At 71.1% G+C, this 451,138-nt stretch carries 402 protein-coding genes, 23 pseudogenes and 1 riboswitch (2 of these 426 only partly in view); of the genes and pseudogenes, 207 read left to right on the top strand and 218 right to left on the bottom strand.

Translation table 11 applies throughout. The features are described 5' to 3' along the window. From M2157_RS06775 to M2157_RS06760, 4 genes are all read left to right on the top strand, one after another. Window positions 1-902, top strand: the 3' portion of a protein-coding gene (locus M2157_RS06775) for a cation:proton antiporter (protein WP_280864733.1). Its footprint begins 406 nt before the window's first position; the window shows 902 of its 1,308 coding nt (coding positions 407-1,308); its start codon lies off the left edge, out of view; the stop codon is at window positions 900-902. A gap of 67 nt (window positions 903-969) precedes the next feature. Then, window positions 970-2,013 (top strand): aminoglycoside phosphotransferase family protein, encoded by a 1,044-nt coding sequence (locus M2157_RS06770; RefSeq protein WP_280864732.1) that lies wholly within the window; start codon window positions 970-972, stop codon window positions 2,011-2,013. Between the two features lie 6 nt (window positions 2,014-2,019). Next, a complete protein-coding gene (locus tag M2157_RS06765) occupies window positions 2,020-3,300 on the top strand; it encodes an ROK family protein (RefSeq protein ID WP_280864731.1) in 1,281 nt (426 codons plus the stop codon). A 61-nt stretch (window positions 3,301-3,361) separates the two neighbouring features. Then, complete coding sequence (locus tag M2157_RS06760) at window positions 3,362-3,607, top strand: hypothetical protein (RefSeq protein WP_280860876.1); 246 nt, start codon at window positions 3,362-3,364, stop codon at window positions 3,605-3,607. Window positions 3,608-3,628: 21 nt separating this feature from the next. Here M2157_RS06760 and M2157_RS06755 read toward each other — a convergent pair whose 3' ends face one another. Next, window positions 3,629-4,657 (bottom strand): SDR family oxidoreductase, encoded by a 1,029-nt coding sequence (locus M2157_RS06755; protein WP_280864730.1) that lies wholly within the window; start codon window positions 4,655-4,657, stop codon window positions 3,629-3,631. Window positions 4,658-4,761: 104 nt separating this feature from the next. Between M2157_RS06755 and M2157_RS06750 the strand changes: the two genes are divergently transcribed. Then, the gene (locus tag M2157_RS06750) at window positions 4,762-5,418 is read left to right on the top strand and encodes a M15 family metallopeptidase (protein WP_280864729.1); all 657 of its coding nucleotides are present in this window, start codon (window positions 4,762-4,764) and stop codon (window positions 5,416-5,418) included. Between the two features lie 84 nt (window positions 5,419-5,502). Here the strand turns inward: M2157_RS06750 and M2157_RS06745 are convergent, their stop codons facing one another. The 4 genes from M2157_RS06745 to M2157_RS06730 form a co-directional block, all read right to left on the bottom strand. Continuing rightward, window positions 5,503-6,462, bottom strand: coding sequence for an SDR family NAD(P)-dependent oxidoreductase (locus M2157_RS06745; protein WP_280864728.1), 960 nt, complete (start codon window positions 6,460-6,462; stop codon window positions 5,503-5,505). Between the two features lie 297 nt (window positions 6,463-6,759). Next, the gene (locus tag M2157_RS06740) at window positions 6,760-7,929 is read right to left on the bottom strand and encodes an aromatic acid exporter family protein (protein WP_280860872.1); all 1,170 of its coding nucleotides are present in this window, start codon (window positions 7,927-7,929) and stop codon (window positions 6,760-6,762) included. A 29-nt stretch (window positions 7,930-7,958) separates the two neighbouring features. Further along, the gene (locus M2157_RS06735; RefSeq protein WP_280864727.1) at window positions 7,959-8,615 is read right to left on the bottom strand and encodes an HAD family hydrolase; all 657 of its coding nucleotides are present in this window, start codon (window positions 8,613-8,615) and stop codon (window positions 7,959-7,961) included. A 39-nt stretch (window positions 8,616-8,654) separates the two neighbouring features. After that, complete coding sequence (locus M2157_RS06730; RefSeq protein WP_280864726.1) at window positions 8,655-9,695, bottom strand: PHP domain-containing protein; 1,041 nt, start codon at window positions 9,693-9,695, stop codon at window positions 8,655-8,657. A gap of 184 nt (window positions 9,696-9,879) precedes the next feature. Between M2157_RS06730 and M2157_RS06725 the strand changes: the two genes are divergently transcribed. From M2157_RS06725 to M2157_RS06715, 3 genes and pseudogenes are all read left to right on the top strand, one after another. Continuing rightward, window positions 9,880-10,689, top strand: coding sequence for an SDR family oxidoreductase (locus M2157_RS06725; protein WP_280860869.1), 810 nt, complete (start codon window positions 9,880-9,882; stop codon window positions 10,687-10,689). A 99-nt stretch (window positions 10,690-10,788) separates the two neighbouring features. Next, window positions 10,789-11,013, top strand: a pseudogene (locus M2157_RS06720) (DNA topoisomerase IB); the annotation flags it as partial. A 43-nt stretch (window positions 11,014-11,056) separates the two neighbouring features. Then, complete coding sequence (locus M2157_RS06715; protein ID WP_057613237.1) at window positions 11,057-11,293, top strand: hypothetical protein; 237 nt, start codon at window positions 11,057-11,059, stop codon at window positions 11,291-11,293. Window positions 11,294-11,300: 7 nt separating this feature from the next. Here M2157_RS06715 and M2157_RS06710 read toward each other — a convergent pair whose 3' ends face one another. After that, on the bottom strand, window positions 11,301-12,524 hold the full coding sequence (locus M2157_RS06710; RefSeq protein WP_280860868.1) for an RICIN domain-containing protein: 1,224 nt from the start codon (window positions 12,522-12,524) through the stop codon (window positions 11,301-11,303). 110 nt (window positions 12,525-12,634) lie between these two features. After that, window positions 12,635-13,198, bottom strand: a complete 564-nt coding sequence (locus tag M2157_RS06705; RefSeq protein ID WP_280860867.1) for a VanZ family protein — start codon at window positions 13,196-13,198, stop codon at window positions 12,635-12,637. A 215-nt stretch (window positions 13,199-13,413) separates the two neighbouring features. On the opposite strand from M2157_RS06705, the gene M2157_RS06700 reads away from it, so the two are divergent. Genes M2157_RS06700 through M2157_RS06675 form a run of 6 tightly spaced genes read left to right on the top strand, consistent with a single transcriptional unit; the run spans window position 13,414 to window position 17,142 of the window. Next, the gene (locus tag M2157_RS06700) at window positions 13,414-13,596 is read left to right on the top strand and encodes a hypothetical protein (RefSeq protein ID WP_280860866.1); all 183 of its coding nucleotides are present in this window, start codon (window positions 13,414-13,416) and stop codon (window positions 13,594-13,596) included. Next, window positions 13,593-14,045: a monovalent cation/H+ antiporter complex subunit F gene (locus M2157_RS06695; RefSeq protein ID WP_280860865.1), complete on the top strand. Its 453-nt coding sequence runs from the start codon at window positions 13,593-13,595 to the stop codon at window positions 14,043-14,045. Before M2157_RS06700 ends, M2157_RS06695 begins: the two co-directional genes overlap by 4 nt. Continuing rightward, window positions 14,038-14,298, top strand: a complete 261-nt coding sequence (locus M2157_RS06690) for a hydrogenase subunit MbhD domain-containing protein (protein ID WP_280860863.1) — start codon at window positions 14,038-14,040, stop codon at window positions 14,296-14,298. Before M2157_RS06695 ends, M2157_RS06690 begins: the two co-directional genes overlap by 8 nt. Further along, the gene (mbhE, locus tag M2157_RS06685) at window positions 14,295-15,035 is read left to right on the top strand and encodes a hydrogen gas-evolving membrane-bound hydrogenase subunit E (RefSeq protein ID WP_280860862.1); all 741 of its coding nucleotides are present in this window, start codon (window positions 14,295-14,297) and stop codon (window positions 15,033-15,035) included. Before M2157_RS06690 ends, mbhE begins: the two co-directional genes overlap by 4 nt. Then, window positions 15,035-15,382 (top strand): sodium:proton antiporter, encoded by a 348-nt coding sequence (locus M2157_RS06680; protein WP_057612940.1) that lies wholly within the window; start codon window positions 15,035-15,037, stop codon window positions 15,380-15,382. The genes mbhE and M2157_RS06680 overlap by 1 nt, the downstream gene beginning before the upstream one ends. Beyond that, window positions 15,382-17,142, top strand: a complete 1,761-nt coding sequence (locus M2157_RS06675; protein WP_280864725.1) for a complex I subunit 5 family protein — start codon at window positions 15,382-15,384, stop codon at window positions 17,140-17,142. Before M2157_RS06680 ends, M2157_RS06675 begins: the two co-directional genes overlap by 1 nt. On the opposite strand, the gene M2157_RS06670 is transcribed toward M2157_RS06675, so the two are convergent. Beyond that, window positions 17,143-17,805, bottom strand: a complete 663-nt coding sequence (locus M2157_RS06670) for a DUF4230 domain-containing protein (protein ID WP_266511940.1) — start codon at window positions 17,803-17,805, stop codon at window positions 17,143-17,145. Window positions 17,806-17,958: 153 nt separating this feature from the next. Here M2157_RS06670 and M2157_RS06665 point away from each other — a divergent pair, with 153 nt between their 5' ends. Next, window positions 17,959-19,152, top strand: a complete 1,194-nt coding sequence (locus M2157_RS06665) for a cytochrome P450 (protein WP_280864724.1) — start codon at window positions 17,959-17,961, stop codon at window positions 19,150-19,152. Window positions 19,153-19,158: 6 nt separating this feature from the next. On the opposite strand, the gene otr(A) is transcribed toward M2157_RS06665, so the two are convergent. After that, entirely contained in the window at window positions 19,159-21,006 is a 1,848-nt protein-coding gene (otr(A), locus tag M2157_RS06660; protein WP_280864723.1) for a tetracycline resistance ribosomal protection protein Otr(A), read from the bottom strand. A 220-nt stretch (window positions 21,007-21,226) separates the two neighbouring features. Between otr(A) and M2157_RS06655 the strand changes: the two genes are divergently transcribed. Beyond that, window positions 21,227-22,177, top strand: coding sequence for a ribose-phosphate pyrophosphokinase (locus tag M2157_RS06655; RefSeq protein WP_280860858.1), 951 nt, complete (start codon window positions 21,227-21,229; stop codon window positions 22,175-22,177). Between the two features lie 7 nt (window positions 22,178-22,184). Here the strand turns inward: M2157_RS06655 and M2157_RS06650 are convergent, their stop codons facing one another. Both M2157_RS06650 and M2157_RS06645 read right to left on the bottom strand, forming a co-directional pair. Beyond that, complete coding sequence (locus M2157_RS06650) at window positions 22,185-22,616, bottom strand: anti-sigma factor antagonist (RefSeq protein WP_280860857.1); 432 nt, start codon at window positions 22,614-22,616, stop codon at window positions 22,185-22,187. 118 nt (window positions 22,617-22,734) lie between these two features. Next, a complete protein-coding gene (locus M2157_RS06645; protein WP_280864722.1) occupies window positions 22,735-23,172 on the bottom strand; it encodes a MarR family transcriptional regulator in 438 nt (145 codons plus the stop codon). 103 nt (window positions 23,173-23,275) lie between these two features. On the opposite strand from M2157_RS06645, the gene M2157_RS06640 reads away from it, so the two are divergent. Both M2157_RS06640 and M2157_RS06635 read left to right on the top strand, forming a co-directional pair. Further along, window positions 23,276-24,730 (top strand): aldehyde dehydrogenase family protein, encoded by a 1,455-nt coding sequence (locus tag M2157_RS06640; RefSeq protein ID WP_280860854.1) that lies wholly within the window; start codon window positions 23,276-23,278, stop codon window positions 24,728-24,730. 42 nt (window positions 24,731-24,772) lie between these two features. Then, a complete protein-coding gene (locus M2157_RS06635; protein WP_280860853.1) occupies window positions 24,773-25,879 on the top strand; it encodes an NAD(P)-dependent alcohol dehydrogenase in 1,107 nt (368 codons plus the stop codon). 4 nt (window positions 25,880-25,883) lie between these two features. On the opposite strand, the gene M2157_RS06630 is transcribed toward M2157_RS06635, so the two are convergent. Beyond that, window positions 25,884-26,834, bottom strand: coding sequence for an NADP-dependent oxidoreductase (locus tag M2157_RS06630; protein ID WP_280860852.1), 951 nt, complete (start codon window positions 26,832-26,834; stop codon window positions 25,884-25,886). A gap of 71 nt (window positions 26,835-26,905) precedes the next feature. Between M2157_RS06630 and M2157_RS06625 the strand changes: the two genes are divergently transcribed. Next, complete coding sequence (locus tag M2157_RS06625; protein WP_280860851.1) at window positions 26,906-27,865, top strand: helix-turn-helix domain-containing protein; 960 nt, start codon at window positions 26,906-26,908, stop codon at window positions 27,863-27,865. Window positions 27,866-27,926: 61 nt separating this feature from the next. Continuing rightward, window positions 27,927-28,766, top strand: coding sequence for a hypothetical protein (locus M2157_RS06620; protein WP_280860850.1), 840 nt, complete (start codon window positions 27,927-27,929; stop codon window positions 28,764-28,766). A 7-nt stretch (window positions 28,767-28,773) separates the two neighbouring features. On the opposite strand, the gene M2157_RS06615 is transcribed toward M2157_RS06620, so the two are convergent. Continuing rightward, window positions 28,774-29,337 carry a TetR/AcrR family transcriptional regulator gene (locus M2157_RS06615; RefSeq protein ID WP_280860849.1) on the bottom strand — a complete coding sequence of 188 codons (564 nt, stop codon included), beginning with the start codon at window positions 29,335-29,337 and terminating at the stop codon, window positions 28,774-28,776. Beyond that, a complete protein-coding gene (locus M2157_RS06610; RefSeq protein WP_280860848.1) occupies window positions 29,334-29,696 on the bottom strand; it encodes a DUF1304 domain-containing protein in 363 nt (120 codons plus the stop codon). The genes M2157_RS06615 and M2157_RS06610 overlap by 4 nt, the downstream gene beginning before the upstream one ends. Window positions 29,697-29,788: 92 nt before the next feature. Here M2157_RS06610 and M2157_RS06605 point away from each other — a divergent pair, with 92 nt between their 5' ends. The 3 genes from M2157_RS06605 to M2157_RS06595 all read left to right on the top strand — a co-directional run bounded on the left by M2157_RS06605 (window position 29,789) and on the right by M2157_RS06595 (window position 31,283). Continuing rightward, window positions 29,789-30,319, top strand: coding sequence for a GNAT family N-acetyltransferase (locus tag M2157_RS06605; RefSeq protein ID WP_280864721.1), 531 nt, complete (start codon window positions 29,789-29,791; stop codon window positions 30,317-30,319). A gap of 25 nt (window positions 30,320-30,344) precedes the next feature. Further along, window positions 30,345-30,812: a pyridoxamine 5'-phosphate oxidase family protein gene (locus M2157_RS06600; RefSeq protein ID WP_280864720.1), complete on the top strand. Its 468-nt coding sequence runs from the start codon at window positions 30,345-30,347 to the stop codon at window positions 30,810-30,812. 78 nt (window positions 30,813-30,890) lie between these two features. Then, on the top strand, window positions 30,891-31,283 hold the full coding sequence (locus M2157_RS06595; protein ID WP_280860845.1) for a VOC family protein: 393 nt from the start codon (window positions 30,891-30,893) through the stop codon (window positions 31,281-31,283). A gap of 1 nt (window position 31,284) precedes the next feature. On the opposite strand, the gene M2157_RS06590 is transcribed toward M2157_RS06595, so the two are convergent. Together M2157_RS06590 and M2157_RS06585 are read right to left on the bottom strand one after the other, a co-directional pair. Beyond that, window positions 31,285-31,581 carry a DUF4235 domain-containing protein gene (locus M2157_RS06590; protein ID WP_266511975.1) on the bottom strand — a complete coding sequence of 99 codons (297 nt, stop codon included), beginning with the start codon at window positions 31,579-31,581 and terminating at the stop codon, window positions 31,285-31,287. 41 nt (window positions 31,582-31,622) lie between these two features. Further along, on the bottom strand, window positions 31,623-32,642 hold the full coding sequence (locus tag M2157_RS06585; RefSeq protein WP_280864718.1) for a glutathione S-transferase C-terminal domain-containing protein: 1,020 nt from the start codon (window positions 32,640-32,642) through the stop codon (window positions 31,623-31,625). 95 nt (window positions 32,643-32,737) lie between these two features. Between M2157_RS06585 and M2157_RS06580 the strand changes: the two genes are divergently transcribed. After that, on the top strand, window positions 32,738-33,709 hold the full coding sequence (locus M2157_RS06580; RefSeq protein WP_280860843.1) for a cation diffusion facilitator family transporter: 972 nt from the start codon (window positions 32,738-32,740) through the stop codon (window positions 33,707-33,709). A gap of 62 nt (window positions 33,710-33,771) precedes the next feature. Here the strand turns inward: M2157_RS06580 and M2157_RS06575 are convergent, their stop codons facing one another. Continuing rightward, window positions 33,772-34,221 carry a nitroreductase family deazaflavin-dependent oxidoreductase gene (locus M2157_RS06575; protein ID WP_057612960.1) on the bottom strand — a complete coding sequence of 150 codons (450 nt, stop codon included), beginning with the start codon at window positions 34,219-34,221 and terminating at the stop codon, window positions 33,772-33,774. A gap of 230 nt (window positions 34,222-34,451) precedes the next feature. Here M2157_RS06575 and M2157_RS06570 point away from each other — a divergent pair, with 230 nt between their 5' ends. Both M2157_RS06570 and M2157_RS06565 read left to right on the top strand, forming a co-directional pair. Then, window positions 34,452-35,651 carry a cytochrome P450 gene (locus M2157_RS06570; RefSeq protein WP_280864717.1) on the top strand — a complete coding sequence of 400 codons (1,200 nt, stop codon included), beginning with the start codon at window positions 34,452-34,454 and terminating at the stop codon, window positions 35,649-35,651. A gap of 11 nt (window positions 35,652-35,662) precedes the next feature. Then, window positions 35,663-35,863, top strand: coding sequence for a ferredoxin (locus tag M2157_RS06565; protein WP_280860841.1), 201 nt, complete (start codon window positions 35,663-35,665; stop codon window positions 35,861-35,863). Here M2157_RS06565 and M2157_RS06560 read toward each other — a convergent pair. After that, window positions 35,838-36,068 carry a hypothetical protein gene (locus tag M2157_RS06560; RefSeq protein WP_280860840.1) on the bottom strand — a complete coding sequence of 77 codons (231 nt, stop codon included), beginning with the start codon at window positions 36,066-36,068 and terminating at the stop codon, window positions 35,838-35,840. The genes M2157_RS06565 and M2157_RS06560 overlap by 26 nt on opposite strands. A gap of 44 nt (window positions 36,069-36,112) precedes the next feature. Further along, the gene (locus M2157_RS06555; RefSeq protein WP_280860839.1) at window positions 36,113-36,664 is read right to left on the bottom strand and encodes a TetR/AcrR family transcriptional regulator; all 552 of its coding nucleotides are present in this window, start codon (window positions 36,662-36,664) and stop codon (window positions 36,113-36,115) included. A 106-nt stretch (window positions 36,665-36,770) separates the two neighbouring features. On the opposite strand from M2157_RS06555, the gene M2157_RS06550 reads away from it, so the two are divergent. Genes M2157_RS06550 through M2157_RS06540 form a run of 3 tightly spaced genes read left to right on the top strand, consistent with a single transcriptional unit; the run spans window position 36,771 to window position 38,793 of the window. Continuing rightward, window positions 36,771-37,229, top strand: a complete 459-nt coding sequence (locus tag M2157_RS06550; protein WP_280860838.1) for a nuclear transport factor 2 family protein — start codon at window positions 36,771-36,773, stop codon at window positions 37,227-37,229. A gap of 9 nt (window positions 37,230-37,238) precedes the next feature. Then, window positions 37,239-37,766 (top strand): flavoprotein, encoded by a 528-nt coding sequence (locus M2157_RS06545; RefSeq protein WP_280860837.1) that lies wholly within the window; start codon window positions 37,239-37,241, stop codon window positions 37,764-37,766. A 55-nt stretch (window positions 37,767-37,821) separates the two neighbouring features. Then, window positions 37,822-38,793, top strand: a complete 972-nt coding sequence (locus M2157_RS06540) for an aldo/keto reductase (RefSeq protein ID WP_280860836.1) — start codon at window positions 37,822-37,824, stop codon at window positions 38,791-38,793. On the opposite strand, the gene M2157_RS06535 is transcribed toward M2157_RS06540, so the two are convergent. Then, window positions 38,794-39,594: a phytanoyl-CoA dioxygenase family protein gene (locus M2157_RS06535; protein ID WP_280860835.1), complete on the bottom strand. Its 801-nt coding sequence runs from the start codon at window positions 39,592-39,594 to the stop codon at window positions 38,794-38,796. Between the two features lie 63 nt (window positions 39,595-39,657). On the opposite strand from M2157_RS06535, the gene M2157_RS06530 reads away from it, so the two are divergent. Continuing rightward, window positions 39,658-40,623, top strand: coding sequence for a helix-turn-helix domain-containing protein (locus M2157_RS06530; protein WP_280864715.1), 966 nt, complete (start codon window positions 39,658-39,660; stop codon window positions 40,621-40,623). Window positions 40,624-40,992: 369 nt separating this feature from the next. Next, entirely contained in the window at window positions 40,993-42,900 is a 1,908-nt protein-coding gene (locus tag M2157_RS06525) for an RICIN domain-containing protein (RefSeq protein WP_280864714.1), read from the top strand. A 6-nt stretch (window positions 42,901-42,906) separates the two neighbouring features. Here the strand turns inward: M2157_RS06525 and M2157_RS06520 are convergent, their stop codons facing one another. The 3 genes from M2157_RS06520 to M2157_RS06510 form a co-directional block, all read right to left on the bottom strand. After that, entirely contained in the window at window positions 42,907-44,163 is a 1,257-nt protein-coding gene (locus M2157_RS06520) for an SLC13 family permease (protein ID WP_280868173.1), read from the bottom strand. A gap of 96 nt (window positions 44,164-44,259) precedes the next feature. Further along, complete coding sequence (locus M2157_RS06515) at window positions 44,260-44,907, bottom strand: DUF4232 domain-containing protein (protein ID WP_280860832.1); 648 nt, start codon at window positions 44,905-44,907, stop codon at window positions 44,260-44,262. 32 nt (window positions 44,908-44,939) lie between these two features. Continuing rightward, the gene (locus M2157_RS06510; protein ID WP_280864713.1) at window positions 44,940-47,312 is read right to left on the bottom strand and encodes a SpoIIE family protein phosphatase; all 2,373 of its coding nucleotides are present in this window, start codon (window positions 47,310-47,312) and stop codon (window positions 44,940-44,942) included. A 258-nt stretch (window positions 47,313-47,570) separates the two neighbouring features. Here M2157_RS06510 and M2157_RS06505 point away from each other — a divergent pair, with 258 nt between their 5' ends. Together M2157_RS06505 and M2157_RS06500 are read left to right on the top strand one after the other, a co-directional pair. Beyond that, window positions 47,571-50,666 carry a glycoside hydrolase family 2 TIM barrel-domain containing protein gene (locus M2157_RS06505; RefSeq protein ID WP_280864711.1) on the top strand — a complete coding sequence of 1,032 codons (3,096 nt, stop codon included), beginning with the start codon at window positions 47,571-47,573 and terminating at the stop codon, window positions 50,664-50,666. A 147-nt stretch (window positions 50,667-50,813) separates the two neighbouring features. Continuing rightward, on the top strand, window positions 50,814-53,057 hold the full coding sequence (locus tag M2157_RS06500; RefSeq protein ID WP_280864709.1) for a glycoside hydrolase family 9 protein: 2,244 nt from the start codon (window positions 50,814-50,816) through the stop codon (window positions 53,055-53,057). Here M2157_RS06500 and M2157_RS06495 read toward each other — a convergent pair. The 3 genes from M2157_RS06495 to M2157_RS06485 form a co-directional block, all read right to left on the bottom strand. After that, complete coding sequence (locus tag M2157_RS06495; RefSeq protein ID WP_280860828.1) at window positions 53,002-54,531, bottom strand: cytochrome bc complex cytochrome b subunit; 1,530 nt, start codon at window positions 54,529-54,531, stop codon at window positions 53,002-53,004. The genes M2157_RS06500 and M2157_RS06495 overlap by 56 nt on opposite strands. Continuing rightward, on the bottom strand, window positions 54,528-55,439 hold the full coding sequence (sigJ, locus tag M2157_RS06490) for an RNA polymerase sigma factor SigJ (protein WP_280864708.1): 912 nt from the start codon (window positions 55,437-55,439) through the stop codon (window positions 54,528-54,530). Before sigJ ends, M2157_RS06495 begins: the two co-directional genes overlap by 4 nt. 111 nt (window positions 55,440-55,550) lie before the next feature. After that, window positions 55,551-56,273, bottom strand: coding sequence for a 2OG-Fe(II) oxygenase (locus M2157_RS06485; RefSeq protein ID WP_280864706.1), 723 nt, complete (start codon window positions 56,271-56,273; stop codon window positions 55,551-55,553). Between the two features lie 151 nt (window positions 56,274-56,424). Between M2157_RS06485 and M2157_RS06480 the strand changes: the two genes are divergently transcribed. The 3 genes from M2157_RS06480 (at window position 56,425) to M2157_RS06470 (ending at window position 59,160) form a co-directional block, all read left to right on the top strand. Further along, a complete protein-coding gene (locus M2157_RS06480; protein WP_020117150.1) occupies window positions 56,425-56,670 on the top strand; it encodes a hypothetical protein in 246 nt (81 codons plus the stop codon). Between the two features lie 3 nt (window positions 56,671-56,673). After that, entirely contained in the window at window positions 56,674-57,051 is a 378-nt protein-coding gene (locus M2157_RS06475) for a toxin Doc (RefSeq protein ID WP_280864704.1), read from the top strand. A gap of 492 nt (window positions 57,052-57,543) precedes the next feature. Further along, a complete protein-coding gene (locus M2157_RS06470; protein ID WP_280864702.1) occupies window positions 57,544-59,160 on the top strand; it encodes a ricin-type beta-trefoil lectin domain protein in 1,617 nt (538 codons plus the stop codon). Between the two features lie 42 nt (window positions 59,161-59,202). Here M2157_RS06470 and M2157_RS06465 read toward each other — a convergent pair whose 3' ends face one another. The 3 genes from M2157_RS06465 to M2157_RS06455 form a co-directional block, all read right to left on the bottom strand. Then, a complete protein-coding gene (locus tag M2157_RS06465; protein ID WP_280864700.1) occupies window positions 59,203-60,372 on the bottom strand; it encodes a lactate 2-monooxygenase in 1,170 nt (389 codons plus the stop codon). Window positions 60,373-60,430: 58 nt separating this feature from the next. Further along, complete coding sequence (locus tag M2157_RS06460) at window positions 60,431-61,138, bottom strand: alpha/beta hydrolase (RefSeq protein WP_280864698.1); 708 nt, start codon at window positions 61,136-61,138, stop codon at window positions 60,431-60,433. A gap of 103 nt (window positions 61,139-61,241) precedes the next feature. Further along, window positions 61,242-61,805 carry a hypothetical protein gene (locus tag M2157_RS06455; protein WP_280864697.1) on the bottom strand — a complete coding sequence of 188 codons (564 nt, stop codon included), beginning with the start codon at window positions 61,803-61,805 and terminating at the stop codon, window positions 61,242-61,244. Window positions 61,806-62,127: 322 nt separating this feature from the next. Between M2157_RS06455 and M2157_RS06450 the strand changes: the two genes are divergently transcribed. Then, window positions 62,128-62,559 (top strand): protease inhibitor, encoded by a 432-nt coding sequence (locus M2157_RS06450; protein WP_280860820.1) that lies wholly within the window; start codon window positions 62,128-62,130, stop codon window positions 62,557-62,559. A 134-nt stretch (window positions 62,560-62,693) separates the two neighbouring features. Here M2157_RS06450 and M2157_RS06445 read toward each other — a convergent pair whose 3' ends face one another. The 7 genes from M2157_RS06445 to M2157_RS06415 form a co-directional block, all read right to left on the bottom strand. Continuing rightward, window positions 62,694-63,074, bottom strand: coding sequence for an STAS domain-containing protein (locus tag M2157_RS06445; protein ID WP_280860819.1), 381 nt, complete (start codon window positions 63,072-63,074; stop codon window positions 62,694-62,696). 137 nt (window positions 63,075-63,211) lie between these two features. Next, window positions 63,212-63,421, bottom strand: coding sequence for a CDGSH iron-sulfur domain-containing protein (locus M2157_RS06440; RefSeq protein ID WP_059204229.1), 210 nt, complete (start codon window positions 63,419-63,421; stop codon window positions 63,212-63,214). Beyond that, window positions 63,402-64,097, bottom strand: coding sequence for a HemK2/MTQ2 family protein methyltransferase (locus M2157_RS06435; RefSeq protein WP_280864696.1), 696 nt, complete (start codon window positions 64,095-64,097; stop codon window positions 63,402-63,404). The genes M2157_RS06440 and M2157_RS06435 overlap by 20 nt, the downstream gene beginning before the upstream one ends. Further along, the gene (locus M2157_RS06430; protein WP_280860817.1) at window positions 64,098-65,111 is read right to left on the bottom strand and encodes an iron-containing redox enzyme family protein; all 1,014 of its coding nucleotides are present in this window, start codon (window positions 65,109-65,111) and stop codon (window positions 64,098-64,100) included. It lies immediately after the preceding gene. A 45-nt stretch (window positions 65,112-65,156) separates the two neighbouring features. Then, entirely contained in the window at window positions 65,157-65,327 is a 171-nt protein-coding gene (locus tag M2157_RS06425; protein WP_280860816.1) for a hypothetical protein, read from the bottom strand. 30 nt (window positions 65,328-65,357) lie between these two features. Further along, entirely contained in the window at window positions 65,358-66,368 is a 1,011-nt protein-coding gene (locus tag M2157_RS06420) for a Ppx/GppA family phosphatase (protein WP_280860814.1), read from the bottom strand. 180 nt (window positions 66,369-66,548) lie between these two features. Further along, window positions 66,549-68,051 (bottom strand): MFS transporter, encoded by a 1,503-nt coding sequence (locus M2157_RS06415; protein WP_280864694.1) that lies wholly within the window; start codon window positions 68,049-68,051, stop codon window positions 66,549-66,551. A gap of 188 nt (window positions 68,052-68,239) precedes the next feature. On the opposite strand from M2157_RS06415, the gene M2157_RS06410 reads away from it, so the two are divergent. Both M2157_RS06410 and M2157_RS06405 read left to right on the top strand, forming a co-directional pair. Then, window positions 68,240-68,584 (top strand): metalloregulator ArsR/SmtB family transcription factor, encoded by a 345-nt coding sequence (locus M2157_RS06410; protein WP_280860812.1) that lies wholly within the window; start codon window positions 68,240-68,242, stop codon window positions 68,582-68,584. A gap of 6 nt (window positions 68,585-68,590) precedes the next feature. Beyond that, a complete protein-coding gene (locus tag M2157_RS06405; RefSeq protein ID WP_280860811.1) occupies window positions 68,591-69,100 on the top strand; it encodes an SRPBCC family protein in 510 nt (169 codons plus the stop codon). Window positions 69,101-69,119: 19 nt separating this feature from the next. Here the strand turns inward: M2157_RS06405 and M2157_RS06400 are convergent, their stop codons facing one another. From M2157_RS06400 to M2157_RS06380, 5 genes are all read right to left on the bottom strand, one after another. Continuing rightward, window positions 69,120-71,933: an NHLP bacteriocin export ABC transporter permease/ATPase subunit gene (locus M2157_RS06400; protein ID WP_280868172.1), complete on the bottom strand. Its 2,814-nt coding sequence runs from the start codon at window positions 71,931-71,933 to the stop codon at window positions 69,120-69,122. Between the two features lie 16 nt (window positions 71,934-71,949). After that, on the bottom strand, window positions 71,950-74,172 hold the full coding sequence (locus tag M2157_RS06395) for an NHLP family bacteriocin export ABC transporter peptidase/permease/ATPase subunit (RefSeq protein WP_280860810.1): 2,223 nt from the start codon (window positions 74,170-74,172) through the stop codon (window positions 71,950-71,952). Further along, the gene (locus M2157_RS06390; protein ID WP_280864693.1) at window positions 74,169-74,975 is read right to left on the bottom strand and encodes an HlyD family efflux transporter periplasmic adaptor subunit; all 807 of its coding nucleotides are present in this window, start codon (window positions 74,973-74,975) and stop codon (window positions 74,169-74,171) included. Before M2157_RS06390 ends, M2157_RS06395 begins: the two co-directional genes overlap by 4 nt. 159 nt (window positions 74,976-75,134) lie before the next feature. Then, window positions 75,135-75,350: a hypothetical protein gene (locus M2157_RS06385; RefSeq protein ID WP_057612991.1), complete on the bottom strand. Its 216-nt coding sequence runs from the start codon at window positions 75,348-75,350 to the stop codon at window positions 75,135-75,137. Between the two features lie 450 nt (window positions 75,351-75,800). After that, a complete protein-coding gene (locus M2157_RS06380; protein ID WP_280860808.1) occupies window positions 75,801-76,214 on the bottom strand; it encodes a PaaI family thioesterase in 414 nt (137 codons plus the stop codon). A 190-nt stretch (window positions 76,215-76,404) separates the two neighbouring features. Between M2157_RS06380 and M2157_RS06375 the strand changes: the two genes are divergently transcribed. After that, window positions 76,405-77,838 (top strand): S1 family peptidase, encoded by a 1,434-nt coding sequence (locus M2157_RS06375; RefSeq protein ID WP_280864692.1) that lies wholly within the window; start codon window positions 76,405-76,407, stop codon window positions 77,836-77,838. Between the two features lie 196 nt (window positions 77,839-78,034). Here M2157_RS06375 and M2157_RS06370 read toward each other — a convergent pair whose 3' ends face one another. Further along, window positions 78,035-80,182 (bottom strand): SpoIIE family protein phosphatase, encoded by a 2,148-nt coding sequence (locus M2157_RS06370; protein ID WP_280864691.1) that lies wholly within the window; start codon window positions 80,180-80,182, stop codon window positions 78,035-78,037. A 238-nt stretch (window positions 80,183-80,420) separates the two neighbouring features. Between M2157_RS06370 and M2157_RS06365 the strand changes: the two are divergent. Further along, window positions 80,421-81,047 (top strand): annotated as a pseudogene (locus M2157_RS06365) (response regulator transcription factor); the annotation flags it as partial. Here M2157_RS06365 and M2157_RS06360 read toward each other — a convergent pair. The 4 genes from M2157_RS06360 to lanKC all read right to left on the bottom strand — a co-directional run bounded on the left by M2157_RS06360 (window position 80,970) and on the right by lanKC (window position 88,269). Continuing rightward, the gene (locus tag M2157_RS06360) at window positions 80,970-83,582 is read right to left on the bottom strand and encodes an ATP-binding cassette domain-containing protein (protein ID WP_348541782.1); all 2,613 of its coding nucleotides are present in this window, start codon (window positions 83,580-83,582) and stop codon (window positions 80,970-80,972) included. The pseudogene M2157_RS06365 and the gene M2157_RS06360 overlap by 78 nt on opposite strands. A 58-nt stretch (window positions 83,583-83,640) precedes the next feature. Continuing rightward, complete coding sequence (locus M2157_RS06355) at window positions 83,641-85,359, bottom strand: ABC transporter ATP-binding protein (protein WP_280864689.1); 1,719 nt, start codon at window positions 85,357-85,359, stop codon at window positions 83,641-83,643. An 88-nt stretch (window positions 85,360-85,447) separates the two neighbouring features. Next, a complete protein-coding gene (locus M2157_RS06350; protein ID WP_020117173.1) occupies window positions 85,448-85,564 on the bottom strand; it encodes a SapB/AmfS family lanthipeptide in 117 nt (38 codons plus the stop codon). A 59-nt stretch (window positions 85,565-85,623) separates the two neighbouring features. Beyond that, complete coding sequence (gene lanKC / locus M2157_RS06345; RefSeq protein WP_280864688.1) at window positions 85,624-88,269, bottom strand: class III lanthionine synthetase LanKC; 2,646 nt, start codon at window positions 88,267-88,269, stop codon at window positions 85,624-85,626. A gap of 197 nt (window positions 88,270-88,466) precedes the next feature. Between lanKC and M2157_RS06340 the strand changes: the two genes are divergently transcribed. The 5 genes from M2157_RS06340 to M2157_RS06320 all read left to right on the top strand — a co-directional run bounded on the left by M2157_RS06340 (window position 88,467) and on the right by M2157_RS06320 (window position 93,642). Continuing rightward, window positions 88,467-90,914, top strand: coding sequence for a SpoIIE family protein phosphatase (locus M2157_RS06340; protein WP_280864687.1), 2,448 nt, complete (start codon window positions 88,467-88,469; stop codon window positions 90,912-90,914). Between the two features lie 44 nt (window positions 90,915-90,958). Then, the gene (locus M2157_RS06335) at window positions 90,959-91,378 is read left to right on the top strand and encodes a CBS domain-containing protein (protein WP_280864686.1); all 420 of its coding nucleotides are present in this window, start codon (window positions 90,959-90,961) and stop codon (window positions 91,376-91,378) included. 156 nt (window positions 91,379-91,534) lie between these two features. Beyond that, window positions 91,535-91,711 carry a hypothetical protein gene (locus tag M2157_RS06330; protein WP_280860801.1) on the top strand — a complete coding sequence of 59 codons (177 nt, stop codon included), beginning with the start codon at window positions 91,535-91,537 and terminating at the stop codon, window positions 91,709-91,711. Window positions 91,712-91,787: 76 nt separating this feature from the next. Further along, entirely contained in the window at window positions 91,788-92,438 is a 651-nt protein-coding gene (locus M2157_RS06325; protein WP_280864685.1) for a sugar phosphate nucleotidyltransferase, read from the top strand. Window positions 92,439-92,838: 400 nt separating this feature from the next. Further along, window positions 92,839-93,642 carry a class I SAM-dependent methyltransferase gene (locus M2157_RS06320; protein ID WP_280860798.1) on the top strand — a complete coding sequence of 268 codons (804 nt, stop codon included), beginning with the start codon at window positions 92,839-92,841 and terminating at the stop codon, window positions 93,640-93,642. Window positions 93,643-93,716: 74 nt separating this feature from the next. Here the strand turns inward: M2157_RS06320 and M2157_RS06315 are convergent, their stop codons facing one another. Then, on the bottom strand, window positions 93,717-95,666 hold the full coding sequence (locus tag M2157_RS06315) for a glycosyltransferase family A protein (RefSeq protein WP_280864683.1): 1,950 nt from the start codon (window positions 95,664-95,666) through the stop codon (window positions 93,717-93,719). 184 nt (window positions 95,667-95,850) lie between these two features. On the opposite strand from M2157_RS06315, the pseudogene M2157_RS06310 reads away from it, so the two are divergent. From M2157_RS06310 to M2157_RS06300, 3 genes and pseudogenes are all read left to right on the top strand, one after another. Beyond that, window positions 95,851-96,701: pseudogene (locus M2157_RS06310) on the top strand (SAM-dependent methyltransferase). Window positions 96,702-96,710: 9 nt separating this feature from the next. Beyond that, a complete protein-coding gene (locus M2157_RS06305) occupies window positions 96,711-97,223 on the top strand; it encodes a metallophosphoesterase (RefSeq protein WP_280864682.1) in 513 nt (170 codons plus the stop codon). A gap of 131 nt (window positions 97,224-97,354) precedes the next feature. Beyond that, a complete protein-coding gene (locus M2157_RS06300) occupies window positions 97,355-97,645 on the top strand; it encodes a hypothetical protein (protein WP_280864681.1) in 291 nt (96 codons plus the stop codon). Between the two features lie 141 nt (window positions 97,646-97,786). Here the strand turns inward: M2157_RS06300 and M2157_RS06295 are convergent, their stop codons facing one another. From M2157_RS06295 to M2157_RS06265, 7 genes are read right to left on the bottom strand one after another with little or no spacing between them, the layout of a single operon-like run. Further along, a complete protein-coding gene (locus M2157_RS06295) occupies window positions 97,787-98,434 on the bottom strand; it encodes an SRPBCC family protein (protein ID WP_280864680.1) in 648 nt (215 codons plus the stop codon). 19 nt (window positions 98,435-98,453) lie between these two features. Continuing rightward, the gene (locus tag M2157_RS06290; RefSeq protein ID WP_280860793.1) at window positions 98,454-99,554 is read right to left on the bottom strand and encodes an XdhC family protein; all 1,101 of its coding nucleotides are present in this window, start codon (window positions 99,552-99,554) and stop codon (window positions 98,454-98,456) included. After that, window positions 99,547-100,656 carry a VWA domain-containing protein gene (locus M2157_RS06285; RefSeq protein WP_280860792.1) on the bottom strand — a complete coding sequence of 370 codons (1,110 nt, stop codon included), beginning with the start codon at window positions 100,654-100,656 and terminating at the stop codon, window positions 99,547-99,549. Before M2157_RS06285 ends, M2157_RS06290 begins: the two co-directional genes overlap by 8 nt. Window positions 100,657-100,661: 5 nt before the next feature. Then, the gene (locus tag M2157_RS06280; RefSeq protein WP_280864679.1) at window positions 100,662-101,528 is read right to left on the bottom strand and encodes a MoxR family ATPase; all 867 of its coding nucleotides are present in this window, start codon (window positions 101,526-101,528) and stop codon (window positions 100,662-100,664) included. Window positions 101,529-101,536: 8 nt separating this feature from the next. After that, complete coding sequence (locus M2157_RS06275) at window positions 101,537-102,391, bottom strand: xanthine dehydrogenase family protein subunit M (RefSeq protein WP_280860790.1); 855 nt, start codon at window positions 102,389-102,391, stop codon at window positions 101,537-101,539. Then, window positions 102,388-104,733, bottom strand: a complete 2,346-nt coding sequence (locus M2157_RS06270) for a xanthine dehydrogenase family protein molybdopterin-binding subunit (protein ID WP_280860789.1) — start codon at window positions 104,731-104,733, stop codon at window positions 102,388-102,390. The genes M2157_RS06275 and M2157_RS06270 overlap by 4 nt, the downstream gene beginning before the upstream one ends. Next, complete coding sequence (locus M2157_RS06265) at window positions 104,730-105,209, bottom strand: (2Fe-2S)-binding protein (RefSeq protein ID WP_266555849.1); 480 nt, start codon at window positions 105,207-105,209, stop codon at window positions 104,730-104,732. Before M2157_RS06265 ends, M2157_RS06270 begins: the two co-directional genes overlap by 4 nt. Before the next feature lie 228 nt (window positions 105,210-105,437). Between M2157_RS06265 and M2157_RS06260 the strand changes: the two genes are divergently transcribed. Continuing rightward, window positions 105,438-107,402 carry a TetM/TetW/TetO/TetS family tetracycline resistance ribosomal protection protein gene (locus tag M2157_RS06260; protein WP_280860787.1) on the top strand — a complete coding sequence of 655 codons (1,965 nt, stop codon included), beginning with the start codon at window positions 105,438-105,440 and terminating at the stop codon, window positions 107,400-107,402. Between the two features lie 77 nt (window positions 107,403-107,479). Next, window positions 107,480-109,339, top strand: coding sequence for a cellulase family glycosylhydrolase (locus tag M2157_RS06255; RefSeq protein ID WP_280864677.1), 1,860 nt, complete (start codon window positions 107,480-107,482; stop codon window positions 109,337-109,339). Between the two features lie 89 nt (window positions 109,340-109,428). Here the strand turns inward: M2157_RS06255 and M2157_RS06250 are convergent, their stop codons facing one another. Next, entirely contained in the window at window positions 109,429-110,673 is a 1,245-nt protein-coding gene (locus tag M2157_RS06250) for a YncE family protein (RefSeq protein WP_280860785.1), read from the bottom strand. Between the two features lie 184 nt (window positions 110,674-110,857). On the opposite strand from M2157_RS06250, the gene M2157_RS06245 reads away from it, so the two are divergent. After that, the gene (locus M2157_RS06245) at window positions 110,858-111,520 is read left to right on the top strand and encodes a TetR/AcrR family transcriptional regulator (RefSeq protein ID WP_280860784.1); all 663 of its coding nucleotides are present in this window, start codon (window positions 110,858-110,860) and stop codon (window positions 111,518-111,520) included. Between the two features lie 51 nt (window positions 111,521-111,571). On the opposite strand, the gene M2157_RS06240 is transcribed toward M2157_RS06245, so the two are convergent. Next, complete coding sequence (locus tag M2157_RS06240; protein ID WP_280863712.1) at window positions 111,572-112,801, bottom strand: glycosyltransferase; 1,230 nt, start codon at window positions 112,799-112,801, stop codon at window positions 111,572-111,574. A gap of 204 nt (window positions 112,802-113,005) precedes the next feature. Here M2157_RS06240 and M2157_RS06235 point away from each other — a divergent pair, with 204 nt between their 5' ends. Beyond that, window positions 113,006-114,973: a ricin-type beta-trefoil lectin domain protein gene (locus tag M2157_RS06235; RefSeq protein WP_280864676.1), complete on the top strand. Its 1,968-nt coding sequence runs from the start codon at window positions 113,006-113,008 to the stop codon at window positions 114,971-114,973. A gap of 1 nt (window position 114,974) precedes the next feature. Here the strand turns inward: M2157_RS06235 and M2157_RS06230 are convergent, their stop codons facing one another. Together M2157_RS06230 and M2157_RS06225 are read right to left on the bottom strand one after the other, a co-directional pair. Then, a complete protein-coding gene (locus M2157_RS06230; RefSeq protein ID WP_280860782.1) occupies window positions 114,975-115,826 on the bottom strand; it encodes a bifunctional 5,10-methylenetetrahydrofolate dehydrogenase/5,10-methenyltetrahydrofolate cyclohydrolase in 852 nt (283 codons plus the stop codon). Between the two features lie 22 nt (window positions 115,827-115,848). After that, window positions 115,849-115,931: riboswitch (ZMP/ZTP riboswitch) on the bottom strand. Window positions 115,932-115,957: 26 nt separating this feature from the next. Beyond that, complete coding sequence (locus tag M2157_RS06225) at window positions 115,958-116,797, bottom strand: hypothetical protein (RefSeq protein WP_280864674.1); 840 nt, start codon at window positions 116,795-116,797, stop codon at window positions 115,958-115,960. Between the two features lie 61 nt (window positions 116,798-116,858). Here M2157_RS06225 and M2157_RS06220 point away from each other — a divergent pair, with 61 nt between their 5' ends. Continuing rightward, a complete protein-coding gene (locus M2157_RS06220) occupies window positions 116,859-117,386 on the top strand; it encodes a MarR family winged helix-turn-helix transcriptional regulator (RefSeq protein ID WP_280860780.1) in 528 nt (175 codons plus the stop codon). Between the two features lie 22 nt (window positions 117,387-117,408). Here M2157_RS06220 and M2157_RS06215 read toward each other — a convergent pair whose 3' ends face one another. Beyond that, window positions 117,409-117,774: a nuclear transport factor 2 family protein gene (locus tag M2157_RS06215; RefSeq protein WP_280864673.1), complete on the bottom strand. Its 366-nt coding sequence runs from the start codon at window positions 117,772-117,774 to the stop codon at window positions 117,409-117,411. Between the two features lie 170 nt (window positions 117,775-117,944). On the opposite strand from M2157_RS06215, the gene M2157_RS06210 reads away from it, so the two are divergent. Then, complete coding sequence (locus M2157_RS06210) at window positions 117,945-118,226, top strand: hypothetical protein (protein ID WP_280860778.1); 282 nt, start codon at window positions 117,945-117,947, stop codon at window positions 118,224-118,226. 82 nt (window positions 118,227-118,308) lie between these two features. Here M2157_RS06210 and M2157_RS06205 read toward each other — a convergent pair whose 3' ends face one another. Together M2157_RS06205 and M2157_RS06200 are read right to left on the bottom strand one after the other, a co-directional pair. Next, entirely contained in the window at window positions 118,309-120,063 is a 1,755-nt protein-coding gene (locus M2157_RS06205; protein ID WP_280860777.1) for an ABC transporter ATP-binding protein, read from the bottom strand. Window positions 120,064-120,130: 67 nt separating this feature from the next. After that, the gene (locus M2157_RS06200; RefSeq protein ID WP_280864672.1) at window positions 120,131-120,694 is read right to left on the bottom strand and encodes a rhodanese-like domain-containing protein; all 564 of its coding nucleotides are present in this window, start codon (window positions 120,692-120,694) and stop codon (window positions 120,131-120,133) included. A gap of 89 nt (window positions 120,695-120,783) precedes the next feature. Here M2157_RS06200 and M2157_RS06195 point away from each other — a divergent pair, with 89 nt between their 5' ends. Further along, window positions 120,784-121,071: a metal-sensitive transcriptional regulator gene (locus M2157_RS06195; protein WP_028807630.1), complete on the top strand. Its 288-nt coding sequence runs from the start codon at window positions 120,784-120,786 to the stop codon at window positions 121,069-121,071. 3 nt (window positions 121,072-121,074) lie between these two features. On the opposite strand, the gene M2157_RS06190 is transcribed toward M2157_RS06195, so the two are convergent. The 3 genes and pseudogenes from M2157_RS06190 to M2157_RS06180 form a co-directional block, all read right to left on the bottom strand. Next, window positions 121,075-121,824 carry a sulfite exporter TauE/SafE family protein gene (locus tag M2157_RS06190; RefSeq protein ID WP_280860775.1) on the bottom strand — a complete coding sequence of 250 codons (750 nt, stop codon included), beginning with the start codon at window positions 121,822-121,824 and terminating at the stop codon, window positions 121,075-121,077. Continuing rightward, window positions 121,821-122,345, bottom strand: a pseudogene (locus M2157_RS06185) (rhodanese-like domain-containing protein); the annotation flags it as partial. The pseudogene M2157_RS06185 and the gene M2157_RS06190, both read right to left, overlap by 4 nt. Window positions 122,346-122,369: 24 nt before the next feature. Next, a pseudogene (locus M2157_RS06180) lies at window positions 122,370-123,719 on the bottom strand (rhodanese-like domain-containing protein); the annotation flags it as partial. Between the two features lie 174 nt (window positions 123,720-123,893). On the opposite strand from M2157_RS06180, the gene M2157_RS06175 reads away from it, so the two are divergent. The 3 genes and pseudogenes from M2157_RS06175 (at window position 123,894) to M2157_RS06165 (ending at window position 126,618) form a co-directional block, all read left to right on the top strand. Next, window positions 123,894-124,979: an S-(hydroxymethyl)mycothiol dehydrogenase gene (locus tag M2157_RS06175; protein WP_280860774.1), complete on the top strand. Its 1,086-nt coding sequence runs from the start codon at window positions 123,894-123,896 to the stop codon at window positions 124,977-124,979. Next, window positions 124,979-125,608 (top strand): MBL fold metallo-hydrolase, encoded by a 630-nt coding sequence (locus tag M2157_RS06170; RefSeq protein ID WP_280864670.1) that lies wholly within the window; start codon window positions 124,979-124,981, stop codon window positions 125,606-125,608. Before M2157_RS06175 ends, M2157_RS06170 begins: the two co-directional genes overlap by 1 nt. Before the next feature lie 94 nt (window positions 125,609-125,702). Further along, window positions 125,703-126,618 (top strand): annotated as a pseudogene (locus M2157_RS06165) (SDR family oxidoreductase). 1 nt (window position 126,619) lies between these two features. Here the strand turns inward: M2157_RS06165 and M2157_RS06160 are convergent. Next, window positions 126,620-126,958 carry a hypothetical protein gene (locus tag M2157_RS06160; protein ID WP_280864668.1) on the bottom strand — a complete coding sequence of 113 codons (339 nt, stop codon included), beginning with the start codon at window positions 126,956-126,958 and terminating at the stop codon, window positions 126,620-126,622. Window positions 126,959-127,008: 50 nt separating this feature from the next. Between M2157_RS06160 and M2157_RS06155 the strand changes: the two genes are divergently transcribed. Further along, a complete protein-coding gene (locus tag M2157_RS06155; RefSeq protein WP_280864667.1) occupies window positions 127,009-127,812 on the top strand; it encodes an SDR family NAD(P)-dependent oxidoreductase in 804 nt (267 codons plus the stop codon). Between the two features lie 104 nt (window positions 127,813-127,916). Further along, on the top strand, window positions 127,917-128,612 hold the full coding sequence (locus M2157_RS06150; RefSeq protein WP_280860771.1) for a L,D-transpeptidase: 696 nt from the start codon (window positions 127,917-127,919) through the stop codon (window positions 128,610-128,612). A 29-nt stretch (window positions 128,613-128,641) separates the two neighbouring features. Here M2157_RS06150 and M2157_RS06145 read toward each other — a convergent pair whose 3' ends face one another. Genes M2157_RS06145 through M2157_RS06130 form a run of 4 tightly spaced genes read right to left on the bottom strand, consistent with a single transcriptional unit; the run spans window position 128,642 to window position 133,133 of the window. After that, window positions 128,642-129,844 carry a Gfo/Idh/MocA family oxidoreductase gene (locus M2157_RS06145; protein WP_280864666.1) on the bottom strand — a complete coding sequence of 401 codons (1,203 nt, stop codon included), beginning with the start codon at window positions 129,842-129,844 and terminating at the stop codon, window positions 128,642-128,644. A 29-nt stretch (window positions 129,845-129,873) separates the two neighbouring features. Beyond that, complete coding sequence (locus M2157_RS06140) at window positions 129,874-131,214, bottom strand: sugar ABC transporter substrate-binding protein (protein WP_280860769.1); 1,341 nt, start codon at window positions 131,212-131,214, stop codon at window positions 129,874-129,876. A gap of 10 nt (window positions 131,215-131,224) precedes the next feature. Beyond that, window positions 131,225-132,151: a carbohydrate ABC transporter permease gene (locus tag M2157_RS06135; protein ID WP_280860768.1), complete on the bottom strand. Its 927-nt coding sequence runs from the start codon at window positions 132,149-132,151 to the stop codon at window positions 131,225-131,227. Between the two features lie 16 nt (window positions 132,152-132,167). Further along, the gene (locus tag M2157_RS06130) at window positions 132,168-133,133 is read right to left on the bottom strand and encodes a sugar ABC transporter permease (RefSeq protein WP_280860767.1); all 966 of its coding nucleotides are present in this window, start codon (window positions 133,131-133,133) and stop codon (window positions 132,168-132,170) included. Window positions 133,134-133,300: 167 nt separating this feature from the next. Between M2157_RS06130 and M2157_RS06125 the strand changes: the two genes are divergently transcribed. The 3 genes from M2157_RS06125 (at window position 133,301) to M2157_RS06115 (ending at window position 135,075) form a co-directional block, all read left to right on the top strand. After that, window positions 133,301-134,461, top strand: a complete 1,161-nt coding sequence (locus M2157_RS06125; protein ID WP_280860766.1) for an ROK family transcriptional regulator — start codon at window positions 133,301-133,303, stop codon at window positions 134,459-134,461. A 116-nt stretch (window positions 134,462-134,577) separates the two neighbouring features. Then, window positions 134,578-134,763, top strand: a complete 186-nt coding sequence (locus M2157_RS06120) for a hypothetical protein (RefSeq protein ID WP_007386663.1) — start codon at window positions 134,578-134,580, stop codon at window positions 134,761-134,763. A 54-nt stretch (window positions 134,764-134,817) separates the two neighbouring features. Continuing rightward, entirely contained in the window at window positions 134,818-135,075 is a 258-nt protein-coding gene (locus M2157_RS06115) for a hypothetical protein (protein ID WP_280864665.1), read from the top strand. 41 nt (window positions 135,076-135,116) lie between these two features. On the opposite strand, the gene M2157_RS06110 is transcribed toward M2157_RS06115, so the two are convergent. Together M2157_RS06110 and M2157_RS06105 are read right to left on the bottom strand one after the other, a co-directional pair. Next, window positions 135,117-136,487 (bottom strand): alpha-lytic protease prodomain-containing protein, encoded by a 1,371-nt coding sequence (locus M2157_RS06110; RefSeq protein WP_280864664.1) that lies wholly within the window; start codon window positions 136,485-136,487, stop codon window positions 135,117-135,119. A gap of 274 nt (window positions 136,488-136,761) precedes the next feature. After that, window positions 136,762-137,494, bottom strand: a pseudogene (locus M2157_RS06105) (hypothetical protein). Between the two features lie 164 nt (window positions 137,495-137,658). On the opposite strand from M2157_RS06105, the gene M2157_RS49090 reads away from it, so the two are divergent. Both M2157_RS49090 and M2157_RS49085 read left to right on the top strand, forming a co-directional pair. Next, on the top strand, window positions 137,659-137,943 hold the full coding sequence (locus tag M2157_RS49090) for a hypothetical protein (RefSeq protein ID WP_348541781.1): 285 nt from the start codon (window positions 137,659-137,661) through the stop codon (window positions 137,941-137,943). Continuing rightward, complete coding sequence (locus M2157_RS49085; RefSeq protein WP_348541828.1) at window positions 137,871-138,038, top strand: winged helix-turn-helix domain-containing protein; 168 nt, start codon at window positions 137,871-137,873, stop codon at window positions 138,036-138,038. The genes M2157_RS49090 and M2157_RS49085 overlap by 73 nt, the downstream gene beginning before the upstream one ends. A 205-nt stretch (window positions 138,039-138,243) precedes the next feature. Here M2157_RS49085 and M2157_RS06095 read toward each other — a convergent pair whose 3' ends face one another. Next, window positions 138,244-139,044, bottom strand: a complete 801-nt coding sequence (locus M2157_RS06095; protein ID WP_280864662.1) for a class I SAM-dependent methyltransferase — start codon at window positions 139,042-139,044, stop codon at window positions 138,244-138,246. 162 nt (window positions 139,045-139,206) lie between these two features. Here M2157_RS06095 and M2157_RS06090 point away from each other — a divergent pair, with 162 nt between their 5' ends. Continuing rightward, entirely contained in the window at window positions 139,207-139,587 is a 381-nt protein-coding gene (locus M2157_RS06090) for a PPOX class F420-dependent oxidoreductase (protein ID WP_057613028.1), read from the top strand. A 93-nt stretch (window positions 139,588-139,680) separates the two neighbouring features. Here M2157_RS06090 and M2157_RS06085 read toward each other — a convergent pair whose 3' ends face one another. Continuing rightward, window positions 139,681-142,449, bottom strand: a complete 2,769-nt coding sequence (locus tag M2157_RS06085; protein ID WP_280864661.1) for a hypothetical protein — start codon at window positions 142,447-142,449, stop codon at window positions 139,681-139,683. Between the two features lie 186 nt (window positions 142,450-142,635). Here M2157_RS06085 and M2157_RS06080 point away from each other — a divergent pair, with 186 nt between their 5' ends. Then, window positions 142,636-143,988, top strand: a complete 1,353-nt coding sequence (locus M2157_RS06080) for a Gfo/Idh/MocA family oxidoreductase (RefSeq protein WP_280860760.1) — start codon at window positions 142,636-142,638, stop codon at window positions 143,986-143,988. Between the two features lie 39 nt (window positions 143,989-144,027). Here the strand turns inward: M2157_RS06080 and M2157_RS06075 are convergent, their stop codons facing one another. Next, the gene (locus M2157_RS06075; protein WP_280860759.1) at window positions 144,028-144,441 is read right to left on the bottom strand and encodes a zinc ribbon domain-containing protein; all 414 of its coding nucleotides are present in this window, start codon (window positions 144,439-144,441) and stop codon (window positions 144,028-144,030) included. 236 nt (window positions 144,442-144,677) lie between these two features. Here M2157_RS06075 and M2157_RS06070 point away from each other — a divergent pair, with 236 nt between their 5' ends. Next, window positions 144,678-145,130 carry a hypothetical protein gene (locus tag M2157_RS06070; RefSeq protein WP_280864660.1) on the top strand — a complete coding sequence of 151 codons (453 nt, stop codon included), beginning with the start codon at window positions 144,678-144,680 and terminating at the stop codon, window positions 145,128-145,130. A gap of 51 nt (window positions 145,131-145,181) precedes the next feature. Here M2157_RS06070 and M2157_RS06065 read toward each other — a convergent pair whose 3' ends face one another. After that, on the bottom strand, window positions 145,182-145,850 hold the full coding sequence (locus tag M2157_RS06065) for a TetR family transcriptional regulator (RefSeq protein WP_280863710.1): 669 nt from the start codon (window positions 145,848-145,850) through the stop codon (window positions 145,182-145,184). Window positions 145,851-146,005: 155 nt separating this feature from the next. Here M2157_RS06065 and M2157_RS06060 point away from each other — a divergent pair, with 155 nt between their 5' ends. The 3 genes from M2157_RS06060 to M2157_RS06050 all read left to right on the top strand — a co-directional run bounded on the left by M2157_RS06060 (window position 146,006) and on the right by M2157_RS06050 (window position 148,117). After that, the gene (locus tag M2157_RS06060; RefSeq protein WP_280860757.1) at window positions 146,006-146,836 is read left to right on the top strand and encodes a hypothetical protein; all 831 of its coding nucleotides are present in this window, start codon (window positions 146,006-146,008) and stop codon (window positions 146,834-146,836) included. A 111-nt stretch (window positions 146,837-146,947) separates the two neighbouring features. Beyond that, the gene (locus M2157_RS06055; RefSeq protein ID WP_280860756.1) at window positions 146,948-147,616 is read left to right on the top strand and encodes a peptidoglycan-binding domain-containing protein; all 669 of its coding nucleotides are present in this window, start codon (window positions 146,948-146,950) and stop codon (window positions 147,614-147,616) included. A gap of 9 nt (window positions 147,617-147,625) precedes the next feature. Next, window positions 147,626-148,117 carry a flavin reductase family protein gene (locus M2157_RS06050; RefSeq protein WP_280860755.1) on the top strand — a complete coding sequence of 164 codons (492 nt, stop codon included), beginning with the start codon at window positions 147,626-147,628 and terminating at the stop codon, window positions 148,115-148,117. A 34-nt stretch (window positions 148,118-148,151) separates the two neighbouring features. On the opposite strand, the gene M2157_RS06045 is transcribed toward M2157_RS06050, so the two are convergent. The 4 genes from M2157_RS06045 to M2157_RS06030 form a co-directional block, all read right to left on the bottom strand. Then, entirely contained in the window at window positions 148,152-150,506 is a 2,355-nt protein-coding gene (locus M2157_RS06045; protein ID WP_280863709.1) for a SpoIIE family protein phosphatase, read from the bottom strand. A gap of 203 nt (window positions 150,507-150,709) precedes the next feature. Then, a complete protein-coding gene (locus M2157_RS06040; protein WP_280860754.1) occupies window positions 150,710-151,276 on the bottom strand; it encodes an antibiotic biosynthesis monooxygenase in 567 nt (188 codons plus the stop codon). A 48-nt stretch (window positions 151,277-151,324) separates the two neighbouring features. After that, window positions 151,325-151,711: a hypothetical protein gene (locus M2157_RS06035; RefSeq protein ID WP_069759758.1), complete on the bottom strand. Its 387-nt coding sequence runs from the start codon at window positions 151,709-151,711 to the stop codon at window positions 151,325-151,327. Between the two features lie 355 nt (window positions 151,712-152,066). Beyond that, entirely contained in the window at window positions 152,067-152,990 is a 924-nt protein-coding gene (locus M2157_RS06030; RefSeq protein WP_280860753.1) for a MurR/RpiR family transcriptional regulator, read from the bottom strand. 168 nt (window positions 152,991-153,158) lie between these two features. On the opposite strand from M2157_RS06030, the gene M2157_RS06025 reads away from it, so the two are divergent. Together M2157_RS06025 and M2157_RS06020 are read left to right on the top strand one after the other, a co-directional pair. Continuing rightward, complete coding sequence (locus M2157_RS06025; RefSeq protein ID WP_266512229.1) at window positions 153,159-153,299, top strand: hypothetical protein; 141 nt, start codon at window positions 153,159-153,161, stop codon at window positions 153,297-153,299. A gap of 40 nt (window positions 153,300-153,339) precedes the next feature. Next, window positions 153,340-153,741 carry a DUF3662 domain-containing protein gene (locus M2157_RS06020; RefSeq protein ID WP_280864659.1) on the top strand — a complete coding sequence of 134 codons (402 nt, stop codon included), beginning with the start codon at window positions 153,340-153,342 and terminating at the stop codon, window positions 153,739-153,741. 29 nt (window positions 153,742-153,770) lie between these two features. Here M2157_RS06020 and M2157_RS06015 read toward each other — a convergent pair whose 3' ends face one another. From M2157_RS06015 to M2157_RS06005, 3 genes are all read right to left on the bottom strand, one after another. Then, window positions 153,771-155,450 (bottom strand): phospholipid carrier-dependent glycosyltransferase, encoded by a 1,680-nt coding sequence (locus M2157_RS06015; RefSeq protein WP_280868171.1) that lies wholly within the window; start codon window positions 155,448-155,450, stop codon window positions 153,771-153,773. 94 nt (window positions 155,451-155,544) lie between these two features. Beyond that, complete coding sequence (locus M2157_RS06010; protein WP_280863707.1) at window positions 155,545-157,476, bottom strand: phosphatase PAP2 family protein; 1,932 nt, start codon at window positions 157,474-157,476, stop codon at window positions 155,545-155,547. Window positions 157,477-157,645: 169 nt separating this feature from the next. Beyond that, on the bottom strand, window positions 157,646-158,545 hold the full coding sequence (locus tag M2157_RS06005; RefSeq protein ID WP_280860752.1) for a BadF/BadG/BcrA/BcrD ATPase family protein: 900 nt from the start codon (window positions 158,543-158,545) through the stop codon (window positions 157,646-157,648). A gap of 319 nt (window positions 158,546-158,864) precedes the next feature. Between M2157_RS06005 and M2157_RS06000 the strand changes: the two genes are divergently transcribed. The 6 genes and pseudogenes from M2157_RS06000 to M2157_RS05975 form a co-directional block, all read left to right on the top strand. Then, window positions 158,865-159,995, top strand: a complete 1,131-nt coding sequence (locus tag M2157_RS06000) for an ROK family protein (protein ID WP_280860751.1) — start codon at window positions 158,865-158,867, stop codon at window positions 159,993-159,995. Between the two features lie 276 nt (window positions 159,996-160,271). Beyond that, a complete protein-coding gene (locus M2157_RS05995; RefSeq protein ID WP_280864658.1) occupies window positions 160,272-161,594 on the top strand; it encodes an extracellular solute-binding protein in 1,323 nt (440 codons plus the stop codon). 122 nt (window positions 161,595-161,716) lie between these two features. Further along, entirely contained in the window at window positions 161,717-162,628 is a 912-nt protein-coding gene (locus M2157_RS05990) for a sugar ABC transporter permease (RefSeq protein WP_280860749.1), read from the top strand. Next, window positions 162,625-163,527 carry a carbohydrate ABC transporter permease gene (locus tag M2157_RS05985; RefSeq protein ID WP_062039938.1) on the top strand — a complete coding sequence of 301 codons (903 nt, stop codon included), beginning with the start codon at window positions 162,625-162,627 and terminating at the stop codon, window positions 163,525-163,527. The genes M2157_RS05990 and M2157_RS05985 overlap by 4 nt, the downstream gene beginning before the upstream one ends. Before the next feature lie 2 nt (window positions 163,528-163,529). Further along, a complete protein-coding gene (locus M2157_RS05980; RefSeq protein WP_280864657.1) occupies window positions 163,530-165,248 on the top strand; it encodes a hypothetical protein in 1,719 nt (572 codons plus the stop codon). Between the two features lie 48 nt (window positions 165,249-165,296). After that, window positions 165,297-165,749: pseudogene (locus tag M2157_RS05975) on the top strand (hypothetical protein); the annotation flags it as partial. A 37-nt stretch (window positions 165,750-165,786) separates the two neighbouring features. Here M2157_RS05975 and M2157_RS05970 read toward each other — a convergent pair. Beyond that, window positions 165,787-166,449: a nucleoside/nucleotide kinase family protein gene (locus M2157_RS05970; RefSeq protein WP_280864656.1), complete on the bottom strand. Its 663-nt coding sequence runs from the start codon at window positions 166,447-166,449 to the stop codon at window positions 165,787-165,789. 161 nt (window positions 166,450-166,610) lie between these two features. Here M2157_RS05970 and M2157_RS05965 point away from each other — a divergent pair, with 161 nt between their 5' ends. The 6 genes from M2157_RS05965 (at window position 166,611) to M2157_RS05940 (ending at window position 173,968) form a co-directional block, all read left to right on the top strand. Continuing rightward, window positions 166,611-166,985 (top strand): nuclear transport factor 2 family protein, encoded by a 375-nt coding sequence (locus M2157_RS05965; protein ID WP_280863706.1) that lies wholly within the window; start codon window positions 166,611-166,613, stop codon window positions 166,983-166,985. 43 nt (window positions 166,986-167,028) lie between these two features. Next, window positions 167,029-167,766 carry a beta-phosphoglucomutase family hydrolase gene (locus tag M2157_RS05960; protein ID WP_280864655.1) on the top strand — a complete coding sequence of 246 codons (738 nt, stop codon included), beginning with the start codon at window positions 167,029-167,031 and terminating at the stop codon, window positions 167,764-167,766. Next, entirely contained in the window at window positions 167,763-170,117 is a 2,355-nt protein-coding gene (locus tag M2157_RS05955; protein ID WP_280864654.1) for a glycosyl hydrolase family 65 protein, read from the top strand. Before M2157_RS05960 ends, M2157_RS05955 begins: the two co-directional genes overlap by 4 nt. A gap of 134 nt (window positions 170,118-170,251) precedes the next feature. Continuing rightward, complete coding sequence (locus M2157_RS05950; protein WP_280864653.1) at window positions 170,252-171,733, top strand: hypothetical protein; 1,482 nt, start codon at window positions 170,252-170,254, stop codon at window positions 171,731-171,733. A gap of 96 nt (window positions 171,734-171,829) precedes the next feature. Continuing rightward, window positions 171,830-172,684 (top strand): proteasome subunit beta, encoded by an 855-nt coding sequence (gene prcB / locus M2157_RS05945; RefSeq protein ID WP_280864652.1) that lies wholly within the window; start codon window positions 171,830-171,832, stop codon window positions 172,682-172,684. A 126-nt stretch (window positions 172,685-172,810) separates the two neighbouring features. Beyond that, window positions 172,811-173,968 carry a HoxN/HupN/NixA family nickel/cobalt transporter gene (locus M2157_RS05940; RefSeq protein ID WP_280860741.1) on the top strand — a complete coding sequence of 386 codons (1,158 nt, stop codon included), beginning with the start codon at window positions 172,811-172,813 and terminating at the stop codon, window positions 173,966-173,968. 11 nt (window positions 173,969-173,979) lie between these two features. On the opposite strand, the gene M2157_RS05935 is transcribed toward M2157_RS05940, so the two are convergent. Together M2157_RS05935 and M2157_RS05930 are read right to left on the bottom strand one after the other, a co-directional pair. Next, on the bottom strand, window positions 173,980-174,939 hold the full coding sequence (locus M2157_RS05935; protein WP_280860740.1) for a hypothetical protein: 960 nt from the start codon (window positions 174,937-174,939) through the stop codon (window positions 173,980-173,982). 11 nt (window positions 174,940-174,950) lie between these two features. Then, window positions 174,951-176,423 carry an APC family permease gene (locus M2157_RS05930; RefSeq protein WP_280860739.1) on the bottom strand — a complete coding sequence of 491 codons (1,473 nt, stop codon included), beginning with the start codon at window positions 176,421-176,423 and terminating at the stop codon, window positions 174,951-174,953. Window positions 176,424-176,780: 357 nt separating this feature from the next. Between M2157_RS05930 and M2157_RS05925 the strand changes: the two genes are divergently transcribed. Then, window positions 176,781-177,266: a DUF5709 domain-containing protein gene (locus M2157_RS05925; protein ID WP_280864651.1), complete on the top strand. Its 486-nt coding sequence runs from the start codon at window positions 176,781-176,783 to the stop codon at window positions 177,264-177,266. A 7-nt stretch (window positions 177,267-177,273) separates the two neighbouring features. Here M2157_RS05925 and sthA read toward each other — a convergent pair whose 3' ends face one another. Further along, window positions 177,274-178,677 (bottom strand): Si-specific NAD(P)(+) transhydrogenase, encoded by a 1,404-nt coding sequence (gene sthA, locus M2157_RS05920; protein WP_280860737.1) that lies wholly within the window; start codon window positions 178,675-178,677, stop codon window positions 177,274-177,276. A 139-nt stretch (window positions 178,678-178,816) separates the two neighbouring features. On the opposite strand from sthA, the gene M2157_RS05915 reads away from it, so the two are divergent. Continuing rightward, window positions 178,817-179,947, top strand: a complete 1,131-nt coding sequence (locus M2157_RS05915) for a sulfite oxidase (RefSeq protein WP_280864650.1) — start codon at window positions 178,817-178,819, stop codon at window positions 179,945-179,947. A gap of 73 nt (window positions 179,948-180,020) precedes the next feature. On the opposite strand, the gene M2157_RS05910 is transcribed toward M2157_RS05915, so the two are convergent. Then, window positions 180,021-180,227, bottom strand: a complete 207-nt coding sequence (locus M2157_RS05910) for a hypothetical protein (protein ID WP_280860735.1) — start codon at window positions 180,225-180,227, stop codon at window positions 180,021-180,023. A gap of 216 nt (window positions 180,228-180,443) precedes the next feature. Between M2157_RS05910 and M2157_RS05905 the strand changes: the two genes are divergently transcribed. Next, entirely contained in the window at window positions 180,444-182,681 is a 2,238-nt protein-coding gene (locus M2157_RS05905) for an MMPL family transporter (RefSeq protein WP_280864649.1), read from the top strand. Here M2157_RS05905 and M2157_RS05900 read toward each other — a convergent pair. Beyond that, on the bottom strand, window positions 182,638-183,717 hold the full coding sequence (locus tag M2157_RS05900) for a PP2C family protein-serine/threonine phosphatase (protein ID WP_280868170.1): 1,080 nt from the start codon (window positions 183,715-183,717) through the stop codon (window positions 182,638-182,640). The two genes, M2157_RS05905 and M2157_RS05900, sit on opposite strands and share 44 nt — an antisense overlap. A gap of 68 nt (window positions 183,718-183,785) precedes the next feature. Further along, window positions 183,786-184,976 (bottom strand): glycoside hydrolase family 64 protein, encoded by a 1,191-nt coding sequence (locus M2157_RS05895; RefSeq protein WP_280864648.1) that lies wholly within the window; start codon window positions 184,974-184,976, stop codon window positions 183,786-183,788. A gap of 338 nt (window positions 184,977-185,314) precedes the next feature. Between M2157_RS05895 and M2157_RS05890 the strand changes: the two genes are divergently transcribed. Further along, the gene (locus M2157_RS05890; RefSeq protein WP_280864647.1) at window positions 185,315-186,211 is read left to right on the top strand and encodes a GNAT family N-acetyltransferase; all 897 of its coding nucleotides are present in this window, start codon (window positions 185,315-185,317) and stop codon (window positions 186,209-186,211) included. 12 nt (window positions 186,212-186,223) lie between these two features. Beyond that, on the top strand, window positions 186,224-186,391 hold the full coding sequence (locus M2157_RS05885; protein WP_280868375.1) for a hypothetical protein: 168 nt from the start codon (window positions 186,224-186,226) through the stop codon (window positions 186,389-186,391). An 8-nt stretch (window positions 186,392-186,399) separates the two neighbouring features. Here M2157_RS05885 and M2157_RS05880 read toward each other — a convergent pair whose 3' ends face one another. Beyond that, a complete protein-coding gene (locus M2157_RS05880) occupies window positions 186,400-187,299 on the bottom strand; it encodes a Gfo/Idh/MocA family oxidoreductase (protein ID WP_280864646.1) in 900 nt (299 codons plus the stop codon). 258 nt (window positions 187,300-187,557) lie between these two features. Here M2157_RS05880 and M2157_RS05875 point away from each other — a divergent pair, with 258 nt between their 5' ends. From M2157_RS05875 to M2157_RS05865, 3 genes are all read left to right on the top strand, one after another. Then, window positions 187,558-188,415: an aldo/keto reductase gene (locus M2157_RS05875; RefSeq protein WP_280860730.1), complete on the top strand. Its 858-nt coding sequence runs from the start codon at window positions 187,558-187,560 to the stop codon at window positions 188,413-188,415. A 153-nt stretch (window positions 188,416-188,568) separates the two neighbouring features. Then, window positions 188,569-189,387 (top strand): SAM-dependent methyltransferase, encoded by an 819-nt coding sequence (locus tag M2157_RS05870; RefSeq protein WP_280860729.1) that lies wholly within the window; start codon window positions 188,569-188,571, stop codon window positions 189,385-189,387. 42 nt (window positions 189,388-189,429) lie between these two features. Next, a complete protein-coding gene (locus tag M2157_RS05865; protein ID WP_280864645.1) occupies window positions 189,430-190,161 on the top strand; it encodes a class I SAM-dependent methyltransferase in 732 nt (243 codons plus the stop codon). A 44-nt stretch (window positions 190,162-190,205) separates the two neighbouring features. Here M2157_RS05865 and M2157_RS05860 read toward each other — a convergent pair whose 3' ends face one another. Beyond that, complete coding sequence (locus M2157_RS05860) at window positions 190,206-191,123, bottom strand: helix-turn-helix transcriptional regulator (protein ID WP_280860727.1); 918 nt, start codon at window positions 191,121-191,123, stop codon at window positions 190,206-190,208. 128 nt (window positions 191,124-191,251) lie between these two features. After that, complete coding sequence (locus M2157_RS05855) at window positions 191,252-191,482, bottom strand: DUF397 domain-containing protein (protein ID WP_280860726.1); 231 nt, start codon at window positions 191,480-191,482, stop codon at window positions 191,252-191,254. A 211-nt stretch (window positions 191,483-191,693) separates the two neighbouring features. Here M2157_RS05855 and M2157_RS05850 point away from each other — a divergent pair, with 211 nt between their 5' ends. From M2157_RS05850 to M2157_RS05840, 3 genes are all read left to right on the top strand, one after another. Further along, window positions 191,694-192,236 carry an ATP-binding protein gene (locus tag M2157_RS05850; protein ID WP_280860725.1) on the top strand — a complete coding sequence of 181 codons (543 nt, stop codon included), beginning with the start codon at window positions 191,694-191,696 and terminating at the stop codon, window positions 192,234-192,236. Between the two features lie 28 nt (window positions 192,237-192,264). Next, the gene (locus tag M2157_RS05845) at window positions 192,265-192,807 is read left to right on the top strand and encodes a hypothetical protein (RefSeq protein WP_280860724.1); all 543 of its coding nucleotides are present in this window, start codon (window positions 192,265-192,267) and stop codon (window positions 192,805-192,807) included. A gap of 89 nt (window positions 192,808-192,896) precedes the next feature. Then, the gene (locus tag M2157_RS05840) at window positions 192,897-194,663 is read left to right on the top strand and encodes an ABC transporter ATP-binding protein (RefSeq protein ID WP_280860723.1); all 1,767 of its coding nucleotides are present in this window, start codon (window positions 192,897-192,899) and stop codon (window positions 194,661-194,663) included. Window positions 194,664-194,685: 22 nt separating this feature from the next. On the opposite strand, the gene M2157_RS05835 is transcribed toward M2157_RS05840, so the two are convergent. Then, window positions 194,686-195,042 (bottom strand): hypothetical protein, encoded by a 357-nt coding sequence (locus tag M2157_RS05835; RefSeq protein WP_280864644.1) that lies wholly within the window; start codon window positions 195,040-195,042, stop codon window positions 194,686-194,688. Window positions 195,043-195,216: 174 nt separating this feature from the next. Between M2157_RS05835 and M2157_RS05830 the strand changes: the two genes are divergently transcribed. Further along, window positions 195,217-195,459 (top strand): DUF5133 domain-containing protein, encoded by a 243-nt coding sequence (locus tag M2157_RS05830; RefSeq protein ID WP_280860721.1) that lies wholly within the window; start codon window positions 195,217-195,219, stop codon window positions 195,457-195,459. Window positions 195,460-195,483: 24 nt separating this feature from the next. On the opposite strand, the gene M2157_RS05825 is transcribed toward M2157_RS05830, so the two are convergent. Continuing rightward, window positions 195,484-196,458: a helix-turn-helix domain-containing protein gene (locus M2157_RS05825; RefSeq protein ID WP_280864643.1), complete on the bottom strand. Its 975-nt coding sequence runs from the start codon at window positions 196,456-196,458 to the stop codon at window positions 195,484-195,486. Between the two features lie 181 nt (window positions 196,459-196,639). Between M2157_RS05825 and M2157_RS05820 the strand changes: the two genes are divergently transcribed. Together M2157_RS05820 and M2157_RS05815 are read left to right on the top strand one after the other, a co-directional pair. Beyond that, window positions 196,640-197,095, top strand: a complete 456-nt coding sequence (locus tag M2157_RS05820) for a hypothetical protein (RefSeq protein WP_280864642.1) — start codon at window positions 196,640-196,642, stop codon at window positions 197,093-197,095. Between the two features lie 117 nt (window positions 197,096-197,212). Next, window positions 197,213-197,428 carry a hypothetical protein gene (locus M2157_RS05815; RefSeq protein ID WP_037713967.1) on the top strand — a complete coding sequence of 72 codons (216 nt, stop codon included), beginning with the start codon at window positions 197,213-197,215 and terminating at the stop codon, window positions 197,426-197,428. 7 nt (window positions 197,429-197,435) lie between these two features. Here M2157_RS05815 and tgmB read toward each other — a convergent pair whose 3' ends face one another. The 3 genes from tgmB to M2157_RS05800 form a co-directional block, all read right to left on the bottom strand. Further along, window positions 197,436-198,410 carry an ATP-grasp ribosomal peptide maturase gene (gene tgmB / locus M2157_RS05810; protein WP_280860718.1) on the bottom strand — a complete coding sequence of 325 codons (975 nt, stop codon included), beginning with the start codon at window positions 198,408-198,410 and terminating at the stop codon, window positions 197,436-197,438. Between the two features lie 17 nt (window positions 198,411-198,427). Continuing rightward, window positions 198,428-198,619 (bottom strand): putative ATP-grasp-modified RiPP, encoded by a 192-nt coding sequence (gene tgmA / locus M2157_RS05805; protein ID WP_031037338.1) that lies wholly within the window; start codon window positions 198,617-198,619, stop codon window positions 198,428-198,430. Between the two features lie 131 nt (window positions 198,620-198,750). Beyond that, window positions 198,751-199,068, bottom strand: a complete 318-nt coding sequence (locus tag M2157_RS05800; RefSeq protein WP_280864641.1) for a YkvA family protein — start codon at window positions 199,066-199,068, stop codon at window positions 198,751-198,753. A gap of 212 nt (window positions 199,069-199,280) precedes the next feature. Between M2157_RS05800 and M2157_RS05795 the strand changes: the two genes are divergently transcribed. After that, complete coding sequence (locus tag M2157_RS05795) at window positions 199,281-200,309, top strand: hypothetical protein (RefSeq protein WP_280860716.1); 1,029 nt, start codon at window positions 199,281-199,283, stop codon at window positions 200,307-200,309. Here the strand turns inward: M2157_RS05795 and M2157_RS05790 are convergent. Genes M2157_RS05790 through M2157_RS05780 form a run of 3 tightly spaced genes read right to left on the bottom strand, consistent with a single transcriptional unit; the run spans window position 200,306 to window position 203,962 of the window. Continuing rightward, window positions 200,306-202,423, bottom strand: coding sequence for a xanthine dehydrogenase family protein molybdopterin-binding subunit (locus tag M2157_RS05790; protein WP_280864640.1), 2,118 nt, complete (start codon window positions 202,421-202,423; stop codon window positions 200,306-200,308). The two genes, M2157_RS05795 and M2157_RS05790, sit on opposite strands and share 4 nt — an antisense overlap. Window positions 202,424-202,433: 10 nt before the next feature. After that, entirely contained in the window at window positions 202,434-203,426 is a 993-nt protein-coding gene (locus M2157_RS05785; RefSeq protein ID WP_280860714.1) for a xanthine dehydrogenase family protein subunit M, read from the bottom strand. After that, window positions 203,423-203,962: a 2Fe-2S iron-sulfur cluster-binding protein gene (locus M2157_RS05780; RefSeq protein WP_280864639.1), complete on the bottom strand. Its 540-nt coding sequence runs from the start codon at window positions 203,960-203,962 to the stop codon at window positions 203,423-203,425. Before M2157_RS05780 ends, M2157_RS05785 begins: the two co-directional genes overlap by 4 nt. Window positions 203,963-204,074: 112 nt before the next feature. Here M2157_RS05780 and M2157_RS05775 point away from each other — a divergent pair, with 112 nt between their 5' ends. Beyond that, window positions 204,075-204,734 carry a maleylpyruvate isomerase N-terminal domain-containing protein gene (locus tag M2157_RS05775; protein ID WP_280864638.1) on the top strand — a complete coding sequence of 220 codons (660 nt, stop codon included), beginning with the start codon at window positions 204,075-204,077 and terminating at the stop codon, window positions 204,732-204,734. A 9-nt stretch (window positions 204,735-204,743) separates the two neighbouring features. Here M2157_RS05775 and M2157_RS05770 read toward each other — a convergent pair whose 3' ends face one another. Then, on the bottom strand, window positions 204,744-205,856 hold the full coding sequence (locus tag M2157_RS05770; protein WP_280864637.1) for a hypothetical protein: 1,113 nt from the start codon (window positions 205,854-205,856) through the stop codon (window positions 204,744-204,746). Between the two features lie 340 nt (window positions 205,857-206,196). Between M2157_RS05770 and M2157_RS05765 the strand changes: the two genes are divergently transcribed. Both M2157_RS05765 and M2157_RS05760 read left to right on the top strand, forming a co-directional pair. Further along, the gene (locus M2157_RS05765) at window positions 206,197-206,577 is read left to right on the top strand and encodes a PadR family transcriptional regulator (protein WP_280863704.1); all 381 of its coding nucleotides are present in this window, start codon (window positions 206,197-206,199) and stop codon (window positions 206,575-206,577) included. Further along, complete coding sequence (locus tag M2157_RS05760) at window positions 206,574-207,578, top strand: hypothetical protein (RefSeq protein WP_280864636.1); 1,005 nt, start codon at window positions 206,574-206,576, stop codon at window positions 207,576-207,578. The genes M2157_RS05765 and M2157_RS05760 overlap by 4 nt, the downstream gene beginning before the upstream one ends. Here the strand turns inward: M2157_RS05760 and M2157_RS05755 are convergent. From M2157_RS05755 to M2157_RS05745, 3 genes are all read right to left on the bottom strand, one after another. Next, a complete protein-coding gene (locus M2157_RS05755) occupies window positions 207,562-208,053 on the bottom strand; it encodes a lamin tail domain-containing protein (RefSeq protein WP_280860709.1) in 492 nt (163 codons plus the stop codon). The genes M2157_RS05760 and M2157_RS05755 overlap by 17 nt on opposite strands. 83 nt (window positions 208,054-208,136) lie before the next feature. Beyond that, a complete protein-coding gene (locus M2157_RS05750) occupies window positions 208,137-209,513 on the bottom strand; it encodes a glycoside hydrolase family 43 protein (RefSeq protein ID WP_280864635.1) in 1,377 nt (458 codons plus the stop codon). 170 nt (window positions 209,514-209,683) lie between these two features. Then, the gene (locus M2157_RS05745) at window positions 209,684-211,042 is read right to left on the bottom strand and encodes a jacalin-like lectin (protein WP_280864634.1); all 1,359 of its coding nucleotides are present in this window, start codon (window positions 211,040-211,042) and stop codon (window positions 209,684-209,686) included. Between the two features lie 284 nt (window positions 211,043-211,326). Here M2157_RS05745 and M2157_RS05740 point away from each other — a divergent pair, with 284 nt between their 5' ends. Next, entirely contained in the window at window positions 211,327-212,235 is a 909-nt protein-coding gene (locus M2157_RS05740) for a peptidoglycan-binding domain-containing protein (protein ID WP_280864633.1), read from the top strand. Here M2157_RS05740 and M2157_RS05735 read toward each other — a convergent pair. Further along, a complete protein-coding gene (locus M2157_RS05735; protein ID WP_280868169.1) occupies window positions 212,206-213,630 on the bottom strand; it encodes a hypothetical protein in 1,425 nt (474 codons plus the stop codon). The genes M2157_RS05740 and M2157_RS05735 overlap by 30 nt on opposite strands. Before the next feature lie 156 nt (window positions 213,631-213,786). Here M2157_RS05735 and M2157_RS05730 point away from each other — a divergent pair, with 156 nt between their 5' ends. Beyond that, complete coding sequence (locus tag M2157_RS05730) at window positions 213,787-214,764, top strand: ABC transporter substrate-binding protein (RefSeq protein ID WP_280860705.1); 978 nt, start codon at window positions 213,787-213,789, stop codon at window positions 214,762-214,764. A gap of 6 nt (window positions 214,765-214,770) precedes the next feature. Here M2157_RS05730 and M2157_RS05725 read toward each other — a convergent pair. The 5 genes and pseudogenes from M2157_RS05725 to M2157_RS05705 all read right to left on the bottom strand — a co-directional run bounded on the left by M2157_RS05725 (window position 214,771) and on the right by M2157_RS05705 (window position 224,208). After that, window positions 214,771-215,343: pseudogene (locus M2157_RS05725) on the bottom strand (MarR family transcriptional regulator). Between the two features lie 35 nt (window positions 215,344-215,378). Next, a complete protein-coding gene (locus tag M2157_RS05720) occupies window positions 215,379-216,551 on the bottom strand; it encodes an NAD(P)/FAD-dependent oxidoreductase (protein WP_280864631.1) in 1,173 nt (390 codons plus the stop codon). 157 nt (window positions 216,552-216,708) lie between these two features. Further along, window positions 216,709-218,073, bottom strand: coding sequence for an FAD-dependent oxidoreductase (locus M2157_RS05715; protein ID WP_280860703.1), 1,365 nt, complete (start codon window positions 218,071-218,073; stop codon window positions 216,709-216,711). Window positions 218,074-218,206: 133 nt separating this feature from the next. Further along, window positions 218,207-220,999, bottom strand: a complete 2,793-nt coding sequence (locus tag M2157_RS05710; protein ID WP_280860702.1) for a SpoIIE family protein phosphatase/ATP-binding protein — start codon at window positions 220,997-220,999, stop codon at window positions 218,207-218,209. A gap of 371 nt (window positions 221,000-221,370) precedes the next feature. After that, window positions 221,371-224,208, bottom strand: coding sequence for a SpoIIE family protein phosphatase (locus M2157_RS05705; RefSeq protein WP_280864630.1), 2,838 nt, complete (start codon window positions 224,206-224,208; stop codon window positions 221,371-221,373). 192 nt (window positions 224,209-224,400) lie between these two features. Here M2157_RS05705 and M2157_RS05700 point away from each other — a divergent pair, with 192 nt between their 5' ends. From M2157_RS05700 to M2157_RS05680, 5 genes are all read left to right on the top strand, one after another. Next, window positions 224,401-225,039: a PAS domain-containing protein gene (locus M2157_RS05700; protein WP_280860700.1), complete on the top strand. Its 639-nt coding sequence runs from the start codon at window positions 224,401-224,403 to the stop codon at window positions 225,037-225,039. A gap of 108 nt (window positions 225,040-225,147) precedes the next feature. Next, window positions 225,148-226,344, top strand: a complete 1,197-nt coding sequence (locus tag M2157_RS05695; RefSeq protein WP_280864629.1) for a DSD1 family PLP-dependent enzyme — start codon at window positions 225,148-225,150, stop codon at window positions 226,342-226,344. A gap of 391 nt (window positions 226,345-226,735) precedes the next feature. Beyond that, window positions 226,736-228,538: an acyl-CoA dehydrogenase gene (locus tag M2157_RS05690; protein WP_280864628.1), complete on the top strand. Its 1,803-nt coding sequence runs from the start codon at window positions 226,736-226,738 to the stop codon at window positions 228,536-228,538. A gap of 108 nt (window positions 228,539-228,646) precedes the next feature. Beyond that, window positions 228,647-229,009: a metalloregulator ArsR/SmtB family transcription factor gene (locus M2157_RS05685; protein WP_280863702.1), complete on the top strand. Its 363-nt coding sequence runs from the start codon at window positions 228,647-228,649 to the stop codon at window positions 229,007-229,009. Next, window positions 229,002-229,640 (top strand): SRPBCC family protein, encoded by a 639-nt coding sequence (locus M2157_RS05680; protein WP_280864627.1) that lies wholly within the window; start codon window positions 229,002-229,004, stop codon window positions 229,638-229,640. The genes M2157_RS05685 and M2157_RS05680 overlap by 8 nt, the downstream gene beginning before the upstream one ends. Window positions 229,641-229,655: 15 nt before the next feature. Here the strand turns inward: M2157_RS05680 and M2157_RS05675 are convergent, their stop codons facing one another. Then, window positions 229,656-230,288, bottom strand: a complete 633-nt coding sequence (locus M2157_RS05675; protein WP_280860693.1) for a lipoprotein — start codon at window positions 230,286-230,288, stop codon at window positions 229,656-229,658. 87 nt (window positions 230,289-230,375) lie between these two features. Between M2157_RS05675 and M2157_RS05670 the strand changes: the two genes are divergently transcribed. Then, window positions 230,376-231,158 carry a maleylpyruvate isomerase family mycothiol-dependent enzyme gene (locus M2157_RS05670; RefSeq protein ID WP_280864626.1) on the top strand — a complete coding sequence of 261 codons (783 nt, stop codon included), beginning with the start codon at window positions 230,376-230,378 and terminating at the stop codon, window positions 231,156-231,158. Between the two features lie 130 nt (window positions 231,159-231,288). Beyond that, window positions 231,289-231,819, top strand: a complete 531-nt coding sequence (locus M2157_RS05665) for a hypothetical protein (protein ID WP_280864625.1) — start codon at window positions 231,289-231,291, stop codon at window positions 231,817-231,819. Between the two features lie 530 nt (window positions 231,820-232,349). Here the strand turns inward: M2157_RS05665 and M2157_RS05660 are convergent. From M2157_RS05660 to M2157_RS05650, 3 genes and pseudogenes are all read right to left on the bottom strand, one after another. After that, window positions 232,350-232,913: a hemerythrin domain-containing protein gene (locus tag M2157_RS05660; protein ID WP_280864624.1), complete on the bottom strand. Its 564-nt coding sequence runs from the start codon at window positions 232,911-232,913 to the stop codon at window positions 232,350-232,352. Between the two features lie 52 nt (window positions 232,914-232,965). Then, window positions 232,966-233,178, bottom strand: a pseudogene (locus M2157_RS05655) (hypothetical protein); the annotation flags it as partial. A gap of 30 nt (window positions 233,179-233,208) precedes the next feature. Beyond that, window positions 233,209-233,725 (bottom strand): annotated as a pseudogene (locus M2157_RS05650) (molybdopterin-dependent oxidoreductase); the annotation flags it as partial. A gap of 134 nt (window positions 233,726-233,859) precedes the next feature. Here M2157_RS05650 and M2157_RS05645 point away from each other — a divergent pair. Continuing rightward, window positions 233,860-235,050: an amidohydrolase gene (locus M2157_RS05645; protein WP_280864623.1), complete on the top strand. Its 1,191-nt coding sequence runs from the start codon at window positions 233,860-233,862 to the stop codon at window positions 235,048-235,050. A gap of 59 nt (window positions 235,051-235,109) precedes the next feature. On the opposite strand, the gene M2157_RS05640 is transcribed toward M2157_RS05645, so the two are convergent. From M2157_RS05640 to M2157_RS05630, 3 genes are read right to left on the bottom strand one after another with little or no spacing between them, the layout of a single operon-like run. Beyond that, window positions 235,110-235,835 (bottom strand): metallophosphoesterase, encoded by a 726-nt coding sequence (locus M2157_RS05640; RefSeq protein WP_280860687.1) that lies wholly within the window; start codon window positions 235,833-235,835, stop codon window positions 235,110-235,112. Further along, on the bottom strand, window positions 235,832-236,104 hold the full coding sequence (locus M2157_RS05635) for a BON domain-containing protein (RefSeq protein WP_280860686.1): 273 nt from the start codon (window positions 236,102-236,104) through the stop codon (window positions 235,832-235,834). Before M2157_RS05635 ends, M2157_RS05640 begins: the two co-directional genes overlap by 4 nt. After that, window positions 236,101-236,772, bottom strand: coding sequence for a nucleotidyltransferase family protein (locus M2157_RS05630; RefSeq protein ID WP_280860685.1), 672 nt, complete (start codon window positions 236,770-236,772; stop codon window positions 236,101-236,103). Before M2157_RS05630 ends, M2157_RS05635 begins: the two co-directional genes overlap by 4 nt. Window positions 236,773-236,980: 208 nt before the next feature. Between M2157_RS05630 and M2157_RS05625 the strand changes: the two genes are divergently transcribed. Beyond that, on the top strand, window positions 236,981-237,289 hold the full coding sequence (locus M2157_RS05625) for a hypothetical protein (RefSeq protein WP_280860684.1): 309 nt from the start codon (window positions 236,981-236,983) through the stop codon (window positions 237,287-237,289). 811 nt (window positions 237,290-238,100) lie between these two features. Here M2157_RS05625 and M2157_RS05620 read toward each other — a convergent pair. Both M2157_RS05620 and M2157_RS05615 read right to left on the bottom strand, forming a co-directional pair. After that, entirely contained in the window at window positions 238,101-238,523 is a 423-nt protein-coding gene (locus tag M2157_RS05620; RefSeq protein WP_280864622.1) for an NUDIX domain-containing protein, read from the bottom strand. Continuing rightward, window positions 238,520-239,089, bottom strand: coding sequence for a 3'-5' exonuclease (locus tag M2157_RS05615; RefSeq protein WP_280864621.1), 570 nt, complete (start codon window positions 239,087-239,089; stop codon window positions 238,520-238,522). The genes M2157_RS05620 and M2157_RS05615 overlap by 4 nt, the downstream gene beginning before the upstream one ends. A gap of 264 nt (window positions 239,090-239,353) precedes the next feature. Here M2157_RS05615 and M2157_RS05610 point away from each other — a divergent pair, with 264 nt between their 5' ends. Beyond that, entirely contained in the window at window positions 239,354-241,387 is a 2,034-nt protein-coding gene (locus tag M2157_RS05610) for a DUF1996 domain-containing protein (RefSeq protein ID WP_280868168.1), read from the top strand. 347 nt (window positions 241,388-241,734) lie between these two features. Beyond that, complete coding sequence (locus tag M2157_RS05605) at window positions 241,735-242,898, top strand: serine hydrolase domain-containing protein (protein ID WP_280860682.1); 1,164 nt, start codon at window positions 241,735-241,737, stop codon at window positions 242,896-242,898. A gap of 23 nt (window positions 242,899-242,921) precedes the next feature. On the opposite strand, the gene M2157_RS05600 is transcribed toward M2157_RS05605, so the two are convergent. After that, window positions 242,922-243,848: a GNAT family N-acetyltransferase gene (locus M2157_RS05600; protein ID WP_280860681.1), complete on the bottom strand. Its 927-nt coding sequence runs from the start codon at window positions 243,846-243,848 to the stop codon at window positions 242,922-242,924. A 566-nt stretch (window positions 243,849-244,414) separates the two neighbouring features. Here M2157_RS05600 and M2157_RS05595 point away from each other — a divergent pair. From M2157_RS05595 to M2157_RS05565, 7 genes are all read left to right on the top strand, one after another. Further along, a complete protein-coding gene (locus M2157_RS05595; RefSeq protein ID WP_348541780.1) occupies window positions 244,415-245,461 on the top strand; it encodes an ATP-binding protein in 1,047 nt (348 codons plus the stop codon). Beyond that, window positions 245,458-245,859, top strand: a complete 402-nt coding sequence (locus tag M2157_RS05590; RefSeq protein WP_057613125.1) for a roadblock/LC7 domain-containing protein — start codon at window positions 245,458-245,460, stop codon at window positions 245,857-245,859. The genes M2157_RS05595 and M2157_RS05590 overlap by 4 nt, the downstream gene beginning before the upstream one ends. Beyond that, complete coding sequence (locus tag M2157_RS05585) at window positions 245,856-246,233, top strand: DUF742 domain-containing protein (protein WP_280860679.1); 378 nt, start codon at window positions 245,856-245,858, stop codon at window positions 246,231-246,233. The genes M2157_RS05590 and M2157_RS05585 overlap by 4 nt, the downstream gene beginning before the upstream one ends. Further along, window positions 246,205-246,813 carry an ATP/GTP-binding protein gene (locus M2157_RS05580; protein ID WP_057613126.1) on the top strand — a complete coding sequence of 203 codons (609 nt, stop codon included), beginning with the start codon at window positions 246,205-246,207 and terminating at the stop codon, window positions 246,811-246,813. The genes M2157_RS05585 and M2157_RS05580 overlap by 29 nt, the downstream gene beginning before the upstream one ends. Before the next feature lie 52 nt (window positions 246,814-246,865). Beyond that, the gene (locus M2157_RS05575) at window positions 246,866-248,218 is read left to right on the top strand and encodes a cytochrome P450 (RefSeq protein ID WP_280860678.1); all 1,353 of its coding nucleotides are present in this window, start codon (window positions 246,866-246,868) and stop codon (window positions 248,216-248,218) included. A 171-nt stretch (window positions 248,219-248,389) separates the two neighbouring features. After that, window positions 248,390-250,066 carry a hypothetical protein gene (locus tag M2157_RS05570; protein ID WP_280860677.1) on the top strand — a complete coding sequence of 559 codons (1,677 nt, stop codon included), beginning with the start codon at window positions 248,390-248,392 and terminating at the stop codon, window positions 250,064-250,066. A 36-nt stretch (window positions 250,067-250,102) separates the two neighbouring features. Next, entirely contained in the window at window positions 250,103-251,074 is a 972-nt protein-coding gene (locus M2157_RS05565; RefSeq protein ID WP_280864620.1) for a phosphotransferase, read from the top strand. Between the two features lie 46 nt (window positions 251,075-251,120). Here M2157_RS05565 and M2157_RS05560 read toward each other — a convergent pair whose 3' ends face one another. The 3 genes from M2157_RS05560 to M2157_RS05550 are packed head-to-tail and all read right to left on the bottom strand — an operon-like array spanning window position 251,121 to window position 254,480. Beyond that, window positions 251,121-252,479 carry an MFS transporter gene (locus M2157_RS05560; RefSeq protein WP_280864619.1) on the bottom strand — a complete coding sequence of 453 codons (1,359 nt, stop codon included), beginning with the start codon at window positions 252,477-252,479 and terminating at the stop codon, window positions 251,121-251,123. Between the two features lie 52 nt (window positions 252,480-252,531). Beyond that, window positions 252,532-253,449: an amidohydrolase family protein gene (locus M2157_RS05555; RefSeq protein ID WP_280864618.1), complete on the bottom strand. Its 918-nt coding sequence runs from the start codon at window positions 253,447-253,449 to the stop codon at window positions 252,532-252,534. Window positions 253,450-253,454: 5 nt separating this feature from the next. Then, a complete protein-coding gene (locus M2157_RS05550) occupies window positions 253,455-254,480 on the bottom strand; it encodes an amidohydrolase family protein (RefSeq protein ID WP_280860672.1) in 1,026 nt (341 codons plus the stop codon). 221 nt (window positions 254,481-254,701) lie between these two features. Here M2157_RS05550 and M2157_RS05545 point away from each other — a divergent pair, with 221 nt between their 5' ends. The 5 genes from M2157_RS05545 (at window position 254,702) to M2157_RS05525 (ending at window position 259,217) form a co-directional block, all read left to right on the top strand. Continuing rightward, entirely contained in the window at window positions 254,702-255,364 is a 663-nt protein-coding gene (locus M2157_RS05545) for a response regulator transcription factor (protein WP_280864617.1), read from the top strand. Between the two features lie 10 nt (window positions 255,365-255,374). Further along, window positions 255,375-256,766, top strand: coding sequence for a HAMP domain-containing sensor histidine kinase (locus M2157_RS05540; RefSeq protein ID WP_280860670.1), 1,392 nt, complete (start codon window positions 255,375-255,377; stop codon window positions 256,764-256,766). Continuing rightward, complete coding sequence (locus M2157_RS05535; protein WP_280860669.1) at window positions 256,763-257,743, top strand: TAXI family TRAP transporter solute-binding subunit; 981 nt, start codon at window positions 256,763-256,765, stop codon at window positions 257,741-257,743. The genes M2157_RS05540 and M2157_RS05535 overlap by 4 nt, the downstream gene beginning before the upstream one ends. A gap of 68 nt (window positions 257,744-257,811) precedes the next feature. Continuing rightward, a complete protein-coding gene (locus M2157_RS05530) occupies window positions 257,812-258,240 on the top strand; it encodes an OsmC family protein (protein ID WP_280860668.1) in 429 nt (142 codons plus the stop codon). A 20-nt stretch (window positions 258,241-258,260) separates the two neighbouring features. After that, window positions 258,261-259,217, top strand: a complete 957-nt coding sequence (locus tag M2157_RS05525) for a helix-turn-helix domain-containing protein (RefSeq protein ID WP_280864616.1) — start codon at window positions 258,261-258,263, stop codon at window positions 259,215-259,217. On the opposite strand, the gene rox is transcribed toward M2157_RS05525, so the two are convergent. Beyond that, window positions 259,201-260,703: a rifampin monooxygenase gene (gene rox, locus M2157_RS05520; protein ID WP_280864615.1), complete on the bottom strand. Its 1,503-nt coding sequence runs from the start codon at window positions 260,701-260,703 to the stop codon at window positions 259,201-259,203. The genes M2157_RS05525 and rox overlap by 17 nt on opposite strands. Before the next feature lie 306 nt (window positions 260,704-261,009). Between rox and gap the strand changes: the two genes are divergently transcribed. Beyond that, complete coding sequence (gene gap / locus M2157_RS05515) at window positions 261,010-262,008, top strand: type I glyceraldehyde-3-phosphate dehydrogenase (RefSeq protein WP_280860666.1); 999 nt, start codon at window positions 261,010-261,012, stop codon at window positions 262,006-262,008. Between the two features lie 112 nt (window positions 262,009-262,120). Beyond that, window positions 262,121-262,813: a haloacid dehalogenase type II gene (locus M2157_RS05510; protein WP_280864614.1), complete on the top strand. Its 693-nt coding sequence runs from the start codon at window positions 262,121-262,123 to the stop codon at window positions 262,811-262,813. A 122-nt stretch (window positions 262,814-262,935) separates the two neighbouring features. Here the strand turns inward: M2157_RS05510 and M2157_RS05505 are convergent, their stop codons facing one another. After that, complete coding sequence (locus tag M2157_RS05505; protein WP_280864613.1) at window positions 262,936-264,954, bottom strand: non-reducing end alpha-L-arabinofuranosidase family hydrolase; 2,019 nt, start codon at window positions 264,952-264,954, stop codon at window positions 262,936-262,938. A gap of 55 nt (window positions 264,955-265,009) precedes the next feature. Next, window positions 265,010-266,632, bottom strand: a complete 1,623-nt coding sequence (locus M2157_RS05500) for a glycoside hydrolase 43 family protein (protein WP_280864612.1) — start codon at window positions 266,630-266,632, stop codon at window positions 265,010-265,012. A 373-nt stretch (window positions 266,633-267,005) separates the two neighbouring features. Here M2157_RS05500 and M2157_RS05495 point away from each other — a divergent pair, with 373 nt between their 5' ends. Beyond that, window positions 267,006-268,652, top strand: a complete 1,647-nt coding sequence (locus M2157_RS05495; RefSeq protein ID WP_280864611.1) for an RICIN domain-containing protein — start codon at window positions 267,006-267,008, stop codon at window positions 268,650-268,652. 46 nt (window positions 268,653-268,698) lie between these two features. On the opposite strand, the gene M2157_RS05490 is transcribed toward M2157_RS05495, so the two are convergent. From M2157_RS05490 to M2157_RS05475, 4 genes are all read right to left on the bottom strand, one after another. Beyond that, window positions 268,699-270,210 carry a glycoside hydrolase family 43 protein gene (locus M2157_RS05490; RefSeq protein WP_280864610.1) on the bottom strand — a complete coding sequence of 504 codons (1,512 nt, stop codon included), beginning with the start codon at window positions 270,208-270,210 and terminating at the stop codon, window positions 268,699-268,701. Between the two features lie 42 nt (window positions 270,211-270,252). Further along, entirely contained in the window at window positions 270,253-272,382 is a 2,130-nt protein-coding gene (locus M2157_RS05485) for an alpha-galactosidase (RefSeq protein WP_280864609.1), read from the bottom strand. 235 nt (window positions 272,383-272,617) lie between these two features. Further along, window positions 272,618-275,089: a SpoIIE family protein phosphatase gene (locus M2157_RS05480; protein ID WP_280864608.1), complete on the bottom strand. Its 2,472-nt coding sequence runs from the start codon at window positions 275,087-275,089 to the stop codon at window positions 272,618-272,620. Between the two features lie 368 nt (window positions 275,090-275,457). Continuing rightward, window positions 275,458-277,689 (bottom strand): alpha-L-fucosidase, encoded by a 2,232-nt coding sequence (locus M2157_RS05475; protein WP_280864607.1) that lies wholly within the window; start codon window positions 277,687-277,689, stop codon window positions 275,458-275,460. A 388-nt stretch (window positions 277,690-278,077) separates the two neighbouring features. Between M2157_RS05475 and M2157_RS05470 the strand changes: the two genes are divergently transcribed. From M2157_RS05470 to M2157_RS05445, 5 genes are all read left to right on the top strand, one after another. Next, window positions 278,078-279,139 (top strand): sugar ABC transporter substrate-binding protein, encoded by a 1,062-nt coding sequence (locus tag M2157_RS05470; protein ID WP_280860658.1) that lies wholly within the window; start codon window positions 278,078-278,080, stop codon window positions 279,137-279,139. Between the two features lie 45 nt (window positions 279,140-279,184). Continuing rightward, window positions 279,185-280,747, top strand: a complete 1,563-nt coding sequence (locus M2157_RS05465; protein WP_280860657.1) for a sugar ABC transporter ATP-binding protein — start codon at window positions 279,185-279,187, stop codon at window positions 280,745-280,747. Next, window positions 280,740-281,777, top strand: coding sequence for an ABC transporter permease (locus M2157_RS05460; RefSeq protein WP_280864606.1), 1,038 nt, complete (start codon window positions 280,740-280,742; stop codon window positions 281,775-281,777). Before M2157_RS05465 ends, M2157_RS05460 begins: the two co-directional genes overlap by 8 nt. 86 nt (window positions 281,778-281,863) lie before the next feature. Beyond that, a complete protein-coding gene (locus M2157_RS05455) occupies window positions 281,864-283,189 on the top strand; it encodes an enolase C-terminal domain-like protein (protein WP_280864604.1) in 1,326 nt (441 codons plus the stop codon). A 215-nt stretch (window positions 283,190-283,404) separates the two neighbouring features. After that, window positions 283,405-284,127: a FadR/GntR family transcriptional regulator gene (locus M2157_RS05445; RefSeq protein ID WP_280864603.1), complete on the top strand. Its 723-nt coding sequence runs from the start codon at window positions 283,405-283,407 to the stop codon at window positions 284,125-284,127. A gap of 56 nt (window positions 284,128-284,183) precedes the next feature. Here M2157_RS05445 and M2157_RS05440 read toward each other — a convergent pair whose 3' ends face one another. Continuing rightward, window positions 284,184-285,371: an acyl-CoA dehydrogenase family protein gene (locus tag M2157_RS05440; RefSeq protein WP_280864602.1), complete on the bottom strand. Its 1,188-nt coding sequence runs from the start codon at window positions 285,369-285,371 to the stop codon at window positions 284,184-284,186. A 187-nt stretch (window positions 285,372-285,558) separates the two neighbouring features. Here M2157_RS05440 and M2157_RS05435 point away from each other — a divergent pair, with 187 nt between their 5' ends. The 7 genes from M2157_RS05435 to M2157_RS05405 all read left to right on the top strand — a co-directional run bounded on the left by M2157_RS05435 (window position 285,559) and on the right by M2157_RS05405 (window position 295,083). Further along, window positions 285,559-286,104, top strand: coding sequence for an AAA family ATPase (locus M2157_RS05435; protein WP_280864601.1), 546 nt, complete (start codon window positions 285,559-285,561; stop codon window positions 286,102-286,104). A 196-nt stretch (window positions 286,105-286,300) separates the two neighbouring features. Beyond that, window positions 286,301-288,610: a Tat pathway signal sequence domain protein gene (locus M2157_RS05430; RefSeq protein WP_280864600.1), complete on the top strand. Its 2,310-nt coding sequence runs from the start codon at window positions 286,301-286,303 to the stop codon at window positions 288,608-288,610. 25 nt (window positions 288,611-288,635) lie between these two features. Beyond that, entirely contained in the window at window positions 288,636-290,525 is a 1,890-nt protein-coding gene (locus tag M2157_RS05425; protein WP_280864599.1) for a glycoside hydrolase family 97 protein, read from the top strand. A gap of 106 nt (window positions 290,526-290,631) precedes the next feature. Then, on the top strand, window positions 290,632-291,885 hold the full coding sequence (locus M2157_RS05420; protein ID WP_280864598.1) for a 4-hydroxybenzoate 3-monooxygenase: 1,254 nt from the start codon (window positions 290,632-290,634) through the stop codon (window positions 291,883-291,885). A gap of 55 nt (window positions 291,886-291,940) precedes the next feature. Continuing rightward, window positions 291,941-292,894, top strand: a complete 954-nt coding sequence (locus M2157_RS05415; RefSeq protein WP_280860648.1) for an expansin EXLX1 family cellulose-binding protein — start codon at window positions 291,941-291,943, stop codon at window positions 292,892-292,894. 67 nt (window positions 292,895-292,961) lie between these two features. Next, a complete protein-coding gene (locus tag M2157_RS05410) occupies window positions 292,962-293,387 on the top strand; it encodes a VOC family protein (protein WP_280860647.1) in 426 nt (141 codons plus the stop codon). Window positions 293,388-293,568: 181 nt separating this feature from the next. After that, entirely contained in the window at window positions 293,569-295,083 is a 1,515-nt protein-coding gene (locus M2157_RS05405; RefSeq protein WP_280864597.1) for an FG-GAP repeat protein, read from the top strand. Between the two features lie 31 nt (window positions 295,084-295,114). On the opposite strand, the gene M2157_RS05400 is transcribed toward M2157_RS05405, so the two are convergent. Further along, window positions 295,115-296,875 carry a serine/threonine-protein kinase gene (locus tag M2157_RS05400; protein WP_280860645.1) on the bottom strand — a complete coding sequence of 587 codons (1,761 nt, stop codon included), beginning with the start codon at window positions 296,873-296,875 and terminating at the stop codon, window positions 295,115-295,117. Between the two features lie 320 nt (window positions 296,876-297,195). Between M2157_RS05400 and M2157_RS05395 the strand changes: the two are divergent. From M2157_RS05395 to M2157_RS05385, 3 genes and pseudogenes are all read left to right on the top strand, one after another. Beyond that, window positions 297,196-297,702 (top strand): annotated as a pseudogene (locus M2157_RS05395) (transcriptional regulator); the annotation flags it as partial. Between the two features lie 67 nt (window positions 297,703-297,769). Further along, on the top strand, window positions 297,770-298,780 hold the full coding sequence (locus M2157_RS05390) for a zinc-binding dehydrogenase (RefSeq protein WP_280860644.1): 1,011 nt from the start codon (window positions 297,770-297,772) through the stop codon (window positions 298,778-298,780). A 327-nt stretch (window positions 298,781-299,107) separates the two neighbouring features. Further along, window positions 299,108-299,783: pseudogene (locus M2157_RS05385) on the top strand (GAF and ANTAR domain-containing protein). Between the two features lie 27 nt (window positions 299,784-299,810). On the opposite strand, the gene M2157_RS05380 reads toward M2157_RS05385, so the two are convergent. The 3 genes from M2157_RS05380 to M2157_RS05370 are packed head-to-tail and all read right to left on the bottom strand — an operon-like array spanning window position 299,811 to window position 302,258. Then, entirely contained in the window at window positions 299,811-300,581 is a 771-nt protein-coding gene (locus M2157_RS05380) for a methyltransferase domain-containing protein (protein WP_280864596.1), read from the bottom strand. A 13-nt stretch (window positions 300,582-300,594) separates the two neighbouring features. Further along, window positions 300,595-301,407 (bottom strand): LLM class flavin-dependent oxidoreductase, encoded by an 813-nt coding sequence (locus M2157_RS05375; protein ID WP_280864595.1) that lies wholly within the window; start codon window positions 301,405-301,407, stop codon window positions 300,595-300,597. Further along, window positions 301,404-302,258, bottom strand: a complete 855-nt coding sequence (locus M2157_RS05370) for an alpha/beta hydrolase (protein ID WP_280864594.1) — start codon at window positions 302,256-302,258, stop codon at window positions 301,404-301,406. Before M2157_RS05370 ends, M2157_RS05375 begins: the two co-directional genes overlap by 4 nt. 72 nt (window positions 302,259-302,330) lie before the next feature. Here M2157_RS05370 and M2157_RS05365 point away from each other — a divergent pair, with 72 nt between their 5' ends. Then, complete coding sequence (locus M2157_RS05365) at window positions 302,331-303,260, top strand: LysR family transcriptional regulator (RefSeq protein ID WP_348541779.1); 930 nt, start codon at window positions 302,331-302,333, stop codon at window positions 303,258-303,260. 35 nt (window positions 303,261-303,295) lie between these two features. Here the strand turns inward: M2157_RS05365 and M2157_RS05360 are convergent, their stop codons facing one another. Next, window positions 303,296-303,874: a GNAT family N-acetyltransferase gene (locus M2157_RS05360; protein ID WP_280860638.1), complete on the bottom strand. Its 579-nt coding sequence runs from the start codon at window positions 303,872-303,874 to the stop codon at window positions 303,296-303,298. Beyond that, the gene (locus tag M2157_RS05355) at window positions 303,867-304,553 is read right to left on the bottom strand and encodes an alpha/beta fold hydrolase (protein ID WP_280864592.1); all 687 of its coding nucleotides are present in this window, start codon (window positions 304,551-304,553) and stop codon (window positions 303,867-303,869) included. Before M2157_RS05355 ends, M2157_RS05360 begins: the two co-directional genes overlap by 8 nt. Window positions 304,554-304,664: 111 nt before the next feature. On the opposite strand from M2157_RS05355, the gene M2157_RS05350 reads away from it, so the two are divergent. From M2157_RS05350 to M2157_RS05330, 5 genes are all read left to right on the top strand, one after another. Continuing rightward, complete coding sequence (locus tag M2157_RS05350) at window positions 304,665-305,636, top strand: WYL domain-containing protein (protein ID WP_280860636.1); 972 nt, start codon at window positions 304,665-304,667, stop codon at window positions 305,634-305,636. A 243-nt stretch (window positions 305,637-305,879) separates the two neighbouring features. Next, window positions 305,880-306,464, top strand: coding sequence for a dihydrofolate reductase family protein (locus tag M2157_RS05345; protein WP_280860635.1), 585 nt, complete (start codon window positions 305,880-305,882; stop codon window positions 306,462-306,464). Beyond that, on the top strand, window positions 306,461-306,874 hold the full coding sequence (locus M2157_RS05340; RefSeq protein ID WP_280860634.1) for a VOC family protein: 414 nt from the start codon (window positions 306,461-306,463) through the stop codon (window positions 306,872-306,874). Before M2157_RS05345 ends, M2157_RS05340 begins: the two co-directional genes overlap by 4 nt. A 234-nt stretch (window positions 306,875-307,108) precedes the next feature. Further along, window positions 307,109-307,633, top strand: coding sequence for a hypothetical protein (locus tag M2157_RS05335; protein WP_266512535.1), 525 nt, complete (start codon window positions 307,109-307,111; stop codon window positions 307,631-307,633). Window positions 307,634-308,349: 716 nt separating this feature from the next. Continuing rightward, entirely contained in the window at window positions 308,350-312,525 is a 4,176-nt protein-coding gene (locus M2157_RS05330) for a beta-galactosidase (protein ID WP_280864591.1), read from the top strand. 85 nt (window positions 312,526-312,610) lie between these two features. Here M2157_RS05330 and M2157_RS05325 read toward each other — a convergent pair whose 3' ends face one another. The 3 genes from M2157_RS05325 to M2157_RS05315 all read right to left on the bottom strand — a co-directional run bounded on the left by M2157_RS05325 (window position 312,611) and on the right by M2157_RS05315 (window position 315,268). Next, on the bottom strand, window positions 312,611-313,111 hold the full coding sequence (locus M2157_RS05325; protein WP_280864590.1) for a pyridoxamine 5'-phosphate oxidase family protein: 501 nt from the start codon (window positions 313,109-313,111) through the stop codon (window positions 312,611-312,613). 88 nt (window positions 313,112-313,199) lie between these two features. Continuing rightward, entirely contained in the window at window positions 313,200-314,828 is a 1,629-nt protein-coding gene (locus tag M2157_RS05320) for a cation acetate symporter (protein WP_280864589.1), read from the bottom strand. Continuing rightward, entirely contained in the window at window positions 314,825-315,268 is a 444-nt protein-coding gene (locus tag M2157_RS05315; protein WP_280860629.1) for a DUF485 domain-containing protein, read from the bottom strand. The genes M2157_RS05320 and M2157_RS05315 overlap by 4 nt, the downstream gene beginning before the upstream one ends. A 523-nt stretch (window positions 315,269-315,791) precedes the next feature. On the opposite strand from M2157_RS05315, the gene M2157_RS05310 reads away from it, so the two are divergent. The 5 genes from M2157_RS05310 (at window position 315,792) to M2157_RS05290 (ending at window position 320,496) form a co-directional block, all read left to right on the top strand. After that, entirely contained in the window at window positions 315,792-316,226 is a 435-nt protein-coding gene (locus M2157_RS05310) for a hypothetical protein (RefSeq protein WP_280860628.1), read from the top strand. A gap of 125 nt (window positions 316,227-316,351) precedes the next feature. After that, window positions 316,352-317,527, top strand: coding sequence for a CoA transferase (locus M2157_RS05305; RefSeq protein WP_280868167.1), 1,176 nt, complete (start codon window positions 316,352-316,354; stop codon window positions 317,525-317,527). Next, complete coding sequence (locus M2157_RS05300) at window positions 317,524-318,699, top strand: acyl-CoA dehydrogenase family protein (protein WP_280860627.1); 1,176 nt, start codon at window positions 317,524-317,526, stop codon at window positions 318,697-318,699. The genes M2157_RS05305 and M2157_RS05300 overlap by 4 nt, the downstream gene beginning before the upstream one ends. A gap of 25 nt (window positions 318,700-318,724) precedes the next feature. Continuing rightward, on the top strand, window positions 318,725-319,501 hold the full coding sequence (locus M2157_RS05295; RefSeq protein WP_266512564.1) for an electron transfer flavoprotein subunit beta/FixA family protein: 777 nt from the start codon (window positions 318,725-318,727) through the stop codon (window positions 319,499-319,501). Between the two features lie 29 nt (window positions 319,502-319,530). Beyond that, on the top strand, window positions 319,531-320,496 hold the full coding sequence (locus tag M2157_RS05290; RefSeq protein WP_280864588.1) for an electron transfer flavoprotein subunit alpha/FixB family protein: 966 nt from the start codon (window positions 319,531-319,533) through the stop codon (window positions 320,494-320,496). A gap of 96 nt (window positions 320,497-320,592) precedes the next feature. Here M2157_RS05290 and M2157_RS05285 read toward each other — a convergent pair whose 3' ends face one another. From M2157_RS05285 to eno, 6 genes are all read right to left on the bottom strand, one after another. Further along, a complete protein-coding gene (locus M2157_RS05285; RefSeq protein ID WP_280864587.1) occupies window positions 320,593-321,459 on the bottom strand; it encodes a 3-hydroxybutyryl-CoA dehydrogenase in 867 nt (288 codons plus the stop codon). A gap of 220 nt (window positions 321,460-321,679) precedes the next feature. After that, on the bottom strand, window positions 321,680-322,585 hold the full coding sequence (locus M2157_RS05280) for a LysR substrate-binding domain-containing protein (protein WP_280860624.1): 906 nt from the start codon (window positions 322,583-322,585) through the stop codon (window positions 321,680-321,682). Window positions 322,586-322,674: 89 nt separating this feature from the next. Then, a complete protein-coding gene (locus M2157_RS05275; RefSeq protein ID WP_280860623.1) occupies window positions 322,675-323,775 on the bottom strand; it encodes an alcohol dehydrogenase catalytic domain-containing protein in 1,101 nt (366 codons plus the stop codon). 49 nt (window positions 323,776-323,824) lie between these two features. Then, window positions 323,825-324,376, bottom strand: a complete 552-nt coding sequence (locus M2157_RS05270; RefSeq protein ID WP_280864586.1) for a carboxymuconolactone decarboxylase family protein — start codon at window positions 324,374-324,376, stop codon at window positions 323,825-323,827. 25 nt (window positions 324,377-324,401) lie between these two features. Beyond that, window positions 324,402-325,406: a VOC family protein gene (locus M2157_RS05265; protein WP_280860621.1), complete on the bottom strand. Its 1,005-nt coding sequence runs from the start codon at window positions 325,404-325,406 to the stop codon at window positions 324,402-324,404. A 60-nt stretch (window positions 325,407-325,466) separates the two neighbouring features. Continuing rightward, window positions 325,467-326,777 carry a phosphopyruvate hydratase gene (gene eno / locus M2157_RS05260; protein WP_280864585.1) on the bottom strand — a complete coding sequence of 437 codons (1,311 nt, stop codon included), beginning with the start codon at window positions 326,775-326,777 and terminating at the stop codon, window positions 325,467-325,469. Window positions 326,778-327,199: 422 nt separating this feature from the next. Here eno and M2157_RS05255 point away from each other — a divergent pair. Together M2157_RS05255 and M2157_RS05250 are read left to right on the top strand one after the other, a co-directional pair. Beyond that, window positions 327,200-327,436 (top strand): annotated as a pseudogene (locus tag M2157_RS05255) (NAD(P)H-dependent oxidoreductase); the annotation flags it as partial. Between the two features lie 91 nt (window positions 327,437-327,527). Further along, complete coding sequence (locus tag M2157_RS05250; protein ID WP_280864584.1) at window positions 327,528-327,794, top strand: NAD(P)H-dependent oxidoreductase; 267 nt, start codon at window positions 327,528-327,530, stop codon at window positions 327,792-327,794. Between the two features lie 94 nt (window positions 327,795-327,888). Here the strand turns inward: M2157_RS05250 and M2157_RS05245 are convergent, their stop codons facing one another. Continuing rightward, window positions 327,889-328,920, bottom strand: coding sequence for a LacI family DNA-binding transcriptional regulator (locus M2157_RS05245; RefSeq protein ID WP_280860618.1), 1,032 nt, complete (start codon window positions 328,918-328,920; stop codon window positions 327,889-327,891). Window positions 328,921-329,106: 186 nt separating this feature from the next. On the opposite strand from M2157_RS05245, the gene M2157_RS05240 reads away from it, so the two are divergent. Further along, window positions 329,107-329,886: a fumarylacetoacetate hydrolase family protein gene (locus M2157_RS05240; RefSeq protein WP_280860617.1), complete on the top strand. Its 780-nt coding sequence runs from the start codon at window positions 329,107-329,109 to the stop codon at window positions 329,884-329,886. A gap of 72 nt (window positions 329,887-329,958) precedes the next feature. Here the strand turns inward: M2157_RS05240 and M2157_RS05235 are convergent, their stop codons facing one another. Then, a complete protein-coding gene (locus tag M2157_RS05235; RefSeq protein ID WP_280864583.1) occupies window positions 329,959-331,227 on the bottom strand; it encodes an MFS transporter in 1,269 nt (422 codons plus the stop codon). Between the two features lie 727 nt (window positions 331,228-331,954). On the opposite strand from M2157_RS05235, the gene M2157_RS05230 reads away from it, so the two are divergent. From M2157_RS05230 to M2157_RS05220, 3 genes are read left to right on the top strand one after another with little or no spacing between them, the layout of a single operon-like run. Next, window positions 331,955-332,959 (top strand): C-terminal binding protein, encoded by a 1,005-nt coding sequence (locus M2157_RS05230; protein WP_280864582.1) that lies wholly within the window; start codon window positions 331,955-331,957, stop codon window positions 332,957-332,959. Continuing rightward, window positions 332,956-334,008: an aminoglycoside phosphotransferase family protein gene (locus M2157_RS05225; protein ID WP_280864581.1), complete on the top strand. Its 1,053-nt coding sequence runs from the start codon at window positions 332,956-332,958 to the stop codon at window positions 334,006-334,008. The genes M2157_RS05230 and M2157_RS05225 overlap by 4 nt, the downstream gene beginning before the upstream one ends. 41 nt (window positions 334,009-334,049) lie before the next feature. Further along, window positions 334,050-334,580, top strand: a complete 531-nt coding sequence (locus tag M2157_RS05220) for a cupin domain-containing protein (protein ID WP_280864580.1) — start codon at window positions 334,050-334,052, stop codon at window positions 334,578-334,580. A 43-nt stretch (window positions 334,581-334,623) separates the two neighbouring features. Here the strand turns inward: M2157_RS05220 and M2157_RS05215 are convergent, their stop codons facing one another. Genes M2157_RS05215 through M2157_RS05195 form a run of 5 tightly spaced genes read right to left on the bottom strand, consistent with a single transcriptional unit; the run spans window position 334,624 to window position 339,944 of the window. After that, a complete protein-coding gene (locus M2157_RS05215; protein ID WP_280864579.1) occupies window positions 334,624-335,484 on the bottom strand; it encodes a 3-hydroxybutyryl-CoA dehydrogenase in 861 nt (286 codons plus the stop codon). A gap of 53 nt (window positions 335,485-335,537) precedes the next feature. Continuing rightward, a complete protein-coding gene (locus M2157_RS05210; protein ID WP_280864578.1) occupies window positions 335,538-336,506 on the bottom strand; it encodes a PDR/VanB family oxidoreductase in 969 nt (322 codons plus the stop codon). A 19-nt stretch (window positions 336,507-336,525) separates the two neighbouring features. Beyond that, window positions 336,526-337,716, bottom strand: coding sequence for an acetyl-CoA C-acyltransferase (locus tag M2157_RS05205; RefSeq protein ID WP_280864577.1), 1,191 nt, complete (start codon window positions 337,714-337,716; stop codon window positions 336,526-336,528). 30 nt (window positions 337,717-337,746) lie between these two features. After that, a complete protein-coding gene (locus M2157_RS05200) occupies window positions 337,747-338,352 on the bottom strand; it encodes a histidine phosphatase family protein (protein ID WP_280860610.1) in 606 nt (201 codons plus the stop codon). 11 nt (window positions 338,353-338,363) lie between these two features. Continuing rightward, complete coding sequence (locus M2157_RS05195; RefSeq protein ID WP_280864576.1) at window positions 338,364-339,944, bottom strand: AMP-binding protein; 1,581 nt, start codon at window positions 339,942-339,944, stop codon at window positions 338,364-338,366. 198 nt (window positions 339,945-340,142) lie between these two features. On the opposite strand from M2157_RS05195, the gene M2157_RS05190 reads away from it, so the two are divergent. Genes M2157_RS05190 through M2157_RS05180 form a run of 3 tightly spaced genes read left to right on the top strand, consistent with a single transcriptional unit; the run spans window position 340,143 to window position 342,984 of the window. Next, a complete protein-coding gene (locus tag M2157_RS05190) occupies window positions 340,143-341,381 on the top strand; it encodes an acyl-CoA dehydrogenase family protein (protein WP_280864575.1) in 1,239 nt (412 codons plus the stop codon). 37 nt (window positions 341,382-341,418) lie between these two features. Further along, the gene (locus M2157_RS05185; RefSeq protein WP_280864574.1) at window positions 341,419-342,183 is read left to right on the top strand and encodes an SDR family oxidoreductase; all 765 of its coding nucleotides are present in this window, start codon (window positions 341,419-341,421) and stop codon (window positions 342,181-342,183) included. Window positions 342,184-342,186: 3 nt separating this feature from the next. Next, complete coding sequence (locus M2157_RS05180; protein ID WP_280864573.1) at window positions 342,187-342,984, top strand: ThuA domain-containing protein; 798 nt, start codon at window positions 342,187-342,189, stop codon at window positions 342,982-342,984. 54 nt (window positions 342,985-343,038) lie between these two features. Here M2157_RS05180 and M2157_RS05175 read toward each other — a convergent pair whose 3' ends face one another. The 4 genes from M2157_RS05175 to M2157_RS05160 are packed head-to-tail and all read right to left on the bottom strand — an operon-like array spanning window position 343,039 to window position 347,922. Continuing rightward, window positions 343,039-344,082 (bottom strand): NAD(P)-dependent alcohol dehydrogenase, encoded by a 1,044-nt coding sequence (locus tag M2157_RS05175; protein WP_280868166.1) that lies wholly within the window; start codon window positions 344,080-344,082, stop codon window positions 343,039-343,041. Beyond that, window positions 344,082-345,203 carry an ABC transporter permease gene (locus tag M2157_RS05170; protein ID WP_280864572.1) on the bottom strand — a complete coding sequence of 374 codons (1,122 nt, stop codon included), beginning with the start codon at window positions 345,201-345,203 and terminating at the stop codon, window positions 344,082-344,084. Before M2157_RS05170 ends, M2157_RS05175 begins: the two co-directional genes overlap by 1 nt. 1 nt (window position 345,204) lies before the next feature. Next, window positions 345,205-346,761 carry a sugar ABC transporter ATP-binding protein gene (locus M2157_RS05165; protein WP_280864571.1) on the bottom strand — a complete coding sequence of 519 codons (1,557 nt, stop codon included), beginning with the start codon at window positions 346,759-346,761 and terminating at the stop codon, window positions 345,205-345,207. A 15-nt stretch (window positions 346,762-346,776) separates the two neighbouring features. Next, complete coding sequence (locus M2157_RS05160) at window positions 346,777-347,922, bottom strand: substrate-binding domain-containing protein (RefSeq protein WP_280864570.1); 1,146 nt, start codon at window positions 347,920-347,922, stop codon at window positions 346,777-346,779. Window positions 347,923-348,327: 405 nt separating this feature from the next. On the opposite strand from M2157_RS05160, the gene M2157_RS05155 reads away from it, so the two are divergent. The 4 genes from M2157_RS05155 to M2157_RS05140 are packed head-to-tail and all read left to right on the top strand — an operon-like array spanning window position 348,328 to window position 351,315. Then, window positions 348,328-349,734, top strand: a complete 1,407-nt coding sequence (locus tag M2157_RS05155) for an aromatic ring-hydroxylating dioxygenase subunit alpha (protein WP_280864569.1) — start codon at window positions 348,328-348,330, stop codon at window positions 349,732-349,734. Beyond that, complete coding sequence (locus M2157_RS05150; RefSeq protein WP_266512634.1) at window positions 349,719-350,045, top strand: 2Fe-2S iron-sulfur cluster binding domain-containing protein; 327 nt, start codon at window positions 349,719-349,721, stop codon at window positions 350,043-350,045. The genes M2157_RS05155 and M2157_RS05150 overlap by 16 nt, the downstream gene beginning before the upstream one ends. Before the next feature lie 3 nt (window positions 350,046-350,048). Next, entirely contained in the window at window positions 350,049-350,267 is a 219-nt protein-coding gene (locus M2157_RS05145; protein ID WP_280864568.1) for a transposase, read from the top strand. A gap of 4 nt (window positions 350,268-350,271) precedes the next feature. Further along, a complete protein-coding gene (locus tag M2157_RS05140) occupies window positions 350,272-351,315 on the top strand; it encodes an NADP-dependent oxidoreductase (protein ID WP_280860600.1) in 1,044 nt (347 codons plus the stop codon). Between the two features lie 50 nt (window positions 351,316-351,365). Here M2157_RS05140 and M2157_RS05135 read toward each other — a convergent pair whose 3' ends face one another. The 4 genes from M2157_RS05135 to M2157_RS05120 form a co-directional block, all read right to left on the bottom strand. After that, window positions 351,366-351,680 (bottom strand): putative quinol monooxygenase, encoded by a 315-nt coding sequence (locus M2157_RS05135; RefSeq protein WP_280860599.1) that lies wholly within the window; start codon window positions 351,678-351,680, stop codon window positions 351,366-351,368. 74 nt (window positions 351,681-351,754) lie between these two features. Next, entirely contained in the window at window positions 351,755-353,491 is a 1,737-nt protein-coding gene (locus M2157_RS05130; protein ID WP_280864567.1) for a PEP-utilizing enzyme, read from the bottom strand. A gap of 37 nt (window positions 353,492-353,528) precedes the next feature. After that, window positions 353,529-354,320 carry an SDR family NAD(P)-dependent oxidoreductase gene (locus M2157_RS05125; protein ID WP_280860597.1) on the bottom strand — a complete coding sequence of 264 codons (792 nt, stop codon included), beginning with the start codon at window positions 354,318-354,320 and terminating at the stop codon, window positions 353,529-353,531. A gap of 29 nt (window positions 354,321-354,349) precedes the next feature. Continuing rightward, a complete protein-coding gene (locus M2157_RS05120; protein WP_280864566.1) occupies window positions 354,350-355,618 on the bottom strand; it encodes an aromatic ring-hydroxylating dioxygenase subunit alpha in 1,269 nt (422 codons plus the stop codon). Between the two features lie 340 nt (window positions 355,619-355,958). On the opposite strand from M2157_RS05120, the gene M2157_RS05115 reads away from it, so the two are divergent. From M2157_RS05115 to M2157_RS05105, 3 genes are read left to right on the top strand one after another with little or no spacing between them, the layout of a single operon-like run. Beyond that, a complete protein-coding gene (locus M2157_RS05115) occupies window positions 355,959-356,969 on the top strand; it encodes a thiamine pyrophosphate-dependent dehydrogenase E1 component subunit alpha (RefSeq protein ID WP_280864565.1) in 1,011 nt (336 codons plus the stop codon). A 5-nt stretch (window positions 356,970-356,974) separates the two neighbouring features. Continuing rightward, window positions 356,975-358,000, top strand: a complete 1,026-nt coding sequence (locus M2157_RS05110) for an alpha-ketoacid dehydrogenase subunit beta (protein ID WP_280860593.1) — start codon at window positions 356,975-356,977, stop codon at window positions 357,998-358,000. Further along, window positions 357,997-359,412 (top strand): 2-oxo acid dehydrogenase subunit E2, encoded by a 1,416-nt coding sequence (locus M2157_RS05105; RefSeq protein WP_280864564.1) that lies wholly within the window; start codon window positions 357,997-357,999, stop codon window positions 359,410-359,412. The genes M2157_RS05110 and M2157_RS05105 overlap by 4 nt, the downstream gene beginning before the upstream one ends. A gap of 44 nt (window positions 359,413-359,456) precedes the next feature. On the opposite strand, the gene M2157_RS05100 is transcribed toward M2157_RS05105, so the two are convergent. Next, window positions 359,457-360,068: a TetR/AcrR family transcriptional regulator gene (locus M2157_RS05100; protein WP_280860591.1), complete on the bottom strand. Its 612-nt coding sequence runs from the start codon at window positions 360,066-360,068 to the stop codon at window positions 359,457-359,459. A 120-nt stretch (window positions 360,069-360,188) separates the two neighbouring features. Here M2157_RS05100 and M2157_RS05095 point away from each other — a divergent pair, with 120 nt between their 5' ends. Beyond that, complete coding sequence (locus M2157_RS05095) at window positions 360,189-360,842, top strand: TetR/AcrR family transcriptional regulator (protein ID WP_280860590.1); 654 nt, start codon at window positions 360,189-360,191, stop codon at window positions 360,840-360,842. 59 nt (window positions 360,843-360,901) lie between these two features. On the opposite strand, the gene M2157_RS05090 is transcribed toward M2157_RS05095, so the two are convergent. The 7 genes from M2157_RS05090 to M2157_RS05060 form a co-directional block, all read right to left on the bottom strand. After that, entirely contained in the window at window positions 360,902-361,606 is a 705-nt protein-coding gene (locus M2157_RS05090; RefSeq protein WP_280864563.1) for an SDR family NAD(P)-dependent oxidoreductase, read from the bottom strand. Between the two features lie 21 nt (window positions 361,607-361,627). After that, window positions 361,628-362,782: a thiolase family protein gene (locus M2157_RS05085; RefSeq protein ID WP_280860588.1), complete on the bottom strand. Its 1,155-nt coding sequence runs from the start codon at window positions 362,780-362,782 to the stop codon at window positions 361,628-361,630. After that, window positions 362,779-363,198, bottom strand: a complete 420-nt coding sequence (locus tag M2157_RS05080) for a zinc ribbon domain-containing protein (protein ID WP_280864561.1) — start codon at window positions 363,196-363,198, stop codon at window positions 362,779-362,781. Before M2157_RS05080 ends, M2157_RS05085 begins: the two co-directional genes overlap by 4 nt. Before the next feature lie 69 nt (window positions 363,199-363,267). Continuing rightward, the gene (locus tag M2157_RS05075; RefSeq protein ID WP_280864560.1) at window positions 363,268-364,398 is read right to left on the bottom strand and encodes an acyl-CoA dehydrogenase family protein; all 1,131 of its coding nucleotides are present in this window, start codon (window positions 364,396-364,398) and stop codon (window positions 363,268-363,270) included. Further along, on the bottom strand, window positions 364,395-366,989 hold the full coding sequence (locus M2157_RS05070) for a putative PEP-binding protein (protein ID WP_280864559.1): 2,595 nt from the start codon (window positions 366,987-366,989) through the stop codon (window positions 364,395-364,397). Before M2157_RS05070 ends, M2157_RS05075 begins: the two co-directional genes overlap by 4 nt. Further along, the gene (locus M2157_RS05065) at window positions 366,986-367,603 is read right to left on the bottom strand and encodes a hypothetical protein (RefSeq protein ID WP_280864558.1); all 618 of its coding nucleotides are present in this window, start codon (window positions 367,601-367,603) and stop codon (window positions 366,986-366,988) included. Before M2157_RS05065 ends, M2157_RS05070 begins: the two co-directional genes overlap by 4 nt. A 141-nt stretch (window positions 367,604-367,744) precedes the next feature. Next, window positions 367,745-368,569: an enoyl-CoA hydratase-related protein gene (locus tag M2157_RS05060; protein ID WP_280864556.1), complete on the bottom strand. Its 825-nt coding sequence runs from the start codon at window positions 368,567-368,569 to the stop codon at window positions 367,745-367,747. Window positions 368,570-368,788: 219 nt separating this feature from the next. Between M2157_RS05060 and M2157_RS05055 the strand changes: the two are divergent. Then, window positions 368,789-369,967 (top strand): annotated as a pseudogene (locus tag M2157_RS05055) (acyl-CoA dehydrogenase family protein); the annotation flags it as partial. A 510-nt stretch (window positions 369,968-370,477) separates the two neighbouring features. On the opposite strand, the gene M2157_RS05050 reads toward M2157_RS05055, so the two are convergent. From M2157_RS05050 to M2157_RS05020, 7 genes are all read right to left on the bottom strand, one after another. Continuing rightward, window positions 370,478-371,905, bottom strand: a complete 1,428-nt coding sequence (locus M2157_RS05050) for a GntP family transporter (protein ID WP_280864555.1) — start codon at window positions 371,903-371,905, stop codon at window positions 370,478-370,480. After that, window positions 371,902-372,870, bottom strand: coding sequence for an NAD(P)-dependent oxidoreductase (locus tag M2157_RS05045; RefSeq protein WP_280864554.1), 969 nt, complete (start codon window positions 372,868-372,870; stop codon window positions 371,902-371,904). Before M2157_RS05045 ends, M2157_RS05050 begins: the two co-directional genes overlap by 4 nt. Window positions 372,871-373,052: 182 nt before the next feature. After that, complete coding sequence (locus M2157_RS05040; RefSeq protein ID WP_280864553.1) at window positions 373,053-373,916, bottom strand: class II fructose-bisphosphate aldolase; 864 nt, start codon at window positions 373,914-373,916, stop codon at window positions 373,053-373,055. After that, window positions 373,913-375,349, bottom strand: coding sequence for a four-carbon acid sugar kinase family protein (locus tag M2157_RS05035; RefSeq protein ID WP_280864552.1), 1,437 nt, complete (start codon window positions 375,347-375,349; stop codon window positions 373,913-373,915). Before M2157_RS05035 ends, M2157_RS05040 begins: the two co-directional genes overlap by 4 nt. A 41-nt stretch (window positions 375,350-375,390) precedes the next feature. Further along, on the bottom strand, window positions 375,391-376,089 hold the full coding sequence (locus tag M2157_RS05030; RefSeq protein WP_266512689.1) for a FadR/GntR family transcriptional regulator: 699 nt from the start codon (window positions 376,087-376,089) through the stop codon (window positions 375,391-375,393). 157 nt (window positions 376,090-376,246) lie between these two features. Further along, window positions 376,247-376,468, bottom strand: a complete 222-nt coding sequence (locus M2157_RS05025; RefSeq protein WP_280860579.1) for a helix-turn-helix transcriptional regulator — start codon at window positions 376,466-376,468, stop codon at window positions 376,247-376,249. Beyond that, window positions 376,468-376,959, bottom strand: coding sequence for a DUF2975 domain-containing protein (locus M2157_RS05020; protein ID WP_280864551.1), 492 nt, complete (start codon window positions 376,957-376,959; stop codon window positions 376,468-376,470). Before M2157_RS05020 ends, M2157_RS05025 begins: the two co-directional genes overlap by 1 nt. Before the next feature lie 349 nt (window positions 376,960-377,308). Between M2157_RS05020 and M2157_RS05015 the strand changes: the two genes are divergently transcribed. Beyond that, window positions 377,309-377,464, top strand: a complete 156-nt coding sequence (locus M2157_RS05015) for a DUF6131 family protein (RefSeq protein ID WP_266512695.1) — start codon at window positions 377,309-377,311, stop codon at window positions 377,462-377,464. A 462-nt stretch (window positions 377,465-377,926) separates the two neighbouring features. On the opposite strand, the gene dctA is transcribed toward M2157_RS05015, so the two are convergent. Together dctA and M2157_RS05005 are read right to left on the bottom strand one after the other, a co-directional pair. Next, window positions 377,927-379,369 (bottom strand): C4-dicarboxylate transporter DctA, encoded by a 1,443-nt coding sequence (gene dctA / locus M2157_RS05010; RefSeq protein ID WP_280864550.1) that lies wholly within the window; start codon window positions 379,367-379,369, stop codon window positions 377,927-377,929. After that, the gene (locus M2157_RS05005; protein WP_280864549.1) at window positions 379,366-379,743 is read right to left on the bottom strand and encodes a PrpF domain-containing protein; all 378 of its coding nucleotides are present in this window, start codon (window positions 379,741-379,743) and stop codon (window positions 379,366-379,368) included. The genes dctA and M2157_RS05005 overlap by 4 nt, the downstream gene beginning before the upstream one ends. Before the next feature lie 28 nt (window positions 379,744-379,771). Here M2157_RS05005 and M2157_RS05000 point away from each other — a divergent pair. Further along, window positions 379,772-380,553: pseudogene (locus M2157_RS05000) on the top strand (LysR substrate-binding domain-containing protein); the annotation flags it as partial. A gap of 55 nt (window positions 380,554-380,608) precedes the next feature. On the opposite strand, the gene M2157_RS04995 reads toward M2157_RS05000, so the two are convergent. Beyond that, window positions 380,609-382,366, bottom strand: coding sequence for a cellulase family glycosylhydrolase (locus tag M2157_RS04995; protein WP_280864548.1), 1,758 nt, complete (start codon window positions 382,364-382,366; stop codon window positions 380,609-380,611). Window positions 382,367-382,521: 155 nt separating this feature from the next. Continuing rightward, window positions 382,522-382,787: pseudogene (locus M2157_RS04990) on the bottom strand (glycoside hydrolase family 43 protein); the annotation flags it as partial. Window positions 382,788-384,130: 1,343 nt separating this feature from the next. Between M2157_RS04990 and M2157_RS04985 the strand changes: the two are divergent. The 9 genes and pseudogenes from M2157_RS04985 (at window position 384,131) to M2157_RS04945 (ending at window position 394,824) form a co-directional block, all read left to right on the top strand. Next, window positions 384,131-385,267, top strand: coding sequence for a LacI family DNA-binding transcriptional regulator (locus tag M2157_RS04985; protein WP_280860575.1), 1,137 nt, complete (start codon window positions 384,131-384,133; stop codon window positions 385,265-385,267). A gap of 407 nt (window positions 385,268-385,674) precedes the next feature. After that, the gene (locus M2157_RS04980) at window positions 385,675-387,069 is read left to right on the top strand and encodes an extracellular solute-binding protein (RefSeq protein WP_280864547.1); all 1,395 of its coding nucleotides are present in this window, start codon (window positions 385,675-385,677) and stop codon (window positions 387,067-387,069) included. 104 nt (window positions 387,070-387,173) lie between these two features. Then, a complete protein-coding gene (locus M2157_RS04975; RefSeq protein WP_280868165.1) occupies window positions 387,174-388,112 on the top strand; it encodes a sugar ABC transporter permease in 939 nt (312 codons plus the stop codon). Window positions 388,113-388,225: 113 nt separating this feature from the next. Then, the gene (locus tag M2157_RS04970; RefSeq protein ID WP_280863695.1) at window positions 388,226-389,056 is read left to right on the top strand and encodes a carbohydrate ABC transporter permease; all 831 of its coding nucleotides are present in this window, start codon (window positions 388,226-388,228) and stop codon (window positions 389,054-389,056) included. A 63-nt stretch (window positions 389,057-389,119) separates the two neighbouring features. Beyond that, window positions 389,120-391,285, top strand: a complete 2,166-nt coding sequence (locus M2157_RS04965) for a beta-galactosidase (protein WP_280864546.1) — start codon at window positions 389,120-389,122, stop codon at window positions 391,283-391,285. Between the two features lie 21 nt (window positions 391,286-391,306). Beyond that, a pseudogene (locus M2157_RS04960) lies at window positions 391,307-393,113 on the top strand (RICIN domain-containing protein). A 160-nt stretch (window positions 393,114-393,273) separates the two neighbouring features. Next, window positions 393,274-394,116 (top strand): RNA polymerase sigma factor SigF, encoded by an 843-nt coding sequence (locus M2157_RS04955; protein WP_280860571.1) that lies wholly within the window; start codon window positions 393,274-393,276, stop codon window positions 394,114-394,116. 401 nt (window positions 394,117-394,517) lie between these two features. Next, window positions 394,518-394,706: pseudogene (locus M2157_RS04950) on the top strand (helix-turn-helix transcriptional regulator); the annotation flags it as partial. Then, window positions 394,690-394,824 carry a hypothetical protein gene (locus tag M2157_RS04945; protein WP_280863871.1) on the top strand — a complete coding sequence of 45 codons (135 nt, stop codon included), beginning with the start codon at window positions 394,690-394,692 and terminating at the stop codon, window positions 394,822-394,824. The pseudogene M2157_RS04950 and the gene M2157_RS04945, both read left to right, overlap by 17 nt. Window positions 394,825-394,848: 24 nt before the next feature. Here M2157_RS04945 and paaE read toward each other — a convergent pair whose 3' ends face one another. From paaE to pdhA, 13 genes are all read right to left on the bottom strand, one after another. Then, window positions 394,849-395,952, bottom strand: coding sequence for a 1,2-phenylacetyl-CoA epoxidase subunit PaaE (gene paaE, locus M2157_RS04940; RefSeq protein ID WP_280860570.1), 1,104 nt, complete (start codon window positions 395,950-395,952; stop codon window positions 394,849-394,851). After that, on the bottom strand, window positions 395,949-396,467 hold the full coding sequence (gene paaD, locus M2157_RS04935; protein WP_280860569.1) for a 1,2-phenylacetyl-CoA epoxidase subunit PaaD: 519 nt from the start codon (window positions 396,465-396,467) through the stop codon (window positions 395,949-395,951). The genes paaE and paaD overlap by 4 nt, the downstream gene beginning before the upstream one ends. Continuing rightward, window positions 396,461-397,327: a 1,2-phenylacetyl-CoA epoxidase subunit PaaC gene (gene paaC / locus M2157_RS04930; RefSeq protein ID WP_280864545.1), complete on the bottom strand. Its 867-nt coding sequence runs from the start codon at window positions 397,325-397,327 to the stop codon at window positions 396,461-396,463. Before paaC ends, paaD begins: the two co-directional genes overlap by 7 nt. Window positions 397,328-397,356: 29 nt before the next feature. Further along, window positions 397,357-397,653 (bottom strand): 1,2-phenylacetyl-CoA epoxidase subunit PaaB, encoded by a 297-nt coding sequence (paaB, locus tag M2157_RS04925; RefSeq protein ID WP_057613396.1) that lies wholly within the window; start codon window positions 397,651-397,653, stop codon window positions 397,357-397,359. After that, window positions 397,650-398,588 carry a 1,2-phenylacetyl-CoA epoxidase subunit PaaA gene (gene paaA, locus M2157_RS04920; protein WP_280860567.1) on the bottom strand — a complete coding sequence of 313 codons (939 nt, stop codon included), beginning with the start codon at window positions 398,586-398,588 and terminating at the stop codon, window positions 397,650-397,652. Before paaA ends, paaB begins: the two co-directional genes overlap by 4 nt. 49 nt (window positions 398,589-398,637) lie before the next feature. Then, window positions 398,638-399,474 (bottom strand): enoyl-CoA hydratase-related protein, encoded by an 837-nt coding sequence (locus tag M2157_RS04915; protein WP_280864544.1) that lies wholly within the window; start codon window positions 399,472-399,474, stop codon window positions 398,638-398,640. Then, window positions 399,465-400,331, bottom strand: a complete 867-nt coding sequence (locus tag M2157_RS04910; RefSeq protein WP_280864543.1) for a 3-hydroxyacyl-CoA dehydrogenase family protein — start codon at window positions 400,329-400,331, stop codon at window positions 399,465-399,467. The genes M2157_RS04915 and M2157_RS04910 overlap by 10 nt, the downstream gene beginning before the upstream one ends. Then, window positions 400,328-401,074, bottom strand: coding sequence for an enoyl-CoA hydratase/isomerase family protein (locus M2157_RS04905; RefSeq protein ID WP_280864542.1), 747 nt, complete (start codon window positions 401,072-401,074; stop codon window positions 400,328-400,330). The genes M2157_RS04910 and M2157_RS04905 overlap by 4 nt, the downstream gene beginning before the upstream one ends. Next, the gene (locus M2157_RS04900) at window positions 401,071-402,252 is read right to left on the bottom strand and encodes a thiolase family protein (RefSeq protein WP_280864541.1); all 1,182 of its coding nucleotides are present in this window, start codon (window positions 402,250-402,252) and stop codon (window positions 401,071-401,073) included. Before M2157_RS04900 ends, M2157_RS04905 begins: the two co-directional genes overlap by 4 nt. Continuing rightward, window positions 402,242-403,948, bottom strand: coding sequence for a phenylacetic acid degradation protein PaaN (paaN, locus tag M2157_RS04895; protein ID WP_280864540.1), 1,707 nt, complete (start codon window positions 403,946-403,948; stop codon window positions 402,242-402,244). The genes M2157_RS04900 and paaN overlap by 11 nt, the downstream gene beginning before the upstream one ends. Before the next feature lie 79 nt (window positions 403,949-404,027). Beyond that, complete coding sequence (locus M2157_RS04890) at window positions 404,028-405,344, bottom strand: dihydrolipoamide acetyltransferase family protein (protein ID WP_280864539.1); 1,317 nt, start codon at window positions 405,342-405,344, stop codon at window positions 404,028-404,030. Next, complete coding sequence (locus M2157_RS04885) at window positions 405,341-406,360, bottom strand: alpha-ketoacid dehydrogenase subunit beta (RefSeq protein ID WP_280860560.1); 1,020 nt, start codon at window positions 406,358-406,360, stop codon at window positions 405,341-405,343. Before M2157_RS04885 ends, M2157_RS04890 begins: the two co-directional genes overlap by 4 nt. A 5-nt stretch (window positions 406,361-406,365) precedes the next feature. Then, window positions 406,366-407,487: a pyruvate dehydrogenase (acetyl-transferring) E1 component subunit alpha gene (gene pdhA / locus M2157_RS04880; RefSeq protein ID WP_280864538.1), complete on the bottom strand. Its 1,122-nt coding sequence runs from the start codon at window positions 407,485-407,487 to the stop codon at window positions 406,366-406,368. 120 nt (window positions 407,488-407,607) lie between these two features. Here pdhA and M2157_RS04875 point away from each other — a divergent pair, with 120 nt between their 5' ends. Next, the gene (locus M2157_RS04875) at window positions 407,608-408,108 is read left to right on the top strand and encodes an Lrp/AsnC family transcriptional regulator (RefSeq protein ID WP_266512751.1); all 501 of its coding nucleotides are present in this window, start codon (window positions 407,608-407,610) and stop codon (window positions 408,106-408,108) included. A gap of 12 nt (window positions 408,109-408,120) precedes the next feature. On the opposite strand, the gene M2157_RS04870 is transcribed toward M2157_RS04875, so the two are convergent. Together M2157_RS04870 and M2157_RS04865 are read right to left on the bottom strand one after the other, a co-directional pair. Then, window positions 408,121-409,812, bottom strand: a complete 1,692-nt coding sequence (locus M2157_RS04870; protein WP_280864537.1) for an aldehyde dehydrogenase family protein — start codon at window positions 409,810-409,812, stop codon at window positions 408,121-408,123. A gap of 5 nt (window positions 409,813-409,817) precedes the next feature. Next, window positions 409,818-410,864 carry a histidinol-phosphate transaminase gene (locus M2157_RS04865; RefSeq protein ID WP_280864536.1) on the bottom strand — a complete coding sequence of 349 codons (1,047 nt, stop codon included), beginning with the start codon at window positions 410,862-410,864 and terminating at the stop codon, window positions 409,818-409,820. A gap of 346 nt (window positions 410,865-411,210) precedes the next feature. Between M2157_RS04865 and M2157_RS04860 the strand changes: the two genes are divergently transcribed. Together M2157_RS04860 and M2157_RS04855 are read left to right on the top strand one after the other, a co-directional pair. Further along, on the top strand, window positions 411,211-411,870 hold the full coding sequence (locus M2157_RS04860) for a hypothetical protein (RefSeq protein ID WP_280860556.1): 660 nt from the start codon (window positions 411,211-411,213) through the stop codon (window positions 411,868-411,870). A 456-nt stretch (window positions 411,871-412,326) separates the two neighbouring features. Further along, window positions 412,327-413,502 carry a glycoside hydrolase family 30 beta sandwich domain-containing protein gene (locus M2157_RS04855; protein WP_348541778.1) on the top strand — a complete coding sequence of 392 codons (1,176 nt, stop codon included), beginning with the start codon at window positions 412,327-412,329 and terminating at the stop codon, window positions 413,500-413,502. 74 nt (window positions 413,503-413,576) lie between these two features. Here the strand turns inward: M2157_RS04855 and M2157_RS04850 are convergent, their stop codons facing one another. Continuing rightward, a complete protein-coding gene (locus tag M2157_RS04850) occupies window positions 413,577-414,272 on the bottom strand; it encodes an SDR family NAD(P)-dependent oxidoreductase (RefSeq protein WP_280860554.1) in 696 nt (231 codons plus the stop codon). A gap of 102 nt (window positions 414,273-414,374) precedes the next feature. Between M2157_RS04850 and M2157_RS04845 the strand changes: the two genes are divergently transcribed. Next, a complete protein-coding gene (locus M2157_RS04845) occupies window positions 414,375-415,253 on the top strand; it encodes a helix-turn-helix transcriptional regulator (RefSeq protein ID WP_280864534.1) in 879 nt (292 codons plus the stop codon). A 42-nt stretch (window positions 415,254-415,295) separates the two neighbouring features. Here M2157_RS04845 and M2157_RS04840 read toward each other — a convergent pair whose 3' ends face one another. Beyond that, window positions 415,296-415,757, bottom strand: a complete 462-nt coding sequence (locus M2157_RS04840; RefSeq protein WP_280860552.1) for a MarR family transcriptional regulator — start codon at window positions 415,755-415,757, stop codon at window positions 415,296-415,298. A 105-nt stretch (window positions 415,758-415,862) separates the two neighbouring features. Here M2157_RS04840 and M2157_RS04835 point away from each other — a divergent pair, with 105 nt between their 5' ends. Next, entirely contained in the window at window positions 415,863-416,810 is a 948-nt protein-coding gene (locus M2157_RS04835) for a zinc-binding alcohol dehydrogenase family protein (RefSeq protein ID WP_280864533.1), read from the top strand. 176 nt (window positions 416,811-416,986) lie between these two features. On the opposite strand, the gene infA is transcribed toward M2157_RS04835, so the two are convergent. The 3 genes and pseudogenes from infA to M2157_RS04820 form a co-directional block, all read right to left on the bottom strand. Next, on the bottom strand, window positions 416,987-417,211 hold the full coding sequence (infA, locus tag M2157_RS04830) for a translation initiation factor IF-1 (protein WP_057613374.1): 225 nt from the start codon (window positions 417,209-417,211) through the stop codon (window positions 416,987-416,989). Continuing rightward, window positions 417,208-417,999, bottom strand: a complete 792-nt coding sequence (locus M2157_RS04825) for a GNAT family N-acetyltransferase (protein WP_280864532.1) — start codon at window positions 417,997-417,999, stop codon at window positions 417,208-417,210. Before M2157_RS04825 ends, infA begins: the two co-directional genes overlap by 4 nt. Window positions 418,000-418,358: 359 nt before the next feature. Continuing rightward, window positions 418,359-419,059: pseudogene (locus tag M2157_RS04820) on the bottom strand (substrate-binding domain-containing protein); the annotation flags it as partial. Here M2157_RS04820 and M2157_RS04815 point away from each other — a divergent pair. Continuing rightward, the gene (locus M2157_RS04815) at window positions 418,998-419,324 is read left to right on the top strand and encodes a hypothetical protein (protein ID WP_280864531.1); all 327 of its coding nucleotides are present in this window, start codon (window positions 418,998-419,000) and stop codon (window positions 419,322-419,324) included. The pseudogene M2157_RS04820 and the gene M2157_RS04815 sit on opposite strands and share 62 nt — an antisense overlap. Window positions 419,325-419,387: 63 nt before the next feature. Then, a pseudogene (locus M2157_RS04810) lies at window positions 419,388-420,323 on the top strand (FAD-dependent monooxygenase); the annotation flags it as partial. Window positions 420,324-420,357: 34 nt separating this feature from the next. On the opposite strand, the gene M2157_RS04805 reads toward M2157_RS04810, so the two are convergent. Next, window positions 420,358-421,443 carry an acyl-CoA desaturase gene (locus M2157_RS04805; protein ID WP_280868164.1) on the bottom strand — a complete coding sequence of 362 codons (1,086 nt, stop codon included), beginning with the start codon at window positions 421,441-421,443 and terminating at the stop codon, window positions 420,358-420,360. Between the two features lie 431 nt (window positions 421,444-421,874). Here M2157_RS04805 and M2157_RS04800 point away from each other — a divergent pair, with 431 nt between their 5' ends. Further along, on the top strand, window positions 421,875-423,050 hold the full coding sequence (locus tag M2157_RS04800; RefSeq protein WP_280864530.1) for a N(5)-(carboxyethyl)ornithine synthase: 1,176 nt from the start codon (window positions 421,875-421,877) through the stop codon (window positions 423,048-423,050). Between the two features lie 263 nt (window positions 423,051-423,313). Here M2157_RS04800 and M2157_RS04795 read toward each other — a convergent pair whose 3' ends face one another. From M2157_RS04795 to M2157_RS04780, 4 genes are all read right to left on the bottom strand, one after another. Next, window positions 423,314-424,162, bottom strand: a complete 849-nt coding sequence (locus tag M2157_RS04795; protein ID WP_280864529.1) for a DUF3592 domain-containing protein — start codon at window positions 424,160-424,162, stop codon at window positions 423,314-423,316. Between the two features lie 56 nt (window positions 424,163-424,218). Further along, on the bottom strand, window positions 424,219-424,425 hold the full coding sequence (locus M2157_RS04790) for a hypothetical protein (RefSeq protein WP_280864528.1): 207 nt from the start codon (window positions 424,423-424,425) through the stop codon (window positions 424,219-424,221). 74 nt (window positions 424,426-424,499) lie between these two features. Further along, window positions 424,500-424,793 carry a hypothetical protein gene (locus tag M2157_RS04785; protein ID WP_280864527.1) on the bottom strand — a complete coding sequence of 98 codons (294 nt, stop codon included), beginning with the start codon at window positions 424,791-424,793 and terminating at the stop codon, window positions 424,500-424,502. Beyond that, window positions 424,790-425,212 carry a hypothetical protein gene (locus M2157_RS04780; protein ID WP_280860544.1) on the bottom strand — a complete coding sequence of 141 codons (423 nt, stop codon included), beginning with the start codon at window positions 425,210-425,212 and terminating at the stop codon, window positions 424,790-424,792. Before M2157_RS04780 ends, M2157_RS04785 begins: the two co-directional genes overlap by 4 nt. Window positions 425,213-425,373: 161 nt before the next feature. Here M2157_RS04780 and M2157_RS04775 point away from each other — a divergent pair, with 161 nt between their 5' ends. The 5 genes and pseudogenes from M2157_RS04775 to M2157_RS04755 all read left to right on the top strand — a co-directional run. Next, window positions 425,374-426,759 (top strand): hypothetical protein, encoded by a 1,386-nt coding sequence (locus M2157_RS04775; RefSeq protein ID WP_280860543.1) that lies wholly within the window; start codon window positions 425,374-425,376, stop codon window positions 426,757-426,759. After that, entirely contained in the window at window positions 426,759-428,240 is a 1,482-nt protein-coding gene (locus tag M2157_RS04770; RefSeq protein ID WP_280864526.1) for a hypothetical protein, read from the top strand. Before M2157_RS04775 ends, M2157_RS04770 begins: the two co-directional genes overlap by 1 nt. 3 nt (window positions 428,241-428,243) lie before the next feature. Beyond that, window positions 428,244-431,252 (top strand): hypothetical protein, encoded by a 3,009-nt coding sequence (locus tag M2157_RS04765; RefSeq protein ID WP_280864525.1) that lies wholly within the window; start codon window positions 428,244-428,246, stop codon window positions 431,250-431,252. Between the two features lie 30 nt (window positions 431,253-431,282). Further along, window positions 431,283-431,550, top strand: a pseudogene (locus tag M2157_RS04760) (amino acid permease); the annotation flags it as partial. A gap of 158 nt (window positions 431,551-431,708) precedes the next feature. Further along, window positions 431,709-431,947, top strand: a pseudogene (locus M2157_RS04755) (ATP-binding protein); the annotation flags it as partial. Window positions 431,948-432,060: 113 nt separating this feature from the next. Here M2157_RS04755 and M2157_RS04750 read toward each other — a convergent pair. From M2157_RS04750 to M2157_RS04735, 4 genes are all read right to left on the bottom strand, one after another. After that, window positions 432,061-432,879, bottom strand: a complete 819-nt coding sequence (locus M2157_RS04750) for an ABC transporter permease (RefSeq protein ID WP_280860540.1) — start codon at window positions 432,877-432,879, stop codon at window positions 432,061-432,063. Then, window positions 432,876-433,877, bottom strand: coding sequence for an ATP-binding cassette domain-containing protein (locus M2157_RS04745; protein WP_280864524.1), 1,002 nt, complete (start codon window positions 433,875-433,877; stop codon window positions 432,876-432,878). The genes M2157_RS04750 and M2157_RS04745 overlap by 4 nt, the downstream gene beginning before the upstream one ends. Before the next feature lie 60 nt (window positions 433,878-433,937). Then, on the bottom strand, window positions 433,938-434,786 hold the full coding sequence (locus tag M2157_RS04740) for a DUF4097 family beta strand repeat-containing protein (protein WP_280860538.1): 849 nt from the start codon (window positions 434,784-434,786) through the stop codon (window positions 433,938-433,940). Between the two features lie 94 nt (window positions 434,787-434,880). Beyond that, window positions 434,881-435,399, bottom strand: a complete 519-nt coding sequence (locus M2157_RS04735) for a toxin-antitoxin system HicB family antitoxin (RefSeq protein ID WP_280860537.1) — start codon at window positions 435,397-435,399, stop codon at window positions 434,881-434,883. A 293-nt stretch (window positions 435,400-435,692) separates the two neighbouring features. Between M2157_RS04735 and M2157_RS04730 the strand changes: the two genes are divergently transcribed. After that, on the top strand, window positions 435,693-436,217 hold the full coding sequence (locus M2157_RS04730) for a hypothetical protein (protein WP_280864523.1): 525 nt from the start codon (window positions 435,693-435,695) through the stop codon (window positions 436,215-436,217). A gap of 391 nt (window positions 436,218-436,608) precedes the next feature. Here the strand turns inward: M2157_RS04730 and M2157_RS04725 are convergent, their stop codons facing one another. The 4 genes from M2157_RS04725 to M2157_RS04710 form a co-directional block, all read right to left on the bottom strand. Further along, window positions 436,609-436,770 carry a hypothetical protein gene (locus tag M2157_RS04725; protein WP_280864522.1) on the bottom strand — a complete coding sequence of 54 codons (162 nt, stop codon included), beginning with the start codon at window positions 436,768-436,770 and terminating at the stop codon, window positions 436,609-436,611. Between the two features lie 96 nt (window positions 436,771-436,866). Continuing rightward, window positions 436,867-437,997 (bottom strand): cellulose binding domain-containing protein, encoded by a 1,131-nt coding sequence (locus M2157_RS04720; protein WP_280864521.1) that lies wholly within the window; start codon window positions 437,995-437,997, stop codon window positions 436,867-436,869. A gap of 227 nt (window positions 437,998-438,224) precedes the next feature. Next, the gene (locus M2157_RS04715) at window positions 438,225-439,247 is read right to left on the bottom strand and encodes a LacI family DNA-binding transcriptional regulator (protein WP_280864520.1); all 1,023 of its coding nucleotides are present in this window, start codon (window positions 439,245-439,247) and stop codon (window positions 438,225-438,227) included. 275 nt (window positions 439,248-439,522) lie between these two features. Continuing rightward, a complete protein-coding gene (locus tag M2157_RS04710) occupies window positions 439,523-440,158 on the bottom strand; it encodes a TetR/AcrR family transcriptional regulator (RefSeq protein WP_280860532.1) in 636 nt (211 codons plus the stop codon). A gap of 134 nt (window positions 440,159-440,292) precedes the next feature. On the opposite strand from M2157_RS04710, the gene M2157_RS04705 reads away from it, so the two are divergent. From M2157_RS04705 to M2157_RS04690, 4 genes are read left to right on the top strand one after another with little or no spacing between them, the layout of a single operon-like run. Next, window positions 440,293-441,441: a VOC family protein gene (locus tag M2157_RS04705; protein WP_280860531.1), complete on the top strand. Its 1,149-nt coding sequence runs from the start codon at window positions 440,293-440,295 to the stop codon at window positions 441,439-441,441. Between the two features lie 28 nt (window positions 441,442-441,469). Then, entirely contained in the window at window positions 441,470-442,420 is a 951-nt protein-coding gene (locus tag M2157_RS04700) for a fumarylacetoacetate hydrolase family protein (RefSeq protein WP_280864519.1), read from the top strand. Window positions 442,421-442,427: 7 nt separating this feature from the next. After that, window positions 442,428-444,011, top strand: a complete 1,584-nt coding sequence (locus tag M2157_RS04695) for a bifunctional 3-(3-hydroxy-phenyl)propionate/3-hydroxycinnamic acid hydroxylase (RefSeq protein ID WP_280864518.1) — start codon at window positions 442,428-442,430, stop codon at window positions 444,009-444,011. Then, window positions 444,008-445,978 carry an acetoacetate--CoA ligase gene (locus M2157_RS04690; protein WP_280864517.1) on the top strand — a complete coding sequence of 657 codons (1,971 nt, stop codon included), beginning with the start codon at window positions 444,008-444,010 and terminating at the stop codon, window positions 445,976-445,978. The genes M2157_RS04695 and M2157_RS04690 overlap by 4 nt, the downstream gene beginning before the upstream one ends. A gap of 77 nt (window positions 445,979-446,055) precedes the next feature. Here the strand turns inward: M2157_RS04690 and M2157_RS04685 are convergent, their stop codons facing one another. Next, window positions 446,056-446,733 carry an SDR family NAD(P)-dependent oxidoreductase gene (locus M2157_RS04685; protein WP_280864516.1) on the bottom strand — a complete coding sequence of 226 codons (678 nt, stop codon included), beginning with the start codon at window positions 446,731-446,733 and terminating at the stop codon, window positions 446,056-446,058. A gap of 179 nt (window positions 446,734-446,912) precedes the next feature. Here M2157_RS04685 and M2157_RS04680 point away from each other — a divergent pair, with 179 nt between their 5' ends. Both M2157_RS04680 and M2157_RS04675 read left to right on the top strand, forming a co-directional pair. Beyond that, window positions 446,913-447,137, top strand: coding sequence for a hypothetical protein (locus M2157_RS04680; RefSeq protein ID WP_280864515.1), 225 nt, complete (start codon window positions 446,913-446,915; stop codon window positions 447,135-447,137). Window positions 447,138-447,195: 58 nt separating this feature from the next. Beyond that, complete coding sequence (locus M2157_RS04675; protein ID WP_280864514.1) at window positions 447,196-447,468, top strand: hypothetical protein; 273 nt, start codon at window positions 447,196-447,198, stop codon at window positions 447,466-447,468. A gap of 396 nt (window positions 447,469-447,864) precedes the next feature. Here M2157_RS04675 and M2157_RS04670 read toward each other — a convergent pair whose 3' ends face one another. From M2157_RS04670 to M2157_RS04655, 4 genes are all read right to left on the bottom strand, one after another. Next, on the bottom strand, window positions 447,865-448,896 hold the full coding sequence (locus M2157_RS04670) for a D-glycerate dehydrogenase (protein WP_280864513.1): 1,032 nt from the start codon (window positions 448,894-448,896) through the stop codon (window positions 447,865-447,867). A gap of 57 nt (window positions 448,897-448,953) precedes the next feature. Next, window positions 448,954-450,009, bottom strand: a complete 1,056-nt coding sequence (locus M2157_RS04665) for an L-idonate 5-dehydrogenase (RefSeq protein ID WP_280864512.1) — start codon at window positions 450,007-450,009, stop codon at window positions 448,954-448,956. 97 nt (window positions 450,010-450,106) lie between these two features. After that, entirely contained in the window at window positions 450,107-450,880 is a 774-nt protein-coding gene (locus M2157_RS04660) for an SDR family oxidoreductase (RefSeq protein WP_280864511.1), read from the bottom strand. Next, a protein-coding gene (locus M2157_RS04655; protein ID WP_280864510.1) for an NAD(P)-dependent oxidoreductase crosses the window boundary here: on the bottom strand, window positions 450,877-451,138 show its 3' end. 623 nt of this gene lie beyond the right edge of the window; the window shows 262 of its 885 coding nt (coding positions 624-885); its start codon lies beyond the right edge, outside the window; the stop codon is at window positions 450,877-450,879. Before M2157_RS04655 ends, M2157_RS04660 begins: the two co-directional genes overlap by 4 nt.

The following is a 451,138-nucleotide window of genomic DNA, read 5'->3' as shown; positions in this document are numbered from 1 at the left end:
AGGCCGTCTCGGACCGCAGGGTGCCCGCGTTGGTGCGCCATGGCCTGGACGTCGAGTCCGGGGTGAACGACGGTCTGGCGCTGCCGTTCTTCGTTCTGGCGCTGGCCGCGGCCGGCGGCGGCCATGGCGATCAGGGTGTCGGTGAGACGTTCCTGCGCGCCCTGCTGCTGAGCTCGGCGATCGGTTCCGTCGTGGGCTGGGTCGTTGCCCGGCTCCTGCGCTGGTCGGCCGCCCGCGGATGGGCTGCTCACGGGTGGCGCCAGCTGGCGTCGCTGGCTGTCCCGGTCGTCGCCTACCCCGTGGCCGTCGAGGCCGAGGGCAGCGGATTCATCGCTGTCTGGGTCGCCGGGCTGGCGTTCGGGAACGTCCTTCGAAAGTCCGCTGCCCCTGTGGGTGGTGCCGGCGCGGGCGAGTCCGGCGACGCCACCGCCTTCACGGAACGGCTCGGCCTGCTGCTCACCTCAATGAGCTTCCTGGCGTTCGGTGCGACCATTCTGGGCCCGGTGCTGGAGCACTTGACCTGGCGGATGCTGGTGTACGCCGTGCTGAGCCTGACCGTGATCCGGATGCTCCCGGTCGCCGTGGCCCTGCTCGGAACCGGACTGCGGCCGCCGACCCTCGCCTACATCGGATGGTTCGGTCCGCGCGGACTGGCCTCCTTGGTGTTCGGCCTGCTGGCTGTCGAAGAGCACCTGCCGGGCACACACGTCCTCGGCGGCGCAGTGGCATTGACGGTCGCCTTGAGCGTCTGCCTGCACGGAGCCACCGCTCCGCTGCTGGGCGGCCGTTACGGCGCCTGGTACGCCAGAACTCTCGCGATCCATCCCGGGCTCAAAGAGCACGCGGATGTTCCGGACGAGGGTGTCGGCACGCCTCGGGGCGGCCCGGATCCGGCACGGTAGCCATGACCAAACTGATCACATTGCCCCCGATGCGTCGGACGCGTTCCGTACCCTGTTCCGGGAACACATGCTCGACGCCGACCGTACGGCCGCCGAGCGGGGAGAAGGGGGCGGGACGTTGGTGGACTCCTGGGAGTGGGCCCGGCGGGTGCTGGAGGGGGCGGGTCTCGACCCCGGCCGCCTCGCCGGGCTAGGGCCCCTGAGTGGCGGCACGTACAACACCGTTGAGGAGCTTCTCCTGACCGACGGCACCCGTTACGTCCTCAAGGTACCGCCCGCGTCCACCGTTCCCGGCCTGCGCTACGAGCGTGAACTCCTGGTCTCCGAGGCGGAGTTCTACCGTGCCGCCGCCGTGGCCGAGGTCGCCGCGCCGCACGTCGTGGCCCTCGGTGAGGACACCGCCGTACCCCATCTGCTGATGACCGCGTGTCCCGGCGAGCCCTGGGACGGCTCGGTGACCGAAGCCGAACGGGCACCCTTGCGAAGGGAGTTGGGCCGCCAGGTGGCCCGGCTGCACACGGTGACCGGGCCGGGCTTCGGCTACCCCTCCGGTGCCCTCGGTCCACTCGCCCCCGACTGGCGGACCGCGTTCACGGTCATGATCGAGGCGATCCTGGACGACGCCCGGGACTACGGAGCACGGCTGCCCCGCTCCGTCGACCAGGTGGCGAGCACGTTGAAGGCCGGCTTCCCCGCCCTCGACGAGGTCACGGTCCCGGCCCTGGTCCACTTCGACCTGTGGGACGGCAACATCCTGCTGGACCGCCGGGCCGACGGGGAGCTCCGCATCGGCGGGCTCATCGACGGGGAGCGGATGCTCTGGGGCGACCCCCTCGCCGACTTCGTCTCCCTGGCGCTGCTCGGGGACATCAAGAAGGACGAGGCGTTCCTCGCGGGCTACCGGGAGGAGGGCGGCCGGGCCGAGTTCGACGTGCCGGCCCGGGTGCGCCTGGCCCTCTACCGCGCCTACCTCTATCTGATCATGCTCACCGAGACCGTCCCACGGGCGGTCGACGACGAGAAGGAACGCTGGGTCCAGTCGGCGGTGGCACCGGAACTCGTCGCCGCCCTTGACGAGATCGAGGCCCTCTCCCGGGTCGCAGGAGTCTGAACACCCTTGAACGGACGCACCGTACGCGATCTCAGACGCGCCAACCGCACTGCCGTGCTGCAGCGCCTCTACTTCGACGGCCCCCTCAGCCGCTTCGAACTCGGGCCGGTCACCGGGCTCAGCTCCGGCTCGGTCAGCAACGTCGTCGCCGACCTGGTGGCCGACGGCCTGCTGGAGGAGGCCGGCAGCGTCGACTCCGACGGCGGACGCCCCCGCACCCTGCTGCGGGTGTCGCCCGGCAGCGGCCACATGATCGGCGTCGACGTCGGCGAGACCCGGGTGCGCGTCGAGCTGTTCGACCTGACCCTCACCGAACTCGCCCGCGCCGAACGGCCGTTGACCCAGCGGAGCTACGACGTCGAGGCCATCGTCGGGCACATCCGCGACGGCATCGCCGAGGTGCTCGCCGGTACCGGGACCGAGCCCGAGGCGCTGCTCGGCGTCGGCATCGGCGTGCCCGGCATCGTCGCGCACACTCCTGGGAGCGGGGCCGTCGTGCACGGCCAGACGATCGGCTGGGACGCCGTCCCGCTGGAGGCACTGCTGCGCACCGGCTCCCCGCTGCCCGGCAGCGTCCGGTACTTCATCGACAACGGCGCCAAGACCCTCGGCCAGGCCGAGATGTGGTTCGGCGGCGGCCGCGGTGCCGGCAGCGCCGTCGTGGTCCTCTTTGGCTCCGGCGTCGGCGCCTGTCTGGTGACGCCAGAGGTGGAGCACGGCCGGGCGGTCGAATGGGGGCATCTGACCGTACGGGTCAGGGGGCGCCGCTGCCGCTGCGGTGCCCTCGGCTGCCTGGAGGCCTACGCGGGCGCCGAGTCGCTGCTCGAGCGCTGGCGGGAAGCGGGCGGCCGCCCGCCCGAGGGCGCCGACGAGGAGACGGCGCTGACCGCGATGCTCGCCGCCGCCCACCCGGCCGAGGACGCCGAGGCCGACCCGGTGGCCCTCGCCGTCCTGGAGGAGACCGCCGAGTACCTGGGCGCAGGCCTGTCCGACCTGATCAACCTCTTCCAGCCCGAGCGGATCATCGTGGGCGGCTGGGCCGGGCTTCAGCTCGGCGCCCGGTTCCTGCCCGCCGTACGGCGCCACGCGACGGCGTACGCGCTGCGGTACCCGGCCGAGAAGGTCACCGTCGACCTCGGCCGTCTCGGGCCCGACGCGGTCACCGTCGGCGCGGCCATCCTCCCGCTCGCCGACTTCTTCGCCCGCGGCGGCCGGCGGCCCGAACCCGCGCCCGAGGGGCCGGCACCGGCCTGGCGGACGGCCCTGGAGGAGCGGGCCCCGCACTGACGTTTCGCCGACCTGCGCGGAGGTACTCGCGCTCCCGCCATGAACGCGAAGGGAGGACGCCGTGGACCACCGTCAGGAAGCACCCGGCGAGAACGGTGACCCCGTCCCGCGGGATCTGCCGGACCAGCAGGCGGGCGAGGGCGAGGACCCCTGGGAGGTCGCCGACGTCCCCGACGAGAAGACCGGTACCGGAGACGAGCCCGAGGCCGTCCCCGACACCGACGAGGCGGGCACCGGCCGGCAGGGGGCGCCGCGGTCGGACACCGTGCACCCCGAGCACCCGGGAGCCGAGGAGTCCACCGGCTGACGCCTGGGCCGCAAGGGCCGCTCAGCCGACCTTGCGGCCCTTCATCGGCTCCGTCCGCGCCCCGGCGCCCTGCTGCATCCCGTGCAGGAACTCCTCCAGCACCTCGGTCGCCGTGTGCTCCGGGTGCCAGCCGAGTTCGGTACGCGCACGCGTGCAGTCCATCAGGGGCAGCCGCAGGACCGCGTCGAACAGATGCGGGGACGCGGGCAGCAGATGCAGACCCCACGCGGCCGCGATCGCCGAGCGGGCCGCGGGGCGCGGCAGCCGTACGCGGCGGGCGCCGAGCATCTCGCCCAGCAACTCGGCGTCGACCGGCGGCTCACCCGCCAGGTTGAAGGCGCCCCGCACGTCCGAGCGCACCGCCAGTGCGTAGGCCTGAGCGGCGTCGTCGGTGTGCAGTGCCTGCACCCGCAGACCGGGAATGTCGGGGAGGAAGGGCAGCAGATCGGGCCGGGCCAGCTGGCCCGGCAGGAAACGGCCGCCGAAGATGCGGCGCTGCTCGCTCGCCGACTCCCGCTTGAAGAGGAACGCCGGGCGCATCCGTACGACCCGCACGGCGGGGTGGTCGCGCTCGAAGGTGTCCAGGGCGCGCTCCAGATACGCCTTCTCCCGGCAGTACGCGGCGTCCGGCCAGCCGTGCGTCGGCCACGACTCGTCCACCGCGTGCTCCTTCGGACCCGGGGAGTAGGCGCCCACGGACGACGCGTGCACCAGTGCCGGCACCTTGGCCGCCGCGACCGCCTCGAACACCCGGATCGAGCCGAGGACGTTGGTGCGCCAGGTCATCGCCGGGTCGTGCGTCGGCTGGAACGCCCACGCCAGATGGACCACCGCGTCGGCGCCCGCGAACTCCTCGGTCAGATCGGTCTGTTCCGATGCCAGGTCGACCGCGGACCACTCGGTCCGCGCGGGCGACCAGTCCGGGATCCGCCGGGCCAGGCCCCGTACGGAGCTGACCTCCGGATCCTCGGAGAGAAGGCGCACCACGCTGGTTCCCACGTTGCCGGTGGCGCCCGTGACCACGATCCTGCTGCCGGTTGAAGTGCTCACGTTCGGCTCCTTCGGGCCGCTGGGGCGGGGGACCGCCCGAGTACCCGGCCACCGGCGATGCACGCGGTGCTCGGCACGGTCCGCGGCCACGAGATGATCACCCCATGAGTGAGATCATCCTGATGTCCGACGCGCGCGTCGCCGCAGTCCCCGTCGAGGAGAACGGCGAACCCCTCGTGGACGTCCGCGCCCACCTCCGCGTCGACGACCGCAAGCACGAGGACTCCCGGGGCGCCGAGGTCCATCTGCGCCAGGGTGTCCTCGACCGGCTGCTCCGGGCGCAGGCCCTGCTGCCCGACGGCCTGCGGCTGCTCTACGTCGAGGGGTACCGGCCGCCCGCCCTCCAGCGGCACTACTTCGAGACGTACGCCGACGCACTGCGCGCCGCCCACCCGGACTGGTCCGCCGACCGGATCCGCAGCGCGGCCAGCCGCTATGTCTCCCCGCCCGAGATAGCCCCGCACAGCGCCGGCGCGGCCGTCGACCTCACCCTCACCGACGCCGACGGCCGCGAACTCGACCTGGGCACCGCCATGAACGCCAACCCGGAGGAGAGCGACGGCGCCTGCTACACGGGCGCCGGCAACATCACCGAGAAGGCCAAGGCCAACCGGGCCGTGCTGGGCGAGGCGCTGAGCGCGGCGGGCCTGGTCAACTATCCGACCGAGTGGTGGCACTGGTCCTACGGCGACCGCTACTGGGCTCTGCAGACGGGGGCGCCCGCCGCGCTGTACGGGGTGCAGGAACTCGAGGCGGCGTAGCGATTGGCGGAGGCCGAGTCCCTGCGCCTCGGCGTCGGCCGTGTCAAAGGGCCCCGGCGACCTCGACGCCGGCAATCCCCAGGCTCAGGCGAACGCGTTCACGCCCGTGAGCTCCGCCGACAGCGTCCACAGGCGCTCCGCCTCCTCCGGGTCGGTCGCCCACGCCCTGACGCCGCTGCTCTCGTCGCCGTCGACGGCGGGCTCGGCGATGTCGCAGTCCTCCAGGTAGACCCCGCCCATTCCGGCCAGCTGGGGCGAGGTCGCCGCCCACACCTGCGTGGCCGCGCCCTGCTCCGGGCTCTTGAAGCCCGAGGGGTTGAGCACGTTGCCCTGCTCGTCGATCCAGCCGCGCTCCACCATCTCCGCCTTGGGCAGGTGGCGCTGCAAGGGGGTGAGGATGCCGCCGGGGTGGAGCGAGAAGGCCCGCACACCGCGGTCGGCGCCGAGCTTGTCGAGGTGGACGGCGAACAGGACGTTCGCCGTCTTGGCCTGGCCGTAGGCCTGCCACTTGTCGTAGCCGGTCCGCCAGTGGACGTCGTCCCAGCGCATCCCGGAGAAGTGGTGGGCGCGCGAGGACACCGAGACCACGCGGGCGCCGCCGGGCTCGATCGCCGGCCACAGCCGGTTGACCAGCGCGAAGTGACCGAGGTGGTTGGTCGCGAACTGCGCCTCCCAGCCGGACCCGAGCCGCGTCTCCGGGCAGGCCATGATCCCGGCGTTGTCGATGACGAGGTCGACCGTGCGGCCCGAGTCGAGGAACCGGTCGGCGAAGGCGCGTACGCTCTCCAGGTCGCCCAGATCCAGTTCGTCCAGTTCGACACCGTCGAGGCCGGCCAGGGCCTTCCAGGCGGTGTCGGGACGCCGGGCCGGCACGACGACCCGGGCGCCCGCCTTCGTGAGCGCCCGGGTGGTCTCCAGACCGAGCCCCGAGTAGCCGCCGGTGACGATGGCGAGCTTGCCGGACAGGTCGATGCCCGCGAGAACGTCGTCGGCGGTGCTGTGGGCGCCGAACCCCGAACCGATCTTGTGCTGTGCAGTGCTCATGACGGGAACGCTACGAATTGGAGTGCTCTCGAAGTCAAGCCCACACCACTCCGGGCACCGGGCCCGGACAAGAGGAAGCCCCGACCGGACGGGGGAATCACGGTCGGGGCGGTCAAGCGGTGAGCACGGACGGCGGTCGCCTCTCGGCGAAACGCTCCACAGGGCTTCAGCCGAACGATCGTCCCTGTGGGCAAAAGGTGAGGCCCGGGGACACTGTCCCGTCCGTACCCACGGTCTGTTCAACGGGCAACGACCCTGTGGTGTTCCGGTGTTGAGCGCATTCAAGGGTGAGCTGTGTCACCCGTGCCGACCGGTCGGAACGGTCTCGCTCCACAGGTTCTCGGCCTGCAGCAGCAGGCTCCCCAGCACGGTCGTGCCGTCGCCCCCCTGCCCGGCGTGCTCCCGCAGACCGTCCTGCAGCTGTCCGCGCAGCTCCCGCATCGCCGACTCGGCATGGTCGTCCGGACGGGCCGCGCCGTCGGCCGCCAGCAGCCGGTCGCTCTCCGCGTGACAGGCGTCGCCGATCAGCTGCAGGAGGTCGGCGTACGAGTCCAGCACCGGCCCGGCGGGTGGCGCGGGGGCGCGGCCGTCGTCGGCGGCCACGGCCAGGGTCCGGGTGAGCGCGCGGATGTGCCCGGTGACACGGCTCCAGCGCTCGTCGTCCTGTTCCGGCGGGACCGACGCGGGGAGCCGCCGTACGGCACGCCGCGGGGCGGCGGTCAGACGCAGGCTCTCCCGGCTCCAGCCACGGGCGGACCGCAGCGCGTCCAGCCGGCGCTCCAGCCGGGACGAGGCATGCGACCAGCCCTGCGCGTCCCACTCGTCGTCCCGCAGGTCACCGGCCACGGTGTGCAGCACATCGCCCGCCTCCCGGGCCAGCGCCGCGAGGTTCTCCCGTACGTCCCGCAGATGGATCGGCGGAAGCACGAACGCGTTCACGGCGATACCGATGACCGCGCCGAGCGCGGCCTGACCCACCCGGTGGCCGACGGCGAGGACGTCGGCGGCGCCGGTGGCGAGGGTGAACAGCGCGGTGGTGGCGCCGTAGATCCCCTGGTCGCCGAAACGCGGCCAGTTCGCCAGCAGCATCAGCAGCGGTACGGACAGCGCCACGGCACCCAGCGTGTTCCCGGTGACGGCCAGGGCCAGCGACGCCAGCAGTGCTCCGGCGCAGATCGCCGTGAACTGCCGGGCGGCCTGCATCAGCGAGCTGTACACGGTGGCCTGCACGAGCACCACCGCCACCCAGGGCGCCATCAGGGCCATCGGATCGCCCATCCACACGCCCGCCACGAGCCAGGCGAGGATCGCGGCGGCCGAGGCCTTGAGCGACTGCACGAGCAGATCGCGCTCCCGCCCGGGGCCACGGCAGGCGGCACGGGCCGCCCGGCCGACGGCATGTGCCTCCTCCCGTACCGCGTGTGTCGGGCGGGGCTGTCGACGTAGAGCTTCCGTCACACCAGTCATCTGCAGTGGGTTCCGTGCCGTCCGGCATGTCATGCCAAAGGACTGTCCGCAAGGGATGCCAGCAGGTGGGCCGGATCGTCGTAGATGGCCTGCGCGCCCGCCTCCACCAGGTCGGTGCGAGGGATGCCGCCGCACAGGACGCCGACGCAGCGCACGCCCGCCCGGGAGCCGGCCCGCATGTCCCAGACGGTGTCGCCGACGAAGACCGCGCGCTCCGCGGGCACCCCGACCAGCTCCAACGCGTGTTCGACGGGCTCGGGGGCGGGCTTGCCCTCCGCCACGTCGTCGGCGCTCGCGGTGGCCGTGATCGCGTCGTCCGCGGAGATCGCCCGGCGCAGCGCGGACAGCTCCGCCCCGCCCGCCGACGTGGCGAGCACCACCCGCCAGCCGTCCTGGTCGAGGCGGCGCAGCAGCCGCCCGGCGTCCTGGAGCGCCGGCAGCCGGTCGAAGTACTGCCCGTACAGGGCCTTGTGGGCGGCGCTGAGCTCGTCGTCCTGCTCCTTGTCGCGGTCGTCGCCGAGGAGATGGGCGACGAGGTCGTCGGAGCCGAGTCCGATGGCCCGGTGGACGGCATGCATCGGCACCCGGTGGCCCGCCTGCCGGAGCGCCTCCCACCACGTCGTCACATGCAGATGGTTGGTGTCCACCAGAGTGCCGTCGACGTCGAACACTGCCGCGCGTTGCATGAACCGCCCCTTTCCTGTCGTGCCGTTCCTGGTACCACGTCAGGCGTTCGCCACTCGGGACGGCACCCGGCCCTCCCGGGACCAGGCCAGCAGCTGTTCCAGATCCCAGGTGGTCACGATCCGCTCGGCAGGCACCCCGCACTCCTCCGCCCGCGCGCACCCGAGGATCTGCCAGTCGAGCTGGCCGGGCGCGTGCGCGTCGGTGTCGACGGAGAACAGCACGCCCGCGTCGACCGCCCGGCGCAGCAGCCGGCGCGGCGGATCGAGGCGCTCCGGACGGCTGTTGATCTCCACCGCCGTGCCGGACTCGGCGCACGCGGCGAACACCTCGTCCGCGTCGAACTCCGACTCGGGCCGCCCCCGCCCGGTCACCAGCCGCCCCGTGCAGTGCCCGAGGACGTTCGCGTGCGGATCGCGTACGGCGGCCACCATGCGCCGGGTCATCGCCCGGGCGTCCATGCGCAGCTTGGAGTGCACGGACACCACCACCACGTCCAGCCGCTCCAGGAGTTCCGGTTCCTGGTCTAGCGAGCCGTCGTCGAGGATGTCGCACTCGATGCCGGTGAGCAGCCGGAACGGCGCCCATGTCTCGTTCAGCGCCGCCACCACGTCCAGCTGGTGCCGAAGCCGCTCCGGGGACAGCCCGCGGGCCACGGTCAGCCGCGGCGAGTGGTCGGTCAGCACCGCCCACTCATGGCCGAGCTCCGCCGCGGTCCGGCCCATCTCCTCGATCGGGCTGCCGCCGTCCGACCAGTCGGAGTGCAGATGGCAGTCGCCCCGCAGCAGCGCCCGCAGCTTCTCGCCGCCCTGGGCCCGTGGCGCGTCGGACTCACCCTCCAGCTTCTCCAGGTAGCCGGGCACCCCTCCGGCCAGCGCCTCACGCACCACCTGCGCCGTCTTCGGGCCGACGCCCTTGAGCGACTCCAGCGACCCGGCGGTCTGGGCGCGCTCGCGCACCTCGTCGGCGGGCAGGTCGGTCAGCACCCGGGCCGCCGTACGGAAGGCACGGACGCGGTACGTCGGTGCCAGGGACCGCTCCAGCAGGAAGGCGATCCGGTCCAGGGCTTCGACGGGATCCATCGCCACCTCCTCCGTCCTCCAGGGTTCCCCACGCTCACGGGGCCCGCACGACGGGCGAGCGGTTTGTCCGGTACGCCGCCGGGTACTGCGATGCCTCGTCGGATGTCACTCGGACCTCGGACCCCGGACGTCCGGCAACCGCCTCGTCACCCCTGACGACGCCCCCGTTCCCGAGGAGGCCCAGATGTCCGCCCCCACCGCACCCCGCAGCAAGGTTGCCGTGATCACCGGAGCCGACTCCGGCATCGGCCGGGCCACCGCCGTCCGGCTGGCCCGGGCGGGGATGGACATCGGTATCACCTGGCACAGCGATCTCAAGGGTGCCGAGGAGACCGCCGAGGAGGTCCGCGCCCAGGGGCAGCGGGCCGTCGTGGCCCAGATGGACCTCACGCGGCTGCCCGTCGCCGCCGGCACGGTCGACGAACTGTGCGACCGGCTCGGCCGCCTCGACGTCCTGGTCAACAACGCGGGCACGGGCACCATGACGCCTTTCCTCGACCTGGAGCTCGACACCGTCCGCGAGGTCCTCGACGTCGACCTCGTCGGCCCCTTCCTGTGCGGCCAGCGGGCCGCCCGGCACATGATCCGGCAGGGCTCGGGCGGCCGGATCGTCAACGTGACCTCCGTCCACGAGCACCAGCCGCGGGTCGGCGCCGCCCCCTACTGCGCGGCCAAGGGTGGCCTCGGGCTGCTCACCCAGGTCATGGCCCTGGAACTCGCCGAGCACGGCATCACCGTCAACGCGGTCGCACCCGGAGAGATCGCCACCCCGATGACCGGCCAGGACGACAGCGACGTGCACACCGAGGACCGCCCCGGCGTCCCGCTCGGCCGCCCGGGGGACGCCCGCGAGGTCGCCGCCGTGATCGCCTTCCTCGCCGGGCCCGAGGCCACGTATGTCACCGGCGCGTCCTGGAGTGTCGACGGCGGCATGCTCCGGATGGGCCCGCAGGCCGGTTCGCACCTCGAGGACGACGAGTGGCGGCGCCCTTGAGACTGCGCACCAGTACGTGTGACCGCCCGGGCTTCACCCGGGTCCGCTGTGGCCGGGGCTTCCGCTACCGGGACTCCGAGGGGCGGCCGATCACCGACCCGGACCTGGCACGCCACGGTGCTCGCCGCCGTCGCCCTCGCCGTCACCGCCGAGGACGCCCGGGCCACCCCGACAGCCCGGCAGATGACCCGGGCCGTGCGCGAGGTCAGCCACTACCTGGGCAACACACCCGCGCTCACCCGGCTGGACGAACACGGGGACTTCGGGCGGCCGGCCACCCAGGGCGCGGTCGAGGCGGCGGTCCTCGCGCTGCTGGGCGGTTGACGCCCGCCCCTCGCTCCCGGCCATTGCGTTCTACGCTCTATGCATGACCGAAATCGCGAGCCCGCACATCGCCACCCCGCGGATCATCGTGCTCGGGGTCCAGCCGACCACGCCTCCCTTCCGGATCGTGGAGATCGACGGGGAGGTGGTCGGCGAGGCGAGGGCCGTCACCGACGTCCTGGAGGCGGCCGCCGCCTTCGGCATCACGGTCCACGACCTGGACGACCCGGACGTGGTCCGCTGGGTGGGCGGCGACAAGTTCACCTGGACCCGGCACTGACCCCGGTTCAGCCGACGGTCCACTTCTGGTTGACGCCGCCCGTGCAGGTCCACAGCTGCAACCGGGTGCCGTTGGCCGAGCTGTTGCCGGTCACGTCGAGGCACTTGTCGGCCTGCGGGTTGACGATGTCGCGTGCGCCCGTGACGGTCCACCGCTGGGCCCCGGAGCCGTTGCAGTCGTAGAGCTGGACCGCCGTCCCGTCCGCGGTGCCGCCGCCCGTCACGTCCAGACACTTCCCGAGCGCGCGGATCGTGCCGTCCGAGCCGACGGTCCACTGCTGGGCGGCGGTACCGTTGCAGTCGTAGAGCTGAACGGCCGTCCCGTTCGCGGGATTCGCCCCGGCGACGTCCACGCACTTACCGGCCAGGCCCCGGATCGCCGCCCCGGTCGCCGTGTCGCCGGTGGTCACCGACACGTGGTCCACCACGAGCTGCTGGGGAAAGGCCGTGGAGCCGTCCGGGTCGCCGGGCCAGTAACCGCCGACCGCGAGGTTCAGGATCAGGAAGAACGGCTTGTTGAACACCCAGGCGCGGCCGCCCAGGTCGGCGGGCGTGCGGCGCTGGTAGACGTTCCCGTCCACGGACCAGGTGATCGAGTCGGGTGCCCAGTCGACGGCGAAGGTGTGGAAGGCGTCCGCGAAGGCCTGGCCGTTCGGCAGGGAGTAGCCGGCGCCTATGCCGCCCGAGCCGGAGTAACCGGGGCCGTGGATCGTGCCGTGGACGGTCGAGGGCTCGAAGCCGACGTTCTCCATGACGTCGATCTCGCCCGAGTCCGGCCAGTTGACCGGGGTGCCGAGCATCCAGAACGCGGGCCACATGCCCTGCCCGCGCGGGATCTTCATCCGCGCCTCGACGTGCCCGTACTGCGCCGTGAACTTCCCTGAGGTGTTCAGCCGGGCCGAGGTGTACTGGCAGGTGCCGTACCAGCACTGGTAGTTGGCCGGGTTCTCGCGCCGGGCCGTGATCACGAGATGGCCCTGGCCGTCGAGAGCGGCGTTCTTGTTGCCCGACGTGTAGTACTGCCGCTCATGGTTGTTGACGTTGTCGCCGGTCTCGATCTGCCACTTCGAGGAGTCGACGGCGGCTCCGGCGGGCCCGTCGAAGGTGTCGGAGAAGGTCACCGCGGCGGCGGAGGCCGCGGCGGGTGGGTCCGCCTGGGCGGTACCCGACGAGATGAGGACGGCGGACAGGGCGGCGAGGAGACATCTGCGCAGCAGGCGTGAGGCGGCCACGGCTCTTCCTTCGAGGTGGGGGGTGAAGGTGTCGCCTCTTGATTTAAGGAGTGAGTTAAGGAGCCGTCAATACTTTGGTACGGACCAGGAGTTGAGCCAGGCGGGATTCCTTACGCCTTCTTCGCCGACTTGGCGGTCGGCTTCTTGTGCACCGCCCGGCTCAGCCGCCGCCCCAGCAGCAGATAGCCGATCAGAGCGCCGGTCGTGTTGAGGATGACGTCGTCGATGTCGAACGCCCGCCCCTCCACGAGCGCGCCCTGCGCGAACTCGACCAGCAGCATCACCACGGCCGTCAGCAGCAGGATCCGCAGCAGCCCACGGGTCTTCGGGGCGATGATCGGAACCAGGATGCCGAACGGGATGCCCAGCAGGATGTTCCCGCCGATCTGCTTGAAAGCGTCCCGCATCTCGGGCTGGTCCAGATACGCCTTGAGGGAGGCGCCGGGATGCAGGTTGGTGTGGGTCAGGTCCACCGAGGCGGGCGAGGGCTCCAGGGTCAGCCGGGCCAGGACGACGGCGAACGCCACCATGAACGCGAAGGCGAACACCATCGCCACGAAACGCACGACGAGGGAGAGCGGATCGCGCCGTGGGCGGGCGGGTTTCGCCGCGCGCTCGGTCTTGGCGGTGCCGGGTTTTGACCCCGCTCGCGAACGTGAGGGCGCCCAGGCCATTAAGTCCTCCACTCTCAACTTCCCCGTGTCGTAGGGCGATTACCCCTGAACGGCCCGAGAATGCCGCCGCGCCCCGACGGGTCGCCGGTTTCCCTTCGTACGGTCGGGGCACTCCGGGCTGAGTACCGCGCGCGTCGCCACCGCACGCCCCCGGGCCGGTGTTTGGATGGCGCGCGACGGACCTTTCCCAGGCCGCGGCGGCGAGGAGGTGGCGCATGAACGGGCGTACGACACTCCTCGCCACGGCCGAACTCCTCGGCTGGTGGGCCGCGCTCGCCGTTCTCTGGCTCGTGTTCATCAGCACCGTGGACACCCTGGAACTCGTGGTCGGCGCGGGCGCCGCCGGCCTCGGCGCACTCGCCGCCCGGGCCGCCCGGAGGGCGGTGACCGGACGGTGAACGGCTGGATCCTCGCGGCGGCCGTCACCCTCGGCGGGGGAGTGGGCGCCACCGTGTGGGGCGTCGCCACCGGGCCGCTCAGGCGCCGGGCCGTGGCACAGAACCTGTGCACCGCGTTCGCCTGCCCCGCCCTCCTGCTGCTCTCCCAGGGCTACGACCGTCCCTCCTACGTCGATCTCGCCCTCGTCCTCGCCCTGCTGGGCCCGGTCGGCACCCTCGTCTTCGCCAGGCTGCTCGCCGACGAACTGGCCGAGGACCCGCCGAGCGCCTGGGGCCTGACCTACGCTGCCGCCGCGGTCGGCGCGGTGGTCGTACCCGCGTTGTGCGTGGCCGTCGGACCGAGCCGGGCCATGGCCAAGCTCCTGGTCGTCGGTGTCCTGCTGATCGGCGGGAACGTCGTCGCCTCACGTGCCCTGTCCGGCGGCTTCCCGGAGGTCCGCCGTGGCTGACGCGGTGATCGTCGTCGCACTGCTTCTGGTCGCCGTCTCCGCGACGGCGGCGGTGGCCGTCCGTGACCCCGTGCGCCAGGCCCTCGTACTGTCCGTGCTCGGCGTGGTCCTCGCGGTCCTGTTCACCGTGCTCCAGGCACCCGACGTGGCCCTGTCGCAGCTCGCGGTCGGCTCCGCCCTCACCCCGCTGCTGCTCCTGCTCGCCGTCCACAAGGTGAAGCGGCGCGGGCGGAAGGAAGGACGCCACCGGTGAGCCGACGCGTCCGACTGTGGCTCCTGGCGGTGGGCGGCACGGGCCTGGCGACCCTCTTCGTGGCCGCCGCCCTCGACCTGCCCGCCTTCGGCGGCGACCGCCATCCCTACGGCGACCGTGCCGTCCACGCCTCCCTGGCCCGGCACACCGCCAACGTCATCGCCTCCGTCAACTTCGACCAGCGCGCCTTCGACACCCTCGGCGAGATGACCATCCTCTTCGCGGCCGTCATCGGCTGCGTGATCCTGCTGCGGCAGACCCGCGACGAACACCGCGACCGCCCCGCCCCGGAGAAGGTGGCCCGCCCGGTCCGCCGCCACGCCCTCCTCGTCCTCCCCGTCGCCCTGCTCACCGGCCTCTACGTGATCGCCCACGGCCAGCTCAGCCCCGGCGGCGGCTTCCAGGGCGGGGTCGTCGCCGCGACCTCACTGCACCTGCTCTACCTGGGCGCCGACTACCGGGCCCTGGAACGGGTCCGGCCGGTCGGCCTGTACGAGACCGGCGACGCGATCGCGACCTCCGCCTACGTCGTCACCGGCCTCGCCGGACTGATCGGCGGTACGGCCTTCCTCGCCAACACCGTGCTGCCGTACGGCACCTTCAACACGCTGTCCTCCGGCGGCACCGTCCCCCTGCTGAACGCGGCCGTCGGCATGGAGGTCGCCTGCGCGGTCGTCGTCCTGCTCGCCCGCTTCCTGGACCAGGCCGTCGAGATCGAGGAGGGGAACGGGAAGTGATGGATGTCTTTCCCTATCTGGTGGCCGGATGGGTCTTCCTGGCCGGCTGCTACGGCCTCGCCACCAGCCGCAACCTGATCCACGCCGTCGGCTGCCTGTCCGTGTGCCAGGCCGGCACCTACGTCCTGCTGCTGACGGTCGGCTACCGCGACGACGCCACCGCCCCCGTCTTCTCCGACCTGAAACCCGGCTCGCGCCCGGTCGTCGACCCGGTCGTGCAGGCCCTGACGCTGACCGATGTCGTCGTCGGCGCCACCGTCACCGCCCTGCTGCTCGCCCTCGTCGTGCAGATCTCCAAACGGCACGGCACCGTCGACCCCGACGAACTCTCCGAGCTGCGCGGCTGATGGACGAGCTGCTGCCCCTGCTGGTGGCCGTACCGCTGCTCGGCGCCGCCCTGCTGGTCGCCGGCGGCCGCCTGGTGTCCCGGCCCGTCGCCGAGACCATCGGCTGCGCGGTCTCCGCGGGCACGGCCGCCCTCGCCCTCGTCCTCCTGCTGAACTGCTCCCCGCCCTTCCTTGAATGGGCCGGCGACTGGACACCCGTGGACGGACGGAGCGTCGGCATCGTCCTGACCGGGGACGGCCCCGGCCTCGGCATGGCCGCGCTGGCCTCCCTGCTCACCCTGGCGGCGCTGGCGTACTCCTGGCACTACTTCGACGAACCGCCGCACGGCCACGCCGGTTCCTTCCCCGCGCTCCTGCTGCTCTTCCAGGGCGGCATGTGCGGGTTCGCGATCGCGGGCGACCTGTTCAACGCGTTCGTGTGGTTCGAGCTGATGAGCGTCGTGGCGTACGCCCTCACCGGGCACCGGGTCGAGGAGGCCAGGGCCGTGCAGGGCGCGCTCACCTTCGCGGTCGTCACCTCGCTCGGCGCCTACGCCATGCTCATGGGCATCGGGCTGCTGTACGCGCGCACCGGCGAGCTGGGCATGCATCAGATCGGCCGGGGACTGGACGCGCACGGCCGCCCCGACGCCCTGGTCCTCGCCGCGTTCGTCCTGGTCATGACCGGGCTGCTGGTCAAGGCGGCCGCCGTCCCCTTCCACTTCTGGCTGCCCGACGCGCACGCCGTCGCCCCCACCCCGGTGTGCATGCTGCTGTCGGGTGTCATGGTCGAACTCGGCGTCTTCGGTGTCTGGCGCGTCTACGGCACGGTCTTCTCCGGACCCGGCGGTGTCCCGGCCCCCGAGTTCGAGCGGGCCCTCGTGGTGCTGGGCGCGCTGACGGCCGTGATCGGCGCGGTGATGTGCTGGTACCAGCGGCATATCAAACGGCTGCTGGCCTACTCGACGATCGCCCACACCGGGCTCTTCCTCATCGGCATCGGCGTTCTGAAGCCCGAGGCCGACGACGGGATCGCCCTGTACGTCCTCGGCCACGCCGGAGTGAAGGCGGCCCTGTTCGCGTGCACCGGCATCCTCCTGGACCGATACGGCAGCGTCGACGAGCACGCCCTGCACGGCAGGGCCCGCGAACTCAAGGGCGTCGCCGTGCTGTTCGTCCTGGGAGCCCTCGGTCTCGCGGGCCTTCCGCCGTTCGGCACGGCCCTCGGCAAGTCGGTCACGGAGGAGGCCGTGGGAGGGCCGCTCACGGTGCTGTACGTGGCGGCGAGCGCGGTGACCGCCGCGGCCGTTCTGCGGGTCGCCGCCCGGGTGTTCCTCGGCCTGGGCCCGAGGCCCGAGGCCGGTTCGGGGTACGAGACCACCGGCTCAGGCGAGCGGCCCGAGACCCGGCACCGGCTCAGCCGGATCCCGGACACCATGACGGCGGTGCCCGCCGTACTGCTCGCCGGAGCCGTGGCGGTCGGCGTGGCCCCCGGTTTCGCGAAGGTGGTCGCGCACTCCGTGAACGAGACCGGGTCCGCGGGGGTGTTCACCTCCGTCCACTGGACCCCGGCCGGGGTCCTGCTGGGCCTGGTCTCGACCCTGCTGGCCGGGGTCCTCGCGGTCCTCGCCGTCGTCCGCCCGAAGCCGTTCGCCGCACCGGACCGGGCGCTGCCGCTGCGGCGCCTGCAGTCCGGGCACGTCGGCGACTACGTGGCATGGGTGCTGGTGGGCACCACCGTGCTCGGCGCCCTCACCCTGCCGGGCATGCTCGGCGGCTGATCAGCTGCCGTAGGTGACCTCGACCTTCTTGAAGCCGAGCGAACTCAGCAGGCCCTTGAGCATGTTGGTGGTGTTGGTCTCGGCCCGCTTGGTCAACTCGCTCTCCTTCGCCGCCTCGGTGATGTGCTTCACCGCGAGCTTCTGCACGGCCTGTTCGCCGTTGGGGTTGTCGGAGAAGAAGTCGCCGAGCCGGTCGAGCAGACCGCGCTGCTTGGAGACCGCGTAGGAGCGGTCGGCGTCCAGCGTGGCCTTGCCGAGCTGCGCGTGCGGCAGATGGAGGGTGGCGGCCGTGCGGTCCTCGTTGACCGTCACGTCGTTCTTGGCGACCTTGCCGAGGTCGACGTAGGCGTCGACGGCGCCCGCCCCGACATAGAGGGTGCGGGAGCCGCGGATCGCGTCGGGCAGGTACTTGGTGTCCTTCTCCAGGTCCACGACGACCTGGAAATTGCCGGAGGCGGCGTCGTAACGGCTGATGTCCTGGATGGACTCCAGAAGTGCGGGACCCGAGCGGTCGTGGGTCTCCGTGCCGAACAGGTCCTTGAGGCCAGGGAGCACGCTGAACCGGATCCCGGCGAAGAACACCACGAGCACCACCACGACGGCGGTCAGTATCTTCGCCCAGCCGGGCATGCGCCTGGACACGCGCCTGATGGGAGTCGTCATGCGACGGCCCTCCTTCCTACAAGCACGGATGCCCAGGGATGACCCCCAAAAGCCCTGCCGGACCGTCTTGTTGGCCGATTGGGACACTGCCGGGACAGAGCGGGGGCGCACTAGCGTGGGGAACTCTGCGTACCGGCGTGTCTGGAGACCCGGATGAGTACAGACAGCACGTCCCGCACCCTTCGTCCCATGCACCGCATACCCCTGCCCGAGAACGGCCCGCCCCGGCTCACCGCCCTGGCCACCGGCACCCCGGTGTGGCTCGTGACCCGCTACGCCGATGTGCGCCAGGTGCTCATGGACCCCCGCTTCGACAGGAAGTCCCTCAGGGACGCGGACGCCCCGCCCCTGCTCGTCGTACCGAACCTGCTGGACTCCCCGGACGGCCTCCTCAACCAGGACGGTCCGGCCCACCAGTTGCTGCGGGGCACGGTCCAGCGGGCCTTCACCCCCCGCGCGGTCGCCCGCTGGCGGCCCTGGACCGCCTCCGTGGTGGAGACCCTCCTCGACGACCTCGCGGGACAGCCGCAATCCGCCGACATCGTCGAGGGATTCACCCGCCGGCTGCCGGTGTCGGTGATCTCCCGGCTGATGGGCCTGGAACACGCCGACTGGGAGCGCATCCGGGACTGGGCCGACCACGCCCTGTCCGGCGGTGCGCACCGTGCCGAGGAAGTCGGCGCGGCCATGCGGGAGTTCGGTCTCTTCTGCGCGGAGCTGATCGCCGAGCGGCGCAAGGAGCCGGGCGAGGACCTGGTGAGCGCCCTGGTCGTCGCCGGTGACGGCCTCGGGATCGAAGAGCCCCGACTGGTCGTCCTGGTCCTGGGCCTGGTCGTCGCCGGACACGAGACGACCATGACGGCCCTCGGCAACATCGTCGTCCACCTCCTCACCGACGGGCGGCAGGCCTGGCCGGGGCTCGCCGAGAGCCAGGAGGCGGCCGAGACCGCGGTCGAACAGCTCCTGCGCACGATCCCGTTGAGCGAGGGCAGGGTGCTGCCCGGGCTGATCCGCCGGGCCGTGGAGGAGGTCGAGGTCGGCGGGGTGACGATTCCCGCCGGTGCGGTGGTCGCCGTCCAGACCAACGCGGCGAACCGGGACCCCGACGTCTTCCCCCAGCCCCACGAGACCGATCTGTTCGCCCCTCTCACCACACCGAGCGTGGTCTTCGGCGCCGGTCCCCACCACTGCCTGGGAGCGTGGCTGGCCCGCCTGGAGCTGGGGTTGGCCCTGCATCGGCTGGCGGTCCGGTTCCCGGGGCTGCGGGCCGAGTTCAGCCCCGAGACCATCGAGTGGCGGGAGGGACAGATGACGCGCGGCCCACGCCGGCTGCCGGTGTCCTGGTGAGTACTCCTAGTGAGGCTTGAGTTCCCGGTCGCCCGAGGGCCTGGACCACCACACCCCTTCGCCGTGCGTGAGACCGGGCAGCCGGAGTTCGGTCTCGCGCACCCTCCGGGCCGGGAGCTCGCCGGTGATCACCCATGCCGTGGTGCCGCCGGTCGTGCCCGAGAACTCGGCCCCCGCTGAGGCGAGTTGCGCGGTCACCGGGGCCAGCGCATCGAGGGGGACCTCCGCCTCGAACGCGTGGAACGGCTCGAACAGCCGCGTCCCGGCCTGCTCCAGGGCCCGGCGCAGCACGATCGGCGTGAGCCCCCGGAAGTCGGCGGCGGTACTGAGGGGCGCCACGAAACCGGAGCGGACGAGGACGACCCGGTAGTCCGTCACGGTCGCACCCGTCAGCCCGGTCCGCATGCTCGCGTGGACCGTCTCCTCGATGGACTGGTGGAACGCCCGGGGGAGAGCGCCGAGTTCCGTCTCGTACGCGAACACCCCGCCGGAGCCGCGCTCGCCCGGCTCGACCCGCAGTCCGATCGTCGCCCAGTAGCGCACGCGATCGTGCCAGGGCAGTTCGTCGCAGGCCTCACCGGTGCCGCGCGGGCGCTCCAGATACCGGACGCGGGCCGGCTCGAAGTCCGCCTCGACTCCGAAGTCCTGGGCGAGGGTCGCCGCGAGCACCTCCATCTGGACCTCGCCGTACAGGAGCAGTGTGGTGGCGCCCCCGGTCGTGGGACGGGCGTGGATCAGCGGGTCCTGGTCGGCGAGGGTCAGCAGCGCCGAGCGCAGCCGCGCCGCCTGTCCGGAGTGGCGGGCGGTGACCAGGGTTTCCAGGGTCGGGGGCGCGAACTGCGGTGCGCGCTCGGTCAGTTCGCCGAGCCGGTCGCCCACGCGCAGGCCGGAGGAGAAGGTCAGCGCCGCGATGTTCCCCGCGGTCAGCGGCCCGGCGAGGTGGGTGACCCGCCCGGACACCCGGCTGGTCGTCCCGTCGGCCTCGCGCCTGAGGAGGGTGAGGCGCTGCCGTTCGGTCACCTCACCGCCGTAGAGCCGCAGATACGCGGTGCGCTCACCGCCGGGTCCGGGCCGCACCGCGAACACCGTCCCGCGCGGATCACCCGCGGGTGTCACGGGAGGGCGGGGGATCAGCCGGATCATCCCCTCGACCAGTTCGGGGACGCCCTGGCCGCCGAGGGCGGAGCCGAAGAACACCGGGTGGAAGGAGCCGTCGGCGGTGCGGGCGGCAAGGGCTTTGTCGAGGTCGTCCGGGGTGGGCTCGGGACCGTCCACGACCGCCGTGAGGATGTCCGGGTCCACGTCGGCGAGGGCCTCGGCCGGCCGCCGGTCGTCCTTGGCGAGGACCGTCACACGGGCGTCGGACGTGCCGATGCCCGCCACCTGCGTCAGCGGGGCGACGTACGGCGTGAGCCGGCGCCGGATGTCGGTGAGCAGGCCTTCGGCGCGGGCGCCCGGACGGTCGATCTTGTTGACGAAGACCAGGGTGGGCAGCCGCAACCTGCGCAGGGTCCGCATCAGGACCCGGGTCTGCGCCTGCACGCCCTCCACGGCGGACAGCAGCAGCACCGCGCCGTCGAGTACCTCCAGGGCCCGCTCGACCTCGGCGATGAAGTCGGAGTGGCCCGGGGTGTCGATGAGGTTGATCCGGGTGTCACCGACGGTGAAGGAGGCGACCGCGGAGCGGATGGTGATGCCGCGCTGCCGCTCGATCGCGCCGTCGTCCGTGCGGGTGTCACCGGTGTCGACGCTGCCGAGCCGGTCGATGGCGCCGTGGTCGAACAGCAGACGCTCGGTGAGGCTGGTCTTACCGGCGTCGACGTGGGCCAGAATGCCGATGTTGAGGGTGTGCATACGGGGTGGAGTCCTCGGAAGCCGTGGGCCGAAGGGGGCACTGGGTGACTTCGAGGAGTCGGCGCATGCGGGGCATCCTGACGTGAGAGGGCTCGGACATCGCCATGATGGCGCCCCTGCGCAGGGGGACCGCAACCGAATATCGCCGGTCGGGCGGCCCATGGGCGAGCCCAGTAGCATGAGCCGGGCAGCCCGAGATGATCATCCTAGGAGCAGGTCCGTGCGAGACATCGCCGTGTTCAGCGGTAGCGCCCACCCCGAGCTGGCGGCGGAGGTCTGCGCGCATCTCGGCGTGCCGCTCAGCCCCACCCGGGTCAGCCGGTTCGCCAACGACTGCCTGGAGGTGCAGCTCCAGGCGAACTGCCGGGAGCGGGACGTCTTCCTCATCCAGCCGCTGGTCAGGCCCGTCCAGGAGCACCTGGTGGAGCTGTTGCTGATGTGCGACGCGGCCCGCGGTGCCTCGGCGCGCCGGATCACCGTCGTCATGCCGCACTACTCCTACGCCCGCTCCGACAAGAAGGACGAGCCCCGCATCTCCCTCGGCGGGCGGCTCGTCGCCGACCTGATGGTGTCGGCCGGGGCGAGCCGTGTCCTCGCCATGACCCTGCACTCCCCGCAGGTGCACGGCTTCTTCTCGGTACCCGTCGACCACCTGCACGCCCTGCGCGAGCTGGCCGCGCACTTCCGGCAGTACGACCTCTCCCGCACCACCGTCGTCTCCCCGGACCTCGGCAACGCCAAGGAGGCGGCCGCGTTCGCCCGGCTGATCGGCGCCCAGGTGGCCGCGGGCGCCAAGCAGCGGTTCGCCGACGACCGGGTCAGCATCAGCGACGTCATCGGCGAGGTCGCAGGCCGGGACGTCATCGTGCTGGACGACGAGATCGCCAAGGGCAGCACGGTCCTGGAACTGCTCGACAGGCTAAGGGAGTTGGGCCCGCGCTCCATCCGGGTCGCGTGCACGCACGGCCTGTTCGCGGACGGTGCCCTCAAGAGGATCGGGGAGCAGCCCGACGTACTGGAGATCGTGTGCACCAACACGGTGCCGGTCCCGGACGAGGAGCGCACCGACAAGCTGCGGATCCTGTCCATCGCCCCGGCGCTCGCCGAGGCCGTACGGCGCATTCACAACGGTGAGTCCGTCAGCGCCCTGTTCGACGCGCGGAGCGAATAGCGCACGGTCATAACGTCTCGGACGTGGCCTCGGGCTGGCCCAGGGCCGCCTCCAGCGACGGCAGCGGGGGCAGCAGCCGGGCCAGGCCGGTCACCCGGATGATCCGCAGGGTGAGCGGATGGGTGCAGACCAGGAGCAGCCTGCCGTTGTTGTCGAGCACGCGCGAGCGGGCCCGGTACAGCAGCCGCAGCCCGGAGCAGTCGAAGAACTCCACTCCGCTGAGGTCGAGGACCAGCCGTGCGTCGGGCTGCCCCGTGACGCGGTCCAGGTGGGGCAGGAGCTCCACGGCCGCGGCGATGTCGATCTCCCCGCGGAACTCCAGCACCGTATGACCGCGGTCCTGGTGGATGCGCAGATGCCGGGACAGCGGTGCGGATTCCTGCTGCACGACGACATCGCCTCCAACCGGCTGCACAGGCGGCATGGGGTGCGTGCACATCCGTCCCCCGCCCTGCAAGTTACCCTCGATGGAGTGAATTTGAGCATGTTCGATTGACATATGTCTTCGAATTGCCGCCGCCAGTTGGCAACGGGTTCGCGCGGGGCTCGCGCCCGGCTCACGACAGGGCGTGCCAGGCCCTGGTCAGCGCTTGACGGAACTGCTCGGTCTGGTGCGCGGTGAGGTCCTGCACCATGCGCTCCTCCAGCTCCCGCACGGGGCCCTCGTGTTGTGCGAGCAGCGCGCGCCCCTCCTCGGTCAGCAGGATCAGCAGCTCACGGCGGTTCTTCGGATTGCGCTCCCGGCGCACCAGTCCGCGGGTCTCCAGGGACCGCACGAGATCGGCGATCGACTGGGCGGTGACGAACGAGTCCCGGGCCAGCTGAGCCGCCGACAGCCCGTCGTGTCGCTCGAGGACCGTGAGGGCCGTGTACTGCAGAGCGGTGATCCCGGACGGCTTGACCAGCTCGTCCAGATGGGAACGGACGACGAGCTCCACCTGTTTCACCATGTAGAGGAGCGACGGGGGCGCCTTGGTCACCTGTGTGTCGAGCATGGGTTCAGGCTAGACCATTGACAGGAAACCTGTCTGTAAAGAGACTGCGAACCAACAGGAATCCTGTTGGTTGAAATCTTGGCGACGATGCTGAGGAGCGGCGATGTCCCCCATCGAGATCGAACCCGGACGGCTGTTTGTGGGCGGCCAGTGGCGTGAAGCCGCCGACGGCGCACGCACCGAGGTGGTCGACCCGTCCCGGGGTGCGGTCGTCACCACCGTCGCGGAGGCCGGCGCCGCCGACGTGGACGCGGCCGTCCGCGCCGCCCGGGAGGCCTTCGACGGCGGCGCCTGGTCCGGTCTCAGCGGTCGCGAGCGTGGCCGGATCCTGCACCGGGCCGCCGAGCTGATCCGCGAGAACGCCGACGAACTCGCCCAACTGGAGAGCCTGGACGTCGGCAAGCCGATCTCGCTGTGCCACGCCGTGGACGTGACCAACGCGGCCAACGACTACGAGCACTTCGCGGCCCTCGCCCACTCCCTGGACGGCTCCGTCCGGAACACGCCCATGAACGCCCTCGCCTACACCAAGCGCGAGCCGCTCGGCGTGGTCGCCGCGATCACCCCGTTCAACTTCCCGCTGATCCTCGCCGGTTCCAAGATCGGGCCCGCGCTCGCCGCCGGCAACACGGTCGTGCACAAGCCGGCCGACGAGACCCCGCTCAGCGCCCTCTACATGGCCGGACTGCTCCAGCGGGCCGGCGTCCCGGACGGGGTCGTCAACGTGGTCACCGGCACCGGGCCGGTGGCCGGCGAGGCCCTGCTGCGCCACCGCGGGGTCGACAAGGTCGCCTTCACCGGCTCCACCGCGATCGGCCGGCACGTGGCGGCCACCGCGGGCGAGGCGCTCAAGCCCGTCACCATGGAGCTCGGCGGCAACGCGGCCAACATCGTCTTCGAGGACGCCGACCTGGAGAAGGCGGTCGGCGCGATCATCAAGGCGTTCGTCTTCAACACCGGCCAGTTCTGCATGGGCGGCCCGCGCCTGCTCGTGGCCCGCTCGGTCCACAGCACCCTGCTGAGCATCCTCGCCGACGCCGTGCCCGGCGTGCCGGTCGGCGACCCGCGCGACCCCGGGACCGTCGTCGGTCCGATGGCGGGCGAGAAGCACCTGAAGAAGGTCGAGGAGTACGTCGACCTGGCCCGCAAGGAGGGCGGCCGGATCGTCTGCGGCGGTGAGCGGCTCGACCTGGACGGCGGCTTCTACTACAAGCCCACGGTGATCGCCGACCTCTCCAACGACTCCCGGGTCGTGCAGGAGGAGATCTTCGGACCGGTGCTGACCGTGCAGCCCTTCGACACCGAGGACGAGGCCGTCGCCCTCGCCAACTCCACGCCGTACGGCCTGGCCTCGGGCGTCCAGACCACGAACCTCGCCCGTGCGCACCGGGTCGCGGACCGGCTCCAGGCGGGCATCGTCTGGGTCAACGACTGGGCGATGCTCGACCCCGCGGTGCCCTTCGGCGGCGTCAAGGACTCCGGATACGGCCGCGAGTACGGCCCCGAGGCGCTCGACGCCTACACCAGGGTCAAGTCCGTCGTCGTCTCGCTCGACTGAGCGCGCGCCCCAACACGCTTGAACACAAAGGGAGTTCGTACGATGCCCACCACCACCCGCGCCGCCGTCGTCGAGTCCGGCGGAGCACCCTTCACCCTCTCCGACATCGAGCTCGACGAGCCCGGGCCGCACGAGGCGCTCGTCCGCATGGTCGCCACCGGTCTGTGTCACACCGACCTCGGGGTGGCGAGCGGCGGACTGCCCTTCCCGCTGCCCGGAGTCCTCGGACACGAGGGCGCGGGAGTCGTCGAGGCCGTCGGACCGGCCGTCACCGGAGTCGCCCCCGGCGACCACGTCGTGCTGTCCTTCACCTCCTGCGGCGACTGCCGCAACTGCGACGGCGGCCACCCCGCCTACTGCGCCACCTGGCTGCCGCTGAACCTCCTCGGCGGCCGCCGGGCCGACGGCACCAGCACCATCAGCCGGGACGGCGAGCCGCTCGGCGGGCACTTCTTCGGCCAGTCCTCGTTCGCCGAGCGCGCCCTGGTCGACGAGCGCAGCCTCGTCAAGGTCGACCAGGACGTGCCGCTGGAGTCCATCGCCCCGCTCGGCTGCGGAGTACAGACCGGCGTCGGCGCCGTGTGGAACGTCCTGAAGCCGGTCACCGGTTCCACGATCGTCGTGCTCGGCGCCGGGGCGGTCGGCCTTTCCGCCGTCATGGCCGCCGCCCTCACCCCCGCCACGACGATCGTCGCTGTCGACCGGGTCGGCGAACGCCTCACCCTGGCACGGGAGTTGGGCGCCACCCACACCGTCAACGCGGCCGAGGAGGACCTCGGCGAGGCGCTCGCCGCCATCACCGGCGGTCAGGGCGCGGACGGCATCGTGGAGACCACGGGCAACGTCAACGTCCTGCGCCAGGGCGTCGACGCGCTCGGCGCGCGCGGCACGGTGGTCGTCGTGGGCGCCCCGCCGTTCGGCACCGAGGTCTCCCTCGACGTCAACGGGCTCCTCGGCGGCAAGCGGGTCGTCGGCCTCACCCTCGGCGACGCCGAGACCCAGAGCTTCATCCCCGCCCTGGTCCGACTGGTGAAGGAGGGTCGCCTCCCGCTGCACCGCCTGATCAGCACCTATCCGTTCGCGGACATCGACCAGGCGGTGCGGGACATGGGCGCGGGCAAGGCGATCAAGCCCGTGCTGACGTTCTGACGGGTCAGTCGACCACCAGAACCAGCTTCCCCTTCGTACGGCCGGTGTCGCCCAGCGCATGTGCCTTTGCGGCATCGGCCAGCGGGAAGGTCCCCGCGATCGTGGCCCGCAGCTCGCCCTTCTCCACCAGCTCGACGACCGCGTTCATCCCGGCGCGGTCGGCGTCCACGAGCATGCGCACGGCCCTGACGCCCAGCCGCTCGGCCTCCTCGCCGAACTCGTCCGAGCCGACCGGCAGGATCGACACCACGATCCCGCCCGGTCGCAGCACCCGCAGCGAGCGCACCGAGGTGTCGCCGCCCAGCGTGTCCAGCACCACGTCGACGTCCTTCACCGCCTCGGTGAAGTCGGTGGTCCGGTAGTCGATCACCTCGTCCGCGCCCAGCTCGCGCAGGAAGTCGTGCTTGCCCGCGCTCGCGGTACCGATCACGTACGCGCCCCGCGCCTTGGCGATCTGCACGGCCACATGGCCCACCCCACCGGCCGCCGCGTGGATCAGCACCCGCTGCCCCGGCCGGAGATCCGCGTTCTCGACCAGCGCCTGCCACGCGGTCAGCGACACCAGCGGCAGCGCGCCGGCCTGCGTGTGGTCGATCGACGACGGCTTGTGCGTGAGGGCCCGCACCGGCGCGACGACGTACTCGGCGTGCGAACCATGGCCCCACGGGTACGGCAGCATGCCGAACACCTCGTCACCGGGCTTGAAGGTGGCGACCCCGATGCCGACCGCCTCGACCACGCCGGAGACGTCCCAGCCGAGGACGAACGGCGGCCCGCCGAGGAAGCCGCCGGTGGCCCGGTGCTTCCAGTCGGTCGGGTTCAGGCCGGCCGCCCGCACCCGGACCAGTACCTGGTTGGGCCGCGGCGCGGGGCGCTCGACCTCGATCTCCTCGAGGACCTCGGGACCGCCGAGGGTGGTCTGGCTGATGGCTCGCATGGTGTTCACAGTGCTCATGGTCGTCCAGCCTGCCCGGCCCCGCCCGTCCGGGAAATGGCATGATTGCCAAGCTTCGATAGGATCGTGCCATGCGACATGTGGAGCGGACCGAGCGGGTCGTGGTGCTGGCCCTGGACGGCGTGTACCCCTTCGAGCTGGGCATCCCCAGCCGGATCCTCGGCGCCGCCGACGGCCGGTACGAGGTGCTGACCTGTTCGGTCGACGGCCGACCGGTGCGCAGCAACGCCGACTTCACCATCGGCGTCGAGCACGGTCCGGAGATCCTGGCCACCGCCGACACCGTGGTGATCACCCCCGTCTCGCCGGAGCGGATGCCCGCCGAGCTCCCGGAGGAGGTGCGCGAGGCCCTCGCGTACGTCCGCCCCGACACCCGGATCGTCTCCATCTGCACCGGCGCCTTCGTCCTCGCCGCGGCCGGTCTTCTGGACGGCCGCCGGGCGACCACCCACTGGCAGCTCGCCGACCGCTTCCGGAGCATGTTCCCGCACATCGACCTCGACCCCGACGTGCTCTTCGTCGACGACGACCGCATCCTCACCTCGGCCGGGGCCGCCTCCGGCGTGGACGTCTGTTTGCACCTCGTCCGCAAGGACCACGGCAGCGAACTCGCCAACGCCGTCGCCCGCCGCTGTGTGGTCCCGCCCTTCCGGGACGGCGGCCAGGCCCAGTACATCGAGCAGCCGGTCCCGGAACAGGGCGCCGCGAGTACCGCCGGGACCCGCGCCTGGGCGCTGGAGCGCCTCGATCAGTCCCTGACCCTGGCCGACCTCGCCGCCCACGCCCGGATGAGCCTGCGCACCTTCGCCCGCCGCTTCCACGACGAGGTGGGCATGAGCCCCGGCCGCTGGCTCATCCAGCAGCGCGTCGCCCGGGCCCGGCACCTCCTGGAGTCCAGCGACCTGGCGGTCGACCAGATCGCCGGCCGCGTCGGGTTCGCCACGGGCGCGTCCCTGCGACAGCACCTGCACGCGGCGATCGGGGTGTCACCGCAGGTGTACCGGCGGACGTTCCAGACGGCGGCGCGCTGAACGTTCCGGGGCCCCGCGGCGTCGAAGGATCATGAGAGCGGGCAAAGAGGTGGGGGCCGGGATGCGCAGAAGGCTGACGGCGGTGCTGGGGGCGGCGCTGGTCATGGCGGTCGTGGGGTGCGATTCCGGGGACGACCTGGTCGTCGACGGTACGGTGCCGAGCTTGCCCTACGGCGGAACGCTGAACGTCCCCACGAAGGAACTGGACGAGTACACCCCGCAGGCGCTGCGGCTGGCCTCCGGGGCCGCGGGCCGGGCCCTGGAGTGCGCCGGGGAGATCCACAACGGCAACGGCCCCGACGGCTGGAGCAGGGACGACGGCGGGGACAGCCCGGAGGAAGGGCTGAAGCTGTACTTCCACCTGTTCGACCCGGGCGACCCCCGATCCGGCTACCGGGTCGAGCGCCGCGAGAAGGACCGCGTGCTGTACTCGTACGACGTCGACGGGCGGACCAAGGTGGCGGTCGTGGTCGCCAAGGACCAGCAGGGCAGGCCCGGTTGGGGCCCGGAGACCAGCGCGTCCTGCGACCCGTCCGAACTCCCGGCCGACTGGACCGACTCCCACGGCTACGAGATCTGGACCGACAGCGCGGGCGAGCGCGTGCCCACCACCGAGGTGAGCAGCGGTCCCGGAGACGACCACTGCGACTGGCGTGAGGTGCACTTCCTGGACCTCGGAGAACGGAGGTACGCCCGGGACCCCGAGGGCCTGCTCGAACCCGGCACGCTCACCGCGCCCTACGATGGCTCGGCCGACCTGCCGGCGGACGCCCGCGACACCGGATACCGGTACGGGGACCGGCAGTTGTGGCTGACCGGCGACCGACGCACGGCGTACGTCCGCACCGCCGACGGCGTGGAGGCCTGGCCCCTGCTCGAGGAACACCTGGCCTGCAAGTGATCCGGCCTCACCGGCTCGCGTGCAGCGCGACCAGCAACTGCCAGACCTGGTCGGCGATGTCGGCCGCGGTGGCGTCCAGCAGGCCGTGCAGCCAGTCGGCCAGTACGCCGGCGAAGGTGGCGGCGACCGCGGAGGCGACCAGGGGGGCGTCCGCCGCGCCCGCGAGCTCACGCTCCCGCAGGCTGTAGGCCCTCAGGTCCCGGTGCAGGACCCTGCCGAGGGGACCGCCGCCGCCCGGGGCGAGCAGGGACCGGTACAGGGCGGTGTGCGGGGTGAGCGAGCCGAAGAACTCCGCGAGCGCGGGCGGCGCGTGCACCGGGTCGGGCCGTCCGCGCCATGCGTGCAGCGCCTCCACGGCCTCCCGTACGACGTCCGCACAGGCGTCGACGGCGAGCGCCTCCAGGCCGTCGTAGTGCACGTAGAAGGTCGCCCGGCCGACCCCGGCCCGCCGCACCAGCGCGGCCACGCCGACCTCCTCCAGCGGCCGTTCGGCGCACTCCGCGAGCAGTGCCTCCCGCAGCCGCGCCCGGGTGCGGGCCGCCCGCGGGTCCTCGGGTGCGGCGCGGGTCACCGCGCTGCGAGCACGGCGGCCAGGGCGAGCGCGCCGGGCAGCGCCTGAGCGGCGAGGATCCGCACGTTGGCGGTGACAGCGCCGTACACACCCGCGACGATCACGCACACCAGGAAGAACACCTGCGCCCGGAACCCGGTCGGATCCCCGGCCACGAGCCCCCACACCAGCCCCGCCGCGAGGAAGCCGTTGTACAGCCCCTGGTTGCCGGCCATGGCGGCGGTGGCCCGCGCCATCTCCCCGTCGAACCCGTGAAAGGACATCCCCGGCTTCTTCTGCCACAGGAACATCTCCATCACCAGGATGTACACGTGCAGCGCGGCCACCAGGGCGACCAGCACATTAGCCAGGATCTCCATCAGTTTCCTCTACTTCTTGGACGTGTGTCCACTATAGCTGGACAGTCGTCCAGGAAGTCCACCTGTCAGTGCCGCCCGCTAGCGTGCGCGCCATGACCGATCAAGATCTGACCGTCCGCCACGCCCGCCCCGACGACATCCCGGGACTGGTCGCCTCCAGCGCGGGCCTGTTCGCCGAGGACGCCGGAACCAGGGATCCGAGCGTCGACGTCGGCTGGCCGCGCGAGCACGGAGCCGCCTCGTTCACGGCGGCCCTCGCGGACCCGGCACGACTCGTCCTGGTGGTGGCGTACGACGGTGAGGTTGTCGGGCACCTGACCGGATCCCTGACCGAACCCTCGGCCGTGCGACCCGTGAGGTCGGCCACGCTGAATGGCCTGTACGTCCGCCCGGACCATCGGCGCGCGCGGGTCGGCGCCCGCTTGGTGGAGGAGTTCCTGGCCTGGGCCGGAGCGCAGGGGGCCGTGCAGGCGGAGGTCGCCGCCTACGCGGCCAACCCGGAGGCGATCCGCTTCTACGAGCGCCAGGGATTCGGGGCCCACGCCGTGACGCTGCGACACGTCCTAGGCCGAAAGACGGAGGTGGAAGCCGGTTCGAACGGCGAGACTGATGCCGTCACTTGATGATCCAGCAGGAGGACGCACGCCGATGGCCCCGCAGCCGCCACGCCTCGCGAAGCAGCGTAAGCAGGACACCCTGAACCGCCTGGAGCACGACGAGGACGTCTGGGTCGCCACGGCCCCGGACGACGGCTCGGGTGTGCCGTATCTCGTCCCGCTCTCGTTCGTCTGGGACGGCTCCACCATCCTCCTGGCCACCCCGGCCAACAGCCCCACCGGGCGGAACCTCAAGGCGACCGGCAGAGTGCGCCTCGGCCTGGGGCCCACCCGGGACGTCGTGATGATCGAGGGCACCGTCGACACCCTCACCCAGGACGGGCTGACCGGCGAGGAAGGGGACCGCTTCGCCGCGGTGACCGGGTTCGACCCCCGCCAACTCACCACGCCCTACCTCTACTTCAGGGTCCACCCACAGCGTGTGCAGGCCTGGCGGGAGGCCAATGAGCTCACCGGGCGTGAACTGATGCGGGACGGACAGTGGCTGGTCGCCGACTGAATAGGCCGTGCCGGGATATCCGCAAGGTACAAGGCCGCGGGGCGCCAACACCCCGTGGCCATACCCTTCGGAGGAGACATGGCACTGGTGAAAGCGGGGGTCGTCGTGCTCGACTGTGCCGAGCCCGAGAAGCTCGCCGTGTTCTACAAGGAGCTGCTGGACGCCGAGGAGACGGACGCGACCGCCAACCGCGTGGAGATCAGGGGCGCGGACGGATTCCGGCTCGGATTCCGCCGCGACGTGAACGCGACACCGCCGAGCTGGCCCCGTCCCGAGAACTCCCTCCAGGCCCACATCGACTTCGTGGTGGACGACCTGGACGCGACGGAGCGCAAGGTGGTGGAGCTCGGCGGGCGCCCACTGGAGACGAAGGACGTCTCGGGGCCGTACGAGGAACGCGGCTACGCCGACCCCGCCGGCCACTCCTTCACCCTGCGCCTGGTCACACCGACCGCGCCCAAACAGGGCTGAGTCAGTCCCGGCCGCCCTTCTCGGAGGCCGGCCAGGTGCCCGTGGACCGCTCGATGGCCTTCGCGCCGGTGCGGTCCACGGCACTGCGCACCGCGGCGAAGATGGCGCCCTGGATCGCGGCCGCCAGGAGGATCTCCCCCCAGCCGCGGTCGCGGTCCAGGGCGTCGGGCGCGTCCTCCTCGTGCCGGATCGCCATCCACGTCTTGCGGAAGGCGAGTCCCGCGAGCCAACCGCTCGACCAGCCCAGCACGAATCCGAGGGGCTGGTAGGCGAGGGGAAGCTTCTTCTTCTTGGCCATGGTCGTCTCCTAGGTCGAGTGAGTCGTTGATCGGGGCGCGATCAGGGACGTCCCTGTGCCGGAACCCGCTCCTGCGGGGCAGGCGGCCCCGGCGGGGTCCCGTCGCCGAACGGACGGCCGCCGAGCTCCTCACGGTGATGCGGCGTCAGCCAGCCCGCCAAGTCTGGCCCGAGCGGCACGATGCCGGTCGGATTGATGCCGGTGTGGACCTGGTAGTAGTGCCGTTTGATGTGGTCGAAGTCGACGGTGTCGCCGAAGCCCGGCGTCTGGTAGAGGTCGCGGACGTACGCCCACAGCACCTCGTTCTCCGCCAGCTTCCAGCGGTTGCACTTGAAGTGACCGTGGTAGACGGCGTCGAAACGCACCAGTGTGGTGAACAGCCGGATGTCCGCCTCGGTGAGGGTGTCCCCGACGAGATACCGCTGCCGGGCCAGGCGCGAGGTCAGCAGGTCGAGCCGGCGGAACACGCCCGCGCACGCCTCCTCGTACTCCTCCTGGCCGGTGGCGAAACCCGCCCGGTACACACCGTTGTTGACGTCCTCGTACACCTCCGCCATCACCGAGTCGATCTCGTCGCGCAGCGCCCGCGGATACAGATCGGGCGCGCCCTGACGGTGCAGGGCCGTCCACTCGGTGGCCAGGTCCAGGGTGAGCTGCTGATAGTCGTTCGTGACGAGCTTCCCGCTGGGCACGTCCACGAGCGCGGGCACGCTCACCCCGCCCGGATAGTCGCTCTCCCGCCGGTCGTAGGCCTCGCTGAGGTAGCGGATGCCGAGCACCGGGTCGCGGTCGTCCGGGTCCAGGGTGAAACGCCAGCTGCGGTCGTCCTGGATCGGATCGGCGATCGCCATCGACAGCGCGTCCTCCAGCCCGAGCAGCCGTCGCGAGATCACCGCCCGGCTCGCCCAGGGACACGCACGGCTGACCACCAGCCGGTAGCGGCCGGCCTCCACCGGCCAGCCGTCCCGGCCGTCGGCGGTGACCCGGTCCGCGAAATGGCTCTTGGACCGCTTGAACGCCTTCTGGCCGTACGAGCTGTTGCCGTCGTCGGCGCTGCCCATGGTTCCTCCCGTAGTACGCCTGTCCTGGTGGACGCGTTCCCCGTTTTCGGGAGTCGGCACGGTATGAGTGCCGGGGAGCCGGGCAGTCGGCGAAGGTGAGCGGGACATCGACGAACAACACAGCGGACCGGAAAACACGCGTCACCGTGCTGGTGGCGCTCGCGGCGAACCTGGTGATCGCGGTCGCCAAGGCCGTCGGAGGCCTCCTCGCGGGCTCTCCCGCGCTGCTGTCGGAGGCGGCGCACTCCGTCGCGGACAGCCTCAACGAGGTCTTCCTGCTGGCCGCGCTGCGCCGCAGCCGCCGACCCGCAGACCGGCGACATCCCTTCGGCTACGGCAAGGAGCGGTTCTTCTGGTCGCTGATCGCGGCCGTCGGGATCTTCGTGATGGGCGGCTGCTTCTCCTTCTTCCAGGGCATCGAGGCGCTTCACAACGGCGCCGAGGAGAAGCTCAGCGGCTATGTGGCCGGCCTGATCGTGCTGGGCGTGGCCTTCGTCGCCGAGGGGATCTCGCTCGTGCGGGCGCTGCACCAGGTGCACAGGCAGGGCGGGGCCGCCCAGGGCATGCGCGACCCCGCCCTGCGCACGGTCGTCGCCGAGGACGGCACGGCGGTGCTCGGTGTGACCCTCGCCATGGCCGGCATGGCGCTGCACATGGTCACCGGGCAGGTCGTGTGGGAGGCGTCCGCCTCACTGGCCATCGGTGCGCTGCTCGTCTACGTGGCCTACCGGCTCGGACGCGAGGCCAAGGGACAGCTGATCGGCGAGGCCGCCGACCCGGAGGCCAGCGGCCGGATCCGGGCCCTGCTGGACGCTCAGCCCGAGATCGACAGCGTGGAGGCGCTGTTCACCATGAAGATGGGGCTGGACTCGGTCCTGGTGGCCGCCCGTGTGGACCTGGTGCCGGGCCTGGACAGCGAACGGGTCGAGGAGGTCGCCGTACGCATCAAGCGGTCCGTCGCCCGGACCGTGTCCGAGGCGGACCAGATCTTCCTCGACGTGACCGACCGGCCGGCCGCGGAGGCACGAGAAAGCCCCGCCGCGACGGGGGAACGCGGCGGGGCCTGAGGCACGGGTGCCCGGCCGAAATCGGTTCATGCGTCCTCGAGAAAAGATTTTCTCGAAGTCGCTCAGGCCTCTTCGGCGGGCTCCAGGACGAAGACCGGGATCACCCGGTCCGTCTTCTTCTGGTAGTCGGCGTACGGCGGGTACGCCGCGACGGCCCGCTCCCACCACTCGTCCTTCTCCGCGCCGGTGATCTCGCGGGCCGTGAAGTCCCGCTTGACCGAGCCGTCCTGGAGCTCGACATGCGGATCGGCCTTGACGTTGTGGTACCAGACCGGGTGCTTGGGCGCGCCGCCCAGCGAGGCGACCACCGCGTAACGCCCGTCGTGTTCCACACGCATCAGCGGGGTCTTGCGGATGCTGCCGCTCTTCGCGCCCCGCGTGGTCAGCACGATGACCGGCATCCCCGTGTCCATGAGCGTGTTCCCCTTGGTGCCGCCGGAGCTCTCGTACAGCTCCACCTGCTCACGCACCCACTGGGTCGGGCTGGGCTCGTACTCGCCCTCAAGAGGCATGGTTTCCGTCTCCTCGTGGTCGGCTTCGGCGTTCTCGCACGGACTGGAACACCATCCTGAACGGTAATCATCCCCCCGCACGTGGTTGTACACCCGGCACCGCCCGGCGGCGTCGATCTCCGGCCAGATCGCCCCCGCCACCGATCTGGCCGAACTTCTCGTCGCCCTATAGGTGCCCCGAGCATCTAATGAAGATCTGCACGACGCACCCTTCGTCTGCGAGGTCTTCCATGACGGAAACGGAACCCGTCGCCTTCCCCCAGGACCGGACCTGCCCGTACCACCCGCCCACCGGCTACGAACCCCTTCGCGTAACCCGCCCGCTGTCCCGGATCACCCTCTTCGACGGCCGTTCGGCCTGGCTGGTCACCGGACACGACACCGCCCGCGCCCTGCTCGCCGACCCCCGGTTGTCCACCGACCGCACCCGCGACGGCTTCCCCGCGCCCACGGCACGCTTCGCGGCGATCAAGAACCGGAGGACCGCGCTGCTGGGCGTCGACGACCCGGAGCACCGGGTCCAGCGACGCATGATGGTCCCCGGTTTCACGCTCCGGCGGGCCACCGAACTGCGTCCCCGCATCCAGCGGATCGTCGACGAACGCATCGACGCGATGATCACCCAGGGACCGCCCGCCGAGCTGGTGAACGCCTTCGCACTGCCCGTCCCGTCGACCGTGATCTGCGCCCTGCTCGGCGTGCCCTACACCGACCACGACTTCTTCGAAGGGCAGTCCCGACGGCTGCTGCGCGGTCCCGCGGCCGAGGACGTCATGGACGCCTGTGATCAACTGGAGGAGTACTTCGACGAGTTGATCGACCGCAAACAGAAACTGCCGGAGCCGGGCGACGGCGTACTCGACGAACTCGTCCACCGGCAGCTGCGGGACGGGGAGCTGACCCGCGAGGAACTGATCGCGCTGGCGATCATCCTGCTGGTCGCCGGCCACGAGACGACCGCCAACATGATCTCGCTCGGCACCTACACCCTTCTCCAGCACCCCGACCGGCTGGCCGAGTTGCGCACCGATCCCGCGCTGATCCCGAACGCGGTCGAGGAACTGATGCGCATGCTGTCGATCGCCGACGGACTGCTGCGGATGGCCCTGGAGGACGTCGACGTGGCCGGGACGACGATCCGGGCCGGCGAGGGAGTCGTCTTCTCGACCTCGGTCGTCAACCGCGACGAGGACGTCTACGCCGACCCGGACACCCTGGACTGGCACCGCCCCGCCCGCCACCACATCGCGTTCGGCTTCGGCATCCACCAGTGCCTCGGCCAGAACCTCGCCCGCGCCGAACTGGAGATCGCCCTGCGCACCCTCTTCGACCGGTTGCCCACCCTCCGCCTCGCCGCCCCCGCCGACGAGATCCCCTTCAAGCCCGGCGACACGATCCAGGGGATGCTGGAACTCCCCGTGACCTGGTAAGAGGCTCGCCCATGCACATCGACATCGACAAGGACGCCTGTATCGGGGCGGGCCAGTGCGCGCTGGCCGCACCGGGCGTCTTCACCCAGGACGACGACGGCTTCAGCGCGCTCCTGCCCGGCCGGGAGGACGGTGGTGGCGACCCCATGGTCCGGGAAGCAGCCCGGGCGTGCCCCGTCGCCGCCATCACCGTGTCGGAGACGGTGAGCTGATCCGGCCGGCGGGTCGAGTACCCCACGGCTCGACCCGCCGCGGCCGGACCGGCTCGGCGACCACGTCGTACGAAGCGATCCGCCCGCCCTCGACCGTCACGGTGAGCGCGAACCGGGACCGCTCGCCCAGCACCACGGTCCCCTCGGCCGCCGCGCGGGCGCCCCCCACCTCAAGGCCCCCTTCGGCGAGATCGGCGTACGGCATCTGCATGTCGTGGCGGCCGAGCTCACCCTGGCCGCCGCCCGACCTCAGCGCGGCTCCAGCAGCGTCCGGGCCGCCTCCCGCGCCTGTGCCGCGGGCCGCGTGCTCCGCGTGATGCCCGCGGTCACCATGGCTCCCTCGGCGAGCAGGAAGAGCGGCCCGGCCAGCGCCGCGGGCCGCCCCGCGGCGGCCACGAGTGAGGCGAGGTAGTCCCCGAACGCGCTCTTGTGCGCCCGGACCTGGGCCGCCACCCGGTCCGAGGTCGCGCCCAGCTCGCCGTACGAGTTGATCCACGCGCACCCGCGGAAGCCCTCCTCGCCGAACCACTCCTCCAGCCAGTCGAAGACCGCCAGGATCCGTTCCTCAGGGGCCGACCGGAGTTCCACGAACTCGGCCAGCCGCCCCCGCCACCGTCCGTCCCGCCGCTCCAGATAGGCCTCCACCAGCTGCTCCTTCGCCGGGAACAGCTGGTAGAGCCGCTTGAGGGAGACGCCGGACGCGCCCCGTATGTCGTCCATGCCGACGGACTGGATGCCCCGCCCGTAGAACAGCTCCTCGGCGGCGTCCAGCACCCGCTCGCGGGCCACTGCGCTGTCCATGGACGACCACTCCTTGACGTGAGAACGAGCGTTCTCCTACGGTAGCAGGCAGCCCGGAGAACGCACGTTCTCCCCTGTTCCGGCCGCTTCGGCCACGGAGGATGACATGACCGACCGCCCACCCCTGCCGCCCTTCAGCCGCGAGAGCGCCGCCCAGAAGGTGCAGGCCGCCGAGGACGCCTGGAACACCCGCGATCCGCAGCGGGTGGCACTCGCGTACTCCGAGGACTCCGTGTGGCGCAACCGCGGGACCTTCGTCACCGGGCGCGCCGAGATCGTCGAGTTCCTCACCGCGAAGTGGGCGCGCGAGCGGGAGTACGCGCTGCGCAAGGACCTGTGGGCCTACGACGGCAACCGCATCGCGGTCCGCTTCCAGTACGAGTGCCAGGACACCGAAGGGCAGTGGTGGCGGTCGTACGGCAACGAACTGTGGGAATTTGACGAGCACGGGCTGATGACCCGGCGCGAGGCGAGCATCAACGACGTGCCGATCGAGGAGAAGGAGCGCCGGATCCACGGATCGCGCCCCGAGACCGAGCGGGGGCTGTCCTTCCCGCTTCAGTAGGGTTCCGGCGTGACCGAACAGGACGAGATACCGCCCTTCTTGTACGTCGTGGTGTGCGCCGCCGGTATCGCGGCGGACGTCGGCAAGCTGATCACCGCCGCACAGGAGCGGGAGTGGCAGGTCGGCGTCATCGCCACGCCCACCGCCATGAACGGCTTCTTCGACACGGCGGCCGTCGAGGCGGCCACCGGCCACCCGATCCGCTCCGCGTGGCGTCGGCCGGGGGACCCGAGGCCCTTCCCGGACCCGGACGCGGTCGTGGTGGCCCCGGCCACCTTCAACACGATCAACAAGTGGGCGGCCGGTATCGCCGACACCCTCGCGGTGGGCACGCTGTGCGAGGTGGTCGGCCGGGGCGTCCCGACCGGCGTCCTGACCTGTGTCTCCGACGACCTCGCCGGTCACCCCGCCTACCAGGACAGCCTGATCCGGCTGCGGGGGATGGGCGTGCGCTTCGGATACCCCTACCAGGGCGCCGAGGGCGAGGAGTTCGGGTGGGAACGGGCGCTGGATCTTGTCGAGCCCGGAAGATGGTGAAGCGCGAAGTCGTACGCTCCCCTTCGGACCTCTCTCGACGTCAGGAGCAGCAACGATGCAGTACGTGAAGCTCGGTTCGACGGGCCTGGACGTCTCGCGGATCTGTCTGGGCTGCATGTCCTACGGCCTGCCGGACCGCGGCGTGCACGAGTGGACCCTCGACGAGGAGGCGTCGCGGCCACTGATCCGGCAGGCCCTGGACGCGGGCATCAACTTCTTCGACACCGCGAACGTCTACTCCGACGGCACCAGTGAGGAGATCGTCGGCAAGGCGCTCAGCGACTTCGCGAACCGCGACGAGATCGTGCTCGCGACCAAGGTGAACGGCCCGATGCGGTCGGGGCAGAACGCCGCGGGACTGTCCCGCAAGGCGATCATGACGGAGATCGACCACAGCCTGCGGCGCCTCGGCACCGACTACGTCGACCTCTACCAGATCCACCGCTTCGACCCGCGCACCCCGGTCGAGGAGACGATGGAGGCGCTGCACGACCTGGTGAAGGCGGGCAAGGTGCGCTACCTCGGGGCCAGTTCGATGTACGCCTGGCAGTTCTCCAAGATGCAGTACACGGCCGAGCGGCACGGCTGGACGAAGTTCGTGTCCATGCAGAACCACTACAACCTCCTCTACCGCGAGGAGGAGCGCGAGATGCTGCCGCTCTGCGCCGACCAGGGCGTCAGCGCCCTGCCGTGGAGCCCGCTGGCCCGCGGCCGCCTGACCCGGGACTGGGGCACGGTCACCGACCGCAGCTCCACCGACAACTTCGGCAGCCGCCTCTACCAGGAGGGCGACCGCACCATCGTCGAGGCCGTCACCCGCATCGCCGGCGACCGGGGCGTCCCGCGCGCCCAGGTGGCCCTGGCCTGGCTCCTGGCCCAGGACACGGTGGCCGCCCCGATCGTGGGAGCGGGCAAGCCGCACCACATCGAGGACGCGGTGGCGGCCGTCGAACTGGAGCTCAGCGAGAAGGAGATCGAGGAGTTGGAGGGGCCGTACACGACCCGTCCGATCGTCGGCCACAGCTGACTAGTGCGGCCCGTGCGGTGCGAACTCCGTGCCGCACGGCCCCGCCCCCTCGCTCTCCGGCAACGGCACCCGCGCACCGCTCATCGACAACGTCCGGTAGTAGTGCCCGATCCGCTCGGTGGAAGCCCCCACGTAGTGCCCGATGAAGGACCGACGGAACCGGTCGGCGGTGCGGTTCGGCTGCGACCCGTGCACCAGGCTCCCGTTGAAGAACAGAACATCCCCCGGCGCCATGTCGACGGGAACCGCGGCGAGCCCCGGTGGCGGTGCGACGTACTCCCGCGCGAACGACACCTCGGAGTCCGCGAGTTCCGGGCAGAACAGGTCCATCCGGTGCGTACCCGGGACGACCTCGAGGCCGCCGTTGTCCCGGCCGATCACATCGCAGGCCACCCAGGCCGCGACACAGGTGCCCGGTTCGACCCGCAGATAGAAGTTGTCCTGGTGCAGCGCCTGGCCCCGCGCCCCCGGTGGCTTGAAGTAGAACATGCTCTGCGCGGCCAGCACCTCCTCCCCGAGCAGCGTCTCCAGCACCTCCCGCAGCCGGGCGTCCAGCAGGACGTGCAGCGCGAGGTCGTTGATCTCGTGCGGCTGCATCACCCGCGGATACCTCCGCAGCGGATCCGTCGACTCGCCCGGCGCACTCGGCTCGAAATGCCCCGGCACCGGCCCGCCGGTGCGCAGTGCCGCGAACTCGCCGCACAGCCGGTCGATCTCGTCGGGTGCGAACAGCCCGCGAACGACCATGAAGCCGTCCTCCTGGAACTGCCGGAGCCCCGTCTCGATGCCTGTGACTGTCATCCGTCCCCTCCTTCGTGCGATGTGTTCCACTCGTCACGCTAGGCCGCAGCCCGCCCGAGGAGGATGCCCGTGACCGCCGACGGATTGCCCGAGACTGCCGCGCCCGGCGACCCCGGTCCGCCACCGGGCCTCGTGGTCGTCGGCCGCTACGACGAACGTCCGGGCTATGCCGTCCAGCGACCGCGGGGCGCCGACAGCTGGCTGCTCACCTGGACGGTGGGCGGGCGGGGCACCCTGCGCCAGGGACGGAGCGAGACCGGGGCGGGCGCCGGGGACCTGGTGGTGCTCGCCCCCGGCACCCCGCACCGCTACGGCGTCCAACAGGGCGCCGACCACTGGGAGTTCTGGTGGGCGCACTGTGGAGCCAGACCGTCCTGGGCCGCCTGGCTCGGGCCGTACGGCAGGGGCGACGGTCTGTACGTCGTCACCGCGGACCCCGCGGACCCCGCGGGCACCGGGACCGACGGCTCGCGCGCCCGCATCGAGGCGGCCTTCCACCGGATGCTCGCCGACGCCCGCTGGACCGGCACCGGCGCCCCGCCCGAGAGCGCCCCGCCCGCGTCCTCACCGGCCGACGACCGGGTCGCCGTCGCCGTCGCCCACGGCGCCACCGCCCGCGAACTCGCCCTGTGCGCGCTGGAGGAGGTCGTCCTGCTCACCGCCGGCGCGGCGCGCGGGACCCGGACCGGGACCGGCGTCGACCCCCGGGTGCGGCGCGCCCAGCAGCTGATCGCGGCCGATCCCGGCGCCCCGCACACCGTGCGGTCGCTCGCCGCCGAAGTGTCGCTGTCGCCCTCCCGGTTCGCCCACCTCTTCACCCGGCAGCTGGGCCGGTCGCCGATGCGGGAGCTGCGCGAGGCGCGCCTGAACCATGCCGCCCGGCTGCTGGAGAGCACCGACCTGTCCGTGGAACGCGTCGCCGCCGCTTCCGGTTTCGCCAGCCCTTTCCACTTCAACCGGGTCTTCCGTGCCCGCTACGGGACTCCGCCCGGGGCCTACCGGACCACCGTGCCAATGGTTGGGACGTGACCTCGCGGGGCGACCCGGACGCGTTGTGTAGTGGCGGTTCAATGGTTGGTGCGGACGAGGTGCCGCGCCAAGTGAATCCCATTTCCAATTACGGTGGCCAAATAGTGCCGCAATCCCGGGCCGCCGGCCTTGACGAATCGTCAAACCTTCACAGCCCGAACGCTATGCACAAAACCGCGGGATCTCTTGTTACGCCTCGCTGACCTGTGCAAAGGTGTGCGTTGTCGGCGCACGGACAATACATTTTCCCCCTGTGTGCTCTCGACCCCTCCGTACGCCCTTCACGCTTCAAAAGAGCTGTCCCAGGCGGACGTACCCATTGGTATGGACTTTATGCAACGCAGCATGCCCTCGGGAGGAAATGCCGCCGTGAATGACGCTGGCCTGTCGCATTCCCCGTCTCCGGTTCGCCCGTACGACGTCACGGACGAGCAGCTGAGCGCCGAGCTCAAGAAGTGGAGCGGCACGACACCGGCCCTGCAGCCCGTCGGTGAACTTCTCGACCGGCACTGGGAAGCGGCCTTCGCCTACGCGCGGCTGTGCACCGACGGTCCCCGCCCCGCGGGCATGCTCACCACGGCCGCGTTCACGCGCCTGTTCGGCGAATCTCTGCGTCACACGGGTCCGACCGCCGCCTGGCGGCCCCATCTGCTCGTCACCGTCCGCCGGATCGCGGCCGAGTGGGACGCCGACGGCCGACGGGAGATGCTCCACCCCGCGCTGAGAACCGAGGCGGGCGGCGACAGGGCCGCGGCCCGCCTGTTGCCCCCCGCCGAACGGCGTCTGCTGTCCGGTGCCTTCCAGCGGCTGCAGCAGTCGGCCCGCTGCCTGCTGTGGCACACCGAGGTCGAGGCCGAGCCGCTCGGCGTGCCCGCAGCCCTGCTCGGCCTGGACGAGGAGGACGCCGGCGTCGAACTCCGCCGGGCCCGCGACCGGCTGCGCGAGGAGTGCCTCCAGGTCCACCGCGAACTCGCCCCCGAGCAGGAGTGCCGGCACTATCTGCGGCTGCTCGACGTGACGTACCGGCGCGGTGGTGCCGAACTCGACCCCGATCTGCGCGAGCACCTGCAGCGGTGCAGGCACTGCATGCACACCGCCGACCAACTGCACCAGTTCAACGGGCAGCTGGGCCTCGCCCTCGCCGAGGCCGTGCTCGGCTGGGGCGCCGCCGCCTACGTGGAATCACGGATGAGCGTCGACGACGCGGGAGCCGCACAGGAAGCGCAACGGCACGCGCCGAGCGGACCGTTCGCGGGTGAGGCCTTCGGCGTTCCGATGCCGCCCGCCGCCCCGCCCCAGGGCCCCGCCCCCTCCGGTCCGGCGCCCGCCGCCCCCGGCCCCCGCGGCCGTGCGCGCTCCGCCTCCCGCCACTCCGCCCACAAGGCCGCCCGCCGTACCTCCCGCCGCAACCTCACCGCAGCGGTCCTGACGGTGAGCGGGCTCGTCGTTCTCCCCCTGGTCATGTGGTCCTCGTTCCACTCGGACGGCAGCGGCCCCGTCGAAGCCGCCCCCTCCGAGGCACCCGGCTCCGACACGGCCTCCTCGACCACCGACCCCTCCCGGGCCGGAGCGGGCGAGGCGCGCCAGGGCGACCTGCGCGGACGCCTGCACAACGTGGAGTCCGGGCAGTGCGTCGGCGTCGTCGGCAAGAAGATCGCCCAGGGCGCCGAGACCGGGCTCGCCGAGTGCTCCGGGGCCGAGGGCCAGCAGTGGACGTACGAAACGGACGGACTGCTGCGCAGCGCCGCCCACCCCGACCTGTGCCTGGACTCCCACCTCGGCTTCTCGGTGCGGCTCGCGCCCTGCGCGGGCGCCACCTCGCCCGACGCCAAGAACGTCCGCTACGACTTCACCCTCCAGGGCACCCTCGTACCGCGCTGGGACCAGGACCTCGCGCTGACCCCGGCCGCCACCGACGGGTCCGGCGCGCTGGTCCTGAAGAACCGCGACGACGGCCCCGCCCAGCGCTGGGTCTTCGACACCTCGAAGACCGACCCTCAGATGGAGGCGGTCAACTGGGACGCGGACAGCAGCCCCGCGCCCACCCCGAAGTCCGCCCCCGCGCCTTCCAGGACGCCCACACCGACCCCGACGGCGTCCGCCACACCGACGGCCACGCCGACACCGCCGAGCAACCCGTACCCCGGTGACAACTGCTCCACCAACCCGTACTCCTGCTACGGGGGCGGCCAGCCCGGCGGCGGCTACTACGGCGGTGGCTACGGGTATGGCGGCGGCTACGGGTACGGAGGCGGCGGCTACGGAGGCGGGCGCTGACCCCGCTCAGGCTCCGACGAGCTGCAGCGAGCCCCACAGGGCCACCACCGCGGCGGCGAGCGCGGTCGGCACGGTCAGCAGGCCGAGCCGGGTGAACTCCCCGAGCTCCACCTCGTGGTCGTCCCGGTGCAGGATGCGCCGCCACAGCAGCGTGGCCAGGGACCCGGCGTAGGTGAGGTTCGGGCCGATGTTCACCCCGAGCAGCACCGCGAGGACCGCGCCGGGCCCGGCCGCGGCGGTGAGCGGCAGCAGGACCAGGACCGCGGGCAGATTGTTGATCAGGTTCGCCAGTACGGCGGCCAGCGCGGCGATCCCGAGCAGCGCGACGATTCCCGTCCCGTCGGGCAGGACGCGGTGCAGGGCGTCGGCGAGCCCGTTGTCGACGACCGCGCGCACCACGACGCCGAGCGCGAGCACGAACGCCAGGAAGGCCGGTGCCGCCGCCCGCACCACCGTGACCGGGGTGGCCTTCCTTCGGACGAGAGCGCGGCCCGCCAGGACGAGCGCGCCCGCGCAGGCGACCCAGGCGGGATCGACGGCGAACCCGGAGGCCACCACGAACCCGGCCAGCGTGCAGCCGACCGTGACCAGTGCGAACAGCGGCAGCGCGGGCTCCTCGGACGGCTCGGGGGAGTGGTCGACGACGGTGAGGTCGGTTTCGAAGAAACGCCGGAAGACCGCGTACTCGACGGCGATCGCCGCCAGCCAGGGCAGCGCCATCAGCAGCGCGAACCGGGTGAAGCTCACCCCGCTCGCCTCGAAGGCCAGCAGGTTGGTGAGGTTCGACACCGGCAGCAGCAGCGAGGCCGTGTTCGACAGATGCGCGCACGCGTAGACGTGCGGCTTCGCGCGGGCCCCCATCCGGGAGGCGGTCACCAGCACCACCGGCGTCAACAGCACCACCGTGGCGTCCAGGCTGAGCACCGCCGTGATCGCCGACGCCAGCCCGAACACACCGGTCAGCAGCCGCCCGGGCGAGCCCGCCGCCCGCCGGGCCAGCCATGCCCCGCAGGCCTGGAACAGCCCCTCCACGTCACAGAAGTGCGCGAGCACCAGCACCGCGGCCAGGAACCCGACCACCGGTCCCAACCGCTCGGCCTCCGCCCAGGCATGGTCCGGCGAGATCGCCCCGGTGACGACCACGAGCCCCGCCGCCGGGACCGCGACCACGGCCTCCGGCCGGCCGAAAGGGCGCAGGACCGCCCACACGAGTACGGCGACGAGCAGCGCGACGGACAGGACTTCGGCGAGCGGGGTGTTCAGGGCAAATCCTTCGGGACGCGAGCAGATCGTGCCCGGTCATGAAACCAGGCCGGGGTAAGAACCCGGTCAGTGCCCCCGACCGTGACCCGCGCCCGGTCAGGCTCCGGTGCCGGGACTGAAGGGGATCAGCCGCACCGACGACTCGTTGCCGGACACCGGGACCTCTCCGGACTTCCACACCACCTTCAGCGGGTCCTCCTCGTCCGGCGGGGTCACCACGAGGGCGGCAGGGGTGGCCGTTCCCGCCCCGCTGACCTCGGGGTTGGCGAAGGACAATCCGGCCCAGGCGCTCTGGCCCGGCGTCAGCTTCACGGTCTCGGGCTCGGCGGAGGAGCGCTTCGGGTCCGGTCCCAGCTGCTTGCCGGACGCGTCGACGAAGGCGGTGCCGGGATAGCCGTACAGGGTGCAGGTGCGGTTCGACTCGTTCGTCAGCACGACCGGGAAGTTCTCCTGCCCGGCGCCCGGGTTGTTGCGGCCGACGGAGGCGCTCAGTTCCGAGGAGTGGCAGCGGGTTCCGCCGGCCGGGGACTGCGGTGCGGACGGGGTGAGGGAGTTGCTCACCGCGTCGGTCGGCACGCCGCTCGGCGCGCTGCTGGTGCCGTCGGACGGTGTCGTGGTGCCGGACTCCGTGCGCGGGGCGTCAGCCGTGTCGTCGCCGCTGCCGCAGCCCGCCAGCAGACCGACCATCGCGACCGAACTCGCGAGCAGGGCCGCCCGCCGCACACCCAGGGACCTGATCGTCATGTCTCCACACTCCCGGAGAAGAAGAAGTTCGCTCACTCCTCGTCGAGGAGTCCGATCTCCGCCCAGATCGTCTTGCCCTCGGCCGTGTGCCGGCTGCCCCAGCGCTGGGTGAGCTGCGCGACCAGGAGCAGACCCCGGCCGCCCTCGTCCCAGGTCTTGGCGCGCCGCAGGTGCGGGGCGGTGTGGTTGGTGTCGGAGACCTCGCAGATCAGCGTGGTCTCGTCATGGATGAGCCGCAGCCGGATGGGACGGGCGCCGTACCGGATCGCGTTCGTCACCAGCTCGCTCACCACCAGCTCCGCCGTGAACGACGCCGCGCTCAGGTCCCAGCGACCCAGCTGCTGGACGACCTGCTTGCGGACGGGCGCCACCAGCGCCGGGTCGGCCGGGATGTCCCACGTCGCCACCTGGGACGAGGGCAGGCCCAGGGTGCGGGCCAGCAGGAGGGCCACGTCGTCCGAGGAACCGCCGGGCGGGAGCAGCGCGTGCAGCAGCCGGTCGCAGATCTCCTCCAGGGAGTCGGAGGGAACGGCCAGGGCCTCGCACAGCAGCGCGTGACCGGCGTCCACGTCCCGCTCCCGGGACTCGAGCAGGCCGTCCGTGAACAGCGACAGCACGCTCCCCTCGGGCAGGGCCAGCTCGGCGGACTCGAACGGCAGCCCGCCCAGGCCCAGCGGCGGCCCCGCGGGCAGGTCCACCTCGCGTGCCGTCCCTCCCGGCGTCAGCATCACGGGCGCCGGATGCCCGGCCCGGGCCAGCGTGCAGCGCCGCGACACCGGGTCGTAGACCGCGTAGAGACAAGTGGCCCCGACCTCGCCGGGTCTGCCTTCGTTGCCGGCCTCCGCGGACAGCCGTACGACGAGGTCGTCGAGGTGGGTGAGCAGTTCGTCCGGGGCCAGGTCGATGTCGGCGAGGGTACGCACGGCGGTGCGCAGCCGGCCCATCGTCGCCGAGGCCTGAATGCCGTGCCCGACCACGTCCCCGACGACCATCGCGACCCGCATCCCCGACAGCGGGATCACGTCGAACCAGTCGCCGCCCACCCCGGCCCGCGCCGCCGGAAGATAACGCGACGCCGCCTCCACGGCGGCCGTGCGCGGCAGGGAGCGGGGCAGCAGACTGCGCTGCAGGGTCAGGGCGGTCTCGCGCTCGCGGGAGAACCGGCGGGCGTTGTCGATGCAGATCCCGGCCCGCGCGGTGATCTCCTCGGCCAGCAGCACGTCGTCCGGGGTGAACGGGTCGGGCCGCCGGTAGCGAGTGAGGACCGCGACGCCGAGGGTCTGGCCGCGGGCCTGGATCGGTACGGACATCGTGGAGTGGACGCCGAACTCCCTGACCCGCTCGCCGCGGGTTCTGTTCCAGTTGAGCCACTGGTCCAGGCGCCCGGACGCCACCGTGGCGACGATGGTGCGGCCCGCGACCAGGGAGTCGGCCTGCGGTGAGGTGGCCGGATACAGCTCGGTGTGCCCGGGCTTCACCACGGCCATCGGATTGCCGGGGTCCACCGACTGGTGGGCGGCGCGCCGCAGCTCGACCGGCGCGGCGGGCGCGGCCGGGGCCTCGCCGCTCTCCGGCGGGTCCAGCAGGTCGACGCTCACGAAGTCGGCGAGTGCCGGGATGCAGACGTCCGCCAGCTCCTGGGCCGTAAGGGTGACGTCGAGGGTGGTGCCGATGCGCACGCTCGCCTCGTTGACCAGCTGGAGCCGCTCCCTGGCGAGGTAGTGCTCAGTGAAGTCGTGTCCGGTCAGACAGGCTCCCCGCACCCGTCCCGAGGCGTCGGTGAGCGGGGCGACCCGGGTCAGCATCCCGGCCGCTCGGTCGAGGCCGCTGGGACGGACGTACCCCTCGATGTCGCGTGCCCGCCCGGTGGCGAGCACATCGGCGAGGAGTTCCTCGACCTCCGCGTTCTCCCGGCGGAGGCCGATGTCCGTGATCCTCAGTCCCCTGACCTCGTGGTCGGGCAGGTCGATCAGTTCGGACATCCGGTCGTTGATCCACCGCAGGCGCAGCCGCTCGTCGCAGACCAGCATGGGACAGGGGGACTGGGCCAGCGCGGCAGCGGTCACCACGTCGTCCGGCGGGTCGAGTTCCGCGTGGTCGGGCCGGACGACGGCCCGCCAGTCGGCCCGGTCGTCCCGCGATGGCCTGCGGAGGGCGAGCAGGTGGACGGAGACCGTGCGACCGTCCCGGTGCCGCAGAGCGAGGTCGCCGCTCCAGCGCGGGCCGGCGGGGGCGGCCAGGGCATCCGGATCGGCGAGCAGAAGCGCGGCGGGGCGGCCCAGCACCTCGTGGGCCTCGTACCCCAGCAGCCGCCGGGCACCGGCGCTCCATCTGGCCACGGCGCCCCGGTCGTCGATGACGGCCCGGGCGGTCGAGGCATCGTCGAACGGATCCACCGGCCTCATCGTCGCCACTCCATCGTGCCTACGCACAGTGAACGGGTGTGTAACTTGAGTTCCAGCCTAGTGCGTCCCGCCCGCGAGTGAACGCCGATCCCACCTGTACGAGGCGGCGGCGCGCGGAGTGGAAGGGGCCGTCCGAGGGGACGGCCGGGGCAGAAGGCGCTTTCCGCGCCCTTGACGGCCGCATGTGGCTCACCGTCAGATTGTGTTTGTTCACGATCAGTTGTGAGTACTTCTGGGCCCTGATGAGGGAGAGCCGCCATGACCGTCACGCGCAGATCGGTTCTGCTCGCTTCCACGGCCGCACCGGCCGCGGGCGTGCTTCTGGCCACGCCGGTGGCCCAGGCCGCCGACTGGGCCGGGGACCCGTCCGGCCGCCGTACCGTCGCGCTGCGCGACGGCTGGCGCTTCGCGCTGGTCGACCCGGGCGGGATCACCGATCCGACGGGTGAGTACACGGACGCCGCGGCCCCGGGGTACGACGACTCGGGGTGGCGCGAGATCGCGGCGCCGCACGACTGGAGCATCGAGCTCGCCCCGACCACCGAGAACGGCACCACCAGCGGCACCGGCTTCTTCCCCGGCGGCCTGGGCTGGTACCGCCTCGCCTTCACCCTGCCGCCCGCCTTCGCCGGGAAGCGGATCTCGGTGGAGTTCGACGGCGTCTACATGGACTCGTACGTCTACTGCAACGGCACCGAGGCCGGCCGTCACCCCTACGGCTACACCGGCTTCGCCCTCGACCTCACCGACCTGCTCCACACCGACGGCACCACCGAGAACGTGATCGCGGTCAAGGTGCAGAACCGGCTCCCCAGCAGCCGCTGGTACTCGGGCAGCGGAATCTACCGCGAGGCCCGCCTGGTCGTCACCGATCCGGTGCACGTGGAGCGCTGGGGCACCCAGGTCACCACACCGGAGATCACCGCCGAGCGTGCCCGTGTCAGGGTGCGGACCTCGGTGGTCGACGCGTCCGGCACGGCGGGGCCGGTCGAGATCCGCTCGCGGATCAAGGACCCCCGGGGCCGGACCGTGGCCCGCACGGCCACCACGATCACGGTCGGGACGAAGGCGACGGAGACCCATGAACTCACCGTCCCCGAACCCCGGTTGTGGGACATCTCGGCGCCCCACCGCTACACCCTGGAGACCGAACTCCGCCGCGACGGCAAACTCGTCGACACCTACCGCACCCCGTTCGGCCTGCGCACCTTCCGCTTCGACCCGGACGAGGGCTTCCATCTCAACGGCACCCACCACAAGATCAGGGGCGTCGACCTCCACCACGACCTGGGCGCCCTCGGCGCGGCCGTCAGCATCGACGCGATCCGCAGACAGATGACCATCATGAAGTCGATGGGCGTCAACGCCTTCCGCACCTCCCACAACCCGCCCTCCCCGGAGATGATCCAGGTCTGTGAGGAACTGGGCATCGTGATGCTGGTGGAGGCGTTCGACTGCTGGCGCACCGGCAAGACGCGCTACGACTACGGCCGGTTCTTCGACGAGTGGTGCGAGAGGGACGCGACCGAGATGGTCCTCGCGGCCCGTAACTCGCCCGCGGTGCTGCTGTGGTCGATCGGCAACGAGATCCCCGACTCGACGTCCACTGCCGGACTCGCCATGGCCGACCGGATCATCGCCGCGATCAGGGCCGTCGACGACACCCGCCCGCTGATCATCGGCTCCGACAAGTACCGCCGGCTGCCCGCCAAGGGCTCGGCGGCCGACCTGATGCTCGCCAAGCTGGACGGGCTCGGTCTCAACTACAACACGGCCAAGTCGGTGGACCAGCTGCACGCCGCCTACCCGCACCTCTTCCTCTTCGAGTCCGAGTCGTCCTCCGAGACCTCGACCCGCGGCACCTACCAGGAGCCCGAGCACCTCAACACGGGCGAGAACCACACGCCGGGCCGGCGGGACACCTCGTCGTATGACAACAACCTCGCCTCCTGGACCATGAGCGGCGAGTACGGGCACAAGAAGGACCGGGACCGCAAATGGTTCGCCGGGCAGTTCCTCTGGTCGGGCATCGACTACATCGGAGAGCCCACGCCGTACGACGTCTTCCCGGTGAAGGCGTCCTTCTTCGGCGCGGTCGACACCGCAGGATTCCCGAAGGACATGTACCACCTCTTCCGCAGCCAGTGGGTCGACGAACCGATGGTCCATCTCGTTCCGATGACCTGGAACCACGCGGAGGGCGACACGGTCGAGGTGTGGGCGTACGCCAACGTCCCCACCGTCGAGCTGTTCCTCAACGGCACGTCCCTCGGCACCCGGACCTTCGACACCAAGAAGACCACCGACGGCCGGGTGTACCTGGAGACCACGGAAGCCACCGGCGACGACAAGACCTTCACCGACGGCCCCTACCCCGGCAGCTACACCAGCCCGAACGGCAGCGCGGGCAAGCTCCATCTGACCTGGAAAGTGCCCTACGCGCCCGGCGAGTTGAAGGCGGTGGCCCGCAGGAACGGCAAGGTGGTCGCCACCGACGTGCTGCGCACGGCCGGCAAGCCCCATGCCGTACGCCTCACCGCCGACCGCACCGCGCTCGCCGCGGACGGCCGTTCGCTGGTCTTCGTCACGGCGGACGTCGTCGACTCACGGGGTGTGGTGGTGCCGGACGCCGAGCACCTGATCTCCTTCGCGGTGAGAGGCGGCTCCCTCGCCGGTCTCGACAACGGCCGCGAGGAGAGCGCCGAGCGCTACCAGGCCACCACCCGGACCGCCTTCCACGGAAAGGCCCTCGCGATCGTGCGCTCCGGCACCGAGCCGGGGGTCCTCAAGGTCACGGCGAGCGCGGAGGGTCTTCGGGCGGGCAGCGCGAAGGTGCGTACCACCCCGTCCCGGTCGGTCGCCGTCACCGAGCCGGCCGCTTTCAACCCCGACCATCCGTCACCCCCGAACTACCCGCACGCGGACGCGAGTTACTCCGGCCGACCGGACACCCTCCCGGCCGCGATGCTCGACGGCGACCCGGCCACCGGTTGGTCCAACGCCTTCAACAAGGCCGCCACCGCCCTGCTGCCCGCCTTCAGCGGCGCCAGGGCCGAGGACTGGGTCTGCGTGGACTTCGGACGGACCAGGACCTTCGACCGGGCGGAGGTCTCCTTCACGCTGAGCGCGACCCACAGCCTGCCTGCCGCCGTGGAGGCCGCGGTGTGGGACGGGAAGCGGTATGTGCCGGCCGAGGGCGTCTCGGTCGTCTGGGCCACCGCCTCCGGCGAGCCCACGGTGGTCAGCTTCGACGCCGCTCGCGGCTCCCGGCTCCGGCTCACGCTGACCAGCGCCTATCCGGGCGAGACCAGGGGCGCGGTTCGCATCAGCAAGCTGGAGGTGCCGGGGAGCTGACCCCCACCGGCGGCGGTCCGGACGGGAAACCAGTCCCGTCCGGACCGTTGACGGAGTGTCATGCCTGCAACAAACATGGCCTGCGACCGTCAGTTGGGAGCGCTCCCATCGTGGGCGCCGCCCGTACCTCCCCCGAGGAGACCGGACGTGAACAGACGCAAGACCGCCCTGTTGTCCCTGACCGCCCTGCTGGGAGCGGCACTTGTGGCCTCGCCCGTGTCCCCGGCAGCCGCCGACGAGGTCGAGCAGCTCAAGAACGGCACGTTCGACACCACCACCGAGCCCTGGTGGACGACCAGCAACGTCACCGCGGGCCTGTCCGGTGGGCAGCTGTGCGCGGACGTGCCGGGAGGCACCGCCAACCGCTGGGACGCCGCCGTCGGCCAGAACGACGTCGCCCTGGTGAAGGGGCAGTCGTACAAGTTCTCCTTCACCGCGAACGGTTCCCCCGAAGGGCACGTCCTGCGGGCGATCGTGGGGCTGCAAGTGGCGCCCTACGACACCTACTTCGAGGTGAGCCCCCAGCTGAGCGTCTCCGGGAACTCCTACTCCTACACGTTCACCTCGCCCGTCGACACCGCCCAGGGCCAGGTCGGCTTCCAACTCGGCGGCAGCGCCGACCCGTTCCGCTTCTGCATGGACGATGTGTCCCTGCTGGGCGGGGTCCCGCCCGAGGTGTACGAGCCCGACACCGGACCGCGCGTGCGCGTCAACCAGGTCGCCTATCTGCCCGCCGGGCCGAAGAACGCCACCCTGGTCACCGACGCCACGGCGAAGCTGCCCTGGCAGCTGAAGAGCGCCTCCGGCACCGTCGTCGCCCACGGCTGGACCGTGCCGCGCGGTACCGACGTCTCCTCCGGGCAGAACGTCCACTCCATCGACTTCGGCGCCTACAACAAGCGCGGCGCGGGCCTCACCCTGGTCGCGGACGGCGAGGCCAGCCGGCCCTTCGACATCGGCACGGGCGCCTACGAACAGCTCCGGCTCGACGCGGCGAAGTACTACTACACCCAGCGCAGCGGCATCGCGATCCGCGACGACCTGCGCCCGGGCTACGGACGCGCCGCCGGGCACGTGAACACGGCCCCCAACCAGGGCGACAAGGACGTGCCCTGCCAGCCGGGGGTGTGCGACTACACCCTCGACGTCACCGGCGGCTGGTACGACGCCGGCGACCACGGCAAGTACGTCGTGAACGGCGGCATCTCCACCTGGGAGGTGCTGAGCACGTACGAGCGCGAGCTGCTGGCCCGCACCGGAGAGCCCGCGAAACTCGGCGACGGCACCCTCGCCATCCCCGAGAGCGGCAACAAGGTGCCCGACATCCTCGACGAGGCCCGCTGGGAGCTGGACTTCCTCCTCAAGATGCAGGTACCGGACGGGCAGCCGCTGGCCGGAATGGCCCACCACAAGATCCACGACGAGCAGTGGACCGGCCTGCCGCTCATGCCGAGCGACGACCCGCAGAAGCGTGAACTGCACCCGGCGTCCACCGCCGCGACCCTGAACCTGGCCGCGACCGCCGCACAGGCCGCCCGCCTGTACAAGCCGTACGACAAGGCGTTCGCGGCGAAGGCCCTGGCGGCCGCCCGCAAGGCCTGGACCGCGGCGCTGGCCCACCCCGACCTGTACGCCTCGGAGAGCGACGGCATCGGCGGCGGCACCTACGCCGACAACAACGTCACCGACGAGTTCTACTGGGCGGCGGCCGAGCTGTATCTCACCACGGGCGAGAAGGCGTTCCAGGACCACGTGCTCGCCTCGCCGGTCCACACCGCCGACATCTTCAGCCCCGTCGGCTACGACTGGGCCCGCACGGCCGCGGCCGCCCGTCTGGACCTGGCGACCGTGCCGAGCAGACTGCCCGGCCGGGACAAGGTGCGCCAGTCGGTCGCCAAGGGCGCCGACCGCTACCTGGCCACGCTGAAGGCCCACCCGTACGGCATGCCGTACGCCCCGGAAGGCAACCTCTACGACTGGGGCTCCAACCACCAGATCCTGCACAACGGGATCGTCATCGCCACCGCCTACGACATCACGGGCGCCACGAAGTACCGTGACGGCGCCCTCCAGGGCATCGACTACATCTTCGGGCGCAACGCGTTGAACATCTCGTACGTGACCGGCTACGGCGAGGTCAACTCCCAGAACCAGCACGCCCGTTGGTACGCCCACCAGCTCGACCCGAGCATGCCGAACCCGCCGAGGGGCACCCTCGCCGGCGGGCCGAACTCGGGCATCCAGGACCCCTACGCACAGAGCAAACTCCAGGGCTGCACGGGCCAGTTCTGCTACATCGACGACATCCAGTCCTGGTCGACCAACGAGCACACCATCAACTGGAACTCCGCTCTGACCCGGATGGCGTCCTTCGTGGCGGATCAAGGCTGACGTTCGCGTGCTCCACCAGCTCACCGGGCCGCTCGTGCGCGGTGAGCGTGTGGAGCCGGGCCTGATCGAGCGGCTGGTGCACCTCGACGTACTCACCGTGCGGCAGCCGCTTGATCACACCGGTCTCCCGGCCGTGCAACACCAGCTCCCGGTCCCGGAGTTGCAGACCCAGGCAGATCCGCCGGGTGGCGACGAAGACGACCGCCGGGACGACGAACATCCCGATCCGCACGGCCCACGTCACCGCGTTGATCGACAGATGGAGCCGGGTCGCCACGATGTCGTTGCCGCCGCCCGCCAGCAGGATCAGGTACAGGCTGATCCACGACGCGCCGATCGCCGTGCGGACGGGACGGTTGCGCGGGCGGTCAAGGAGGTGGTGCTCCCGCTTGTCCTTGGTGAACCGGGCCTCCAGGAACGGGTAGACGCCGATGAAGACCAGCAGCAGCGGGAAGATCACGACCGGTATCAGGACTCCGAGGATCAGCGTGTGCCCCCACAGGGTGACCTCCCAGCCGGGCATCACCCGCACCAGGCCTTCCGCGAACCCCAGGTACCAGTCGGGCTGGGCGCCCGTGGAGACCTGGTCGGCGCGGTAAGGGCCGTACGACCAGACCGGGTTGATGCTCGCCACCGCCGCGATGAGCGTGAGCGCCCCGAACACCAGGAAGAAGAACCCGCCGGCCTTCGCCAGGTACACCGGGAAGAACGGTGTCCCGACCACGTTGCGTTCGGTCTTTCCGGGACCCGCGAACTGAGTGTGCTTGTGATACACGACCAGGATCAGGTGGGCCACCACGAGCGCCGCCATGATGCCGGGGATCACCAGGATGTGCAGCGAGTAGAAGCGGGCCACGATGTCATGGCCGGGGAACTCCCCGCCGAACAGGAACATCGCCAGATACGTCCCGACGATCGGCACCGACAGGGTGGCGCCGTAGACGAACCTGAGGCCCGTGCCCGACAGCAGGTCGTCCGGCAGCGAGTAGCCGAAGAGGCCCTCGAACAGGCCCAGGAACAGCAGTGACCAGCCGAACAGCCAGTTGACCTCGCGCGGCTTGCGGAACGAGCCCGTGAAGAAGTGCCGCATCATGTGCGTGAGCATCGCGGCGACGAAGATCAGGGCCGACCAGTGGTGCAGCTGCCGGATCAGCAGCCCGCCGCGTACGTCGAAGCTGATGTCCAGCGTCGAGGCGTACGCCTCCGACATCCGCACGCCGTTCAGCGGCGTGTAACTGCCGTGGTACGTCACCTCGTTCATCGACGGATGGAAGAACAGGGTCAGCCACACCCCGGTCAGGATCAGCACGACGAAGCTGTACAGACAGATCTCGCCGAGCAGGAAGGACCAGTGGTCCGGGAAGACCTTGCGCAGGTACTTGGCGCCGAGTGTGCGGGTGCCGAGCCGTCCGTCGAGCCAGCCGGACAGCCGCTCGCCCTTCCCCGGCTCCGCCGGGCGTTCCACGGCAGTCACGCCTCCTCCTTGTGCACATGCGTGAGCTTGTCGGGATTGGTCACGACGAAGAGGTTCGAGACCCGGTCGCCCTCCGGTGTGAGGTCCAGGACGATCACCGCGTACGGCGAGTCGTGGTCGAACAGCACAGCCGCGTCGTCGCCGTTGACGCGCCGGTAGCGCAACTCCAGGCCCAGGCCCCCGGCCCCGCCCCGCTTCGCGTACCCGTTGAGCAGCCGGGCCGCCTTCTCCCGGCCGTGCACCGGACGCAGGGCCTGCTTGCGCATGCCGCCGCCGTCCGTCCACACCGTCACGTCCGGCGCGAGGATCTCCATCAGCTCCGCTATGTCCCCGCCTACGGCGGCCCGCACGAACCGCTCGGTCGCCTCCCGGCGGACCCGGGGACGGGCCTCGTACAGGGGGCGTCGGGCGTGCACATGGGCCCGCGCGCGGTGTGCCAACTGCCGTACGGCGGCCGGGGTGCGGTCGATGATCTCGGCGATCTCGGTGTGGGCGTAACCGAACACCTCGTGCAGCACGAACACCGCGCGCTCCAGCGGGGACAGCGACTCCAGAACCACCAGCATCGCCAGCGACACGGACTCGGTGCGCAGCGCGGGGTCGTCGGCGCCGGCCTCGTCGGTCACCAGGGGCTCGGGCAGCCACGGGCCGACATACGTCTCGCGGCGGCGGTTGACCACGGCCCGCCGCTGGAGCGCGTGGTTGACGGCGATCCGGACCAGATAGGCACGTGGGTTGTCGATCCCGCCGGCACCCCGGCGCGACCACGACAGCCAGGTGTCCTGGAGCACGTCCTCGGTGTCGGTGACGCTGCCCAGCATGTTGTAGACGACGCCGAACAACAGCTCCCGGTGCTCGACGAAGACACCGGTCGCCTCTTCGGTGTCGGGAACGGGGATCTCGGACATGTCGTGTGGCCTCCCAGTAGCGCGCTCACTACTGCGAGGCCTGCAGGGCGCCGGAATGTGACATCCGACGGCCGGAATGTGACCCACGCCTCATCGGGCCGGGCGGGGCGGCTAGGAAGCGTCGTGGAAGACGATCCCGAGCGCGTGCCGCCGGCCGGAGCGCACGACGCTCACGCCGTGCCGCATCGCCCCGGCCGACCAGCCGCGCTTGCTGCGCACCGGCCGGTCCCGGGTCGTGAAGACCACGCCGTGGCCCTGGGGGAGGACGGTCGCCGTGCCCCGGGACTGGGCCCGGGGACGCTGCTCGACCATCAGGAACTCGCCGCCGGTGTAGTCGGTGCCGTACTCGTCGAGCCCGACCACCACCTGCAGCGGGAAGACCAGGTCGCCGAAGACGTCCCGGTGCAACGCGTTCCAGTCGCCCTGCGCGTAGCGCAGCAGGATCTGCGCCGAACGGTCCTGCCCGGCCGCGTGGCAGCGCTCCACCCACTCCTCCAGGGAGTCCGGCCACGGTGCCGGGCGTCCGAGCCGGGCCGCCCAGTCACGGGCGACGGGCAGCAGGCGGGGGTAGAGCGCGGCGCGCAGGGCGGACACCGGGGCGGGCAGGTCATGGGTGAAGTAGCGGTACTCACCCGATCCGAAGCGGTGGCGTGCCATGTCCACGGTGGTCCGGAAGAGCTCCGGCTTCTCGTAGAGCGCTGTCAGGTCCCGGCACTCGGCGGGCGTCAGCAGCGGTGCCGTCGGGGCGCAGCCGTGCGCGTCCAACTCGGCGGCGAGGGCGGCCCAGTCGGTCTTGGCGACCCGGGCGGCGGCCAGGTCGGGGGTGACGGTCATGTCGTTTCCTCCTCACCTTCGAGTGTGCGATGTCCGTCGTCGCGCGTCCGGCGGGAATCGGACACCGTGCTCCCACCCCTTCGGTACCGCTCGATGGGTGGCTTGACCTGCGGATATTTACGGTTGAGTACCCGCGCGGTACCGTGAAGGCATGCCAGCTCTCAACGTGGAGTTCAGCGATCGCGAGCTAGAGGACCTGCGGCAGATCGCCAAGGAGCGCGGTACGTCGATGAAGGCCCTCGTGCGGGAGGCCGCCGCGGCCGACATCGCCCGGCACCGGGCCCTGCAGGAAGGCGCGGAAGCGTTCCGGCGGTTCTTCTCCGCCCACGCCGACGAGTTCGCCGCCGCCTTCCCGGAGGACGAACCGGCCGCCAGGGGCGCGGGGCGGGTCGGCTGACCGATGGCTTCCGTCGTCCACATCGACGTGCCCTGGCTGCTTCAGCGGCATGAAGAGGTCCTGCCCGACCAGCCCACGATCAACGACTTCTCGGCCCTCGTCGCCGCCGTCGCCCGGCATCGCGTCGACCCGCCCCGCCTGGGCGTCGACTCCGACCCCGCCTGGCGCGCCGCCGCCCTTCTGCACACCCTGGCCCTGCTCAAGCCCTTACCGGCGGCCAACGCCCGTTTCGCCTGCGCCACTGCTGTGGCCTACATGTTCGTCAGCGGCGTCGGCATCGACCCGCCCTACGGTGTCCTCGTCGACCTCGCCCGCGATCTGATCTCCGGCAAGACCGATGTGTACGGGGCGGCGGACCGGCTGCGCTCCTGGCAGATCTGAGGCCGCACGGCCGTCCCGCCCCCGGGGCCGCCGACCGAGGGCGGGAGGAAGGGGTCGGCGGCCGGGGTTTCGCGCGGGAGAGCCGCCGTCCCGCGCGGGGCCTCCGAGAAGGGCCGCCTCCAGTGGACTACCGGCCGCCGCCCGGGGGGAGCGTGCGTGGCGCTCCGGCGCGTGCGCGGGTTTCACACGGGGCGCATGGAATGTCGAAAGCCGGTGCGAGCGCACGCAGTTGCGACTCCCTCTGACTGTCTTTCAATTGGCGCGGATGTTGCTCAGGTGCCCTTGTTGGCCGTGAGTGACTTGTGCAAGGGTGAACCACCTATGTGGGGGGCAAGGGCCGGGTCGCATTCGTCCCGTGGGGAACCGGGGCGGAGGGGCGTCGGCGAATTCGTGCTTCCCACGCCCGCGCCCAAAAGGGATGCCCCGTTCGGCACTTCTTTTCGGCAACGAGAACTTCTGTGAGTCCCATGCCTGTGGGAAGGAATCCGCTCAGTGCCAACCCCCCACCCGCCGCTCCCTCCTTACCCGCCGCCCGGCGGTGCCTCCGGAGAATCCGACGAGGATCTCGCCGCCCGGCTCAGAGGCCGTCCCGACGGCGAGGCCGCCAAGTCCGTGGCGCTCCTCATGGCGCGCCACTGGAAACCGGCGCACGAGTACGCGGTCATCTGCCTCGCCTCCTCGTCCGAGACCGCCTCCATGGTGGCCGCGGCCGCCTTCCACCAGGTCCTGGACCGGCTGGCGCTCGGCGAACCGGCTCTCGCGCTGCGTCCCAGAACCCTCGTGGCCGTGCGGGACACGGTCAGGGAGTGGACGGCCGAGGACCGGATCACCGATGTTCTGCCGGACCTGGTGAAACCGAACGGCGGCCGCGGTATGCGGGCCGCGAAGTCCATGACGCCCGAAAATCGCAAGCTCGCCGAGCGGTCATTCCAGTCCCTTCCCGGACTCGCCCGTTGCCTGCTGTGGCACACCGAGGTGGAGGCGGAGTCGATTGTCGTGCCCGCCGCACTCCTCGGCATGGCGACCGACACCGCGTCGGCGGCCCTCGAACAGGCGCGTGAAAAATTCCGTGAAGGATGTGTACATGCCCATCGGGAACTCGCGCCGACCAAGGATTGCCGCTTCTACAACCGGCTCCTCGACGTTCCGATTCGCCGCGGCGGCGCCCTGCTCCCGGATGTCCAGCAGCATCTCGCGGAGTGCCGCTACTGCCGTTCCGCCGCGGAACAACTGAGCCATTTCGAGGGCGGCCTGGGCGTGCTGATCGCCGAGGCGGTGCTCGGCTGGGGTGCCCGTCGCTATCTCGAACTGCGCGCCGGGCGTACGCCCCGGACGGAGGCCCGCAGCCGGGGCACCGGCCGGCACGGCGCGGAACGCCGCCGCCTCCTCGCGCGCCTACCCACCCCCGGCCGCCGCGCTCCCGGCGAGGGCGGGGGCCTGCGGTCCTCACGGACGCTGCTCACCGGAGTGGGCCTCACCTCCGCCGGCCTCCTCGCGGCCATGCTCGCCGCCGGGTTGTGGTCGCACGACGGCGGCGCCGACCCGGCCGCCTCCACCAGCGCCACCGGCGGCAACACGGCCCCGGGCGCAGACACGCAGACGCCCGGCACCGCCCAGCTGCCCACCGCACCGGCCGTGACCCGGCTGCGCAACGCCGCCGCCGACCTCTGCCTGGACGTCCGGGGCACGGCGAAGGAGGGCGCAGGGACCGAACTGGCGGCCTGCTCGACGGAGCGGACCCAGCAGTGGTCGTACGAGAAGGACGGTCTGCTGCGCAGCGAGGCGGATCCGCAGCTGTGCCTGGACTCGCGCGGGGACGCGGGCGTGGTCATCCTCGGCACCTGCGCGAGGGAGAAGACGAAGCGGGCCGACGACGTGCGCTACGACCTCACCGTGCAGGGGGAGTTACTGCCCCGCTGGGACGAGCAGCTCGCCCTCGCCTCCACCACGGAGGACCCGGGCGCCGACGTCGTCGTGAAGGTCCGCGACCACTCCGACCAGCAGCGCTGGCTGACCGACCCGGTCTCCAGCGCCGGCCCCGGGTCGCTGTCCGTCACCGGGAGCGAGGGCCCGCAGGCCCGGCCCGCGGAGCTCACGGAGCGGATCTAGGAACCAGGGGGGCCTCCGCTCACGGAGGCCTCCCTGCCTCCCTCAGGCGGGGCCCTCCACGAGGTCGTCGGGGCCGACCGTCGCCGGAGTCGCGTGTCCGCAGAGTGCGAGCGTGAGGTCCAGCTCCGCGAGCAGACAGCGGATCACGTGCTCGACGCCCGGCTGTCCGTCCAGGCCGAGGCCGTAGACGTAGGGCCGCCCGAGGAGCACCGCGCGGGCGCCGAGCGCGAGGGCCTTGAAGACGTCGTCCCCGGTGCGGATGCCGCTGTCGAAGAGGACCGTGAGCCGGTCACCGACCGCCTCCACCACCCGCGGCAGCGCGTCGGCCGCCGCCACCGACCCGGCCACCTGGCGGCCGCCGTGGTTGGACACCACGACCCCGTCCATCCCGGCGTCGGCGGCGAGGCGGGCGTCGTCCGGGTGCAGGACGCCCTTGAGGACGATCGGTCCCTCCCAGTTCTCCCGCAGGAGCGCGAGGTCGGGCCAGGTCTTGCCGGGGTCCGCGAACATGCCGACGAAGTGCAGCACGGCCGCGTTGGGATCCTCGTGCACCGGCTTGGCCAGACCCGCCAGGAAGGCCGGGTCGGAGAAGTAGTTGGCGGTGCCCACGCCGTGCAGGAACGGCAGATACGCCTGGTCGAGATCGCGGGGCCGCCAGGACAGCAGCGGAGTGTCCAGGGTGACGACCAGGGCCGTGAACCCGGCGGCCTTGGCCCGGCTCAGGAAGCTCAGCGCCACCTGCGGGTCCTTCGGCCAGTACAGCTGGAACCAGCGCTCGGCGTCCCCCATCGCCTCGGCGACCTGCTCCATCGGCGTGCTGGAGGCGGACGACAGGATGTACGGCACGCCCTGTGCCGCCGCTGCCCGGGCCGCCGCCGACTCCGCGTCCGGGTGCATGATCGACAGGACGCCGACCGGCGCCAGCGCCAGCGGGGCGGGCAGGGCACGCCCCAACACCTCGACGGACAGGTCGCGTTCGTGGACGTCCCGGAGCATGCGCGGGACGATCCGGCGCCGCTCCAGAGCCACCCGGTTCGCCCGCGCCGTACTGCCGTCACCCGCACCGCCCGCCACATAGCCCACGGGCCCGGGGCCGAGGCGCTGCTCGGTGAGCTCCTCCAGGCGGGTCAGGTCGGTGGGCAGCCGGGGCACAGCGCCCGACATCCCGCTCAGGTAGATCTCGTACTGGAAGTCCGCCCAGTGCTTGGCCATCCGTCCGAACCGCCTCTCGTCGTCGGGTGCGCCGACGATATCCGCGGGCGGGCGCTGGTCAGGAGGGGAGGGGCGAGGCCGAGACGGACTCGGCGAGGATCCGGGCCAGTTCCCGGGGCCGGGAGAACATCGGCCAGTGGCCGGTGTCCATCTCGACCAGTTCCCAGCGCTGGCTCTTGAGCAGCTCGGCCACGACGGGCATCGGCTCCTCGTCGTCGAGGAGGCACTTGATGTAGGTCGCCGGAAGCTCGCCCAGGGGACGCGTGAGGACGGCGGGCTCGGTGAGCGTCGCGCCCGGGTGCGGGGACGAGCGGTCGATGATCCGGGCGATCTGCTCGTCCGTCAGGCCCTGGCCGGCGAAGTGCTCCGGGCCCACCGGCAGCCAGAAGCCGTCGTTCTCCTCGATCGCCTTGCGGACGTGGTCGCTCGGCCATCCCGACAGGAACGACTCCCCGTCGACGGGCACACTGGAGTCCACGAACACCACCCGCGCGAGCCGGTCGCCGATCCTCTCGGCGGCCTGTCCCACAGGTATGCCGGCGTAGCTGTGCCCGACCAGCACGACCTCGCGCAGGTCCAGCCGCTCCACCTCGTCGACGATGTCCCGCACATGTGTCTGCTGTCCCGCGGGCACGCCCCGCTTCTCGGCGAGGCCCGACAACGTCAGCGGACGGGGTTCGTGCCCGGCCGCGCTCAGCTCGGCCGCGACCTCGTCCCACGCCGACGCTCCGAGCCTCGCGCCCGCCACCAGTACGAAGTTGGTCATGCCCGCAATGTAGCCGAGGGCACCGAAAGGCCCGCGGCAGCGTCAGGAACAGCACCGCGGACACCCACCACGCGGTCATGCCCCGCCGGTTCCAGCCGTGCGGTCATCCGTCCTCCGGGTCCCCGGTGGAGGGATCTGCCACCCCCTCGGTGTCCGGCCCCCGCTCCCGCACCCGCTGGACGTGTTCCAGGGAGTCCCGCAGCTCGGCGAGCCAGTCGTCGGTGTGCCGCTGGACCAGCCGGACGCACCAGGCGAGGGCATCGCTGCGGCTGCGGGCGACCCCGCCGGCGATCAGGGTGTCCAGGACCTGGCGCTCGGGCTGGCGCAGCCGGGTCATGACGGGCGCCGCCACATGCGTGAACAGAGCACGCTCGCCGTCGCACTCCACGCCCCAGGACACCTTCCGCCGGAACTTGTGCTCGGCCTCGCCGGCGACCTCGATGCGCTCCTCCCGGGTGCGCTCCCGGAACTCCTGGATCCTGCCCTGTACCGCCGCCTCCCGCTCGGCGGCCGAGACGTCCTCGGCGAGCCGGGGGCCGGGGATGCGGCCGATCACGGTGATCTCCTCGCGGTCGACGACCACCTCGACCAGGGCCTCGAAGAGGCCGTCGGGCAACCGGCCGGTGAACCAGCCGCGCAGCTTCTCTCGTTGCTCGTCAGTAATCATGTAATGACGATTACTCCGTTGCTCCGGGAATGCAAGAGGTGGTGACGGTGTGCGCTGACGGCTGAAGCGGAATGTTTCAGGCCTATTGCCCAGGCGGGGTTTTCAGGCCATCCGGCCGGATCGGGCGATCAAGAACCGCCCGGTTGAGGGGCTCAGCTGTTCGGATGATGTGACTTCACGCCACTGATTCAACACGCAAGGTTACTGAAAGCTGTGGGGTCGATGTGAAGTTCGGGCCAGGACTCGGCAGACTCACGCTCGCCGCTCCGGCACCGACCGAGTCGGAGGGCACACCCTCGAATCCAGCGGAAGGATGCACACAATGCGGAACACCGCGCGCTGGGCAGCGACCCTCGGCCTCACGGCCACCGCCGTCTGCGGACCCCTGACCGGGGCCGCCCTCGCCGAACCGGCCGCCGCCTCGGGCCTCTACGCTCCCTCGGCCCTCGTGCTCACCCTCGGCCACGGTGACAGTGCCGCCACTGTCACCCCGGAACGTGCCGTGACCCTGACCTGCGCCCCGACCTCCTCGGGCACCCATCCGGCAGCGCCCCTGGCCTGCGCCGAACTGCGGACCGTGGGAGGGGACTTCGACGCACTGGGGGCCAGATCCGACGCTCTGTGCACCAGGGAGTACGACCCCGTGGTGGTCACGGTCGACGGCGTATGGCGGGGCAAGCGCGTCTCCTACGAACGCACCTTCGCCAACGAGTGCGTGAAGAGCTCCTACGGGACGAGCGTCTTCGCGTTCTGAGAGACCGGGGTCGCGTGGTGCCCGTGACCTGCCCGAGGGGCCCGCAGTTGGGGAGTGCCGCCCCTCTCACGGAACCCCGTGATCCCGCACCGAGGGCCGGCGGACGGAGTGGGGCCGTCCGCCGGACCCTCGGGTCACGCCTTCTCCGGGAACTCCGGGAACTCGAGGAGTGGTGGGAAGCGGCGCCACAGGCCGGAGGCGCGCAGCAGCCGGTGCAGTCGCGGACAGTCGGTGACCACGCGCAGCCGCCCGCCTCGCTCTCGCGCCCGGGACTCGGCGCGGCACAGCACCCGCAGGCCCGAGCAGTCGAAGAACTCCACCTGCCGCAGATCGACCAGCACATCGGGCCGACCGGTCGCGGTCGCCGCGTCCAGGTGCTCCGAGAGGAAGCCCGCCGTCGCGAGGTCGATCTCGCCGGCGGCCTCCACCACCGTGCAGCCGCCGTCCAACCGGGTGCGGGCATACGGGTTCGCCGCGGGCGTTTCGGGAGCGCGGTCGTCGGACTCCGGCGTCATGGCCGCTCCACCTCGGCGAGGGACGCATTCGATCTCGGTAGTTACCCCGCAGCGGCGTGGAGCATCCATCCAGTGCGGTCCGCAAGATCTGGTTCACTCGGCCCGGTGAATTTTTCTCAATTGCATTGACTTCTTGTCTAAGAGCGGGTCCGCTCCCGATGGCTGGTGTCGCACCACGGGTAGCGACGACTGCGCCGGCAGGTGCACAGGGCCACCCGGAAGCGGTCGGAGACGACGGTGCTGCCGTCCTCCAGTTCCACTTCCACGGGGCCCTCCACGAGCAGCGGCCCCCGGTGCTGGACCCGGATGCGACGCGGTCGGTCGGAGTCAGAGGGGGAGTTCGGCACGGACGACCACCAGCTCTTCCTTTTCGTCGTGGGCGGCGTCGGCGGGCAGCAGACCGTGCTCGCGGAGCCATTCCTCCCGGGTACGCAGCACCGGTCCGAACGCGATGCGGCGACGGCGGGTCACGGCGGCCTTGAGGCCTGCCGCGCGCAGATGCCCCACCGTCCGTCCGGAGTCGCTCAGTTCGGAGTGCACGATCAGCAGCACCCCTCCGGGGCGCAGCAGGGCGGGTGCCTCACGGCAGACGCGGTCCAGCACGAACCGCCCGTCGTGGCCCGCGTCCCAGGCCCGCGCCCTTCCGCGCGGCGGCCGGACGCCCGTCGGCGCCGGCACGTACGGCGGATTGGTCAGGATGAGGTCGAACGACTGGTCCCGCACAGGGTGGAAGAGGTTCCCGCGCCGGACCCGGACCGCTGCGCCGGTCAGCCAGGCGTTCGCCCGGGCCGTGCACACCGCCCGCCATGACACGTCGACCGCGGTGACCCGGCTGCCCCGGCGCGCCGCTTCGAGAGCGAGGGCACCGGTCCCGGTGCCCACGTCCAGTACATGCGCCCCCGGTGGCAGCGGTTCTTCGGACAGAGCCCCGGCCAGCAGCTCGGTGTCCTCCTGAGGGACGTAGACACCGGGAAGGGTCAGAGGGGGAATCAGTGATCTCACGCTGCCCCAGTACCCCGACATTCAGGAAATATGGTGAATTTCGGAAAGCGTGGGTGTGCGCAGTGACGAGCGTCCGGCCGTCCAGTCGCGCAGCAGGCGCTCGCCGAGACGGTCCTCGACATGTCCGGTGACGTCGATACCGAAGGCGACGTCGGGGGCGAGGTGCGGTTCCTCGGCCAGCAGACCACCGATGACCTCGTGGCGTACGACCTGTTCGTGGACGGCGTCGGCCTCGACGTGCTCGTCGTAGAAGTGCTCGGCGGCCGGTCCCGCGCCGGTGCGGCGCATCGCCTCGGCGAGGCGCCGGGAGCCGGGCGAGGAGGTGATCTCGACCGCTGCGAAGTGGCCCACGAGAGCTCCGCGCAGGCTGCGGTGCAGGCCCAGCAGGGACATGAGGTTCACCGTCGCGAGCATCTCCGCACAGGCCGCCTCCAGGTAATACCCGTAGGTGGTGTCAAGGCCCAGGTCCGTCATCAGCTCGGCGAACAGGCGGGCGTGGACGCGGTCGGGGCGGCCACCGCCGAACTCGTCGAACTCCACCGCCGCCATGCCCGCCTTGGCCCGGCCCCACAGCCGCGGCAGCACCCACGCGTGCGGGTCGGCCTCCTTGAGGTGGTAGAGCGAGCGCTGGGCCGCGTACTCGCGTACGTGCCACAGTTCGCCTTCCTTGCTCAGGAAATGGCTGACTCCGGTGCCGTCGACCGGCTCCACGAGAAGCCCGGCGAGCGCGTCCTCGACGCTGTCGTGGACCGGGGTGTCCGTGCGCAGGGCGGAAAGGAAGCGGTGCTCCAGGACCGCCCTGGTGCGCAGCAGCCCGGGGTCCCACTCGTGGTGCGAGGAGACGCCCGAGAAGCCGCGGTAGTGCAGTTCGTAGCAGATGTAGAGGGCGAGCTGGAGGTCGTCGCCGTACACGTCCGCGCCCGCGACGGTCTCGTGACGCGGCAGCGGTCCGGCGCCGAGGAGATACTCCTGCACGGCGGCGGAGACCGGGCCCCGGGCCGGCGGCAGCGGAGGTTCTTGGCGATCGTGATCCATTCGCCCCGGGTACCCGTGAAGCGGGAGGTCACCCGCCTGCCCGGGTCACTCGCCCTCGGACTCCTCCTGGGCCCGGGTGCTGGGGGTGGTGGCGTCTGCTGCCTCACCCCTGTGCCCGCGCTTTCCGTCGGGGTCCTGGACGCGCTTCTCGGCGTCCTCGAACTCGTGCAGGACCTCGTCCAGGGCGGTGTCCGGCTTCTGCTTCTTCTCCGGCACGGCTGTCTCCTCTTCCTTCCTTCTCTTCGTTCAGGTCGTGGCGGTCGCGATGCGCAGGGGGACCGGCTCCGGGGGAGAGGTGTGCTCCTCGTTGCGGCGGGCGATCTCGGCCCACCAGGAGGCGCCGTCCTCGATGTGCCGCAGCAGTACCCCCTCGCGGATCGCCCAGGGGCAGATGGTGACGGTCCTGACGCCGGTGAGTTTCATCGCCGTGTGCCCGACCACCGCACCGGCCAGGCTCTGCGCGGCGCGCGGCGCGGAGATGCCGGGCAGTTCGGACCGCCGCGCGGCCGGGAGGGCGGCCAGAGCCTCGATGGCCTCCCGCAGATCGGCGCGGTGCATCCGCCGCTCCACGAACGGCCCGCGCCGGCCGGGCGGGGTTCCGCACAGCCGCCCCAGCTGCTCGAAGGTGCGCGAGGTGGCCACCGCGGTGCGCGGTCCCTCCCAGCGGATCCGCGACGCCACGTCCCGCAGTTGGTGGCGCACCTTGCGGCGCAGTGCCCGCACCGCCTCCAGGGGCGGCGGGTCCTGTCCCTCGAAGAACTCATGGGTCAGCCGGCCCGCGCCCAGCGGCAGCGAGGCCACGTAGTCCGGCAACCGGCCGCGTCCGAAGGCGACTTCGAGCGACCCGCCGCCGATGTCGAACAGTGCGAGCGGCCCCGAGCGCCAGCCCATCCAGCGCCGCGCCCCGAGGAAGGTGAGCTCCGCCTCCACCTCGCCCGGCAGGGTGTACAGCCCGATGCCGGTCCGCGTACGGACGGTGCGCAGCACCTCCTGGCGGTTCGGCGCGGACCGTACGACGGCGGTCGCGAAGGCGAGGGGACCGGCCGCACCCCACTTGGCGGCGGTACGGCTCGCCCCTTCCACCGCCTCCACCAGCCGCTCCACGGCCTCCTCGGGCACCGGGCCCCCCGGCCGTACATGATCGGAGAGTCTCAGTCGCCACTTCGCCGTGTGCACCGGCAGTGGCACCCCGCCCTCGGCGTCCGCCACCACGAGCCGGACGGTGTTCGATCCCACATCCACCACGCTTATCCGCATGGCCCTGGGGGTACCCACGGACGACCGCCTCCAACGCCAGACGTCCGGTCGGGGCGTCGCTCTCGGCCACCGGCCCGGCACACCGTGTCGATGCCGCCCGTACGCGCGCACACCGCGAGAGGGGCCGCCGTCTCCCTGCTGACGGCGGCCCCTCGGACCAAGCGGCTCCTGCTGCGGTTGCTACATGTGGACGACGGGTGCGGCGTCCGGGTCCTGCTCCGGCACTCCGCGCCGGAAGAGCAGGAAGGTGATCAGCGCGCCGACGGCGAAGAGGCCGGCCGACCACCAGAAGGCGGTGGTGTAGCTCTCGATCGTCGCCCCGGCCTGGACCAGCTTGTTCGTCGGGTCCTTGCCGACCAGGTAGTCGGTGGCGGCGCTCGCGGCCAGCGTGTTCAGCAGCGCGGTGCCGATCGAACCGCCCACCTGCTGCATGGCGTTGACGGTGGCCGAGGCCACTCCGGCGTCCTCGGCCGCGACCCCGCCGGTGGCCAGCTGCATGGCCGGCGGCATGACCAGACCCAGACCGAAGCCGGTCACGATCAGCTGCGGCAGTACGGCGGACAGGTAGCTGGAGCCGACGCCGATCCCGGTCAGCCAGGCCATGCCGACCGCGGCGACCGCGAAGCCCAGCGGGATGACCAGCTTCGGTCCGATCCGGGGGACCAGCTTCGTGGTGCTGACCTGGGCCGCCACCATCAGGGCGGCGACCATCGGCAGGAACGCCACGCCCGTCCTGGTCGGGCTGAAGCCCAGGTTCAGCTGGAGGTAGTAGGTGAGGAAGAGGAAGACACCGAACATGCCGCCGCCGGAGATCAGCACGGCCAGGAACGAGGCCGCCCGGTTGCGGTCCAGCAGGATGCGCAGGGGCAGCAGCGGGTGCGCGGCACGGGTCTGCCACCAGGTGAAGGCGGCCAGCAGCGCGCCGCCCGCGACCAGGAAGCCCCAGGTCTCGGGAGAACTCCAGTCGTGCGTCTCGGCGTTGGAGAAGCCGTACACCAGGGAGAAGAGACCGGCGGCGACCAGCAGCGTGCCGGGCACGTCCAGCTTGGAGTTCGCGGCGTCACGGTGGTTGTGCAGCAGCAGCCAGCCGCCCGCGAAGGCGACGACGGCGATGACGACGTTGACGTACAGCGTCCAGCGCCAGTCGAGCGCGTCGGTGAGGACGCCGCCGAGCAGCAGACCCACCGCACCTCCGGCACCGGCGATGGCGCCGTACACGCTGAACGCCCGGGCCCGCTCGCGGGCGTCGGTGAAGGTCGTGTTGAGCAGGGACAGCGCGGCCGGCGCGAGGAGCGCGCCGAAGGCTCCCTGCAGGGCGCGGGCGGTGACCAGCATCTCGAAGTTGGTGGCGGCACCGCCGAGCGCGGAGACGGCCGCGAAGCCGGCGACACCGACGAGGAAGGCCGTCTTGCGGCCGAAGAGGTCGGCTATCCGCCCGCCGAGCAGGAGCAGGGAGGCGAAGGCCAGCGCGTAGGCCGTGACGATCCACTGCCGGTTGCCGTCGGAGAAACCGAGGTCGGCCTGGGCCGAGGGCAGGGCGATGTTCACGATGGTGGCGTCCAGGACCACCATCAGCTGGGCGAGCGCGACGACGGCGAGAATCCACCATCGCTTGGCCGAAGCGGCGGCCGGCGCCTCGACGGCGCCCTCCTGCCCGCCCTCGGTCAGAGTCTTCTGGGACATGGACAACTCCAGGGAAAGTCGGCCGGACTCTTCCGGCTCATAAACGAAACCGTTTCGTACACCTGGAGGTTAAACCACTTCGAGCGAAACGGCAACGTTTCGCTGGGGAAGGAGGGCTGGCGCGCGCCTTCACTGCGACCGCCTTTTATTCCTTGACTGGAATATAACTGTCGAGGCATATTGGAGTCATGTCCGACGCCCTGCTCTGGACCGCCCTCGCCGACCCCCACCGCCGGGCCATCGTCGCGCTGCTCCTGGAGCGGCCGCGGCCCGTCGGGGAGATCGTGGAGGCGTGCGGACTGAGCCAGCCGAGCACGTCCAAGCATCTGAAGGTGCTCAGGGAAGCGGGTCTGGTCCGGGTACGGCAGGACGCGCAGCGCCGCGTCTACGCCCTGGACCCGGACCCCATCGCCGAGCTGGACGCCTGGCTGGCGCCGTACCGCAAACTCTGGAACACCAGCCTCGACGCGCTCGGCGACCGCCTGGACGAAACGGCGTCGGACCTCCCCGAGGAACCCGCCCCGAAGGACTGATCCCCCATGGCCGCAGACCTCACCGGCACCTATCTGACCCTGGATGACGGCCGCCCGGCCGTCCGCTTCAGCCGTACCTACGACCACCCCGTCGCGCGCGTGTGGCAGTTCGTGACCGATGCCGACGAGCTCGCCCACTGGTTCCCGTCCCGCGCCGAGATCGAGCTGCGGCCCGGCGGCACGATCAAGTTCAGCGGCGACCCGCACATGGAGGACTCCACGGGCCGGGTCATCGCTCTCGACGAGCCACGGCACCTCTCCTTCGAGTGGGGCGGCGACGAGCTGCACTTCGACCTGGAGCCGCTCGACGGGAAGCGGACGCGCCTCACGCTCACCAACGTGCTGAGCGCCGCCGACACCGCCGCCCGCAACGGCGCCGGCTGGGACGTGTGCCTCGCCGCCCTCGACGCGCGGGCCCACGGCCGGCGCGTCGAAGAGCCGCAGTGGAAGGAGCTCTACCAGGCGTACGTCGACGCCGGCGTCCCCTCCGGCGCACCGGTCCCCGGCATGGACTGACCGGGGACGGACCGACCCCTCACGCCATCTGCCGCCGCACCAGCTCGTGCAGCCGGCCGCCCGTGTCCGCGAGGAGCTGCGCGGGCGGCCCCTGCTGGGCGACCTTGCCGTTCTCCATCACGATCACCCGGTCGGCGTCCAGCACCGTCGACAGCCGGTGCGCGATGACGATCCGAGTGGCGTTGAGGGCCTTGGTGGACTCGATGACCGTGCGCTGGGTGTCGTTGTCCAGGGCGCTGGTCGCCTCGTCGAAGAAGAGGATCCGCGGCCGCCGGATCAACGCCTGGGCGATCATGAGCCGTTGGCGCTGGCCTCCGGAGATCGCCCCGCTGCCCGAGACGATGGTGTGCAGCCCCATCGGCATCCGCTGGATGTCCTCCGCCAGCCCCGCCATCGCGGCCGCCGCCATCGCCTCCTCGGGCGTGTAGGGCTCGGTGCCGCAGATGACGTCCAGGATGGAACCGGTGAACGGCTGGGCGTGCTGGAGGACGACACCGCACTGCCGGCGCACCGCCGACTGGTCGAGGGCGGCCAGGTCCTGGCCGTCGTAGAGGACACTCCCGGAGACCGGCCGGTCGAAGCCGATCAGCAGCCGGAGCAGGGTCGACTTGCCGCAGCCGCTCGGGCCGACGATCGCCACGAACTCACCCGGCCGGATCTCGAAGGACACGTCGTCCAGGATCAGCGGACCGTCCTCGGAGTAGCGGAAGGAGAGCCTGCGGGCCTCCATCGCGCCGGTCAGCGGCCCCGGCCGGGTGCTCGCGGTGCGCACCTCCGGCTGCGCCTCCAGCACCGGCCTGATCTCCTCGAACAACGGCAGCGCGGCCACCGCCGAGACGAAGGCGCCGGTCAGCTGGGTCACCGCGGTCAGCAGCATCGTCACCGAGGTGTTGAAGGTGAGGAACTCGGCCGCCGACATCGACCCGCGCGCCGGGCCCGCTAGCAGCATGAACATCAGCAGGGTGCACAGCGGCAGATAGACCGAGCCCATCACCGACGTGAGGTTCTTGATCCGGCCGACCTTCTGCTGGAGCTCGCGGCTGCGGGCGAACTCCGAGGCCCAGGCCGCGTACGCGTAGTTCTCCGCGGCCGCGACCCTCAGCTTGGGCAGACCGCGCAGGGTCTGGAAGGCCTGGTTGTTCAGCTTGTTGCTGAGGACGACCAGCCGCCGCTGCCAGCGCACCTGCCAGAGCCCGAGGCCGAGGAAGCCGGCGGCGATGACGACCAGCATGCCGATCGCCGCCATCGCCATCGGGACGCTGTACCAGAACAGCAGGCCCAGGTTCATCGCGCCGACGGTCACCGACTGGGCGACGGTGGGGCCGATGCCCGCCATCATCCGGCGGATCGAGCTGATGCCCATGGCCTGGCTGGCCAGTTCGCCGGTCGAGCGCTCGGCGAAGAACTTCGTCGGCAGCCTCAGCAGCCGGTCCCAGACGGCCGGTTGGAGGGTCGCCTCGATACGGCCCTCCAGACGGAGCATGGTGAGGTTCTGCAGCAGCATGAAGGCCGCCGTCACCACCCCGCTGACCATCACGGCCAGACACACCTGCACGATCAGATCGGTCTGGGCCTTCGGCACGAACTCGCCGAGCACCTTGCCGGTCGCGATGGGGACCAACGCGCCGATCGCCACCGTCACCAGACCGCTGAGCAGCAGGTTCGTGACATCGCCGCCCGTGCCGCGCATGCTGAACCGCAGCAGCCCGAGCGGGCTGAGCTTCCGGTCGGGCAGCGGGCGGTAGAACATCACCGCGCGCGGCTCGAACTCCTCCGCGTTGTCCTTCTCGATCGGCGTCTCGCGTCCCGTCGCCGGATGCACGGCCACATAGCCGCCGCGCCGCCACAGCAGCGCGACCGGCGCACCCGACAGCGCCCGATGGCCCACCAGCGGGCCTACGTTGTCACGCCACCAGCTGCCGTCCAGGCGCACCGACCTGATCCGGACGCGGGAGGCGAGGGCGATCCGTTCGACCGGATCGAGACGGTCGCTCTCGGTGCCGCTGTGCGCGTTCTCGGCGAGCGGGATCCCGGCCGCGTCGGCGGCCAGCTTGCAGGCCGCGTAACTCGCGTCCGCGTCGGCCGTCGTCGCGCGCTGCTTCGACTTGCCGATGGACGCCAGCAAGGTCCGGTCGGCCTGGGCGCGCACGGCCTCACCCGCCTTGATACCGGCGGCCGTCCGGGTCTCGTGGGTGCGCTCCAGCTGCTCGATCCAGCGGTCCAGCGTGCTCAGCAGCCGGTACTGCTGGTCGACCATGGACTGCCAGACCGCCGGGTCCATCAGCAGGTCGGCGGCCGCCTCGGCGCCGTAGAGCGAGCCGTACTGCACGCTGCCCGGCGGCACCTGCATCCAGAACACGTCGTCGTCGGTCGGGGCGGCGGCCCGCTCGTCGGCCATCGGCGCCTGGAAGAGGATGGACAGGCTCCGGCCCACCCCGAGCGCGAGGGCGTACTCCAGCGGGCTCGTCGTCGGCGGCACGTACTGGGGGTTGCCGTACTCGTCGTACGACCACGTCTGGGTGTTGGCGGGCTCGTACAGCTCGCGCAGGCCGATGCGGTGCACCACGCAGTCCCTGAGGGGCCGCGCCACCAGGGTGTGCTGCGGCCCCGCCACCGGCCCGAGCAGCAGCGCGCCCGGCTCCAGACGGCCCAGGTGGTGCCAGTGGCCCTGCTGTCCGGCGTCGACCGCGAACAGGTCCACCGCGCCCGACACGACCAGCCACAACACCTGCGGCCCTTCGAGATCGATACGGCTGAAACCGGCACAGTCGACCCGCGTGCCCATCTGCCCGAGCGCGTTGAGGACGAGGTCACCGTCTTGGGGGGAGGTGATGTCTGGGGAGGTCATGTCACCGCTCCTTGACCAGCGCCGCGTACGCGCCACCGCGCGCCACCAGCTCCTCGTGCCGCCCGCGTTCCACGATCGTGCCGTGTTGCAGTACGACGATCTCGTCGCTGTCGCGCACGGTGCTGAGCCGGTGCGCGATCACCACACAGGCGCAGCCGCGCTTGCGCAGGTTGTCCATGACGACCAGCTCGGTCTCCGCGTCCAGCGCGCTGGTCACCTCGTCGAGGACCAGGATGCTGGGTCGGCGCACCAACGCCCGTGCGATCTCCAGGCGTTGGCGCTGCCCACCGGAGAAGTTGCGGCCGTCCTGCTCGACCCTGCTGTGGATGCCGCCCGGGCGGCGCATCACCACGTCGTACAGGGCCGCGTCCCGCAGCGCGTCCACCACGGCGTCGTCCGGGATCGACGGGTCCCACAGCGCCACGTTGTCGCGGACCGAGCCCTCGAAGAGGAAGACGTCCTGGTCGACGAAGGACACCGAGGACGCGAGCGCGCCGCGCGGAATGTCGTCCAGGCGCTGTCCGTCGATGCGGATCACGCCCTCCCACGGCGTGTACAGCCCCGAGATCAGCCGGGAGACGGTCGACTTGCCGCTGCCGGAGCCGCCGACCAGCGCCACCTGCTGGCCGGGTCCGACGGTCAGGTCGAAGCCGGTCAGCAGGGGCTTGTCGAGCGGGTTGTAGCCGAAGGTGATGTTCTGCAGCTCGACATGGCCGTGCAGCCTGCGGGTGGAGTCGCCGGCGCCGGGGCGCCCGTAGAGCGGGTCGGCCTTGAAGTTCTCCACGTCCTTCAGCCGGGCCACGTCCGCCGCGAAGTCCTGGATGCGGCCGGCCACGCCGTTCAGGCGGGTGATCGGCGCGGTGAAGCGGGTGACCAGTGCCTGGAAGGCGACCAGCAGACCGACGGAGATACCGCCCTCGATCGCCCGCATGCCGCCGATCCAGAGGATGAGGGCGCTGTTGAAGGTGGCCAGCATCGGGGCGACCACGCCCAGCCAGGCGCTCGGCACCCCCAGCCGCTGCTGCTCCTCCAACGTGGTGGCGTGCTGCCCGGCCCACTTGCGGAAGTAGCCGTCCTCGCCGCCGGTCGCCTTCATCGTCTCGATCAACTGCAGACCGGTGTAGGCGGTGTTGGTGAGCCGGGCGCTGTCGGCGCGCAGCTTCGCCGTACGCGTCGCGCGCAGTCGGATGACGACCCGCATGGCCACCACGTTCAGCAGGGCCACACCGATACCGACATAGGTGAGCTGGGGATCGTAGGTGTAGAGCAGGATCGCGTAGAGGACGACGACCACGGCGTCGACGCCCGCCGCCGCGAGGTCACGGGCCAGGGTCTCGGCCACCTGGTCGTTGGACTGCAGGCGCTGCACCAGGTCGGCCGGGCTGCGCTGGGAGAAGAACGTCACCGGAAGGCGCAGCAGATGGCGCAGGAAGCGGGCGCTGGACAGCGTCGAGGAGATGATGCGGCCGTGCAGCAGATTCGCCTGCTGGAGCCAGGTCAGGGCGAGGGTGAGGGCCACGCAGGCCCCCATCGACGCGAACAGCACGCCGAGCAGCGAGGTCTGCCCCCCGATCAGGAACATGTCGATGTAGGTGCGGCTCAGCGCGGGAGTGGCCGCGCCGACCAGCACCAGCAGCAGGCTCGCCAGCACCGCCGTCGGCATGGTGCCCGCGGTGCCGCGCAGCCGGGCCGGCATCGCGCCGAGAACACCCGGCTTGCGGCCGCCCCTGGTGAAGCCCTCGCCGGGCTCCATCACCAGCACGACGCCGGTGAAGCTGCCGTCGAAGTCCTCCATCGGGACGAAACGGCGGCCCTTGCCGGGGTCGTTGATGTAGACACCGCGGCGGCCGAAGCGGCGGCCCATGCCGTCGTAGACGACGTAGTGGTTGAACTCCCAGAACAGCACCGCCGGCGTCTTCACCTCGGCGAGTGCGGCCGTGTCCATCTGCATGCCCTTGGCGGTCAGGCCGTAACTGCGGGCCGCCTTGAGGAGATTGCTGGCGCGCGAGCCGTCCCGGGAGACACCGCAGGCGATGCGCAGCTCCTCCAGCGGCACGTGCTTGCCGTAGTGGCCGAGCACCATCGCGAGGGAGGCCGCGCCACATTCCACGGCCTCCATCTGGAGGACGGTGGGCGTACGGACCGTCTTCGACTTCCCCTTGGGGACCGGGCGCTTGGGCGGGGCGGAACGGCGCCTGCTCCGGGTGTCCTGTGCGGTGCTCACGGCAGCAGCCAATCGACGGGACGCTGATCGGCCAGCCGGATCGAACCCGAGGCCACGGTCATGGAGGTGAGGGTGAACGGCGGGCCCTCGGCGGAGGACCACCGGTAACCGCTCTTCGTGCCCTTGGACTTGTCCAGCCTCACGAGTACGGCGACCGGCCGGCCGTCCTTGGTGAACTGCTCGCCGAGCTGGCTGTCCCCGAGGAACGCGGCGATCTGCTGCGCCGACTGGGCCGAGCGGTCCACCGACTTCACATGGCCGCGCAGCACGCCGTACTCCTGGGTGGGCACCGAGGAGACGGTGAGGTCCACGGCGGCGTTCCCGGGGATGGAGGCCGCGTTCTCGGCGGGCACATAGACCGTGGCGTACATCGGATCGGAGGCGTGGGCGACCTTCTCCACGGCGGCGACGTTCGCGCCGGTCGAGATGATCTGCCCGATGGTGGCCGCCAGAGCGGTGAGCCGGCCCGCGGCGACCGTGCGGACGACGGAGTCGCCCTCGGTCGTACGGACCTTCAGTACGGGGGAGTTGGCGGGCAGCTGGGTGCCCTCCTTGGCGATCACCTGCGTGACCTGGCCCGCGACCGGGCTCTGCAGGATGTAACTGCCCTGCCCGTGCGTGAGGATGGCGGGCGCGCTCACCGTGGAGGCCACCGAGCCGGTCACCGCCCACACGGCGGCGGCGGCCATCACGACCACCGTCACGGACATCACCAGCCAGCCCTGCGGACGGGCGAAGCGCACCGGAAGGTCGAGCTCCTCCGGTGACTGAAGCTTGGCGAGGGCCTGTTGGCGGAACTGCACGGGTCTTCCCTCACCTGCGAAAGCTGAGACTGCTGCCAATGAGAAAGGACCGACTCGCGCGAGCCGGCCGGATTACGGCACCCAAGAGTCCCGGAACCGCCGGTTTGCGGCTCCGGGACGGGTCGACCACAAGATAGTGATCAGATCACAAAAAGGTGATCAGAGACCGGCGACCAGGCCGGTGACCGCGCCGGTGTTCAGGCCGGTCGCACCCTCGACCGTGCCGACGACCGTGTTGACCAGGCCGGAAACCGGGGCAACGCCGTCCACCAGGCCGGTGACGGTGCCGAGGGCGTTGAGCTGCAGGCCGCCGGAGACGTTGTCGAGGTCGGCGTCCGAGATCTCGACGGTCTCAACCTGGGGGGTGGAGTTCATGATGGAACTTCCCTTCGTATGGGTATTTCACAAGGGGGGAGCGGCCCCCTCTGGGGACAGATGACGGCCGCAATCGCATGGCGCCGGATCCCGTTTCCGGGAACCCCGGCGGCCTTGCAGTGCGATGGATCAAAGCACGCGGCAGCTCCGCCCTTCCAATTAACCACCCGTCTCACCAGGGCACTTGAGTCACAGAAGCCTCCATCCGTGCAGGCTTGCGCACGCCTTGGTGCCGACTTCTTCACAGGTGATGTTGCGGCGGCGTGAAGGGGCCCTTGTCGTCGTCGTGGCGAATGCGACACTCCTCGCCAATGACATGGGCGCCGGACCGCGCTTGTGCAGAACTCACGCTCCGAGTGACTTGGTTGCGCATTCGATGTGCAGATTCCTGGAAGAGAGGATTCGGGGCGCTGTTCACAACGGACCGTCGCTGACCGTTTGCTGAGCGTGTCAGCCCAGAAGGGCGTAGACCGTGCTCGCGCGGGCCGCGAGGTCACCCGTCGCGGATTCGGTCATCGTGATGTCGGCGAACGCCATGCGGCGGCCCAGCTTGGTGACGACCGCCTTGATCAGGACATCCGAACCGGACACCGCCCGCTGGAAGCTGGTGGACTGCTGCACCGTCGTCATCGGTCCGTAGGCGCCTCTGGCCGCCGAGACGGCGATCACGGTGGCGGTGTCGGCTGCGGCCATCAGGGCCTGGCCCGACAAGGCGCCACCCTCCCTCGCCAACCGCTGTGACCAGGGGAGTCGCAGGACCGCATGGTCGTCGCCGAGCGTCTCGACCGACAGGCCGAGGTCGAGGACCCAAGGGGCGAAGTTGTCGGCGAGGAGCTTGTCGGCTTCGGCGGGCGTCATCGTCATATGGGGGATTGTTCCCGCCCGCGGGCCGCCCGGCACGTCCCGTGGCCGGATCGGCGTGGCAATCGGGGCGTAAAGAAACGGCATTGAACGCACCGCGTGCACCGTGCGTACCCATGGCCATCCAGGCGCCCCGAACAACCAACTGCCATAGGGCGGTTACAGACTCCGGTCCCCCAGGAGGTCGAGAAGTTTGAGTCACAAGCGAATTCCGAAGCGCAAGGCCGCGTTCGCGGCAGGCACCGTAGTGGCGCTCGGAGCTGCCGCGATTCTGCTGCCCAACGCCAACGCGTCCCAGGACGGTTCGTCGAATGACGCGGCGGCCATCGCGCCGAAGACTCTGAAGGCGACGGACGCCTCGGACCTCGCCTCGCAGCTCGAGGAGTTGCTCGGCGACGCCTTCGCCGGTTCCTACTACGACTCCGACAGCCAGCAGCTCGTCGTGAACGTCATATCCGGTGACAACAACAACGTCGTCGTGCAGGCGAAGAAGGCCGGTGCGAAGGTCCGCGAGGTCGACAACAGCCTCACCGAACTGGCGGTCGGCGCGAAGACCCTGAAGGAGGAGGCGACCATCCCGGGCACGTCCTGGGCGGTCGACCCGCGCACCAACAAGATCCTCGTGACCGCCGACAGCACGGTCACCGGCGACAAGTGGAACACCATCGAGTCGACCGTGAAGAGCCTCGGCTCCGACATGGCGACCATCAAGAAGTCGGCCGGCACCTTCAAGACCTTCGTGTCCGGCGGTGACGCGATCTTCGGCGGCGGCGCCCGCTGCTCGCTCGGCTTCAACGTCACCGCGGGCGACGGCAGCCCCGCCTTCCTGACCGCAGGTCACTGCGGGGTCGCGGCCGAGCAGTGGGCGGACGCCGAGGACGGTCAGCCCATCGCCACCGTCGACCAGGCCACCTTCCCCGGCGACGGCGACTTCGCCCTGGTCAAGTACGACGACCCGGCGACCGAGGCACCCAGCGAGGTCAACGTCGGCGGCGGTCAGACCGTCGCGATCAGCCAGGCCGCGGACGCCGAGGTGGGCCTCCAGGTCTTCCGGATGGGCAGCACCACGGGCCTCGCCGACGGCCAGGTCCTCGGACTCGACGCCACGGTCAACTACCCGGAGGGCACCGTCACGGGGCTCATCCAGACCGACGTCTGCGCCGAACCCGGCGACAGCGGCGGTTCGCTGTTCACCCAGGACGGCTCGGCGATCGGTCTGACCTCCGGCGGCAGCGGCGACTGCACCGCCGGCGGCGAGACCTTCTTCCAGCCGGTGACCACCGCCCTGACGGCGGTCGGCGCCACGCTCGGCGCGGGTGACGCGGCCGGCGGCGCGGGTGCGGGCGACGAGCAGGCCGGCGGCGAGGAGGCCGGCGCTGGTGCCGGTGACGAGGCTGGTGCCGGTGGCGAGGCGGGCGCCGGTGGCGACGCCGGGGCCGGTGCGGGCGAGGAGGCCGGTGCCGGTGGCGACGCAAGCGCGAGCCCCGGTGAGGAGGTCGGCGCCGGTCAGGAAGTCGGCGGCGAGGAGGCCGGCGGTGACGTGATCGGCGGCGAGGAGGCCGGCAACGGCGCGGGCGATGCGGCGGGCGATGCCGCCGGCGATGCCGCGGGCCAGGCGCACAACTGACCCCGTCCGACACCACACCGTGAACCGGCCGCGTCGGCAGCGGACCCCCCCACCCTCCGCTGCCGACGCCGGCCCGCACGACCACCTCCCGGCCACACCGCGGTTCCGGCCCGGGAGGTGCAACGGTCCGGCCCTCCGGCGGGAGGGCCGGACCGGCGTGTTTCCACGGGATCGGGCCGTCGGCTCTCCGCCCGGGTCAGTCGCCGGCCCGCAGCAACAGCAACGCCACGTCGTCGATCCGCTCCCGCGCGGCCGCGCTGCGCCGGACGAGTTCGTCGGCCAGCTCCTCGAGCGGACGGTCACCGGCCTCGGCGAGTTGCCGTCCCAGATCGGCGAGCGCGTCCTCGATGTCGACACCGGGGGACTCGATCAGGCCGTCGGTGTAGAGGGCGAGGACGGAACCGGGCGCGAGGTCCACCTCCGTCGTCGGGTAGACGGCCGAGCCGTCGATGCCCAGCAGCGGGCCCCCGGCCAGGTCCAGCACCCGCACCCGGCCGTCCGGCCGCCTGAGCAGCGGCGGCGGATGCCCGGCCCGGGCCATGACGGCCCGGCCCCGCCGCGGATCGAGCCGCAGATACAGGCAGCTCGCGAACAGCTCGGCGCCGAGGTCGATCAGCAGCCGGTTCGTCGAGCGCATGACCTCCGCCGGTGTGTGGCCGACGGTCGTGTACGCCCGTACCGCCGTCCGGATCTGCCCCATCAGCCCGGCCGCCGTCACGTTGTGTCCCTGCACGTCCCCGATCACCGCCGCGGCCACCCCGTCCACCGGCACCAGGTCGTAGAAGTCGCCGCCGATGTCCATGCCCTGCGTGGCCGGCAGATAGCGGGCCGCCGCGTCGATGCCGGGCAGCGAAGGCAGGCCGTGCGGCAGCAGGGCCGCCTGCAGGCCGTGCGCCAACTGGTGCTTCGCGTCGTACAGGACGGCCCGCTCCAGGGCCTGCGCGATCAGCCCGCCGAGACTCGTCAGCACCGCCCGCTCGTCCGCGGGGAAGGGGTGCCGTTCGGTGTAGGCCAGTACACAGGTGCCCACCGGGCGCCCGGAGGCGATCAGCGGCAGATAGGCCCAGGCCTCGAACCCGTCGGGGGTGGCGTGCCGCCTCGGGTACAGGCGCTCCAACTGCTCCCGGGAGTCGAAGAACGCCGGCACCCCGGTGGTCAGGGCGTGCGTACCCGGCGTCGGTTCCGTCAGTGGCAGCCCGTCGAACCGCTCCACGACCCGCGCGTCCGCATACCCGCGATGCCCGAGCACGCGCAGCCGCCCCGCCCGTGAGCCGAGCACGACCAGTGCCTGGCTCCCCACCGCCGGGGCGATCTCGTCCGCCACCAGCTGCACCACGTCCTGCACACCCACCGCCTCGGTCAGCGCCCCGGCCAGGCTCAGCAGCTGCGAGATCGTGACCAGCCGGGGCGGCGAGTCGCCGGGCTGCGGACCGGACCGGTTCATCTCCGTCACCGCCCGGGCCCGGCTGACCCGGACGCTCAGCCCGGTCGTGCTCGGGTACAGCCGGAACGACAGCCAGTCCCCGGGCGGCCGCAGCGCCACGAACGACGTGCTGTGCTGGCTGAGCAGCGCGGCCCGGTAACGGTCCTCGTAGACCGGATCGTTGAGCCAGGGCACCGCCGCCCACAGCTGCGAGCCCAGCAACTGGGAGACCGGGACACCGATCAGCTCGGCCGCCGCGTCGTTGGCGAAGGAGATCCGCCCGTGCAGATCGAGCGAACACAGGCCGTACGGCAGTCTCGCCACCATCCGTGCCGCCTCCACCGTGCCCAGCGTCCCGGCCGGGCTTCCGACGTGGGCCGCGGCCAGCAGATCCGGTTCGGCGTGCGGCGACAGGTTGTCCTCCACCGCCCGCTCCAACCGCATCGCGAGCCGCCCGCAGGCCGCGACCAGGTGCTCCCGCTCCCGGTCGGACAGGTCCGGCGGGTGCGAACCGGGCCAGGTCACGAAGACGGCGCCGTACACCTTGGACGAGGTCGCCACCGGCACTGCGGCCAGCGCGAAGGGATACGGCAGCACCACGGCGATCCGCGGATAGCGGCGCGCCATCTCGTGCTCGCCGCCCACCCACACCAGCCGCCGCTCCCGCGCCGCCTCCGCGACCGGGATCGGCGCGCTGAGCCCCACCCGCTCCCAGGGCGCCGCGAACGCCCGTGGCAGGCCCGCCATCACCGCCATCTCCAGTACGGGTTCGTCGGCGGCCAGGAGATACACCGCGCCGGAGTGAGCGTGCACCTCGTCCATCATCGACGCCAGCGCGAGGGAGAGCAGCGGCCGTCCCACGCGGGTCCGTGCGCTCGCCGGAGCCTGGGCGGACCTGTGCCCGTCGGACACGCCGACCACCTCCTCGCACGGGCGCGTCCCGGAAGGGGAGCGGACCGCTGTCGCGTGCCGGGCCCCCCAAGGATCAAATCTCCTCCCTCACGGCAGGTCCCGCACGGCGAGCGTTCCCCTGCGCGGGCACACGGGTGCCCGCGCGACGGCGAGGGCGGCCGCGTACCCCCTCGGCCCCGGGCCATGCCCCCTCAGTGGAAGCGCGCGACGGCACACGGGCGCCCTGTGTGCGCCCCCGCGCACCTTGATGGCCAGTTCTTCGCGCCCGAGGGCGGTCCAGGACCCGAACAATGGGGCACGCGTTCATGCCACGGAAACAAGTACAGCGAGTCGAGGGGGACGAGCAGTGATCCGGGTGCTTCTGGTGCACGACGCGTGTCTGGTGAGATCGGCCCTGGCGGAGTGGCTCCGCCGGGAACCGGACCTCGGGGTGTTCGACACCCCGTGGCACAGCGCGCCCGGCCGTCTGCGATCCGTACGTCCCGACGTCTGCGCGGCCGACCTCGACTGCTCCGACACGTACGGCATCCCGCCGCTGGGGGAGTTATCCCTGCGCGAGCCGGACCGGAGTCCGCCGCGGCTTCTCGTGATGGCGAGCGCCAACCGGCCGGGGCTGCTGAAGCGGGCCGTCGAGGCGGGGGCACTCGGGTACGTCGACAAGGAGGGGGCGGCACCGGAGCGGCTCGCGCGCGGGATCCGGCGGGTCGCCGAAGGGAAACGTTTCGTCGACGACTCGCTGGGCTTCGGCTTCCTCCAGGCCGCCGAGATGCCGCTGACCAGACGGGAGCTGAGCGTGTTATCCCTCGCGGCCGAGGGGGCGTCCATCGCGGAGATCGCGGGAAGCCTGTGCCTGTCCCACGGGACCGTGCGCAACTACATGGCCGCGATCACCCGCAAGACCGGGGCCCGCAACCGCATCGACGCGATCAGGATCTCCCAGGGACAGGGCTGGCTCTGACCGCTTCGGAACCACGGCCGTCCAGCCGCCCACGAGTTCGCGGTACGCCGGCGAGTCGCGCACCAGCTCCTCGTGGGTGCCGTACGCCGTGCGCGGGCCGTCCATCAGCAGCACGCGCCCGGCGCGGCGGGCGGAGCTGATCCGGTGGGCGACGACGACCAGCGTGGTGCCCGGCCGGCTCGCGAAGGCCCGCTCGGCGCGTTCCTCGGCCCGCGGGTCGAGGTGGCAGGTGGCCTCGTCGAGCAGGACGAGGGGGGCGTACGACAGATAGGCCCGGGTCAGCGCGATCAGCTGCCGCTCACCTGCGGAGAGGGCGGCCGGGTCGACGGTCGCCCGAGATCCGCCGAGGGCTTCGAGCAGCGGGCCGAGCCCGACCGCCTCGGCAGCCGCGAGCAGCTCCGGCTCGGGCACCGGGTCCGGCCGCAGATGTCCGAGGTTCTCGGCGAGGGTGCCGGTGTGGACGTACGCCTCCTGCGGGATGAGCACGCGCAGCGCGGCCGCGTCGGGGGAGGGGACGGGGTGCCCGCAGAGCCGGATCCTGCCGCCGGTGGGGTGCAGGAGCCCCGCGATCAGGGCCGTGAGCGTGGACTTCCCGATCCCGCTGGGGCCCACGACGGCCAGATGGGCGCCGGGCGGGAGGTCGAGATCGAGTCGGTCGACGACGGGGGTGGCGGCGGGGCCGTAGGCGAAGGAGACGGAGGTGAGGGAGAGGGCGGGGGCGGTGGTTCCGGCGGGGCGGGGGGTGGAGCTGCGGTCTTTCGTGTGCGGTGCGGTGCTGTGTGGGGTGTCGGCTTTCCTGGGCCCGGTGCCGGGGTCGTGGGCTGCCTCGCGTGTGGGGGTGTGTGCGGTGGCGGCCGCGTTGGCGTGGGTGTCGCACTCGGGGTCCGCCGCCCGTGCCCGGGTGTCCGGGGCGAGTCGGTGGCCCGGCTCGGCCTGCCGGTCTGCGGGCCTCGCGTCGGTGAGGCCGTGGCCGGTCTCGTCGGGCGCGTCCGACTGCGCGGGAGCGCCCGCGGTCGCGGCGAGGTCGTGGGCCGCGGGGTGTCTCCCGGGCAGAGGATTCGCGCCGTGTGATTCCGTCCGTACGACCGCGTCCGCCGCGTGTGCCCGGGTGTGGGAGTCCAGGCGTTGGCCCGGCTCGGCCTGCCGGTCTGCGGGCCTCGCTTCGGTGTGCCCGTGGCCGGTCTCGTCGGGCGGGTCCGACTGCGGGGGAGTGCCTGCGGTCGCGGCGAGGTCGTGGGCCACGGGGTGTCTCCCGGGCGGAGGATTCGCGCCGTGTGATCCCGTCCGTACGACCGCGTCCGCCGCATGTGTCCGGGTGTCCGGGGCGAGTCGTTGGCCCGGCACGGCCTGCCGGTCGGCGGGCCTCGCGTCGGTGAGGCCGTGGCCGGTCTCGTCGGGCGCGTCCGACTGCGCGGGAGCGCCCGCGGTCGCGGCGAGGTCGTGGGCCGCGGGGTGTCTCCCGGGCAGAGGATTCGCGCCGTGTGATTCCGTCCGTACGACCGACCGCTCGGCGGCCGGTTCGGCGGCGGGCTCGCGGACCAGTCGCCGCAGGACCACCACCAGCCGGGAGCCGCTCGTTCCCAGCCCGTGGACCAGGTTGCGCAGGGCGGGGAGCAGGGACTGGGTGACGTAGGCGAGGGCGCCGACCAGGGCGCCCGTGGTGACGCCACGGGCCAGGAGCCAGGGCGCGCAGGCCAGGAGGAGGACGATCGGGAGCTGGCCGCCGAGGGCGAGGGAGACCACGCGCAGGACGGACCAGCGGGCGAGGGAGTACGCGGCCCGCTGCTCGGCGTCGACAAGTCGGCCCGTGCCGGCGGCGACCCGGTCCTCGGCACCGGCCGCCGTGATGTCCCGCAGCCCCGGGCAGACCCTGCCGAGACCGTCGGCCAGCGCCTCGTCGGCGACGAGGAACTCCTCCTGGCGGCGGGCCAGCGGACGCAGCGTGGCCGCGAACAGGCCAAGTCCCGCGGCGAGCGGCGGCACCACGACCAGCAGGAGCAGCGGGTCGAGCGAGGCCAGTCCGACGACGGCACCGACGGCCGTGAACACGAACGAACGCGACACCATCACCAGCCCGGCGAACGTGTCCCGCGCGATCTCCACCTGCTGGGTCAGTCCGGACAGCGCCCCCGCGTCCGCCTCCCGCACCCCGCGCTCGACCACCCGCCCGACCAGGACGTCCCGGAGCGGCTCGACCAGCGCGGCGACGGCGGCGTACACCCGGACCGTCCCCCAGGCGCCCACGAGCACCCCGATCCCGGCCACCCCGAGCCACGCGAGTCCGACGCCGGGCCGCCCGGCCAGAAACCCCTCGTCCAGGGCACGGGCGGGCGCGTACCCGGTGAGGAAGGTCTGCCCGGTCTCCAGCACGGACCACCCGCCGAGCCGGACGAGAACCCGCCACCGGGCCCGCAGGAACCGGTGACCGCGCGCGTATACCCCGTCAGTCACGGTGCCCTGCCTCCTTCGGCCCGCCTGCCCCGGGCGCGGCGCCCTGCCGAGCCGTGGCTCATGACAGCCCCCCGTCCACGCTGTCCGCCCCTTCCGGGCCGCTCCCGAACACCGCCCGGTACTCCGCCGCCCGCCACAGCTCCTCGTGCGGCCCCACCGCCCGCACCCGCCCCCCGTCCAGCCAGGCCACCGCATCCGCCCGGGCCGCCGTGGCGGTGCGGTGGGCGACGAGCAGGCGGGTGCCGCCGGTCCCGCCGTTCACCAGGGCCTCGGCGATGCGGGCCTCCGTCACCGTGTCGAGGCTGGAGAGGGCGTCGTCGAGGATGAGCAGACGGCCGCCGTGCGCGAACGCCCGGGCGAGACCGAGCCGTTGGGACTCCCCGCCGGAGCGTGGGGCGTCGGCGACGAGGGTGTCGTAACCGTCGGGCAGCCGGCGCACGAAGTCGTCCGCGTGGGCCGTGCGGGCGGCCTCCCGGACACGGGCGGGGGAGGGGGAGCCGAGGGCGAGGCCGATCTCCTCCTCGACAGTGCCGCCGAGCAGGGCGGGGCGTTCGAAGGCGTACCCGATGGCACGGCGCAGTTCGTCGTGGGTGAGCTCGCGCAGCGGCACCCCGTCGAGCAGGACCTCTCCGGAGTCCGGGTCGGCGAGCCGCCCGGCGAGCGCGGCGAGCAGTGACTTGCCCGCCCCCGACCGGCCCACCACCGCGAGCGTCGTCCCGCCCGGCACGACGAGGTCGACCCCGTCGAGCACCGCACGTGCGCCGCGCACGGCGGTGACGCCGCGCAGTTCCAGCCGTCCCGGACCGGACGGCAGTCGGCGTTCGCCGTGTGCGACCGGGGACTCCGCGAGGACCTCCTCCAGCCGTCCCGCCGCTGCCCGGGCCCTGGCCAGGCCGGCGAGCTGTCCCACCAGGACGCCGACCCCGGTGGCGAGCACCGCGTACCGGGAGGCGGCGAGGACCTCGCCCACCGTGACCCGGTGCCGGGCGAGCAGCACTCCGGCCACGGCGACGACACCGAGCTGGAGCAGCGGGGCCACGGCGACGGACTGGCCCGACGCCCGGCCCTGCACCTGCCACATGCGGTGCCCGGCCTCGGACAGCTCGGGCAGCGGGCGCAGGATGCGGGCCGTCTCCCGGTCCTCCGTGCCCGCGGCCCGGATGGTGCGGTGTCCGCCGACGGCCTCCGAGAGCGCCTGCGCGATCCGGCCCTGCACCTCCTGGTAGCGCGTCACGCATTCCCGGGTGTCACGGGCGAAGGCGCGCAACAGCAGGGCGAGCACCGGCGCTCCGGCCAGGTACACGGCCGCGAGCCAGGGGGAGACGAGGCCGAGGGCCACCACCGCGCCGACCGGTCCGGCGAGCGCGGCGAGCAGTGCCGCGCGGGCGGTCGGTGCGGTGCCGGCCTGCGCGGCGTTGCCGACGAGGCGGGCGACGAGGTCACCGGGCCCGAAGCGGGCGGTGGCGCGCGGACCGACGGCCAGGACGTGTCCGGTGAGCCGGCGGCGCAGCCAGGCGGTGGTGCGGGCGTCTACGGTGCCGCCGAGGACGGTCTCCGCCGCGTCGAGCAGCGCGATGAGGAGGACCAGTGCGGCGCAGTACAGCACCCAGCGGCTCGTCGGTGCCTGCGCCAGCAGCAGGTCCAGGGTGCGGCCGAGGGCGGCCGGCAGCAGCAGTCCGGCGCCGGTCGCGGCCGTGCTCACCAGGCACAGGACCGCACAGCGCGCGGGGGCCGGACCCAGGAGGCGCCTGGCGGGCGTCGAGGTGCGAGTCGTCATACGGCGGCCTTCCGCAGATGTGCAGAACCCCGGGCGGTCCCTCCCTCGCGGGAGCGGACCGCCCGGAGTCATGGGCGCACGATGCCTGTCAGAGACAGAGCGTGACGCTCGCCGCGCTGACGCAGGACAGCAGGCTCAGCGTGCTGTTGCCGCCGCCGCCGGTGTGCTCGTCGGACTCCATCGTCTGCAGGTCGAGAAGTGCCATCTCGGTTTCCTTTCTTCGGTGTCGTCCACCCGTGGGGACGGGGTTGGGTCACGGCTCCGTCAGGTCGCGGAACCGCGTATGGGGGGCCGCCCGAGCGGCGGCAGGAACGGCAGGTGTGCGGTGACCGGATCGCCGGGGGCCGCGTGGGCCGCGCCGAGCGCGAGCAGGCACCCTGCCGTTCCGGTGCCCAGGTCCATCGACAGGCGCATCATCTGGTGGCCGGGGAAGGCCAGTTGGCCCTGGTAGTCCATCGAGAACCAGCCGAGCCCGTCGATCTGTTCGGCGATCCGCTCGCGGGTCGCGCCGGGGGTGTCCGTGCGAGCCAGGTGCAGGATCATCCCGGCGCGGCCCTGGAAGAGACCGGGCTGTACGTAGAAGCGGCTGGTGGCGGCGGTCAGGACCCCGGCGCGCGCCCGCTCGAACTCCCCCTCGGTGTCGGCGCCCAGGGCGAGGTAGTCGTCCAGGACCATCCCGATGCCGGCACTTCCCTCACCGAGGTAGGGCAGGGTCCGCCAGCCCTCGTCGACCTCCAGCGAGCCGCCCGGGTGCGTCACGCAGCACTCCAGGTCGCGCCGCAGCGCCACCTCCGCCGCCCGCAGCAGCAGGGGCTCACCGGTGCGTTCGTACTGCCGCAGCAGGAAGAGCGCGGGCCCGGTCCACCCCCGCAGCAGCCCGGCCCGGCGCCGCTTGGGAGTGTCCGCGAGGGGCTGCGCGAGTCGTCGTACGAGGATGTCGGCGGCCTCGGCGGCCCGCTCCCGCAGCTCCGGCTCGCCTGTGGTGCGGGCCAGTTCACCGAGCACCAGACCGAGACCGGCGAGGCCGCCGTGCAGGTCGGAGGACAGGTTCTGCCAGCGCTCCGCGAGGACGCGCTCGACCAGGTCGAGGGCACGCTGCCGGTGGCCGAGCCGGTCCAGGACGTGGGCGATGCCCGCGAGACCGTCGTAGAGCCCGAGCGGTGTGCCCGTCGGCGGAGGCGCGGTGCGGGCCAGGAGCCAGCGCTCGCCCTCCTCGTACCGCTGCGCGCCGACCGCGTCCAGGGCGTGCAGCACCCCGGCCGCGCCGTGGGCGAGCCCGAGGCCGCCGCCGTCGTTGAACTGCGTGATGTCGCCGGGGAAGAGCCGGTCCTCGCGCTCCGGAGTGGCCGAGGCGAGGAGCGCCTTCACCATGGAGTCACGGCTGTAGGGCCAGTCACCGGGCTCGACGAAGGACGGCGCGGCCCCGGCGCGGACGGCCGGACGCTCGCCGCCGGTGTCCCGCGGGCCCCGCGTGGCGGTGTCCCGGGTGATCTCCGCGACCGCCTCGTCGAGGAACTCCTTCGGTACGTCCGGGAACTGACGCAGGATCACCTCGGCCAGATGGGCCGCCTTGCCCCGGTCGACCACGAACAGCGTGGTCACCGGCATGAACAGGGCGAGCCTGAGACAGGCCAGGGCGTAGCGGTCGACGTCGATGCCCTTGCGGTCCGGCGGGGCGAAGAAGCCGGGGTGGGCGACCACCTGGCGGCCGTTCTCCTCGACCGGCGCCGCCGCCTCGAAGTCGAGCAGGGACACCGACTCCTCGTCGGGGCCGACCATGATGTTGAAGACGTGCAGGTCGTTGAAGACGATCCCGCGCGCGTGCACCGCCTCCACCGCCCGTTCCACCGCCCCGTGGATCCGCACCGCCCACGCCGTGTAGTCGGCCACGGCCCGGGGATCGGGGTCCGGGGTGAGCAGCGGATGCCGCTCGGCGAAGAACGAGTTCAGCGGGCGCCCCTCCAGGAAGTCCATGACGAGGAAGCGGTGGTCGCCGAGCGTGAACCAGTCCCGCACCTCGGGCACCACGCCGGTCCCCGCGACCTGCTCCAGGGCGTCCTTCTCCCGCTCCAGCCGGGCGATCGCGTCCGCCCCGTCGGCCGCCAGGCCCGCGTGCGGCCGGCCCTCCTTGAGGACGACCTTGCGCCCGTTGCGGGTGTCGGTGCCCGTGTAGACCCCGCCGCCGTTGGAGAAGTGCAACGCCTTCTCGATGCGGTACGGCAGCTCGCCGACCGTCGTGGTGTTGCGCGCCTCCAGATGGGGCTCCAGGAAGGCGGGCAGCGTCACCCACTCGGGCACCTGGAAGGACGGGGCCCGGCGGTCCGGCACCAGCGTGCCCTGGCCGTCCCGTACCGCCGGCACCAGCGAGCCCCGGTCGTCGACGACGAAGGTGCGCGCGAACGCGCCGTAGCGGACGTAGAGCGGACCCTCGTACCAGCGCAGATCGGTGAGGATGTACGGCCCCTCGAAGCCCTCCAGGAGCTCGCCCAGCTCCCGCAGCACGTCGTGCAGCTGCTTCTCGTCGGAGGGGTAGACGGTGACGAACTTGCCGCTGGTGTCGCGGGCCGCGTACTTGGTGTTGCGCAGGTGCAGCAGATGCGGGCCGGGCACGAACTTGAACGAGATGCGCCGGGGCACGCAGTAGTCCCACACGATCGCGGCGATCCGTTCCGCGTTCGCCCGGGTGGCCGAGGCGTGGATCTTCCAGCCCTGGGACGGGCCCGGCACCGGCTTCCCGTCCGGGCCGAGCGGTGTGAGCGTCAGCCAGTCGCCGATGCGTGCAGCGTCCCAGCCGTCCGGCACCGCGCGGCGCGCCGTCTCGTAGACGGGCGCCTCGCCGGCCGAGATCCGGTCGGGCGTCTCGTAGAAGTGTCTGTCGGCGAGCGCATACACCTCGTAGCGCTTGTCCATGCGTCCCCTTCCGTGGCCCGCCAAAGAGCCTTCCAGCGAGGCGGTGGCCACGGACAGTCACGGCTGTCACGAGATCACCGTGCGGAACGCATGCGTCAAGAAGTGTTCGAAGGGTTTCGAGCACGTCCGCCCGCAGAGGCTCTCACGGAACGCTCACAGGGGCTGCGCACGTGCCGTATAAGCGCTGTAATGGCGAAGTGGTGAGTGAGGGCGCTGCGGGACGCAGAACGAGAGCGTTGCGTGCCGAAAATGCCCTGACATCGATCACGGACGGTCCCGGATCGCCCGACAGGCTGCGACGTGTCCTCGAACAGGCGCTCGTCTTCGCCGGGGCCACCCTCGCCGCCGTGTACACCCCCGGCGAGGACGGGGACCTGCTGGGTCTCGTCGAGTCGGCCGGTGTCCCCCGAACGGTCTACGGGCTGCGCGACAGCTATCCGAGCTCCGGCGGCTCCCCGCCCGCCGACGCGCACCGCTCGGGCCGGCCGCTCTTCCTCGGCCCGGAGGAGGTCGCCGCCTGCTCGGAGCCCCCCAGGGCGGGCCGGAGGGAGTTCCACCTGGCCGTCCTGCCCGCGCACGGCGACGACGGCAGAGCCTGTCTCGTCGCCGTCAGCGAGGACCCGCACGGTTTCGACGACGAGGACCGCAAGTGCCTCGATGTGATCGCCGACGCGGTCGTCTGCCCCGCCCCCGTGGTCGCCATGGAGGGTGCGGAGCTGCGCTCCCACGCCTTCAGCCTCGCCATGGACACCGGCCGCATCGAGGTGGGTGACGGGATCCTGGAGCTGTTCGGCATGAGCCGGGCCGCCTTCGACGGCAAGGTCGAGACCCTGCTCGGTCTGACCGTCCCCGAGGACCTGCCCTCGCTGATGTCGCTGTTCGAGGCCGGCCACATGTCCATCGGCGACCGTGAGCTGGAGTTCCGCATCCTCCAGCTCACGGGGCCACCCAAGTGGCTCAGGCTGCGCGGCCGCATGCTGCCCGGGCGCGAGGGCAGTCCCTCCCGGCTCGTGGGCACCGTCGCCGACGCCTCCACCCTGCGCTCCGACGTCACCGACGTGGCCCGCGTTCAGCGCCTGGCCGCCGCCCTCGCCATGGCCGGCACGGTCCGCGACGTCAGCCAGGCCGTCGTCTCCGCCCTCCGCGCCCCGCTCAGGGCCGACCGGATCGCCCTCGCCGAGCTGGAGAACGACCGGCTCGTCGTCACCGTCCTCGACCCGCCCGAACCGGAGTCCTGGCCCGAGCTGTGGCGCCTGGAGTGGCGCAGCGAGTGGCCCGAGGCGCCGGTGCGGGCCATGCCCACCCTGGCCACGGCCCTGCGTGAGGGCCGCGCCCAGATCTGGCCCGCCGGCACTGTCCTGGAACCCGCCCTCGCCGACGTCGGCCCCGGCGGCCTCGCGGTCCTTCCGCTGCCCGCCGGGGGCCGCATGGCAGGCGCCTGCCTCATCGGCTGGGACACCCCGCACCACTTCGGCCCCGACGAACGCGCCCTGCTCACCGCCTCCGCGGGCCTCGCCGGGCAGGCCCTGACGCGCGCCCACGCCCTCGACGCCGAGCACGAACTCGTCGGCATGCTCCAGCGCCAGCTGCTGCCCCGCCGCCTGCCCAAACTGCCCGGCGCGATCGCCGTCGCCCGCTATCTGCCCAGCACCGCGGGCCTGGAGCTCGGCGGCGACTGGTACGACGTGATCCCGCTGCTCGACAACCACGTCGCCCTGGTCATCGGCGATGTCCAGGGCCACAGCGCCGCCGCCGCGACCCTCATGGGCCAGATGCGCACCGCCCTGCGCGCCTACGCCGTCGAGGGCCACTCCCCGGACGTCGTCGTCGCCCGCGCCAACCGCCTCCTGATGGACCTGGAGACCGACCTCTTCGTCACCTGCGTCTATCTGGACCTCGACCTGGAGGAGGGCACCGCCTGGTGCGTGCGCGCCGGACATCTGCCGCCCGTGCTGCGCCACCCCGACGGCACCACGGAGATCGCCGAGGCGGACGGCGGCCCCCCGCTCGGCGTGGTGGCCCAGGCCGACTTCCCGATGACCCCGCTCCGGCTGCAGCCAGGCACCCTGATCGCCCTGACCACCGACGGCCTGGTCGAGTCCACCGAGGCCGACATCGACGAGGGCATGGACCGCCTCGCCCACGGGCTGGCCGTCTCCGACCCCGCCCACCTCGGCCTCGTCGCCGACGCCCTGCTCGGAGGCGCCCGCCGCAGCGACGACGTCGCCCTGCTCCTGCTGCGCTACGACGGCATGGCCACCCATCCGCTCCGCGAGAGCTGGACCGTCTGGCGGGTCCCCGAGGCCGCCCGGCACGCCCGCCGCTTCACCCGGCGCACGCTGCGCGTCTGGGGCGTCCCCGAGGACGCTACGGACACCGCCCTGCTCGTCGTCTCCGAACTCGTCACCAACGCCCTCGTGCACACCGGCGGCCAGGTCCGCCTCGCCCTCACCCTCGTCGGCAGCCGCTTGCGCGTCTCCGTCGCCGACGCCTCGCCCCGCACCCCCGCCAAACCCACGAACATCGGCTGGGAGGCCACCGGGGGCCGCGGCATCCTCCTCGTGGAGGCCGTGTCGGCGGCCTGGGGGAGTGTCCCCGTCAGCGGCGGCAAACAGGTGTGGAGCGAAATCGCACTGGACGACTGAGGCGGGGTACCCGGAGCGCACCACCCGCAGAAGAGAGGTACGTCATGACTCAGCATGTCAGCGACATCATGACCAGCGCCCCGGTCACCGTGGAACCGCAGACCTCCGTGACAGCCGTTGCCCAGATCATGCGCGACCAGGACCTCGGCGCCGTCCTGGTCACCGACGGCGAGGAACTGCGCGGTCTGGTCACCGACCGTGACCTCGTGGTGCGTTCCCTCGCCGAAGGCGGCGACCCGGAGCAGATCACCGTGGTCGGCGCGTGCAGCGACGACCTGGTGACCGTCACGCCCGAGGACGACCTGGACCACGCCATCGGGCTCATGCGCGAGCACTCCGTGCGCCGGATCCCGGTCGTCGACCACGGCCACCCCGTCGGCATCGTCTCCCTCGGCGACACGGCCATGGAACGCGATCCGGGATCGGCCCTCGGCGACATCAGCGCCGCGCGGCCCAACACCTGAGCCGGGCAGGCCGGTTCGGCCCGGCCGTCAAGTTCCGGTGCGCTCGATCTCCGGCGAATGTGTGTGCGGCGACGACGGGCTGACGGGTCTCCCGGCCCGTTTGCCCCGAGCCGCCCGGGGGACCCGGGGGGCAGCATGGAAGGACGGTGAACCGCCGTGACCTCGCAGACCGTTGAGAAACCCGTAGCACGCCGGCCTGAGACGGGCTGGTCCAGGACCCGCCGCCTGCACGGCAAGGGAGACCTGCGGACCTGCCTGCCCGCGATCGAGGACCGGGTCGCAACCACCACGGCGAGCACCGGGGAGGGCAACATCTTCCGCGGCGAGGACTGAGCGTCCCCGCGGCGTCACTCCCAAGTCACCCCCCTGCCTTGGCCGGTTCCTCCGGATCCGGGCTAAGGTGACGCAGATGAAGGCTCTCGTGCTGTCCGGCGGGGCCGGTACACGGTTGCGGCCGATCACGCACACCTCGGCCGAACAGCTGGTGCCCGTCGCCGACAAGGCTGTCCTGTTCCACGGCCTCGAATCCATCGCCGACGCGGGGATCACCCAGGTCGGGATGATCGTCGGCGACACCTTCTCCGTCGGCGGTGTCACCGACCTCGTCGACGTCGTCCGCGGCAGCCGTCCCGACGCCCCGGTCCTGCTCACCCAGGTGCCCGACCCGCGCGCCTTCGGCCTTGCCGAACCCGGCCCGGACGGCCAGGTGATCGGCCTGGAGGAGAAGCCGCAGCAGCCCAAGAGCGTCCACGACGCCGTACGGGCCATCGAGCCGTACAGGCGGGGCGAGTCGGAGAGCATCCACGCACGCATCGTCGGTCCGGTCGTCATCGGCGCCGGAACCGAGGTCCGCGACTCCTACGTCGGCCCCTTCACCTCCGTCGCGGAGGACTGCCGGATCGTGGACAGCGAGGCCGAGTACTCCAACGTGCTGCGGGACGCCTCGATCGAGGGCGTGGCCCGTGTCGAGTCCTCGCTCATCGGCCGCCATGTCGCGGTGACCCCGGCGCCGAGCGTGCCCAGGGCGCACCGCCTCGTACGGGGAGACACAGCTGCATGAGCCTCCTCGCCGCCGACCACACCCGCTCCGGCGGGCCGAGCACCGCGTCCGTCACCCGGAAGGACCCCTTCCGTACTCCCGCGCTTTGCAAGCCCTTTCCCTCAGGATCACGCTCCTCGGCGCGAAGTCCTGTCATGGGGAGCTCACAGCAGGTATGTTCCACGGAACCGGTTCTGGCCAGGGGAGCCGGTACGGACCGGTGCGGGGAGCGTTCCTGCACCTCGGTCGACCCCTACCGGGCCGACCCCACCAGCAGCGCGGCCCTGGACGGGCCCGCACCACACCCCGCCATCGGTGCCCTCGGGCACGACCGGTGGACGGGGGCCGCGCCGGCCTCGCGCCGGGACCGGCGGTCCGCCCTGCACGAAGCACTGCCACACATCCGCAAGGAGATTTCCCAGTGAAACGTCACGAGTTCCTGCGGGGGCTCCACAAAGCCAGCGCGAACCGCAACTACCTGGAGATCGGCGTCAACGACGGCCGCAGCCTGACGTTCTCCCGGGTACCGAGCATCGCGATCGACCCGGCGTTCAAAGTGGTCTCGGAGATCCGCTGCGACGTCCACCTGGCCAAAGCCACCAGCGACGACTTCTTCGCGCGCGAAAACCCGCTGCAGCACCTCAAGGGCGGCCGTCACCCGCTGCGCAACATCGTCCGCAACCGCAGCCCGTTCGGCTACTGGCAGGACGTCACGCTCGACCTGGCGTTCATCGACGGCATGCACCTGTTCGAGTACGCGCTCCGCGACTTCATCAACGTCGAGAAGTACTCGGACTGGGCCAGCGTGATCGTCTTCGACGACATGCTGCCGCGCAACGTGGACGAGGCGGCCCGGGACCGGCACACCAACGCCTGGACCGGTGACGTCTACAAGGTGATCGAGGTCCTGAACCGCTACCGGCCCGACCTGGTGACGGTCCTGGTCGACACCGAGCCCACCGGCCAGCTCGTGGTCTTCGGCGCGGACCCGACCAACACGGTGCTCAAGGACAAGTACGACGAGATCATCGCCGAGTTCGTGGTCCCCGACCCGCAGAAGGTGCCGGAGACGGTCCTGGAGCGGACGGTGGCGATCAAGCCGGAGACGCTGATCGACGGGGCCTTCTGGAAGCCCCTGGTGAACGCCCGCAACCGCGGCAGCAAGCGCGACCGCAGCTGGGAACACCTGCGCACCAGCCTGAAGCAGCTCAGCGACGCCGGCTGAGCGATCGGCGGTGAACCGGGGAGGACGCGTCGGCGTCCTCCCCGGATCTGTTTCCAGCTGCCCCGGATCTGTCTCTACCTGCCGCGTGCCCGGAGCCCGGCGAGCAGCCTCCCGGCCAGTCGCCGCGCCCTGCGGACCAGCCGCTTTCCGGCAGCGGGCCGGGGCGGGCGCACGGCAACGACCTGGACCCTGCCCGCCGTCACCCGCAGCGCGAACGGCAGCGGATGGAAACGGGGCTCCGGCGCGTCGGGTGCCGGACTCAGCGCGACCCGCCAGGGCCCTCCGGTCAGGTCGGCGACCGGCAGCTCCGCCTCCAGGAGGGCCGCGGAACCCTGGGGACGCAGTGTGCCGGACACCTTCGCGGACGCGGCACCGGAGCCACGCGTGAGCTTCAGCAGCACCGGCGTGTCACCGGGCACGTGGAACGGCACCGGCACCTCGACACGGTCACCGGAGATCGTGACCTCACCGGGGGTGATACGCCCGAGGTCCAGACGCTCGCCCGCCGTGTCGACGTCCAGGGCGAGCGTGCCCTGCTTCGCGGTCCAGTACGGCAGCACGACCCGGCCGCCCGCCACACCGGCGTCCGCAGCCGTACGCCCCTTGAGGGAGACCGGGCCCAGCCGGGACTGCTTGGTCCAGCCGCCGAGCTTGACGCGGACGAACACGTCCCACAGCCCGGCGCCGAGCGGGCCGCCGTCGGCCGCGGTCGCCGGATCCACGGCCACGGTGCCCCGCAGCACCAGCCGCACCCTGCCGTCCTCAGCGGGGACGGTCTCCCGGGTGAACTCCACCGGCTGGAAGTACTGGGCGGAGCTGGCGCGTTCGCGCAGCAGCAGATCGACCGTGGCGCGCTTGAAGCCGGCCACGCTGTGGGCGCCGACCCAGTCCACGGCCTGCTCGACGGAGGCCGGCGGCTCGGCGAGCGGGGCGGCGCTGCCCTCGGCGGGGAACGTCATCGGCGTACCGCGGGACGCCAGCTCGGCGGACAGGCCGACCCGCAGCACACCCTTCTCCCACTCGACACCGTCCGGCTCGACCTGGGAAGCGACGGAGGCCTCCCACTCGGCGAACTCCACCAGGTCGTCGAGCCGGCCGTCGGCGATCAGGGCGGCGACGACCTGCTGGGTGGGCTGGAGGCCGACCGTGACACCGGGGCCGAAGCGCTCGACGACCACCCCGCGGATCTCGGTGAAGAGCTCCTTGCGGTAGTCCTCGGGCGCGGCGAGCAGCCGCTTGCCGCGCATCCGCTCGACCATCTCGTTGCGCAGCCAGCGACGGAACAACCGGTCGCGGGTCGGCCCCGGCTCGGTGTACTTCTCGACGACGTCGAGCGCCTCGCGCAGGTTCTGGAAGTAGCCCACCGGGTCGAAGCGCTGGAAGCCCGCGTTGGAGGCGTCGTCGCGCTTGAGGTGGTAGTAGCAGACGTAGTCGCTGAGCACGGAGACGTTCTCCGCGCGCAGATACGCCTCCGTGACGAAGACGTGGTCCTCCAGCCGGCGCCGGCCCTCGGGGAAGCGCAGGCCGATCCGGTCGAGGAACGCCCGACGGAACATCTTGTGCGGTGTCAGGCTGTCGATCAGCGGGGCGTTGTCGACGGTGGCACGGGGGTGGTTGCGGCGGAACAGCTCCACCGGCACACCCCGCCCCTTGCCGGCCATCTTGCCCACGACCACGTCGGCGCCGTTGGCGACCGCGTAGTCGTACATCCGCTCGAGGGCCTCGTCGCCGAGGTAGTCGTCGTTGTCGACGAACATGACGAACTCGCCCTGGGCGGCGGCGATCCCGACGTTGCGCGGCTTGCCCGACCAGCCCGAGGCCTCCTGATGGATGACCTTGATGTTCGCGACCTCGGCGGCCACCGCGTCCAGACGGGCGGGCGTGTCGTCGGTCGAACCGTCGTCCACGAAGATCGCTTCGTACTCGTCGGGGGGCAGTGACTGCCTGAGCAGCGAGGCGATGCAGTCCTCGATGTAGTTCCCCGGGTTGTAGACGGGGATGACGACGCTGACCTTGACCGGCATCGGTGTCCGGACTCCTTGGGTGGCTTGTGGCTTGCGTCACGGATCGACGCTTTGTGGGCCGATGTTAACGCCGACGGGTAAGTCCCGCGTCAGCAGGCCGTCTTGGCGAGTTGAGTCAGGACGTGACCACAGGGGCATGGCGTGGGCGTCGGCGGACGGACGGCGGTGAGGGGAGCGGTCGACGATGCACGAGCACCCGACGGGCGGGATGGCGGCGGTCAACTCCCCGGTGGCCCACCCCGCTCGCGTCTACAACGCCTGGCTGGGCGGCCGTGACAACTACCCCGCCGACCAGGAGGCCGCGCAGCCGGCGGCCGCGGCCAACCCGCAGATCGTCCCCGCGGTCCGCGCCAACCGGGCCTTCCTGGGGCGGGCCGTGCGCGAACTGGCCGGGAAGGCGGGCATCCGCCAGTTCCTCGACATCGGCACCGGCATCCCGACCGCCGACCACACCCACCAGGTCGCGAGCGGAGCGTAGCCGGAGCGAATGGGGGTGCCCCCTCTGGGAGGGTGGACCCGGGCGCCCGGGTCGTCTACGTCGACAACGACCCGATCGTCCTCGCCCACGCCCGCGCGCTGCTGATCAGCACCCCCGAGGGCGCCACCGACTGTCTCCAGGCAGACCTGCGCGAGATCGACCGCATCCTCACGGCCGCCCGGGAGACCCTCGACCTGTCGCAGCCCGTCGGCCTCATGCTGGTCGCGGTCCTCCAGTACGTCCCGGACGCCCACAACCCCCACGGCATCACCCTGCGCCTCCTCGACGCCCTTGCCCCCGGCAGCCACCTCGTGCTCTCCCACCCGGCCGCCGACATCGGGGCCGAGGAGGTCGCCGCGTCCATGCGCGTCTACAACGAGCGCGCCGCCGCGCACGCCGGCGCCACACCCCGCACCCACGCCGACGTCACCCGCTTCTTCGACGGCACCGAAATCCTGGACCCCGGCGTCGTCCAGCTGCCCGAATGGCGTCCCGAGGCCGAGTCCGGCCCCGGCGCGCTGCCCATGTGGTGCGGGGTGGGCCGCAAGCCCCTCTAGGGTGATTCCGTGCGCCTGCTGCTGATGTCCGACACCCACCTGCCCAAGCGCGCCAAGCAGCTTCCGGCCCCGCTGCTCGCCGAGCTCCCGCACGCCGACGTCGTCTTCCACGCCGGCGACTGGGTGGACACCGCCACCCTCGACCTGCTGGAGAGCCGCAGCGCACGGCTCGTCGGGGTCTACGGCAACAACGACGGACCCGACCTGCGCGCACGACTGCCCGAGGTGGCGTACGCCGAACTCGGCGGCCTGCGCTTCGCCGTCGTCCACGAGACCGGCGCCGCCCAGGGCCGCGAGGCCCGCTGCGCCGCCCGCTACCCCGACGCCGACGTCCTGGTCTTCGGCCACAGCCACATCCCCTGGGACACCACCGCCCCCGGCGGACTGCGGCTGCTCAACCCCGGCTCACCGACCGACCGCCGCCGCCAGCCCCACTGCACCTACATGACGGCGACCGTGGCCGACGGCCGCCTCACCGACGTCACGCTGCACCGCCTGCCGCTGCGGATCGTTTCGCCGTAGGGCTCACGGGCACCCGGGGCTGTCAGTGCCGCCTGATACGACGGAAACATGCCTGCTGCACCGGTAACGCTGCTCCGACGCGCGGTGCGCCCTCGGAACTCCGGGTCGCCGCGCACCGTCCTCGTCGTGATGTGCGCCGGATACTGCGGGGGATCGGCTGCGGGCTGCTGACCCCCGCGGTCGTCGCGGCGGCCATCGCCACGGTCCCCGCCGAGCGCTCGGGCCTCGCCTCCGCGGTCGACAACACCGCACGGCAGACGGGCAGCGCGATCGGCATCGCGGTCGCGGGCCAGCCCGGCGACCAGGCGCGTTTCCTGCGGGGCTGCCATGCCGTCGCGCTCGGCTCGGCCTGTCTCTACGCGGCCGCCACGGCGCTGGTGCTGCTGCCCGGAGCCCTGACGCCGACACGCCGGCACTCATGAGGTCCGGGCCGCTCCGAATGCAGGGGAGCGGCCCGGACGCTGCGAGTGTGCGTTCTCACGGACCTCCTTCCCGATCGGAGGTGGGGCGAGGGTTTCGGACGCCCTCTCCCGTTGCTGGTCGCCTACCCCTTCGAGCGCGGCTCACACCCGTCGACTCCACATTCGCCGAATCCGGGTGGCCGCGACCACCACGACGGCGGCCGCCACCAGTGCCGCCGCGGCCCGCTTGGCGACCGGTACGCCGATCGCACGCAGCAGGTCGAGCGGCTCGTCGTCGGGCTCCTGGGTCGGCCGGACCGGCTCCGAGGCCGTTTCCGGCTCGCCGAGCGGGCCCGGAACCCTCTCCGGCTCGCCCAGCCGCTCCGCCAGACACCGGGCGAACTGGCCGATCAGCCGGTCGCCGACCTCCGCCATCACACCCCGCCCGAACTGCGCCGGCCGCCCGGTCACCGCCAGATCCGTCCGCACCGACACAGCCGTACCGCCGTCCTGCCCGGTGAGCGTGCCGGTCACCGTGGCCCGTGCGGTGCCCTGGCCGCGGGTCTCCCGGCCGCTGGCGATCAGCACCATGCGGTGCGCGGACTCGTCCTGCTCCTCGAAGACGGCGGTCCCCCGGTACGTCACGGTGATCGGTCCGACCTTGACCTTCACGGAGCCGGTCACGGTCTTGCCGTCGTAGTCCTCGACACTCGCCCCGGGCATGCAGGGCGCGACCCCCTCGATGTCGAGGAGCGCCCGCCAGGCCTCGTCGACCGGGACCGGCACGGTGAACTCGTGGTGCAGTTCCATGACTTCCTCCAGGCAGGCTTCACGAAGACGGATGGATCGCCCCCGCCGTCGCCGTCAGCGGGGCACCGCTGCCGCCCCAGCGCAGCGCGACGATCTCGGCGGCCACGGACACGGCGACCTCCTCCGGTGTACGGGCACCGAGGTCGAGGCCGACCGGCGAGCGCAGCCGGGCCAACTCGGCCTCGGTCAGCCCCGATTCGGCCAGCCGCTTCATCCGGTCGTCGTGGGTACGCCGGCTGCCCATCGCCCCGATGTACGCCGCCGGCCGGCGCAGCGCCTCCTCCAGCAGGGGCACGTCGAACTTCGGGTCGTGGGTCAGGACGCAGATCACGGTGCGTTCGTCGGTGACGGTGCCGCCGAGGTAGCGGTGCGGCCAGTCCACGACGACCTCCACACCCTCAGGGAAGCGCTTCGGCGTGGCGAAGACCGGGCGGGCGTCGCAGACCGTGACCCGGTAGCCGAGGAAGGCGCCGATCCGGGCGACCGCGGCCGCGTAGTCGATCGCGCCGAAGACCAGCATGCGGGGCGGCGGGGCGAAGGAGTGCAGGAAGACGGTGACCGCGTCCTCGCGGCGCTCGCCGTGCGGGCCGTAGTGCCTCGACCCCGTCGCGCCCAGGGCGAGTTCGCCGCGCGCGTCGGCGGTGACCGCGACGTCCAGGCCGGTGCTGCCGAGGGTGCCCGCGACCCGGTCCGGCCACACGGCGAGCGTGGCCCCGCGGGGTGCGGGACCGTCGGTCACCGTCGCCACGGTCACCGGGCGGGCCGCCGCGACCGACTCCGCGATCTCGCCGAACGCGGGATCGAGGGCGGCCGTCACGGGACGTACGAGAAGCGTGATCTCCCCGCCGCAGGTGAGGCCCACCGCGAACGCGTCCTCGTCGCTGTACCCGAAGGTCTCCAGGCGGGCCTCGCCGCTCGCCACGACCTCCTGGGCCAGCTCGAACACGGCCCCCTCGACACAGCCGCCGGACACACTGCCGACGACCTCGTCGTCCGGACCCACGGCCATGGCCGCGCCCGGATCGCGCGGCGCGCTGCGGCTCGTCGAGACCACCGTGGCCAGTCCGAACGGCACCCCTGCCGTGTACCAGCCGTTCAGCACCGGGAGGATGTCACGCATCGTCGGCTCCTTTCACCACCGCCGCCAGACGCTCCAGCGCGGCCAGGCTGTGCCCCTCGACGAACGCGTCCACGCTCGGCAGCGCGGCCGCCATCCCGGCGGCCAGGGGCGCGTAACCGGGGCGTGCCTTGCGCGGATTGGCCCAGATCACCCGGTGCGCCAGCCGGTGCAAGCGTCGCATCTGCGCCGCGAGCAGCTCCGGATCGCCACGCTCCCAGCCGTCCGACAGCACCACCACGACCGCCCCGCGTGCCGTGCCCCGCTGCCCCCAGCGGTTCAGGAACTCCCGCAGCAGCTCACCGAGCCGGGTACCCCCGCGCCAGTCCGGCACGGCGGCGGCCAGGGCGGCCATCGCCAGGTCCGGATCGCGGTGCGAGAGCTCGCGGGTGACGCGGGTCAGCCGGGTGGCGATCGTGAACACGTCGGTGCGGGTAGTGCGGCCGCCATGGGCCGCCGCGTGGGCGAAGCGCAGCAGCGCGTCGGCGTACGGCGCCATCGAGCCGCTGACGTCCACGAGCAGCACGACCCGGCGGGGCCGCTCGGCCCGTGCGCGGTGCCGGAGGCGGGCCGGTTCCCCGCCCTGCCGCAACAGCTCCCGCACGGTCCGGTGCGGATCCACGGCACCGCGCCTCGCCGGGCGGCGACGGGCCGTACGCCGTGCCTGGCCGTGCAGCGCGAACGCGGCCAGCAGGCGACGCAGGGCCGCGCGTTCGGCGGCGTCCAGTTCGGCGATGTCGCGGTGGCGCAGGACCTCGGCGGAGCCGGCGAGCGCGGCCGCGGGTGGGAGGGCGGGTTCCTCGGGCGTCCGGGTGCGGCGCCCGGCCTGCGTGTCCCCTACGGCGAGCCGCCGCCCGGGAGGGGCCGCCCGCCGACCGGCCTCGGCCGACTCGCCGCCGAAGCGAGCCGCGAACACCTGGTCGTAGCGTTCCAGGTCCTCGTGGCTCCCGCACAGCGTCAGCCGCCCCGCCCAGTACACCTGCGCCGGCCCCAGCTCGGCCACCGCACGCAGAAAGGCGTGCACCCGCTCGGCGCTCGCGTCGACCCCTGCCACGCGAAGGGCGCGGGCAAAGGCGAGGAAGACAGCATCGACCGTCCCGGACATGGTGATCACACACCTTGCAGAGCCGCCGGAAGCAACCCCCGCGCCCGTTCCGCGTCCTCCCGGTACTTCAGCACCGACCCCAGGGTGGCCATCGCCAGCTCCGTGTCCACCTCGCGCGCCCCCAGCGCGTCGAGTGCCTCGGCCCAGTCGATCGTCTCGGCCACGCCCGGCGGTTTGAGCAGGTCCTCGGCGCGCAGTGTCTGCACCAGCGCGGTCACCTGTTCGGCCAGCCGCTGCGACACACCGGGCAACCGCCGCCGCACGATGGCGAGTTCACGGGCGAAGTCGGGATGGTCGAACCAGTGGTAGAGACAGCGCCGCTTCAGGGCGTCGTGCACCTCGCGGGTCCGGTTCGAGGTGAGGACGACCACCGGTGGCTTCCGCGCCCGCACCGTGCCCAGTTCCGGGATCGTCACCGAGAACTCGGACAGCAGTTCCAGCAGGAACGCCTCGAACTCGTCGTCGGCGCGGTCGATCTCGTCGATCAGCAGCACCGACGGGCAGGTCTCCAGGGCGCGCAGCAACGGCCGGGCGATCAGGAACCGGCGGTCGTACAGCTCGCCCTCCAGCCGGTCGGCGTCCACGGTCCCGGCCGCCTCGGCGGCCCGCAGATGCAACAGCTGACGGGGGAAGTCCCAGTCGTACAGGGCCTGCGAGGCGTCGATGCCCTCGTGGCACTGGAGCCGGATCAGCGGGGCGCCGAGCGCCTCGGCGAGGGCGGCCGCGAGCGCGGTCTTGCCGACGCCCGCGTCGCCCTCGCAGAACAGCGGCCGGTGCAGCCGAAGGGCCAGGAAGCAGGCGACGGCCAGCCCGTCGTCGACGAGATACCCCGTCTCCTCCAGGCGGGCCCGCACCTCTTCCGGGCCGTTCACGCTCCCGTTCACCCCATCCCGGCGGCGGCCAGCACCGCCCGCCTGGTCAGCACCCGCGCCAGATGCGCCCGGTACTCGGGCGACCCGGACAGGTCCCGGGAGGGCCGGGTCCCCTCCGCCGCCGACTCCGCGGCCCGCGCCACGGCCGGTCCGTCCGCGCTGCCGGTCAGAGCCTCCTCGGTCGCCGAGGCGCGCAGCGGAGTGGACCCCATGTTGGTCAGCCCGACCCTGGCCTCGGCGATGTGCCCGTCGTCCCGCCGCACCAGCGCGGCCACGCCGACGATCGCCCAGGACTGGGCCACCCGGTGGAACTTCTCGTAGTGGAAACCCCAGCCGTCGGCCTTCGGTATCCGGATCTCCACCAGGAGTTCGTCGGGCTCCAGGGCGGTCTGGAGATAGTCGACGAAGAACTCCCGCGCGGGGATCGCGCGCCTGCCGCCCGGCCCGGTGGCGATCAGCTCCGCGTCCAGGGCGAGCACCACGGCGGGCAGGTCACCGGCCGGGTCGGCGTGCGCGAGCGAGCCGCCGACGGTCCCCCGGTGCCGTACGGCGGGATCTCCGACCCCGGCCGTGGCGGCGGCCAGGAGACCCGCGTGCCGGCGGACCAGCGGGTCGCGGACCACGTCGTGGTGGGTGGTCAACGCGCCGATGACGAGGGTCTCGCCCTCCTCGCGCACCCCCGTCAGACCGGGGACGCGCCCGACGTCCACCACCAGTTCGGGAAAGGCCAGCCGGAGCCTGAGCAGCGGCAGCAGGCTCTGCCCGCCGGCCAGCACCTTGGCGTCCTCGCCGCCCTCGGAGAGCGCGCGCACCGCCTCCTCGACGCTGCTCGGACGGGTGTAGTCGAAGCTGGGAGGAATCATGCCGAGGCCTCCTTCAGGGCCTGCCAGACCCGCTCGGGCGTACAGGGCATCCGCACGTCGCGCACGCCGAGCGGCCGCAGCGCGTCCACGATCGCCCCCACCACGGCCGGCGTGGAGGCGATGGTGCCCGCCTCGCCGACTCCCTTGACGCCCATCGGATTCGTCGTCGCGGGCGTCTCCGTCCGGTCCGTCACGAACTCCGGCAGGTCCGGCGCCGAGGGCACCAGATAGTCGGCCATCGTGCCGGAGACCAGGTTGCCCTCGTCGTCGTAGACCGCCTCCTCGTACAGGGCCTGCGCGATGCCCTGCGCGAGTCCGCCGTGCACCTGGCCCTCGACGATCATCGGGTTGATCACCCGGCCGACGTCGTCCACGGCGACGTACGACCTGATCCGCGTCTGCCCGGTCTCGGTGTCGACCTCCACCGCGCACAGGTGCGTGCCGTGCGGAAAGGAGAAGTTGTCCGGATCGGTCAGGTGCCCGGCGTTGATGGTGGGCTCCAGGCCGTCGGGCAGGTCGTGCGAGGTGAACGTCTCGAAGGCGATCTCCTGGATCGTCCTGCGGGCGTCCGGCGACCCTTTCACGGAGAAGACGCCGTCGGTGAACTCCAGGTCCTGCTCACTCGCTTCGAGCAGATGCGCGGCGACCTTCCGGGCCTTGTCCACCACCTTGGTCGCGGCGTGATGCACGGCCGTGCCGCCGACCACCAGCGACCGCGAGCCGTAGGTGTCCATCCCCTGCGGAGCAGCCTTGGTGTCCCCGTGCACCACCTGGACATCGTCGAAGGGCACCCCGAGCACATCGGCGGCGATCTGGCTCCAACTGGTCACATGCCCCTGCCCGTGCGGGCTGGTGCCCGTGACGACCTCGACCTTGCCGGTCGGCAGCATGCGCACGCTCGCCGCCTCCCAGCCGCCGGCCGCGTACCGCAGATCCCTCAGCACCCGGCTCGGCGCGAGCCCGCACATCTCGGTGTACGTCGACACCCCGATCCCGAGACGTACGGTGTCGCCCCGCTGATTGCGGTCCGCCTGCTCGGCGCGCAGCTTGTCGTAGTCGAACAGCGCGAGCGCCTTGTCGGTCGCGGCCTCGTAGTTGCCGCTGTCGTACGTGAGGCCCGCGATGGTCGTGTAGGGGAACTCCTCGTGCCGGATCCAGTTCCGGCGCCGCAACTCCACCGGATCCAGGCCGAGTTCGTCCGCCAGCTCGTCCATGATCCGTTCGATGGCGTACGTCGCCTCCGGCCGCCCGGCACCGCGGTAGGCGTCCGTCGGCGTCCTGGTCGTGAAGACTCCGGTGACGTTGAGTTCGTAGGAGCCCATCTTGTAGATGCCCGGGTACATGAACGCGCCCAGGATCGGGATGCCCGGGGTGACCAGCATCAGATAGGCGCCCATGTCGACCAGCAGGTCCGCCTTGAGGCCGAGCAGGGTGCCGTCGCGGTTCGCGGCGATCTCGACGTCCTGGATCATGCCCCGGCCGTGATGGGTGGCGAGGTAGCCCTCGGAGCGGGACTCGGTCCACTTCACGGGCCGTCCGAGGCGGCGCGCGACCGCGAGGGTGAGTGCCTCCTCGCCGTACACCTGGAGTTTGGAGCCGAAGCCGCCGCCCACGTCCGGGGCGACCACCCGCAGCTTGTGCTCGGGGACACCGGTGACCACGGCGAGCATGACCCGCAGGATGTGCGGGATCTGGGTGGAGGAGTAGACCGTGTACTCGTCGGACGAGGCGATCGGGGTGACGACGACCGCGCGCGGTTCCATGGCGTTGGGGATCAGGCGCTGCTGGTGGTAGCGGCGCTTGAGGGTCACCTCGGCGCGCTGCCGTACCGCGGCGAAGTCCTCGCCGCTGCGCAGCGGCCAGTCGTAGCAGCGGTTGGTGCCCTTGTCGGAGTGGACGAGGGGGGCCTCCGGCTCCAGAGCGGCCTCCAGGTCGAGGACCGGGGGCAGCGGTGCGTAGTCGACCTCGATCGCCTCCAGCGCGTCGGCGGCCGCGTACCGGTCGCGGGCCACCACCACCGCCACCGGGTCCCCCGCGTAGCGCACCTCGGCGGTCGCGATCGGCGGGTGGTCGGGCAGCACGATGTCCTCGGTCACGGGCCAGGCGCAGGGGAGGGAACCCATGCCCTCCGCGAGATCGGCGCCGCTGAACGCGGCGACCACGCCCGGGCGTTCGAGCGCGGGGGAGACGTCGACCCGGTCGATCCGGGCGTGCGCCATGGGGCTGCGCAGGACCGCCAGGTGCAGCATCCCGGTGGCGTCGATGTTGTCGGTCCAGCGAGTCTGTCCGGTGAGCAGCCGGGCGTCCTCCTTGCGGAGCCGGGCCGTGCCGACCTCGGTCATGTCGTCACCCCCTGCTCGGCGGGTTCGGCGGCGGCCAGCACGGCCCGCACGATGTTCTGGTAGCCAGTGCAGCGGCAGAGGTTGCCCTCCAGGGCGTGCCGCACCTCGTCCGAGGTCGGGTGCGGGTTCTCGCGCAGCAGATCGCGCGCCGCCATGAGCATGCCGGGAGTGCAGTAGCCGCACTGGAGCGCGTGCCGTTCGTGGAAGGCACGCTGGAGGCCGGTCCACTCCCCGTTCCGGGCCAGTCCCTCCACCGTGGTCACTTCGCTCCCGTCCGCCTGGACGGCGAGCACCGAGCAGCTCTTGACGCTCGCACCGTCGAGGTCGACGGTGCAGGCCCCGCAGTTGGAGGTGTCGCAGCCGATCGGGGTGCCGGTCAGGCCGAGCCGGTCACGCAGGTAGTGGATCAGCAGCAGACGAGGCTCCACCTCGTCCTGGTACACCGTGCCGTCCACTTTCACCGAGATACGGGTCATTGTGCCCTCCCAGGACCACAAACGTGATGTGCGTCACTCTAGGACCGCTCCGGGGAGGGGGCGAGGGTCGGGACGCAACTGGTTGAGCGTTAATCCGTTGCCGCCGAGGGTTCGCACCTGCTGCACTTCTCGTGTCTTTGCCGTCGCACGATCCAGGAGCCGTCATGCGCACTGCGTCCATGTCCGACCCGGAAGGAATCTCCCTCTCCCCAAAGGACATGACGCTTCGTGCACCTGCTCAATCTCGGGATCCTCGCCCACGTCGACGCCGGTAAGACCAGCCTGACCGAGCGGCTCCTGCACTCGGTCGGAGTCATCGACGAGATCGGCAGCGTCGACGCCGGCAGCACACAGACCGACACGCTGGCCCTCGAGCGCCGGCGCGGCATCACCATCAAGTCCGCCGTCGTCTCCTTCGCGGTCGACGACGTGACCGTCAACCTCATCGACACCCCCGGCCACCCCGACTTCATCGCCGAGGTGGAACGGGTCCTCGGCGTGCTCGACGGCGCTGTGCTCGTCGTCTCGGCCGTCGAGGGCGTTCAGGCGCAGACCCGCGTCCTGATGCGGACCCTCCAGCGGCTGCGCATCCCGACCCTCGTCTTCGTCAACAAGATCGACCGGAGGGGCGCCCGGTACGACGGTGTCCTGCGGGCCATCGCCGAGCGGCTCACCCCGGCGGTCGTGCCGATGGGGACAGTGGGCGGACTCGGCGGGCGGGACGCCCGCTTCCTCCCCGGGATCGGTGCCTACGACGTTCTCGCCGACCATGACGACGACCTGCTGTCGGCCTGTGTCGAGGGGCGGGTCGGCGAGGATCTGCTGCGCCGGGCACTGGTCGCGCAGACCCGGCAGGCCCTGGTGCACCCGGTGTACTTCGGCTCGGCGGTCACCGGCGCGGGCGTGCCCGAACTGATCACCGGCATCAAGGAGCTGCTGCCCGCCGCCGACGGCGACCCCGACGGGCCCGTCTCCGGCACGGTGTTCAAGGTCGACCGGGGACCGGCGGGGGAGAAGGTCGCGTACGCGCGCCTGTTCTCCGGCACGCTCGGCATCCGCGACCGGGTGCCGTTCGGTGAGGCGCGCACCGAGGGCCGTATCACCGCGATCAGCGTGTTCGACGGAGGCACCGAGACCCGTCGGGAGGCGGTCCCGGCGAACCGGATCGCCAAGCTCTGGGGCCTGGCCGACATCCGCATCGGGGACGCCCTCGGCGAGCCCCGCAAGGCCCACGGCCACTTCTTCGCCCCGCCCTCCCTCGAGACGGTCGTCGTCCCGGGCCCGGACACCGACGCCAGGTCCCTCCACCTCGCCCTCACCCAGCTCGCCGAGCAGGACCCGCTGATCGACCTGCGCCACGACGAGGTCCGCCAGGAGACCTCCGTCTCCCTCTACGGCGAGGTCCAGAAAGAGGTCGTCCAGGCCACGCTCGCCGAGGAGTTCGGTCTCGACGTCACCTTCCGCGAGACCACGCCCCTGTGCATCGAGCGCCCGTCCGGGTCGGGCGCGGCCGCCGAGTTCATCAAGAAGGACGCCAACCCCTTCCTCGCCACCGTCGGTCTGCGCGTCGACCCGGCACCGGTCGGCTCGGGCGTGGCCTTCCGGCTGGAGGTGGAACTCGGCGCCATGCCGTACGCCTTCTTCAAGGCCGTCGAGGACACCGTGCGCGACACCCTCCACCAGGGGCTGGAGGGCTGGCAGGTCACCGACTGCACGGTCACCATGACCCACTCCGGCTACTGGCCCCGGCAGAGCCACGCCCACCAGGGCTTCGACAAGAGCATGTCCAGCACCGGAGCCGACTTCCGGGGCCTGACCCCGCTGGTCCTCGTCGAGGCGCTGCGCCGCGCGGGCACCCAGGTGTACGAACCGATGCACCGGTTCCGCATCGAGGCCCCGGCCGACACCCTCGGGGCCCTGCTGCCGGTGCTGGCCGCGCTGCGGGCCGTACCGCAGACCACCGAGACGCGCGGCGACCGCTGCGTTCTGGAGGGTGCGGTGCCGGCCGCCCGGGTGCACGCGCTGGAGCAGCGGCTGCCCGGACTCGCCCGTGGCGAGGGGGAGTTGGAGAGCGGCTTCGACCACTACGCGCCGGTCTCCCACGGAACCGTTCCGCGTCGCCCACGCAGTGATCACAACCCCCTCAACCGGAAGGAGTATCTGTTGAACGTGACGCGTCGAGTCGGCGGGTGAGGCGTCAGATGCGACGAAAGTGAAACTTACTCATCAGTCAGATGGTGTTGACGTTGTACCGAAATGGTCGGACTGTAATGGACATGCCGAATAAACGCGCACGTCTGCTCGTTGTTCTGGTTGTCCTCTGTGGATTCCTGACGGTTGCGGGCGTCCGACCCGCCCCCGCCGACGCCCTCACCGGTTCCCTCTCCTTCGACGACACCCCCCTGACCGTCCAGAACGGACGGTTCGTCGACGGCAACGGCCGTGAGGTCGTGCTGCGTGGCTACAACGTCTCCGGCGAGACCAAGCTCGCCGAGAACAAGGGCCTGCCCTTCGCCTCGGTCGCCGACGCCAAGAAGTCGGCGACCGCGCTGAGAGCCCTCGGCGGCGGCAACTCCGTCCGCTTCCTGCTGTCCTGGGCCTACGCGGAACCGGTGAAGGGCCAGGTCGACACCACGTATCTGGCGAACGCCACCGCGCAGATGCGCGCGTTCCTCGACGCGGGCATCCGGGTCTACCCCGACTTCCACCAGGACCTGTACTCCCGCTGGCTGTTCAACTCGGGCAGCTGGTACACCGGCGACGGCGCCCCCGCGTGGGCCGTGGCGCTCGGCAACTATCCCGCCGAGTCCTGTGGCATCTGCCTGCTGTGGGGCCAGAACATCACCCAGAACGGCGCGGTCAAGGCCGCCCAGTACGACTTCTGGCACAACAAGTACGGCCTTCAGGACTCCTTCCTGGCCACCGCCCAGAAGACCATGGCGTACCTCAAGGCGAACCTGGCCGCCGAGGAGTTCGCCGGCGTGGTCGGCTTCGACCCGTACAACGAGCCCTACGCCGGCACCTACGACTCCGGCCAGAACAGCCGCACCTGGGAACGCGACCTGCTCTGGCCCTTCTACGTGAAGTTCCGGGCCCGGATGGACGCGGCGGGCTGGACGGACAAGCCCGCCATGGTCGAGCCGAACCTCTTCTGGAACGGCAACGTCAGCAAGGAGGAGGGCGGCCTTCTGGACGCGGGCACGCTCGGCTCCCGGTATGTCTTCAACACCCACTTCTACGACCAGAAGGCCATCTCCGGCATCCTGATGTGGGGCAACGCCTCCGACGGCCAGTACGTCACCGACTTCGGCACGGTACGCGACCGTGCGGCGGCCGCCGGGACGACGGCCGTGGTCAGCGAGTTCGGGCACCCGCTGAACGGCTCGACGGCCGGCAAGGCACCGACCGTCCTCAAGGCCATGTACCAGGCCCTCGACTCCCGGGTGAAGGGCGCCAACTGGTGGTCCGCGCCCGCCGGTTCGGGGCCGGTCCTCTCCGGCACCCAATGGCAGTGGGACATCTACAACGGCCGCCACCACGAGTTGATGAACGACAACCCCGACAAGGTGCTCACCTCGGGCGACGCCTGGAACGACGAGGACCTGTCGGCCGTGAAGCTCGACGACTCGGGCACGGCGGTGCTCCGTCAGGACGCACGGCTCCTCGACCGGATCTACCCGAGCGCCACCGCGGGGACGACCCTCGCCTTCACCTACGAGGACCGCTCACGCGACGGCTCCACGACCCTGACCTGGAACCCGGTGCCGAGCAGCCTGCCGAACGTGTCGTCGCTGGTCGGATCCGGCCAGTACTCGGTGCTGGTGTGGCGCTCGGGAAGCGGCTCCGCCCCCACCGAACTCCACCTGCCCGCGTCCTTCCCGAACTCGGCGACCACGGTGGTCTCCGACCTGGGCACGGTCCACGGCCCTCCGGCGTACAGCTCGTCGACCCCGGTCGGGGCGGCCCCCGAGCCGGGCGGCACGGGGAGCCGACGGCTGCTGCTCACCGACTCGGACTCCGGTGTCCTGCACTACGCGCTGGTGACGAACCGGACGACCGCGCCCTCCGCGTCACTGCTGAGCGCGGCCAGGTCGGAGCTCGCGACCTGGGTGGCGCAGAAGTTCGGCTGACCCGGCTCACCTCGGACAGCCGGCCCGGCCCCCAGGAGGAGGCCGGGCCGGCTGCATCATCCGCCAGGACCGCGCGGGTCGTGTCGGGGCTATGAGGAGGGGCTCGTCCAGTCGGCGGCCACATGACCGAGCCGCACCCGCTGCGGATGGTCGCCCACCGGCACGGACACCGTCTTCTGCCCGGTCGCGAAGTCGATCGCGGTGACCTGGTCGGCACCGCTCTCCGAGACGACACAGCTCTTGCCGTCACCGCTGACGGTGGCCCAGTAGGGCTTCGAGACGGGGACGAGCGGGCCCTCCTGGAGGGTGGTGCGGTTCACGACGGTCGCGTAGTCGTCCATCGTGCCCGCCACGCACAGCTTGCTGCCGTCCGGGCTCATCGAGATGCCGTGGTGGCGCGAGTCGTTGACCATGGTGGTGCGGTCGTCGCTGGTCGCGGGGTTCTTCGGCAGGGTCTTCGTCCGGGTGATCTTGTCGGTGGCGACGTCGTACTCGAAGAAGCCGTTGAAGAACGACACCTGGAAGTACAGCTTGGACTCGTCCGGCGAGAACACTGCGGGCCGGACGGCGTCGGAGTAGTCCGTGAGGCCGATCGCGTTCAGCTTGTCCCGCATGTCGATGGTCTTGACCTGCTTGTAGGTGGTCGCGTCGACCACGGTGATGTGCCGGTCGCCCTTCGTCCAGTCCAGCCAGGGCGCGTCGGAGTCGGTGTTCACGTCACCGATCGCCATGTTCCAGATGTACTTGCCGTCCTTGGTGAAGATGTTCTCGTGCGGCTTGTCGCCGGTGGCGAAGGAGCCGAGTTGCTTGCCCGTGCTGATGTTCAGCACGTGCACGGTGTTCGCGGTGGAGGCCGACACCGCGACCCGGGTGCCGTCGGGGGAGACCGCCATGTGGTCCGCGCGGTAACCCGACACCGGGAAGCGCCAGTTGATGCTCCCGGTGGCCACGTCGATCGACACCACGTCCGCGAAGCTCGGCCGCGAGACGACCACCGACTTGCCGTCCGGCGTGGAGTACATGTCGTCGGCGAACTGGTCGTGGCCTTCGCCGACGCTGTTGCGGATCGCCATGAAGTAGATCCACTTGATCGGATCGGCGTTGATCGCCGCCATCCGGGCGTCCTTGTCGGGGATGACGTTGATCCGGCCGATCTTCGCCAGGTCGCCGGAGGACTTGATGACGTCGGCCGTGCCGTCCCAGTTGTTGGCCACGAACAGCACCTCGCGCAGGGCGGCGGCGTCCGCGGCGGAGGCGCTGGTCGCGGGGGCGGTGACGGTCAGGACGACGGCGGCGGCCATGGCCCACAGGTGTCTGGTTCTCGGAACAGGCATGACGGGTCTCCCTCTGGGCGGCTCATGACGGGGGCATGCCAAGGTGGCAAAACTGAAGACGCGTGCTTTCAGATTGAACTTACTGCAAAGTAAGGAAGGGTGGCCCTTCTCCACAAGACTGCGTACACGACAAAATTGGTGCTCATACGGGAGGCCGGACGCTCCGGCCCGGGTGGGAGGTGCGGTGACGGGCAGGCTCAGGGCCCCGACCGGTCGCTACGGCGGCAAGACGGCCGAGGAGCGGCAGGCCGAGCGGCGCCGCCGCTTCCTGGACGCGGCACTCCAGCTCTTCGGGGACACCCCCGGCTACCGCGCCACGACCGTCGCGGCCCTCAGTGAGGCCGCGGGCCTTTCCACCCGCCAGTTCTACGAGGAGTTCCGCACCCTCGAGGACGTCCTGGCCGCGCTGCACCTCGAGGTCAACGACTGGGCGACGGTAGCCGTGCTGGCCGCGGTGGCCGACGCGGACCGTCTGCCGCTCGCGGAGCGCGCGGCCGCGATCTTCCGCGCCTACGCGGCGAACGTCACCTCCGATCCACGGCGAGTGCGGATCACGTTCGTAGAGATCATCGGCGTCAGCACCCGGCTGGAGGAGCAGCGGCTGGCCCGCCGGGCGCACTGGGTCGATCTGGTGTGCGCCGAGGCGAACCGGGCCGTGGTCAGGGGAGAGGCGGCGCTGCGGGACTATCGGCTCGCGGCGACCGGGTTCATCGGCAGTGTGAACGGACTGCTGCACGACTGGAGCGCGGGGTGGGTGGACGCGACCCTGGACGAGGTCGTGGAGGAACTGGTACGGCAGTTGCTGGGGATTCTGCAGCCGCCTGGGTGGGAGTCCGCTCGAAGGTGAGAACCGAGCCGCATGTCACCACGACCCCGCGCCGACGCAGACGCGCTGTCGTCAGGTTGCCAGTCGGTTCACCGCTGCCACCACGGGGGCCATGCCGTCCTCCGCCCGGATGTGTACGCCCACCGTCCGTGCGCGCTCCCGACATCCGGTGTCCCGCGTCGCCCGGATGAGCGCCGCCCCCAGCGAATCGGCGGTCAGACGCCGCAACGGCAGGGCACCCGGGGCCACGCCCAGCGCGACCAGCCTGGCCGCCCAGAAGCTCTCGTCGAACTGGATCGGCACCGGGATCGCCGGTACCCCGGCGCGCAGGCCGGCCGCCGTCGTGCCCGCGCCCGCGTGGTGGACCACCGCTGCCATGCGGGGGAAGAGCGCGGAGTGCGGCACCTCGTCGATGGTCAGCATGTCGTCGCCGGTCGCGGTCAGGCCCGCCCAGCCGCGCTGGATCACACCGCGCAGCCCGGCCCGGCGCAGGGCGCGCACGATCTCGGTGCCGGCCCGGGCGGGGTCGGGCACGGTCGCACTGCCCAGGCCCACGAAGACCGGGGGCGGGCCGGCCTCGATGAACTCCCGTAGGTCGTCGGGGAGCGGTGCGTCGCCGTCGTACGGCCACCAGTAGCCCGCCACGTCGAGCCCGGACCGCCAGTCGCGAGGCCGGGCGACCACGCGCGGGCTGAATCCGTGCAGCACCGGCCAGCCCTGCCGTTCGCGGGCGCGGAGGGCCGCGGCCGTGCGCGTCGGAGGCAGGCCCAGACGGGCCCGGACCGGTGGGAGGGCCGCGGCGAAGACCTGTTCCACGGCCAGGTTCAGGCCCACCCCGGCGATCCGGTTGCCGAGGGCGCCCCAGGAGCCGGTGCCCAACATGGGTGGTGCGAACTCCCGGGTGGCCGCGAGGGGCTGGAGGTTGAGACCCAGGCTGGGCAGTCTCAGGCCCTCGGCGATGGCGTGGCCCAGCGGGGCCACCGATCCGGAGAGCAGGAGCACGTCGCTCGCCCGGGCGGCGGCCACCAGGTCATCGGCCATCTCCACAGCCAGCGCCCGCGCCATCGCGACCACCCGCGCCAGCTTGCCCACACCGGTCGTACTGCGGTGCAGGGCCCGCCCGCGCGAGGACTCCAGCTCCGCACGGGGATCGACCGGCAGCGCGTGGAAGCCGATGCCGGCCCGCGCCGCCAGCGGTTCGAAGCGGCCGTGGGTGACCAGGGTGACCTCGTGTCCGGCCCGCGCCAGACCGTGGCCCAGACCGGTGAACGGGGCCACATCGCCCCGGGAACCCGCTGTCATGATCGCTACCCGCACGACGGACAGTATGGCGCCGGCGCCCGCCGTCCCGCGCGAACGACCCGTGTACACAGGCCAGTTCACCCCTGTCACAGCCGTTGACTTCACCCTCTCGGGACTCTAACTTCGGCGCGCACGGTGTTCGAATCGCCGATCCTTGTTCGGTATTTCGATCCCCACGGTGCCCCCCCCGCCAGAAGGAGCCGCATGTATCCCCCACCGCGAACGACCCCCAGAGGTCTCGCAGGACGTTGCAGAGCCGCCGCCGTCCGTGCCCTCGTCCTCGCCCTGACCGCCACCGCCGCGCTGCTCTTCGCCCAGCCGGCCCCCGCGCAGGCCGCGACCACCCGGCAGACAGCGGTCCCCTCGGCGCCGATGGGCTGGGCGTCCTGGAACAGCTTCGCCGCGAAGATCGACTACACCGTGATCAAGGCGCAGGTCGACGCGTTCGTCGCGTCCGGTCTCCCCGCGGCGGGATACAGGTACATCAACATCGACGAGGGCTGGTGGCAGGGCACTCGCGACAGCGCCGGGAACATCACCGTCGACGAGTCCGAGTGGCCCGGCGGCATGAAGGCCATCGCCGACTACATCCACGGCAAGGGCCTCAAGGCCGGCATCTACACCGACGCGGGCAAGGACGGCTGCGGCTACTACTACCCGACGGGCCGCCCGGCCGCCCCCGGCTCCGGCAGCGAGGGCCACTACGACCAGGACATGCTGCAGTTCTCCCAGTGGGGCTTCGACTTCGTGAAGGTCGACTGGTGCGGCGGTGACGCGGAGGGACTCGACGCGAAGACGACGTACCAGTCGATCAGCGACGCGATCGCCAGGGCCACCGCCACTACGGGCCGTCCGATGACCCTCTCACTGTGCAACTGGGGCAGGCAGAACCCCTGGAACTGGGCCCCGGGGCAGGGCGCGATGTGGCGGACCAACGACGACATCATCCTCTACGGCAACAAGCCGTCGATGACGAACCTGCTGACCAACTTCGACCGGAACCTCCACCCCACGGCCCAGCACACTGGCTACTACAACGACCCGGACATGCTGATGGTCGGCATGGACGGTTTCAGCGCCGCACAGAACCGCACCCACATGAACCTGTGGGCCATCTCCGGAGCCCCGCTCCTGGCCGGCAACAACCTGGCCACCATGACCACCGAGACAGCGAACATCCTCAAGAACCCCGAGGTCATCGGCGTCGACCAGGACCCGCGCGGCCTCCAGGGCGTCAAGGTCGCCGAGGACACCACGGGGCTTCAGGTCTACGGCAAGGTCCTGTCCGGCACCGGAAACCGTGCCGTCGTCCTCCTCAACCGCACCTCCGCCGCCCAGAACATCACCGTCCGCTGGTCCGACCTCGGTCTGACCAACGCCAACGCGACCGTCCGTGACCTGTGGGCGCGCTCCGACGTCGGCGCGTACGGCACGGGTTACACCACCACTGTCCCGGCGGGCGGCTCGGTGATGCTCACGGTCACCGGCGGCACGGAGGCGGCGAGCAGCGTGTACACAGGCACCTCGAGCTTCACCGGCGTGGTCGCCGGAAACACCGGGATCAAGACCGTCGACGTCGCCTACACCAACAACACCTCGGCGGCCCGCACCGCGACCCTCAAGGTCAACGGCCAGGGCACGACCACGGTCTCCTTCCCGCCCACCGGCTCTTCCCAGGGCACCGTCTCGGTGCAGGTCGGCCTGTCCAAGGGCTCCTCGAACACGCTGACCTTCACCGGCGCCCCGACCCTGGCCGACATCACGGTCCGCCCGCTGCCCGGCACCAACGGCACCCTCGCCGTCGGCACCCAGTCCGGCCGCTGCCTGGACATCTACGACAGCACCATCGGCAACAGCACCCAGGCCGAGCTGTGGGACTGCAACGGCGGCCAGAACCAGCAGTGGACGTACACCTCGCGCAAGGAACTCGTGGTGTACGGCAACAAGTGTCTGGACGCCTACAACCTCGGCACGGCCAACGGCACCAAGGTCGTGATCTGGGACTGCAACGGCCAGAACAACCAGAAGTGGAACGTGAACAGCGACGGCACGATCACCAACGTCAACGCCGGTCTCTGCCTGGACGCCTACGGCGCGGGCACGGCCAACGGCACCCAGATGGTCCTGTGGTCGTGCGGCGGCCAGGCCAACCAGAAGTGGACGCTGAACTGATCTAGCTCTGCCGGGCGGCGGCCACCGCCGCGTCGACGGTCTGCTCCAGCAGCGTGGCGATGGTCATCGGACCGACCCCGCCCGGCACCGGCGTGATCAGCGAGGCCCGCTCCATCGCGGAGCCGAAGTCGACGTCACCGACGTTGCCGGCGTTGTACCCGGCGTCGACGACGACCGCGCCGGGCTTGATGTCCTGGCCCCGGATCAACCGGGGCCGGCCCACCGCGGCGACCACGATGTCCGCCTCCCGTACGGCCGCCGACAGGTCCGCCGTACGGGAGTGGCAGTACGTCACCGTGGCGTCCCGGGCGAGCAGCAGCATGCCGGCCGGCTTGCCGAGGATCGCGCTGCGGCCCACGACCACGGCCCGCTTGCCGGCCGGGTCGACGCCGTACTCGTCGAGCAGCCGCATGATCCCGCCGGGTGTGCACGACACGAAGCCCGGCAGCCCGAAGCTCATCGTCGCGAAGGACGCGAAGGTGACGCCGTCGACGTCCTTCTCCGGAGCGATCGCCTCGAACGCCGCCCGCTCGTCGATGTGCGGGCCCATCGGGTGCTGGAGCAGGATGCCGTGCACGGTGGGGTCGGCCGACAACTCCCGCAGTGTGCCGACGAGTTGTTCGGTGGTGGTGTCCGCGGGCAGCTCCACATGGCGCGACTCGATACCCGCCTTGCGGCAGCGGTTGCGCTTCATACGGACGTAGGTGACGGAGGCGGGATCCTCGCCGACCAGGACCGTCGCGAGACAGGGCGCCCGTCCGGTGCGCCCGGTGAGGTCGGCCGCCCGCTTGGCGGTCTCCTCGATGATGCGCCCGGCGAGCGCGGTGCCGTCCATGAGCCGTGCCTGAGACATGATCCACTCCTGAGCCGATCGAAGGAATCGCCCAGGCGCACGGCATCGGGTGTGCGGACCGCTCCCCGGTGGTGCTCCACCTCAGCGCCAGTCACGGTCCGTACCTCAGGTTAGCCGACCCGCTACGGCGGTCACGCCCCGCTCTCCTGCGGCGGAGCCGTCGGATCGGCCCCCGCGAGGAAGCCGGCCGCCTGGGCTTGGACGTGCTCGGCGCCGATCGCCCCGGCCCAGTGGGCGATCTCCCGTGCCAGCGCGGTCGCCCCGGCTTCGTCGCCCGTGTCGCGGGCCAGGACCGCGAGGAGCATCTGCTGGGTGAGCACACCGGGGACCATCCCGGCCCGGGCGCCCAGGGTGGTGGCCCGCCGCCAGCGCTCCAGGGCGCCGTCGTGATCGCCGGCGTCGTGGTCGTGGTCGCCGAGATGCCGCAGCGCCTCCCGCACCAGCAGGTCGTCGCCGCCCGACTCACCGGCGCCCAGCGCGGCCTCGTAGTGGGCGGGGGCGGCCGTACGCTCGGCGAAGAGGTTGTCGGCGATCAGCCCCAGGTACATCGATGCCCAGCCGCGCCGGATCTCGTCCGGGGCGTCCTCGCGCAGGTCGTGCGCGTCGCGCCGCAGGCCGGCCAGTGCCTCGGGATCCTTGCCCTCCGGGCCGGGCCGGAAGGTGCCCTCGCTGCGCAGCAGCCGGAAGTAGTCGTGCCGCAGCCGGACGAAGGCCAGATCCCAGTCGGCGCCCGTCGACTCCTTCTCCGCCTGCTCGGCACGGCCGGCCGTGAGGTCCGTACCGCCGAACCAGTCGCTCTGAAGGGCGACTTCGGCCGCCGCGAGAGCGAGCCGGGCGCGGTCCCCGGCGGTGTCACAGGTCGTCGCGTCCAGGAGGCGCAGTGCCCGCTCCCACCGTCCCGCAAGCGCCAACTCGCGTGCGGAGGCGAGGAGTTCGTCGAATTCGACGATTGTGTCCATGGTGTTCGTCATGACAGGGCAAGGTAGTCAGACGAAAAACCATCCACAAGAAAACCATTGCAGGGGGCGGGTAATGCGGGACTCGGTCGACCGGCACGTCGAGCTGTGGGCGAAGGAACTCGACTGGATGGACCCCGTCAAGGAGGCGATCTTCGCGCGGCTGGCCATCCTGGCCCGGTACGCGTCCCAGGCCCGCCGCGACACCCTCGACTCCGACGGACTGCGGAACTGGCAGTACAAAGTGCTGCTGACCCTGCGCCGGCTCGGCCCGCCGTACACCGGGAGCCCCTCGCTCCTCGCCGACCACCTGGGACTGACCCGGGGAGCCCTGTCGGCCCGGCTGACGCCGCTGGAGGACGCCGGACTGATCGTCCGGACGCACGAGGACGACGACCGGCGACGGGTGCGGGTCCGGCTCACCGAGGCCGGGCACGCCGCGTTCGAGCAGCAGGTCAGCTCGGAGGAGGCGGGTGAGCTCGCGCTGCTCTCGGCACTCACCCCGGCAGAGCGGCGCACACTCGCGGACCTGCTGCGGAAGCTGGTCGTGGCCGCCGAGTCATCCCCGGACGGGCCGGGAAGGCCCAGGTCAGCCGTGATGTGACGGTCCCTCCCGGCTCTGGTTCCTACTCGTCCCAGGCCTCGATGATGATCTGCTCGGAGATCTTGCCGTCGCGCAGGGTGACCATCGACTCCGACAGGACGCGCATGCCGTCCGAGTACTGGCAGGATTCGCTGTAGGCCGCGCGATCGCCCTGGACCACGCACCCTTCCAGCTTGTGGGTCATGTCGCGGCTGTAGACGTCGCTCAGCATCTCGCCGATCTCGTGACGGCCGTGCAGGACCTTGGGGTTGCTGGGTGTGGCGTTCCGGTTGACGAGGCGTATCTCCGCGTCGTCCGCGTACAGAGCCAGAAGCGTCTCCGGGGTGTGTCCCTCGATGCCCTGGCGCAGGATGTCGGTGTCGAAGCCGGGTCGTGCCGCGGTGCCCATGATGACCTCCTTCGAAGGCCCCGGCCGACAAGGAGCGGGCCGTAGGGCCTCTTTCTTCGAGACTCCTCCGCCCCGGCGGCCACGGCAAGCGCAGGCCGGGCGCTCCGCCTGACGGGTGAGCGGCGCCGGGCGGCCGTGTCGGCGAGGGCCCCGCCCGCGTTGCTGCCAACATGATCTCAACTCGACGTATCGCCGCCGCCGTCGGTCTCGCCGTCGGCGTCACCGCGCTCACCGCCCCCCTCGCGACCGCGGCCGACGCCCCGGACGCCGGGCAGCTCAACCCGATCGCCGTGATCGACTCGCTCGCGGTGAGTGACATCCCCGCGGAGCACCAGGACGAGGTCCCGCGCGTCTCCGAGCAGCTGGCGGGGCTCAACCAGGTCAACAAGCTGACCGAGGTCACCGACCTCGTCGCCCCCGTCACCGGGCTGCTGCCGGGTATCGGGGGCTGAGTCTCCCGCACGGACACCGAGGGCCGCCCGGATGACCGGGCGGCCCTCGACGTATGCACTGGCCGCGGCGCCGCAGACGATCTCAGCCGGCGGTCGCCAGGAACTGGGTAGCGGCGAGTTCCGCGTACAACGGATCTCCGGCGACCAGTTCCCGATGCGTCCCCACCGCGCGGACGCGTCCCGCGTCCATGACCACGATCCGGTCCGCCATCGTCACCGTGGACAGCCGATGCGCCACCACCAGCACCGTGGTCGTACGCGCCACGTCCGCCACGGTGTCCCGCAACGCCGCCTCGTTCACCGCGTCCAGCTGGGACGTGGCCTCGTCGAGCAGCAACAGCCGGGGCCGCCGCAGCAACGCCCGGGCGATCGCCACCCGTTGCCGCTCCCCACCCGACAACTTGGTCCCGCGATGCCCGACCAGCGTCTCCAACCCCTTGGGCATCCCGGCCACCAGACCGTCGAGCCGGGTCGTCTTCAGCACGCGCGACACCGCGTCCTCGTCCGCCTCCGGATTCCCGAGCAGCAGATTCTCCCGCAGCGACCCCGACAGCACGGGAGCGTCCTGCTCCACGTAGCCGATCGCGGACCGCAGTTGCGGAAGGTCCCACTCCGAGAGATCCCGTCCGTCCAGCGTGACGACCCCGGCCTCGGGATCGTAGAACCGCTCGATCAACGAGAACACCGTCGTCTTCCCCGCCCCCGACGGGCCGACGAACGCCGTCATCCCCCGCGCGGGTACGTCGAAGGTCACCCCGTGGTGGACGTACGGCAGATCGTCGGCGTACCGGAACCGCACGTCCGAGAAGGCCACCGAAGCCGGCTCCGCCCCGTCGGTGGGCAACGGCGCGGGCTGAGCGGCCGGTTCGGCGGGCAGCCCCAGCGCCTCCTGGATCCGGGAGAGGGCCGCGGCCCCCGTCTGGTACTGCGTGATCGCCCCGACGACCTGCTGGATCGGCGACATCAGATAGAAGACGTACAGCAGGAACGCGACCAGTGTGCCGACGTCGATCGCCCCGGTGGCGACCCGCGCCCCACCCACCGCGAGCACCGTGATGAACGCGATCTGCATCGCGAGCCCGGCCGTATTGCCCGCCGCCGCCGACCACTTGGCGGCCCGCACGCTCTGCCGCCACGACTCCTCGGCCGCCGCGTGCAGCGTCCGTTCCTCGCGGTGCTCGGCGCCGGACGCCTTGACCGTGCGCAGCGCGCCCAGAATGCGTTCCAGCGAGGCGCCCATCACACCGACCGCGTCCTGCGCCTGCCGGCTCGCCCGGTTGATGCGGGGCACGATCACCCCGAGGACCGTGCCCGCGGCCAGGATCACCGCCAGCGTGACGCCCAGCAGCACCGGATCGACGAAGCCCATCATCACCACGGTCGCGACCAGCGTGAGTCCGCCGGTGCCCAGGCCCACGAGCGAGTCGGTTGTGACCTCGCGCAGCAGGGTCGTGTCCGAGGTGATCCGGGCCATCAGGTCGCCGGGTTCGGTGCGGTCCACGGCCGCGATGCGCAGTCGCAGCAGATACGACGACAGTGCGCGCCGCGCGCCGAGCACCACGGACTCCGCGGTGCGCCGCAGCACGTACGAACCCAGCCCGCCCAGCGCCGCGTTGGCGATCACCAGCCCCGACATGACGAACAACGCGCCGGTGATCGTGCGGTCGTGGGACAGGTCGTCGATCAACTCCCGCGCCACCAGCGGCAGCAGCAGACCGGTGGCGCCCGTCAGCAGCGAGAGAACGGCACCTGCCAGCAAGGTCCACCGGTGCGGCCGTACGTATCCGAGGAGCAGCCGCCAGGTCGGCGGGCCGGTCTCAGTCTCGGTGATGCTCACGGTGCTCCTTCGGGCCCGACGGCGTGCGGAGCCTTCAGGCTACGTCTGGACTTCCCGCGCTGACGGCTCAGCGGTGGGTGAGCGCGGCCAGGGTCGCGTCGAGGTCGGTGGTCCGTGTCCGGTTGTGCGGGAGTTTCCCCAACAGGACGGCCATGCCGCAGGTGTTGGTGAGTGCCGAGAAGACCAGGCCGCCCGCGATTCCCGCGCAGAGCAACTGCCAGGCGGGGTGCAGGAGTCCGAGTCCCAGCCCGGCCAGGACGACGGTGCCCGCGGTGAGGCGGACCTGGCGTTCCATGGCCCAGACGGCACGGGAGCCCGCGGCCGGCCGCTCGAGCCGCTGCCCGGCCGCGGCCCAGCCCTGTGTGCCGCCGGTCAGGGTGACGGCCCGTATGCCGTGCTCGGAGAGGACCTCGCACGCGCTGAGCGCACGCGCGCCGGAGGCGCAGACGACGAGCAGTTCGCCGCGCACCTCCCGGAGTGCGGGCAGGGCACGCCTGATCCGGTCCAGGGGGATGTTGAGCGCGCCGGGCAGATGTCCGGACGCGTACTCGCCCGGGGTACGGACATCGACGACGGTCAGTGCGTCCAGTCGGGCGGCCACCTGCGAGGCGTCGAGGGCGGTGGGGGTCATGGCGTGCGTGGTCCTTCCTGAGAGGCTGGTGAGACGAGTGGGCGACCCGAGGAGGTAAAATACCCCCAAGGGTATGCAGAGGAGTGATGGTGGAGCTTCAGTTCGAGGGCGATGAGCTCAAGTCCGTGCTGAACCGGCTGCGCCGTGCGCAGGGTCAGATCTCCGGAGTGATCAAGATGATCGAGGAGGGCCGGGACTGCGAGGACGTGGTCACCCAGCTCGCCGCGGCCTCCCGCGCCCTCGACCGGGCCGGCTTCGCGATCATCGCGACCGGGTTGCAGCAGTGCCTGACCGACCCCGAGGGGAACCGCGTCGACGGCGAGACGACGGAGCAGATGAAGGCCCGGCTGGAGAAGCTGTTCCTGTCACTGGCCTGACGTTCACAGGACGGCGTCCGCCAGCATGAACGCGGCCACGGCCAGCAGTGCCACGGCGAACGTACGCTGCAGTGCGCCTGCCGACACCTTGGCGGCCAGGCGCCTGCCGTCCCAGGCGCCGAGCACCGCGGTCGCCGCGAACGGGGCGACCGCACCCCAGTCGACGTCCACGCTCGTGCCCGCGCGGGCCGCCAGCGCGGTCAGGGAGTTGACGGTGATGACCAGGAGACTGGTCCCGACGGCGGCTCTCATGCGCAGTCCGATGACGTTCACCAGTGCCGGTACGGCGAGAAACCCGCCGCCCACGCCCAGGACACCGGTCACCGCGCCGAGCCCCGCCCCGGCCCGGGCGACGCGACTCGTGCGCACCGGTACACCGTCCGGCCGTACGGATGCCGACGGCCGGAGCATACGGACGGCGGCGAGGGCGGCGACCACGGCGAACGCAGCCGTGAGCACGCCTGCCGGCAGCCGCCCGGACACCGCGCCGCCGATCGCCGCGGGCACGAGTCCCGCCGCAGCGAACAGGGCGCCCTCACGCCAGCGCACCGCGCCCCCGCGGGCATGGGTGACCAGCGCGGTCACGGAGGTGAGGGTGACGACGACGAGCGCGGCGGTGGTGGCCGCGGCCGGACTGAAGCCGAGCAGATAGATCATCGCGGGTACGGCGAGCATGCTGCCACCCCCGCCGAGCGCGCCGAGCGCCAGACCGGTGAGGCCGCCGGCGAGCAGTGCGAGGACGAGAGCGCTCACGCGCGGCGGGTGGCGGCGTCGACCGCGGCCTGGGCGGCGGGGGTGCGGGGCGGCGCGGGGGAGGGGCCGTCGGGAGCCGGGGAATGTGCGTGGGACGTACCCGACGTACCGTCCGTCCCGGTAGGCCTGTCGGAGTGGCCGTCAGTGGCAGGCGATCCGTCCGCCCCGGTCGGCGCACCGGAGCCGCCGTTGGCTCCGGCCGAGCTCTCCGCCGCGGACCGGCCGCCCGAGGAACCCCCCACCACCGCAAGCCCCGCCTCCACCCAGGCCCGCATCCCGCCCAGGACGTCCACCACGTCCGCTCCCCGTGCCGCGAGCAGCCCGGCCGCCTCTTGGGACCGCTTGCCCGAGCGGCAGATCGTGACCACCGGGCGGTCCTCCGCGGCCCCGGGCAGCCGGGCACCGCGCGCCAGCTCGGACAGCGGAGCGTGGACAGCGCCGGGCGCATGCCCCGCCGCCCACTCCGCGTGCTCACGCACGTCGAGGAGTACGGCCTCCGCCTCCGGCCCCGTCCGCTCGTGAGCCTCCTCGGCCGTGATCCTCGCCATCGGGAGCCCGGCCGCGGCCGCGGAGGTGAACCCGTCGTCGACGGCGACCACGTCACGCCCCGCCGCGTCGAGGATCGAGGCTCCCATGGCCGCACGCGTCCCACCCGCGCAGTGCACCCACACCGTGCCGTCCGGTATCTCCGAGAGCCGGTCCCGCAGCCGGTGCAACGGAATGTGCAGCGAGCCCCGGATGTGACCGCCCGACCGCTCCGAGTCCCGCCGCACGTCCAGCACCACGACCCCGTCGGAACCCTGGGCGGCCAGCTCGGCGAACGTGCCACGCGGGAACGAGCGCGGCGACTCCCCGTCCCGTATCCACTCGGCCGGCGAACCGGTCGCCGCAGCGGCGGGCCGGTCGATGCCGACGCGGACCAGTTCCCGCTGGGCGTGGGCGAGTTGAGCGGGGGAGGCAGCCAGCAGCGTCACGGGCCTGCCCCACGGGACCAGCCAGGCCAGATACGTGGCGAGCTGCCCCTCGGCCTCGAAGTTGAACGCCCCGGCGACATGCCCTTCGGCGAACGCGCGCCGGTCCCGCAGATCCACCACCCACTCACCGGCCCCCAGCCGCGCCGCGATCTCCTCGGCGTCCGCCGGGCGGGGCGGGGTCAGATCCACGGGGCCGGGCCCCCGGGCGTTGAGCGGCCCCATGTGCGCGTAGTACGCGGGCACGTCGTCCAGCCCCGCGAGCAGCTCGGCGACGAACGTGTCGACGTCCTTGACCAGAGCCTCGTTCGAGCCGCGCTCCCGCCCGATGGTCGTCGTCGCCCCGCCGGCCGCCTGCGCGGCGGAACAGAAGCTGCCGAACCCGTGCGTGGGCAGCACCGTCGTCTCGTCCGGCAGCTCCGCCGCCAGCCGATGAGCCGAGTCGTACTGCGCCCGGGCCAGCCGGCCGGTCAGCGCCGGCTCCACGAGGTCGGGCCGCCCCACCGTGCCGATCAGCAGCGAGCCGCCGGTGAAGACGGCCACCGCCCGCCCGGCCGCCTCCAGGACGTACGCCATGTGGTGCGGGGTGTGCCCGGGCGTGGCCAGCGCCCGCAGCGCCAGCCCGTCCTCGATCTCCGCCACGTCCCCGTCGGCGACCGGCGTCCGATCGAACGCGACCCGCGCCCCGGCCGGCACCAGATAGGCGGCCCCCGTGATCCGGGCCAGCTCCGGGCCGCCGGTCACGTAGTCGTTGTGGACATGCGTCTCGACGACGTGGGTGATCCGCACCCCGCGCCCGGCGGCCGCCCCGATCACCCGGTCCACGTCCCGCGGCGGGTCCACCACCACGGCGCTGCCGGCGCCGCCCGCCAGATAGCCGCGGTTGCCCAGGCCGGGCACCTCGATGGTGTCGACGAAGTACACGACAGCGCTCCTCTCCTCGCGACAACCCCGGGGTCAATTACCCCCGGGGGTATGTGTTCCACCGTAGCAGAGGTACCCCCGGGGGTATTTTTGCCTCCTGGAATCGGTGCCGTTACTGATCAGTCGCGCGTAGGGTCGGAGGGACGTACACCGGGCGAAAGAAGGGTCAGGGCCATGGCGCAGGAGGTACGCGGAGTGATCGCACCCGGCAAGGACGAGCCGGTGCGGGTGGAAACGATCGTCGTGCCGGACCCGGGGCCGGGCGAGGCCGTCGTCCAGGTGCAGGCCTGCGGGGTCTGCCACACCGACCTGCACTACAAGCAGGGCGGGATCAACGACGACTTCCCCTTCCTGCTGGGCCACGAGGCCGCCGGTGTGGTGGAGTCGGTCGGCGAGGGGGTGACCGAGGTCGCGCCCGGCGACTTCGTGATCCTCAACTGGCGTGCCGTGTGCGGGAACTGCCGCGCGTGTCTGCGCGGGCGGCCCTGGTACTGCTTCAACACGCACAACGCCGGGCAGAAGATGACCCTCACCGACGGCACCGAACTCTCGCCCGCCCTCGGCATCGGCGCCTTCGCCGAGAAGACGCTGGTCGCCGCGGGTCAGTGCACCAAGGTCGACCCCTCCGTCTCGGCGGCGGTCGCGGGGCTGCTGGGCTGCGGAGTGATGGCCGGCATCGGTGCCGCGATCAACACCGGGCAGGTCGGCCGGGGCGACACCGTCGCCGTCATCGGCTGCGGTGGCGTCGGCGACGCGGCGATCGCCGGATCGAACCTCGCGGGCGCGGCGAAGATCATCGCCGTCGACATCGACGACCGGAAGCTGGAGAAGGCCCGCACCATGGGCGCGACCCACACCGTCAACTCGAAGGACGCGGATCCGGTCGAGGCGATCCGTGAACTGACCGGCGGCTTCGGCGCCGACGTCGTCATCGAGGCGGTCGGCCGCCCCGAGACGTACCAGCAGGCCTTCTACGCCCGCGACCTGGCCGGCACCGTCGTGCTCGTCGGCGTGCCCACCCCCGAGATGAAGCTGGAGCTGCCGCTCCTCGACGTCTTCGGCCGCGGTGGCTCGCTCAAGTCGTCCTGGTACGGCGACTGCCTGCCCTCCCGCGACTTCCCCATGCTGATCGACCTGCATCTGCAAGGCCGCCTGGACCTGGAGGCGTTCGTGACCGAGACCATCCAACTCGACGAGGTGGAGAAGGCGTTCGAGCGCATGCACCACGGCGACGTCCTGCGCTCGGTGGTGGTGCTCTGATGGCCGTCCGCATCGAACGCCTCGTCACCTCCGGGCAGTTCAGCCTGGACGGCGGCACCTGGGACGTCGACAACAACGTCTGGATCGTCGGCGACGACCACGAGGCGATCGTCATCGACGCCGCCCACGACGCCGACGCCATCCTCGAAGCCGTGGGCGACCGCAGGCTCACCGCGATCGTCTGCACCCACGCCCACAACGACCACATCGACGCCGCGCCCGCCCTCGCCGACCGCACCGGCGCCACGATCTGGCTGCACCCCGACGACCTGCCGCTGTGGAAGCAGACCCACCCCGACCGCGACCCCGACGCCCACCTGCGCGACGGCCAGGTCATCGAGGCCGCAGGCGCCGACCTGAGGGTGCTGCACACCCCCGGGCACGCACCGGGCGCGGTCTGCCTCTACGACCCGGGCCTCGCCACCGTCTTCACCGGCGACACCCTCTTCCAGGGCGGCCCCGGCGCCACCGGCCGCTCCTGGTCCCACTTCCCGACGATCATCGACTCGATCCGCGACCGCCTGCTGGCCCTGCCGGCCGAGACGAAGGTCCTCACCGGGCACGGGGACCCCACGACGATCGGCGCCGAGGCCCCGCACCTCCAGGAATGGATCGACCGCGGCCACTGACGCCGAACGGGTGACCCGCCCGTAAATCACGACAGAGGTTGTCCGGCTTCCCGGTCATGCTCGAAGAGACATCGGGCACAACGAGAGGTCGGACATGTCACAGCCGCTGCAGGGCAAGGTCGCGCTGGTCGCCGGAGCGACCCGGGGAGCGGGACGCGGGATCGCCGTGGAACTGGGAGCCGCGGGCGCCACCGTGTACGTCACCGGACGCAGCACCCGCGCCCGCCGCTCCGAGTACGACCGCCCCGAGACCGTCGAGGACACCGCCGACCTCGTCACCGCGGCCGGCGGCCACGGCATCGCCCGTACCCACCGACCATCTGGACCCGGCGCAGGTCCGCACGCTCGTCGACCGGATCGCCGACGAGCAGGAGCATCTCGACATCCTCGTCAACGACATCTGGGGCGGTGAACACCTCTTCGAGTGGGACAGCCCGGTGTGGGAGCACGACCTCGACAACGGCCTGCGGCTGCTCAGGCTCGCGATCGAGACCCACGCGATCACCAACCACCACGCCCTGCCCCTGCTGCTGCGCCGGCCCGGCGGCCTGGTCGTCGAGATGACCGACGGCACCGACGCCTACAACCGCGTGAACTACCGCCTCTCCTTCTTCTACGACCTCGCCAAGACGTCCGTCATCCGCATGGCCTTCGCCCTGGGGCACGAACTCGGCCCGCGCGGCGCGACGGCCGTCGCGCTCACTCCGGGCTGGCTGCGCTCGGAGATGATGCTCGACAACTTCGGGGTGCGGGAGGACAACTGGCGCGACGCCCTCGACCGCGTCCCCCACTTCGCCGTCTCGGAGACCCCGCACTACGTGGGCCGAGCCGTCGCCGCGCTGGCCGCCGATCCCGACGTCGCCCGCTGGAACGGCCAGTCCCTCGACAGCGGCTCGCTCGCCCGGACGTACGGCTTCACGGACCTCGACGGCAGCCGTCCCGACGCCTGGCGCTACATGGTCGAGGTCCAGGACGCGGGCAAGCCGGCGGACGTGACGGGTTACCGCTAGATCAAGAGGGGCGCACCGGCGGCAGCTGCCACCACACCGCGAGGCCCGGTGGCAGCGCCAGGTCGTCGCGTACGGCGGCGTAGTAGCCGTCCCGCCCGTTGCGATGCCGCTCGAGCTTCCGGGGCCCGGGCGAGTGTGGACTCCGCCAGCACGCCGGCGTGATCGTCTTCTTCAGCGTCCGCGCGTAGTCGGAGTACACGGCCAGTCGCCGCTCCTCCCAACGGGCCGCCCTTTCACGGTGGAAGCGCGCGCGGTCGCTGCGCACGACCGCCACATACGAACCGAGCGCGCCGATGACGACGCCGATGAGCGTGGGTAGTTGCGGTATGAACTCCGACATGGACGCACGGTATCTGCCCTGTTGATCAGTGAGGGACTACCTTCGGCCCCATGACGCACACCAAGCGCTTTGAGGGACACGGAGTTCTCGTCACGGGCGCCGCCCGCGGCATCGGCGAGGCGACGGCCCGTCGCCTCGCCGAGGAGGGCGCCGCGGTCCTGCTGACCGACCGGGACGGGACGGCCGTGGAGCGGACGGCCGCGCGCCTGCGTGAAGAGGGTCTTCCCGCTCAGGCCCTGGAGTGCGACGTGGCGGACCGCCCGGCCGTCGAGGCGGCCGTCGCGCACGCCGTCGACGCTTTCGGCTCGCTCGACGTCCTGGTCAACAGCGCCGCCCGGTGCACCCCGGAGACCCCGCTCTTCGAGGACGACTCCGACGACGAGTGGGCGCGTGACCTCGACATCACCCTGAGCGGTCCCTACCGCTGCTCGCGCGCCGCGCTGCCGCACCTGGTGGCCTCCGGTCGCGGTGCGATCGTCAACATCGGCTCCGTCAACGGCCTGCAGGACTTCGGCAACCACGCCTACAGCGCCGCCAAGGCGGGCCTCGGCTCCCTGACCCGCACCCTCGCCGGGCACGCGGCCGGCCGCGGAGTGCGCGTCAACATGGTCGTCCCGGGCACGGTCCGCACCTCCGCCTGGGAAGGGCGGGAGAGCGAGCTCACCGAGATGCGGCGCCTGTATCCCCTCGGCCGGGTCGGCGAGCCCGAGGACATCGCGGCTGCCGTCGCCTTCCTCGCCTCCCGCGACGCGGCGTGGATCACCGGCACCACGCTGGTCGTCGACGGCGGCCTGACCGCGGTCAACACCGGATTCCACGCGGCGGTCCATCCGGACAGGGGCGCTCCGTCGTGAGCATTGTCACCGTTCCGTCCCAGCGTGCCTAGCGGTACAACGAACGGGCAGGCACACCCGTCTAGCTGGAAGAGATCGCAGGACCTTACGAAGGGGACAGGGCCATGGGGGACATACGCAGACGGGGTGCCGTCGCACTCGGGATCACCGGGCTCGTCGCACCGCTGACCATCGCGCTGGGCGCCGCGCCCGCGCAGGCGGCGAGCTGCACCACACAGGCGGGGCCGTACCAGAAGAAGGTGGAGAAGTTCCTGGGCCGCCCGGTCGACGGCAGGCAGTCCGCCGCCGACTGCAAGGCGATCAAGGCCTTCCAGACCAAGCACGGCATCACGCCGAACATCGGCTACGCGGGATCCGTCACCTGGGGCGTGATGGACCTGATGAACAAGCAGAAGGCCGTCGGCTCGGACCCCAACAAGGACGGCAAGTGCCCGGTGAACAAGGGCCGTATCGCCTGCGTGAACCTCACCCTCCAGCTGAGCTGGATCCAGGACGGCGACAGGCTCGTCTACGGCCCCGTCCCGGTCCGCACCGGCCGCAACGGCTACGAGACCCGCACCGGCCTGAAGACGATCTACTGGCGCGACAAGAACCACGTCTCGTCGATCTACCACGTCCCCATGCCCTACAGCCAGTTCTTCGACGGCGGCCAGGCCTTCCACTCGGTCAACCTCAGCATGTGGAACCCGCCGGGCTCCCACGGCTGCACCAACATGACCCCCAAGGACGCGAAGAAGTACTGGTCCCTGCTGAAGAAGGGCGACGACGTCTTCGTGTACGGCCGCAAGCCGGGCACCTGAGACACCAGGCGCCCGGCGCGACGACAGCGTCACGCGTCCGGCGCGTCCCCGAAGTCCGGGATCTCCAGCCTGGCCCCGCCCTGCCGCGCGGAGTCGTGCGCGATGACACCCGGCATGGTGTAACGGGCCGCCACCCAGGCGTTCACCGACGGCAGGGTGCGGGTGTTCACCGCGGTCACGAAGTCGTCCACCAGGAAGTGGTGGCTGCCTTCGTGGCCGTTGTGCAGGTTGTCGAACTCCCGCGGCAGCCGGGCCCGGTCGTGCACCGGCGCCGACCCGGACGTGAACGCGGCCCGCAGGTCCGGCGCGATGTGCTGGAGTGACGGATCGTCAGGAGCCATGGTCGGCTTGGGCTCCAGGAGCTCGCTGATGTCCTTCACGCCCTTCTTGTCCTGCCAGAGGGCGACCGTGGCGAGCTGCTCCATGCTCGCCTCGGTCCCGAAGAACCGGAAACGCGACTCCCGGATGTGGGAGGGGTAGCCCACCCGCCGGAACTCGTTCGTACGGAACGACCCGCCGCCCGCCACCTCGAACAGCGCGGTCGCGTTGGAGAAGTCGTTGCCGAACTGGCTGACCTCCTTGTCGAACACGCCGTCCCCGCGGTCGTCGACGACACCGATCGCCGACACGCTCACCGCGTGCGTCTGCCAGGCACCGAGCACCCCGCCGACCGCGTGCGTGGGGTAGAGCAGCGGGGGATAGCTGGCGGTCTCCTTCCACTTCTCGCCGCCGCTGTACTGGTACGCCTCGTAGAACCCGAGGTCCATGTCGTGGACGTAGTCGCCCTCGGCGTAGAAGAGCCGCCCGAAGGCGCCCTCGGCGATCTGGTTGCGGGCGTGCACGGTCGCCGGGTTGTACTGGCTGGTCTCGCCCATCATGTACGTCAGCCCGGTCGCCCGGACCGCGTCGATGATCGCCGCTATCTCCTCGGAGGTGATGGCCATGGGCACCGCGGAGTACACGTGCTTGCCGGCGTTCAGGCCCTGGAGCACCAGCGGGCCGTGCGTCCAGCGCTGGGTGAAGATCGCGACCGCGTCGACCTCCTTCGACTCCAGCATGGCCTTGTACGTGGGGAAGGTGCCGGCCAGTCCCTGCGCCGCCGCGAGCTGCTCGGCCCGTTCGGGCAGCAGATCGGTGACGTAGACGTCGCCGACACCGGGGTGGGCCTGGAACAGCGTGGCGAACTGGCCGGAGAACTGGCCGGCGCCGACGATGCCGAGGGAGAACGTCATGAAATGCGTGTCCTTCACTGGTCGCGGGATCACTGCGAGAGGATCAGGTTGATCTGGTCGTTGGTCTGGTCGAGGCTGGTCACGGACCTGCCGTTGCCGAAGATGTCCTGCATGGCGGGATGCATCAACGCGTACACGTCCGCGGCGTAGTTGGTGATGGGGTAGGAGAAGGTCGTGAAGTCCTTCTTGTCGGCGACCGGCTCGGTGAAGGCCGTGACGTCGAGCCCCTTCTTCTTGTAGGCGGCCACGGCGGCCGCGGTGCCGTCGGGGGTGGCGGGGAACACGATGCCGTAGCTGCCCACCGTCTTCTGGCACTCGTCCGAGGACAGGTACTTCACCCACTTACGGGCGCCGTCCTTGTTGCGGGCGTTCTTGGTGATGGAGTCGGCGAGGCCGTTCATCATCGTGGCGCGCTTGCCGGTGGGTCCTTCGGGTGTGACGGCGGTGCGCATGTCGAGGCCCTTGAACCCGGCGTACGTCGAGATCATCCAGGCGCCGTCGAAGGCCGTGGCCGCCTTTCCCGCCGCGACCTGGGTGTTGGCCTGGTTGGACTGGGAGTTGTAGTCGGTGAAGGGCGGCATGTAGCCCTTCTTCGCCAGCCCGAAGTACCACTTGACGGCGGCCTGGAAGGCGGGGCTGTCGTACCGGTACTTCGTGCCCCACCGCTTCTTGTCGGTGTAGTTCCAGCCTGCGGAGGCGGTGAAGTTGCTCCATTGGGTCTGGCCGTCGCCGTCGCCGCCGCCGTTGGTGGCGAGGCCGTACACCTTGACGTTGTTCTTGTCGAAGCCCGGCTCGTCGCCCCGCTTGCCGTTCTTGTCGACGGTGAGGCGGGCGACGGCCTTCTCGAAGGTGCCGCCGTCCTTGGGGTTCCAGACCAGATCGTTCAGCTGGGCCGGCGTGAGCCCGGCCGCGTCGGTCATCTTCTTGTTGTAGAAGAGGGCGACGGTGTCCCAGTCCTTGGGGGCGCCGTAGCGGTGGCCGTCCTGGCCCATCCAGTTGGCCGCGAGCCCGGGCTGGTAGGCGGAATCGTCGACGCCCAGGTCGTCGAGCGGTTCGAGGACCTTCAGGTCGGCGAACTGGCCGAACTTCTGGATGTGGTCGGTGAACACGTCCGGCTCGGTGCCCGCGATGAAGCTCGCGGTGAGCTTGGTCCAGTAGTCGTCCCAGCCCAACTGGGTGATCTTCACGTGCAGTCCGGGGTTCTGCTGCTCGAAGTCCTTGGCGCAGGCCTGATAGGCGGGCTGCTGGTTGGAGTCCCACAGCCAGTACGTCACCGTCTTCGAGGAGGACCCGGCGGAACCGCCCTCCGCGCACCCCGTCAGACAGAGGGCCAGTGCGCCGGCCAGTGCGGTCAGCGTACGAAGTCGCATGACAAGTCCCTCACTTGATCCCGGTGAAGCTGATGGTGGACACGATGCGGCGCGCGAAGAACCCGAACAGCAGCAGCATCGGCAGCGCGGCGATGAGCGTCGCCGCCATGAGGCCCGACCAGTCCACGCCGGACTGCGGGGTCTGCGCGCGGAAGATGGCCAGTGCGACGGTCAGCACGCGTGAGTTGTCGCTGTAGGACACCATCAGCGGCCAGAAGTAGTCGTTCCAGGAGGTGATGTACGTCAGCACGGCCAGGGTGAGGACCGGTGTGGAGGCCATCGGCAGCAGCACCCGGAAGAAGATCCGCACCTTCCCGGCGCCGTCCAGCAGGGCCGCCTCCTCTACCTCACGGGGCACGTTCATGAAGAACTGCCGGAGGAAGAACACCGCGAACGGCGTCATGAACATCGTCGGCAGTGCGATGCCCAACAGGTTGTCGATCAGGCCGAGTTCCTTGATGAGCACGAAGTTCGGCAGCAGCGTGAAGATGGTCGGCACCATCAGCCCGGCCAGGAACAGCGCGAACACCTTGTCGCGACCGCGCCAGCGCAACCGGGCGAAGGCGTACGCGGCCATCGCGGAGAAGAAGATCTGGCAGACGGTCACCAGGGTGGAGACGATCACCGAGTTGAGCAGATAGCGCCAGAACTTCAGTCCGCCGCCCGCGCCGCCCTGCGCGATGGCGTCCTTCGTGGACTCCAGGCCCAGGGCGCGGGCGAACCCGGTGCCGGTCGGGTTCACCGGGAGTGGGTCGGAGGCGTGGGCGGCGAGCCCGGAGTTGGTGGACAGCGCGGTGCGCAGGATCCAGTAGAACGGCAGCAGGGTCACGAGCACGATCGCACCCATCGCCGTCCAGGCCAGGACCCGGCCGGGGGAGAGGGGACGGCGCCCGGTGGGCCGTACGCGTGTCGTCGTGGTGGTGGTCACGGCAGCCATGTCGACTCCTTCCGGGTCAGCCGAGATCGGTCTGGCCGGCCCGGGTGAGCCGGTACTGCAGGACGGTGATCGCGCTCAGCACCACCAGGAGGGCCACGGACATCGCGGACGCGTAGCCGAACTGGAAGCGGCCGAAGGCCGATTGGTAGATGTAGAACTGGAGCACGTTGGTGGCGTTCGCCGGACCGCCCCCGGTCGTCACGGCGACCGTGTCGAACACCTGGAACGAACCGATCACCGTCATGATCAGGACGACCGCCAGGACCGGCCGCAGCAGCGGCATGGTGATCCGCCAGAACATTCGCCACTCGCTCGCGCCGTCCACCTTCGCCGCCTCGTACATGTCGTTCGGGATGGCCATGAGCCCCGCGAACAGCAGCAGCGCGGTGTAGCCGACGTGCCGCCACACGTTGATCAGGGCGATCGTCGGGATCGCCCAGGTCTCGTCCGCGAGGAAGGGGACACGGTCGAAGCCGAGCCCGGCGATGATCTCGTTGCCGATGCCGAGCTGGTTGTCGAGGATCCACAGCCAGACCAGGCCCGCGACGACGTTCGACATCAGATACGGCGTGAGCACGATGCCGCGCAGCACCGCCGACTGGGTCAGACGCTGCAACAGGACGGCGATGGCGAGGGCCGACACGGTCTGGACCCCGATGTTGATGACCACGTACTCGACGGTGACCTTCAGCGACTCCCAGAAGATGGGGTCGTGGATCATCCGGTCGTAGTTGGCCAGGCCCACCCACTCCGCCGGGGTCAGAAGGTTGAAGCGGGTGAAGCTCAGATAGATGCCCCGCAGCGTCGGCCAGAGCAGGAAGACGACGAAGCCCACCAGGGCCGGGGCGATGAACACCGCGGCCAGGCGCCCGTCGCCCCCGCTCGACCCGCCTGAGCCCCGGTTCGTGCCCGGTTCGGTCCGTGCCTCCTCGGCGCCGCTGAGCGGCAGACGCGACGGAGGGCTGCTGGAGGCGATGGTCATCGGGAGACTCCCTCGTCTTCGGTGGCTCGTCCTCGGCCACTTACTTTTGTCGCGGAAGAATCAATGCGTCAAGGGGCCTGCGAGCATCTTTTCAGGGCCGCCATGCGCCGCGTAATATGGTCATGTTGCTTTTATGGCGAAAGAAATCATGTGGGAGTCTGACCTTCATGACTGCAGTTGCCGCCAGCTGGCTACCCCTGAGCACCGGCGAGCGCTCGGTGGCGATCGAGGTGCTCGTCCACGGCCCGCTGTCGCGCACCGAACTCGCCCGCCGCCTCGACCTCTCCGCGGGCAGCCTCACCCGGCTGACCAAACCGCTCATCGAGTCGGGCCTGCTGATCGAGGTCCCGGAGGCGGGCGCCCCGGCCGAAGTGCGCCAGGGGCGCCCCTCGCAGCCCCTCGACGTGGTCGCCGAGTCCCGGTCCTTCATCGGCTTCAAGATCACCGAGGACATGGTCTACGGCGTCGTCACCACCCTCAGGAGCGAGATCGTCGCCCGCCACGACCGCCCCCTGGCCAGTCACGACCCCGCCGAAGTGGCCGATCTGCTCGCGGAGATGACCGTCGAACTGGCCCGCGGGTACCCGGGTCTCGCCGGCATCGGCATCGGGGTCGGCGGCTTCGTCCAGGAGCGTGCCGTGGTCGGCGAGTCCCCGTTCCTGCACTGGCGGGACGTCCCGCTCGGTGAACTCGTCGAGGAGCGCACGGGGTTGCCGGTGGTCGTCGAGAACGACGTCGCCGCCCTCGTCGAGGCCGAGACCTGGTTCGGCGCCGGCCGCGGCCTCGACCGCTTCGTCGTCCTCACCATCGGCGCCGGCATCGGCTACGGCCTGGTCCTCGGCGGCCGGCGCGTCCCCTACGCCGAGGAGGACCGGGGCTTCGGGCGGCACTGGATCATCGACCCCAACGGGCCCCTCACGCCCGACGGCAACCGCGGCAGCGCCGTCTCCCTGCTCGCCATCCCCAACATCCGCTACCAGGTGCAGGCCGCCACCGGCCGCGACCACACCTACGAGGAGATCCTCGCCCTCGCTGCGGCCGGCGACCCCGTGCCCGCCCGCGTCATCGACGAGGCCGGGCGCGCCCTCGGTGTCCTGGTCGCCCAGATCGCCAACTTCGCCATGCCGCAGAAGATCATGCTCGCCGGAGAGGGCGTAGGTCTGATGGACGTGGCGGGCAAGACCGTGGAGGACACGATCCGGGCCCACCGCCACCCCCTGGCCACCCCGGTCGACCTGGAGACCAGGGTGTCCGACTTCCACGACTGGGCCCGCGGAGCCGCCGTGCTGGCGATCCAGGTGCTGGTCCTGGGTGTGGCCGAAGTGTGAACCGGGTCACGCCCCTTGACAGCACGCGCCTTGGTCAGATGGACGTGATCAGCAACACGGTCCGGTATGTCCTTTTCTGATGTGATTACTCACGGCGCCTTCACTTCCGGAGCCGTATGCTTCACACCATGTCCACCACTGTTGAACCCGTGACCGATCGATCGGCCGACGAGGTCAACGAGGAGATCCGGGCCCTGTGGCGCCGGGCGGGCGGGACACTGAGCGGCGAGCAGCGTGAGGAGTACCAGCGGCTCGTCCTGGAGTGGGCCGCCGCCGCTCCGCAGCCGGTCCGGGCGGCCTGACCCCGACGATCGACGCGGGGCATCACCGCCCCGTCCCTGGGCACCCCTGACGGGATGGGCCCTCTCCTCGCACTGGCCTCAGCGGTCTTATACGGCATCGTCGTCCCCCAGTTCTCGGCTTCGCTCGAACCGGGAGGTGCCCCCACCACCGGCGGTCTGCTGTCCCGCCGCGCCCACTTCGCCGCCGTCACCCTCTATCCGGCCCTCCCCGTGATCCTCGGACTCGCCCTGCTGCACGAGCGGCTGAGCCGGAAGCAGGTGGTGGGCCTCGCGGGGGCGGGGGTCGCCACGGTCCTGCTGAGTCTGGGATGAACAACCTGTCCTGCTCGGCCCGGGACGAAGAACCCGGCGGCTCACCCCCAAGTCGCCGAGTAGTACCGCTGATACGCCCTGCGGTCCTGTTCCGAGCGGATGTACCGCGTCGCCACCAGCGCGATCAGACTTCCCCCGACGACCAGCAGACCGGGCCCGATGTTCCGGGTGTCGGTGAGCCGGCTCAGCAGGGGCGTGCCCTGTGCCCCCTCCACCGCCGCCGAGGAACCGGGCGAGGCGGCACCGGGAGCGATCGAGCCCTGCGCCGAGGTGGCCGACGGAGAGGGAGACGCCCCGCCGGAGGCGGCGGGCGGGTTCGACACGATCAACTGCATGCCGAGGTCCGTCAGCGCCTTCGTCACCGGCTGGAAGAACGTCGTACCGCCCTGGGTGCAGTCACCGCTGCCGCCCGAGGTGATGCCGAGCGCGATCCCCTCGGAGAACATCGGACCGCCGCTGTCCCCGGGCTCGGCGCACACGTTCGTCTCGATCAGGCCGGTGACCGTGCCCTCCGGGTAGTTCACCGTCGCGTTGACGGCCGTCACCTGACCGTCGCGCAGCCCGCTCGTGCTGCCGCTGCGGAACACCCGCTGCCCGATGGACGGATCGCCCGCGCCGGTGATCTGCACGCCCTTGCCGTTGCCGATGAACACGACACCGGCTCCGTCGCCCGCCTTCCCGTCGGCGTACTGCACCAGCGAGAAGTCGTTGCCCGGGAAGCTCTGGGTGACCGTCTTGCCGAGCTGGTTGTTGCCCCCGGTGTCGGCGAACCAGATCGAACCGGCGGGACCGCAGTGCCCGGCCGTGAGGATGAAGTCGCTCTGCCCGTTCGTCACGTTGAAGCCCGCCGAACAGCGTCCGCCGGTCGACAGGATCGGCTGCGCCCCGTTCAGGCGGGGAGCGAAGGTGCCCGCGGTGCGCTCCATGCGGACGAAGCCGCCGATACCGTCCGCGACCCTGGTCATGTCGGACCAGTCGGACGCCGAGACCGTGCTGTCCCCCCGCACCACCACCTCGTTGGTCCGGTAGTCCATGGACCAGGCGGTCCCTGCGACCCGGGGCGCGGAACGCAGCGTCTTCGTCGCCGACTTGAGCTCGTCCATGCTGTGTCCGACGACCTTCGCCCTGGCGCCCGCCTCGCGCACCTCGGCGGCCGCCTGCTCGTCGGTGACCGCGACGACCGGCTTGCCGTCGGTGCCGATCCAGGTGCCGGCCGTACGGGAGGAGCCGAGCCGTGACACCAGATCCGCCCCCGTCTGCCCGGCCTCCATGGCGTAGGTGTGCGGCACGGCGGTGATGGGGGGAGTCTCGCTCGCGACGGCGCGCGTGACCATCGCACCTCCCAGGAGGAGTCCGCCGACTGCCGCCAGCCGTGTCACTCGCCGGACGACCCGTCGTCGTGCGTGCCTCATGCATGGCTCCCGAACCCGAAAAAGCGGTGTCTGCACCGCAGGGCCCTCCGGTCGTTGAGTGCCCTCCTTGCATACGTGGCAGGGGCCGGGCGCGTTCACGACAGCCCGTGATCCTGTGTCGCGGGATCCTCCTGAGGTGTCTCAACCAGCCGCGCTCAGGCCTGTGTTGGCCGCATTCCCGCGCATCCGGGGCCTGGCTCGGCCGGCGATGCTGCTGAACTTGTACCGCCTTCACCGACGACGAACACCTCGAACGCCCCCTCCGCCGGGGCGCTCAGTGCTCCTTGTGAACCGCGTCGTTTGAGGCGTCAGTTGGAGCGCTGATCAGCTGCTGGAGGTGGTGAATGAAGTCCGGGTCGTCGAGACGGGAGTCGGTGACACGGTCGCGCACATCGGTGAGGAGCCACTCCACCAGCTCCGCGGTGGGCGTGGTACTCGCTGTAGAACCCCAGGCTCAGGTCGGTGATCTCGTACTCGAACAGCACGTCGACCATCAGGTCCGCCAAATGTGCGTCGGCGGCCGGGGTCCGGGTGGCGGTCCATATGTCCAGCCAGGGGCGCAGGCTGTCGGTGGCGACGGTGATGAGGCCGAGGGTGTCCCTGATGAACACCGGGCTGGGGTGGGTGTGCAAGGTGGCCTGCCACCATGCGGTCCAGACGTTGCGAAGTGCGTCGGCCAGGGGCGCGTCCCAGGTGCTCCAGCCCGCCTCGACCAGGCGGCTCGCGATCAGCTCCTCGGAGACGTGGAACTGACCGGCGACAAGGGGGCGGATGATGCGCGGGACGAGACGGCGGTAGAGACGCGGGAAGTCGTCCCAGTGGCTGGGCACCTCTCCGGCTGCCGCGGACACCATGTCGTCGGGTATGAGGTGCAGCGGCCTGGAGAGTTGGGCGAGTCCCTCCTCGCCGTAGCAGTACGTGCAACCCCCGACGGGGAACGGCTCTTCAGAGGCGAAGGCGCGGTCCAGTGCATCGAGGGCTGTCATCAGCTGCTGGTGGTGTGACATGGCGACCCGCCGGGGGACTCCGTCCGGGTGACCGGCGAAGATCGCAGGCTATCAGGCTGTGCCGGAGCAGATGCTGCGGACTGTCCAGGAATCAGTGAGGAACCGCAGGGCGGCGGTTTGACCGACGCCGAGAGAGCGGCTCGGGAAGGATCAGGCTGGAAGCCGTGGCCCGTTTCGATGCCGGGGAGACGAACCGGGGCGTCGCCGCCGCGTTGCGGGTGTCGGAGCGATCCGTGGCGCGAAGGCTTTGCAGCAGGCATGGCTTCGAGGGGATCGCCGGGCCGCCCGAGGTTGCCCGCGGCTCAGGTGGCACGGTTGGAAAGGGAGTTGGTACGCGGCCCACTGTCTCACGGCTGGGAGGACGGGTACGTGGGCGCTGCTGCGGGGCCACGGCTGGTCCTGGCAGCAACCGGCCCGCCGTGCGATCGCTCGTGCTGACGCGGCGGTAGAGCTGAGGAAGAAGGACATGCGGCCGCGGGTAAAAACACAGCGGCGGCCCGCGGTGCCTGGATGGTCTCTGAGGACGAAGCCGGTCAGTCGATGAGGCCCCGCGGGCCAGGGACCTGGGGCCGGGTAGGCCGCACCCCAGTGGTGCGGGTTGACGGCCGGGGCTCGGGGTTGGGCTGGCAGGACTACCGGGATCTGACCGTCCAGGCGTACCTCCAGTTCGGCGGGTCGATCGTGATGATGTGGAACAACCTGTGTACACACCAGATCTCATCCCCAAGACGGCGGCGTCTGGTCGCTGGTCAAGCGGAGCTTGAAGCGGCTCCTTGTTTCACGGGAACGAGGGTCAAATAGGCCAGGCCCATGACGCCGCGATAACCCCTGAGCCACATACTGCGATGGCGATCCACACGGTCGCGGGTCTCCTTCGCCAGGGTGTGGTCGGGATGGGCGGCGAGCCATTCCTCGACGTCGGACTGATAGGCGGACTCGAAGTGATCCCATTCGTCAGGGTTTGCAGACTCGATCCAGGCAGGGCGAAAGCCCGCGGCGATGGCCAGGTCGACGAGGCCGCAGAGGTTGTGGAACTCGGAGGCTGAGGCTTCCGGCCACATGGCCGACAACTCGCTCGGAGCAGGTGGACGCTGCCAGAAGCCCTCGCCGAGAAGGACACGGCCGCCGGGCTTCACCAGGCGGCGAAGGGCGTGCAGTGCAGCGGTGGTGTGCTCCGGTGGCTGGGCGTCACTGAGAGCGTGGCTGGCGCTGAAGCACAGAACGATGTCGGCGGGGCCTCGGGCGGTGTCGACAGCGGACTCACGGACGAAGTCGACGCGCTCGGCCAGCCCCCGTATCTCGGCGTTGGCGCGTCCGCGGGCGAGGTCGTCCTCATTGAGGTCGACGCCGACGCCGGTCGCGCCGGGCATGGCCTCGAGGAGACGGAGCATGAACTCTCCCCAGCCACAACCTATATCGAGCACCGTGGATGGGGCGGTCGGGCTGACTCCGTCGGTGAGCTGACGGATCAGTCCGGCGGCCCGGTCCTCGGAGAGGGGGCCATGGAAGGTGAGTCGGGTCAGCCGCGGCGGGGCATCGGTGTCATCCATGATCCGGACAGTAGGGACGGGCGGCTGTCGATGCCACCGGTTAACGGTTGGCTGAACAGCAAGGACGTGGGCATGGGGATCGCCGCCGCGTTGCGGGTGCTCCACGACCAGCATCACGTACCGCATCTGCACAGGTCGATCGCGTCTGCCTAGACTTCCGTCATGGACGACACGCAGCTGGAGCGGCTCGGCGCGGGCAAGTATCTGCTGCTCACCAGCTTTCGCAAGAACGGCACCCCGGTCGCCACGCCCGTGTGGGTGGTCCGCGACGGGGACACACTCGGCGTGTGGTCGGCCGCGGACGCCTGGAAGGTGAAGCGGATCCGGGCCCGCGCGGACGTCCTCGTCGGCCCCTGCGACCTGCGCGGCAACCCGACCGGCGACCAGATCCCGGCCACGGCGGAGATCTGCGACGCGGCGACCACCGCCCGCTACCGGCAGTTGTTGGCCCGGAAGTACGGCATCGTCGGCCGGCTCTCGCTCTTCGGCAGCAGGCTGCGCCGCGGAGTGGACGGGACGGTCGGGATCCGCGTCACCCTGTGACGAGCGGGGCCCGGTCGGACCGGGCCCCGCACAAAGGGTCATCGTGCAGTGTCGTACGGGATCGGGCTCACGGCCCGTCGTACGACCGGTTGCTCACGGCCGCTCGAGCACCGTCCCCGTCAGCACCGGCTTGTCGGGCAGCGGCTCGGCGTTTCTGTCGGTCTGGACGAGACGCATCGACTCGGTCGGCTCGGCCACCTGGTCCTGGACGGTCGGCACGACGAAGTCCACGCTGGTGCTGCCGGGCGGTATGTTCATCCACACCCAAAGGTTCGCGTCGGACAGCGGCCGCTCCGGGTCGGGCACGTCACCGGACCAGTCCTCGAGCCACTGCGGGTCCACGTCCTTGGTGGACAGCTCGGCGCCCTCGGTGACCGGAAGCACCCGCACCGGCGTCCAGATGTCCACCGCCGTGGGCGCGTCCACGGACAACCGCCAGGTCAGCGTCTCTCCCTCGGTCACCCGGTCCGCGACCGGCGACAGAGTGATCACCGGCTCGGGGTCGTCGTTCTCGACGGTCAGCCCACCCCGGTGCTTGCCGACGACGGCGCCCCGGACGGCCTTGACGGCGATGTCGTGGTCCACGTCGTCGCCGTAGACCGTGTCGCCCTTCACCTGGACCGGCACGTCGATCGTGTCGCTGCCGGGCCGTACGGTCACGAGGCGGTTCTCGGTCCGGCCGCTGTCCGGGTCGATGACGTACACGCGGACCTGCCCGCTGCCGTGCCCGGAGATCTCGACCGGGATCCGGTAGGTGCGGGTGCCCGAGTCGCCCTCCTTGACGATCGTGCGGCCCACGTCGACGCGCGGCAGTGCGGCCGCCTTCACCGCGGGAGTGCCGGGCGCCCAGCCCCAGGCGTCCATCAGCCAGGCCCGCCCGGACGGCGAACGGGGCGTCAGCTCAAGGGACTTGACGTGTCGGAGGTCGATCCCGGCCCGGCTCGCCGCCGTCAGCGGTACGCGCAGCTCCCGAGCCCAGTAGGAGGCGGTGTTCTCGGAGCCCGGGAGCCCGTCCACCTGGACCGAGCCCAGCGTCACCCGACGGTCGGAGGCGTCGGTGACGGCCACGTCGAACTTGGTGCCGGTGGTGTTCGGCGGTACGAAGACCCGCAGGGCGAGCTTCTGGGAGCCATGGAGGGAGAGCGGCTTGGCCGGAGTGATACGCGCGGCCGTACCCGGCGCGGACCACTTCAGGTCCACCGCGCTGCGGCCGGTCTCCTGTGCCGTCTCCCACCACGCGAAGTGCGGTGACGAGCCGGGGGTCTCCGGGTCCAGACAGGCCACAGCCGGGTCGGGGTCGATCGCCGAACAAAGCCGGGCGCCGGTCACCTTCGCCCCGCCGTCCGGCAGGAAACCACCGCTGCGGCGGCCGCCGACCGCGTGGGTCAGCACCCGGGCCGGGTCGGCGGACGGGGCCCGCTTGCCGGAACCGTCGAGCAGCGGACGTACCCGGTCGTCCCCGGCGAGGAAGAGCCGGGCCGCGGCGGCGATGTACGTGGAGCCCGCCTTGTGCTGCTGGGCGGCGGTCAGCCGGGTCGCGGCACCCGGGGAGCACACCGGGTCCGGCTGCTCGGGGTCGTCCCAGAAGTCGTCCGAGGCCGGCGCCTCGGCCTCACCCGGGGTCCACTCGCTGTTGAAGTAGTTGTGGTTGGCGCCGACGATGTAGACCGCGCTGTGCAGCGCGGTGCCCCGGCTGACCCCGCGGGTCCCGTCGACGAAGTCCTCGCCCTGGAGGTCCGACACATCGCCGTCGCAGCCGGGCAGGAGCGTCACGTTCGGCACGTCGGCGACCGGATTCTGGCCGAAGATCGTCGGTCCGACGAGCACGGTCCCGCGCACCTTCCAGCGCACCGGGCCCTTGTAGCCGTCCTCGGCGGCGGGCGGCGGGTAGAGGCTGTCCATGGCGGCCCGGTTGACGCCCTCGCCGCCGCGCGAGTGGCCCACGAGCAGGACCCGGGAGAGGTCGGCCTTCGCGGCCTCGCGCACCACGGCCGGGGCGGTGGAGCGGTGAGCGGTCCAGTCGGCCCAGCGGGCGAGGTGCTGCCGTACCAGCGAGGAACGCGCCTGCGCGCCGGCGTCCTCGGCCTGCCAGTCCTGGGCGTTGATGCCGTTCGCCGAGATCGACACCGTCACATAGCCCTGGGAGGCCAGCAGTTGCTGGTCGGCCAGGTAGCCCTTGTCGCTGGGGATCGGCTTGTAGCCGTCCGCGCAGGGCCAGTCGCCGGTGATGTCGTCCTCGGTGCCCGGCTTGTAGCAGGTGCTGTGGCGGCCGTGCAGGAACAGCGCGAGCGGCCGGCTGCCGGTGGCGGCCTTCGGTGCCACCACCTGGGCGCGCATCTCGACCGGGGTGGCGAACCCCGGAAGGCGCACGGGGTCGAGGTCGTACTCACCGGTGACGGTGCGGTACGAGCCGGGTCTGCCCGGATCGACGTCGTTCGCCGGAGCCTGCGCGGGCACCCGTGCCCCGCGCGAGCGGGACTTGTGCGTGTCCTCGGCCGCCGCGTCCAACCGGCGTCCCGCAGCCGTCACTTGAAGATCCGACAGCTGCGTGGGCCGCGCCTCGTCGAGGGCCAGGCGGAAGGTCCGCCCGTCCCTCGCCGGCTTCGGCACCCCGAGCAGCCGGTCCCCGGTACGGAACTCGACCCGCGCATCCCCCATGGGCACGGTCTTCGGCGCACGCCAGACCAGCTCACGCGCCCCGCTCTCCCCGTCGATCCGCCACCCGGGCGGAAGTGAGTTGTCGTCCGTCGCGCTCAACAGCCTCGAGTCGGGCGGCTGTTCAGCCTGTGCCAGTCCGGGCGAGCCCGCCAGGGCCGCCAGCACCGCCACGGCGGTCACACATATTCGCCGGGCACGGATCAATGGTTCTCTCCTCAAAACCCCGTGCGCAGACGTCCCGTCGGTCCCGGGCGCCTCTCGCGTCACCTAGGACGGGGGAGGGGCGTCTGTGGGTTGTCTGTGAGCAGACGCCGATCGCGGGCGAGCGATGCGATCAAGCCAGAGCAGCCGCGGGGACTAGCGGATCACCGGACGGGGGAAGCGCTTTCCATGAGCCGAACTCCCCACCTCCGCGCAGCCGTCGTCGGCACCGGCCACCGCGCACAGCTGTTCACCCGGGCCCTCGCCGCCCGCCCCGGCCACCGCGTCGCCGCCCTGTGCGATCCCAGCCCGACCCGTATGGCCTTCCACAACCGGCTGCTCGCCGAGGCCGGCGAACCCGCCGCCGCCCAGTGGGAGCCCGAGCACTTCGCCGACCTGCTCGCCAAGGAGGGCATCGACGAGGTCGTCGTCACCACCGTCGACGCCGAACACGACCGCTACATCGTCCCGGCCCTGACAGCGGGCTGCCGGGTTGTCACCGAGAAGCCGATGACCGTCGATGCGGACCGCTGCGCCCGCATCCTGGACACGGTCAGGTCCACCGGCAACTCCCTCACGGTCGCCTTCAACTACCGCTTCAACCCCGTGCACGAGAAGGTCCGCGCCCTGATCGCCGACGGCGCGATCGGCGAGGTCCTCTCCGTCCACTTCGAATGGCTCCTCGACACCCGGCACGGCGCGGACTACTTCCGCCGCTGGCACCGCGAGAAGCACCTGAGCGGCGGCCTCATGGTGCACAAGTCGAGCCATCACTTCGACCTGGTCAACTGGTGGCTCGCCGACGCGCCGCAGGACGTCTTCGGCTACGGACGGCTCGGCTTCTACGGCCGTGAGGCGGGCGAACGCCACGGCCTGCGCCGCGACTACACCCGGGCCCACGGGGCGGATCCGGCCGCCGACGACCCCTTCGCCCTCGACCTCGCCGCCGATGACACCCTGCGGGCCCTGTACCTGGACGCCGAGCAGGACGACGGATACGTCCGCGACCGCAATGTCTTCGACGGGCCCGTCACCATCGAGGACGACATGGCGCTCCTCGTCCGCCACACCCGGGGCGCGACGATGACGTACCACCTCACCGCCTACTCCCCGTGGGAGGGCTACCGGGTCATGTTCAACGGCAGCGGGGGCCGTCTGGAACTGGAGGTGGAGGAGAGCCGCTGGCAGGCACCCCTGACCGGTATCACCTCGGCGAGCGGCGCGGTGCACGGGGACAGCGCGGCCGACCACGCGGGCGGCGCGCGTCTGACCCTGCGGCCCCTGTGGCAGCCCCCGGTCGACGTCCCGCTCGTCACCGCCCACGAGGCGCACGGCGGGGGAGACCCACGCATGCTCGACGCGCTCTTCGGGCCCGTAAACCCCGGTACGGACCCGGTGCATGAGGACGCCGGTGCCGCGACTCACCCGACGGCCACCGAACGGGACGGCGCCCTGGCGCTGGGGGTGGGGCTCGCCGCCAACCGGTGCTTCGAGACGGGGCGGCCCGTGCGGGTGCGCGATCTGATCCCGGGGGCCTGGTGAGCCCGAAGTCCAGGTATCCCGCGCAGGACTGACGTCTCGTCAGTGCCAGGCGCGGTAGGGCTCGTCGAGCAGCTGGAAGACCGGCTCGCCGCGGACCGGGTCCTTGGCCGTCGACATCCGTACCCGGTCACCGCTGTGGATGGCGGCGGGCGGCCCCATGACCCGGCCCCGGACGACGAAGCCCTCGGTCAGCTCGATGAGCGACACATTGCGGGCGACGGGGGTGTTGCGGTGCACCACCGTGGAGTGGCGGACCGTGCCCACGCCCTCGCTGCGCTCCGTGCGCAGGTCGCCGCCCTGGCAGACCGGACACAGCAGGCGGTGGTACATCGCCGTGCCGCACCAGGTGCAGCGCTGGAAGAGGATCGCGTCCGTGGCCGGGGCGACGGGCTCGAGTAGCCCCGTCGCGGAACCGGCTGTCTGACGAGCAATGTTTCCTGAGTGGTGGTACACGCTGGTCAACTCCCTGCGCTCGGCCGGAATCCCACGTGCTCGGGTAACCGTGCACGGACGTGCGCGGCTCCCTGTGCCACCGTGCACGGCCTCAGCGTATGGCACTCAGTGTCAGCCGTAAAGGTACTGGGTACCCTCATCTTCCGTTGGAGTGAAGAACTCCAAGATCCGCTGCTCTCCACGCCCCGACCCGTCATGGTTCCTCTGACGTAATCAGAGTTGAAGGGAGCAGGGTTGTGCATGTCAGGCGTATCGGGACGATCCTGAGCGCGGTCGCGCTCACCGTGCTGGCCGTTCCGGCGAACGCTCACGCCGCGGCAGTCGCCTGCGGCGGTGGTGTGTCGACCGGCCGGGTGGCCGTCAACGGCTGCATCAGTGCCCAACGCGGAAGGGAAGGCCGCATCTACACGCGGGAGATCACGGCGTACGTCAAGGCGCGCAACACGGGGCCGAGGGCGGTGAACGTCGCCTACGAGGCGTTCTTCCGAGTCGTCGACGGTGGTCACTGGGTGAAGCTGGGCAGTGGTCGCACCTACGTCCCGGCAGGCGGGACCGTCGAGCCCACGGAGGTGGGAAGCTCGACCCGGGTGTGCGGGCCCGTGAAGGTCGAGATCCGGGTACACGCCCGCGCCGACGGGGGCGTCTGGAGCGGGTGGTCCACCGCCGGCACGGCGCAGTGCCAGACCTGAGCGGCCACTGAGCGGACGGCACGCTTCTCTGTGCCGTCCGCCCGGTCCGGCTCAGTCCCGGTCGAGCGTGGACTCGATCTCCTGGACCACGCGCCACAGAGGGGCGCCGCGGCGGGAGACGATCACCACCACGTCCTCGGGCGGCTCGTCGGCGGAGGGCGCGCCAGGTGCCCCGAACGCGGCCTGCACATAGCCGAGCGCGTGTTCCACCTCCTGCTCGGCGTCGCCGTGCCCGTCCGAGCGCAGCCAGGAGCGCAGGGCGTTGTTGTGGGCCGCGGCCACGGCGGCGGCGATCACGTCGGCCCGGAGCGTCCCGTCGTGCAGACCCTTAAGACGCCCGCGCAGATACTCCGCGAAGGCGCGCTCGTAGCGCCACACCACGGACAGCTCGTAGGCGCGCAGGCCGGGCACCTGCTTGGTGAGGCGGTACCGCTGCACGGAGAAGGTCGGGTTCTCGGTGTACATGCGCAGGACCAGCCGCACCGCCTCGCAGACCCGCTCGAGCGGGTCGCAGCCGGGGTCGCTCGCGGCCAGGAAGGCCGTCATGTCGGCCAGGCACCGCTCGTGGTCCGGGAAGACCACGTCCTCCTTGGACGGGAAGTACCGGAAGAACGAGCGGCGGCCGACCCCGGCGAGCGCGACGATGTCGTCGACGGTGGTCTGCTCGTACCCCCGTTCCAGGAACAGCTGGAAGGCGGCCGCGACCAGCGCGTCCCGCATGGCGGGCTTGGTGGAGCTCATGGTCGCGAACGTAGCACCTGAACCGGTCACATGGCACTGGGTGCAGTCCTACGAGGGAACTGAGTGCTGTCGGGTGCGTTGTCCGGGAGGAGTGCCGCCGCATACGATCGGCTCCCGCCCGCAAGGAGCCCCGCATGCCCCGCCCCACCCTCCTGTACGTCACCGATCTGGCCTACCAGGCCCGCGGGCGCCGCTACTGCGACGAGGACATCTTTCTCACCTCCCGTCTCAGGGAGGACTTCGACCTCGCCCTGTGCCATCCGCGGGACGCCGCCGCGCTGGCGGACGGCTTCGACGCCGTCGTCGTCCGCAACAGCGGGCCGGTCCTGGCCTACCAGGACGCGTACGACGCCTTCCGCGAGCGGGCGCTGCGAGACGGCACGCGCGTGTACAACGCCCTGACCGGCAAGGCCGACATGGCAGGCAAGCAGTACCTGCTCGACCTCACGGCCGCTGGATACCCCGTCATCCCCACCGTCGACCGCGCCGAGGACCTGGACCGGCTGCCCGGGACGGACCGGTACGTCGTCAAACCCAGGCTCGGCGCCGACTCCATAGGCTTGCGGATCGTGCCCGCCGACGAGGTGCGCGACCACATCGACGGGCACGTCCTCGTCCAGCCCTGCGTCGACTTCGCCTACGAGGTGTCCTTCTACTTCGTCGACCACGACTTCCAGTACGCCCTCTACGCCCCGCACGCCGACCGGCGCTGGGCGCTGGAGCCGTACCGGCCCACCTCCGAGGACCTGGAGTTCGCCCGGCGCTTCATCCACTGGAACGCCCTCGGCCACGGCATCCAGCGCGTGGACGCCTGCCGGGCCCCGGACGGCGCACTTCTGCTGGTCGAGCTGGAGGACCTCAATCCGTACTTGTCCCTGGACGCCCTCGACGACGAGGGCAGGGATGCCTTCGTCGCGGCGATGAAGGCATCCCTGCACGGCTTCCTCGGCTCCGCTTCCGGGTGAGCGGACGCCCGGGCGAACAGTGCGCAAGCGCTGAACTCCCGGCCCCGTGGCGCCGTATCACTCTCTGGGGGACGGCCCAGACCCGTGTGCACGGGACGGAAGGAGACCAGGATGCCGACACCGTCCGACCGAGGGGCGCCGCCGGACGGGCAGCCCATCGAACCCATCCGGGTGCTGCGCCCGCGCCGCACCGACGCGCTTGCGGAGCTGCTCAAGGACCTGCCGCCCAGAGGGGCTGTCGGATACGAGTCCATCGTGCTGCCCGGTCCGCCGTCGGGCGCCGAGGACGCGACCCAGGAACTACCGCCCGTCAGGGACCACGACCGCACCCGCCGCTCCCGTGACATCCCCCGCGGGCGGGTGCCCGGACTGCGCCGCACGGCGATCGTGGCGGCCGTGATCGCCGCCGCGGTGATCGGCTTCGGCGGTGCCCTCCTGCTGGCCGACCGCGGAGAGAGCACCGCGGCGGCGGCCCCGCGGCCCACCGCGACCGCCTCCGCGACCCCCACACCCACCCCGACGGCCTCCGGCGCCACCGACCCCGACGGGCCCGGCACCCTCCGCGAGGGAGACAACGGCCCCGAAGTCACCGACCTGCAGGAACGCCTGCTGCGTATCCCGAACGTCTACGACAACGGCTCCACCGACGGCAGCTACGACACGACCCTGACCGCCGCCGTGGCCCGCTTCCAGCTCTGGTACGGCATCCGCGGCGACGAGGACGGGGTGTACGGCGACGACACCCGACGTGACCTCGAGTCGCGTACGGGCGGCGGCTGATCGAAGAGGATGGCGGGCATGGACGCTTTCATCGACCGGCTCGACCCCGACATGTGCGTCGTGACCGCCGCCGCGGACGGTGACCGTGCGGGCTGTCTGGTCGGATTCGCCTGCCAGTGCTCGATTGAGCCCGTGCGGTATGCCGTGTGGCTGTCGAAGGCCAACCGCACCTACCGGGTGGCCCGCGCCGCGAGCCGCCTCGCCGTCCATCTCCTCACCCGCGAACAGCGTGGCCTCGCCGAGCTGTTCGGCGGGGAGACCGGGGACCGGACGGACAAGTTCGCCCGGGTCCGCTGGCGGGAGGAGGCCGGCGGGGCCGTCGTACTGGAGGACGCGGCGGCCTGGTTCGTCGGCACGGTCGTCTCGTGCACCGACGGCGGCGACCATGTCGGGTTCGTGCTGGAGCCACAGGAGTGGGGTGCGCGCGAGGACACCGACGGGGCACCGCTGCTGCGGCTCTCCGACGCGGCCTCGATCTCGCCCGGCCACCCGGCGGACTGAGCCGGGGCCGACGCACCGCGTGCGTCCCGGGTGGTCAATCCGTCCCGGACGGCACCCGGATGTCCACGACGCAGACGTCGTCGCGCCGCTCGCCCTCCAGCACCGAGGTCAGCAGCGGGACCAGGGAGCCGGGCTCGTCCGCGTGGTGTGCCGCGACCGCCGCGGCGAGCCGGTCCAGACCGCGGTCGATGCCCTCCGACGGGCGCTCGACCACGCCGTCCGTGTAAAGGAGGACGCGGTCGCCCGGCTCCAGGACGCAGCGCGCCTCCTCGAAGTTCGGATCGGAGCACGCACCCAGCAGCATGCCGGGCGGGCGCTGGAGATAGCGCACCTCTCCGTCGCGCACCAGCAGCGGTGGCGGATGGCCGGCCTGGGCCCACACCAGGCAGTGCTCGGCGGGGTCGTAGCGGGCGAGGACCATGGTCGCGGTGCCGTGGGAGTCGCGCGAGTGCAGCAGCAGGGTGTTGAGACGGGCGAGCGCTCCGGTCAGCGACGAGCCCGTGATGACCATGCCCTTGGCGGTGAAGCGCAGTTGGGCCATCGTGGCCACGGCGTCGATGCCGTGCCCGGCGACGTCACCGACGACGAACAGGGCGTCGCCGTCGGGCAGTTCGATGGCGCTGAACCAGTCACCGCCGACGTGGATCCCCGACTGGGCGGGCAGATAGGCCACTTCGACCCGCAGCCCGGCGAGGCGGACCGGCCGGGTCGGCAGCGGCAGCAGCGCGTGCTGGAGGCGGGCGGCCAGGGACCGCTCGGCGCGCAGCACGCCGTCCTGCATCACGATGGCCTGCTCACTCTCGACCAGGGCCAGCTCCGCGCAGCGCTGCGCGGTGAGGTCCTGGACGAAGCCGTGCACCTCGGCGGGCCTGTTGTCGGTGTCCGCCACCACCTCGGCGACCATCCGCAGATGGCGGACCTCGTCCCCGGTCCGGACCCGGAACGGGATGTCGAACTGCCGCCCCGTGCGCACGAGGTCGCGCACGGCCCGGGCCAGTACGGGGGCGTCCTCGGGCAGCGCGAGCTGCGGCAGGTCGGCGAGCTGGACCGGTCCGAGCGCCGGATCCCGGTTCAGGACCAGGAAGGCCTGGGAGGACCAGCTGCCCTCGTCGGTGACCAGGTTCCAGTTGGCCCAGCCCAGGTTCCCCAGCCGCTGCACGTCCGCCAGCCGCTGTTCCTGCCGGTCGGAGGAGTCGTGCCGGATCCAGGTGACGACCAGGGCGCCGCCGAGGCGGGCCGAGTGCACCGCGTACGTGGACAGTGCGGCGGCGCCGTCCACCACCTCCTGGTAGGCGAACGGCTCGCCCTCGAACGGCTCGCCCGTGGTCAGCGTGCGCAGGCAGCCGTGCCACACCGCCTCCTCCGCCATGCTCGGGAAGCACTCCAGGATCCGTCGGCCGAGCAGTTGCCTGCCGGTGCGGCCCACGACGTCGACCGCCTCCGCCGTGGCGGCGTCGATGCGGTAGTCCTCGACCTCTCCGGAGGGGCCGCGCAGCGGCGTGAGCAGCATCGCCGAGCCCGGCAGTGAGTCGAACACCGGCTGGGCGGCGGCGGCCGCAGCGGCGGCACTGGGCGCCGACCGGGAGCCGAAGGATCGCAGCCATCCGGCACACAGCCGGGCGACCGCCCGTAGCAGCTGGCGGTCCTGCGGTGAGAACGGCCCGCTGCGCGCGCGCAGGATCCCGATGCAGACCTCGGCCCGGTCGCTTGTGGGCACCGGCAGCCAGGCCCGGGACAGCCAGCGCTCGGGCGGGTCCCCTATGAGCAGGTGCCGCTCCCGGTCACTCGCGAAGTCCTCCAGCCAGCGGGGCTCCCGCGCCTGCAGCGCCTCGAGCGCGGGGATGCCGCTCAGCGGGGGAACCTGGGCCCACTGGTTGGCCAGGGTGGCTTCGATGCCGGCATGGCCGATCATTTCCAGCCCCCCGGCCGGCAGCGACCGGAAGATCAGGAGAGCGTCGGCGCCGACGTCCCCCGCGAGTTCCTCCAGGAGACAGCCGGCCAGGTCCTGGGGGGTGGCGACATGGACGAGGGCCTTGCCGAGGCGGCCGAGCGCGGTGAAGCCGTCGTCCAGGTCGCAGGTGTCCCGCCCGGTGGGGTCGGTGGTGTCCGGCCCAACGGCCCGCGGACCGGCCGGCGCGGGAATCGCGGCCAGAGGTGTGCGGGAAAAGCCGTGGCCGGGGCGGGGTTCCTGAGCGGCGCCGGGCAGCGTCGGCATGAGTGCGCCGAGGGTGATCCAGCACTCCTCCAGCAGGGTGCGGTCGCCGGCCTTGGCGCGCTGGAGCAGTTCCTCGCCGGCGGCGTCCGGAGTGCACCCGGTCAGCGCCATGAGAGCGCCCTTGGTCCGCTCCAGCACCGCCGAGGTGGCGACCTGGTCCCGCAACCGGTCCATTTCCGCGCGCTGTCTGGCCACGACCTTGGCCAGCGCGGCAATGTCGGGCGCGGTACCGGCGTGTGAAGGGTCGGTGGACTCGCTCGTCACGTGTTGAGCATCGCACATGCGCCACCTGCCGATCGCGGTCTTGAACAGACATCCCACACACCGGTGAGCCCGCCGGTTGACGGAACCGGCCGCGCGCCCCGGTTCGCGCTGGGTCAGTGGCCGGGCGGCGGGTACAGCCACCTTCGCAGCAGCCGGCTCAGCAGTGGCATCACCAGGTACGTGAGTACCGGGAGCAGCACCACCGGGAACACCGCGGCCCGCAGCGGCAGGGGCCAGGCGGCCGTGCGGGGCGTCACCAGCCACTGGATCAGCAGCGTGCACGGGAAGGCGCCGAGGAACGTGGTCAGCACCATCTTCCAGCGGACCGGGGGCCGCACCGTGGTGCCTGGCAGGCTGAACCAGGTCTCGAGCCCGGTGGTCGACTGCCGTTCGCTGCCGAGTTCGATGGCGATGTCGTCGATCCGCGCGTGCCAGCTCGCCCGCTCGTCCGACTCCAGCCAGGCGGTGAGCCGGTGCGCGTCGGACCAGCGCAGCACCGCGTGGAAGCGGTGACCGTCCTCGGGACGCAGCCAGGAGACGCCCTCATTGCCCGGGAACCGTCTGGCGCAGCGGGTGATCCCGCGCGTCCAGCGCTCGAACTCCTGCTCCCGGCCGGGACGCACCTCCCAGGTGAGGACCGTGGTGACCGGATCCCCGCGCCGTACTTCGGTGGTGCTCATGGGTACCACGGGTCCCACGTACGGCGTGGGTCATGCCCTCGGGGCGGGTCAGCGCCCGTGGTGGTGGTCGACCAGGGCCTGGGTGACCGCGCGGATGCTGCGGGCGATGTGCTGGAGCTGCAGGACCTCGGCGGCGTACAGCTTGATCGTGTGCTCGATGACCGACTCCGGCAGCCCGAGTGACGGCAGGTCCGCCCGGGCGGTCTGCAGCGCGGTGCGGGCGACCCGGATCTCGTGCTGGACCTGGATCTGCGCGTGCCGGGCGAGGAGCACGGTGTGCCGCATCAGGGCCGGATAGCTCGCGTACCGCGCCGGCACCAGTTCACGCAGCCACTTGGCCGCGGAACGCTCCCAGTCGTAGCTGCCGGGCGTCTTGACCTGGCACGGCCAGTCCGGGCCGAGACGGGTGGTGGTCCGCGTGGTCGTCAGGGGCATGGTGATCGCTTCCGGGTGTACGGCGTCGTGCGGGTGGTCCGAGGGGTTGCGCGGCCCCGGTCTAGGGGATGACCGGGGCCGCCAAGGGCCCGCGTGCAGGCGAGGCCCATCGAACATCCCGGGCGCCGACGCGGGTAGGTGACGACGGCTCGGGATGTCCGTACAGGAGCCCTCTCGGGCGGTGTGGGGGGTGGGGACGGGGACAGAGGTGCGGACGGGTCCCGGAGTGGTCCCGGGGGTGATCCGTGAGAAGTATTTATATATGCCGTCCGCTTGGCAAGGAGTATGAAAACATTCATGCTCGATTTATTACGGATGGTCCCCTTGTGAAGCCGTATGACCGGGGGAGGAGGGGTCAGTCCCTGAGGAAGAACTGGTGCTGGTCGGAGATCTGTTCGTACTCCTCGAGCCGTGCCTGGGTGCGCTCGGGGTCGGCGTCGGTCATGGCCTGGAGCAGGGCGGCGGCGATCACACCGGGTGCCGCGTAGGAGTCGAAGACCAGCCGGGAGCCCGTGCCGGTGCTGAAGACGACGTCCGCCTCGTCGGCCACGTGCCCGAGCGCCAGATCCGTGACGAGGGCGACCTTCAGGCCGGCGCTGCGGGCGACCCGCAGAGCGGTGAGGGTCTCCTGGGCGTGCCGTGGCATGGAGAACGCGAGTACCCAGGTGCCGCCCGCCTCGCGCGACTGCAGCAGGGCGTCGTAGGCGACGCTCCCGCCGCGTGTGACCAGCCGTACGTCGGGATGGATACGGCGTGCCGCATAGGCGAAGTACTCGGCCAGGGACGCCGAGATGCGCAGGCCCAGGAGGGTCAGCGGGGTCGACTCGGACAGCTTGCGGCCGAGCTCGATCATCTGGTCGGGGTCGGCGAAGTCGCGACGCAGGTTCTCCAGGTTCTCGATCTCCGCGTCGACCGCGGCCTGGAGTTCGTTGCCGCGCGACTCGTCGTCCGCGACCGGGCCGCCGGCGAGGGTGCTGAGCGCGATCGACTGGAGTTTCTCCCGCAGCGCGGGATAGCCGCTGAAGCCCACGGCCGCGGCGAACCGCGTCACCGAGGGCTGGCTCACGCCGACGCGCTCGGCGAGATCGGTGATGGAGAGGAACGCCGCTTCGGTGATGTGCTCGATCAGGTACTGCGCGATGCGCCGCTGGCCCGGGGAGAGCCGGGGCCTGTCGAAGAGGGTCCTGAGCTGGGAGGCCGGGGCGGCCTCCGTTTCCGGTGCGGTCCTGCCCGAGGTGATCGCGGATGCCTGTGCGCGTGCCTGCTGCGGCGATGACACCGAGGCGCCTCCTTTGTCTGCCACGGGGAGTCAAGATAGCTCACACCCCTCGGTGACCAGCGCTTGTACGAAAGCGTCCGGCTACCACCAGGAGGGACGGATACGTGGCCGCCGGACGGGAACCCGCCCTGCGCACACCCTTCCACGACATCCGAGGAGCACTTCCGTATGACCGTCCCCGAGAAGGACCGGCCCGAGCCGCGGACCGGCGACGAGGACACACCCCAGGCGCCCGGCGGCAGCGGCCGCACCCTGCGCGAGGCGTTCGAGGAGGCGCGGGTGGAGCCCGACGACTTCGCCCAGGAATGACGCCGCACGCGAAACCAGATCTTTCGGCAGGTGAGACGCAATGGGTGCGCTGAGCACGCTGGAACAGGCCATGGAGCACGGATGGGAGGCACTGTGGGCACGGGTCCTCGACCGGGAGCCCGTCGAACTCCTCGAGGCACTGCGGCGCGAGTGCGACAGCCACGTGGTCGTGTGCAGTGAGAGCCGGGTGGTGGTCCCGAACGCCTACGACGTGGAGCTCGCGGACTTCGCCTACGACGAACTGGTGCGCCGGGACAGCAGTGTGGGCCAGGCGCTCACGGACAGCCTGGCCCGGCACGGCGAGCGGCAGGGATACGAATGGGCGGGGCCGCTCACCGTGCACATCTCCAGGTCCGACCATGTGCCCAACGGCCGTTACCGCGTGACGAGCGGGGCGATGCCGCATGTGAGCGCCGAGGGATTCCAGCAGGCGATCCGCTGAGCGGACGGGTCTCACGCTCGGTGCGGTGATCATCGGCGATAGATCGTGATCGAGTGACCGACCTCGTCGACGGGACGGCTGCTGTCGATCAGCTCGGCCAGCCGGCCCTTCGCCTTGGCGACCGAGGAGTCCGACACGACCAGCAGTCCGCGCACGTCGTCCACCGGCACCTCGCGCGGATCGGACGCCTCGATGCCGTAGGCGGACGGCAGCCCGCTGCCCTTGTAGACGAGCCAGACCCGTTCGTCCGGATAGCGCTCGCGCAGCCGGTCGGCGAGCCGGCCGAGGTCCTGTCCCCAGTCGACGTTGGAGTCGTGCAGCCGCAGATGGGTGCGGTCCGGTCCGCCGAACGCCTCGTTGGAGTACGGCAGATAGAAGGGGAAGGTCAGCAGCGAGCTGACCGCGACGAACAGCACCAGCGCCCCGGTCACGACCGTCGTCAGGCGACGGCGCACCGCCACGACACATCCGGCGGCCACCGTCAGGAACATGGGCAGGAAGAGCGTGTACCGGGTGCCGAAGTCGCGTGAGCCCGTCATGGCCGAGGCGAGCAGCACTCCTGCGGGCACGAGCACATACGGCGCGGCGGGCCGCAGCCGCCGTACCGCGAGCAGCACCACGGCACCGGCGGCCCACAGCGCGAGCAGGCCCAGCGGGGTCTTCACCAGGAGCGCCGCCGGCAGGTAGTACCAGAGGTGCCCGGTGTACACCCGCCCGAACAGGAAGCCCTCCCACGGGTGGTTCTCGAAGCGGAACTGGACGCGCATCCCGTCCGCGTAGGCCTGGGGGAACGGCAGCAGATCGACGAGGGTCCCCCGCAGCCCGTGCACCACCGGCACCTGGTCCTGGGACGCCCCCCGAAGCCGCGGATCGACCACCAGATACGAGGCCCAGACGACGGCGACGGCGGCCAGAGCCACGACGGCGGCCCCTGCGAGGACGCGCAGCAGCCGGCGGCGGGTCTCGTCACCGCGACCCGCGCTCCACACCGAGAGGACGGCCAGTGCCAGCAGGACCGGCGCGGCCGGCAGCGCGCTCATCTTCGTCGCCAGGGCCGCGCCGAGCGCCAGACCGGCGAGCGGCACGTACAGCCGTGGCCGTAGGCGGGCCCGCCACAGCAGCCACACCGAGGTGAGCAGGAAGCCGGCCGTCGGCACGTCGAGTGTGGCCAGGGAACCGTGGGCGACGACGTCGGGGGAGAAGGCGTACAGGGCGAGCGCCGTGAGGCCCGCAGCCCTTCCGGCGAGTTCCCGGGCGAAGGCGAACACGACCAGCCCGAACAGCAGCGTCAGCACGATCACCGGGAGCCTGGCCCAGAACATCAGCCGCCAGGGGTCGTTGCCCGACTCGTACAGCAGGTGGGGGCCCAGGTCGATCTGGGGCCCGTCGAACGCCGTGTCCACGTGCGGGTCGGCGATCGCCACCCCGACGGCGACGACGAGCTTGCCGAGCGGCGGGTGCTCGGGGTTGTAGCGGATGCCCTGACCGTGGAGGTACTCGGCGGCCGTGGCCACGTAGACGGGTTCGTCGATCGTCGGGGTCTGCTGCACGGCGGTCGTCACCATGACGGCGGCCATCTGGGCGAGCAGCACGACGACGAGGAGCGGCACCAGCCACCGCCGGGCCGGTCGCGGCTGCCGCACCTCGTCGTCGCGGGGCCCGGACTCGGGGACCGGGTCCAGGACCGTCTGCTGCTCGCTCGCCATCATCCGCCCCGCGGTGGGACCGGCCGGGCGGTGGCGGGAGCGATGCGGGGGCACCTCATGAGGGCCACTCTCGCATCAGCTCCCGCCCCGCGCGGCGTCACCGCTTCAGGAGTCGTACCGACAGACCTTCCGTCGTGTAGACGGGTACGGCCCGCAGGGTGTCGGAGTTCAGTTCGACGCGGTCGAACTGGCCGCGCAGTCCCTGGCAGCCCAGGACACGGACGGTGCGCCCGGCCGTCGGCGGCTTGTCGGCGTCCAGCTCGAGCGAGAGGACGCTGCCCGCCCCGAGCACCGCGCGCCGCGTCACCTCCAGGACCGGCTCCTGACCCGACCGCAGGGTCAGCTCCAGCGCGCCGCCCTCCTGGCTGTACGTCCCGTGGACCTGCAGCGACTTGCCGCCCACCGTCAGCTTCCCGCCCTGCACCCGTACGTCGCCGTGGCCGAGCGCGTGCGCCGAACCGGCGACCAGCGCACCTTCCTTGAGCACGGTTCCGCCGGTGTACCGGTTGTGGCCCGTCAGCGTGAGCGTGCCGCTGCCCCGCTTGGTCAGACCGCCGCAGCCGTCGATGTCGTTGCGCCAGGCGTCCGCCGCGTGGAAGCCGCCCGAGGCCCCGTCCAGCGTGACGGTCACGTCGGATTCGAAGGACCTGTATCCGTCCGCCGCGGCGAACAGGTTGAGCCGGCCCCACTGCTCGAAGCCGTCCAGCAGGACATAGCCCGAGGGCAGCCCGGTGGTCCGCAGCACCTCACGCCGCTGCGCCGCGTCCAGGTAGGGCAGCCGCGTCTCCAGCAGCACCTCCGCGCCCTTGGGCACGGTGAACGGCTCGTTGCCGCCGTCCCGGTTCAGTACATAGGTCAGCCGCGGCCTGACGGAACGGGCGTTGGCGTCCCGGTCCGCGTACGCGTCGGCGGCGTCCGAGTGGGCGTAGGCGAAGAGCGTGTCGGCCGTGGTGCCGGTCTGCTCGGTGAAGTACTTCAGCGCCTGCGCCCGCGCCGCGGCCTTGAGGTCGGCGTTCGCGGCGTCGGCCAGGGTGGCGGCGGCCAGTGCGGTGGCCATGATGCGACCGCCCATGACGTCGACCGTCGAGTGCATGCCGGACATGATCCGGGTGTGGCTCAGCTCGAAGGCGCGGGTGACCAGTTCCTGGAAGCGCTCGGGTACGGCGTACGCGAAGGCCAGGCCCGCCAGGTGGAAGGCGTTGGTGTGGCCGCTGGGGAAGCCGCCGTCGTCCACCGGCGAGGTGCTGCGCTGGCGCAGCAGCTGGGTGGCGACGACCACCTCGGAATCGTAGACCGGGTAGCCGAGCGCGTCCTTGGCGCCCGTGTCGACGACCTCGCTGTCCTCGTTCATGCGCCACGGGCGCGGGTACTGGAAGGCGTACTTGCCGGGGTTGCCCGAGGCGTACGGGCCGCGCACGGTGTCGACCAGCTTGGCCACCTGGCCGAGCGAGGAGTCGTAGGAGCCCGCGCCGAGCGCCGAACCCGCGGGGGCGTCGGCCGGCACCGCGTCGCTGATTGTGGTCGCCGGGGTGGTGTCGGGCGCGCTGGTGATCGAGGTGACCGCCTTGGCGCCGGACCGGTAGAGGCCGGCGAGCGGGCCGAGGCCGCCGATCATGGCGTAGCTCTGGTGCTGACGGTCGTAGAGGAAGGCCTCCTTCGCCTGCGCCTCGGTGCGGGCCTGGGTGACGCGGGCGCAGTAGCGCATGTTGGCGCGCAGCACCTCGGGCCGCAGCGGAGTGCCGGTGTTCCAGGTGTCGCCGGTCTTCCATATGCGGGCGAACCCGCCGAGGACCCGCACCACCGCGTTGGTCTCGGGCGTCAGGTTCGCCATGACGTTGGACCTGTAGTCGTCCACGAACGCGGCGGGGGCGGTGGCGGCCTTGGCGTCCGCGGCGCCCAGCCAGGAGGCGAACGTGGGGGCGGCCAGGATGCCGGCCGAGGCGCCCAGGGACGTCTTGAGGAATCCCCTTCGCTTCACGGCGCGTTCGGTGAGCGACGCGGGGGAGTGCTGCCCGGCGGATGACGGCATGGATCTGCCTCTCTGGAGTTCTGCGGCCGTACGGCCGGGGGCGGTGGTGCGGATGCGACTCATGATGCGTCAGGCGACGTGTGCGACGAATGCGCTTTCTGAAGTCGTAGAAGCGAAGATCTACGGGCGAGTCATGTCGGACCGGCGGAGACTCGGCGTCCGGCGGATGTCACAGAAGTGAACGGGCCATCGCCACCGCGCCGTCCACCGGCGGCGCCCGCAGGGGACGCGGCCGTGCCGACGGCACGCCGTCGGCCAGCGCCGACGCGAAGGCGTCGTACAGCGAGGGCTGGGCGAGGACGGTACTGCCCGCGACCACGACGTCGTCGACCATCACTCCGCGGGCGGCGAGCCGTTCGACGAGCCCGGCCAGGGCGCGGCCCGCCTCGGCGATCACGGTGCGGGCGAGCGGGGATCCCGCCTCGGCGGCGGCGAACACGGCCGGGGCGTGCCGGCCCCACTCGGCGGAGGCGGCGGTGGCGTGCTCCAGCGCGGCGCCGAGCGCGGGTACTTCGGGGACGTCGAACCCGGACAGCAGGCCGAGCGTCAGAGGCTCGGGCTCTTCCCCGCGGTCGTGCGCCGCCCATACGGCTCGTACGGCCTCGCGGACGAGGCCGGCGGCTCCGCCCTCGTCGCCGAGGAGCGCGCCCCAGCCGCCGACCTGGACCGGTGTGCCGTCGGCGAACCGGCCCACGGCCACGGATCCGGTGCCGGCGACCAGGCCGATCCCCTTGTCCAGTCCCGCCGCGGGAACGAGCAGTTCGGCGTCGCCCACGACCAGCGCGGGCGCGTCGAAGTGCAGTTGCAGAGCGGTGCGGATCTGTGCGCACTGGCGCGGGGTCTCGCAGGCGTGCCCGCCGACGGCGAGGGCGGACGGGCGTGCGCCCGTGGGAAGCGCGGCCGCGGCCAGTGCGGCCAGCCACCCGGCGGCGGCCACCGGGTCGTGGGGCCGCCAGCCGCTGCTGGACCGGACGTGATCGGCGACGAGGGTGTCGCCCGCGAACGCGCGGAGCTGTGTCTTGGTGCCGCCCACGTCGATGCCGACAACCAGGGGTGCGGTGTCCTGCACGGAACCTCTTTCGTCGTTGCGCTGTGTGCTGCGACGGTGGGCGAACCGTGCCGGAGGGCAAGGAAGTTGGAGGGCTTTGGAGAGCTAGGGAAGCCCCGGGACGGGCCTCTGACGGACCACGGCAGGCGAGTACCGTGACGTTCGTTAGGAAGTTAACTAACGAAGTACAGTGCGTGTCAATAGGCGTCACGCACCCGTCTTCCCGGGCCCCCCGTCCCGGGCGGGAACGCAAGACGCCGGAGCAACCCATCGCCGCCTCCCGCCGAGCCGCCCGGCCCGGGGGAGTGGCCTGTGACCTGGGGGAAGTGTGGAACACGACGTGGCTAGAACCCCCCGTCTGACCGAAAGCGCCAACGCCGTATTCGCCGTGCTGGCCCAGGCCGGCACCGCGACCCGGCCGCAGTTGGCGAGCCTCGCGGGGCTGTCCAAGCCGACGGTCTCCTCCGCCGTCGCCGAACTGGAGGGCGTCCACCTCGCCGCCCACTCCGGCACCTCCTCCGGCGGTACGGGCCGCAGCGCCGCCGTGTACCGCCTCGGCCCGGCCGCGGGCGCTGTGCTCGCCGTCGACCTCGGCCCCGCCGTCACCCGGGTCCGCGCCTGCGCCCTGGACGGCACCCTCCTCGCCGAGGCCACCGGCCCCCGGGAGGAGGCCGCCGACGTGGTGCGCGACGCGCTGTCCGCGCTGCCAGCCGACGCTCCGCTGCGCGCCATCGTCGTGGCCGTCGGTGACGTCACCGCACGGGCCGAGGAGGGCACCGTGCGCCCGGCGACCGCCAAGGCCGGCCCCGTCTTCGACGCGGTGGCCGTCGCGCTGCCGCCAGGAGTGCCCGTCCACCTCGAGAACAACGTCAACTGCGCCGCGCTCGCGGAACTGCACGAGGGCGCGGCCCGTGGCCGTCACACCTTCGGCTACCTGCGGATCGGCGTCGGTATCGGTCTGGGCATCGTCGTGGGAGGGCACGTGCTGGCCGGGGCCAACGGCGCGGCCGGAGAGGTCGCCCGGCTGCCCTACCCCTGGGACGACGGCCTGGAGCCCCGTCACGAGGCCCTGGAGGAGTACATCGGGTCCCGGTCCCTGCTGCGCCGGGCCGCCGAGGCCTGGCCCGCATCCGACGGGGCGTGCCCCCGCACGGCCGAGCGGCTCTTCGCCCTCGCCGGACAAGGAAGTGCCACGGCCCGCGCGGTCGTCGACAGACACGCCGTGGACGTGGGCAGGCTGGCCGCCGCCGTGACCGCCGTACTGGACCCGGGGCTGCTCGTCCTGGGCGGCAGCACCGGAGCGTATCCGCAGCTCCTGCCCGGTGTGCGGGCCGAGCTGGCGCGGCTCAGCTGGCCCACCGAGGTGGTCAGCAGCCAGGTCGGTGATCTCGGCACCGTGGTGGGCGCAGCCCGGCTCGCGGTCGCCAGAGGAGTCCAAACCGTGACCCAGGCGGCGCGGACGAAGGATTGACGGTTTCGGACTCGGTCTGCCAATGTCCGGACAAGCGCTTTCTAAGTCGGCCGGGACGCCGGCTTGGAGCGAGCGTCCCGCCCGTACTCGACGTACGGCAACCGCACCAGGGCGTGCTTGTGCGGCAGCGGCCATGACGGCCGGGGACCCCCGCTCTTCAGGATGACGCGGCCGGGCGAGGCCGCGCCCTCGGAAAGCAGACCCTCCTGCACAATGCACCCGTGCCGCGTCCGTCGGCGCCGTGCTCCGTCCCCTACGACGAAAAAGGGATCGAAGATGACCACTGTAGGTGTGCGGCGCTCCCGCCGACTCGGCCGCGGCGGCATGCGCCGTCTGGCTCCTCTCGCTGCCGTAACCACGGCCGGTGTCATGCTGCTCTCCGCCTGCGGCGGGGGTTCCGACTCGGGCGGCACCTCCAAGTCCCTGACGTTCTGGATCTCCACGGTTCCGGGGCAGGACGCGGGCTGGAAGAAGATGGTGGCGCAGTACAAGAAGGAAACCGGCGTCAACGTCAAGCTCGTCAACATTCCCTACGACGGCTACACGACGAAGCTGCACAACGCCGCGCAGGCGAACTCCCTGCCCGACGTGGCGGCCGTGCCGGCGCTGGACCCGATCTGGTCGAGCAAGCTGGTCGACCTGAGCTCCATCGCCAACAAGAAGAGCAACAACATCAACCCCAACTTCCTCGCCAAGGACTCGTCCGGCAAGGTGCTGTCCATCCCCTCGGACGTCACCGCGTCCGGCCTGTTCATCAACAAGTCGCTGTTCGAGAAGGCGGGCGTCTCCTTCCCGGCCTCGCCGTCGAAGACCTGGACCTGGACCGACTTCATCGCCGCGGCGAACAAGGTCCGCGAGAAGACCGGCGCCAAGTACTCCCTGACCTTCGACCAGTCGCCGTCCCGGCTCCGCGCCATGGTGTACGAGATGGGCGGGCAGTACGTCCACGCGGACTCCTCCGGCAAGTTCTCGGTGGACGCGGCGACCAAGAAGGCCGTGAACACCTTCGTCGGATGGAACGACGACAAGACCATGCCGAAGTCGGTGTGGACGAGCGGCGCCGACCCGTCCGCCATGTTCCAGAGCGGTGACGTGGTCGCCTACTGGTCCGGCGTGTGGCAGGTGCCCGCCTTCGCGGACAGCATCAAGAAGTTCGAGTGGGCGAGCGTCCCGACTCCCGCCCAGCCGGTGCAGGCCAGCGACGTCAACAGCGGCGGCATGACGGTGGGCTTCAACAACAACGGCGACGCGGCCACCGCCGCGACGAAGTTCCTGTCCTGGCTGTACGAGCCGGCCCACTACCAGGCGCTGTGCGAGGCGTCCGGATTCCTGCCGGTCGAGAGCGGTCTGAGCCCGAAGTACCCCTTCAAGTCCGAGGCGGCGCAGGCGGCGTTCAAGCTCTACAACGAGTCGATCCCGCTCTACGCCCCGATCTCCGGCTACTTCAACAGCGCGCAGACGAACTGGGTGCTGAAGGGCAAGAGCCTCACCGAGGACCCGACCAAGACGGAGCTCGGCAAGGCGATCAACGGCCAGCAGTCGGCCGACAAGGCCCTGCAGAACATCGTGGACGGCTACAACCAGCAGGTCGGCGGCTGAGCGTAGGCCAGCAGGCCCGGGCGGCGGGACCAAGACACCGCCGCCCGGCCTCAGGCCCCGCGTGACGCCGGGCTCATGGCTGAGTCCACAGCAACCCATTCCACCAGCACGGAGTCAGGAAGATGACAAAACGCGCCTCGGACGTGTCCGTGAGCCCGCCCAGGAGACGCAACAGGTACACGCTTGCGCCGCTCGTCCTGATCGCGGCCAATGTCGTGCTCTTCTCGCTGTTCTTCGTCTGGCCGGCGGTGATCGGGCTCGTCTACTCCTTCACGAACTACACGGGCGTGGGGGTGTTCCAGTGGGTCGGGCTGGACAACTACCACAACCTGTTCGGGGACTCCACGTTCTACGACGCGCTGACCCGGACCCTGCTGTACACCGTCCTCTTCGTCCCGCTGAACTTCGTGGTCTCGCTGCTCGCCGCCAACCTGGTGGTGAGCAAGCACGCCAAGGGCGGGTCGGTCGCCCGCGTCCTCTTCTTCATCCCGTGGCTGCTGTCGCCCATTGTCGTGGGTGTCCTGTGGCGGTGGATGTTCGGCGAGAACTTCGGACTGGTCAACTACGTCATCGAGAAGTTCGGTGGAGACGCCGTTCCGTGGCAGTCGAACGCGGACCTCTCGTTGCTCGTGGTGGTGATGGCGGCGGCCTGGGCCTGGACGGGTTTCACGATGCTGCTGTTCATCGCGGCGATCAAGAACGTACCGGTGTCGTACTACGAGGCCGCCTCGCTCGACGGCGCCGGCCCCTGGCGCCAGTTCTTCAGCATCACCCTGCCGAGCATCGCGCCCACCTCGTTCATCGTCATCCTGCTCAACACGATCAACGCGATGAAGGAGTACCCGGTGTTCGTCGCCCTCAACAACGGCGGACCCGGCACGTCGAACAACCTGCTCGTCCAGTACATCTACGAGACCGGCTTCAAACGGGGCCAGATCGGCTACGCGAGCGCCGCGTCATTCGTGCTCATGCTCATCCTGATGGCCGTCGCGGTCGTCCAGCTGATGGTCAACCGGCGGGTGGAGAACCGATGACAACCACAGACATCCCGCGCTCGGCCGACGTCGACTCCGGACGGCGAGTCTCCAGGAAGCGGCCCCGCAAGACGGCCACCGGCGGGCTCCGGCAGGCGGTGTCCGCGACGACACTGCTGTGGATCATGGCGTGCCTGTACGGGTTTCCGGTGCTGTGGTTCGTCCTCAGCTCCCTCAAGCCGGCCAGCGACCTGTTCTCCTATCCGCTGACGCTGGTCCCGCACAACCCCACCCTGTCGGGATTCAAGGCAGCGTGGGACAGCGCCAACTTCTCCCAGTACTTCATCAACACGGCCATCGTGTGCGTGATCACGACGATCCTCACGGTGGGTGTCAGCTGCTGCACGGGGTACGCGCTGGCCAAGTACGACAACAGATGGCTCAAGGCGTTCTTCATCTGCATCCTGGCCACCACGATGCTGCCGTCCGAGGTCATGCTCGCCCCGGAGTTCCTGGTGGTCCGCAACCTCGGCCTCTACAACTCGTTCGCCGGCATCATCCTCCCGGCCGTGCTCACGGCGACCGGATGCTTCATGTTCCGCCAGTTCTTCCTGACGGTTCCGGACGAACTGGTCGAAGCCGCACGCATCGACGGCGCCCGCGAACTGTCGATCTTCCTGCGGATCATGGTGCCGCTCTCCCGGCCCATCATGCTGACCCTCGCCATCCTGTCCTTCCAGTGGCGCTGGAACGACTACATCTGGCCGCTCCTGATGCTCAACGACCCCAACAAGTTCACCGTGCAGATCGGCATCCAGAGCATCGTCGGCGCCCAGAACATCAACTGGTCGGTACTGCTCGGCGCGTCGGTCATCTCCATGATCCCGCTGATCGCCATCTTCCTGGTCTTCCAGCGCTACGTCATGAGCGCCGACATCAACGCCGGACTGAAGGACTGACCTTGCCCACCCCGCTCGACCACGAATTCGTCCGCGCGGCGGCCCGCGCCGCCGACCGGTCGGCCGTCCCGCTGGCGGCCGTCCCCGACGAGGATCCCGCCGGTGTGCCGCACCGTGGTCTGGCGCGGCGGGTGAAGACCCTGGTCGCGGCCTACCGTTCCCCGGACTCGGCACTGCACGGCAGCAAGGGGGCCGTCGCCGCCGCGATGACCCACCTGCGGGCCCTGCGGGCCGTACAGACACCCACCGGCCTCTTCGCCGGCGGCGACAACGTGCAGTCACCGCCCGACTCCGCGTTCACCGTCAACGACGTGTGCGACGCGCACGTCCTCGCGGCCGGCGGGGGGCCGGAACTGAAGGACGTCACGGCCGCGCTCGCCGAGATCGCAGGCGCCGCCTCCGGCAGTCTCCTGACCGGCGGAGTGCACACCCCGAACCACCGCTGGGAACTGTGCGCGGCGCTGGCCCGGCTGCACCGGTCGTTCCCCGACGACCGGCTGCTCGACCGCGTCGAGGAGTGGCTCGCCGAGGGCGTCGACATCGACGCGGAGGGCCTGTACTCGGAACGGAGCGCCAACTACGCGGCCCACGTGTCCAACCCGTCGCTGCTGCTGCTGGCCGAAGTGCTCGGCCGGGCCGACCTGCTGTACGCCGTCGAGCGCAATCTCGCCGCGACCCTGGACCTGATCAGGCCGGACGGCACGGTGGAGACCGTCCACTCGCGACGGCAGGACCAGAACCACCCGTTCCCGCTGGGCCCCTACCTGCCGCACTACCGGCTGCTCGCGATCCGCACCGGCCGGGGCGACTTCGCCCGGGTGGCGCAGCGGGCGGCCGCCGGCGGTGTCGACGACCCCGACCTGCTCGCCGAGACCCTCCTCACCCCGGACCTGTGCCGCACCCTGCCGGCCCCGACCGCGGAGCCCCTTCCGCGCGACCGGTACCTCAGCACCGCGCGTCTCGCCGCACGTGCCTCGGCCACCGCGCACACGGTGGTGTACGGCGGCTCCGACGTGCCCGAGCACCGGCGTATCCGTTCGGGCCTCGCCTGCAATCCCACCTTTCTGCGGCTGTTCGCGGGCGACGCCGTCCTCGACGCGGTCCGTCTCTCGCGGGGCTTCTTCGACCTGGGCCCTTTCCGCGCGGCCGACATGGAACAGCTCGCCGACAACCGCTACCGGCTCACCGAAACCCTCACGGCCGCCTACTACCAGCCGCTCCCGCCGGATCGGCGACAGGACGGCGGCGTCTACCGGATGACGGACGAGGGCCGCTTCTCGGCCGCGATGGCCTTCCCCGACCGGCCTCGGGACGAGGTCTCGCACACGACCCGCGCCGAGGTGGACCTGCGGGAGGACGGTGCCGACCTGCGGATCGACATCAGCGGACCACGGGTGCCCTGGGCCCTCGAACTGACCTTCCGGCCGGGCGGCGTGACGGACGGCGCCGTAGCGATCGGCGACGGACGCTGGTGCCTGACGACCGGGCCGATGACCTACCGGGTCGGTGACGACGAGATCCGGGTCGAGGCCGGCGTCGAGGCGGGCGAACCACTCGCCGGGCCTGACCGGAGCGACGTACTGCGCTACGACCCGGGTCAGGACTACACCGTGGTGGGCGGCACCGACGCGACGACCGGGAACCGCGTCTACCTCGGGGGAAGCGGCCCGCAAACCCTGACTGTCGCACTGCGCGTCCGCCGATCCGCACCTGCCGTGTGACCCCGACGAACCACTCCATGGACTCCGCCAAGAAGGACTGACCCTCTCGTGCACCTGCTTCACCAGCGCGGCCCGCTGCACGACCTCCCGGACACCCCGGAGGTGTACGACACCGTCCTCGCCGACGTCGTCGAGCAGGCCCTCGCCCGGCTGACGCCCGAGAGCAACCTCGAACACCCCGACTGCGTAGACGACATCGGCGACACCTCGCTCGGCATCACCTCCCTGCTCGCCTTCGCCTGGCAGCGGAGCAAGGACCCCAGGCTGCCGGAGGCGGTCGGCCGCAGCCTCGCCTTCCACCTGCGCGAGCGGGTGTACACCGACGACAACCCGGGCTACCCGAACCAGAGGGTGCGCAACTCCGGTCTGCCGTACGCCCGTTACACCCTGGCGCCGGGCGCGCACCCCATCGGTGACTGGCCGAGCACGGTGTGGGCGCTGCTCCAGGCGGTGAACCTCCTCGACGCGGCGGAGGGCCTGATCGAGGACGGACAGCGCGCCGAGAGCCGGAACTGACGCTGTCCGCCTGCTGAAAGGCTTACACCTGTGTGTCGAGGCGCGGCAGCGTCGCCACCGGCACCACCAGGTCGGCCCGGTCCCGTGTCGCCGCCACCAGCTCCGCGTTGCGCTGGTCCGAGCGCCGCACCCACGCCAACGCCTCCTCGTGGGTCTTGCCGAACTCCTCGTGCCGGGCCACCAGCCGGCTCACCCGTTCGACCTCGTCGAGCGCGCAGAACCACACCTCGTCCAGAGCGAGCCGGACCCGCGTCCAGGCGCCGGTGCCGAGGAGCAGGTAGTTCCCCTCGGTCACGATCAGACGGGCCGTCGGCGGCACCGGGATCGCCCCGGCGATCGGCTGCTCCAGCACCCGTTCGAAACCCGGCGCGTACACCACGTCGCCGCCCGCTTCCTCACGCAACCGCCGCAGCAGGGCCGCGTACCCGCCCGCGTCGAAGGTCTCGGGCGCGCCCTTGCGGTCACGCAGACCGAGCCGGTCCAGCTCCACGTCGGCGAGGTGGAAGCCGTCCATGGGGACGTGCGCCACCCAGCGCTCGCCGGAGCCGTTCAGCGCCCGCACCAGACGCTCGGCGAGGGTCGTCTTTCCCGAGCCGGGGGGCCCGGCGATACCGAGGACGGCCCGCCCCTCGGGTCCGGCGAGGGAACGGGCGCGGGCCAGGAGGTCGTCGAAGGTCAGCGGCACACGCCGAGTGTGTCATTCGTCGACCACAGGTTGGCCAGGCACCCTGGAGGGCGGAAGGGGAGAAAGGAGCCCCAGCCGTGCCCCAGGACTTCGACGACTTCGACGCCTCCTACACCGCCCACGCCGCCCACGTCTCCGACTCCTCCGGCGACGAGGCGCAGATCCGCGCCCTCATCACCGGGTGGGCCGCGGCCGTCCACCGCGGCGACCTCGCCGGCGTGATCGCCGACCACGCCCAGGACCTCGTGATGTTCGACGTGCCGCCGCCCCATCACGGCATCCGGGGCCTCGCCGCCTACCGTGCGGCCTGGCCGCCCTTCTTCGCGTGGCAGGCCCAGGGTGCCTGCTTCGACATCGAGTCCCTCGACATCACCGCCGGCTCCGACGTCGCCTACGCGCACGCCCTGGTGCGCTGCGCCACCCCGGAGGAACTCGCCGAACACCCCGGCTTCCGGCTCCGACTCACCTTCGGACTGCGCAAGGAGCGCGGCCGCTGGCTCGTGGCCCACGAGCACCACTCCTTCCCCCACGACTGAATCCGTCTGTTGGCACGGCGCCTCGCAGGGAACCGGGTTCTGTATGACGGAGCTCGGTCTGCCAGTAGAGATCAAGGCCTGCCTGTTCGACCTCGACGGGGTCGTCACCAGGACGGCCGTCGTGCACGCGGCTGCCTGGAAGGAGATGTTCGACGCGTTCCTGCGCGAACGCGAGGGCGGGGGCTTCCGGCCTTTCGACGACCACGACTACGACGAGTACGTCGACGGTCTGCCGCGGGCAGACGGCGTGCGCACCTTCCTCGCCTCCCGCGGCATCGAACTGCCGGACGGGAATCCGGACGATCCGCCCGGCGCGGAGACGGTCCACGGCCTCGGCAACCGCAAGAACACCCTCGTCCTGGAGAAGATCCGCACCGACGGAGTCGAGGCCTACGACGACACCCTGACCTACATCCGGGCGGCCCGCGCACAGGGACTGCGCACCGCGATCGTCTCCTCCAGCGCCAACTGCCGTGACGTGCTGCGCGCGATCGACGCCGAGGACCTCTTCGACGTACGCATCGACGGCGTGGTCGCGGCCGAACGGCACCTGCCCGGCAAGCCGCGCCCCGACACCTTCCTCGCCGCCGCCCACGACCTGGGCCTGGACGCACCCCGGTCCGCCGTCTTCGAGGACGCCCTCGCCGGCATGGACGCGGGCCGCGCGGGCGGCTTCGGATACGTCGTCGGCCTCGACCGCGTCGGACAGACCGACGCCCTCTACGAACACGGCGCCGACGTCGTCGTGAAGGGCCTCGCCGAACTGGGAGGCCACGCGTGATCACCCACCGCTCCTACACCGTCGAGCCCTGGGACGTCCGCGAGACCTCCCTCAACCTCGATGTCCTGGCCCAGAGCGAGTCCGTGTTCGCCCTGTCCAACGGCCATGTCGGCTGGCGCGGCAACCTCGACGAGGGCGAACCGCACGGCCTGCCCGGCTCCTACCTCAACGGCGTCCACGAACTGCACCCGCTGCCCTACGCCGAGGCCGGCTACGGCTATCCGGAGTCCGGCCAGACCGTCATCGACGTCACCAACGGCAAGATCGTGCGGCTCCTCGTCGACGACGAGCCCTTCGACCTGCGCTACGGCCGTCTCGTCGCCCACGAACGCACCCTCGACCTGCGCCGGGGCGTCCTCGAGCGGTCCTGCGAGTGGATCTCACCGGCGGGATCGCGGATACGGGTGCGCTCGACCCGGCTCGTCTCGCTCACCCAGCGGGCGATCGCCGCCGTGGCCTACGAGGTGGAGCCCGTCGACAGCCGCACCCGCGTGGTGATCCAGTCCGAACTGGTCACCAACGAGAGCCTGCCCGGGGCGAACGGCGACCCGCGCGCCGCCAAGGCCCTGAAGTCGCCGCTGGAACACGAGGAGGGCTTCGCCGACGGCACCCGTCTGCGGCTGGTGCACCGCACCCGGCACAGCGGACTGCGGGTCGCCGTGGCCGCCGACCACGTCGTCGAAGGACCCGAACGCACCACCACGAGCAGCGAGGAGACGGTGGACCTGGCCCGGCTGACCGTCACCTCCGTCCTGGAGCCGGGACAGCGGCTGCGGCTGGAGAAGCTCGTCGCCCACGGCTGGTCCGGGGCCCGCTCCAGGCCCGCGATGAGCGACCAGGTCGACGCGGCCCTGGCGGCCGCGGCGCACAGCGGCTGGGACGGACTCCTGGACGAACAGCGCGGCTACCTCGACGACTTCTGGGCCCGCGCCGACGTCGAGGTCGACGGCGACGAGGAGATCCAGCAGGCCGTCCGCTTCGCCCTCTTCCATGTGCTCCAGGCAGGCGCCCGCGCGGAGCAACGGGCCATTCCCGCCAAGGGACTGACCGGGTCCGGCTACGACGGCCATGCCTTCTGGGACACCGAGACCTTCGTCCTGCCCCTGCTCACTTACACCGAGCCCGGCGCCGTCTCCGAGGCCCTGCGCTGGCGGCAGCACACCCTGCCCGCCGCCCGCGAACGCGCCGCCCAACTCGGCCTGAACGGCGCCGCGTTCCCCTGGCGGACCATCGAGGGCTCGGAGGGATCGGCCTACTGGCCCGCGGGTACCGCCGCCTTCCACGTCAACGCCGCCGTCGCGGACGCCGTGGTGCGCTACACCGAGGCCACCGGGGACACGGACTTCGAACGCGACACCGGCGTCGAACTCCTCGTGGAGACGGCGCGGCTGTGGCGCTCGCTCGGTCACCACGACCACCACGGCGTCTTCCACATCGACGGCGTCACGGGCCCCGACGAGTACAGCGCGATCGCCGACGACAACACGTACACCAACCTCATGGCCCGCGCGAACCTCCTCGCGGCCGCCGACGCCTGCGCCCGCCATCCGGAACAGGCCGCCGCACTCGGCGTGGACGACGAGGAGAGCGCAGCCTGGCGGGACGCGGCCGAGGCCGTGCACATCCCCTACAACGACGAACTGGGCGTGCACGAGCAGCACGCGGGCTTCACCCGGTACCAGCAGTGGGACTTCGACGGCACCCGCGCCGACCAGTACCCACTGATGCTGCACTTCCCCTACTTCGACATCTACCGCAAACAGGTCGTCAAGCAGGCGGACCTGGTGCTGGCGATGTACCTGTGCAGCGGCTGGTTCGAGCAGTTCCACGACGAGGAGCAGATCGCCCGCAACTTCGCCTACTACGAGCCCCTGACCGTACGGGACTCCTCCCTGTCGGCCTGCGTCCAGGCGGTCGTCGCCGCCCGCGCCGGACACCTGTCCCTCGCGTACGCCTACACGGCCGAGGCGGCGCTGATGGATCTCGCCGACCTGGAGAACAACACCCGCGACGGACTCCACATCGCCTCCCTCGCCGGCACCTGGACGGCCCTCGTCGCCGGATTCGGCGGTCTGCGACGTGACGGCGACTCCCTCCGCTTCGCGCCCCGGCTGCCCGAGCGGTTCAGCCGCCTCGCCTTCAATCTCCAGCTCCTCGGGCGCTGTCTGCGGGTGGAGATCGGCCCGGACAAGGCGACGTACACCCTGATGTCGGGCGCTCCCCTGACGATCCGCCACCACGGCGCCGCCCTGACCGTCAACGGCGACGGCCCGGTCGTCCGCCCCGTCCCACCACCGCAGGACCGCCCCGCCCCGAGCCAGCCGACGCATCGCAGCCCACACGCCCGCTGACCCCGACGGCGGGATCCGGACAGGTACCGCTTGGCCGAACTCCACCCTGCACCCCTTTCCTCCGTGGGTTACTTTGTCCATGTTTTTCCGGAATGGATCGGGTCCCCGCGACATACGGGGGTGAGGGGTGGACGATGGCCCACGGCGACCGCGCCCTGCTCGTCGGCGCGCGAGGACGTGCGCCGTCCGTCACCTCGGGGGCGTCCCGGCGGGCCGGGGGCGGCCGGCCGATCGCCGCGGTGGCCGCCGCCTTCACCCTGGCCCAACTCGTCCTCGTCCGCCCCGGCATGGGCCTCGGCTGGGACGAGACCGTCTACGTCAGCCAGGTCGGCGTGCAGGCCCCGGCCGCCTTCTTCAGCGCCCCGCGCGCCCGTGGCGTCTCGCTGCTGGTGGCACCGATCGCGAGCTGGTCGACCTCGACCGAACTCCTGCGCGTCTATCTCGCCGTGCTGTCCGGCATCGGTCTCCACCTGGCCCTGCGCACCTGGCGCGGCCTCTTCCCGGTCCGTGTCCTCGCCGTCGGCGGCGCCCTGTTCGCCTCCCTGTGGGTCACTCTGTTCTACGGCCCCCAGGCCATGCCCAACTACTGGGTCGCCGTCGGCGCGCTGGGCGCGGTCGGCTGCTTCCTGCGGGCCCGTCACGGCCCGAGGGCACTGTGGGGTGTCGTGGCGGGTGTCGCGCTCATGGCGTGGATGCGGCCCACCGACGCCGTGTGGGTCGCCCTCCCGCTGCTCGTCGCCGCAGCCGTCGGCCGCCGTCCGCGGTCCGCCCTCGCCCTCGTGGCCGGACTGGTGGCGGGTGGTGCGCAGTGGGTGATCGAGGCGTACGTCAGCTACGGAGGCCTGGCCGAGCGACTGCACGAGGCTTCCCGCATCCAGGGCGGGCTCGGCGGTCACTTCGCCGTCGACGACCAACTGCGCAGCCTGAGCGGCCGGACTCTGTGCCGTCCGTGCACCGGGCCGCTGCCGGACCCCGTCGTCATGGTCTGGTGGTTCGTCCTGCCGCTGCTGGCCGCCGTAGGCCTCGTGGTCGCGGTCCGGGCCCGGCGTACCGGACGCACCCTCGTCCCGTTGACGTGCGCGACTACGGCCGCGGTGCCGTACCTCTTCATGATCGGATACGCGGCACCCCGCTTCCTGCTGCCCGCCTACGCCCTGCTCGCGATCCCGGTCGCCGACGCGCTGTTCCACCTCGCGACCACCCCGGCCGGCCGCCGGCGCCCGGTCGTGGCGACGCTGCTCGCGGCTGGGTTGCTGGCCCATCTGGCGGTGCAGTACGCCGTCCTGGAGCGCACGGTGCGCCGTACGACGGACGATCACCGCGACTGGGCCCGCACCGCGGCCGAACTGCACCGCCTCGGTGTCCGCCCGCCCTGCCTCCTCACCGGCCACCTGTCGATTCCCGTCGCGTACTACACCGGGTGCTCCTCGGCGGCGCCCCGCGGCCACAACGCCAACAGCAGCGTGGCCGAGATCCTCCGCACGTCCCGCCGTATCCCCGTCGCCGCGCTCACCCGGCCGGACGGCCCGCCCCCCGCCTACGCCCGCGACTGGCAGACCCTGCCCGCCGCCGGAATGGACATCCACCGCGCGCCGACCACCGACAGGGACGGGTGACATCTCGCCCTCGCCGCCCTGACCCGCAACCGGCGTTTCCGGTCCCCGTGCCTCTGGTAGGACTCCGGGTGTCGGCCCGAGGCGAGGGGGAATGCCATGACGTGGAACGAGAACGGCGGACGGTTGGGGGAGGAGTTCTTCACCCCGGGTGCCTCGTCCTTCACCGAGTTCCTGGCGGCCCACCGCCCCGAACTGCTCAGCACCCGCCGCGTCCTGCCCGACGGTGTTCGGGCCGCACCGGACCAAGTGCCGCACGGCACCACCGTGCTGGCCATCTCCTACCGCGACGGCGTCCTCATCGCCGGCGACCGCAGGGCCACCATGGGCAACCTCATCGCCCAGCGCGACCTGGAGAAGGTGCACCCCGCCGACGACCACACGGCGGTCGCCTTCGCCGGCACCGTCGGACTCGCCCTCGACATGGTCAAGCTGTACCAGGTCGAACTGACGCACTTCGAGAAGATCGAGGGTGTCGCCATGACCCTCGACGGCAAGGCACGGCGGTTGGCCGGCATGATCCGGCAGAACCTCGGCCAGGCCATGCAGGGCCTCGCCGTGGTCCCCCTCCTCGCCGGCTACGACCCCTCCGCGCCCGAGGGCGAACGCGGCCGCATCTTCAGCTACGACATCGCCGGCGGACTCTACGAGAAGACCGGCTTCCACGCCGAGGGCTCCGGATCGCCGTACGCCAGAGGCGCCCTGAAGAAACTGTTCCGCAAGGGACTCGACCGCCGCGAGGCAGCCCTCGCCGCGCTCCAGGCGCTGTGGGACGCGGCCGACGACGACTCCGCGACCGGCGGCCCCGACATCAACCGGCGGATCTTCCCCATCGTCTCCGTCATCACCGAGGACGGCTTCGAGCGACTGTCCGAGCCGGAGACCGAGGCCCTCAGCCGCGAGATGGTCGAGCAGCGCCGCAACCGGCCGGACGGGCCGAACGCAACGCCCTGACAGGGCACTTTCCCCAGTCGTGGGGAAGACCTGTCACGGGCTTTACTGCACATGACTTGCAGGTACCGGAGGATGGCACAAGGCTGCTGACCGCGGCCGTACCCACGAAGAAGGATCCTCCGCCCGATGACGGCCGCCCCTGACCCCGCTCCGCACCTCCTCCCCGCCGCCGGACCCGTGAAGGGCTCGGTATGGCACCGCGTCCGTGGCTCCATGACGCGGCAGGAGTGGGTCAGGGCGGGCGGCATGGCGGCGGTCGTGGTGGCGCTGCACGTGATCGGCTGGTTCACCCTCGTCGCGATCGTCGCCCCGCACCACTACAGCGTCGGCGCGAAGTCCTTCGGCATAGGCATCGGCGTGACCGCCTACACGCTCGGGATGCGGCACGCCTTCGACGCCGACCACATCGCGGCGATCGACAACACCACCCGCAAGCTGATGGGGGAGGGGCAGCGGCCGCTGTCGGTCGGCTTCTGGTTCTCGCTCGGCCACTCCAGCGTCGTCTTCGTCCTGGCGCTGCTGCTCTCGCTCGGCGTGAAGGCCCTCGCGGGACCCGTGCGCGACGACGACTCCCGCCTCCACGACGTGACCGCGCTGATCGGTACGACCGTGTCGGGCGTGTTCCTCTATCTGATCGCGGCGGTCAACCTGGTCGTCCTGGCGGGCATCTGGAAGGTGTTCCGGCGGATGCGCTCCGGCCGCTACGACGAGGCCGCGCTGGAGGAGCAGCTGAACAACCGCGGCTTCATGAACCGCCTGCTCGGCCGGGTCATGAAGTCGATCACCAAGTCCTGGCAGATGTACCCCCTCGGCCTTCTCTTCGGCCTGGGCTTCGACACGGCGACGGAGATCGCCCTGCTGGTCCTGGCCGGGTCGGGCGCGGCCTCCGGACTGCCCTGGTACGCGATCCTCACCCTGCCGGTCCTCTTCGCCGCCGGCATGTCCCTCCTCGACACGATCGACGGCTCCTTCATGAACTTCGCCTACGGCTGGGCGTTCTCGAAGCCGGTCCGCAAGGTCTACTACAACCTCACGGTCACCGGCCTGTCCGTGGCGGTGGCCCTCCTCATCGGCACGGTCGAGCTCCTCGGCCTGCTCGCCGGGAAACTCGGCCTGCACGGCCCGTTCTGGGACTGGATCAGCGGCCTCGACCTCAACCTCCTGGGCTTCGTCATCGTGGGGTTGTTCTTCGCCACGTGGGTCGTCGCCCTGGTGGTGTGGAAGGTCGGCCGCATCGAGGAGAAGTGGACGGCCGGGTTGGCGGGCGAGCAGTCCGGCGGCTGACCCGGACACGCTCAGGCGCGCACCTTGAACTCCCTGCGCCACTTGGTGAACTCCCGCTCCGGATCCCCGGTGTACGACCACGGCGTACGGGTGCCCCGGCGGTCCAGCATCTGCAGGAGCGGTACGGCGATCTCATGCAGGCCCGCGTGGCTGGCCGCGTGGGCCAGATAGTTGAGGTCGCGCAGCTCGCCCGGGGCCACCGTGTGGTCGGTGCGGCCCAGGATCCAGCGCTGCCAGGTGCGCCGTACGTCGCTGACGGCCCCGTCGTTCTTCCAGTGCTGCCCCAGCCCCACGGACGTCCGCCTGTCCTCGGCCGCGTCCGCCGCGGCCCGGTACTCCTCGACCCGCGCGTACTGCACCAGCACGGGCAGCGCGCATCCCGGTGGTGCCACCCCGGCCGCGTCCCGGGCGAAGTCGTACATCAGGCCGTGCGAGCCGTGCCAGCGGGACGAGTAGTAGTGCAGCACCTGGAGGTGGCCCTCGACGCTGTACGGGTCACGCCCGTGCAGTTCGTCCCACCAGCGCCCCAGTTCCTGCCGCCGCACCCCGGCCGGGTACAGCCGCGCCACCGAGATCAGGGAGATCCACGGCGTGGGGTCGTCCACGAATGCCTCGGCAGCCTGCAGACAGGCCATCACCGCGGCGTCGATGCGGCGCTGGTCGATCGGCACACCCCGGCCCGCGGTGATGGCCAGGTTGAACGCCCTGGCCGTCTCCGTGGCAGCCCGCAGCACCAGCGCGTCGCCGTTGTGCGGCTCGGCCGCCAGCCACGACTCCACCGTCGAACTGCTCGCGCAGGCCTGGGCGAGCGTGCGCACCCGGTGCCCCCGGGAGAGCCAATCGGGTCCGGTGGCGCGCAACAGCTCCCGCAGACCCTGCCAGCGGCCGATGACGATGTCCTGGCGGGCCGTGGTGAGCGGGACGTCCCCGCAGTCGGGGTCGAACTCGGGGGCGAAACGGTCTCTCGCCATCGCACAACCCCTCAGAAGTCGGTGGGGAGACCCTCGTGGACGAGTGAGGGCCCGGACGCCCCGTCGTCGGGAACGTAGTCCGCCTCGACAGTACGGCTCGCGTCAAGCCTCGCGGGCCGGTAGTAGTCGCTGCCCCGCCGCCAGTACCAGAGCATCGGGATCAGGCCCACGGCGAGCCCGCCGACGCCGATCGTGATCGCGGCCGTACTCAGCTCGCCCAGCGACTCGACGAATATCCAGAACATGAACAGGGCGCCCAGCAACGGCCACAGCCCGCCGAGCAGGAAGTCGGCCGGGGACTTCAGCAGCATCTTGCGGTACGCGACGACGACCGCGAGGCCGCTCAGGCCGTAGTAGACGGCGATCTGCAGCCCGATCGCCGAGATCGCGTCGGAGAGGATGTCGCCCACCGAGCCCAGGGCGTTGGAGGCGATGAACATCATCAGCGCCACCGCGCCGACCACCACGATCGCCACCCACGGCGTGTTCCAGCGGCGGTGCACCCGGCCCAGCGCGGACGGCATCGTACGGTCCCGGCCCATCGCGAACAGCGAGCGCGTGACCTGGATCAGCGTGGTCTCCAGCGTGGCGATGGTCGACAGCATCACCGCGACGATCAGCAGCTTGCCGCCCCAGCCCGGCCAGACCTCCTCACCGAGCACGGCGAGCACGTTGGCGTCGTTCTCCTCGATCTGCTTCGAGGTGAGGATGACGTTCACCGCGATGGTGAACACCTCGAACAGCAGGAAGACGATGCCGACCCCGATGAGCCCCGCGAGTCCCGTCGTGCGGCGGCTGTTGCGGGTCTCCTCGCTCAGGTTGCTGGTGACGTCCCAGCCCCAGTAGTAGAACGCGGCGATCAGCGCGCCCGAGGCGAAGCCCTGCATGCCGTCGAAGTGGCTGAAGCCGAGCCAGGACCAGTCGAAGGCGCGCGCGTGGCCCGTGTGGAAGAACGCCAGCACCGCGAACAGGGCCAGTATCGCGAGCTCCACACCGGACATGACGAGCTGGGCGCGCACGGTCAGTCGGGCGCCGCCGAGCACCACGAGGAGCATCAGCACGAACCAGGCCGCGCCCACGAGTGTCGACAGCGCGGTGTTGTCCGCGAGGTCCTGGTCGAAGAGAGCCAGTGTCATCGAACCGGCGGGCAGCGAGCCGGCCACCATGAAGATGGTCGCCGAGATCACCAGCGCCCAGCCGCTGACGAAGCCCAGAAAGGGGTGGAGCGTGCGGCCCACCCAGGAGTAACTGGCGCCCGCGTTGACGTCGATCCGGCTGAGATAGCTGAACGCGAGTGCGATGCCCAGCATGGGTATCGCGCAGTACAGCAGAGCCGCCGGACTGGCCAGGCCCACCGAGCCGACCAGGACCGCGGTGGTCGCGGCGATCGAGTACGCCGGCGCGCTGCCCGCGACGGCCATCACCACGGTGTCGAAGGTACCGAGGGCATTGGCCTGCAGCCCTCTGCCCCTGCTGATGCTCATGGTTGCGCTGCTTTCGGTAGGGCACGACGCACGGCGAAGGGGGACCGTACGGCGCAAAAGGGGTGGGGGGTGGCTCCGCCCCGGGCGCTGAGAGGGATGGCCTCGGGCAGGGGCGGTGAAGAGAGGGACCGAAGGGGGTGCGCGGGGGACCGTACGACCGCTGCGTGGACGGCCGGTCACTCCGTGTATGCGAGTGATGATAGCCCTATTCCTTGACCCTTCAAGATTAACTGGGGGGTAACCTTCCGGCCGTGGAATGCCTTACTCCGGCAGCCTTTTGAGGTTGGGGAGCGCATACGGGGAAACGCGGATCAGGACACGCATCGAACCGCACGCGACGCGCGAGGGAGGCAGCCCATGGGCACCGAACCGACACCCGCCGAGCCGCCGGCCGACGACGCCTACCAGCCCACCGGAACCAACGAGGAGCAGGAGGACGCGGCACCGCTCGACCTTCAGGACGCCGTCGACGAACGGACCTACGACGACACCCTTGACGAGGGCTACTCGCCACCGGAGAAGCCCCTCGGTGTCACCCGGCACGGCACCACCGCAGCCGAACAGCACGACGGGGAGAGCCTCGACGAACGTCTCGCCCAGGAGGTCCCCGAGGCGACCGCGCCGCTCGGCGACGAGATCGGCGACCTGCCCGACGGCGAGGGCGAACCGATCGACCCGGAGGCCGGTACCGACCGCGCCGGACGCCTCGTCGCCCCCGACGAGGGCGCCCACCCCACCACCACGAAGGACGAGGTCGCCACCGACGTGGGCATCGACGCGGGCGCGGCAGGCGCGGAGGAGGCCGCCGTGCACATCGTCGAGGAGCCCTCCGAGGAACCCTGACGGAAGTTCAGTCCCCGATCCGGTCGATCTGGCGGAGTTTGTTCGTGGCGTCCAGGGCCGCGACCTTGTAGGACTCCGCGAGGGTCGGGTAGTTGAACACCGCGTCGACCAGATAATCGACCGTGCCGCCACAGCCCATCACGGTCTGCCCGATGTGGATCAGTTCGGTGGCCCCGGTGCCGAAGCAGTGCACGCCCAGCAGGGTGCGGTCCCCCGGGGAGACCAGCAGTTTCAGCATCCCGTGGGAGTCACCGATGATCTGGCCGCGGGCGAGTTCGCGGTACCGGGAGATGCCGACCTCGAAGGGCACGCTGTCCTCGGTGAGTTGGTCCTCGGTACGCCCGACGAAGCTGATCTCCGGGATGGTGTAGATGCCGATGGGCTGGAGATGGTGCATCTGTCCGACCGGCTCACCGAAGGCGTGGTAGGCGGCCGACCTGCCCTGTTCCATGGCCGTCGCCGCCAGCGCCGGGAAGCCGATCACGTCTCCCACGGCGTAGATGTGCGGCACCTCGGTGCGGTAGAACTCGTCGACCGTGATCCGGCCGCGCCGGTCGGCGGTCAACCCGGCCTTGTCCAGGTCGAGTTCGTCGGTCAGGCCCTGTCGGCCGGCCGAGTACATCACGGCGTCGGCGGGTATCTTCTTGCCGCTCTCCAGGATGGTCAGCGTGCCGCGGGGATGGCGCTCGACCGCGGCGACGGTCTCACCGAAGCGGAACGTCACGGCCAGGTCGCGCAGGTGGTACTTCAGCGCCTCGATGACCTCGACGTCGCAGATGTCGAGCATCCCGGCCCGCTTCTCGACGACCGTCACCTTGCTGCCGAGCGCGGCGAACATGGAGGCGTACTCCATGCCGATGACCCCGGCGCCGACGATGACCATGGAGCGCGGGACGCGTTCCAGGGCGAGCACGTTGTCGGAGTCCATGATCGTGCGGCCGTCGAACTCGACACTGTCCGGCCGCGCCGGGCGCGTGCCCGTGGCGATGACGATGTTCTCCGCGCTGAGCAGGCGTTCGTGACCGGTGACCTCGCGCAGGGCGACGGTGTGCGGGTCGACGAAGCGGCCGGTGCCGGCGTGGAGGGCGATCTGGTTACGGGAGAGCTGACTGCGGATCACGTCGACCTCGCGGCCGACCACGTGCTGCGTGCGCGCGGTGAGATCGGAGACCGTGATGTCCTCTTTGAGCCGGTAGCTCTGTCCGTACAGGTCGCGCTGGGTGAGGCCGGTCAGGTACAGCACCGCCTCGCGCAGGGTCTTGGAGGGGATGGTGCCGGTGTGGATGGAGACCCCGCCGACCATGTCGGGGCGGTCTACGACGGCGACCCGGTGGCCCAGCTTGGCCGCGGCGATGGCGGCCTTCTGGCCACCCGGACCGGATCCGATGACGAGCATGTCGAAGTCGGGCACCCTCGGGAGTCTGACAGCCGCAGGGTCTCTTTCGAAAGGGTGTGCAGTAAACCGGTCGCTTACGGGAAAGCCGCCCCCGGGCTTTCGGAGAAGTGGCGCGGACCGCGACAGCTCAGGCGGACCGCGGGACAATACGGCCATGGGCCACCGACTCGCCGACACGAGCACCCCGGCCCGGCTCGCCGCCCCCGACGAGGGCATCGGCCGGGACGAACTGGCGCTCGCCACCCGCAACCACGGTCTGCCGCTCGAGGCGATGCGCCACGACCTCACCCCGCCCGGCCTGCACTACGTCCTCACGCACTACGACATCCCGTACGTCCCCGAGGACGCCCCCTGGCAGCTCGGGGTCGGAGGCAGGGTCCGCCGCCCGCTCACCCTGACCCCGGCCGAGCTGCGTTCCCTGCCGCGGGTCACCACCAGGGTGACGATGGAGTGCGCGGGCAACGGCCGGGCCCTGCTCACGCCCCGCCCGGTCAGCCAGCCCTGGCTGGTCGAGGCCGTCGGCACCGCAGAGTGGACCGGCGTACCGCTGCGGCTGCTGCTCGCCGAGGCCGGAGTGGAGGCCGACGCCGTCGACGTGGTGTGCACCGGCGCCGACCACGGAGTGGAGCGCGGCGTCGAACAGGACTACCAACGGGCCCTGCCCCTCGGCGTGGCCACGGGTACCGAACCCGACGTACTGGTCGTCTACGAGATGAACGGCGCCCCGCTGCCCCCGCAGCACGGCCACCCGCTCCGGCTCGTCGTGCCCGGCTGGTACGGCATGGCCCATGTGAAGTGGCTGCGCGAGATCACCGTCACCGACACGCCGTTCACCGGGTTCCAGCAGACGGTCGCCTACCGGCTCCGGCAGCACCCCGGCGACGAGGGCGAGCCGGTCACCCGGATCGCGCCGCGCGCCCTGCTCGTCCCGCCCGGATTCCCGGACTTCATGTCCCGGGCCCGCGTGGTCCGGCCAGGGGCCCTGACGCTGGAGGGGCGCGCCTGGTCGGGGCGGGCGCCGGTGACCCGGGCCGAGGTCAGCACGGACGCGGGACGGTCCTGGCACGAGGCGGAGCTCGAACCGGACGCCGGTCACCGCTGGGCGTGGCGGCGCTGGCGCTTCAACTGGCGCGCGGAGCCCGGCGAGTACGAACTCAGCGCACGGGCCACCGACGCCGAGGGGCACACCCAGCCACTGGAACAGCCATGGAACCGGGGCGGCTTCGCCAACAACCTCGTACAGCGGGTCGAAGTGCTGTGCCTGGACGAGGAGTCCGGGGGCTGACGTACGGCCGCGTCCGACCTACGGCGCCGCCGTCGCCGTAGATCCACGCGGCCCTCGGGTCACTGGGCCGAGGTCAGGGCAGCATCTTGTCGAGCGCCGCCGGGCCCTCCGCCTCCAGCTTGCGCCGGGCCCATTCGAGAGTGTGCGGGGTGATGTCCTTCCCCGAGGCAAGGACGAGGTCCTCCGGCGACACCTCGGTGCCGGTACGGGTGTGGAGCAGGTCGTCCGGGGTGGTGCGGTCCTCGGACGACCGGGACGCGTCGGGCTGTGACGTCGGCATGATGTCTGCTCCTCGGATCCGGATCGCTGTGCGGTCCCGGTGGTGTCAACGGGTCCGCTATCACCATTCAACGCCCGGGCCGACCTTGCATCCGGAGGCGTCCGGAGCGGGCCCCGTCCGCGGGTCTCGGCGGGACGGATGCCGGGATGCCCGGATGATGCGGCAGGCGTGTAATGGGAGTACTGATCTCTCGGGGCCGTCAGGGAAGACGACATCATGTCCACTACCCGAAACAGGCCTAAGGGCGCCCTGCGCAGGCTGGGGGAATGGTGCGCCCGGCATTTCGTGATCGTCCTGGTGGCCTGGCTCGTGGCCCTGGTCGCCCTGCAGACCCTGAACCGCTCCTTCGGCGGGGACTACTCCGACAACTTCTCCCTGCCCGGCGTCCAGTCCCAGGAGGGCCTGGACGTCCTGAAACAGCACGACCCGGCGGCCGGGGGTTACGGCAGCCAGATCGTCCTCCACGACGGTGACAAGGCGCTCACCTCGCTCGACTCGCAGGTCTCCACGACCGTCACCGATCTCCAGAAGCTGCCGCACGTCCTGTCGGCGCAGAACCCGCTGTCCGCGCCCGCCTCGAAGGTCGGGCCGCTGTCGTCGGACGCGAAGACGGCCTACATCACCGTCCGCTTCGACGTGCAGCCCTCCACCCTGGGCGACGGCTACCTCCACGGTGTCGACGACGCCGTACAGCCCCTGCGGGCGGCCGGCGTCGACGTCGAGTACGGCGGACCGCTCGGCGAACTCGCGCGGCCCGCCGCCGACGACCGGGTGAGCGAGCTGATCGGATTCGCGGTCGCGATCGTTGTCCTGCTCGTCGGCTTCGGCAGTGTGATCGCCGCCGGAATCCCCCTGCTGACCGCATTGATCAGTGTGATCGGAGGGCTCGCCTGCCTCGGTCTGCTGGCCTCGGCGTTCACCTTCGCGACCGTTTCGCCCACCCTGGCCACGATGATCGGCCTGGGCGTCGGCATCGACTACGCGCTCTTCCAGCTCACCCGCCACCGGCAGAGCCTGATGGACGGGAAGGACCCGGTGCGCGCGGCGGGCGGCGCCACCGCCACCAGCGGACGGGCCGTCCTGGTCTCCGGCTGCACGGTGATCATCGCCCTGGCGGGGCTGTCCGTGTCCGGAGTCTCGTTCATCGCGAAACTCGGGGTCGCCGCCGCCGTCACGGTCGTCTCCGCCGTCCTGGGCGCCCTGACCCTGGTCCCGGCCCTGCTGGGACTGATCGGCACCCGGATCGACCGCTACCGGGTGCGCCGCCCGGTCGCCGAGACCGACCCTGCCGAGGGCGAGACGGCGCAGGGGACGTGGCACCGCTACGCCCAGCGGGTCGAGCGGCGGCCGTGGCGTTACCTGGCCGCGGGCGTGACAGCCGTCGTCGTCCTCGCCATCCCGGTCCTCTCCATCCAGCTCGGTCACATCGGCGACGGCGCCGACCCCACGTCCTTCACCGACCGGCGCGCCTACGACCTGATGACCGACGCCTTCGGCCCCGGCTCCAACGGCCCTCTCACCGTCGTCATCGACCAGACCTCCGTGACGTCCTCCCAGCGCTCCGCCCTCACCACCCAGGCGCAGAAATCCCTCGACGGCGTGTCCGGCGCCGCCACGGTCACCCAGCTGACCCCCACCACGGACGGGGACGTCCTGCTCGCCACCGTCTACTCCAAGCAGTCCCCGCAGAGCGCCACCACCACCGACCTCACCAACCGCCTGGTCGACACCACCCTGCCCGCCGCGGTCACCGGCACGGACGCCAAGGGATACGTCACCGGCACGACCGCGGCCCAGGTCGACTTCCGCGACATCGTCTCCAGCCGGCTGCCGCTGATCATCGGTGTGGTCGTCGCCCTCGCCTTCCTGATCATCCTCGCCGTCTTCCGCGGACTGCTCGTCGCCGTCAAGGCGGCCGTCCTCAACGTCCTGTCCATCGCCGCCTCCTACGGCGTTGTCGTCGCCGTCTTCCAGTGGGGCTGGGGCGGTCCGGCGCTCGGCGTCTCCGGCAAGGTGCCCATCGAGAGCTATGTGCCGATGATGATGTTCGCGATCATCTTCGGGCTGAGCATGGACTACGAGATCTTCCTGCTGTCCCGGATCCACGAGGCGTGGCTGCGCACCGGGGACGCCAAGGCCTCCGTCGCACACGCGCTGGAGATCACCGCCCGGGTCATCACCTGCGCGGCCCTGATCATGGTGAGCGTCTTCGCGGCCTTCATCGTCAGCGACAACATCGTGGTCAAGATGCTCGGACTGGGCCTGGCGGTGAGCGTGCTGATCGACGCGACCGTCGTGCGGCTGCTCATGGTCCCCGCCGTCATGACCCTGCTGGGACGGCACGCCTGGTGGACACCCCACTGGCTCGACCGGATGCTTCCGCACATCGACGCCGAGGGGAACGGGGCGGTCAGCGAGGCTCCGGCTTCCCCGGCGCGAGAACGAGCATCGTGACGTCGTCCTGGAGCGCCGGGGCGTAGCGCACGAGGTCGGCCCACACCCCCTCGACGAGATCCGGGAGGTCACCCGCGAACCCGGTGATCCGGTCGAGCAACGGATAGAAGGCTCCCGCGGCGTCGCGCGCCTCCCAGACCCCGTCCGAGGCCAGAAAGAGCCGGTCGCCCGGGCGCAGTGGGACCGTGACCCCGGTCGGCGGCGAGGCGCCGGACAGGCCCATGCCGAGCGGGGTGCCCACCGGGACGTCGAGCTCCACGGCCCGCCCGTCGCGCAGCAGTACCGGGCCGGGCTGCCCGCACGCCACGATCCGCACGGCCGTACCTCCGACGTCGAAGTCCAGCACCACCGCCGTCGCGAACAGCTCCGAATGCCGTACGCCCGCGGAGTCCACCACCAGCCTGCGGTCCAGCCGCTCGGCCACCGACTCGGGATCCGGCCGGTCCAGCACCGCCTCCCGGAAGGCCCCCAGCAGCGAGGCGACGGTCGAGACGGCCGACAGCCCGTGCCCCTGCACATCACCCATCACCACCCGCACCCCGCACGGCCCCTCCCGGACGTCGAAGAAGTCACCCCCGACCAGCGTCCCGCTCTGCGCGGCCCGGTACAGCCCCGCACACCGCACGCCTCCCACCCGCCCCGGCAGCGGCGGTGCGACGGCCCGCTGCGCCGCCTCCGCGACGGCACGCTCGGTCACCAGCTGGGCGTCACGCCGACTCCGTACGAACGACACGAACACACTGAGCGCCGCGACGAAGCCCACGGTCAGCACATCCGTGCTGCCGGGATCGTTCAGCCGGAAGGCCGGCACGTTCAGGACGAGCAGGACGAGCGCGCCGAGCACCGCGGTCGCCGCCGGTGCGTACGACAGCACGGCCAGCGGGGGGATGGCGCCCAGCAGGAACCCGATGTCGAGCGGATCGGGGCTGACGAGGGTGGCCACGCAGACCCCCACCAGCAGTACGGCGGGCAGCACCCGCACCCAGCCCGGCGGCGGCGCGCCCTGCAGCCAGCTCCGCCGGTCCCGGTCGCGCACTCCGCTCACACCACTACGCTGCTACGACCCGACCGGCCCCGCACCCCGAACCGCTCGTCCGGTCGCCTCTAGAACGGCGTCAGCGTCAGCCGGATCCCCGTCGGCGCCGTGTCCTGGACGTAGGAGGCGAAGTCGGCCACGTCGTCGAAGGCGAACCCGTACGCCTTGCCGTCCTCCGTGGCCGCGTGCATGGCCTCGGCGTAGTGGTTGGTGAGCGCGGTCCGGTAGAAGGAGGCGGGGTCGGTGGTCGGCTGGGTGGCGGTGCTCACCAGCGTCGACCGGTTGAACCCGGCACCGAGCACCGCGGCGACCGGCCCGGTCGTGCCGTCGTTGGGAGCGGCCAGCGCACCGTCGCAGAAGAGCACGTCCCGTGTCGACGGCCGGGCGAAGGACACCTGCGCGGGCCCCTCGAAGACGAGCTGCCCGCCGCGCACCCGGCCGGTGAAGGTGCCCGCGTTCGTGGTGATCGTCAGGTCCTTGCCCGTGTACGTGCTCCACACCTCGTCGATGTACGGCGCGAAGTAGTCCGCCGGGAACCGGCCGGCGTCCAGCCCGTGACCCGGCGCGATGACCCGCGTGTCGTCCACCACGAGGGGCGCGAACTCCTCGACCCGGCGTACGGCGTCGAAGGCACCGGCCCGCCCGGAGGCGCGCACGGTGCCCGTCGTCTGGTCCCGCGCCCCGGTCAGCCGGATGCTCAGCGGCACGCTGAACATGTCCACCATGGTGGTGTTGCAGAACATGCCCGCCGGGTTGTACGTGAACTCGGCGCAGTCGTGCAGCACCGGGTAGTTGGGGTCCGAGCTCACCCAGCCGGCCGGGTACTGGAGGGCGGGGTTGCCGTTGCCGTCGGTGACGACCTTGAACTTCAGCTTCGCGCCCAGGGACACGTAGATACGGCCCGACAGATAGGGAAGGGACAGGCTGGTCCCGCCGCTGCCCGCCAGGCCTATCGCGTAGTCGGTGTAGCCGTCGGGGCCGTTGTCGGAGAGGGCGACCGGGGCGAGGGTGCCGTCGGGGGTGACGCGGACCTGCCTGCCGTCCTGGTTGCCCACGATGTAGACGTGGACGTTCGCGTTGTCGAAGGCGCCGGTGTTGTTGACGACGGTCAGCGGCAGGGCTCCGGCCGCCGTGGTGCGGTTGCCCTCGGCGAGGGCGTGGGGGGCCAGTGCGGCGACGGCGGGTGCGGCCGCCATCACCCCACCGAGGGCGAAGAGGACTTTGCGGCGGCCGAGGTGGCGCTGGTGACGAGGCGTCATGTGGGGGGTCTCCTCGGAGAATTGAGAGCGCTCTCACGATGTGGACGAGGCCCGATGCTACGGACGGCGGGCTCCACGGCATACAGAGCGGACAGCGTTTAATCCGGCCTTGAGGACCGTTTAAGCGGCGGCCAGGGGGCCGGACCGGACGTGTGCCGCGAAAACCGATGGACGCCGGTCCCGAGGATCCCGTAGCGTCAGCCGCCACGCCCGGAGACCAGCGGAAGGAGGCGAGTGCCGTGCAGTTCACCGTCGTTCAGCGCTCCCTCTCCGTCGCCCCGGCGTGCTTCGCCTGACCGGGAGCGCTCCACGTAGTCGCATCCCGGAGGAATCCACCCATGACCGATCTGGTCATCCGCGCGCTCGACGAGCGCGAAGCCCATCTCTTCGACGCACTGCCCGACCCTCTCGGCGCCCGTGAGTCCCACCGGCTCACCCGGCACCGCCCCGACTGGAAGCGCGTCGCCCTGCGTGACGGCAAGGTCGTGGCACGCGGCGCCTGGTGGGGCGGCGCCGACGACACCGCACCCGTCAACGTCAACTGGTTCGACGTGGCCGAGGGCGAGGAGGAGGCCGGCGCCGAACTCCTGCGCACCGCCCCCTGGCAGGTCGAGCTCGAGATGAACCTGCCCGCCGGCTGGCGCGAGGATCCGGAGCTGCGGGCCGCCGCCAAGGCCCGCTTCACCGCCGTACAGAAGGCCGGATACGAGCTCCTGGTCGAGCGGTTCCTCTACCGCTGGACGCCGGAGAACGGACTGCCCGAGCGGCCCGGACGCCTGGAGTTCCGGCCCGAACCGGACGACGCGGTCTTCTTCGAGCTGCTGCGGCGCATCCATTCCGCCACCCTTGACGCGCACGCCCTCAAGGCCATCGAGGAGGACGGACTCGACCGGGCCGCCCAGGAGGAACTCGACTTCTTCCACTGGTGTCCCTCGCCGCGCGAGTGGTGGCAGATCGCCCACACCCCGCAGGGAGACGTGGCCGGAATCCACATTCCCGCGCACAACCCGTCGGGGCCCTGCATCGGGTTCATCGGGGTGGTGCCGGAACAGCGGGGTCACGGCTACGCCTACGACCTGCTCGCCGAGTGCACCCACTATCTGGTCGAGCGGGGCGCCGAGTTCGTCTCCGCCGCGACGGACCGGGGGAACTTCCCCATGGCCGCGAACTTCGCCAAGGCGGGCTATCCCGTCGTACGGGAACGGCTGAACTACCGGCCCCTGCACACCGGCTGAGACCCGGGGGCGATGTTGGTGATCGTCGGGGAGGAGGCCTACGACGAGGTCCGGCGACGTGTGTCGCTGCACGCGCCGGGCGGTCCCGTGCCGGAGTTCCTGCTGCACATCGAGGGCGACCGGGCCTGGTTCCGGTGGAGCGACGAGCCGTTCGACGAGGGCGCCGTGCCCGGAGACTGAGCCGCAGGCTACGCCGTGGGCGCGCCGGTCCCGGCGTCCAGCAGGGCCTCCGCCGCCACGAGGATCTCGGTGACCCGCAGACCGAACGCGGCGTCGCACGGGTGTGCCTGCCCGGTGCGGGCGGCGGCGAGCAGTCCGTCGGCGGCCCGGAGCACGGCGGGCACGACACCCTCGGACGACTCCGGGAGCTGGACGACTCCGCCCGCGCCCCGCAGTTCGAGGCCGACTCCCGCGGCCGCGGGCGGAGCCGTGAGACTCAGCGTCAGGGTGCTCGACGCGCCGCCGGTGTGCCTCAGGACCAGATGGACGGTGTCCCCGGGACCGTGCGCGGCCGCCGCCACTTCACGCACCTCGCCCAGCACCGGCAGCAGCACCGACAGAGCATGGGGACCCACGTCCCACAGGGCGCCCTTCTCCTGCCGCCACGGCGAGTCGGCGAAGGGGCTGTTTTCGGTGAACACCGACCCCAGCCATTCCGCCCGCGCCGTGAACCAGCCCTCCACGCCCGCCTGTGCACCGATCCACGCCTCGGTCTCGGTGAGGAAGCGTGAGGTGAAGAACACCACCGAAGCGACCTTGGCCTCGCGGACGGCCTCGACCACCGCCCGCCCCTGCTCGACCGTCGTCGCAAGGGGCTTGTCCAGCAGAAGATGGCAGCCCGCCCGCGCGGCCCGCGCCGCGAGTTCGGCCTGCACGGCGGGCGGCAGGGCGACCGCCACGGCGTCCACATCGGCGAGCAGCGCGTCGACATCGGCGTACGCGCGCGTGCCGTGCTCGGCGGCCAGCGCCTCGGCGGCCTCCGGGCGACGGCCCCACACCCCGGCGAAGTCCAGCTCCGGATGCGCGCCGAGCGCGGGGGCGTGGGCCATCCTGGCCCAGGGACCGGTGCCGAGCAGTCCGATACGCATGCCGCCGCCTCTCGTCATACTGCGGAACCTCACGACGACCGGACTGGATCATCTGCCGGTCGAGGCGAGGGTGTCACACGGACACGGCGGACCCGCAACCGCGTCTCGCCACCCGGTCGGCTCGGGTGCGGCACGGTCCGGGATTCAGCACTTCCTTCGCTGAATGCGTTCTCATTCTTCTATTGGACCTCAGGTGTGTGCGGCGGCCAGGCTGATGAGAGCCCAGATCCGCGTGACAGGCGAAAGAGGTCCAAGGTCATGCACACCCGCCGCATCGGTGATGTCGAAGTGAGCTCGATCGGTCTGGGCGCCATGCCCATGTCCATCGAGGGACGGCCGGACGAGGAACGCTCCATCGCCACCATCCACGCCGCGCTCGACGCGGGCGTGACCCTGATCGACACCGCCGACGCCTACCACCGGGACGCCGACGAGGTCGGCCACAACGAGACCCTGATCGCCAAGGCCCTCGCCTCCCACGACCGGGGAGGTGACGTCCTCGTCGCCACGAAGGGCGGGCATCTGCGCCCCGGGGACGGCAGTTGGACGCTCGACGGCAGCCCCCGGCATCTGAAGGAGGCCTGCGAGGCCTCGCTGAGCCGGCTGGGTGTGGAGGCGATCGGGCTCTACCAGTTCCACCGCCCCGACCCCCGGGTCCCCTACGAGGAGTCCGTCGGCGCCGTGCGCGACCTCCTCGACGAGGGCAAGATCCTCAAGGCGGGCATCTCCAACGCGAACCCCGACCAGATCCGGCTGGCCAACGAGGTCCTCGGCGGCCGACTGGTCTCCGTGCAGAACCAGTTCTCCCCGGCCTTCCGCTCCAGCGAACCGGAACTGCGGCTGTGCGACGAACTGGGCATCGCCTTCCTGCCCTGGAGCCCCCTGGGCGGCATCTCCCGGGCGGGTGAACTGGGCTCGGCGCACGCCCCGTTCGCGCGGATCGCCGAGAAATACGGGGTGAGCCCGCAGCGGGTCTGCCTGGCCTGGATGCTCGCCAAGTCGCCGGTGGTCGTGCCGATCCCGGGCGCGAGCCGCCCGGCGACCATCCGCGACTCGCTCGCCGCCACCGACCTCGTTCTCGGCGCGGACGAACTCGCGGAGCTGGACGCCGCCTGAACCTCCGCCCGCCCCGCCGGTGCCTTCCGCCGCGTCCGCCACATCGCTCTTCCGTGGCCCGGCCCGCATGCGGACTGGCACCGGCGATCGTGGTGTCTCTAGGATGGACTCCCTGTCCTGCCAGGCCAGTTGGCGGCACAAGCTGGGGGAAAGATGAGCACCGGTAAGAAGCTGTCCACGGAGATCGACGCCTCCGTACCCACGGCCGCGCGTATGTACGACCACTATCTGGGCGGCAAGGACAACTACGCGGCCGACCGGGCGGCCTGCGAGGAACTCGACAAGGTCGTCCCCAGTACCCGCAGGCTCGCCGTGAACAACCGGCGTTTCCTCCAGCGGGTGGTGCGGACCCTCTCGACGGAGTACGGCATCCGGCAGTACCTGGACCACGGCTCCGGCCTGCCCACCCAGGACAACGTCCACCAGGTGGCCCAGCGCATCGACCCCACCACGCATGTGGTCTACGTCGACAACGACCCGATGGTCCTCGTCCACGGCCGGGCGCTGCTCGAGCAGGACGAGCGCACCGCCGTCATCCACGCGGACATGCGGGAGACCGATGAGATCTTCGACCACGAGGACACCCAGCGGCTGATCGACTTCTCGCAGCCCGTCGCCGTGCTGTTCAACTCGGTGATGCACTGCATCCCCGACAGCGAGACGGACGGGCCGGCCGCGGTGGCCCGCCGGGTCCGCGAGCGGCTCGCGCCGGGCAGCTTCATGGTGATGTGCCAGCTGGTCAGCGAGGACCCCGAAGTCCGCGACTTCGTCACCAACTTCATGGACCAGGCGACCCAGGGTCACTGGGGCCGGGTGCGTGAGGAGAAGGACGTCGCCGAGTGGTTCGAGGGACTGGAGATCCTCGACCCGGGGCTCGTGGAGGTCTCCACCTGGCGCCCCGACTCCGAGGTGGCCCCCCGCCAGCTCACCCACGAGTGGATCGAGTTCGGCGGCGTCGCCCGACTCGTCTGACCCGGAACCGAACGCCCCTGACGCGGCCGGGAAGGGGAGCGAATGGAACGCACCGTGCGCACGGTGGAGGACGTCCTCCAGCTGCTCGACGGCCTGTTCGCTCCCCAGGCCGATCGCTGGAGCGCGGACGCCGGTTCCTGGTGGGACGGCTTCTACGCGGACCGCTCCAAGCCCGTTCCCTTCTTCGTGCCGAAGCCGGACGAGAACCTGGTCTCGTACCTCGACCGCGGTCTCATCACCCCGGGCCGCGCCCTCGATCTGGGCTGCGGGCCGGGCCGCAACGCGCTGCACCTCGCCTCCCTCGGCTTCGAGGTCGACGCCGTCGATCTCTCACCTGCCGCCATCGCCTGGGCCAGGGAGCGTGCGCACGAGACGGCGGCCGACATCCGCTTCGCGTGCGGCGATGCCTTCTCACTGCCGGACACCGGACTCAGCGGCCCCTACGACCTGATCTACGACTCCGGCTGCTTCCACCATCTGCCGCCGCACCGTCGTGTCAGCTACCTGGCACTCCTGGAACGGCACCTCGCACCCGGCGGCCGCTTCGGCATCGTCTGCTTCGCCGACGGGGCCGTGGGATCGGACCTGCCGGACGCGGAGTTGTATCGCCGGGGCCGCCTCGAGGGCGGTCTCGCCTACTCGGCCCGGTCCCTGCGCCGGATCTTCTGCGACCTGACCGAGATCGAACTGCGGCGGATGCGCGACGAGCCGCCCGACTCCTCCTGCTTCGGCGAACCCTTCCTCTGGGCAGGCCTGTTCGGCCGTGGCAACTGAGAGCCTGCGCCGCCGTGACCGAAGTCGAAGTGGCCGTATGCCACTCAGCCGCCGTAACGCTGCTCCATCGTCTGCCGCAACAGCCGCAGCGAGTCCCGGGGTTCGAGCGCGTCGTCCGCCAGCCGGTCCAGGGCGAGCCGGTACTCCTCCGTCTCGTCCCGGTCCTCCAGGAAGTTCGCGCTCTTGATGTGCTCCAGATAGACGACGTCCGGCAGATCCAGGCCCCCGAAGCGGAGGTAGGTGATCGGTATGGCCGGGGCGGACGCGTTGGTCACGTCCAGGGGGACGACCTGCACCGTCACATGGGGGCGCTGGGCCATCTCTACGAGGTGCGCCAGCTGGGCCCGCATGACCTCGCGGCCGCCCAGCACCCGCAGCAGCACCGACTCGTCGATCACCGCCCACAGCTGAGGCGGGTCCGCGCGCTGCAGCAACTGCGCACGCCGCGTGCGCAGTTCGACGCGTCGCGCCACCTCGCCGGCCGCCGCGGTCGGCAGGCCGCGTTCCACCACCGCCCGTGTGTAGTCCGGGGTCTGCAGCAGGCCGGGGACGTACTGGATCTCGAAGGTACGGATCGCCGCGGCCGCCTCCTGGAGCCCGACCAGGCGGTCGAACCACTCGGGCATCAGCCGCTTGTCGTACCGCTGCCACCAGCCCGGCTCACCGGCCCGCTGCAACAGCTTGAGCAGCACCGAGGCCTCGTAGTCGTCGGTGCCGTACAGCTGGAGGAGGGCGCGTACGTCGCTCTCCGACGGGGGCTTGCGGCCCTTGCCCGACTCGATGCGGGACAGCTTCGCCGGGCTGAACCCGAGGGCTCGCGCCGCCTGGTCCTGGGCGAGCCCGGCATCCTCGCGGAATCCCGCCAACTGGACGCCGACCAGCATCTTCAGCAGGGTGGGAGCCGGTTCGGACCGGTCCAGATAAGGTTCCAGACGGGAGGTGCGATGCGACGCGGCAGACATCCTGACTCCCAGTAAACCGGCACAGAGACGACTCACACTATCGCACGCAGGGTGGCCGTTCGGCATCATTCCGTAGGTGCCGGTGGTGGCACGGGAGTTGGGACCACCGGCACCTCGGATCCCGCACCTCACAGGAGGTGGTCGAACTCACCGTCCTTCGCGCCGGCGAGGAACGCCGCGACCTCGGCCGGTGTGTAGACCAGCGCGGGACCGTCGGGATCACGGGAGTTGCGCAGGGCGACGCCGCCGTCGACGAGTGTGGCCACTTCGACGCAGTTGCCCTCGGCGTTGCTGTGCCGGCTCTTGACCCAGCGGGCGTCGAGCAAACTCGCCCGCACTCCGTTCTGCACTGGTGGCACTGCAGTCTCCTTGCTGTTCACGTTCTTCGCCGGGCGCCGTGCCCGGCCGTGCGGGATGGGACAGGGGTGCACAACAGCAACCTCCGTGGCCCCACCCAATCTTCGCGCAATTTCTCGTGCAATTGCACGCGGGCGCCTTCAGCGTGGATAATAGCTCCAGCGTCAACCCCTGCGGTTGCGCCCCGTCTTGACGTCGCATCAAGGAGATGCCGTGTCGTCACCTGCGAACCATGCGATCCGGCCGCCGAGCCAGGCTGTGCCGGAGGCGGGTGATGCGGGCCCGGCCGGTGAGAGCGTGCGGCGTCCGGGTCCCGCCGGCGCACAACCGCGACCGGGCTCCCTCGACACCGCCGCACTGCTCGTCAGCTGCAGCGGGGAGGGTTTCGCCCGGGCCCGCGCCTTCACCCGCGAGACTCTGAGCTGCTGGTCCCTCGACCACCGCAGCGACGACGCCACCCTCGTGATCACCGAACTCGCGGCCAACGCCGTGGCGCACGCGGTGAGCCGGCCCGCGGCGGGCGGTGCGGCCGAGGTGTGGCTGGCGTTGTCCCTGAACCCCGCCCATCTGCTGGTGACCGTCTCCGACCCCGCAGACGAGCCACCCGCGTACACGCCCGCCGACGTCACCGCCCTGCGGGAGCACGGCCGTGGCCTGTACATCGTCGACGCCCTGGCTCAGGAGTGGGGCTGGACCTCGCGGCCCCCGGCCGGCAAGTCCGTCTGGGCCAAGCTGTCGACCGCCCCTCCTCCCTGACATGACTGCCGTGGAAAGGTCTCACGCCATGCGCACCGCTCCGGACCAGCCGAGCAACGAGCGCACCAGCCGCCCCGTGCCCACGACCGGGGTGGCGCCGACCACGCCCCTCGCGGCGCTGAGCCGGGTGCCCTGGGCCGAGATCCAGGACTCCACCGGCTGCGCCGCGGCCATCCCGCTGCTCCTCAACAGCGTGGCCTGGGGTGACCCCGACACCGCAAGCGCCGCACTCGGCGACCTGCGCAAGCGCATCTGCCAGTACGGCTTCGTCGTGGAGCAGGCCACCGCCGCCACCGTCCCCTTCCTCTGGGAACTCGCCCAACTCCCGCAGGTGACCTGCCGGGCGGAGATCATCCAGCTGCTTCGGAGCATCGCCGGCGCCCGCCAGTGGGAGAGCACGGCGGCCGTCTACCCCAAGTTGCTCAACCACCGCGAGAACCCCGTGGTGTGGGAGCGTCAGGCCCGTCAGGCCGTCCGCGCCAAGAGCGGCGCCCTCAGTCTGCTGATGGCCGACGACGACACCGAGATCGCCCACGCCACCACGGAACTCGCCCGCACTCTGGACGAGTAGGAGTCCTCTCCACCGCCTGGTGTATCCCTCGCCGACGAGGGGGAGAAAGCGCTTGCCCTCACATCGGCAACCGGGGAGGACCGCCGACGATGGCATCGTCGCTGGAGAAACCGCTCGACCACCGCTATCGGGGCGAACACCCGATACGCACGCTCACCTACCTGTTCCGTGCCGACCGCCGCCGACTGGCCGCGGCCGCCACGGTGTTCACCGTCAAGCACAGCCCGGTGTGGCTGCTGCCCCTGATCACCGCGTCCATCATCGACACCGTCGTCCAGCATCAGCCGATCGCCCGGCTCTGGACCAGCACGGGCATCATCCTGTTCATCCTTCTGGTCAACTACCCACTGCACCTTCTCTACGTCCGCCTCCTGTACGGCAGCGTCCGTCGCATGGGCACCACCCTGCGCTCCGCCCTGTGCACCCGCATGCAGCAGCTGTCCATCGGCTACCACTCGCGGGTCAGCGCCGGTGTGCTGCAGGCGAAGGTGGTGCGGGACGTCGAGACGGTCGAACAGATGGTGCAGCAGACCGCTGAGACCGGCCTGGGCGCGATCACCGTGCTCGTCGGCGGCCTCGTCATCATCGCCGTACGGACACCGGAGTTCGTGCCGGTCTTCCTCGTCGTCGTGCCCGCCGCCGCCCTCGTCGTGGCCCGCCTCAGGGCCCGACTGCGCACCCACAACGAACACTTCCGGCACGAGGTCGAGACCCTGTCGTCCCGCGTCACGGAGATGACCCGCCTCATTCCGGTCACCCGCGCCCACGGCCTGGAGGGCAAGGCGCTGCGCCGCATGGACGGCACCCTGCGCCGCCTGCTGACGTCCGGGATGCGTCTCGACCTGGTCAACGGCCGCTTCGGCTCGCTGGCCTGGGTCGTCCTCAACGTGGTCGGCGTGCTCGTCCTCGCCGCGGCCGCGCTGGTGTCGTACTACGGCGTCTGGGGCGTCACCCCCGGCGACGTCGTGATGCTCAGCGCGTTCCTGACCACGCTCACCAACTCCACGACAACGTTGGCAGGACTCGCCCCGGTCATCACCAAGGGCCTGGAGTCCGTCCGCTCCGTCGGCGAGGTGCTCCAGGCGCCCGAACTCGAGGACAACGAGGGCAAGGCCCGGGTCGACTCGGTGCGCGGGGCCGTCGAATTCCAGGGCGTGGGCCACGCGTACGACAACGGACGGCCCGCGGTACGGGACTTCACCCTGTCCGTCACCCCCGGCGAGACCGTCGCCCTGGTCGGTGCGTCCGGTGCGGGCAAGTCCACCGTCCTCAACCTCGTCATCGGTTTCATCCGGCCCACCGCGGGACGGCTGCTGCTCGACGGGACCGACATGAACACCCTCGACCTGCGCACCTACCGGCGCTTCGTGTCCGTCGTACCGCAGGAGTCCATCCTCTTCGACGGCACGATCCGGGAGAACGTCGCCTACGGCATGGACGACGCCGACGAGGAGACGGTACGCACGGCGCTGCGCGACGCGAACGCACTGGAGTTCGTGGACCGGCTGCCGCAGGGCCTCGACACCCTGGTCGGCGAGCGCGGCGCCCGGCTGTCCGGCGGGCAGCGCCAGCGCCTGGCCATCGCCCGGGCCCTGATCCGCGATCCGCGGGTGCTGGTCCTCGACGAGGCGACCTCCGCCCTGGACACCCGCTCCGAGGCGCTCGTCCAGCAGGCGCTGGCCCGGCTGCTGCGCGGACGCACGACCTTCGTGGTCGCGCACCGGCTGTCGACCGTGCGGGGCGCCGACCGCATCGTGGTGATGGGGGAGGGCCGGATCCTGGAGACCGGCACCCACGAGGAACTCCTGCGCCGCGGCGGGGCCTACACCGCGCTGCACGCCGGACAGGTCGCCTGAGGCCGGGCCCGCCTGCCAGGCGTCACGCCGCGCTGCTCCGGGGCACCCGGCGGGGGCACGCCGAGTCGTGGTCGGTGCCGCAGCTCGTCCACCAGCGTTCACAGCACGCGGTGTCGAGCTCGGCGCGGACGATGTCCTCGGCGGCCCCCGCACCGGGCCCGCCCGGACCCGCCGCCCGCCTCCACATTTCGGCCAGGGCACGCCGTTGGTCGCAGAGCACGCTCTCCCGTACCACCGCGATGACCGGGACCAGGCTCGCGGCGGCGAACAGGCATACGGCCCACGGAGGGCCGTGACGCAGAGCGAGGACCGCGGTCCAGGCCAGTCCGGTGCTCGTCGCGAGGTAGAGGGCGCTGGGGAGGCCTGCGGAGCGGTTCATGGGCGTATACCGTTCATGGTGCGAGGGATGCCCCTTGTTCAACGGTTTGCGGCGCTTGGGGAAGCGGGTGCGGCCGCACGGTATTGCGCCAATCGCGTGCCGGGCGGCAGCGGATGGGATTGAGCCGGTGCAGATGGGGCATACGCAGCGAAAAATTCGAGAGAGGGGCGCTTCGTGCTCGTTCCGGACCCGAAGACCGTCAGAACCCTGCTGACCCGGTACGCGTCATTGAGGATCGCGCAGGCGGAAAGGGAGAGACCGGCGACGGCTCGTGAGCTGGAGGACGTCAGTTACACACTGTGCGTGATGATGGGCACCACCGACGTCCGTGAAGCGGTCGCCAGGGCCGACGCCCTGCTGCCGGCCGCCGGATGTGCGGACCCGGACGGCGAGAACAGCCTGCCACTGGCCGGGTGACACCAGGCCGGACCCGGCGGGCGGTCAGGAGCGCGCCCCCGCCGGGACGGCCTCCTTCGCGTGAAAGGCCGCGCGGTACGCCTGCGGAGTGGTGCCGACGACCCGGCGGAAGCGTTCCCTGAACGCCGTGGGGGAGCCGAACCCCGCCTGCCGCGCGATCCGTTCGACGGGGTGGCCGGTGTTCTCCAGCAGGTACTGGGCGCGCCGCACCCGGGCTCGCAGCAGCCACTGCAGAGGCGTGCTGCCCGTCTGTTCGCGGAATCGGCGGCTGAAGGTGCGCTCGCTCATCCCCGAACGGGCGGCCATCGCCCCGAGGGTGATCTCGTGGGCCAGGTTGTCCTCGACCCACTCCAGGAGCGGCTCCAGCGTCGACCCACGGGGCACCGGCGGGTGGTCGTGCACGATGAACTGAGCCTGTCCGCCCTCCCGTTCGAGGGGCATCACCGACATCCGGGCGGCGTGCGCGGCCACCGCCGAGCCCAGGTCCCGGCGGATCATGTGCAGACACATGTCGAGGGCCGCCGCCGCACCCGCGGAGGTCAGGATCTGACCGTTGTCGACGTACAGCACGTCCGGCTGGACCTCGACGGCGGGGAAGCGCCGAGCCAGTTCGTCCGCGGCCACCCAGTGCGTGGTGGCACGCAGCCCGTCCAGGAGCCCGGCCTCCGCCAGCACGAACGCGCCCACGCACACGGACGCGATCCGGGTGCCGGCCGCCGCGGCCTCCCGCAGTGCGGCCAGCGCGCGCGGGGAGGGCGGTCCCGCGGTGGGGGAGCAGCCCGGCACGATGACCGTGTCCGCCTCCGCGAGGGCATCGAGTCCGTGCTCGACCCGCAGGGTGAAACCGCCGTCCGCGCGGACCTCCGGCGACTCGGCGCACAGCCGGACGCGGTAGGCGGAGCGGCCGTCGGGCAGCTGTGTCCAGTCGAACACCTGCATGGGCGCCGCCATGTCGAACGGCACCACATCGTCGAGAACCAGGATCACCACGGAGTGCATGACCGCCACGATAGGTGGATTCCCGCCAGAGCCACGACCACGGGGTCAGGCGGGAATTCCCGGCGAGGCGCCTTGGCGGGAATCCGTTGGAACCTGTCGTTTCAGCCCCTGTGTGATCACTCGGCGGGTTCCTAGGGTGAGCGGGCACCGCCGACCGCACCGGAGAAGGACCCGCCACCCCATGACCAAGTTCCTGTTGACCCTGCACGTCCTCGTCGCCATCGTCGCCGTGGGGCCGGTGACCGTCGCGGCCAGCATGTTCCCGCCGGCGGCCCGCCGGGCCCACGCGGAGGAGGCCGGGGTCGGCACGGTACGGCTGCTGCACCGCATCTGCCGGGTCTACGCCGGTGTCGGCGTCGCGGTCCCGGTCCTCGGCATCGCCACCGGTGCCGCGATGGGCGTCCTGGGCGACGCATGGCTGACCACGTCCATGGCCCTGACCGCCGCGGCCGCCGGAGTCCTCGCCGCCTTCGTCCTGCCCCGGCAGGGCGAACTGCTCGAGGAGCTGACCGGACAGGGGAGCGTCGAACGCCGCGGCACCGTCCAACTCGCCATGTTCACCGGCATCTTCAACCTTCTGTGGGCGACCGTGACCGTCCTGATGATCGTCCGCCCGGGGTCCACCACCGGCGCATGACCGCCCGCGAGCCGTCAAGCCCGACGTCGGAATTCGTACGCCGGTGCGTGGAGGCGCCTAGACTCGTCAACCGTGCCCATGCGCGTGGGCCCGCGAAAACGAAAGGCGCGTTGACGGGTGTTCCAGGATTCCCCCATCTACGACCGACTCGTCGCCGAGCGCGGCGACGTCCCCGCTCTGACCCGCAGGGAGGCCGAGCGCGTACGCAGGGAACTGGAGTACGTCATGCGGCCACTGCAGTCCCTCATGCCCCCGCCCGTCCCCGAGCGACCGGCCTCGCCCGGTCAGGGATGGGTGCCGGCCCTTCCGCCCGCCGCCCCGCGGCCCTACTGACCCGGCCTCAGGAAACTGTGGTGTTCGCCCCGTCGGCGTGCGAGCGCGGGTCCGGACCGGGCCGGGCCAGCCACTCGGCGATGCTGCGCGCGATCGGCTGGCCCGTCTCGACCTCGACGAAGCCGAACTGACCCGACTGGTTGCACTCCAGGAACCACCAGGTCCCGTCCCCGTCCTCGGCGAAGTCGAAGGCGCCGTATGCCAGTTCGGCCACCCGGAGATAGTCCCGGACGGCCGCGGCCACCCGCGGCGGTACCTCGGTGGGCTCCCAGGAGGAGGTGGGCGGGGCGAAACGGACGTCCACCTCGTCATCGGGCCCGGTCACCTTCCGGGCCGCCAGCATGGTCTCGCCCACGACGGTCAGGCGTATGTCGGCCCGTTTGGCGACCCGCCGTTGCAGCAGCGTGGGCCCGAACGCGACAGCCGAGAAGTCGGTGTCCGGCGCGACCCGGCTGGTCGGCACCGCCCGCGGCGGGTCCTGGGGGTGCGCGCCGGAGACCGGCTTGACCACCAGATCGGGATAGCGCTCGGCGAACTCGCGGGCGGCCTGCGGGAACGTCGTCACGATCGTGGCCGGGACGGGCAGTCCGCAGCGCTGGGCGAGCCGTAGCTGCCAGGGCTTGTGACGGGCCCGGCGGGCCGCGTCGGGGTGGTTCATCCAGCGGGCGTCGCTGCCCCGGAGCATGCCGTACAGCGCTTGGGCGGACTCCTCGGTCAACCACTCCGAGGGCGCGGCCGCCCGCGCCGCGGGGGTGCCCGGGCGGCGCACCCAGATCGAACGCAGCCCGGAGATGCCCACCAGACGGCCGCCGGCCGACAGGTGGCCGCGGAACGTGCCGTGCACGTACTCCCCGGACAGTGCGACACCGTCGGTCAGGTCGGCCGGGTCGAGCCGGACCACCGGTACCCCCGTGGCGTTGAGGTGCACGACGACCATGTCGGCCGTCACGTCCTCTTCGCAGGTAAGAATCAACACGGTCATCGGTCGGCGACCTGTGTTCAGTCGTCGAAGTGAGTCTTGGAGCCCGCCGTGGAGGTGGTGGTCCCCAGTTCCCTCATCAGCGCGTGGTCGCGGGCCGCGACCCGGCCGTCCATGAGCACGTTCAACTGCAGCCCGGAGTCGTAGACGTACGGAGTGGTCGCCTCCAACGTCGCTGCCGGACGTGCGTAGTTGAGCGCGAACGGTTGCATCGTCTCTCCCTCGCCGGTACTGCCTCTCGCAGACGGCATCTCCCCACGACGCCGTCAGGTCAGCCGACTTCCTTCGGCTTCCAGAGACTTATACGAATCGAACGAGTGATTGGTTTCCTTACACTGCGTAATCACGCTCGGCGGGACGTCTCCCGGTCCCGCCGGTCGAGTCGCAGCGCCGCCCGGTCGGCGGGGGAGCCGCGCAGGGTGCGCAGGGCGAGCAGCAGGACGCCGATGTCGTCGAGGTACACCGGGTCCGGCATCAGATCGGTGGGCAGGACGAAGTACAACAGGGCGCCCCAGAAGACCCAGCGGGGCCCGGTGGGAAGTCCCGCCCGTCGCAGACCGCGCCGGGTTCTCACGAGCCGCACCAGCAGTCCCACGGCCACCGCCAGCGCCAGCGCCGCGAGCACAGCGGCGACGACGATCAGTGCTGTGGTCGAATCCACGGGCCGACCTCCTCCTCCGGGCGCCGTGCGGCGCACTGTCTGACGGATTCCCGCATCCGGTCCCGCTAAGGCCTGCCGAGGGGCGGCACTCACACCCATGGCTCATCCGAGTGGCACGCCGTCGTGTACCCGCTTACGAATGGGTCATCTCAATGTCGCGGTCGCACGACGGGGGCGCGTAGGAGGACCGCACTCTTTGTCTGGAGCAGAGCATGACCACCGGCCCGTCTGCAGTTAACCCGAACGATTCCGCCATACCGATGGACGGCTCGTACGGCGATCCCGTCGGCGACCTGGTGCGTGCCGCCGTGGCCGACCGTCCCCTGGAGGAGGTCGTCCACCTCATCACCCTGCTGGAAGAGTCGCCCCAGTACGCGCAGGCCACGGGTGCGGCCCTGCGTGCCGTCGGCGTGGACCGGTCCGTGGAGGATGTCACCCGGCTCGTCGCCCTGCTGACCCGGCCGCCACGGGACCCGGGCAGCGCCGACGAGGCGATCCGGGCCGCCGCCGAGTCCCGTCCGGTGGAGGAGGTGACCCGCCTGGTGGCCCTGCTGAACCGGTCCGAACTGCAGCCCCACTGCGGTCAGGAGGCGATGCGCGCGGCGGCGACCGGCCGGCCCGTGGAGGAACTCGTCGAGCTCATCGGGCGGCTGGCGACGGAAAGGCCTCCGCCGCCCCCGCAGCCGTCGTACGAGGCGTGCGACGGCGAGGGACGGCTCGGACCGGAGCTGCCCTGGATGCCGGGTCTGAGTGTGTTCCCGGCCCCGCCACCGCATCCCCCCGCACCGAGGTGGCCCCAAAAGGCACCCGCGTGGCCGGGCAGGCTCGCCGCCCTGGCACTGCTGGTCTGCGGTGTCCTGTGCTTCCCCGTCCACCAGGACGGGGCATCCCTGCAGGTGTACGGATTCGCGCTCGGGGTGTCGTTCCTGTGCGTCCTGCTCGCCGTGCTGATGATCCGCCCCACCCTCCCGGTTCTGGTCTTCGCGGTCGTCGTGCCGGCCGGGGTGGCCGCGGGCCAGTTGCTCTACGGTCGGTTCCGCTCCGAGGGGCTCGCCCGGGCCCTGGCGTTGCCGCTCGCGCCGGCCTGGCTCGCGGGGACGGTGGCCGCGTGCGCTTCGCTGGCCGCGCTGACCGCGTTGGTGGTGCACCTCGCGTCGCCGACACCGCCGAACGGCGTCCTGACGGAGCGGCGGACGGCCGAGCCGGTCCGCGAGGCGGCCGACGCTCCGCTGGCCCCCTAACCCGCTGAAGAGCCGCCCCTCTCCCGGATGCCGCCGAGCACGCGGTCCGGTGTGAGGGGCAGCTCGCGCAGGCGCACGCCGGTGGCGTGGAAGACGGCGTTGCCGATCGCGGCCGCCGTCCCCACGATGCCGATCTCGCCGATGCCCTTGCTGCCCATGGGGTTGAGGCGGGTGTCGTCCTCGTCTATCCAGTGCGCCTCGATGTCGGGCACGTCGGCGTGTGTGGGCACGTGGTACGTGGCCAGATCGGACTCGGCGAAGTCACCGAACGCGGAGTCCAGTGTGCTGCCCTCGGTCAGTGCCATGCCGAGCCCCATGGTCATGCCGCCGACGAACTGGGAGCGGGCGGTACGTGAGTTGAGTATGTGCCCGGCGGCATACACCCCCAACAGCCTTCGGACCCGGGTCTCGCCGGTGACCGTGTCGACGGCGACCTCCGCGAAGTGGGCGCCGAAGGCGTGCCGGGCGAACGGGCTGTCGGCGTCCGCCCGGCCGGCCGTGTCGGCACGAACCTCGATCCCTTCAGCCGGCGGCGGCCCTTCGGCCAGGCGTTCCGCGAGCCGGGTGCACGCCTCGTGCACCGCCCAGCCCCAGGAGGCGGTGCCCGACGAGCCGCCGGCCAGTGACGCGGCGGGCAGCTCGCTGCTGCCCACCTCGGTCCGCACGCGGGCCACCGGCACGGCGAGCGCGTCCGCGGCGATCTGTGCGAGCACGGTCCGGGCGCCCGTGCCGATGTCGGTGGCGTTGATCCGTACGAGGAAGGTCCCGTCGGGCAGCGCCCGTGCCGCCGCCGTGGACGGCTGCACCAGAACGGGATACATGGCGGCCGCCACCCCCGACCCCACCAGCAGCGGGCCCTCGGCGCGGGAACGCGGCCGTGGATCCCGCTCGGCCCAGGAAAAGCGCCGGGCGCCCTCGCGCAGACACTCCACCAGGTGCCTGCTGCTGAAGGGCTTGCCGCTGTCGGGCTCGGTGCCCGGCTCGTTGACGATCCGCAACTCCACCGGATCCATGCCGAGTTCGGCGGCCAGTTCGTCCATGGCCGACTCCAGGGCGTACATGCCGGGAGCCTCGCCGGGGGCCCGCATCCAGGACGGGGTGGGCACGTCGAGCGGCGCCACGCGGTGCGTCGTACGGGAGTCGGGGGCGGCGTACATCACGCGTGCGGGCACGGCGGCCTGCTCCACGAACTCCTTGATCCGCGAGGTGTGGGTGGTGACCTCGTGGAGCAGGGAGGTGAGCCGCCCGTCGGGGTGGGCCCCGAGGCGCAGTCGGTGCAGGGTGGGGGCCCGGTGTCCGACGACGGCGGGCAGGAAGCGGCGGGGGAGTGCCAGGGTGACAGGCCGTCCGGTGTGCCGGGCCGCCATCGCGGCGAGCACCACGTCCGGACGGGGTGTGCCCTTGGACCCGAAACCGCCGCCCACGTGCTCGGCGAGAACGGTGACGTGTTCCTCCGGCAGGCCGAACAGGCCGGCCAGGACGGCGCGTACGACCGTGGAGCCCTGTGTGGAGGTGTGCACCGTGAGCCGGCCGTCGTGCCACTCGGCCGTCGTGGCGTGCGGTTCCATCGGGTGGTTGTGCAGCGGGGGCACCCGGTAGTCGACGTCGACCCGGACCTCGGCGGACGCGAACACGCCCTCGGGGTCGCCGTGTTCACGGCTTCCGGGGTATCCGCCGTTGGCCTGCTCGGGGGCGTACGCGTCCGGGTGCGTGGCGGTGAGGGTGACGTCGTGGTCCTCCACGGCGTAGTCGACGCGCACGGCGGCGGCACCGGCGCGGGCGGCCTCCAGGGTCTCGCCCACCACCAGGGCGACGAACCAACCGCGGTGCGGGACACGGGAGTCGCGCAGGACGCCGAGCGTGGGGTCCTCCGGCTCGGACAGCCTCGGCGCGTTCTGGTGGGTGAGCACCGCCAGGACGCCGGGCACGGCCAGGGCGGCCGCGGTGTCGATGCCGGTGACCCGGCCCCGGGGGACCGAGGCGGGCACGGGCCAGGCGTGTGCCCGGCCCAGGCAGGGCTGTTCGGCGGCGTAGCGAGCGGTGCCGGTGACCTTCTGCCGGCCTTCGCGGCGCTCGACGGGAGCGCCCAGAACGGTAGCGGAAGTGGCGTCCACGGCGTCCTCCTCAGGTCCGGGCGGCGGCGGTGAGCCGGGTCAGGACGTCCAGCGCGAGCGAGCGCGCCAGGGGCAGCTTGTAGGCGTTGTCCCGCAACGGCTCGGCGGCGGAGAGCTCCAGGTCGACCGCGTGCTCGAACGCGGCCGCCGTGGGCGCGGCGCCCACCAGCGCCTGCTCGGCCCGCCGCGCCCGCCACGGCCGGTGCGCCAGCGCGCCGAAAGCGATCCCGGCATGGTCGACCACCCCGTCCGTCACCCGCAGTACGGCGGCCACCGAGGCGAGGGCGAAGGCGTACGACGCCCGGTCCCTGGCCTTGCGATAGGCGGACGGCAACCCGGCGGGGGCAGCCGGCAGCAGCACGCCGGTGACGAGTTCGCCGGGGAGGATCTCGGTGTCCCGCTCCGGGTGTTCCCCCGGCAGGCGGTGGAATTCGGCCACGGGCACGCTCCGGGCGCCCTCGGTGCCGTACAACTCGACGCGGGCGTCCAGCGCGGCGAGCGCGACGGCCATGTCCGAGGGGTGGGTGGCGATGCAGTGCGGGGAGTGCCCGAGCACCGCGTGGTCCCGGTGCACGCCCTCACGTGCGCCGCAACCACTGCCCGGCGACCGCTTGTTGCAGGGTTTGGAGACGTCCTGGAAGTAGGGGCAGCGGGTGCGCTGGAGCAGGTTGCCGCCCGTGGTGGCCGCATTGCGCAGCTGCCCCGAGGCGCCCGCGAGCAGGGCCTGGGAGAGGGCGGGGTAGCGGGCGCGGACGGCCGGATGGGCCGCCAGGTCGCTGTTGCGGACCGTGGCGCCGACGCGCAGCGAACCGTCCGGGAGCTCCTGGACCTCGTCCAGGGGCAGCCGGCCGATGTCGACGAGCAGGTCGGGCCGTTCGACGCCGAGCTTCATCAGGTCGACCAGGTTGGTGCCGCCGCCGAGGTAGCGGGCGCCGGGACGGGCGGCGAAGAGCTCGGCCGCCTCTTCGGGGCTGGTGGCCCGTACGTAGTCGAAGGTCTTCACCGGATCACGTCCTCGACCGCGTCGACGATGCGTGGATAGGCGCCGCAGCGGCACAGGTTGCCGCTGAGCCGCTCGCGGATCTCGTCCCGGTCCAGCGGTACGGGACGGCCTGCGGGTGTCTCGCCGGTGACGCGCGAGGGGTGGCCCGCCGCGGCCTCGTCGAGCATGCCGAGCGCCGAGCAGAGCTGGCCGGGGGTGCAGTAGCCGCACTGGAAGGCGTCGCGGTCGAGGAAGGCCTGTTGCAGGGGGTGCAGTTCCTCCCCGTCGCCACCGAGGCCCTCGACGGTCCGGACCTCGCTGCCGTCCAGGGCGACCGCGAGCAGCAGACAGCTGTTGACGCGGCGCCCGTCCACCAGGACCGTGCAGGCCCCGCACTGTCCGTGGTCGCAGCCCTTCCTGGCACCCCACAGGTCCAGATCCTCGCGCAGGACGTCGAGCAGGACGCGCCGGTGGTCCACGAGGAGGGTGTGGGGTTTGCCGTTGACCGTGAGCGTCGTCTCCGAGCAGGTGGCGTTGTCGCTGTTCTCGCCGCTCATGTTGACGGTGACCTTCCGGACGGGCCGAGGTGCTGTCCCCACCGCGTATCCACAGCGGGCCCTCCGACACCTCCCGTCACCCCGGGAAAAGGGCCCCGCCTACGCTGGCGCCATGAACGCAGACGTCTTGCGCGCCGCCTACGAGGCCTTCGCGGTCGTCGTACGCCCCCTCGGGGACGAGGAGTCCTGGCGGCCCACCGGCTGCGCGGGCTGGGCGGTGCGCGACCTGGTCTTCCACTGCGCGGGGGACGCCCAGCGGGCCCTGGTCGCCCTGCACACGCCCGCGGCGGGACCGTCCGACCGGGACGCCGTGACCTACTGGCGGGACTGGGCGCCCGACCCCGCCGGCGCGGCGAACGGACGGCGCTGGAACCGGGTGAGCGCCAGCATGTTCCTCGACTTCCCCCAGCTGCGGGACCTCTGCCTGGAGACCACCGCGGCCACTGTGAACGCCGCCGCGGACGCCCGGCCGGATCTGCTGGTCGCCACCCAGGGCCATGTGCTGACGGCCGGGGACCTCATGCTCACCCTCGCCGTCGAGGCCACCATCCACCACCTCGACCTCGTCACCGACCTGCCGGAGGCCGTCGGACCGTCCCCGGAGGGCCTGGCCGCGGTGCGCGCCACCCTCGACGGTCTCCTCGGCCGGCCCGTTCCGCTCGACTGGAGTGACGAGCACTACGCTCGCGCCGCCACCGGACGTACGCCGCTCACGGACCCCGAACGCCGCGCCCTCGGGGCCGACGCGGACCGCTTCCCGCTGTTCAGCTGATCTGCCTCTTCAGCTGATCTGCTGGTCCGAGTCCTCGTCGCGGGCCGGGGGCTTCAAGGTGCCCTTCCAGCGCCCGAACGTCCGGGACAGCTGCTGCAACGGCGAGGTGGCCTCCGCATCCGCACGGGGCTCCGGTGCCGGGGCGTTCTCGCGGTAGATGGCCAGCGCCTCGTTCGCCCGCTCGGCGGCCTCCCGGTACAGGTCCCGGGACTTCGTCATGGCCTCGAGCGCATCGGCGTACATCGTCACGAGCGCGCGCTCGCGTGCGAGTTCCTCCTGCATCGTCAGCAACTGCCACTGCTCCCGCAGAGAGGTCACCGCCGCCCAGGCGTCGTCCGGCAGCGGCTTGGGCATCATGGCGTAGCGCGTCACGGTCGCGATGAGCTCGGTGGGCTCCGAGCCGTCGAGGAACACACTGCGTACGGAGAAGTCCTGGCCGTCGTAGCCGGGCGGCACCGGCGTCCCGGGCAGCACCACGGCACCGCCGCGCGGCACCTCCACACCGAAGTCCTTCACGGCCCAGTTCAGGACCCGCAGCTGGTGCGGCTGCGCCCGGTGCTCGACCACGCGGTGGCGCAGACCGGGCGGCACCATGTCCGCCAGCGGGCGACGGCCGCGCTGGTCGGTGGTCATGGCCTCGTGGACGACGACATGTACGGCCCAACTGCCCCGCACGGCCTGCCGGAGCAGCCGCCGTACGTCCTTGTCCTCCTCGGGCAGCACACTCAGGTCCCTCAGACGCAGCCCCGTGGCGGCGTCACGGTCCCAGAAGACGTCCGCGCTGTCGGGCCAGAACATGGTCGCGGGCGACGGCCACCGCAGATCCCAGGGCTGCTCCGCCTCGGCCGCCAGCACCCACTCCTGTCCGCCGCTCGACACGGGGGCGAGCGAGAGCCGGGCCCGGACGGTCACCTCGTCGGCGACCCGCCAGCGGGCCTCGAAGATCCGGTCCGGGTCTTCCCCGGTCCCGGACGGCTCCCGGAAGTCGTCGAGGGCCCCGCTCTCCTTCAGTCGCTCCAGGTTCTGCCGCAGGACGTCGGCCGCGTCGGATCCGAGATGGCGGCCGCGGGCCAGCCAGACGGTGGAAGGTGCCGTGGGGTCTGCCTTGGGAGTGCTTGACATGGGTCCATCTGTGAGAAGGAGTGGTGCGTGCCGGGGCCAAGTATCGTCGCCGCCGACCCGTACGGACCAGGCGGGTCCGGCAGGCGGACACGTTCGGTGTGCGATACCCGCCGACCCATGATCTGCCCCGCGCACACGGGGCGCACACGCTCCGCACAGAGCAACCGCGCTTCACTCGTGCCCGGTTCGGGACCCCGCACGCCAAAATGACCTCCCGAACAGGGCCCGCCCACCATCCGCATTGGGGCGGGCCCTGTTCGCCGTTCCCACCCGATCGCGCGTTTCGGCTCGCTGAATATATCGGGAGCCGATATATTCTTGTTTCATGGCACCGAGGAACATGACACAGGCGGCGTTCTTCGTTCTGACCGCCCTCGCCGACCAGCCGCGGCACGGCTACGGCATCCTGCGCGAGGTCGAGGAACTGTCCGAAGGGGCCGTACAGATGCGCGTCGGCACCCTCTACGGCGTACTGGACCGGCTCACCGCCGACGAACTGATCGTGCTGGACCGCGAGGAGGTGCAGCAGGGCCGGCTCCGGCGCTACTACCGCCTCACCGACGAGGGCACCGCGGCCCTGGACGCCGAGGCGGAGCGGCTGGCCGCCGGAGCGAGCGCCGCGAAGAAGCGCATCGCCGAGGGACGGCGTACCCCCGGAAGTGCTCCTGGAACGACCGGCACGCCCGCCACGGGGCGCGGACTCGCCGGAGGCCTGGCATGACGACGCTGCTCGAAGCGCGGTACCGCGCCGTCCTGCGGCTGCTGCCCGCCTACTACCGGCGCGAGCGCGAGGAGGAGATGGTCGAGACCTACCTCTGGGACGTCGACCAGGAGACCCAGGACCAGAGCCGGCCCACCCTCGGCGAGGTGGCGAGTATCGTCGCGCTGGCCGTGCGCAGCAGGCTCGGCGCGGGCGGCGTGCCCCGCCGCTACGCCGTGCTCGGCTCGGCCGTCCGCCTCTTCGCGCTCTTCGCCGTCCTGCTGCAGGCGGCGTCCGCCGTGGTCGACCGGGTTCTGGGGCTGACCTGGGCGTCGACCCGTGGCGGGAGTCAATGGGACATGTTCGCGGACGGCTTCACCGGCCACGGCGTATGGGCCGGTGCGGAAGCGGCCGCCCAGTGGTTCCTGCCGCTGCTGTGGGCGGTCGCCTACTTCGCCCTCGTGCGCGACCGCCGCCGTCTCGCCCAGGCGTCCGCGCTCGTGGCGGCGCTGCCGACGCTCCTGCCGCTGGTCGATCTCTGGGCCCTCGACTTCGCCCCCTCGGACTCCGCCTATGTCGTCGCGGCCGCCGTGCTGGCCTGGTCGTCGGCGCTGGCACTCTGCGCGGCCCATCACCGGGACGCGCCCCCGGCGGCTCTACCCGCGGGCGCGCCCGGCCTGGTCTTCGCCGCCTGCTGTGTGCTGATGGGCGGCTCCGTGGTGGCACTGCCCGGCGGGGTCGACACCGTCTGGGCGCTCGTCACGTGCTACCTCGTGACGGCCCTCGCCTGGGTGCTGTACCGCGCGCGGGGCGAGAACCGCGTCCCCGCAGAGGAGGCGGCGGCCCTCGCGGCGCTGGGTCTGCTCCTCCTGGCGGTCCGGATCACCGCGGTCCACCCGTGGCTCGACGTCCTGCCCGGGGCATTGCGCGTGGGTGTCCTGACCCAGGTGGCGGCCCTCGTCGCACTGACCGCCGCGCTGGCCGTCGTGAGCGGACGCGACCTGCTCAGCCGTGGTACGTGATGTACCCGTTGCCGTCCCGGTCGTTGGCGCTCTTGGTGTACGCGTGGGTGTCGGCGTGGCTGCCCGACGGCTTGTACAGGTAGATCGTGTCCTTGTCGTTGTTCCACATGAAGTTGCAGTTGTCGCGGTACACGACGTTCCTCGCGTCCGAGTCGTCACCGCGCCCGCCGCGGAGCTTGACGTAGTCGCCGGGCTGGAGGGAGTGACTGGCGGTGAAGGTGAACTTGTTGCCCGCCGCGTCCTTCACGACGTACCCCTTGAGGTTCACCGTCGCGGTCCGCGAATAGTTCTTGATCGTCAGGTACTCCTCGTCGGTGTTGCCGGTGGCGCAGCTGTTGGAGTCCCGGCCCGGGGCGTCGTACTGGACGCCCTTGATCTTCAGTGCCGACGAGTACTCGGCGGCGTGGGCCGGGACCGCGGTCAGCACGGTCAGCGCACCTGCGGCCGCGACCACGGCTATGTGTCCTCCGCGCATGGAAAAGCCCCCCTGTGAAGGTCTCGTGAAGAAGACCTGGAGCGTATACAACGCGGAGCGCCAAGGGGGGCTTTTCGGTTGAATCAGAAACCTACTCGGAATGTGGCGTCCTGCTTCTCGGTGGTGGTGGAGACGGGGTCGATACGCAGGACGTAGTTGGAGTGGCGGATGTAGCGGGTCGGGTTGTTGTACGAGCGGAAGGAGGCCCAGCTCGCGTCCGCGAGGCCCGCCGTGCGGTAAAAGGTCGCGTCACCGGCGAACGTCGACGTGCCGTCGTTGACGTCGAGCCGGAGGGCGTAGTTGTAGTGGCGCAGGTAGCGGTCGGGGTAGTTGACCGACCGGAACGAGACCCCGGAGCTGTCTGCCAGGCCCGGGACGAGGGTCCACAGGGAGTCCTTGTACGGCTCGACCGGGTACTCGTCGATGCGGCCCGCGTAGTCGGAGTGGCGGACGTAACGGGCCGGGTAGTTGTAGGACTTGAGCCGGTTCCAGGCCGGGGCGCCCCACTTGGTGAGCAGGTTGTTGTACTCGGCCGTGGTGATCGTCGCGATGCCGCAGTGCTTGGAGTTGACCGGCTGGGTGTAGGTCTTCTGGTCGAGGGCGGTCCAGGTGCCGGAGGCGAGGCTGCCGGCCTGCCAGGCGTAGAAGACGCCGTTGGGCGTGTAGGTGTCTCCCCAGAGCCACCAGGTGCCGGAGCTGAGGGACTTGACCACGGTGGGGGCTTCGGTGCCGCCGTGGGCCACACCCGCGCTGTACTCGGTGAAGCTGCCCGGGTTCAGGGTGGTGGATCTGGCGCTCACCAGGGTCTGGTTCTTCTTGAAGAAGAGGTAGTTGTAGCCGTTCACGCCCACGGCCATGTCGCCGTCGATGACGTCGTAGCCGGGGTCGAAGAAGACCTGCGGGGCCGAGGCGGTGACGAAGTCACTGGTGTAGTTGACCATGATCACGTTGTGGCCGCTGGAGTTGACCGAGGAGTAGATGACCGCGTACTGGCCGCGCCCCGCGTCCCAGAACGCCTCGGGCGCCCAGCTGTGGGTCGTCATGTCGTGCAGCTTCAGGCGCCGGTAGCCGGTGAAGGTGCGCAGGTCGGCGGAGTCCCAGACGTGGATGTACTGGCTGTTGTAGCTCCAGTCGGTGCCCTTGAGGTCGGTGGCGAGCACGACGAACGTGCCGTCCTGCTTGCGCATCAGGAACGGGTCGCGCAGGCCCAGGGCGCCGGCGGTGGGGGTGACCAGGGGGTTGTTCTGGTTGAGCGGCGTCCAGTTCAGCCCGTCGGGGCTGACGGCCAGGTGCAGGCCGTAGTCGGTGCCGTCGCCGAGGTTGGTCGACTCGGTGAAGTACACCATCGCGTACGCCGAGTCGGCGGCCTGCGCGGTGCCCGCGCCGAGGGTCAGGGCGAGTGGCACGGCGGCCGTCATGCCCAGGAGGCCGCGGCGGGACAGGTGGGGGTTTGCGCTCATCTTGCTCTCCAAGGTGGCGTGCGGGGGCACCTCAATGACCGGTATTTCGAACGGAGTTCGGCAAATCGATCAGAAAGTAGGGCCTGGCCATGAGCGCGTCAATCGTCCTGCCACTCTTTTGTGATTCCTGTGCACCCCGGGGCGCGGAAGCGCGCCCCGGGGTGGGTGGGTCAACGCTGGGTGTAGATGAAGCCGACCTTGTCGACCTCGTCGCCGCCACGGCCGTGGAACCCGGCGATCTGCCGGCCGGCCGGTGCGGTGCGGGTCACGCAGTCGGAGGTGGTGGTGCCGCCGGTCAGGGTGCGGCCGAGGTTGGTGGTGAACCTGGCGTAGAAGATCCGTGTGTGGCCGTCTTTTTCGGCCTGGCACAGGTTCGCCGTGGTCACGTACTCGCCACTGCCGAGCGTGAGGGAGGCCGCGGTGCCGCCCGTGCCGCCGTGGGTGAGGGTGGTGCCGTTGGCGAGGGTGAGGCTCAGCTGGTCGATGCGGGAGCCGGCCCGCAGGGCGAGGGTGGTGGCGCGGGCGCCGGCGGGGACGCTGCTGATGTCGTTGTAGTAGTCGCCGTGCGGGCCGCCGTACTGGTCGCTGAGCTGGTAGGCGGCGTTGCGCGACCAGGTGAAGCCGACGCTGATCGGGTCGTGGTCGGAGAGCATGAGCCCGGTGTCGGTGAGGAACTTGGCGTGCTCGTTGTTGTACGAGGTGGCGTTCAGCGAGACGAGTCTGCTGCTGCGGTAGAGGACCTTGTCGACGACCTCGCAGGTGTTGGGGACCGTGGGACCCGTCTGGTCGCAGACCAGGGCGTCGCTGCCCTTGGCGGGCGGGGTGCCGCCGCGGATGAGCTGGACCCAGGGGTCGGTGAGGCCGTTGGCGGCGGCGAACTCGGCGATGGTGTCGCCGGAGCGGGTGTAGCGGGTGTTGGTGTCGCCCATGACCACGACCGCGTTGCCTGCGGAGTGCGTCTGGATGAAGGCGGTGAGCTGGTTGAGGTTGTCGGCGCGGGAGGCGAGGTCGCCGTCGTTGGTGCCGGCGTTGGTGTGCAGGTTGTAGAAGTCGACGTAGACGCCCTCGGCGAGGCGCTCGCGCATGAAGGTGAAGCCCTTGGGGGTCAGGCAGTCACCCGAGTCCACCTGGCAGGAGTTCCAGCGCACCCGTTCGAAGTCGGCCTCGTCGTAGGGGATCTTCGAGAGGGTGTTGAGGCCGCTGCCGATGCCGGCGCCGCCGCTGGTGGGGGTGCGGTAGGCGTGGTTCGTGTCGCCCGCGTAGAGGTAGGCGTGGTAGTTGAAGTCCTCTTCCACATGGACGATGTCGTAGGGCGCTATGCGCTGGCCGATCGCCGTCGTGCTCGACTCGCGGGGCGTCGGCGCGCTGGAGATGGCCTCGGGCAGGCCGGCCACGTTGTAGCTGAGGACGCTGAAGCTGCCCGAGTCGGCGGCCGTGGCGGAGGGGGCGGCCGTGGCGGAGGGGGCGGCCGCGGTGAGTCCGCCGAGGACGGCGGTGGTCGCCGCCAGAGCGGCGAAAAGTCTGCGCATGGGGAGTGTCTCCTGACGGAGTGGCGCGGGTGAATGGAGCGAGCGGGACAGAAGTTACCGCCGGTTACCCCATGTTGTCGCGGTCTCGTGTGCCCCACTGTCGCCAAGCCCCTGCTCCTGACCGGCTGTTGGGACCCCGCGCCCGCCACCGTTCATCTCTCCTTCACGCGCTTTGGCCGAATCTCGGCCCTGCGGATGCCGTGGCACCAGATCGATAAGAGTTGTGGAATTTCCGCGCGGCATATCTGCCTACGATATGAAGATCGTACGGAGAGGGAACGCGCGTGAGTGAACCACCAGTCCTCGTCTGCCCGGAGTGCGGGGCGCCCAGGGCGGCGGACGGCACTCCCTCATGCACCTGCGCGCACCGCGCCTCCGAGGCCCACCTCGAGTCCCGTACGGCCGAGGCGGCGGCCGCGGAGGACTTCGACCCGGTGCGCATACGGCCCTTCGTGGAGGTCGGCGACAAACCGGCGGATCCGGCCGGCGATCCCGAACCGGCGGGCCTGACAGGGGACTTGAGCGAGGTCATCGAGGCCGGGAAGGGCGCGGAACAGGAGCCTTCTCCGCAGCCGCCCGTGGAGCCCCCGGCCGACGGCACGCCGGACCGTCGGAGACGGCGGACGGTCGTCGTCGCCGCGGCGGGAGCGGCCGCCGCCGTCCTGGTCACGGGTGGCTTCGTCGGCGGGTTCTTCACCTACGACGGCCCTTCACGGGACGGTTCCGTGGCCGGCGGCGTGCGCGCCGGTGTACCTGAGGCGCAGCCGTCGTCGAGCGGCCCGTCCGTCACCGCTTCTTCTTCTGCTACGGCTACCTCGGCACAGTCGTCGCAGCCGCCCTCCTCCTCGCCGAGCGCGGAGGCCGGCGACAGCGCGTCCCCGACGGACACCGCCACCCCGACCGGGATCCCGTCGAGCGCGGCCGCCACCGCCACGTCGGCCCCGGGCCCGACTGCGTCGAGCAGCCGGCCCCCTGTCCTCGGTCTCGGCGACCAGGGGCCCGAGGTCGTCGAACTCCAGCTCCGCCTCCGGCAGGTCGGCATGTACGACGGGGAAGCCGACGGCGACTTCGACCAGCAGGTCGAGAGCGCGGTGCGCACCTACCAGGTCACCCGCTTCGTCCTTCAGGACGAGCCCGGCGTGTACGGCAAGGCGACGCGCGCCTCACTCGAGTCCGAGACCACGGAGCCGTGACAGCGACGGCTGGTTCCGGTGGCCGTCGGAAGGGTGCGCCCGGTCGTAGGGGCGGGGGTAACCGGCGGGGGAGTAGGGGAGATAGCGGGACGGTGACCCCGGATCGGCTTCGGTGGCACGTGAGTTGAGCGCGGCGGGATCGCTGCCTGCCCAGTGGCCGGTCGCGATCCGGTCCTCCAGCGCGTGCAGGGCGGCGATCTGCTCGCCGGGGCTGAAGGTGCAGTGGCCCGCGTTGTCGACATAGCGCCGGCGCAGCAGTGGTGCCGAGCCCGCGGCCGTGGCGGCCCGGCGGTAGGCGCTCTCGGACTGCACCGGGATCAGCGCGTCGCCAGTGGTGTGGATGTCGAGCTGGGGCTTGCTGAGGCGGCCGGTGAAGGAGCTGGTACGGCTCATCCACTCGACGGCCTTCGTGTCGGCGCGGGTGCGGGGGGCCTTGTCGAGCGTGTTGAGGTCGGACTTCAGGGAGAGGCCGGCCTTCGCGTACAGCTCCTTGACCTCTTTGAGGTAGGGGGAGTTGCGGAGCATCGCGTGGTAGTCGACCCCGGTGTTCCACGACATGTTGCCGCCCGCCCGGGACTCGGCCTCCTGGCGCCAGACGAAGGCGGGGAACTTCACCAGCCCGACGACGGCCTGGTACTGGCCGGACTGCTGGGCTTCCCAGTCGGTGGGCGCGGGCCGGGGCTGTGAAGGGTCGTTCCAGCCGGGGATGTTGTGCAGGGCCGCGGCGAGCGCGATGCGGGCCCGCCCGTCGGCGGTCTGCTGCGCCTCGGTGAGAACGGCGGCCATGGCGTCGGACGCCTGGGTCGCGGCGGCCGGGCTCGGCAGTCCGGTCAGCCGGATGCCGGAGCCGGGTGCGAGGAGCGTCTTCAGCGCGAAGACCGGGTCCAGCGTGCTGTTCCAGTTGGCGACGCCGCCCTGGACCAGCCCGCACATCGACAGCGAACCGGCGAGACGGTTCGCGTGGCGCTCCGCGAGGGCGGTCGTGACGAGGCCGCCGTAGGACGTGCCCCAGGCGATGGTGCGCCCGGCGCGTCCGAAGCGGGCGGTGAAGGTGTCGAGGGTGGCGAGCTGGTCGGGTACGGCGTCGGTCACGGCCCAGCCGGTGGTGGCGTACGAGGACCCGACGAGCGCGTAACCCTGGTTCAGCAGCAGCGACTTCGTGGTGTCGTCGGGCGCGTTGCGTGCCGCGTTGGGGACGCCGGGCGGTGTGTAGCCGTGGCTGTAGAGGAGGACCGTGCCGTTCCAGCCGGCCGGCACATCCATGAGGTAGGTCGCGCCGGACGGCAGCCGGCCCTCGACATGGACGTCCTCGGCGGCGTGGGCGGCCGGGGTGAGGGGGGCGGCGAGCAGCAGTGCCGCGACGGCGACGAGCGTACGGGTGCGGATGCGGTGCATCACGAGACGTGGGCTCCTTGGGGGCAGTCCGTATTTTCCTGCGGTCGGGGGGACTGACACCGGCGAAAGTAGGCGTGTACATTGCGGGCGTCAATGATGTGCACAACATCAGTGGGCGGGTCGTGAGGCGCTCTGACGCCTCGTCAGGAGGGCCCCATGCAAAGGCGTGTGCTCGGACTTGCCGTTGCGGTGGTGACCCTCGCGGGTGCCGCCGGATGCGGATCGTCGGACTCCGGGAGCGGCGGCACCTCGTCCGCGGGCGGAGCGAAGAAAACCCAGGTCACGGTCGGTGTCATCCCCATCGTCGACGTGGCGCCGCTCTATCTCGGGCAGAAGAAGGGGTTCTTCGCCAGTCGCGGGATCGAGCTGGAGATGGTGACCGCGCAGGGCGGTGCGGCGATCATTCCCGGAGTGGTGAGCGGCCAGTTCCAGTTCGGCTTCAGCAACACCACGTCCCTGATGCTCGCGCAGACCAAGGGCGTCCCCGTGAAGTCGGTGGTCAACGGGGCTGCTTCCAACGGCAAGGTGGGGGCCGACGTCACCGGCGTCCTGGTGAAGAAGGACAGCCCGGTGAAGTCCGCGAAGGACCTGGCCGGACGCTCGGTCGCCGTGAACACCCTCCAGAACATCGGGGACACCACGGTCCGCGAGTCGGTGCGCGAGGACGGCGGCGACCCGGCGAAGGTGAAGTTCGTCGAGATCCCCTTCGACCAGATGCCGGCCGCGCTGGACGGCGGCCGTGTGGATGCCGCGTGGATGGGCGAGCCGGCCCAGACGGTCGCCAAGGCGCAGGGCGCAAGGGTCATCGCCTCGCCCTTCGCCGAGACCGACCCGAAGCTCACGGTCGCGACCTGGTTCACCTCGACGAAGATCGCACAGCAGAACCCCGATCTGGTGAAGAAGTTCACCGAGGCCATGACGGAGTCGCTGAAGTACGCGACCGGCCACCCGGACGAGGCCCGGCAGATCCTCACCGTCTACACCAAGATCAGCGGCGACGTGCTGACCAAGCTCATCCTCCCGGCCTGGCCGCCCCAGGTCGACACGGCCTCGCTGGAGAAGCTCGCCGCCCTCGGTGAGGAGGACGGCATCTTCGGCGGCAGGAAGCCGGACATCCAGGCGCTGTTCTCCTGAGGGGGGTCAGGCCTTGGGGCGCCGCCCGCTGCGCCGCGGAGCGGGCTCGGAGCCGCCCAGCAGGTCGCGGCGGCGCTCCTCGCCGTGCTCCTCCACCTGGAGCACGACCTTCCGCAGCCCTTCCGCGAGGCCCCGGCACTCGGTGTCGCTGAGGCCGGCCGTCACGAAGGCCTCCTCCTCGTTGAACGCCGGGAACACCCGCCGCATCAGCTCCTCGCCCTCATCGGTGAGCCTGAGCAGGACGAGCCGCCCGTCGGTGGGGTGCCCGGCCCGGCTCAGCAGCCCGCGCGACTCCAGGGTCCGCGAGACACCGGTAAGCGTGCCCTTGGAGATCCCGGCCTCCTCCGCCACGTGCCGGGTCTCGGACTCGCCCCACACCCGGACGACCCACAGCACGACGAACGCCGTCCCAGGTCAGGTCGGAGCCTCGCAGCACGGAGTTCTCCAGGTGCTGGCGCACCGCGGACGCGCCCGGTAGATGTTCGCCACGGCCGCCATCTGGTCCCGGCGGATCGGGAAGCCACCGAGCTTCTCGGCCGCGAGCTTCTCGGCTTGGGTGATGGATCGCCGGCCGGGCACGGGCGGCTCCTTCGTCGGGCACAGGTCGCTCGGGCTCAAATTCCGAAGCGCTGACCCTTCTCCACCTGATGCTCGGCCCAGAGGTCCCCGCCCCACTCCAGGAGCCGGACGAGGTCCTCGTCGGAGGGGCGGGCGGCGGCCGAGGGGGTGGGGGTGCCCCGGGAGATGTTGCCGCTGACGGTGATGTTGTGCTCCACGCGCGGGCGGCGGAGCGTCTCGTAGAGGGCGAGGGCGGCATCCGTGTCCGGCGCGTCCCGCAGGGACTTGGCGAGGACCACGGCGTCCTCCAGTGCCATCGAGGCGCCCTGGCCGGTCGCGGGGGAGGCGGCGTGGGCGGCATCACCGATGAGCAGAGTCCGCCCGGAGCGCCACTGGGTGCCGGTGGGGATCTCGGTGGCATGGGTGACCATGAGGTCGTCGCCGGTGGCCGCGACCAGGCCGGCGGCCGGGGTGGTGTCCTTGCGCAGCAGCGGCAGCAGCAGATCGCGCCAGTGCGCGGGCGTGCCCTGCGCCAACTCCTCGGCGGGCAGCGGGCCTCCGGTCACCCGGGCGAACCAGTACGTCTCCCCGTCGGGCGACACCGCGTAGCCGAAGGCGGCCCCGCTGCCGCGGACCATGGTGATGCACGCGTCCGTGCCGGGAGCAGACGCGGCGCGTGTGTAGCCGTAGAAGACGTACTGGCCGGCGTAGAACGGCCGCGTCCCGGGCGAGATCGACTGTCGTACGGCGGAGTTCAGGCCGTCGGCGCCGATCAGCAGGTCGCCGGTCGCGGCGGTGCCGTCGGCGAAGCGCGCGGTGACGCCGTCGGGGCCGTCCTCGACCGAGGCGAGCCGTGCGCCGTGCCGGACGGTGATGCCCCGGCGCGCGGCCTCGGCCTGGAGCGCGGTGTTGAGGTCGCCGCGGCGCAGGCACCGGTAGCGCAGCAGCGGGTCGGAGGCCGCGCCCATGGGCGCGTGCGCCATCTCGGTGCCGGTGTCGTCCATGACCCGCAGCGAGGTCAGCGGGAAGCCGACCGCCGTCACCACCGCGGAGGCGTCCAACTGGGCCAGGGCGCGCATGCCGTTGCTCGCCAGGGTGAGGAACGCGCCGATGTCCTCGGCCGAGTCCGGATGGGCCTCGTGCACCTCGGCCTCGAAGCCCGCCTTGTGCAGCGCCAGGGCCGCGGCCGTACCGGCGATGCCCCCGCCGATGACCAGTACGCGTGCCACACCCGCCCCGTTCGTCCCGCCTCCGCCCGCACGGTCGTACGGACACGGAAGGAACGACCGGACGGCGGGGAGGGTTCCGTGAACAGCACGACCGAACAGCGCGACGCCGGTCGCGCCGCCCCTGCGAGGCTGCGGCACGACCGGCGTCGCGTGCGGATCAGGCGCCGCTCTCGCGCAGCATGTCCTCGCGCTCGACGAGCTTCACGCGCGCGCGGCCCTGCGGCTCGCCCAGCGCCTTCTCGGCGGCGTCCAGCTTGTACCAGCCCTCCCAGGTGGTGAAGCGGACGCCACGCTCACCGAGGAACGCGTCCACGGCCTCCGGCTCGGGCGAACCCGGGGTCTGCAGGCGGTCGTTCGCGAAGTCGTCCAGGAGGTTCGAGACCGTCTCGTTGGCATCGCCCTTGGTGTGGCCGATCAGGCCCACCGGGCCGCGCCGGATCCAGCCGGTGACGTACGTCGACTGCAGGTGCTCGCCGCTCTCCTGCATGACCCGGCCGCCCTCGTCCGGGACCGTGCCCGAGTCGATGTCCCAGGGCAGCTTGGGCAGCTTGTCGGAGAGGTAGCCGACCGCGCGGTAGACCGCGCTGACGTCCCAGTCCTTGAACTCGCCGGTGCCCTTGACGTTGCCGGTGCCGTCGAGGGCGGTGCGCTCGGTGCGCAGACCGACGACCTTGCCGTCCTCGCCGAGGATCTCGGTGGGCGACTCGAAGAAGTGCAGGAACAGTTTGTGCGGACGGTCGCCGACATCGCGGATCGCCCAGTTCTCCAGGGTCTTGGCGACCATGTCGGCCTGCTTGTTGCCGCGCCGGGTCTCGATCGAGCCCTCGTCGTAGTCGATGTCCTCGGGGTCGACGATGACCTCGATGTTGGGGGAGTGGTCCAGCTCGCGCAGTTCCATCGGGGAGAACTTCGCCTGCGCCGGGCCACGGCGGCCGAAGACGTGGACCTCCAGCGCCTTGTTGGCCTTGAGGCCCTCGTAGACGTTCGGCGGGATCTCCGTCGGCAGGAGTTCGTCGGCCGTTTTGGCCAGGACGCGCGCCACGTCGAGCGCGACGTTGCCGACGCCGAGGACGGCGACCTTCTCGGCCTCCAGGGGCCAGGTGCGCGGCACGTCCGGGTGGCCGTCGTACCAGGAGACGAAGTCGGCGGCGCCGTACGAGCCATCGAGCTCGATGCCCGGTATGCGCAGTTCGCGGTCGGCGGTCGCGCCCGTGGAGAAGATCACGGCGTCGTAGAACGCGCGCAGGTCGTCCAGGCTGATGTCGGTCGGGTAGTCGACGTTGCCGAAGAGGCGGATCTGCGGCTTGTCGAGCACCTGGTGCAGGGCCGTGATGATGCCCTTGATCCGGGGGTGGTCCGGAGCCACTCCGTAACGGATCAGTCCGAACGGGGCCGGCATCCGCTCGAAGAGGTCGATGGAGACACCGGGTTCGGTGGCCACATCGGACTTGAGCAGCGCGTCGGCGGCGTAGATCCCGGCGGGGCCGGCTCCGACGATGGCTACCCGCAGGGGGCGGGGCATGATCAGGTTCCCTTCGAGCGGCGACAGATCAACTCGAGGGAAGCCTAAGCTAAGGCAAGCCTAAGTCGGTACGCGGGTCCGGTCTATGGGCTCATAAGATCACCTTATGGGTGGCGAAGGCCCTCGAACCGGGTCACGGCAACGGCTGTTCGGCCCAGATGACCTTGCCCTCCGGGGTGTACCGGGTGCCCCAGCGGTCGCTGAGCTGGGCGACGAGGAACAGGCCGCGGCCGCCCTCGTCGGTCATCGCCGCGTATCGCAGATGCGGTGAAGTGCTGCTGCTGTCGAAGACCTCGCAGATCAGGGTGCGGTCGCACAGCATGCGCACATGGATGGGGTCGCCGCCGTAGCGGATGGCGTTGGTGACGAGCTCGCTCAGGATCAGCTCCGACGTGAACGCGAGCTCGTCCAGGTCCCAGAGGGCCAGCTGTCGGGACACCGCCGCCCGGACGTCTGACACGGCCGCCGGGTCGGCGGGCACCTGCCACTCGGCCATCCGGTCGGCGGCGAGCGCCCGGGTGCGGGCCACGATCAGCGCGATGTCGTCGGTGGCGCGGGCCGGCAGCCGCGCGTCCAGTACCGCCCGGCAGGTGTCCTCGGGCGAGGGTCCCGCCTGCTCCAGGGCTGTGCGGAGCAGCTCGAGGCCCACGTCGATGTCGCGCTCGCGGTCCTCCACGAGCCCGTCCGTGTAGAGCACCAGGCGGCTGCCCTCGGCGAGTTCCAGGTCGGCCGTCTCGAACGGCAGGCCGCCGAGGCCGAGCGGAGGACCGGCGGGCACGTCGGGGTACTCGACGCTGCCGTCGGGGTGGATGAGGGCGGGCGGCGGATGGCCGGCCCGGGCGATCGTGCACAGCCGCGAGACCGGGTCGTAGACGGCGTACAGACAGGTCGCGCCGGTGACGGGGGAGTTGCCGCTCTCCTCCGCCTCGTCCTGGTCGATCCGGGCGACCAACTCGTCGAGCAGCGCGAGCAGTTCGTCGGGCGGCAGGTCGAGCGCGGAGAAGTTGTGCACCGCCGTGCGCAGCCGCCCCATCGTGGCCGCGGCGTGCAGCCCGTGCCCCACGACGTCGCCGACCACGAGCGCGACCCGCGCACCGGACAGCGGCAGTACGTCGAACCAGTCGCCGCCCACCCCGGCCTGCGCCGGCAGGTACTTGTAGGCGATGTCCAGGGCGTCCTGCTCGGGCAGCCGGCGCGGCAGCAGACTGCGCTGGAGCGTGACCGCCATGGTGTGCTCGCGGGTGTAGCGGCGGGCGTTGTCGATGGAGACCGCGGCCCGGGTCACGAGCTCCTCGGCGAGGGCGACCTCGTCGGTGTCGAAGGGCTGGGGCTTGTCCGAGCGCCAGAAGCTGACGGTGCCCAGGACGAGATCGCCGACCCGCAGGGGGACGGCGATCAGCGAGTGGATGCCGTACTCGATGACCTGGGTGGAGCGCTCCAGGTCCTGCGCGCGCCACCCGGTGGCCTCGGCGAGACGGGGCTCCAGGACGGCCCGGCCGCTGGTGATGCCGCGGGCCTGGGGAGCGGCGTCGGCCAGGGGGATCCGCTCACCGACCTTGTACAGCGGGGCGTCCTCGCGGATCCCGCTGAGCGCGGTGCGGCGCAGGGCGGTCGCCGCCTCCGGCTGGCCGCCGCTGAGCACCGCGTCGAACAGGTCGACGGTGGCGAAGTCCGAGAACCGCGGCACGGAGAGCTCGGCCAGTTCCTCGGCGGTGCGGGTGACGTCCAGGCTCGTCCCGATGCCCACCGTGGCGTCGTACAGCATGTCGAGGCGTTCGCGGGCCGCCTCGGCGCGCCCGGACAGGGCGCGCAGCTCGGTCGAGTCGCGCAGGGTGGCGACGCTGCCGGGTGGGCCGCCCTGGATGTCGGTGGGCCGCTGGTTGACCGCCAGGAGCCGGTCCTTGACCCGGTGCACCTCGTCGGTGGCCACCCGCCCGGAGGCCAGCAGCCCGGCGGTGTCGGCGGGCAGGGCGAGGTCGAGGACGTGCCGGCCCTCTGCGTCGGCGGGCAGGTCGAGCAGCCGGTGGGCCTCGTCGTTGGCGAGCAGCAGCCGCCCCTCGCCGCCGACGATGAGCACGCCCTCCCGTACGGCGTGCAGGACCGCGTCGTGGTGCTCGTACATGCGGGTCATCTCGTGCGGCCCCAGACCGTGCGTCTGGCGCAGCAGCCGTCTGCTGACCAGCGCGGTGCCGCCGGTGGCGAGGGCGAGTCCCACGGCGCCGGCCATCAGGAGCAGCGGCAGCTGCTGGTTCGCGGTGCCGCCCACCTTCGCCGTGGTGATACCGGCCGACACCAGGCCGACGACCTTCCCGTCGTCCGCCTTGACGGGGACGACGGCCTGCACGAGCGGTCCGATGGTTCCCGTGATGTCCTCGGTCACGACGCGCCCGGCCAGGGCGGGCTCGATGTTCCCGACGAACTTCTTTCCGATGCGGTCCTTCTTGGGGTGCGTGTAGCGGATGCCGTCGGTGTCCATGACGACGATGAAGTCCACGTCGGTCGCCCGGCGGGCCGCCTCGGCGCGCGGCTGGAGCACCGCCGACGGGTTGGGGGAGCTGAGGGCCTCCGCGGTGCCCGGAGCGTTGGCGAAGGCCTCGGCCACGGCCACGGAACGGTTGCGGGCCTCCACTGTGCTGTCGTGCCGCACCTGGAGCACCAGCGTGACCACCGCGGCCACGACCAGCAGCAGGACGATCACGACCTGCAGGACGAACACCTGTCCGGCCACGCTGCGTCCGCCGACCGCCGCCCGCAGGGCTCCCGGCCGCCGTCGCGTCCGGGCCCCGTCGCGCTCCACCCGCGTGGGCGAACTGCCCCTCGGCGGGCCCTCGTGCTGGTCGTGAGCGCCGTCGGGTGTCTGCGGTGAGCGGGGGCCGCCGGGGCGACGGGCCGACCCGCCCCCGGAGCGGCCCAGGAGTCGGACCATGTGCCATGTCTACACTGCCGCGCCCCAGGAGGCGAGGGGCGTCACACGGTGTGACAGAACAGCCACAGACCCTCCTCAGTGCGGCCCGGGCGGGGGTTTGCCGCGCGCCGGGTGGCGAGCAGTAGTGCGGTGTCGTCCGAGTGGTCCGGGGTGTCCCGGGCGGTCGCTGCTGTGGCGCCCGTGGTGGCGGGGGTGTCGCAGGGTGAGAGGAGGCCGCAGAGGCTCAGTGCGGCTGGGGCGGGGGTGCCGCGCGCCGGGTGGCGAGCAGCAGTGCGATGTCGTCCGGGTGGTCCGGGGTGTCCCGGGCGGTCGCTGCTGTGGCGCCCGTGATGGCGGGGGGCGTCGCAGGGTGAGAGGAGCCCGCAGAGTTCTCAGTGCGGCTGGGGCGGGGGCGCCGCGCGCCGGGTGGCGAGCAGCAGTGCGATGTCGTCCGGGCGGTCCAGGGCGTGCCGGGCGGTCGCCGTGAGCCGGTCCGCCACGCCTGCCAGGAACCGCCCGCCCGGGCGGGCCGCCGGAGCGCCGGCCTTCGCGAGGGCCACCCGCAGGGCGGTGATCCCCTCGTCGATGTCGCTGCCGGGCCGTTCCACCAGCCCGTCCGTGTAGAGCGCCAGGATCGCGCCGGGTTCCATCCGGAGCTCGGTCACCGGATAGCGGGCCCTCGGGTCCACGCCGAGGACGACCCCGCCGGGCAGGTCCAGGACCCGGGTGCGGCCGTCGGGGCTGCGCAGCAGGGGCGGCGGATGGCCGGCGCGGGCGGCCCTGGCCACCCCGGTGGCGGGGTCGAGCCGGATGTAGCAGCAACTGGCGAACAGGCCGGGATCGAGGTCGGTGAGGAGATGGTTGGTGCTGCTCATGACCTCGTCCGGCGGCCGGTCGCCGAGCGCGAACGCCCTGACCGCGCTGCGCAGCTGGCCCATGGTGGCCGCCGCCTGCACGCCGTGCCCCTGGACGTCCCCGATGACCAGGGCCAGCCCGTCACCGGACTCGACGACGTCGTACCAGTCGCCGCCGACCTCCATCCCCGCGGTGCCCGGCAGATAGCGCCCGGTGGTCTCCAGCTGTGGGTGGGCCGCGAGGCGTCGGGGGAGGAGCGCCTGCTGCAGGCCCCGGGCGAGCGCGGTCTCCGACTCGTAGCGCTGTGCCTTCTCCATGGCGTGGGCGATGAGACCGGCCAGCGCGGTGAGCACCGTGCGCTCCTCGGTGCTGAAGCTGCGCGGCCGGTCGAAGCCGAGGATGCAGGAGCCGACCGCCCGCCCCGAGGAGATCAGCGGCAGGAAGGCCCGGGCGCCCTCGGTCGCGTCCAGGGGGATACCGGGGTAGGCGGCCGTCAGCTGCTCCATCGAGTCGAAGAACAGCGGACGACCGGTGGTGAGGGTCTCCACGCCGGGCAGGTGGGTGCCCAGGTCCACTCCCTCGAAGGGCGCGAGGAAGCCCTTGGGGAAGCCGGTCTCCCATTCCAGGTAGAGGTGCCGTTCCTGGAGGAGGTAGATCGCGAGCCGACGGCCGCCGAACGCGGGCAGCAGCTCCCGCATCACGACGGCGGACACCTGCCGGGCGGTGACCGCCTCGGTCAGGGCGATGGCCAGCGCGATCGGACGGTACAGGGGCGCGAGCGCGCTCATGCCCGTCTCGGACAACTCGGCGGTCTCCTGCCCCTCGGGACTGTCCTTCACCCGGCTCGCGGGCCGCACCGTGCAGGTCAGCCGATCCGGACCGGGGTGCACCGACAGCGCGAGCAAGTCGCCTTCGTACGGCGGCTGGGCGGACTCGGCGTCCTGGGCGGACGGTGGTGGCCGGGTGTCCTGGGCGGACCGCGGCGATCCGGCGTCCCGAGCGGTCAGGGGTGATCCGGCGTCCCGAGCGGTCAGGGGTGATCCGGCGTCCCGAGCGGTCAGGGGTGATCCGGCGTCCCGAGCGGTCAGGGGTGATCCGGCGTCCCGAGCGGTCAGGGGTGATCCGGCGTCCCGAGCGGTCAGGGGTGACCCAGCGTCCCGAGCGGCTAGGGGTGATCCGGCGTCCTGGGCGGCTAGGGGTGATCCGGTGCCCTGAGCGGACAGCGGTGACCCGGTGCCCTGAGCAGCCGGCCGTGTCTCGGACTCCTGCGCGGGCGGGCGTACGAGATGGAAGTGGACCGGGTCCGGTGTGAGGAGCGCCGCCCGCAGGTGGTCCTCGAAGTCGGGACGGCCCAGCCAGGGCACGGCTTCCCACAGGTCGCGGCCGACGAGCTCGGCGCGGGGACGGCCGAGGAGCTGGGCGGCGCGCGGATTCGCGTACACGACCAGACCCAGCCGGTCCACGCAGAACACACCGTCGGGCAGCAGGTCGGCCGCCGAGTCCGCGGTGGGGCCGGGGCCCGGGGCCACGACGACGCCCCGGACCGCGGGTGCGGCGGGCGGCTCGTAGGCGTTCCACAGGTCCAGCAGGCGCAGCGCGCCGTCCTCGGCCCGCAGGTAGAGGGGCAGAGCGGGAGGGCGGCCGGCGGCGGTGTCCCGCAGGGTGGCCAGAATGCGGTGCGCGTCGCTGGGGGCCACGGCCTCGGCGAACGCCTCGACGGTGCCGGGGAACTCACTGGGCGGCACGCCCAGGAGGGTGTGCAGGTCCTCGTCCAGGGTGATGTCGGCCGTCTCGGGGTCCCAGGCGAAGCGTCCGGCGCGTCCCAAGGACGCGGAGGCGGTCGGCGGCCGCAGACAGACGGGCTCGCCGTCCCAGGCGACCTGGTCCGGGTTCGCCTCCTCCAGCCCCCGCAGCGCCGCCCCCAGCTCCTGGGCGAGGCGCACGACGCGGTCGTGCTCGGGCAGTACCTCGGCGGCGTCGGCGACGGCCGGGCGCAGCACGGTCAGCACACCGTAGGTCGTGGAACCGCCGACGACGGGCACATAGAGCGAGCCGAACTGGAACGGCAGTCCGGCGGCGAACTGCGGGTAGCGGCGCATGGTCTCGGTGGCGTTCGGCAGGACCACCTGGACACCGAGCCGGTAGGCGTCGGCGACGGGGAAGGGGCGGTCGGAGTGCAGCCGCCACCAGGGGCGGAACAGCGGTCCGGGCAGCCCCGACAGGGCGGCGAGCCGCAGTAGCCCGGGCGTGCGGGAGCGCAGATAGACCCCTCCGGCGTGGCCGCCGGCCGCACTGATCGCCTCCGTCGAAGCGTCGATCAGCAGCGCCGCCAGCCGCCCGGCCGTCGGGTCTGGGTCCTCGACGCTCCCAGTCATCGGCCCTACCTCGTCCGTGCGCCGTCCCGCGGGCGACACAGCAAGAATGCGCCACAAGGGCACCGGCCCGCACCCGGGCGGCTCATATGTATACCTCGGTCGCCCTGCTGGACAACCGCCCGTCAGACTCTTAGGCTGTAAATCTAGATCTGGACAATCAGTCCATTCGAGTCCCGGGACGGAGCGCCGGTTGTGGAAGGCGTCGTTGGCGGTGCGGACGAGCACCTCATCGGTGAGGCCGAGAAGATCGCTGTCGCCCTTGGGCGGATGTTCCCCGGGCTGTGCGAGGTGGTGCTGCACGATCTGCGGGATCCGCGGCACGCGATCCGGGCGATCGAGAACAACCTCTCGGGCCGTCAGGTCGGGGACTCCGCGACCGAGCTGGGGCTGGCCCGTATCGCCGATCCGGAGTACCCGAGTGTCATCCAGAACTATCCGAACCGGTTCCCCGACGGCCGCCCCGTCAAGAGCACGTCCATCGGTCTCAAGAACGCCGCGGGTGAGTACGTCGCGGCCCTGTGCCTGAACCTGGACGTCTCCGTGCTGTCGCCGGTCACGCTCGCCCTGTCCAACCTGGTCGCCACGGAGACCGAGCACCGCGAGCAGCCCCTGGAGACGCTGCGGGACCGCAACTCGCGCGAACTGCGGCAGACGGTGGAGGAGTTGGCCGCGGAGCGCGCCGCCACGCCCCGGTCGCTGAGCAGACAGGACAAGAAGGCACTAGTACGGCAGCTGCACCAGGACGGGTACTTCGACTCGCGGGACGCCGCGCAGACCATCGCGGATCTGCTGGGTGTGTCCCGGGCGACCGTCTACAACTACAGCAAGTGAAGGACGCCACGCCCTCATGACCGCCGCGACAGCCCGTACTCGGTGTTTCTGCTGTGTGCAGGACCTGTACCTGCGCCTGGCCCTGCTAGAGAAGATGGACATCTCCCCATGAGCCCCACGAGTCCTGGGCGTCTTGTGCACACCCCCGAGAGCGCCACCGCGCGCACCCTGGCCGACCCCGACACTCCGTTCGCCGTCGTCGACGTCCGCAAGGCCGGGCGCAACGTGGAACGGCTGGCGGCCAGGGCCGGCCGGCTCGGTGTCACCCTGCGGCCCCATGTGAAGACGGCCAAGAGCCTCGACGTCGCCGCCCTTCTCCACGATGGCGAGGTGCCGTGCCCGGTCACCGTGTCCACCCTGGCGGAGGCGGAGGCGTTCGCCGACGGCGGTTACACCGACATCACCTACGCCGTCGGTATCGATCCCCACAAACTCCCGCGTGTCGTCGCCCTGTTGCGACGCGGTGTCACCCTGCGCGTCCTGCTGGACAGCGCGGAGCAGGCGGAGTCCGTCGCCGAGGCCTCGCGTCGGGCGGGGCTTGCCGTCCCCACCCAGATCGAGATCGACTGCGACGGCCACCGTGGCGGCCTCAGGCCCGATGCTCCCGGGCTCCCCGAGATCGGCCGCATCCTGCACGAGGCGGGCTGCCTGGACGGCGTGTTGACCCACGCCGGCGAGTCCTACTTCGCCCACACGGCCGAGGAACAGCGCCAGGCCGCGAGGAACGAACGCGACAGTGCCGTCGCCGCGGCCGAGCGGTTGCGCGCGGCGGGCCTGCCGGTGTCCACCGTCAGCGTCGGTTCGACCCCCACCGCCCATGCCGCCGAGGATCTCACCGGGGTCACCGAACTGCGCGCGGGCAACTACGTGTTCTTCGATCTCGTGATGGCCGGCCTCGGTGTCTGCCGCATCGAGGACCTCGCCCTGTCGGTCGTCGTCACCGTCATCGGTCACCGCCCCGAGTTCGGGTGGATCCTCACCGACGGCGGCTGGATGGCCATGTCGCGCGACCGCGGCACCGCCGCCCAGGCCCAGGACCAGGGGTACGGGCTGGTCAGCGACCTCGACGGAAACCTCGTCCCGGACCTGGTGATGACGGCCGCCAGCCAGGAACACGGCACCCTCACCGCCCGCGACGGCGCCCGCCTGCCCGATCTGCCCATCGGCACCCGCCTGCGCATCCTGCCCAACCACGCCTGTGCCACAGCGGCCCAACACCACGGTTACCACGTCGTCGACGGCACGCGGCCGACGGCGGGCGCGCCGGTCGTCCAGGCCTTCTGGAGCCGCGTCAGCGGGTGGTGATCAGCCGGCACGCCGAGGTGCCGCAGCGCGCATGGCCCCGTCGCCCCCCCGCCATCTCCGTCAATTGAGGGGATTTCGCATGGCATTTGGGGGCGCGACGGGTCAAGGTTGCTGGCGAGGGCGGCGGTTGGAGTCGGCGGGCGCGCCGGCCCGGCGGCCACCCTGGCCTTTGGTCGAGCGGACCCGCCATGGCGACACGCCGAGGGGGGTGGCCGGTGTTGCTCCGATGCGCAGGCGTAAAGTGCGGCGTGGGAGGGGAATCACCCTTGTGTAGATTGAGGCTTCTGGTATTAGAGAGGCCGTTTAAGGGGTAACTACCACCACGCGGGGGTGTTCAATCGTGGTGATGATCATGATGTGATCAGGGGGTGCCTGGGACTACGTTGCCGCTGTGATCACCTCTCAACTCCCCGTAACGTCCCCCCCGCTGACCGAGACCTTCGCACTGCGGCATCTGCTCTTCGGTACGCATGCCGAGATCCATGAGCCGTGGCGCCGCCTGTTCAGCTCCGACGTCTTCGCCTACCACGAGGGGCTGACGCATCAGGAGCGCACGGAACTGTCCTATCAACGCCTACGGGTGGTGAACGCGGCGGTGCCCGACCCGCAGGCCCTGGCCCGTGACCCCGTCGCCCTGAGCGCCCTGCACGAATGGGCCGGGGTGGTGGACGCCGGCATGACCACGATCGCCAGCATCCACTACAACCTGTTCCTCGGCAGCCTTCTCGAACACGACCACGAGGGGCGGGACTTGGGGCCGTACCTGCGGATGGAACGCATCGGCACCTTCCTGTGCACCGAGCAGGCGCACGGCAACGACGCCCCCCAGCTGGAGACCACCGCGACCCTGGACCGGGACACGGGTGGTTTCGTGCTCACCACACCGACGCGGGGGGCACGCAAGTGGATGCCCAACACCTCCGTGGCCGGCGGCCCGAAGGACGCCCTGGTCGCCGCCCGTCTGGTGATCGACGGGAAGGATCAGGGCGTCTTTCTCTTCCTGACCTCGCTGACGGACGCCAACGGCCGTCATCTGCCGGGCGTGGAGGTGGAGTTGCTGCCCCAGACGGCCAGCAGCCCGGTCGATCACTGCGCCACCTCCTTCCACGGGGTGCGGCTGCCACGGACGGCCATGCTCCAGGGCGAACACGGCCGGCTGACGGCCGAGGGTGAGCTCGTCTCCTCGCTGGGGAGTCCCCGCAAGCGGTTCCTGCGCTCCATCGGCCGCGTCACCATGGGCAAGCTGTGCATGAGCGCCTACAGCCTCGGGGTGACGCGGCACGCCCTGGCCGTCGCGATACGCCACGCCCACCAGCGGGTCACCACGGGCATGACCAGCGGACAGCGCGTGCCGCTGTTCACCCATCGCACCCACCACGCCCCGCTCGTCGAGGCGCTCGCCACGACCTACGCCGCCACCTTGCTGCAGCGCGGGGTCGTGCGGAGGTGGGCGCAGGCCGCGGAAGGTGAGCGGGAGGAGGCCGAGCGGCTCGTGGCCATCGCCAAGGGCTGGATCACCTGGCAGGCCCGGGCCGTGATGACCGAGTGCCGGGAACGCTGCGGCGCACAGGGCCTGTTGCTCTCCAACGGGATCGCGGGCCAGCTCGCGGCCAACGAGGGCACGATCACCGCGGAGGGCGACAACACCGTCATCTGGGTCAAGGCGGCGGGGGAGATGCTGCTGGGCGGTTTCACCCCGCGCCCCCTCAGCGAGGTGCCACCGGCCACCCGGTCCCTGCACGATCCGGCCCACCTGCACGACCTGATGGGGGACCTGGAGCGAATACGTCACGAGCGGGCCCGTGTGCGACTGCGCGCGAAACGGGTCGGCTCGCCCCTCGACCGCTGGAACGGTGCCTCCGGCGCGGCGCTGTCCCTGGTCGACGCCCATGTCCACCGGCTGGCCGCCGAGGAACTGCTCGCCGCGGCCGCGCAGGCCGCCGACCCGCAGGTGGGCCTCCTGCTGGACCACCTCCACCGGCTGTTCGCCCTGCGTTACGTGGCCGCGCACAGCGGTGAACTGCTCGCTCACGAGCGGATGACCGCCGAGCAGGTCCGATACCTGCCGGAGGTGCTGGAGGCCACCGTCGCGGCGTTGGCGCCGCACGCCCTGACGCTCACCGATGCCTTCGCCGTGCCGGAGGAGATCACGGCGCACCACCCCATGCTGCGATCCGAGGTGGTACCGGCGTGACCCTCTCCGGCACGTCCTGACCCGCGGGCGGATGTCCGGGGCCGCGGAACACTCCGCGGCCCCGGACTCTTCATTAAGCCTTGGCTTATATAAGTGATGGGTGGCATAGTGGGCCGCGTGCACGCGTTCGACGTACTCGGGGATCCGGTCAGGCGCCGGATATTGGAGCTGCTCGCCTCCGGGGAGCAGGCGTCGGGCGAGGTCAGTGCCGTGATCCGGGACGAGTTCGGGATCTCCCAGCCGGCCGTCTCGCAGCATCTGAAGGTGCTGCGGGACAGCGGCTTCGCCTCCGTCCGCGCCGACGGCACCCGGCGGCTGTACGCCGTCGAGACCGCGCCGCTCCGGGAGGTGGACGCCTGGCTGGAGCGCTTCCGGGCCTTCTGGGACCAGCGGCTCGACGCGCTCGGGACGGAGCTCGCGCGGGGAAAGCGCGAGCGCAGGACACAAGGAGAGGTGAGCGAGGATGAGTGAGATCGCCGACGAGATCAACCGTATGCACCGGCGGGTCGGCACCCGGCAGGTCGAGACCGGCGAGGCCCGGACGGTCCTGCTGCGCCGTACGTACGACGCCGAGGTCGCCGACGTATGGGACGCGGTGACCTCCCCCGAACGGATCGCGCGCTGGTTCATGCCGGTCAGCGGCGAGCTCAAGGTCGGCGGCCGCTACCAGCTGGAGGGCAACGCCGGCGGCGAGATCCTCGAGTGCGTGGAACCCGAGCGGCTGCGGGTGAGCTGGCTGTACGGCCCCGACCCCGGCTTCAGCGAGGTCGAAGTGCGCCTCACGCCCGAGAACGGGGAGCGCACGGTCCTCGAACTCGAGCACGTGGCCGTCGTACCGGACGACTTCTGGGACCAGTTCGGGCCCGGTGCCGTCGGAGTCGGCTGGGACCTGGGGCTCTACGGACTCGCCCTGCACCTGGCGGGCGGCGGTATCAGCAAGGAGGAGGCCGCGACCTGGCACACCACGCCCGAGGGCAGTGCGTTCATCACCGGCTCGAGCGAAGGGTGGGGCGAGGCGTACGCCGCCTCCGGCGCCGACCCGGAGACGGCGACGAGGACGACGGCCGCGACGCTCGCCTTCTACACGGGTACGGAGGCCTGACGCCGCGGCCCTCGCTCAGGCGGTGCGCAGGGTGCGGCGCGCGAGCTCGTACGCCGGGAGCATCTCCTCGTGCTCCTCGGTGTCGAGCCCGCCGAGGTGCACGACCACCGGCCCGTCGGCGGTGGTGACGGCGAAGGCGCTCTCCTTCTTCGTCTCCCCCAGGAGCTCGCTGGAGTACAGGTACTCGACCTCCACACCCGAGACACCGCCGGCCGTGAAGGTGCTGTACTTCTCCTTGGTCACCCCGTCCTCGTCCGCGATGAACGCCTCCAGCACGGTCCGTGTGTCGGCGGCACCGGATTTCCCGGCCCATACGCGCAGGAAGCCGATGTTGCCCGCAGGCTTCGCGTCGATCTCGCAGGCCAAGGAGACGGGCCCCTGACTCAGAGGCGCCTCTACGGCCTCCGCCTTCCAGCTCTTGGCGATGTCGAAGGTGACGGGCAGCTCGCACGCCGAACCGGCGGCGCCGATCGTGCCGCCGCTGGTCACGGCGGGGTCGTCCGCACCGGTTGTCTCGACGGTCCCCGACGGGTGCGCGGACGCCTTCGAGTCGTCCCCCTCAGCGGCCTCCGAACAGCCCGTCAGCACACCCGCCAGCAACGCCACATGGGCCATGCCAAGCCATGTCTTCCCCGCCCCGACCAGCATGGCCGTGTCTCCCTCAATTCAGTGGTGGTACTGGAAGGAGTCAGATTAGGTGGCAGGAATAACGAATCGTGCAGCGAGGGGGAAGCGTTGTTGGGCTTCGAGGACTACTGCGAGGCGATCGTCGCCCAGACCGACCTGCTCGCCCGGCACGTCAAGGGCGCGGACCCGACCGCTCCGGTGCCCACCTGCCCCGGCTGGGACCTCGGTCGGCTGCTGCGGCACGTGGGCGGTGACCACCGGTGGGCGGAGGACATCGTGAGGACCCGGGCCACCGAGCCGATCGACGACGGCATGGTCAACGACCCGGCCGCCTACGCCCACCTCGACGACTCCGCGCTCGGCGGCTGGCTCCTCCAGGGCGCCACGCGGCTGGCCGGCACCCTGCGGGCGGCCGGACCCGACGTGCCGGTGTGGACGCCCGCCGACGAGCAGCTGGTCGAGCGGTCCGCGATGTTCTGGGCCCGGCGCATGACGTACGAGACCCTGCTGCACCGCGCCGACGCGGCACTCGTGACCGGCGCGGAGTTCGACGTCGAGGAGTCCCTCGCGGTGGACGCCGTGGAGGAGTGGCTGGAGTTCTCGACCGTCCCCGAGGCCTACGCACCCCTGCCGGGCGTGCCGGAGCTGCTCGGTCCCGGACGTGCCCTGCGCTTCGACGCGGGGTCGGCGGGGGAGTGGCTGCTCGACCTCTCCGGGGAGCGGCCGGTCTGGCGGCGCGGGTCCGGCGAGGCGTCGGTGAGTGTGCGCGGGCCGGTGACGGACCTGCTCCTGTTCCTCTACGCCCGCCCCGCGCCCGGGGTCGACACGCGAGGGGACTCGGACCTGGTGGACCTGTGGCTCGGCCGCACCCGGTTCTGGCTGGAGGCATAGGCGCCCGCGAGCGGGGCCGGTGTGGCCGAAGCCACGTGCCGGGGGAGGCCTGAGCCATGTCTTCCTGGCGGGACCGCGGCTACCGTTTCGCGCAGTCCCCTCTCCCACCAGCATCTCGGGCGGCCCGGCAGTGCAAGCAGATCTCTCCCCGGTCATCGCGGCGACCGCGCACTGGCTGACGCGCGCCTTTCCACCGTCGGGCGGCGCACTGGCCGCCGCGCTGTGCGAGGTGCAGGCGCGGCAGGCCGTGACGGTCGCCGCGTGGCTGCGCTACCCCACGGCGATGGATGCCGCGCTCGTCGGCATGGCGGGCCCGGGAGGCTCCGCCCGCCTCGACTGGGTCACCGGCGCGGACAGTGCCGACGACGACCGGGACGCCGAGGAGCATGCCTGGCGCAGCTGGGTGGACGAGGTCGTGGCCAGCTGGGCGGCTTGTCTGCTCACCGCCCCGGACCTGGCCGAGCTGGCGGTGGCCGAGATAGCGGAGGGCGAGCACACGACGGGCACACCGACCGTGTTCCGCCGCCTGCTCGCCCCCGACGCGACGGACCAGCATGCCGCCGCCCTGCTCCGCCACCCGGACCTGCTCGCGTCGGTGGCCGGGCTGCACCGGGGAGAGCTGCTCAACCGACTGGGGTCGGACGAGGCGCTCGTCGCCTGAGGCGGGCGCCTCGCGGCCCGGAAGGGTGGAGGGTGACGCGTCCTGGCCCCACCCTCCGACCGGGCGAGTGCGTCGGTCGTGCGGACCATTCGCCCGCGCTCCCCGGGCAGACCGTTTCGTGCCGGTGCCTTCTGATGACGTCCGAGGGCTGGGTGTGTTCTGCCGGTGCCCTCTGGCGAGACCGAGGCCAGCCGTGTCCTGCCGGGGCTTCTGGTGATGTCCCGGGGGCTGGCTGTGTTCTGCAGGGGCTTCCGGTGATGTCGGAGGGCTGGGTGTGTTCTGCCGGTGCCCTCTGGCGAGACCGACGTCGGCTGTGTCTGCCGGGGCCTCCGGTGACGTTCGGAGAGCCCCGCTGTGCCTTGCTGGGGCCCTCCGATGAGGCCCGAGGGCCGGCTGTGTCCGGCCGGAGGCCGCTGGTGACGCCGAGCTGCCAGCCGTGTCCTGCCGAAGCCCTTCGGACCGCGTCCCGAATGTCAGCCGTCCGGCATCGCGTCCCGAACCTCAGTCGCCCGGCCGCCCCGTCCCGCCCCTCACTCCTCCTTGCCCCGTCCCGACATGGCGTCCCTCAGCCGGTCGACCAGGCCGGCCCCCGGGGCGAGCAGCTTGTTCGCGGGAGGGGTGTCCGGGGCCGACGGGTGGGGGCGGGTCGGTGCCATCTTCTTGGCGCGGCGCACCTTCTCGCCCAGCTCGTTCAGTTCCTTGTCCGAGCACGCGACACGCAGCTGCGGGAAGAGGGTCTGCTCCTCCTCGGCGATGTGGGAGCGGACCTCGCTCATCAACTCGCCCACGATCCGGTCGAACTCGGGATCGTCCGCCTCGCAGCCCTCCAGGTCCTTCATGAGCCGCTCGGCCTTGGAGTGGTCCTCGATCTCCCGGTCCGCCATGGTGTCCCCGTTGACCAAGTGCTTGCGCACCGCAGGGTAGAGGTACTCCTCCTCCGCGACCGAGTGCCGGACCAGCTCCATGGTGGCCTGATCGGCGTACACCTTCCGGCTCTTCTCACCGGGCGCCAGCGCCTCGATCTTCCCGAACAGCTCCTCGACCTCGCGGTGATCGGTCACCAGCTCGTCGATGACGTTTCCTCCGTGTCCCATGTTCGTTCACCTCCGCCCCTCGGGTGCCCTCGGCCGCATTCCCTATGCCTGGTCAGAGGCTTGTGAGCACCTGGGGGGACAATTGTTTGATCAGCGTGTTGGACCAGCGCATCTGCCGCAGCGTCTGCGGATGACACGCCGCCGCCAGCTCCAGCAGCCGTTCGTCCCGGGTCGCCTGGGCGGCCTGCGCGAGCATCTCCCAGTACAGGGAGTTCTCCGTGGCGGCCAGGTGCAGGGCCCGCAGATCGTGCAGGAGCAGCAGCCCCTCCGGTCCCTCGCCGGACGTGGGTTCGGGAAGCCGCGTGTTGCCGTCGAGATGGGTTCGTGCCGATACCCGCCCGGGCCAGCACCGCGAGCGTGTAGTACTCCTCCAGGAACAGTTGCCCGCTGGTGTAGAAGCCGATCGAGCCGGGCCCGCGCTCGTCGAGCAGCGCACGGGTGCGGGCGGCCACCAGCTCCATCGCGGTGTCCCAGTCCGTCTCCACGAGATGCCCGTCGCGCCGTACGAGCGGCCTGGTCAGCCGGTCCGACGAGGCGTTCGCCTGCCACCCGAACAGGTCCTTGGGCCCGAGCCTGCCCCGGCTGACGCGGTCCGCCGCCCGTCCCCGCACGCCCACCATACGGCCGTCGACGACGGCGATGTCCATGGCGTCCCCGCCCGAGTGCAGGAGCGACGCCGCCCCCACCCACCTCTGCACCGCACCGGGCTCCACGCCCTCCGTGAGATACGAGTCCACCCTGGACGGCCAGGCCTCGTGGCGCCGGTACGGCACCCGGGCACCCCATGGATCTGCGATCCGGTCCGCCTTCATGAAGGCCTCCCCGGCAACGCCGCTGATCGCTCCTGAGTACCCGGAGGCCGCTGCCGGTAACGGTGGGTGTAAGGCGGGCTGCTCGATGGAACCCGCTCCAGGACGCAGGCGTACGACGTTCCCAGGAGGCCGATGTGACCGACGCCGTGGACGAGGTGCTCGCGCGGGTGCGCGGGGAAGTGGCCGCACGGGCGGATCGGCTGTGGGACATGGCGCGGATGCTGCACTCCGACCCGGAGTACGCCTTCGAGGAGCACCGGGCGGCGGCGCTGCTGTGCGGGGAACTCGAATGGGCCGGGTTCAAGGTGCAGCGGGACGTGGCCGGGCTGCCCACCGCGTTCACCGCACGGTCCGGTACGAGGCCCCGGCCCGCGGTGGCCCTGATGCTGGAGTACGACGCCCTGCCCGGTCTCGGCCACGCCTGCGGGCACAATCTGATCGCTGCGGCGGGCCTGGGCGCCGCCCTGGCCGCACGAGCCGTACTCGACCGGGACGCGGGCACCGTGTGGGCCATCGGCACGCCCGCGGAGGAAGGCGGCGGAGGCAAGGTCGCCGAGACCGAGGCCGGGGTGTTCGACGACCTCGACGCGGCGCTGATGTTCCATCCCGGCGTGCACAGCTGGCAATGGGCGCCGCTGACCGCGCAGGCCCAGTACCGGGTCGGGTTCCACGGGCGCTCCGCCCACCCCACGGGCAACCCCACCGAGGGCATCGACGCCCTCGCCGCGCTCATCCAGCTGTTCAACACCCTCGCCGTGATCGGGCGCAGGCTGCCCGAGGGCTCGCATGTGCAGGGCATCGTCACGGACGGCGGCAGGGCGACCAACATCGTCCCCGAGTACGCGGAGGGTCTGTTCGGCCTGCGCGCGGTGACGACGGCCGCTCTGGAGGACCTGGCGGGGGAGCTGCTGACCTGCGCCCAGGGGGTGGCGCGAGCGACGGGGACCACGGTCACCGTGGAACGCGCGACACCGCGGTACGAGCACTTCCGGAACAGCACGGTCCTGTCGGCTCGGTTCGCCCGGCACCTGGCGGCGACGGGCATCTCGGTGACACCGCCGGAACCGGGCGTCTACCTGGGTTCCTCCGATGTCGGGAACGTCAGCGGCCGGGTGCCCGCCATCCATCCGTTCGTGGCGATCATGGAGGAGGACGGCTCCGACCACACACCCGAGTTCGCCGTCGCCGCCGGTTCCGAACGGGGCCGACAGGTGATGCTCGCCGCCGCCGAGGCACTGGCCCGCACCGCGGTGGAGGTCCTGCTCCGCCCTGAGCTGCGGGACGAGGCGTGGGAGGACCACGACCGGGCGTCCGTCCGCACTTGAGACACCGTCAGTCGACGTGGTCAGTCGACGTGGTCAGTCGACGTGGTCAGTCGATGTGGTCAGTCGACGTGCAGGTGGTACACGTTGAAGGCCCGCCGGATCACCGGCTGGGCCACGTTGCGCACCCGCACCCCGCCGGCCGTCATGCCGTGCTCCGTACCGGCGTGGGCGTGTCCGTGCACGCTCAGGTCGGCTCCGGCGGTGTCGATCGCCTCGGCGAGCAGGTAGGTGCCGAGGAACGGATAGATCTCCGGCGGCTCACCGGCGAGGGTGTCGGCGACGGGGGAGAAGTGGGTGAGCGCGACCCGGGCCGCGCAGTCCTGCCGGTCCAGTTCCTCCAGCGCGGTGCGCAGTCCGTCCGCGCAGCGCCGTGAGTACCGTACGAACTCCTTCATCAGCGGCTCGCCGAACTCCCCCGCGCTGCGGCCCACGAACCCGCCGCCGAACCCCTTGGTCCCGGCGACCCCCACGCGCGTGTCGCCGCACTCGACGACCGTCCCCTCGCCCTCCAGCACCCGCACACCGGCGTCCTCCAGGAGCGCAGCGACCTTCTCGGGCTGCTCGTCGTGGTGGTCGTGGTTGCCGAGGACCGCCACGACGGGCACCGCGAGCCCGCGCACCTCCTGGGCCACCACCCGGGCCTCATCCGGCGTGCCGTGGCGGGTGAGGTCGCCGGCCAGCAGCAGCAGGTCGGCGCACTCGGGCAGGGTGTCGAAGGCGGGACGCAGCAGGCCCTGGCTCTCGGGGCCCATGTGGATGTCCCCCACAGCGGCGACGCGGATCACGGCAGCTCCTCCGCATGATCGGGCGTGACGTTCTCCGCCACCACCACATCGGTGTGCACGGCGAGGCCGTCTAGCTCCTCGCGGACGGTCCGCAGCACGGTCTCCCGGCACTGCGCGGAGGGCACAGTGCCGCTGACCACGACCGCCCCGGCCCGCACCTCGGCGCGGACCCCCAGCTCGCCGAGTTCCTCGGCGGCCAGCCGGTCACGCAGGTGGGCGACGCGGTACTCGACGTTCTCCTCGGAGTGTTGCGCCACGGGCTCGCTCATGGCCGTCCCTCCCTCGTCCTCGGCTCGATGACCTCCAGGCGTTCCAGGAAGTAGAAGAACGCGTCCGGCATCGGCGCGTCCCCGCAGTCCCTGCGTACGGCTTCCCAGTCGACCTTCTCCCGCAGTGTGCGGGCGATCGGCAGGACCGCCCCGAAGTCGCAGTGGTGCTCGGAGAAAGCGGACAGCAGGCTGTGCAGCAGGTCGGTCGGGGACAGCACCGGCATGAACACCGAGTCCACCGAGAGTTCGTCGGCCCGTGCCAGCAGTTCGGTGGTGACGGGCTGGTGCGCGAGCTCGAAGATCAGGTCGACCTGCTGGCCCATGCAGTCGGCCTTCAGCAGCCAGTCCTCCGGAGGCGTCCGCACCTCCAGACCCGCCCCGCGGAGGGTCTCGGCCACGGACTGCGCGTCCTCGGGGAGGACGGCGAAATCGACGTCGTGCTGAAGGTTCTGAGCGCCGCCATGGGCGTACACGGCGACGCTGCCCGCGAGCGCGAACGGGTGCCCTTCCCGTTTCAGAATCGCGCCGACCTGCTTGGCCGCCTCCAGGATCGCCTGGTTGCGGTCGACCGGCAGCGTCGAGGCGAGCGCGTCGGCGCTCTCCGTCGCCAGTCGCAGTCCGGCGACGCCCCGGTGGCGGTCGACGTCGTCGTCGGCGTGCTGCGTCATCAGTGCCCCCTTCCTGACCGGCCCGCACCCGAGGGGCCGTGACGGCGAGGCCCGAGTACCCGGGGCACCGCCGTCGACACGGCGGCCTTCGGCCGGTGGATGCGTCGGCCCGCTTGGTCGGCGAGTCCCGGTTCCGGTTACTCGCGGGTCACATCGATCTGTAAGATCCACTTCGACCAACGCAAGCCCTACCTGGGGGAAACAACTCATGACCAAGCGCTTTTCCGCCCTGGCCGTCTCCGCGGCCATCGTCGGAGGTTTCTTCATCACCTCGATGCCCGCTCACGCCGCCACGTCGGCCGACCGGGGCGAGGTATCGATCAAGGCCTCCGTCACCTGCAACACGAGCGAGCTGCGCCAGCAGATCGCCAACCTCAAGACCAAGGCCGCGAAGCTGAAGCAGCTGGGGGAGACCGCGGCGGCCAAGAAGGTGCTCAGCGACGCGGCCGCCCTCCAGAAGAAGCTCGACGCGTGCATCAAGGCTGACGACGACGCGAGCAAGCCGTTCCCCGGATAAGTTTCCGGTTCCGATGTGTGGCGCTGCCCGTCCCGTTACAGGGATGGGCAGCGCCACACGCTTGCCCGGCCCGCTGACGCCGCTACGCCCACTCCGTTACGTCGGGAGCGGCATTTTGTCGGTTCCCCGGCTGGAGGGGGTCGGCTTCCGGGGTTGGACGGGTCGGCCTTCCGGCCGGGGGGCAGGTTGGTTTCCGGCTGGTGGAGGCGCCGGTCTTCGGCCGGGGGCGGGCGGCTTGTGGCTGGTGGAGGCGTCGGTCTTTGGCCGGGGGTCCGTCGGACTCGCGTCAGGGGCAGGTCGGTCTTGGGTCAGGGGTCACCTTGGGTTCCCGCCAAGGGGCGGGTCGCCGGTGGGTGCGTCGGCCTTCCGGCCGGGGCAGGCGGCTTGTAGCTGGTGGGGGCGTCGGTCTTTGGCCGGGGGTCCGTCGGACTCGCGTCAGGGGCAGGTCGGTCTTCGGTCAGGGGTCACCTTGGGTTCCCGCCAAGGGGCGGGTCGCCGGTGGGTGCGTCGGCCTTCCGGCCGGGGCAGGCGGCTTGTAGCTGGTGGGGGCGTCGGTCTTTGGCCGGGGGTCCGTCGGACTCGCGTCAGGGGCAGGTCGGTCTTCGGCCAGGGGTCACCTTGGGCTCCCGCCAAGGGGCAGGTTGGCGTCCGGTCGGTTCGATGCGTTGGCCTTCGGCCGGGGGACACGTCGGACTCCTGCCAGGGGGCACGTCAGCCTCCGGCCGAGGACGCGTCGACTCCGGCCACGCGATACCGCAGGCTTCGGCCGGGCGGGACATCAGCCGGACACCAGTTGATCGGCCCCTGGACATCAGTCCAGCAGCCCCCGGGACCGCAGAAGCGGCAGGACCTGATCCCGTACGGCGGGGGCCAACGTCAGGTCGGGCTCCTGGCCCGTGATCCAGCGCATCGCGGACAGCTCTGCGGCGGGGCGGGGCAGGCCGGTGATCGTGGTGTCGTAGACCGTCATCGTCATCGGGATCCGCTCCAGCGCCGCGAGCGCCCGGACCTCCTGGAGGGGGCTGAAGGCCACGGCGACGACACCGAGCTCCTCCCGCAGCTCGCGCAGAAGTGCCGTCTCCAGGTCCTCGCCCGGATCCGGCTTGCCGCCCGGCAGGTAGAAGACATCGGGCGCCGCGGTCTTGCTGACGACGAGAAGGCGCCCGGATCGGATGATCACGGCCGCGGCCACGACGAGGAAGCCGTCGTCGGACTCGGTGACGTGCTCGCTCATTCCGCGGGCCAGCCGTCCCGCCCCGCCAGATGCAACACCAGGGCGGCGATGTTCCAGGCGTCGTCCTCGCCGCGATGATGGCGTCCTTCGAGCGGCAGCCCGGCAAGACCGAGGGCCTGTGCCATCCCGGGGCGCTTGCGCAGGCCGTGCACCTCGGTGAAGACCGCCTTGGCGTTGGTGTGGCGGCGGCCGAAGGGATACGGCGTCCTCGTGGCCCCGCACTGCCGGGTGAACTGGTGACGGTCGTAGTCGCCCCAACTCGCCCACGGCCGCGCGCCGGAGGCGTGTTCGGCGGCCAGCAGCCGGCACGCCTCCCCGAACGGCAGTCCCCCGTCGACCTCGTCCTGGGTGAGACCGGTCAACTCCGTACAGAAGTCGCTGACTTCGGACCGGGCGGGCCGCACCAGGATCCGGTGCCGTTCGATCCGCTCGGCTGTCGACAGGTCGACGACGGTCAACCCGATCTCGATGATCTCGCTGACCGCGCCCGGGGGAGGGGAGCCGGGCCAGCACGTGGCCTCGACGTCCACGACGTTCAGGAGGCGCTGGGGGCTCTCGTTGTTCATGACGAAAACCGTAGGGGCGCGGTTGTGTGCGAGTCACCTCGTTTTCCCTGCACAGAGGTTCGGGAGGGGGTGGTGGAACCCGGTGCTCCGTATGAGAGTGCTGTGAATTTCCGAGACGCTTGAACACAGGGGGCCCACCGTCCGTATGGGGCGAGGGATTTGCATGCCCGGAGAGCCGACACGCGCAGGAGTACTTCCGTGGGACGCAGCAATCGCAGACGACCGACCGGCGCACGACGTGCGACCTTTGCCGCAGTGGCCCTGATGCTCGGGGGTGGTGGCCTGGTCGCGGTGAATGTGTACGCCTCCGCGACGGAGAGCGGCACGCCACAGCAGACGTCGTGGGGAGCCGTCACGATCGACTGCCCGGACGTCGGCGACACGCTCACCAGCGTGCCCGACGGGTCCAGGGCGGAGGTCGACAAGGAACTCGCCTTCCTGGACCAGCAGATAGCCGAGGCCTATCAGCAACTCCAGGACCCCGCGGTGGAGAACCGCGAGGACGCGCAGAGTCGCATCGTCGACCCGCTCCAGGAGAACCGCGCCGCCACGATCCAGCGCATCGGCGCCGCGCTCGAACGCGCCGGAGAGCAGCCGGACGGCCTCGGCGACATGGCCGGCTGCACCCTTCGCGAGACCGAGAACGAGAACGGCGACGGTCAGGACCAGCAACAGGGCGACGGTCAGGATCAGGGAGACCAGCAGGGCGACGGTCAGAACCAGGACGGCCAGCAGGGCGACGGTCAGCAGGGTGACGGCCAGGACCAGGGCGGTCAGCAGGGCAACGGCGGGCAGGCCGGCAACGGCCCCGTCGCCGCGGACTACGCCGACATCAACAGCGCTCCACCCGCCGCGCAGGCGCCGCAGGCTCAGGGCGACGCCTCCCGTGGGACCTTTGTCACCAGCTGTGGTGTGAACGCGAACGGCCTGTTCAACTCGGACAACGTCATCGTCGCCCCGGGTGTCTCCAACGGTGCCCACCACTTCCACGACTACATCGGCAACCAGTCCAACACCGCCTTCGCGAGCGACCAGGACCTGGCGAACGCCGAGACGAGCTGTGTCGACCAGGGCGACAAGTCCACGTACTACTGGCCCGTGATCCGGCTCCAGAACGGAACGCAGGAACAGGACGCCAACTCGCCCGGCGGCGGCGTCGAGGGCAACGCCGGTGAGATCGTCACCCCCAAGGAAGTGACGCTGACGTTCGTGGGCAACCCCCGCAGCAAGGTCACCGCGATGCCGCGTCTGCTGCGCATCATCACCGGTGACGCCAAGGCGTTCGTCAACGGCAACGCCAACGCCAACGCGTCCTGGAGCTGCACCGGGTTCGAGGACCGGCAGCTGAAGGACAAGTACCCGCTGTGCCCGCAGGGCAGCGACGTGGTGCGCACCTTCAAGTTCCAGAGCTGCTGGGACGGCCGCAACATCGACAGCGCCAACCACCGCACCCACGTGGCGTTCGCCCAGAACGACGGCACCTGCCCGGAGGGCTTCGAGGCCATCCCGCAGCTGGTCCAGCGGATCGTCTACGACGTCGACGCGCCGAGCCTGGGTGACGGCGGCCGCACGACCCCGCTGTTCGCGGTCGACTCCTTCCCGGAGCAGCTGCACAAGCCCGTCACCGACCACGGCGACTTCATCAACGTCTTCGACGAGAACCTGATGAACGAGATGGTCGGCTGCATCAACGACGGCCGTCAGTGTGGCGCGGGCACGGGCCAGGACGACCCGGGCACGGGCAACGGCGACAACGGCGACGGAAACAACGGCGACGGAAACAACGGCGACGGCAACGGCGAGAACGGTGGCGACAACGGCGACGGCTCCGCCCCGGATCCCGGTGCCACTCAGGACCCCGGTAACGGGAACGGCAACGACAACGGCTCCGAGGACAACCCCGGAAACGACGACGAGCCGCAGCAGCAGCCCACGCCGACCACCGAAGCCCCCGCCGGCGACCAGACGACCGCCCCCGCCGCCGACGAGCCGAAGACCTACAGCTCACCCACGGCTCACAGCACCACCGCGCCTTCGCCCGGGGCCGGGAACGGCAACGGCAACGGCAACGGCCAGGCGAACCAGCCCAACCCCCAGGACGACACCGCGACCGACGCCCCCGGAACCGGCACCACCGGAGCCGTCGCCCAGCCCCCGGTCGCCGCGCAGCCCGAGCCTCAGGGCAGCCAGAGCAGTCTCGCCGAGACCGGCACCCAGCTGTGGCCGGCCGCACTGGGGGCGATCCTCCTGATCTCCGGCTTCGTTCTCCTACGACGCACCAGCCGCCGCTCGATGTGACACCGGCCGGCACGCACGAGTAGCAGGGGTGGCTGTCCGCCACGCAGCTCCACCGGCGGACGGCCACCTCTGCGCGTGCTCCACGATCACCCCGCCCTCGAAAATCGACGTGAGCCATTCCTGGTCCGGGAAACCGAATCGGACCGTCCCCCCGGCAGCCGCCCCGGAAAGTGCCGTTGTATAGGCAAACTAAGCTCAACAAGGGCGGCCGCTGATCCCCTCAGGGCGAATTAACGGCACCACTCGGTGCCACCGCCACTGGTCCGTATGCAGCAGCACGGGAAGCAGGAGACCGTGGCTGCCGGTGAGGCTTGACGGGTCATGACGTTCCACCCCCGGGAGCCTCCATGCCTCTACGCCGATCCCGCCTGCGAGCGGCGTCCGCCCTCGCGGCCTGCCTCGCCGCGCTGTCCCCGGCGATGGGCTGTACCGCCGCCGACGCCTCGGGCGGCCAGACGCTTCAGCGTCAGCTCGAGGACTTCGTTCGCCGCCCCGGCGGCCCGCCCGGAGCCATCGCCGTCCTGCGGACCGAGAAGGGGACCCGAATCGTGCGCGCCGGCGTCGCCGACGTCCGCGCGCGCCGCCCGCCCCGCCCCGCCGACCACATGCGCATCGCGAGCACGGCCAAGGCCTTCAGCGGGGCGGTCGCCCTCACCCTGGTCGACCGCCGCGCCCTGCGCCTGGACGACACCCTGGGCAAGCGCCTGCCCCAACTCCCCGACGCCTGGGCATCAGTGACACTCCGTCAACTCCTGAACCACACCAGTGGTCTGCCGGACTACTCCCGGAGCGCCGGGTTCATCGACGAACTACGGGCCGACCCGCGCCACCGCTTCGACTCCCGGCGCCTCCTCGACTACATCGCCGACCAGCCCCTGCTCTTCAAGCCGGGCACGCAGTACCGCTACTCGAACTCGGACAACATCGCCGTAGCACTCATGGCAGAGGCGGTGATCCATACGCCGTACGAGGAACTCCTGCGCAAACGCGTCTACGCGCCGCTGAGTCTGCAATCCACCAGTCTCCCGCAGGGGTACCGGATGCCGAAGCCCTACCTGCACGGCTATGACGTGAGCCCGTCGGCGTCCCCGCAGGACGTCAGCGAGGTCATCGGCATGTCGGGCGTCTGGGCGTCCGGAGGCATCGTCTCCACACCGGACGACATGACCCGCTTCATCCGGGGTTACGCGGGCGGACGGCTCTACGGCAGGAAGGTCGTCGAGCAGCAGCGGCAGTGGGTCAAGGGCGCGTCCGAGCCCGCCGGGCCGGGGCGTAACTCCGCAGGTCTCGCCGTCTTCCGCTACGAGACGCGATGCGGTGTCGTCCTGGGCCACACCGGCAACACCCTCGGTTATACCCAGTTGATCGCGGCCACCCCCGACGGCCGTCGTTCACTGACGTTCTCGATCACCGCCCAGATCACCCAGTCCGCCGACGCGGAAGGGCTGCGGAGAATGCGCGCACTTCAGGAGAACATTGTCTGCGAATTGCTGCGCGGGAAAAACCAATAGCGGTCTCCCGCGGCCACCGGGATTCAACTCACCACGATTTCCCAGGTGTCGACGGCGTAATGCACGGACATTCCGTTGCGTGCGTACAACTCGGGGGCGCCGGTGGCGTTTTCGGTGTCCACTCCGAGGCCCACGGTGTCCCGCCCGCGGGCCGCGAACGCCGCGAAGGCCTGTCGCAGCAGCAGTCCGCCGAGGCCCCGGCCGCGGGCCTCGCGGACGACGCCGAGGCTGCGGATCCACCCCATGGCCTCGCGGTCGTCGCGGGCGATCAGGAAGCCGACGTCCCCGAGGTCCTCGGTGGAGACGAGCCACACCAGGGACCAGTCGAGCCGGTCGGCGTGGATGTCGTGCAGCCACGGCTCGTACTCGCGCGGCTGGAAGTCGAAGTGCTCGGCGAACGTGGCCTGGTAGAGGGCGTGGGTCTGCTTCCGGTCCGCCTCGTCGGCGCAGGCCCGCACCCGCACGCCCGCGGGCGGTTCGGGCGGTAGGTCCTCGCTCCTGCGCAGCGCCCGCTCCAGCACGTGATAGCGCCGTACTACCGACCAGCCTCGCGCCCGTATCAGCGCGAGGTCGGTCGTGGGCTCCGAGTTGAGGTGCAGATGGACCACGGCCTTCGAGGCGCCGTTCGCCCGGGCCCTCTCCAGTGCCCTGGCCTCGATCGCCTCCAGGAGGAGTGCGCCGGCCTGCTGGTGGTCGGGCAGCACATAGTGGTCGGCGTCGATGCGCTCGCCCTGCGAGTCGTCCCAGACCAGGGCGTACGCCACCAGACGGGCTCCGTCGAAGGCCAGCCAGGAGTCGCGGTCGAGGTCGATCTCGGGGTTCCCCAGATCGGACTCCACCGTGTGCAGATCGGTCTCGGGCCGCCCGACCTCGATCCGGTCGATCTCGTTGAGCAACTCGGTGACGGCCGGCGCGTCGGTGGGCGCGGCAGCGCGCAGGAGATAGGGCATGGGGCAAGGGTCCGGGGCGGGCCCGGCGGCCGCAAACGAGTTTTCACCAAGGGGTCGGAGAGTGTTCTCGAAGCCTTGGTAGGCTCCGCCTGTTGATCATGAACGGCACGGTGGGCAGGGCGAGGGCGAGGGCGGGTGGCGGCGACCGCTGACGGTCGCCGATGAGGCCTTTGCGGGATCTTTGTGGAGAGTCGTCAAGTGTGGCGTCTGATACGCCTGTTGACACCGTGACGGCTGATAAGATCATTACACTTTTCAGTAGGCTGATGACGCGTCATACGCGCGTACGGGGACAGCCAAAACGGCCCCATCGTGAAGGAGTGACGGTTGGTCCGCCGGTAAGGCCCGCGCCGCACAGTGGCGGGCATTTCCGGGGCCCATGCATGGTCAGTCTCCCGACGCGAGGCGACTTGAAGAGAGTCTCATGACGTCATTGTTCGAAGATCCACTCCTGTGGGTCCTGCTCGTGGTACTCATCGCTGCGATTTTCGCAGTGATGCGCGCACGGAGAACCAACATCCAGCTCCGCGCGAACAACAACAAACTGCACGGCGACGTGGCGAGGTGTGCGAGGTCAGCTCGCCGAGCTCCAGACGACCTACTCGTCGGTGAGCGCGCGGCACGCCGCGGATCTGGAAGAGGTGCGCAAGGACGCCGAGTCGGCGACGAAGGCGACCCTGAAGTCGGCCGTCGGCACCCTGGCGACCCTGGCCGAGGAGCAGCTGGCCCTGCTCGACGGTCTCCAGCAGAAGTACGGCGACGACCACGCGGTCCTCGGCGACCTGATGCTGGTCGACCACACCGGCAGCCAGTTCAGCCGCCGTACCAAGGGCATCTCGGTGCTCTGCGGCGGGTGGCTCGGCCGACGCGACCGGGACGCCTCGGTGTACGACGTCGCCCGCAGCGCCCAGGGGCGGATCCGCGACTTCGAGCGGGTCAAGGTCCACTCGCAGGCCAACGTCGCGATCACCAGCCGCGCGGTCGAACCGGTCGCCATGGTCCTGGCCGAACTGCTGGACAACGCCACCAAGTACAGCGCCCCCGGCACCCCCGTCGAGATCAACATCCAGGCCGTCCCCACCGGGATATGCCTGATCGTCGACGACGCCGGTCTCGGGATGGACCAGGAGACCAAGGCCCGCGCCGCGTCCCTGCTGACCACCGGCGGAGCCGTGGACATCACCAGTCTCGGCGACCCGCCCAAGTTCGGCTTCGCCCTCTCCGGGAAGCTCGCCGCCCACTACGGGTTCCACGTCTCCGTCGACGCGGTCTCCCCCTACGGCGGTGTCCGTGCCGTGATCCGGGTGCCCGAGAATCTCCTGACGGCGGACGTGCCCGCACCCGCACCCGTCGAACTCGACGACCACGAGGGCGAGCCCATCGCGGCCAAGCCCACCCCCGTCGCCTCCCTCGTCGTCGGTCAGACCGCCGGAGGCCTCCCCAAGCGCCGCCGGCGGCGCAACGGCTCCGTCTCCGTGGTGGCCTCGCCCGGCGCGGACGTACCCGACCTGGACGCGGCAGGCGAAGAGACCGCCTCGCGGCTCAAGGCATTCGCTCGCGGAACCCTGCTCGGGCGGGACTCGGACAACACGGAAGGACCTCAGAACCAGTGAATCCCGATCTGTCGTGGGTGCTGAACGACGTGCTCGAGGTGCGCGGAGCCCGCCACGCCATCCTCGTCTCGGCGGACGGCCTGCTGATGCAGCGGTCCGACGGCATCGTCCGTGACGACGCGGAACGCAACGCCGCCGCGATGAGCTCCCTGCAGTCCCTGTGCCGCAGCGTCGCCCCCTTCGTCGGCGGCGGCAAGGGCCTCTGGAAGCAGACACTGATCGAGTTCGACGGCGGATGGATCTTCCTCATCGCCGGGGGCAGCGGCTCCTACCTCGCCGTCTCGACCGCTCTGGACGTCGACATGGAGGCCATGTCGATCCGGATGCAGAAGACGGTGGGCGCGCTGACCAAGGCGATGAGCGCCATTCCGCGCCAGAACACCGGCGTAGACGCATGACCTGGCCTGGCGAGGACGCTCCGGTAACCAGCGACTTCGTCCGCTCCTACGTCATCACCGGTGGCCGTCGTCTCCCCTCCGACGACGACCTGGCCCTGCACACTCTGGTGTGCCTGGCCCCAGACCGGAAGCTGCCGCTCGGGGCCGGACCCGAGGTGCGGGCGATCTGGGAGCTCTGTTCGGGCGGCTACCTGTCGGTCGCCGAAGTCGCCGGTCATCTGGGACTGCCGGTCGGCGTGGCCCGACTGCTGCTGTCCGATTTATTCGAACAGGGGCACCTTCTGCGTCGCGCTGAACCGGCCCCCGCCCAGCACGTTCCCCGAGCGATACTCGAGAAGGTTCTGCATGGACTCGAAACCCTCAACATCGGCTGACCCCGGGGCGAACGGCTCCATCTACGTCTCCGCCGACGTGACCACCGCCGCGAAGATCCTGGTGGTCGGACACTTCGCCGTGGGCAAGACGACCTTCATCGGGTCTCTTTCGGAGATCACTCCGCTGCGCACCGAGGAGAAGATGACGCAGGCGTCCATGCACGTCGACGACCTGCGCGGGGCGCCGGAGAAGGCGACCACCACCGTGGCGCTTGACTTCGGCCGGCTGACCCTGAGCGAGGAGCTGGTGCTGTACCTGTTCGGCACCCCCGGACAGCAGCGCTTCATGCAGCTGTGGGAGGACATGGCCCGCGGTGCGCTCGGCGCCCTGCTCCTGGTCGACCCCTCACGCCTGGAGGAGACCTTCCCGGTCATCGACCTGATCGACGAGTACGGCCTCGAGTACGCGATCGCCGTCAACACCTTCTCGCAGACCAGCCACTTCGAGGAGGACGAGATCCGCGAAGCCCTCGACCTGCTTCCGGACACTCCCGTCATCTACTGCGACGCCCGCGACCAGCGCTCCTCCGCCCGCGCCCTGATCGCCCTCGTGCGTCACCTCCTCGACCGCGCCGCCTGAACCACCACCCCCCGCCCGGACCGCACGGTCCGGGCCACCAAAGGACACAGACATGGACGTTCACGACACGGCCGCCACCGGTGCGGCCAGATGCCCCATGTACGACGGCTCCTTCGCCGCAGACCCGCAGAAGGTCTACGACTACCTCCGGGCGCACGGCCCCGCGGGCCCGGTGGAACTGGCCCCCGGCGTCGACGCCACCCTGGTCGTCGGACACGAGACGGCCCTGCGGGTGCTCCAGAACCCCTCCCTGTTCGCGCGCGACGGCCGCCGCTGGACCGCCCTCAACGACGGCCGCGTTCCGCTCGACAGCCCCGTCCTGCCGATGATGGCCTACCGGCCCAACTGCCTGTTCACCGACGGCGCCCAGCACCTCAGGCTGCGCAAGGCGGTCACCGAGAGCCTCGACCGGCTCAACGTCACCCGCATCCGCCGCGACGTCGAACCGATCGCCGCCTACCTCATCGACCAGTTCAGCGAGCGGGGCCGGGCGGACCTGATCAACGACTACGCCAAACTGCTGCCGATGCTGATGATCAACAAGCTCTTCGGCTGCCCCGCCGCCATCGGTGACCGCGTCACGAGCGCGATGGCCGACATGTTCGACGGCAAGGACGCGCTGCGCGCCAGTGAGGAACTCACCGCCTGCTTCATGGAGCTGGTCTCCCTCAAGCGTCGTGAGCCCGGCGACGACATCACCTCCTGGCTGGTCCAGCACCCCGCCGGCCTCAGCGACGAGGAGCTCAAGGACCAGCTGGTGATGCTGATCGGCGCCGGCGTGGAGCCCGAGCGGAACCTCATCGCCAACTCCCTCCTGCTGCTCCTCGACCGGGAGGGCGACAACGGGCCGAGCATGCAGATCGAGGACGCCCTCGACCACGTCCTGCTCAACAACCCGCCGATCGCCAACTACGCGACGCACTTCCCGGTGCAGGACGTCGACCTCGGTGGAGTGGTGGTTCAGGCGAACTCCCCCCTGGTCATCAGCTTTGCCGGAGCCAACAGCGACCCGGTGCTCACCTCGTCGGGCCAGGCGCACAGCCGCGGCGCCCACCTCGCCTGGGGCGCGGGCCCGCACGCCTGCCCGGCCAAGAGCCCGGCCCAGGTCATCGCGGTCACCGCCATCGAGCTGATCCTCAACGCCCTGCCCGACCTGGTCCTGAGCGTCCCGGCCCAGAAACTGGAGTGGCGTCCCGGCCCGTTCCACCGCGCCCTGGCCACCCTCCCCGTCCAGTTCAGCCCCACTCCGGCCACCCGGATGGCATCGGCGTACGGGTCCTCCACGGCGCCCCGCCCGACCGTCGTCCAGCAGCCCGCCCCCGCGGCACGCGTCCCCGCGCCCGCGGCCCAGAAGCCGGTCAAGAAGGGCTTCTGGAGCAGTTTCCTCGAGATCTTCCGTGTGTGACGGCTTAGCGCCGCCCGGCCGGTGCCGGAGAGAGGACTGACGGCTTCACAAGTCCACTCTCCGGCACCTGCGTTCGTTCGGGGGACAGATTGGCTCGCACGTGCCCGAAAGGCCCTTCTTCGGGCAGAATCGACTCCCGTCCAGCACAGCCCGCAGCGCGAGGAGCGGCGTATGGAGTACTACGACCTCGGCTCCCACGGCCGACCCGTCACCACCGACTCCGCCGAGGCCCAGCTCTGGTTCGACCGTGGCCTGGTGTGGACGTACGCCTTCCACCACGAGGAGGCCGTGGCCTGCTTCGAGAAGGCGGCCGCCGCCGACCCCGACTGCGCGATGGCCCACTGGGGCATCGCCTACGCCTCGGGCCCGAACTACAACAAGCCCTGGGAGTTCTTCGACGACCGGGATCTGGCCCGGACCGTCCGACGCACCCATGCGGCCGTCGAGTCGGCGCACGAGAAGGCGGCCGCCCGGGCCACCGAGGTGGAGCGGGCCCTGATCGGCGCCCTCCGCGCCCGCTACCCGCAGGCGGAGCCCGCCGAGGACTGCGCGGTGTGGAACGCGCCGTACGCCGACAGCATGCGCGCCGTCCACGAGCTCGCCCCGGACGACCTGGACGTGGCAACCCTGTACGCGGACGCCCTGATGAACCTCACCCCCTGGCAGCTGTGGGACCTGCGCACCGGCGAACCCGCTGACGGAGCGCGCACCCGCGAGGCACGGGCGGTTCTGGAGCGCGCCCTCACCGGCGCCACCGGTCGCACCCACCCGGGCATCGTGCATCTGTACATCCATCTGATGGAGATGTCGCCCACCCCCGAACTGGCCCTGTCCGTCGCGGACCTGCTGCGCGGCCTGGTGCCGGACGCCGGGCATCTCCTGCACATGCCCTCGCACCTGGAGGTGCTGTGCGGTGACTACCGGCGGGTGGTGGCGGACAACAGCGCCGCGATCGCCGCCGACGAGAAGGTCCGCGCGCGGGCCGGAGCGATGAACTTCTACACGCTCTACCGCTCGCACAACTACCACTTCAAGATCTACGGGGCGATGTTCCTGGGCCAGTCGCAGACCGCCCTGGAGACCGCCGCGCAGCTGGAGGCGTCGATCCCGGAGGAACTTCTGCGAGTCGAGAGCCCGCCCATGGCCGACTGGCTCGAGGGCTTCCTCGCGATGCGGGTCCACGTCCTGATCCGCTTCGGCCGCTGGACCGACATCCTGGACCTTCCGCTGCCCGCCGATCCGCGGCTGTACTGCGTGACGACCGCGATGCTCCACTACGCCCGCGGTGTCGCCCTGTCCGCCCTCGGCCGCATCACTGAGGCGGAGGGCGAACGCGCCCTGTTCCTCGAGGCGGTCGCCGAGGTCCCCGGGACCCGCATGCTCTTCAACAACACGTGCGGCGACATCCTGGCGATCGCCTCGGCGATGCTCGACGGCGAACTGGCATACCGCAAGGGCGACTTCGACACCGCCTTCGCGGCCCTCGAGCGATCGGTCGAGCTGGACGACAACCTCCCCTACGACGAGCCGTGGGGCTGGATGCAGCCCACCCGCCATGCCTACGGCGCCCTCCTGCTGGAACGGGGACACCTCGCCGAGGCCGAGGCCGTCTACCGCGCCGACCTCGGTCTCGACGACACCCTCCCGCGGCCTCTCCAGCACCCGGGCAACGTGTGGGCGCTGCACGGGCTCCACGAGTGCCTGGTCCGCGGGAAGAAGGAAGGCGAGGCGCGGATCGTGGCCCAGCAACTGCGGATCGCCGCCGCACTGGCCGACGTACCGGTCGAGGCGTCCTGCTTCTGCCGGCTGGAAACCGGTTCTGCCGAGGCGCCGGGCTGCTGCGGATAGGCTGCGATCAACTGGGCGGCGTGAGCGGGGAGTTGCATGCGGAACACGGGCGAGTTCATCGCGGACACCTATGCGCTCGGCGCGGGGGACTGGACGATGACGCCGGTCGCCCGCGGCGCCCTGGGACAGATCTGGAAACTGTCCGGGAACGGCACCGCCTGGGCGGTGAAGGAGCTGCTCTTCGAGAAGGACGAGCCGGACGTCGGCGCCGAGTCGGTACTGCGCGACGCGGCGGAGACGCTGGGCATCTCCGCGCCACGTCTCCTGCCCGACCGCACCGGCGCCCATGTCGTACGGCTCCCCGAGGGTTCCTACGTGAAGCTGTACGACTGGGTCGACGGCACCGCGGCCGACCCGTCGGACCCGGAGACCCTGAGCTGGTGCGGCCGTACGCTCGCCATCCTGCACCAGGCGGGAGAGGGCACGGGCGGGACACCGAGCGGCTGGTACGAACGGTGCAACCCGGAGTCCGACTGGGCCGAACTGCTCGGGAAGGTGGAGCGGGCCGGCCTGCCCTGGGCGGGGGAGCTGGGCCGGTTCGCCGCCACGACTGCCGTTGACCTGGCACGGCATGTCTCGCCGTCGTCCCCCGCAGACGTGGTGACCTCCCATCTCGACATGCGGCCGCAGAACGTCCTGGTCGGCCTCGACGGACCGGTCCTGCTCGACTGGGACAACGCCGGGCCCGTCTCGGCGGAGCGCGAGCTGGCCCGTGCCGTCTACGTGTGGTCGGGCGGCAACCGCTTCGACGCCGATGCGGCACGGCGCCTGGTGCGTGCCTACCGGGACGCCGGGGGCCGCGCGGTGATCAAGAACCTGGACGCGTTCTCGATGCTCTTCGCGACAGATCTGAACTACGTGTACGTACAGGCCGATTGTGCGGTCGATCCGGCGGTGACGGCCGAGCAGCGTGCGTTCGGCAGCCGTGAGGCCGTGGCCAAGCTGCGCAGCCTGCCCGACCTGAGCGCCGTCGCCCGGCTGACGGAGACGCTGGAGGCCGAGTGGTGACCGGCCGCGGACCGTGTCACCGGCCCCTCGGCCCCCGTTCGCCCCTTCAGCCGGCCACGCTCTCGCGCCGGGGCTGCTCCGCGACCACACGCTTCGGCCGGGTGCGGGGTCCGAAGGCGGCCAGGACGATCGCGCCGACGAGCCAGGTGCCGGCGATGAAATAGAAGACGCTCTGGTAGCCGTGGCCGTTGTAGAGGGCCGCGACGATCAAGGGGCCGGCGGCGTTCGAGAGCCGTCCCAGGCCGTACGACACGCTCGTGCCGAGCGAACGGCCCCGGGTGTCGAACAGTTCGGGCGAGTAGGCGTACCCGAGGGCCGTGTACCCGCGCTCGAACAGGTTCACCAGGAAGCCGAACACGACGATGAACAGCGGATCGAAGGTGAGCCCGTACAGCAGGCCGCACAGCGCGATGACCGTGCCGAAGGCGACCAGGCACCACTTGCGTTCGAAGCGGTCGGTGACCAGGGCGGCGAGATAGGAGCCCAGCGGAGCGCCGACGGTGGTGAGGGCGACGTAGAAGACGGACTTCTCGACGCTGAAGCCCTCCTTGGCGAGCAGGGTGGGCGCCCAGCTGGAGTAGCCGAAGAAGCCGATGGTCTGCGTGACCCACAGCACGGTGAGCAGGAGGGTCGGCATCAGGTACTTCCGCTGGAGCAGCAGACGCAGCGAGGCCTTGGCCGCCGGAGCCTCCGCGACGGGCGGGGCAGGTTCGGGCAGCGGACCCTTCTCGGCGGCGACGCGTGCCTCGATCTCGCGCAGAACCGCGTCCGCGGCGGCGTGGTCGCCCCGGCTCTCGTGCCAGCGGGGTGACTCCTTGAGGTGCCGGGTGAAGAAGACGAGCAGGAGGCCCAGCGAGCCCCACAGGTAGATCAGCCGCCACGACCAGTCGCTCAGCGGCACGACCGCGCTGGCGATGAGGTTGGTGGCCGGGGTGCCGCAGATCCCGATGACGATGGCGTACGCCTGGAACTTTCCGCGGACGGCGGACGGGTACATCTCGTTGACGTAGATCACCGCCACGACGGTCATCGCCGCCAGGCCCGCCGAGGTCAGGACACGGAACACGCCCAGCGAGACGAGGTCCCAGGAGAACGCCGAGGCGAACGAGAACACGCCGAAGAACAAGGTGGTCAGCAGCAGGGTCCGTTTGCGGCCCCATCGGTCGGCCATGGTTCCGGCGACGACCGACCCGATGAACATGCCGACGAACGACAGGGAGGTGACATAGGCGATCTGGTCGACCGTGATGCCCCACAGGTCGATCAGCTTCGGGGCGGTGGTGGCGAAGGTGTTGATGTCCGCGAACTCGAAGAAGTACGCGAACGACACGGCGAGCAGAGTGAGTTTGTGAAAGCGGGAGACCGGCAGGCGGTCCAGCCGGTTCAGCGCGTTGGCTCGTTGCATGTGCGGCCCTTGTCGGAGGGAAGGGGAGGGGGAGCGGGGACAGGTCTCGTTCTCAGGCCTCGTCGGGCCAGTACAGGCGCATCGGGTTGTCGACGAGCAGGCGCCTGCGCTGCTCCTCGGTGGGGGCGATGTGCGGGATGTGGTCGACCAGGAGCCCGTCGTCGGGCATGTGGTCGGTGAGGTTCGGGTGGGGCCAGTCGGTGCCCCACAGCACGCGGTCGCCGAACTCCTCGACGACCCGGCGGCCGAAGGGCACGACGTCGGTGTAGGCGTGCCGCTGTCCGTCGAGGGCGGCCGGACCGGTGACGCTGAGGCGTTCGGGGCAAGTGACCTTCACCCAGACGTCGTTGGCGTCGACGAACCGCAGGAACCGGCTGAACTCCGGCCCGTCCACCGGCCGGGTGACGTCGGGGCGGCCCAGGTGGTCCACCACGAGCGGAGTGGGCAACGAGGAGAAGAACCCCTCCAGTTCGGGCAGGTCGACGCTCTCGAAGTACAGGACGATGTGCCAGCCGAGCGGGGCGATCTTCGCGGCGATGGCACGCAGGTCGTCCTCGGGGGAGGTGTCCACGAGCCGGCGTACGAAGTTGAACCGCACACCGCGCACTCCGGCGTCGTGCAGCTCGCGCAGCCCGGCCTCCTCGACGTCGGGCCGTACGGTCGCGACGCCCCGCGCGCGGTCGCCGGCCGCGCGGACGGCGTCGACCATGGCGCGGTTGTCGGCACCGTGGCAGGTGGCCTGTACGACGACGTTGCGTGAGACCCCCAAGTGGTCGCGCAGTGCGAAGAGTTGTTCCTTGCCGCCGTCGCAGGGGGTGTACTTGCGCTCTGGTGCGAAGGGGAACTCGGCCTGCGGGCCGAAGACATGGCAGTGGGTGTCGACGGTTCCGGCCGGGAGCCGGAAGGAGGGGACGGACGGGTCCCGGTACCAGTCCAGCCAGCCGGGTGTCCTGGGGGACAGGAGATGCATGAGGATCAGCGCCCCTGCCGTCGCAGCAGCGCGTCCAGCCGCGGGTACACCGCGCGCACGTTGTGTTCCTGTACGGCGGCCAGGTCGTCCGCGGGCAGCTTCGCGGCCTCGGTGTAGCGGCGGGTGTCGTCGAAGGGGTGGCCGGTGCACGGGTCGACGTCCCGGACGGCGCCGATCATCTCCGAGGCGAACAGGATGTTCTTCGCGGGGATCACGTCGAAGAGCAGGTCGATGCCGGGCTGGTGGTACACGCAGGTGTCGAAGAAGACGTTGCCGAGGACGTGTTCCTCCATCGGAGGCTTGCCGAGGGCCATCGCCAGGCCCCGGAAGCGGCCCCAGTGGTAGGGGACCGCGCCGCCGCCGTGCGGGATGACCAGCCGCAGGGTCGGGAAGTCCGTGAACAGGTCACCCTGGACGAGCTGCATGAACGCCGTGGTGTCGGCGTTGAGGTAGTGGGCGCCCGTGGTGTGGAAGGCGGGGTTGACGCTCGTGCTGACGTGCACCATCGCCGGGATGTCGTACTCGACCATCTTCTCGTAGACCGGGTACCAGGAGCGGTCGGTGAGCGGGGGAGCGGTCCAGTGGCCGCCGGACGGGTCGGGGTTGAGGTTCAGTGCGACGGCCCCGTACTCCTCCACGCAGCGGGTCAGCTCCGGGACGCAGGTGGCGGGGTCGACGCCGGGCGACTGCGGGAGCATCGCGGCGGGCACGAACCGCTCCGGGTACAGAGTGGCCACGCGGTGGCAGAGCTCGTTGCAGACGGCGGCCCACGCGGCGGATGTCGCGAAGTCGCCGATGTGATGGGCCATGAAGGACGCGCGGGGCGAGAAGACCGTCAGGTCGATGCCGCGTTCGTCCATCAGCCGCAGCTGGTTCGACTCGACGCTCTCGCGCAGCTCGTCGTCGCCGATGCGCGGCTCGGACCGCGCGGGAGCGAGCGTCGGGTCGGTGAGCGAGGCGATCTGCCGGTCGCGCCACACCCCCAGCGCCGGGGGCGCGGTCGTGTAGTGCCCGTGACAGTCGATGATCATGTGCGGCTACCTCCGTCATTCGGCGTCGTCGTCGACGGGAGCAGCGTCGGCCCAGGTCGGAGGCACGGGGAGACGAGCGGGCACAGAACTAACGTCCCCTTAACAGAGCGGCGGGGCTCAGAGAAAGGTGGTCTACATTCGGACCGGGACCTCGACTTTCGGACACCGGTCCCCCCGGACATGGGCGGCGTCGGCGCGGGCGCCGGAAGGAGGCGGGCGGCGTGGACATACTCCTGGCCGAGGACGACGACGGAGTGGCCGCCGCACTGGTGGAGGTCCTCTACGACCACGGGCACATCACCCGGCGGGTCCGGTACGGCCGGGACGTCCTGACCTATCACCGCAGCTCCGACCTGCTCCTCCTCGACCTCGGCCTGCCGGACACCGACGGCCTGGACGTGTTGCGCAAGCTGCGGACCGTGAGCGACATGTCCGTGGTCGTGCTCACCGCACGCGGCGACGAGCGCTCCGTCGTGCGCGGGCTGCGCCTCGGCGCCGACGACTACCTCGTCAAGCCGGTCCGCCTGAAGGAGCTCCTCGCCCGCATCGAGGCCGTCACCCGCCGCACCGCGGCCAGGAGCGGTCCGTCCTTGCTGCCCACGGTCCGGGTCGGTGACGTGGAGGTCGGCCTCGACGCCCGCCGGGTCAGGGTGGCCGGGGCGGAGGTCGAGCTGACCACCAAGGAGTTCGACGTCCTCGCCGTGCTCGCCGCCCGGGCGGGCACCGCGGTCAGCCGGGAACAGCTGCTGGACGAGGTGTGGGGCGACGCCCACCAGGCCGTGTCCCGCTCGCTCGACGTCCACCTCACCCAGCTGCGGACCAAGCTCGGCCGCCCCGGACTGCTCACCACGATCCGGGGCTTCGGCTACCGCCTCGGCGACTGAGGGACCGTACGTGCGCACCAGGGTCCAGGCCGTGCTGCTGATGTTCGGCGTCCTCGCGGTGGCCGCGTTCGCCGTTCCGCTGCTGCTGTTCACCGCCTCCGACCGCACCCAGCAGCTCGTCCTCGCCCGCAGCTCCGACCTCGACCGCTTCGCCTCCCTCATGGACCAGGCCGCGCGCACCGGTGACACCTCGGCCCTCGCCGCGGAGGCCCGCCGCTACACCCAGCTCTACGGCGAACCCCTCGTCGTCACCGACACCCGCCGCCGTCCGGTCGTCCAGACCGGCGGCATGCGGGCCTCCGACCCCGAGGTCGCCCGGCTGGTCGACGCCGCCCTGCGCAACCAGACCGCGCACCCCACCGGGTCGCTTCACCCCTGGTCACGCGGCTCTCGCATGTTCGCCGAACCCGCGGGCACCGGCACCCAGGTCTCCGGAGCGGTCGTCCTGCGCGCCTCGGTCCGCACGGCGGCCGACGACATCACCTGGCGGTGGAGCGCCGTCCTGGCCGGTACCGCGCTGGTCGCGCTCGCCTGCACCGTCCTCGCCCGCGCCGCCACCCGCTGGGTGGTCAGCCCCCTGCGCCGCCTGGACCGTGCCGTCGGCAGGCTCGCCGCGGGGCTTCCGCCCGACCACACCCGGGCCGGCGGTCCGCCCGAGCTGCGCCAGCTGGCGACGGGCTTCAACCGGATGGCGAGCGCGGTCACGGCCGCCCTGGAACAGCAGCGGCGGCTCGTCGCCGACACCTCCCACCAGATGCGCAACCCCATGGCGGCACTGCGCCTGCGGGTGGACGCCCTCTCCGGCCACCTGCCCGCCTCGGCGGACCGCACCTACCAGGGCGTCACCACCGAGCTGGAACGCCTCGAAACCCTGCTGGACGACATGCTCACCCTGGCCACCGCCGAACACCGGGCCGGAGAACTGACGGTCACCGACCCGCTCGACGCCCACTGCGACGCGGCCGAGGTCGCCCTCACCCAGCACCGGTTGTGGGAACCGGTCGCCCGCCGGGCCGGCGTCGAACTGACCGTCGCGGCGGACATCCCCACCTCAGCGGCCTGCGCGGACCGCGAACTGGCCCAGATCACGGACGTCCTCGTCGACAACGCCGTCAAGTACGCGGGACACGGCGCCCACGTCGAGCTCCGCTGCACCACCGAGGGCCCGCACACGGTCCTCACCGTCACCGACGACGGCCCCGGCCTGACCCCGGACGAGATCCAGCAGGCCACCACCCGCTTCTGGCGGTCGACCCGCCAGAACGGCACCTCCGGCACCGGCCTGGGCCTCGCCATCGCCGAACAGCTCCTGGCCGGCCGGGGCGGCCATCTCGAACTGACACCCGCACACCCGCGGGGCCTGCAGGCCAGGGCGGTCCTGCCGAGCGGAGGCGCCCGGTGAAGCGCCGCACCGCCCTGCGCGCCGCGTTCGGCGTCACCGCCGCCGCGGCCCTCGGCGGCGCCCTGACCGGCGACGCCTCCTCCCGGCGCCCCGGGCCACGCGGGGTCCTGCGGCTGGCGACCGGCGAACCCACCGCGTTCTACGCCGCCTTCGGCCGCCTGCTCGCCGCCGAGCTCCGGTCGGCCCACCCGGGCCTGAGCTGTCACGTCCGCACCACCGCGGGCAGCATCACCAACATCGAGCTCATCCGCGACGGCAGGGCCGACCTCGCGCTCGTCCTCACCGACACCGCCCGCGCCGCCCAGGGCACGACGCTCTTCCGACGCCCGGTGCCCCTGCGCGCGATCGGGCGGGTCTACGAGACCTACCTCCAGTTCGCCGTCCGTGCCGACGCCCCGGTGCGCTCGATGGCCGACCTCGCCGGTCACCCCGTCTCGCTCGGCGCCCCCGGCTCGGGCGCGGCCCTGCTCGGCGAACGCCTCCTGCACGCCGCCGGTCTCACCCCCGGCACCGACCTCCCGGTCCGCCACCTACGGCTGGCCGACGCGGCCCGCCGGCTGCGCACCGGTTCCATCGTCGGGCTGCTCGTCGCGGGCGGCGTACCCCTGCCCACCCTCACGGACCTCGACGCGGACCCGGGGCTGCGTTTCCTCCCCCTGGCCGGCCTGTTGCCCGGCGTCGCCGGCCCCGAAGGCCTGGCCGCCTCCGGCCTCGAAGAAGTGGAGCTCCCGCAGGACGCCTACCGGGCCGCCGCCGGTGTCGCCACCATCGGCGTGTCCAACCTCCTCGTCTGCCGCCCCGACCTCGCCTCCGAAACAGCCGAGGCCCTCACCCGCCTCCTCGTCCTGCGGGCGTCCGCCTTCGTCCCCGAGGGCGCGGTCGGCGCCCAGTTCCTGGACGTGCGCAGCCTGATCGGCACGGGCAGCATCCCCCTGCATCCGGGGGCGGTCGAGGCGTACCGGTCGCTGCACGGGTGAGGCTGCCGCCGGGCGGGCCGGGATGCCAAGGTGCGCCGGCCCATTCAAGCCGGACTAATGTCCTCGGCATGAGCGAAAACTCCGCGCGGTCCGTCACCGTCGAGCGCACCAGTACCGGCCACTTCGTCGCCACCAACAGCCGCGGCGGCACGATCAGCTTCGGCACCGGCTCCGACAGCGAGTTCACACCGGTCGAACTGCTCCTCGCCGCGCTCGGCGGCTGCACGGCGGTGGACGTCGACCTCGCCACCAGCCGCCACGCCGAACCCGCCGCCTTCTCCGTCGAGGTGAGCGGCAACAAGATCAACGACGAGCTCGGCAACCGGCTGACCGACCTCGCGGTCACTTTCTCCGTCACCTTCCCCGACGGCGAGGGCGCGGACCGGGCCCGCGCCATCCTGCCCCGCGCGGTGAAGACCTCCCACGACCGCCTGTGCACGGTCAGCCGCACGGTCGAGATCGGCACGCCCGTCACCGCGACGGTCGAGGACGCCTGACCTCTGCGTAGCCTGTCCCCGTGTCCGCCTCCCGCCTTCGCCGCGTCGCCGTTCTCGTCCTCGAAGGTGCCAAGCCACTCGACGTCGGCATCCCCGCGCAGGTGTTCACCACGCGCGCGAGCATGCCGTACGAGGTACGGCTGTGCGGCGCGGCCCCGGGGCTGGTGAGCGGTGGGGACGGGCTGTCGTACCACGTCGCCCACGGTCTGGAGGCGCTCGCGTGGGCGGACCTCGTCTTCATCCCCGGCTACCGGTTCCCGGACCGGGAGGATCCGCCGCGGGCCGTCGTCGAGGCGCTGGTCGCCGCCCACGGCCGGGGCACGCGGCTGGCCGCCATCTCGACCGGCGCGTTCGCGCTGGCCGCGACCGGCCTGCTCGACGGCAGACGCGCCACGACCCACTGGCACTACACGAGGGCACTCGCGGCGAAGCACCCTCTCGTCCGGGTCGACGAGAACGTGCTGTTCGTCGACGAGGGCAGGGTGCTCACGTCGGCGGGCGCCGCCTCCGGCATCGACCTGTGTCTGCACATCCTGCGCGGCGACCTCGGCGTGGCCGCGTCCAACCACGCGGCCCGGCGCCTGGTGGCGGCCCCCTACCGCAGTGGCGGTCAGGCGCAGTACGTGCCGCGCAGCGTGCCCGAGCCGCTCGGCGAGCGCTTCGCCGCCACCCGGGAGTGGGCCCTGCACCGACTCGACGAACCCCTCACCCTCGACCTCCTGGCGCGCCAGGCAGCGGTCTCGCCGCGCACCTTCTCGCGGCGCTTCGTCGAGGAGACCGGATACACGCCGATGCAGTGGGTCATGCGCGCCCGCATCGACATGGCCCGCGAGCTGCTGGAGCGTTCGGAGCGGAGTGTCGAGCAGATCGCGACCGACGTCGGGCTCGGCACCGGTGCGAACCTGCGGACGCACTTCCAGCGGATCCTGGGGACGACGCCGAGCGAGTACCGGCGCACCTTCACCCGGGGCGAGTAGCCGTAGGAGCTGAGCGGCGGTCTGGCCGGGCCGGGTTGCCGAACCAGCGGGAGAGGTGGTCGTCCAGGTCCTGCTGATCGTCGCCGATCCAGGCGACGTGACCGTCGGGGCGCAGCAGGACGCAGGGAACATCCAGTGCCGCGGTGGGGTCCGCGAGGTGATCGACCCGGTCCGACCAGCCGCCGACGGTCAGGCGTTCGGTACGGTCCAGCAACAGTCCGCGGCCGCGATGCAGCAGACGGTAGAGGCGGCCGCCTTTCACGTCGATGTCGGGCAGGCGGCGGCCGAGCAGGTCGGGGCCTTCGCCGAAGTCGTAGCGGATACCGATCGCGGTGATCTTCTCGATGAGGTGGCGGTTCACCTCGTCGAAGTCCATCAGTTCGGTGAGCAGCCTGCGCACGGCCTGCGGGCCCGGTTCGGTGGAGTGCAGTTCCATCTGGGCGCGGGTGTTGTCCAGCACGTCCTCGGCGACCGGATGGCGTTCGTCGTGGTAGGTGTCCAGCAGTGTTTCCGGCGCCCAGCCACGGATCTGTGCGGCCAGCTTCCAGCCGAGGTTGAAGGCGTCCTGAACGCCCAGGTTGAGACCCTGCCCGCCGGTGGGCGGATGGATGTGCGCCGCGTCGCCGGCCAGCAGCACCCGCCCGACCCGATAGCGTTCGGCCAGCCTGGTGGCATCCCCGAAGCGGGACAACCAGCGCGGGGAGTGCACGCCGAAATCGGTTCCGGCGACGGTCCGCAGCTGTTGTTTGAAGTCATCGAGAGTGGGCGGTTCCGTGCGATCGCTGACTCCCTCGGCGGGGACTACGACGCTGTATGCGCCCTCGCCGAAGGGCCTGAGCCAGAATCGCTTGTTGGTCCTGCCGATTTCGGTCACCCTGGCGGAGATATCTTCCTGCGGCACACCCACTTTCATCTCGCCCATCAGCGTCTCGGTCCGCGAGGGCTCACCGGGGAAGGCGACGCCGAGCAGTTTGCGCACTGTGCTGCGCCCGCCGTCACAGCCGACGAGATAGCGCGACCGCAGCTGTTCGCCGTCGGCCAGCTCGACGGTCACACCCTCGTCGTCCTGCTCGAAACCGACCACCGCACCACCGCGCCGGACCTGCGCACCCAGTTGGGTCGCATGCTCCTCGAGCAGACGTTCGATGACTGGTTGCGGGATGCCCAGCAGATAGGAGTGGGCCGAATCCAGGTCCTTGGGAGCGGGTTTGTCGATGGCGGCGAAGAATCCGCCGGCCGGACGCTTTCTTCCGTGTTCGAGCATGCGATCCAGCAGTCCGCGCATGGCCACCAGCTCAAGACTGCGAATATGCAGACCGACGATGCGGACGAACGACACAGGCTCGGTTTCCTTCTCCACGACAAGAACCCGCACGTCGTGCAGCTGAAGTTCGGCGGCCAGCATCGCGCCGGTCGGTCCGCACCCGGCAATGATCACATCGAACACGGGAGTGCGGTCGGCGTCGGAGAACTGCGAAGAGTCCATAGGTGTTGCCTTTCGGGAGTGCCTTGTTGTGGGGGCGCTCCCGGCGACACCTACGTCAATCGCCCGACCGTGACGGCAAGGGGGAGCACCCACATCGATACAGCGTTCATGGGTCTCACCTCCTCGGGCGGCGTCGCGGTCGACGGCAAGCTACAAGCACGGGCATGGCCCCGTCCAACCCTTTTGCGGAGGCGCTGAGAGTTCCCGGGCGCAGTGGCGCGATCCTTTTGAACCGTGGCGATCGCGCCACTGTCGGCGGTCGATGCCGCGCGCGAGCCTGGAGGGGACAGGGAAGGGACACCATTCATGACTCGCATCGCCATCAACGGATTCGGCCGCATCGGCCGCAATGTGCTGCGCGCGCTCCTCGAACGCGACAGCGCCCTTGAGATCGTCGCCGTCAACGACCTCACCGAGCCCGCCACCCTCGCGAGGCTGCTCGCCTACGACAGCACGGCCGGCCGACTCGGCCGTCCGGTGACCGTCGACGGCAACACCCTGGTCGTCGACGGCCGTCGCATCACCGTGCTCGCCGAGCGTGAACCGGCGCAGCTGCCGTGGGCCGAACTCGGCGTCGACATCGTGCTGGAGGCCACCGGGCGGTTCACCTCGGCCAAGGCCGCCCGCGCCCACCTCGACGCGGGCGCGAAGAAGGTCCTCGTCAGCGCGCCCTCGGACGGCGCCGACGTCACCCTGGCGTACGGGGTCAACACCGACGCCTACGACCCGGACGTGCACACGATCGTCTCCAACGCCTCGTGCACGACCAACGCGCTCGCACCGCTCGCGTCGGTGCTCGACGAGCTCGCCGGCATCGAGCACGGCTTCATGACGACCGTGCACGCCTACACCCAGGAGCAGAACCTCCAGGACGGCCCGCACCGCGACGCCCGTCGCGCCCGCGCCGCCGGCGTCAACATCGTGCCCACGACGACCGGCGCCGCCAAGGCGATCGGCCTCGTGCTGCCCAACCTGGACGGCAAGTTGTCCGGCGACTCGATCCGCGTCCCGGTCCCCGTCGGCTCCATCGTCGAGCTGAACACGACCGTCTCGCGTGACGTGACCCGCGAGGACGTACTGGCGGCCTACCGCTCCGCCGCCGAGGGGCCCCTGGCGGGCGTCCTCGAGTACTCGGAGGACCCGCTCGTCTCCTCGGACATCACGGGCAATCCCGCCTCGTCGATCTTCGATTCGGCCCTGACCCGTGTGGAGGGCCGCCACGTGAAGGTCGTCGCCTGGTACGACAACGAGTGGGGCTTCTCGAACCGCGTGATCGACACGCTGGAGCTCCTGGCCAACGGCTGACCGGCTCCCGGACCGCGTGCAGCCGTGCCGTGACTGCCTTGACCGGTGACGATCCTGAATGGCAGGATCGTCACCGGTCGAGCAGGTGACATCGGCGTGAACGGGAGTCCGCATGGATGCGATCCGCGACATCGAGGTCGTCGTCTTCGACGTCCTCGGCACCCTCGTCGACGAACCGAGCGGGCTTCGAGCGGCGATCCGCGAAGCGGTGCCCGCGTCCGACGAGGCGCATGTCGACGAACTGCTTGCGCTGTGGCAGCGGTACGGCGAGGGACAGCAGCAGCGCATCGGCCGGGGAGACCGCGCGTACGCCAACACCTCGGTCATCGACGCAGAGGCCGCTCAACTGGTCGCCGCCCGCGCCGGGTTCACCGATTTGCCGACCGTGGCTCGACTGGCCACGGCGGGGCAGCGCCTGCCTGCCTGGGACGATTCCCTGGCAGGCATCGAGCAGCTGTCCCGGCATTTCCCCGTGCTCGGGCTCTCCAACGCAGCGCACACCGCTCTGCTACGGCTCAACACCCATGCCGGACTCCGCTGGCACCAGGCCCTGTCCGCCGAAGCCGCCCATGCCTACAAGCCGGCCCCGGAGGTGTACCAACTCGCCGTCGACACCGCCGGATGCGCACCGGACCGCGTACTCATGGTGGCCGCCCACGCCTGGGACCTGCGCGGAGCCCAGGCGAAGGGGATGCGGACCGCCTACGTCCACCGGCCCGTCGGGGACCCGCCTACGAGCCGTGACACCTTCGATTGGCGATTCGACGGACTGCGTGAGCTGGTCACCGTGCTGATGGCGACCTAGACCAGTTGGGGCGTCTGGGCCGACCACCCCGACACCGGCGGCATCAAGTCCTACGCCAACTCGACGAGAACCATCAACAAGACGCGTGCTTCCTCAGGCGCGGCTGACCTCGGCCCACACTGTCAGCAGGTCGAGTTGGTCTGGGTGAGCAGGCCCAGTCGCCACGGCAGGTTGTTGTAGTCGCCTCCGGCGTTGGGGTCCTTGCCCTGGTACAGGTACTGCAGCTGGCAGGCCGGGATCGTGAGCGTCTGGTCGTAGCCCGCGCGGATCATCTCGCCGTGACTGATGTCCCGGGTCCAGGTACCGGCGGGAAACGTCACGTTGCTCGACTTGGCGAACGGGTTGCTCTCGGACGCGGCCAGGGGTGACCAGGAGCCGGCGAGGCTGCTCGCGGTCCAGGAGCGGAAGTAGCGCCGGCCGTCCGAGCCGATCGCCTCGACCAGGAGCAGGTATTGGTTGCTGCCCTGCACCTTGTAGACGTTGCTCGCCTCGAACATGGCGAACTTGGAGTCCTGGGCCGCGATGACGGTGTTGGTGAAGCCGTTCGGGAACTGGCCGACGGTCGTCTGAGAGCGGTACAGGTGTCCGTTGTCGTCGGAGGAGAACAGGTAGCAGTTGGCGCTGTCGCAGATCACCCACATGTCGACCCAGTAGCCGTTGCCGATGTTCTGCCTGATGATGTCCGGCATCGACGAGTAGAAGTTGCGCGGTGCGCTCCACCCGTTGGGGTTGCTGATGTCGGGGTTCGTCGAGTACGAGGCGTTGCCGGTCTGGTAGACGAGGTACCACAGGCGCTGCTGTGTGTTGTAGAAGACCTGGGGCGCGGCCCGGTACCCGGCGCCGATGGCGGTGCGGTCCAGGTAGTGGTGCGTGGCCGAGCCCGCCTGGGACCAGTCGGAGAAGCTCAGGTACACCAGGTTGTACCCGGCGGAGCTCGCGGTGCTCGCGAACACGTGGTACTTGCCGTTGTAGTGGACGACCGACGGGTCCTTGATCCCCGCGATGTTGTGCGTCGAGTCCGGCTTCGGCGCGATCAGGGCGCCGCTCGAGCTCCAGCGGAAGGAGGAGGGGAGTGCTGCGGCGGACCGGGGCGAAGGGGCGGCCGTCCGCTGTGCCGCGGCACTGCCGCCCAACGCGCTGAGCGTCGACTGATAGGCGGGCTTCTTGTTGCCGTTGCGGTCGAACAGCAGCGGGTTCTCACCGCTGCGCCAGGAGTCGCTGTCGCGGATGCCCCAGACGGTGATGCCGGTGCAGCGCGCCACGTTCATGCAGGCCCTCACCGTGTTCGCGTACGCGGCTGCCGGCGCCTGCGCGATGTCCAGTTCGGTGATCTGGACGTCCACACCGAGCGCGGCGAAGTTCGACAGCGTCGTCTGGAAGCCGGCCGGCGGTCCGCCCGCGCCGAAGTGGGACTGGAGGCCGACGCAGTCGATGGGCACGCCGCGCGCCTTGAAGTCGCGCACCATGCGGTAGACGCCCTGGGTCTTGGCGTCGCTCCAGTTCTCGATGTTGTAGTCGTTGTAGCAGAGCTTGGCCGACGGGTCGGCCGACCGTGCGGTTCGGAAGGCCTGCTCGATGAAGCCGGTGCCCAGCACGTCCCGGAAGACCGAGCTGCGCATCTGGCCGCTGCCGCCGTCGGCGAAGGCCTCGTTGACCACGTCCCAGGCGTGGACCTTGCCCTTGTAGTGGTTCATCACCTGGGTGATGTGATTGTTCATCACGCTGCGCAGGGTGTTGGCGTCCCTGATGGAGCTGACCCAGCCCGGCAGTTGCTGGTGCCAGACCAGGGTGTGTCCGCGCAGGCGCTGCCCGCGTGCCGCGGCCCGGTTGGCGATCTGGTCGCCGGGGCCGAAGTTGAACGAGCCGCGAGAGCGCTCGATGGTGTCCCACTTCATCTCGTTCTCGGGTGTGACCGAGTTGAACTCACGGTCCAGGATCCCGGTGTACGTGCCGTCGCCGAGCCGTCCGGCGGCCACGGCGGTACCGAAGTACCGTCCGGACTGGGCCGCTTGGGCGCCCAGAGTGGAGGCGCGCACGCCGTCGGGTGCGGCGGTCGCGGCGCCGGGCGTGACCAGGGCGGCCACGGCCAGCAGGGATAACACCGAGGCTCGGCGACGGCCGAGTCGCTTCAGCGGGTTCATGGTTCTCCTCGTACGGTGGGGTGGGGGGTTGCTCTGTGCGATCGATCGGACGGGATCAGGGCGTCGACAGCTCGAACCGCAGGACGCGGACCGCGCCGCCGAGCGCCTGGGTGGCGTGGTTGAAGAGGGCGAATCGGTAGCCCATGAAGAAGCGCCAGTCGTTGCCCATGGAGAAGGCGGGGCCGAGGCGGGTGAAGTTCGTGCCGTCGGTGCTGTAGGAGAAGGACCCGGGACGTGCCGCGCCGGGGCGGATGTCCGCGCTCGCGCGCAGCCAGACGCGGCCGCCGGAGACGGTGGCACTCGCGACCTCGGTGCCGGTGCCGGTGGTGTTCCAGTTGCCGTCCATGGTGAGTCCGTTGACCATGGCCACCCGGGTCACGCCGCCGTCGCGTTTGACGCCGATCCATGCGGAGGAGTCACGCAGCAGCGCGAGTCCCGCCCGGTCGCCGTCCCGCATCGCCGAGTGGTCGAGCTGGGCCGTGGCGGTGGAGGTGGGGCCCTGGATGCGGTGCGTGAGGGTGTTGCGGGCCCAGTACAGGTCGTTGGTGACGGTCGCGGTCCGCAGGGTCAGTCCGTTGCCCACGGACCACTTGGTGTTGTCCGGGTTGTGGTTCCATTCCCACCTCGGCTTCAGGCTCGTACCGTCGAAGGTGTCGACGCCGGTCATCGGGGTGACCTGGCGGGGAGGAGTGGGCACGGTCGGGCTGGGATACGCCGTGCCCCATGCGCCGTTCACGAGTTGGACGACGGGCCAGCCGTCCGGGGTCCAGGTGACCGGCGCCAGGGCAGGCATGCGGCCGCCGGGGTAGGCGTCCACGAAGGCCAGGTAGTACCAGGCGCCGCTCTGCGTCTGGACCAGCCCGCCCTGGTGCGGGACGCCACCGCCCGGGATCGGCCCGCGCAGGTCGAGAAGGACCTGCCGCATCGTGTACGGACCGAAGGGGCCGCCCGACGATTTCAGGATGTACTGGCCGTTGGCCGGGCGGGTCAGGAAGATGTAGTACTGCCCGTTGATCTTGTAGAAGCGGGAGCCCTCAAGGGTTCCGACACTCGACGGTGTGCTGAACACCTGCTGGGTGCGGACCTGGTTGCGGCCGTCGGGCGAGAGCTGGGCCACGCTGATGGTGGTGTTGCCGTACGCCACGTACAGGGTGTCGTCGGTGTCCACGAGCAGCCCCGCGTCGTAGTACGGGGTGCCGATCGTCGTCAGTCGGCTCCATGGCCCCTCGGCGGCGGTGGCGGTGTAGACGTACGTCCTGGCGAAGTCGATCTGACCGAGCCAGTAGAAGGTCCTGTTGCTCGGGCGGTAGGCCAGTGACGACGCCCAGATGCCTCTGACGTAGCCGCGGGCACCGTTCAGGTCGTACTTGGCGCCGAAGTCGAGGACGGGCACCGAGTGACCGGCGATCTCCCAGTTCACGAGGTCGTACGAACGCAGGACGGGGGCGCCCGGTGAGTAGTGCATCGTCGAGGCGGAGGCGTAGTAGGTGCCGCCGACGCGGATGACGTCGATGTCCGCGAAGTCCTGCCAGATCACCGGGTTCGTGAACTGCGCGGCGGCCGCGGGAGCGGGCCCCCGGGCGGGCGTGGAGGCGGCGGTGGGGGAGGGCCCCGCCAGTGACAGGAAGGCACCGGTGGCCAGGCCGCCGGCGGCGGTCAGCGCCCGGCGGCGATCCATTGGTTGGCGAGGACATGACATATCCATATGTCGTTCTCTCTGCGAGGAAGCTCGTTCGAGATTGCGAACGCTGACTGATGTGTCGAGCAACCAGGATGATATGAGGCTGACACATCCCGTCAATGCCTCTCGCATGATTCGCTATTGGCGCCGAAATGTTTCGGGGATCCGGGCAGTGTGTACATGTCGAAGTGAACAGTCGACTGTCCCTCAGGTGTTGACATGTGCAGGACTGTCTCTAGCATCCGTACAGCCAACGGTCCGAAAGTCGACCGAAATTTCGAACTGTCGGCGCGTGTCGTATACGTGACATGGGTCGGCCCTGTGCAGTCGTCATCCTCTGTCTGCCCATGTCCTTCGGAAGGAGTTCACGGTGCCCCGACCATCAGGCAGACGACTGCTCCGTGTCTTCGCGGCCGCCGCGCTGGCGGTGACCGCGTCGTTGACGGCGTCTGTTCACTCCACCGCTTCGGCCGCCCCCGGCAGCCCCGCACTCACGCCGCCCCTGGGCTGGAACAGCTGGAACAGCTTCGGCTGCGGTATCACCGAGGGGCAGATCCGCCAGGCCGCCGACGCGATGGTGTCCTCCGGCATGCGGGACGCCGGCTACCGGTACGTCGTGGTCGACGACTGCTGGTTCGACCCGCAGCGTGACGCGGCGGGCAACCTGCGGGCCAATGCGACCAAGTTCCCCAGCGGTATGAAGGCGCTCGGCGACTACATCCACGGCAAAGGCCTGAAGTTCGGCATCTACCAGGTGCCGGGCGAGCGCACCTGCGCGCAGACCAGCGGCGCCTATCCGGGGTCGACGGGCAGCAGAGGGCACGAGGCCCAGGACTCCGCCACGTTCGCCTCGTGGGGCGTCGACTACCTCAAGTACGACTGGTGTTCCTCCAGCGGCACCCGTGACGAACAGGTCGCACGCTTCACGCTCATGCGCGACGCCCTGCGCGCCACCGGGCGGCCGATCGTCTACAGCATCAACCCCAACAGCTTCCACGCCATCACCGGCGCCACCTACAACTGGGGCGAGGTCGCCGACCTGTGGCGGACGACCGAGGACCTGCTCGACATCTGGCAGAACGGCAACACCAACAGCTATCCGATGGGCGTCGGCAACGTCCTCGACGTCACCGCGCCGCTGGCGGCGCAGTCGGGACCGGGACACTGGAACGACCCCGACATGCTGGTCGTCGGCCGCCCCGGCCTGTCGCTGACCGAATCCCGCTCGCACTTCGCCCTGTGGGCGCTGATGAGTGCCCCGCTCATGGCGGGCAACGACATCCGCACCATGTCCGCCGACGTGAGCGCGATCCTGCGCAACCCCCGGCTGCTGGCGGTGAACCAGGATCCGCTGGGCGCGGGTGGGCGCAGGGTGCGCGACGACGGCAGCACCGAGGTGTTCGCCAAGCCCCTGTCCGACGGCTCGGTCGCGGTGGGCCTGTTCAACCGGGGAGGCGGCACCGCGACGGTCACCGCCACGGCCGCTCAAGTCGGCTTGTCCGGCGGGCCGTTCACCCTCACCGACCTGTGGACCGGCGGTACGTCCAGCACGTCCGGGCAGCTCTCGGCGAGCGTCCCCGCGCACGGCGTGGCCGTGTTCCGGGTGAGCGGCGGCAGCCCGGTGGCCGCCACCACCTCCCGGCTGCGCGGCAACGCCTCCGGCCGCTGCGTGGACGTGGACAACGCCTCCACCGCGGCCGGGGCCACGGCACTGATCTGGGACTGCCACACGGCCGCCAACCAGCTGTGGACCACGTGGGCGGGCGGCGAGATCCGCGTCTTCGGCGACAAGTGCCTGGACGCCTACAACCAGGGCACCGCCAACGGCACCCGGGTCATCACCTGGCCCTGCAACGGCCAGGACAACCAGAAGTGGACCATCGGCTCCGACGGGACGATCCGCAACGTCCACGCCGGGCTGTGCCTCGACGCCGACGGGTCCGGCACCGCCAACGGCACCCCGCTGGTCCTGTGGACCTGCAACGGGCAGGCCGGCCAGAAGTGGACCCGAGCATGAGGGGCGTCACGCACCGGCCGGCAGCCCACTCACCAGCCGGCATGGTTCAGCCGTCGAGGGGCTCGTAGTCGAACCAGTCGAAGTGGACGGTGCCTTCGGCGGCGTACATGCCGATGACCCGACCGGTGAAGCCCCCGGCGACCTCGGTCGACAGGTAGCGGCCGTCGAGGGTCGCGAGCTCGGTGAACGTGCCGTCGGGCTGCTCGACTCCGAGGGAGACGACGTCGGGTCCGGTGCACGGGCCGTGCGGTGGCGGCGGGTCCGTGATCGTGAGTGCGAGGACCACCGGCCCGGCGGGTACGGACCGTGCGGCCACGACCGTGCGCAACGAGCCGACGCGCGCGATCACTTGGACCTGCGAGCCGGACAACTCGAGCTCGTAGTGGTGCCGCTCGTCGAGCCGGACGCAGAGGCCACCGCTTCCCTCCGCCGCGTCGACCAGAGTGCGCGCCCGACACGACAAGTGCTGCTGACGGCGGCCGGTGAACACCACGTCGGGCTCGTCGAGGGAGGCGCCGCGCGCGCGGAGCGTCAGCCATCCGGGGCGCTCCTTGGTGGTGCAGTGCTCGGCTGGCCGGTCGCGCAGGGAGATCCAGGACGGTCGCAGTTCGGCGACCTCGAAGTCGTCCCGGCGCTCCTCGACGGGGCCCGGGAAGAGCGGCCACGGTAGCTCGGGCAGGTCCAGGGCGACCTCGCCGACGACCGGCCAGTCGTCCACCCAGGTCACGGGGGCCAGGAAGGTCTCCCGGCCGAGCACGTGCCAGCCCGGCGTGCCGCCGCCGGGTCGGACGCCGAGCAGCACCATCCACCAGGAGCCGTCGGGGCCCTGGACCAGGTCGGCGTGCCCGGTGTTCTGGACCGGGTGGTCGGTGCCCCGGTGAGTGAGGACCGGGTTGGCCGCACACGGCTCGAACGGGCCGGTGGGCGTACGGCCGCGGGCGATCGAGACACCGTGGCCGCGCTCGGTGCCGCCCTCGGCGATGAGGAGGTACCAGTAGGCGCCGATCCGGTACAGGTGCGGCGCCTCAGGGGCCTTGGCGCCGGGTCCGCCGGACCAGAGCTTGTGCGGTGTCCCGTACGTCTGCCCGGAGGAGGGGTCGAGACGGACCTGCGAGACCCCGGCGACCGTGCACCAGCAGGTGCCGTCCTCGTCCCAGACCAGGTCGGGATCGATGCCGGGGACACCCGGCGCCCGGATGGGGTCCGACCAGGGGCCGGCGGGGTCGGCGGCCGTGACGATCAGGTTGCCGCCGCCCTCGGTGCAGTTGGTGACGATCAACCAGAACCGGCCGTCGTGGTGGCGCAGGGTGGGGGCGTAGATCCCGCCGGAGGACCACGCGTCCGACAGACGCAGTTGCTCCGGCCGGTCCAGGGCGTTGCCGATCTGCGTCCAGTGCACCAGGTCACGGCTGTGGAAGAGGGGTACCCCGGGGAAGTACTCGAAGCTGGAGCAGGCCAGGTAGTAGTCGTCGCCGACGCGGCAGACGCTGGGGTCGGGGTGGAAGCCGGGGATCACCGGGTTGGTGAAGCGTCCTTCCGGCTGGTGCAGAGGGGGCACCGACAGGTCCTCTCGTCGAGACGGGTTGCTGGCGTGGGTGGTTCAGAGAGCGCCGGGGTCCGTGGGGGTGATGCGGAGCAGGACGGCGGACGGCGCGGTGGGCAGGGTCAGGCTCAGCTCGGCCGTGTCGGGCGTCCAGGTGGATGCGGCCCGGCTGACCGAGGGGTAGAGCAGGTCGACAGCGGCGGCGGTGTCCCGCAGGTGGGGCAGGTGAAGGGTCGCGCTGTCGTCGGTTCCGGGGCGGCGCCAGGCGGTCAGGTAGGTGATGGCGGGAGTGCGCAGGGCCAGGGCGATCCAGGGGGCGTCCCAGGCAGGAAGGCCCAGTGGCCAGGACGGTACGGCGTGCGGCAGGTCGGCGCGGATGGCCTTGTACGCGGCTATCGCCTCGTGGACCAGGGCGCGGGCCTCAGGCTCGAGTTCGGGAATGCGGCCGGACAGATGGATCCGGCCGAGGAGCGCGTTGGCCATGGTGAAGGCCACCTCGTCGAGGGAGTCCTCCGGCTGCGGGTAGGCCCATACGGCGCCCTGTTCGGGCGTGACGGCGGTGGGTGCGGAGGCTGCGATGGGCGCGTAGAGGTCAAGGTTCTGCTGGTCGCTGGTGGACTGCAGGTGCAGTCGGGACAGCAGGGCGTCGTCCCAGCGCATGCCGCCGGAGGAGCAGTTCTCCACGACCAGGTGCGGATGGCGGTCCAGGATGCCGTCGAGCCAGTCGAGGTGCGCCCGGTTGTGCCCGAGCAGTCCGGCGCCCGGGGTCTCGCCGGGGTGGGCGCTGGTGCCGGAGCCGGGGTCGATGTTGTGGTCGAGCTTGAGGTAGCCGACGCCCCACTCGCCGACCAGACGGTCCACGACCTGGTCCAGGTGGGCACGGGCGGCGGGGTGGCGCAGGTCCAGGTGGTGGCGGCCGGTCTCGGTGACGCGGACGCCGTCGCGGCGGAAGAACGCCTCGTCCGGGAGGGATTTGGCCATGGGGCTGCGGACGCCGATCACCTCCGGCTCCAGCCACAGACCGGGCACCATGCCGCGCTCGCGGATGCGGTCCAGCACCTCATGGATCCCGCGCTCGCCGGGGAACCGGGACGCGGCCGGCTCCCAGGCTCCTACGCTGTCCCACCAGCCGCCGTTCTCGCCGTCGTACCAGCCGGCGTCGATGACGAAGTACTCCGCGCCCGCTTCGGCCGCCGCGTCGATGTGCGGCAGCAGCTTCTCGGTGGTGGGGTCGCCCATCAGGCAGTTCATGTAGTCGTTGAAGATGACGGGCAGCCGCTGGTGGTCGGCGTGCGGGCGGCGGGCGGCCCGGCGGTACCGGGTGAGCGCGGCGAACGCGGCGTCGGGGCCACCGCCGGCGCTGAAGCACAAGGCCGCGGGTACGGTGCGGAACTCCGCGCCCGGCTCCAGCGGATGCCGCCAGCCGTGGTGGGTGTCGGTGGGTCCGAACAGCGCCGCGTAGGCCGCCTTGTCGTGCTCTCCGCATTCCCAGCGCCAGCCCCCGCCGTTGTGCTCGATCTGCCACACCCAGGTGCGGCCGGTACGCCGGTTCGTCAGGCCGCCCATGGGGAGGCGTCCGCAGCTGGACCAGGTGCCCTGTCCGTTCAGGGCGAAGCCGGCTTTGCCGTGCCCGTTGCTCACACGTCCGCTGTGGACGGGTGAGGTCACGCGCATCGGCTGTCGCTGCCAGCGGCATTCGGTGAGCCAGTCGTTCTCGGCCCACAGCAGGTCGGCACCGTCGATCGCCTCCGGGCCGTCGGCGAGGGGGCCGACGAGGGAGGAGACGGACTCCAGGTGCAGGGTGGCGTCCCCCTCATTGCGCAGAACCACCTCGCTGCGCAGTACGGGCACTCCGTCCGGCGAACGGTAGGTCACCTCGGCGACCAGTCCGGTTTCCGGGTCGGCGAGTTGGACGGTCAGCGTGTGCCAGTCGCCGTCGCGAGTCGCGCGGTGAGTCCGGTGCCGCAGCCGCCCGCCGAGAGCAGTGCCCACGAGGCGGTTGCCCGACCAGGCACGACCGTGCCCCGCGGCCGTCACCTCCACCAGGGGCAGGGACGCACCGCGGATTCTCCGCGCTTCGCCGGGCAGCCCGAGGTGCGTGAGGCGGGGGCTGCCGTCGCCATCGAGGACGATCTCGAGATGAAGGGCCTCGTGCCCCCAGTGGACGGTCCCTTGTTCTTGGGTCATGGCGGCCCTCTCGAGGTCGGTGCCCGCGCGCAACGGCCGGGCAGCGGTTCGTGCGCATGACCCAGGGGCCTGGGCTGTCGAAGCGCTTCACTCGCAGGCGCAAGTTAACGAAGAAGTTTCGTGCGAAACAAGGGTGCCTACCGCTAGAAACTTTCCTCCCCTGGTGCATTGGCACTCCGCCGGGGGCGATGGCCTCTTCGAAGCGCTTCGACACGCGGCTTCAGAAGGTTCGCGGCTAGGGCTCGGGGAGCGTCTGTGCGCACCAGATCGTCTTGCCGTCGGTGGTGTGCCGGGTGCCCCATCCCTGGGTGAGCTGGGCGACGAGCAGCAGGCCCCGGCCGCCCTCGTCGAAGGCGCGCGCCCGGCGCAGGTGCGGTGCGGTGTTGCTGGCGTCGGAGACCTCGCAGATCAGGGAGGCGTCGCGAATCAGCCGTAGCCTGATCGGGGGCTCGCCGTATCTGATGGCGTTGGTGACCAGCTCGCTGACCACCAGTTCCGTGACGAACGACGTCTCCTCCAGGCCCCAGGCCTCCAGCTGGTCGAGGGCGGACTTCCTGGCGCGCGGCACCTGCGCGGGGTCGGGTTCGATGTCCCAGTCGACGACGTGCTGGGGATCCAGCGCGTGAGTGCGCGCGAGCAGCAGGGCGGCGTCGTCGGTGCGGCGTTCGGGAAGCAGGGTGTCCAGCACCGTGTCGCAGAGGCCCTCCAGTGAGGTGGCCGACTGGTTCAGGACCCGCAGCAGTTCGGCCGTCCCCTGGTCGACGTCGCGCTCGCGGCTCGCCACCAGTCCGTCGGTGTAGAGGGCGAGCAGGCTGCCTTCGGGCAGTTCGAGTTCCGTGGCCTCGAACGGCAGCCCACCGATGCCGAGCGGTGGTCCCGGCTGCGCGGGTGCGGGGGTCCTGGTGCCGTCCGGGGAGACGATCAGCGGCGGTGGATGACCCGCGCTCGCCAGTGTGAAGCGGCGGGAGACCGGGTCGTAGACGGTGTACAGGCAGGTGGCCCCGAACTCACCGGTCGGCTGGAAGCGGCCGGCGGGCTGGAGGTCATTGGCGAGGTGGATGACCAGGTCGTCCAGGTGGGTCAGCAACTCGTCCGGCGGCAGGTCCACGTCGGCGAGCGTGCGGACCGCTGTGCGCAACCGGCCCATGCTGGCCGAGGCGTGCAGGCCGTGACCGACCACGTCGCCGACGACCAGGGCGACCCGGGCGCCGGAGAGCGGAATGACGTCGAACCAGTCACCACCCACTTCCGCGCCCGTCCCGCCGGGCAGGTAGCGGGATGCCACCTCCACGGCCTCCTGGCTCGGCAGCTGCTGGAGCAGCAGACTGCGTTGCAGGGTCAGCGCGGTCGTGCGCTCGCGCGAGTACCGGCGGGCGTTGTCGATGGCGACGGCTGCCTTGGCGGTCAGCTCTTCGGCGAGGATCAGGTCGTCGGCGGTGAAGGCCTCGGGACGGTCGCTGCGGGCGAACGTGACGACGCCGAGCAGCGCGCCGCGGGCCCGGAGCGGCACGGTGATCCGGCCGGTGAGCCCCTCCGCGGCGATCGACTCGTCGATCAACGGGTTGCCCGGCGGCCAGTGGGCCGGGTCGGCGGCGAGCCCGGGCCCGAAGGCCCACTCGCCGCCCTCGCCCGGTTCGGCGGCGAGCTGAACCGTGGACCTGCCGGTGGTCATGCAGCGGGCGGCGACGGAACCGGGGGCATGACTGACCGGCATCGGGGACCCCGGAGCCCGGTCCGTGTCATCCCGGTCCGTGTCATCCTTCGCGCTGTGCCGGGCGGCGCGGCTGAGCGCGACGGCTTCCCCGGAGGCGGAGCCGGAGGCAGACGCGGGGGAAAGGGGCGGTTCCTCTCCGCGCAGCACCTCGTCGAAGAGATCGACGGTGACGAGGTCGACGAATCTCGGCACGGAGGTCCTGGCCAGTTCCTGAGCGGTGCCGATCACGTCGAGTGTCCGGCCGATGCCGCGGCTGGCCTCGTTGAGCATGAGCAGGCGCTGCCTGGCCCAGTACTCCGCGCTCATGTCGAATCCCCAGTTGGCGACCGCGCGGACCCTGCCCTCGGCATCCCGGACGGGCCAGATGCTGGTGGCCCAGGCGTTGGCGTAGTTACTGCCCAGCGGCCGGAAGACGGTGATGAGACGCGCGGGCTTGCCCGTCCTCGCCACCTCGGCGAGTTGGTCGGTGTAGGGCTTGTCGTCCCTCTCGGGGAACAGTTCGCGGTCGAATTCGGGAAACAGCTCGCGGTACTTCCTACCGAGCACTTGCTCCTCGGAGTGCGCGATCACCCGGCCCGAGGACGCGTTGATCCACAGAAACCGCAGCTCAGGGTCGTAGACGCCCAGAGCGAAGGGGCTCTGCTCGAAGGCCAGGTCGGCGATCACCGGGCGTCGCTCCCAGCGTTGGACGGTCACCGCGTGGCCCAGTGCCCGGCCGTCGGCGCCGAAGAGCGGGTGCGCCGACACCGAGACGTCCACCGTGGAACCGTCCCGGTGCCGCAGGGAGACGAGCCCCGTGTGATCGGGGGCGCCGACGTGACTCTCGGGGAAGCCGGGTGGCGGGGGAGCGGCCAGCAGGTCGGTCACGGGGCGCCCGACGGCCTCCTTCGCCGTCCAGCCCAGCAACAGCCGCCCGCTTTCGCTCCAGCCGCTCACCACGCCGTCCGGGCCCACTACCAGCGCGGCAGCGGGGGCGTTCTGCTTGCCTGCCATGTCCACGCGCTACGCCTCCGTCCGGACAAGCCGTGCCCGTCAGCGCTGGTCTTCAGCCGCAGCTTCCAGCCTAGGTCCGCTTCTGCTCCCCGGCTCTCCGACCGCGCGTACCCGACCGCCGGGTGGACTGAGCGGGGCCGCGCCCGCGCGGCCCCGCTCGACAACGACCGCAGACGTCCGTGGGCCGCCGTGGATGGGATGGCGACATGGTCAGGTGCGGACGTCCCGATCGTGTGTGCGCGTAAGGGGTGGCGGACCGGGGTTCGCCCACCCCGGTCCGCCGCACGGCCCGGCCGACAGGGCCGCCGGGTACCGGTTCCGCTGCCGGTCGGCGATGAGGCGGTCGGCCTGGGCCGAGGTCCCGCCGGCTACAGCGCGGTGAAGGTCCACAGCAGGTTGGTGCTGCTGCCGTAGGTCCACTGCTTGGCCATGGAGCCCGAGGCCACGTTGCCGCCGCCGTCCAGGACGAGGCCGGTGGTGCGGTTGGCTATCGAGTAGCGGTCGCTGCCCCGGTGGGTGATCGTCCACTGCTGGTTGGTGCCGCCGTTCCAGGCGGCCTGCCGGGCGGCGGAGCCGTCGGTGGTGGCGCCCCAGCCGTCGGCGACCATGCCGTTCGTGCGGTTGACCAGCCTGTAGTAGCCGCCTCCGACAGCTTCCGCATGCCACTGCAGGTTCGAACTGCCGTCCCAGGTCCACTGCTTGAGGTTGGAGCCGGAGGCGACGTTGCCGCCGCTGTCCAGGGCGAGGCCGTTGGTGGCGTTGGTGATCCGGAAGTACGCCGCCGGGTTGAACTGGACCTTCAGCGAGGTGATCTGGTCGTTGTTGCCGGTGACTCTGAGGTCGGGGTTCTCGGCGGTGAAGGTCCAGGAGGTGCCGGTGAAGTTGTCTCCGGAGTAGCCGATCACCTGGTAGCCGGGGGCCGGCCGGAGGGAGGAGAGGGTACGGGGGCCCGGTCCGGCCGCGGTCAGGTCGGCCGCGGTGTAGTCGCCGACGGTGAGGACGGCGGCGTTGCCGGTGTAGTCGACGTCCGTGAAGGCGATGGCGCCGGCGAGCGGCCGCAGGCCCGGGATCGTGCCGGCGAAGGTGAGCTTCAGGACGTAGGCGCCCGCGCTGTACGGCGCCGAGGACGGCAGGGTGACGGTGAGGCCGGAGGTGTTCTGGGTCGGTGTGGGCAGGTCGATATAGGTGCCGGCGGTGGAGCCGAGGAGCTGCACCGAGGGCAGCGAGGAGAGGTTGATCCGGTCCGAGCCGAGGGTCTTGATCGTCAGCGAGCTGCCGGGCCAGCCCAGGACCGTGGCGTAGAGGACGTTGTTCGCCTTGTTGCGGGTGAAGCGGATGTCCTGCGCGGTGCCCGCGTGCGGAGTGGTGAACGAGCCGCCGCCCATCTTCGTCGGCCCCTCGCCGTACGCCGTCCAGGCGCGGGTCGCGTACACCGACTCGCCGAAGCGCTTCAGGTGGTCTCCGATACCGAGCAGGATGTCCTTCTGCGCCTGCGGGATGGTGCCGTCGGCCATCGGTGCGATGTTCAGCAGCATGTTGCCGTTCTTGCTGACCCGGTCGAGGAACGAGTGCAGCATCTGCTGGGTGGTGTAGTAGCCGATGCCCTGGGTGTAGCACCAGCTGGAGCTGGAGATGCTGTCGTCGGTGAGCCAGTACGGGGTGGTGAGGTCGGCCGGCCCGCCGCGCTCGTAGTCGAAGACCTCGCCCTTGCCGTTCATGCCGTCCTTGTACGTGGCGACGACCTCGCGGCCCCAGCTGTCTGCCTGGTTGTAGTAGTACGCCAGGAAGTTCAGGCGCTGTGTCTCGTCGACGGCGTCCAGATTGAAGTCCTGCCACAGGATGTCGGGCTGGGCGCGGTCGATGACCTCCTTCAGTTTGTCGAACCAGAGCTGGTTCTCCGCGGCCGAACCCAGCTGCCCGTAGAGCTTCTTGAGGCTGCTGTCCGTCTGGGCGGGGGCGAACTCGTAGAAGCCGGTGAAGTTGTACGCGTGGTGCATGGCCACCAGCAGCTTGAGGCCCTTGGCGCGGATAGCCGTGGAGAACAGCCGCAGCAGGTCGAGTCCCGGGCCCTTTCTCACCGAGTTCCACTCGTTGACCTGGCTGTCCCACATGGAGAATCCGTCATGGTGCTCGGCCACCGGGCCGGCGAATCTGGCTCCGGCGTCGACGAACAGCTGCACCCACTCGTCGGGGTCGAACTTCCCGCCGGCCGACTTCAGCTTCGGTGCGAACTTGACGGTGTTGCCCGCCAGGTCCCGCGCCCCGTTGATGAAGTTGTGGTACGGCCATGCCGAGGGCTGGCCGTAGGTCGCGATGTGGTGCTGGTTGGCGCTGTTCCCGCTCTCGTACATGTTGCGCGGGTACCACTCGTTGCCGAAGGCGGGGACGCTGAAGACGCCCCAGTGGAAGTAGATCCCGAACTTCGCGTCCTGGAACCACTCCGGAGCCGGCGGGTGCTGGTCGACCGAGTTCCAGTCGGGCGTATACGTGCTGGGCGCCGCCTGGGCGACACCGGCACCGAACGCACCTCCGGCAACGGCCGCCGTGGCCACGCAGGTTGCGGAGGCCAGGAGCTGGCGCCTGTTCATCGAGCTCGACATTGACACATCCCTGGGGCGGAAGGGGCAGGGGGAATGCAGGGCCACGCATGAAGGTCGACCATGTCGGCCTGGCGTGTCAACCAATGTGTAGGGATGAAAGCGACCATTACTGTGGACAAATAGCCCGGATTGCCTGGTTCTGATGAGTATTTCTGTCACGCAAACATGGAATGTCTCGCCGTGTATGTGTGGCCAGCGCAGCGATGAGGTCGCCGAACGATTGATGGGATGGATCTTCCCCTGAGGGTGCCATCTTGGCGTGACGAATACTCACAAACTGCCTTTTCCCCCTCGGTGTTGTACGAAGGCCTGGACAGTCCAGCGGGTCACGCCTATAAACATCCCATCTCTACATCTCCCACTACGGGACCGGCGCGAGGAAGCACTGATGAGATTCAGCACCGCCCTCTGTTCCGCCGTCTCCGCCCTGTCCGCACTGGCGCTGCTCAGCGCGTGCGGCAGCGGCTCCACGTCGGCGTCGTCCGGTGACGCGCCGCTGGTCGGCGTCGACTACCCGCGCTCCGACACCGACTTCTGGAACTCCTACATCAAGTACACGCCGGAGTACGGCAAGAAGCTCGGCCTCTCGCTCAAGACCACCAACTCGCAGAACGACGTCGCCAAACTCACCGCCAACGCACAGACGTTCATCAGTCAGGGCGTCAAGGGCATCGCCATGGCCCCGCAGGACACCGCCGCCGTCGCGCCGACCCTGGCACAGCTGGAGGCGAAGAAGATCCCGGTCGTCACCGTGGACACCCGCCCGGACAGCGGCAACGTCTTCATGGTGGTCCGCGCCGACAACCGTGCCTACGGCGAGAAGGCGTGCCAGTACCTCGGCACCAAGCTCGGCGGCAAGGGCAAGGTCGTGATGCTGGAGGGAGGTCTCGACTCCATCAACGGCCGTGACCGCACCGAGGCGTTCAACGACTGCATGAAGAAGGACTACCCCGGCATCAAAGTGCTCGGCGAGGCCACCAACTGGGACGGGGCCGTCGCCGCTCAGAAGCTGCAGACCGACCTGACCGCCCACCCGGACATCAGGGGGGTCTACATGCAGTCCAGCTTCGCCCTGTCCGGAACGCTCCAACTCCTCAAGCAGAAGGGCCTGTTGGTCGACCCGAAGGACAGCAAGCACGTCTTCGTCGTGTCGAACGACGGCATCCCCGAGGAACTCAGGTCCATCGCCGCCGGGAAGATCGACGCCACCGTCTCCCAGCCTGCCGACCTCTACGCCAAGTACGCCCTGTACTACCTCAAGGCCGCGATCGACGGAAAGACGTTCAAGCCCGGCAGGACCGACCATGACAGCACCATCATCCAGGTCCGCGACGGACTGCTGGAGGACCAGCTCTCCGCCCCGCTGGTGACTGCCGACGGCGGTACCTACGGCGGCGTGCCCAGCGTCAAGAGCGACGACAAGTCGTTGTGGGGCAACAACCTCGGCTGATCGCTTCTCCTGCATGCAACGGCTCACGAGAACAAGGCGGTTGAGATGAGCGACGGGCAACGAGCGGTCACTCCCGCGCCCGACCCGGCGAGCCACGGACGGATCCCGACGGGGCCACCCGTCGTCGAGGCGACGGGCATCGTCAAACGATTCGGTCCGACGGTGGCCCTGAACGGCGCCCGGATCACCATCAGGCCCGGGGAGACCCACGCGCTCGTCGGCCGCAACGGAGCCGGCAAGTCGACCCTGGTGTCCGTCCTCACCGGCCTCCAGGCCCCCGACGAGGGAACGGTCACCTTCGGCGGCGAGCCCGCCCCACGGCCCGCCGACCGGAACACCTGGCGGCAACGCGTGGCCTGCGTCTACCAGAAGTCGACGATCATCCCGACGCTGACCGTCGCCGAGAACCTCTTCCTGCACCGGCACGACCACGGGCCCAGCCGGCTCATCAGCTGGCGGGGCACCCGTCGCCGCGCCCGGGACCTGCTGGCGACCTGGTCGGTGGACGTCGACCCGCAGACCCCCGCGGGCGAACTGAGCGTCGAACAGCGGCAGTTCGTCGAGATCGCCCGGGCACTGTCCTTCGGGGCGCGGTTCATCATCCTCGACGAGCCGACCGCCCAGCTCGACGGGGCGGCGATCAACCGTCTCTTCGAGCGCATCCGCGACCTGCAACGGCAGGGCGTCACGTTCCTGTTCATCAGTCACCATCTCCAGGAGGTCTACGAGATCTGCGACATGGTGACGGTCTTCCGCGACGCCCGGCACATCGTCACGGCGCCGGTGGCGGAACTCCCTCGCACCGAGCTGGTCGCCGCGATGACCGGCGAGGCGGCGGCCGACCGGCAAGGGGAACGGGCGAGCACCCTCACCTCCGGCGCCACGGCCGCGCTGAGCGTCCGTGCTCTGCGAGGCGACGCGTACGACGACGTGAGCCTCCAGGTCGGGACCGGCGAGATCGTCGGCCTCGCGGGCGCCGCCGGCAGCGGACGTACCGAGGTCGCCGAGACCGTCGTGGGGCTGCGGGCGCCAGCGGCGGGCGAGGTGGAGATCGCCGGGCGGCGGCCTCGGCCGGGCAGTGTGCCCGCGGCGCTCGCCGCCGGTGCCGGGTTCGTCCCGCAGGACCGGCACCACCAGGGCCTCGTGCCCGACATGTCCATCGCGGACAACGCCACACTGTCCGTACCGAAGCGCCTTGGCTCGAACGGGTTCCTGAGCCGCAGCCGCCGGGACCGGCTCGCCGAGGGCATGATCGAGTACCTGGCGATCAAGACCCCTGGTCCCGAACTGCCCGTCTCCGCCCTGTCCGGAGGCAATCAGCAGAAGGTCGTCATGGCCCGCGCCCTGGCGAACGACCCGCGTCTGCTGGTGCTGATCAATCCGACCGCGGGCGTGGACGTGCGCTCCAAGGAGTTCCTCCTCGGCAAGGTCGAGGAGACCGCCCGGACCGGCACCGGAGTGCTCATCGCCTCCGACGAACTCGACGACCTGCGCATGTGCGACCGGGTCCTGGTGATGTTCCAGGGCCGGGTGACCTCAGAGGTCGCCCGCGGCTGGCACGACCACGACCTCGTGGCCGCGATGGAAGGAGTGGACCTCCATGCCTGAGACCGTCCTCGCGGACACCGCCGCCCCCACGGAAACGGAGGCGCAGCGGACCAGGCTGCTCGGCGGCCGGATACCCCTGGCGCGCCTGCGCGATCTCGCGCTCGTCCCTGCCATCGTGGTCATCGCGGTCGTCGGCCAGATCGTCAACCCGGTCTTCCTCCAGGCCGACAACCTCGTCAACGTCCTGCAGACCATGTCCGAGATGGCCCTGCTGGTCCTCGCCCAGGCGATGATCCTGATCGTCAGGAAGATGGACCTGTCCCTCGAGTCCACGATGGGCCTCGCGCCCGGTGTCGCGGCCTGGCTGGTCGTGCCGACCGGCGCGGGACACGGTCTCGGGCTGCTGCCCGGTGTCTGGTCGATCCCGGTCACGCTCGCCGTGGGCGTACTCGTCGGCGTGCTCAACGCCCTGCTGATCATCCGGTTCGGCCTCAACGGCTTCATCGTGACCCTCGGCATGCTGATCGTGCTGCGCGGCGTCCTCACGGGCATCTCCGGCGGTCAGACGTTCTTCCAGCTGCCGGACTCGATGCTCTACCTCGGCACTGCCGAATGGTTCGGTGTGCCGGCCTCGATCTGGATCTGTCTGATGCTGTTCGCCGCCGCGATCGTGGTGCTCGGATGGACCAGCTTCGGCCGTTCGCTCTACGCCATCGGAGGCAACGTCGACGCGGCGAAGGCGGCCGGCATCCGCACCGACCGGGTGCTGTGGATCGTCATCGTCACCGGCAGCGTGCTCGCCGCGCTCGCCGGACTGATGCTCTCCGGACGGCTGGCCTCCGTCGCCTCGGCCCAGGGCAACGGCTACATCTTCACCGTGTTCGCCGCCGCCGTCATCGGCGGGATCAGCCTCAACGGCGGCAAGGGCACCATGTTCGGGGCGTTCTGCGGCATCCTGCTGCTCTTCCTGATCCAGAACGTGCTCACCCTGGGCGGTGTACCCGCGCAGTGGATCGGCGCCCTCAACGGCCTGATCATCCTGGTCGCCCTCGCCATCTCCCGCATCACGGGCGGCAAGGTCCAGGAGTGACCCGCGCGGCCGTCGCCACCGGGCCCGCCGCCTCACCTTTCCGTCGTAGATCCGTGTGCCCTGCCTGCACCACAGGAGTTGCCGCCATGTCCTCCCTCGTGCCCGCCTCCGCCCGCATCACCGCCCTGGACGTCCTCGACGTGCGCTTCCCGACGTCCGAGCACCTGGACGGGTCGGACGCGATGAACCCCGAACCGGACTACTCCGCCGCCTACGTCGTTCTGCGCACCGACGCCGGCGACGGTCTGGAGGGCCACGCCCTCGCCTTCACCACCGGCCGCGGCAACGACGTCCAGGCCGCCGCCGTCGCCGCCCTCGCCCCGCACGTGGTCGGCCGCTCGGTCGAGGCGGTCTGCGGCGACCTCGGCGCGTTCTCCCGCTCTCTGGTCCACGACCCCCAACTGCGCTGGCTGGGCCCGGAGAAGGGCGCCATCCACATGGCCACCGGCGCCGTGGTCAACGCCGCCTGGGACCTGGCCGCCAAGCGCGCGGGCCGGCCCGTCTGGCGCTTCCTCGGCGAGATGTCACCGGAGGAGCTGGTCGCCCAGGTCGACTTCCGCTGGCTCAGCGACGCTCTCACCCCGGAGGAGGCCCTGGAGATCCTGCGCCGCGCCGAACCGGGCCGCGAACAGCGCATCAGCCGGCTGCTCGACCAGGGCTACCCCGCTTACACCACCACCCCCGGCTGGCTCGGCTACTCCGACGAGAAACTGGCCCGCCTCGCCCGCGAAGCCGTCGCGGACGGCTTCACCCAGATCAAGCTGAAGGTCGGTGCGTCACTGGAGGACGACGTACGGCGCATGCGCACCGCCCGCGAGACGGTCGGCTACTCCATCCGCATCGCGGTGGACGCCAACCAGAGATGGGACGTCCAGCCCGCGATCGACTGGATGCGCGCCCTGGCACCGTACGACCCGTACTGGATCGAGGAACCCACCTCCCCCGACGACATCCTCGGCCACGCCGCCGTACGCAGGGCCGTCAGCCCCATCAAGGTCGCCACCGGCGAGCACATCGCCAACCGGGTCGTCTTCAAGCAGCTCCTCCAGGCCGGGGCGGTCGACATCGTGCAGATCGACTCCGCCCGGGTGGGCGGCGTCAACGAGAACGTCGCGATCCTGCTGCTCGCCGCGAAGTTCGGTGTGCCGGTCTGCCCGCACGCCGGAGGGGTGGGCCTGTGCGAGATGGTCCAGCACCTGTCGATGTTCGACTACGTCGCCGTCTCCGGCACCACCGAAGACCGTGTCATCGAGTACGTCGACCATCTGCACGAGCACTTCGTCGACCCGGTGCGCATCGCCGACGGCCACTACCTCGCGCCGACCGAACCCGGACTCAGCGCGCAGATGCACCCGGAGTCCCTGAAGGAGTACACATACCCGGACGGCCCTGTCTGGTCCGCCCGTGTCTGACGAAGCCGCTGCGTACCCGCCGACGCGATCGGCCCACCCGCCCATGCGTCCCAGTATCATCAACGTCGCCCTAGGCGTGCGGACTCCCGGACAGGTCGGACGGAACGTGCAACTCCATGATCGACACACCCCGGTCGGCCTCTGGGGAGATCTCCGCACTCAGGGACTGACCAGGCCGGACGTGCCCGCGGAGCACGGTGGGGGAGGGGTGAGTCGTGTCTCTGACGGACAAGGCCATCGAGGACATCCGTGAGCTGATCCGGACCGGTGCTCTGCCGCCGGGCTCGAAGCTCCCACCGGAGCCGGACCTGGCCGCCCAACTGGGGCTGTCCCGCAACCTCGCCCGCGAAGCGGTCAAGGCGCTGGCCGTCGCCCGGGTTCTTGAGGTCCGGCGGGGCGACGGCACCTATGTGACCAGCCTGCAGCCGAGCCTGCTCCTGGAGGGGCTCGGCGGCGCGGTGGAACTGCTGCAGGGCGATTCGGTCGCGTTGCAGGACCTCATGGAGGTACGGCGGCTCCTGGAACCGATGGCCACGGCCCTGGCCGCCACCCGGATCTCCGACGCCCAGCTGGCCGAGGTGAAGCGGCACCTGGACGCCATGCGGGAGGCCCGGGACGACGTCGCACAGCTCAACGCCCACGACGCCGCCTTTCACCGCGCCGTCGTCTCGGCCACGGGCAACGAGACCCTCCTCACCCTCCTGGAAGGGATCTCCGGCCGCACCCTGCGTGCCCGTATCTGGCGCGGTCTGGTCGACGACAGGGCCGCGGGCCGCACACTCGCCGAGCACGAGGCGATCTTCAATGCCCTGTCCACCCGTGACTCCGCCCTCAGCCAGGCCGCCGCCCTGCTGCACGTGAGCAACACCGAACAGTGGCTGAGGGAGCACCTGCGCTCAGGCGAAGCCCTCCCCTTCGGGACGGCAGCGCGCAGCTGACGAGCGGGCGCGACCCCCGCCACGCCGCTTCGCGGAAGTCATCTTCGCGGAAGTCATCACAGGAACGGCGTACCGGCGTCCAACCCTGACAACACCCTCCCGTACAACTCCAGATTGGCGGCGGGGTTGACGAAGGAGTGCAGGCTCAGGGCGTTGAGATCCCGCACGGCACGCTGGACCGGCACCTCCAGCTGCAGCGACGACGCGCCGGACGCGGAACCGATCAGGTCTACGGCCTCCTTGCACAGCCGCGCCACATAACCGGACTGGGCCCGGATCCGGGCCCGCTCCTCCGGCGTGTACGGATTGCCGTCCGCGACCCGGGTGTCGATCAGCGAGACGAAGTCGGCGGTGAGCAGTTCGGCACAGGAGATCTTCATCGCGGCCTCGGCGAACTGCAGATGCGTCACCGGGGCGGTGTGCTGATGCTCGTAGATCGTGTAGGTGATGCCCCGTTGACGGATGCGTTCGCCGAACTCCGCCAGCGCCGCCCGGGCCGGACCGAGGGCGCCGGCCGCTGTCCAGGCACAGAACAGCAGGAGGACGGGCATGCCGTAGAAGGGGTCTTCGCTGTTGCGCCGCGAGGGGTAGGACCCGCCGAGCAACGGCCCCAGTGGCAGGACGCGGTGGGCCGGGACGTGGACGTCGTGGGCGACGACACTGTTGCTGCCGCTCCCGGCCAGACCGGAGACGTGCCAGTCGTCGAGCACGTCGAGTTCGGTCATCGGAACGGCCGTCCACAGCAGATCCGGTGGGCGGCCGCCACCGGAGTCCGCCACAGCGGTCAGCAGGTGCCAGTCGGAGTCCTGACAGCCGGTGGCGAAGGGAGAGGTACCGTCGACCACGTAACCGCCCTCGACCGGACGGGCCTTCGCCTTCGGTATGAGGGTGCCGCTGACCCGTATGTCAGGGCCGGTGAAGATCTCGTCCTGTGCCTCGTCCGGGAAGAGTGCAGCGATGAACGCGCACCCGGCCTGGATCAGTGCCATGAATCCCGTCGACCCGCACGCGGCGGAGACCTCGCTCAGTACGTCGACCTGCGCACGCACCGAGGTCTGGTAACCGCCGTACCGGCGGGGCACGTTCATGCGAAGGACCCCGGCGTCCGTGAGAGCCGCGACGACCTCGCCGGTCACCCGGCGTTCCTGTTCGGTGCGCAGGGCGTGGGAACGGATGAGAGGCTGAAGTTTCCGTACGCGTTCGACGAGTTCGGCGTCAGAGTTCGGTGCGGATGAACCAGCCAAGGCAAGACCTCCGGGGCCCGTTGCGCGGCGAACCCTCACCGTGACGCCGAACCTGTCGGGTGTCAACGCCCCCTTCAGGCCGTGCTGTTGACGTCGGCGACGGTCTCGACGGGCAGAGGCAATTCCGGTCTCCGGAGTCCGCGCACCGCCATCGGAACCACCCACCCTCCACGAGAAGGGCTCCACCATGCGTCGCTACGTTCTCACCGGCACACCCGGCGCGGGCAAGACCACCATCCTGCACCGCCTGCGCGAACTCGGCCACGCCGTGGTGGAGGAGGCGGCGACGGAGGTCATCGCACGGGCTCAGGCCCAGGGCGAGGACGAGCCGTGGACGCGGGTGTCCTTCATCGACGAGATCGTCACTCTGCAGCGACAGCGGCAGCAGGAGGCGAGCGGGGCCGCCGCCCTCCAGATCTTCGACCGCTCACCGGTCTGCACCCTCGCACTCGCCACCTACCTGGGGCGCCCGGTGTCCCGGACGCTCGGGGCGGAGCTCGAGCGGATCCGCTCCGAGGGGATCTACGAGCGCCAGGTGCTCTTCATCCGCAATCTGGGGTTCTGTGAACCCACCTCGGCCCGCCGGATCAGCTATCAGGAGTCGCTGGTGTTCGAGAAGGTCCACGAGGAGACCTACCGCGAGCTCGGCTACCAGCTCATCGACGTCCCCGCCGACGACCTGCCCCACCGCCTCGCCGGCGTCCTGTCGGTGATTGCGCCGCCCACGTCATGAACGAAGGGAATACATCGGATGGGTCGAAGGGCTGGCCTAGGCCTGCTGACATGGGTCTCCCGGGTGAGGGTGTCGTGAATGACCCGACTGTCACGTGATTCGCATGGTGCTGAAGTCATTGACAGGTACACAAGGGCCTCTTAGGTTCCCCGATACACCCGATGTATCGAGGATCCGTCAGGTAGAGAGGACGACGATGACCTCACAGCCGGAGAGACACTCGCAGCCGGCCCGCAGAGCCGTACTCGGCACCGCGCTGGGCGGAGCCGCGGCGGCCGCGTTACCCGGTACGGCCCGCGCCGAAGAACCGATGTCTTCGTCAGGGGCCGCAGGCCGCCCCTGGAAACTCCGGGACACCATGACCACCGACGGCGCGTGGGCCCGATTCCTGAACGACCAGGACCTGCTGTGGAGCAGGCTGCCCACCCTGTGGTACGAGGGCCCCTTCCTGGGCGACGGCCAACTCGGCAGCATGATCTATCAGGAGCCCGGCGCCAACCAGATCCGCTTCACCGTCCAGCACGGCCGGGTCCAGGACCACCGCCCCGAGTTCGGCAGCGGCTGGGGAACCTGCCGTCTCCCCGTAGGCCACCTCACCCTCGAACCGGCCGGCACGATCACCGCCGTCGACTGGCGGCTGAGCCTGTGGAACGCCGAACTCACCGGCACGGTCACCACCACGGCCGGCACCCTCACCCTCGCCGCCCTCATCCACGACGAGGTTCTGGCCGTCCGGGTGAAGGCCGCCGGTGGTGAACGCGCCACCTGGACCTTCCACCCCGCGGAGGCCATCAGCCCCCGCAAGATCAGCGAGGCACCGCCCGCCGGATACACCGCCAACCCGGCCTGGACCACCCGCACCACCACCGACGGCACGGAACAGGTCCTCCAGCCCCTCACCGGCGGCGGCCAGACCGCCACCGCCCACCGCCGCACCGGCGACGACCTGCTCCTCAGCGTCGGCCACAGCCATCCCTCCGGCACGGCCGCGGAAGCCGACTCGCTGCGCAACCTCCGCCGCGCGAAGTCGTACAGCACGCTCAGGCGCCGCCACACGGACTGGTGGCACGCGTTCTACCGCAAGAGCTTCGTCTCGTTCCCCGACCAACGGCTCCAGAGCTTCCACTGGATCCAGCTCTACAAGGTCGCCTCCGCGAGCCGCGCCGGCGGCCCCGTCATGGCCACCTCCGGGCCCTGGCTGGAGCCCACGCCGTGGCCCGCGGTCTGGTGGAACCTCAACGTCCAGCTGGAGTACTGGCTCATCCACGGCTTCAATCACCCGGAGCTGGACTCCCTCGCCACCACGCTGCGCCAGAACCAGGAACAGCTCATCGCCAACGTGCCGGCCGCCTACCGCGCCGACAGCTCCGGCGTCGGCCGCAGCTCCGACATGTTCGCCAACCGCGGCGTCGGCCGGCCCGGCACCGGCGCCGAGACCGGCGACCTCACCTGGGCCCTGCACAACGTGTGGCTGTCGTACCGGCACTCCATGGACAGGTCCCTGCTGCGCGACACGATCTACCCGGTGCTGCGCCGGGCCATCAACTACTACCTGCACTTCCTCACCCCGGGCAGCGACGGCAAGCTCCACCTGCCCAGCACCCTCTCGCCCGAATACCCCGTCGTACCGCCGCAGGACACCAACTACGACCTGGCCCTGATCCGCTGGGGCTGCCAGACCCTCCTCGACTCCGCCGAACTCCTCGGCATCGAGGACGAGTTGGCCCCGCGCTGGCAGGAGGTGCTGGCCAGACTCACGCCGTACCCGGTCGACGCCAACGGCTTCATGATCGGTGCCGACACCCCCTACGCCCAGTCCCACCGCCACTACTCGCACCTGCTGATGGTCTACCCCCTCTACCTCGTCAACTGGGACCAGCCCGAGAACCGCGACCTCATCACCAGGTCGCTGGTCCACTGGCACGCGCTGACCGGCGCCCACCGCGGCTACAGCTACACCGGCGCGGCCTCCATGTACGCGATGAGCGGCGACGGCGACACCGCGATCACCTACCTGCGCAAGTTCTTCGACCCCACCACCCGTTACCCGTGCCGGGCCAACACCCACTACACGGAGGCCGGTCCGGTCATCGAGACCCCGCTGTCCGCCTCGCAGTCCCTGCACGACATGTTCTGCCAGAGCTGGGGCGGAGTGATCCGCGTCTTCCCCGCCGTCCCGACCGCCTGGGCGGACCTCACCCTGCACAACTTCCGTACCGAGGGCGCCTTCCTGGTCAGCGCCGTCCGCAAGGCGGGGGCCACCCGGTTCATCAGGGTCAGGAGCCTGGCGGGCGAACCCCTCAAGCTCCGGCACGGCCTCACCGGGCAGCTCACCGCCGTGCTGGACGACGGCACCCCGGCCCGTACCCATGACCTCGGCGACGGCACCCTCGCCATCGACCTGCCCCGCGGCCGTGAGGTGCTCGTCCATACCGGCTCCCGCCCCGACCTGAGCATCGCGCCCGTCGCCGTCAGCGAGCCCGGGCCGGCCTGGGGTCTGCCGTAAAGGCCACACAACTCGGAGGTTTCCGATGGCAGTTCCGATCAGAACCGCGGTCGCCGCACTCTGCGCCTCGCTGGCGGCCGCACTCCTCACCACCGCACCCGCACGGGCCGAACAGCACGACCAGGCCTGGTCCCTGTCCGCAGGGGCACACGCGCCGCGCGCGCAGGTCACCCTCGACGACGCCACGGGCACGCTGAGCCTCGCCGTGTCCCGGGACGGCCGTACGGTCATCGAACCGTCGCCCGTGGGCATCGTCACCGAACGGGCCGACCTGTCCGAGGACTTGCGTTTCCTGCACCGCAAGAACCGTACGGTTCAGGAGCGTTACCGCGCGAAGTCCGGCAAACGCCTGGACCGCCTCGTCCGCATGAACGAGACCCGTCTCTCCTTCGCCACGGCCGCGGGCGCCCGCCTCGACCTCGTCGTCCGAGCCTCCGCGGACGGAATCGCCTACCGCTACGCCCTGCCCGCGGGATCCGGTGACGTCCTCGGCGAGACGTCCGCCTTCAATCTCCCGGCCGACGCGAAGAGCTGGCTCGGCACCTACCGGGTGGACAACGAAGGCCAGTTCGTGCAGTACACGGCGGCGACCGCACCCACCGGTGAGTACTCCGACCAGGCCCTGTTCGCGACCGACGGCGGCTACACCCTGCTCGCCGAGTCCGACCTCACCGGCGCCTACTCCGGTGCCCGCCTCGCCCACACCCAGGGCACAGGCACCTACCGCATCAAGCTCGCCGACGACCGGGTGAAGAGCGACGGCCCCCTCGTCACCCCCTGGCGGGCCATGGTCACCGGTGACCTCGCCACCGTCACCCGGTCCACCTTCACCGACGACCTCGCCCCCGCCTCCGAAGTCGCCGACCCCTCCTGGATCCGGCCCGGCACCGTGCTGTGGACCTGGCTCGCCGGCGGCCGCGAAGCCGGACAGAGCCTGACGGCGCAGAAGGCCTTCGTCGACTACGCCGCGAAGCGGAACTGGCCCTACGAGGCCGTCGACGCGGGCTGGTACTTCAAGACCGACGAATGGGACACCACCGACCCGAACTGGCAGACCAACAGCTGGATGCCCGAGCTCGTCCGTTACGCCCGCGCCAAGGGCGTCGGCATCATCGTCTGGATCCATCAGCGCGACCTCGACACCCCCGAGGAACGCGCCCAGTGGCTGCCGACCCTGGAGAAGTGGGGTGTCAAGGGCGTCAAGATCGACTTCATGAACTCCGAGGCGCAGCCCATGCTCCAGTGGTACGACGCCATCCTCGCGGAGACGGCCGCCCACCACCTCATGATCGACTTCCACGGCTCCACGATCCCCAAGGGCATCCAGCGCACCTGGCCGCAGGTCATGACCCTGGAGGGCGTCGCGGGCGAGGAGAAGCGCACCAACACCGCCGCCCATCTCACCACCCTGCCGTTCACCCGCAACGTCATCGGCTCCATGGACTTCACACCCGGCGCCTTCCAGCGCGTCGGTCTGCGGCCCAACTCCGACGCGGCCGAGGTCGGCCTCTCCGTCGTCTACGAGTCGGGGCTGCAGATGTTCGCGGGCACCCCGGAGTCGTACGAGGCCAGGCCGCTCGCCCGGGACTACTTCGACCAGGTCCCCGCGGCCTGGGACGACACCCGTCTCCTCGCCGGTGAACCCGGTCAGGAAGCCGTGCTGGCCCGCCGCAGCGGCGAGCGCTGGTTCCTGGGCGGCGTCTTCGCCGGTGCCGCCCGCACGGCCGCAGTGCCGCTGTCCCTCGGTCCGGGCCGGTGGCTGGTGGAGACGATCCGGGACGGCGCCGACGGCCTGGTCCAGGACCGGCAGGTCCTGCGCGGCGGCGACACGCTGAGCGTCGACGTCGTGACCAACGGCGGCTTCGCCGCGCTCGCCTGCCCGTGGCGGCCCGGCCTCACCACCTGCTACCGCTGAGCACACTGCTGTTCCGGGAGCCGGATCCGATCAGCGGCGCCTACGCTGATCGGATCCGCCTCGTTTCGGCCACCGCCCTCGCCAGGCTGGTCCCGGAGGTGCCCAAGTGGCCGAAGGAGCAGGACAGTTGCGGGATTCCTCGGAATCCACGACCGTCGTCGTGATCGGCGCGGGGCCGGCCGGGATGGCCGTCGCCACGCTGCTGCTGCACATCGGCATCGACTGCGTCGTCCTGGAACGCCGCTCCCGCGACCACGTGGCGCAGCGCCAGCGGGCCGGCATCGTCGAGACGCGCGCGGTCCGCATGTTCGACTCGTGGGGGCTGACTGACCGGGTCCTCGGCGGTGTCCCGTACGACGGCATCCTGGAGTTCCGGGTGGACGGCCGCCGCCATCTGGTGTCCGACAGCGACGGCTCCGACGGCCCTCCGGCCCGCCTGTGCCCTCAGCAGATCCTCGTGCAGAAGCTCACCGCCACGTATCTCGAGGACGGCGGCGACCTGCGCTTCGAGGCCGCCGACGTCTCCCTGCACGACGTGACCGGCGACCGCCCGACCGTCCGCTACCGCACCGCGGACGGCACGCCCCGCACGATCACGTGCGACTTCGTCGCCGGCTGCGACGGCGACCACGGCGTCAGCCGTACGACCGTCCCCGACGGTGCCCTCACCGCGTACGCCTTCGACCACGGCATCGGCTGGCTCACCGTCCTGGCCGACGCCCCGCCCCCGGCCCACCCCCTGCTGGCCGTCAGCCGACAGGGCTTCGCCGCTCACTTCCCACGCGGGCCGCGGTCCAGCCGCTACTACCTCCAGTGCCGGCCCGACGACGACCCCGCCGCCTGGCCCGAGGCCCGCGTCTGGGACGCCCTGCGCACCAGGCTCGGCGACCCCGGCCTCGTGTCCGGTCCGATCACCGACCGCGAGATCTTCCGGCTCCGCAGCCTTGTCCACGACCCCATGCGGTACGGCCGTCTCTTCCTGGTCGGCGACGCGGCGCACATCGTGTCACCCATGGGCGGCAAGGGCATGAACCTCGCCCTGTACGACGCCGATCTCTTCGCCCGGGCCGTGCGCGACTCCGTCCAGGGCGACGACACCGCCCTGCACACCTACTCGGCACGCTGTCTGCGCCGCGTCTGGAACGACCAGGAGTTCTCCCACTGGCTCACCCGGACCCTTCACGACGCGGGCGATGCCGAGCCCTTCCTGCGCAACCTCGCCCGCGCCCGCCTCGACCGTCTCTTCACCTCCCCGGCCGCCGCCAGTGCCTTCGCGGAACTCATGACGGGACTGGACCCGACCGGGGACGCGGCGGCCCGGAAAGTCCCCGGCAACCTTTCCGCGCCCGGCGGCGACTGACGAGTCGGAAGCACCCTCCGCCGGAGGCTTGCACGGATCACCGAAGGACGCACCAGTGGCATCTCGTTCGCATCGTTCCTCTTCGTCGGGCAGGCGGCGCACGGCCCTCGTCTCGGCGGCCGCGGCCGCCGTCGTCGCGCTCGTGGCCGTACTGATCGTCACCTTCGGTCCCGACCACGAGACCGACGCCGCCGACTCAGCTGCGGCCACGGCCGTCGCCGCCACCCGTGGCACGCCCACCCCGGCGACGCGGGACCCGAAGCCCGCCTCGGCATCCCCTTCGGCGTCGGCCCGCACAAGCAGCCCGAAGGCCACCGCGAGCACCGCGTCGCCCCGGCCGTCGACGCCGCCGGCCTCGCGCCCGGCGCGGAAGGTGTCCGCTTCGGCATCGCTGACCGGCCGGATCAAACCGGGCGTCTCCTACGAGGGAGTGGCCACCTTCTACGACGTGGGCAACGGCGACGGCGCCTGCCTGTACGGCCCCACCGCCGACGTCATGACCGCGGCGATGAACCACACCGACTACGAGACGTCCAAGGCGTGCGGGGCGTACATCCGCGTCCGGGCCGGGAGCGGCGCCTCCGTCACGGTCCGTATCACCAACGAGTGCCCGCTGCCCTGCGCACCCGGCCAGCTCGACCTCAGCCCCCAGGCGTTCGCGAAACTCGCCGCCCCCGTGCAGGGCCGGATCCCCATCACCTGGAGCCTGCTGAGCCCCAGCACCTCCGACACGGTCTCGATCCGGTACAAGACCGGATCGAGCCGCTACTGGTGTGGTGTCCAGGCGATCGGCCACCGCAACCCGCTGGCCCGACTGGAAGTCGAAACCGCCGCCGGCTGGAAGGAGTTGCCCCGCACGGATTACAACTACTTCCTTTCCGAGCAGGGCAGCGGATGCGGTGGCGCGATCAGGATCACCGACATCTACGGCGAGCGACTGGAAATAGCCGGTATCGGCGTGAAGCCCGACGTCGTGCAGCCGACCCGGGTCCAGTTCGCCCAGCACTGACCGCCAGTTCAACAGCTCGCTTCCGGCGCGCCCGGCACACAACGGCGAACCGGCGCACAGTGGAGGTATGACCGCAGACGACAGGAACATTCTGGCCCGGGGTCGCGTGGCGACCAGGCTTCCCGCCCAGGACCTGGACCGGGCCCGGCGCTTCTACGCCGAGCAGCTGGGTCTCGAGCCCGTCGACGAACGCCCCGGCGGACTGCTGTACCGCTGCGGGGGCACGGACTTCGCCCTCTTCCGGTCGGCAGGGTCCTCGCCCGGCACCTTCACCCAGATGGGATGGGAGGTGGACGACATCGAGACCGTGGTCTCCCAGCTGCGGCAGCGTGGCGTCGTCTTCGAGGAGGTCGACCTCCCGGGCTTCCGCACGGAGAACGGCATCGCCGACATCGACGGCAACTACCCGAGCAAGAACGCCCGAGGAGAGCGCGCCGCCTGGTTCCGTGACAGCGAGGGCAACCTGCTGGGCATCGGCGAGCCGGTGCACTGATCCCGCGGGTTCCGGGGCCCCGGGTGTCGTGGTGCGGCAACGGATGTCACTGGGGTGTCACAGCACGCCCGGGCCCCACAACTTGTTCCGGGCTCGTCGTGTCGAACCCTGCGTTGCACCAAGACCAGTCGGCCGGACCAGCCGCCTGACAGACCATCAACATCCCACGGGGGGACCAGACATGAGCATCACCACGCGCACCAAGCGACGTACCGCAGGCTCGGCCGCCGTCGCAGCGGCCTCCTTCCTGCTGCTGGCGGGAGCGGGCATCCTGGCCGCACCGACCGCGTTCGCGGGCGTCCCGGGCGGCACCTCCGCCGCCGACCGCAACAGCGACTTCGACGGCGACGGCTACGGCGACCTCCTCACCGGCGTCCCGGAGGGCACGGTCGACGGCAAGGAGGGCGCCGGATACGTCACCGTGCAGTACGGCGCTCCCAACGGCATCGGCACCAACAACACCGTGCCCACGGGCCGGGTCCAGCTCGTCAGCCAGTCGACCAAGGGCGTGCCCGGCACCTCCGAGACCGGGGACCACTTCGGACAGGCGGTCGCGACCGGCGACCTGGACGGCGACGGCTACGACGACGCCGTCATCGGCACGCCCGGCGAGGACGAGGGCGCCGTCGAGGACGCGGGCCGGGTGACCGTCGTCTACGGCTCCGCGAGCGGCCTCGACACCGGGCGCACCGCGACCGTCGCCGCCGCCACGCCCGCCGAGGGCGCACGGTTCGGCCATGCGGTGGCCGCCGCCCGGTTCACCGGGGACATCGACGGCGACCAGCTCGTCGTCCTGGACCAGAAGGCGGGCCTGCACGTCTTCACGTACCACGCCGGCGTCCTGCGCCAGGTCGGCACCCCGCACTCCACCGGCCACACGCTGCAGGCCGCCTACCTGACCACCGGCGACTACGACCGCGACGGCTTCGCCGACCTCGTCGTCTCCGGCTACAGCCCCGATGACGACTACACCAAGGGCTGGTCCGCCTACTACGCGGGTGGCGCCGAAGGCCTGAGCTACGGGCGCGACCTGCACGGCGGCCTGGGCACCGCCTCCGGCGACATCAACGGCGACGGCTACGACGATCTCGTCGTCGGCCAGCTCAGCGCCGTGGACGAGGCGGCAGGGGACGCTGACGCGCCCGGCGGGCTGGTCGGCGTCTACTACGGCGGCGAGGACGGGCCCGCCGGCACGGAGGGTCCCGGCACCGCCCCGCAGTGGTGGTCGCAGAACTCCCCGGGCGTGCCCGGAGCGGGGGAGGGGGACGATTCCTGGGGCAACGACCTCTCCGTCGCGGACGTCGACGGTGACGGTTTCGCCGACGTGGCGGTCGGCGCGCCCGGCGAGGACGCGGACGGCGAAGCCGCTGCCGGCGCGGTGTGGCTGCTGCGTGGCGCGCAGGAGGGCCTGACCGGCACCGGCGCCCAGTCCTTCGACCAGAACACCCCGGGCATCCCCGGAGCCGCCGAGGCCGGTGACGGCTGGGGCGCCCAGGTGCGGCTGATCGACACCGACGGCGACGGCCGGGCCGAGCTGGTGGCCGCCGCGCCCGACGAGAACGCCGGCGACGGCGCGGTGTGGCTGCTGCCCGCGAGCGGCAACGGGCTGCTCGCCGACGGTTCCCGTTCCTACGGCGCCGCCGCCCTCGGCGCTAGCGCTCACGGTGCCCACTTCGGTTCGGTGATCGACGAGTGAGCGCGGCGCGTCGACCGTTGGTCAGGGGTCGTCACTCGGCGCTGCGCAGGGCCACCCAGGTGTCGTGCCCGACGACGCCGTCGGCGTCCAGCCCCCGCTCGCTCTGGAAGGCCTGGACCGCGGTCTCCGTGCCCGACCCGAACTCACCGTCCACACCGGCGCTTCCCACGCTGTACCCGCGCTCCGTGAGCATGCACTGCACCTGCTGGACGCGTTTGCCGCTGTCGCCGAGGCCGGTGCGTCCGTTGCCGGTGTAGTACGTGCACTCCGCGAGCCAGGGCGCGGTGTCGGTCCCGGCGGACGGGCTGTCGGCGGACGGCGTGGGGGTCGGCGCGGTGGACGGAGTGTCACCGGGGGGCACTGCGTTGTCGTCCTGGTCGCCGACGGAGCCCGAGGCCTCGGGCTCCGTCGAGGTGGTTCCCGCCTCGGCGTCGCGGTCCTCCTCGACGGCGCCGTCGACGTCCGGGCGGGTCTGTCCACTCGTACTCGGCGACACCGAACCGCTGGAGGCGTCGCGGGGGCCGGTGCCGTCTGCGCTGGTGGCACCGGCTTTCGGGGATGCGGCCGCGGGGGGATCCTGACGGATGAGCAGTAAAGCCACGCCGGCCACGACACAGATCGCGATGCCCGCGACGGCGACCAATAACCATCTCCTACGGCTGCGGACAGGGGCGTCCGCCGGGCCCGGCCGTCCGGGCGGGGGCGCGGCCACGGAGCTTTCGTCCTTCTCCGATGACTGCGGAGCGGGCGGAGGGCCCTCGGGCACCCGCGCGGACGGGGGCAGCGGCAGGTCGCCCGGCGACCGGAGACGGCTCATCGCCTCGACGGGCAGTTGGTGCAGGGCCTCGTACGCCTGCTGCCGGGCGAGCACCTTGCCGCCCAGCGGCTCCGGCCAGGTCGACAGCACAGGGCGTAAGCCCGCGGCGTCGATCAGCTCCTGTGGAGTGGGCCGACGCGCGGGCTCCTTGTCCAGGCAGGCGGTCAGCAGCGAACCGAGCTCTGCGTCCGCCTCCGCGATCTCAGCGACCACCTCGGGGTTCGGGTCCTCGTAGGCCACCCGGTGCATCACGTCGACCCCGGTGCCGTCGCCGAACGGCGCACGCCCCGTTGCCGCGTAGACGAGTGTCCCGGCCAGCGAGAACACGTCCGACGCCGTGTCGGACAGGCCCTCTCGCAGATGCTCGGGCGACATGTAGGCCGGGGTCCCCACCCGGTTGCCCGTGCCGGTGATCGCGCTCGCGTCGGCGGCCTTGGAAATACCGAAGTCGATCACATGCGCGCCCCGGACGGACAGCAGCACGTTGGACGGCTTCAGGTCCCGGTGCACGATCTCCTCGACGGCGAGGCCCGCGAGTGCCTGCCCGAGCTCCGCCACCAGCCGCCAGACCGCCGCCGTCTCCAGGGCACCGTACGCCTTCACGGCTTCCGCCAGATCGAAGCCGGGAAGGTACTCCGTGGCCATCCACAGCAACTCGTCCTCGAAGCCCGTGCCGCACAGTCGGGGTGCGTGCAGGGTACGAAGGCGGGCGTGCACGGACGCCTCGCGCTCGAACCGGCGCCGGAACCGGTGATCCTCCGCGTACTCCGGCCTGATCACCTTCACCGCGACCAGGCCCGGGCTGTCGTCCGCGGGACGCGCCAGATACACCCGCCCCATGCCACCACTGCCGAGCAGGGCAACCGGCGCGTAGGGTCCGACGCGCCTCGGGTCGCCGAGGCGCAGTGGTAAGGCACCGGTCTGCCGCAGTGCGGCAGCCGCGTCGTCCGCCGAGGCCGGCCGCTGTCCCGACAAGGAATCCCCCGAAGTCACGTTCGATGCACGCCAGTTCCCCCCAGCGGGTGATGAGCGTAACGCAGCCCGTGCACGCGGTCAGGGAATCGGCCGAGCGCGTGACCGCCGAGTCGGCACTCCCCGGCGCCCGGGGTGGCGCTGGTCAAAAAGGGCCGAGTGCACAGGCTTTGGCCACAGCCTGACAACTCGTGCGACGCAAAGCGGAGTTATCCCCCTCGCTTGTTCCGACGGCGTTGTCGAATCCTCATAAAGCGATCTCCGATGCACAGCCGGCGCGGGCGAAGAACATCCGGATCGAACAGATGCCCTCCTACACGGAAGACATCCTGGCCTGGAACCCCGCCGCCGCGGCCCTCTACACCGACTTCGCCGCCCTCCCGGCCCATCGGCGCAACTACCTGCGGCTGGCGTTCACGCACCCGGTGGTCCGGCAGCCGCACCAGGACTGGGCCCACGACGCCAGGGAAGCCGTCGCCGCGCTGCGCATGGAGGCCGCGGCCGATCCCGACGATCCCGACCTCGCTCAGCTCGTCGGCGAACTGTCCGTCCAGGACCCCGACTTCCGCACGTGGTGGGCCGAACACCGGGTCAACAGCGCCAGTTACGGCACCAAGCACTACCGCCACCACACGGTGGGCGACCTCACCCTCGACTGCGACACCTGGGCCGCCCCCGACGGCTCCGGACAACGCCTGATGATCCTGACCGCCGAACCCGGCACGCCCTCCTGCGACGCCTTGCGCATCCTCACCTCGTGGGGGACCGGACGCGATGACCACCTGGGCATGACGACCTCCCGGCGGAGATCCGGGACGAGTCGGGAATGAACCCGCAGCGGCCGCACGTTGACGACCGCCGACCGACGCTCCCGCCCCCGGGGTAGAAAGCAGGCTCATGTCGTCTTCGCCGAGCACCATGCGCGCCGTCCGGCTCTCCGCTCCCGGCCCCGTGGACAACCTGCGGCTGACCACGCTCCCGCTCCCGGCCGAAAGGGACGGCTGGGTTCGGATCCGCGTCGAGGCGTTCGGCCTCAACCGCTCGGAGCTGAAGCTTCGGCTGGGCCTGAGCGTGGGTGTCGGCTTTCCCCGGGTGCCGGGCATCGAGGCCGTCGGTACGGTCGATGCGGCCCCGGCCGGCAGTGGGCTGGCTCCCGGGCAGAAGGTCGTGGCGATGATGGGGGACATGGGGCGCACCTACGACGGCGGCTACGCCGAGTACACCTCGGTGCCGCTGTCCCAGGTCATCCCCGTCGACACCGACCTGCCCTGGGAGGTGCTGGGCGCCCTGCCGGAGATGGTGCAGACCGCCTACGGCTCGCTCACCATCGGCCTGGACCTGCAGCCCGGCCAGTCCGTGCTGATCCGCGGCGGCACCTCCTCGGTCGGCCTGGCAGCCGCCGCCCTCGCCATCTGGCGCGGCGCCACCGTGCTGTCCACCACCCGGCGTGCCGACCGCCTCACGCTCCTGTCGGAGCGCGGTGTCGACCACCCCCTCCTCGACACCGGCGAGGTCGCGCCCGCCGTACGCGAGCTGTACCCGCACGGCGTCGACGCCGCCCTCGACCTGGTCGGCACACCGACCCTGCCCGACACTCTGCGCGCGGTACGCGTGCACGGCACGGCCTGCTTCGGTGGCAGTCTCTCCAACCAGTGGACGGTGCGGGACTTCTCCCCGAACGAGTACCTGCCGAGGGGCGTACGGCTCGCGGGCTACTTCGGGGACGCCGCAGACCTGCCTCGGGAGGCCTTCCAGGAGATCCTCGACGCCGTCGCCACCGGCCGGCTGGCCTTTCCCGTGGACCGCGTCTACGAAGGCCTGGAGCAGGTGCCGAGGGCCCATGACGACATGGAACACGACCGCGCCACCGGCAAGCTCGTCGTCCGCGTCCGACACGAGGACCGTTGAAACGTTGACCACGGCCGGTGGTGTCGGCCCACCTCCGTCACGGCATGCAAGCACCGGATTGCGCAGGAGTAGCGCGGTCAGGGCTGGGGACTTGAAGGGCAGGCCGGTGTGGCGGCGTACCCCATGGGGGCCGCTCCGGCCAGGCTTCTCCGGTTCTGCCAACGAGCCGGAGAGGCCGCGCTCAGGTGAGCCTGTCATGCTGCTCACGCCGGGGCATGGCCCGGCGAGGCCGGTTCGACCGATGGTGGGGGCGGGGCGGCGGTAGGGTGGGCGAACCGGTGGGCGAGGTGGGTGGTGGCGGTGGAGTGGCGAGAATTCGCCGAGGCGATGGCCCAGCTTGCGCGGACGTTGCTGGCGCAGGAGTCGGTGCAGGGGACGCTGGACGAGATCGCGGCCTCGGCGGTGCGACTGGTGGACGGCTGTGACGCGGCCGGGATCCTGGCGGTCCGCAAGGGCCGGGCGGTCACGCTGTCCTCGTGCGGCGACGTGGTGGAGGCATCCGACCAGCTGCAGGGTGAGCTGGCAGAGGGCCCGTGCTTCGATCTCGCCGCCCGAGCCACCGGCGGGAACGACGAGCGCGTGTTCCGGATCGCGGACATCACCGAGCCTCAGCCGGCCTGGCCGCGGTTTCGCCGCTGCGGCTCGCGACCTGGGTATCGGCAGCATGACCGGGGTGCTGCTCTACACCCACGACGAGGACTTCGGCGCGCTGAACCTGTACTCCCGCCGCCCCGGCGCCTTCGGCAAGGACATCGAGACCGCCGGCTGGATGCTGGCCTCGCACGCCGCCGTCGCCCTGGCCGACGCCCGCACCATCGACCAGCTCGAGGACGCCATGAAGACCCGGCACGCCATCGGTGAGGCCATGGGCATCCTGATGGAACGGCACAAGCTGAGTGAGGACGACGCCTTCAACGTGCTGCGCCGCATCTCGCAGCAGCACAACATCAAGCTGCGCGATGTCGCCCAGCGGGTCCGCACCAACCGCGCCGCCCAGGCCTGACCGCTCCTACTGGTCGCTCGCAGACGGTCAACGCCGGTGCGCGCTGACCAGCCAGGCGCGGGAGTCGAACCACACGCCGTCGCCGGTGTCGTGCGCGTCGAGGGTCGCGGACAGCCGGTCGAGGGCGCGCTCGGCGGACCCGGCATCCAGATCGGCGAGCCATTCCCTCGCCATGCGCAGCTGGAGTACGGCAGCACGCGCGTGGTCGGCATCCGGGCCGTACCGGACGGGCTCGCGTACGTCGACGACGTCCACCGCTGCGAAGTCTGCCGAGGTCAGGGCCTCGGCCACGACGTCCGGATCGGCCAGAGTGAAGGGGTCGTCGGCCGCAGTGGCCGACGCCGATGACGCGTGCTCGCCGGCGAGCGCCGCCCGGATCGCGGTATGCCACTCCTGCTGGTCGGCGGCCTGCCAGACCAGCTGCACGAAGCGCGCACCCGGTCGCAGGGATCGCCCGATGTTGGCGAACGCGACCACCGGGTCGGAGAAGAACATCGTGCCGAACCGACTGACGCCCAGACTGAAGTACTCCGCCGGGAACGGATGGGCCTGGGCGTCGCCCTGCACGAAATCGACATTGCGGAGCCCTTCCGTCTCGGCCTGTCGGCGGGCCCGCGCCAGCATGGGGCCGGACACGTCGATGCCGAGCGCGCTACCGGGTGACGCCGCTCGGGCCGCGTCCCGGGTGGTCAGGCCGGTGCCGCAGCCGATGTCGAGGACACGATCCCCGGGACGGATGTCGAGGGCTTCCAGCAGTCGCTCGTGATACCGAGCGAGCTCCGAGTCGTAGTCGAACAAGGTGACCGTCTCCTCACGCCGCGGGGCCGTCGCGGAGTACGCCCCGCACGGTGTCCAGCCGTACACCCGGTTCCAACTCTGGCATCCACCACGTCGCGCCGGCTCGCGCGTACGCTTCGGGATCGACACCGAGTGGCAGCCCTACGGCGATGTCGTACGAGGCCATCCGGCCCTGGCGCAGCGCGGTGAGGGAGCCGACGACCTCGGCGAGCTGGTCCGGGTGTTCGAGATTGGCGGGGAAGAAGCCGTCGAGTCGTGCGGCACGGCGGATCGGCTTGGCGTTGCCCGGGAATCCGGCGGCCCAGACCGGCACGCCGGGCCGCTGAACCGGCCGCGGCAGGAAGGCGAGGTCGTCGACGGTGTAGTGCTCGCCGCGGTGGCGCACGGGGTCGCCGGACCAGGCGGCGGCCAGGATGGCCAGGGACTCGTCGAGCATCCGCCCGCGCCTTCGGGCGTCGAGCTCCTCGCCGGTTCTGGACAGCTCGCCTGCGAACCGGTCGCTGCCGATGCCGACGCCGAGGGTGAGGCGGCCGTCGCTGAGCCGATCGAGTGTCGCGCTCTCCCGCGCGACCTTGGCCGGCCGTCGACGGGGAAGCACCGACACCATCGGGCCGAGCCGGATCCGCTCGGTCACGGTCGCGATAGCCGCCAGCGCGATCCACGGGTCGGCGACCTGTCGGACCGGCTCCCGCCAGCACAGCTGATCCCACACGAAGCAGCCGTCCCACCCGGCCTCCTCCGCGTCGGCGGCGAGGCGGGCGACCACCCGCGGATCGGCGAGGTCGTCGAAGAGCGGCAGCCAGAGTGCCGACCGCAGCGGGTTCATGGGCGGCCGCCTTCCGTGTGCCGCTCCAGAGCCGACACGAAGTCGTCCCACACCGGTCGCGGCAGGTCATGTCCGGCACCCTCGAGGACCAGCAGCTCCGCACCTCGGACGGCATCGCGCAGCGCCTCACCGTGCGGCAGCGGCAGCAGGGGGTCGTGATCGCCGTGGACCACGAGCGTCGGCGCCGCGATGTCGCCGAAGCCGCCGTGCGCCGGCCCGTCGAGCTCGATGGCGAAGTGGTTGACCAACGTCGACGCGTAGTTCCTGGCGCGCGCCACGTCACGTTCGACCAGCGCCCGGATCACGGGCTCGTCGAAGTACGGCGAGCCACCGGCGTACGCCCTCGCGCCGTCGACCACGTACTGCACGACCGCGGCCGAGTCGGTGACGTCCGGATCGGCCGGCATGGCCAGGTCGCTCGATGGCGGCGGCAGGTCGTCGGCACCGGTCGAGGCCGAAACGAACGTCAGCGACGCCACCCGGTCGGGATGGTCCACACCGAGGACGAGCCCCAGGCCGCCGAACATCGACTGACAGACCACATGGGCGCGTTCGATGCCCAAGGCGTCCTGGATACCGAGTACATCGAGGGTCAGATCAGTGAACGAGTAGGTCGGCTGCCCCGGCGGGCAGCAGGTCGACCGGCCGGTGTCCCGATGGTCGTGGCGGACCACGAACCGGCCACGGGCGGCGATCTCTTCGCACAGGTCGGTGTCCCACCACAGCATCGAGGCGGCCGCCCCCGCGACCAGCACGATCGCCGGGTCCGCGCCGTCTCCGAAGGTCTCGACACACAGCTCGACACCGTTGATTCCGAGTAGTTGTTCGCCGTGAGATCGATGTGAGGTCATGTCTGGCACGCTAGAGTCCGCGACTCCATTGTGAAAAGCGATGATTTCCGATCAATTCAATCGCTTACAACAATGTACGTCGCTACGCTGGAGCGCGTGAGCACCTTCGAGTTGCGCCACTTGGAGGCGATGGCCGCCATCGCCGAGGAGGGCTCGTTCGGTCGGGCAGCCGCCCGTCTCGGGTACACCCAGTCGACGGTGAGCCAGCAGATCGCCGCGTTGGAGCGGGCGGTCGGAGGTCCGGTGTTCGACCGGCCGGGCGGCCCCAAGCCGGTGCGGCTCACCCCGCTCGGCTCCGTGGTCCTGGAGCACGGTCGCGCACTGCTGGCGAAGGCGGCGGCACTGGCCGAGGCCGTGGACCGGTTCCAGGCGGGGGACGGCCGTATCGACATCGGGACGTTCCAGAGCGTGTCCAACGTGATCCTGCCGTCGGTCGTACGCCGGCTGCGGGACGCGCACCCCGGCTGCGACATCAGACTGTCCGAGGAGGAGCCGGAACAGCCGCAGATCGGTGACCTCGACCTGCTGTTCTACGACGGCCGCATCGACGGCGACGGTGAGCACCGCAAGCTGCTCGACGATCCCTACCTGCTGGTGGCCCGCGTCGGCGACTTTCCCGAAGGTCCGGTCCCGCTGGAGCGGCTCGACGGGACACCGATGGTGGCCTGGCCGCTGACCTGCGACCAGCCCTTGATGGAGCAGGCGCTCGCCCGCAGCGGCGCCCGTCCGCAGATCGTGTTCCGCAGCGCGGTCAACGACACCCTGCTGTCGATGGTGCGAGCCGGCCTGGGATCGGCGCTCCTGCCCTGGCTGGCCATCCTCGGAGCCGGGGTCCCCTCCGACGACAGGCTCCGCATCCACGAGCTACGGCCCACCCTGCCGCCACGGGAGATCTACCTGCACTGGCAGGCCGGACGTATCCACTCACCACTCGCCGCCCGCGCGGTCGACATCGCCGTCGAGGTCGCGGCCGAACTCGCGCCGCCGCCAACCACCGCCTGACGCAAGCCGGTTGCCCCTCGGCGGGCGCGTCGGCCTCACGCCGGATCGACCACCCTGCTCACGATCCACGCATGCTTGCCGACCTGCCGACCGCGCGTGAATCCGAAGTCCTGGAGGAGTTCGACGGTCGCGCTGAACAGGAAGCGGCCCTGCGCCTCGCGTCCGTCGGTCACTTCCGAGATGGCTTCCACGATGCCCCCTCCGGCTTGGGCGATCTGGTCGAGGGCGCCTTCCAGCGCCACCCGCGCGATGCCCCGTCCGCGGTGCTTCCTGTCGACGTAGACGCAGGTGATCCGCCAGTCCGGACGCGGCGGTACGTCCTTGTCGTACGCGCGCCTGTGCTTGATGTTGGGGAGCTCCTCGGGGCTGCCGTACTGGCACCACCCCTGCGCGGTGCCGTCCTCGTCGAGGACGAGCGCGGCGTGGGCGCGGCCGGTCCGCACCCGGTCCTCCTTGGCCTCGCGGTGGCTGATCCCGGACTGGCCGCACTCCGGGTGGTAGCCGATGCACCAGCACCCGCCGAAGATCCCGTTGTTGCGTTCGACGAGCTCCGCGAAGGCGTCCCAGGTGGCGGCGTCCAGGGGGCGGACCTGGTACGGCGTGGGCTCAGGCATCGGCAGCCGCCGCGGCGAGCAGCCGGGCGAGTTCGACCGGCTTGGTGATCATCGGCCAGTGGCCCGAGTCGATGTCGACGAAGTCCAGGTGCCTGGCGCGGGTGGCCTCGGGCACGTCACCGGCGTCGATCCAGTCCCGGGCCTGGGCGGGGGTGAACTCGGGGCACACGAGCAGCATCGGGACGTCGAACCTCCGCTCGTCCTTCAGCCGCACCGTGCCTTTGGTCACCCTCTCGGGCACGGGGATCGCCGCCGAGGCAAAGCGGTTGCGTGTCTCCTCGTCGAGGTCGGCGGAGTCCGGTCCTTCGAAGGGGCCCCACCCGGGGAAGGGCATCACGCCGTCCTTGGTCTCGAAGAAGTCGGCGTACGGCTGCCCGTCGGCGGACGGGAAGCCTCCGACGAGGGCCACCTTGGCGACCCGCTCCGGCCGCGCGTCGGCGGCCAGCCAGGCCAGGGTGCCGGCGGCGGAGTGCCCGACCACCATGGGCTTCTCCGGCGCCGCGTCCACGGCGGCGAGCACCGCCGCCACCTGGTCCTCCAACGTGGCGGACTCAGCTCCGTCACCCTGACCAGGGAGGGTGAGTGCCACGGGGCGGTGGCCGAGTTCCTCGAGCGCGGGCACGACGCCGTCCCAGGCGGAGCCGTCCAGCCACAGGCCGGCGATGAGCAGGATGTCCATGGATGAGTCCTCTTTCCCGTGAAGCCCGTGAGGCCGGTCGGTGCCATCACGCTACGACTGATTCCGGACAATCCACTTCCGGTATGTCTCGTGACCACCTAATCTGCTCGGGTGCCGACCGAGCTCAGCCCCACCGCGCGAGCCCTGCGCACCCTCGAGATCCTCCAGTCCCGCCCCGCGGGGGTGACGGCCGACGAGCTCGCCGCGTCCCTGGGCGTCACGGAACGGGCCGCGCGCCGGTACGTCGGGATCCTCCGCGAGGCGGGCATCCCCGTGCACTCGGCCCGGGGCCCCTACGGCGGGTACAGACTGGGGCGCGGGGCGCGGCTGCCGCCGGTCGTCTTCACGGAACCCGAGGCGCTGGGCCTGGTCATGGCCGTCCTCGACGGTCAGCCGGCGGCCGCCGATCCCGATGCCGACGACCTCGTCGGTGCCGCCCTGGGCAAGGTCATCCGGGCGTTGCCCGAGAGCGTCGGCCGGCAGGCGGCCGCCCTGCGAGAGCACGCGTCGGCGGCACCCGACCGGAACGCGTCCCGTCCGGATCCCGCCCTCACGAGCACACTCGTCGCGGCGAGCGCGGTGCGACGCCGTGTGCTGGTCACCTACCGCAGTGAGTCCGGCAACGAGTGGGAGGCCGAGGTGGATCCCTGGGCGGTCGTCGTTCGCTACGGCCGCTGGTACCTCCTGTGCCACTCCCACCGCGCGGACGCGATCCGCACCTACCGGATCGACCGGGTCCGCGCGGTCCGGGAGACCGCCCACGGCTTCGAGATGCCCGCCGGCCTCGACCCGGTGGCGGCGCTGGAGGAGAACCTGGGCAAGGGGTGGGAGTTTCCCACGCGGGTGGTGTTCGACGCCCCGATGGCCGAGGTGCTGCCGTCGATCCGCCCGCCCATGGGACGGCTTGAACCGTCGGGAGACGGGTGCGTGCTTGTCGGCAGCACGAGAAATCCCACGATGTACGCGCAGGAGTGGCTGGCGCAGCTGCCGTTCGCCTTCCGCGTCGAGGGCGGGCAGGAGCTGCGGGCGGCGGTGGAGGCGCTCGCCAAGCGTTTCACGGCGGCCGTGACGGACGAGACCTGAGCGTTCATCGTGAACGGCCCTTCCCCGCACGCTACTTGACGTCGTTCGAAGTTGTCCGAGGCATCTTGTCCGGCGTGGATCACCTGCGCCGGGGGGCAGGAGGTCCTCGTCGAGTTCGCCCAGGACCGCCGGCGAGCCGTATGAGTCGAGGTCGTTCAGGCTGCGTGGCTCTCGGGGCAGGCCGATGAGTTTGCCGGTTGCCTGAAGTCTCCCTTGTGAACTGGAGGAGAGGCGGAGGTCAGAATGAGCAATCCGATTCGGCTGTACATGTCGATGTCGCTCGACGGCTGTATCGCCGGTCCGGACGATCGGCCGGGGCAGGAGCTCGGACGTGACGGTGGACGGCTGTTCAACTGGCTCGACGACCGGGAGTCCGACGGCCCGAGCGGCCAGGTCTACCGCGAAGCGCTGGCGACCGGCGCGGTGATCTCCGGCCGACGGACCTTCGAACTCGCCGGGCGCTGGCAGGGCGACCATCACGACGGCGTGCCGATCTTCGTCCTCACCCACCGGGTGGACGACGGGGACGTGCCACCCGGCCACGCGCGTTTCGTCACCGACGTCGAGGACTGCGCCCATCAGGCTCGCGCGGCCGCCGGGGACCGGCCGGTCATGGTGCATGGGGCGGGGGCGGCCCAAGCGCTTCTCCGAGCCGGGCAGTTGGACGAGATGGAGATCCACCTGGTGCAGGTCCTCCTCGGCGACGGTCGACGGCTGTTCGACCACCTCGGTGGTGATCACATCGAACTCGACCTCGTCCGCCGGCTCGAGGACCGCGACGTCACGCACCTCCGCTACCGGGTGCGCCGACCGGGAGAGGCCGTATGAAGACGCTCTTCGTCGCCTACCGCGTCACCGATCTGGATCGCTCGCTCGGCTTCTACACCGCCTTGGGCTATGCCGAACTGGGCAGGGTCGAGGTCGGCGACGGGAGCCGCCTTGTGATCCTGAAGTTCCCCGGCGAACCGGCGGCCTCGCTCGAACTGGTCCACCGTCCCGCCGACGGACGCGTCGACGTGGGCAGCGGAGTCGACCACCTCGCGATCCAGGTGGACACGCTGACTGTCACCCTGGAGACGCTGGCCGAAGCCGGCCTGGAACCGGGACCTGTCCAGTACCCGGGCGGCCCTCACGGCCCGAAGACGTCATGGCTCACCGACCCGGACGGTTACCGGATCGAGCTGGTGGAGTGGCCGCCCGGACACGCCGACGGCATCACCGCAGCAGACTTCTCCTGACGTGGTCACGGTGAGCGGGGTGGCGGCGCTCACGCCACGGCCGTCGCCGGCCGGCCCAGGCGGACAACCAAGTGCCGGCCATGACTTGCCCTCCGTCGGTACCGGCGTGATCAAACATTCAAAAAAGGGATCTCCACGACTGGCAAAGAGGTCTACCCGCATAGACGACCTCGATGCTGTCATGCTCACGACCGCCCGGAATTCCTGCCGGGCACCCCCCTCGGGAGACCCCCCATGCCCCGAATATCCCGCTCCCTGGTCACCGCCCTCTCCTCCCTCGCCCTCGCCGCCGCCGGACTCACCGTCGCAGCCGGCACCGCGCACGCGCAGAGCTGCAGCCAGGGCTACCTCCCCCTGCCCGACCCGAGTTGCCAGCCCGGTGACTTCAACCCGGACGTCACCCAGTCCACCATCGACTCCACCATCTGCGTCTCCGGGTGGACCGCGACCGTCCGGCCGTCCAGCTCCTACACCACCGCGCTGAAGAAGACGCAGATCGTCGAGTACGGCTACACGGACACCAGCACCTCGGACTACGAGGAGGACCACTTCGTACCCCTCGAACTCGGCGGTGCTCCCAAGAGTGCGCTGAACCTCTGGCCCGAGCCGGAGTACGGCACCACGACCGCCGCCAACAAGGACACCGTCGAGAACAAACTCAAGAAGGCCGTCTGCGCCGGCACCGTCAGCCTCGCCGACGCCCAGGACGCGATCGTCACGGACTGGACGACCGCCCTGTCGAACCTCGGCCTGAGCTGATCCCGTCCGCAGGGGTGGACGACAGGGGTGGGACGGTGGGCGCGGGGTAACCGCGTCTGTACGAAGGCCTTGTCGTCGACCTTCTCAGGAGGACAGTCGTGCCTGGCATGTTGGAGAAGATCAAGCGGTTCAGCAGGAGCCCGCAGGGGCGACGTGCCGCCGAACAGGTGCGCCGTGCCTCGGCCGATCCGCGTCGCCGAGCCCAGGCTCGGCAACTGCTCGGCAGGCTCCGGGGACAGCGCCACTGAATCGGTTTCGGGGTGGCCCGAACACTCGCGACCCGTAGTCGTGGCATGGGCCCCGCACACCGTGCGGGGCCCACACAGTCGCCAGCTCGTCACCGCGGCCTGATGGACGCCCTGGTCATCCGCTGCCTGATCGTCCCGGCTCTGATGCAGCTGATGGGCAAGTGGGCCTGGTGGCCGCCAGCCCCGCTCGCCCGTCGCCTGCCCAGGGTGGCGCTCGAACGACCTGCGGACAGCTGACGACCGCAACGGTTCGTTCCGTCAACGCCCGTGTGCGGAAAGCGGCTTGCCCGAGACGGGCGGCCGTGCAGGGCGAGGGATCGGCCGAGCCCACAGGCTTCGCATCGTCAGCCGCCCCCACCGCCCCATCCGTGTTCTACCGCCCCATTGTGCTGAGGCAACTGCCCCCCTACTGTTCGACTTTGCCTGAGTCTGTTCGATGCTGATTGCTCGGGCGATAGGGAGGCCGCAGTGCGGGGTAATCCGATCGACTCAGAGACCGCGAGACCCGGTCGTCGTGGGTGGTGGAGGGCGGCCATCGCTACGGCCGCGACCATCGCCCTGGCCGTGGGCATGGCCGCGCCCGCCACGGCGCGGGAGGCGGACGGGCCGGCGCCCGCCGCCGCATCCGCCGCCGACGCGCAGGCGCACACGGTGACTCTCGACGGCTACTCGTTCCTCGTCGACGGCAAGCGGACCTACCTCTGGTCCGGCGAGTTCCACTACTTCCGGCTTCCGAGCCCCGACCTGTGGCGGGACATCTTCCAGAAGATGAAGGCCGCCGGCTTCAACTCCACCTCGTTGTACTTCGACTGGGGATACCACTCGCCCAAGCCGGGCGTGTACGACTTCAGCGGGGTGCGTGACGTCGACAAGCTCCTCGACATGGCCGAGGAAGCCGGGCTCTACGTGATCGCGCGCCCCGCGCCCTACATCAACGCCGAGGTCGACAGCGGCGGCCTGCCCGGGTGGCTGACCACCAAGGCCGAGAACAACCGCAGCGACGACCCGCGGTTCCTCAAGTACGCCGACGAGTGGCTGACGCAGATCGACCGGATCATCGCCCGGCACCAACTCACCAACGGCACCGGGTCGGTCATCGCCTACCAGGTCGAGAACGAGTACTACAACGGCTCCTCCGCCGCCCGCTCCTACATGCAGCACCTCGAGGACAAGGCCCGCGCCGACGGCATCACCGTGCCGCTGACCGGCAACAACAACGGCACCTTCAACTCCGGTGCCGGCGCCCTGGACGTGGACGGACCGGACTCCTATCCGCAGGGCTTCGACTGCTCGAACCCCTCGAAGTGGAACGGTGTCCCCGACATCAGCTACGACCACCCCGCCGGCAAGCCGCTGTACTCCCCGGAGTTCCAGGGTGGCGCCTTCGATCCCTGGGGCGGTCCGGGTTACGACAAGTGCGCCGAGCTCATCAACGACCAGTTCGCCAACGTCTTCTACAAGCAGAACATCGCGGTCGGCGCGACCGCGCAGAGCTTCTACATGACCTACGGCGGCACCAACTGGGGCTGGCTCAGCATGCCGCAGAACTACACGTCGTACGACTACGGAGCCGCGATCCGCGAGACCCGCCAGCTCGATCCGAAGTACGACGAGGACAAGCTGATCGGGTACTTCACCCAGTCGGTGGCCCCGCTGACCAAGACCGACGCGATCAGGACCACACCACCGGACGACTCCGCGATCGTCGACACCGCACGGATGAACCCGGACACCAGGACACAGTTCCATGTGCTGCGGCACGGCAACTCCACGTCCACGGCGGTCGACAGGACTCACATCTCGCTGGACTTCAACGCTCAGCCGGCCACGGACACCACCTACACCTGGGACGACCCGGACTCCGCGCTCCAGTACGCCGGTTCGTGGTCGCATGTGGCCGACCAGAGCTACACCGGAGGCGACTACAAGCACACCGAGTCGTTCTCCAACAAGGCCGGTGACTCGGTCACCGTCCCCTTCGACGGCACCGCGATCCGCTGGATCGGCTCGAAGACGAACAACCACGGCAACGCCGACGTCTACCTGGACGGCACCAAGGTGGCCACGGTCGACGACTCCGGCAGCGAGAACCAAGCGGTGATCTTCCAGAAGACCGGCCTGACGGCCGGAGCGCACACGCTGAAGATCGTCGTCGCCGGGAGCCACAGCTCGGGGTCCACCGACAACTACGTGTCCATCGACGCCATCGACGTACCGACGGGTGACGCCGCCGCGGAGCCGACCTACCCCGTCGTCCCCCAGCAGCCGGGCACCGCGATCACGCTCGACGGACGCGACTCCCACGTGATCGTGGCGAACTACCGTCTCGGGGATGCGCAGTTGCAGTACTCCACCTCGGAGATCATGACCGGCGCGACCATCGGCGACCGGGACCTCGCCGTGCTCTACGGCGACCCGGACAGCGACGGCGAAACCGTCCTGCGCTACTCCTCCAAGCCCACCGTGACCACCAGCGGCGGCACCGTCACGAGCACCTGGGACCCGGCCACCGGTGACCTGCGGCTGAACTACACCCACACGGGCCTGATCAGGATCAACGTCAGCGGCGACGCACAGCGCCCGCTGGTGCTGCTCGTGGGCGACAAGGCCACTGCGAAGACGTTCTGGCGTCAGGACACCGCGACCGGCCCGGTCCTGGTGCGCGGCACCCACCTGCTGCGGACGGCGACCAGCCTGAACGGCGGCCGTACGGTCGCGCTCACCGGCGACAACGACGACGACAAGAACATCGAGGTGTTCACCTCCGCGGCCCGCGTCACCTGGAACGGCCGGCCGGTGGACACCCGGGCCACCGACTCCCGGAGCCTCACCGGCACGATCCCGACGGCCGCCGCGATACACCTGCCGGCCCTCACGAACTGGAAGCACGCCGAGGAGTCCCCCGAAGCGGCCCCCGGTTTCGACGACACCGACTGGCAGGTGGCCGACAGGACGACCACGAACAGCGTCTCCGGCGTCAACAAACTGCCGGTGCTCTACGCGGACGACTACGGCTTCCACACCGGCAACACCTGGTACCGCGGCCGCTTCCGCGCCACCGGCAAGGAGACCGGCATCCACCTGGTCTCGGACTCCGGCGGAGGCGCACAGGCGTTCTCCGCCTGGCTCAACGGCACCTTCCTGGGGAGCTCGACCACGGGCAGCGCCGACTTCACCTTCCCGGCCGGGTCGGTCAGGTCCAAGGGCGACAACGTCCTCTCCGTGCTCACCGTGAACATGGGGCACGAGGAGGACTACAACTCGACCAACGGCAACAAGACCGCGCGCGGTCTGACCAGCGCCTCCCTGGTCGGAGCCCCGCTGACCTCCGTCACCTGGCGCCTCCAGGGCGTACGCGGTGGCGAGGACCTGCAGGACACGGTGCGCGGCCCGCTCTCGACGGGCGGCCTGTACGGCGAGCGGGCGGGCTGGTCCCTCCCGGGTTACCCGGACGGCAAGTGGAACCGGGTCACCCTGCCGGCGACCGACACCCGCCCCGGGGTGTCCTGGTACCGCACCGATGCCACTCTGGACCTGCCCCGCGGCCAGGACACCTCACTCGGCCTGACGTTCACCGACGACCCGTCACGCAAGTACCGTGCCACGCTCTTCGTGAACGGCTGGCAGGTCGGCAACTACGTCAACTACCTCGGTCCGCAGCACACGTTCCCCGTCCCCAACGGAATCCTGAACCCGAACGGCCGCAACAGCATCGCCATCGCCGTGTGGAACCTGGACGGCAGCACCGGCGGCCTCGGCAAGGTCTCGCTCACCGACTACGGCAGCTACGCCTCGTCCCTGCGCGTCGGGCAGAACGACAGCCCGCGCTACGACTCCCAGAAGTACGCGATGCCGAAGCGTCCTGGAGCGGAGGTCACCCTGGACGTGCCCGACACCGCTCAGCCGGGCCAGGCCTTCACGGCCCGGACGACCGTGCGGGTGCCGAACGGCGCACCGCCCGCGTCCCGGCTGACGGCCGCGCTCTCCGCACCCGACGGCTGGAACGTGAGCGCCACGAGCCCCGTGTCCCTCAAGCGCCTGCAGCCGGGCGGCTCGGCAACCTTCACGTGGAAGGTCCAGCCACCGACCGGGGATCTGCCCTCCGCCTCGGCACTGACCACCACGGTGCGCTACCTGCAGAGCGGACGGCAGGCCACCGGTGTCGACGAGCGCATCATCGGCGGGATACCACCGGCGCCGCCGGCCGGGAAGAGCGCTGTGAGCGACCTGCCGTTCCTGTCTTCCACCAACGGATGGGGGCCGGTGGAGCGTGACAGCAGCGTCGGCGAGCAGGCGGCCGGGGACGGCCGTGCGATCAGCATCGGCGGAGTGGGCTACGCCAAGGGCCTCGGCACCAACGCGCTCAGCGACGTCCAGCTCTACCTCGCCGGAAGCTGCTCGCGGCTGACGGCGGACGTGGGCGTCGACGACGAGACGGGCGGTGCGGGAACGGTGACGTTCTCCGTGATCGCCGACGGCAAGACGCTGCTGACCACCCAGACGATCCGCGGCCGACAGACCGCCGTACCCATCGACGTCGACATCAGCGGCGCCCAGGTGATCGACCTCAAGGTCGGCGACGGAGACGACGGCAACGGCAACGACCACGGCGACTGGGCGGTCCCCACACTGACATGCGGCTGACAGCCGTATAGAGGTAGTGGGTCCTGATTCTTCTGCCCGTGCCTCGCGAGGCACGGGCAGCAGCGGCGCGTCACCGTGACTGTGCTCAGGCGCGCTGACGCTCCTCCCGCCGCCGCACCAGTTCCTCGACCGCGCTCGGCAGGGTCGTCTCGAAGTCGATCAGCTTTGCCCAGGTCGGTGTCACGACGATGCGGACCATGCCGTCGTGGTAGAGCGAACGCACCTCCGCCTCCCACTCGACCCGTTGCTCGGGGGTCATCTCGTAGGTGCTGGTCGGCTGGAGGTACTCGTCCGGGATGCCGTCGACGAAGTCCAGCTCGGCCCGACCCCGGATGAGGAGGATCTTGGGCGGGTGCACCTCGGTGTCGATGGTCAGGGCGACCGCCGGGTTCTCGCGCAGGGACGGCAGCTTCGGGGCGTTCTTCGAAGTGCACATGACGATCTCCGAGCCGTTCCAGACGAACGCGATCGGCACGTTGCGGGGTGTGCCGTCCTTGGCGACGTACGCCAAGCGGGTCACATCGCGAGCCAACAGCTCCTGACTGATCGGTCGGTTCAGAACCTCGGTGATCTCGTTCGTCTCCACGGTTGTTCCTCCGTTGTGATCGTGGGGGTCGGTCACACCTGGGACGGAGTCGGCGCCACATTCTCGACACCCGGAAACGCACTGAGTTCTAGTCGTTGTCGCTCCAGCTCGGGCGGCGCTGCGGAGGTCCGGCGAGGATCAGTTGCTCGATGCAGGCGTACCGTTCGCGTGCGCGACGGGCGCTGCGGCGTCCGCTCAGGACGGTGCCCAGCCAGCCGCAGGCGAAGCCCACCGGTACCGAGACCAGGGCGGTCGTGGTGAAGGGGAACCAGTTCAGGTCGGCTTCCGGGAACGCCGATGCCGGGGAACCGGAGACGAGCCGGGTGCCCGACATCAGGACCAGAACGGCGACCGAACCGCCGATCAGCGTGCTGAGCAGCCCGGCCTTGCCGAAACGTCGCCAGAACAGCGAGTAGACCAGCGCGGGCGCGATGGCGGAGGCGCCCATGCAGAAGGACAGGGTGGCCAGCGACTGAAGGCTGCGGTGCTGGGCCAGGGCAGCCAGCAGCACCACCGGTACGCCGACGATCAGTGCGCCGGCCCTCGCCAGGGTCATCTCCCGCAGGGCGGGCATCCCACTGTGCCTGGAGGCGGCGACGTCGTGCGCCAGTGAGTTGGCGCAGGCGAGCGTCATCCCGGCGACGGACGCCAGGAGGGTCAGGAAGATCGCCGTGGTGACGGTGCTGAACACCAGGCTCTCGGGGCGGGAGACATCGGGTCCGAACACGGCGCGCGCCCCGAGCAGGTAGGCGGTGCTGCCGTGCGGGTCGGCGGCCGTGATCCGTTCGCGGCCGACCAGCGCCGTGGTGCCGAGGCCGATGACGGTGATCACCAGCATGAACAGGGCGACCGAGGACACCGCCCAGGACATCGTGCGCCGTACCTGGCGGGCGTCGCCCGCGGTGTACATCCGCATGGTGACGTGCGGCAGGCAGGCGCCGCCGAGCACGATGGCGACCTGTGTGCTGACCATGTCCAGTCCGGGGTGCGGCCCGTCCGAGAACTGCAGGCCGTACCGGAGGAACGCCTCGCCGGTCCCGCTGCGCTGCGCGGCGGTGTCGACCAGCGTGCCCGGGTGCCAGCCGAAGGTCGCGAGGATGAGTACGGCGACCACGAGGCCGGATCCGAGGAGCATCACCGTCTTGATGATCTGGATCAGCGCGGTTCCCCTCATCCCGCCCAGGGCGGCATAACTGATCATCAGGATGCCGGCGCCGGCGATGCAGCCGGTCTGCATGGCGCGGTCGGAGAAGCCCAGGATGAACGCCAGCAACTGTCCCACGCCCGCCAGTTGCACGATCATCATCGGGATCAGCGAAAGCAGGGTCACCGCACACGCGGTGATGCGCACGGCCCGCCCGGGGACACGTCGGCTCAGCGCGTCACCCATGGTGAACCGGCCGGTGTTGTGCAGGGGTTCGGCGAGCAGGAACATCAGCAGGAGCAGGGACAGCAGCGTGCTCAGGGCCAGGACGACTCCGTCGTAGCCGCACAGGGCGATGACCCCGCCGATGGTGAGTACGGTCGCGGCGGAGATGTAGTCGCCGGCGACGGCCAGGCCGTTGCGCAGCGGGGACAGCGATCGGTAGCCGGTGTAGAACTCCTCCAGGTCGTCGCGGTCGGGGCCGGTCAGGACGCACAGCAGGAGCGTGAGGGTGACGACGCTGCAGAACGCGACCAGGGACCAGGACTGCGCGGAGCCACCGAGGCCGGTCATGCCTGTGCCCGTCCGTCGCCGTCGGCCGGGGACGCGTACCGGCTGACCCTGCGGGCCAGGGGATCGACGAATCGCCGGGCCGAGTACTCGAACAGCAGGACGGCAAGCCAGGTGACGGGGATCTGTACGACGGCGAGCAGCAGGCCGGTGGGGAGCCCGCCGAGGGTCGGGCGAGCCATGAAGGCGGGGGCTTTGACGGTGAGGGTGAGGAAGACGGCGAAGTAACCGAGGGCGGCGAGGGTGGCCACGCGTCGCTGCCACCGGCAGGCGCGGCGCAGGACCCGCAGGGCGCGGTGATAGCTGGACCACGAACGCTGACGGGCCCCGCTTCCCGGGCGCTCTCCGGCCGACGCGATGGGCGGCGGCCGGTGTGCGGTGGGGGAGGGGACCCGTCCGTTGTGCCGGTGCGACAGGGATAATTCCGAGCGGTCGTAGGACATCCCAAAACTCCTAGCGCGGTGGGCCCGGCATTCACGGACCGCAGGAAAGTGGGGGAGGCGGAGGCGGTTCGGGTCACCGCACGTTATGCGGGTGTCCGGGCGGTGGATGTGTGTTCCGTTGAACTTTCCGGCGGGAGCCCCGAAGGCGAGCAGGCCGCGGTTGGTGCCCCTGGTGACGGTGGGACGGAAGTGCCACAGGTGTCTTCTGTTTTCACTTTCCTTGGAATTCGGCCGTCCGTACGTCGTACATCAGTCCCCGTCGGCGGGGCGATGCGCAGTACGTCGTTTGCCGCACTGGCGTGCCGTCCATCGTGGGGGTGGTACTGCTGGCATATGCCTGACGAGTATCGCGCCGCCTGAACGTGCCCCGGTGCATTCGGGCGTGGTGAACAGAACGTTTTCGACGCACAAAGATGCGTCAGCTCGTCGTTGACCAGCGATTCGCGGACGGGCCAGGGTGAGGGAGCCATATCGGACTCCGATCGCCCGTTTCCGGCCACCGGAGTGAGTACAGGAGGCTGTGATGCTCCAGACAGACAGCCGTGGACCCAACGAGTTCCGGACAGGTCACGACATCCCTGCCGCGGCCACGACCGGGACCGCCGACCCGTCCGCGCCGGAGGTCCGCAGCGAACTGCTCTTCCAGAGCTGCCTCTGGTGCGGCACCGCGGCCTACCGCCGTTCGTTCTGCCGCGCCTGTGGCTCCACCGCCTTCAAGCGGGAGCGCAGCACGGGTGCCGGGGCCCTGGTGCGCCGCATCGGCCAATCGCCACTCCACACCTGGTTCGTCGCGATGGACGAGGGCTTCACCCTGGTCTGTCAGATCGCCGGCACAGAACCTGCCGTGGCCGGGGTGGGGGCGAGAGTACGTGTCGTGCGGGCCGTAGCCCCTCGTGAGCAGGGACTTCCCCTCGTCGAACTCACCTACCGGGCAACGTCCTTGGAGCGCTGGTGGTGAGAGGACACGGCACCGGTCATGTCAGTTCGCGTAGGCGGCACGAAGAGAGAGGAGGGCGCGTGGACACCCAGTACGACGCACCGGACGAACGGGCCGACGCGGTCGACGCAGCAGGGCGCGCCGCGCTGCACGGGCTGCGCATCGCCGACTTCTCCCGGGTTCTCGCGGGACCCTATGCCACCATGCTCCTCGCCGACCTCGGCGCCGACGTGGTGAAGGTGGAGCGTCCGGGCATCGGGGACGAGACCCGGGCCTGGCACCCGCCGGCGGACCAGGACGGCACCTCGACGTACTTCTTGGGCGTCAACCGGAACAAACGGTCCGTCGTCCTGGACCTCACGACCCGGGCCGGCCTCGAACAGGCCCGCTCCCTGATCGCCGAATCCGACGTCCTGGTGGAGAACTTCCGTCCCGGGACGATGGAACGACTGGGACTCGGTCCTCGCGAACTCCGTGCCCGGCACCCGGAGTTGATCTACTGCTCGATCAGCGGTTTCGGCAGCGGCGCGGGCGCCGCGATCCCCGGCTACGACCTGCTCGTACAGGCAGTCGGCGGCCTGATGAGCGTGACCGGGACCGCGGACGGCGAACCGGTGAAGGCGGGCGTGGCCCTGGTCGACGTGATCACCGGACTGCACGCCTCGCTCGGCATCCTCGCCGCCCTACGGCACCGGGACGCCACCGGCGAAGGGCAGCTCGTGGAGGTGAACCTGCTCGGATCGCTGCTGTCGGCCATGGTCAACCAGGCCTCGGCCTTCGCCGTAGCCGGTGTGGTTCCCGGCCGCATGGGCAACGCGCACCCGAGCATCGCCCCGTACGAGACCCTGCCGACCGCGGATCGGCCGATCGCCCTCGCGGTGGGCAACGACCGGCAGTTCGCGGCACTCGCCGAGGTCCTCGGCGATCCCGGTCTCGCTCTCGACGACCGCTTCCGCAGCAACGCCGACCGGGTCGCTCATCGCGTCGAACTGCGGGACGTCCTGACCAAGCGGCTCGGCGCCGCGGGCGCGGACCACTGGTCCACCGTCCTGCTGGCGGCCGGGGTGCCCGCCGGACCGGTCAACACCCTCGACGGGGCTTTCGCCTTCGCCCACCGGCTCGGCCTTCCCGGCATCGTCGACATCCCCGTCGCCGCAGCCGAGGGAGAAGAAGCCACCTTCTCCCGCCAGGTCGCGCATCCCATCGGGCTGAGTGGCACCCCGGCGCGGTACCGCCTCGCCCCGCCCCGCCTGGGCCAGCACACCGCACAGATACTCGACCACCCCCTTCATCCGAGCCTGAACACAAGGAGCACGACATGAGCGCCAAGCCGCTGCAGGACCCCCTCGAACTGTTCGACATCGCCTCCGTCCTCACCGACGAGGAGCGCGAGATCCAGGCCACCGTCGCCAGGTTCCTCGCGGACCGGGTCCGCCCGCACATCGGCGAGTGGTTCGAGAACGCCCACTTCGCTCGCGAACTCGCCCCGGAACTCGGCAAGTTGGGCGTTCTCGGCATGCACCTCGAAGGGTACGGCTGCGCCGGCACGAACGCCGTCAGCTACGGGCTGGCCTGTCTGGAGCTGGAAGCGGCGGACTCCGGCTTCCGCAGCTTCGTCTCCGTGCAGGGCTCGCTGTCGATGTTCTCCATCTGGAAGTGGGGTTCGGAGGAGCAGAAGCTCGAGTGGCTGCCGCGGCTGGCCGCCGGTGAGGCGATCGGCTGCTTCGGTCTGACCGAGCCCGACTTCGGCAGCAACCCGTCCGGGATGCGTACCAAGGCCGTCCGCGAGGGCGGTGACTGGATCCTGAACGGCTCCAAGATGTGGATCACCAACGGCGGCATCGCCGACGTGGCCACCGTCTGGGCGCAGACCGAGGAGGGCATTCGCGGCTTCCTCGTGCCGCGCGGGACGCCCGGCTTCACCACCCAGGACATCAAGCAGAAGATGTCGCTGCGGGCGTCCGTCACCTCGGAGCTGTACTTCGACAACGTACGGCTGCCCGACTCGGCGCGGCTGCCGCTCGCGGAGGGCCTGCGAGGCCCGCTGTCCTGTCTCAACGAGGCCCGCTTCGGCATTCTGTTCGGCGCGGTCGGCGCCGCCCGCGACTCGATCCAGGCGGCCATCGACTACGCCGACTCCCGGGTCCAGTTCGACAAGCCGATCAGCGCCTTCCAGCTCACGCAGAAGAAGCTCGCCGACATGACCGTGTCCGTGGGCAATGCCGCGCTGCTCGCCGTGCACCTGGGCCGCCTGAAGGACCAGCACCGCATCCGGCCCGAGCAGATCAGCGTCGGCAAGCTCAACAACGTGCGGGAGGCGATCGCGATCGCGCGGGAGTGCCGCACCGTCCTCGGCGCCAACGGCATCTCCCTGGAGTACTCGCCGCTGCGCCACGCCAACAACCTGGAGTCCGTCCTCACCTACGAAGGCACCAGCGAGATGCACACGCTGGTCGTCGGCCAGGCGATCACCGGCTACCCGGCGTTCCGCTGACCGCCCCGGCCGAAGGAAGACGACCGTGAACATCGTCGTACTCGTCAAACAGGTTCCGGACACCGCTGCCGAACGCGCTCTGTCCGAGGGGGACCACACCCTCGACCGTGAGAACACCGACCTCGTCCTGGACGAGATCAACGAGCGCGCCGCGGAGGAAGCCCTGACCCTCAAGGAGACGACGGACGCCGAGGTCACCGTCGTGTCCATGGGACCCGACTCGGCGCTCGACGCCATCCGCAAGGTCCTGGCGATGGGCGCCGACCGTGGGATCCACATCTGCGACGACCGGCTTCAGGGCGCCGATGTGGTGACCACCGCCAGGGTCCTGGCCGCCGCCGTGCGGACGGTGGCGGACGTGGACCTGGTCCTCGCGGGCAACGCGGCGACCGACGGACAGGCCAGTGCGGTCCCGGCCGTCGTCGCGGACCTGCTCGGTCTGCCGCAGCTGACCCACGTACGCGAACTCGGCCTGGACGCGGGCCGGGTGCGCGCCGAGCGCGAGACCGAGAGCGGTGAGGCGACCCTGGAGGCGCCGCTGCCCGCGCTGGTCAGCGTCACCGAGAAGATCAACGAACCGCGCTATCCCTCCTTCAAGGGCATCATGGCCGCCAAGAAGAAGCCCGTGGCGACGGTCGGCCTCGACGACCTGTTTCCGGACGACACCGGATTCCTGGTGAGCCGCACGCGTGTGGTGGAGGCCGTCCCGCGTCCGGCGCGGGCCGCCGGCATCCGTGTCACGGACGACGGCTCGGCGGGCCGGCAGCTCGCCGACCACCTGATCGCCCGGAAACTCGTCTGAACCGCTCCGACCAAGAAGCAGGCACACCCATGCCCGACGTCCTCGTCCTCGTCGACCACGACGGGGATCACGTCCACAAGTCAACGTACGAACTCCTGGCCGCCGCACGGAGGTTGGGCGACCCGGCCGCCGTGCTCGTGGGAACTCCCGGCACCGCGGCCCGCCTCAAGGACTCCCTCGCCCGGCACGGCGCCACCAGCGTCTACGCGGCCGAATCCGCGCAGGCCGACGGATTTCTTGGCTCGCCCGCCGTCGAGGCCCTGGAGTCGGCGGCACGGGAGGTCTCTCCCGCCGCCGTTCTGGTCTCCGCGACAACCGACGGCAAGGAGGTGGCCGGGCGTCTCGCCGCGCGACTGGACAGCGGGTTGTTGATCGACGCGGTCGACCTGGACGCCTCCGGAGTGGTCACCCAGATCGTCTTCGGCGGGTCGTACACCGTGCGCTCCGAGGTCACCCACGGGGTACCGGTGATCGCCCTGCGGCCGGGCGCCTTCGAGCCGGAGGAACATCCCGTGGCGGCGGTGGAGCACGAGCTCGTCCCGGCGCCGGTCGACCCGGCGGCATCCGCCCGCGTCATCGCCCGCCGCGCCCCGCTCGCGGGCGACCGTCCCGCGCTGACCGAGGCGAGCGTCGTCGTCTCCGGGGGACGCGGTGTCGCGGGAGCGGAGGGCTTCAAGGTGGTGGAGGAGCTGGCCGACGTCCTGGGCGGTGCGGTCGGCGCGTCCCGTGCCGCGGTCGACGCCGGGTACTACCCCCACCAGTACCAGGTGGGGCAGACCGGCAAGTCCGTCTCCCCGCAGCTGTACATCGCGCTGGGCATCTCCGGGGCCATCCAGCACCTCGCCGGGATGCAGACGTCCAAGACGATCGTGGCGGTCAACAAGGACCCGGAGGCACCGGTCTTCGGTGTGGCCGACTACGGCGTGGTGGGCGACCTGTTCTCGGTGGCTCCCCAGCTCACGCAGGCAGTGGCCGCCCGTCGCGGGACCGCCTGACGTATCGGAGCGGTTGTCCGACGGCGACTGCCACCGGCCAGGCCGGTGGCAGTCGCCGTCGGACAACGCACGCCCATGTGCGGCCCGCCGTAGCCCTCAGGCCGCCCGGTAGCTGAAGAACCCCTGCCCCGACTTACGGCCCAGCAGCCCCGATTCGACCATGCGGCGCAGCAATGGGGGCGGGGCGTACAGCGGTTCCCGGTACTCCTCGTACAGTGCTTCACCGATCGCCGCGACGGTGTCGAGCCCGATGAGATCGGCCAGACGCAGCGGACCCATGGGGTGAGCGCAACCGGCGGTCATCCCCGTGTCGATGTCCTCCGCCGTCGCCGTACCGGAGCTCACCATCCGCACCGCCGCCAACAGGTAGGGCACCAGCAGGGAGTTCACCACGAAACCCGCGCGGTCCTGCGCCACGACCGTCTTCTTGCCCAGGATCTCGCCCGCGAAGGCACGCACCCGCAGTTCCGTGGCCTTCGAGGTGTGCAGCGAGGGGATCACCTCGACCAGCGGCATGACGGGAACCGGGTTGAAGAAGTGCAGGCCCACCACCGCCTCCGGCCGGCCGGTCACCGCCGCGAGCCTGGCGATGGGGATGGAGGACGTGTTGCTGGCCAGCACGGCGGCCGGGTTCGTGACCACCTTGTCCAGCTGCCGGAACAGTTCGGTCTTGGCCTGCTCGTCCTCCACGGCGGCCTCGATCACCAGGTCCGCCCTCGACAGGCGGGACAGATCGTCGGTGACCGAGACCCCGGCCAGGGCGAGTGCGCGGTCCTCGGGTGCGATCGCACCGCGCTTCTCCGCCTTGAGCAGGGAGTCCGCCACACCCGCCAGCCCGGCCCGGGCCCTGTCCTCGGTCACGTCGCACAACGTGACGTGCAGCCCGGCCCGTGCACAGACCTCGGTGATGCCCCGGCCCATCTGGCCCGCGCCTACGACGCCCACGTGCTTGATCGCTGTCATGTGCTTCTCCGCCTGTCCCTCCGTCGGGCGGCGGTCGACCGACGCCGCCACGGTGTGTGCTTCCGTGTTGAGCGTAGACCGGCATACCTGCTCTGACCTGCGAAAACAGTGCGTCATCCGCGCACAAACATGCGTCTGTTCGACGCTGACCGGCCGACCCGCGCGGCGCTGCGCGGACCACGACGAACGGCCCGCCCGGAACGGCATCGGGATCAGGGCCTCAGCCGGCGGCCGTCGAGACCGCGGCCTCCCGCAGCCGGCGGATCACACCGCGCACCGCGGGCGAGGTCTCACCCCTGCGGTAGGCACCCACCAGCCGGGTGGTGAGCGATACGTCCGCCAGCGGACGGTAGGCCACCCCGGGGATGTGCACGCGCCGCAGCGAGTCGGGGACCAGGGCCACCGCGAGACCACCGCCCACCAGCGTCAGCGCGGCGACGTAGTCCCGCACCGGGGGAGCGCACAGGGGACTGAAGCCTCCCCGCTCGGCCACTTCCAGGATCTGGTCGCGGCAGCCGTACTCCTCGTCGAAGTGCGGGGCCACGAAGTTCTCGTCACGCAGCATGGCCGCGGGAATCGTCTCGTACGCCGCCAGGGGCGCGCCGGCCGGCAGTGCCAGGACGACCTCCTCGCTGAGCAGGCAGGTGGCCGTGACCTCGGGCGGGTACTCCGGCCGCCAGCGCAGGAAGCCGACGTCGATGTCACCGCAGGCCAGCGCCTCCAGTTGGGCCGGTGTCTCCAACTCGCGCACCTGCACCGTCAGATCGGTGCCGGGGGCCGCGCACCGGGTGAGGACATCGGTGAGCACCCCGGAGAACGCGGCCGAGGCGACGTACGCGATCTGGGCGTGCCCCAGCTCCCCGCGCCCTGCCCGCCGGCCCACGGCCACGGCTCGGGCGGCCTGTGCGAGGGTCAGCCGCGCTTCGTCGAGGAACAGCTGCCCGGCACTGGTCAGCGCCGGGCGGGTGCGTCGCCCCCGGTCGATCAGCCGCACACCCAGGTGCGACTCCAGCGCCCTGATCTGGGCGCTGAGTGCCGACGGGGCGAGGTGCAGACGATCCGCCGCCCGCGCGAAGTGCAGTTCCTCCGCGACGACGACGAACGATTCCAGCCAGCGCAGTTCCACCGGCTCCTCCGTCCTGTGGTGCGGGCACCCCGCGGCGCAGTCAGGGCAGAACAGGATCGCCGCGGGGTGAGTGTGGATGGTCCGTGGGGTCAGGGAAGCACGACGTAGTTGCTGAATCCGCCGTCGAGGTCCGCGGCACGTCCCGAGATCGCTTCGTTGACCTTGGACAGCGGGAACGGCTTGGTGATCAGGTAGGACAGGTCCAGGGCTCCGGTGGCCACCATGTCGGCGACCTCCTGACCCTGCGCGGTGGAGAACCAGTTGGAGCCGATCAGGTGGACCTGCTCGTCCATGAGCCACTTCACGTCCACGGGCAACCGGTCGGCCACACCCCCGACGTTGACCACCCGGCCGCCCCGGCGGACGCCCTGCATGGAATCCAGCATCGTCTCCACCGGCGCCTTGGCGCCCAGAGCGCTGATGACGAAGTCCGCACCCTCGCCTCCGGTGCGGGACTTCGCCCACGCGCCGGTGGATCCCTCGCCCAGCCGCATGACCTCGATCCGGTCCGGGGCCAGTTCCTTGACGCGTTTGAGGAGTTCCTCGTTGCGGCCGGTTCCGAGGACCCTGGAGACGCCCGAGGCCAGCGCGAGCAGGGTGGAGGCGACGCCGAGGGTGCCGGTGATTCCGTCGATCAGCCCGACCTGGCCGGGGCTGGCCACGGCGTACTTGAGGGCTCTGTAGGAGGTGCCGATGTAGCCGAGCTTGCCGGCCTGCTCGAACGTCATGTTGTCGGGGATGTTGACGATCGAGTGCTGCGGCGCCGTCATGTACTCGCAGAACCCGCCGTACGGGTAGAGGTCGAAGATCCGCTGGCCGTCGCGGGAGGTGCTGAAGTAACCGTTCAGGGTGAAGTAGCGGCACCGGCTGAGCTCGCCTCCGCGGCACACCTGACAGCTGCCGCAGGAGCGCAGCGGGCTCACATAGACCCGGTCGCCGGGCTTGGTGTTGAGCACCGCCTCGCCGACGGCCTCGACCACGCCCGCCGGGTCCAGGCCGAAGATCGCGGGCAGCTGGGGCAGCGGCTGGTGCGGGTACCAAGAGGGCCAGTTGTTGATCACGTTGGCCATGTTCGGCACGATTCCGCATGCCTTGACGCGCACCAGCACGTCGGTCGGCCGGGGGGTGGGCACGTCGACGGTGTCCACGGACATCGGCTCACCGAGCTTGTGCAGTCGTGCAGCGAGCATCTTCGCCATTGAAATACTCCGGAATTGATGGGCAGTACGGTGCCGAGAGCTAGGAATTCTGGAACGGGTTCGGGTAATTGTCCTCAAGGTCGATGTCCAGCAGACCCATGATGCGGACGCCGGAGTTGTACCAGGCGATGGACAACGACAGTTCGACCATCTGCCGGTCCGTCAGGTGATCGGCGGCGGCACGCCATGTTTCCTCAGAGACATCGACGTGGAGTGTGGATTCCTTCGCGAGGCGCATGACCGCCTTTTCCGTCGCGTCGAACAACTCGGACGACTCGAAGTCGGCCACCGCCGCGAGCTGTTCCCCGGTGAGTCCGGCCTTGAGTCCGTGCGACTGGTGGTGCGCGACCTCGTAGGCGGAACGCGTCGCGTACCCCACGGTCAGAATGGCCAGCTCACGCAGCTTGGGGCTGAGGTCGGCGGCCCGCAGTGAGTTGGCGTAGGTCAGAAACCCGTCCAGCTGCTCGGGCGCGCCCGCGAGAGCGAGGAAGATGTTCGCCGTCGGTACTTTGCGTTCGGCTTCGAGCCGGTCGTACAGGGGCTTGTTCGCCTCGTCCGCATCCTCGCGGCGAAGGTAGGGAACGCGTGCCATGTCGTCTCCTCGGGGGACGGAAGGGTCAGTGGGCGGACTGCTCGAGCAGGAACCGCTCGAGGGTCATGGGCTGCGGCACCTGGGCCGGCGGGATCTGCTTCACTCCCACGAAGGGCGAGGCCTCGAAGTACCACTTCTCCAGCGCGGGAAGTCCCCAGCGCACGTTGGTGCTCAGCGATCCCGCGTCCCAGCGCACCGGCTCGACCTCGGTGTCGATGGTCTGGTAGTGGCTGTTGAAGACCTCCACCCGGTGACCGTCGGGGTCGCGGAGGTAGGTGAAGAGCATGCCGCCCGGCCCGTGCCGTCCCGGACCCCGCTCCACCCCTTCGCCGTAGCCGAGGATGCCCGCCCAGTCGCAGGCGGTGAAGATGTCGCGGCTCTCGGAGACGGTGTAGGCGAAGTGGTGCAGGGCGGGCCCGGTGTTCTCCACGATCGCGAGGTCCAGGCACGTGCCCTTGCGGTACATGAACGCGCTCAGCAGGGTGTCGCCGTGCGCCAGGTACTCGGAGTTGCGGAAGCCGAGTTCGCCGTAGAACGCGGTCAGTTCATAGGTGTTCGGCGCGAAGGTCTGGAAGTGGTCCAGACGTTGCGCGTGGGCGCCCTTGTAGTGCTCGAAGTCGATGTGCAGCCTCGGGCGCGTCTCCATGTGCGCGCAGAGTTCCAGCGGTGTACCGACCGGGTCGCTGACGTGCAGGGTGCGGCCCTGGTACGGCATGTCGACCCACTCCGCGGGCAGCCCCCGGTCGCGGAACCATGTGTAGGCGATGTCGAGGTCCTCGTCGAAGAAGACGCGGAAACCGATCCTCTGACAGGAACCGGCGCCCTCTTCGTCCAGCTCCAGGACGAGGCTGTGGTGGCATGCCTCGGCGAGCCCGCGGAGATAGCAGGTGCGCTCGTCCTCGTCGCTGACGACGAGCCCGAGGGCGCTCGCATAGAAGTTCCGGCTCTCGGCCAGGTCCGCGACCGTGAGCCGGACATGACTGGAGCGGGTGATGTTGAAACTCGGTCGCAGATTGACGGGTGGCAGCATGCTGGACTCCGTGCTCCGGTTCGGCTCTTGATTTCGATGACTGTAATGCTTTGGGCTGTTTTACGGCTTGGTCGCGGAACGGGTGGAATCGGCGAATGTGAAGGCCGACCAGCCGCTGAATTCCGCGGAATCGCCGAGGGCCTCCTCGATGCGCAGAACCTCGTTCCACTTCGCCATACGCTCGGAGCGTGTGAAGGAGCCCACCTTCAGCTGGCCCGCGTCCCAACCGACGCTCAGGTGCGAGATGGTGATGTCCTCGCTCTCGCCCGAGCGGGCCGACACGATGGTGGCGAAGCCGGCGTCCTTTCCGGCACGCAGGGCCTGGTGGGCCTCGGTGACCGTGCCCGCCTGGTTCGGCTTGACGAGGACGGCGTTCGCCGCCCCGTTGGTGGCCGCCGCTTCCACGCGCTTGGCGTTGGTGACCAGGTAGTCGTCGCCGATCACCTGGCAGCGGTGGCCGAATCGCCGGGTGAACTCCACCATGCCCTCGTGGTCGTCCTCGCCCACCGGGTCCTCGACGGACAGGATCGGGTACTGCTCGATCCAGCCGCCGAGCATGTCGATCAGCGCCGCGGTGTCCAGGGTGCGGTCGTCCAGGGCCAGCGTGTAGCGCCCACCGGTGCCGAACTGTGAGGCCGCGATGTCCAGCGAGATGCCGACCTGTGTGGCCGGCGTGAAGCCGGCGGTCTCGATGGCGAGGGTCAGGGTCTCCAACGCCTCCTCGTTGGAGTCGAACGCGGGCCAGAAGCCGCCCTCGTCCGCCACGCCCTGTGCCTTGCCCGCCTTGCGCATCAGGCTGCCGGCCGCCCGGTAGATCTCCGCGGTCCAGTCGAGGGCCTCGCTGAAGCTGCGTGCCGCGGGGCAGACGACCATGAAGTCCTGGACGTCCACGCGACGGTCCGCGTGGGCGCCGCCGCCGAAGATCTGGATCTCCGGCAGGGGGATGCGAACCGGCCGATCGCCCGACAGGTGCCGCCACAGCGGTACGCCCGCCGACGCGGCGGCGGCGTGCAGCACCGCCATGGACGTGGCGACGACGGCGTTGCCGCCCAGGCGGCTGCGGTCGGGGGTGCCGTCGAGGTTCACCAGGAGCCGGTCGACGGCCTCCTGGTCGATCGCGTCGAGGTCCAGGAGGGCGGGCGCGATCTCCTGGTTGACCGAACCGACGGCGCGACGGACGTCGAGTCCGCCGAAGCGGGAGCCGCCGTCACGCAGGTCGAGCGCCTCGCCCTGACCCGTCGAGGCTCCCGCCGGTGCGATGGCCCGCCCGCTTGCTCCGTCCGCGAGGTGCACCTCGACCTCGACGGTCGGCCGCCCGCGGGAGTCCCACACCCTGCGGCCATAGAGCTTGGCGATCCGCGCGTCTGTCATTGCGGTGCGACCTTTCGGAGTCGGACGGTCGAGGCGTTGTGTGATGCCCGTGCCTGTCGACCGGCGAACGGGCGCGGGCCGACCTCTCGGGGCGGCACTCGAATCGGTGCGGCACCCCGGGTGATGTGTGAGGGGGAACGGGAGGACGAGGAGTGCTCGTCCACTGCGGCTCTCGTTGTGCTATCGATAGCGCAATCGTGCGAACTGTGAGCCCGTCCTGTCAAGGGGTGAGGAGTGTTCCATTCCTCCTACAGGTTGCTCGTTTCCCTTTGCTTGGGCCGTTCGCGCGCCAATGCTATCGTTCGCACACCCCGTGGCAGTGGCTGAAACTCCGGCGGGCCCACCTCCTCCTGGAAGAACGGACAGCACAGGCGGCGTGGGCTCGCCGGGCCGATCGCGGCCGACAGGAAAGCGAGCCCGACATGACATCCGAGCCCTCGGTGGCACCCATGACTCTGACCACGGTCGTGGCCAGCACCCGTCCCGGACGTGTGGGCAGATCCGTCGCGGACTGGTTCACCTCCCAGGTCGCCGAGTGCGACCAGTTCGCATCACACCTGGTCGACCTGCGCGAACTCGACCTGCCGTTCTACGACGAGCCGCATCCGCCCGCTCTGAGGCAGTACACGAAGAGTCACACCCGTGCCTGGAGCCGGATCGTCGACTCGTCGGACGCGTTCGTGTTCGTCACCCCCGAGTACAACGGAGGGTTTCCGGCCCCCCCTGAAGAACGCGTGGGACTATCTGGTGGTGGAGTGGCAGCACAAGCCGGCGGCGTTCGTCAGCTACGGCGGTGTCTCGGCGGGCACCCGGGCGGTGCAGATGGCCAAGCAGGTCGTGGCCAACCTCAGGATGCTGCCGATCGGGCCGACCGTGAGCATCCCCTTCGTCAACGAACAGGTCGACGACGGCGCCTTCCGCCCCGGCAAGATCCACGAGGCGGCGGCCGGGCACGTGCTCGAGGAACTCGCGCGCACCGCCACCGTCATGCGCCGGCTGCGCAGCGGAGCCCACTGACGCGGCGCGAGAACGTGAAGGTGCCCGGAGCGCAGCGCTCCGGGCACCTTCACGTTCTCGCGCAAGGCCGGTGGCGACTCGAGGTGCGACCCGCTCAGGCGGACTTGGACGGAACCTTTCCGTCGAGGGGTGCCGTGCTGCCGCGCAGAACCAGCGATCCGGGGGAGACCGACGTGTACGGGCCGTCGTTGTCCGGCTCGTTCTTGAGGCGACGCAGAAGCCACAGTGCGCAGCTGGTCGCCATCTCCTGGATCGGCAGGCCGATCGTGGTGAGCCCGGGGCCCCACCAGGAGAAGCCGGGCTCGTCCCCGAACCCGACCACGGACAGCTCGCCGGGCACCTTCACGCCCTGCGCGGACAGCTCCTCCAGAACACCCAGGGTGAGCTGGATCGATCCCAGCACGAGTGCGGTGGGAGCGGCCGGCCCCTGCAGCAGCCGACGTACCGCCTCGCGCCCGTGGTGCACGGACGACGGCGGCCCCAGCTCGGCGCGTCCGGCGTCGTCCGCAAGGCCGCCCTCCTCCAGGGCGGCGCGGAAGCCGCCCAGACGCTCCGCACCCGTCGGCAGTTCCTCGGGGCCGCCCAGATAGGCGATGCGGGTGTGTCCCAGCGCCACCAGGTGGGCCGTGGCGCGGTGCAGTGCCTCGCGGTCGTCCACACCGAACCACTGGGAGCCGAGCGAGGGGTGACGGCGCAGCAACTGCAGGTGCGGTACGGCGCGCAGGAGTTTGACGGACTCGCTGTGCGGACGCGCGGTGGGCACGATGATGACGCCGGCCACGCGGTTCGCGGACAGCTCCCGCAGATGACGCAGCTCCACCATCCGGTCGTCGTCGGTCTCCGAGAGCATCAACTGGAAGCCCTCGGCCGCCATGTTCTTGGAGAGCTCGTGCGCGATGGTCGAGTAGAAGCTGTTGCGGATGTCCGGGATGACCAGCGCGACCACGTTGCTGGACGCTCCGCGCATCATCCGCGCCGCCCGGTTGCCGACGTAGCCCATCTCGGAAGCGGTCTGGCGGACCCGGAACTTGGTCTCCTCGCTGATGCGCGCGTCGTCGGCGAGGGCCCGGCCGACCGTCGAGACGGAGATCCCGAGACGCTCGGCGATGTCCCTGGTCGTGATCACGTAAGCGTCCCCTCCGGCTGACTGTTCCCGCGGTCGTCACCTTCCGTATGCCAACGATAGCACTCGTGTTGCGCTGCGTGGTCGGGGAGCGGAGCGGCGGGCTCGGGCATCACCTATTATGCTAACGTTAGCATTGCTGGATGGGCCGTGCAGCCGCCCATGGCTGCCCAAAGTACGGAGGTGTCCGTGCGGATCGTCAGGTATGCCGTCGGCGGTGTGTGTCACTACGGAGAACTCGAACCCGGTGACGTCACCATCGCCCGATTCGAGGGCGACCCCTTTACGGGACTGTCCCTTGCGGGACACGTCGACGAAGTGAGCGACGTCGTCATTCTCCCGCCGGTCGAGAAACCCCGGATCTACGGGTTCGCGTACAACTACGCCTCACACGTCGGCGAGACCGACCGTGAGATTCCGGAGGTTCCCGTGTGCTTCATGAAGCCGAGCACGGCGGTGGTGGGACCGGGGGACGCCATCGTTTATCCGGAGGATGGCGAACTCATCCATTTCGAGGGCGAGTTGGTCGTGGTCATCGGAAAGGAAGCCCGCCATGTCAAGCCTTCCGAGGCTCATGAGTACATCCTCGGCTATACCTGCGGAAATGACGTCAGCGACCGCATCGTGCAGCGCAAGGAAAGCACATACGGAACGCTGCTGATCGGGAAGGGCCAGGACACCTTCGCTCCCCTCGGGCCGGTCATCGCCACGGAACTCGACCCGTCCGCGCTGTCGTTGACGACCCGTGTGAACGGCCGAGTCATGCAGTCGGCCAGCACCGCCGACCTGCTGCTCCCCGTCCCGGACCTCGTCAGCTACCTCAGCCGCTACCTGACGCTGCTGCCCGGAGACGCGATCATGACCGGCACGCCTGCCGGTGTCGGGCCGATCCGTCCCGGAGACGAGGTCGAGGTCGAGATCGAGGGCATCGGCGTTCTGCGCAACCCGGTCGTGGCCGAGAGCCGTTGACCGCAAAGGCCCGCGGAGTGACCGCACAAGGGGGCTGCCCACCGCTCGGCGGTGGGCAGCCCCCTTGGTGTGTCAGCGGACCGCGCTGTTGAACTGCGCGGGACGGACGAAGGCAAGGGCGAGGACGCCGACCAGCGGCAGGAGCGTGACCTGCAGGAGTCCGGCCCGGTCCCAGCCGAAGGAGCCCACCAGAGCGGCGAAGAGCAGACCCGAGAACGCCGCCGGTCCGTAGTAGCTGGTGACGAACAGGCCGGAGGCGCGTCCGATCTGTGCCGGACGGACGGCCCGCTGCATCGCACTGTTGCTGTTGGGATAGATGAACCCCAGGCCGAAGGCGCCCATGAGGAAGGCGAACACACACTGCACGCCGACTCCCGCCTGTGTCTCGTAGATGCACGCGCTGATGGCGGAGACGGCCAGCAGGCTCAGGATCAGCAGGTTGCGCTGGTTCACGCGGTCGCCGAGCCAGCCGCCGAACAGGGCCGCCATGCCGCCGAAGCCGAGGAAGCTCATCGCCAGCGCGGCCTGCTCGGAGGAGTAGTGCAGCGAGGTGATGAGGTACGTCGGGTAGAGGCCCAGGAATCCGTAGATGGCCACACCGCTGACGACCGAGTGGACGGCAAGCGCGATGGTGTTGCGGTTGTAGGCGGAGGCCGGCATGTACTCGTAGGTGCTGGTCGAGACGGCCTTCTCGGCGGAGTGCTCGGTCAGGCCGGCCTTCACGAGGAACAGGGAGGCGGCGGCGATCAGCAGCCCGGCCGTGCCGAACAGGTAGAAGGGCGAGTGCCAGGTGCCGTGCGTGTCGGCGAGTCCGACACCGATGAGCGGGGCGATGAACACGCCGACGGAGTAGCCCATGCCGATGACACCGAACGCGAGGCCGCGCCGCTGGACGAAGAAGGCACCCATCGCCGCGAAGATCGCAGCGGACTGCATGCCCTCACCGAAGCCCGACACGACCCGGTACAGGGTCATGTCGGCAAAGCCGGTCGCCAGCGGGGTGGCCATCGTGCCCAGGGAGTAGATGACGATGCTGACCAGCAGGACGGTCTTGCGTCGGAAGCGGTCCAGCAGATACCCCGCGGGCAGGCCGGCCAGGGCCATGCCGAGGGTGAAGTTCGTCGCCAGCAGGCCGCCCTGATCCAGGGAGAACCCGTATTCCGCACGGATGTTGGGCAGCAGCGGCGGGAAGACCTGACGGTCCATCGCGTTGACCATGTAGGAGAGGACCACCAACAGGAAGCCCACGCCGATCATGGCGCGGGAGACGGGGGGCCGGTTGCTTTCCTGTGTGTCCTTGACGGGCACTGCACTGGTGTCGACTTGCGCTGCGTGAGGCATTGCGGCTCCTGATGAGGAATGGGCCACGGCAGGCCGCGGCGGATCCATCGGCGCACGGGAGGCGTGCGGCGAGGAAAGAAGCGGTGAGCTGAACACGGACTCGAGTCGGCGACGGCGAAATCGGGCGCCGTCTGACGGAATGCGGGCGATCGGCCACCGCGCGGTCGGACACCGCATGCGGAATTCAGCCGGATAGCGCCCGTCGGGGACGTCCGTGGCTATGGCGTCTTCGACAACCGGACCTTGTGCGGATACGTGTCGGCCGCACGGCCGGGGTTGGCTGAAACCATGAAGGGAAGTGCCCGGCGCGTCAAGATGTACGGACGGATTTCCTGGGATTCCCCCGCTTTGCCGTGATGAGCGGGCCCGCCGGCCTCGGGTACGGGGCGCGGGTGAGCCGCTGCACGCCGCGTTCTTGACGATTCGCAGACCCACAGTGCTATCGTTAGCATCATGTGGCTGTGACAAAGTGATTCGACGTGCCCCGGCATCGCGTGACCCAGTTCCGGGGGCCTGTACCGGCGTCTTCCGACCACGAGTCGGGGAGCGCCGGTGACACCCGACCGAGCCCAGCGACACTCTTCCCCCGCGCCCATGGCGGCCGTGGACCATCGGACAGCCGACGGCCGCCGTCCCGGGTGATGCTCAGACCTGCTGATCGGACGAGACCGGACGTCAAACCCGGCCGTCCACGGCGGCCGTACGATTTCTGCGAGGACGATCTGCCATGACACCACCGAGCCGCCCAGACACCGTGCTGCTCACCGACTACGCCTGGCCCGACGACTCCGTCGAGCGATCCGTCATCGAGGGCGCGGGCCACACGCTGGTGTCCGGCCCCGCGGAACCCGCCTCCGCCGACACCATCGAGGAGCTGGTCGCCGAGCACCGGCCCGCCGGCATCCTCACCTGCTGGGCGCCCGTCTCCTCCCTCGCCGTCGAGGCTTCCCCCGATCTTCGGATCGTGGCCAGGCTCGGCGTCGGCCTCGACAACATCGCCGTGGACACCGCCACCGAGCGGGGCGTGTGGGTCACCAACGTGCCGGACTACTGCGTCGACGAGGTCTCCGACCACGCCGTCGGCATGGTGCTCGCCTGGACGCGCGGCCTGGCCGTCTTCGACCGGGAGGTCCGTACGGGTCGCTGGGACCCGGCCGGCGCCCGGTTGCGCCGGTTGTCCACGCTGACCTGCGGCATCGTCGGCTTCGGCCGGATCGGACGCGCCACCGCCCGCAAGCTCGGCGCGTTCGGCTGCCGGATCCTGGCCCACGACCCTCATCTTCCGAAGGACGCCCCCGGAGTCGAGCTGGTCGACCTTCAGGAACTGCTGCGCCGAAGCGACGCGGTGATCCTCCACGTGCCGCTGACACCCGGCACCCACCACCTCATCGGCGCCGATCAGCTGGCGCTGATGAAGCCGGGCGGGCTGCTGGTCAACGTCAGCCGCGGCGGCCTGGTCGACACCGACGCGGTCATCAAGGCGCTGGACGGCGGCCAGCTGGACGGAGCCGCCTTCGACGTCCTGGAGAGCGAGCCCCATGTCCCCGCCGGGTTGCTGGACCAGCCCGGTGCGCTGCTCACCCCCCACGTCGCCTTCTCCTCCGACGCCTCGGTCACGGAACTGCGCCGCCGCGCCGCCGAAGAGGTCGTTCGGATCCTGGCGGGCGAGGCCCCGGCACACCCGTGCAACCACCCCGGCGGCCTGCCCGCCGGACCGGGTGACCGGCGATGAGCCCCACAGCCGCGCCGGAGACCCCGGACCGCGCCCTGTCCGATTTCCTGACCGCACACGAGCTCGCACTCCCCGGCGAAACCGCGCGGTGGACGCCGCTGGCCGGAGGAGTCTCCTCCGACCTGTGGCGGGTGGACCTGCCGGGGCGCTCCCTGTGCGTCAAGCGGGCCCTGGCCCGGCTGCGGGTCGCGGCCGACTGGGAGGCGCCGGTGTCGCGCAACGCCTACGAATGGGCGTGGATGCGGTTCGCGTCCCTGCACCGGCCGGACAGCGTGCCCGAACTGCTGGCACACGACCCCGAGGCCGGCCTGTTCGCGATGGCGTACCTGCCCGCCGAGCGCTACCCCATGTGGAAGTCCCAACTCCTCGCCGGCGAGGTGGAGCCGGCGACCGCGGCGGCCGTCGGAGAGGTGCTCGGCGCCCTGCACGCGGCGAGCGCGGGTGACACGGTCCTCGCCGCGGAGTTCGCCACGGACGCAAACTTCCACGCCCTGCGGATCGAGCCGTACCTTCTGGCCACCGCGGCGGCGCACCCCGGCCTGGCCGACATCCTCCAGGGCCTCGCCGACCGCACGGCCGGTACCCGCCTGGCCCTGGTGCACGGCGACGTCAGCCCCAAGAACGTCCTCGTCGGCCCGTCGGGGCCCGTGCTGCTGGACGCCGAGTGCGCCTGGTACGGCGACCCGGCCTTCGATCTGGCCTTCTGCGTCAACCATCTGCTCCTCAAGAGTCTCGTCGTGCCCGGCCGCCGCGCCGAACTCCTGCGGTCCGCCCATGCGCTGGCCGATCGATACCTGCGGCACATCGACTGGGAACCCCGGTCCGCCCTGGAGGCGCGGGCCGCCTCCCTGCTGCCGGCACTGCTGCTCGCCCGTGTGGACGGCAAGTCCCCGGTGGAGTACCTCACGGACGACCGGCACCGGCTGTTCGTCCGGACGGTGGCGTCGGCCCTGCTGCGGGCGCCCGCAGCCACGGTGGTCGGTGTGCTGGACGCCTGGGTGACCGCCTTGGACGCTGCGACCCAGACCGACAGCGGCCGACCCGCGTGACCGATCGTCCGGTGGATCCGGCGGACCGAAGGAGGCAGACCATGCGCAGAGTCGTCACCGGCCATGACGAGAACGGCAAGTCGGTCGTCGTCAGCGACGGCCCCGTCCCGCGCAGCCGGGAGTTCACCAGCCTGCCTGGCTGGGTGTCCCGACTGCCGTGGGCCACCGACCCCGGCGAACCGGTCAGCAGGGCGGGAGAGGACCCCACGCCGAAGGTCACCACCCTTCTTCCGGCGCCCGGCGGCACCCGGTTCGTCGTCCTGACCTTCCCGCCGGAGGCCGCGTTCACCGACCCGGCGTTCGACCCTGCGGCCTACGACCGGGAACAGCGGGCGGACTCGCCCGGTATCGCCGAACTCATCGAGCCCGACGGCATGCACGCGACGCCGACCGTGGACTACGGCATCGTGCTCGGGGGCGAGATCGTCCTCGAACTCGACGACGGAAACTGCACCCCGCTCTCGGCGGGCGACATCGTGATCCAGAACGGCACCCGGCACGCCTGGCGCAACCGCAGCGGACAACCGTCCACGGTGGCGTTCGTCCTCATCGGCGCGGAACCCGAACACTGAGGGCGTGGCGGAGGGTGCTCGGTAGGCCAACGTTCCGCAGCACTCAGCTGTCGTAGGTGTGAAACCCGCGGCCGCTCTTGCGGCCGAGGTGACCGGCGGCGACCATCCGGCGCAGGAGGGCGGGCGGTGCGTACAGCGGCTCCTTGTACTCCTCGTACATCGACTCGGCCACGGCCTGGGCGGTGTCGAGGCCGATGAGGTCGAGCAGGCGCAACGGCCCCATGGGGTGCGCGCACCCCAGTTCCATGCCCCGGTCGATGTCGTCCGGCCGCGCGGAGCCCGACTCCACCATCCGTACCGCGCTGAGCAGGTAGGGCACGAGGAGGGCGTTGACGACGAAGCCGGAGCGGTCGGGCGCCTGGATGGCCTGTTTGCCCAGCTGCTCGGCGAAGCCGCGGGTCCGCCGCACCGTGTCCGCGCCGGTGACGAGGGAGGGAATGACCTCGACCAACTGCTGCACGGGGACGGGGTTGAAGAAGTGCAGGCCGATGACCCGTTCGGGCCGCTCGGTGACGACGGCGAGATCGACGACGGGAATGGAGGAGGTGTTGGTGGCGAGGACCGCCGCAGGGTCTTCGATCGCCTTGTCCAGGTCGCGCAGGACACCGGTCTTGATGTCGCGGTTCTCGGCGACGGCCTCGATGACGAACTGACGGTCGGCCATGTCACCGAGGTCACGGGTGAACGAGAGCCGGGCGAGGGTCTGGTCGCGTTGTTCCTCGCTGAGCTTGCCACGCCGTAGGCCTCGGTCGAGGGAGGTGGTGAGTCGGCGGCGGCCTGCCTCGACCGCGTCATGCGTGGCCTCGGCGACATGGACGTCGATACCGCTGCGGGCGGCGACTTCGGCGATGCCGGAGCCCATGAGGCCGCATCCGACGACGCCGAGACGGGTGACGGGATCCATCCGGAGTCCGTCCTTTCTGGTGAGCGGGTCTGGTGAACGGGAAGCGATCGACGTCAGAGATCGAGCACGAGACGGGGCCCGCACGAGCGGGAGACACAGATGAGCATGGTGTCGCCGGCGGCTCGTTCGTCCTCCGTCAACAGCGAGTCGCGGTGGTCGGGTGTGCCGTCCAGTACGTCGGTCTCGCAGGTGCCACAGGTGCCTTCCCGGCAGGAGAAGTCGACCGTGACGCCGGCCTCCTCCACGGTTTCGAGCACCGAACGGTCCGGCGGCACGGTGAGGGTGAGCCCGGAACGGACGAGCTCCAGCTCGAAGGCCGCGGCCGCGCCGCTCTCGGTCGTCGCCACCGGGGCGAACCGTTCGACGCCCAGCGTGCCGGGCGGCCAGCCCGCGCACTGCTCCTGCACCGCCCGCAGCAGGGGCTCGGGACCGCAGGCATGCACCAGGGTGCCCTCCTTGGGCACGCCGAGGTGGGCGGCGAGGTCCAGGAGGCCGTACTCGTCCTGCGGACGGACGAGTACCCGCTCCCCGTGCGGGGCGAGGCGGTCCAGGAACGCCATCGAGGTCCGGGTGCGGCCGCCGTACAGCAGACTCCAGTCGGCCCCCGCGGCCTCGGCGGCCTCGACCATGGGAAGGATGGGCGTGATGCCGACGCCGCCGGCGACGAACAGATGGCGGGTGGCCGGCCGTAGCGGGAAGTTGTTCCGCGGTCCGCGGACCCGCACGGTGGAGCCTTCCCGCAGGTGGTCGTGGACGTACGCGGAACCGCCGCGGCCCTCCGGCTCGCGCAGCACGGCGATCTGCCAGGACCCGCGTTCGGCCGGCTGTCCGCACAGGGAGTACTGACGGACCAGGCCGTCGGCGTCACCTTCCAGGAGTACGTCGATATGGGCGCCGGGCGTCCAGGCGGGGAGCGTGCCGCCGTCGGGGCGGCGCAGGGTGAGGGAGACGACGCCGTCGGCGGCGAGAGTGCGGGCGGCCACCGTGAGGGTGGTCGGGACCGAGGGCAGTTGGTCGTTCATGCTGGTTCGGCTCCCGGTCTCAGGCCTGCGTCGGTACATGCAGCAACAGCGCGTCGCCCTGACCGCCGCCCCCGCACAGGGCCGCCGCTCCGCTGCCGCCTCCGCGCCGGCGCAGTTCCGTCGCGAGGGTCAGCACCAGCCGGGCTCCGGTCATGCCGACCGGGTGTCCGAGCGCGATCGCTCCGCCGTTGACGTTCACCTTGTCCAGCGGGATGTCCAGTTCGCGCAGGGAAGCCAGGGCCACTCCGGCGAACGCCTCGTTGATCTCGAACAGGTCCAGGTCGGCGGTCTTCAGACGGCCGTCCCGGTCCAGGGCGTCGCGGACGGCGCCGGCCGGCTGGACGAGCAGTGAGGGGTCGGGGCCCGCGACCGTGCCGTAGGCACCGATCTCGGCGAGCGGTGTCAGGCCCTCCCGCCGGGCGCGCTCCGCGCTCATCACGACGACGGCCGCGGCGCCGTCGGAGAGCTGAGAGGAGTTGCCGGCGGTGATGGTGCCCGTGCCGGAGAAGGCGGGCCGCAGGCGGCCCAGGGTCTCGGCGGTGCTTCCCGGTCGTACGCCCTCGTCGGTGTCCACCACCGTCTCGCCCCGTCGTCCGGCCACCGTGACGGGGGCGATCTCCTCGGACAAGGCGCCCGACTGCTGGGCGTGGGCGGCCCGTTGATGGGAGAGCGCGCTGTACTCGTCCTGTTCCTGCCGGGTCAGGGCGAACGGCTGCTGGTAGCGCTCGGTGGCCGCGCCCATGGAGACGCCGTCGAAGGCGCAGACGAGGGCGTCCCGGTCCAGGGCGTCCTCCATCGCGGCCGAGCCGTACTTCCAGCCGGCGCGTGATCCGCGCAGCAGATGGGGGGCGCCGGACATGGACTCCATGCCGCCCGCGACGACCACCTCGTGACGGCCGGAGGCGATCATGAGGTCGGCCAGGGCGATGGCGTGCAGGCCGGACGGACAGAGCTTGTTGACGGTGCTCGCCGGCACGGAGAAGGGAATGCCGGCGAGGACCGCGGCCTGCCGGGCCGGGTTGGGGCCGGCGCCGGCCTGCACCACATGGCCCATGACGACCGCCTGCACGGCCTGCGGGTCCAGAGGGACGGCGGCCAGAGCCGCGCGGATGGCGTGGGCGCCGAGATCGACCGCGGACAGGGGGCTCAGGGCGCCCAGCAGTCTGCCGATGGGCGTCCTTGCTCCGGCGACGATGACGGATCCGGGCATGGCCGGGACCTCCTGGGGTGTGGGACGGGGTCAGACGACGGGGTCGACGGCACGTTCGGCGATCATGTGGGCGGTCTCGTTCACCGAGTGCAGAACGATCCGGCCGCCGGGCATGCGCCGCACCCGGCTGACGGAGGTGTAGCCGGGGTGGAACCAGAACATCGTCGGCAGGCCGAGCACCGTCGCCAGATAGGTGTTGGTGATGCCGCCGTGGCACACGGCTGCGACCCGTCCGCCGGGATGGGCGTCGAGGATGGTGTCCATGGCACGTACGGCCCGCCCGCGGAAGGCGTCCCAGTCCAGGTCGGGCACGAAGTCCTCGAAGCGTCCTTCGGCGAGCGCCGCCGCCCGGGGGTCACCCGTCCCGATCTGCTCGGGTGGGGTGTAGGGCTGGGACACGTCCGTGTCCCATTCGCGCAGGTCGTCGAGGACGGTGGCCGTCATGCCGGTGCGCCGTTCCAGGGGCGCCACGGTCTCGCGGGCCCGTTGGAACGGGCTGACGTACAGGGCGTCGAGGTCTTCGTGTGCCAGCCAGTCGGCGAGGCGTTCGGCCTGGGCGGTGCCCTCCGGCGACAGCCCCGGGTCGAACACGCCCGCCAGGGGGAGGCCGTGCCGGACGAGGAGGAGTTCGGTCATGGTGATCCTTATTAAGTACGTGCAAGTACGTGCAAGTACGTGGGGGAGCGGCTCAGCCTGGCGATGGTCCGTTCCGAGCCCCAGTAGGGGCGGCGCATCGCGCGTTTGTCGAGCTTGCCCATCGCGTTGCGCAGCAGCTCGGGAACGATCTCGTACGACTTCGGGCACTTGTAGGCGGCGAGGCGCTCGCGGCAGAAGGCGTCCAGCTCGCCGGCGGGCGGCTCGTCCCCGGCCACCACGACCAGCGCCCGCAGCGACTCGCCGAAGTCCGGGTCGGGCACGCCGATCACGGCGACCTCGACGACCGCGGGGTGCCGGCGCAGGACCGCCTCGCTCTCGGCCGGGTACAGGTTCACGCCGCCGGAGACCACGACGTCCGCGGCCCGGTCGGTGATGAAGATGTAGCCGTCGGTGTCGATGTAGCCGATGTCGCCGAGCGTGAAAACGCCGGGGGAGAGATAGGCGGCCTTGGTCTTGTCGGGGTCCGCGTGGTAGCGGACGCCTTGGTCCTCGGGCGCCCGGAAGGCCAGCAGCCCGTGCTCCCCGGGCGGCAGTCGCCGGCCGTCGTCACCGGTGACGACGACCTCGAACGGAGGCCGGGCCCGCCCGACCGAGCCCGGGTGCGCCAGCCACTCGGTGCTGCTGATGCGGGCCACGGTTCCCGCTTCGCTGGCGCCGTACGACTCGGTCAGCACCGGCCCGAACCAGTCGATCATGGCGCGCTTCACGTCCGGAGGACACGCGGAGCCGGTGTGGGAGACCTGCCGCAGGCTGGAGACGTCGTACCGGGCGCGGACGTCTTCCGGTAGGGCGAGCAGCCGTTGGAAGTGGGTGGGCACCATCACCGTCGAGGAGACCCGCCACTTCTGCACCCGGCTGAGGAACGACTCCGCGTCGTACCTGCCGAGGACGACCACCGGCTGACCGGCCGCCAGGTGCCGCAGCGAGGTCAGTGGCGCGTTGTGCTGCAGAGGACCGCACACCAGGTGCGGTCCCGCCGGGAATCCGGGCCGGGCGGACATTGCGGCGAGGTAGGCGGAGCTGTCGGCGACCGGGCCGCTCACCCAGCGCACCTCGGTGCCGCGCGCTCGTCCGGTGGTTCCCGAGGTGTACACGAGCGGAGGCCGGGCGGGCCGGTCGGTCGGGAGGGTGCGTCCAGTGGGCGCTGCGGCGAGCCACTTGTCCCAGTCGAACGCGTGCCCGGCTGCCGGGGTTCCGTGCGTCACGATCGGCAGCCCCAGTTCCCGGGCCGCGTCGAGGGCGGCGCCCGCGCCGGCCGGTCCCGCGACGATGCCGGTCACCCCCGCGTCGATGATCTGGTCGACGAGCTCGCCCGAGGTGAGGTTCCGGGACGTGGCCACGGTGCCCACTCCGGCTCGCAGGCCCGCCAGATGGGCCACCAGTGTCGGAATCGCGTTGTCGCCGAGGACGGCGATCCGGTCGCCTGGGCCGGGCGCGAACTCCAGCAGCCGGGCCGCCGCCCGGGCCACCTGGTCGGCGAGGCCGGACCAGGACAGCACTCCCAGGTCGTCCGCCAGGGCGGGCTCCTCGGGTGTCTCCTGGGCGCGACGGTCGAGTGGCAGCAGCGACATGGCTCCTCCGGCGGCTCCGCGGTCCTCTCCCGATGTCGACGGGAGAGAGGGAATGCGGAGACTGTAGCGTTTATCAAGAAAGTACGGAACACTCTGACCCCAGACGAAGCCATTCCCGCATGTTCCAGCGGTGAGGCAGGCATACAGCACACTCACCGTTACTCAAACCGTCGTCTGGTAAGTACCCGAGGAGGAGCCATGTCCCAGCCCGATCCGGACGCATGGCGCCGGCAGGTCCGGCAGTGGCTGGCCACGGTGCTCGAACCGGCGCGGGCGCCGGAGGCCACCGCGGAGGCCGCCGACCTCGCCGTGTTCCACAACCTTCCGGAGGACGAGGAACGCCTCCTGCTGGATCGCTGCCGCGTCTACCAGCGGGCCCGCTTCGACGCCGGCTACCAGGCGCTGACACTCCCCGAGGACAAGGGCGGTGCGGGTCTGAGCGCCGCGCACGTGGCGGTCTTCGCCCAGGAGGAGTCCGCGTTCGAGGTGCCGCCGTCCACCGAACTGATCAGTGTCACGGTGCGCCTGGTCGCGATGGCCGTCTCCCTGTTCGGGACGGACGAGCAACGCCGCGACCACGCCCGCGCGTTCCTGCGCACCGACCTGCTGGCCTGCCAGCTCTTCAGCGAACCCGGTGCCGGCTCCGACCTCGCTGCCCTGCGCACCCGGGCCCGGCAGGACGGCGACGAGTGGGTGATCGACGGCCAGAAGGTGTGGACCTCGGGAGCCCAGTTCGCCGACTACGGTCTGCTGCTCGCCCGGACCGACCCGGACGTCGTCAAACAGGCCGGCATCACCGCCTTCCTGGTCCCGATGGACGCCCCCGGAGTGGAGGTGCGCCCCATCCGGCAGATGAGCGGCGGCACCTCCTTCAACGAGGTGTTCCTCGGCGGCGTACGCGTCGCGGACCGGCTCCGGATCGGGCGGCCGGGCCAGGGCTGGGAGGTCGCCAACGCCACCCTCGCCTTCGAGCGGACCGCCTCGGGCAGCGGCAACCGCCGCAAGGGCGGCACCTTCCCGGACGTCCTCGCGCTCGCCCGCTCCCTGGGCCGGACCGGGGACCCGCTGGTCCGCCAGCGCCTGGCCGACCTGTACGTCCGTGCCGCCCTGCGCGCGGCCACCGTCGACCGCGTCGCCAGGACGAGCGCAGCCGGCGGCCGGCCGGGTCCGGAGGCCTCGTTGACCAAACTGATGGCCTCCGAGCTGCTCACCCGCACCGGCCAGGTCGCCGCCGAGCTGATGGGGGCGCGGATCAGCGCCGACACCGGGGAACCGGGCACCTTCGCCTGGACCCAGCATCTGCTCGGCGCCCCCGGTTACCGGCTGGCCGGAGGCACCGACCAGATCCAGCGCAACCTGATCGGCGAACGGGTGCTCAAGCTGCCGCCGGAACCCCGGGTGGACCGGGCGCCGTTCTCGCAGCTTCCCGGCGATTAAAGGCTTCCAGAAGCTTTCTCACAAAGGAGTGACATCGATGGAACTGGGACTGACCGGCGCGAAGGCGCTGGTGACCGGTGCGAGCCGGGGTATCGGCCGGGCGATCGCCGAGACCCTGGCGGCCGAGGGCTGTGCACTGGCCCTGTGCGCCCGGGGCGAGGAAGGGCTGGCCAAGGCGGCCGCCGAACTGCGGGCCGAAGGGGCCACCGTCTTCGCGGAACCGGTCGACGTCACCGACCCGGCCGCTCTCGCGGGCTTCGTGGAGCGGGCGGCCGGTGAACTCGGCGGACTGGACCTGCTGGTGTCCAACGTCTCGGCCGGCAACGTCAAAGGGCCCGAGTCGTGGGAGGCCAGCCTGCGCGGCGACCTGATCCCGTTCGCCGGCCTCGTCGAGGCGGCTCTTCCCCATCTGGAGGCGTCCGACCGGGCCGCCGTCGTGGCCATCGGCACCACCAACGCCTCCGACACCGCCCGACCGGCGGGCGCCAACTCCTACTCCGCGCTGAAGGCCGCCGTCGTCCAGCACGCCTCGGCCCTCGCCCATGCCCTGGCCCCGAAGGGCATCCGCGTCAACACCGTCTCGCCCGGCCCGATCGACTTCCCCGGCGGCGCGTGGGAGACCATCCGCACCGGCCGCCCGGAGGTCTACGAGGAGGTGCTCGCCAAGCTGCCGATCGGCCGCTACGGCACCGCCGAGGACGTGGCCGCCGCGGTGGCGTTCCTGCTCGGCCGGACGGGCTCCTTCTGTGTCGGAGTCAACCTCGTGGTGGACGGCGGGCTGCTGACCCGCGTCCAGTACTGAGCCGTGGCGGGCCCGGCAGGCCGCCTGGACGCCGTACTGGTCTGCGGCGGCAGATGGCACGACTTCGACCACGCGCGGCTCAGGCTGCTGGAGATGCTGGGCGACCATCCCCGGGTCCGCACCAGGGTCTACCAGGACTACGACTGCCTCCCCGCGCTGGAGCAGGCGGATCTGCTGGTCACCTACACCTGCGATGTGCGTCCCCGCCCGGCGCAGCGGGACGCGCTGGCACGCTTCACCGCGCGGGGCGGGCGCTGGCTCGCCCTGCACGGCACCAACTCGGTGATCGAGGCGCCCGCTCCCGGCGGACCCCGGATGTTCTCCACCCCCCGGGTGCTCGGGCAGCTGGCCGAGGTGCTCGGCAGCCAGTTCCTGGCGCACCCGCCCATCGAGCCGTACGAGGTGCGCGTGACCCGGCCCGACCATCCGCTGGTCGCCGGGATCGAGCCGTTCACCGTCACCGACGAGCTGTACGTGTGCGAGCTGCACGGGGACCTGGAAGTGCTGCTGCACGCCGAGTACACCGGGCCGTGCCGCGGCTTCGAGGAGGGCGACACGGCGGCGCTGGACGGCGCGCCCCGTCCCGTCCTCTATCTGAAACGGCACGGTCTCGGCGAGGTCTGCTACTTCACGCTCGGCCACTGCCGGGGCCGGTACGACATGCAGGACCTCGGCGTGGACGACACCCGGCGCGTGGACCGGGGGCCCTGGGAGACACCGGAGTTCCTGACGGTGCTCGGGCGGTGTCTGGAGCGGGCGGTGGGCGCGGAGCGTGCGGTCACCGAACCGGCGTCGGCCTGACGCGCCTGGACCCGGGTCCCCGCGGGGACCCGGGCCCAGGCACGCACGCGTGGCTCAGCCGTGCGGCAGCACGACCGCGCGCCCGCCCACCTCACCGGAGTGCAGGCGCTCGTACGCCAGGGGTGCGTCCTCGATCGAGAAGGTCTCGATGTGGGAGGAGACGAGCCCCTGCCTCGCCAGTTCGAGGACCTCGATGAGTTCCCGGCGGCTGCCCCAGTAGGGGGCGCAGACGGACACCTCGAACGGCAGACCGCCGCCGAAGCCGACCGCGAGAGTGCCACCCCCGATACCCACGACGGTGACATCGCCGGCCACCGCCACCGAAGCGGCGGCCACCGCCAGAGTCGCCTCGGCCCCCACGAAGTCCAGCACCACCTCGGCCCCGACGCCGTCGGTCAGCTCCCGCACCCGGGCCGCCGCCTCGCCGTCGGACAGCAGCGTCTCGTGGGCGCCGACCGCGCGGGCCAGTTCCAGCTTCTCCTTGCTGACGTCGAGGGCGACCACCCGGGCCGGGGTCAACGCGCGCAGCAGTTGTACGGCGATATGGCCCAGGCCCCCGACGCCGACCACCACCGCGGTGCTGCCGGGCACGAGCTTGGGCAGGGACGCGCGGATCGCGTGGTACGGCGTCAGGCCGGCGTCCGTCAGGGGTGCGGCCTGCGCCGGGTCCAGCCCGTTGAGCGGCACCAGATGGCGCGGCGAGTCCACCACCATGTACTCCGCGAGCGCGCCCGGCGAGCCGAGTCCCGGCGGCATGATGCCGAGCCCGGCGGCGTGCGGGCAGGAGTTCTCCCTGCCCTCCGCGCACGCCCGGCACAGACCACAGCCCCACGGGCCGTACACCGCCACCTCGTCGCCCTCGGTCACTCCCGTGACCCCGCTTCCCAGTCCCGCGACGGTGCCGACGCCCTCGTGACCGAGCGTCATCGGCAGGGGATAGGGGAACTGCTCCTGCGGCCAGCTCATGACCGCCAGGTCCGAGTGGCACAGCCCCGCGGCCGTCACCTTCAGCAGCACCTGTCCCGGGCCCGGCTCGGGCACGGGGACCTCGACGACCTCGGGTGCGCTGCCCACCGTCCGGTACTGAACCGCCTTCATCATGAGAACTCCTTGTCCGGGACGGATACGTCGTCGGTCACGGCGACCGCGGGCGCCTTGTGGCGGCGCAGGACCGCCGGCAGGGTGATCCGCCCACCCGTGAGAACGAGCGCGACGATGAGGACGGAACCGGTGAACAGGCTCGCGGCCCACTGCGCGCTGGTGGCGAGTCCGAGCCCGGTGATGCCGGTGCCGAGCAGCAGCACCGCGATCACCGTCCCCCAGGCGTTGAAGCGGCCCGCACGCAACTGGGTCGCCCCGACGAAGGCCGCCGCGTAGGCCGACAGCAGATACGGGGTGCCCGCGCTCGGCGATCCGGACCCCACCGAGGACGCGAAGACGACTCCCGCGAATCCCGAGAGCAGCGAGGACGTCACCAGGGTCAGAAAGCGCAGCCGGTTGGTGCGCACTCCCTGCAGGCGTGCCGCGTCGGCGTTGAAGCCGGTCGCGTACAACCGGCGCCCGGTCGCGGTGTGTTCCAGCAGGAACCAGATGGCCGTCGCGGCGAGCAGCAGATACAGCACCGGCAGGGTGATGCCCCCCGCGTCGAGCTGGGCGATGTTCGCGAACGGCTTGGCCAGCAGCTTCACACCGGTGATGGAGCTGTCGTTGGTGACCATGGTGATCAGGGACTGGATCAGCGCTCCGGTGGCCAGCGTGGCGATGAACGAGTCGACCCGCAGCACCACCACCACGACTCCGTTGACCAACCCGATCAGCAGGGCGGCGGTCATCGCCAGGGCGATCGCGGTGCCGGGGCCGAGCCCTTTGGTGACCATGAAGTAGGCGGTCAGCACACTGGTGAGGGACATGGTGAAGGCGACCGACAGGTCGAAGACGCGCGCCGCCAGCGGAAGGACGACGCTGAGCGCCACCAGCCCGGCCACCGCGTTGCCGTTGAGGACCTGCTTGACCGTGGTGACGGTCGGGAACGTGTCCGGCGCCCACACGGAGAAGAGGACGATGATCAGCAGCCACACGTAGACGGCGCCGATGGTGCGGAACGACAGGGCGGCCGCCGCCCGTCGGCTCAGCGTGCCCAGGGTCCGTGCGCCGGACACCGTGGGCACCTCCGTTCCGCTCGGCTGGAACTCGGCGGTCCGGGTCGGGGTGGAGGTCATGTCACTCGGTTCCTTCCATGGCGTGGACCAGCGCGGGCTCGGTGATGTCCCGGCCGCTGATCTCCCGTACGATCCGGCCGTCCCGTACCACCAGGACCCGGGTGCACAGGGCGAGCAGGTCCTCGGTGTCGGACGAGGACACGATCACGCCCATCCCGGCGTCGGCCTGACGTTCGATCAGGCCGTACAGCTGCAGACGGGTCGCGATGTCGACGCCCGCCGTGGGCTCGCACAGCACCAGTACCGGCGGCTGCTGGGCCAGGCAGCGGGCCACGACGACCTTCTGCTGGTTGCCGCCGCTCAGCGTGGTGATCCGGGCGCCGCGGCCGGCCGTGCGCACCCCGACCCGCCGGATCCATTCCTCGGCGAGTGAGGATTCGCGGCGCCGGTGCAGCCGCCCGGCCCGGGCGCGGAGCCGGTCGAGCAGCGGGAGGGTGAGGTTCTCGCCGACCGAGAAGTCACCGATCACGCCCTCGCCGGCCCGGTCCGCGGGGACGAGAGGGATTCCGAGCCGCCCCGCGTCCTTCGCGTCGACCCAGCGCGGGGAGCGTTCCGGTACCCGCACCTGGCCGCGCACGGGTCCGCCGTACGCCCCGCACACCGCGTACGGCACCACCTCGTGGCCCGAGCCGACCAGGCCGGTGATGCCCAGCCGCTCGCCCCGGGCCAGGGTGAAGTCGACGCCGTGCAGCGGTCCGGCCGACAGTCCGCGCACCTCCAGCACGGCCTCGGCGCCATCGGCGACGGGCCGCGGCCGGTGCTCGGTCTCCGTCTCCTCGCCCGCCATCAGCTCCGCCAGGGACCGGGGAGTGAGCTCGCCGACCCGGCGGGTGGCGATCCGGCGGCCGCCGCGGATCACGGTGACCCGGTCGGCGAGCGCGAAGATCTCGTCCATCCGGTGCGAGACGTACAGGACGCTGGCACCGGAGTCGCGGATCTCCCGCACGATGTCGAAGAGCCGGGCCACCTCCCCGGGCGGCAGCACCGCGGTCGGCTCGTCGAGCACCAGGACGCCACGGCGGCCCTCCCAGCCCTGCAGGGCGGCGGCGATGGCCACCACCGCGCGCTGGACGGGGGTGGCGGTCGACAGGGGACGGCGTACGTCGATGCCGAGGCCGAAGCGTTCGACCAGGGCGGCCGTACGGCGTTCCATCTCCGGCCAGCGGATGTTCCCCAGGGCCGTACGGGCGAAGCCGCGGCTGAGCGCGAGGTTGTCCGTGGCGCTCAACTCGCCGACCAGGCCCAGCTCCTGGTGGACGAAGCGGAGCCGGTCGTGCCGGGAGCCGGTGACCTGGCCCAGGTCGAACGGCTCGCCGTCGAGTGCGGCGGCCGCTCCCGGGTCTGCGTGGTGATACCCGGCGAGGATCTTGATGAGGGTGGACTTGCCGGAGCCGTTGGGCCCGATCAGCGCATGGATCTCGCCGTGGGCGATGTCGAGGTCGACGTCCTGGAGTGCCTGGGTCGCGCCGAACCGCTTCGACAGTCCGGACACCCGCAGCACGGTCCGGTCGGTCTCCTGCGTCCCGGCCGACCCGAGCGACGTTTCAGCGTGCACCATTGCTCCTTCCGGCGCTCAGCTCAGACCCCAGAGCGCCTTGAACTGCGCCTGGTAGTCCTCGACGAGCGGGAAGTCACCGTCGGCGGACGGGAGGTTGTCCTTGCCGGTGATCAGCATGTTGGGCAGCACCGCCTTCTGATCCACCGCCATGGACTGGCCGGTGAAGTGGCGGGCCAGCGCGTCGACCTGGAGCCAGGCGGCCTCGTGGGAGTTGAGGGCCATGGCGCCGTCGCTGAGGCCGCTCTCGATGTACTGGTAGTTCTGCGCGTCACCGACGTTCACCGCGATGTGCTTGCCGGTGATGCCGGCGGTCTTCAGCGCGGCCGGCACGCCCACGTTGAGCAGGCCCAGGGAGAAGACGATGTGGGTCACCTTGGGGTGCGAGCGGACGTAGGACACCACGCGGTCCGGCATGTCCTTGCCGATCGCGGTGATCGGTACGTCGACGGTGTCCAGCCCGCAGTCCGTGCACCACTGCTTGTACTTGGCCGCGAACGTGTCCTTGACCGGCTTGAGGATGGTGTAGGCGGGCAGGTCGAAGTAGACGGTGTCGGCCTGGGCGCCGCTGTCCGACACCACCCACGAGGCGAGCATCTCGCCCTGGACGGCGACGTCCTTCGGCCCGTTCTTCAGCAGGGAGATGCCGTCGCCCGCCACGTCGTCGGCGTTCGACTGGATGACCGGGATGCCGGCCTGCTTCAGCTGCGCCAGCTGCTTGGCGTACACCGCGCGCGGGAACCCGGAGGCGACGACGGCGTCCGGCTTGTCGCGCAGTGCCTGCTCGTAGGCGGCCTGGACGGACTCCGGTGTGCCCTGCGTGGCGATCTGCTTGACGTCCCAGCCGAGCTCCTTGGCCCCGGCGGTGAAGAAGTCGGCCAGATCCTTGCAGGACTGAACGCCGCACAGGATGAAGTCGATCTTCTTGCCCGTGGGGATCTTCTTGCCCACCGGTTCGGTGACAGGGATCCGGTCCGGGCGCGCCGAGTACTTCGTCATGGCCGCGCGGGCCGCGCTCAGCCCGGCGGGGTCGGCCCCCGCGGCCTTGGCGGAGCCGGCGGCCGGAGTGGTGTCGGTGCCGCACGCCGCCAGGGTGAGAAGGGCGGTGACGGGGACGATCGCGGTGAGCGCGCGACGGAGCGCGCGTCCGGGTCTGGGACTCATCGTTGAGTACTCCCGTGGTGTGGGCCTGCGCTGCCGCGGCCCGCGTCGCTTGTGCGTCCGCGGCGGCCGGCTCTGTCAGGCGGGATCCGTTGCCGCCCGGTCCGGGACGGCACGCATGGTGATCGAAAGCTGTGTGGATCGCCGTCGTGGGGAACGGCGCGGGCCGTCGGGATGACCGGGCGGCGCTGTGGCCGAGAAGGGGCGCAACGCCACCTCTGGCCGTGGAGAAACTTTTGAGGCTCTACAGCCTCGGATGCGACGGAGTGTGACACGCCCCGACCGGCTTGGGGAGAGGTAGGTCACCACTAATTCAAGGTGAACGTCGCTTGGGTGATGCCCCGAGTGTTGCTCCTGGCCGCGATCGATAACTACACTCACTCTAAAGTTTCTGTCGGAGGAGCGAAGATGGACGATACGTCGGAGACGGGCACGGCGCGGTGCCCCGGACCCAGCGTCCAGGACTATCTCGACCGGGACAGCCGGCCGGTCCCCAAGGCGCTGAGGTTCGACCACAACGACCACATCGGCAGCGAGGACATCGACGCCGCCCGCTTCACCTCCCGCGCCTGGGCCGAACGCGAGATGGAACAGGTCTGGCGGCGCGTGTGGCAGTTCGCCTGCCTGGAGAGCGAGATCCCCGAGGTCGGCGACCACGAGATCTACGAGATCGGTGACGACTCGCTGATCGTCGTGCGCACGGCACCCGAGGAGATCCGCGCGTTCGTCAACGTCTGCCTGCACCGCGGACGCAAGCTGCGCACCAGCGGCGGCAACGTCGGCGAGTTCCGCTGCCCGTTCCACGGCTTCGCCTGGAACCTCGACGGCAGCATGCAGAGTCCGCCCTGCGCCTGGGACTTCCCGCATGTCGCCCCCGAGAAGTTCTCGCTGCCCGAGGCCCAGGTGGCCACCTGGCGCGGCTTCGTCTTCATCAACATGGACCCGTACGCCGAGTCCTTCGAGAGCTACCGCGGCACCTTCGACGACTACTACATCTGGCCGCTGGAGAACCGCTACAAGTCGCTGCACATCGCCAAGGTGCTGCCCTGCAACTGGAAGGTCGCCCAGGACGCGTTCATCGAGTCCTTCCATGTGATCGCCACGCACCCGCAGATGCTGCCGTGGCTGGCCGACGCCAACTCCCAGTACGACGTGATGGCGGACCAGCCCAACTGGAACAGGATGATCAACATCCAGGGCGCTCCGAGCCCCCATGTGGCCGACTCCGTCACGGAGGAGGACGTCCTGGAGACCTTCTACGACTCCCGTGCGTTCTACGCGGCGGCCCAGGGCCGGGATCTGGTGATACAGGAGGGCGACGAGCTGCCTTCGATCCCGCCCGGCGGCACCGCCCGCCAGGTCCTCGCCCAGCGGATGCGCGATCAGTTGGCGGCCACCTCGCACCAGGACTTCTCGCAGACCGCGGACACCGAACTGCTGGACGCCATCAACTACCTGCTGTTCCCCAACTTCAACCCCTGGGGCGGCGCCAAGTCCAACATCATCTACCGGTTCCGGCCCCACGGCCTCGACCCCGACTCCTGCACCGCGGAGATCATCTTCATGTCGGCCCCGAAGCAGCCCGGCGAGATGCCGCCCCCGGTCAAGATCCGCTGGGTGCCGGACGACATGCTCTTCGCGGACATCCCCGAACTCGGCGTGCTCGGGCCGGTCTTCGACCAGGACTGCGAGAACCTGCCCTATGTCCAGCAGGGCCTGAAGGCGATGCGCAAGCCGGGCATCACGCTGTCCAACTACCAGGAGAGCCGCATCCGCCACTTCAACCAGACGCTCGACCGGTGGATGAACAAGTGACCCACACCGTGGCGGTCAGGCCCTCGGACGTCGAGATCGAAGTGCGCGACGGCGAGGACCTGTTCAGTGCCGCTCAGCGGCTCGGCTACCGCTGGCCCACCGTCTGCGGCGGCAAGGGCACCTGCCGCACCTGCTTCGTCCAGGTCGAGGAGGGCGCCGAGAACTGTTCTCCCGTGGGCCCGCTGGAGCGCGAGGGCATCGAGGCCCTGCGCAGGCCGGTGGACGGCCTGACCCGGCTCGCCTGCCGGCTCCGGGTCGAGGGCCCGGTGACCGTGACCAAACGCGGCGTACGCCGCAGACCGCAGGAGTGAGCCGTGAGCGCCAAGCAAGTGACCCATCCGCTGACCGGGCAGGTGTACCGGCTCACCGAGGACGGGCTGGTCGAGGTGACCGACCCACGGACCGGAGCCCGCGGCATCTTCGACTTCCAGGCCCGCTGGCAGTCCGGCGAACTGCGCCACGCCGACCTCCAGATGGCCGGCTGGGTGGGCCGTCTCGCCCAGCGGCGCGGCGCCACACCGCCGGAGGCGTGAGCCGGTGCCGCCCCGTACCACCCGCGTGGTCTGCCTGGTGCGCCGGCCCGACGGGGAGCCGGCCCTCGCGGACTTCGCCGTCGAGGAGCGCCCGCTTCCGCCCCTGAACGAGGGACAGCTGCTCGTCCGCAACCTCTACATGAGCGTCGACCCGTCCATGCGCGGGCGCCTGGAGAGCACCGAGAAGCACTACACGCACAACTTCACGCCCGGATCGCCGCTGGACGGCCGGGCCCTCGGTGTCGTGGAGGAGAGCCGCAGCGCCTCCGTGCCGCCGGGCACCTTCGTACGCCACCAGCTCGGCTGGCGGGAGTGGGCCGTGCTCGACCCCGCGGACACCGACGCCGCGGGCCGCATCGACCCGCGACTCGCCCCGCTGCCCACGTGGTTGGGGCTGCTCGGACAGACCGGCTTCACCGCCTACGTCGGGCTTGCGCGGATCGCCGAGGTGCGGCCCGGCGACACCGTCTTCGTGTCGGCGGCGGCCGGGGCCGTGGGCAGCGCGGCCGGACAGTTCGCCCGGCTGCTGGGCGCGGAGCGCGTCGTCGGAACCGCCGGAGGGCCGGACAAGTGCGCCCTGCTGGTGAAGGAGTTCGGCTACGACGCCGCCGCGGACTATCGCGCCGAGCCGGTGCGTGACGCGCTGGCCCGACTGGCGCCAGACGGCATCGACGTCTACTTCGACAACGTGGGCGGCGAGCAACTCGCCGCCGCTCTGCACGCGTTGCGGACGGGCGGCCGGGTCGCCCTGTGCGGCATGATGTCGCAGTTCGGCGGGGAGCGGCGGTCCACCGACATCAACCAGCTGATCCAGGCGGTCCTCAAACGGATCACCCTGCGCGGCTTCATCGTCCGCGACCACGACGACCTGCGGCCGGAATTCGAGAGCCGTGTCGCCGACTGGCTCCGCTCGGGCCGCATCACCGCCCGCGAGACGGTGACGGACGGCCTCGACAGCGCGGCCGGTGCCCTGCTGGCGCTGCTGGACGGTGGCAACGTCGGCAAGATGTTGGTCCGGCTGGCCGAAGACCCGTACAGCCGCGCATAGTTCAGGGGGCGTCGGCCGCGCGGCCGACGCCCCCCGGCATGCCCGTACGTCTATCGCATGGTGCGGCTCGCCCCGATGCTGAAGACCTCCATGGAGACACCCACCCGCGTCAGCCCTGCCGTGGCCGCCCGGAAGTCCTTGATATGCGCCGTGGTGAAGTGCTCGTCCAGGGCCTGCTGGGACGCCCACCGTTCGTACACCCGGATCCGGCGTTCGTCGGTCGGGTCGGCCGTCATGGCGTAGTCGAGGCAGCCGGGCTCCTCCTCACGGGTGCGCTTTCCGACCTCGACGAGGTGGCCCAGCATCGTGCCGCGGTCCGCGGGCTCGTAGTCCATCCAGCCGGCGACGATGATTTCCTCTGCCACGGTGGTCCTTTCCGTACTCACGCCCATGGGCCCGCCGCCCTCTGTCAGGAAGGAACGACGGGCCCGTGGGCCGTTCAGATGGCGAGTGCCGCCGGGACACCGTCCACGGTGACCGTGCCCTTGGTGCCGTCGACCGTGATCACCATGCCGTCCCGCAGCCGCCGGGTACCGCCCTCGACGGAGATGACGGCCGGGATGCCCAGCTCCCGGCAGACCACGACGGCGTGGCTGTTGAGCGCGCCCACGTCCACCACGGCGGCCCCGGCGACCAGGAACAGCGGCGTCCAGGCCGCGTCGGTGATCGGCGCCACCAGCACCTCGCCCGGCTCCAGCGCCTCGCACGACGCCGGGTCGGTGACCACCCGCACCCGGCCGGTGTAGGTTCCCTGGCTGCCGCCCACGCCCGTCAGCACATCGCCTTCACCGGCGGACGTGATCCCGTCCTCGCTGCGCCGCGGCCAGGTGTCGATCTCCGTCTGGGCGTCCTGGGCGACGAAGAACGGCGGTTCCAGCTCCCGCAGTCCGGCGTACTCCCGAAGCCGCTGTGCGATGACGGGGCCGAAGCGGCCCGGGTCGGCGACGTAGTCGTCGAGCTCGCTCTCCAGCAGCATCATCACGTCCTCGGGCTGGGCGAAGAGGCCCGCCGCGACCCCGCGGCGGCCCAGTTCCCGGACCGCCATCCGGATCTCGTTGATGACGGTCACGCAGTTCGCCTTGGTCCGCTCGCGGGCCGGGATCCACACCTGGGAGGCGTGCATCCCGGCGTCGAACACCGGCTGGACGTCCTCGGGGAGGGCCTCCCGGATCTCCTTCGCGAGCCGTTCGCGGCGCTCGGTCAGCCGACGGTGGCGCTCGGCCGGGGAGTCGTCGTCCGGGCTGTGCCGGATGCGGTCGACGAGAGCCAGGGCCTGGACGGGCGCGGCCTCCCAGGACAGCGCGTGGATGTCCCACTCGTTGGGGCCCCGGTCTCCGGACGCGGCCAGGAACTCCTCGAAGGCGTCCCGGAACGCCTTCACGTCCCCGCTCGCCCCGTCGAGCGCCCGCTCCACCGCCGCCGTACCCCCGTCGAACAGCGCGGTCAGCTCGGCCGAGGCCACCACCTGGCGGGACAGTGCCCACAGCCCGGTGGAGGGGGAGGCCGAGTCGACGTCACCGAGACCGCCGATGAGGTCCAGCATGGCGCCGGGCCGGTCCAGACCCGCGCACAGCGGGCCGAGGATGGCCGGTCCGACGGACGCCGGCAGCGACGACTCGACGTGCCGCTGGAAGGTGGTCTCCACCTCGTCGAGGAGCGAGCGGGCGTGTGTCACGAGTTCCGCGGCGGACAACCGCGTCAGGTCGGGCCGCTCGCGCCGGATCCGGCGCAGCCGTTCCTGGTCGGCGTCGGCCTCGGGGAAGCCGGTCTGTCCCAGCATCCGCTGGACCGTCGCCCCGGCCTTGGCCGTCAGTTCCGCGTCCTCGTCCTCCGGATGCGCCACGTACACAGGGGTGTCGGAGCGCTGGCCGACGAAGGCCGTGTCGATCTGGTCCGCCGTCTGCCCCATACGGATGCCGAACAGCCGCATGTGCGACAGGTTGAGGTAGAAGTACCCGCCGAACATTCCGGCGAACGGCGGCCAGGGGCCGGCCACTTCCTCCTCGCGGTAGATGCCGAACCCGACGAAGCCGCGGCGCCAGCCCTGCAGCCCGCGTCCCCACACCAGGGTCCAGCCCAGTGGGCTGGCGGGCTCCGGCAGGGTCTCGCCCGCGTTGGCGCGGGTGTAGTGGGGCAGCCGCTCGCTGCGGCGCCCGTCCGTGATCCAGCTCTTCATGCCGAGGATCTCCTGCTGTCCGTGTCGGTGCCGGTCTCTACCATTGCGCCGTTCCGCCGTCCACGCTGATCAGCGTGCCCGTGATGCCCGCGCCGGCGTCGCTCGCGAGGAGCGAGGCGACCGCGGCCACCTGCTCCACGGTGGTGATCTGCTTGGTGGCGGCGTGCTCGGCGAAGCGGCCCAGCCATTCCTCGTACGAGATGCCCTCGGCCTCGGCCGCCGCCGGACCCGCGGCCCGCATCAGGTCGGTGTCGACGGCGCCGGGGCAGATGGCGTTGCAGGTGATGCCCTGGGTGCCGTACTCGAAGGCGGTCGCCTTGGTCAGGCCGTGGATGGCGTGCTTGTTGGTGATGTAGTGGCTGATCGCGGGCTTGTTGGCCTGCTTGCCCTCGACGGACGAGATGTTGATGACGCGCCCCCAGCCGCCCGCCAGCATGGTCGGCAGTGCGCGGCGGGTGCCGTAGAAGTAGGCGTTGAGGTTCAGGTCGAGGGCGGCGTGCCAGGCCTCGTCGCTGAGCTCGTGGACGGGGGCGAAGCCCGAGGTGCCGCCGACGTTGTTGACCCAGATGTCGAGCCGGCCGAAGCGCTCGGCGGCGAAGTCGGCGAGGGCCTCGATGTCCGCCTGGCTGTTGGCGTCGCAGGGGTGGAAGACCGCCTTGTCCCCGGCGTCCAGCTCCTCCAGGGCCTGCTTGCCCTTGAGCTCGCTGCGGCCGCTGATGACGACCGTCGCGCCGTGGGCCAGGAAGGCCTCGGCGATGGCGCGGCCGATACTGCGTGTGCTGCCCGTGATCACCGCGACACGTCCGTCGAGGCTGCCCGTAGCCACCATGTTGTTCTCCTGCGAGGGTTGTCGGTGCGTCACCTGGCGGCTCTGCTGTCCAGGTGTCCGTGAACGGTGCGGTGGAAGTGCTGGAGTCCGGGTTCGTTGCGTCCGAAGACGAAGTCGGTCCCGTTCAGGGCCGCAAGCCCCTGCTGTACTCCGTAGGTGGTCGCGTAGTCCTCGTCGCGGACCACCTCGTGGAACCACTCGCCGAACTTGTCGGCGGCGTGCCGCTCCTCCTCGGTCACCGCGGGGTCGCGCAGCAGGATGATCTGCTGGGTCACCGACTCGGTGGCCGTCCGGGGGAGCACCAGGGACACGGCGATCTTGTGACGCCAGCCGCCCGCGATCGCCAGACCGGGGTAGAGCCAGTAGATGGCTCCGACGCAGTCTCCGGGATCGCGCATGTCCGCGGGCAGCTCGGCCGCCTGCGCGATGGGGCGCAGGGCCGGTGCGATGCGCTGGTGAGCGCCCCAGGTGTCGTGCGCCATCATGTTCGAGAGGTTGGTCTCGAACACCGTCTTCGGGTGCAGCGAGGCGAAGTGGTACGTCTCCAGATAGCCGTCGAGCGTGACCTTCCAGTTGGGACTGGTCAGCTCCTTGGTCGAGTAGTGATGGCAGTCCGCGAGGCGCAGCCCCTCGAGGAGCGGCTGCAGATCCCCGAGCCAGGCGTCGAGGTCCGGCTCGGCCGCCGGGTCCAGTGAGACGAAGACGATGCCGGCGCGCTCCCCGGCCGGGAGCCGTACGAGACCGCGCCCGGTGCGGGGCACGTCGCCGAAGGTCTTCTCGGCGTACACGCCCCGCAGTTCACCGGCCAGGTCGTAGGACCAGGAGTGATAGGGGCAGGTCAGCCGCTTGGAGACCCCGCAACCCGGCTCGATCAGCTTGGCCCCGCGGTGCCGGCAGGCGTTGATCATCGCGTGTACGGTGCCCTGCCGGTCCCGGGTGATCAGCACCGGCACACCGAGCACGTCGAGTGCCTTGTAGGTGTTCGGTCCGGGGAGTTCGGCGGACATGGCGAGCGGCAGCGGGACGGTCCGGTGGACGGCGTCCATCTCCCGGTGCCAGCGGTCGGCGTCGAGGTAGTTGGCGACGGGTTCCGTCCACTGGCCGTCCGCCTGGTGCGTCGTGTTGTTGCGGTAGTGCTCCAGCACGCGCTCGACGAGCTCGGCGGCTTCCTGCCGCATCGCCACGGCGGCGGCATCGGTGGACCGGTCCTGGCTGATCCACGAGGAGTACTCGGGAGCCGGGGGCGGCCGGCGATCGGCACCTGTCTCCCGGAGCTCCGGTGAACTGGTCTGGACCACGATGTCCTCACAATCCTCTCAGCCGCGAACCGGCGAGGGGCTTCAGGTGCGGCGGCCGGGCTGTGAGCGACACGACAACAGGGGTTAGTGGTGTCTGTCAATAGAAACTGCGTAACTTGCCGGTCGGTATACCGCAGGTCACATCACCTTCACCCGGGGCAAAGGGTTCCAAAACCAGTTCGATCTTTCTAGGGAGCGGCTCCAGTCACTCTCGCATGGTCGGACCGAGGCATAGTAATTAGAGAACCTCTCCAGTAACGTGCCCGCTGCTGGTTACTGTAGACCGGCACAACAAAGTCCGATTGCTGGAAACACCTCGCTCGGGGCGAAGGGGCGGACGATGGCTCAAAGGGCATCGAAGAAGTCGGCCGATCCGGCCACGAACCACACATCCGCGCAGGTCGTCAGGGATCTGCACGAGCGCATGGTGCGCATCCGGCTGTTCGAGACCGAGGCGGGAAAGCTCATGGAGGCCGGCAAACTGCCGGGCTTCCTGCATCTCTACGTCGGTCAGGAAGCCGTGGCCGCGGGCGTGATGGCGGCCCTGCGCGACGACGACCAGATCACCTCCACCCACCGGGGACACGGACACGCCGTGGCCAAGGGCGTCAGCTTCAAGCACATGTACTCGGAGCTGTACGGCCGGGTCACCGGCGCCTGCCTCGGCCGCGGCGGAAGCATGCACATCAACGACGTCTCCCTCGGCATGCTCGGCGCCAACGGCATCGTCGGCGCCGGCGTCCCGATCGCCGTCGGCGCCGCCTTCGCCGCCCAGTACCGGGGCGAGGACAACATAGCCGTCACCTTCTTCGGCGACGGCGCCACCAACATCGGCAGCTTCCACGAGGGCGCCAACATGGCCGCCATCCTGCGGCTGCCGGTCCTGTTCATCTGCGAGAACAACGGCTACGCCGAGTTCACCCCGCAGTCCAAGCACATGCTGATCACCGACGTCGCCGAGCGGGCCGCGTCCTACGGCATGCCCAGCGTGATCGTCGACGGCATGGACGCGCTCGCCGTCCACCAGGCCACCCTCGACGCCGTCGCACGCGCCCGGGCCGGCGAGGGCCCCATGTTCATCGAGGCCAAGACCTACCGCTACTACGACCACCAGGGCGTCAAGGGACTGCGTCACCCCTACCGCTCGGACGCGGAGGTCGAGGAGTGGAAGGCCCGCGACGCGATCGACCTGCTGGAAGCCCGCGCCCTCGCCGACGGCACCGCCACCCGCGCCGAGCTGGACGACACCTGGCAGCGCACCCGCGACGAGATCGCCGAGGCCATCGCGTACGCCGAGGCCAGCCCGCTGCCCGACACCGCCGACCTGCTGCTCAACGTCTACTCGGGGTAACCGCCATGACCACTGTCTCAGAAGCGCCCGCCGCCACCCCGGACGGCACGGCCCGCAAGCTCACCTACGTCAAAGCCTTCAACGAGGGCCTGGCGCAGGTCATGCGCGAGGACGAGAACGTCTTCGTCGCCGGGGAGGACGTCGCCGGGTACGGCGGTGTCTTCCGCATGTTCGACAACCTGCTCGACGAGTTCGGCCCCCGCCGCATGATCGACACCCCGATCTCCGAGGCCGCGCTCGTCGGCCTGGGCGTGGGCGCCGCCGCCCGGGGACTGCGCCCCGTCGTCGACCTGATGTTCATGGACTTCATCGGCGTCTGCCTGGACCAGATCGTCAACCAGGCCGCCAAGATGAAGTACATGTTCGGCGGCTCGGTCTCCGTGCCGCTCACCATCACCACCGCGTCCGGCGCGGGCCTCGGCGCCGCCGCCCAGCACAGCCAGAGCCTGGAGGCCTGGCTAGCGCACGTCCCCGGCCTCAAGGTCGTCATGCCGTGCGACGCGTACACCGCCAAGGGCCTGACCGTCTCCGCGATCCGGGACAACAACCCGGTCGTCGTCATGCTCAACAAGGTCCTGCTGGGCAGCAAGAGCGAGGTGCCCGAGCAGATCTACGGCATCCCGCTCGGCCAGGCCCACACCGCACGGCACGGCTCCGACGTCACCGTCATCGCCCTGGGCCGCATGGTGGGCGAGGCCCTCGCGGCGGCCGAGGAACTGGCAGCCGACGGCATCGAGGTCGAGGTCATCGACCCGCGTACCGTGCAGCCCCTGGACACCGAGACCATGATCGCCTCCGTGCGCCGCACCAACCGGGTCCTCGTGGTCCACGAGGCCGTGACCTTCGGCGGGCTCGGCGGGGAGATCGCCGCCCAGATCCAGGACGCGGCCTTCGACTACCTGGACGCTCCGGTCCTGCGCATCGGCGCGCCCTTCTCCCCGGTGCCGTTCTCCCCGGTGCTGGAGAAGGCCTACGTGCCCGACCAGGCCCGCATCGTGCAGGGCTGCCGTCGTCTCCTCGAAAGGTCGTGACCGAAGTGGCGGTCGAGGTTCTGCTGCCGAAGATCGGCCTGACCATGCAGGAAGGCACGATCGACGAGTGGCTCGTGCCGACCGGCGGCTTCGTCGCGGAAGGCGACGCGCTGCTGCGGCTGGCCACCGACAAGGTCGACGTGGACGTCGAGGCGGAGGCCGGGGGCCTGTTCCACCCCGTGGTCCAGGCCGGGGCGACCCTTCCGGCAGGGGCACTGATCGGCTGGCTGCTGGCCGAAGGGGAGTCGCTGCCGGGATCCGGCGGGCCTGTGCCCACCGGGCCTGTGGACGCCGGCACGGCGGACGCGGTGTCGGCTGCCGCAGCAGTTCCCCCCGTGGAGGTGTCCCTCAACGGCAGCGGTGGGCTCAACGGCTCGGGGGGCCGGCTCCTGGCGTCCCCGAACGCCCGGCGGGTGGCCGCCGAGACCGGCGTCGACCTGACCGCCGTACGCGGCACCGGGCCCGGTGGCCGGATCGTCTCCGAGGACGTGGAGGAGTACCTGCTCGCCTCGGCGGCGCAGCCGCCCGTCGTCCTCCCGTCGGACCCGGTGACCCCCACCTCCCCCCTGGTCCGCCGGCTGGCGAAGGAACGGGGCATCGACCTGGCGGACGTACGGCCCACCGGTGCGGGCGGGCGTATCAGACGGGCCGACCTCGACGCCGTCACCCCGGCGGCCGCACCGACTCCGGCGCCCGCCCGCCAGGCCACCGCGTCGCCACAGCCCGGGGACGTCGTCCCGCTGACCGGGATGCGCGGCATCATCGCCGGCCGGATGCACGCCAGCCTCCAGGAGATGGCGCAGCTGACACACGGCTACGAAGTGCGCATGGACGCCGTGGTGGCCCTGCGGGCCCAGTTGAAACAGGAGTGGGCCGACAGCGACCTGCCGGTGCCCAGTCTGGGCGACTTCCTGATGAAGGCCGCCGCACTGGCCCTGCGGGAACACCCGCTGCTCAACGCGGGAGTGCTCGACGACGGCATCCATCTGTTCGAGGACATCCACCTCGGGTTCGCGGTCGCGGTGCCGAACGGCCTGCTCGTCCCCGTCATCCAGGACGCGGCGGACCTGCCGCTGCCCGAAATGGCGCGCTGCTCACGGGAGTTGGCCGAGAAGGCCCGCGCCGGCCGGATTTCTCCGGCGCAGTTGGAGGGTGCCACCTTCACCGTCACCTCACTGGGTGGATACGGCGTCGACTTCTTCACCCCCGTGGTCAATCCCGGCAACGTGGCCATCCTCGGCGTGGGCAGGCTCAGGGACGGCGTCGAGTGGGTGGACGACCAGCCGCGGCGGACGCGCGTGCTCACCCTGAGCCTCACCTTCGACCACCGTGCCGTCGACGGGGCTCCGGCGGCCGAGTACCTGCGCACGGTCGGTGAACTGCTGCGCAAGCCGTTGCGGTTGCTGGTCTGACGTCGCCCGCGGGAGCCCGCGGCCCCATCCTTCCGGCGGAGCGCTCAGCCCTCCGCCACCGGATCGGCGATCCGCTCCGCGAGGCGGCCCACCTCGCGGAGGAAGGAGCGGTGCCCCAGGGAGCGGTAGGCGTCGTCCCCCCGCGCCTGGGAGATCGCCGCGGTCTCCAGCAGCGCCAGCACACCCAGGCCGATCACCGCCGCCTCCGCGTCCGTCACCGGCCGAGTGGCCTTGCGGACCAGCCGCACCAGGTCCTCCAGCAACTGCGTGCGGACCTCGTGGCGCAGCGCCTCCGCCTCCTGGCTCATGCCGGCCGAGGACACGAAGAAGACCGTGGCGGCGGAGCGGTGTTCGCCCAGCCAGGCCACCAGCGCCGTGACGGCAGGACCGACGTCCGTGCCCGGCGCGTGGTTCTCCGCAAGCGTCTCCACCTGCTCACGCAGCGCCGCGGCGAACACCCGCATGCCCTCCACGAGCACCTGGTCCTTGGAGGAGAAGTGGTAGTACACCGCGGCCGACGTCATCTCCGCCCGCGCGGCGATGTCGGCCACCGTCACCTCGTCCGGAGGCTGGGTGGCGAACAGCTCCGTGGCCGCCTCGATCACCCACTGCCTGCGCGAGGGGCGGTGAGCGGCGCGGGTTCCGGATGTAGTCATGGTGTCAAGTATGCCGGGATCCTTCTGTGCCCGTACCGCCGGGACACCAGGAATTACGGTCCCGACCAGGCGGAGTTACTGGATAGCATGGTGAGTACCGTCGGGCGTACAGGGAGCAGCATGGCCACGAAGCAGAACGGCAAGCAACCGGCCCACCGTCCCTCGCGGCGGCAGCACATCATCGCGGCCGCGGTCAGGGTGTTCGGGCGCAACGGCTTCGCCGAGACCAGCGTGCAGGACATCGCGGACGAGGCCCAGGTGGTGCCCACGGCCGTCTACTACCACTTCGCCGGCAAGGAGGAGCTGCTCGAACTGTCCATGCGGCGGGTCTTCGACCAGCTGAACGCGGTCGTGGAGGCGGCCCGGCCGGAGTCCGAGCCGGGTGACGCCGAGGGCCTGGTACGGGTCATCGACGCCGTGTGGGACTGGGTGGAGAAGAACCCGGACGAGGCCCGGCTCTACCAGGTCCAGGTCGCCTCCGCCAACGGCAACCTCAAGGCGCTGCGCGACGAGTTCGAGCAGCGGCACATCCAGCGGGCGTACGACTATCTGCCGGACGGCACCACCCGCAACCCGCGGGCGGCCAAGTCGCGGCATGCGTCGCAGGCCCTTGCCGTACGCACGCTGATCAGTACGACCATCCTCGTCACCGCGCTGCGGGCGGAGGGCGGGCCGCTGTCGGAGCTGCCGTCCCGGTCCGTGCAGGAGGCCGTCAGGGCGTTGGCGCTGCGCATCGTCGCCGCCGACCAGGGGAGCACTGCCGCACCGGCCTGACCGCCCGCGGTCCCGTTTCGGCGGAGCCGGTCACCAGGGCAGCGGCCGGCAGACCTGGTTCACCAGGGCAGGGGCCGACGGCCGGCGAACAGCCCGCCCGTCGTCTCGTCGCCGTCGGGGAGCGTCGCCAGCCAGACGGGCGTGTCCGCGCCCTCCTCCGGACCGCGCGGGGCGGACTGACCGCCCATGCCGCTGCGGGTCCAGCCGGGGTCGGCCGCGTTGACCAGGACGCCCGTGCCGGACAGCTCGCCGGCGAGCATCCGCGTGAAGGCGTTGAGCGCGGTCTTGGAGACGCGGTAGGCCGGGTGCCGGCCGGAATCCATCAGCGCCAGGGAGCCGTACGAGCTGGTGAGGTTGACCACGCGTCCGTAGCCTGCCCGCACCATGCCCGGGACGACGGCCTCGGCCACCCGCCAGGCGCCCACGAGATTGACGTCCAGGGTGGCACGCAGGACCTCCTCGTCGACGTACGGAGGCCGCACCTCGCCGTCCAGGGACACTCCCGCGTTGTTCACCAGTACGTCCACCCCACCGCCGGTCAGCCCTGCGGCCTCCCGCACCGCTTCGGTGACGCTCTTCGCGGAACTCACGTCCAGGGCCAGCGGCAGCGTCCCCAGGCCAAGGGTGCGGCACGCCTCCTCGGCGGCCTCCCGCTGCCGTGCCGCGACCAGTACCCGCAGCCCCCGCTCGGCGAGTTGCCGGCAGATCTCCACGCCGATCCCGCGAGCGCCGCCGGTGACCAGGGCGGTCCTGTTCTCGCTCATGGCGATTCCCTTCGACTGCGGTCAGACCGTCAGCACCGCGCAGGCGCTGATCCCGGGCGCCCCGTACACATGGGTGAAGCCCACCCGGGGACCGCCGGGCACCTGCACCCCCGGCGCGCGGCCCTGCAACTGCCGTACGACCTCGTGGAACTGGCGCAGCCCGGACGCGCCCACCGGCTCGCCGCCGGCCAGGCAGCCGCCGTCGGTGTTGACCGGGATCCGGCCGGTGGGCTCGGTGTCACCCGAGGCCAGCAGCTTCGGCTGCTCGCCGTGCCCGCACAGCCCGGTCTCCGCCAGGTGGATGAGCTCGGAACCGCTGTCGGTGTCCTGCAACTGCGCGACCTGGACGTCCGAGGGCCCCAGACCGGCGCCGCGGAAGACGGCCTCGGCCGCGTCCACGCTGGGGCTGCGGTGCGGTCCCGGCGGCAGCCACGGAGCGAACACCTCGAACGAGCCGAACCGTCTGGTCCTGAAGGCCAACGAGGCCAGCTTCACCGGCCGTTCGCACAGATCGAAGGCGCGGTCGCCGCGGGCGAGGACCAGCGCCGCCGCGCCCTGGCCCGGAGAGCAGAACATGTACTGGGTGAGCGGCGGGCTGACCTCGGCGGAACCGAGGATCTCCTCCTCGGTCAGCTCCTTGCGCCGCCAGGCCAGGGGGTGGCGGGAGCCGTTGCGGAAGGCGCGTGCCGCCACCGTCGCCAACGTCCGCTCAGGGATGGCGTACTCGTGCAGATACCGCTGCGTCTTCAGCGCGAAGAACTGGGTCGTCAACATCATCCCGGTCTCCGCGTACCAGTCGCCGAGCCCGTAACGGGCCGCGGAGACATGGAACGCGCCCCGCTCGTGCTTGTCGAAGCCGACGGCGAGTCCGAGCGACGCCTCGCCCGCCCGCAGCGCGTTGGCGACGGCGAGCACCGTCGAGGCGCCGGTCGCGCAGCCGTTCTGCACATTGACGAACGGAACTCCGGTCAGCCCCAGACGGCCCACCAGGGTGTCGGGCTTGCCGGACACGTCGGAGCCGCCGGCCGCGTACCCGATGTCCGCCCAGGCGACCCCGGCGTCGGCCAGCGCCTCCCGTATCGCCCGTTCGGCCATGTCCATACCGCTGACGCTCTCGTCCCGGCCGAAAGGATGCATGCCGCATCCGACGACGTAGACCTCGTCGGAGCGGCTCATCGCTCGTCCTCGGCAGCCGGGCCGAAGGCGAAGGTCAGGACCTGGGTCCCGTCCTCGTCGCGGTACGCCTCCACCGTGGTCAGCCGGACCGGCAGTCCGATCCGGATCAGCCGGCGGGGTATGTCGAGGCGTGCCTCGACGAGGATCTCCCCCAGGTCGACATAGCCGAGGGCGTACGGCCGGTGGCCCTCGGCCGGTGGGCGGTAGGGCTCTTTGGGCCGGAACGACTGCACCGTCCATGACCAGATCGCGCCACTGTCCGGCAGTACGTGCGTGGCCATCGCTCCGTCCGAGCACCTGGGGCAGGAGTCCTGCCGGGGGAAGACGACGGTGCGGCACCCGGTGCAGCGCGCGCCCACGAGGCGCGGCGGATCCGCGCCGTCGAAGAGGGTCTCGTCGATGAGTCTGGTGGTCATGCCGCCCGCCTTCTTTCTGCCGTCACCGGTCGGCCCTTCCCGACGTCACCGGTCGCTTCCGTCCTGCGGTCACCAGCTCAGCAGCCCGGCGAGTCGTTCCCGGTGGTGGGCCGCGCCGCCCAGCAGCACGGCGTCCGACTGCGCGCGCCGGAAGTACAGGTGCGCGTCGTGCTCCCAGGTGAAGCCCATCCCGCCGTGCAACTGGACGCACTCGGCGGCGACGAACGTGAACGCCTCGCCGCACCAGGACTGCGCCACCGCCGCGGCCTCCGCGAGCGCCTCGGGCGACCCTGCCGCCCGTACCGCCCGGACCACCGCGGACCGGGCGGACTCGACCTGGAGCAGCATGTCCGCGCAGGTGTGCTTGATCGCCTGGAAGCTGCCGATCGCCCGGCCGAACTGCGTGCGGTCCCGCACATGGGCCACCGTCATGTCCAGGGCCGCCTGCGCCCCGCCGAGCTGCTCGGCGGCCAGCGCCACGAAGGCCACGTCGAGGGCGCGGGTGACGACCTCCGTCCCCTCGCCCCCGGCGGTGAGCGCACGCGCCGGGGCTGCGGTGAAGGTGACCACGGCCTGGCCCCGGCTCAGGTCCAGGGTGGGCACCCGGCGGACGGTCACGCCCGGCCCGCGCGGGTCGGCGAGGAAGAGGTCCACGCCGTCGGGGCCGGCGGCCGCGACCACCAGGGCCTCGGTGTCGGCGCCGTCGAGCACGAAGGGTGCGATGCCGTGCAGCGTCGGGGTACTGCCCTGCCAGGTGACGCCGACCGGCACGGCGTCCGGCCGCCACACGCCGTCGGGCGCGGCCACGGCCAGTGCGTGCACCGTGCCTTCTGCCACCGCCGCCAGCGGTGCTTCGGCCGTACCGCAGCCGGCCAGCACCTGCCCGGCCAGCACGGTGGAGGACAGCAGCGGCACGGCGGCCGGCGTTCTGCCCAGTTCCTCGCAGACCACGGCGATCTCCGCGAGGCCGCCGACGCCTCCCACCGCGTCCGGCAGTCCGAGGGCCGCGAGACCCACCTGCCGGCCGAGGGTGTCCCAGAGGGCGGCGTCGATGCCGGGGGCGTGCTCGTCGAACCGGCGCACCGCGGCGATGCCGCCCGCGTCCGCGCACACGGACCGCACGGTCGCGCGCAGATCCTCGAGTTCGGCCTCCGAGGCCTCGGTCGTTCCGGCGGCGGGGCCGGTCATGGTGGTCGTCATGCCGGTGTCCCGTTCTCGCTGTTTCCGCTACCGCTACCGCTTCCGCTTTCGCGCAGCGCGCTGTGTGCCGCCGCCATCCGGGCCACCGGCACGCGGTGCGCGGAGCAGGAGACGTAGTCCAGTCCGACGTCGTCGCAGAACGCGATCGACTCGGGGTCCCCGCCGTGCTCACCGCACACGCCGAGCTTGATGTCCGGCCGTACGCTCCTGGCCCTTTCCAGGGCGAGGGCGATCAGCGCGCCGACGCCGTGCGGATCGAGCCGGGCGAACGGGCTGGCGGTGAGGAATCCACGCTCCTGGTAGGAGGCGAGCACCTGGCGCTCCACGTCGTCCCGGGAGAACCCGTAGGTGAGTTGGGTGAGGTCGTTGGTGCCGAAGGAGAAGAACTCGGCGTGCTCGGCCAGTTCGGCGGCCAGCAGGGCGGCGCGCGGCGTCTCGATCATCGTGCCGAGCCGGTACGGCACCCGGACCCCGGTGCGGGCGGCCACCGTCTCGGCGGCGTCGCGCACGAAAGCGGCGGCGACCTCAAGTTCCTCCGGCAGGCTGACCAGCGGGATCATCACCTCCAGCTGGGGGCGGACGCCGGTGGCGGCGACCTCCACCCAGGCGGAGAAGAGGGCTTCCGCCTGCGCCGGGTACAGCCGCTCGTGGAGCAGCGCCAGGCGTACCCCGCGCAGCCCGAGCATGGGGTTGGCCTCGCGCAGCGACGCGGCCCGCTGTTCCGCCGCCGCGTCCCCGGCCTCGCCGGGAGCGGGCAGGAACTCGTGCAGGGGGGCGTCCAGCAGACGTACGGTCACCGGGCGGTCCCCGACCGCGGCCAGCAGCGCCTTGAAGTCCTCGTGCTGTGCGTGCTCCAGGGCGAGCAGCGCCTCGTCGCGAGCATCCGGGTCGGCGGCCAGGATGACGCTGCGGATCAGGGGCAGCCGGTCGCCGAGGAACTGGTGCTCGGTACGGCACAGGCCCACCCCCTCCGCGCCCAGCGCGACGGCCGTGGTCACCTCCGCCGCGGTGTCGGCGTTGACCCGTACCCCGAGCCGCCGCGAGTCGTCCGCCCACTCGAGCAGGGTGGACAGCTCCGGCGGCGGTCCGGCGACGCTGACACTGAGCGTTCCGGCGTACACCGCGCCGGTACGGCCGTCGAGCGACACCGCGTCGCCCTCGCGCAGCACTCGCTCCCCGATCCGTACCGTGCCGGCCGCCTTGTCCAGCCGCAGCCCCTCGACCCCGCAGACCGCCGGCTTGCCGGCGCCCCGCGCCACCACGGCCGCGTGCGAGGCGATGCCTCCGCTGCCGGTCAGCACCGCGGTGGCGGCCAGCATCCCGGGGACGTCGGCCGGTGTGGTCTCGTGCATCACCAGGACGGCGTGCGCGCCCTCGGCGGCCAGTTCGAGGGCGCGTTCGCTGGACAGTGCGACCGTGCCCGTCGCGGCGCCCGGGGACGCGGGCAGACCCCGTGCCAGGAGTTCCTCGTCGCCGGTCAACTTCAGCTGGGGATGCAGGAGTTCCTGCACCTGGGCGGGGCCGATCCGGCGTACCGCCGCGTCCTTGTCGAGGGCGCCGTCACGGACCAGGTCGACCGCCAGGCACACCGAGGCGCGCAGTGGCGGGCGGCTCTGCGCCGAGGCGGCGAGCAGCGAGACCTCGCCGTCGCGCACCTCGAAGTCGACGGACACGGGTGCGTGCAGATGGCGTTCGAGAGTGAGCAGGGCATGCTCGAGGAGCACCGTGCCTTGCGCGAGCTTCTCCAGCGGTTCGCCGGGGTGCGGGGGCGGTGCGCTGCGGCGTACGCCCCGGAAGAACGAGCCCTGCGGCGAGAAGCGGCCCGTCTCGGGGTGGCGGCTGACCGCCGTGCCGTAGCCGGAGCGGTCGGCGGGACCGATGCGCAGCGCCTGGACGTGCAGCGCGATGTCCAGGTCGGCGGGAAGCTTCTGCGCCTTGCGTGCCCTTCGGGCGCGCGGCGAGTCCCAGCGGGCGAGGACCGCGCGGGCGGCCAGCGCGAGCTGCTCGGCCGGGTCGTCGGGGAAGGGCCGCGCGGCATGTCGAGCGACCAGGGAGAGCAGTGCCTCGACGCGGGCGCGGGGCGCGGGGCTGTCGAGAAGGGCGTCGTCCAGCAGCGCGGCCGGTACGTCGAGGCCGTACTCGGCGATCATCCGCACCGTGGCCGCCCAGACCTCGTCCAGCGCGTCCGCGCGGCCGATGACGGTGCACAGGTCGCCGGCGCTGTCGGGAGTGACTCCGAGACAGGCGAGATCGGGCGGCAGCCCCGCGATGTCCGCCGGCGCGCTCGCCGACAGCCGCAGCAGCAGCGGTCTGGCGGAATCGCCGATGCGACGCCCGGCCAACTGCTCGACGAGTTCGACGGCCGCACGGGCGGTGCCGGGCTCGCCCAGCGAGGCCGCGGCGCCCGCGGGCACCGTCAGCCCCGGCACCACCGTCAGCCCGAGGGCCACCAGCCGGTCCATCGCGACGCCGTGCGTGCCCAGCGCGTCCGCGTCCAGTCCGCGGGTCCGTCCCTGGCCGTACGGCACCAGGGCGAGGCCGGGGGTCTGCTGCGGCGCGTCGACGCCGGGGCGGCGGTCGGTGAGGTTCACCCCTGGCTCCCTCGGACGAGCTGCTCCTCGCGGGCCTCGTCCTCGGCGCGGCTGATGCCCAGGACCAGCAGCAGTTCCTGGTGAAGCCGCATCCACACGGTGTGGTAGGAGTCGCACAGGGGGGAGGCCAGCCACTGCCGGTCGCCGTCGTCGAACCGGTCGAGAGCCTCCTCCAATCCGGTCAGATACCGGCCGCTGTCCGCGAGCAGCCGCTCCAGCCTGCGAAGTACCGGTTGGATGGCCTCGTGCACGTCCTCCAGCATCTCGCGCACCTCGGCGTCGTAGACGCTGTCGCCGTGGTCGTTGACGCTGCCGTCGGGGCGGCACTGCCAGGCCGTGCAGACCTCGCGGATCCGCCTGTTGACCGGCAGGAACGCCTCGTAGACCGCGGTGATCTGCGCTTCGTGCCCGGAGCCGACCGGGATCCGCAGCATCTGCGCGGCGGCCTGCTTGGCGGACTCGGTGGGCAGGACCATCGGCCCCTTCACCATGGCGAGCCCGGCGTCGACCAGCGGGCGGTGCGCGGACTCCTGCGTACCGCGCCACATGCCGCGCAGGACGAGGTCGATGACGGCGTCGGCGAGGGACGGATCGATGGTGTCTGTCCGCTCCACGGCAGCAGAATGCATCTCCACACCTTTGTTCCTGTGGGGGCGCGGACTCAGGCCGCGCGGCGACGGATGCCGGGTCGCAGGGAACTGCGATCTGTGTTGCCCGGAGGTTACGCTCCACCGACCCTGTTAGTGAAGAGGAACTCAAGAAACACTTTGCGACTCCTGGTCCGCCGACCGCTCGGCCGCCGCCCTGGCGCGGGACCGGGCGGCGAGGAACGACTCCATCGCGCCCTGGGCCTCCGTGCCGCCCGCCAGGACGGCTATGGAGCGCGCCTCCTCGGCGAGTTGCTCCTCCAGCGGCGCTTCGGATCCGGCCCGCAACAGCGCCTTCGCGGCCCGCAGTGCGTCCCGTGATCCCGCGGCCAGGGCGGCGGCCGTCCGGTAGGCCGTGTCGTCCAGTTCGGCGTCCTCCGCGACCCGGGACACCAGGCCCCATCCCTCGGCGTCGTCGCCGGTCAGCACCCGGTTGGTGAGGATCAGATCCGCGGCCCGGCGTGGGCCCAGCAGGCGCTGGAGCACCCAGGACGCGCCGCAGTCCGGGGTGAGCCCGATCGCCGTGTAGGCCAGCCGGAAGCGTGCCGAGCGGGCCGCCACCACGATGTCGCCCGTCAGTGCGAGACCTACTCCGCCGCCCGCCGCGGCACCGCGCACGGCGGTCACCACCGGCACGGGCAGCTCGTGCAGGGTCCGCACGGCCGCGTGGCACGCGGTCGCGACCGCGTGCACATAGGGGCCGGTCTCCGTGCCCCGGCCCGCGAAGGCGCGCAGGTCACCGCCGACGCAGAAGTTCCCGCCCGCCGCCCGCAGCAGGACCGCGCCGCCGGGGTCGCGGGCGAGGTCGGAGGCCGCGTCGCGCAGCGCCTCGGCGGTCGGAAGGTCCAGGGCGTTTCCGCGGCCGGGATCGTCCAGCAACAGTTCCACGATCCCGTCGGAGTGGCGGACGACCCGGACCGGTTGGGTGCTCATCGGAGGTCTTCTCCCATCGTTGGCGCAGCTCGTCGGGGATCGGGCTCACATACTGGGCCCGCCCTAAAGTTTCGGTGACCCCAGGTCCTCTTCTGGTCACAAATGAGGGCTGTGCGGAAGAGGATCGCTCTCACCCCTCGGGAAAGATACTTGACCCGTTGTACAGTTTCTACGACGCGACGGGCACCGGCGCCCGTACGCCCGTCGGCCGGAGGAACCATGCCGATCCAGTTCGATGTCGATCCGTCCGTCGCCCGGCTCGCTGAGGCCACCGCCGAGTTCGTCCGCGACGTGGTGATCCCGGCCGAGCGCGGGTGCGGCGGTTCCGTTCACGACGCTCCGCACGCGCTGCGGGAGACCCTGCAGAAGGGCGCCCGTGAGGCGGGCGTCTTCGCGCCGCACCTTCCCGAGCGGTGGGGCGGACACGGCCTGGACCTGCGGGGGCAGGCCGTGGTGTTCGAAGCCGCCGGGTATTCGGTGCTCGGCCCGCTGGCACTGAACTGTGCGGCCCCTGACGAGGGAAACATGCACCTGCTGGAGAAGGTGGCTACCGAGGAGCAGCAGGAGCGCTATCTGCGCCCGCTGGCAGCCGGTGAGTACCGTTCCTGCTTCGCGATGACCGAGCCGGCGCCCGGCGCCGGCGCCGACCCCCGGGCGCTGCGGACGACGGCCGTGCGGGTTCCCGGCGGCTGGCGCATCGACGGGCACAAGTGGTTCATCACCGGGGCCGGCGGTGCCGACTTCACCATCGTGATGGCCCGCACCGAGGGCGGCCCCGGCAGTCCGGGCGGCGCGACCATGTTCCTCGTCGACGCCGGCACCCCCGGTATGCGCATCGTCAGGAACATCGACACCCTCGACGAGAGCTTCTTCGCCGGTCACGGCGAGATCGTGTTCGAAAACTGCGTGGTCGCCGAGGAACAGGTGCTCGGCCAGGTGGACCGGGGCTTCGAGAACGCCCAGGTCCGCCTCGGCCCCGCCCGGCTGACGCACTGCATGCGCTGGCTCGGGTCCGCACGTCGCGCCCAGGACGTCGCGCTCGAGCACGCGGGGAGCCGCGAGGCCTTCGGCTCACTGCTGGGGGACCTCGGCATGGTGCAGCAGATGCTCGCCGACTCCGAGATCGACATCGAGGCGAGCCGCGCGCTGATCTGGCGTACCGCATGGGAGTTGGACACCGGCTCCAGGGCCGCCGCGCAGTTCTCCTCGGTGTCCAAGGTCTTCGTGGCGGAGGCGGTGGGCCGGGTGGTCGACCGGTCGGTGCAGATCTGCGGGGCGCTCGGCATCTCGGCTTCGGACGCCCCGCTGGCGCGGCTGATCCGGGAGGTGCGGCCGTTCCGGATCTACGACGGCCCGTCCGAGACCCACCGGTTCGCCATCGCCCGCCGCGTGGTGAAGCCGTACCGGCAGCCTCGTCCGGCCGGAGTTGCTGGGGTCGCCGGAGCCGCTGGAGCCGCCGGGGTCGCTGGGGTCGCCGGGCCTGTTGAGTCCGTCGGGGCGGTCGGGGTCGCCGGGCCTGTTGAGTCCGTCGGGGCGGTCGGGGTCGCAGGGGTCGCCGGGCCTGTTGGGGCCGTCGGGGCGGTCGGGGTCGCCGAGCCTGTCGGGGTCGCCGGAGCCGCCGGGGTCGCCGGGGTTGCCGGGCCTGTCGGAGCCGCCGGGATCGTCGGAGCCGCGGGGGCCGCCGGGACCGCCGGGGCCGCCGGGGGCGACGGATCGGCCGGATCTGCCGGGGCTGCTGGAACTGCCGGATCCTGAGGGGCCGTCACCCGCGGCCGTAGTTTCTGCTCATTGACTACAACCCCGCGGGTGGGCCGTCCCGAGTGCACCGCGACGGGCCTCGGCGACGGACATCCGCCCGCCCGGGCCGGTCGGGGCTCGGGCGGGCGGATCCGTGCGTGGGGCCAGGTGTCAGACCAGCGGCCACAGCGCCGCGGTCAGGACGAAACCGGCGCAGCCCATCACGGTCGTCTGGACCGTCCAGGTGCGCAGGCCCGCCGCCACGTCGAGACCGGCCAGCTTGGTGAACATCCAGAACCCGGCGTCGTTGATGTGGGACAGCGTCAGCGCACCCGCGCCCATCGCCAGGGCGACCAGGGACAGTTGACCGGTCGACAGGTCGGCGCGGTGCAGCAGCGGGGTGAGGATGCCGGCGGTCGTGATGAGGGCGACGGTCGCCGAGCCCTGGGCCGCGCGCAGGGCGAGGGCGGTCAGGAAGCCGAGCACCAGCACGGGCAGCCCTGTGCGGTCCAGGACGTCGGCGATCGCGTCGCCGATGCCGCTGGCGACCAGGACCTTGCCGAAGACACCGCCCGCTCCGGCGACGAGGATGACCATCGCGACGGGCGGCAGCGCGGAGCCCATGACCTCGGCGATGCGCCCGCGGTCCCAGCCGCGCCGGGCGCCCAGGAACCAGCCGCACAGGGCGACGTCGATGAGCAGGGCCACCATCGGGGCGCCGAGTACGGTCAGGACGGCACGCAGGGTGGAGCCCTCGGCGAGCGCGTTCTGGCCGATCGTGCCGAGGAGGATCAGCAGGATCGGCGTCACGATCAGCGCCAGGACCATGCCGAAGGACGGCGGTCGGACGCCGGTCTGGGACGGGGCGGGCTTGGTGAGCACGGCGGTGCCGTGGCCGTCCGGCACAGAAGCCGGTGTGCCGCCACCTCCGTATCCGGCCTCCGGCTCGCCGTACACCTCCGCGTGGACCGCCGGGTCCATCGGGTACTCGCGGCGCGTCAGGCGGCGGGACACGAAGTAGCCGAGCAACGCGACGACCGCCGTGACGGGCAGGCCGAGGAGCAGCATCAGGCCCTGGCTGGCACCGATCGTCGCGGCCACCGCGACCGCGCCCGGGTGCGGCGGCAGGAAGGCGTGCACGGTGAGCATCGCGGCGGCCATCGGCAGCGCGTAGATCAGCAGCGGCTTGCGGGCGGCGCGGGCGACGCCGTACGCGATCGGCATCAGGATGATCAGACCGACCTCGAAGAAGACAGGGATGCCGAGGACGAACCCGGCGACGGTCAGGGCGAGCGGGGTGCGCCGGGACCCGAACTTCTCGATGAGGGAGTGGGCGAACGCGTGGGCGCCGCCGGAGAGTTCGATGATCCGGCCGATCATCGCGCCCAGGGCGATGATGGTGGCGATGTGGCCGAGGGTGGCGCCCATGCCGTCCTCGATGGTCTTCACCAGGTCGGCGGCGGGCACGCCCGCGGCGAGCGCGACGCCGATGCTGACGACGACCAGCGCCACGAACGGCTGCACCTTGGCTCTGAGGATGAGCAGCAGCAGGGTCGCCACACCGGCGACCGCGATGGTGAGCAGGGCGGTGTGGCTCATCGGCCCTCTCCTTCCGGGGAAGCTGCGGGGAATGCCGCAGGGGCTGTTTCTGCTGATATTTCCGGCGACTTGGGGGACAGGACGGTGACGACGGAGGAGTCGTCGCGGGCGGCGAGTCCGGCCCGCTCGCCGAGCAGGTAGAGCTGTTCGGCCGCGGCGGCGAGCGGCACCGGGACGTGGGCGTCCCTGGCGATGCCGGTGACGATGCCCATGTCCTTGACGAAGATGTCGAGCCGCGACCTGACCTCGACCTCGGCGCCGTCCTCGTACGTCTGGACCATGCGCGGCCCGCGGTCGGCGAACATGAACGACCCCGCCGCCCCGTGCTTGAGGCTCTCCACGACCGTGCCCGGGTCGAGCCCGAGCCCGCGGGCGAGCGCGATCGCCTCGGCGGCGGCCGCGATGTGCACCCCGGCGAGCAGCTGGTTGACGGCCTTCATGGCCTGCCCGTCGCCGGGGCGCGGGCCGACGACCGTGAGGGTGGAGGAAAGCAGGTCGAGGACCGGCCGGGCCGTCTTCAGCGCCGCGTCCTCGGCGCCCACGACGATCAGCAGATCGCCGTTTCCGGCGCGCACCGGGCCACCGCTGACCGGCGCGTCCACGATCAGCACACCGTGCTCGGCGAGCCGCGCCGCGGTGGAGCGGGCCGCCTCGGGGCCGACGGTGCTGGTGAGAATCACGACCGCGCCGGGGCGAAGGGCCTCGGCGGCCCCGTTCGCGCCGAACAGGGCACCTTCTACCTGCACTTGGTCGCGTACGGCGAGTACGACGACGTCGGCGTCACGAGCTGCCTCGGCCGGGGACGCGGCGTCCCGGGCCCCCTCGGAAGCGGCGATCGCGGCTCGCCGGTCGGCGGCGATGTCGTAGACGGACACGGCCAGTTCACCGGCCAGCCGGCGCGCCATGGGCATTCCCATGGCGCCCAGGCCGATGACGGCCGTGCGGGGACGGGGGTGCGCAGACATCTTTGTCCTCCTGAGGACGAGCGGGGCGGGGAGGACCCCGGCGGAACAGAGCGGGCCGCTGCACGGGGATGACGCAGGGGCGCAGGGGTGGCTTCGGACGCGGCTCGCGAGGGTGATGCGACGCGGCGTGTGGTCGTACGGCGGTCTGATGCCCTACGACGACGAGGTGCGGTTCGTGATGATCAGTGAGGGTCGGTCGGAGTGGGGCTCAGGCGGCCGATGACCTGCAGGGCGGTGTCCCTGACGGCGTCGCGGCCCGCCGACCAGACGGAGACGACGTCGGAGCCGGGCAGCGCGGACGGGAGGTTCGCGCGGACGGCGTCCAGGTAGGCGCGGCGCAGTTCGGCGTTGACGTTGACCTTGGCGACGCCTCGGGCTAGAGCGCCGTGGAGTTCCTCGACGGGCAGGCCGCTGGCCCCGTGCAGGACGAGCGGGACCGGTACGGCCTCGTGGATCGCGGCCAGCCGGTCGAGGTCGAGGCGGACCGGGTGCTTGGTGAAGCCGTGGACGTTGCCGACGGCGACGGCGAGCGCGTCCACGCCCGTCGCGGCCACGAACTCGGCCGCCTGGGCGGGGTCGGTCATCGCCGTGTCCGTGGCGACGGCGTCGGTGGAGATGTCCTCGTCGCCGGGCAGGGCGCCCAACTCGGCCTCCACCCAGGCGCCGTGGTGGCGGGCCCGCCGTACGGCCTCCTTGGTCAGCGCGATGTTCTCGGCGAACGGCAGGTGGGAGCCGTCGACCATGACGGAGGTGTAGCCCGCTTCCAGACAGACGGTGATCTCGTCGAGGTCCCGGCTGTGGTCGAGGTGCACCCCGAGGCGGGCGGTGGGGGAGTCCTCGGCGGCGTCCAGCGCCAGCCGCATCAGGGCTTCGCGGCCCGCGTGCTTGAAGGGTCCGGCGCCCGCTTGGATGAGGACCGGCCGTCCGGCGGCCTCGGCGGCGGCCGTGATGCCCTGGACCGTCTCGAGGTTGTAGGCGACGAACCCGGGCAGGGCGTGTCCGGTGGCCGCGGCCTGCTGCAGGGCGTCGGTTCCGTGCAGCATCATCGTGCGCTCCGGAGCAGGTCGAGGGCGTCGGCGAGGGCGTCGGGGCCGCCGACGTTGCCGGCGAAGACGATGTAGGGGATGCCTGCGGCGGGGCCGTCGACCGGTTCCCAGAGCGAGACGATGCCGGGCAGCAGGGTGCCCCGGGCCCAGGCGCGGCGGATCTCCAGACCGTGCGTGGCGGTGTCGCTGGAGGTGATGCCGCCCTTGGCGACGACGAAGGCGGGCCGTCGGATGGCGTTGACCTGCCGTACGGCCTCGACGAGCGCGGCGGAGACCCGGCGGGAGATCGCCAGGCTGTCCTCCGCGTCGGCACCGGTCACCAGGGTGCGCGAGGTGCGGATCACGGCGTCGGACGTCTCCAGCGCGCCGGCCGCGGCGGCCGCGACCTCGGCGATGTGCCCGTCCCGCCGCTCCTCGTCGAGCAGGAGGCCCACGTCGAGCTCGTACTCGGCGATCCCGCCGCGCTCCCGCAGCCGGTCCAACTGCCGTGTCGTCAGCGACACATGGGACCCTACGGCGATCAGCCCGTGCGGCGCGTCGCCGCGCAGCGGCCGCAGTTCGGCCGGGGTGAGAGGCGCCCGCCCGGCCTGCCCCGCACGGGCTCGGACGAAGGAGGGCCCGACCCGGTACAGCAGCCGGGTGCCGTTGGTCTCGGCCTCGGTGAGGGCCAGGGCGAGCACGCGCAGGTCGTCGTCGCACACCGCGTCGACCACGGCCGTACGACCGCCGCTCAACGAGGACAGCAGCCGCGCCGTGTGCGCCGGGCCGCCGCCACGCAGGTCGTCGAGGGTGACGCGCAGGACCTCGTCGGCGGCCGTGCGCCCGCCGGTCTTCTCCTCGACCCACTCGGGCAGCGAGGAGCTGCGGTAGCCGAAGGTGGCGTCACGGGCGAACTCGCTCTCGCCCACCGGGAGGAGGCCGTCCGCGGTGCGCATCCAGTGGCGGGAGTCGACGGTCAGCCGGCCGGCCTCGATGTAGGCGGGGACCAGCACGACACCGTCCACGGTGCCGAGTTCCTCGGCGAGGACGTCGGTCTCCAGCGGGAAGTGGCCACGCAGGGTGGAGTCGCCGCGGCTGGCCAGGACGTAGTCGGTGTCTTCGGCCTTCGACGCCGTCTGCAGGGCGCGGACGACCTCGCGGTTGCGGGTGGCGGCGTGCTCCGGGGACAGGCTGCGGGTGTTGGTGAGGACGAAGAAGGCGGTGCTGTCCTGGCGTAGCGCCCAGCGCAGGTCGTCCACCGTCCAGGAGGTCAGGACGGGGACGTCGGCGACGGTCTGGGTGCCGGTCGGGTCGTCGTCGAGGACGACGAGACGGGGGCCGCCGGACATGCGGGCGGCCACCTCGGAGGCGCTCACCTCCCGTACCGGGGGGAGTCCTTCCAGCACCGCGGCCTCGGCGACGGGGCCCGTCCGGGCATGGCGGGGTAGGGACATGGCGAATTCCTGTTGCTGCGTGGGAGTCGGGGGAGGGGACGTCAGGCGAGGTCGCGCTTGATCACATGGGCGCGCAGGTCGTCGGCGGTCTGGTTCATGTGCCCGTCCATCGCGGTCCGGGCGGCGTCGGGGCTGCCGGACTCCAGCGCCGCGAGGACCGTCTCGTGGTGCGCGATGGCATTCGTACGGATCTCGGGGACGGCCGAGGTCTCCCGGCGCCCCTCGACGAGCAGCGGCCCGAACGGCTCGAACAGCAGCGGGACGAACAGATTGCCCGTCGCCCGCATCACCGTGTCGTGGAAGTCGATGTCGGCCTGCACGAACTGCTCGGTGTCGCCCACCTCGGCGGCCTCGCGCATGACGGCGAGATGCCGGCGCAGCTCCTCCAGGTCCTCCTCGGTACGACGCGAGGCGGCGAGCTCGCACGCGCCGTTCTCTATGAGCCGGCGCGCCTCGATCAGACGCTCCGACAGGGCGCCGCTCGCGGTACGCGAGGCCGCCCGCACCACCGGCTCCAGCGCCGTCCACCGGTCCGGCGGGTTGACGTAGGTGCCCCGGCCGCGCACCACCCGTACGACGTTCTGCGCCCGCAGATGCTTGACCGCCTCACGCACGGTCAGCCGGCTGACCCCACCCTGCTCCGAGAGTTCTCCCTCGGGCGGGAGGGCGGAGTCCGGCGGGTACTGACCGTCGATGATCGCGGTGAGCAGCTGCTCGGCGAGGTCGTCGGAGAGTGACATGGCGAGAACCTCTTCGTTCGGTGATCACATCTGACATCAGACATCTGATGTCTATGTGGGCGTAACGATGGCAGCCGCGGGAAAGGGAGTCAATACCTTGGTCGGAGCGATGTGGAGGCGGCTCCGCCTGGTGTTCTCCCGCCCGCCCTCGGGTACGTCATCCGCCCGAGGCGTCGTCGGCCTCCCAGCGCAGCAGGTCGCCCGGCTGGCACTTGAGCACCTCGCAGAGCGCGGCGAGCGTCGCGAAGCGTACCGCCTTGGCGCGGCCGTTCTTGAGTACCGCCAGGTTGGCGGGCGTGATCCCCACGCGGTCCGCGAGCTCGCCCACGGACATCTTCCGCCTGGCCAGCATGACGTCGATGTCGACGGTGATCGGCATCAGATCACCTCGTCCAACTCGGCCTGCATCTGCGCCGCTTCGACGTCGCGAGCGACGGCCTGGGCGAGCAGCATCCGCAGTACGAGCACGATGAGCGCGACCCCCAGGATGGCCAGGCCGATGCCGCCCATGATGACGGTGACGCCCGGGTCGTCCCGCTGGCCGGGCGCATTGACGATGGTGACCGCGAACCACACGAGGGCTGCCGCCACGATCGCGCCGATGACCCCGTCCACGTACCGGAAGGCGGCGTGGGAGAACACGGTTCCGCGTCGCACCATCGTCACCAGCCGCCCCACGCAGACCACGGCGACCTGGACCGAGACCATGCCCAGGACCGTGATCACGCGCAGAGCGGTCAGCGGGAGGGACCCGTCCTCCGGATCCCTCCCGCTCACCAACGTCCATACCATCAACACCTGTACCAGCACGGTGCCGACGAGCACCACCACGAGCATGACCCGCAGCGCACCCACGGTCAGCTTTCCCATGTCCCGTCCTTCCATCGAATCGCGATGGAAACCTATCGAAAGTCGATAGGTTGGGCAAGGCCTGAGGTAGGGGACTGGGGCAAGGGCCGAGACGGAAGACGGGCCGTTGTTTCGTACCGAGGCGGGCTGCCGCCGCTTCCGATGCCACCGGACCACGCCGAAGTCCTGCTCCCGCAACGAGCGTTCAGCCCGGCGGAGGTGCCGGCTGAGGAGGTCGGCGAGCGGGGCGGCCAGGCGATACCTGCCCAAGGTCCCGTCGACAGTTGCCTCTTGCTTGCCGGGGTGGGGTGATGTTGCCGGTTCGGGGCACTCGGGAGGTAACACATCAGCTCACGCCAGGAGGTACGTCATGATCGCGCTCGGCATCATCCTGCTCATCGTCGGTTTCCTCACCGGCATATCGATCTTGTGGACCCTTGGCATCATCCTGGCCGTGGTGGGCGCGGTTTTCTGGGTGATGGGATCCGCGGGGCACGCCGTCGCCGGCCGACGCCACTATTGGTGACCGCGGCGGTCATCGAACGGCGCTACGGAATCTCGATGTCTTCTCGCGCAAGTCGAGCCGCACCGTTCAGGACGCGGGGCAGCTTCCGCTTCGGCCGGGCGCCCCGCGATCCTGGACGGCCGCGCTCGGTGAGCGCAGCGGCTGGATCCCTCGCGTGTGGTGACCCCCTCGGCGGTGCCGCCGAACCAGCACAACAGGCCCGTGCAGCACAGGCGATGCTCAACTGAGGTTGTGGGCCCTCTTCTTTTTGCTTGAAGTCGCCGTCCTCGGCGGCCATCGCTCCGACGTTGACCAGCGCGCCGTTGTTTCCGGCCAGGCGCGAGGATTCGAAGAGTTCCCGAGCATCGTCACGGTCCAGCGCGACCGTGTGAAGGCCCTTGGCCGTCACCCGCCCGCGTCGACACCCGCGCCGAACCGGTCCGGAGCACAGGCCCCGGACCGGCTGCGTGGGAATGGGGGGCGTCAGCCGGCCGTGGGCACGGGGTCGCGGTCCGATCCGGCCGCTTCGGTCTCTTCGGGCTTCGCGCTGGGCGCGGGGTCGGCGTGCGGCTTCGGACCATCCTGCGGTTCATGGGCGCGCTCGGCCTGGGGAGCGGCGACATACGGGATCTCGCCACGCAGGACGGCCCTGGCGCGGCTCTCGTCGAGCTGCCCCTCCCACTTGGCCACCGCCAGGGTGGCGACGCCGTTGCCCACGACGCTGGTCAGAGCACGGGCCTCGGACATGAAGCGGTCGATGCCGAAGATGAGGGCCAGGGCGGCGACGGGTACGTGCGGCACGGCGCTGAGCGTGGCGGCCAGGGCGATGAATCCCGAGCCGGTGACACCGGCGGCGCCCTTGGAGGTGAGCAGCATGACCGCGAGCATCGACAGCTGCTGGGCGAGGCTGAGGTCGATGCCGAGGGCCTGGGCGAGGAAGACCGAGCCCATGGTCAGGTAGATCGCGGTGCCGTCGAGGTTGAAGGAGTAGCCGGCGGGCAGTGTGATGCCCACGACCGGCTTGGAGGCGCCCGCGTGCTGGAGTTTGGCCATCATGCGCGGCAGTACTGGCTCGCTGGACGACGTGCCGAGGACGATCAGCAGCTCCTCCTTGATGTAGCGGAGGAAGGGCAGCAGGCGCAGGCCGTTGATGCGCATGACCGTGCCGAGGACGACCAGGACGAAGAACAGGGCGGTGAGCCAGAAGGAGCCGACCAGTAGAAAGAGGTGCCGCAGGGTGTCCAGACCGTAGTTGCCGATGGTGAAGGCCATGGAGCCGAAGGCACCGATCGGGGCCAATTGCGTGATCCAGCGGATGAGCGTGAACAGGACCCTGGACAGCTTCTCGATCCCCTGGGTGATCCCCGCACCCGCCTCGCCGGCGGCGTTCAGTCCGAAACCGAACAGGACCGAGACCAGAAGCACCGGCAGGATCTCGTGGCCGGTCAGCGCGCTGGGCAGGGTGTCCGGAATGTTGGAGAGAACGAAGGCGGCGACACTCTCGTGGCTCTGGGTGGCCTCCGGCGGCAGTCCCTCGGTGGAGAGTGTGGAGGGAACGACGTGCAGTTCGCTCCCGGGCCGGACGATGTTGACGACGACCAGGCCGATCACCATGGCGACGGTGGTCAGAACCTTGAAGTAGATCAGCGCTTTGAGGCTGACCCGGCCGACGGCGCGCGCGTTGCCCATGGAGGCGATGCCGTGGACGACCGTGCAGAAGACGACGGGCGCGATCATCATGCGTACGAGCGCGATGAAGCCGTCGCCCAGGGGCTTCAGGTCGGCTCCGAAGGACGGCCACAGCCAGCCGACCGCTGCTCCGGCGAGGACGCCGATCAGGCACTGGACGTAGAGCAGGGACAGCAGTCGGCGGATGCGGCCGGGTGGAGCGGTGACGGTGCCCGGGGCGGCGTCGTTGCGGCTCATGCGGGGCGTCCTTCCAGGACGGGAACGAGGAGTTCGGCTCGGGCGATGCGGCGGGCGGCGCGGTGCAGCAGCACCGTGGGGGACGCGCCCTCCGCTGCGGGGACGGCTCGGGCGGTGATGACACCGGCCGGGGTGCCCAGGCGCAGCGTGCCGTCGGCGGTCTGCCGGGCGACGCGGTGGGCGAGGGTGCCGGGGGTGGCGGCTGCGGTGGCCAGCGCGACGGCCGAGGTGAGACCGATCGCCGGGTGGGGTGCGTGCATCGAGACCATGCGGACGGCCAGGTCGTACTCGTCCGGTCCGACCGGGGTGCCGTCGGTGGTGCGGTAGGCGGCGGGGCGGGCGACGACGCCGACCTTCGGCAGGGCGTGGCTCACGGGATCGTGCTCCTTGGCCAGGCCCGCGGCCGGACAGCCCCTGTTGGAGCGGCACGCGCGGGGTGTCACGCTCACCGACGCGGGACGCGCACTGGCCGAGCGCGGGGAGCGGATCAAGCGCGAGCTGACGGCTGCGGAGAACGAGCTCGCCGACTTCGCGGGACTGCGTGCAGGCACCCTCCGGGTCGGCACCTTCCCCACCGTCGGCGCCTCCCTCCTCCCGCGGGCCGTGATCGCCTTCCGGGAAGCGCACCCCGACGTACGGCTGACGGTGCGCAGCGCCCGTATCGCGGGCCTGTGGGCGATGCTGGAGAACCGGGAGATCGAGATGTCCCTGATGTGGGACTACGACTGGAACCGCATCGACCGCGAGGACATCGTCGTCACCTCACTCGCGGACGACCCACCTGCGCTCCTCGTCAGCAACGACCACCCGCTCGCAGCCCGGCCCCTGGCCGCCCTCGCCGACCTCGCGAACGACCCCTGGATCACCCGTGCCGAGAACCATCCGGTGGCCGAGGCCCTCGCCCGCAGCTGCCACGCAGCCGGGTTCGAGCCGCAGATCGCCTACGAGGCCCACGACTATCAGGAGGCCCAGGCCATGGTCGCCGCCGGCATCGGCGTCGCCCTCGCCCCCACCCTCGCCCTGGAAGGCATCCGAGCGGGCGTCAGCGTCCTGCCTCTGCAACCCCCCGCCCGGTGCGCCGCATTCTCCTCGTGCGCATGAGCGACCACGTCCTCACCCCTGCCGCCCTGGCCTTCGCGGGATTCCTTCGCGACAGCGCGGCGTCTTCGCTGAAACAACCATGATCCCGAGCTGAGCGGGACCCCGGGTGCCGGGTTCGGCACCCGGGGCGAGGGACCGTCAGCCGGCGGTGCCGGTCACCGAGCTGCCGGACTTCGTCACGTGGTACGTCACGGTGGCTCCGCTCCAGAAGTGGAAGGTGAGTGTCACCGGCGCACCGTCGCGCAGTGCGTTGAGGTAGTCAGGGGTGAGGGTGAGCGCGTTGTCGGGGTAGTCGGGGGAGAAGGCGCCGTTGAACTCCTGGTAGGGCGTCCAGTTGGTGTTGCCGGCGTTGGTGCCGTCGGCGTAGCTGGACTCCATGGTCGCCAGCTGGTCACCACGGTACTGGGTGGGGATGGTGAGACCGCCGGTGGTGCCGGTGGCGTTGGAGAGCACCGGCCGGTCGTAGGTGATCACTTGGATCGGCCAGGCGAGACCGGCGGAGAACCTTGCCTCGATGGTCGCGTTGGTTCCGTAGGCGCGATTGCCGGCCAGTCGGGTCAGCGCGGATGCCGTGAGCGTGAGCTGGTTGCCGGAGACGGTGTAGTCCCGGCCCCGGGCGAGTTGTGTGGTGCCCTGCCAGAGGCCACGGAACGTGAGGCCGTTGGGGTTGAGGGTGAGAGTCTGGGCGGTGATCGCACTGGACTTGGCCAGGAAGACCTGGTCCGTGGAGGCTGTTCCCGAGCGGGTGGTCCAGCTCGACCTGATCCGGTTGATCAACTCCGGGTCGGTCCACTGCAGCGTGCTGCGGCTCAGGTAGGCGAAGGTCCCGGGGTCCCACAGGGCCGTGGTCACGCCGGCGGCGCGGGCCTCGTAGCCGAACTGCTCGAAGTACTTGAAGGCCTCGCCCCGTTCGACGCGGGAGGGGTGGTTGCTGTCGGGGTACGCCAGCAGCCCGTACTCACCGAGGTATACGGGTATTCCCTTGGAGGTGAAGGTGGCGCGGAGCCGGTTGAAGTTGTCCGTCATGTCCTGCTGCGAGGTGGCGTCGAAGCGTGTGCCGCCCGCGACGTTCACGCTGAACGGGTAGTAGCCGTAGTAGTGCACGGTGACCACGAGGTTGGGGTCGTTGAGCGACTTCATCTCGCTGGACAGGGCGTCCAGGAAGGTCTGGCCGGAATTGGTGTGCAGGGTGGGCAGCACGAGCAGACGGGTCGCGTTGTTGCCGCCGGACTGGCGCACGATGGTGTGGAACGCGGTGTTCAGCTCGTCGTTGTACTGGATGCCCTGGGCGTCGGTGGTGTTGTTGAACTGCGGCTCGTTGTTGCTCTCGAAGAGCAGGGTCTGGGCGGAGTCCCTGAACGTGGCGGCGATCTGGGTCCAGGTGGCCTTGAAGCGGGCCAGCACGTTGTCGTGGTCGGTGGACATGGAGGAGATCCACTGCCACGAGTCGTGATGGACGTTGAGCACGACGTAGAGACCGTCCGCCTGCGCCCAGTCGACCACCTGCTTGACGCGGTTCATCCAGGTCGCGTCGATCGTGTACGGGGCCGTCGCGGGCTGGTGGCCCGACCAGGTGACGGGAATGCGGACGCTGCGGAAGCCCTGGGCCTTGATGGTGTCCAACAGGGGTTTGGTGACCGCGGGGTTGCCCCAGGAGGTCTCGTCGGGGATGGCGTCCAGGCTGTTGCCCAGGTTCCAGCTGGGCTGCATCGCGGCCACGGCGCTCATGGGGCTGAGTGCCTTGGCGCTGAGTGCGGCGGACGCGTCCTTGTGGGCCGGTGCCGCGAAGGCGGTGGTGCCGGTCAGTCCGATCGCGGCGATCAGCGCCACCACGAGACCGAGCAGGCGGCCGGGGCCGCTTCTGCCGTGACCGGTGGGGGAGTGCGTTCCCTTCATCTTCGATCCTTCACTGTTGATCGAGCGGACGTTCCGCCCGTGGGGGGAATGGAGTTCGAGGCAGTACGGGCTTGCCGTCCTGGGAGGGCGGCCCGAACTGGTTCAGGGGCCGGTGAAGCCGTCGGCCACCTCGGTGGAGGCCGGGACAGGTGGGGGGAGACCTCCAGGCGGAGCACCACGGGACCGGCGGGCACGCACCGTGATCCCACGGCCGTGCGCAACGGTCCGGCACGGCTGAGGACGCGCACCTCGCCCTCGGCCGCCTCGATCTCGTAGTGGTGCTCCTCGTCCAGTCGGCGAGACCACCGCGCCCCTCGGCCGGGTCGATCAGGGTTCGCGCCCGGCAGGACAGGTGCTCCTGGCGGCGGCCGACGAACATGACGTCCGGCTCGTCCAGGGAGCTGCGGCGGGCACGCAGGGTCCGGGTGCCAGGAGGTCAGCTCGGCGTCCTCCTTCCAGACCGCTTCGTCGCACTGCTCGGGGTTGTAGTCACCGCCGAGGGCCAGGCCGCCCAGGCGGTCGGTGCTGCTGCGCGAGGTCATGGCCGGCCCTTCCGAACGGGGACGTGGGGGTGATCAGTTCTCTGACGTGCCGTCAGCAGCGGTGTGAGCAGAGCTTGTTCGTCATCCGGCTGCGCTCACCGTGGCGCGGCGGTGACGGCGGCTGCTCCGGGCAGGGCCACGCCCGAGGCGTCCTCGGGCCTGACGCGGTGTTGGCTGTGGTCCCCTGTCGCTCGCTGCTCCCGCAGGTCGACTGGGCCACGGCGGCCGTTGTGCCGACGAAGCCTCTCCGGCTCAACTCGTAGGTCATCACGCGGCGCTTCCCATCGGCGTTCGAAGCGTGTCGAAGCGCTTCACCTGGCGGCGAACGTTAATGACATGTTTCTCGCTGAACAAGAGGTACAACGCCAAGAAACTTTCGTATTGCCTGGACGGTGACGCTCCTCGAGGTCGATGGCAGCGTCGAAGCGCTTCAATTCCTCGTCACCAGGCTGGTCAGGGGTTTCCACAGGGGCGCTCCCGCCTTGTCAGCGCTGGCCGGCTTCCGCCGCGCGCCGCCCGCCGAGCGCCTCGCGCGCACGGGGTGTTCCGGCCCACTGAGCCGACCGTCTTCCCGCGGGCCGTAGGGCGGCCGCGATCCGGGACGAGGGCCTCGTGCGCGAGGCGGCCGAGGCCGTGCCGGTCGAACTGCGTGCCTTCTAAGGGGAGATCCGGCCGTGTGGAGAACGTCCGCGCTGACGGCCGGTGCGGGCGGTGGAGAAGACCGACCCCCTCAAGGTCGTCTACATGGGCAGCGCCGGCCCGAGGTGCGCCTCGGCGTCCAGCCCGATGACGATCTCCACGGTGAGCGAGCCGGTGTCCTCCATCGGCGGCGCGACCACGGCGAGTGCCGATCCGGCGATCTCGCCGGTCGCCTGGAGTCGGCGCTCACGCGTGCCGGGACCCCCATTGGCTGGTTCGGTGGGAAGCCGTACAGAGCAGCGCCGGCTGCGCCACGGGCGAGACGCCTCGTGGTGAGACGCGCTCCTCCCTTCGTGACCGACACCGGCCCAGGAGCTCTGTCTACGCAGTCACACGCGACGCGTCAAGGCTTTCGACGGACTCGGATGTCCCGCTCGGCCGAGGATTCCGCCCACGCCTGCGCAAGGTTACGAATCCGTTTCAGGCGCTTGACGGCCGCCGTATGACTGCGTAGACATGGCAGCGCAGTCATACGGCGCCGGTCACCACCGGCCGACACCGGTCACCATCATCTGGAGCCACCATGAGGCGAGGCGCAGGGCGGGGCGGCAGTTCCGGCGCACCGCGCAGTGTGGATGTCGCCCAGCTGGCGGGTGTCTCCCAGAAGACCGTGTCCCGGGTCTACAACGACGAGCCGTACGTCTCCGCCGAAGTGCGCCGACGCGTCCTGGAAGCCGGTGAGGAACTCGGTTACCGGCTGAACAACGCCGCCCGGGCACTGGCCTCCGGGCGTACCCGCTCCATCGGCGTGGTGACGCTCGGTACCGCCCTGTACGGACCCGCCTCACTGATCATGGGGGTCGAACGTGCCGTACGGGACACGGGATACGCCCTGCGCGTGGTCAACACCCTGGAAGGCGACCCCACGGGCGTCGCCGGTGCCGTCGACTCACTCCTGGAGCAGGGCGTCGACGGCATCGTCATCTCCGAACCGATCGACGACGGGCACGGTGACGACCTCTCCGCCCGCGTCGACGTACCGGTCCTCGTCCTCGGGGCGCCACCCCTGTCCATGCCCAGGACACTGGCCGCGGGCGTCGGCGCCGATCTGATGGCGCGTACGGCGACCGAGTACCTGCTGGAACTGGGGCACGACACCGTCCACCATCTCGCCGGTCCGTGGCGGTGGTACGCGGCCCGGGACCGGCTGGAGGGCTGGCGGTCCACGCTCGCCGCGCACGGCCGGACGATACCCCGCGTCGTCGAGGGGGACTGGTCGGCCGCCAGCGGCTACAGAGCAGGTCGCGAGCTGGCCTGCGACCTCGACATGACCGCGGTGTTCGCCGCCAACGACGACATGGCCATCGGTCTCGTCCGCGCGCTGTCGGAAGCCGGCCGACGGGTGCCGGAGGACGTCAGCGTCGTGGGTTTCGACGACATCCCTGTCGCCGCCTACGTGACTCCCCCTCTCAGCACGATGCGCCAGCCCTTCGACACCGTGGCACAGGAGGGGCTCAAACGCCTCGTGCACTCCATCGAGAACCCGGACGCGCCACCCTTGTCGGCCGGTGAACCACCGGTCGACCTCGTGGTCCGCGCCTCGACCGGGCCCCCGCCGCAGGCCCGGACGACCCCGGGCCGAGATCGGGCCCTGGCCTCTTCTCCGAGTGGGAGCCGGACCGGCCCACCCCGGGACGGAGGTGCGTCCACGTACAGCTGATCAGCACCGACCGGCCCGAGGAACAGCGTTCCCCGGACAGGAAAACGTGCGCGAGCCGCCGTATCGGTCCCGTTCCCGCCGGCCTCCTTCACCCACCTCGCACCCACGGACAGTTCGTCACACCGACGACGCGACTCGTCCACCCTCCGAGCGGTAGTCACTGAGCAACCTCGCTGCTTCAGCACTCCGTTCCACCCGTAGCCCTCCCGTCCACAGTTCTCCTCCTTGCAGCAGGTGGAACACCCGGGCGGCGTCCGCGAAGACGCGCACCCGTGCCATGTCGACTTCATGTCCTGGCCGTCGCGTCCGAGCTTCCTGTCTTCCTCATCACCCTCCACTCCTCACAACCCTCCTTTCGCACGCCCGTGCTCGGCGTGCCATTCCTCAGCCATCGGCGGGAGTTCGTCATGCGCAGATCCAACTCCACCCCCAACCAGTCCCAGATGAGCCGTCGGCTCCTGCTCACCGCCGCGGGAGCGGTCTCGTTGGGTGCCGCCCTGTCCGCCTGCGGCGGCGGAGACGGCGGCGGTACGGCCTCCTCGTCCTCGAAGCCGGTCAGCCAGGCCGACATCGACACGGCGATGAAGAAGCCGACCGAGCTGACGTTCTGGACGTGGGTCCCGGACATCGACCAGGAGGTCGCGCTCTTCGAGAAGAAGTACCCGGCGATCAAGGTCAAGGTCGTCAACGCGGGCCAGGGCGTGCAGCACTACACGAAGCTGCGCACGGCGATCAAGGCCGGCAACGGCGCCCCGGACGTGGCGCAGATGGAGTACCAGGCCATCCCCACGTTCACGATCACGGACAGCCTCCTGGACCTGAACCCGTACGGCGCGGCCAAGTTGAAGGACACGTTCGTCGACTGGACCTGGGGGCAGGTCAGCGGCCCCAAGGGTGAGATCTGGGCGATCCCGCAGGACACCGGTCCGATGGGCATGCTGTACCGGGCGGACATCTTCGAGAAGCACGGCATCGAACCCCCGAAGACCTGGGACGACTTCGCCGCCGCGGCACGCAAGCTGCACAAGGCCGACCCGGAGGTCTACCTGACCAACCTGGCCGGGAACGAGGCAGCCGCCTGGCACGGCCTGCTCTGGCAGGCGGGCGCCAAGCCCTACGCGACCTCCGGCAAGGGCAACGTCTCCATCGACGTCGACGACACGATCTCCAGGAAGCTCGCCGCCTACTGGGGCGGCCTGGCCCAGGAGGGTGTCATCGGCGTCGAGCCGGACTTCACCGACGCCTGGTTCTCCGCGCTCAACAAGGGCAAGTACGCCACCTGGATCACCGCTGCCTGGGGGCCGGTCTTCCTCGCCGGCTCGGCCAAGTCCACCGCGGGCAAGTGGCGGGCCGCCCCGCTGCCGCAGTGGGACGTGTCGAAGCCGAGTTCGGGCAACTGGGGCGGTTCGACCAGCGCGGTCATCAAGCAGACCGAGAACCCGATCGCTGCCGCGGTGTTCGCGCAGTTCCTCAACAGCGACCCGGCCAGCGCGAAGCTGTTCAACACCAAGCAGTCGTTCTTCCCGGCGACGAAGCCACTGCTCCAGGACCCGTCCTTCACCGGTGCCGCAGCCTCCTTCTACGGCGGACAGAAGGTCAACCAGGCGTTCGCCGACATCGGTCAGACGGTGAGCCCCGACTTCCAGTGGCCGCCGTTCCTCGACCAGGCCGTCACCGACTGGACCGAGACCGTGGGCACGGCACTCACCAGGAGGAAGGACGCCGTCGCCGCCCTCGACGGGTGGCAGTCGCGGCTCACCACCTACGCCAAGGCCCAGGGCTTCACCGTCAAGGCCCCGTGATGTCCGGCGGGTTCCGTGCCGATGCCCTACGGCGGCGACGCGGGACCCGCGGCCAGGCCGGCCCATCCCACGAGGCCGCCCCTTCCCACCAGAAAGGCCCGATGATGACTGCCACGACCGTGGCCTCCACCGAGGAGCCGCGCCGAGCGGGGCCGAAGCGACGCCCACTCGGTGGCCTGCGTCAAGGTGCGGCGGGTCCCCTGTTCGTCGCACCGTTCATGGCGCTGTTCCTGCTGATGTTCCTCGCCCCGCTCGGCTACGCCGCCTACCTCAGCCTGTTCCGGGAAAAGCTCATCGGCGGGAACGCGTTCGTCGGGCTGGACAACTACGTGACAGCCCTGAAGGACCCGCTCCTGCGCCAAGGAGTCCTGCGGGTCGCGACGTTCTTCGTGATCCAGGTCCCGCTGATGCTCCTGCTGGCTCTGGCCTTCGCGCTCGCGCTCGACAGCGGCCTGCTGCGCCTCGCGCGGGTGATCCGCCTGGGCATCTTCGTGCCGTACGCCGTCCCGAGCGTCGTCGCCACCCTGATGTGGGGCTACCTCTACGGGCCGGACTTCGGGCCGTTCGCCCAGCTGAGCGAGAAACTCGGTCTGCCGGTCCCGCACTTCCTCAGCGACGGATGGATGCTGGGGAGCCTGGCGAACATCGTGACCTGGGAGTTCGTCGGCTACAACATGATCATCCTGTACGCGGCTCTGCGGACCGTCCCCCACGAGCTGTACGAGGCGGCGGCGATGGACGGCGCCGGCGCCTGGCGGACCGCCTGGTCCATCAAGCTTCCCGCCCTGCGCCCCGCGCTGCTGCTCACCCTGCTGTTCTCCGTGATCGGCAGCTTCCAGCTGTTCAACGAGCCGAAGCTGCTGCAGCCCGTCGCACCCGATGTCATCGACAACGCGTACACCGCGAACCTCTACGCCTACTCCCTCGCGTTCACCGGTCAGCAGGTCAACTACTCGGCCGCGGTGTCCTTCTTCCTGGGCCTGGTCATCGTGATCTTCTCCTACGCCGTCCTGTTCATCGCGAACCGCAGGAGGACCTCGTGACGACGACGACTTCCCCTTCCACGTCCCGGTCGGCGCCGCGCACCACCACGGCCGGCACACGGCGGACCGCCCGTGGACAGCGCCGGCGGTCGGCCGGTCGCCGCAGCACACCGCTGACCATCGTCATGCTGGCCGTCCTGGCCTACTTCCTGCTGCCGCTGTTCTGGCTCGCCGTCTCCTCGACCAAGAGCACCCAGGACCTCTTCACCACCTTCGGTCTGTGGTTCTCGCACGCCCCTCGACTGCTCGACAACGTCCGGGAGACGGTCACCCACGACGACGGGGTCTTCCTGCACTGGCTGCTCAACACGGTCCTGTACTCCGTCGGCAGCGCACTCGGTGCCGCCCTCCTGGCCGCCGCAGCCGGCTACGGGTTCGCCAAGTACCGGTTCCGGGGCAACAACGCGGCCTTCGCCCTGGTACTCGGCGCCATCATGGTCCCGACCACCGCCCTGGCCATCCCCACCTACCTGCTCTTCGCGAAGGTGGACCTGGTCAACACGCCCTGGGCCATCGTGCTGCCCTCCCTCGTCAGCCCGTTCGGCCTCTACCTCATGCGCATCTACGCCGCGGACGCCGTCCCGGACAGTCTCCTGGAGGCCGCCCGCATCGACGGCGCCGGTGAACTGCGCATCTTCGTCACGATCGCGCTGCGGCTGCTGGCCCCCGGCCTGGTGACCGTCGTGCTCTTCACCCTCGTGGCGACCTGGAACAACTACTTCCTGCCGTTGATCATGCTCAACGACCCCAAGCTGTACCCCGTCACGGTCGGCCTGTCCTCGTGGGCGTCCCAGGCATTCGGCGGCGGAAGCGGCGCGAACAGCAACATGCTCGCGCTCGTGGTGACCGGCTCCCTCATCTCCGTCATCCCGCTCGTCGTCGCCTTTCTGCTCCTGCAGCGGTACTGGCAGAGCGGTCTGGCCACCGGCGGCGTCAAGCAGTGACGCCCGGCCGACGTCAGCGCCGACGCACCGGCCCCCCCTCATTGACTCTCCGGAGGTTCCCCCATGGCGGTTCTGCCCGCCCGCGTGCTGTTCGGTGCCGCGTACTACCACGAGTACACGCCAGCCTACGACCCTGAACTGCGGCCCGACGAACGGCTGAAGACCGACCTCGACCTCATGGCGGAGGCGAACTTCACCGTGATCCGCGTGGGCGAGTCGGTCTGGTCGACCTGGGAGCCCGAGAACGGCCGCTTCGATCTCGACTGGCTCCAGCCGGTCCTCGACGGCGCCCATGAGCGGGGCATTGCCGTCATCCTTGGCACCCCGACCTACGCAGTTCCGCCGTGGCTGGCCCGCCAGTGCCCGGAGATCACCGGCGAACGGCGTACCGGCGAGCGCATCGGCTGGGGCGCCCGGCAGGAGGCGGACTTCACCCACCCCGCCTTCCGCTTCCACGCCGAGCGCATCATCCGGAAGGTCGTCGCCCGGTACGCCGACCATCCGGCGGTCATCGGCTGGCAGGTCGACAACGAACCCGGTCTGCACCTCTTCCACAACCACGGCGTCTTCCAGCGGTTCGTCGACCACCTGCGCGAGAAGTACGGCGACGTCGAGACCCTCAACCGCGAGTGGGGGCTGGTGTACTGGTCGCACAGCCTGTCGACCTGGGCCGACCTGTGGACCCCGGACGGCAACGAACAGCCCCAGTACGACGTCGCCTGGCGGGAGTTCCAGGCCCGCCAGGTCACCGAGTTCATCGGGTGGCAGGCGGACATCGTCCGTGAGTACGCGAAGCCCGAGCACTTCGTCACCACTTGCATCTCCTACACCCGCCAAGGGGTGGAGGACGACGAGATGTCGGACCGCCTCGACATCGCCTCCGGCAACCCGTACTACGACATGCAGGACGGTCTGCTGCTGCCCGACCCCACATCCGACGAGCACGAGCAGATCTGGAAGACCACCGGCGTGTGGTCGATGTACCAGACCGCCGACTGGATGTTCTCCTCCCGCCAGGAGCCCTTCCTCGTCACCGAGACCAACGCCAACTCCATCGGCTTCGCCTGGGACAACCGGCCCGGCTACGACGGCCAGTGGCGTCAGGCCGCATGGGCGCACGTGGCGCGCGGCGCCCGGATGATCGAGTACTGGCAGTGGCAGACCCTGCGCTTCGGCGCCGAGACCTACTGGGGCGGAGTCCTCCCGCACAGCGGACAGCCCGGCCGCACCTACGCCGAAGTCGCCCGGCTGGGCGAGGAGTTCGCGAAGGCCGGACCGCTCGCCGCCGGACTCGAACCGGACGCCGACATCACCATGGTCTACTCGATGCCGAGCAAGTGGCTGATGCAGAAGTACCCGCCGTTGTCCAAGCCGGACGGCTCGCCGGACCCTGCCGCCTACCACCGCGTCTTCGACCCCTTCTACCGGGGCGCCTTCGACGCCGGCCGCCAGGTGCGGATCGTGCATGCCCGGCAGCTGTATGAGCGGATGTCACCGGAGGAGGCCGCCCGCAGCCACCCCGTGCTGGTGGTACCGGCGCTGTACATCGCCGCCGACGCCACCCTCGACTGGCTCGCCGCCTACGCGCACGCGGGCGGCCATCTGGTCCTCGGCCCGCGCACCGGCTACGCCGACCACGAGGCCCGGGCCCGTCACGAACCGGCGCCGGGCCGCCTCGCCGAGGCCGCGGGTGTCCAGTACGACGAATTCAGCAACCTGGTGGGGACGGTTCCGGTCCGCGCCGTACCCGGTGGTCCGCTCCAGGTGCCCGCGGATGCCGCGGCGACGCAGTGGATCGAGAGCCTCTCGGTCACCGACGCCGAGGTTCTCGCCATGTACGAGCACCCGCACTTCGGCCGCTGGCCCGCGGTCACCACCCGCAGCCACGGCGCGGGCCGCGTCACCACCGTCGGCACGGTGCCGGGCCGCGACCTCGCCGAAGCGCTGGCCGAGTGGCTGGTCCCGGCCGCGAGGAGCGGGTGGCGCGACCTTCCCGCGTCCGTCACCGCGACCACTGGCACCTCACCCGAGGGAAGCCGCGTGCACATCGTCCACAACTGGAGCTGGGAGCCCGCGAGCGTGCCCGCACCGGTGGACCTCTCCGACGCCCTGACGGGCACCTCCATCTTCGCAGGCTCGGCTCTGAACCTCGGCCCCTGGGACGTACGCGTTCTCGCCTCCACCGACGCCGACAGCGCGCCGGCCTCCGAAGCAAACGACCGATCCTGATCCATCCCCTGAGGAGGGGCCATGCAGAGAAGAAGGCTTGGACGAGCCCTCGGAACCTTCGCGGCGACATCCGCGATACTCGCGATACCCATGGTCAGTGCGCAGGCGTACAACCCGACGGGCGGAATCCTCTACCAGCTCGGCAGCGACCCGTGCCTGAAGGGCCGGGGCAACTGCGCCGTCTACCCGAAGTCGGCCCAACTGCCCGGCGGGCGGCTGGTCGCGTCGTTCGAGAAGTCCACCGTCGTCCCGGCGTCGGGCAGCGCCGACGGGCAGACCCTGCCTGTCTACAAGAGCGACGACCACGGCACCAGCTGGCAGCCGCTGTCCGAGGTCAAGGCACCGGCGTACCTCTCCAATGATCCCAAGTACGCCAAGTACACGAGCAACTGGACCAACCCGTACCTCTACGTGCTCCCGCAGAGCGTCGGCGGGCTGAAGGCCGGCACGCTGCTCCTGGCGAGTGTCGTCTCCGGTGACGACTACTACTACAAGGAGCACAAGGCGGCCGACCCCGGCTGGACGCCGAACAACGACGGCGACCGCAGTGACATGGCCATCGCCCTGTACTCCAGCACCGACCAGGGCAGCAGCTGGAAGGTCGTCAACGTCGTCTCGACCGCGGGGCTGGCAGGGCGGCAGCGCAGGCGCGGTGGGGCAGAACATCGCGGCCGCCAACAAGTACCAGCAGGTGGACCCGCTCTGGGAGCCGTACCTGATGGTCTACCAGGGCAAGCTGGTCTGCTACTACTCCGACGAGAACGACTACACCGGCTTCGACCCGGTGACCGGCGTCCCGAAGAAGGATCCCGCCAACGAGACGGCGACCGACTCGCACGGCCAGATCCTCGTGCACCGCACCTGGGACGGCAGCAACGCCGCATGGAGCGATCCTGTTGTCGACATCTCCGGATCCGTCCAGGACATGGGCGGCGGCAAGACCGAGATCGGCGGTGGCAGGCCGGGCATGACGAACATCGTCCGCACGACGGACGGCAAGTGGATGCTCACCTTCGAGTACTGGGGTGGCGGGGCCAACACCCGCTACGCCATCGCCGACGATCCGCTCAAGTTCTTCCGCGGCACCCAGACCGGCATGTCCGTCGGCTCGCTCCCGGTCGTCGCCGGTTCCCACCCGCTCGCGGGCGGCGGCAGCCCGGTCCTGATCCGGCTGCCCGACGGACGCCTGGTCTACAACGCGTCGAACAGCGGCGACGTGTGGGTCAACGAGAGCGGCCGCAGCGACGGCGTGTGGACGGAGTACCAGACCACCTCGCCGGCCGGCTACAGCCGCAACCTCCAGTACGTCGACGGCACCGGCCGTATCGCGATCCTCAACAACCAGGGCACCTCCACGATCGCCTACGCCGAGGTCGACCTCGGGGATTCGGCCGGCACCTACTACCGGCTCGTCAACCGCAGGACCGGCCAGGTGATCGGCACCGGCAACAAGACCAACGACGCGAACCTCGGCAACGGGGACGTGCCCGACGTGGCCCTGGAGGACGCCGGTGCCGCGGCGGACCAGGACACCCAGTACTGGCACGTCGTGACCGAACCGAACGGCGGCACCACCCTGCTGAACAAGTCGGGCGGTCGCGCGGCCGCCATCTGGACCGGCAACGCCACGGCCGGCCAGCGGATCGGCCAGTGGGTCGACAACAGCTCGTCGGGCAGCTGGAACCTCGTCAAGAAGCCCGACGGCTACTACCGGCTCCAGGCCGTCAAGAACACCGCCCTCTACCTGACCGGAGCATCCGCGGGAGCACCGCTGACCCTCCAGAGCGCCGCCGACGACGGCTCACAGGACTGGAAGCTGGTCCGCTAGGTCACCGGAGGAACCTGGGCGGGTTCCGGCTCGATCGCCGGAACCCGGCCACGTCAGTTGTAAAATTCGCGTGCATGCGTGTTCAAGGCGGGGGTAGACGGATGATCATCGGTCGGCGGGCAGGCTGACACGAGACCGAACACAGTGGGAGGGGCACATCATGGCGACGACGACCGTGCGGACCGCCGGACAGACGGTGACCATGCCGGAGATCACCGACCCGTCCCAGGTGGCTCCCAAGGACGCGCGGGAGTTGTCGAAGCTGTTCTTCGAGCAGCTCGCGGTGCTGGAGGAAGGCACGCCCGAGTACCAGTACGCGCGCAACACACTGATCGAGATGAACATCTCTCTGGTCCGTTACGCGGCCGGCCGGTTCCGCAGCCGTGGCCATGAGGAGATGGAGGACATCGTCCAGGTCGGCATGATCGGCCTGATCAAGGCGATCGACCGGTTCGAGCTGTCCCGCGAGGTGGAGTTCACCTCCTTCGCCGTCCCCTACATCGTCGGTGAGATCAAGCGGTTCTTCCGCGACACCTCCTGGGCCGTGCACGTGCCTCGCCGGTTGCAGGAGGCCCGCGTGCAACTGGCGCGCGCGAGCGAGGAGTTGAGCAGCCGACTGGGCCGGACGCCGACCACCAGGGAACTGTCCGAGCTGATGAGTCTGCCCGAGGAGGAGATCGTGGAGGCCCGACTGGCCTCGAACGGCTACAAGTCGGCTTCTCTGGACGCGGCGATCGGCGGCAGCGAGGACGGCGAGAGCGTGCTCGCGGACTTCATCGGCAACCAGGACCCGGCGCTCGGCCTGGTCGAGGACTTCCACGCCCTCGCACCGATGATCGCCGAACTCGACGAACGCGACCGCAAGATCATCCACTGGCGCTTCGTCGAGGAACTCACCCAGGCCCAGATCGCAGAACACCTCGGCGTCTCCCAGATGCACGTCTCCCGCCTGATCACCCGTCTGCTGACCCGCCTGCGCGAGGGCATGCTCAGCAGCCACTGAGGCTTGAACCTCAGTGATGAAGCCCTGCTTCAATCAGCCCCATGCTTCGGCATGAAACCCTTCTGACCAGAGCCTGTTCCGTAACGTGGTCGGCTGGAGCCGCATCGCCGACCAAGGCGGCTCCAGGTGCCGTCCTCCCGTTCGAGAAGGTGGGGTACTCCCGCAACCCCGCCACCAGGGAGGTCGGGGCAGGCCGTCTTCCATACCGGCGGCCTTCGGCGCACAGCCGACAGCAGGTGAATGTCCCAGGCGGTCAAGCGGGTCAGGTGGCCATCGGGTCGTCTCGCTGCGAGCGCTGTCGGTGTCGGCCGTACGAGCGGCTTCGTGCGGGTGGGGGAGGGGGCTCAGCCATGGATCGGCGGTCTCTGGATGGCCGGGCGGGTGGCGGCGAGGATGGGGGCATGGACAAGAAGGATCTGGCGGAGTTCCTGCGTTACCGGCGTGAGATGTTGCGTCCCCGCGACGTCGGGCTGGTCGAGGGGCCGCGCAGGCGTACGCAGGGGCTGCGCCGCGAGGAGGTCGCGCAGCTCGCCGGCATGTCCACCGACTACTACGCCCGGCTGGAGCAGCAGCGTGCTCCGCAGCCCTCGGTCCACGCTCGGGCAGGTCTTCCACACGGCCCGGATCCACGGGACCACACCCGCAGCCGCGGCCACGGAACTCGCCGGGCAACGCGTTCGCATGGGCCGCCGGGCCGAGGAAGCCTGAGCGTGCCGACACTCCGCCCGTCGCTCAGCTGTCGAAGTCGACGGTGAGGGTCTCGGAGGCGGGGTACGTCTGGCAGGTGAGGACATAGCCCGCGGAGACCTCAGCCGGTTCCAGGGCGTAATTGCGGCGCATGTCCGCGTCGCCGTCGGTGACGAGGGCCCGGCAGGTTCCGCAGACGCCGCCCTTGCACGCGAACGGCAGGTCGGAGCGGGCCTGTTGGGCACCGTCGAGGACGCTGCGGTCGCGGGGCGCGGTGTACGTGGTAGCCCGGCCGTCGAGGACCACGGTGACCTCGGTCCCGGGGCCTCGGTCGGTGGTGTCCTCGCGGGCGTTGGTGGTTGCCTCGGGTGGTTCCTCGTCGGCGTGGAACAGTTCCTGGTGGACACGCTCCGCCGGGACGCCGAGTCCGGTCAGAAGTGCGCGGGTGTCGCGCACCAGGCCGTGCGGGCCGCACAGCCACCAGTGGGCGACCTCCCGGACGTCGAGGAGAGCGTCGAGCAGCGCGGTCAGCCGCCTGGTGTCGAGGCGGCCGGAGAGCAACTCGGCCTCGCGCGGCTCGCGGGACAGGACGTGGGCGAGCTGGAAACGGGCCGGGTGCCGGTCCTTCAGGTCGGCGAGTTCGTCCGCGAACATCACGGTGCCGGTGCGCCGGTTGCCGTACAGGAGCGTGACCCGCGCGTCCTCGTCCGCGGCGAGGACGGACGCGGCGATGGACAGCATCGGCGTGACACCCGACCCGGCGGCGACGAGCACCTGATGGCCGAAGCCGCCGGCACTGGTCGGATCCGGTGTGAACGCACCGGCCGGACCCATGACCTCCACGGTGTCCCCGGGGCGTACGTCGTGCACGAGCCAGGAGGAGAACAGGCCGCCCGGTACCACGCGGACGCCGATGCGCGGCGCCGTACCCGCAGGTGAGCAGATGGAGTACGAGCGCCGTTCGTCGCGACCGTCGATCTCGCGGCGCACGGTGAGGCACTGACCGGGCCGGAACGCGAACTCGGCGGCCAGGCGGTCAGGGACGTCGAAGGTGAGGGCGGCCGCGTCGGCGCACAGTGGTTCCACGGCGGACACCCGCAGGGCGTGGAAGGCGGGGCGACGGCGGGCCCGGACGGGGAACGAAGTCATGGCAGGTCCTTGACGTGGGCGAACGGCTCCAGACACGTGCGGCAGCGACGGAGTGCCGTGCAGGCGGTGGCGGCGAAGTGCGAGATCTCCTCGGTGTCGGCCGAGGCGCAGCGCGGGCAGGGAACCTCGGGCGGCTTGGCGGTCAGGCTCAGCCAGGTCCGGGCCGGTGCGGGACCCGGCGCGTTTCGTGGGCCGGGCGGTGCGATGCCGTGCTCCGTCAGCTTGCGGCGGCCCTCGTCGGTGATCCGGTCGGTGGTCCACGGCGGGTCGAGCACCGTGACCACCCGCACGTCGGCGAAGTCGGCGGCCACTAGCCGGGCCGCCACCTCGGCACGCATCTCGGCCATGGCGGGACAGCCCGCGTACGTCGGGGTGAGCCGTACGACGACGGTGCCCTCCGGCGTCACCTCGACGCCATGCAGCACTCCGAGGTCGGCGAGCGTCACCATCGGCAGCTCGGGGTCGGGAACCTCCGCGGCGATCCGCGACGCCCGCTCCGCGGACGCCGTCACCACGACGCGTCCGGGTGGGCGCGGGCCACGCTCTGCAGTTCGGCCAGGAGGGGGGCCAGGTGCGGGGTGTGCTGCCCGTTCCTGCCGGAACCCGGGACCGGGGACGCCCGCGCATCGAGCGGGGACACGCCGGCGGAGCGATTCAGCCCGGCATCGGCCAACACGTGGAACAGCTCAAGGCGGGTCCGCGCGGCTACGGCAGCCGGCTCCGCGCCGAGGCGCGCGGCCGTACCGTCCGACAGCAACTCGTCCAGCCAGGGGGCGACTTCGTCGAAAGCGGCCCGCATCCGGGCGGCGGACTCGTCGGTGCCGTCACCGAGCCGGACCGTCCACTCGGCGGTCCAACGGCGGTGGTAGGCCAGCTCCTTGACGCTCTTCGCGGCGATCGCGCCCAGCACCGGGTCGGGTGCGGTGGTGAGCGCCTCGCACACGGCCAGCCGCCAGACGGACAGCACCAGCAGGCGAGCGACGGTGAACGCGAAGTCGCCGCCCGGCAGTTCGGCGAGGCGTATGTTGCGGAAGTCCACAGGGGCGCGGAAGTAGGCGTACGCGTCCTCGCCACGGCCCGTGCCGTCGGCCCGGCCCGCCCTGGCGTACAGCAGACGTGCCTGGCCGAGGAGGTCGAGTCCGATGTTGGCCAGCGCCAACTCCTCCTCCAACTCCGGGGCGCGGGTGCACCATTCGGCCAGCCGCTGCGCGGACACCAGGGCGTCGTCGCCGAGCGCCAGACAGCAGGCGGCCAGGTCTGCCGCGTCGACTCCGTCCGGCACCGCCTGGTCGATCCCGTGCAGGGGGTCGGTGAACCCGGTGCCGAACGCCCACCGTGCGCCGTCGCCGTCGACGTACAGGTCCTCGTCGGTCATGCGCTGCTCCTAAAGGTCCGGAATGGTCCCTAGATGTGGGGGACGTCGTCGGGGATGTCGTAGAAGGTGGGGTGCCGGTAGACCTTGTCGCCGCTGGGCGCGAAGAAGGGGTCCTTCTCGTCGGGCGCGGAGGCGGCGATGGTGTCCGAGCGCACGGCCCAGATGCTCACGCCCTCGTTGCGCCGCGTGTAGAGGTCGCGGGCGTGCAGCAGGGCCATGTCGTCGTCGGCGGCGCGCAGGGAGCCGACGTGGACGTGGTTGAGCCCGCGCTTGCCGCGCACGAACACCTCGTACAGCGGCCAGTCGGCCTTGCTCGTGGGGCTCATGCGGCCGCTCCTTGCCGTGACCGGGCGGTGCGCTTGGCGGCGTGCGCGGCGGCGGCCCGCCGTACCCAGGCGCCCTCCTCGTGCGCGGCCCGGCGGCGGGCGATCCGCTCGGCGTTGCACGGTCCGTCTCCGGAGACGACCCGCTTCAGCTCGTCCCAGTCGGGGGTGGAGAAGTCGTGGTGGCCGCGCTCCTCGTTCCAGCGCAGGCCCGGGTCGGGCAGGGTGACGCCCAGCTTCTCGGCCTGCGGGACGGTCATGTCGACGAAGCGCTGCCGCAGGACGTCGTTGGAGTGCCGCTTGATCCTCCAGGCCATGGAGCGCGCCGAGTTGGGGGAGTCGTCGTCGGGCGGGCCGAACATCATCAGGGACGGCCACCACCAGCGGTCCACGGCGTCCTGCACCATGGCGCGCTGTTCGTCGGTGCCGCGCATCATGGTCAGCAGCAGTTCGTAGCCCTGCCGCTGGTGGAAGGACTCCTCCTTGCAGACGCGGACCATGGCACGTCCGTAGGGGCCGTACGAGGTGCGGCACAGCGGGACCTGGTTGCAGATGGCGGCACCGTCCACGAACCAGCCGACCACCCCGACGTCGGCGAAGGTGCGGGTGGGGTAGTTGAAGATCGAGGAGTACTTCTGGCGGCCGTCGATCAACCGCTCCGTCATGTCGGTGCGGTCGGCGCCCAGGGTCTCGGCCGCCGAGTAGAGATAGAGCCCGTGCCCCGCCTCGTCCTGCACCTTGGCGAAGAGGATCGCCTTGCGGCGCAGCGAGGGCGCCCGGGTGATCCACTCGCCCTCCGGCTGCATGCCGATGATCTCGGAGTGGGCGTGCTGGGCGATCTGCCGGACGAGCGTGGCCCGGTAGGCGTCGGGCATCCAGTCGCGGGGTTCGATGCGCTGGTCACGGGCGATGGTGTCCTCGAACACGGACGTGTTCATGGAGGCGGGTGTTTCTTGCACGGGTGGTCCTTTCAGGGGGGACGGGCAGTCAGCGGCCACGGAAGACCGGGCCTCGCCGTTCGAGGAAGGCGGTGACCGCCTCGTGGTGGTCGTCGGTGCTGCCGAGTCGCCGCTGGACGACGGACTCGCGCTCCAGCGCCGCCGGCAGGGCCGTGGTGGCCGCCGACCGCAGCAGCGCCTTGGTCTCCCGGTGCGCGGCGCTGGGCCCGGCGGCCAGCGTGCGGGCCAGGGCCACGCCCTCGGCGGCGGCCGAGCCGTCCGCCACGACGCGGTGCACCAGCCCCCACTGCTCGGCGTCCCGCGCGGAGAAGGTGTCGCCGAGCAGCATGAGTCCGGCGGCGCGGGACGGACCGAGCTGCCGGGCCAGTGCGCGGGCGACGCCCGAGTCCGAGGCCAGGCCGACACCGCCGAACGCGGTGGCGAAGCGGGCACGCTCGGCCGCCACACGTACGTCGGCGCAGAGCGCGAGGCCCAGTCCGGCGCCGACACAGGAGCCCTCGACCGCGACGACGAGCGGGATCGGCAGTGCGTGCAGCTCCTTCACCAGCGGGTTGTAGTGCTCGGGGATGTTGGCGAAGGCGGTGGCGGGCGAGGTCTTGAGCAGGTGGGCGTGTTCCTTGAGGTCCTGGCCGACGCAGAAGTGCCGGCCGCGCGCGGTGATCAGGGCCGCCCGCACCTCGCGCCGGGCGTCCGTGGTCAGCCGCCGGGCGGCCATGAGGAGGGCGCCGCGCAGGTGGGCGTCGAGCGCGTTGCCGGTCGTGCGGCCGCGCAGTTCGATCACGGCCACGGCGTCGGTGACCTCGTACGACACGCCGTGCGAGGCGGGGCTTTCGCTCGATGCCCGCGGTCTTTCGCTCACTGCCATCGGTAGAACCCCCGACCGGTCTTGCGGCCCAGCTCACCGCGGGCGACTTTCTCCCGCAGCAGCCGCGGCGGCGCGAACCGTTCGCCGAGTTTCGTGTGCAGGTGCTCCGCGATGGCGAGGCGTACGTCGAGTCCCACCACGTCCGTCAGCCGCAGCGGGCCCATCGGGTGCCGGTAGCCGAGGCGCATGGCCGTGTCGACGGCCTCCGGGTCGGCGACGCCTTCCTCGACCATGCGGATCGCCTCGAGACCGAGGGCGAGGCCCAGGCGGCTGCTGGCGAACCCGGGCGAGTCCTTGACGACGACGTCCTGTTTGCCGAGGGCGTGGGTCCAGCGGACCGCCGCTGCCCTGGTCGCTTCGGTCGTACCGGGGGCCAGGACCAGTTCGACGAGGGCGGACACGGGCACGGGGTTGAAGAAGTGCATCCCCAGGAACCGCCCGGGACTCCGCAGCACCGCCGCGAGTTCGGTGACGGACAGGGCGCTGGTGTTGCTGGCCAGCACACATCCGTCGTGCACGACGTCCTCGGCGGCGGCGAGCAACTCGGCCTTGAGAGCGGCGTCTTCGAAGACGGCCTCGACGACCAGGTCGGTGTCGTGGGGCAGTTCGGCGATCGAGGAGGCGACGATGACACGGTCCGGCACTCCGAGGGTCTGCGGGCCGGCGAGCGTCCCGCGCTCGGCCGCCTGCCGAAGTCCTTTGGTCACCCGCTCCATTGCCGCGGACGCCGCGGACTTGTCGCGCTCCACCACGACCACACGTGATCCGGCGGCCGCGAAGGACTGGGCGATCCCGGCGCCCATGCGACCGCCGCCGATGACCCCCACCACGGGGGGTGGTGCTGCTGCCGAGGTCATGCCCGGCCTCCCTTCTTCTCCAGGAAGCGCGTCATGCGCCGCTGTTTGTCCGGGCTCTCGAAGAGCACCGCCTGGGCGAGGTCGTCGGCCACGGGGTGAGCCCCCGAGGCGTCGGTGACGAGCTTCGTGAGGCGCAGGGCGAGTGCCGAGGAGCGGGCTATCCGGTCGAGCAGCGCGTGCGCCGCGTCGGCCAGCCGGCCGGTCGGTACGACGTCCATGACCAGCCCGCACGCGAGGGCCGCGGGGGCGTCGAGAGTGCGTCCGGCGAGCAGGACCTGCTTGGCCACCGACTCGCCCACCAGTTCTCGCAGCCGCCAGCACGCACCGGCGGCGGCGAGGATGCCGAGGCCCGGTTCGGGGTTGCCGAAGACCGCGTCCGTCCCGGCGATCCTGAGATCGCAGGCGTACGCCAACTCGGCACCGCCGCCCAGCGCCCAGCCGGGCACGGCGGCCACGGTGGGCAGGGGCAGCCTGCGTACCCGCTCGAACAGGCGGCTGTTGATCCCCTCCAGCGCCTCGTCCCTGCCGCGCCGCCGCAGTTCGCCGATGTCGGCCCCGCCGGCGAAGACACCGTCGTGCCCGGTGAGCAGGAGCAGTTTCGGTGTGCGCTCCAACTCCTCGCACACGCGGTGCAGTTCGGCGATCATGCGACCGTTGATGGCGTTGCGGGCGGCGGGCCGCCGCAGGGTGACGACCATCCGGTCCGCCCGCTCCTCGACCGACAGAGTCTCGCGCGTGTTCATACGCGCTCCACGAGCATGGCCACGCCCTGTCCGACCCCGACGCAGAGGGTCGCCAGGCCTCTCCGGCCGCCCTCCCGTTCCAGTCGGCCCAGCAGGGTGAGCAGGATGCGGGCGCCGGAGCAGCCCAGGGGGTGGCCGAGAGCGATGGCGCCGCCCTCGGCATTGACGCGGTCCGGATCGAGCTTCAGCCGGTGCATGACCGCGAGGGCCTGGGCGGCGAAGGCCTCGTTGAGTTCGATCGCGTCGAGGTCCTCGACCGTCCAGCCTGCCCGCTCCAGTGCCTTGGCGGTGGCCGGCACCGGGCCGAGCCCCATCAGGTGGGGCTCGACCCCGGCCGAGGCGGCGGTGACGATCCGGGCCCGCGGAGTCAGTCCGTGGCGCTCCACCGCGGCCCCGCTCGCCACCACCAGGGCGGCGGCCCCGTCGGACAGCGGCGAGGAGTTGCCCGCGGTGACGGTGCCGCCCTGCCGGAACGCGGTGCGCAGGCCGCTCAGCTTCTCCAACGTGGTGGTCGGGCGTGGCCCTTCGTCCTCGGTCACCTCACCGTCCGCCACCGGCACCGGGACGATCTCCGCCGCGAAGCGGCCCGCCGTCCGCGCGGCCACCGCCCGGCGGTGACTGCGCAGCGCGAAGGCGTCCGCCTCCAGGCGGCTGATGCCGTCCAGGGCGGCGACCTCCTCCGCGGTCTCGCCCATCGACAAGGTCGTCGTCGCGGGGAAGCGCGGGTTGGTGAAGCGCCAGCCCAGCGAGGTGTCGTGGACGTCGCCGGGCCGGGCCCAGGGTGTGCCCGGCTTGGCCGTCACCCACGGCGCGCGGGTCATCGACTCGACCCCGCCGGCCACGATCAGCTCGGCCTCGCCCGCCCGTATCGACTGTGCGGCGGACGCGACGGCCGTAAGTCCGGAGGCGCACAGCCGGTTGACGGTGTATCCGGGCACGGTGTGCGGAAGTCCCGCCAGCAGTACGGCCATCCGCGCGACGTCCCGGTTGTCCTCGCCGGCCTGGTTCGCGGCGCCGAGGATCACCTCGTCCACGAATTCGGCCGGGGCCCCGGAGCGTCGCACGGCCTCGCCGACGACGAGCGCGGCCAGGTCGTCGGGGCGTACGGGGGCCAGCGCCCCGCCGTAACGGCCCTGCGGGGTACGGGCCCCGTCGATCAGGTAGACCTCATCGGACATCGGTGGGCTCCACGTGCTCCTGGTGGGGTGCGTGACGGCGGGACTGGAGGACGGCGAACCGGCCGGTGACGAACGCCGCGTCCGTCAGGGTCGCGTTGGCGGCCGGGTTGGCCGACGTGCCGTGGAAGTCGCTGAAGGCGGCGGACTGGTTGGGGAACACCTCGCCGGTCAGGTTCTCCGACAGGTGCACCCCGGCCTCCAGCGCCGTCGCGCGCGCCGCCGCCGGCACGTCCTCGCCGGTCGCGTACACGCAGGCGGTGAGCGCGCCGTGGCTCCGTACGGTGTCGTGCAGGACGCGCAGGGAGTGCGCGGTGTCGTCGGTGGCGATGACGAAGGAGACCGGACCGAACCACTCGCTCGTGTAGGTCTTCTCGTCGGCCTCCGCGTCGAGTCGGGCCACCAGCGGGGTGCGGACCACGGCGTCCGGGTGGTCGGGGTGCGTCACGGCCCGTGTGGCATGGGTGGTACGGCCCAGGGCTGCCGCCTCCTCCAGACGCGCGAGGACTCCGGGGTTCACGATCGCGCCGAGGGTGGCGACGGCGCGGGCCGGGTCGCCGAGCAGGTCGTCGAGCGCGGAGCCCAGATCGGCGGCGAACTCGTCGGCGGTACGCGGTCCTTGGTCGGTGGGGAACCCGTCGCGGGGGACGAGGATGTTCTGCGGGGTGGTGCACATCTGCCCGCTGTAGAGAGACAGCGAGAACGCGAGGTTGCGCAGGAGCCCGGCGTAGTCGTCCGTGGAGTCCACGACGACGGTGTTGAGACCCGCCTTCTCCGTGTGCACGGCGGCCTGGCGGGCGTTGGTCTCCAGCCAGTCGCCGAACTCGCTGGAACCGGTGAAGTCCACGATCCGCACGTCGGGGTGGGTGGCCAGGGCGGGAGCCGTGCGCTCCTCGGGCCCCGAGGCGGCCAGCAGCACCACGTCCGGGTCGAAACCGGCCTCCGCCAGCACCTCACGGGCGATCCGCACGGTGATCGCCAGCGGCAGCACGGCCCGCCGGTGCGGCTTGACGATCACCGGGTTGCCGGTGACCAGGCTCGCGAAGAAGCCCGGATAGCCGTTCCAGGTGGGGAAGGTGTTGCAGGCGATGAGCACGGCCACACCGCGGCCGACCGGGGTGAACGTCTTCTCCATCACCAGCGGTCCGCCCCGACGCCGGGGCTTGCTCCAGAGCGCGGTGGCCGGGTGGCGCCGCTGTGCCTCCCAGGCGTACGCCACCGCTTCGAGGCCGCGGTCCTGGGCGTGCGGGCCGCCCGCCTGGAAAGCCATCACGAAGGGCTGGCCGGTGGTGTGCTGGACGGCGTGCGCGATCTCGAAGCTCGCCGCGTTGAGGCGGGCCAGGATCTCGGCCGCCACGCCGGCCCGGACATCGGGGCTCGCCGAACGCCACGCCGGGGCCGCGGACTTGGCCCTCGCTACGGCGGCCTCGGGCGCCGGATGCGGGTAGCTGACGCCGAGGGGGAAGCCGTACGGCGACACCTCCGTGGCGGGGACGGTGCCGGCGGTGGGGTGCCCGTCGAGCGGGAACGGGCGGTCGAGGAGGGCGCGGAAGGCTTCCTCGCCCGCCTCCGGTGCTCCGACCCCGTACACCGAGGCGCTGGGGATCTCCGGATACGGCGTCCAGTAGCCGCGGTCGGTGGTGCGGGCCACGGCCTGTTCGAGCAGGTCCGCGTGGCGGGCGTAGAAGGTTGATGACATGAAGGCTCCAGGCCGAACGTTCGGTCGGTGGATGGGTGAAGTGCGCCCAGGCATGGGGCAACAAAAAAGGGAGTGTTGGTCAGATGTCGGCGAGCAGGACTGCCGGGCGTTCCACGCAGTGGGCCACGAAGCGCAGGAAGCCGCCGGCGGTGCCGCCGTCGCAGACCCGGTGGTCGAAGCTGAACGACAGCTGCGTGACCTTGCGGACGGTCAACTCGCCGTTCACCACCCATGGTTTGTCGATGATGCGGCCCACACCGAGAAGCGCTGCCTCCGGGTGGTTGATGATGGGTGTGGAGCCGTCGACGCCGAACACGCCGTAGTTGTTGAGGGTGAAGGTGCCCCCGGTCAGCCGGTCGGGCGGCAGCTTTCCGGTCCGGGCAAGCTCGGTCAACCGGGCCAGTTCGGTGGCCAGTTGGACCGTCGTGAGCCGGTGGGCGTCGCGGACGACGGGGACGACGAGGCCGCGTTCGGTCTGGGCGGCGAAGCCCAGGTGCACCTCGTCGAAGCGCAGGATCTCCCGGCGCTCGGTGTCGACGGTCGAGTTGAGTTCCGGGTAGCGGCGCAGACCGGCGACACAGATGCGGGCGAACAGGGCCAACAGGCCGATGCGTCGGCCGGGTTCGGCGGCCTCCAGCGCCCTTTTGGCCTGGAGCAGGCCGGTCGCGTCCACGTCGACCCAGGTGGTGGCGTCGGGGATCTCGGTACGACTGCGCGCGAGCTTGTCAGCGACGGCCTTGCGGATGCCGCGCAGGGGGATGCGGACGGGGCCGTCGCCGGCGGGCTCCGGGGTGGCGGTGGATTCGGTCGAGGCCGGTTCCTGTCGGGCGACAGCCTGTTCCACGTCCCGCCGCAGGACGACCCCGGCCGGACCCGAAGGTGTCAGCGCGGCGAGGTCGATACCGTGGTCCCGGGCCAGCCGCCGGACCAGCGGCGAGATGACGCGGGGAACGTGCGCCTCCGTGACCGGTGCGGGTGCGGGCGTCTCCGGTGCGGCGGCCGCACGTCGGCGGCGACGGCGCGGCGCGGGCTCGTGCCCGGTGCCGTAGCCGATCAGGACGTTGCCGGAACCGGCCTGTTCCTCCTCGCGGTACCGGTCGGCGGCGGTGTCCACGACGGTCGGTTCCGGCGCTGCGGGTGCCTCCGCTCCCACCGTGATCAGCGGTTCGCCCACCCCCAGCGGCGTTCCCGCCTCAGCGTGCAGCCGCAGCACCATGCCCGCGTACGGCACCGGCACCTCGACCGCGGCCTTGGCGGTCTCCACCTCGACCACGATCTGGTCGATCGTCACGGTGTCGCCGACGGCGACCTTCCACTCGACGATCTCCGCGTCGGTCAGCCCCTCGCCGAGGTCGGGCAGCCGGAACAACTGCTCCTGCAACGTCGCGGTGGTCATGCGACCGCTCCCTTCACCAGGTGCCGGGTGTCGGGCTCGTCGGCGAACTGCAGGCGGTCGACGGCGTCCAGGATCCGGTCGACGCCGGGCAGGTGCGCGTGCTCCAGCTTCGGCGGCGGATACGGGATGTCGAATCCGGCCACCCGCAGCACGGGAGCGGCGAGCGAGTGGAAGCAGCGCTCCTGCACCCGGGCGGCGATCTCCGCGCCCACCCCCGCGAATCCCTGCGCCTCCTGCACGACCACACAGCGTCCGGTCCTGCGCACCGACTCCGTGACGGTCTCGTCGTCGAAGGGCACCAGCGTGCGCAGGTCCACGACCTCCAGCTCGATCCCGTCCTCGGCGGCGGCCTCGGCCGCGGCCAGCGCCACCGGGACAGATGGGCCGTAGGCGACGACGGTGGCGTCACGCCCCGCCCGCCGGATCGCCGCCCGCCCGAACGGCAGCGCCCCGCGCGTCTGAAGGTCGGTGTCCTCGCGCGACCAGTACAGCTTCTTCGGCTCCAGGAACACCACCGGGTCGGGGTCCGCCACCGCGTCCCGCAGCAGCCAGTACGCGTCCTCGGCCGTGGCCGGGGTGACGACCTTCAGGCCGGGTGTGTGCGCGTAGTAGGCCTCGCTGGAGTCGCAGTGGTGCTCGACCCCGCCGATCCCGCCCGCGTAGGGGATACGGATCACCATCGGCAGGCCGATCCGGCCGCGGGTGCGGTTGCGCGTCTTGGCGACGTGCGAGGCGATCTGCTCGAACGCCGGGTAGGCGAACGCGTCGAACTGCATCTCCACCACGGGCCGGAAGCCGCCCATCGCCATGCCGACCGCCAGCCCGACGATGCCGGCCTCCGCGAGCGGGGTGTCGAAGCAGCGCTGCTCGCCGAAGTCGCGGGTCAGCCCGTCGGTGATGCGGAAGACCCCGCCGAGCGGACCGACGTCCTCGCCGAAGACAAGGACTCGTTCGTCCTCGCGCAGCGCGTCGCGCAGGGCGGTGTTGAGCGCCTGCGCCATCGTGACCTTGGCCATGGTCGTCAGTCCTCCTGTGCCTGGGTGGTGTCGGCGAGTTCGGACGCCAACTGGGCTCGCTGCTCGCGCAGTTGAGGGGTCGGCTCGGAGTAGACGTGGTCGAACAGCTCCAGCGGGTCCAGTACGGAGTCCGCGTTCATGCCGTCGCGCACCCGTGCCGCCAGCTCCTCGGCCTCCTCCCGCAGCGCCGCCACGCCCTCGTCGGTGAGCGCGCCACGCGAGCGCAGGTACGTCTCCAGCCGGTCGACCGGATCGGCGGCCCGCCACTGCTCGACCTCGTCGTCCTCCCGGTAGCGGGTGGCGTCGTCGGCGTTGGTGTGCGCGTCCATGCGGTAGGTGTGCGCCTCGACCAGGACGGGACCGTGGCCCGCCCGGGCGTGCTCCACGGCCGCGGTCAGCACCGCCAGCACCGCGACCAGGTCGTTGCCGTCGACCTGCTCGGAGCGCACCCCGTAGCCGATGCCCTTGTACGCCAGGGCGGGCGCCGCGGTCTGCCGGGCCAGCGGCACCGAGATCGCGTACTTGTTGTTCTGTACGAAGAAGACGACCGGGGCGCGAAAGACGGCGGCGAAGTTCAGCGCCTCGTGGAAGTCGCCCTCGCTGGTCGCCCCGTCCCCGACGAGCGCCATCGCCACGCCGTCCTCGCCCTTGCGGCGCAGCGACTCGGCCATGCCGACGGCGTGCAGTACCTGGGTGGCCAGCGGGGTGCACTGGGGGGCGGTACGGGTGGCGGCGGGGTCATAGCCGCAGTGCCAGTCGCCGCGCAGCAGCGTGAGCACCTGAGCGGGGTCGATGTCGCGGGTCACCAGGGCGACGGAGTCGCGGTAGGTCGGGAACAGCCAGTCGTCGGGGCGCAGGGCGAGCACGGCGCCGATCTGGCACGCCTCCTGGCCGCGGCTGGACGGATAGACGGCGAGGCGGCCCTGCTTGGTGAGGGCGGTCGCCTGGGTGTCGAACCGGCGGCCCAGGACCATCCGCCGCCAGGCCTCGCGCAGGGCCTCGACGGGAGGCTCGGTGTAGTCGGCCGGCGGCCTGGCGACCGGTGTGCCGTCCTCGGCCACGAACCGCACCGGCGTCAGGGACGGCAGGAGGCCCTGGACCGTCTGGCGGAGGCTCTTCACGGACATGGAGGGCACTCGCTTTCTCTGGACACTTGACAGGAGAATGGTGGCCACTGATGAATATGTGTTCAATGGCTCGGCCGAATCGGCGATGAACTGCCGAACACGATGGTCTGGGAGGACAAAGTGTCCGAGGAAAACTCGCTGCCGACGGCAGCGGCCGGACGAACTGCCGTCCCGCTCGACGACATCGACCGGCAGATCCTGAGCCGGCTCCTCGAGGACGGCCGGATCTCGGTCCGCGCCCTCGCCGAGCAGGTGCACATCTCCCGGGCCAACGCCTACACCCGCATCGGCCGGCTCGTGGCCGAGGACGTCATCACGGGCTTCACCGCGCAGCTCAACGCCCAGCGGGCGGGCCTGGGCACGAGTGCCTACGTGACGCTGGCCACCGACCAGAACGCCTGGCGCGAGATCTCGCGCGAACTGCGGGAGATCCCCTACGTGGAACATGTCTCCCTCGTCACGGGAGACTTCGACGTCCTGGTGCTGGTGCGGGCGCCGGACAACCTGGCGCTGCGCAAGGTGGTGCTGGAGAGCATCCAGGCGGTGCCGGGCGTGCGCTCCACCCGCACCTGGCTCGTCTTCGACGAGGTGCGGGGGCGCGGCGCCACCTGGACGGACTGAGGACCCGCGCGGTCATACGTCGGCCAGCGCGGCGTCGACCTCGAGCCGGGTCGGTGCCGGGACGGGAGCCGTCGGCGGTGCGTGCCGCCGGGAGCGCACCACGCGGAACCGGCCGGTGACGAAGTTGACGCCGGAGCCCGGCAGTTCGGCGAGGGCCGAGGACGGGTCGGCCGGCAGGTCGTCCAGGTTCTCCACCAGATGCACCCCGGCGTCCAGCGCCGCGGTCCCGGCCGCCGCCAGCACCAGCGGGTCGGTGGAGTGCACCGAGGCGTACAGCGCTCCGTGCCGCGCCACGGTGCGGCGCAGGAGCGCGAGGCTGTGCGAGGTCGACTCGGTGCCCACCAGGAAGGAGACGAGGCCGGGCCACTCGCGTGTGTAGACGCGTTCGTCGGAGGCGCGCAGCCGCACCAGCAGCGGGCTGCGCAGGTCGGCGTACGGGTGGTCGGGATGGGCCACGGGACCGGAGGCGTGCAGGACCGGGCCGTACCGTGCGGCATCCGTGAGGGCGCCGCCTACCTCGTCGGCGGTGATCGCGCCCAACGCCCTTGCCGCGCGGGCGGGATGGCCGAGCAGCCGGTCGACGGCGTCGCCGAGGTCGGCCCCGAGGTCCCGCAGCGTCTTGTGCCCCTCGTCGGTGGTGAAGCCCCGCTCCGGAACCAGGATGTTCTGCGGCGTGGTGCGCACCGTCCCGGTGCACCGGCACGAGGCGAGGGCGAGACCTCGGACCAGGCGCCGGTAGTCGTCGGTCGAGTCCACGACCACGGTGTTCAGCCCGGTCCGGTTGGCGAACACGGTGGCCTGGCGGGCGTGTTCCTCCAGCCAGTCGGCGAAACGCGCGGGGCCCGTGTAGTCGACGATGCGCACCGCCGGGTCGGTGGCCAGCCGCCGGTGCACCTGCCGTTCCGGTTCCGCCACTGCCAGGGTCACGAGGTCGGGGGAGTGACCGGCCTCCGCCAGCGCCTGCCGGGCGACCCGCACCGTGATCGCCAGTGGCAGCACGGAGCGCGGGTGCGGAGCGACGACCACCGGGTTGCCGGTCACCAGGCTGGCGAACAGGCCCGGATACCCGTTCCAGAGCGGGAAGTCGGGACAGCCCACGAGCAGCGACACCCCGCGGGGCACCAGAGTGCAGGTGCCCTGCAGTGGTTCTCCGCCCCGTTCGGAACTCTTCCAGTGCAGGTCGGCCGGGACACGTTCCGATTCGGCGAAGGCCTGGGCCACCGCCTCCAGGGCGCGGTCCTGAGCGCGTGGCCCCGCGGCGCGCAAGGCTCCCTGCAGGGGCTGGCCGGTGGTGTGATGCACCGCGAGGGCCAGTTCGTGGCTGCGGGTGTTGAGCCGGCGCAGGATCTCCACGGCGAGTCCGGCGCGCTGGTACGGTCCGGCGGCCCGCCAGCCGGCTGCCGCGCGCCCGGCCGCCGCGACCAGCTCCGCGGGATCGCAGCGCGGGTAGTCGATGGGCGGGGCGAGGCCGTACGGCGACGACTCCGTGCGCACACGGCCGAGTTCGCCGGGCTGCCCCAGCTCGAACGGCCGCCCCAGCAGGGAGCGGAACACCTTTCCCGCGGTGCGGGTCGACCTCATGCCCGCGTCGGCCGCGTTCCGGCCGGTCGCCTCGGTGAAGGGGCGACGGCACTCACCGGCGGCGAGCGCGCGAACGACGCTCTGCAGCAGCTCGCGATGGCGCTCGTAGGGACCGGGGCGCATAGCCGTCAGCCCTGCCGGCTCGCCGCGAGCGCGAGGAGGGCGTCGTTCTCCTCCGGCAGCCCGATCGTCACCCGGACGCCCTCGCCGGGGAACGGACGCACCACGACCTTCCCGTCGGCGCAGTACCCGGCGAAGGGCGCGCTGGCCGCGCCGAGCGGCAGCCAGACGAAGTTGGAGTGGGAGTCGGGCACGTCGTGGCCCAGCGCCCGCAACCGCCCGGTGACACGGTCGCGTTCCGCGACCGTGAGGGCGGCCCGCCGGGCGACCTCCGCGCCCTCACCGAGGGCGACCACGGCGGCCCGCTGGGCGAGCGCGCTGACACTGAACGGCACCTGCGTCCGGCGCACGTGCGCCGCGATCCCGGGCGGCGCGACGCAGTAGCCGACCCGCAGCCCCGCCAGGCCGTACGCCTTCGAAAAGGTCCGCAACACCGCCACGTTGGGCCGGTCGCCGAGAAGGGCGAGGCCGTCGGGGACCAGGGCGGGATCGGCGTACTCCCGGTACGCCTCGTCGACGACGATCAGCACATCCCGCGGCACCCGGTCCGCGAAGTCGGTCAGGGCCCGCGCCCCGACCGCCGTGGAGGTCGGATTGTTGGGGTTGCACACGAACACCACCCGGGTCCGCGCGGTGATCGCCGCGGCCATGGCGTCGAGATCGAGGGTGTGGTCACGCAGCGGCACCCGCACCGCCGCACCGCCTGCCACGGAGGTGAGGATCGGGTACGCCTCGAACGAACGCCAGCCGAAGACGACCTCGTCACCGGGCCCGACGACGGTGTGCAGCAACTGCCCGCACACCTCGGAGGAGCCGGCGCCCACCGCGATCCGGTCCGGCTCGACCCCGTGGTGCGCCGCCAGAGCCTCGATCAGCGAGGCGGCGTGCAGATCGGGATACCGCGAAACGCCGCCTGCGGCCTCGGCGAGGGCTTCGGCCACCCCCGGCAGCAACCCGTACGGGGATTCGTTGCTGGCCAGCACGACGGCGCCGGGCAGTTTGCGGCCCGGGACGTAGGCGGGCAGCTGGGACAAGGACGCACGGACACGCACCATGCTGGTCTCGCTTCTGCAGCGCTGGGACCCGAGGCCTGGCCGTCGGGCACTTGACAGGGCACAGCGTGAAGAGCGGACGACAAGCGCTCAACTGTTTGGGAAATTCGGCTACGAATCGCCGGAAACCAGGGTGCTGATCGGCAAACCGTCTCCCGGCCGACCCCGCCGGAGCTCTGCCACGAGACGGACGGCACGGCCTCTGCCGCCCCCCTGGGCCCCTCTTTGATCACGGGACGGACACAGCGGGCCACCGAGGCCCCCGCCGCCGCCAGGACACCAGCAGGCTGCTCGCCGTCCGGACCACGTGACGTCCGCGGCCCGCCCCGGTCCGATACCGAGGGAGACCATGCACAGCACCCAGACCCGCTTTCGCCACGCAGTCCTGTCGGCGGGCGCGGCGGTCCTCGCGCTGCTCGCGACCGGCTGCTCGAACGTGTCCGCGGGCGCGCAGACCGGCGGCTGCCGCGACGCCGGTGACTGGTCGGGACGGGAACAGGCGGCCTGGCTGGGGTCCGCGGTCGCCTTCCACGGGACGACCGACGGGACAGACCCGTCGTACGCAAAGGCATCGGTCGTCGTCCGCGGACCGCGTACGGGCGATGTCCGGGTGCTGTGCCGACCGCTCGCCGTACAGGTCGAGTTCTGGACCCTCACGGCCACGAAGACGAGGCCGGAGATGTCGTTCGTCATGCGCTACGGACTGTCCGCGGACGGCGGCAGAACCCGAACCGTCGCCTTCCCGGCCGGACTTCCCACCGGACCGGACGGCACCTGCGTCCGGGTCCTTGTCGCGGCCTACGCGGGTGGTGCGCCCCTGGCCGGCGGGGAACTGCCCCGGATGACAGGGGACTTGGCCACCGCCGGGGACGCGGACGTGCGCTTCGGGACGGCACGGATCGGTGTGCACCGGCTGCTCCCGGCGCAGGGTTCCACGTGTGACGCCAGCCGGTCGACGCCGAGCCCGTCACCCACCGCGTCGACGGGCTGGGACATCTACCATCCGTGACGGGGTCACGGCGGGGGCGCCTACTGGTAGCAGGGAGACCCGCACTGGACGGTGAAGGTGCCGTTCCCCTCGGTCGTGGGCGGTGTGCCTCGTGACGGTGGCGACGGTTTCGAGGCCGTACGTCCGGGCGTAACCGTTCTCGGTGCCGACGAGGAGACCGTGATGGCCGGTAGAACCTGAGGCGGCCGTACACGTCGAGAGGGTTGACCGCGGTGAGTGGCATCGTTAACTTTCGACAGGCCCGCCACTTGGACAGCGTTCACGATACCGAACGGCGTGGGTGTCCTGTCGAGCCGCTGCCCCCCGTCAAGAGGAGGAAACGTGGCGCAGAGCCGTAACGAGTGCCTGGGCGGGGAGAAAAGATCGACGAGCCGGAGGACCGTCCTTGCGACGTTAGGGGCGCTGCCCGTCCTCACCGCCGCGTCGTCGGTCGCGAGAGCCTCTGATGCCGGGGCCGTGACGGCCGCCGCCACGGCGGTCATCGACCCGTCGGCTACGCGGCAGACGATCCGTGGCTTCGGCGGCATGAGCCATGCGGCCTGGATCGGCGAACTCACCGCGGCGCAGCGGGACACGGCGTTCGGGACCGGAGACGGAAGGCTGGGGTTCTCCCTGCTGAGAATCCCCGTACCCGAGGACCGGGCGGCCTGGAACCGCGATCTGGCGACGGCGAAGCGTGCGGTCGAACTCGGGGCCACCGTCATCGCCTCGCCGTGGAATCCTCCCGCCTCCATGGTCGAGACCTTCGTCCACGGCAGCCAGACCAACGCGCGGCGCCTCAGGTACGACATGTACGGCGCCTACGCCCAGCACCTGAACGACTTCACCACGTACCTGCGGAGCAACGGAGTGAACCTGTACGGCATATCCGTACAGAACGAGCCCGATTACGCGCACGACTGGACGTGGTGGACCCCCACCGAAATGGTTCGCTTCCTGCGGGAGAACGCCGGCTCCGTCGGCACCAGGGTCATCGCGCCGGAGTCCTTCCAGTACCTGAAGAACATGTCGGACCCGATCCTCAACGACTCGGCGGCACTCGCCAACGTGGACATAATCGGGGCCCACCTTTACGGCACGCCGTTCGCGAACTTCCCTTACCCCCTCTTCAAGCAGAAGGGCGCGGGCAAAGAACTCTGGATGACGGAGGTCTACTACCCCAACAGCACGGATTCGGCGGACCTCTGGCCCCAGGCGCTCGACGTGGGGGAGCACATCCACCGCGCCATGGTGGACGCCGAGTTCCAGGCCTACATCTGGTGGTACATCCGGCGCAGCTACGGCCCCATGCGCGAGGACGGCGGGATCAGCAAGCGCGGCGCCGCCATGGCGCACTTCGCCAGGTTCGTCCGACCCGGACATGTGCGGGTCGAGGCGACGGCGAAGCCGGCAACGGATGTCTACGTCTCGGCGTACCGGGGCGGCGGCTCCACGGTCGTCGTCGCCGTCAACAAGGGGGCCGCCGCGGTGAGTCAACTGTTCACCCTGGCGAACAGCGCCGGGCCCAGCGTCTCGACCTGGCTGACCGACGCGAGCAGGAACGTCGCGTCCCAGGGCACGACCGCCGTGTCGAACGGCTCCTTCACCGTCACGCTCCCCGCCCGAAGCATGATGACGTTCGTGATCCGCTGAACCCGGGCTCCCGGCGGAATGCACCCACCGCATCGTCGGCGCGCTGATCTCCCTGATGTCCAGGGTGCGTTATCTCACCAGGCCACCGCTCCGTGACGGTCACGGAAGGTTCCCGTCGGTCCGTCCGCCCCGATGGTGGCGAGTTCGACGATCGCGTCGGTGCCCTCGATCACTGTCTGAGGGCCGCTGTGCCCGTTGAAGTCGGTCGCGGTGTATCCCGGGTCGGCCGCGTTCACCTTCACGTCCGTCCAGGCCTTCGCGTACTGCGTGGTCAGCATGGTCACGGCAGCCTTCGACGCCGTGTAGAGCGGCGCCACGGGCTTCGACTCGACGCGTGCGGGGTCGTGGGTGGCCGCGAACGACCCCATGCCGCTGGACACATTGACGATGACCGGGTTCGCGGACTTGCGCAGCAGGGGCAGGAACGCGTGCGTCACCCGGACGATCCCCACGACATTGACCTCGAACACCGCGCCGGCGTGAGCGGCCGTGAGCTGCTCGGCGGGGATGTGTGGTTCGTTGACTCCCGCGTTGTTGATGAGGACGTCGATGCCGCCCTCGCGAGCCGCGACGTCGGCGGCGGCCGCGGCCACCGACGCGTCGTCGGTCACGTCGATCTGGACGAAACGGGCACCGAGTTCGTCGGCGGCCGCCTGGCCGCGCTCTGGATCACGAGCACCGATGAGGACGGTGTGGCCGGCGTCGATCAATCGGCGGGCGGTCTCGTACCCGAGGGACCTGTTGGCGCCTGTGATGAATGTCGTCGTCATGCATGCACTCTCGGCCCGTGGCGAGAGGACAACCAGTGCCCTCTGCGACGGTAGGACTGCCAGTACCAGGCACAACCGCTGTCCGGCGGACACAATGGCCAGATGGACGAGACCCTTGGCACGGCGTTGCGCCGCTGGCGCGACCGGCTTTCGCCGGTCGACATCGGGCGGACGCCGGGGCCAGGACGGCGTGCGGCGGGGCTGCGACGCGAGGAACTGGCCGACCTCGCAGGACTGTCGGTCGACTATGTGGTCCGGCTGGAGCAGGGACGCGCCACCAGCCCTTCGGCACAGGTCGTCGCGAGCCTGGCCAGGGCACTGCAGCTGCAGCCGATGGAACGCGATCACGCCTACCGGCTGGCCGGCCTCCTGCCTCCCCAGGAGGGGACGATCTCCGCACATGTGCCGGCGGGGGTCCAACGGATGCTGGCTCGTCTCGGGGAGTTTCCGGTGGGTGTGTTCAGCGCCGACTGGACCTTGCTGTCCTGGACTCCCGCATGGGCGGTGCTGCTGGGCGACCCCAGCGCAAGGACACGCGCCGAGCGGAACCTGGTGCGGGCGGTCTTCGCCGTGGGGCCCAGAGGGCTCGCGTCCTGGCCCGTGCTCCAGGACGGCGACGCCCTGAACCCCGCCCTCGTCGCCGACCTGCGCACCGCTCTCGTCAACTACCCCCGCGACCGTGGACTGGCCGACCTGGTCGCGGAACTGCGCGCCACCAGCGCGGAGTTCGCCCGGCTGTGGGACGAGGGTGCGGTCGGTCCGCACGTCTCGGCCCGCAAGACCATCGTGCATCCCCAGGTCGGCGAGGTGACGTGCGACTGCGACGTGCTCACCGTCCCGGGCTGCGACGTCCGCCTCGTCGTCTACACGGTGGCCGCGGGTTCCGCCGACGCGGAGAAGCTGGACTTCCTGCGGGTCACGAACGGCGTCAGCGCCGACGGATCCTCCCCTCCGGGACCCGGCCTGTTCTCGAGACCGTGACCATCGGACCGAGGCCGACCGCCACTTGACGCCCGCAGGGGGTCAGGCAACGGGCGGGCCCGCCGGGTGGCCGGTCTGCTGGATCAGCACGGTGGTGGCGCGGTCCAAGAGGTCACAGAGTGCGGTGTGTTCGGATGGCGTGAACGCGTCGGTAAGCGCGCGCTCAAGGACGATCACCTCCTGGTAGGCGCGGTCCAGCACTACCTGGCCCTCATCGGTCAGGGTGGCGATCTGCACCTTGGCGTGCACGGGGGATGTCTCGCGGCGGATGAGCTCCTTGCCCTCCATGTTGGTCAGCACACTGCTCATGCTCTGCTGCGTCACCCCGCAGCGGCGGGCCAGTTGGGCGCCGGACATGTCACCTTCGCGTGCGAGGAGCAGCAGAACGGTGTACTGCGTCATGGTCAGCCCGTAGGTGCGGAGCACCGCCTCGTGATGCGCCATCAGCGCCTGCTCCGACCGCCTGATCCGACTGCAGAGGTCATCCCCCACCGGTGCTTCCACGATGCACTCCCACTCGGTTAACAGATTCATGTGTTGACTCAGGGATCTTACATACCTAGGGTCCTCGACTATAAGGATGCTGAGTCAACACAAGGGGCTGTAACTGTGAAGGCTGTTCTTCTCGACGCCACAGACCGCTACCAGGTCGCCGACATCGACGAGCCCACCCCCGGCCCCGGTGAGGTGGCGATTCGCGTCGCCCACGCCGGGATCCAATGGGGCGACACCATGGTCCGGGACGGCCATTTCCCCGTCCCGCGTCCCTTCGTCCCCGGCTTCGAGGCGTCAGGGCACATCATCGCGGTCGGCCAGGGTGTCGATCCAAGCCGAGCCGGCGAGCCGGTTGCCGCGCTGACCATGGGAGGCGCCTACGCCGAGGTGGTCGTAGCACCCGCCGTGCTCACGATGGACGTCGGCGACATCTCGCTACGGACGGCGGCAGGTCTCGGGTGGGGTGGACCGACCGCCTACGACCTGATCAACACCGCCACACATGTTCGTCCCGGCGAGAGCGTGCTGATCCACGCCGCCGCCGGAGGGGTCGGCACCTTGGCCGCCCAGTTCGCCCGACTGGCCGGGGCCGGCCGGATCGTCGGCGTGGTCGGCAGTACCGCCAGAGCCGCCTACGCCGCCCGGTTCGGCTACGACCAGATCCTGCTGCGCGACGAAGTCCCGGCCGCACTCGGCGACGAGAAGTTCGACTCGATCCTCGACCCGGTCGGCGGACCGACCCGGCAGGCCGCCCTGGAACAGCTCGCCCCGCACGGCCGACTGGTGGCATACGGCAACCTCAGCACCTACGAACCCGTTCTGGCCGGCGCCAACGACCTCCTCATGCGGGGCACATCACTTGTGACGTACAACAGCAACCTGCTCAGCCGGACTCATCCTGAACGACTCGCCGACAGCGCACATCGTGCACTCGGCCTCGTCGCCGACGGCCGGGTGCGCGTGGACATCACCGCCGAATACGACATGGCAGACCTGGCCACTGCCGTACAGCGGCTCGCTGGGGGCGCCACCCACGGCAAGAGCATCCTCCGCGTCGCCTGACAACACCTAGAAAGTGGCTGCGGCCCTGGTCGCCGCCCAGCCTGCACCGCTCCACTGCCGCCTGGCCCGCGACTACGAAACCTTCCCAGCTCGCCCCGGAGCCATGACCTTGCCCCGGTCACGGAAACGCCGTGACCGGGGCAAGGATCAGCTGTCGCCGAGGGTGCCGATCGCCGCTAGTTGCGGTACCGGAACACGATCCGGCCGCGCGTCAGGTCGTACGGCGGGAGCTCCACCAGTACCCGGTCTTCCAGCATGATCTTGATGTAGTTCTTGCGGATCTTCCCGCTGATGTGCGCGAGCACCTGGTGGCCGTTCTCGAGCTCCACGGTGAACATGGCGCTGCGCAGGCACTCGATGACCTTGCCCTCGACTTCGATGACGTTCTTGTGCTTCGTCATCGCACCAGCTCCAGGTTGCTGCTCATCGGCCGGGCACCGATGCCCTCGAACAGCGCCGAGGCCGCTTGATTGGACTCCTGGACTTCGGCCCAGGCCGCGGCGAACCCCGACTGGTGCAGCGTCCCCAGCGCGTGGGCCAGCAGCGCCCGCGCGGTGCCGCGGCGCTGCTCGCCGGCCCGGACCGCGACCAGCCCGATACGCGGCCGGATCACCGTCACCACCCGGATGAGACCCAGGTAGCGGTCCGGCGCCGCGGCCACCGCGTACTTCGACGGGTCGACGATGGTGTCGCCCTCGGGGCGGGGGATCACCTCCGCAGGCATCGACTGCCACCCGACGGTCGCCTCGACTTCGTCACGGATCGCACGATCCACCGCTCGCAGCAGGCCCTCGTCCGCCTGACCGGCGGGCACGATCGTCACGCCCGGAGGCGGCACGACTGCGTCGAGCCCTGTGACCCGCGGGTCGGTCGGAACGACGTACTCCCACTCGCGGCGCCGGACCGTGAAGCCGGCCCGCCGCCAGCCTGCCGTCAGCTCGACGTCGGCTTCGTCGACCACCGTGTACAGCGGCGCCGGCAGTTCCGCCAGCATCGCCTCGGCGAGCCGGTCGAAGATGGCGTCGTGCCAGGCGTCGATGCTGACGAACAAGCGTCCGTCGGGCCGGTGGTGCGCATGCCCGCGACCGACCACCAGGTCGTCATCCAGTGCATGCCATTGCCTGTCCGCGACGCGCGTGATCGTCACCGCGTTCTCGCTCAGGCCGGATGTGAAAGGCTTTGTGTTCATCGGAGTCTCCCTCCAGGAGTGCCGCGATCTCAGGCGCTCCTGGCGACACCGAACGTCAGCCGCCGGACCGTGACGGGTTGAGGGAGCACCCATGGGTAACTGTGTTCACGGGTCTCACCTCCATATGACGGCTTCACGGTCCATCAGGACCGTAGCAGCGGGGCGCCGCCTTGCTCCAACCCTTTTCTGCAGACGAGTTGGATGGGTGTGTCAGGGTGTTCCGTCAGGGGATCGCTGACCAAGCCGGGACACCCCGACCGTCACGATCACCACATGCTTCACGCGCTTAGAAACTCCTGACGCGGCGCCACGCAAGATCCAACGAGACTGGACACCCGCACGGCGGGTCACATCAGTTGCTACCAGGCGTGGGCCGCCTCTCGTAGCCGCTCGCGTACGCGCAGGACATCGGGGTTGGCCTCGGCGCGGGGGCGCTGGAGAAGGAAGAGGGTGTTCAGGGGTGGCTCCTCCGGATCGTGCAGAAGGGTCAGGCGGCCGGAGTCGAGGTGGTCTTGGCACAGGGAGCGGGGCAGGACGCTGTAGCCGGCTCCGGCGTTGACTGCCGAGAGGACGGCGTAGAGGTTGGGGACGGCGACGGCTGCGTGGGCGGTGTGCTGTTTGCCGAAGATCGTGCGCCAGTAGCGGCGGATGATGGGGAGATCCTCGGCGTAGGTGACCATCGGGACCTCGCGAAGAGCGGCGCACAGGTCGTCAGCCTGCGCATGTCCGCCAACGCGCTGCGCCCAGCCGGGAGTTGCGACCAGGAGGTATTCCTCGTCCGCGAGCGGCACGGACTGCAGGGCGCGGCCGCGCGGGCGCCGGGTGGCGATGACGAGATCATGACGGCCGGTGCGCATCTCCTCGATGAGCGGTTCGGGCAGGCCCTGGGCGACGCGCAGCTGGACGCCGTCGGTGACGAGGGGGCGAGGGCGGGCAGAACGCGTACGCACAGGAGCTCCGAAGGGCCCGCGAGGTGCACGGGCCCGGCCGTGGCGCCGGTGTCCTCCAGGGTGGCGAGCGCGTCGAGCGGGGTGGCGATCTGCGCGGCCAGCTCGTGCGCGCCCTGGATCAACGACGTCGTTCCCGGCAGCGCCCAGGCGGCCATGTACGCCGTGGGCGTGATCGAAGTCGTCGCCGGCATCGCCGTGGGCCTTGCGCCCCGCTTCGGAGCCTGGCTGGTGGCCGGCTGGCTGGCGGGCATCATCGTCAACCTCCTGACCATCCCCGACTACTACGACATCGCCTTGCGCGACTTCGGCCTCCTGCTCGCCGCCGTCGCACTCGCCCGCCTCGCCGAGCGCTACCACGGCAAGCGGCAGCACTGAACCGGCGCGACCCACGCCGATTGCCTCCCGCGGGCGGCGCTTGCCAGGGCCGCCCGCGACGGCCTCGACGAGTTCTACGCGATTGCCCGGGGTGACGGGCAGGACATGCGTCTTCTCGAGCCGGATGGCACTCTGCTGCTCCAGGAGGACACACCCGACGACGCCCCGCTCGATCGACCCGAGGTCGACCGCGCCGACCTGCGCGACCTGCTGCTGGATTCCCTCCCCGAAGACGTGGTGCGCTGGGGGCACGCGTTCACATCCGCCGACGAGGGCCTGCTGCACTTCGCCGACGGCAGCAGTGCGTCATACGACCTGCTGGTCGGCGCGGACGGTGCGCAGTCCCGGGTCCGCGCGCTGCTCACCGACGCTCGCCCGGCGCACATCGGCCAGAACGTCGTCGAGGTCGGCATTCCCGGCATCGATCGCACGCATCCCGACCTCGCGGCGATGGTCGGGCGCGGCAACTACTGGGTGCTCGGCAACGGAATATCGCTGGGGGCCCAGCGCAACGGCGACGGCCGTGTGCGTATCGGCCTCAGCTTCTACAACACCGCCGAGGACTGGTTCACCACGAGCGGGATCCCGTTCGACGACCCGGCCGCCGCCAGGGCGCGGCTGATCGACCTGCTGCCCGGCTGGGACTCACGGGTCACCGCGCTGATCACGGCCTGCGACGACACGGTCGTGCCGCGGTCGATCAGCGCTCTCCCGATCGGACTGACGTGGCCGTCGAGGCCAGACGTCACGCTGATCGGCGATGCCGCGCACCTGATGCCGCCGGTGGGAGAGGGCGCCAACATGGCACTGCTCGACGGCGCCCTGCTCGGTCTCGCGCTGGCCGCGCACCCGGACGACTTTCCTGCCGCCGTCGAAGAGTACGAACGCGAGATGTTCGAACGCACCAGCGCCGCCGCCCGCATGTCCGCGGACATCCAGGAATTGCTGACGTCGCCCGATGCCGCCCAGAAAATGCTCGCGTTCTTCCAACCTGGCTGAAAACAACCACGACCAACCCGCCAGGTGTGAGGGATCAGTACTCCAGCTCGGGTCGGAGAGGGCCGCCGACCGCGTGGAGGTGGCGCAGCACCTGGGCGTAGGAATCGAAGAGCCCGGTCTCGTGGTAGGCGATGCCGTGCCGGGCGCAGAAGGAGCGTACGAGTTTCTGGGCATGGCGCAGGCTGGGCCGCGGCATGGACGGGAACAGGTGGTGCTCGATCTGGTAGTTCAGTCCGCCGAGCGCGAAGTCGGTGAACCGGTGGCCGCGGATGTTGCGCGAGGTGAGTACTTGACGACGCAGGAAGTCGATCCTGTCGTCCTTGCCGAAGATCGGCATGCCCTTGTGGTTGGGGGCGAATGAGCACCCCATGTACAGCCCGAACAGCCCTTGGTGGACGAGGAGGAAGACCACGGCCTGGAGGGGGGACAGGACCAGGAACAGGGCGGCGAGGTAGCCGGCGACGTGAGCCGTCAGGAGTCCCGCCTCGGTCAGTTTGGCCTTGCGCGAGTTCGCGTTGCCGGTGCGTTCGAGGAGTGCCTGTACGCCGGCGACGTGCAGGGCTAGTCCTTCCAGGAGCAGCATCGGGAAGAACAGCCAGGCCTGGTGGCGGGCCAGCCAGGCGTACGCCCCGCTCCGGACCCGGGCCTGGTCCTCGGTGAACGCGATCGCGCCGTCGGCGATGTCGGGGTCGCGGTCGACGTGGTTGGGGTGGGAGTGGTGCCGGTTGTGCTTGGAGATCCACCAGCCGTAGCTGAGCCCGATCAGCAGGTCGGCGTGCACCCGGCCCAACAGGTTGTTGACGCGCTTGGAGGCGGCGATCTGGTGGTGTCCGGCGTCGTGCCCGATGAACCCGGTCTGGGTGAACATCACCGCGAGGAAGGCGGCGGTCACCAGCTGCCACCACGACTGCCCGATCAGGGCGAACGCCGTCCATCCGGCGGCCAGGAGAAGCAGGTTCGCGCCGACCTTGACGGAGTAGTAGCCCGGCCGCCGCCTCAGCAGCCCGCTCTGCTTCACCTCGCGGGACAGCGCGGCGTAGTCACTGCCCCGACCGCTGGGCGAGAGTTCCGTCGTCCCTGTGTGGTCCGCCGGCTCGGTGCCCCGGTTGACGGTGTCTATGGTCACGGAATTCCTTTCGAACACGTGGGTGCCGTCGCCGTCGGCGCGGGGGCAGGGCGCTGGGGCGAGAGAAGCCTGTACGGAAGCAGCGCGACGCAGACCCGCGCACGGGCCTGCCTCGGAATCGGGGCCCTCGGAACGCGCGAAACCGGTCGGCCTGCATGCCCTTCGGGCCCTGGCCGCCGGTGAACCACTTCGGCGTTCCTTCTTCAGCTACAACCAGTCGCTACAACGTCCCTGGGATCGGGCAAGTTCCCGGTTGGGCGGCGAAGGGGCCGGCGAGGCCCCGACGGGTCGGTTCGGGGACCCTGAGGGGAGTACGGTTGACGTACCGAGTGCACTTCGTACGCCGTCATCCGTTGCGGCGTCGCCCTCGGGGAACGGCAAAGGCCGGAGTGCCTCGCATCCGGTCGGAAGAGAGCCGCACCCGTATGAGTCTGATGAGCCTCGGAGTACTCGCCTCCTCCCGCAAGGAGAACGAGTTCCGCCTGCCCTTGCACCCCGCCCACCTCGACCGGATCGCCCCGGACATACGCGAGAGAATCTTCCTCGAACAGGGGTACGGCGAGCGGTTCGGCGTCGCCGACGACGCGCTCCGACCGCTCGTGGCCGGCCTGCGTTCCCGCGAGCGACTCGTCGCCGAGAGCGACATCGTGCTGCTGCCCAAACCGACGCATGACGACGTCTCCGCGCTGCGCGAGGGCCAGGTGCTGTGGGGATGGCCGCACTGCGTGCAGGACGAGAAGATGACCCAGCTCGGCATCGACCGACGCCTGACCCTGATCGCCTGGGAGGCCATGAACCACTGGACCTCCACGGGCGCCTTCAGCGTCCATGTGTTCCACAAGAACAACGAGCTCGCCGGTTACTGCTCGGTACTGCATGCCCTGCAGCTCGGCGGGCTGACCGGACACTACGGCCGCCGCCTGCGCGCGGTGGTCATCAGCTTCGGAGCCACGGCGCGCGGAGCAGTCACGGGACTGGGCGCCATGGGGGTCACCGATGTCACGGTGCTCACCCAGCGCGCCGCCGCGGCGGTGGCCTCGCCGATGCCCTCGGTCGTGATGGCCCACTTCGAGGAGCAGGAGGACGATCCGTCGCGCCTGCGGGCGGTCACGGCGGCCGGTTCCATGCCGCTGGCGGAGTATCTGGCCGGGTTCGACATCATCGTCAACTGTGTCCTGCAGGACACCGACGCACCGCTCACCTTCGTCATGGACGAGGAACTCGCCCTGTTCCGGCCGGGCACCTTCTTCGTCGACGTCGCCTGCGACGAGGGCATGGGCTTCACCTTCGCCCGCCCGACCACCTTCGGCGAGCCCATGCACGAGGTGGGTCCGGGCTGCCACTACTACGCGGTGGATCACAGCCCGTCCCACCTGTGGAACTCCGCCACCTGGGAGATCAGTGAGGCGCTCCTTCCGTACATGCGCAAGGTCATGAGCGGCCCTACGGCATGGGACACCGACGTCACGATCCGCAAGGCCATCGAGATGCGTGACGGCGTCGTCCAGAACCCCAAGATCCTCTCCTTCCAGCACCGGGCGGCCGCCTACCCCCACCTGCCCGAGACCCCGGTCCTGGCTTCGTCTGGTCGTTCCGCGTGACCAGAAAGGCACCGCGAGTTCTCACGACAGGGGACGCCGGGGGAGAGCACGAGGCGGCCCGCCGTGGGCTGATCGGGCCGCCGCGTGAGCACGCTGCCCGCCGCTGTCGTCGAGTCGGGCCCGTCGTAGGAGCGGGCCTGCCGTAGTGACGGGCTCGACGCAGGTGACAGGAAGAACCCACGGCTTGTCACGTGATCGTTCCCCCGCTGCCGCCGCTGCCGCCGCTGCCGCCGCTGTCGGCCAGGAGTCCGGTCCGCGGGCTGTCACAGCAGGATGGCGCCGGTCACGGCCGCCGCTGTTCCGGCGATCAGCAGGATGATGATCGTGCCGACGGCCCTCTCGTTGGCGCGGCGGTCGGCCGCGGGGTCGGGTGTGTAGACGGCCGGGTCGGAGGGGGCGTAGTGGATGGTGAGCCGGCGGCCGAGGGACTGGCTCGGGTCGGGGATGCCGTCCCGGGACAGGACGGTGACCTCGGTGCCCTCGACGGTGGTGAAGCGGACGACGGGGGCGTGATTGATGATCTCGTCGCCCTCCCCGTCGGTGTAGACGTCCCTGGTGACGGCCACGACACGCGCCGGGACGGCGATGGCATGGGCCAGCAGGGCGTCGCGGGCGCGGGCCGTGCGGATGTCGGGGCTGAGTGCCGCGAGGACCGTGACCAGGGTGCCGAAGCCGAGCAGTGCCCACGGGTAGCCCCACAGCACGGTCGCGTGGATGACCAGCCCGATGAGGAGCAGGACCACCGTGCAGTACGGGCCGTACCGGCCGTTCTTGTCCTCCGGACTGTGCAGCACCACGCGGAACTGGTGCGGCCGCCCGTGCGGGTGGCGCACCTCCACCTCACGGCCCACCCAGGCTTCCTCGACCGCGTCGCCGTGCTTGCCGACGTTCGACAGGGCGAACTTCTTACCGGTGGCCGGTTCCCGGAACGCGATCGTCACCGGTATCCCGGCCCGCTTGGAGGCGCCGTGCGCCGGCTGCCCCACCTCCACGATCCGCCCCTTCACCCAGACCGCTCGCTGGGCCGGGGTCAGACCGACCAGGGCAAGCCCGTAGCCGAGCAGTGCCAGGCCCGTGGGCAGCACCCACCACAGTCTCAGTACGTCGTCCACGCCCATCCAAGTCCCGCCCCCTCCAGGAGAATTCGGCCCGCTTTCGCTCCGGGCGCTCAGAAATCGACGCGGAACAGGTGGTCGGCCGGGTCGGCCACCGCCGGGAGCCGCAGGCCGAAGCGCAGGGCGGGGTGCTTGGATCGCTTCCAGGTCGCCTCGAACGTCGGGCACTCCAGCCCGCTGATCCGCAGACCGACGGTGACACCGGCCTCTTCTCCGTCGTCCCAGTCGGTCAGTTCGGTGACTTCGGCTGCCGCCGCCACCCCGACGGTGTCGAGCCGCCGGTTGTACCGCTCGCGTCGACCGCCGCCTCAAAGGCGCCGTTCAAAGGCGCCGTTCAAAGGCGGCCTCTCTCGGCCACGCTCCGCGCCGGCAGGTCCGCCATGGCGTGCAGGCCGGGGAGCCGGTCCGCGTCGTACGGCATGGTGTGATGCCTGCCGGACCTCACGACGATCGTCAGCCTGCGGAACCGGCCGGACTTGAAGTCCAGTCGCGGTTCCTCCCGGAGGTGGTAGCGGGCGGCGTCGACGTAGCCGAACACCTCCAGCACCCGGCCGTCGAAGGAGAGCAGCACGGAGTCGGACGTCGGTGCCTCGTACGGTTCGTACGGTTCGTACGGTGTCGGGGTCACGGCGCCACGCCGTCCCCGGCGTACAGGTAGCCACCGGGCCGGCCGGGGTCGGCGATCAGCAGTACCTGGTCGCCGACCCGGGGAATCCGCAGCTTCGAGACGATGGTCTGGAGGGCGACCTGGTCGGCCGCCCCGGACGGCTGGAGGACCAGGTCGACGACCGGGTCGAAGTTGACCAGCTTGCCGGTGTCGGCGATCGACACGACCACGGCCGGTGTGGTCGGCGCCCCCGCGGCCAGCAACTGCTGCACGCCGAGGCCCGAGTTGTAGGCGCCCATCGACTGCTGGACCCGGGCGAAGTCGTCCGCGCCGAGGAACGCGCGCGTGGCGCGGCCGTAGAAGCCCTTGCCGTCCGCCACCTGGGCGGCGATCTCGGAGGCCCGCTCCTCGCGGCTCTTGCGCTTTCCGAAGATTCCCATGGTGTTCTCCCTTTCTGGTGGCCGGGTCACGCGGTGGGTCGTTCCGGTCACGGTTGGCTGTTCGCCGTCGCTCCTGCCTGACGAGAGGGACGCTAGGCGGCCGGCAACTCCTACCGATCCCAGGTTCGTTCGCCTGTTTGATGTCGGCGTACGCTCCTCACATGCCGACGCCCCCGAGCCAGCCGACCGGCGTGCGCCGACCGCGTGCCATGGTCATCGACCACGCCTGGCGTGGGCTCGGTCCGGGGCTCGAATCGCTGAGCGGCCCCGGCGGGGCACCGTTGACCCGGACGGTCAAACTGATCGTGCTGCCGCTGGTCGTCCGTCCCGCACTGCGCCCCGAACTCGCCGTGGACTTCCTCGGACCGGCCGAGGCCGCGGGCCTCGACGAACTGATCCGTCGGTCCGGTGCGCTTCTCGTGGCGACGGCACAGTGGTTCACGCTGCTCAAGAGGACCCGCCGGGCACTGGGCATCGTGGCGGGCAACCCCCAGGACCTGTACTTCCAGCGCTGCTTCGAACTGGCCACCGAGCACGGAGCGCCCTCGGACGACGTGGACGCGACGGACAGGGCCAGGGTCGTCGTCGAGGACGTGGCGGACACGGCCGACGGACGCACGGTGGAAGCGCTGAAGGGCTATCTGTCCGACGCCGCCCGGCGCACCCGGCTCGACGGAGAGCTCGTCGTCGCCTGGGAGAGCCGCCTCTCGGGCCCGGCCCCGAGCAGCGACGCGAGCGCGGCGGTCGACCTGGCGGCCGTGGTTCTGGACGCCTGCGGCACGCCGGGCCGGGCGGGAGACGTACCGGAGTACGCGGCCCTGGTCGAGGCCGGGCACGGAGAGCTGTTCGGCCGGGCTCTGTGGGCGCACGCGGGCGGAGTCTGGGGGCGGGGCGACCTGCCGGCACATCTGGGACTGACCGCGCACCAGGCGCCACCGCGCCCGCAGGTCGGCCGCGGCGCCTCGACGGCCACGCTTTCCGCCCCGCTGGACCGCACCCTCTTCGAACGGCTCTTCGTCGTCCTGCAGTCGTCGGCCCGGCGGGAGGAACTGCCGCCGGTGCCGGAACTGGTCGGCCGGGAGACCGGCCGCAGCTGCGCCCCGCTGGGCCTGCACGACGAGAGCCTGCGCGTCGCCGTGGTCCTCGGCGGCCGGCTCGCGGTGGGCCTCGATCCGCTGGGCACCGGTGAACCCGCGTCGGGCCGGACCGCGGCACACCGAGCCGTCAACAGCCGCTGGCGCCGGGAGGCCTCGGTCCTGCGCGCCCGCAGAATGACCGTCTCCCCGCGCCCCGATCCGGACGGCGGCGTCCTGGACGCCCTCGCCCGGGACCTCCGTACGCCGTGGGCCGCCTACATGAGGCGGCTGTGGGTACGGCTGCACGGGCGCGACGTTCGTGACGCGCCGCTGGAGGACCTCGCGGCGGCCTGGGCGGTGCTCGACGGGGTCGCCCGCTCGGTGATGATGGACCACCGCGCCAAGGTCCGGTCGGCGCTGCGCGCCCTGTCAAAGGCACCCACACGGGTGGCCGAGCCGAGGAGTGCGTGATGGCGCGGGCCCACGTCGACGTCACGCGGCGCGAGGACGGCACGATTCGGATCGACGCCGGCGCGGTCGCCGGTTCCGCGGCCCAGGACGGCGCGGTCGCCGGTTCCGCGGCCCAGGACGGCGCGGTCGCCGGTTCCGCGGCCCAGGACGGCGCGTTCGCCGGATCCGCGATTCACGACGACGAGCCCGCCGGATACGCGGCCCACAATGACGAGCCCGCCGGATACGCCGTTCACGACGACGAGTTCGCCGGAGGCCCCGACCTCACCCGGGCCGTCCTCGATGTCGCGGGTGCCGTGCTGACCTGGCCCGTTCTCGGCGTGCCCGGCCCGCCGTCCGCGGAGGTCCACGACAGGGGGCGGGCCCAGCAGTGGCTGTGGGCTCTCTACGGCGAGCGCGTCGCCACCGCCGTCCACGACCGTACGGCGGCGGAGCCGGACGGGGTGCGGGTGGCGGTGGATCCGACCGATCTCGCGGGCAGCGCGGCCAGGCTCGCCCTCGGGCACTGGGCGGCCAGGTGGTGGCCGGCGTCGTACCAGGACGGGATACCGGCCCTCGAACCGGACGTCCTCGGGCTGGAGTTGGCCGCGCTCACCCACCGGTGCCAGCAGCTTTTCGACGGCGAGGGGGACCAGCCCGACGACTGCACGGCCGAACTGATCGAGGAGCACCGGGACGCCCTCGACCCGCTCGTCCAGTGGTGGCGCGCGGCCCCCCAGTCGGCGGACACGGCACGCCACCTGGAGAGCGTCCTGCGCCTCATCGACCACGCGGCGGACACCCTCGGGCTGGACGGGCCGGCCCTGCGCCACCTCCGGTCGTCCCTGGGCCGGCGCCGTCCGGCAGGTGTACCGCTCGACCCGGGCTCCCTGTTCGCACGGGACGGCGGCGGCTACGCCCTCGCGGCGGGCGAACAGCTCGTCGCGGGCGGCCGGGTGATCGCCCGGGGCTCGGGGACCAACGACTGGCGCCGCTACCCGCCCGGCCTCGTCGACGCGGCCGAGGACGCGGTGTCCTGGACCGCCCGCGCGCTCGGCGCGCGACGCCGGATCGAGGTCGAGGTCGTCGCCCACACCGCCGCGCCCTCCGCCGGTGCGTCGCTCGTCGCGGAGGCCCACGTGAACGGTGGCCGCCCGAACCGGGTGCCGCTCACCAGGACGGACGACAGGTGGACCGGCCGCGCGGACCTGGATCCGGGCCTGCTCGGCGGGACCGAGCCGCCGCACATCGAGGTCGGTGTCCTCCTGCCCGGCTTCGATCCGGGCCCCTTCGAACGGGGGTTCTTCGATCCCGGCTCCGGCTCGGATCCGGTCCCCGGCGAGGACCGGGGCCGCGTCGCCCGGGACGCGATCCGTGCCCTGGCCCGGCGGCGACTGAACGCCGCGGAGCGCCTGACGTACGACACGTCGCCGTACGACGTCTCCTGGGGACCGTTCCTCGCCGAGACCGTCGCCGCCGGCCCTACCGGTGAGGACTACTGACGGATGCCGGAAACGAGCCGGGAAGACGGCGAGCCACAAGAGAACGCGGCGGTGGCGCAGCTGTACGGGGAGCCGTTCGACAGCGGTCTGGCCCTGGCCGAACAGCACCAGCTGGCGGCCGATCTCACGGCCGCGTGCGCCGTCTACGAGCAACTGTTGACCCTGGCCGAATCCATCGAGGACTCGCCCGACGTGCAATTCCTGCGGGCGCATCTTCTGGCGAACATCGCGAGTGTCCGGCTCACCGCCACGGACCTGCTCGCGGCGGAGGACGCCGTCGAGCGGTCCCGTGCCCTGCTCGACGGCATCGCGTCGGCGCCGATGGGACCGCGTGGCCGTCAACTGTGGCTGGAGATGGTGCTGAGGACGCTGCTCGCCAGGGCGGACCTGCTGCGCAGGACCGGGCGCCTGGACGAGGCACTGGCCTGTCTCGACGAGGCGGCGCTCAGGCTGCCCGAGTTCGACGACCCCGAGGGACTGCGCACGTCCGAACTCGGTCTGAACCGGGTTCATCTGCTGATCGAGCGGAGCGAGTGGGGAGCGGCCGAGGAGCAGGCCTCGGCTCTGCTGTCCACCACGCCGGCGACCGCGGTGGAGACCATCCCGCGCCTGCTGATCGCCCTCGGCCTGATCTGCGCCTCGACCGGGCGGTTCGACCCGGCCGAGGACTACTTCGCCCGCGCGGAGGACGTTCTGCGGGCGACGGGGGACACCGGTGAACTGCAGTCGCTTCTCGCGCACCGGGCGTACACGGCGATGCGCCGGGGCGACTTCGACCTCGCGGAGCAGCTGTTCGCCGAGGCCTCCGCGTTCTTCGAGCGGCAGCGGTGGTACGGGGATCTGGCCGTCTGTGAACAGGCGCGGGCCTTTCTCGCCGGCCGGCGTGGTGACAGCACCGGCGCGGACGACCTGATGGCGGCGAGCCTGTCCCGGTTCGAACAACTCGGCGCCTCGATCGCCGCCGCCGACACCATGCTCCTGGGCGCCCAACACGCCTACGACCGCGGCGACATCACGGAGATGAAGCGGCTGGCCCAGGAAGCCCGGGACGTGTACCAGGGGCGGGAGGTCCACGAGCGGTGCGCACAGGTCGACCTCATGCTCGCGCGAACCCTTGAGGACAACCTGAACCGGACGGACCACGGCCACCACGAACGCACGTCCTTCGACAACGCGCTCTCCCTCGCCCTGCCCGCCGCGCTGGCCCTGGAGGCGGCGCGCTACGGCTTCGCCACCGCCCACGCCCGCAGCCAGTGGCTGGAACTCGCCGACGACGCCATGCGGTTGGTCTTCCGTCTCGCCGTACGCCGACAGGACCAGGGGCTGCTCTTCGAACTGGTGGAACACCGGTGCGCGGGCGCCTCCCTGGCACTGGACCGCACGCCGTCGACGCCGCCCGCCTCGGCTGCCGGAGACGCCGGAGACGCCAAGGCCTCCGGAGAGACCGGAGAGAGCGTCTCGGTCTTCCCGAGTGCGGCGATGAAGGTGTACGGGCACGTCGACGGCCCGACGACGCTCGGGGGAGTCGCGGCGGACGCCGCCGCATCCGCCGGCCTGCGCGTCGCGCCACCGCCGAAGGTGCGGATGTCGCAGGAGTCCGGCCGGGTCGCGCTCCAGGAGTACATCGCGGCGGCCCAGTTCCGCTATCACCGGCGGATCGTGGACGAGGAGGAGGTGCCGTTCTCGAACACCGACGACCTGACGAGCCGCCCGGTCGTCCAGGTCCGGCTGGCCGACGCCGGCGACCTGTTCATGACCTGGACCTGGGCCGGCGGGGCCCGGGGGTTCGGAACCGGCCACGGACCGGCCGACGAGGTCGACCGGGCGGTGCGTGCGCTGGCCGCAGCGCTGCCGGGGCCGGGCGCGGCAGCGGAGGGAATGCGGCAGGCGTTCGCGTCGGGAGCGATGACCGATCCCCACAACGAGCACGCACTCGCGCGGGAGCTGGCCGAGGCGGTGTGGCCGGAGGGACTGACGGCGCAGATACGGCAGGTGTCGGCGCGCGCGGGCCGTCCGCTGGTGCGGATCCAGCCCTCTCCCCGGGTCGCCCAGGTTCCTTGGGAACTGCTCGCCGTCGACGCCGAGAGCGACGTACGGCTGATCGATCTGGCGGACGTCGTGACCACGGCGCCGACGTCACTGCGGCGGCCTGATCCGGGGCCCTGTCCGAGTCCGGCCCGGGATGCCGGTGTACACCGCGACTCCGCCGCATCCCCCGATACCGATACCGATACCGATACGGTCGTTCTCGTCCTCGACCCACGGATCCCCGGATTCCGTGCTGACTCCCCGCTCGGCTCGGTCCTTGGACCGCCCGGCTCGGACCCGGAGCTGCTCGCGTTCGTCCAGAGCCGCCTCGACGCGGGCGCCGTCGTGCCGTCCGTCGCCACCCCGGCGGAGGCCTTCCGCCGCACCGATCTGGACCGCGACTGGCTGAGCGGCGCGCTCCGGAAGGGGGCACGCCGACTGATGTACGTCGGGCACGTGAGCGGCGCGCCGGTCGAGGGCGGCCAGAGCGAGGACGGCACGCTCCATCTGTGCTGCGGTCCGGGCACCACCGGCCTGGCCGAGACGGTCCGTACCCATCGCCCCCTGTCCGCCAAGGATCTGTTGCTGGGCACCCTCCCCCTGCGTGCCGATGGAGAGCCGGGGGCGCGGATCTGGCCCGCGCCGCCACGGGTCGCTCTCATCGGCTGCGAGAGCGGCGGCGATCTCCGGTTCGCCGAGTCGTTCGGCCTGGCCTCGGCAATGCTCCACAACGGCGCCGAGTTGGTGACGGCCACCCGCTGGGTGCTGCCGACGAGCTTCGCTTTCCACCGCCTGGCCGGCCTGCCCGAGTCCGTTCGCCCGCTGTCCGCAGCGGTCGTCGCCGTCGACACCGCCCACGAGGACCAGGACCCGGTGGCCCGGCTAGGCCGTTGGCAGCGCGAGCAACTGGACCACTGGCGCTCCGACGGCCGGATCGAGCACTCGCCCCTGCTGTGGGCGGCCATGACCTGCATCGTCGTGTGAGCCTTGCGATGCCTGCGCGCGGGGACGACGAGGGGCATCCCCGAGACCCCTCATCGCGAGCGCTCGCTGGTGATCGTCCCCGTGTCCTCCCTCTCCCGCCTGACGTCCGAGGCGCTGACCGCGGCGGCCTCCCTGGGCGACGAGGTGCGCGCGCTCACCGTCTGCTACCCGCGCTGGAGCGCTCCTGGGCGGAGTGGGGCCCCGGAGCGCCGTTCATACGGCTGACCGCGAGAGCCGCAGCCTGGGCCGTCCCATCGCCGCGTACGTGCGCGAGGTCGCCGTGGCGGAACCGGCCACCGGGTCACTGCACTGCGGACGCACATGGCACGCGGCACGTTCCGGATCTACCTCGGCGCGGCCCCCCGGCGCGGTCGCCTTCGTCGAGCACCACCACCGGCCGCGCACCGCGATGATGTTGCACGGCCTGGAACACATCCCACGCAGGAAACTGGCAACGTCCCCGACGAGGCCAAGGACCGCATCTTCGAACCCTCCAGCGCTAAGGCGACTCACCACGCGGCAACGGCGTCGGCCTCGGACTCGCGGTCGCCCGCGGTTTCGTGGAGGCCATCGGCGGCACCCTGCACGCCGAGGACACACCGGGCGGCGGCCTCACCATGGTGCTGACCCTGCCCATGGTGGCGAGCCACCCACCCTCGCCGGAACCGGACCTGTCCACTACGGCGATCGCGTAGGACAGTCGACCGACCGGCGCTGATGCAGAACGCCGCCGGGGCGGCGTACACCGACGCAGTGCCGGAATACGCCGCCCGCGGCCGGGACGAACTGCCGGAGGCAGTCCGCGCGGTCACCTCGGGTCGCGGTCGAACACCGCCTTCGACCAGCGGTAGCCGAGCGCCGCGAGGCCCAGGCACCAGACGATGGTGATCCACCAGTTGTTGCCGATCTCGGTGCCGAGCAGCAGCCCGCGCAGGGTCTCGATGGCCGGGGTGAAGGGCTGGTACTCGGCGATCGGCTGGAACCAGCCCGGCATCGCGTCGACCGGCACGAAGGCGCTGGAGATGAGCGGCAGGAAGACCAGCGGCAGCGCGTTGTTGCTGGCTGCCTCGGCGCTGGGGCTGACCATGCCCATCCCGACCGCGATCCAGGTGAACGCCAGGGCGAACAGCGTGAGCAGCCCGAATGCCGCCAGCCACTCCAGGGCCGAGGCGTCCGTGGAGCGGAAGCCGATGGCCACACCGACGGCGCCGACGAGAACCACGCTGATGACCGACTGCAGCACGCTGCCGATGACGTGCCCGATGAGCACGGAGCCGCGGTGGATCGCCATGGTGCGGAAGCGGGCGATGATGCCCTCGGTCATGTCCATGGAGACGGACACAGCGGTGCCGACCAGGGTGCCGCCGATGGTCATCAGCAGGATGCCCGGGACGAGATACGCGATGTACTCCGAGCGATCGGCGCCTCCGCCGCCGATGCCCGCACTCATCACGTCGCCGAAGACGTAGACGAAGAGCAGTAGAAGGACGATCGGCGTGAGCAGCAGGTTCAGGGTGAGGGACGGGTAGCGGCGCGCGTGCAGCAGGTTGCGGCGCAGCATCGTGCTCGAGTCCCGCACGGCGAGCGAGAGCCGGGTCGGGCGGGCGGGAGCCAGGGGGGAGCTCATCGGACAGCCTCACCTTTCTTGTCGGTTCGGTCGGCTCCGCCGGTCAGGGCGAAGAACACGTCGTCGAGGTCGGGGGAGTGCATGGTCAGCTCGTCGGCCTCCACGTCGGCGGCGTCCAGCCAGTCGAGGAGGGAGCGCAGCTCGCGCTGGCCGCCGTCACTGGGGATCTGCAGCGCGAGCGCCTCGTCGTCCCGGGTGGCCTCGCGCAGTGCGGAGGCCGCTCTCTGGTACGCGGCCGGGTCGGTGAAGCGGAGCCGGACATGCCCGCCGGGGATCAGCCGCTTCAGCTCGTCGGCGGTGCCCTCGGCGGCGATCCTGCCGTCGTTCAGCACGGCGATGCGGTCGGCGAGTTCGTCGGCCTCCTCCAGGTACTGGGTGGTGAGGAAGACGGTGACGCCGTCGGAGACGAGTTCGCGGATGATCTGCCACATGTTGTGGCGGGAGCGGGGGTCGAGGCCGGTGGTGGGCTCGTCGAGGAAGATGACCCTGGGCTTGCCGACCAGGGTCATGGCGATGTCGAGGCGGCGCTTCATGCCGCCGGAATAGGTGGAGGCGGGTTTCTTCGCCGCCTCGGTGAGGTCGAACTGTTCCAGCAGCTCGGCGGTGACTCGCCTGCCCTCGTGCTTGGGCAGGTGGTGCAGGTCCGTCATCAGGAGCAGGTTCTCCTCACCCGTGATGAGGCCGTCGACGGCGGAGAACTGCCCGGTGACACCGATCGCGGCGCGCACGCCGTCCGGTGACGTGGCGACATCGTGGCCCGCGACCTGGGCCTGTCCGCCGTCGGCGGTGATGAGTGTGGAGAGGATCTTCACGGCGGTGGTCTTGCCGGCACCGTTCGGTCCGAGCAGCGCGAACACGGATCCCGCAGGGATGCGCAGATCGATGCCGTCGAGGACGGTCTTGTCGCCGTACGACTTGCGCAGACCGACGGTGGAGACGGCGACCGGCGACTGCGGACCGTCACCTTTTCTGGGCGTGGGCATGACAGATGAAGGCATGGGGCCCTCCGATCGAAGGCTGAAGTGATGAGGGGAAGGGGCCGGTTGGCGAGGTGGTGCTCAGGCCCTGGCGCGGCGGACGTCGATGTTGCCGTACTTGGTGCGGGCGCGGACCTTGACCGTGTCCTCGGTCTGCTCCGGGCTCTCGGACGCGGTGAGCGTGTTGCGCACCTGGCCCGAGCCGGAGCTGACGTCGAGCCAGGCGGCCGTGCCCTCGCGGACACCGACGTCGATCGCGCCGTAGTTGGTCTCCAACTGGACGGTGCCGCGCGCCACTTCGCCCACCCGCAGGGTGCCGTGGGCGGTGGTGGCGGTGACCGAGTCCTCGGCGCGCCGGATCTCGATGTCGCCGTTGGCGCCGCTCACTCGCAGCTCGCCGGTCGCGGCGTCGACCGTCGTGGTGCCGTGCGAGTTCTTCAGGACCGCGGGGCCGTCGAGGAGGCCGACGCGCAGGCTGCCGGAGCTGGTGGTGATCTCGGCCCGGCCCTCGACCCGGTCCACGGTGATCGAGCCGTGCGACGCGGTCAGCTGGAGCGGGCCCGTCGTGTCGAGGCGGACGTCTCCGGACGAGGTCTTCACATGGACCTCGCCGAGCCGGCCCTCGCCCAGCACCTGGGCCCAGGCACCGGTCATGTCGATGCGCGAGTCCGCGGGCAGTTCGACCGTCACGTCGACGGTGCCGGTGCGGCCGAGCCCGAGCAGATTGCCCTTGGGTGTCCTGACGGTCAGTACGCCGCCCGTGTACGTGACCTCGGTCTGCTCGGCCGCCCGTACGTCCAGGTCCTTCTTCGGGTCGCGGGGCCGCACATCGACGACCGTGTCGAGGCGGTCGTCCGCGGTGAACTGGATGGAACCGGCCTCCACGCGCGCCGTGACCGAGATCGCTTCGGGAGTGTCGAAAGAAGGCATGGCTGTCCCGTCCTCTTGGGTCTTTGGGTCGTCCCCGCTGGTGGGACGTGGTGTGGGTGCTGTGCTGGTTTTTCTGGGGTGTCGGCGGGTGCGGCTAGCGCACCCAGCCCGTGAAGCTCTGTCCGACGGTCTGGGCCTTCTCCGTCGTACGCGGCCGGGTGCCGCCGTCGACCGCGGCCGCCACAGCGCGCACCAGCCACGCGTTGACCGACAGGCCCTCGCGGGTCGCGGCCTCCTCGGCGCGCGTCTTGAGGTGGGCCGGCAGGCGCAGGTTGACGCGGGCGGTGCTCCCGTCGTCGCCGTCGGCCGGGACCGGGGCCCTGAACGGTTCGGCGGGCGCGGCCGGCTCGGCGGGGGCGCCGCCATAGGTGGGCGGCGGTGTCACCACGAAGTCGGGGTCGAGCCCGCGCAGCCGTACGTCGACCGAGCCGGGGGCGAGTTCACGGGTGACCTCGTCCATCGCGGCGGAGAGCACGTTGAGCATGGTCAGACGAGTCGCCGACTCCAAGGGAGCGGTGAGCCTCTCGGCCAGCTCTCGGGCTTCGTCGCCGCCGGCTTCGGCGGCCACCGCGAGTTCGCGGCGGAGGGAGTCGACATAGGGGGTGAGGTCCATGACGCCAGTATGGCACCGTCGTGACGTCAGCTGCAAGCCTAAGTGGCACCTTTGGTTCGCGGAGCCTACCGAAGTGCCTTTTGAACTGCGAAAACGTAAAAGAGGCGAGCTGATTCAACGTGGTGTCATGCATGTCGAAGCGCTCTCGGGGGCGGGATGGAATGGCGCCGTGATGTCATGTTGGACTCGAAGTGGTGTCAGGCGTGTGCCATAGTGGCACTACGGCGCACTTCCTCGACCTCGCAGGCCGAGGGGTGCGCGTTTCGGGGAGTGACCGTCGGAGGGGCCGGATCATGGAGACACCACACAGCCAGGAGCAGGCGGCGCCCGCCGCCTTCACCGCCTTCGCCCGCTTCGTGCTCTTCGGGGGTGGGGTGGGGATCACCTCAAGCTTCGCCGTGGCGGCGCTCGCCTCCTGGATTCCCTGGGTTCTGGCCAACGCCGTGATCACCGTGGTCTCCACGCTCCTCGCGACCGAGCTGCATGCCCGCTTCACCTTCGGCGCGGGCGGGCGCGCGACCTGGCGCCAGCATGCGCAGTCGGCCGGGTCCGCAGCGGCCGCGTACGCGGTGACCAGTGTGGCGATGCTTGTCCTGCAGCAGCTGGTGGCGGCGCCCGGTGCGGTGCTCGAGCAGGTCGTCTACCTGTCCGCCTCCGCACTCGCCGGTGTCGCGCGGTTCGTGGTGTTGCGCCTCGTCGTCTTCGCGCGGAACCGCTCGCAGGCCGAGCCGACAGGACGCACCGCCCGTCCCGTGCACGCGACCGTGGCCCACACCGCGGCCCCGGCCGGCCCCGCGGCGCTCTGCCACGCCGCCTGACGGTTCCGCCAGAGGGCGGGCCGCGGGGCTCGAAGGGACCGCGCTCAACGCGAAGGTCTTTGACCATGACCGCGTGAACAGGGGAGTCGGCGAACGGCTGTTGCTCGCGGACTGTGGTCAGCGCCGCGGAACTGCGCACGCAGGTCACCCGCAACTTGGTCCGCGGTGACGAACTGCGCCAGACCCGGCTCCCCGACGCCGGACGGTCACGCGGTGGACGGCTCGTGGGCGGGTTTCCTTCGCCGGCGCGGGTCCCACCAACCGCCGTGTGTTCGCGGAAAAACATTGGTGGGTCGGCGGAGAGAGGCAGGCCGGCGGAGTAGCGCGCGAGTCCGGAGAAGTCGAGGAAGGTCACCCTCGCCAACTCGAACTGTCCCAACCTCGCTCGCAGCTACGACCGCATGAGGATCTGGTCGCCGCGGCTGAGCAGCCATACTCCCCTGGCCCTCACGCCGTCCGAGGCGACCGGGGCGAGCAGCCTCGTCACCTCGGGCCCGTGCCCGCCCAGGAACCAGACCTCCACGTCCGGGCACCGGCCGCGGTCAGCCCGCATCCGGGTCTTGAGGCCAAACGTTGAGGTGGCAACACGTCTCCGGGGCCCGCCCGCCGACGTGGCGGAAACAAGCGGGCCCCGGAGGACGGGTGCGCGTCACACAGTGGCGCAGGCACCGCCATTCAGTGTGAAGGCCGAGGGCTTGGCGAAGGTCCCGCTGGACGTGCCCTGGAACCCGAAGGTCGCCCGGCCGCCGGCCGCCAGCTCGCTGTTGTGGCTCACGTTGCTCGCCGTGACCGCTCCTGACGCCCCGGAGAGGTTCGCGTTCCAGGCGCTGGTGATCTGCTGCCCGGAGGGGAGGGTGAACGCGAGCTTCCAGCCGCTGACGGGAGAGGTGCCGGTGTTGGTGATGGTGACGTCGGCGGTGAAGCCGCCCTGCCAGGTGCTGGTCCCGTAGGCCACCGTGCAGGCCGTGGAGCCTCCGGGGGTGCCGGGGCCGCCGGAGGTGCCCTTGTTGACGGTGGAGGAGAACGAGGTCACGGCGAGGCCGGCGCCGTTCTGCCAGGGTTCGAAGCCGGCCTGAACACTCGTCAGGTACCAGTTGTTCTGGGCGATTCCCCGGGAGACGGCCTGCCGGGCGAAGTCCATGACGTCGAAGTTCCAGCTGGTGATCGCAGACGGTGCGACGAAGGACAGTACGTCGTTCGAGCCGTTGTTGCCCGACCACACCTGCCAGTCGCGCCCGCCCACATTGGCGTTGCCGACCGGGGAGCCGATGGGCTGGACGGATCCGACCTTGTTGAACCAGATCATGATCTCGGTCCGGTTCACGCCGTCGGTGCGAGGTGTGGGGTCGAGCCAGATGTCGTACGCGGCGTCGTACACCGCGTTGTTGACGTAGTTGAAGGAGATGCTCGAGGGCGCGGTGGAGATGGTGCTGAGCTGAGCGGGAAGGTTGGTGCCGGGAGAGCAGTTGGTGTAGTGGCAGCCGTTGTAGACGGACGGGTACGACTTCGGGGCGCCGTTCGTCGGGACGGATCCGTCGGCCTGGGTGATCCTGAATCCCGAGTCGGTCGCGGTGATGCACTGGGTGGCGCTGGTGCCCCAGCGGTTGTTCTGGACCACGTAGCGACCCTGGATGGTGGTCGTACCGAAGGTCTCGCAGATCGTGGTGTCGGCCTGCGCGACGGGGGCGGTGGTCAGCAGCGCGGCGAGCGAGACGAGCGAGGTGAGCAGCGCGCCGAGCAGGCCACGCGCACGGCGGGCATGGTGCGTTGAAGGACGCATGCGGATCCTCTTCAGGGGTGGGGGAGAGGTAACGGGGGAGTGCTCTCAACAGCTAATGAATGGGAGCGCTCCCAATTTTGGGTTCGCCAGGACTGTAGGGAGTGCTCAGGTCCATGACAAGGCTGTCGACAGGAACAAGTTGAACCGATTTGGGAGCCTCAGGTCGGACAGGGCCGCGGGACGCGGCACGCGGCTCCGGGGCTCTCCCCGGCGGCTGTGCGGGCGCGTCAGGTCGACTCGCGGACCACCAGCTCCGTCCGGAGGATGACGTGACGCCAGGCCACGGCGCCCTCCTCCATCTCCTCCAGGAGCAGTCGGATCATGGCCCGCCCGACCTCTTCGATCGGCTGGCGCACCGTGGTCAGCCGTGGTTCGGTCCGCTGAGCCAGCGGAAAGTCGTCGAAGCCGATCACGGCGACGTCCTCGGGCACCCGGCGTCCGGCCGCGCGCAGGGCCTCCAGGGCCCCCGCCGCTGTGGTGTCCGACGCGGCGAGGACGCCGTCGACGTCCGGATGCCGTTCGAGGAGCTCGGCCATGGCGCGGCGCCCGCTCTCCGCCGTGAAGTCGCTTTCGGCGACACGGGACCGCTCGACCTTCAGGCCCGCCAGTGCCAGGGCCTCTTCGTAGCCGCGCAGCCGGCACTGGGCGGCGTGCAGATCGAGCGGCCCGGTGATGGTGGCAATGCTCCTGCGGCCCCGCTGCACAAGGTGGGAGACGGCGCTGCGCGCACCGCCGACGTTGTCCATGTCGACGTAACTGACGTACTCGTCTCCGGAGCGGCGCCCCAGCAGCACCGTCGGCAGCCGGGCCTCGGCGAGCATGTCCGGCAGCGGATCGCCGGCGTGCACGGACATCAGCAGGACGCCGTCGACCCGGCCGCCGCGCGCGTACTCGAGGAAGCGCTGCCGTTCGGTGTCCGAGCGGACCAGGGTCAGCATCAACTGCATGCCGGTGTCGGTCAGGGCGTCCCCGAGCGAGGTGACGATCTCGGAGAAGAAGGGCTCCGCGAACTGCCGCCAGTCCGGCTCCGTCATGACCAGGGCCACGGCGTCGGCCCGCCGCCCGGCCAGGGAACGGGCCGCGAGATTGGGTACGTAGCCGAGTTCGTCGATGGCCTGCTGCACGGCCCGGCGCGTCGACTCCTTCACGCCCGCGGCGTTGTTGATGACGCGGGAGACCGTGCCTCGTCCCACTCTCGCGTGGGCGGCGACCTCCTCCAGCGTCGGTGCTTCCGGGCGTCGCCTGCCCATGCCACCTCCCCCAAGAAGTCACCGATCTTACCGACCGAAGGGCATCGCGCACACGACTTCACCAGGGCGTGGTTACGTACGGTCGTCCTGCCCTCAATGATTGGGAGCGCTCCCGAACGGAGTGGGGGGCGGTGTTCTACAACGGAAGCGCCTGTTGCGTGGGGAATGCCGTGCCCTCCGGCGGACGGTCCGGCGGGGTCGTGCACGCGGAGCTCCGGTGGGGGCTGCTCGAGGCACCTTTCGGCCGGGCCCGTCGTCCAGCGGGCAGGGGTCGGTCATGCCGCGTCGGGAAGGGGGCGTCGGGCGACCTCGTGGGCGTCGTCGGGTGGCACGCCCAGCATGCGCAGGACCATCTCGGCCAGGTTCACCGCGGACTCGTCACCGTCCAGGTCGGGGCGGGCGAAGCGGAGCTCCACCAGGGACAGCAGGGTGCCGCCCAGTGCGGACAGGGCGACCGCGGGGTCGAGGGCGGTGAAGCGGCCGGAGGCCATGCCGACCTCGAGGTCACGCAGTGCCCGCCGGACCAGACCGTTGTCCGAGTGGAGGTGTCCGAGGCCGCGACGGCGTAGGACCTGCATCAGCTCCGGGTGCGAGTCGGCCATGCGGGCGCTGAGCCGGAAGCCCGCCGCGACGAGTTCCGCCGGATCGTCGAGCCCGGCCAGGCGCTCGTCGAAGTTCTGGCCGAACTCCTCCAGGGCGTCCACCACCGCCGCCTCGAACAGCTCGGTCTTCGACTCGAAGTGGTTGTAGAAGGAGCCGAATCCGACGTCGGCGCGCTCCGCGATCGCCTGGATGCTGGCGCCGGTGTCCCCGGTCTCGGCGAGTATCTGCCGGGCCGCGCGAATGAGGGCACCACGGGTTTCCGCGCGGCGCCGCTCGAATCGGTTGCTGGGCGGGGCTGACGTAGGCATGCGCGGATTCTACCCGCGAGGGCGATGACGACAGCAGCTCTGATGAATTCATCACTTGCCTCGGCGAACGCCTTGACGACGAAGCCGTCAAACTTGATGATTCCATCATTACGGCAATGTTGCTGGAGGCCACCATGTCTGAAACCCGCGTCCACAGTCCTGATGCCAGGACGGCCCACGAGGATCTGCACAGTGAACGGGGAGCCTTGCGCGGCGAACACCCCGGCCGCTCCCGCAATCCCGTGATCAAGGTGGCCGACCTGGCCTGGCTGGAGTTCGAGAAGCCGGATCTGGAAAGGGCCGAGGTCTTCGCCCGGGACTTCGGCTTCGGCGTCGCCGCACGCACCGAGACCGAGCTGTGGCTGCGCGGCACCTTCGCCGGCACACCGTGCGTGGTGATCCGGCGCGGTCGGGGTACGTCCCGGTTCATCGGCCCGGCGTTCCGTGCGGCGGAGCGGGCCGATCTGGACCGCCTGGCGCGGGCCACCGGCACCGACGTGCGCGACGTGGGCGTGCCCGGCGGTGGCAAGGCCGTCGATCTGCTCGACCCTTCGGGCTTCCCGGTGCGGGTGGTGCACTGCGGCGAGCAGCTTCCGGCGCTGCCCGAGCAGCAGCCGCTGCTGCTCAACTTCGGTACCGAGCACCGCCGTACGAACGCCACGCAGCGCCCGCCGCGCGAGCCGTCCCGCATCCAGCGGCTGGGCCATGTGGTGCTGGAGACAAGGGTGTTCGCCCAGGCGCTGTCCTGGTACCTGGACACCCTCGGGATGATCGTGTCCGACTTCCTGTTCCTCGACGGACAGCGGGACCGCGGCCCCACCATGGCGTTCGTCCGCTGCGACCTCGGCAGTGTGCCCGCCGACCACCACACACTGGCGATGCACCTGGGGCCGGGGACCGGCTATGTCCACTCCGCCTACCAGGTCACCGACCTGGACTCGATCGCCGCCGGCGGCGAATACCTGAAGGAGCGCGGCTACCGGCGCAGTTGGGGGATCGGCCGGCACATCCAGGGCAGTCAGCTGTTCGACTACTGGCGCGATCCCGACCACTTCATGCTGGAGCACTTCGCCGACGGCGACCTGTTCTCCTGTGACGTCGAACCCGGATGGGCGCCCATGTCGACGAGCGGGCTGGCCCAGTGGGGGCCGCCCGCCACGCGTGACTTCCTCGGCACGAGCCCCTCCCCGCAGCGGATCCGCGATGTCGTCGAGGCCCTGCGCGGTGACAACGAGATGGACCCGGCGCGCCTGCTCGGTCTGCTCAAGGCCACCAAGTCCTGAACCCCCAACCCCTCACAAAGGCACTGACATGAGCACCAACGTCCTGCGCACCGCCGAAGGATGGTGGGTCGTCCTCGGCGACCGGGCCGTCCCCGTCGACACCAAGGCCGTCACCACCGCCGAGCTGATCTCCGACCGTGCCGCCGTGCGGGAGGCGGCTGTCTCGGGTGACGCGGGCACGTCCGTCGCCGAGCTGGTCGCACTCTCGCCGGTCACCACCCCCTGCCGGGTCGTCGCCCAGATGGTCAACTACCGCAGCCACGCCCGTGATTCGGGCTTCACCGGCGACATCCCGCCCGCCTTCTTCCGCAAGGCGTCCGGCTCGGTCAGCGGACCCGGAGACGCCGTCGTCCGGCCGTCGCACGTGAGGTTCCTCGACTACGAGATCGAACTGGGCCTGGTCATGGGCGCACCCCTGCCGGTGGGCACCGTGGTCGAGGAACGGGACCTGCCGTCGTACGTGGCCGGACTGGTGATCACGAACGATGTCAGCGCCCGCGACGTCCAGCTGACCAAGACGCAGTTCTACGAGAGCAAGTCCTACCCGACCTTCACCCCGACCGGGCCCCACCTGGCGCTGCTGGAGCCGGAGGACTTCGCCCATCTCCTCGATCTGCGGCTGAAGTTGAGCGTCAACGGTGACCTGCGTCAGGACCGCACCCTCGCCGACATGATCGTCCGCCCGGCACAGGCTCTCACCCTGCTGGCCCGGTTCCAGGCCCTCGATGCCGGCGACCTGCTGCTGACCGGCACGCCAGGCGGCACGGCCCTCAAGGCCCCGCCCAAGCCCGTCGAGAAGATCGGCGCGCTGCTGCCGCCCGCCGTGAAGTGGAGGGCGTTCTTCAAGTCCCAGGCGAAGAACCCGCACTACCTGCACGCGGGGGACGTGATCACCGCGACGATCGCGACCCCGGACGGCCGGATCGACCTCGGCGAGCAGCGCACGCCCGTCGCCGACCCGCGCCAAGACCCGAAGTGAGCCGCACATGACCCTCGAACGCAACGGGGCGGACGTACCCGTGGTGATCATCGGCGCCGGACCGGTGGGCGTGACCGCCGCCCTCCTCCTCGCCCGGCGCGGCGTCCGCAGCGTCGTCCTCGAACGGCACCAGGACGTCTACCCGCTCCCGCGCGCCGTCGCCACCGACGACGAGGTGCGCAGGATCCTTCAGGCCGCGGGTGTGGGGGAGGAGTTCGCCGCGATCGCCCGACCGGCGAACGGGCTGCGACTGCTGGACGCCCGGCACCGGGTGATGGCCGAGTTCCGGCGCTCCGGGCACGGCCACCACGGTTACCCCCAGACCAGCATGTTCGACCAGCCGGAGCTGGAACGACTGCTGCGTGACGCCCTGGCCCGGCACCCGGAGTGCGAACTGCGCAGCGGCGCGGAGGTCACCGGCGTCGACCAGGACACCGCCGGCCCCGCGCGCGTGACCTACCGCGACGACGACGGCGAACACCGGCTGTGGGCCGAGGCCGTGCTCGGCTGCGACGGCGCGAACGGCCTCACCCGCGACGCCATCGGCGCCGTATGGGAGGACCTGCGCTTCGAGGAACGCTGGACCGTCATCGACGTCCGGACGAAAGCCGACGTCCGCTGCTGGGAGGGCGTCGACCAGGTCTGCGACCCGCACCGCCCGGCGACCTTCATGCGCGTCGGCGAGGACCGCTACCGCTGGGAGTTCCGGCTGCCGGACAGCGCAACGCCGGTCCGTGAGCTGGTCGCCCCGTGGCTGCCGCCGTCCTACGACGGGGACTTCGAGGTCGTCCGCGAGACGCAGTACACCTTCCGGGCACGGATCGCCGACCGATGGCGCCGGGACCGCGTCTTCCTCCTCGGTGACGCCGCCCACCTCACCCCGCCGTTCATCGGGCAAGGACTGTGCGCGGGCCTGAAGGACGCCTACAACCTCACCTGGAAGCTCGCCCGCGTCCTCGAACAGGGCGGCCACGAGCGGCTGCTGGACACCTATGAGAGCGAACGCAAGCCACACGCCCGGCACATGATCCGGCTCGCGGTCGCCATGGGCTGGGCCATGACCGGCGGACAGGACGGTGCCGCCGCAGTGCGCCGAAGACTCCTGGCCGCGGCCTGCCGCATACCCGGACTGACCGCGGCAGTCGGCCGTGACCTCAACCCGCCCCTCACCGCCGGGCCCCTCGTCCGGCGCGGCATCCGCAAAGGTCTGGTGGGCACCCACTGCCCGCAACCGTGGATCACCGCCGACGGACGGCGAACCCGCCTCGACGAGGTGCTCGGCGATTCCTTCGCCGTACTGACCGCCGCCAAACCCCGGTCCTCGCTGGACACCGTCGCCCATGGACTCGGCGGCCGGGCGGTCCCCGTGACCGACCTGGGCGACGACGGCACGCTCGCCGCCTGGCTGCACACGGGCCGGGCGGACGCCGTACTGCTGCGCCCCGACCGCGTCGTCATGGACGTCGTCCCGGCCGGCGGGCGCGACTTCACCGACACCGCCGCCTGGGCGGCCCTCCTGCACACGACGCGCAGCCCCCTCCCACCCCGACGGACCGCCGACGCCAACCTCCTGAGGAGCGCCACACGATGACCGTGCCCTTCATGACGCCCGATCCGCAGGCCATCGCGGACAGCAACCTCGCGGCCTTCGCCCGCCACGCGGGGATGGCCGGCTGCGACTACGCCGCCCTGCACCGCTGGTCGGTCACCGATCTGGAGGGCTTCTGGGGCGCGGTGTGGGAGTACTTCGACATCGACGCGGACACGCCGTACGAGCGGGTGCTGGCCGAGGAGACCATGCCGGGCGCCCGCTGGTTCCCCGGCGCCACCCTCAACTATGCCCACCACGCCCTGCGGAACGCAGCCGACGACGCCGTGGCGATCATCGCCCTCGACGAGACAGGCTCCAGCTACGAGGTGACCACGGCCCGGCTGCGCGCCCAGGCCGCTTCCGTCGCCGCCACCCTGCGCGAGCTGGGCGTCGGCAAGGGCGACCGGGTCGTGGGCTACCTGCCCAACACCCCGCACGCGATCGTGGCCTTCCTCGCCGCCGCGAGCCTGGGCGCGGTGTGGTCGGTGTGCGGGCAGGACTACGCCCCCAAGGCGGCCGCCGACCGCTTCGCCCAGCTCGAACCCACCGTCCTGATCGCCGCCGACGGCTACCTGTTCAACGGCACAGGACACGACCGCCGCGACGCCACCCTCGAACTCGCCGGCGCGCTGCCGACACTGAAAGCCACCCTGCTGGTGAACCATGTGGGCCTGCCCTGGCCGTCACGGGCGTACCCGCCACTGGCGGTGCCGTGGGAGGACGCGGTCACCCGCACCGAGGAACTGGCCTGCACGCCGGTGCCGTTCGATCACCCCCTGTGGGTGGTGTTCTCCTCCGGCACGACCGGCCTGCCCAAGGGCATCGTGCACGGCCACGGCGGCGTCCTGCTGGAGCACCTCAAAACCCTCGGCCTGCACTCCGACCTGGGCCCCGGCGACCGCCTCCTGTGGTACACCACGACCCACTGGATGATGTGGAACCTCGTCGCCTCCACCCTCCTGACAGGTGCCACCACCTGCACGTACGACGGCAGCCCGGCACCCCTCACCCAACCCGACACCCTCTGGAAGCTGGCCGCGCGCCACCGGGTGACCGTCTTCGGCACCAGCCCCCAGTACCTGCTGGGCATGGCCAAGTCCGGCATCGACCCGTCGGTGTACGACCTGTCCTTGATCCGCGTGGTCGGCTGTACCGGCTCCGCCCTGCCCGCCTCCGCCTACCCTTGGGTCCGCGACCACGTCGGCGACCGCGTGCTGCTCGCGTCGATCAGCGGAGGGACGGACGTGGTGTCCGGCTTCGCGGGCAGCGCGCCCAACACGCCGGTCTGGGCGGGGGAGTTGTCCGCACCCCACCTCGGCGTGGCCTTGGCCGCGTACGACGCCGAGGGCTTGCCGGTGGTGGACCGGGTCGGCGAGTTGGTCGTCACCCGCCCGATGCCGTCGATGCCGCTGTACTTCTGGAACGACCCGGAGGGCACCCGCTACCGCGACGCCTACTTCTCCTCCTACCCCGGCGTGTGGCGGCACGGCGACTGGATCACCGTCACGGGCCACGGCTCGGTGATCGTCCACGGCCGCTCCGACAGCACGCTGAACCGCAACGGCGTCCGGTTGGGCAGCGCCGACATCCACGACGTCGTCGAACGCCTCCCCGAGATCACCGAGGCGCTGGTCATCGGCGCGGAGCAACCCGACGGCGGCTACTGGATGCCGCTGTTCGTGGTCCTCGCCGCCGGGGCGACCCTCGATGACGCCCTCCGCGAGAAGATCCGCGACGCCATCCGCACCGGCGCCTCACCTCGCCACGTGCCCGACGAGATCCTCGAAGTGCCCGGAGTTCCGCACACCCGCACCGGCAAGAAGCTCGAAGTCCCGGTCAAGCGCCTGCTGCAGGGCGCCCCGGTCGAGCAGGTCGTCAACCCGGGGGTCGTGGACGCGCCCGATCTGATCGAGCACTACGCCCGCCTGGGCGCCGAACGCCGCAGCCGGAAGAGCGCCGAGGTCTGAGATCGGGGATGCCTTCTCCCTGGTCGCGCCGCAGTACGGCATGCCGTACTGCGGCGCGACCAAGGGTCGACGCGGCCTCAGCCCCTGTAGACGATCTCGGCCTCGTCGCGCCTGGTGGTGTGCATCTCCCAGTAGACGGAGGAGACGGCCTCGGGCTTGGCCGCCTTGAGCGCGGGGTCGATCGAGCTGCCGCCGAGCGCCACGTCGATGGCGACGTGAGCGGCCTGGATGCCGGTGCCGTCCAGTTCCTTGTGCAGGTTGACCACCCAGTTGCGCAGCGCCGCGGCGGCGGCGTTGACGTTGCCGACCATGGGCAGCGGGTCGAGGGAGCCGGCGCCGGTGGTGTAGAGCAGAGTGCCCGTCCCGGCCTCGCGCATCGCGGGCAGCACCGCCTTCGTGGCGGCCATGGCCCCGTACAGCTGGACCTCGATCTCGTGCTGGATGTGGGAGGGGTCGCTCTCGGCCGGACTGGCCAGCACGGTGGATTCCATGGCGAGCGGGGAGTACTCCAGGACGTCGATGCCGCCGAACCGCGCGGCGGCGTCCTTGAGTGCCTGGGTGAGCGCGTCATGGTCGAGGACGTCCGCGGGGAAGGCGGCGGCCGTGCTCCCCTCGGCGGTGAGGGTGGCCACGAGGCCGTCGAGCTTCTCGCGGTTGCGGGAGATCAGGGCGACGTCGAAGCCCTGGGAGCCGAAGGTGCGGGCGATGGCCATGCCCATCTGGGGGCCGGCTCCGATGATGGCGATGCTGGTCACAGCGATCCTTTCGTAGGGCGCGGTAGGGAAGCGGAAGATTCGGATAGACCTATCCGATTTGGAAACGGATAGGTCTATCCGGCTCGCTGCAGCCAGGCTAACACCAAAAATGGATAGGTCAATCCGATTGCTGGACAGGCAGGTGTGGCCCCTGGCTCCGCGACATCCTGAACGCCTCCATGGCGTCCATGGCCCGCGAGGCAGGTGTCGCCATCGCCACCGTGTTCCGCGGCCTTCCCGCCAAGGAAGAGCTGGTGGCCGACATCTTCGACGACCGCATGGACGCCTCCGCCGACGCGGTCACCGCCCCCATCGAGGAGCAGAAACCTGGCGTGGTTTCGTCGGCTGCATCGAGACCGCCTGCTCGATGCAGGCCGCCGACCGCGGGCTCGCCGACGTCCTGACCACGCCCTTCCTCACGGCCAACGCCATGGAAGGGCGCCGCGGCGAGGCGCGCGAGGCATGTTGCGACTCACCAGCCGGGCCAGGGGAGCAGGCCGCTGCGCGAGGACTTCGACTCCTCGGACATCGTTCTGCTCCACATGGCACGCCTGTGTCGTCAACGCCACCGGCGGCGCCGGACCCGACGCCTGGCGGCGCGTCGTCGCCCTGCTCATCCAGTCCCTCGAAGCTCCGGCCCGCGGCCCCCTGCCCGCGTCATCCCCCCACGACGACCTCCACAAGGCCACGCACCGTGCCGGCCTCACCACACCGGAGCCGGACACGACCAGCTGAGCCCAGGCCAGTCCCGCCGTGCCGGGGTGAAGCGCGGCGGCGGGCTTCACCCCGCTGTGCCGGCCCCGCTACAAGCGGGCCGAGGTCCCGGCTGATCCACCGGCCACAACGGCTCCGCCTGGACCGGCTGCCGCGCCGCGGGCGGTTGGCCGGCACGTCGGGCTCTCTCGACGCCCCCACGGTCTTGCTGCTCCACCGTGACTGCGGCGGCCCGGTCCGGTCAGCGGTGACCTGCGCCTCCGTACCCGCGATCACCGCTCCGGGACAGGTCGCCAGGGTCCCCGGCCCCGGGGTGCAGCTGGCCTCGGGCCCGGATTGACCTGTCCCTGAGTTTCGCCTAGGGCTCCAAGCGCTCCCTGGGTTACTCGCACGGTTCGTTGGAGTGCAGGCGCTACGTCACGAGTCCGTGAGGTTGACCGCGGTGACGCGCGCGCCGGGCAGGTCGGGGGTGCCCGGGATCGGGGTTGGGGCCGGGTGTCCGTGCAGGACTGCCGTGACATTGCGGGCAGCCAGCTCCACCATGGCGGCGCGGGTCGCCTCGGTCGCCGACCCGACGTGGGGCAGCACCACCAGGTGCGGCTCATGGAACAGCGGGTCGGAAGGGTCTGTACGCGGCTCGCCTGTCATCACGTCCAGTCCCGCCGAGTGCAGCTTTCCTCGGCGTAGAGCCACCAGCAGGGCCTCTTCGTCCACCACCCCACCGCGTCCGGTATTGACCAGGGTCGCGGTCGGCTTCATCAGGGCGAGTTCGGCAGTGCCGATCATGCCCTTGGTCTCTTCCGTCAGCGGGGTGTGCACGGACACCACGTCACTGGTCCGCAGCAGTTCGTCGAACGGCACCCAGCGGGACAACTCGTCGTCCTCCTTGCGCCGCGGGTGGTGGTGCTGCACGCGCATGCCGAAGCCGGCGGCCCTGCGGGCGACGGCACGGGCGATCTGACCGTATCCGATCAGTCCAAGGGTGGCCCCGTGCACGTCGAGCCCGAGGAACGCGTCCATGCGGAACTCGCCCCATGCACCGCGGCGCAGCACCTCAGTGGCGGCGGGCAGGCGTCGTCGGGCCATGAGGATGAGCGCCATCGCGACGTCGGCGGTGGTGTCGGCGAGTACCTCGGGGGTGTGGGTGACGACGATGCCTCGTGCCATTGCGGCTGCGACGTCGACGCCGTCGTAGCCCATCGACGCGAGAGCGACGACCCGCAGGCCGGGCCCTGCCGCGTCGAGCAGCGCCGCGTCGACGCGGTCGGCGCCGAGGACGAGCAGGCCCTCGCAGCCCCGGACCAGCCCGGCCAGCTCGGCGGGCGTCGGCGGTGCGGTTCCCGCCCAGGCGGTGACGTCACAGCGGGCGGTGAGACGCTCGACGCCCTCTCCTGGAAGGCCACTGCGGCTGACCGCCACGCGGGGGCGGCGGGAGGGTGTGCCGGACATGCTGAACTCCGTTTCGGGTGGCGGGACCAGGAGCGCGCGGGAGAGGGCGATACGGCGTCAGACCGATGTCTGCGCGTCGAAGTCGAGCAGCACCTTGCACGAGCGGGCGGGGTCGGCCGCGAGCTCGAACGCCGCCTGGGTGTGGGCCACCGGGACCACGGAGGTGACCACCGGCTCGACGGCCAGGCGGCCGTCGGACAGCGCGTGCAGGACCTCGGTGAGCTCCTCGTCGAAACGGAAGGAGCCGACGAGGCGCAGTTCCCGGGTGATCAGGGCGTTGGCCGCCACCGGAGTGTCCCCGGGCGGCAGCAGGCCGAGGCCCACCACGACGCCTCCCCGGTCGACCCCGTAAACGCAGGTGCGCAGGCCCGCGGGACTGCCCGAGGACTCGATGGCGATGTCCGCGGCGAGTTCCTCCAGGTGGTCGGCGCCGACGCCGACGCGTACGGCCGAGGTGGCCCCCACCTGCTTGGCCACGGCCAGCGGCGCTTCGTGCACGTCGGTCACGGTGATGTCGCCCGCGCCCGCGGCCCGCAGCGAGGCGACCACCAGACAGCCGATGGGGCCCGCGCCGGTGACCAGCACCCGCTTGCCCCGTACGTCGCCGGCCTGCCGTACGGCGTGCCACGCGACCGCGGCGGGCTCGGCCACCGCGGCCAGCCGCAGATCGAGGCCCTCCGGCAGCGCGAGCACCCGTTCCGCGGGGACGACGAGGACGTCGGCGAAGCCGCCCTGTACATGGGGGTTCCTGGCGGCGCTCCCCAGATACCCGGTGTCCAGGCAGGTGTTGCGTCGACCGGCGTGGCACTGCCGGCACTGTCCGCAGGAAGCCAGCGGGTGGACGGCCACCGGTGTCCCCGGCGGCGGTGCCTGGACGCCGGGACCCGCCTCGCGTACCCGGCCCACGATCTCGTGGCCGAGCACCAGCGGCTCGCGGAGCCGGAACTCCCCGACGGCTCCGTGGCGCCAGTAGTGCAGGTCGGAGCCGCAGATGCCGCCGTACTTGACGTCGACCGCCACCTCGCCCGGGCCGGGCACCGGTACCGGGCGCTCCTCCAGGCGGAGGTCGCCTGCGCCGTGCGCCACCACGGCTCGCATCGTCGCTGAGTCCATGTTCTCGTCCCGCTCTCTGCCGAACACTTCGGCTGCTTCTTTTGGTTGCGTGTCTGCGTGCGGTGGTCGGCAGTGGGGGTCGTGGATCGCAGTGGGTTCAGACGACAGCGGTCAGTCCGCCGTCGACGGCGATCACCTGACCGTTGACGAAGTCCGACGCAGGGGCCGCGAGCCACACCAGAGTGCCGACCAGATCCTCGACCGTGGCCCAGCGGCCGGCCGGGGTGCGGCCCCGGATCCATGAGTCGAAGGCCGGGTCGTCCACCAGGGGCCGGGTCAGCTCGGTGACCACGTAGCCGGGGGCGAGTGCGTTGACGGTCAGTCCGGAACCGGCCCACTCCGCGCACATGCTGCGCGTCAGCATCGCCAGGCCCCCCTTGGAGGCCGCGTAGGCGGCGATGCCAGGCCGGGCGAGCCACGTCTGGACGGAGCAGATGTTGACGATCTTTCCGTGGCCGCGCTCGACCATGGCGGCGGCCACCGTGCGGCCGACCAGGAAGGCGCTCGTGAGGTTGGTGTTCAGCACCCGTTCGAAGGTCGCCGCCGAGACCTCCAGCATCGGCTCGCGGTGCTGTACGCCGGTGTTGTTGACCAGGATGTCCAGTGGGCCCAGGCCGTCCTCGATCTCCCGGACCGCGCGTCGCACGGCCGTCTCGTCGGTGACGTCGAAGGCCGCCGTGTGTACCTCGGCCCCCGTCTTCTCGGCCAGTTCCTGCCGCGCGCGCTCCAGCGCCCCCGCGTCGCGGCCGTTCAGGACGAGTTCGGCGCCCGCCTCGGCCAGTCCGGCGGCGAGGGCGGCTCCGATGCCTTTGCTGGAGCCGGTCACCAGGGCGCGGCGGCCGGTGAGGTCGAACAGTGCGGGAGCCTTCACGGCCGTACCTCCAGGGGAGCGTAGTAGTGCATCAGCGCGGCGTTGTCGGCGTCGCCGTGGCCGGCAGCGGTGAGCCAGCGGTGCAGTTCGGCGACAGCGGTGGTGACGGGCATGGGCACGCCTGCGGAGCGTGCGTGGTCGCGGGCGGCGTCGAGGTCCTTGACCATGTTGCTGATCCGTCCGGTGGGGGAGAGGTCGGCTTCGGCGAACTTCACGAAGAACTCTTGCAGGAGCGCGGAGTCGGCTCTGCCTCCGGTG

Origin of the sequence: Streptomyces sp. SAI-127 (assembly GCF_029894425.1) — a bacterium.
GTDB lineage: Bacteria > Actinomycetota > Actinomycetes > Streptomycetales > Streptomycetaceae > Streptomyces.
Note: the sequence above shows the minus strand (reverse complement) of the source record. Positions and strands in the feature narration are given on the sequence as shown.

Excerpts from the sequence above, each read along its gene's own strand:
- M2157_RS06770 (WP_280864732.1), top strand. The coding sequence starts at position 970 with ATGCTCGACGCCGACCGTACGGCCGCCGAGCGGGGAGAAGGGGGCGGG.
- M2157_RS06750 (WP_280864729.1), top strand. The coding sequence starts at position 4,762 with ATGAGTGAGATCATCCTGATGTCCGACGCGCGCGTCGCCGCAGTCCCC.
- M2157_RS06745 (WP_280864728.1), bottom strand. The coding sequence starts at position 6,462 with ATGAGCACTGCACAGCACAAGATCGGTTCGGGGTTCGGCGCCCACAGC.
- M2157_RS06740 (WP_280860872.1), bottom strand. The coding sequence starts at position 7,929 with ATGACTGGTGTGACGGAAGCTCTACGTCGACAGCCCCGCCCGACACAC.
- M2157_RS06735 (WP_280864727.1), bottom strand. The coding sequence starts at position 8,615 with ATGCAACGCGCGGCAGTGTTCGACGTCGACGGCACTCTGGTGGACACC.
- M2157_RS06730 (WP_280864726.1), bottom strand. The coding sequence starts at position 9,695 with ATGGATCCCGTCGAAGCCCTGGACCGGATCGCCTTCCTGCTGGAGCGG.
- M2157_RS06725 (WP_280860869.1), top strand. The coding sequence starts at position 9,880 with ATGTCCGCCCCCACCGCACCCCGCAGCAAGGTTGCCGTGATCACCGGA.
- M2157_RS06715 (WP_057613237.1), top strand. The coding sequence starts at position 11,057 with ATGACCGAAATCGCGAGCCCGCACATCGCCACCCCGCGGATCATCGTG.
- M2157_RS06705 (WP_280860867.1), bottom strand. The coding sequence starts at position 13,198 with ATGGCCTGGGCGCCCTCACGTTCGCGAGCGGGGTCAAAACCCGGCACC.
- M2157_RS06700 (WP_280860866.1), top strand. The coding sequence starts at position 13,414 with ATGAACGGGCGTACGACACTCCTCGCCACGGCCGAACTCCTCGGCTGG.
- M2157_RS06680 (WP_057612940.1), top strand. The coding sequence starts at position 15,035 with ATGGATGTCTTTCCCTATCTGGTGGCCGGATGGGTCTTCCTGGCCGGC.
- M2157_RS06675 (WP_280864725.1), top strand. The coding sequence starts at position 15,382 with ATGGACGAGCTGCTGCCCCTGCTGGTGGCCGTACCGCTGCTCGGCGCC.
- M2157_RS06670 (WP_266511940.1), bottom strand. The coding sequence starts at position 17,805 with ATGACGACTCCCATCAGGCGCGTGTCCAGGCGCATGCCCGGCTGGGCG.
- M2157_RS06665 (WP_280864724.1), top strand. The coding sequence starts at position 17,959 with ATGAGTACAGACAGCACGTCCCGCACCCTTCGTCCCATGCACCGCATA.
- M2157_RS06650 (WP_280860857.1), bottom strand. The coding sequence starts at position 22,616 with ATGTGCACGCACCCCATGCCGCCTGTGCAGCCGGTTGGAGGCGATGTC.
- M2157_RS06645 (WP_280864722.1), bottom strand. The coding sequence starts at position 23,172 with ATGCTCGACACACAGGTGACCAAGGCGCCCCCGTCGCTCCTCTACATG.
- M2157_RS06640 (WP_280860854.1), top strand. The coding sequence starts at position 23,276 with ATGTCCCCCATCGAGATCGAACCCGGACGGCTGTTTGTGGGCGGCCAG.
- M2157_RS06635 (WP_280860853.1), top strand. The coding sequence starts at position 24,773 with ATGCCCACCACCACCCGCGCCGCCGTCGTCGAGTCCGGCGGAGCACCC.
- M2157_RS06630 (WP_280860852.1), bottom strand. The coding sequence starts at position 26,834 with ATGAGCACTGTGAACACCATGCGAGCCATCAGCCAGACCACCCTCGGC.
- M2157_RS06625 (WP_280860851.1), top strand. The coding sequence starts at position 26,906 with ATGCGACATGTGGAGCGGACCGAGCGGGTCGTGGTGCTGGCCCTGGAC.
- M2157_RS06620 (WP_280860850.1), top strand. The coding sequence starts at position 27,927 with ATGCGCAGAAGGCTGACGGCGGTGCTGGGGGCGGCGCTGGTCATGGCG.
- M2157_RS06610 (WP_280860848.1), bottom strand. The coding sequence starts at position 29,696 with ATGGAGATCCTGGCTAATGTGCTGGTCGCCCTGGTGGCCGCGCTGCAC.
- M2157_RS06605 (WP_280864721.1), top strand. The coding sequence starts at position 29,789 with ATGACCGATCAAGATCTGACCGTCCGCCACGCCCGCCCCGACGACATC.
- M2157_RS06600 (WP_280864720.1), top strand. The coding sequence starts at position 30,345 with ATGGCCCCGCAGCCGCCACGCCTCGCGAAGCAGCGTAAGCAGGACACC.
- M2157_RS06595 (WP_280860845.1), top strand. The coding sequence starts at position 30,891 with ATGGCACTGGTGAAAGCGGGGGTCGTCGTGCTCGACTGTGCCGAGCCC.
- M2157_RS06590 (WP_266511975.1), bottom strand. The coding sequence starts at position 31,581 with ATGGCCAAGAAGAAGAAGCTTCCCCTCGCCTACCAGCCCCTCGGATTC.
- M2157_RS06585 (WP_280864718.1), bottom strand. The coding sequence starts at position 32,642 with ATGGGCAGCGCCGACGACGGCAACAGCTCGTACGGCCAGAAGGCGTTC.
- M2157_RS06575 (WP_057612960.1), bottom strand. The coding sequence starts at position 34,221 with ATGCCTCTTGAGGGCGAGTACGAGCCCAGCCCGACCCAGTGGGTGCGT.
- M2157_RS06570 (WP_280864717.1), top strand. The coding sequence starts at position 34,452 with ATGACGGAAACGGAACCCGTCGCCTTCCCCCAGGACCGGACCTGCCCG.
- M2157_RS06565 (WP_280860841.1), top strand. The coding sequence starts at position 35,663 with ATGCACATCGACATCGACAAGGACGCCTGTATCGGGGCGGGCCAGTGC.
- M2157_RS06560 (WP_280860840.1), bottom strand. The coding sequence starts at position 36,068 with ATGCCGTACGCCGATCTCGCCGAAGGGGGCCTTGAGGTGGGGGGCGCC.
- M2157_RS06555 (WP_280860839.1), bottom strand. The coding sequence starts at position 36,664 with ATGGACAGCGCAGTGGCCCGCGAGCGGGTGCTGGACGCCGCCGAGGAG.
- M2157_RS06550 (WP_280860838.1), top strand. The coding sequence starts at position 36,771 with ATGACCGACCGCCCACCCCTGCCGCCCTTCAGCCGCGAGAGCGCCGCC.
- M2157_RS06540 (WP_280860836.1), top strand. The coding sequence starts at position 37,822 with ATGCAGTACGTGAAGCTCGGTTCGACGGGCCTGGACGTCTCGCGGATC.
- M2157_RS06535 (WP_280860835.1), bottom strand. The coding sequence starts at position 39,594 with ATGACAGTCACAGGCATCGAGACGGGGCTCCGGCAGTTCCAGGAGGAC.
- M2157_RS06530 (WP_280864715.1), top strand. The coding sequence starts at position 39,658 with ATGCCCGTGACCGCCGACGGATTGCCCGAGACTGCCGCGCCCGGCGAC.
- M2157_RS06515 (WP_280860832.1), bottom strand. The coding sequence starts at position 44,907 with ATGACGATCAGGTCCCTGGGTGTGCGGCGGGCGGCCCTGCTCGCGAGT.
- M2157_RS06510 (WP_280864713.1), bottom strand. The coding sequence starts at position 47,312 with ATGAGGCCGGTGGATCCGTTCGACGATGCCTCGACCGCCCGGGCCGTC.
- M2157_RS06505 (WP_280864711.1), top strand. The coding sequence starts at position 47,571 with ATGACCGTCACGCGCAGATCGGTTCTGCTCGCTTCCACGGCCGCACCG.
- sigJ (WP_280864708.1), bottom strand. The coding sequence starts at position 55,439 with ATGTCCGAGATCCCCGTTCCCGACACCGAAGAGGCGACCGGTGTCTTC.
- M2157_RS06485 (WP_280864706.1), bottom strand. The coding sequence starts at position 56,273 with ATGACCGTCACCCCCGACCTGGCCGCCGCCCGGGTCGCCAAGACCGAC.
- M2157_RS06480 (WP_020117150.1), top strand. The coding sequence starts at position 56,425 with ATGCCAGCTCTCAACGTGGAGTTCAGCGATCGCGAGCTAGAGGACCTG.
- M2157_RS06475 (WP_280864704.1), top strand. The coding sequence starts at position 56,674 with ATGGCTTCCGTCGTCCACATCGACGTGCCCTGGCTGCTTCAGCGGCAT.
- M2157_RS06465 (WP_280864700.1), bottom strand. The coding sequence starts at position 60,372 with ATGGCCAAGCACTGGGCGGACTTCCAGTACGAGATCTACCTGAGCGGG.
- M2157_RS06460 (WP_280864698.1), bottom strand. The coding sequence starts at position 61,138 with ATGACCAACTTCGTACTGGTGGCGGGCGCGAGGCTCGGAGCGTCGGCG.
- M2157_RS06455 (WP_280864697.1), bottom strand. The coding sequence starts at position 61,805 with ATGATTACTGACGAGCAACGAGAGAAGCTGCGCGGCTGGTTCACCGGC.
- M2157_RS06450 (WP_280860820.1), top strand. The coding sequence starts at position 62,128 with ATGCGGAACACCGCGCGCTGGGCAGCGACCCTCGGCCTCACGGCCACC.
- M2157_RS06445 (WP_280860819.1), bottom strand. The coding sequence starts at position 63,074 with ATGACGCCGGAGTCCGACGACCGCGCTCCCGAAACGCCCGCGGCGAAC.
- M2157_RS06435 (WP_280864696.1), bottom strand. The coding sequence starts at position 64,097 with ATGTCGGGGTACTGGGGCAGCGTGAGATCACTGATTCCCCCTCTGACC.
- M2157_RS06430 (WP_280860817.1), bottom strand. The coding sequence starts at position 65,111 with ATGGATCACGATCGCCAAGAACCTCCGCTGCCGCCGGCCCGGGGCCCG.
- M2157_RS06420 (WP_280860814.1), bottom strand. The coding sequence starts at position 66,368 with ATGCGGATAAGCGTGGTGGATGTGGGATCGAACACCGTCCGGCTCGTG.
- M2157_RS06415 (WP_280864694.1), bottom strand. The coding sequence starts at position 68,051 with ATGTCCCAGAAGACTCTGACCGAGGGCGGGCAGGAGGGCGCCGTCGAG.
- M2157_RS06410 (WP_280860812.1), top strand. The coding sequence starts at position 68,240 with ATGTCCGACGCCCTGCTCTGGACCGCCCTCGCCGACCCCCACCGCCGG.
- M2157_RS06405 (WP_280860811.1), top strand. The coding sequence starts at position 68,591 with ATGGCCGCAGACCTCACCGGCACCTATCTGACCCTGGATGACGGCCGC.
- M2157_RS06385 (WP_057612991.1), bottom strand. The coding sequence starts at position 75,350 with ATGAACTCCACCCCCCAGGTTGAGACCGTCGAGATCTCGGACGCCGAC.
- M2157_RS06380 (WP_280860808.1), bottom strand. The coding sequence starts at position 76,214 with ATGACGATGACGCCCGCCGAAGCCGACAAGCTCCTCGCCGACAACTTC.
- M2157_RS06355 (WP_280864689.1), bottom strand. The coding sequence starts at position 85,359 with ATGACGACTCGCACCTCGACGCCCGCCAGGCGCCTCCTGGGTCCGGCC.
- M2157_RS06350 (WP_020117173.1), bottom strand. The coding sequence starts at position 85,564 with ATGGCACTTCTCGACCTGCAGACGATGGAGTCCGACGAGCACACCGGC.
- lanKC (WP_280864688.1), bottom strand. The coding sequence starts at position 88,269 with ATGGACAAGCGCTACGAGGTGTATGCGCTCGCCGACAGACACTTCTAC.
- M2157_RS06335 (WP_280864686.1), top strand. The coding sequence starts at position 90,959 with ATGACTCAGCATGTCAGCGACATCATGACCAGCGCCCCGGTCACCGTG.
- M2157_RS06325 (WP_280864685.1), top strand. The coding sequence starts at position 91,788 with ATGAAGGCTCTCGTGCTGTCCGGCGGGGCCGGTACACGGTTGCGGCCG.
- M2157_RS06315 (WP_280864683.1), bottom strand. The coding sequence starts at position 95,666 with ATGCCGGTCAAGGTCAGCGTCGTCATCCCCGTCTACAACCCGGGGAAC.
- M2157_RS06295 (WP_280864680.1), bottom strand. The coding sequence starts at position 98,434 with ATGGAACTGCACCACGAGTTCACCGTGCCGGTCCCGGTCGACGAGGCC.
- M2157_RS06290 (WP_280860793.1), bottom strand. The coding sequence starts at position 99,554 with ATGCGTGACATCCTCCCGGTGCTGAACGGCTGGTACACGGCAGGGGTG.
- M2157_RS06285 (WP_280860792.1), bottom strand. The coding sequence starts at position 100,656 with ATGTCCGGGACGGTCGATGCTGTCTTCCTCGCCTTTGCCCGCGCCCTT.
- M2157_RS06275 (WP_280860790.1), bottom strand. The coding sequence starts at position 102,391 with ATGATTCCTCCCAGCTTCGACTACACCCGTCCGAGCAGCGTCGAGGAG.
- M2157_RS06270 (WP_280860789.1), bottom strand. The coding sequence starts at position 104,733 with ATGACCGAGGTCGGCACGGCCCGGCTCCGCAAGGAGGACGCCCGGCTG.
- M2157_RS06265 (WP_266555849.1), bottom strand. The coding sequence starts at position 105,209 with ATGACCCGTATCTCGGTGAAAGTGGACGGCACGGTGTACCAGGACGAG.
- M2157_RS06255 (WP_280864677.1), top strand. The coding sequence starts at position 107,480 with ATGGACATGCCGAATAAACGCGCACGTCTGCTCGTTGTTCTGGTTGTC.
- M2157_RS06250 (WP_280860785.1), bottom strand. The coding sequence starts at position 110,673 with ATGCCTGTTCCGAGAACCAGACACCTGTGGGCCATGGCCGCCGCCGTC.
- M2157_RS06240 (WP_280863712.1), bottom strand. The coding sequence starts at position 112,801 with ATGACAGCGGGTTCCCGGGGCGATGTGGCCCCGTTCACCGGTCTGGGC.
- M2157_RS06235 (WP_280864676.1), top strand. The coding sequence starts at position 113,006 with ATGTATCCCCCACCGCGAACGACCCCCAGAGGTCTCGCAGGACGTTGC.
- M2157_RS06230 (WP_280860782.1), bottom strand. The coding sequence starts at position 115,826 with ATGTCTCAGGCACGGCTCATGGACGGCACCGCGCTCGCCGGGCGCATC.
- M2157_RS06225 (WP_280864674.1), bottom strand. The coding sequence starts at position 116,797 with ATGACGAACACCATGGACACAATCGTCGAATTCGACGAACTCCTCGCC.
- M2157_RS06220 (WP_280860780.1), top strand. The coding sequence starts at position 116,859 with ATGCGGGACTCGGTCGACCGGCACGTCGAGCTGTGGGCGAAGGAACTC.
- M2157_RS06215 (WP_280864673.1), bottom strand. The coding sequence starts at position 117,774 with ATGGGCACCGCGGCACGACCCGGCTTCGACACCGACATCCTGCGCCAG.
- M2157_RS06210 (WP_280860778.1), top strand. The coding sequence starts at position 117,945 with ATGATCTCAACTCGACGTATCGCCGCCGCCGTCGGTCTCGCCGTCGGC.
- M2157_RS06200 (WP_280864672.1), bottom strand. The coding sequence starts at position 120,694 with ATGACCCCCACCGCCCTCGACGCCTCGCAGGTGGCCGCCCGACTGGAC.
- M2157_RS06175 (WP_280860774.1), top strand. The coding sequence starts at position 123,894 with ATGGCGCAGGAGGTACGCGGAGTGATCGCACCCGGCAAGGACGAGCCG.
- M2157_RS06170 (WP_280864670.1), top strand. The coding sequence starts at position 124,979 with ATGGCCGTCCGCATCGAACGCCTCGTCACCTCCGGGCAGTTCAGCCTG.
- M2157_RS06160 (WP_280864668.1), bottom strand. The coding sequence starts at position 126,958 with ATGTCGGAGTTCATACCGCAACTACCCACGCTCATCGGCGTCGTCATC.
- M2157_RS06155 (WP_280864667.1), top strand. The coding sequence starts at position 127,009 with ATGACGCACACCAAGCGCTTTGAGGGACACGGAGTTCTCGTCACGGGC.
- M2157_RS06150 (WP_280860771.1), top strand. The coding sequence starts at position 127,917 with ATGGGGGACATACGCAGACGGGGTGCCGTCGCACTCGGGATCACCGGG.
- M2157_RS06145 (WP_280864666.1), bottom strand. The coding sequence starts at position 129,844 with ATGACGTTCTCCCTCGGCATCGTCGGCGCCGGCCAGTTCTCCGGCCAG.
- M2157_RS06140 (WP_280860769.1), bottom strand. The coding sequence starts at position 131,214 with ATGCGACTTCGTACGCTGACCGCACTGGCCGGCGCACTGGCCCTCTGT.
- M2157_RS06135 (WP_280860768.1), bottom strand. The coding sequence starts at position 132,151 with ATGGCTGCCGTGACCACCACCACGACGACACGCGTACGGCCCACCGGG.
- M2157_RS06130 (WP_280860767.1), bottom strand. The coding sequence starts at position 133,133 with ATGACCATCGCCTCCAGCAGCCCTCCGTCGCGTCTGCCGCTCAGCGGC.
- M2157_RS06125 (WP_280860766.1), top strand. The coding sequence starts at position 133,301 with ATGACTGCAGTTGCCGCCAGCTGGCTACCCCTGAGCACCGGCGAGCGC.
- M2157_RS06120 (WP_007386663.1), top strand. The coding sequence starts at position 134,578 with ATGCTTCACACCATGTCCACCACTGTTGAACCCGTGACCGATCGATCG.
- M2157_RS06115 (WP_280864665.1), top strand. The coding sequence starts at position 134,818 with ATGGGCCCTCTCCTCGCACTGGCCTCAGCGGTCTTATACGGCATCGTC.
- M2157_RS06110 (WP_280864664.1), bottom strand. The coding sequence starts at position 136,487 with ATGAGGCACGCACGACGACGGGTCGTCCGGCGAGTGACACGGCTGGCG.
- M2157_RS06095 (WP_280864662.1), bottom strand. The coding sequence starts at position 139,044 with ATGGATGACACCGATGCCCCGCCGCGGCTGACCCGACTCACCTTCCAT.
- M2157_RS06090 (WP_057613028.1), top strand. The coding sequence starts at position 139,207 with ATGGACGACACGCAGCTGGAGCGGCTCGGCGCGGGCAAGTATCTGCTG.
- M2157_RS06080 (WP_280860760.1), top strand. The coding sequence starts at position 142,636 with ATGAGCCGAACTCCCCACCTCCGCGCAGCCGTCGTCGGCACCGGCCAC.
- M2157_RS06065 (WP_280863710.1), bottom strand. The coding sequence starts at position 145,850 with ATGCGGGACGCGCTGGTCGCGGCCGCCTTCCAGCTGTTCCTGGAACGG.
- M2157_RS06060 (WP_280860757.1), top strand. The coding sequence starts at position 146,006 with ATGCCCCGCCCCACCCTCCTGTACGTCACCGATCTGGCCTACCAGGCC.
- M2157_RS06055 (WP_280860756.1), top strand. The coding sequence starts at position 146,948 with ATGCCGACACCGTCCGACCGAGGGGCGCCGCCGGACGGGCAGCCCATC.
- M2157_RS06050 (WP_280860755.1), top strand. The coding sequence starts at position 147,626 with ATGGCGGGCATGGACGCTTTCATCGACCGGCTCGACCCCGACATGTGC.
- M2157_RS06045 (WP_280863709.1), bottom strand. The coding sequence starts at position 150,506 with ATGGACCGGTTGCGGGACCAGGTCGCCACCTCGGCGGTGCTGGAGCGG.
- M2157_RS06040 (WP_280860754.1), bottom strand. The coding sequence starts at position 151,276 with ATGAGCACCACCGAAGTACGGCGCGGGGATCCGGTCACCACGGTCCTC.
- M2157_RS06035 (WP_069759758.1), bottom strand. The coding sequence starts at position 151,711 with ATGCCCCTGACGACCACGCGGACCACCACCCGTCTCGGCCCGGACTGG.
- M2157_RS06025 (WP_266512229.1), top strand. The coding sequence starts at position 153,159 with ATGACCGTCCCCGAGAAGGACCGGCCCGAGCCGCGGACCGGCGACGAG.
- M2157_RS06020 (WP_280864659.1), top strand. The coding sequence starts at position 153,340 with ATGGGTGCGCTGAGCACGCTGGAACAGGCCATGGAGCACGGATGGGAG.
- M2157_RS06015 (WP_280868171.1), bottom strand. The coding sequence starts at position 155,450 with ATGATGGCGAGCGAGCAGCAGACGGTCCTGGACCCGGTCCCCGAGTCC.
- M2157_RS06010 (WP_280863707.1), bottom strand. The coding sequence starts at position 157,476 with ATGCCGTCATCCGCCGGGCAGCACTCCCCCGCGTCGCTCACCGAACGC.
- M2157_RS05995 (WP_280864658.1), top strand. The coding sequence starts at position 160,272 with ATGACCACTGTAGGTGTGCGGCGCTCCCGCCGACTCGGCCGCGGCGGC.
- M2157_RS05990 (WP_280860749.1), top strand. The coding sequence starts at position 161,717 with ATGACAAAACGCGCCTCGGACGTGTCCGTGAGCCCGCCCAGGAGACGC.
- M2157_RS05985 (WP_062039938.1), top strand. The coding sequence starts at position 162,625 with ATGACAACCACAGACATCCCGCGCTCGGCCGACGTCGACTCCGGACGG.
- M2157_RS05960 (WP_280864655.1), top strand. The coding sequence starts at position 167,029 with ATGACGGAGCTCGGTCTGCCAGTAGAGATCAAGGCCTGCCTGTTCGAC.
- M2157_RS05950 (WP_280864653.1), top strand. The coding sequence starts at position 170,252 with ATGGCCCACGGCGACCGCGCCCTGCTCGTCGGCGCGCGAGGACGTGCG.
- prcB (WP_280864652.1), top strand. The coding sequence starts at position 171,830 with ATGACGTGGAACGAGAACGGCGGACGGTTGGGGGAGGAGTTCTTCACC.
- M2157_RS05940 (WP_280860741.1), top strand. The coding sequence starts at position 172,811 with ATGACGGCCGCCCCTGACCCCGCTCCGCACCTCCTCCCCGCCGCCGGA.
- M2157_RS05935 (WP_280860740.1), bottom strand. The coding sequence starts at position 174,939 with ATGGCGAGAGACCGTTTCGCCCCCGAGTTCGACCCCGACTGCGGGGAC.
- M2157_RS05930 (WP_280860739.1), bottom strand. The coding sequence starts at position 176,423 with ATGAGCATCAGCAGGGGCAGAGGGCTGCAGGCCAATGCCCTCGGTACC.
- M2157_RS05925 (WP_280864651.1), top strand. The coding sequence starts at position 176,781 with ATGGGCACCGAACCGACACCCGCCGAGCCGCCGGCCGACGACGCCTAC.
- M2157_RS05915 (WP_280864650.1), top strand. The coding sequence starts at position 178,817 with ATGGGCCACCGACTCGCCGACACGAGCACCCCGGCCCGGCTCGCCGCC.
- M2157_RS05910 (WP_280860735.1), bottom strand. The coding sequence starts at position 180,227 with ATGCCGACGTCACAGCCCGACGCGTCCCGGTCGTCCGAGGACCGCACC.
- M2157_RS05905 (WP_280864649.1), top strand. The coding sequence starts at position 180,444 with ATGTCCACTACCCGAAACAGGCCTAAGGGCGCCCTGCGCAGGCTGGGG.
- M2157_RS05895 (WP_280864648.1), bottom strand. The coding sequence starts at position 184,976 with ATGACGCCTCGTCACCAGCGCCACCTCGGCCGCCGCAAAGTCCTCTTC.
- M2157_RS05890 (WP_280864647.1), top strand. The coding sequence starts at position 185,315 with ATGACCGATCTGGTCATCCGCGCGCTCGACGAGCGCGAAGCCCATCTC.
- M2157_RS05885 (WP_280868375.1), top strand. The coding sequence starts at position 186,224 with ATGTTGGTGATCGTCGGGGAGGAGGCCTACGACGAGGTCCGGCGACGT.
- M2157_RS05880 (WP_280864646.1), bottom strand. The coding sequence starts at position 187,299 with ATGCGTATCGGACTGCTCGGCACCGGTCCCTGGGCCAGGATGGCCCAC.
- M2157_RS05875 (WP_280860730.1), top strand. The coding sequence starts at position 187,558 with ATGCACACCCGCCGCATCGGTGATGTCGAAGTGAGCTCGATCGGTCTG.
- M2157_RS05870 (WP_280860729.1), top strand. The coding sequence starts at position 188,569 with ATGAGCACCGGTAAGAAGCTGTCCACGGAGATCGACGCCTCCGTACCC.
- M2157_RS05865 (WP_280864645.1), top strand. The coding sequence starts at position 189,430 with ATGGAACGCACCGTGCGCACGGTGGAGGACGTCCTCCAGCTGCTCGAC.
- M2157_RS05860 (WP_280860727.1), bottom strand. The coding sequence starts at position 191,123 with ATGTCTGCCGCGTCGCATCGCACCTCCCGTCTGGAACCTTATCTGGAC.
- M2157_RS05845 (WP_280860724.1), top strand. The coding sequence starts at position 192,265 with ATGCGCACCGCTCCGGACCAGCCGAGCAACGAGCGCACCAGCCGCCCC.
- M2157_RS05840 (WP_280860723.1), top strand. The coding sequence starts at position 192,897 with ATGGCATCGTCGCTGGAGAAACCGCTCGACCACCGCTATCGGGGCGAA.
- M2157_RS05835 (WP_280864644.1), bottom strand. The coding sequence starts at position 195,042 with ATGAACCGCTCCGCAGGCCTCCCCAGCGCCCTCTACCTCGCGACGAGC.
- M2157_RS05825 (WP_280864643.1), bottom strand. The coding sequence starts at position 196,458 with ATGCACTCCGTGGTGATCCTGGTTCTCGACGATGTGGTGCCGTTCGAC.
- M2157_RS05820 (WP_280864642.1), top strand. The coding sequence starts at position 196,640 with ATGACCAAGTTCCTGTTGACCCTGCACGTCCTCGTCGCCATCGTCGCC.
- tgmB (WP_280860718.1), bottom strand. The coding sequence starts at position 198,410 with ATGACCGTGTTGATTCTTACCTGCGAAGAGGACGTGACGGCCGACATG.
- tgmA (WP_031037338.1), bottom strand. The coding sequence starts at position 198,619 with ATGCAACCGTTCGCGCTCAACTACGCACGTCCGGCAGCGACGTTGGAG.
- M2157_RS05795 (WP_280860716.1), top strand. The coding sequence starts at position 199,281 with ATGACCACCGGCCCGTCTGCAGTTAACCCGAACGATTCCGCCATACCG.
- M2157_RS05780 (WP_280864639.1), bottom strand. The coding sequence starts at position 203,962 with ATGAGCGGCGAGAACAGCGACAACGCCACCTGCTCGGAGACGACGCTC.
- M2157_RS05775 (WP_280864638.1), top strand. The coding sequence starts at position 204,075 with ATGAACGCAGACGTCTTGCGCGCCGCCTACGAGGCCTTCGCGGTCGTC.
- M2157_RS05770 (WP_280864637.1), bottom strand. The coding sequence starts at position 205,856 with ATGTCAAGCACTCCCAAGGCAGACCCCACGGCACCTTCCACCGTCTGG.
- M2157_RS05765 (WP_280863704.1), top strand. The coding sequence starts at position 206,197 with ATGACACAGGCGGCGTTCTTCGTTCTGACCGCCCTCGCCGACCAGCCG.
- M2157_RS05760 (WP_280864636.1), top strand. The coding sequence starts at position 206,574 with ATGACGACGCTGCTCGAAGCGCGGTACCGCGCCGTCCTGCGGCTGCTG.
- M2157_RS05755 (WP_280860709.1), bottom strand. The coding sequence starts at position 208,053 with ATGCGCGGAGGACACATAGCCGTGGTCGCGGCCGCAGGTGCGCTGACC.
- M2157_RS05750 (WP_280864635.1), bottom strand. The coding sequence starts at position 209,513 with ATGAGCGCAAACCCCCACCTGTCCCGCCGCGGCCTCCTGGGCATGACG.
- M2157_RS05745 (WP_280864634.1), bottom strand. The coding sequence starts at position 211,042 with ATGCGCAGACTTTTCGCCGCTCTGGCGGCGACCACCGCCGTCCTCGGC.
- M2157_RS05735 (WP_280868169.1), bottom strand. The coding sequence starts at position 213,630 with ATGCACCGCATCCGCACCCGTACGCTCGTCGCCGTCGCGGCACTGCTG.
- M2157_RS05730 (WP_280860705.1), top strand. The coding sequence starts at position 213,787 with ATGCAAAGGCGTGTGCTCGGACTTGCCGTTGCGGTGGTGACCCTCGCG.
- M2157_RS05715 (WP_280860703.1), bottom strand. The coding sequence starts at position 218,073 with ATGCCCCGCCCCCTGCGGGTAGCCATCGTCGGAGCCGGCCCCGCCGGG.
- M2157_RS05710 (WP_280860702.1), bottom strand. The coding sequence starts at position 220,999 with ATGGTCCGACTCCTGGGCCGCTCCGGGGGCGGGTCGGCCCGTCGCCCC.
- M2157_RS05705 (WP_280864630.1), bottom strand. The coding sequence starts at position 224,208 with ATGACTGGGAGCGTCGAGGACCCAGACCCGACGGCCGGGCGGCTGGCG.
- M2157_RS05695 (WP_280864629.1), top strand. The coding sequence starts at position 225,148 with ATGAGCCCCACGAGTCCTGGGCGTCTTGTGCACACCCCCGAGAGCGCC.
- M2157_RS05680 (WP_280864627.1), top strand. The coding sequence starts at position 229,002 with ATGAGTGAGATCGCCGACGAGATCAACCGTATGCACCGGCGGGTCGGC.
- M2157_RS05675 (WP_280860693.1), bottom strand. The coding sequence starts at position 230,288 with ATGCTGGTCGGGGCGGGGAAGACATGGCTTGGCATGGCCCATGTGGCG.
- M2157_RS05660 (WP_280864624.1), bottom strand. The coding sequence starts at position 232,913 with ATGGGACACGGAGGAAACGTCATCGACGAGCTGGTGACCGATCACCGC.
- M2157_RS05635 (WP_280860686.1), bottom strand. The coding sequence starts at position 236,104 with ATGAGCGAGCCCGTGGCGCAACACTCCGAGGAGAACGTCGAGTACCGC.
- M2157_RS05630 (WP_280860685.1), bottom strand. The coding sequence starts at position 236,772 with ATGACGCAGCACGCCGACGACGACGTCGACCGCCACCGGGGCGTCGCC.
- M2157_RS05625 (WP_280860684.1), top strand. The coding sequence starts at position 236,981 with ATGACCAAGCGCTTTTCCGCCCTGGCCGTCTCCGCGGCCATCGTCGGA.
- M2157_RS05620 (WP_280864622.1), bottom strand. The coding sequence starts at position 238,523 with ATGAGCGAGCACGTCACCGAGTCCGACGACGGCTTCCTCGTCGTGGCC.
- M2157_RS05615 (WP_280864621.1), bottom strand. The coding sequence starts at position 239,089 with ATGAACAACGAGAGCCCCCAGCGCCTCCTGAACGTCGTGGACGTCGAG.
- M2157_RS05610 (WP_280868168.1), top strand. The coding sequence starts at position 239,354 with ATGCTCGGGGGTGGTGGCCTGGTCGCGGTGAATGTGTACGCCTCCGCG.
- M2157_RS05605 (WP_280860682.1), top strand. The coding sequence starts at position 241,735 with ATGCCTCTACGCCGATCCCGCCTGCGAGCGGCGTCCGCCCTCGCGGCC.
- M2157_RS05600 (WP_280860681.1), bottom strand. The coding sequence starts at position 243,848 with ATGCCCTATCTCCTGCGCGCTGCCGCGCCCACCGACGCGCCGGCCGTC.
- M2157_RS05585 (WP_280860679.1), top strand. The coding sequence starts at position 245,856 with ATGACCTGGCCTGGCGAGGACGCTCCGGTAACCAGCGACTTCGTCCGC.
- M2157_RS05580 (WP_057613126.1), top strand. The coding sequence starts at position 246,205 with ATGGACTCGAAACCCTCAACATCGGCTGACCCCGGGGCGAACGGCTCC.
- M2157_RS05575 (WP_280860678.1), top strand. The coding sequence starts at position 246,866 with ATGGACGTTCACGACACGGCCGCCACCGGTGCGGCCAGATGCCCCATG.
- M2157_RS05570 (WP_280860677.1), top strand. The coding sequence starts at position 248,390 with ATGGAGTACTACGACCTCGGCTCCCACGGCCGACCCGTCACCACCGAC.
- M2157_RS05565 (WP_280864620.1), top strand. The coding sequence starts at position 250,103 with ATGCGGAACACGGGCGAGTTCATCGCGGACACCTATGCGCTCGGCGCG.
- M2157_RS05560 (WP_280864619.1), bottom strand. The coding sequence starts at position 252,479 with ATGCAACGAGCCAACGCGCTGAACCGGCTGGACCGCCTGCCGGTCTCC.
- M2157_RS05555 (WP_280864618.1), bottom strand. The coding sequence starts at position 253,449 with ATGCATCTCCTGTCCCCCAGGACACCCGGCTGGCTGGACTGGTACCGG.
- M2157_RS05550 (WP_280860672.1), bottom strand. The coding sequence starts at position 254,480 with ATGATCATCGACTGTCACGGGCACTACACGACCGCGCCCCCGGCGCTG.
- M2157_RS05530 (WP_280860668.1), top strand. The coding sequence starts at position 257,812 with ATGAGCGAAAACTCCGCGCGGTCCGTCACCGTCGAGCGCACCAGTACC.
- rox (WP_280864615.1), bottom strand. The coding sequence starts at position 260,703 with ATGGACTCTTCGCAGTTCTCCGACGCCGACCGCACTCCCGTGTTCGAT.
- gap (WP_280860666.1), top strand. The coding sequence starts at position 261,010 with ATGACTCGCATCGCCATCAACGGATTCGGCCGCATCGGCCGCAATGTG.
- M2157_RS05510 (WP_280864614.1), top strand. The coding sequence starts at position 262,121 with ATGGATGCGATCCGCGACATCGAGGTCGTCGTCTTCGACGTCCTCGGC.
- M2157_RS05505 (WP_280864613.1), bottom strand. The coding sequence starts at position 264,954 with ATGAACCCGCTGAAGCGACTCGGCCGTCGCCGAGCCTCGGTGTTATCC.
- M2157_RS05500 (WP_280864612.1), bottom strand. The coding sequence starts at position 266,632 with ATGGATCGCCGCCGGGCGCTGACCGCCGCCGGCGGCCTGGCCACCGGT.
- M2157_RS05485 (WP_280864609.1), bottom strand. The coding sequence starts at position 272,382 with ATGACCCAAGAACAAGGGACCGTCCACTGGGGGCACGAGGCCCTTCAT.
- M2157_RS05480 (WP_280864608.1), bottom strand. The coding sequence starts at position 275,089 with ATGGCAGGCAAGCAGAACGCCCCCGCTGCCGCGCTGGTAGTGGGCCCG.
- M2157_RS05475 (WP_280864607.1), bottom strand. The coding sequence starts at position 277,689 with ATGTCGAGCTCGATGAACAGGCGCCAGCTCCTGGCCTCCGCAACCTGC.
- M2157_RS05470 (WP_280860658.1), top strand. The coding sequence starts at position 278,078 with ATGAGATTCAGCACCGCCCTCTGTTCCGCCGTCTCCGCCCTGTCCGCA.
- M2157_RS05465 (WP_280860657.1), top strand. The coding sequence starts at position 279,185 with ATGAGCGACGGGCAACGAGCGGTCACTCCCGCGCCCGACCCGGCGAGC.
- M2157_RS05460 (WP_280864606.1), top strand. The coding sequence starts at position 280,740 with ATGCCTGAGACCGTCCTCGCGGACACCGCCGCCCCCACGGAAACGGAG.
- M2157_RS05455 (WP_280864604.1), top strand. The coding sequence starts at position 281,864 with ATGTCCTCCCTCGTGCCCGCCTCCGCCCGCATCACCGCCCTGGACGTC.
- M2157_RS05435 (WP_280864601.1), top strand. The coding sequence starts at position 285,559 with ATGCGTCGCTACGTTCTCACCGGCACACCCGGCGCGGGCAAGACCACC.
- M2157_RS05430 (WP_280864600.1), top strand. The coding sequence starts at position 286,301 with ATGACCTCACAGCCGGAGAGACACTCGCAGCCGGCCCGCAGAGCCGTA.
- M2157_RS05425 (WP_280864599.1), top strand. The coding sequence starts at position 288,636 with ATGGCAGTTCCGATCAGAACCGCGGTCGCCGCACTCTGCGCCTCGCTG.
- M2157_RS05410 (WP_280860647.1), top strand. The coding sequence starts at position 292,962 with ATGACCGCAGACGACAGGAACATTCTGGCCCGGGGTCGCGTGGCGACC.
- M2157_RS05405 (WP_280864597.1), top strand. The coding sequence starts at position 293,569 with ATGAGCATCACCACGCGCACCAAGCGACGTACCGCAGGCTCGGCCGCC.
- M2157_RS05390 (WP_280860644.1), top strand. The coding sequence starts at position 297,770 with ATGTCGTCTTCGCCGAGCACCATGCGCGCCGTCCGGCTCTCCGCTCCC.
- M2157_RS05375 (WP_280864595.1), bottom strand. The coding sequence starts at position 301,407 with ATGAACCCGCTGCGGTCGGCACTCTGGCTGCCGCTCTTCGACGACCTC.
- M2157_RS05370 (WP_280864594.1), bottom strand. The coding sequence starts at position 302,258 with ATGACCTCACATCGATCTCACGGCGAACAACTACTCGGAATCAACGGT.
- M2157_RS05365 (WP_348541779.1), top strand. The coding sequence starts at position 302,331 with ATGTACGTCGCTACGCTGGAGCGCGTGAGCACCTTCGAGTTGCGCCAC.
- M2157_RS05360 (WP_280860638.1), bottom strand. The coding sequence starts at position 303,874 with ATGCCTGAGCCCACGCCGTACCAGGTCCGCCCCCTGGACGCCGCCACC.
- M2157_RS05355 (WP_280864592.1), bottom strand. The coding sequence starts at position 304,553 with ATGGACATCCTGCTCATCGCCGGCCTGTGGCTGGACGGCTCCGCCTGG.
- M2157_RS05345 (WP_280860635.1), top strand. The coding sequence starts at position 305,880 with ATGAGCAATCCGATTCGGCTGTACATGTCGATGTCGCTCGACGGCTGT.
- M2157_RS05340 (WP_280860634.1), top strand. The coding sequence starts at position 306,461 with ATGAAGACGCTCTTCGTCGCCTACCGCGTCACCGATCTGGATCGCTCG.
- M2157_RS05335 (WP_266512535.1), top strand. The coding sequence starts at position 307,109 with ATGCCCCGAATATCCCGCTCCCTGGTCACCGCCCTCTCCTCCCTCGCC.
- M2157_RS05320 (WP_280864589.1), bottom strand. The coding sequence starts at position 314,828 with ATGACCGGCCTCGGTGGCTCCGCGCAGTCCTGGTCCCTGGTCGCGTTC.
- M2157_RS05315 (WP_280860629.1), bottom strand. The coding sequence starts at position 315,268 with ATGTCCTACGACCGCTCGGAATTATCCCTGTCGCACCGGCACAACGGA.
- M2157_RS05310 (WP_280860628.1), top strand. The coding sequence starts at position 315,792 with ATGCTCCAGACAGACAGCCGTGGACCCAACGAGTTCCGGACAGGTCAC.
- M2157_RS05300 (WP_280860627.1), top strand. The coding sequence starts at position 317,524 with ATGAGCGCCAAGCCGCTGCAGGACCCCCTCGAACTGTTCGACATCGCC.
- M2157_RS05290 (WP_280864588.1), top strand. The coding sequence starts at position 319,531 with ATGCCCGACGTCCTCGTCCTCGTCGACCACGACGGGGATCACGTCCAC.
- M2157_RS05285 (WP_280864587.1), bottom strand. The coding sequence starts at position 321,459 with ATGACAGCGATCAAGCACGTGGGCGTCGTAGGCGCGGGCCAGATGGGC.
- M2157_RS05275 (WP_280860623.1), bottom strand. The coding sequence starts at position 323,775 with ATGCTCGCTGCACGACTGCACAAGCTCGGTGAGCCGATGTCCGTGGAC.
- M2157_RS05270 (WP_280864586.1), bottom strand. The coding sequence starts at position 324,376 with ATGGCACGCGTTCCCTACCTTCGCCGCGAGGATGCGGACGAGGCGAAC.
- M2157_RS05265 (WP_280860621.1), bottom strand. The coding sequence starts at position 325,406 with ATGCTGCCACCCGTCAATCTGCGACCGAGTTTCAACATCACCCGCTCC.
- eno (WP_280864585.1), bottom strand. The coding sequence starts at position 326,777 with ATGACAGACGCGCGGATCGCCAAGCTCTATGGCCGCAGGGTGTGGGAC.
- M2157_RS05235 (WP_280864583.1), bottom strand. The coding sequence starts at position 331,227 with ATGCCTCACGCAGCGCAAGTCGACACCAGTGCAGTGCCCGTCAAGGAC.
- M2157_RS05230 (WP_280864582.1), top strand. The coding sequence starts at position 331,955 with ATGACACCACCGAGCCGCCCAGACACCGTGCTGCTCACCGACTACGCC.
- M2157_RS05225 (WP_280864581.1), top strand. The coding sequence starts at position 332,956 with ATGAGCCCCACAGCCGCGCCGGAGACCCCGGACCGCGCCCTGTCCGAT.
- M2157_RS05220 (WP_280864580.1), top strand. The coding sequence starts at position 334,050 with ATGCGCAGAGTCGTCACCGGCCATGACGAGAACGGCAAGTCGGTCGTC.
- M2157_RS05215 (WP_280864579.1), bottom strand. The coding sequence starts at position 335,484 with ATGGATCCCGTCACCCGTCTCGGCGTCGTCGGATGCGGCCTCATGGGC.
- M2157_RS05210 (WP_280864578.1), bottom strand. The coding sequence starts at position 336,506 with ATGAACGACCAACTGCCCTCGGTCCCGACCACCCTCACGGTGGCCGCC.
- M2157_RS05205 (WP_280864577.1), bottom strand. The coding sequence starts at position 337,716 with ATGCCCGGATCCGTCATCGTCGCCGGAGCAAGGACGCCCATCGGCAGA.
- M2157_RS05200 (WP_280860610.1), bottom strand. The coding sequence starts at position 338,352 with ATGACCGAACTCCTCCTCGTCCGGCACGGCCTCCCCCTGGCGGGCGTG.
- M2157_RS05195 (WP_280864576.1), bottom strand. The coding sequence starts at position 339,944 with ATGTCGCTGCTGCCACTCGACCGTCGCGCCCAGGAGACACCCGAGGAG.
- M2157_RS05190 (WP_280864575.1), top strand. The coding sequence starts at position 340,143 with ATGTCCCAGCCCGATCCGGACGCATGGCGCCGGCAGGTCCGGCAGTGG.
- M2157_RS05185 (WP_280864574.1), top strand. The coding sequence starts at position 341,419 with ATGGAACTGGGACTGACCGGCGCGAAGGCGCTGGTGACCGGTGCGAGC.
- M2157_RS05175 (WP_280868166.1), bottom strand. The coding sequence starts at position 344,082 with ATGAAGGCGGTTCAGTACCGGACGGTGGGCAGCGCACCCGAGGTCGTC.
- M2157_RS05170 (WP_280864572.1), bottom strand. The coding sequence starts at position 345,203 with ATGACCTCCACCCCGACCCGGACCGCCGAGTTCCAGCCGAGCGGAACG.
- M2157_RS05165 (WP_280864571.1), bottom strand. The coding sequence starts at position 346,761 with ATGGTGCACGCTGAAACGTCGCTCGGGTCGGCCGGGACGCAGGAGACC.
- M2157_RS05160 (WP_280864570.1), bottom strand. The coding sequence starts at position 347,922 with ATGAGTCCCAGACCCGGACGCGCGCTCCGTCGCGCGCTCACCGCGATC.
- M2157_RS05155 (WP_280864569.1), top strand. The coding sequence starts at position 348,328 with ATGGACGATACGTCGGAGACGGGCACGGCGCGGTGCCCCGGACCCAGC.
- M2157_RS05130 (WP_280864567.1), bottom strand. The coding sequence starts at position 353,491 with ATGAAGAGCTGGATCACGGACGGGCGCCGCAGCGAGCGGCTGCCCCAC.
- M2157_RS05125 (WP_280860597.1), bottom strand. The coding sequence starts at position 354,320 with ATGGTGGCTACGGGCAGCCTCGACGGACGTGTCGCGGTGATCACGGGC.
- M2157_RS05115 (WP_280864565.1), top strand. The coding sequence starts at position 355,959 with ATGGCTCAAAGGGCATCGAAGAAGTCGGCCGATCCGGCCACGAACCAC.
- M2157_RS05110 (WP_280860593.1), top strand. The coding sequence starts at position 356,975 with ATGACCACTGTCTCAGAAGCGCCCGCCGCCACCCCGGACGGCACGGCC.
- M2157_RS05100 (WP_280860591.1), bottom strand. The coding sequence starts at position 360,068 with ATGACTACATCCGGAACCCGCGCCGCTCACCGCCCCTCGCGCAGGCAG.
- M2157_RS05095 (WP_280860590.1), top strand. The coding sequence starts at position 360,189 with ATGGCCACGAAGCAGAACGGCAAGCAACCGGCCCACCGTCCCTCGCGG.
- M2157_RS05090 (WP_280864563.1), bottom strand. The coding sequence starts at position 361,606 with ATGAGCGAGAACAGGACCGCCCTGGTCACCGGCGGCGCTCGCGGGATC.
- M2157_RS05085 (WP_280860588.1), bottom strand. The coding sequence starts at position 362,782 with ATGAGCCGCTCCGACGAGGTCTACGTCGTCGGATGCGGCATGCATCCT.
- M2157_RS05080 (WP_280864561.1), bottom strand. The coding sequence starts at position 363,198 with ATGACCACCAGACTCATCGACGAGACCCTCTTCGACGGCGCGGATCCG.
- M2157_RS05075 (WP_280864560.1), bottom strand. The coding sequence starts at position 364,398 with ATGACGACCACCATGACCGGCCCCGCCGCCGGAACGACCGAGGCCTCG.
- M2157_RS05060 (WP_280864556.1), bottom strand. The coding sequence starts at position 368,569 with ATGAGCACCCAACCGGTCCGGGTCGTCCGCCACTCCGACGGGATCGTG.
- M2157_RS05050 (WP_280864555.1), bottom strand. The coding sequence starts at position 371,905 with ATGAGCCACACCGCCCTGCTCACCATCGCGGTCGCCGGTGTGGCGACC.
- M2157_RS05045 (WP_280864554.1), bottom strand. The coding sequence starts at position 372,870 with ATGTCTGCGCACCCCCGTCCCCGCACGGCCGTCATCGGCCTGGGCGCC.
- M2157_RS05040 (WP_280864553.1), bottom strand. The coding sequence starts at position 373,916 with ATGATGCTGCACGGAACCGACGCCCTGCAGCAGGCCGCGGCCACCGGA.
- M2157_RS05035 (WP_280864552.1), bottom strand. The coding sequence starts at position 375,349 with ATGTCCCTACCCCGCCATGCCCGGACGGGCCCCGTCGCCGAGGCCGCG.
- M2157_RS05030 (WP_266512689.1), bottom strand. The coding sequence starts at position 376,089 with ATGTCACTCTCCGACGACCTCGCCGAGCAGCTGCTCACCGCGATCATC.
- M2157_RS05025 (WP_280860579.1), bottom strand. The coding sequence starts at position 376,468 with ATGCCGATCACCGTCGACATCGACGTCATGCTGGCCAGGCGGAAGATG.
- M2157_RS05020 (WP_280864551.1), bottom strand. The coding sequence starts at position 376,959 with ATGGGAAAGCTGACCGTGGGTGCGCTGCGGGTCATGCTCGTGGTGGTG.
- M2157_RS05015 (WP_266512695.1), top strand. The coding sequence starts at position 377,309 with ATGATCGCGCTCGGCATCATCCTGCTCATCGTCGGTTTCCTCACCGGC.
- dctA (WP_280864550.1), bottom strand. The coding sequence starts at position 379,369 with ATGAGCCGCAACGACGCCGCCCCGGGCACCGTCACCGCTCCACCCGGC.
- M2157_RS04995 (WP_280864548.1), bottom strand. The coding sequence starts at position 382,366 with ATGAAGGGAACGCACTCCCCCACCGGTCACGGCAGAAGCGGCCCCGGC.
- M2157_RS04985 (WP_280860575.1), top strand. The coding sequence starts at position 384,131 with ATGAGGCGAGGCGCAGGGCGGGGCGGCAGTTCCGGCGCACCGCGCAGT.
- M2157_RS04980 (WP_280864547.1), top strand. The coding sequence starts at position 385,675 with ATGCGCAGATCCAACTCCACCCCCAACCAGTCCCAGATGAGCCGTCGG.
- M2157_RS04975 (WP_280868165.1), top strand. The coding sequence starts at position 387,174 with ATGACTGCCACGACCGTGGCCTCCACCGAGGAGCCGCGCCGAGCGGGG.
- M2157_RS04965 (WP_280864546.1), top strand. The coding sequence starts at position 389,120 with ATGGCGGTTCTGCCCGCCCGCGTGCTGTTCGGTGCCGCGTACTACCAC.
- M2157_RS04955 (WP_280860571.1), top strand. The coding sequence starts at position 393,274 with ATGGCGACGACGACCGTGCGGACCGCCGGACAGACGGTGACCATGCCG.
- paaE (WP_280860570.1), bottom strand. The coding sequence starts at position 395,952 with ATGACTTCGTTCCCCGTCCGGGCCCGCCGTCGCCCCGCCTTCCACGCC.
- paaC (WP_280864545.1), bottom strand. The coding sequence starts at position 397,327 with ATGACCGACGAGGACCTGTACGTCGACGGCGACGGCGCACGGTGGGCG.
- paaB (WP_057613396.1), bottom strand. The coding sequence starts at position 397,653 with ATGAGCCCCACGAGCAAGGCCGACTGGCCGCTGTACGAGGTGTTCGTG.
- paaA (WP_280860567.1), bottom strand. The coding sequence starts at position 398,588 with ATGAACACGTCCGTGTTCGAGGACACCATCGCCCGTGACCAGCGCATC.
- M2157_RS04915 (WP_280864544.1), bottom strand. The coding sequence starts at position 399,474 with ATGGCAGTGAGCGAAAGACCGCGGGCATCGAGCGAAAGCCCCGCCTCG.
- M2157_RS04910 (WP_280864543.1), bottom strand. The coding sequence starts at position 400,331 with ATGACCTCGGCAGCAGCACCACCCCCCGTGGTGGGGGTCATCGGCGGC.
- M2157_RS04905 (WP_280864542.1), bottom strand. The coding sequence starts at position 401,074 with ATGAACACGCGCGAGACTCTGTCGGTCGAGGAGCGGGCGGACCGGATG.
- M2157_RS04900 (WP_280864541.1), bottom strand. The coding sequence starts at position 402,252 with ATGTCCGATGAGGTCTACCTGATCGACGGGGCCCGTACCCCGCAGGGC.
- paaN (WP_280864540.1), bottom strand. The coding sequence starts at position 403,948 with ATGTCATCAACCTTCTACGCCCGCCACGCGGACCTGCTCGAACAGGCC.
- M2157_RS04890 (WP_280864539.1), bottom strand. The coding sequence starts at position 405,344 with ATGACCACCGCGACGTTGCAGGAGCAGTTGTTCCGGCTGCCCGACCTC.
- M2157_RS04885 (WP_280860560.1), bottom strand. The coding sequence starts at position 406,360 with ATGGCCAAGGTCACGATGGCGCAGGCGCTCAACACCGCCCTGCGCGAC.
- pdhA (WP_280864538.1), bottom strand. The coding sequence starts at position 407,487 with ATGTCCGTGAAGAGCCTCCGCCAGACGGTCCAGGGCCTCCTGCCGTCC.
- M2157_RS04870 (WP_280864537.1), bottom strand. The coding sequence starts at position 409,812 with ATGCGCCCCGGTCCCTACGAGCGCCATCGCGAGCTGCTGCAGAGCGTC.
- M2157_RS04865 (WP_280864536.1), bottom strand. The coding sequence starts at position 410,864 with ATGGTGCGTGTCCGTGCGTCCTTGTCCCAGCTGCCCGCCTACGTCCCG.
- M2157_RS04860 (WP_280860556.1), top strand. The coding sequence starts at position 411,211 with ATGCACAGCACCCAGACCCGCTTTCGCCACGCAGTCCTGTCGGCGGGC.
- M2157_RS04850 (WP_280860554.1), bottom strand. The coding sequence starts at position 414,272 with ATGACGACGACATTCATCACAGGCGCCAACAGGTCCCTCGGGTACGAG.
- M2157_RS04845 (WP_280864534.1), top strand. The coding sequence starts at position 414,375 with ATGGACGAGACCCTTGGCACGGCGTTGCGCCGCTGGCGCGACCGGCTT.
- infA (WP_057613374.1), bottom strand. The coding sequence starts at position 417,211 with ATGACGAAGCACAAGAACGTCATCGAAGTCGAGGGCAAGGTCATCGAG.
- M2157_RS04825 (WP_280864532.1), bottom strand. The coding sequence starts at position 417,999 with ATGAACACAAAGCCTTTCACATCCGGCCTGAGCGAGAACGCGGTGACG.
- M2157_RS04800 (WP_280864530.1), top strand. The coding sequence starts at position 421,875 with ATGAGTCTGATGAGCCTCGGAGTACTCGCCTCCTCCCGCAAGGAGAAC.
- M2157_RS04780 (WP_280860544.1), bottom strand. The coding sequence starts at position 425,212 with ATGGGAATCTTCGGAAAGCGCAAGAGCCGCGAGGAGCGGGCCTCCGAG.
- M2157_RS04775 (WP_280860543.1), top strand. The coding sequence starts at position 425,374 with ATGCCGACGCCCCCGAGCCAGCCGACCGGCGTGCGCCGACCGCGTGCC.
- M2157_RS04770 (WP_280864526.1), top strand. The coding sequence starts at position 426,759 with ATGGCGCGGGCCCACGTCGACGTCACGCGGCGCGAGGACGGCACGATT.
- M2157_RS04765 (WP_280864525.1), top strand. The coding sequence starts at position 428,244 with ATGCCGGAAACGAGCCGGGAAGACGGCGAGCCACAAGAGAACGCGGCG.
- M2157_RS04750 (WP_280860540.1), bottom strand. The coding sequence starts at position 432,879 with ATGAGCTCCCCCCTGGCTCCCGCCCGCCCGACCCGGCTCTCGCTCGCC.
- M2157_RS04745 (WP_280864524.1), bottom strand. The coding sequence starts at position 433,877 with ATGCCTTCATCTGTCATGCCCACGCCCAGAAAAGGTGACGGTCCGCAG.
- M2157_RS04740 (WP_280860538.1), bottom strand. The coding sequence starts at position 434,786 with ATGCCTTCTTTCGACACTCCCGAAGCGATCTCGGTCACGGCGCGCGTG.
- M2157_RS04735 (WP_280860537.1), bottom strand. The coding sequence starts at position 435,399 with ATGGACCTCACCCCCTATGTCGACTCCCTCCGCCGCGAACTCGCGGTG.
- M2157_RS04730 (WP_280864523.1), top strand. The coding sequence starts at position 435,693 with ATGGAGACACCACACAGCCAGGAGCAGGCGGCGCCCGCCGCCTTCACC.
- M2157_RS04725 (WP_280864522.1), bottom strand. The coding sequence starts at position 436,770 with ATGCGGGCTGACCGCGGCCGGTGCCCGGACGTGGAGGTCTGGTTCCTG.
- M2157_RS04720 (WP_280864521.1), bottom strand. The coding sequence starts at position 437,997 with ATGCGTCCTTCAACGCACCATGCCCGCCGTGCGCGTGGCCTGCTCGGC.
- M2157_RS04715 (WP_280864520.1), bottom strand. The coding sequence starts at position 439,247 with ATGGGCAGGCGACGCCCGGAAGCACCGACGCTGGAGGAGGTCGCCGCC.
- M2157_RS04710 (WP_280860532.1), bottom strand. The coding sequence starts at position 440,158 with ATGCCTACGTCAGCCCCGCCCAGCAACCGATTCGAGCGGCGCCGCGCG.
- M2157_RS04705 (WP_280860531.1), top strand. The coding sequence starts at position 440,293 with ATGTCTGAAACCCGCGTCCACAGTCCTGATGCCAGGACGGCCCACGAG.
- M2157_RS04700 (WP_280864519.1), top strand. The coding sequence starts at position 441,470 with ATGAGCACCAACGTCCTGCGCACCGCCGAAGGATGGTGGGTCGTCCTC.
- M2157_RS04695 (WP_280864518.1), top strand. The coding sequence starts at position 442,428 with ATGACCCTCGAACGCAACGGGGCGGACGTACCCGTGGTGATCATCGGC.
- M2157_RS04690 (WP_280864517.1), top strand. The coding sequence starts at position 444,008 with ATGACCGTGCCCTTCATGACGCCCGATCCGCAGGCCATCGCGGACAGC.
- M2157_RS04680 (WP_280864515.1), top strand. The coding sequence starts at position 446,913 with ATGGCGTCCATGGCCCGCGAGGCAGGTGTCGCCATCGCCACCGTGTTC.
- M2157_RS04675 (WP_280864514.1), top strand. The coding sequence starts at position 447,196 with ATGTTGCGACTCACCAGCCGGGCCAGGGGAGCAGGCCGCTGCGCGAGG.
- M2157_RS04670 (WP_280864513.1), bottom strand. The coding sequence starts at position 448,896 with ATGTCCGGCACACCCTCCCGCCGCCCCCGCGTGGCGGTCAGCCGCAGT.
- M2157_RS04665 (WP_280864512.1), bottom strand. The coding sequence starts at position 450,009 with ATGGACTCAGCGACGATGCGAGCCGTGGTGGCGCACGGCGCAGGCGAC.